The following is a 353,682-nucleotide window of genomic DNA, read 5'->3' on the forward strand; positions in this document are numbered from 1 at the left end:
GATATGGAAAAAGCGTACCCTCTTGAACCTTTAGGATATCCCATGACTGTAGGATTTTTTATGATCCATTTAATCGGACATTTAGAATATCATTTAGGACAGATCAATTATCACAGGAGATTGCTGGATATTTAAAACGTAAAGAAGTTATCCCTTATTTCTCAAACAGCATCTTCGTCAGAAAATCCTTTTCCCCGCTCCCTCTTGCAGGAGAATATTCTCTGCCGTAATATATAATCTGCAGATGCAGCTTGTTCCAAACCTTTTCCGGGAAAATAGCTTTGGCGTCTTTTTCAGTTTCCACGACGTTTTTTCCAGAAGTAAGCTTCCAAAGCTTCATTAGTCTGTGAATGTGAGTATCTACCGGAAAAGCAGGATATCCGAAAGCCTGGCTCATTACAACGGAAGCGGTTTTATGTCCTACTCCGGGCAAAGCTTCCAGTTCTTCGTACGTTTGCGGAACAATTCCATCATGCTTTTCCAATAACAGTTCAGCCATTCTTTTCAGGTTCTTGGCTTTGGTATTGGACAGCCCGATTTCCTTAATCAGCTCTTTAATTTCGGACGCTTCCAGTTTTGCCATCTTTTCCGGAGTATCGGCCACTTTGAAGAGATTGGGAGTAACCTGGTTTACTTTTTTATCCGTCGTCTGTGCAGAAAGAGCGACGGCAACCATCAAAGTAAACGCATCAGAGTGATCCAATGGAATAGGAACTACAGGATATAATTTTTCTAATTCCTGCTGTACAAGCTCGGCTCTTTGCTTTTTTGTCATTTATTACCATTAAATTTGAGCAAAATTAAATCATTATGCTGAAAGTAGGAGATTCTTTACCACAATTTGAAGGAAAAAATCAAGACGGAAAAACAGTGACTTCATCAGAATTTATTGGGAAAAAACTGATTATCTTTTTTTATCCACAGGCAAATACACCAACATGCACGGTGGAAGCCTGTAATCTGAGCGATCACTATTCTCAACTGGAAAAAGCCGGTTTTCAGTTATTAGGAATAAGCGGTGATTCTGTAAAAAAACAGAAAAACTTTCACAGTAAATTTTCATTTCCTTATGACCTGATTGCCGATGATGATCATTATATTATTGAGAAATTCGGAGTTTGGCAGGAAAAAAACACATTTGGCAAAACCTACATGGGAATTGTGAGAACGACTTTTATCTTCAATGAAAAGGGAGTCTGCGAAAGAGTTATTGAAAAAGTAACTTCAAAAACAGCTGCTGAACAAATTCTGGAAGGCTGATTTAAAGCGCAATTGCTCAACCTGTTAGGTTTTAAAAACCGAACCGGTTCTATCGGCTACTCTACACGGTTTCGTAATACATGAGCTCCTCATCTTCATTAGGAAGAATAACAAATCTTTGGAATTTCAGCCCTAATTTTTCGATCAGTTTCTGAGAAGAGACATTATCTTTTGTAGTAATTGCCGAAATTTTTTGCAATCCAAATTCATCCATCCCGATAGATTTTACTTTTTGGGCTGCCTCAAAAGCATAGCCTTTACCCTCAAATCTTTCAAGAAGCGAAAAGCCAATATCAGCAATATCTAAACCTTCTCTTTCGAAAATCCCGACTCCACCAATTTTTTGATTATCTTCTTTGGTTTCAATAAGGTAATTTCCATATCCTAATCTTTCTATCTGCGGAAGAAATTTAGCTTTAATATAATTTTCGGCATCTAAAAGGGTCTGAATATTGCGATCGCCGATAAACTGTAAAAATTTAGGCATATTGTACAATTCAAGAATAAGATCTGCATCTTCTACAGCCATCGGTCGGATGATTAGCCGTTCTGTTTCGTAGATGTTATTTTCTCTTTTTGACGGGATTTTTTTTAGGCTCATCTTTGGGTTCCTCTTTTTTTTCTGTCTTTATAAGCCGCGGATTATTGGGACATTTTTTGGTATAGAGCTCAATATAGGTCCCGTTTTCTTTGGTTTGTGTAATCGCTCCGGTTGCTTTACTCACTGTAATTGTAAAATGTTTTTTCTGATATGGGCATTCTTTGGAAGTAACTTTCCCCAGATCAAGATAATAATTCGAAGAGTCTTCGTAATAATTTCCGGCAACATCTACAAACTGCTCATCAATAAGATATCCTTCAAGAACCGCTGAAAGCGCCGCTTCTTCTGCATTGTCTATTTTACCGATAAAACCTTTAAGATCACTAAGCTGAGTAATATAATTTATTTTTCCGCCTTTAGAATAGACGATATAGTAAAAGCTGTCTTCAGCAGGTACAAGATTAAACCCTGAAAACTGCGGAATATCTTCTTTTTTAACCCCGGAAGTTCGTATCACTTCATTTTTTCCATAATTGCTGTACACCAAAGACCAAAAATCAATAGGCCCGTTTGGAGTTATTTTCGCAAGGACATTCTGAATATTAAAAAACTTTTTTTTCTCCTGTGAACAGGCAAAAACCCCGATGGATATAAAAAAAATGATGCTGATTCGGGTTAAACTATTTATCATAATGGGAATGCGGCAGAAATTGTGCCAGTATTTAAGTAAATTTTTCTCCTTTTTTCAGGTTTTTAAGGTCCAAAACATAATCTTTAATGAGCTGATCGTGTTCTATAGGGCAAATCAAGAGCACTTTATCTGTATCTACCACGATATAATCTTTAAGGCCGTCGATCACAATCGCTTTATTATTATTTTTGAGATGAATAATATTTCCTTCAGACTGATAACTCAGCATGTTTTTAACATTGACTGCATTTTGGTTTTCATCCTTCTCCGTATTTTCAAACACGGAGGTCCATGTTCCTAAATCACTCCATCCAAGATTTGCAGGAATAACGTAGACATTTTTTGCTTTCTCCAGGATTCCGTTGTCAATGGAAATTTTCTGTACTTTCGGATAAATACTTTCTATACAGCTTTTTTCACCTTCACTGTTATATTCACAAGCAGCAAAATGCTGCGTCATTTCCGGAAGGAAATTATCAAATGCTTTCTGAATAGATTTTACATTCCAAACAAAAATACCGGCATTCCAAAGAAAATCTCCGCTATCCAGAAAGCTTCTGGCAAGCTCGAGAATAGGTTTTTCGGTAAATGTTTTCACTTTAAAATAATCCGAATCTTTTTTATCTACAAACTGAATATATCCGTAACCGGTATCGGGTCTTGTCGGCGTGATTCCCAATGTCATCAGATAATCATTTTCTGAGGCCAGATTAAAGGCAATGGCAAGTTTCTCTAAAAATACATCTTCCTTAAGAATTAAATGATCTGCCGGTAAAACAACCATCGTTGCATCAGGATTGATCTCTGCGATTTTATTGGCCATATACAGATTACAGGCAGCTGTATTTTTCATCAGAGGCTCTCCTACTATATTATCTGCAGGAATTTCCGGTAGCTGCTGATGAGAAAGTGCCACATATTCAAGATTGGTGATTACAAATATGTTTTCAGCGGGAAGCAGTTTGCTGATCCTGTCATACGTCTGCTGAATCATCGTTCTTCCTGTTCCTAAAATATCCTGAAACTGTTTTGGAAATTTTTGTGTACTCAAAGGCCAGAATCTACTGCCGATTCCTCCTGCCATTATCACACAGTACTGATCTGATTTTGACATATTTAACTGCATTTTTTCACTCTGGCCAATGGTCTGAAAGAATACTTTCTTCCGGTGGCCAGATTCTTACAAAGATAGTTTTTTTTGATCAGACCTTCCAATACATACTTTTCGTTTCGGTAGATAAAAATCTCCCCTCTCTGTATTTCTTCTATAAAGCTAAGGTCGTCTTCATCGTGATTCTCAATATGAAAATACTTTACCAGATCCGGACTTGCCATAAAGTTGGCTCTGGGTGATTTTGAAAACTGAATGATAATCGGCCTTAAGGTTTCCTCGTAAATTTCCAGGCTTTCCAAAAGCATTATTTTAAATGTTTGTTTCCACTCGTTTCCGTGCGGTGATATTCTCCTGCCATATTTTTCAAAGGCAATAAGATGAGCAAGCTCATGGGTAAGTACAAAGAAAAAAAGCTGTGGTGCTAAGGTAGAATTAATGGTAATCTCATGCGAATGATCCGGAAGTTTTCTATAATCTCCCAGCTTAGAATTTCGGTTTTTGGTAATCTTAATATGAATATAATAATCTGAAAACCAATTTTTTAAATAGGGCAAAGTATTTTTTGGCAAATACCTTTCCAGAGACTCAACAGACATGTTACAAACTTAACGGAATTCCTGCATAAAAATTCAACAATTTCAGACTGAAAAGATAATTATATTTTGCCTGCTCTACAGAACCTTGTGCGTTTGCATAATTATTTCTGGCAATGTTAAGGTCATAAATTGTTCCTCTTCCGGCAGCATAGCTTTTATCTGCAAAATCCATGGCAAGTTTTGTACTTTTTTCAGCTTCTACAGCCGCAAGATATACTTCATAATTGGCATCTACGTCAAACTGTGCTTTTTGTACATTTTGCTTCACAGCCTGCTTTTGCTGGTCTAATGTGTTTTTGGCAATATTTTCGTTGATTTTTGACTGCTCTACCTGAAGCTTGGTTATTCCCTTGTTAAAAATCGGAATATTCACAGAAAGCCCTCCCTGCTGACCAAAATTGTCTTTATATTGCCTAAAAAGGCTTGGCTCTTGAGCCGCATTTCCAAACTGGTCATATCCTGAGTAGCTTGTATTTAAAAGGTTATTATAAAAACTTCCTATTCCTACACTTGCCGTAATCGTTGGCCAGAAAGCAGTTCTTGTAATCTCTGTCTGCGCTTCCGCAGATTTTATCCTGCTTTCTGCCGCTTTAATCTGGGGCTGGTTTTCGTAAGCGGTCACCAAAACTTCATCTACAGAAATCAGTTGGGGCGCCAGTTTTTCTGAAATCACTACGTTTTCAACATCAAAATCTTTATAATCTTCCAACTGTAAAAGCTGTGCTAAAGCAAATAAGCTTCTTCCGACATTGATTTCTGCTGTTTTAAGATTTTGTTTTTCTCTTGCCCATGCCGCTTCTGCTTCTGCAGAAATGGTCTGTGAGGTCGTTCCTACTTCTGTGGTAATTTTTGCTCTGTCAAATTGTTTTTTTGCATTATCAGTGGCACTTTGAGCGATTTTGACAATTTCCTTATTCAGTAAGGTTGTTAAATACTGCTGTGCAATCTGTAGGGAGATATCATTTTTAATGGTTTCAATATCATACTGGCTGGCTTCAACGTCAAATTGAGTTCTTCTGACTGTTTTTTCCAGTCTTCCGTTATTGTACACCAAGATATCTGCGCCTAAATTCAAATTATTGCTGAATCTGTCGTTTCTGATGCTTCCCGTCCCAAAAGAAGTCTGCCCGAAACTCACCGTATTTCCTATGTTGGCAGAAACAGACGGAAGATAATTCCGCTGGGCGATTTTTAAATTAGAATCCTGAATTTGTTTTGAATATTGATTTTGGATCACCTGAAGATTATGTTTTACCGCATAATCCACACATTCTCTTAAAGACCATTTTTTCTGGGAATGTACTCCCATAAAGACAAATCCTAAAACAACGATCAAAACTTTTTTCATATCAGCTTTTTTCACATTAGACGTTGAGAAATCAAAAAAGTTACACTTTTAGAAAATTATTGTTTTATTTTAATGAAAGTTTTGAGAATTTTGTATCATGACAAACGAACAATACCGTGAAGCGGTAGACTGGCTTTTCGTTCAGGCTCCGAATTATCAGCAGGATGGTGAAAAAGCGTATAAACCGGGATTGGAAAATATCACAAGACTTTGTGCTTTTTTTGATAACCCTCAGGAAAAATTACAATGCATCCATATCGGCGGAACCAATGGAAAAGGTTCTACAAGCAATATGCTTGCTTCCATACTGCAGGAATCGGGATATAAGATTGGCCTTTATAATTCTCCACACCTTATAGATTTTACAGAACGTATTAAGGTTAACGGTGAAAACTGTGATAAAGAATTTGTGTATCAATTTATTCTTAAGCTTAAAGAGCTTCCGGCAGATATTCTTCCTTCATTCTTTGAGTTTACTACCATTATGGCATTTGAATATTTTTATCAGAAAAAAGTAGATTTTGCCATTATCGAAGTGGGACTAGGCGGAAGATTGGATTCTACGAATATTATCCTGCCCCTTATTTCTGCTATTACTAATGTGCAGCTTGATCATCAGAATATTTTAGGAAACACGATTGAAGAAATTGCATTCGAGAAAGCGGGAATTATTAAAAATAGCATTCCTATTGTTTTCGGAGATGATCATGATCTGGTAAAAAATATCATTAAAGAAAAAGCGCATCAGGAAAAAGCGCCATTTATAGATGCTTCTCTGACAAAAACGAATCTGCAATCTGATTTAAAAGGCAATTATCAGCAAAAAAACATTAAGGTTGTAATCGCCTTGGTCAAAGAACTAAGGAAATCGGGTTTAAAAATTTCTGATCAGAATATAGAAACCGGGTTACTGAATGTACATTCAAATACAGGTTTTATCGGCCGATGGTTTGAGTTTTCGCAAGCTCCGTTAACGATTTGTGATACCGCGCACAATCAGGCTGGGCTTGAAGAGGTTTTTGCTCAGTTAAATTCTATTCCGATGCGTAAGCATGTTGTATTAGGGTTTGTAACGGATAAAAAAATCGATGAAGTAATTGCGATGCTTCCGGAGAATTCTGATTTTTACTTTGCCAAGCCATCTATCAATCGAGGAAGATCTCCTATTGATTATGAGGAACTGCTAATCCGGGCAAAAATTAATTATACGATTTTTGATTCTGTACAGGATGCTTATATTTCTGCAAAACAACATTGTACAGATCATGAGATGATCTATATCGGCGGAAGCAACTTCGTAGTGGGAGAATTTTTAGAAAAAAATTTGTCTCATATAAAATAAGTGTGTATATTTGCACCACTCAAAACGAGAAATCGTCTGGGGCTCTTAGCTCAGTTGGTTCAGAGCATCTGGTTTACACCCAGAGGGTCGGGGGTTCGAATCCCTCAGGGCCCACAAAGGTTACTGAAACCTTTCAAAAAAATTCAGGGCTCTTAGCTCAGTTGGTTCAGAGCATCTGGTTTACACCCAGAGGGTCGGGGGTTCGAATCCCTCAGGGCCCACAAAATCTCTCTTTTTCAAGGGAGATTTTTTTGTTATTAATCTTTTGATTTCTTTAAAAGCAATCCGAGTTTATAAAAATCCAGATATTTTATAACAGGAGTTTCTGAAAGTAAATTATCAACTAATTTTTTCTGCACACGTTTATAGATGACTAAAAACGGAATTCTTAACCCATTTTTTATAAGCTTCTGAGCAATTTCATACACTTTTATATTATGTATAAAAATTTCGTTTTCGGGATTTTGGGATAATTGGATGAGAGAATCTATTGCAATTTCAGTTTTTGCAAGGAAAATAGTATTTGGCGTATCATCTATATGAATAACCGGATTTTGTATTGCCAAAAATCTCACTTTATTGAGTTCCAGTTTTTTTGCAAAAATATAATCTTCATAGCCATAATGTAAAAGTTCTTCATTGAAAGAAAATTGTTTGAACGTATCTCTACGAATGATAAAATTGACAGTTTTAAAAACAGAAAAATCTGATGATCTTTCGCCATAAAAAATTTCTCTTTCTACTGAATATTTATTTCTAAGCGTATGGGAATACTTTGGATCAATTCTGAAGCTTCCGTATACCACTTCTACTCCGTTATTATTTTGTATCTCTTGCAGATAATCAGTCAGGAAGTGTGTGTGAATCAATTTTGCATCACAATCAAGGAATAAAAGATAATTTCCTTTTGAATAATTTAAAAATAAGTTACGAATGGCAGATCTTCCTATATTTTTTGCAAGAAAAATAAAATCTGAAACTTTATTTTGAATTTCGCGGTTGAGTATATTGAATTTTTCATCTGAAGCATCATCAATAAGGATAATTTCTGCGTCTAAATTTTTGTCAGTTATTTCTCTCTCAAGATCACATACTAATTCACGTATATCAAAATTATAGACCGGTATACAGACAGATAATTTCATTACAGGGTATCGATGATTTGCTGTACACTGATCTCTTCAAGACATGCCCAGTCTCCGCGAAAACATTCTTTATCTCCAAAAACAGAACATGGCCTGCAGGTAAAATCTCTGATCTGTACAACATCTTTTTCGTTTTGTCCAAATCCTAAAAATCCGGCATACGGATGCGTAGAACCCCAAATAGAAACACATCTCGTGCCCACAATACTGGCAAGATGCATATTGGCAGAGTCCATAGAAATCATCACTTCAAGTTTTGCAATTCTGTCCAACTCTTCGGAAAGGCTTAGTTTTCCTGCTAAACTTTGGGTATTCGGAATTTGCTTTTCCCAGCTTTCAAGCGTTTCGATTTCGTTTTTTCCTCCTCCAAAAAAATAAATGGGATGTTTTTGTGCCAAAATTTTAACCAATTCAAAAGATTTTTCTAAAGGAAGCATTTTTCCCTGATGCTGTGCAAAAGGCGCAAATCCAATCCCTGCTTTTTCGTCATGTTTTGGCCTTAGTTGGTGAGAAAGCTCAACGGTAAAGCCCATTTCACGAAATACGTCTGCATACCGCTCAACCGTCTGCTTTAATTTTGTTTTATCCGGGTTCCAGATATTGGTGAGATTTTCTTTTTCTTCTTTGCCTTTATCAATTTTAAATACCTTCATGCCTCTGCGCACATAAATTTTATCTAAAATTTTAGTTCTTATAACATCGTGAAGGTCAGCAATATAATCTGGCTTAAATTCTTGAAGGAGCTCTTTTGCGAGCTTACGGAGACCTAAAAAACCTTTATAATCATCAAGGTCGATCCCCTTGAACGTAACTCTTTGAATATCAGAAAACAAATCCTCAAAATTACTTCGGGAAACCATTACAATTTCTACATCCGGATTTTGTTCTAAGAATTCACGAAATACCGGTACTGTCATCGCGACATCACCGAAAGCGGAAAAACGATATGCTAAGATTCTTGTCACAGGCTAAGACTTCAGCTGATAGGCAACTGCATAAAATTTGATCTGTTTCGTCATCGCCATCAATCCGTTGGCTCTGGAAGGGGATAAAAACTCCTGAAGGCCGATTTCGGAAATGAAATTAAAGTCGGAATCCAGAATCTCCTGTGTAGAGTGGCCGCTGTAGATACTGACCAAAAGAGAAACAATGCCTTTGGGCAAAATACCGTCAGAATCTGCATCGAAAAACAATTTTCCGTCTTTAAACTCTGCATTAATCCAAACTTTACTTTGGCAGCCTTTAATCAGGTTATCATCCGTTTTTTTTTCTTCAGAAAGCCCTTTCAGCTCTTTTCCGAGGTCAATGATATACTCATATTTCTGCTCCCAGTCTTCAAGAAAAGCAAATTCATCAATGATTTCCTGTTGTTTTTCCTTAATGGTCATTTCTATACTTTCTTTTGGCAAAGATACTAATTTATGCTTTAGGCTTGAAGCAGTAAGCGACAACAAAAAAATAAAAGAAACATTTTTTTATTGCAGATTGCTTTAAGCTTATTTTAAAGTTGCTGCTTTTTCAAAAACTTTCAACAGTTTCAATTCTTCATGTTCCCAACAGAGCTGCTCTGCAGCTTTATTCAGCTCAATCTGATAGTTTTTCCTGCTCTTTCCTAAAACCTGTCTGATTGCTTTCGCAATATTTTCAGGCTGATGATTTTCAATAATCTCACCAACATTAAATTGACTTTTAATAGTGAGCATTTCCGGAAGCGGAGACAAAATCAAGGGAACTCTAGCCTGAATGCAGTCTAAAACCTTATTCGGAAGAGAATACTGATAGCTTGCGCCGGCGTTTTCTTCAATGCTCATCCCAACATCTGCACTTAAAGTAATTTTCCTCAGATCTTCGGGAAGTAATTTTCCTAAAAACTGAACTTTATTCTGGAGATTTTCTTTTAAAACCAAATCTACATATTCTTTTTTTCTCGGGCCATCTCCGGCAATTTTAAAAATCGCATTTTCTATGTGATGCATCGCAAGAATGGCCTTGTCGATTCCGCGAAAAGGATTGAGCGCACCTTGGTATAAAATAATTTTAGGATGGTTCTCGGGAATTTCAATCGGTACATTTATCTTTTGAGGTGCGTTCTGAATAACAGTAGATTTTATCTGATATTGATCTTCAAACCATTGCGCATAACTTTCACTGGCCGTAATCATATATTGAAGATGAGGGATTATTTTCCCCTGCAGATATCTCCAGATTTTCTGTGATATTTTTCCCTGAACAGCGGGCATTTCTGAAAATATTTCGTGGCTGTCAAACACCAGGGGAATATTCAATTTTTTAGAAATAAGATAATTTGGCAGTAAAGCATCAAGATCATTCGCATGAAGAATGGTATTTTCGTCAGCTTTTTTTCTGAGCTCGTGATATAATTTCCAATTGAATTCGAAATACGCTGTTTTTAATGTTTTAGAGGCAATATTTATTCTTGAAAAGCGATATGGACGCTGCATGTGCTCTTCGCCTCCCCAATTATTGCCGATCAATTCGATTTCATAGCCATTTTCATGTAGGGTTCTGCAGACTTTTTCAATTCTCTGATCGGTATAAAGGTTGCTGAATGCAGAAGTAAGTACTTTATTTCGTCTCATTACTTTTTCTTTGCAGTCAGTAAATGGTAGATTTGTACAAAACAAATGATCGCGTTCGGAATGATTACCGGCCACAACATTCCACTGAAAATTCCGTAAATCACGAAGCAGATACAGCCAATTAAATTGACGATTCTGATTTTCCTTAAATCTTTAAGTATAAAACTTAAGACGATGAATAATGAAGCGGCATAACCGATGTAAGATGCAATCTCGGAACTCATGAGAATAAATTGAGGACCACAAACTTAGTCATTTTCAATAAGATACTAAAACTTTTTTCTGCCATAAAGTCATTAATTGGTTTTTGGTAAAATATTTGTAATTTAGATATAGAATAAACGATAAATGTTATCGTTGTTCTAATTTGAGATACAATATTATGGATTATAAGTTTTCACAAGGTTTGAGCCAAGTGTTCAAACAAAGCAAAAATGAAGCTAAGCGGCTGAAAAGTGAATTTCTTAATACAGAACATCTACTTTTAGGTATTATAAAAACAGAAAACTCTGCTAAAGAAATCCTTCAAAACCTCAACGCCGATTTAACACAAATCAGAAGAAAAATTGAAACTTTAAATACAGTAAGTTTAAATCCTATTTCTGAGGAAGTCACCAATATTTCATTCACGAAAATGGCAGATCATTCCATTAAGCGTGCAGAGCTGGAATGCAGACAGTATAAAAGCAATGAGATCAATACCGTTCACCTTCTTTTAGGTATTCTATACAAATATGAAGACCCTACCTCAAGCATTTTAGGTGCTTATGATATCGATTATGAAGGAGTTTCAAAAGAGTACCAAACATTGCTTAAAAATTCCGGACAGGCGCCGCAGATGAGCGCTTATGATGATGACGATGACCGTGAAGAATTTGAGCAGATGAGAAAGCCTACAGGAAATCTTGGTTCTGCAAAAAGTAAAACGCCGACTTTGGATAACTTCGGAAGAGACCTTACTTCTTTGGCAAGAGACGGGAAATTAGATCCTGTCATCGGCCGTGAAAAAGAAATTGAACGTGTTTCGCAGATTTTATCAAGAAGAAAGAAAAACAATCCTTTGTTAATTGGTGAGCCGGGTGTTGGTAAATCTGCCATTGCTGAAGGATTAGCCTTAAGAATTCAGCAGAAAAAAGTTTCAAGGGTTCTTTTTGGCAAGCGTGTGATCACATTGGATCTTGCGAGCTTAGTAGCCGGAACAAAGTACCGTGGCCAATTCGAAGAAAGAATGAAAGCCATTATGACAGAGCTTGAAAAAAACCGCGATGTCATTCTGTTTATCGATGAGCTGCATACTATTGTAGGAGCAGGAAGTTCTACAGGAAGTTTAGATGCTTCTAATATGTTTAAACCGGCTTTGGCAAGAGGCGAAATTCAATGTATTGGTGCAACCACTCTGGATGAATATCGTCAGTATATTGAGAAAGATGGTGCTTTAGAAAGAAGATTCCAAAAAGTGATGGTAGAACCAACCACCATTGACGAAACCATTCAGATTCTGAATCAGATTAAGGATAAATATGAAGAGCATCATAATGTAGTCTACACTCCTGAAGCGATTTTAGCGTGTGTCAATTTGACATCAAGATACATTACCGATCGTTTTTTACCGGATAAAGCTATTGATGCAATGGATGAAGCGGGATCCCGTGTTTATATTAAAAACATGAAAGTTCCTACTGCGATCATCGATTTTGAAAAGAAAATTGAAGATATCAAAGAACTGAAGCAGAAAGCCGTAAAAGCACAGGATTACCTTGAAGCAAGAAAGCTGAAAGATGAGGAAGAACGTCTGCAGATGGAATTAAATTCTGCTCAGGATCAATGGGATAAAGATGTAAAAGAGAAAAAAGAAACCGTATCTGAAGAGAGTGTTGCAGAAGTTGTTTCTATGATGAGCGGTGTTCCGGTAACGAAAGTAGGTAAAAATGAGCTGGATAAACTGGCCGGAATGGATACCAACCTTAACGGAAAAGTAATCGGGCAGGAAGACGCTGTAAAAAAAGTAGTAAAAGCGATCCAGAGAAACAGAGCCGGACTAAAAGATCCGAACAGACCGATCGGAACCTTTATTTTCTTAGGAACAACAGGTGTCGGTAAAACTGAGCTGGCAAAAGTGATGGCAAGAGAACTTTTCGATTCTGACGAAGCTTTGATCAGAATTGATATGAGTGAATATATGGAGAAATTCGCGGTTTCAAGATTAGTCGGTGCGCCTCCGGGATATGTAGGATATGAAGAAGGTGGCCAGTTGACGGAAGCGGTACGAAGAAAACCATACGCCGTCGTTCTTTTGGATGAGATTGAAAAAGCGCATCCTGATGTATTCAATATTTTGTTACAGATTTTGGATGAAGGCCATGTTACCGACAGTTTAGGAAGAAAGATTGATTTCAGGAATACCATTATCATTCTTACCTCAAACATCGGAACCAGAGATATTAAAGACTTTGGAGACGGTGTAGGATTCGGAACCAATGCCAAGAAATCGAATTCAGATTCCAGAACAAGAAGTACGATCGAAAATGCACTTAAAAAAGCATTTGCACCGGAATTCTTGAACAGGATTGATGATATTGTGATCTTCAACTCTCTTGAAAGAACCGATATCACAAGAATTATCGATCTCGAACTGAGCAAGCTGTATTTAAGACTTGAAAAATTAGGCTATAAAGTAGAATTAACTACCGAAGCTAAAGATTTCATTTCAGAAAAAGGTTGGGATAAAGATTTCGGAGCGAGACCATTGAAGAGAGCGATTCAGAAATATATTGAAGATTTATTGGCTGAAATGCTTGTCAATAAACAATTGACTGAAGGAGAAACCGTAACTCTGGACGTCAATGAAGCTAAAGACGGACTGCAGGGAAAAACGCAGAAAACTAAAAAATCTGCAGAGAAATCTTCTTAGAATACAATAATTAAATTATACAAAGACACCGGGATTACTCGGTGTTTTTTATTTTATAGATACCCCAGAATATCGTTTTTATCAATGCCTAAAATTATCATTTTTTTGTGAATAAGATTATTGTAATTTTGCGGCTCAACTAAGAACTCCCGTTAAGAGTGTCGTAAAATTGAATACATGAAAGTAGTAGTAGGCCTTTCCGGAGGTGTAGATTCAAGTGTGACAGCGTATTTGCTGCAGCAACAAGGGCATGAAGTGGTTGCCCTTTTTATGAGAAACTGGAATGATGCTTCCGTAACATTGGAAGATGAGTGTCCTTGGATTGAGGACAGCAACGACGCCTTAATGGTGGCTCAGAAATTAGGAATTCCGTTTCAGGTGATTGATATGAGTGAGCTGTATAAGGAGCGTATTGTCGATTATATGTTTGACGAATATCAAAGAGGAAGAACTCCTAATCCTGATGTTTTATGCAACCGCGAAGTAAAATTCGACGTTTTTATGAAAACAGCACTGTCTTTAGGTGCTGATAAAGTGGCAACAGGACACTATGCAAGAGTAGATTCTACCGTTGATGAAAATGGAAAAAAAATTTTTCATCTGTTAGCAGGAAAGGATAACAATAAAGACCAATCTTATTTTTTATGCCAATTATCTCAGGATCAATTATCTAAAGCATTATTTCCAATCGGTGAGCTGACAAAACCACAGGTGAGAGAAATCGCGAAGGAAATCGGGTTGGTAACAGCCGATAAAAAAGATTCTCAGGGATTGTGCTTTATTGGGAAAGTAAGCCTTCCACAGTTTTTACAGCAGCAGCTGACTCCGAAAGAGGGCGAAATTGTAGAAATTTTCAAAGATTCACCTTTATTTTCTATGGAAATTCCAGATTTTTCATCAAAAGAAGAAGAATTAGAATTTTTAAGCCAAAAAATTAATTATAAAAAAACAGATGGTAAAATGATCGGAAAACACCAAGGTGCTCAGTTTTTTACTATCGGTCAAAGCAAAGGTTTAGGAATCGGCGGCCACAAAGAAAGCTGTTTCATTATTTCCAGAGATATGGACAACAATATCATCTTCGTTGGAGAAGGCCACAGCTTTCCGGGGCTTCACAAAAAAGCTTTAAAGATTGATAATTCAGAACTTCATTGGGTACGCGAAGATTTACGATTAAAAAACGGATCATCGATGAACGTTATGGCGAGATTCCGTTACCGTCAGGAACTTCAGAAGGCAACAATTTATCAGTTTGAAAATGCTTTTTATATGGAATTTGATGAGCCGCAATCTGCTATTGCAGAAGGACAGTTCGCAGCCTGGTATATCGAAGACGAGCTTTTAGGAAGCGGTGTCATTGCATAATATAAAAGACCTTTAAAAGGTCTTTTTTTATGTCATTATTTTAAATATTACTTTCCGCCAAAATATTTTGCGATTCAGGATGGTCTGAGATTTCAGAATTATTCCCGATAATTTCTTTTCTGTGTTTAATGCCCCAATCCGTAAGATTATTAATGATCGTCTGCAAAGACTTCCCATGTTCTGTAAGCTCGTACTGTACGGTAATTGGCTGAGTATTCAAAACCGTTCGTTTAATCAGTTTATTGATCTCCAATTCTTTTAATTCTTTACTCAGCATTTTATTAGAAATCCCGGACACATCATTCAGAATGTCTGAGAATCTTCTTTTGTTGTAATAACAGATTGATGAAATAATGGTTATTTTCCACTTCCCGCTTAATACGTCCATAGAATCCTGCACCGCCATCATTTCTTTTTTATGCTTTTCGGTTTTTATAGGTTGACAACTCATATCTGGTTACTTTTAGGTTACAAGGTTACGCTGTAGTTACTGTTACTTTTCGTAACAAAGTTACCAAAATAAATTTAGATGTGGTAATTTTGTACCAGAAATTTAATACATAAAAGAACAATGGACAAATTAAAAAATAAAGTTGCTGTTATAACAGGTGCTTCAAAAGGAATAGGCGCTTCTATTGCAAAATATTTTGCAGCAGAGGGAGCAAAAGTAGTGGTAAATTATGCTTCAAGCAGAGAAGATGCAGATAAAGTAGTGCATGAGATTACCACTCATGGCGGAACCGCAATTGCTGTTCAGGGTGATGTTTCAAAGCAGGAAGATGTGATCAGATTGTTTGACGAGGCACAGAACGCTTTTGGCGCCTTGGATATTTTAGTAAATAATGCCGGAATTTATAATTATGAACCTATCGAGCAGGTTTCCGCTGAAACCTTTCACCAGCAATTCAACATCAATGTTTTGGGATCAATTTTTACCATTCAGTCAGCCGTAAAAATGTTTGGTGAAAAAGGTGGAAATATTATTAATATCAGTTCTGGAGCGAGTAACACTCCACTTCCTACCGGTTCTGTTTATTCTGCAACAAAATCAGCATTAGATGCCATCACGATTGCTTTGTCAAAGGAATTTGCAGGCAAAAATATCCGTATCAATTCTATTTTGCCGGGTGTTGTAGAAACAGAAGGATCTCACAGTGCCGGATTTATCGGCAGTGAGTTTGAAGCAAAATTGATCTCTACTACTCCACTGGGTCGTACCGGTCAACCGGAAGATATCGCAAAAGCGGTTGTCTTTCTTGCTTCTGATGACGCAGCATGGATCAACGGAGAAAAAATATCCGTTTCCGGTGGAATTTATGGTTTATAAAAATTTGAGTTTAAGAAAATGGAAAGATTAAAAAATAAAGTAGCAGTAATAACCGGTGGAAACAGCGGAATCGGATTTGGTATTGCAGAAGCGTTTAAAAATGAAGGTGCTGTAGGTACCATTACCGGAAGAAATGAAGTGACGTTACAAGATTCTATTAAGGCATTAAACGGAGAATTTATCGCGGTGAAAGGTGATGTTACCCATCTTGATGATTTAGAGAATATCTTTAAAAAAACAGCTGAGAAATTTGGCAAAATTGACGCCTTGGTGGTAAATGCAGGTGGCGTTGTTGATGGTATTGCAATGAATACAGTAGATCAAACCACAGAAGAAAGCTATGATAAATACATGGAGCTGAATTTAAAAAGCGCGTACTTTACCGTTCAAAAATCACTTCCGTATCTGAACGACGGCGCTTCAATCATATTAATCGGGTCGAGTGCAGCACATCGTGCTGCGCCGGGAATGGCCATCTATTCGGCGGCAAAAGCTGCAATCATATCTTTAGCTAAAGGATTGTCTTTAGATTTATTATCCCGGAAAATCAGGGTAAATGCACTTTCACCCGGATCTATCGATACCCCTGTTTTTGGAAAACTTGTCTCAGAGGAACAATTGGAGCAAGTAAAGCAGATGTGGATTGACATCACTCCTGTAGGAAGACAAGGGCTTCCATCGGACATTGGCAACGCCGCCGTATTTTTGGCATCTGATGAATCATCTTTCATCATTGGTACAGAAATTTTATCTGATGGTGGCCTTACCAACATCAGTCTGATGAGATAGATCATCAAGATATAAAACTTCTAAAACAAAAGTTCGGGATTAATATTCCGGACTTTTTTTAGCTAACCAGCCAATCCTTAAAATCTTTGACGCGGTCACGGCTTACGGTTATTTCTTCCTCCGGCTGAAAATTGAGTTCAACCTTATAATTGGGCGAAGTGTGAATATTTTTGATATACTCAGAATTGATGATAAACTGCCGGTTTACCCTGAAAAACGTTTTCTCATCTAAAACATCTTCCAGCTCATCGAGAGTAAAGTCTGAAGGATAAGTTCGCTCCTGCGTCTGCAGATAAACAATTTTATTTTCACTGAAAAAACAGCTCACTTCCTGGGTCTGGATAATTTTTAGATTATAGCCTATTTTAACCAAAATTCTTGAAAGTGTCGTTTTTTCTTTTTTGATTAACTGCTTAATTTCCTGTACGTTCCCGGAGTTGTCATCCGGTAAGAAAGATTTGAATTTTTCAATAGCTGCAGAAAGATCTTCTTCTAATATGGGTTTGAGAAGATAATCAATGCTGTTCAGTTTAAATGCTTTTAGCGTGTACTGATCAAAAGCTGTTGTATAAATAATAAACGCCTTGGTAGGAACCTTTTCAAAAATATCAAACGATAAACCGTCTCCCAGTACAATATCAGAAAAAATAAGCTGCGGATGATCATTTTGAGTAAACCATTCTATACCTTCTTCCACCGATTCTACCTTTGCAACTAATTCTATTTCAGGGAATACGCTTAGCATTCTTTCAAGCTTTCTTGCTGCTGGTTTTTCGTCTTCAATGATGAGCGTTCTGATCATAAAGTGTTTATGTATTTATCTAAAATAAAAATAATTAAATCTTTTCAGTTTTAAAAATGAATAGGTTTTTTAGTTTTCTTAAGCTCGTCTTCCAGAATTTTATTTTCCCATTCGTTATTCAGCACAAATAATTTAACCGCTTTTACTGCTAAAATAATTCCCCAAATTGTAAGAATAAAAGATCCGCTGAAAATTGATCTTTCGAAATCTCCGGTTCTGTCATAATTTCTCGCCGCTATAATTACTGTAACAATTCCGAACCATACAAGGTTTCTGTAGAATTTTTTGAGTTGCTGCACTCTTTCGTAAGCCTGATTGTATTTCATGATCATTGTTTTAAATAGTGATAAAGAAAATTAAAGTAGGTTCTTGTTTTTTTGGTCTTCTTCCATTAACTGCTGTATTTTTTTCTCTTCCCAGTTTTTTCCTATTCCGAAAACATTGGCGGCATGAGCGGCAAGACCAATTCCCCAACCCAACATAGGCCAGTAAAACCATAGATGTTCAGGAGAAGTCAGAAGATTCAGAATCAATAAAAAAGGGATGACAAGACAGTATGAAGTAAGGTTTCCGTAAAACTTTTTTAATTCCTGTACTCTTCTGGCCGCTTTTTCGTACGCAAGATTTTCTTTGTTGAATGATAGATTTTCCATAATGTTGTTAATTTTTGCAGTTCGCTTTTGTTTGATGATTCAAATGTAGCGCAGAAATTGCTGCCTGAAAACTTTATATGACTGAACGGTTATTATTAATTGCTGAGCCGTAAAATATGATGATCTGAATTAATTTAAATAATGGCTCTTTACGGTTTATCCTTATTCATCAGTTCTTTGATCTTTTTCTCTTCCCAATTTCTTCCCAAAATGATAGAAGGTAAAAAAACGGTAAATGCATGAGACATCAAACCTACTCCCCAAAATAAAGGAAGTTGAATAAGATTCCAGCTCCAGAGTTTTTCACTCTGATTCATTTTTATGGCTATCATCCCGATAACAAACAGGTTGACAAGCACATACACCATCAGATGAATATAAAATCCTTTTATTTTTTTTACTCTTTTCTCCACTTCTTTAAAGCGGATGTTTTTGTTTATATCATTTTCCATATCTGTTATTTTCTTTTTCTAAAATTTCTCTTATTTTTTTCTCTTCCCAGTTTTTTCCGATGCCAAAAACGCTCATTCCGTGAGCAGCAATCCCTATTCCCCAACCCAACATCGGGAAATAAAACCAAAGGTCATGCGGTGAAGTAATAACATTAATGATCGCTAAACATGGAATGATGATGCAGTAAGAAGTAAGATTAGCATAAAAGCTTTTTATTTCTTTGACCCTTTTATGCGCTTTTTCGTAAGATTTATCTTCTTGATGAATAGCTGTACTTACCACATTGGGTTTTGCAGATAAAACAGGAAGCTTTACTTTAAAGTAATCTGTAGATTTTTCGATGAATACATTCCGTTTTGTGAGCAGCGAATACCGCTGTACGATATTGGCAAGGCCAATCCCTGCGCTTTCTTTCATTTGCTCTCTTACCTGCAAGTTATTTTCGATGCATAAAATATCGTTTTCAGAAAACACTTTTATCAGAAGCGGCCTGGATGAAGTAGCAAAATTATGTTTGATGCAATTTTCCAAAAGAAGCTGAAGAGAAAGCGGAACGACGAATTTTTTATACTCTTCTTTTTTTACATTAAATTCAAAATCCACACTGTCTTCAAATCTTGTTTTTAAAAGATCGCAATAGGTTTTTGCAAATTCTATTTCGTCTTCCACCGTTACAAGCTCTTTATCTTTCTGCTCCAGAACATACCTGTAAATCTTTGACATTGAGGCGGTAAACTTCTGCGCCTGAGCCGGATTTTCATCAATTAAAGAACTTAAAACATTTAAAGAATTAAAAAGAAAATGCGGATCAAGCTGGTTTTTAAGGCTTTCAAACTGTGCATTGGCCGATTTTGCAATCAGTTTCTGCTCTACCACTTCTTTTCGGGAAGATTTTTTGAGCTCTTCCATAAAACCTTTTGCATGAAGAAACGCAGAAATCAACAACGCAATATTGATCATAAACCAATTGATAAAATTGTATTTCCCTGCAAAAAACTCTTCTGGTGTAGCATTTTTCTGAAAAACGACAAAATTGATGTAATTGCAGAAATATACCAGAATACTGTTGATAATTAGTATAGAAATGATACTGATCACGGCTCGTTTAGTTGTAGCTTCAGACCAAGGCAGCCTTTTGTTCAGAAAGTCGTTAATCATCCCATTTCCGGCCCCTATTAAAAATGAATACATACAAGAAATGATAAGGCTCAGTAAAAAATTATAAAAGGTTTTATCACCGGTAAAAAACACAAAGAAGAATATGGCTGTTGCCAGAGAAATCCAAAGCAGTATGATGATGTTTTTTCTTTTCATAATCTATTTTCTGGTTCAAAATTAATTGATTTTGAGAAGCGCCCGTCTTTTTTTTGACTGAACTGTTATTTTCGTTTCCCGAAAGGGAATAGAAAAACCTTTCCGGCAAGAAAGGTTTGTATTTTGATCGGTTACTGCTATTTTGCGGATGATGAGGTCATTCCTATAAAATATTTGGCTTCTGATTTACCCCAATTAGGATCCAGGGCAGTTTTCGGTTTAAAAGTATTGAATTTTTCAAGGGCCATTTTAAACTGCTCCATTCCCTTTTCTTTGCTGCCTCCGTATTGTTCCGGCGTAAAATAGGTATCTTCTGCTTTGATCAGAGCCACTCTCGGATTTTCCGGATTCAGTTTTTCGGCAATCGCCAATTCTTCCTGGGCTTTGGTCCCGAAAGTCATATACCTTCCCTGTGGATTGACCATCATTTTTAATGAATAGACCATTTTTTGCAGCAAATGGATTTCAGAATTCCCTTTTTCTACACTTTCGGCCATGTCAATATACTTTTGCGCCTGATCCGAAACATCATCCAGTTCCTGCATCTTGCCTTCTCTCATCAAGACTCTGCCTTTTTGAATATAGGAAAAAGCAGTGTAATAACTGGGCTGCCATTTATCTTCTTCTTTATCGGCAATTCTCTGAAAATCATTGGCCAACGTTTGAAAATCTTCCGGCGTCTTGCATACTTCGATTTTAGCTATTTTTTCTGACATTACTTTTTCATAACCAGCCTGAGCAAATGAAAACAGGCTCATACATACTAAAGCAAAACTGAATAGGTTTTTTTTCATAATTTTAAATTTTAAGTTATTTTTTAATAAATATAGATATTTTATTGAGGTTTAAAGGTTATTATTAATCGCATCCTGTGTTTTATCGACTCCGAAACTGATAAACATTCCTACGAAAACAAAAGTATTCACCGGCGGAACCACAGTAGAGCTTCTAGATCCGGTTTGTGAAAAATTGTACCCGTAGACATTTTTATTTCCTAAAACATTAGAAATGCTCAACACAAATATGGTAAATGCCTTAGCATCTTTTTTACCCAAATTCGGGAGATAATTGAAGCTGAGGTTCAGCGCATTGTAATCTTTCAGTCTGCCTTCGGTTCTTATCACATTCCGATCGTTTTCAGTAACAATATCGTAATAAGGTCTTCCTTTAGCGTAGGTATAAGAAAGGTTGATTCCTGTTTTCCATTCTGGGATAAATCTTTTGGCAACTGCGGAAATGGTATGCTCTGCGGCAAAATTTGGCTTCAGGCTTACCGGATAATTCAGAAAGTTTCTTTTGGAATCTAAAAATGAATAGCTGATCCAATAATCGATATTTTCAAATGTTTTTTTATCTCTCCAGAACAGCTCCAATCCTTTCGCAAAACCATATCCGTCATTATTGAAAGCAGCCTGCACCTGCTGATTCTGATCAGAATCCGGTACGATATTCCGTGTTTTAATCAAATCATCATATTTTTTGTAAAAAGCTTCAAACCGCAGACTTCTTCCTTCTGTAGATCGCTGCACCTGAAAAATGTAGTGCTGTGATTGCTGAAAACCCAGCTTTGCAGATGAATTGATGTATTTGCTTTCAGGATTCTGATAAAATAATCCGTAGGCAAAAGAAGTGGTCCAGTCTTTCGCAAAACGATAAGCCAAAGCGAAACGTGGGGCAATATTATTCTTATTCAGATAAGATGAGTTTTCGGCTCTTACCCCTATTTTTGCCGATAACTGATTGCTGAAGCCCAAATCTGTCTCTACAAAAGCCGCAGAAATCAAATCCTGGTAGTTTTTGGAAACCTGCCCGAAAGTAAGGCCTTCGGAAGCACTGTTAAATTCCAAACCTCCTCGCAAAGCACTGATCTTGTTAATTTTCCGATCGATCACCGCCTTAAAGTTAATATAATTGCCGTCGGTTTTTAATTGTGTTTTTTCAGATTCCAACTGATTTTTTTCAGTAGAAAAATTAAGGTCTGACTGATTGTAGGAATAGGAAGCTACTGTATTAAGAAGATATTTCCCAAATTTTTGTTTGAATGATAGATTATGATACGTGTTTTTTCCTTTTAACCTGATTAAAGAAAAATCATATTCCGGCTCAAGGCTTTCTGTTTTCACCCCCATTGTATTGGTATCAAACATTCCGTAATATTTTATAAATCCACCGGATTTTGTTTTAATTCTAAAATTCAGATCCCCGTTAATTCCTGCAGGAGCATCCATAAAGTTTGTATTAAAATTGAATACTTCTTTCATAAGATTCAGGTTAGAATATCCTAAAGTGGCGCCATAAGAATAATTTTTGTTATCGCTCAGCTTTTGAAATCCTGCATTTAAAAATATGGGGGAAACTCCGAAATCATAGGAACTCTGATCCGGAAGATCTACACTTTCCAGCATTAAAGCCCCGGAAAGAGCCTGCCCATACAACGCAGAATATCCACCGCTTGAAAAAATATTTCCTTTGAAAAGAGAAGTATTAAAACGGTCTCTTCCGGCGATTCCGGGTATAGAACTGGAAAAATAATTGTTGATCAAAGCTCCGTCCATAAAAATCTTAGATTCTGTACCTGTACCGCCGCGCACGAATAAACCTTCGGTTTCCCCTACTTTCTGTACGCCGGGAAGGTAATTTAAGGCAGAAGAAATCTGTCCATCAGCTCCGGCTGTGGTATAAATATCGATGGGCGTAAGCAAAGCGGTAGCTCTTTTTTTGTCGCTTGCCTCAATAGAGCCTGCAGAAACCACTACAGCATCAATTTCATTGATCTGCTCTTTTAATTCGGCATTTACGGCAACATCCTGATCTGCAATGGCGATTGCTTTTTCAACCTCAGTATATTTGGGGTGAACAAAAATTAAAGTATGCGACCCTTTTTCTGCTGTTTCAAAAGAAAAATTGCCTTCAGAATCTGTAGTAGCTCCGTCATAAGTGTCTTTCAAGGTAACATTTACGTCTTTAATGCCCTTGTTTTTGAAACTTACTTTCCCTGAAATCTTTATTTGAGAGTAGCCCAAAAAAGACAGAAAAAAGGTAAGAAATAACAGTGTTTTCGTTTGCGTTTTCATAGTTTTAATTTCGGTTCAAAAATAAAACGAAATTTTCAGTTTACTTAATTTTTTTAACTGAACGGAACTATTTTACTCCTGAACCGTCATCCGCAGCTTTCAAATTCATAAAAGTGCAAAGGCTTGAGCGATTTATGATTCATGTTCAGGAATCTTTAATTAACTTTATACCATCATAATCATTTAAAATTAAAACATGAAATTACAGACCATAACCCTTCTTGCAGGATGCGCATTAGCGGCTGCTTCTTGCGGCACAGGAAAAATGTACAGTATTATGCCTAAAAGCAATACGCAAACCGGCGGTACGGCAAAATTTATCCAAAAAGGAAATGAAGTGATGATGAAACTTGAAGTTACCAATTTAACTCCGGGAATTCATGCGGTACACATTCATGAAAAAGGCGACTGCTCTGCTCCGGACGGTACCTCTACCGGCGGACACTGGAACCCAAGTAAAAATGACCATGGAAAATGGGGAAATGAGCATTTTCATATGGGAGATATCGGAAATTTGGTTGCCGATGAAAGCGGAAAGGCTACTTTAACTTTTAAAACTGATAAATGGTGTCTTGGATGTACCGATGAATCTAAAAATATTATCGGAAAAGGAATGATCGTACACGCTGCGGCAGACGATTTCCATACTCAGCCAACCGGTAATGCCGGTGGAAGAGTAGGATGTATTGAAATTAAATAAATTGATTTAAAATAAAAAAGCCGCTCAAAAATGAGCGGCTTTTTTATTATGCCTTGGTCTTCATTTCCGCAATAATATTCATTGCTTCCTGAAGGTAAGTGTCTTTTTTAAGATTTTTGACCCACATTTCAGATTTTTTCTTGAATGCTTCGTCTTTTTTCTCCCTCTCGATTTCACTTGGGAACATCGTAAATTTCAATCCGTTTTCAAATTTTGTCAGGGCTTTGAATTTTTCGATCTGTGCTTTTCTCTGCTTCATCAGATCATTAAACTTATTGATGTTCAGCGTAATGGTTTCTTCTTTATCCAATTGCTCTCTCCATTGTGCAGATTCCAGCAATAACTGGTAGTTTGAATTTTTTGCCATTCTGCTTGCACTTGCTCTTTCTAAAGCTTTGGTATCGAAGTAATTGAGTTTCTGGAATTTAGCCGTAGGGATTTTGTCCCAAGCCAATGCAAAATCATCATATCGCTCTCCTACTTCTGCGTAGGTGAAGAAATCTTTCATCTGAATATCAGAAACAATCCCTTTTCTCTGGTTTGATTCTCCGGTGATTCTGTAGAACTTCTGAATCGTTAATTTTAAAGATCCAAAATCATCTTCTGTATTTAAAAACCTGTTGAGGTCTACAAACGTCTGAACCGTCCCTTTTCCGAAAGACTGAGGCGAACCGATGATAACCGCTCTTCCGTAATCCTGCATTACGCCTGCTAAAATCTCGGAAGCGGAAGCTGAAAGCTCGTTTTGCATAATTACCAAAGGACCTGTCCATATCGGAGCTTCCTGCTTGTTTTTCAGCGTCTGGATTTTTCCGTTGCCGTCTTTTACCTGTACGTAAGGACCTGCATCCATAAAAAGACCCATGATGTCTCCCACTTCTGTTAAAGAACCGCCACCATTATTTCTAAGGTCTAAGATAATACCTTCAATTCCTTGCGCTTTAAGCTTAATGATTTCATTTTTAATATCATCAGAAGCGTTTCTTCCTTTTGTATCTTCAAAATCTGCGTTGAAACCCGGCAAATTAATAAATCCGTATTTTTTACCATTCGGAGAATCTACAATAATGCTTTTCGCAAAAGTATCTTCAATGGCAACTTCTTCGCGAATCATAGTCACATCTTTGATAGTTCCGTCTTTTTTCTGAACGGTTAAGGTAACCGGAGTTCCTTTTTCGCCTCTAATTAAACGTACGGCTTCATCAGAAAGCATTCCTACCACATTTACGGCGTCTTCTTTTGGCTTGGACCTTACTTTTAAAATCTTATCGCCCTCTGAAAGCTGTTTTGATTTCCAGGCAGGTGCACCAATCGTCAAAGCACCAAGATAGAGATAGCCCTTTTTCTCCTGAATCAAAGCTCCGATTCCGATTACTTTTCCTGCAAACTGGGTATCGAAATCTTCTTTATCCTTAGGAGAATAATAATTCGTATGAGGATCAAAAACTTCAGTATATGCATTCATATATACGGTAAACCAATCCATCTTTTTTCTTTTCTTAAACCTTGTAAAGGTCTCTTTTACAAGATCTTTCACTTCATCAGTCGCTTTTGTCATCTTTTGCTGAGGCGTAAGAATTTCCAATTTAATGGTGTCTTTGAGGTTGTATTTCTGTACAGAATCTTTTTTCTCTTTCTGAGCATCTTCTTTGCTGTTCATCGATTCAATCTCCTGAAGAATATTGTATTTGATGAATTTTTTCCACTCATTATACTGCTCTTGTTTATTGGCAGGAACTTTTTTAAGTTTCGGCTCAAGAACCAAAGTTTCGTCTTCCTCTAAATTGATAGGTTTATCGAAAATTTCCTGGGTAATTTTATCGATTTCGTCTACTCTTTGGTATAATCTGTCAATCGTGAGTTTATAAAAAGAAAGGTCTCCCAGATTCAGATAATCATCCAGCTTGGTTTCATGCTTGCTGAATTCATCCATATCCGACTGCAGAAAATATCTTTTCCCCGGATCTACCAATTCGAAATAGTGCTTATACACATCTTTTGAGTAGGCATCATTAATGGGTTTCGGGCTGTAATGTAAGTAAGAAAGTGTGTTTTTAACGCTTACCATTATCGTCTGCATTTTTTCATCATCATTCTTCGGCGAATTGAAGCAAAATATAAGACTTGTTAATGGAATCAGGAGTAAAAATTTATTGAGTTTGAAATTTTTCCACATAAATCGGCAATGTATATTTATTATTTTTTTAAAAGTATATGAATTAGTAGTTGTAATTAAATAACTGTTACAAACTATCAAATTTAATACCTTATTTACAATTATCAGATAGATTTAAGTATTTTTGTTAAAATTAAAATTTTTTATGGAAAGACCCCTTATTCTGGTAACAAATGACGATGGTATTACAGCTCCCGGTATCAGAAATCTTGTAGAGTTTATGAACGAAATAGGAGACGTAATTGTAGTGGCGCCTAATTCTCCGCAAAGCGGTAAAGGCCATGCTATTACCATAAATTCTACGCTAAGCTATGAAGAAGTTCATCTTGAAGGTCCGCAGACCGATTTTTCATGTAGCGGAACTCCTGTAGACTGTGTAAAAATGGCTCTTGATAAAATTTTGCCAAGAAGGCCGGATCTTGTAGTTTCCGGGATTAACCACGGTGCCAATTCGTCCATCAATGTAATCTACTCCGGGACGATGTCTGCAGCAGTAGAAGGCGGTGTAGAAGGGCTTCCTTCAATTGGTTTTTCTTTGCAGGATTTTAGCTGGGAAGCAGATTTTACCCAGGCTAAAGAATATATTCAGAAAATTGTCAAAAGAACGCTGGAAAACCCGATGCCGAAAGGAATTGTTTTAAACGTCAATATTCCGAAACTTACCAAAGAAGAAATAAAAGGAGTAAAAGTCTGCAAGCAGGCGAATGCAAAATGGGAAGAAAGTTTTGATGAAAGAGTGAACCCGCACGGAAAAAAATATTACTGGCTTACCGGGTATTTCAACAATATGGATGAGTCTGAAGATGCTGATGAAACGGCTTTAGCCAATGGATATATTTCAATTGTACCTGTGAAGTTTGATTTAACGGCGTATGAATATATGAAGACTTTGGAAGAAGTGATGAAATTTAATTAAAAGAAATTATTCTTTTATCTTAAAATAAAAAATCAATCCCGAAGCTTCTGGGCAAGACTTGGAATCTGAAAGCTAAAAATTAAAATAATCCTAAAATTCCCAAACCTGCACAAATTGACCGTTGGTGGCAACCGCTTAGGTTGCGCATAAAGAACAAGATGTATGAATGAAAATAAGAAACATTGGGAAACTGTCTATGAAACTAAAAACCCAGAACAGGTTAGTTGGACGCAAGAAGTTCCAAAAATATCAATCGAGTTTATCAAAACTTTTAACTTAGATAAGAGTGCAAAAATCATTGATATTGGCGGTGGAGACAGCAAGCTTGTAGATTTTTTAATAGAGCAAGGTTTCGAAAATATTACAGTTTTAGATATCTCGAGAGCAGCATTAGAAAAAGCACAAAAAAGATTGGGCAAAAAAGGCGAGAAAATAAATTGGGTAGAATCTGATATTTTGGATTTTAAACCCGTTGAAAAGTTTGATGTTTGGCACGATAGAGCTGCATTTCATTTTTTAACATTCAAAGAACAAATCGATAGCTACATTTCAATAGCAAAAAAATCTGTTACTGGTTACTTAGTAGTCGGAACTTTTTCAGAAAATGGTCCTAAAAAATGTAGCGGTTTGGAGATAAAACAATATAGTGAAGATGCTCTTACAGAAGTCATGAGAAATGGATTTGAAAAATTGGAATGTATAAACGAAGATCATAAAACACCATTTGATACGATTCAAAATTTTACTTTTTGTAGTTTTAAAAGAGGCCTAAACTAATGCTACAGCTGCTGAAAGCGGTTTTGTGCAGCTGCTGTTTCGGTTGTGAAATTCCTATGTCGTTTTAAATTAAAATTATTAATAGAGAAATTATTTCAAAAGCCTGCAAAATCTGTGTGACTTTCTTTTAAGCAATTCTTTATAGATTTATTCAAAATTCCTATTTCGCAGTCCATCTGCATAAACCTCAAGAATTCCTTTTCTTTTAATAAAATCATAATAATAAAACGTATTATTGATTTTAAAACAATAATTTTCATTTCCTATGGATACTCTGACCAAAGAATCTTTATTGATTTTAAAAGTAAAAAACTGGAGATTGTGATCATCTTGTAATTCATTATCTACAAACTTTCTAACAATTTGATCTTCATATGTTACTTGAATCGTATCCTTAATTCCTGAACGAAAAACAAAAGAGAAATCGCGATATTTAATAGCATTCTTTTTTCTCGTATAAAAAATTCTAATTGAATCTTGTCCACAAAAATTATCAATATTATTAAATGCAATACGATTTGTGCATGAAATGGCACAAAAGAAAATCAAAGTTGCAAAAAGAATATTTTTCGATTTCATCTATTTAAAACAAAATCTTATCATCCCTTCTCAATTCCTCCAGATACTTTATTTTATCATCACGGTAAAAAAGGTTCATCGTTTCAAAAGGAATCAATTTTAAATCTTTATTCACAATATGGACGCAGGATTTTTTTACAGCACGCACATCAAAATCATGTGCATCCATAAAATTCATAATAATAATTCTAAAAAGATTGTCATAATCTAAATTCGGCGCAGAAACTTCCGGAAGACAGCATAACAACTGATTCACTTTCGGCTGTACCTGATCAACAGAAATTCCGGTGCTGAAAATATCTAAAAGCTGCATCTGCAAACCTTTCTCCTGCTCATACACAATCGTATTTTTAGTTTCGTTATTCAACAAATCTGCCGGATTGATATATCGTGTAAGCGGTATGGTTTCCCCTTCCAGTTTTAAAATATAGCCCATTGCCAAACAGTCCGGGTTACACGGAACCGGAATAATATCATCTGCATTCAGCAACGGAAACTGATTAAGGATTTCCTGGCGTACTTCTGTCAGCGTAATTTTTTCGTGAGCAGAATCTTCCCGGTTTCTTCCGGCTACTTCCACCGGCTGGAATGTAATTCCGCGGACACATTTTTGTTTTAAGGCAAATTCAATCAGCTTCCCGATCTCGTCAATATTTTTACCTTTCTGAAGAACAATAACGAGTGTGGTGGAAAGATTGAGTTCATTTAATTTTTCCAACGCTTTCATGCGGACATTGGTCAGATCTTTCCCCCTGAAATCTTCTAAAACTTCCGGTTTAAAAGAATCAAACTGCAGGTAAATTTCAAATTCCGGAGCATAGGTTGCGAGTTTCTCAGCAAAACCGGGATCATTGGCAATTCTTATTCCGTTGGTATTCAGCATAAGATGTTTAATCGGTTTTGTTTTGGCAATATCCATAATTTTAAAAAATTCCGGATGAATGGTCGGTTCGCCACCACTGATCTGAACAACATCTGGTTCGCCTTCGTTTTCAACGATCGTATCAAACATGGCCTCAATGTGTTCCAGGCTCCTGTGATTTCCGTAATGAGGAGAAGACATGGCGTAACAAGTGGGACAGGTAAGATTACAGCGATCGGTCACTTCTACAATAGAAAGGCAGCTATGTTGCTCATGATCAACACATAAGCCACAATCGTAAGGACAGCCGTATTCTACATCTGTTCCGAAATGAACAGGCATTTCAGAGGCTTTATTGTAATTTCTGATATTTTTGTAATACTGGACGTCTGAAGCAATCATCGTTTTAAAAAAACCGTGATCGGGACACCTTTTGGTCATAAAAACCGCTTCATCTTCGATGATAATTTTAGCTCCCACTCTTTTCAGGCATTGCGGACAGAGACTGATGGTATAATCGTAATAGGTATAATTTCTTACCGGCATAATTTCTTTTTTTTACATTCCTCCACATACAACTCCGCTTATCAATCCGCAGATTAACATGGAAATAAGCATCGTCATCCAAAACTGTTTTTTAGAAAACTTTCGGCCGTCATTATTTTCATACCATATTTTTATAATCATTGTTAACATGAAAGAGACGGAAGCCGCCACAAAAATAATGATCAGAATAATGATGGCGACTAAACCTTCTAATCCACCAACTTCCAAAAGTGTAAGCATTTTCATATTTAAATTTTTTGATGCTGAAGCAAAACGGTACTGCTTTTAATTTTATAAATGTAATACATAATCACTGAAAGACAAACCAGCTGAATAGTTCCTAAATTTCCGAGGATTTCAATTTTAGGCTTGATAAAATCTAAAAGAAACCTGAAACTAAAATAACTGAGCATAAATAACTGGAATAAGAATCCGGAAACATACTTATTTTTTCGTGAAATCATTTTCAGTTCAAACGCCATAAAGAGTAAAAAAGCAATTTCATACAAAGCAACGGGATGTCTCAGATACTGATCGCCGAGATGCATTCCGAATATGGAATCTGTCGGTAAACCATATGTTTCTTCATACACTCCTGTAAAAAAACAACCGATTCTGCCAATAATGATTGCTAAAATCAAAGGAAAAACGATCAGATCTCCGGTGCTTTTTTTATGATCGACGATCTTTTTTGCGATTTCAACGCCTATCAATCCAAAAGCAAGTCCGCCCACAATCGTATTATTGGTCCAGAATCTTTTAAAACTGAAATTTTCAAATAATGCATGCGGATTTTCTAAATTCCCAATCAGTTTTGAGCCCAATAGTGCACCTGCCGTAGCCCCGATCAGTATGGCAGCAGAAACATTGAAAGACATTTTTTCCGGTGATTTTCTTTTAAGAAAAAAATAATAACGCATGGCTATAAATATCCCGACAGTTTCAAAAACAGGATGCGCAAGTATTGTTTTACCGAATATATCAAAAGTAACAGGAAAATCCATCCCTTCAAAAGTACTATATTTAAGATTAATTATTAATTTTAAGTATAATAAATAATCACTACACAATATGCGAATAGAAAATGATATCAAACTGGGATTTAAGGATGTAATGTTCCGTCCGAAACGATCTACCTTACAATCCCGGTCTGAAGTTGATCTGGAAAGAACATTTACCTTCAGACATACTCAAAAAAAATGGAGCGGCGTTCCTATTATCGCGGCCAATATGGATACGGTGGGAACTTTTGAAATGGCGGCAGAATTAGCTAAAGATAAGATTATCACAGCCATACATAAACATTATTCTGTTGAAGAATGGAATCAGTTTTTGGACAGCCAGCCGGAAAGCATTCATCAGTATATTGCGCTGAGTACCGGAACCGGAAAGGCAGATGAAGAAAAAATAAAAACAATTCTTGACCTGCATCCCAAAATAGAGTTTCTGTGTATCGATGTGGCCAATGGATATTCTGAACACTTTGTACAATTTGTAAAGAAGGCGAGAGCTAATTTTCCCGACAAAATTATCATCGCCGGAAACGTGGTAACGGGAGAAATGGTGGAAGAGCTGCTTCTGGTAGGTGCAGATATTATCAAAGTGGGAATTGGTCCCGGTTCCGTTTGTACAACGCGTGTAAAAACCGGAGTGGGTTATCCTCAGCTTTCTGCCATTATCGAATGTGCGGACGCGGCTCATGGGTTGCAAGGCCATATTATTGCAGACGGCGGCTGTAAAGTTCCAGGAGATGTTGCTAAAGCATTTGGCGGCGGCGCAGATTTTGTGATGCTCGGCGGAATGCTTGCGGGACATGATGAAAGCGGCGGAGAAATTATTGAAGAAAATGGTAAAAAATACCGCCTTTTCTATGGGATGAGCTCTAAAACCGCGATGGATAAACATTCAGGTGGCGTTGCAGAATACAGAGCGTCTGAAGGCAAAACGGTAAAAGCGGTTTATAAAGGACCTGTATCGGAAACGGTAAAAGATATTCTTGGAGGGGTGCGGTCAACCTGCACGTATATTGGTGCTTCAAAGCTGAAAGAATTATCAAAAAGGACAACTTTTATAAGAGTTCAGGAGCAGGAGAACCAGGTTTTTAATGATTAAACAAAAAAATCCCTTTCATAAGTTATGAAAGGGATTTATATTTAAAAAAATTATTTTTTTATGTAAGCATTCCGCCGTCTACATTCAATACCTGCCCGGAAATATAAGAAGACATTTCGCTTCCAAAAAACACACACGCATTGGCTACATCTTCCGGCTGACCTCCTCTTTTCAAAGGAATCCCATCTCTCCATCCCTGAACTGTTTTTTCGTCTAAAGCAGCTGTCATTTCCGTTTCAATAAATCCCGGAGCAATAGCATTACAACGAATATTTCTGGAGCCTAATTCCAACGCGACAGATTTGGTAAAACCAATCACTCCGGCTTTGGAAGCCGCATAATTGGCCTGTCCTGCATTTCCTTTTACTCCTACCACAGAAGTCATATTGATAATAGACCCTGATTTCGCCTTCATCATCGGCTTTATCACCGCTTTGGTAAGGTTAAACACGGAATCTAAATTCACTTTGATAATTGTATCCCAATCGTCTTTTGACATTCTCATCAACAGGTTGTCTTTGGTAATTCCGGCATTATTGACCAAAATATCAATTTTGCCAAATTCAGCCATTACTTCTTCCACTAATTTTTGCGCCGCATCGTAATCTGAAGCATCAGACTGATATCCTTTAATTTGAGTTACAGAACGTAAAGCAGTTTCTAATTCTTTCGCTTTTTCCACAGAACCGGCATAGGTAAATGCTACTTTAGCGCCCTGTTGCGCGAAAATTTCAGCAATTCCTTTCCCGATTCCCCTTGTAGCTCCGGTAATAAGTGCTACTTTTCCTTCTAATAGTTTCATATATCTAAATGATTATTTGTTTAATGTAATCGTATGCTTCAAGTACAATCGTATGCAAAGATATTACAAATTGGCGGGTACGAAATGATTTGAGTCATAGTGATTTTATTTTTCGGTTTTATCCTGCTTTTGATGCATCGCATTATTCACAATCAAAACAATCTCTCCTTTTAGCGTTTTACTTTGAGAAAACTCAATCAATTCTGCAATGGTTCCTCTTTTGGTTTCTTCAAACTTTTTTGAAATTTCCCGGCTCAGGCTTGCTCTTGTTTCTTCCCCGAAAAATTCTTTGATCTGCTCTAAAGTCGTATTGATTTTATGTGGGCTTTCATACAAAACAATGGTTTTTTTCTCTTCTGCAAGCTGTTTCAGTCTCGTTTGTCTTCCTTTTTTCTGTGGAAGAAAGCCGGCAAATAAAAACTCATTATTGGGTAATCCGGAAACCACCAGTGCAGGAATAAGAGCTGTTGCTCCTGGAAGGCAGATCATTTCGATGTCCTGTTCTGCGCCTGCATTGGCCAGCAAATAGCCGGGATCTGAAATTCCGGGTGTTCCTGCATCGGTGATGATGGCAATATTCTGACCGCTTTTAAGATCTGCGATTACTTTTTCGGTTGCGTGATGCTCATTGTGTAAATGATACGATTTTAGAGGCTTTGAAATTTCGTAGTGCTTTAATAGTATTCCGGAAGTTCTGGTATCTTCACAGAGAATATAATCAACTTCTTTCAGGACTTTGACAGCTCTGAAAGTCATATCATCCAGGTTCCCGACCGGAGTGGGAACAAAATATAGGATTCCTGACATTTTATTTTAAATATTTGAAACCAAATAATCCTTTTCTAAAAACAATATTTATCGTATCACGATTATAGATTTCATTTAAAGGCTTTAGTCCGTTTTTATTTCTTATTTCATCAATTTTTCCTAAATTTTTATGGTCAGAATCATTAATAAAATTTTTATTTCCTGAAAGATGCATATATTTTTTATTTTCTAAACTTTCGACATGAACGACAAATACTTCTTTTTCTTTTCCTTTAATCAATAACTGATTAATATATAACGAGATATTTGTAATAATTTTTGTGAAAAAAAAGAATGAAAAAATAACTATAAACAAAAAACCAAGAATTGCTTCACCTTTAGATTGAAGTGTTTTAGCTTTAAATATTAAAATTGATAAAAGTATGCTACTGCAAATTACTACATATATTTTCCAAGAAATATTTTCATCAAATCTTTTAATTTCTATCGGTAAATATTCTTTTTTTATTAAAGGTTGTAAATAAAAATTAATAAAAACAAAAAAGAGAATAAACAGAAGATAAGTGACAAGAGTTTTTTTATCAATCTTTCTTCTTAAAATTTGGATTCTGCTCAAAATTATAAGAATTTATTTTCTACCAATACCCATAATCTCTGCGCGTATTCGTCTACTTTATTCCATTTTCGGTCGTAATACAAATCGCTCAGATATTCTTTGGCTTCTTCAAGATTTCTGCATCGGTTCAGTTCGGACACCGCCTGATTGAGATCAGTCTGGCTTCCATTAAACAGCATTTTTGTAAAAGCCATTCTGTCATTAAGATCCAGCCTGAATTCCTGCTTTTGCTTTTCAGCTTCCATGTAACCGGTAGGAATATTGGTTTTCAGCAGGCTTCCGGTGTCTTCTTTTATGGTTGATTCTGTTTTTTGTTTGGGAATTTCTCTATCCAGAGGATCATCATCAAATAAAGTCTGAATAGTTTTAAGCCCTTTTATATTGGCAAGTTTTATCTTTTTTTCCTGATTATAGGTATCGAGATTTTCAAAACTTTCATCAGAAGGCGGTATGTCTTTACCCGTTTCAGGTAAAGGTTTATCGATTTCTACGATTTTTCGTCGGTCAGAATCCTGTGTTTTTTCTTCCGAAAACTCATCGCCGGTTTTCTTGATATCTGCCAGAATATGATCCACATTCGAATTTTCCGTAGCGATTTCATCGTGGGTGAAATCTGTTGAAATATATTCATTTTCAGATTCTTCAATCAACATCTCATCTTCAAAACCCGATGCGTCCATATCAATTGAATGATCTTGTTTTTGATCTGAATCTTTCTTTTCTATTTCTTCATTTTCGGAATCTGTACCATTTACATCATCTATTTCATTCAGCTGGTTATTGAAGATCGCTTCTTCTTCAGTTACCTGATCACCAAAAATTTCTTCAGAAACCATTTCATCATCTTCAGGCTCAGCATTTTCCAGAACTCTTTCTTCATCAATGAAGCTTAAAACGCGGTCCTGCTGTTTTGAAGTTTCTTCTTCATCTATTTCGCTCATTTGAAGATCAAAATCAGAATTTTCGTTTTCAAAATTCTCAGATTCCCCATTTTGGTCAGAATCTGTTTCAGGTATTTCGGAATGTTCTTCTGCTAAAGTGACAATGTTTTCATGGAATTCATTTTCAACAATTTCATTCAATTGATTATTAAAAATAGCTTCTTCTTCCATCACATCATTTGAAAATTGATTTTTATTTTCAATTTCGTTCAGCGCATTGTTAAATAGAGCTTCCTCTTCGGTGACGTTTACAGAAAAATGCTGCGTGACTGAAGGTGAAGACTCATCTTCCAAAACTCCGGATAGCGGTGTGGCTTCGTGCTGATAATAATGGATCTTATTTTCCAGCTGCTGCAGGAAAGATACTCTTTCGGTAAGCTCATCGATAAGATTCTGCTTAGAAAGTAGGTCGTCAACATTGTTTGTTTTGCCCAGAATACTGAGGATATTCTTGGATTCAAAAAAAATCCTGTCCTTTAAATCTTGGATGTTCTGCATAGAAGAATCTTATTAAAATTGCTTACTTTTGATGTTAAAATATTACGGCTAAAATAACAAATGTTTTTAGAAAATACAATTAATCATTCCAAACAAAGCGGTTGGATGGAAGTTATTTGTGGCTCTATGTTTTCCGGAAAAACCGAAGAGTTGATCCGGAGACTCAGAAGAGCTGAAATGGCGGGACAAAATGTTGAAATTTTTAAACCTAAAACAGATACAAGGTATTCTGATGATGATGTCGTGTCGCACAATAAAAATAAAATCCGAAGCACCGCGGTAGAAAACCCCAATGAAATTATTTTACTGGGATCCAATTGTGATGTTGTAGGGATTGATGAAGCCCAGTTTTTTGATGAAAGCATTGTAGAAATCGCTAATCAACTGGCTAACAATGGTATTAGAGTTGTCATTGCCGGTCTGGATATGGATTTCTTAGGACGTCCTTTCGGTCCGATGCCGAATCTGATGGCTACTGCAGAATATGTAACCAAAGTGCATGCGATCTGCAAAAGGACCGGAAATCTTGCCAATTATTCGATGAGAACTTCACCAGGAAATAATCTGGTAGAACTCGGTGAAACGGAGAGTTATGAAGCCGTAAGCAGACGTGTTTTTATTGATGAGGTACTTTTAAAGAAAAACGGATTAATCTAAGATTAAGTAATATTGATCACATTATTCTATAAAAATTAGCAGAAGGGAATTAATGAATTATACAGTACAACAAATTGCAGAAATCACCCGTGCGAAAGTCATTGGAGATACAACGACGGTGGTCAAAAATATTGCTTTTGACAGCAGGATTATTTATTCAACAAAAAATACTGCTTTTATTGCTATTAATACCAAAAAAAATTCCGGCGAAAAATTTGTTGAATCTGCCATTGATCGTGGTATTACGGTAATCATTGCAGAGCATTATGATCCTAAATTTATAAATATCACCTGGATTATTGTAGAAAATGCAATAACCTTTCTTCAAAATTTAGCAAAATACCACTTTGAGCATTCTCATTTAAAATCAATCGGGATTACCGGAAGCAATGGGAAAACGATTCTTAAAGAATGGCTATACCAATGTCTGTGGAACGAATATTCTACAGTCAAAAGCCCCAAAAGTTTTAATTCTCAAATCGGGCTTCCTCTTTCTCTTCTTCAAATCAATACAAACCACCAATTGGGAATCTTTGAAGCCGGGATTTCGCAGCCTTTCGAAATGCAAAACCTGGAAGAAATTTTCCATCCCAAAATCGGATTATTGACCCATATCGGTACGGCTCATTCCGCCAATTTTAAATCGGAAGAAGAGCTGATTGATGAAAAAATACAGCTTTTCAAACGCTCTGAAATTATTATTTATAATGGAGATAACTCATTGACGGAGAATAAAATACAGCAGCTGTATTCAGGCAGAAAATTAATTTCGTACGGTTTTAAAGAATCGAATGACGTTTATATTAAAAATACAATTTCAAAGGAAGAAGATCTCATTATCGCCTATCATAATGAGGAAATACGTCTTCCGGTACATCAAAGAGATGAAGCTACCCTTACCAATGTTCTCGCATTATTTACCGTTTTAAAGGTATTGCACATCGATAATACAAAGATTGTAGATAAAATTAATGCACTGAAAGCCGTAGAGATGCGCTTAGAAGCTATTGAAGGCATAAAAAACAATATTATTGTCAATGATTCCTTTAACCTCGATTTAGACTCTTTAAAAACCGCTCTGCAATTTCTCAAAGAATACAATAAGCCTAAAAAATCTTTGGTGTTAACCGATATTATCGGGGTAAATTCTAAATCTGAAGAATTATATGAGGAAGTTTCAGAATTGGTCAATGAGCAGAATTTTGATTCCGTTTTTTTGATTGGTGAAGAAATTACCCAGTTCAAAAAGTTTTTCAATGGTGCAACTTTTACTTTTAATGATACTTACGAACTGATTGACAGTAAATATCTTACAGATATTGAAAACCAGGTTATTTTATTAAAAGGAGCAAGGAAGTTCGAGATTGAAAAAATTAAAGATCTCCTTGAACTCAGAAAACATGATACGGTATTGGAAATTAATCTGAATGCTATTCTTCATAATATCAATTATCATAAGTCCTTATTAAGGCCGGAAACAAAAATGATGGCCATGGTAAAAGCTAATGCTTACGGATTGGGAAGTTATGAAGTTTCAGAATTTTTGCAGCATCACCATATTGATTATCTTGGCGTTGCATACGCCGATGAAGGGGTTGAGCTTCGGAAAAAAGGCATTACCACACCAATTGTAGTGATGAATCCTGAACAGCACAGTTACGACGCCATTATTCAGTACAATCTGGAACCTGAAATCTATAGTGTAAGAGTTTTAGACTTATTTTATAAAGCTGTTCAAAAATCGGGGAACGATACAAAATATCCTATTCATATAAAACTGGAAACCGGAATGCATCGTCTTGGTTTTAAAGAACATGAGCTGGATTATTTATATGAAAGCTTAAAAGATAAAAATCTGAAAGTACAAAGTATTTTCAGCCATCTTTCGTCTTCTGATGTACCAGAAGAAAAAGAATTTACGGTACAGCAATTGGAAAAATTCCGAAAGAATTCAGAGTATCTGATAAAAAATTTAGGATATCAACCTTTACGGCATATCTTAAATTCGTCAGGAATTACAAATTATACTGATAATCAATATGATATGGTAAGAATTGGAATAGGCATGTTGGGTGAATCATCAAATATTGAAATCCAAAAACAATTGCATTCCTGTGTAAGCTTTAAAACGGTCATTTCTCAGATTTCTCTGGTTGAAAAAGGAGAATCGGTAGGCTATAGCAGGAAATATAAAGCAGATCATCTGACGAAAATTGCTACAATACCGGTAGGATATGCAGACGGAATACCAAGATTAATCGGAAACTCAGTGGGAAGTGTAGGAATTCATAAAATATTAGCTCCTATTGTTGGAAATATCTGTATGGATATGATGATGATAAATGTAGATCACATTACGGGTGTAAAAGAAGGAGATATAGTAACTGTTTTTAATTCTAAACCAACATTAAAAGAATTTGCAGAATACTGCAAAACAATCACTTACGAAGTACTTACTTCTATTTCGCCTCGTGTAAAACGGATTTATATAAAAGATTAATTATGAAAAAACTCCTGATCTTTGTATTACTATTTCAGCTGTTAATGATCCATTCTCAGGTGAAAAAAGGGTTGGTAATCCCTAAAAATCCGAAAATCGGCCTTTCTTTGGCAGGAGGTGGTGCTAAAGGTTTTGCTCACGTAGGAGTTTTAAAAGTTCTTGATTCTTTAGGAGTAAAGGTTGATTACATCTCCGGAACCAGTATGGGTGCAATTATCGGAGGTCTGTATGCTTCAGGATACACCGGAAAAGATATTGAGAAAATCGTCATGGATACTGATTTTTATTCTCTCATCCGCGATCCGAAATCCCGTAAAGAAAGCACTTTTTTTAATAAATCGGTAGATAAATACCTTTTAACGATTCCTGTAAAAAATGGTAAGGTTAATCTTCCTTCTTCGATCAGCACCGGACAGAAAAATGTGTATCTGCTGAAAGAATTATTTAAAAATGTATCAAACATAGATGATTTTTCAAAACTTCCAATTCCTTTTATGTGCGTGGGAACCAATCTTGAAAGCGGGAATATGCAGCTTTTCGAGAAAGGAGATCTGGTACAGTCTATCATGGCGAGTTCAGCTTTTCCTTCATTGATGGATCCGGTGAAGATCGGTGACAGTATTTATATTGACGGAGCAATGACCGTAAATTATCCTTCAAAACCTTTAAAAGATAAAGGGATTGATATTGTAATTGGAGTAGATCTTAACCAGGACCTGTCAAAACGAGAAGATTTAAACAGTATTATTGCAATTCTTAATCAGATCATTGATATGAACATCCATAAGGATACGAAACGGCAATATAAATATACCGATATCAATATAAAGCCTAATCTTAAAGGCATGACTGCAACAAGTTACGATGATAAGAAGAAAATTCTCGACAGTGGATATGTAGAAGGCCTGAAATATAGAGAGCTACTAGATCAGCTTCCAAAACGCTCTTTTGAACGTCTCAGACAGCCTGTAAATCCGGTTTATTCTAATGTATACAAGATCGACAGCATTCAGCTGATTGGAAGCAGAATTTACGGTAAAAACTATGTTTTGGGTAAGATGGGTCTCCATTTACCATCATTGCAAACGTATGGAAGCATTAACAAAGGAATCGATAAACTGGTTGCAACCAATAATTACAGTTTCATTAATTACGATATTATTACAGAAAACGATACTAATATTCTGAAGCTGTATGTAACAGAAGATGAGGCAAGACATTTTTTTAAATTTGGCCTTCATTATGATGAAGTATTCAAAACCGGATTGCTGCTGAATTATTCGGCAAAAAGACTCCTGTTTAAAAATTCGAATCTTTCCCTTGACGTTATTGTAGGAGATAAACCGCGCTACTATCTGAATTATTTTATTGATAACGGGTATATACCCGGAGTTGGAATTTATTCTTCTGGAATGAGCTTTGATTTAAGAGGCGATAATAATGTCAATGTAGAAAAATGGGAATGGCTGCGGAATGAAGTGTATATTCAATCGATATGGAGAGATAAATTTGCAATTGGTACAGGAATCAGTCATGATTACTTTGAGGCCGAAATTAATGGCACCAATAAGAGATACAGCCGATTTTTAAATCCTTACGTATTTCTTAAAAGTGATACTCAAAATGACAAAGATTTTCCTACCAAAGGATTTTATCTGAATGCTGAAGGTAAAGTAATCGATCTGTTAAAATCCGAAGTTGATAAAAGAGTGGTTCAGGTAAAAGCAGATATCAGAATCAGTATTCCGCTTTCAAAACAGTTTAATTATAATTTAAATTTATACGGAGGCATAACGATCGGAGAAAACCTTCCTCCCTTTTATCAATATAGACTGGGTGGGATTTTTGAACAAAATATTATTAATTTCAAAAGTTTCGCAGGATTTTATTTTGCACAGCTCAATGCAAACAATCTCGTTTTGATTTCCAATGATCTTCAGTTCAGAATCAATAAAAATTATTTTATTACAGGAAACTTTTCATTAGCGAATCTTTCAAATGATATTAATTTTGAAGATGCGGTAAAGGTCAATTACAGCTCTTTAGGCATCACCGCTGGATATAAATCTCCGTTCGGACAGATCAAATTTAATTTCAGCCATTCTCTTAAAAATAATCAAAAAGGTATATTCAGTGTCATTTTAGGACACTGGTTTTAAAAATATGATACAATTCTTTTACGAAAACGTACCGCATTCGGTAAATACAAAATATATAAAATGGTTAGAAGAAATCATTTTTGCCGAAGAAAAAAAATTGGGAGAGATCAATTATATCTTCTGCGATGACGAGTTTTTGCTAAAAATAAATCAGGATTATCTGCAGCATGATTATTATACAGATATCATCACTTTTGACTCGGTAAAAGGCAAAACGATAAGCGGCGAGATTTTTGTATCTTTGCAGCGCATTTCTGATAATGCTTCTACCCTATCCAAAAATTATGAGGAAGAATTAAGACGGGTTTTGGCTCATGGGATTCTTCATCTTTGTGGATACAAAGACAAAACAGAAGCACAAGAAATAGAGATGCGAAGTAAAGAAGACTATTATATTGCGAGATATAATTAGGAGCTATTTCCCGCTGTCCGCACTCGCTTTTTTTATTTTTTAAATAAAAAAGAGCTCAAACAAATGCTACCATCGGGGCTAAAAACAACGGAATACAAGCATTCTAAGCTCATTTCGACACAATGTTTCACGTGAAACATTTATTAGGATTTAAAATGTAAGGCTTAAATAAGCAATAAAATGATTTCAGAAATATATGATGTAATCGTAGTCGGTGCAGGTCACGCAGGCTGTGAAGCTGCCGCTGCTGCTGCCAATTTAGGATCAAAAACTTTATTGGTTACAATGAATATGCAGACCATCGGACAAATGAGCTGCAACCCCGCAATGGGAGGTATCGCAAAAGGACAGATCGTACGGGAAATTGACGCTATGGGAGGATATTCCGGAATTGTGGCGGATAAATCTGCAATACAATTTAAGATGCTCAACCTTTCAAAAGGTCCCGCAATGTGGTCTCCGAGAACGCAAAATGATAGAATGCTGTTTGCAGAAGAATGGCGTTATGCATTAGAAAATACCCCCAATCTTGATTTTTTTCAGGATATGGTAAAGAGTTTAATAATAGAAAATAATAAAGCTGTAGGAGTTGTAACTTCTTTAGGAATAGAAATCAGATCAAAATCTGTTGTTTTAACGAATGGTACTTTCCTGAATGGTTTGATTCACGTGGGAGATAAACAGTTAGGCGGCGGAAGAATGGGCGAACCAAGAGCATTCGGAATTACGGAACAGTTGGTTTCATTAGGGTTTGAATCCGGGAGAATGAAGACCGGTACGCCACCAAGAGTAGATGGAAGAAGTCTTGACTATTCTAAAATGGAAGAACAGAAAGGAGATGAAAAGCCACAGAAATTCAGCTACACCGACACGCCAAAATTAACCAAACAATTGAGCTGTCATATTGTATATACCAACGAAACGGTGCACGATATTTTACGCGAAGGATTTGATAGAAGTCCGATGTTTAATGGTACCATTCAAAGTTTAGGACCGCGATATTGTCCAAGTATTGAAGATAAGATCAACCGTTTCGCTGAGCGTACAAGACATCAGTTATTTGTAGAACCTGAAGGCTGGAAAACGGTGGAAATTTATGTAAACGGGTTCAGTTCTTCTCTTCCTGAAGATGTGCAGATAAAAGCCATGAAGCACATTCCTGGATTTGAAAATGTAAAAGTATTCAGACCGGGTTATGCGATTGAATATGACTACTTCCCTCCTACTCAGCTGAAACATACCTTGGAAACCAAATTAATTGATAATTTGTATTTCGCCGGTCAGATCAATGGGACAACAGGATATGAAGAAGCAGCCGGACAAGGCTTAATGGCCGGTATTAATGCACATAATAAAGTAGCTGATAGAGATGAGTTTATTCTGAATAGGGATGAAGCTTATATCGGTGTTTTAATTGATGATCTGATCACAAAAGGGACGGAAGAACCGTACAGAATGTTTACTTCGAGAGCAGAATACAGACTGTTATTAAGACAGGATAATGCAGATATCAGATTGACTGAAAAAGCCTATCATCTGGGATTGGCAAAAGAAGAAAGATTACATAAAGTAGAAGAGAAAATTACTAAAAGTCAGGAACTTGAGTCTTTTCTTCGAGAAACTTCTTTAAAACCAGGAATTATCAATCCTATCTTAGAAAACATAGAAAGTAACCCTGTAGATCAGGCATACAGAGCATCTCAATTTCTTACAAGACCTAATATTACCTTAGACAAATTAGACGAGATTGATGTAATTAAAGAATTTACCTCACAGTACAGCGACGAGGTGAGAGAGCAGGCTGAAGTCAATATAAAATACAAGGGGTATATTGAAAAGGAAAAAGAAAATGTGGCTAAACTGAACAGGTTAGAAAATGTAAAGATTCCACAAGATTTCGATTATATTAAAATATCAAGTTTATCTGCTGAAGCAAAACAAAAAATGAACAAAGTACGTCCTAAAACGTTAGCTCAAGCAGGAAGAATAAGTGGCGTATCTCCAGCAGATATTAATGTTTTAATGGTTTATTTAGGAAGATAAAAGCCACATGTTTCACGTGAAACATATATAGAATTTAAATGAAACTAGGTGTTTACTGCGAACTATCGTTTGAATATCCAAATTTTAATACAGATATATTTAAATGAAAATTAAAGATCATTTTCTCTCTCAGGAAATATTTGAAATTAATGAAACTGAAACAAAAGGAGTGTACAAAACCTCTCCTATTCCACCGAATATTTCTACATATTATGAAAGTGAAAATTATATTTCTCATCATCAGGATTCAGGAAGTTTAAAAGAAAAACTCTATAAATTTTTACAATCTTTCAATTTACAGTATAAAAAAAATATACTTATTGACAGAATTCAGAGAGGATCAAAAGTTTTAGATTATGGTTGCGGCGCCGGAGAATTTGTAAAATATATAGAAAATGATTTCGAAACTATCGGTTTTGAACCTGATGCAGATGCAAGAAAAGCGGCTCAGAATAAATTATCAAAAGCGAAAATTGTAGATGACATCCGCTCCATTGAAAACGGAACTCTGGATGCAATTACTTTATGGCATGTTTTTGAACATGTAGAAAATCAGGATGAAATGCTGGAGATTTTCAATTCAAAATTAAAAGACAAAGGATTGCTGATCATTGCTGTTCCCAACCCTACTTCTTACGATGCAAAACATTATAAAGAATATTGGGCAGCCTATGATGTTCCAAGACATATTTATCATTTTTCAAAAAAAGGGATGGAAAATTTAATTTCCAAAAAACCAAACTGGAAAATGCGAAAAATCAAACCACTCGTTTTAGATTCTTATTATATTGCTATGCTAAGCGAAAAATATAAAAAATCGCCGCTTTTTTGGTTAAAAGCAACATTCTACGGAACGATTTCTAACATAAAAGCACTTTTTTCTAACGAATTTTCAAGTTTGATATACATTATCGAAAAAAAGTAGAAAATCGATTTTTGACCTATTTCTGAAGGTCAATTTTTACTATATTCTATAAAATTTATATTTCTTTTTAGAAATTTAACAGAAAAGAAATTAGATCTTTTAGCAAATAAAAAAGTCTGCCGAAATTTTCAGCAGACTTATATTTTTTAAAAAATACTTTTATTGATTGATCGCTGCAATCCCAGGAAGTTCCAGTCCTTCTAAACTTTCCAGCATTGCGCCGCCACCGGTAGAAACATAGCTTACTTTTTCGTCATATCCGAACTGCTTTACAAAAGCAACACTGTCTCCTCCTCCCACAAGCGAAAAAGCCCCCAATTTTGTAGCTTCTGCAATACTGTCTCCTAAAGCAATAGTTCCTGCTGCAAAATTTGACATTTCAAACACACCGATAGGTCCGTTCCACAAAATTGTTTTTGAACCTAAAAGAACGTCATTAAACTGTTCTCGGGATTTTGGTCCTGCATCTAATCCCATCCAGCCTTCCGGAATTTCGTAGATATCCGTTTCTTTTCTATCTGCATCATTGCTAAAGCTTTCTGCAATCACAGCATCTGAAGGAAGATATACCTTTACCTTATGCTCTTTTGCCTTTGCTAAAATTTCCAACGCAAGAGACAGTTTATCTTCTTCTACCAGCGAATTTCCAATTTTCCCGCCAAGTGCCTTGATAAATGTGAAAGCCATTCCGCCACCAATGATAAGATTATCGATTGCCGGTAAAATATTTTCTATAATGGTAATTTTTGTAGAAACTTTAGAACCTCCTAGAATTGCTGTAACAGGCCTTTCACCGCTTTTTAAAACTTTATCAATCGCTTTCAATTCATTTTCCATCAGTAAACCGAAAAATTTAGTTGAACTGAAAAATTTAGCAATTACAGCGGTAGAAGCATGTGCTCTGTGAGCAGTTCCAAAAGCATCATTTACATAAGCATTTCCTAATTTTGAAAGCTGTTCTGCAAACTTTTCATCCCCTTTTTCCTCTTCATTATGAAAACGTAGATTCTCCAGTAGCAGTATTTCTCCCGGCTGAAGTTCAGCAGCTGCTTTTTCAGCCTTCTCTCCTATCGATTCTTCTACAAATTTAACTTCATGACCCAGAACATTTGAAACTTCGTTTACAATATGCTTCAGAGAAAACTCGTCTTTTACCTCGCCTTTCGGTCTTCCCAGATGTGTCATTAAAATCACAGAACCACCGTCTCTCAAAATCTTTTCTACAGTAGGTTTTACTGCAGAAATTCTGGTATTATCTGTAACTTTCAGCTGATCATCCTGCGGAACATTAAAGTCAACTCTTACTAACGCCTTTTGATCTTTGAAATTAAAATCGTTGATTGTTTTCATAAATAGCTTTTGAATTTCTTTTCACAAATGTAAGATTTTAAACTTTCGGAAGAGATTCAAAAAGATAAAAGTTTTCAAAAAAAATCCCACAAACTTATCATTCAATAATCAACATAAATTTTCTTTATAATAAAAAAAGGATGATAGCTGTTGTTGAGTATTGTGAATTTCGGGGATAACTTTTCAGATAAAACTTCATAACATACAGTTTGTTTTTAATTCATAATTCATTCACAATGTAACGTATTGAAAATCTGATAAATTTAAGACTTATTAACAACTATTGATAACTCTTGGATCCTACAGATATGAGTTTCTTTCTTATGGAGAAACTGCAGAATATTCCACGGAAAGATTTTGAAAGTTTTGTATTGACATGGTCAGCCTTTAGTTCATTAATAAATATTGTGATTTAAAATTCATTTAGTTTGCAAAAGTTTTCCACAGTTATTCACAGGTCTTTTCACATTTTATGAGAGGATAAATCACATTTTATATTTTAATACTTAAATTTGCAGGAATAAATGTAGTAAAAGTATAACTCGGCATCACGGCATTGCAGCAATTACATCGTAGTGGAATTGATCTCTGTCTGATGATATAAATTAGTCTATATGAAAAGAAAAATTGCCATAGCTGCAGATCACGCAGGTTTTGAATACAAAGAAATTATTAAAAAACATTTTGAAGATCAGTATGAAATTCAGGACTTCGGAACGTATTCTACCGATAGTGTAGATTATCCGGATTTTGTACATCCTGCAGCAACTTCTGTTGAAAATGGGGATAACGAATTGGGAATTCTGATCTGTGGAAGCGGAAACGGAGTACAGATTACGGCCAATAAACACCAGAAAATACGTTGTGCATTATGTTGGATGCCTGAGATTGCGGCATTGGCAAGACAGCATAATGACGCTAATATGATCTCAATTCCTGCAAGATTTATTTCAAAAGAAGTAGCCATCGAAATTGCCAAGACATTTTTATTAACCGATTTTGAAGGCGGAAGACACCAAACCAGAGTTGACAAAATAGCATTCTGCTAAAACAATAAAGGCCTGTAAATCAGTTACAGGTCTTATTTATTATTTATTTATTATATTTGCATCATCAGACAGAAGTTACCAATCTGTTTATTCCATAGTAACCTAACAAAATTCGAAAGATTATTAATAGGTTTTTCTTCTCTCTTCTCCTATTTTATACTAAATTTATACAGATTAAAGTCATAAATAAAAGAAAATTGATTTGTTTCAATTTTATTAACTCTACAAATGAAAAGCAAAATAGCTTTTATTTTAATGTGTGCTTTCTGTATTTTCTATGCCCAGAAAATACAAAATCATGATGCTTTTAAAAAATGCAGAAAAGAATTCAGCAAAAAGATATGTCTTTCAGATAATGACAAAGATGGACAATTATTTTATCTGGATCAATGTCCAAAAGAGGCGGGAGATATAAAAAATTACGGCTGTAAATGGCCAGATTCTGATGAGGATGGAGTCTTAGATAGAGATGATGCTTGCCCTGAAGTTGCAGGACCGGCTGAAAATAACGGTTGTCCATGGCCGGATACGGACGGAGATGGAGTTTTAGACAAGGATGATGCGTGTCCTACAATTGAAGGAATAGTAGAGAATAATGGATGTCCCAGCCAAAAATTAGATTGTACTCAATTTTATGAAGAAGAAAGGAATAAATTTGAAAAATTTAGAGAGGATAATGAAGAGATTGAGCGTATTTATAATTTAATTAGTACCAATATACTACAATATTTCAATGATGAAAATAAACAATCAAAAGTAACTCAGGTATTTATAAAATTTTTAGATTACGGACCTTTATGTTATTATGAGCCAAAAAATTATGAGCCGAAATGTACCAGTGGAAGAAGTACGGATGAATATAATTTTTTGGTTACAAGATTTTGGAATAAAAATGCACTTGAAAAATTTGTGCAGAAAAATAATGTCACTGCTGTTATCAAATATCCTTTTAAGAAATATGATACTGATTACACCAAAATTTTTCCGGAAGAATTGCATGATTATTTAGAAAAAAAAACAAGAAATAATAACGCCTACATTGTCCCAAAAGGTAAAACGGTAAAGACAAATGAAGTTTTAATTAAAATAGATATCATATTTATAAATCCTCACAAACTGGAAGTTACCTACACTCCCTATTCTGGTGGATTGAAATTTGTATCTAAAAAATTGGAATACAGCACAGGCAAATGGAATGAATTGAAAAATTAAAGAAAAAATAGAACAAAAAAGAACAGGATTTTATCCTATTTAAAAATAAATATAAAAATGCCAAAAAAAAACAAATATATAAGTCAGAAAAATGACTCAAAACTTTTAGAAATAGGAAGACTGATTCTCCGTTTTATGAATCAGAACCAAACCAAAATATACAACTACAAACAGATTTCAGACGGGATCGATCATAAAAATCCAAGGCAACGCGAATTGGTGATTCAGGCGCTGCATAAACTGTTGTCCAACCAAAGAATTAAAGAAACCGATAAAGGGAAATACAGCATCAATCTTAATATTGAAGGTACTTTAACCGGCGTTATCGATTTTAACCAAAGTGGAAATGCCTATGTAAAAGTAGAAGGTTTAAAAGATGATGTTTTCATTCACGCAAAAAATGTGAAAGATGCACTGCAGGGCGATAAAGTACTCATTGTTACCTACAATTTTAAAGGTAAAAAAATGGAAGGTTCTGTACTTGAAGTGCTCGAAAGAAGCAGAACAGAGTTTGTTGGTACTCTCCAGCTCGTTCCGCACAAAGAATTCGGTTTTGTAGTGTGCGATAAAAAGACGATCAATACTGATATTTTCGTTCCGAAAGGTAAAATAAACGGTGCTGAAAACGGCAATAAAGTGGTCGTAAAGATGTTGGAATGGAAAGCCGGAGATAAAAACCCGGAAGGTGAAATCATCCAGGTTTTAGGAGCTCCGGGAGAGCATGAAACCGAAATTCACTCTATTTTAGCCGAATACGGTTTGCCGTACAGTTTCCCTGAAGAGGTGGAACAGGATGCCGAAAAAATCGACAGAAGGATTACCGATGAAGAAGTGGCAAAACGCCGTGATATGCGTAAAATATGTACTTTTACCATCGATCCGAAAGATGCAAAAGACTTTGATGATGCTTTATCTATCCAAAAATTAGACAACGGAAACTGGGAAATAGGCGTTCATATTGCCGATGTTTCCCATTATGTTATTCCGGGAACGATGTTGGATGATGAAGCCTATGAAAGAGCTACATCCGTCTATTTGGTAGACCGTGTTGTCCCGATGTTGCCGGAAGTTTTAAGTAATGATGTTTGCTCATTGCGCCCGAATGAAGATAAATTTACATTCTCAGCCGTTTTTGAAATGAATGATGATGCAGAAGTGGTCAATCAGTGGTTTGGAAGAACTGTGATTCACTCCGACAGAAGATTTACGTATGAAGAAGCGCAGGAAAGAATAGAAACCAAAGAAGGTGATCTTGCGGAAGAAATTTTAACACTCGACAGACTGGCAAAAATCATGCGTCAGCAAAGAATTAAAGACGGGGCGATTACTTTTGACAGAAGTGAGGTTCGGTTTAATTTAAATGAAAAAAGCGAGCCGATCGGCGTGTATTTCAAAATCAGCAAAGATTCAAATCATTTGATTGAAGAATTCATGCTTTTGGCCAATAAAAAAGTTTCCGAATTTGTTTCCCTGAAAAAAGGAAGACCGAATAATAATACTTTTATTTACAGGGTTCACGATGATCCGGATCCTGCAAAACTGGAAGCATTGAGAGATTTTGTTTCTACATTCGGGTATAAGATGGATCTTGCAAACACCAAAAAAGTAGCCGAGTCTTTGAATAATTTATTAAAAGATGTCAAAGGCAAAGGCGAAGAAAATATGATCGAGACTTTAGCGATGCGAAGCATGAGTAAAGCCGTGTATTCTACCGAACCTATCGGCCATTACGGGCTTGGTTTTGATTACTATTCTCACTTTACCTCTCCTATACGCCGTTACCCGGATTTGCTTGCCCATCGTTTGCTTCAGCATTATCTGGATGGTGGAAAATCGCCCGATAAAAATGAGCTGGAAGAAAAATCTAAGCATTGCAGTGCAAGAGAAAGACTGGCTGCAGATGCAGAAAGAGATTCTATCAAATTTATGCAGGTAAAGTTTATGGAAAAACATCTGGGAGAAACCTTTACCGGAGTGATTTCCGGCGTGGCAGAATTCGGTTTCTGGGTAGAAATACCGGAAAACGGTGCTGAAGGTTTAATAAAATTAAGAGATTTGATGGATGATTCTTACTCTTATGATAAATCTACACACGCAGTGTACGGTTCCAGAACCGGGAAAAGATACCAGTTGGGAGACCAGGTTCAGATTAAAGTGGTAAAAGCCAATTTAATTCAGAAACAGCTTGATTTTAAGGTTGTAGATTAATTTCAATATTAAAATAATTATAAAGGCCACAAATAGTGGTCTTTTTGTTTAGAAATAAGAATCAAAACAAATTCTTTTTTAAACCCAAATAAAAATATAATCTTTAAATTTGAATTTGAAACAAATTATAAATGTTTGAACTTGTATTCTCTGCCATTATTTTAGGATTTATGTTAAGCCTTGTATTTATAGGTCCCATATTTTTCCTGTTAATAGAAACCAGCTTTTCAAGAGGTCCGAAACATGCTTTAGCATTGGATATGGGAGTAATTACTGCAGATCTTTTATGCATCATCGCGGCCTATTATGCAAGTGCAGATTTGGTCAATCTGATAGATAAACATCCCGGATTTTACAGGATTACTTCTATTCTGATTTTTGCCTACGGAATTGTCATGATTGCCACCAAAACCAAAATGCATCTTCCCGGAGAAGAAAAAATTATCAGCCAGAACTATTTTAAAACATTTATCAATGGTTTTTTCTTTAATATTCTGAATGTCGGTGTGATTCTTTTCTGGCTAGTTACCGTCATTTCCGTACGGAATCAATATCCGGATACCAGCAGTTTTATTCTGTATATCGGTATTGTTATCGCAACGTATTTAGTGATTGACCTTGCTAAAATCTTCCTGGCAAAACAGTTTCATGACCGACTTACACAGAAATTAGCCAACCGCATCAGGAGAATTGTGGGTGGAATTCTGATTGTTTTCAGCTTCTTTATCTTTTTACAGAGCTTTAAGAAATTCAATCAGTTTGACAGGCGTCTGGAAGAAGCAGAAAAAACAGAAATAAAATACAAAAAAACCAAGTGAAAAAAAAAATATTCCCGAAATCTCTTACAAAAGGAGACAAAATAGCCATAATTTCTCCTGCAGGAGTCGTAGAACCATCTCAGCTTGAAAAAGGAATTCAGATAATAAAAGATAAAGGCTTTGAACCTGTTTTAGGAGAGCATCTGTATACAAAATTTTCCAACGGATACAATTACGCCGGAACTGAAGAACAAAGAACAAAAGATATTAATTGGGCATTAAACCATCCTGAGATTTCTGCAATCTGGGCTTCCAGAGGAGGTTACGGTTGTCAGCATTTGATTGAAAATTTAAATATAAAAGAATTTGCCAAAAACCCGAAATGGTACATTGGGTATTCCGACAATACCGTAATACAAAGCTATTTACTGAAAAAAGGTTTTGTATCAATTCACGGACAGACCGTTAAAACATCAAGTTTCGGGGTAACCGATGAAAGTTATGATTTGACTTTTGATATTTTAAATGGAAAAAATCTAATATACAATTTAAAAGCCCATCCATATAATAAAAACGGAACTGCGGAAGGAGAATTTATCGGAGGGAATTTAGCGCTAATTTACGCGCTCTTAGGCACAAAATATTCCTTTGATTTTAAAGATAAAATTTTATTTATTGAAGATATCGGAGAAAATTTTTATGCACTTGACAGAATGATAATGAGCCTCGAATTAGCCGGAGTTTTTAAAAAAATAAAGGGTTTCATTATCGGCGGAATGACCAATATGGGAGATGAAAAAGACAACAAAATCTATGCAGAAAGTTTTGACGGATTTGCGTACCAGCTTATTGCAGAAAGAATTTCAAAATACAGTTTTCCGGTAGTTTTCGGCTTCCCGAATGGTCATATTAAAGATAACCGGCCTCTGATTATTGGCGGAAATGCTACGTTAAAGGTCGAGAAAACAATTTCTTTACATTTTGATCTATGATGCTGTATTCCAAATATATACTTTCATCTCTCCTGATTCTCGCAGGAATAATGCATTTTGTAAAACCGCATTTTTTTATGAAGATTATGCCGGATTATATTCCGTATCATTTGAAGATGGTGTATATCAGCGGAATTGCTGAAATCTTATGTGGTGTACTCCTACTCTTCCCCCAAACGCAGAAATTGGGAGCCTATCTTTCCATAGCACTGTTTATTGCGGTATTCCCTGCGAATATAGAAATGACAAAAAAGTTTTACCAGATTCACCACAAATATTTTTGGCTGACTGTTGTAAGGCTTCCTTTACAGTTTGTATTGATTTGGTGGGCATATCAATTTAGAAAATAATGGCAAATCACAACGATTTAGGTAAAAAAGCAGAAGATCTAGCGGTAGAATTTCTCCAGAAAAGCGGGTATAAAATTCTCATCAGGAATTATCGTTTCCAAAAGGCTGAAATAGATATTATTGCCGAAAAAGATAATGTAATCATCATTATAGAAGTCAAAGCGCGCTCTACCGATGCATTTATGCTGCCCCAGGAAGCCGTCAATAAAAGAAAAATATCACTCATTGTTTCTGCCGCGAATCATTATCTGGAAGAGTTTAACAAAACTCAGGAAGTAAGATTCGATATTATTTCTGTTCTACCTAACGAAAAAGGGAGATTAATTATTGAACATATTACAGATGCATTTGAAGCTTTTGATGCAAACTAAATCATCTAAAAATTTACCAGCCTGATTGTTAAATAGTATTTGAAAATTAAATAAATGAAAACAATATTAATAACCGGAGCCACTTCCGGAATCGGAAAATCTACTGCCGAACTGCTTGCTAAACAAGCAAACAGAATCATCATCTGTGGAAGAAGAAACGAAGTCTTGGAATCTGTAAAAAAAGAATTATCAGAGTTCACCGAAATATTTAGTTTACAATTTGATGTCAGAAGTCTGGATGAAGTGGAAAACGCAATCCATTCTTTACCCGATGAATGGAAAAATATAGATGTTCTGATCAACAATGCAGGAAATGCACATGGTTTAGACCCTCTCTCTGCCGGCAAAACTGATGATTGGGACTCTATGATCGACGGGAATGTAAAAGGGCTGCTTTATGTTTCTAAAATGATCATTCCGACTATGAAAGAAAGAAATTCCGGTCATATTGTAAATATCAGCTCGGTTGCCGCAAGACAAACCTACATAAATGGAGTAGTATATTGTGCAACTAAAAAGGCGGTAGATGTAATTTCCGAAGGAATGCGGCTCGAGCTTACAGAATTCGGGATCAAAGTGACCAATATTCAGCCGGGCGCAGTAGAAACAGATTTTTCTTTAGTTAGATTCAAAGGAGATCAGGAAAGAGCAGCAACGGTATATGCAGGGTATGAAGCTTTAAAATCCGAAGATATTGCCGATGCAATTGCATATTGTGTGAATGCTCCGAAACACGTAATGGTTTCTGATATGACGATTTATCCAAGCGCACAAAGCGAGCCGAGAACAATTTACAGGAAATAAATGCAAAAGTTATTTTGTATATTCATATTGTTTGCTTTTAATTTCTGGTATTGCCAGAAACCGGTGACAATACAAATAAATGAAAAATTATCAAAAAGCATTGTACTTTTAGACACCTATATGCAGAATAATGACAATCACATCGTTGATATCCTGTGCACTGATGTTTCTTTCGGACATTCTAACGGTTGGGTTCAGAATCTAAATGATTTTAAAAAAGATTTTTTGTCCAAAAAAGTAATCTATAAAGAAATCAGCCAACTTGAAATTTCTGAATGGAAGAAGAAAGATAAAACAGCAAGTGTAAGAAGAATCATAAAAGTTTCAGGGCTCTACCAGAATAAACCTTTTGATATGAAGCTTGCGCTGCTTGAAATCTGGCTTAAAAAGAAATCAACCTGGAAACTCTGGAGTCGGCAAAGTGTAGAAATAAAGCCATAAATTTGTAAAAATTCAGATCAAAATGAAAATACTATACCTAGAAACGTCTTCTAAAAACTGCTCAGTATCCATTTCAGACGGTGAAAAGCTGCTTTGTCTTTGCGAGGAAGTTTCAGAAAACTATAAACAGTCAGAAAGCCTGCATACTTTTGTAGAATGGGCGTTGGAAGGAGCAGAAATTTCCCTTCAGGAAATTAATGCCATTTGTTTAGGAAAAGGTCCGGGTTCATATACAGGATTAAGAATAGGCGCCTCTTCTGCCAAAGGGTTTTGCTACGGATTGAAAGTTCCCTTAATTGCCATTAATTCTTTAGAAAGCATGATAGAGCCCTTTTTAGGACAAAACTATGATTTCATTGTTCCATTGATCGACGCAAGAAGAATGGAGGTTTATACGGCTGTTTATGACGGTAAAACGGGAAAAGAAATGGCTTCTACCGAAGCAAAAGTGTTAGATGAATCTTCTTTCGAAGAATATAAAGATAAAAAAGTAATTTTTGTAGGCGATGGTGCCAAGAAAGCAAAAGAAATACTGCAATTGCCCGAAGCTGATTTTAACGAGAACATTTACCCTTCTGCACAATATCTGATCAAGAAAGCCCTGGAAAAAATTAATGAAAAAGATTTTGAAGATATTGCTTATTTCGAACCCTTTTACCTCAAAGATTTTCATGGGGTAAAAAAGAAAAGATCGTCAGATTCTATATAATTTTCAAAATGAAAAAAAAAAGCGAAGAGTACTCTTCGCTTTTTTATTGTGGTTTTGCAGGAACTGTTGTAGGATTGGTCAGTTTCTGCTGTTGGGGTGTATTTTGCACCGGCTTTTTAGGCTGATTGGTCTGTATCGCATTATTGACAGGCGGTGAAGCATTCTGCATCGGATTGTTCTGATTATCCGGATTGGAAGGATTATTATTTTCAACATTCTGCACCGGCTGCTTGTTTTGGTTTCCGGGTTGTCCGGGAAGGTTTTGCTGGTTTTGCTGAAGCATATTTCCTTTGTTATCTGTTGCCTGGAACGCAAGGTCACTTTTCAGATAATTAAGCATTTCTTTCGCTTTTGCGCCTTCTGGTGTTTTACCGTAATTTAAAACAATCTGCTCCAGCTGTAATATCATCACTTCTTTTCCGTTTGATTTCCCGGCATTAAAGGCATTCAGAAGGTAAAATTTTGGAACCAGCGCATCTTTAGGGTTTTTCTGAATCGCCTGATCGATAATATTCTGGCTTTCCGTAAATTTTTCGGATTCAAACAACGCATAGGCCGTTTTATATTCATTTTCTACCTCCGGAGATGATTTTACAAACGTACTGTTTTTAGGATTTCTTGCAAATTCTGCATACGAAGTATAAGGATAATCGGTTAATAGGATCTGTTTTGCTCTTTCTGAAGCCTGAGGATTTTTCTCATAATTCATATTGAAAATCTCATATAAAGCCTGCAACATTACCTTTTCTTCAGGTTTTACGTCTACGAGATCATATAATGTTTTTGTCGCTAAAGGCGTATTGGTAAAATAATTCTGATACATGATTCCCAAACCTAATGACGCGGTATCTCTGTCTTTTTTGAGCTGGGAAAGTTTCCCTGCATCAGTTGGAATCTGCTCTATGTAAAAAGAAGGTTCAAAACGTCTAGGATTGGGCGCTGAGGTTACTCCTAAAGCTTCATTTTTCATGTCTTCAATAGACGCCATTTTTTTTGAAAAACGCCAGTTATCAACCAGAGCACGGTCTCCCCAAACTTGTTTAAAGGTAGAGCTTCCCTTACTTACGGTACCGGTATTGCTGAAATAAAATCCTTTTGTAGCCGTTCCGAAATCTTCAAATGAAGTGGAACTGTTAGCAAAAAGCGAATTGGCATTATAGTCTCCGGTATCAAAACCTTTGCTTCTTTCGGCACGTAATCTTTCAAGCTCTTCTTTTGCTTCCTTCGCTTTCAGCTTTTCGATATGCTTTGCAAAATAATCGGTTTTTTGGGCATCTGTCATTTTTGCTAAGGTCAGAACACTGTCATTTCTTTTGATTAAATAATAGTTTCTTGAGATTTTCTTAATATTAGAAGACTGCCCCTGAAGAAGGATTTTTGAAGGTTCGTAGGTCATAGATGCCAAAGCGGAATCATAATAAGCACCCGCACCGATGTAATCATTTTTATCCAGATATCTTTTTCCGATTTCATAATACGTTAAACCTCTTACCTGCGGATCAGAAACCTTTTCAAGCAACGATTTTTTAAAGAATTCCTGTGCTTCTTCCTGCTTTCCTGCCTTGTTGGCCATTAAACCTAAGGCGTAATAAAACTCGTTTTTTCTTGAACCATATGTTCCTTTTTTACTAATGTCTTCAAGATATTTTCTGGCACCGTTGTAATCACCGTTTCCGTTAAATGTTTTAGCGATTTCGATCTGTGATTTTACTTCGAACTCAAAATCGTTGGCATATTTGTAAGCGGCCATAAAGCTTTCACGGGCCGGCTCGTTTCTCCCCAATTCCTGAAGAATCTGCCCTCTGAGAAAGGCAATTCTGCTTTTCAGCTTTCGGTTTCCATTGAGTTCAAAAGCACGGTCGAGCTGCTTTACGGCTTCTTCTTTTTTTCCAGCATCCAGAAGGGATTCGGAATAATAAATGCTTAAAAGCTTTTCGTCATTTTTGCTGATGCCCTCGCTTTGCAGCTTGGTGAAAATCTCATCCGATTTATGGTAATTTTTGAGCTCGGCATACGCCAAACCTTCATATACTCTCGCTAACGGAAGCCGTTTGTCTTCTTTCATGTGCGTAAAAACATAGTTTAACGCATCCAGAGCCTGCAGAGATTTCCCTTGGTATATACGTGATTGTGCCAAAATAATATAGGCATCAAAAATCGTCTTGTTTTTTTCTTCTCCTTTTTTGATCACAGAATATTTCCCGATTGCTTTTAATGCTTTTGCTTCTGCAATTTCTAGAACTGTGGCTCCTTTATTTGTTTGATCATTAGCATTGTTATTATTACTGGGATCTTGCGGCGTTTGAGGAGTGCTTCCGGGTTTTATCGGCGGTCTTCCTTGTGCTTCTCTCCCACTTGAAGTTTTATTAACTTCTGCCATCTTCATCGTATTTTCTGCAAACGCAGAAGACTGGCCAAGATCACTTCCTATGGGTTGATCTTCATAAGTAAGTATAGGAATATAGGGTGCATAAAAATTATCTTTATGCGCTTTATCTCTGCTCGTAAACTCACTGTTCAATGCGTCTTTAGCATTAAAAAGGGTATTGTAATAGGTGTAAAAACCTTTTAAAAACTTTGATCTGGCTTCCGGCTTTTTTACTTTGGTACCACAGGAGACAACGATGATCGCCGTTAAAAGGAATAAAATATTCTTTTTCATTATTCAATATAACTCTCTAATCAAATTTTTATTATCAAAAAGTTGATGATTTTGTAAAAATAGCAAATTTTTACGTTGAAATTATTTATATTTCTTTTAAAATTTTGTAAACCAAATGAGTAGGCAATCCCATAATGGTATAAAAACTGCCGGTTATTTTTTTGATTTTTGCCATTCCGAGCCATTCCTGAATACCATAACTTCCGGCTTTATCAAAAGGATGACAGGTATTGATATAAAAATCTATTTCTTCTTCTGAAATTTCATCCAATTCTACGTAGGCAATATCGGTTTCAGTAAGAGTTTTGTCAATTGTTTTGATGGTGATTCCCGTAAAAACCTGATGGGTTTTCCCAGATAATTGTTGGAGCATTTTTTTTGCCTCTTCTTTATCTTTTGGCTTTCCCAGTATTTGATTATCAATAGCTACGATTGTATCTGCAGTTAATAGAACTTCTTCATTTTCCAATGCTCTGAAGGTATTTGCTTTTAAATCAGATAAATAAGAAGCTGCTTGATCTATTTTTATGCCTTGAGGGAGAATCTCTTCACAATCGATGGTAACAACTTCAAAATCAAATCCCAAACCGGATAAAAGTTCTTTTCGTCTAGGGGACTGTGAGGCTAATAATATTTTCATAATCAATACATTAAACAGATTGTGTGTTATCATCATGCCATTTTCCCTGAACTTTCATGACCTGCTCAATGACATCACGTACTGCCCCACTTCCTCCCTTGATCGGGGAAATATAATCTGCGATGGCTTTAATTTCGGGAACTGCATTTTCCGGACATGTTGAAATGGCAGAATTTTCCATCATGTGCAAATCAGGAATATCATCTCCCATGGTAAGAATTTCTTCGTTTTTAAGACTAAATTTTAATTTAAAATCTTCAAAATCAATCATTTTATCATGAGATTTTGCATAATAGTTTTCAATACCCAGATAATTAATCCGGTGTTTTACCATTTCGTCATTTCCTCCTGTAATTACACCTATTAAATAATTGTTTTTTAACGCTTTTACAACTGCATAACCATCTAAAACATTCATCACACGGCTCATATTTCCTCCGGGCATCAGATAAACGCTGCCATCGGTAAAAACGCCGTCCACATCAAATACAAATGCTTTTATATCTTTTAGTTTTTCTTTATAACTCATACATTTTTTTAATAGAATGATTGATTGTTTTATAGATTTCAAGGCTTTCCCCTTTCAATAATTGCTCATGCATCTCTAAAATCCGGGTGTCGTTTCGTACTGCAGGTCCTGTTTGTGCTGATCTGGGATCAATTTCGTGTATTTTTTGTACCGTCTCATCGATTAATGGTAAAAAATAATCAAAAGGAATATCCTGAGAATCTGAAATTTCTTTGGCTCTTGAAAAAAGATGATTGACAAAATTACAGGCAAAAACCGCTGTCAGGTGAATGTATTTTCTTTTTTCAAAGTTGCTTTCCATTACTTTTTCAGAAATCTGAGAAGCCAGATGCATAAGCACATTTTTATCTTCTTCGTTTTCGGTTTCAATAAAAAAAGGAATATTTTTATACTCTAAATCTTTACTTTTTGAAAACGTCTGTAAAGGATAAAAGCTTGATTTTCTGTATTCTCCCATTAAAATCTCTTTAGCAAGAGAGCCAGATGTATGTGCAACGAGACACTCTTTTTTAGTAATGATTTTAGAAATATCTTCCACAGAACGGTCACTCACACAAATAAGATATACTTCTGCATCTTCCAATTGATCTGTAGAATAAGGAATTCCCAATTCTTCTGAAATTTCCTTTAAATCACTCGTATTTCTGCCATAGATCTGTTTAAGCGGAATATTTTTCCGGGTAAAAGCTTTAGCAAGATGATATGCTACATTTCCGGAACCGATAATTACAATTTGCATCTAACAAATATAAGATTTTATGATATTTGGACTCAAAATTGAATACATAATTTAACTTTTAGATATTTTTGTAATCCAAAACAATGAAAGCATCTTATGAAGATTAAGGACGCAGAGATTATTGCGCTCATGCAAAACCCACGAACGCTTGAAAAAGGTATTCGTGTGTTAATGGATGCTTATCAGAGTAGATTGTATTGGCACATCAGAAGAATCATTGTGGACGGCGATCTTGCGCAGGACACTTTGCAGGAGACTTTTATTAAAGCTTATCAGAATTTTCATCAGTTTAAAAATGACAGTCAGCTATATACCTGGCTGTACAGAATTGCAACCAACGAAGCACTGCAACAGATCAATAAGCTGAAAAAAATGCAGAAAACAGATGAAGATCCTGAGTATTATATGCAGAATCTTGTTGCCGATAATACCCACAGCGATGCTGAAGAGATCCAGGTTTTTCTCCAGAAAGCTATACAAAGCCTTCCGGAAAAGCAGAAACTGGTATTTATGATGCGGTATTATGATGATTTACCTTATGAAGAGATATCAAAAATTGTAGATATGTCAGTAGGGACTTTAAAAACAAATTATCATTATGCCAAGCAAAAGATAGAAGAATATATTAAGGAAAATTACGAAAGATAATTTTTAAACAACGACATGAAAGAGTTTGATCTAGATAAATTAGAACGCAAGAACATTTACAAAGTGCGTGAGAGTATGTTTGAAAATATGCAGGATCGGGTATTGAGTAAGGTGAATGATTTAGATCTGGAATTATTAGAACGCAAAAACATTTACAAAATATCGGATGATGTATTTGAAAATATTCAAATGACGGTATTGAATGATATCAATGCATATCAAAAAGCTCCAATATTTAAATTAAGCTGGGGATATGCCGCAGCTGCTTCACTGGCATTGATTTTTGGGTCAGCTTTTTTATATAATTCTTACTCTGATTCAAATACAGAAAATATTCCGGTAAAAAATTATACAGAAAATCCTGTACCTAAAAAGGAAAGTGAGATTGCCTATGAAACATTACAATCTGATTTAACTTCTGTTGAAAATAGTAATCAAACATTTGACAATCAGCAGGTAAAGGCAGTTGCTTACGCTCCTGATCATTCGAAAAACAATGATGATGAACCGGCCAAAAAGCCTAAAACTGTTTCAAAACAGACTGAAGCTCATGTGGCAGAATATTTGGATTCATTCTCAAATTCTGAAATTGCTGAATTAGCCAATAATTCTACTCAGGATGTTTATTTAGATTTATATAATTAAAAGAGAAATGAAAAAGATATTATTTACACTTCTTATTATTTGCGGTTTTGGCTTAAATGCTCAGAAAACAGAGTACGACTGGAAAAAAATGGATCCGAAACAAAGAAAAGAAGTTATAAATAATCTTTCTCCTGAAGAAAGAAAAACACTTCTTACGCAGTTCAGGAATAATATGGTGCTGGATAATCTGGATGTAGACCCGAAAGATAAAGCAGAATTTACCAACATGTATAATGAATACATTGAAAACCAGAAAAAAATAAAAAGCCAGTTTGATTCTAACTTTAACCCTGAAACTTTATCCGATGAGGAAGCAAAAGCAAAATTGCAGCAGAGTTTCGATGTAGGGCAAAAATTATTAGATAACAGGAAAAAATATGCAGAAAAAATGCAGACCGTGATCCCTTGTCAGAAAGTGCTGAAGTTATTCCAGTCTGAAGGGATGATGAGGGATAAAATGAATGAAAAAAAGCAAAACGGAGAAAACGGTAGGGGTTCTAGACCGAGACAAAACCCATAATAGTTTATTTTTTTAATGTTAGACGACTCTTGCAATTTATTGTGAGAGTCGTTTAATTTTTTTAATGTATAAAAAATGATTTAATTTCAACAGATAGTAAGCGAATTGTTATTTTTGTGAATAATTAATTTGCTCTGAGTTCCTTCTTACAGTCATCTCTCTTATAAAATCATCAATATGAAAAAAATATTTTTCTTTCTATTGCTTTCTGGTTTATATTTCGCCCAGAAAAAGGAAGTAATCGATTTGTCCAAATCTATAAAAGACGGCAAAAACACGTATAAAAGCTTCAGAGTAATCGATCAGCGGCCCAATAAAGAAATTGGAAGCATATTATTTCACAAAAATATGGTAAACATTGTTTTTGAAAATAATGCAGAAAAAGATATTTCGGATTGGTTTTATAAATACAATACGACAAAAGGAAGTGACGAATTGGTGCTTTTATTAGAAAACGTAGCGATTTCTGAAGACATAAAAGAAAAATATTCTATCGGCAAACTTGCTTTGAGAGCAAGCACTTTTAAAAATAAAGGGGACGGCTATCATTTTGTGAATAAAATAGATACCGTAGCAACGATTTCGTCACGTGATACACCTTATTTATCACAAAGTTTAGCAAAGAAAATTACATTGTCTTTAGCAGATTTGTTGAAAGATTCTTACAGTAAAAGGACTTGGGAATTTGGTATTTCTGAAAATGATCTTACCAATTATCAAACTATTTTAATAGATAAGCTTGATATTTTAAAATCAGACACACTAAAAGAAGGGGTTTATAAAGATTCCTACAGTTTCTTCACCCACAATCCGGAACCGGGTTACATGATTGAAACCAACAGCAAAGGAGTTGTGACAAAAGCGTCGAAAGGCGAAGATAAAAAACCAATCAGAAATTTTTATGCGTTTGTTCATAATGGGGTTCCGTTTAAAGTAATTCCGGTCGGTTATGTTGAGATTTTCAGAGATGAATTAGGGCTTTTCATTGAAGTAAAAAAAGAAGAGCTTTTCCCCGAATCTAATTCTACGATGGTTATGTTGGGCGGCGGTATAGGAGGTTTAATAGGAAGTGTCGTGGCCAATGTAGCGTTTGTGGCAATCGACGCCAGTATAGCGAAGAAAAGAAAAGCAATGTCAGGAACTGAGGTTTCGCTTGATCCTTTAACCGGAAATTATATATTGCCGGAAAACTTTGGTAAATCTAAATAACGTATTGAGTACGATCTTCCTCACTTTTTATTTGAAAGATCAGCATCTTGTACTAAAAATTAAAAATGAATTTCTCCTGCATTTTTTTATCTTTGCAGATTACAAGTTCTTAAATGAAAAACATACGAAATTTTTGCATAATCGCCCATATTGACCACGGTAAAAGTACTTTGGCAGACCGTCTTTTGGAGTATACCAATACCGTGACTCAGAGAGAATTACAGTCTCAGACGCTCGATGATATGGATCTGGAAAAAGAACGTGGGATTACCATAAAATCTCATGCGATCCAGATGGATTATGAATACAAAGGAGAAAAATATACCTTAAACCTTATTGATACACCGGGACACGTAGATTTTTCTTACGAAGTTTCCCGTTCTATTGCAGCCTGTGAAGGGGCGCTTCTGATTGTAGATGCTGCACAAAGTATTCAGGCACAGACTATTAGTAATTTATATTTAGCTTTAGAAAATGATCTGGAAATTATTCCGATTTTGAATAAAATAGATCTTCCTTCAGCCAATCCGGAAGAAGTTACCGACGAAATTATGGGGCTTTTAGGATGTAAATACGAAGATGTTCTTCGGGTTTCAGGAAAAACCGGTGAAGGTGTTCACCATTTGTTAGAACAGATTGTTGAGAGAATTCCGGCTCCTGTCGGAGATCCGAAAGCACCGCTTCAGGCATTGATTTTCGACTCTGTTTATAATCCTTTCCGAGGAATTGAAGCCTATTTCAAAGTTGTAAATGGAAGTATTTCTAAAAACGAAAAGATTAAATTTTTCGCGACAGGAAAAGAATACGGCGCAGATGAGGTAGGAACATTAAAATTGAAACAGGTTCCTAAAAAAACAATTGAATGTGGTGATGTAGGCTACATTATTTCCGGAATCAAAGATGCCCGTGAAGTAAAAGTGGGGGATACCATTACTTCTTTTGTGAATCCTGCTGCAGAAGCAATTGACGGTTTTGAAGAAGTAAAACCTATGGTTTTTGCAGGTATTTATCCCATAGAATCTGAAGATTTTGAAGAATTGAGATTTTCATTGGAAAAATTAAGGCTGAATGATGCTTCGTTGGTTTTTGAGCCGGAAAGTTCTGCTGCTCTTGGTTTTGGTTTCCGATGCGGATTCTTAGGAATGCTTCATATGGAAATTGTACAGGAACGTCTGGACAGGGAATTCAACATGGATGTGATCACAACGGTTCCCAACGTGTCGTACCACGGATATTCTAAAAAAGATCCCGAAACTACAATTTTGATCAACAACCCATCTGAAATGATTGATCCCAATCTTTTAGACCGTGTAGAAGAACCTTATATAAAAGCGTCAATCATCACTAAATCTGATTTCGTAGGGTCTGTCATGACACTCTGTATTGAGAAAAGAGGGGAAATCGTCAATCAGAGTTACCTTACTGCAGACCGGGTAGAATTAACATTCAATATGCCTCTTGCTGAGGTTGTTTTTGACTTTTATGACCGTCTGAAATCTATTTCTAAAGGATATGCGTCGTTTGATTATTCCCCGATTGGAATGCGAGCTTCTAAGCTGGTAAAAATGGATATCCTGATCAATGGAGATATGGTAGATGCGCTTTCTTCGTTAATTCATGATTCCAATGCGTATTACATTGGTAAAAAAATGTGTGAAAAGCTTCGTGAGCTGATCCCGAGACAGCAGTTTGATATTGCTGTTCAGGCCGCTTTGGGAGCAAAAGTAATTGCAAGAGAAACCATTAAAGCTTTACGGAAAGACGTTACCGCAAAATGTTACGGTGGTGATATTTCCAGAAAACGTAAATTACTGGAAAAGCAGAAAGAAGGAAAGAAGAAAATGAAGCAGATTGGTAGGGTAGAAGTGCCACAATCAGCATTTATGGCTGTTTTGAAGCTGAATGACTAATGATAAAGGCCGGCAAATTTTGCCGGCCTTCTTTTAGATTATTTTTATACCATTTATTTTTTAGTAAATTTAATCTCCATGGTTTTAAATTCTTTTCCCGTTTTAGAATCAGGGCCGTACATTTCTAATGTTTGATGAGTATCGTCAGTAAAAGTATATACTTCTCTCACATCGCAGTCTTTTCCGGGTCTTGAAGGGTCGGTCATCTTTCCTTTAAATTCGATCGATCTCTTTGAAGGATTCCAGTCGCCTTCCGTATGCATGATTCCTGTTCCCATATTGTCGATCCAGGTGCTTACAAATTTTTTCTTACTGTTATCATATGCGGTAATGCTCATTCCTTCAAAAGGCATTCCCATAAAATTGCCTTTGTGATTGCTCACTTGATAGCGGCCGTCAAACATCATTTTATTGGTTGCTTCAGATTTGCTCGTCATCGGTTTTCCGCCATTTTCCATCCACATGGTGGTTTCTCCCATCCAGCTTCCGTCAGATTTTGCAAGCATTTTGTGCATGTCTCCGGGAGTTGCATATTCCATCCATGCTTTGGTTGCGGCTGCAGAATCTACAGGTTTCCATTCTTCTTGCGCTGTAGATGCTTCCTTGTCATTATCTTTCACATCTACTTTTACCTTATCACAGGCAAAAAATAAGAAAGCAGCGCATGCTCCGAATAATAATTTTTTCATAATAGTTTAATTTTAAGTTGATTATAAATGTAATAAAAAAAATATAATCAATAGATAGTATTACTAATTGATATGAACTGGTCTAAATTGTAGCTTTGTGTGATCATAACGCGATGATTTAAGAATTTACTCATGACCCAATTAAACATATTAAAATCATGAATATCAAATCGAATTACGAAAAGGCGACATCACAAAAATAAAAGCAGATGCCATTGTGAATGCAGCCAATTCATCCCTACTTGGAGGTGGTGGCGTTGACGGAGCGATTCATCGAGCAGGAGGGCCTGAGATTTTGGAAGAATGTAAACAAATCAGAAACCGACAAGGAAAATGTAATACAGGAGAAGCGGTGGTAACTACTGCCGGAAATCTTCCTGCAAAATATGTCATTCATACAGTTGGTCCGGTTTGGGATAATGATGAAGAAAAATGTTCAAAACTATTGGCAAACTGCTATAAAAATTCTTTAAAATTGGCTGAAAGCTTACATGTAAAGACGGTTTCATTTCCGAATATCAGTACAGGAGTATATCGGTTTCCAAAAGAATTAGCCGCTAAAATTGCTGTTCAGGAAGTGAGTACTTTTGATTCTCAACTCATAGAAAACGTTATTTTTGTATGCTTTGATGATGAAAATGAGAAAATTTATAAAGCATTGTTAGAGTAAAACAAATGAAAAAACTCACCATATTAAGCGGTGCCGGAATCAGTGCCGAAAGCGGAATAAAACCTTCAGAGACGGAGACGGTCTTTGGGAAAATCATCATGTAACCGATGTAGCAAGCCCGGAAGGATGGCGAAAAGACAGAGAATTGGTTCTTGAATTTTACAACCAGAGACGCCGCCAACTTCATGAAGTAGAACCAAATGATGCGCATAAAATCATTGCAGATTTAGAAAAATATTTTGACGTTCAGATTATTACTCAAAATATAGATGATTTGCACGAAAGAGCAGGCTCAACCCATATTGTTCATCTTCATGGAGAATTGTTCAAGTCCTGCTCTTCCAACAATAAAGCTTTGATTTACGACCAAAAAGATGACATCAACATCGGAGATAAAGCCGAAGACGGAGCGCAATTGCGGCCTTTCATCGTTTGGTTCGGGGAAGAAGTGCCATTGATGAGAGAAGCAACCGAAAAAGCAAGAGAAGCGGATATTTTTTTGGTTATCGGAACATCTTTACAGGTTTATCCGGCTGCAGGATTGATCCACGAGATCAAAGACGATTGTCTTTTGATTGTGATCAATCCCAATGAAACAGGCTTCGGATATGGTGAAAGAGCGGTTGTTATGAAAGAAACCGCGACAAGAGGAATGAAATTACTGTTTGATAAACTTATACATTTAGCATAAAAGGAAAATTGAATTTTCCTAAATTAGAAACTCAATTAATGTAATAAAACACAAATGATGAACGAACAACAAAAGAAAAAAATCAGCAAATTCTTAAGCCTGGTCCTTCGACATCAGCCGGAAACCATCCGTTTAACATTAGATCAAAACGGTTGGGCGAACGTTAATGAATTAAGAGAAAAATGCTCGGAAAATAAAGTAGATTTTACCTTAGAAGAGCTGGATGAGATTGTTCAGACAAACAGTAAAAAAGGTTTACTTTTAACGAAAATAAAACAATGATCAGAGCAAATCAAGGGCATTCAATTGATATTGATTTGGCTTTAATACCACAGAAACCACCAGAATTTTTGTATCACGGAACGGCGCAGAATAATATCGAATCTATTTTAGAACAGGGATTGAAAAAAGAAACCGTCAACATGTTCATTTAAGCCAGGATAAGAAAACCGCAACCCAAGTCGGGGCGCGTCACGGGAAACCGGTTATCCTAACCATTAGAACAGGAAAGATGTTTGAAGACGGGATTAAATTTTACATTTCAGAAAACGGAGTCTGGCTGACAGATTTTGTGGATGCAAAATATATTTCGGGATAATTTAATTGTAGTGCTGTCATTCTGACGAAGGAAGGATCTCGACACAACAGATTCATACGTTAGAATGACAAACTTTAAGTAATTTTAAAGCTCAAAATCCAACTTCCATGAAATTGAAATACCTCTTCTTTTTTCTAAGTTCATCATTATTTTTAGCACAAAATAATTTTCAGACCCCTTTTGAAAAAGGAAATGGAAATCAAACCGTTACGTATGACGAAATGAACTCGTATTATCAAAGCTTGGCGAAAAACTTTAATGAAATTCAATATCTTAAAAAAGGAGAAGATGACAATGGAAAATCGATTTATGTTGTTGTGTATAATCCTTTTCCGGAAAAAGATTTAAATAAGCTCAGAAAAAATAAGGCAATTCTATTTATTAATAACGGAATTCATCCCGGTGAACCCGACGGTATTGATGCGACCATGATGTTGATGCGGGATTTAGCAATAAAAAAAATTAAAACTCCGCAAAACTTTTTGATTGCTGCGATTTCTGCCTACAACGTCAGCGGAATGTTACATCGGGGCTCGTTTTCCAGAGCCAATCAAAACGGACCCGAACAATACGGTTTCAGAGGTAATGCCAGAAATTACGACTTAAACAGAGATTTCATTAAAGCAGATACAAAAAACGCAAGAAGCTTTCAGGAAATTTATCAATGGCTGAAACCGGATGTTTTCATAGATAATCATGTAAGCAATGGCGCTGATTATCAATATACTTTCACCTATATTTCAACCTTCAAAGAACGTTTGGGAAATGTATTGGGAGACTATTTTTATCAGAATTATCAGGCTAAAAATCTTGAAGATTTAAAAAAGCTCGGTTACGAAAGTACGCCGTATGTCAATATTCATGGTGATATTCCCGAAGTGGGTTTTGCCGCTTTTGAAGACTCACCGAGATATTCTACAGGATATACCACTTTATTTAATTCTTTGGGAACCGTTCCGGAAACACACATGCTTAAACCGTATAAGCAAAGAGTAGATGCGACGTACAAATATATGCTTGTCAACCTTCAGAATTTAGATAAAGAATATAAAAAGATAAAAGAGCTCCGGACTGAAAATTTAAAGCAATATCAAGCCGGAAAACAATACGGAATTCGCTGGAAGATAGATTCTACACAATTTTCTACGATGGATTTTAAAGGATATGAAGGGAAATATAAACCCAGTAATATTTCCGGAAAACCTAGATTGTTTTATGACAGAAATAAACCCTTCACGAAGAAAATAAAGTTGTTTACAACAGCAGTTCCTACGAGTTATATTACAATTCCGAAATATTATATAATTCCACAGTCGCAATATCGTGTCCTTGAAGAGTTCAAGAGAAACCAAATTCAAATGAAAGTGATTCCGAAAGACAGTACAATTGCGGTAGAATGTTATAAAATTAGCGATTTTAAAACGGCTAAAGGTCCATATGAAGGCCATTACACTCATTTTGAAACGACTGTTGATAAATTCAATGAAAATATAACTTTTTCAGAAGGCGATTATATAGTTTCTACCGATCAGCAAGGCATAAAATATATTATTGAAACCCTTGAGCCTGAAGCATTAGACTCTTTTTTCAACTGGAATTTTTTCGACGGGATTTTGACCCAGAAAGAATATTATTCAGCCTATATTTTTGAAGATACCGCAGCAGAATTATTGCAAAAAGATCAGGTTTTAAAGCAAAAGTTCGAAGCTAAAAAAGCATCTGACAAGAAATTTGCGGATGATGGCGAAGCGCAGCTCGACTGGATATATAAAAACTCACCTTATTTTGAAGAGAAAACGTTCAGGCAGTATCCTGTTTACAGAATTTTATAAATAAAAAAGACGCTTCGGATAGAGGCGTCTTTTGTATTATTATTTAGGCAATCCTTTCTTCAGGGCATAATGGGCTCTTTCAACTGCTTTTTTCTCTTTCCAGTCCATATATCTTTTTTTATAACGGGCTTTCATAAAATTATCAAAGTTTCTCTGAACCGTGAGATTCCATAAAGAATTGGCTTTTACGGCCCATGATTTATCCCATGCTCTAAGAGAAAGTGAAAAGCTGCCGTCCAGATATTTCATCCAGTGCCACCATCCGGTAGGCATGAATAAGGTATCCCCATGTTCCAGAAAGCATTCTATACCCTCTACACCGTCTAAAGCGGGATATTTGGTAAAATCGGGATGTTCGATATCATAATCTTCCAGCGCGTAAGTGGCATAAGGCAGTTTATAGAGACGCTCTTTCCATTTGTATTCAAAAAGGAGAACGTGTTTCCGGCCGTTGAAATGGGTATGGAAAATGTGAGCCAGGTCAATATCATAATGTAAAAAAGTTACAGAGCCTTTACCTCCGAAAAACATTCCCGGATATTTATCAAGAAAACCACCCATCAATTCTTTTGGCGGAATATACTCGTCAAGCAGTTTTGAGGCATGTTTAATAGGATCAAAAAAGAAAATTCTGAGATCCGTCGGTTCTCTCTGGATCAGATCAATATAATCTGCAAATTTCATTTCTGTAGTAGGTGCATTGATCGGAGCAGCAGGGTCAGCTTTGGCGCTGTCGTATAGAGGGACCGTTATATCTCCCACCACTTCCTTCACATAATCCATCGTCCATTTTTGGTAAGCCGGCCATTTTTTGGCCATATTTTTAATAACGACTGGTCTTCTTGGCTTTAAATATTTTTCAAGAAATTCTTCTCTGGAAATATCATCAACAATATCTATAGGTTTTAAGATAACCCCCATTCTTATAAATTTTATGTTACAAAATTATTAAATAAATAGTTACTATAAATGATTTAATATTTTTTTAATCTATAACCATCATGATTTTAAGGGTAAAACATAAAAAAATGAGCCTTGAGATTCAAGACTCACTAAAACACAAAATAGAGGACAAAAATCTCTATACTATATTATACCTTATATAATTCTGACTTTTAAGGAACAAATATATAAAAATATTTAAAAAAAACGAATAAAATAAATAAAATATAAACATTTATAACATTTTAATCTTATCAGATATTGTGAAATTCTTAAAAAAACTGAAGTAATCTATTCTGTAATATTATAACTATTTTTGTAGTGATAAAAAAGATGTTTAACTTTACCGGGTAAAAGTCATCTTTAATACGTGTAACAAAAAACGAAGACCGATTACTAATTACTCAAATAATAAAATATGAAAAGAAAAATCTCCTTATTTCTCATGTTGTTTTTCTCGATACTTGCTTTTTCACAAAAGACAGTTTCGGGAAAAATTACAGATGAAGATGGCGTTGCGATTCCGAGTGCGAGTGTGACTATAGAAGAGCCAGGTAAAGATGCGATTCTTGCATACGGAATTACCAATTCAAAAGGTGAATATAAGGTAACCTTTACGACCGCTGAACCCAATGTAGACCTGAAAGTAAAGGCGTTCAACCAAAAACCGCTCACAAGACAGATCAACAACAGTGATCAGAATTTAAATTTCAAACTGGATTCTGAAGCGACCGAAATAAAGGAAGTACAGCTGAAAACGAAGATGATTACCGCAAGAGGAGACACCATTTCCTACGATTTGAAAGCCTTCGACAGCAAAAATGACCGTACTTTGGCCGATGTCATGAGAAAAATCCCCGGAATAGAAGTCAATACAGACGGAACCATTCTTTATCAGGGAAATGCCATCAACAAATTTTACGTCAACGGAAAAGATTTAATGGAAGGTGGCTACGGAACCATCAACAATTCTCTTCCAAAAGATGCCGTACAAAAAGTTGAAGTGCTTGAAAATCACCAGCCGGTAAAAATCTTGCAGGACAAAGTTCCTTCAGATGCTGCCGCTATTAATATCAAGCTGAAAAATTCTGTTACTATGACCGGAAGAGGCGAAGTTGGGGTAGGATTAGACCCTCTTCTGTGGAATATAAAACTTACGCCTATGTTTTTCGGACAGAAAAGCCAGTGGGTGGTAAACTATAAAACCAATAATGTCGGCGAGCAGGTAGAAAACGAAGGAAATATCTTAGCGTTCGGAAGCAGGTTTGAAGGAAGAAGAGTCAATGCATCTCAGAATGACTGGCTAAACGTAGAGAATGCAAATACCCCCAATCTTCCTGTTAAAAGATATTTAATGAACAGCGTGCATTATCTGTCTGCCAATTATCTTACCAATATTGATAAGAAAAAAGAATGGGAACTGAAAGCCAATGCCAATTATACCAACAATTCGGTTGAAAGAGAAGCATACAGCCAGACCGACTATTTTGCGACATCACAATTTCCGGCATTTAGAGTAACACAAAACACAGCCAATAATTTTTATACCAATAAAGCAAAAGGAGAGTTGATTTTTACGAAAAATGCCAAAAAAGGCTTTTTTAAGAATACCACCAGCTTTTCACAGTTCTGGAATGCAGACCGAGCCATCGTAGAAAGAACAGATGCCTTTACCGCAAGAAATGGGTATGAGGCTATTGAAGCTCCTACTACCTCTTTCCAGAATTCATTGAGCACCATTGTTCCCTGGAAAGAAAAAATGGTCAATGTATTATCATTTATAAGCTATCAGAATGACAAGCAGGTACTGGATGTTTCCCCGACTTCTTACCTGAATATTCCGGGACTAAATCCGGGGATTTACGCAGACGCAGTAAGACAGAACTTGCGTTTGAAAACTTTTGAAGCCAATCATTCTGCCAATATCGGGTTCTCCACAAAAGGCTGGACGTTTACGCCGGAAGTTGGATTAAATTTTAAAACAACAAATTTAAGATCGGTGTTGACTGATTTTCAGGAAGGAAGATATTTAGGTTACGGAGTTGCGTTCGATAATGATCTGAAATACACCACAGCAACCCCATACGGAAGTGTAGGAGTGAATTTTAAGAATGACTCATGGATGTTGTATGCAAACTTCCCGGTAAACTCCAACAATATTAAAGCGGAAGACCCGTTACGAAACGTTTCAAAATCTGTGAACCAAGTAACTTTTGAGCCCAGCGTTTTTGCCCAGTACAGCTTTGCATCTTTCTGGAAAGCATCTGTAAATGCCAATGTCAATAATAATTTCGGAGAGGTAAATACTGCCTATTCAGGATTTATTTTAACCTCACCAAACGGAATTAACGCGATGGACGCCGCAAACCCAATCCCTCAGAACAATACAAAATCTGCAGGAACGAGACTAGAGTATAGAAACCCGCTAAATAATATCTTTTTTAATGTAAACTACCGTTTCAGCGATGCCAGAAGAAACCTGATCTCAAATCCTACCAGAAATGCGGCCGGATACACTATTTTAAGCTACAGAGAGTTAGAAAATCATTCTTTAAACAATGGGTATTCTGCAGAAGTAGGCAAATATTTCCCGAAGTTTAAAACCAATGCTTCCATAAGCTACAGCAATAATACGTCAAAGACTGATGCATTTTTAAATAATGATGCGTACACCAGCAAAAATAACGGGCAGTCTTTCGGGATTAAATTCAACAATACCTATTTCAGCTGGATGAGCATAGACTACAATGCAAGCATTACAAGAACGATGCAGACGAATAAAAGTGCTGTTACGCAGTTGAACAGCGAAAATTCCAGAAGCGGCTTTACCCATAATCTAGGGGCTTTCTTTTACCCTCTAGAAAATCATACTATTGGTTTCAGCTGGGATCAGGTCAATACAAATTCTGAAGAGAACAACTACCGGAATGCTTTTTATGACCTGTCTTACCAATTTACATGGGCTAAAAAGAAGATTGATTTTGAACTGAAATGGATGAATATTGCCAACAGAAAAGTATTTGAAACATACGATATATCAAGCAGTACGATTTCCTATACAAGAGTTATGCTGCGACCAAGCCAGGTGATGTTTACCGTTAAGTTTAATTTTAAATAAAATATAAAAACCGGTCTTCAAGAGACTGGTTTTTGTTTTTTAAATTAATGTGAGATTTTTACAAAAAAGATATCCTATTTCTGTAACAAAAGTGCACCGTCACTTACTAATTATATAAATTTATTAAAATGAAAAATTTTCTTTCCATATTTTTTATCGCAGTTTTTGCTTTTGCAAATGCTCAGGATTCTAAAGAAACGGCCAACCGATTTTTTTATGAATTGACTTTTAAGCCTAAAAAAGATTCAGCGAAGATCGAAAAAGTAATGACTGTTTTAGACATTACCAAACAAAAATCAGTGTACAGAGATTACACCATCATTGCGCAGGATTCTATGATAAAAGTGCAGATTGAAGCCATGCAGAAATCCGGTGTTTTTAAAGATATGTCGAAGTCAATCAGAATGCCGAAATTTTCAGAGAAAATCGATAAGTTTTACCCTGAAATGAAAGTGCTTTATATTGAAAGAGTCGCAAACGGATTCACACCTATCAATATCGGATACAGCGAGAATCTTAAATTCAACTGGAAGGTTTTAAACGAAAAGGAAAAAATAGGTGCTTATAATACCCAAAAGGCAACAGTGGATTTTGGTGGTAGAAAATGGACAGCGTGGTTCTCAACAGATCTTCCATTCCAGGACGGGCCGTATAAATTTTATGGATTGCCCGGGCTTATCGTAAAAATAGAAGACTCAGAAAAAAACTATTCTTGGGTATTGCAGGGCAATAAAAAAATTGAAAACTGGGAAGAAGTTTCGTATGCTGAAAAAGTTTCCGGGGGCAATGCAAAAGTAACGGAAGTGTCAAAAGAGAAATTCTATAAGACGTTTAATGATTTCAAAAAGGACCCTCTGGCAACAGCAAGACCTTACCTTAAGCCTGAAGTAATGTCACAGAAAATGCCGGGAAGTGATATGACCATTGGCGAGATGGTAAAAAATCAGGAAAAAATGTATAAAGACTTTTATAACTCAAACGACAATCCTGTGGAAAATAGAGAATTGCAGGTAGGAAACCTTGAAAAAGTAGGAAAAGAAAAAGATAAAAAATAAACATTCAATTTTAACTTATTTATATTGTTAATAAACCCAAATACAGAAATGAGTTTGGGTTTATTTATGTCTAAAAATCTTATTTAGATTAAATTTAAATAGCGTATATTTGCAGATATAAAATTGGAGCAGTTTGAACCGCAAGGATTTACATACACTAAGCAACTTTCCCAGAAATAAATCCGGGAAAATACTGGGCTATGATAATGATCATCTGAAAATGCCCAATAAAATCATAGAAATGGGGCTTTTACCTGAAACGGTATTCAGAATTCTGTACCAGGCTCCTTTCAGCGGGCCGCTTTATGTAGAATTTGGCGCGGAAAAAAGCCGCATCGCACTTCGCAAGGAAGAAGGAGATTATATCATTGTAGAAGATTGTATGGATGCAGCAAAATAACAGAAAACAGATTCTTTTAGTAGGAAATCCCAATGTAGGAAAATCTACCGTTTTTAACGCACTCTGCAACAAAAGACAGAAAACCGGCAATTATGCAGGGGTGACTGTTGCAAGCCATTCCGGATTATATACCTATAAAAATGAAGAGGTCGAAGTAATTGATCTTCCCGGGTCGTACAGTATTTATCCCAGTTCTGAAGATGAAGCGATCTTTTCAAAATTTATTCTGGAAGAGCAGAATCATTTTGATGGCGTAGTCTATATATTGGAAGCGCTAAGCTTAAAAAGAGGGTTATTGTTATTTCAGCAGATTCAAGATCTTGGTGTACCAATGATTTTGGTGGTTAATCAGATTGATCAGGCAGAAAGACGAGGAATCAATATTGATATTGAAAAATTCTCCAAAGCACTGAATATTAAGATCATTCAGACCAACGCCAAAGAACAGTTAGGCATAGAAACCATCCGCGAAGCAGTACTCAATAATGATTTTGTAAGCATTTCGGAGCCTTCGTTTGAAATCCCGGCAGAGCATAAAGATTTCGTTCAGAAAGTATATGCACATAAAGGTTTTGATAACCGATATAAAGCCTGGATGAGCATTTCCGTAGGCACCGATGTAAAAAAGATCAGTGAAGCAAGCGATCTCATTCATGATCCCGATTCTAAAAGCTGGGTTCCCAAAAGACTTCAGGTTCAGGAAACGGTAAGGAGATATCAGAATGTAGACAAAATTTTATCAGATGTAATTTCAAAAAAAGCGCAGTTTAAAGAGTTGCTTACAGAAAAACTGGATAAGGTTTTGGTGCACAAATTCTGGGGATATATTGTTTTTATGATCATTTTGCTGACCATTTTTCAGTCAGTATTTTTTATAGCAGAATATCCTATGAACTGGATCGACAGTTTCTTTTCTTGGCTCTCTGTTTTCAGTAAGGAACACCTTCCCGAAGGACCGGTAAATTCTCTGATTTCAAATGGAATTATTCCCGGATTGGGAGGAATTATCATCTTTGCTCCACAAATAGGAATTTTACTGTACTTTCTGTATTTATTGGAAGATTCAGGATACATGGCGAGAGTTATTTTCCTGATGGACAGGTTTTTGCGGCCCTTCGGGCTCAATGGGAAAAGCATTGTCCCGTTGGTTTCCGGAACCGCATGCGCGATTCCTGCGGTGATTTCCACAAGAAATATTGAAAATCTAAAAGAACGCCTGCTCACGATTTTGGTCACCCCATTTATGACATGTTCCGCAAGGCTTCCGGTATACAGTATTATTATAGGACTGATTATTTCAGATAAAACAATATTCGGCGTTCAGTATAAAGCACTGGTGCTATTGGGAATGTATCTTTTAGGATTTGTAGTCGCGCTATTATCGGCTGCTGTGCTTAAAAAATTTATTAAAAATCAGGGAAAAACGTACCTTGTAATGGATTTGCCTACCTACAAAAAACCACTTTTCTTATATGATCTGAAAATGGTGTTGGGAAAAGTCTGGGAATTTATCACAGGTGCCGGAAAAATCATATTCATCGTAAGTATTATTATTTGGTTTTTGAGCTATTTCGGGCCAAAACAAAAATCAGATGAAATGGTGGCTACCGATGTTAAGCTTGAGCAGTCTTATCTTGCAAAAATGGGAAAAGGAATTGAACCGGTTATTGCTCCGCTTGGATATGACTGGAAGATGGGAGTGGGGATTCTGACAAGTTTTGTAGCAAGAGAGGTTTTTGTAGGAACCATGTCTACCTTATACAGCTTGGATGATGATGCTCCGGAAGGAAAGGTAATCGATAAAATGAGACACGATGTGAAACCGAATGGCGAAAAAGTCTTCAATTTTGCAACAGGCGTGTCGATACTTTTATTCTACGCATTTGCCATGCAGTGTGTTTCTACACTTGCCGTTGTTTACAGGGAAACCAAAAGCTGGAGATGGACCGGCTTTCAGGTGGTCATGATGACAGGGCTGGCTTATTTTGTGTCAATGATCGTATACCAAATTTTAAAATAACATGAACACATCATTAATTTTTCAGTATATCATTATTTTGCTTTCAGTAACTTTTGCCTGCTATTCTTTATACAGAATCATCAGAAAGAACTTTGCGCCGAAAAAATTTGACCACAAAAAGCCGGGTTGCGATAAGGATTGCGGATGTTCATAACTTTCTGAGGCAGTTCGTCAAATAATATATAATTTTGCTGAATTAAATTGATTAGTAAACATTAAAAACATAATTGGATGTCATTAATAAAAAGTATCTCCGGAATCAGAGGAACCATCGGTGGAAAAGTAAATGATAACCTTACGCCGCTTGATGTCGTAAAATTTGCTTCCGCGTTCGGAACATGGCTTCAGAATCAAAAAAATAAAAAAGACTTAACCTTAATTATCGGCCGTGATGCAAGAATTTCCGGTTCAATGGTGAATTCTTTAGTTACCGCAACTTTACAGGGATTAGGAATTCATGTAGTGGATTTGGGGCTTTCTACAACACCTACTGTAGAAATCATGGTTCCTGAACTGAATGCAGACGGAGGAATTATTTTGACCGCTTCCCATAATCCAAAACAATGGAATGCATTAAAGCTATTGAATGAAAAAGGAGAGTTCATTAACGGAGAAAATGGCGCCGAAGTTCTGGCTTTAGCAGAGAATGAAGACTTCGACTATGCAGAAGTAGATGATCTGGGAAAATATGAAACGAGAGACGATGCTTTCGATATCCATATCCAAAAGATTCTTGATTTGCCGATGGTCGATGCTGAAGCGATTAAAGCAAAAAAATATAAAATTGTTCTGGATGCTGTAAATTCTACAGGAGGAATTGCAATTCCTCTGCTTTTAGAAAAATTAGGCTGCGAAACCATAAAGCTTTATTGTGAACCAAACGGACAATTCCCGCACAATCCGGAACCTTTAAAAGAACATTTGGGAGATATTTGCGAATTGGTCATCAAAGAAAAAGCAGATTTTGGCGTTGTGGTAGATCCCGATGTTGACCGATTGGCCTTGGTAGACGAAAACGGAGAAATGTTCGGCGAAGAATATACTTTGGTAGCCGTCGCCGATTATTTGCTGAAAAATAAAAACGGAGTGGCCATTTCAAACCTTTCCTCAAGCCGGGCTTTAAGAGACGTTGCAAAGACGCACAACTCAGAATATTTTGCCAGTGCAGTAGGAGAAGTGAATGTGGTCAATCTAATGAAAGAAAAAAACGCCGTGATCGGGGGTGAAGGAAACGGAGGCATTATTTATCCTGATTTACATTACGGAAGAGATTCTCTGGTAGGCGTCGCGTTATTTCTGACTCATTTGGCAAAAGAAAACAAAACGGTTTCAGAATTAAGAGCCGGTTATCCAGGTTATTTTATGGGGAAGAAAAAAATTGAATTAACCCCTGAAATTAATGTGGATGATCTTTTAACTAAAATGGAAAAAGAATATCAAAATGAAGAGGTTTCTACTGTAGACGGTGTAAAAATAGATTTTGAAAACAATTGGGTTCATCTTCGGAAATCGAATACCGAACCGATTATCAGAATCTATACAGAAGCAAAATCTCAGGAAGAAGCCGATAAACTGGGTGATGATATGATCGCTAAAATCAAAAGTTTTATTTAAAGCGGAATATCATTATTCTAAAAAAATTATTTATTAACTTTATAGTAAGAAGATTTTCAGAACCGAGTATTTGTACATCTCATATCTCAAGTCTTAAATCTTAAACTCATTTATATTGGAAGAATATTTTGGAAATGAACTCGTAAAAAAGTTCGAGGAAATGATGGAAAACAATGATCAGTTCTACTTTGATACAGAAGAGTTAGAAGATATTATTGTTTATTATCTGGAGTTGGGAGATTTTAATTACGCAGATATTGCGGTGAATTACGGGCTCAAACTTCATCCCAATTCTTTGGATATCAAGATCAAAAAACTTGAGGTTCTCTTAGAATGGGAAGATTATAATACAGCGAAAGAGCTTATCGATGAATTAAAAGGTTCTTCTATGGAGAATACAGACTTTTTGGTTTGCTACGCAAAGTATTATTCGAATCTGGGAAATCCCAAAAAAGCGATTGACATCTGCAAAAAGGCATTAGAACTAAACGAGGAAGAAAATTTCCTCAACAATTTTATTGCAGATGAATACGTAAACTTAGGAGATCCTTTTAACGCTCTTAAATATTATCAGCAGGCATTGAAAGAAGATCCATCGGATGAATATTCTTTGGAAAACACCATGATCTGCTTCAGCGAATTAAATAAGAACGAAGAAGCGATTGCTTTTCTGAATGAATATCTGGATGATTTCCCATATTCAGAAATTGCATGGAGCGAGTATGGACAGTATTATTTCAACAGAAAAAATTACGAAGAAGCCATTCGCGGTTTTGATTTTATGCTGGCTATCAATTCCAGCTCTGTTGGGGTTTACGCAAGCAAAGCAGCGTGTTATGAAGCTTTAAACCAGTATAAAAAAGCCATTGAGGTATACGAAGAAATGCTGGAACTGGAATACACAAAAGCATTTACTTTTTATAAAATAGGACTGTGTTACAAAGCATTGAAACAACCTATCGTAGCATTAAATTATTTTCAGAAATCATTAAGAGAAGACCCTCAGTTTTATCTTGCGATGATGGAGCAGTCTTACCTTTACGAGGAAATGGGCGGGATGCCGGAAGCTTTACACTTCGCAAAAGAAGCGACTTTACTGAATGACAGCAACCTGGATTACCAGAAAAGACTCGCATTTTTATTTATCGATTCAGGAAAGTTTGAAGAAAGCCTTTCCTGTCTGAAAAAGCTGGTAGATGCAGAACCTTCGAGATTTTACAACTGGTACGCGTATTCTGAAGTTCTGATGTTGGTAGGAGAGTATGAAGAGGCTGTAACGGTTTTGAACCTGGCTTTGGAATATCACCATGACCGTGCAGAATTATATTATCAGCTGAGTAATTGTTATTTCAATCTCAGAATGCATGACAAAGGAAGCGAAACACTGGAAAAAGCATTACGTATTGATCCTTCTCTGATTCCGGATATGCAGAAAAAGTATCCCTACATCAAAGATGAGGTAAAAAAAGTAAAGGCTAAAGTGAAGAAGAAAAATTAACTGTATGAACCCTTTGTAAACTTTTTACTAAAAAATACATTACATGAATAAAATAATCCTGCAGCAATGCGGGATTTATTTTTTCACGACGGCCACAGCTTTGGTTCTTAAAAAGATCAAGCCTGCAAGAATAATTACTGCACCTATAAATTGCAGAACAGTCAGTTTTTCCCCGTCTATAATTCCCCAGATGATTGCGACAATCGGCATTAGTAGTGTAACAGTAGAAGCAAATAGCGGTGTTGAAACTTTCAGCAGCCGATAATTCATCATCATGGCCAAACCGGTTCCGAAAACAGAAAGCAGGCTCACAAACAATAAGCCCATCATATTTTCTTCTGAAAAGGTAAACCGGGACACAAAACCGGTTGAGATTAAAGCAAACAAAGAAGGCAAAAACAAAACGAATGAAAATACAAAGGCAGATAAAACCGTTGATGAAACGTCCATCAGTTTAGATTTTACCGTTGTTGTACTGATGGCGTAGCATAATGTTGCCAAAAGAAGCAGTACAATAGGAATGACTTTGAATGTTGCATCTTCTCCACCGCCAAAAGCCAGAAGACACACTCCCGTAAAGCTGATTAAAATCCCGGTCATATGCGCTTTGGTGGTTTGAAATTTCCAGAATAAGGTCCCTACAATAATCACAAAAATAGGCATCATCGAATTGACAATTCCTGCAATGCTGCTGCTGATTTCCGTTTCAGCAATAGGAAACAGGAACATTGGAATGAAATTCCCCGTGAGAGCCGCCAAAATAAGCCATTTTAAGTGCTTTTTAGGAAATAACCTGTATTTTGAAACAGCGATGGGCATTAAAATAATTCCGGCAATCAAAACCCGCAAAGCTCCTACCTGATAAGGCGTAAAATGATCCAGCGATTTTTTGATTAAAATAAATGATGATCCCCAAATGATGCTGAGAACAATCAGAAGAATCCATTTTTCTTTATCTGCGTTCATTGTTTTTATATAAAATTTTTAAAAAATCTTTTTTAGGAATTGACCTTGCTCCCAAACTTTCCAGATGCGGCGTGTGAGACTGACAGTCTATCAGATCAAGGGTATCCCGGTATGTTTGTACAAAATGAATAAAACCCGCTTTTGATGCATTGCTCACTTTGGCAAACATACTCTCCCCACAGAAAACGTTTCCGATCTGCAGCCCGTAAAAGCCACCTACCAATTCATTATTTTGCCATACTTCAACGCTTCTAGCAAGACCGTATTCATGAAGTTTGATAAAAGAGTGCATCAATTCGTCGGAAAGCCAGGTTCCGTTCTGATCTTTTCGGGTAATTTGCTGACAGTTGGCAATAACTTCCCTGAAGTTTTGATTTTCGGTAAATGTGAAAATATTATGATGCAGTATTTTCTTCATTGATTTGGATATCTTCAGCTCATCAGGAAATAAGACAAATCGGGGATCGGGGCACCACCAGAGAATTTCTTCATCAGGATTATACCAAGGGAAAATACCCAGCTGATACGCAAACCAGATTCTTTCTAAAGAAAGGTCACCCCCGAATGCGATAATTCCTTCGTGCCCGTCATAGATTTCAGGATCCGGAAACGATATTTCATTTTTATCTAATCGTACCATGGTATGAAAAAAATCCCACTTGTGAAAGCAGGATTATGATTTGATTGATATTCTCTGATTAAAAAGGTAAATCATCATCTTCGTCACCAGCGAAAGGGTTTTCGTTGGAAACCGGAGCAGCAGATTGCTGTGATGAAGCCTGTGTAGGTTCATTACCGTTATCCATCACTTTTTCGATTCTCCATCCTGTGATAGAGTTGAAATATTTTGTTTCTCCTTGTGGGGAAACCCATTCTCTTCCTCTGATGTTGATGCCTACTTTTACATTTTCTCCTTCAGATATCGTATCTAATAAATTTATTTTATCTGATAAAAACTCGATGTTAATCGGTTGAGGATATTGTTCCTGAGTTAAAATAACCATTTCTCTCTTTTGAAAGCCGCTTGCAAAGGTTTGAGTCTCAGAGATTTTCTTTACCGTTCCTTGTAATTCCATATCGTAAATATTAACTTTGTAAAAGTAGTAAATTGAATTGTAATAACCGCTTTCCAACAGAAATTTTGTAAAAAAAATAACTTTTTTGCGGCAAATCCTTGCAAATACAAATAATTGCCCTATATTTGCACTCACAAAAACGAAGAAGTTCTTTAAAAAGCTTAATAGTAATGCGGATGTGGTGTAATTGGTAGCCACGCCAGACTTAGGATCTGGTGCCGTGAGGCGTGGGGGTTCGAGTCCCTTCATCCGCACAAATTATGCGAAAATAGCTCAGCTGGTAGAGCACAACCTTGCCAAGGTTGGGGTCGCGGGTTCGAGTCCCGTTTTTCGCTCCACACCATGCCCTGGTGGTGGAACTGGTAGACACGCAGGACTTAAAATCCTGTGTCCGCAAGGACGTACGGGTTCAAGTCCCGTCTGGGGTACTTTAAAAGACTGTTAATCATTGATTAGCAGTCTTTTTTGTTTTAAAGGGTCAATATTATTCAATAATGCGTCTTATTTCGCGACATTAAACTTCATTATTATTTATTCATAACAAGTTATTTTTTATAAATCTCAAAAACGGGGGTTTTTCCCCTTTTGTATGTATCAGGAGTTAACTACTTTTGTTACATAACCTTATAAATCTTACAGATGAAAAATCCTTTATTGTTTAAAAACGGAAATTTATTCTTTAGCATCTTTGTTTTAAGTGTAATAGTCATCAGCTTTATCCGCTGTACGCCGCCACCACGTGAAACTCCCATAAATGACAGCTATAAAAAGAAATTAATCACCCATCAGGAAGCCCAGGTTCTTTTTGATGAATATACGAAGACCAATAACAGGATTCTTACAGCAGCCAGAAACGGACAGCCGGATTCCAGATGGTATTCTTTCTCAATTGAAGAATTGGAAGGATATATCAATTATGTGAAAGAAAATGCTAAAAAGCAGAATCTTAAGAACGTAGGAATAAAAATTTATTTGGGAAAATATCCCGTAAACCATCCTGCAAATAAAATGGCTAAGCCGGAATATGCAGGCTATCAGACCATTTTTCTCATGCCCACCGCCAAAAAAGAAAGATCTTCGGACAATAATATGAGAAGCAGAGAAATAACAACGGATGAAAATCAAAAAATAGAAACTATTCAGCCCATGAATATGACAAATTTATCTCCGCCACCGAATTCGTATTCAAATGCAATAAACTAAAATATCATCATCATGACTTGGGACATAGAATTGGGTAAAAAAATATCAATGATCATCTTGGTCATGATGATGATTTTAATTGCGGCAAAATATAAAAAAATAGAAAAAGTCAATATGTTTTTTTTCGCGGGTTATATTTTGTTATCCCTCAATGATTTTTTTTTCTATTTTTATAATCAGCGTACAACTCTGCAGACCGAGAAATTTTATAATATCTGTATCTTAATCGTATTCGCTCTGTACCTGTTGTATTATTATAAATTGCTATATATATCTTTACTCAGAAAATTGCAATTGGTGATTTTAACGCTGTTTATAATCAATGTTTTGGGGATGTCATTATTAGAAAAAAGCTTTTTCCAATATCTTTCATTCAATATTTTTTATGTGAACATCCTTTTGCTGATATTTTCAATTATTTTATTCTTATATCAGACGTTTAACTCGGATAAAATATTTGAGATTAAAAATTATCTTGCTTTTTGGATTTCTGTGGGGACACTGATATTTTATGTGGGAATTATTCCCATTTTTTTCTTTAGAAAGACCGTTGAAAATGACATTTACTTTCTGATTTTATTTTTATTAAATGTAATCAGCAACGGCGTAATTGTTTTTGGACTATTTTGGAACAGACCGGATACAATAAAACAAATCTGAGAGTATGGAAGAAAGCAGACTGGTAATTATTTTTACAGTGACGCTGCTGATCATTGTTCTAACGATGATTTTCGTGTACGTTATTTTCATTCGTAAAAAGACCACACTGTTGATTGCGCAAAAAGAGAAAGACATGCGTTTTGAAAGAGAATTGGCGACTTCTCAGGTAGAAATGAAAGAGCAGACGCTCAATTACATCGGGCAGGAGCTGCATGACGATCTGGGACAGAAACTTTCTGTGGTCCGCTTAAGGCAAAATCAGCTTATCGCCAAACTTCAAAATAATGAAAAAGAAGAGCTGAGCGAGCTGAATGAATTACTCGGAGAATGCATTCAGGACATCAGAAACTTATCCAAAACATTAATTACAGAGCAGATTATTCATTTTGGATTGGTAGAATCTATTGAAAGGGAAATTCAGAGAATACAGAAATTGCGTTTGCTTACCATTGAGTTGATGACCCGGAAGAATGATATTGATATTTCTCCAAAGCACGGTCTGATTCTTTTCCGGATCATTCAGGAAAGCATCAATAATATTTTAAAGCACTCCGGAGCTAAAAATGTAACCATACAACTGGAAGATGATCAGGAAGCACTTAAAATCACTATTTCGGATAATGGAAAAGGTTTTAATACCAAAAGCATGAAAGACGGTTCCGGGCTGAAAAATATGGAAGTGAGGGCAAAACTGATTCATGCAGAATTTTCTATTGAATCAAAATTAAAAGAAGGAACAAAAACCTTAATCATATACCACAAAAACGTATCATGAAAACAATTCCCATTGCTATTGTAGACGATCATACTTTAATGTCAAAAGCATTAGAAAATATGATTGCGGAAAACCCGAAATATCATGTGGTGATGAATCAGCCGAATGGAGAAGATTTTATCACCGGACTGGAAAAGAGTTCCGAGCTTCCCGCAGTGGTTTTGATGGATATTAATATGCCGTATAAAAACGGAATAGAAACTACAGAATGGCTCACGGAAAACCATCCCGATATCAAAGTAATTGCACTTACGATGGAAGATGATGAGAAAGTACTGATAAAAATGCTGAAAGCAGGCGCAAAAGGATATTTGCTGAAAGATATGCAGCCTTCTGTTCTTTTTCAGGCCATTGATACGGTTTTTGAAAAAGGAAGTTTCTACACCGATTTTGTAGCTCAAAAACTGCTGAAAATGCAGACTGAAGATGTAAAAAACGCTTCATTGCTTTCAGATTTAAAAGAGCGGGAAAAAGAATTTATTAAGTTGGCGTGCAGTGAGCTTACTTACAAAGAAATCGCCGACAAAATGTGTCTGAGCCCTAAAACCATCGATGGTTACAGAGATTCTGTTTTTGTGAAATTAGAAATAAAAAACAGAGTCGGTCTCGTGCTCTTTGCTTTAAAACATCATTTATGCTGATTAATCATTAATTCTAAGCATAATCCTTTTTGAAATTCAAACCTTACCAATTTTGGTGAGGTTTTTTTGTGCTTTAAAATGCAATAAAGGTGTTTTTCCTGCTACAAAAACAGGTGTTCTCCTCTGTTTTCAAACTCATGAAAGTCAGAATTTTGTCATGTAAAATTAAAGTTACAGGCAGAACCCGAAAAGCCTAAAGAGTAGGGAAACTTAAAAAACAATTACCATGAAAAAAGCATTAATTGTAGGAATTAACGATTACGCTCCCATCGGTTCCGGTGGTCCGGATCTCAATGGTTGTGTCAATGATGCGCGTGATATGGCAAACACTTTAGTAATTTGTGGTTTTGCACCTGCGCAGATCAGAATCTTAACCAACCAGAATGCTACAAGAGCCAATATTTTAAAATATTTAAAATCTTTGGTCAACAATAGTGTTAAAGGAGATTCTCTTGTACTTTATTATTCCGGTCACGGAACGAGAGTGGCCAACATCGGAGCAGATCTGGAAATTGACGGACTGGATGAAGCCATCTGTCCGCACGATTACGCAAGTGAAGGCGTTATCCGTGATGATGATTTTAAAACAGTTTTAAGCAAATTAAAATCAGGAGTAAACCTCGAGGTTATTTTCGATTGCTGCCATTCCGGAACAGGGACAAGAAAGATGGATCTAGCTTTGGATATGGATTTTTCTTACGAAGCGGCGCGTTTTATACCTCCGATGCTGGAAGATGAATTTTATATGACATACGCAAATGAAATTCCATTATCCAAAAATTCTACAAAAGAAACGTTTACAACGAAAGCTTTAGTTCCTGTTGCAGGGCTGAATCACACGTTATGGGCTGCATCCAAAGACAATCAGGTTTCCATGGAGGGAAATATAAGTGGACAGATAAGAGGGTATTTCACCTATCATCTCTGTAAGATACTTCGTGCTACCAACGGAAATATCGTCAGAAAAACACTCGACAAGCAGATTGCTGTTGCTTTAACGGCAATGGGAGCTGCGCAGATTAATCAGACAGAAAGCATTACCGCAGAATTTTCACAGAAAATATTTTTATAAAATCATTGGCGGAATCCGAAAAGCCATCCAAAGAGTAGGAAAAACGATTAAACACCAATAATCATGTCTAATACTGAAAACAACAACCCAATGACGGCTGAAGAAGTTTTAAAACTAAAAACCATCAAAGCCAAATCAGCTGAGAAATCAGCCAATTTAAAATTAATCGATAAAGATCCGGAAATGGAAATGATCGACGGAAGATCTTTTCCTAAAGGAATGAAATCTGTAGGAATTACAAGGGAAGAAAAATCCGGAGACCAGGAAATTACGGAGACCGACTATTTCTACCCCACTCATGCAGATTTTGAATATCAACCAAAATTAGAACCCAGAAAAGACCGCAAACCGAAATTTATTGAAAGAGAAACTTTTCTTACCCTTGAAGGGGCAAAAACGATATTCGGACCGGATCAAAGAAAAGTATTCAATTCCACCGCCTATCCTTGGCGTTGCGTAGGAAGAGTAGAAAGCCCTTTAGGAATTGCAAGCGGCATAATGATTGGGCCAAGACACCTTTTGACCTGCTCACACATTATAGACTGGAAACCCAATAATCAAACCGGCTGGTTAAAATTTACTCCGATGTATTACAACGGAAGCGCTCCTTACGGAACAGCATGGGGAATTCAAACCTATTACAAGCATAAAGTTGCCGGTCCTACCATTGATGGTACAGAAGTGCAGTTTGATTATGTGGTAGTCGTTTTAGACCGCCCGATCGGAAACAGTACGGGTTGGCTCGGTGCAAAATCCTACTCAGATTCTTGGGATGGGCAAGCTTCTTTCACGCACGCCGGTTATCCTGCAGATTTAACGGGAACACAAAGACCAACCTATCAAACAGGAATTGCTCTTGACGGAGATTTCTGGAGTGCAGATGATAACGAAAGCATCAATCACCAGGCAGATATTTGGCCCGGACAAAGCGGAGGTCCATTCTGGGCATATTGGAACGGCGCACCCTATGCGGTCGCTACTCAAAGTGCACATAATCCGAGTATTAATTTTGCAAGCGGAGGTTCAGATTTAGTAGGTCTCGTGATACGGGCGAGAAATGAATATCCTTAGACATCACTTTGTTATAAGAGAGAGTCTGGTTTTTGAAATCAGGCTCTTTTAATTTAAAATAAAACAGTACCTGTAAAAAGTGCTGTTCAATAGTGATTAAATTATTTCCTAAACATTTCCGTATGCGGAATATTATCTTCAAGATATTTTTTTCCGGTATCTTCAAATCCAAATCCTGAATAAAATCTTAAAAGGTAATCCTGTGCTGAAATTCTTATTTCAGAAGTATGAAAACGGTTTTCAATCGTTTCAACAGCGTATTGAATCAGCTGTTTGCCTATGCTTTTTCCCCGTCCTTTCTCTGTTGTTAAAACTCTTCCGATTGAAGTTTCAGGATATTTGATGCCTTTATTAAAAATTCTGCAATACGCTAAAACATTATTTTCCCGCTCTGCCCAAATATGTATTGCCTGTCGATCATATCCGTCAAGATCATGATACGGACAGTTTTGTTCCACTACAAAAACATCTATTCTTGCTTTTATAATTTCATAAAGTTCAGAAGTTGTGATTTCTTCAAAACTTTTTATTTTCCAGATCATATTACTCATTAAAGGTCACACTGTTATTAGCCAGAAACTCATTTGTTTTTTGAATGAAGCTTAAAATTTCGTCAGTTCCCGTTTTCTTTTCGGCCGATGTTACATAGATTTCAGGAAGGTCTTCCCAAGTCTTGTGCAGTTCAGCTTTGTAATCTTCTACATTTTTTATGGCAATATTGGGTTTCAGCTTGTCGGCTTTTGTAAAAACAATCGAAAATGGCACACCGCTTTCTCCGCACCACTGGATGAATTCCAGATCAATATTTTGCGGGCTGTGACGGGCATCGATCAAAACAAAAAGATTGACAAGATTGTTTCTGTTTAAAATATAATTGTTGATCAGTTTCTCAAAGTCTCTTCTCATTACTTTTGAAACCTTTGCGTAGCCATATCCCGGTAAATCGGTGAGGTACCAGCTCTCATTGATGATAAAATGATTGATCAGCTGGGTTTTTCCCGGGGTTCCTGACGTTTTTGCCAGATCTTTCCGGTTCAGCATTGCATTAATCAATGACGACTTCCCTACGTTTGAGCGTCCGATAAAAGCATATTCAGGCATCGTTCCTTCCGGGCATTCCTGCCATTTTCCGCTGCTTTTTACAAACTCCGCTGTTTTTATGACCATTTTCTCTTGATTTATTTAGAAATAAACCATTAAGAATTTCTTAATGGTTTACAATTAATTTATATTTTATCTTTTACCCAGTTGTACAGAATTTCGTTAAATTCATCTGGTTTTTCCATCATCGCGGCATGCCCGCATTGATCAATCCAGAAAAGATCAGAATTTGGAATGAATTTATGCATGTCAACAGCCACTTCCGGTGGAGTTACATTGTCTTGCTTTCCCCATATCAGACAGGTCGGGCGCAGAATTTTGGGAAGATCATGCAGCATATTGTGTTTGATGGCGCTTCTTGCGAGCATTACGGTTTTAATCCCTTTCATGCGGTCATTCACTACACTGAATACTTCGTTTACGAGCTCATCCGTGGCAACAGCAGGATCATAAAACACTTCTTCTGCCTTCTTTCTGATGTAGGAACGGTCATTTTTCCGTGGAAAGCTGTCTCCAAATGCTCTTTCATATAATCCTGAACTTCCTGTTAAGACTAAATTCTGAACCAGATCCGGCCTTGCCAATGTTAAAATAAGCCCCACATGGCCACCCATAGAATTTCCTACAATAGTTACCGGTGCAGAAATTTCACTTTCGATGAATTTGATTACATACTTTGCAATGGTGGTAAGATTGGTATTGAGTACAGGCAAATCATAAATAGGCAATTGTGGCACATAGACTTTAAACCCTTTTTCTGAAAAGAAATTTACCATCTTGTCAAAATTGCTCAACCCACCCATTAAGCCGTGCAAAAGCACAAGCGGATGTCCTTCTCCAGCTTCAATGAAGGTATATTTCTTATCTTTTTTTGTACTAAATATCATAAAGTTGCTCTAATAAAGCATTGCAAAAATACAAATTATACACCAAAAATATTTTGATCTCTCTAATTTAAAATAAAAATAATATAATAATGCTTTTCGGGCTTTAATTTTTAAAATTCTTTTTATTATGGGATGAATACGATGTTATTTAAAATATTTTAAATCAGTTCGTTAACAGCTAGTAAACGTCATTCGGATAAAACTTATTAACATTAAGTCAAAAAGTGGGAAAAAGTGGGAGGTTTTAGAATTTTTTGTATAATTTTGTCCCAAATGAGAAATTTCATTGGAACATATGAGTGTAAAATAGACGACAAAGGTCGCCTTAAAGTACCGTCATCGCTAATCAAGCAGATGGAAAACTTTGAGGATAAAACCTTTGTGGTAAAGCGCTCCGTGTTTCAGCCTTGCCTGGAAGTCTATCCTATGAAAGTATGGGATAAGCTGATGGAAAAAATCAATAAGCTCAACAGGTTCATTAAGAAAAATGCCGATTTTATAAGAATGTTTACGGCAGGTGTAAAAACAGTAGAGCTCGACAGCGCAGGAAGACTGCAGATTTCAAAAGATCTTACCCATTTTGCAGATTTAACGAAAGAAATTGTGATTACAAGTGCAGGAGAGCTTTTTGAAATCTGGGATAAAGATGCTTACGAAGGAGTAATTGCTATTAATGAGGAAGATTTTGCCAGTCTTGCGGAAGATGTAATGGGCACTTTGAGTGAAGAATAATAAACTAAACGCAATATTAAAGAATGTATCACAACCCTGTTTTACTGAAACAAAGTGTAGATGATTTGGTGACAAATCCTGACGGAATCTATGTGGACTGCACGTTTGGAGGAGGAGGGCATTCTAAAGAAATCATCAGCAGACTTTCAGAAAAAGGAAAGCTATACGCGTTTGATCAGGATCTTGATGCGTTGAAAAATACGCTCGATGACATGAGATTTACCCTTATCAATCAGAATTTCAGGTTCCTGGAAAACTCCCTGTTAATGTACGGAGTTGCAAAAGTAGACGGGGTTTTGGCAGATCTTGGCGTTTCTTCTCACCAGTTTGATCAGGCAGAAAGAGGGTTTTCTACCAGAAGCGATGCGCCTTTGGATATGAGAATGAATGTAATGCAGAGTCTTGATGCCAAAAAGGTGATCAATGAATATGAAGAAGAGGCTCTTGCAGATATTTTTTATTACTACGGAGAATTAAGAGAAGCCCGGAAACTGGCCAGAGATATTATTCATCATAGAAAGAATAAAAGCATCAACACAACGGAAGACCTGAAAAAACTGTTCAGTTTTTTGCCGCCGCATAAAGTAAATAAATTTTATGCACAGCTGTTTCAGGCTATCAGAATTGAAGTCAATCAGGAGCTTGAGGTTTTAAAAGAAATGCTGGTGCAGTCTTACAATGTTTTGAAGCCGGGCGGAAGACTGGTGGTGATCTCTTATCACTCTCTAGAAGACCGCTTGGTAAAGAGATTTTTAAAAAATGGAATGTTTGAAGGCGAGCCGGCAAGAGATATTTTCGGGAATTATCAAAAAACTTTTGAGCTTGTTAAAAGTAAAGCAATAATACCTGACAATAAAGAGATTGAAGAAAACTCAAGAGCAAGAAGTGCTAAAATGAGAACAGGAATAAAGTTATAACAGATAAATAATTGATCAACGATGTTGCATTCATAATCTTAATCAATAATAAAATCGTGGCAAAGAAACCAACATACCGTCCTCAGAAGAAACTCACTTTTATAGATATTATAAAAGGAAATTTCCTGAATCGTGATGAGTTGAAAACCCACTACAAATTTTTCCTGTTGATTTTTGTACTCATGATGGCCATGATCTTTACCAATCATTTAGTCAATAAAAAAATTAAAATTGTAAATGCCCTCAAAGAGCAGACAGAAGAATATAAATCCAGAAATGCCTACGCGCAAAGTAAGCTGATCAAAGTAAAAATGGAATCTGAACTGGGGAAAGAAGTTGCCGCCGATTCTTTAATGACGTTAGAAAGCCATCCTCACAAACTCTTAATAAAATTAGACAGTACAGATGCAAAAGCAAAATGAATACGATAACAAACGTAAAAGAACGTTAAGATGGGGCTACCTTTTTGCGGTAGGGGCTCTGTGCGTATTCGTGCTCTTTATCACCAGAATTGTCATCCTTCAGAATACCAATGTTCAGGAGATTAAAGATGATTACATCAACAACAATTACCGCACAGCGACTTTAAAAGCGGCACGCGGAAACCTCTATGCATCAGACGGTTCTATCTTGGCAACCACGGTGATGCGCTACGATGTTTTTCTTGATTTTAAAACCATGAAAGACACCGTGTACACCAATAACATCGGTCCGCTTACAGATTCTTTAAGCAAAATGTTTGGTAAGCCGAGAGCAGAATTCAGAAAAAGATTTGACGAGCAGAGAAAAAAGAAAAACCAATATTATTCTTTGGTAAAAGGGCTAGATTTTGATCAGTATGACCGAATCAGAAAATTTCCGATTTTTAAAAGAGGAAAAAATAAAGGAGGGTTTATCATCGACAGAAATTATAAGAGAGAACTTGCCACTTCAGAAATCGGAGCCGGAACAATCGGGATGGATTACGGCGGGCTTAAATCCGGCCTCGAAGGGGCATTTTCAAAATATCTTACCGGAGTTGACGGAGAAAGACTGGAGCAGAGAGTTAACTCTTCACAATGGAAACCTATCGATTTCTGGAAAGTAAAAGAACCTACCGACGGCCAGGACGTGTATACGACTTTAGATCTCAGGATTCAGGATATCGCCCACTCAGCTTTAGAAAAGCAGCTCATCAATTTTGAAGCAAAACACGGAACTGTGATTGTCATGGAAGTGGCAACCGGAAAAGTGCGGGCAATGGTAAATTTAAGAGAAACTGAACCCGGAGTGTATGAAGATGCCTATAATTATGCTTTAAAAGACAATATAGAACCGGGCTCAACTTTTAAAACCATCTCGCTTTTAGCCGCAATGGATGACGGATTTATTGATGAAAATACAACCGTTAACGTAGGAAACGGAAGTTGGGTTTACGCAAAACAAAAAATTTCTGATGGCCACGGCGGCGGAACATACGAAATCAGCGATGTTTTGGCAAAGTCAAGCAACGTAGGAACGGCAAAGCTCATCACAAAATATTATGCAGAAAAGCCGGAAATTTTTCTTGACCACCTGAGAAGATGGAAACTTTTTAATAAAATGGATATTGAGCTTCCGGGAATTACAAAACCCAGAATCTTAACACCAAAAAGCAAATCATGGAATGCAGCAACCTTAGCTTCAATCTCTTACGGGTATGCCTCAAATATTAATTTATTACAGTTAACGACTTTCTACAACGGGATTGCGAACAGGGGAAAAATGCTGAAACCACTTTTCATTGATAAAATAATGAAAGATGGCAAAACCATTTTTGAAGCCAAAGAAGAAGTGATTGTTAAAAAAATGGCCTCTGAAAAAGCCATTCAGATGATGACCAGTGCTTTGACCAAGGCTGTAGAAAAAGGGACAGGAAGAAGCATTTTTACGCCCAACCTGAAAATGGCAGGGAAAACCGGAACCGCAAGATTTGAATACTGGTTGCCCGGTCCAATGAAATACAGAGCATCATTCGCAGGATTTTATCCGGCAGATAACCCAAAATATACGTGTTACGTTATGATCAGTGAGCCAAACGTAGCAAAAGGATTTTACGGAGGAACAGTTTCAGCGCCGGTTTTTAAAGAAATTGCAGGAAAAACTTTCCTGAAAACCCCTCAGAATGTAGAAAAAGAAATGTTGGTAGACCGAAAGGTAAACCTGAATAAAATGGTGGAACCCAACGTAAAAGTGGCCGTTCACAACAAGCAAATGCCAAGTGTAGTGGGGTTAATTGGTAAAAATATCATCCCGCAACTCGAAAATTTAGGGTATCGTGTAGATTTTAAAGGAGTGGGAAGAATTAAAGAGCAGTTTCCGCTTGAAGGAACTATCATCAGTAAAAACCAGAGAATTTATTTGTCTCTGCAAAATTAAAATAAGCGTAAAGAAATGCAGTTAATTGATCTTTTAAACAGAATTCCGGTATTGGAAATTTACGGTGAGAACAACCGTGAGGTTTCCGAATTGGTTTTTGACAGCAGGAAAATTTCTGAAAACACGCTTTATATTGCAATCAGAGGTACCGTTGCAGACGGGCATTCATTTATCACAGCAGCGATTGAAAAAGGCGCAACAACTATTGTTTGTGAAGAGTTTCCTGAAAGCTTTACCGAAAATATAACGTATGTCAAAGTAAAAGATTCTTCTAAAACGTTAGGACATCTTGCGTCTAATTATTATGGAAATCCGTCTCAGAAACTGAAACTCATTGGAGTTACAGGAACCAATGGCAAAACGTCTGTTTCAACCTTGCTTTTTGATGTATTTAAAAATATAGGGTACGATTCTGCTTTGCTTTCCACAGTAGAAATCAGAATCGGAGACAAAATCATTCCGGCAACACATACGACACCGGATGTAATTACAATTAATAAAATTTTGGCGCAGGCGGTTGAAGAAGGATGCGAATTTGCTTTTATGGAAGTAAGTTCTCACGGGATTGCCCAAAACAGAATTGAAGGCCTGACTTTTAAAATCGCAGGTTTTACCAATCTTACACACGATCATTTAGATTATCATAAAACGTTTAATGAATATTTGAAAACGAAGAAAAGGTTTTTTGATGAATTAAATGAAAACGCAATAGCTATCACAAATATTGATGATAAAAACGGCAATGTGATGCTTCAGAATACGAAGGCTCAAAAAAAATCCTACGCTTTGAAGACGATGGCAGATTATCACGGAAGAATTTTGGAAGCAGATTTCAACGGGATGCTTTTGTATTTTAACGGAAAAGAGTTCTGGACAACCCTTACCGGAAAATTCAATGTCTATAATTTGCTTTTGGTTTTTGGAATTGCTTCTGAACTAGGTTTTCAGCAAGACGAAATTCTCCAGGCAATCAGCATCTTAAAAAGAGTTTCCGGAAGATTTGAAACCTTTAAATCGGATGGTGGAATTTTCTTTATTGTAGATTACGCGCACACTCCGGATGCTTTAGAAAATGTGTTAGACAGCATTAACGATATCAGAACAAAAAATGAAAGACTGATCACGGTTTTCGGTTGCGGAGGCGACAGAGATCATTCAAAAAGGCCTGAAATGGGAAATATTGCGTCAAAGAAATCAACTTTGGCCATCATCACTTCAGACAACCCAAGATCGGAAGATCCGAATCAGATTATCAAAGAAATTGAAGCAGGCGTTGAACCCCAGAATTTCAGCAAATACACTTCAATTCCTGACAGAAGGGAAGCAATAAAAATGGCTATCAAATTCGCGGAACCGAAAGATATTGTTTTAGTTGCCGGAAAAGGCCATGAAAATTATCAGGAAATCAATGGTGTAAAGCACCATTTTGACGATAAGGAAGTCATCAATGAACTGTGGAAAATGATGAGCAAATAAAAAACTAAACTAAACCAAACCAAGTAGAATGCTATACTACCTATACGAATATTTAACGAGTCAGGGAATTCACATTCCGGGATTAGGGATGATGAAATATATTTCCTTCCGTGCAGGAATATCTGTTTTACTGTCTTTGACGATTGCTCTTATCTACGGGAAAAGCATCATTAATTACTTGAGAGGGAAACAGATGGGCGAGTTGGTTCGCGATCTGGGTTTAGATGGCCAGAAACAAAAAGAGGGAACACCTACGATGGGAGGTTTCATCATTATCATTGCTACACTGATCCCGGTACTGCTTTTTACAAGGATTACCAATGTTTATATTGTACTTTTAATGGTTACCGTTATCTGGATGGGGGCGATTGGTTTTATAGACGATTATTTAAAGAAAATCAAGAAAAATAAAGATGGCTTAAGCGGGAAATTCAAAATTGTAGGACAGGTGGGTTTAGGGTTAATCATCGGAGTGACCATGTATTTTCATCCCGATATTACCGTTAAAAGAAAATATGCAGATGCAAAAGTGGTGAACAGGAATAATGTAGAACAGAATTTTATGCCTACAGAAAAGATTACCGTTTCTACGGTTCCTTTTGCTAAAAACAATGAATTTGATTACAGCGGAATCCTTTTTTGGATGAATGATAAAGACGCTCACGAATGGGCATGGATCGTTTTCATCCCGATTGTTATATTCATCGTAACAGCCGTGTCAAACGGAGCCAATATCACAGACGGAATCGATGGGCTTGCTGCCGGAACCAGCACCGTCATTCTACTGACGCTTGCCTTTTTCACCTACGTTTCAGGGAACATCATCTTTGCAGATTACCTTAATATCATGTTCCTTCCCAATATGGGTGAAACCACGATTTTTGTCGTCGCAATGGTAGGAGCCGTTATCGGGTTTTTCTGGTACAACACCTATCCGGCGCAGGTTTTTATGGGCGATACGGGAAGCTTGATGTTGGGTGGGGTGATTGCCGTTTTGGCGGTAATTTTAAGAAAAGAATTAATGATTCCTGTGCTATGCGGAATTTTCCTGATCGAAAATATTTCGGTAATGCTGCAGGTTGTAGTTTTTAAATACAGAAAAAGAAAATTTGGGTTAGAGTACGCCCAGAATAACAGATTGTTTAAAATGTCTCCATTACATCATCATTATCAGAAAGATGGTTTTCACGAAAGTAAAATTGTCAACAGGATGATCATTATCGGTGTAATGTTAGCGATCGTATGTCTCATTACATTAAAGATGAGATAGAATTAGCGGTAGGCTGTAAACGATAAGCATTGCTTAAAGTGTATGGCATTACTGCATAAAGTAAAAAAAATGAAAATAGTTGTTTTAGGAGGAGGAGAGAGTGGTTGTGGTGCTGCTTATTTGGCAAAAAAGAAAGGTCTGGAAGTATTTCTTTCAGATAAGGGAGCCATCAAGCCTCATTACAAGCAGTTTCTGACAGATAATGAAATTGATTTTGAAGAGGAAAACCATGATGAAGAAAGAATCTTAAATGCAGACTGGATCGTAAAAAGCCCCGGAATTCCCAAAAAGGCAGATATGATTCATAAAATTCAGATGAAGGGAATCAGGATTTCTTCGGAAATAGAATTTGCTTCAGAATTTACCAATGCCAAGATTATTGCCATTACCGGAAGCAACGGAAAAACAACGACCACCTCTTTAATCTATTACATCCTGAAAAACGACGGATTACATGTAGGTTTAGGCGGAAACATCGGGTACAGTTTTGCAAAGCAGGTTGCCGATGAAAACCATGAATATTATGTTTTGGAAGTGAGTTCTTTCCAGCTGGATGACATTCAGAATTTCAGGCCGTATATTTCTTTATTATTGAATTTGTCTAAAGACCATCTGGATCAGTACAATTACAATTATGAAGAATATGCAATGGCAAAATTCAGAATTGCAGAAAATCAGGAGAATGATAATTTTTTCATCTACAACAAAGATGACGAAATGAGTAAAAATATTCTGGAAAAATTTGAAATCAAAGCGAAAATGATCCCTTTTTCAACCAAAGAAAAGCTGAATGAAGGAGGTTTTATTGAAGATGAGCAGCTGATTGTAAAGCTGGAAGATCAATTTTCTATGAAGCTGAAAGAATTGTCTTTAATGGGAAACCATAATGTAGCCAACAGTTTAGCAGCTTCTATTGCCGGTAAAATTCTGGAAATCAATAATGAAAGCATCAGAAATTCATTAATGACATTTCAGGCGGTAGAGCACAGATTAGAATTTGTTTCTGAAATTGACGGAGTAAAATTTATCAACGACAGTAAAGCGACCAATGTGAATGCAACATATTATGCCTTAGAAAGCATGAAAACACCCACAGTCTGGATCGTTGGCGGACAAGATAAAGGAAACGACTACTCTGAAATTGAAGATTTAGTCAAAAAGAAAGTAAAAGCAATTGTGTGTTTAGGGCTTGACAACCAGAAAATTATAGACTTCTTTAAAGATAAAAAAGAGTTTATTTATGATACTTCAAGCATGGAAGAGGCGGTAAAAATTTCAAGATCAATGGCGAAAAAAGGAGACACGGTTTTGCTTTCTCCATGCTGTGCGAGTTTTGATCTTTTCAAAAGCTATGAAGACCGGGGAAGGCAGTTTAAAGAGCAGGTTTTAAAAGCTAATGGCCAATAGCCGGAAGCTAACAGTAAATAGTATGAGCGAACAAGAAACAGAAAACAGATTTGAATTTCTAAAGGGCGATAAAGTGCTTTGGATGGTCATTCTTGTGATCTCCATTTTCTCTATTTTTCCGGTATATTCTGCAAGTTCGAATCTGGAATATATAGTCAATAACGGAACTACAACAGGTCACGTGATTAAACACATGTTTTTTGTCGTATTAGGATTGGGAATTATGAGACTGGTCGGAACTGTCAAGTACGAATACATCGGAAAACTCAGCAGTATTTTGTTGGGCTTAATGGTTATTTTATTGATTGTCACTATGTTTACAGGACAGACCATTGATGGAGCAAGTGCTTCAAGGTGGTTGAAAATTCCGGGAACACCCATTTCATTTCAGCCTTCGTCCTTTGCGTTTTTAATGCTGATTATCTATCTCTGCAGATATTTAACCAAAAAAATTACAAGAGAACGGCTTCCGATTGAGAACATTCTTTACATTTTCGGGCCTATTTTGCTTGTTTTTGTCTTGGTAGCAAAAGATAACGGTTCTACGGCGCTGATGATTTTAATGGTTTCGGTTATTGTTCTGGTAATCGGTCAGCTGCACTGGAAATACATTGCAGGATTTATTTCAGCTTCTTTTGTTGCGATCGTTTTATTTTTAATTATCGCACTGAATACGAGTTTAATAGGAGGGAACCGTGTTCATACATGGATGAGCCGTGTAGAAACCTTTACCTCAAGCAAAGCAAAAACAGCCGACGTAAATGACGAAAGTGTAAAGGCTAAAAATTATCAGGTCATGCAGGCAAAAGCGGCCATCGTTCATGGTGGAATTACCGGAATGGGACCCGGAAAAAGTGCATTGAAGCAAATGCTTCCGCAATCTGCTTCCGATTTTATTTTTGCCGTGATCGTTGAAGAATACGGAGTCATTGGAGCCATATTTTTAATCAGTATGTATTTAATCATGATCATCAGAATTGTCATGATTGCCAGCAAAATGCCCGCTTTTTTTGGTTCACTGCTCGTTTTGAGTCTCGGAGTCATGATTTTTATCCAATTGGCGGTAAATATTGCCGTCGCTGTCAATCTGATTCCTGTAACGGGACAGCCATTGCCATTGATAAGCTACGGAGGAACTTCTATGTTGGTAACATATTTACAATTGGGTATCATATTAAATATAAGCTCAAGAATTCAGATATATGATGAAGAAGGAATGGGGAAAAGACAAAGCATAGCCGAAATAAACGATATCGCCTAAAACAAAAACAAATGGAAATAAGAAAAATTACATTCATCGATGATAAAAATTCAGATCACCTTATGGTGGTTGAAACAAACGAAAATATCGTCAGTTTTCTTGAAACTTTTAGGTTAGAAGTTGGTGAAGTGATAGAGCTTAAAGATGCGATGTATACTATAAAAAATATATCGGAAAAGAAGGTTGACGGTAAAAACGAAATTGTAGTGAATGTAGAATTTATTGATTTGATCGAAAATCAACCTACTGCGTAAATTGATGTCATGAACAAAAAACTAAAAATACTATTATCAGGCGGCGGAACGGGAGGACATATCTTCCCGGCGATCGCTATTGCAGATGAGATCAGAAAAAGATTTCCTGATGCAGAGTTTTTGTTCATCGGGGCTAACGGAAAAATGGAAATGGAAAAAGTTCCGCAGGCAGGGTATAAAATTGAAGGAATCGACATTGCAGGAATCAACAGAGGAAATTTGCTGTCTAATTTAGGATTGCCTTTTAAGATTTTAAAAAGCTTATCAAAATCCAGAAGAATTATCAGGGATTTTGCTCCGGATTTTGCCATAGGAACCGGTGGTTTTGCAAGCGGGCCGGCTTTATACGAAGCCAATAAACTGGGAATCCCGATTTTTATACAGGAGCAGAATGCTTATGCGGGCGTGACCAATAAAATTTTAAGCAAAAAAGCAAGAGCGGTTTTTACAGCATATCCGAAAGTAGAAGGTTTCCCTGCTGAAAAAATAAAGTTTCTGGGAAATCCTATCCGCTCAACGATCATTTCAGGAATGCGGGATATAGCCGATGCAAAAGAAAAAATGGGTCTGGATAAAAACAAAATTACCATTCTTTCGATAGGAGGTTCTTTAGGCTCAAGAACATTAAATAATGCATGGAGATCACAACTGAAGGAATTTATTGGTAAAGAATATCAATTAATCTGGCAAACCGGGAAAACGGATTATCAGGACATTATAGAAGAAACAAAAAATACAGACCATCACAATATTCAGATTTTAGAATTTATAAAAGATATGGAAACGGCGTATTCAGCGGCAGATGTAATCGTCTCAAGAGCGGGGGCAATCGCTATTTCTGAGTTGGCGGTAGCGCAAAAGCCGGTTTTACTGGTGCCTTTTCCGTATGCGGCAGAAGATCATCAGACAAAAAACGCCATGAATCTTGTGGAAAAAAATGCAGCCAGAATGATTAAAGATGCTGAAATGGATGAAAAATTCTGGAATACGTTATCTGAAATATGTGAAAACGAAAGTGTAAGAAAAGAAATGTCTAAAAACCTGCTGTATTTTGCAAAACCCAATGCAGCAAAGGAAATTGTGGACGAGATTTTAAATAACTATAACAGCTGATCCTATGAAAATGAAAATTTGTATAATTATCCTGTTATGTATATTTACCTGCTCTTTTAATGCACAAACACTGGTAAAACCGGCAGATTTCAAGGTTTCAGGTCTTGCGACTCATTTGAAAAATAAAGGATATGAAATTCTGGAGCAGACAGAAACTTTTATCAAAATTGCCAATACAGATAAAGCGACTCTTTTTATTGACATTGACGCCGGGAAAAAATACCTTAATATGAATGTAAATATTCTTTTAAACAAAGGTATAAGCAGAGATAAAATTGATCACCTGATCAATGAAATTAATACTCTGGAGATGATAAAAGCAGATTATCTGCCTGAACAAAATGCGGTAGGGTTTCAGTATTACTTCTGGATGACCCATGGTTTTACGTATGAAACTTTAGATGATGCCATTCTGGAATTCTTTTTATATCAAGGAGATGCATATGAATTGGATAAAGAAAAAATTTTTGATTATAAATAATAGTAAATAATTCAGTAATAAATAGATTAGGCTCAATCAATGAACAAATTAGAAACATATCATACATTTTACTTCGTCGGGATCGGAGGCATCGGGATGAGTGCTTTAGCGCGTTATTTTCATGCTTTGGGCAAAACGGTTGTGGGCTACGATAAAACGAACACCAAACTGACTCAGCAATTGATGAGTGAGGGCATTGATATTGTTTTTGAAGATCTGATTGATGAAAAAATAACGTCTCTTCAAAAAGAAGGCACTCTAATCATTTATACTCCGGCCATCAAAAAACTGGATATTTTAGATTATTTCAACAAAAAAAGTTTTAAAGTCAAAAAAAGAGCAAAAGTTTTAGGGTTGATCACCGAAAACACAGATTGCATTGCGGTGGCCGGAACGCACGGAAAAACGACCACATCAACTTTGATTTCCCATCTCTGTAAAGAAGCCGATTTGCCTTTTTCATGCTTTTTAGGGGGGATTTCTGAGAATTTCAAATCAAATTTTCTATACAACGGCACAGATTACTCAGTGGTTGAAGCCGATGAATATGACCGCAGCTTCCTTACGCTTTCACCGGATTGGGCCATTATCACCTCCACCGATGCAGATCATCTCGATATTTATGGAGATAAAAATACCATTGAAGAAGGCTTCAGACAATTTGCAGCATTGGTTCCGGAAGATAAAAAGCTTTTTGTAAGAAAAGGAATTGATATCGGAAGAGATCACCAAACATATGCGGTCAACGAAAAGGCAGATTATTATTCAGATAATCTCCGGATGGATTATGATAAGATCTACTTCGATTTTCATACGCCGACAGAGACTGTCAAAGATTTTGTATGGGAAACACCGGGAATTCATAATGTTGAAAATGCGACGGTTGCCTTAGCGATTCTTCATAATCTGGGTGTTGATTTTGAAACTCTTAAAAAAGCGATTGCCAATTTCAAAGGGATCAAACGGAGATATACCAAACATATATATCCTAACGGAAAGATTTATATTGATGATTATGCGCATCATCCTACAGAAATTAATGCAGTAGTGGGCTCAATTAAAACCTTTTACCCGGATAAAAAACTGTTGGTGGTGTTTCAGCCTCATTTATTCAGCAGGACAAGAGATTTTGCAGAGGGTTTTGCAGAAAGCCTGAGCAATTCTGACGCGCTGATTTTACTGGATATTTATCCCGCAAGAGAGCTGCAGGAAAATTTTGAAGGCATTACTTCAGATTGGCTATTAGAGAAAGTGACTTTAGATAAAAAAGAAATTTCAGGTCTGTCTTCTGCTTTTGAAAAAATAAAAGAAAAAGATTTTGATATCTTATTAACAGTAGGAGCAGGAAATATAGATACACTATATGATCCTATTAATGAATGGCTTGGGAAATGATTTTGACGTCACGAACGCAATGAAATTTATCTTAGAGCATAAATTTAGTTCGCAAAGGCGTTTCACTTAGCAAATGAAAGCTGAAAATAATTTTTTAAATTAAACACAAATGACGGAGAATGAAATTTCAAATTTAGTTTTTGATGCAGGAATGAAAGTTCATCGTAAACTGGGAGTTGGTCTTTATGAAAATGTTTATGAACAGTGTTTAATCTATGAATTAAAAAACAGTGGAATTAGTGTTGAAAGTCAAAAAAATATTGGAATTAATTATGAGAGCTTAGTAATTGAAAAAGCATTTAGGATAGATTTGCTAATTGAAAACAAAGTGATTATTGAAATAAAAGCAGTTCCGGAAATTAATAATTATCATTTTTTTCAGCTTTTAAATTATTTGAGAATTACTGAAATGAAGTTGGGAATGATTTTAAATTTTCATTCTACCTTATTTAAAGATGGTGTAAAGAGAGTTGTCAATAAACTATAATAAATGAATTAGCTGAGTGAAACGCCTTTGCGAACAAAAATAACAAACTGCTACGTAAAAGAAGCTTTGCGATCATAGCGCTAAAAATAAAGACGTTAAAAATAAAATGAAAAATAAATACAGAATATTAAAAATTGCCGTCACAGTGATCATTCTTGGTTTCCTGCTGAGCTTCTCGTTGAAGAAATTCAGTGGTCAGAAGATTACGGACAATAAAATTTCTGTAAAAATGAACGAAAAAACACCGGTCTATTTTATTGATGAAAAAGACATCAAAGAAATTGTCAACAAAGAAAATCCTTCAGGTAAAGTAGGTGATCTCAATATTCCTGAGCTGGAAAAGAAAATTAACGCTCTTCCTGCTGTCGACAGCGCCAATGTTTATCTCAACCTTAACGGAAAACTGAATTTGGATATTAAACAGAGAGTTCCGGTTTTCAGGCTTAATAATGACGGGAAAGACTTTTATGTAGACGAGAAAGGAACAGAATTTCCAATCTCTAAAACCTATTCCCATCCATGTATGCTCGTTACAGGAGATGTGAAGAGAAATGAATATCAAAAACTGGCAGAATTAGTAGAAAAAATCGATAAAGACGATTTCAGCAAAAAATATTTTATAGGTATTTCAAAATATAAAGACAGCTATAATCTTCTCACAAGCGAAGGCAATTACAAAGTCGAAATTGGAGACCTTGATCAGATCGAATTAAAAGTGAAAGGCTTTAAAACATTTGTAGAAAAGTATTTGGTATTTCAGGATCCTCAAAAGTACAGCATGGTTTCTGTAAAATATCAGAACCAGATTGTAACCACCCTGAATCCTTATTTTAAAGAAAACGACAGTATTTTAAAAGCAGGAAACCAGGAATTTGCAAAAACACCGGTAAAAGCAATCGTCAGGACAAATGCCATTGCCGGTTCAAAACCGGTGGTTGCAAGAAAAGTAAATACGGCCGCTGTGAAACCAAAAGTAATCAGTAAACCGAAAACTACGATAAAGCCAAAAGAAAAGAAAAAAACGCCGGAGAAAACACCGGTTGCAAAATCAAAAACCAAAGCAAAGGTTAAAATAGAATAGACAGGTTAATCTATTAGAAAAGAATAAATTATATAAATAAATCAAATCGATATAAAAACAATGGAAAATCAAGAGTATTCAGTAGGTCTTGACATCGGGACAACCAAAATTGTCGCCATTGTCGGAAGGAGGAATGCACACGGGAAGATAGAAATTCTCGGTGTTGGTAAAGCTAAAAGCCTCGGAGTTCATAAAGGGATTGTGAATAACATCTCACAAACCATCAATTCCATCAAGGCCGCGATTGCAGAAGCACAATCAAGCGCAGGAGTTCCTATTCACAAAGTTACGGTAGGTATTGCAGGAAAGCACATTCGCTCATTGCAGCATTCAGACTATATAATGCGTGAAAATCCGGATCGTTTTATCACAGATGACGATATAGAAGCCCTGAAAGATCAGGTAAAAAAACTGGTTATGTTACCGGGAGAAGAGATCATTCATGTTCTTCCGCAGGAATATAAAGTAGATTCCGAAGGGGAAATTCAGGAACCGATAGGAATGCACGGGAAACGTCTGGAAGCTAATTTCCATGTGGTTGTAGGACAAATGGGAAGCATCAGAAATATTGCAAGATGCGTTAGAGAAGCCGGCTTGGAAATGGAAGCGCTTACTTTAGAGCCTTTGGCATCTTCTGAAGCCGTTTTGACAAAAGAAGAAAAAGAAGCGGGAGTTGCCATTGTAGACATTGGTGGCGGTACGACCGATATCGCCATATTTAAAGACAACATCATCCGTCATACGTGCGTCATCCCTTACGGAGGCGGAATTATTACGGAAGACATCAAAGAAGGATGCTCCATTATAGAAAAGCATGCAGAGCAGCTGAAGGTTAAATTCGGATCTGCGGTTCCGGAACTGGAAAAAGACAGCACTTTTGTCACCATTCCCGGGCTTCACGGAAGACCGGATAAAGAGATTTCTCTTAAAACCTTAGCTCAGATTATCAATGCGAGAGTTGAGGAAATCCTGGAAATGGTTAATACAGAATTAAAAGCGTACGGAGCATTCGAACAGAAGAAAAAGCTGATCGCAGGAATTGTTCTGACAGGGGGAGGTTCCAATCTGAAACATCTTCGTCAGCTGGCCAATTATACCACCGGATTTGACAGCAGAATCGGTTTTGCAAATGAGTATATTGCCAATGACAAAAACCAGTATCTGAAAGGTCCGGAATTTGCAACTTCTATCGGCTTGCTGATGGAAAGTTTAAAAATCAGGGATAAAAAAACAGTTTCTGTGAATGAAGAAGCAGAAATTGAATTTGATGCTCCACAAGAATCTGCAGCTCAGCTTCCTACAGCCCAAAATGATGCTCAACCGACAGTGAATCAGCAGCAGGCTCAGGAATATGAAACTCCGGCGGAACAGCAGCAGAGAAAAGTAAGGCTGACTTTCGGGCAGTCACTTATGGAAAAAGTAAAAAAATTCTTTGAAGAAGTAGAATAAATATAAACGATAAAAGATCAATGATAATAGATAATCACATTACAGGTTATGAGTCATTCATCAGTTATCATTCATCAATTATCAATTATTAAAAATATAAACATGGAAAATATAGGAACACAGGGGTTTTCATTTGATCTGCCAAAAGGAAATTCTTCAATCATTAAAGTAATCGGTGTTGGCGGCGGCGGAAACAACGCGCTGAAACACATGTACGAAAAAGGAATTCACGGGGTAGACTTCGTGATCTGCAATACAGATGCGCAAACGCTAGACAATAATCCGGTTTCCAACAAGGTTCAGTTGGGCGTTACCATTACGGAAGGATTGGGTGCAGGTGCAGATCCTGAAGTAGGTGAAAAAGCCGCTATTGAAAGTATTGAAGACATCAAGGCCGCAATGGGGCAAAATACCAAAATGGTGTTTATTACCGCAGGAATGGGTGGCGGAACCGGAACCGGTGCTGCGCCTGTCATTGCAAAAGTGGCTAAAGACATGGGAATTCTTACCGTAGGGATTGTGACGGTTCCTTTCAGTTTTGAAGGGAAAAGAAGACTGGAGCAGGCAGAATTGGGATTAGAAAAACTAAGAAATAATGTTGATTCTTTAATTGTAATCAATAATGATAAGCTGAGACAGCAATTCGGGAATTTAGGATTCAAGCAAGGGTTTTCTAAAGCCGATGAGGTGTTAACCAATGCTGCAAAAGGAATGGCGGAAGTTATTACCGGTTATTTTGATGTTAATATTGACTTTAGAGATGCAAAATCTGTACTTCAGAATTCAGGAACCGCTTTAATGTCAACAGGAATGGCTTCCGGAGAAAACAAAGCGGAAGAAGCCGTAAGAAAAGCACTGGATTCCCCATTATTGAACGACAACAAAATTACAGGGGCCAGAAACGTCTTATTGCTGATCAGAAGCGGCGCGGAAGAAGCTACAATGGATGAGATCGGAATCATCATGGATTATATCCAGAAAGAAGCAGGCCACACCGCAGATATTATTTTCGGAGTTGGAGCAGATGAAGAATTAGGAGATGCAGTAAGCGTCTTGGTTATTGCTACCGGTTTCTCAAATGACAATCAAAAATTTTCCGGGCCTACGGAAAAAATCAGAATAGGATTAAATGATGCCTTGGAAAACCCTAAAGCATCTCCGTTTAAAACCAGAGACGAAAGAGAGGTCACTCCGGAACAGGGATATGAGTTTGGAAATAAAAATCTTTTCAGATTGGATGATGAAGATTCATCCGCTCCGCAGTTTAAAGCAGCGTTCTCTGAAAAAAAAATGATAATCGAAGATGAAGATGTAAAAACGGAAATAAAATTCTCTGACAGAGAGGAGGATACGATAGATAACGCTGTTCAAAGCTGGAGAAACGACGACAATGCTCAGGACGAAGCCATGAGTCTGTTCTCTTACGAAGATGATTCCAACGATCTTGAGATCCAGTCTTTCTCATTTGATTTTGAAAACAAAAAAGAAAATGAAGACAAAAAAGATTTTGACCGTTCGTTTTCTGAAGAAAAGCCTGTAGAATTCAGTTTTTTCGTAAATGAGCCGATTCATGAGCCGATTTCAGATTTTGAGCAGCCAAAAGCTGAGGTATCCCCTTCAATCAGTGAAAAGCCTTTCCAAAAAGAAGAAAAAGTTTTTGAAAGCGAGCCAAAAACAGAAGAAAAACCTGCTTTTGAAAGCAAAATTGTAACTGAAACTCCGAAAACGGCAGAAAATGAATTCACTTTTGTAAATAAAGTGGCAGATCAGGAAAGAGTTTCAGAGAGAAGAAATAAGCTGAAAGAATTCAATTCTCGCTATCAGAATTTTGATCATGCCAATGAGTTTGAATCTGTACCTGCTTTTAAAAGAAAAAATATTTCCATCGACGGAGCCAATTCTTCAGATCAGAATATCAATACCTATCTGTCTGATAACAACGGAAATATGCAGATCAGAGAAAACAGGTTTTTAAATAAAGACGTAGACTAATAAATAATGTAATAGTGTAAAAATTTACCAACGTAACAATCTCGAACTTGTTATATTGAGCTTGTCGGAGCATCTCAATTGGTAAACTGTTACATTGATACATTGTTAAATTAAATGATAATGAGTTTAGAACTTACCATAAACGAAGCGATAAAAACGGCGATGAGAGCAAAAGACAAAGTTGCTTTAGACTCATTACGCGCGGTGAAAGCGCAGATCCAATTGTTGAAAACAGAATCTTTAGGAGCCGAAGTTTCTTCAGATCAGGAAATTGCGATTCTGCAGAGGATGATCAAGCAGCGTAAAGATTCTTACGAGCAGTTCACCGCTCAGAACAGACAGGATCTTGCTGAAGTGGAAGAAGCACAGATGAAAGTGATTGAGAATTTTTTGCCGGCTCAGTTATCTCCTGAAGAGCTTGAAAGCGAGATAAAACGTATTATCGCAGAAACAGGCGCAGCATCTGTAAAGGATCTGGGCAAAGTGATGGGAGCAGCGTCAAAAGACCTGGCCGGAAAATCAGACGGGAAAAGTATTTCTGAAATGGCCAAAAAACTGCTTTCATAATGTATTGAGACAGGATTTTATAGTTCAGTCTCTGTTAAAAAGGATATTCAAACTTTGCATATCGATTTGATTAAGAAGCCCGGAATGTATTCCGGGCTTCTTTTATTATGCTAATGGAGTGTTTTTATAATTTTCTTTTCTGAATGAATCAATAGCTTTTATAAATTACATATAAATAAAGAATGTCGTAAATTTGTAGCAATTAAAATAAATAAGAAATGTATCCATCAGATTTAGTAATGCCGATGAAGGCTGAACTTACAGATAAAGGTTTCCAGGATTTAGAAACTCCTTCACAGGTAGAAGATGCTTTAAAACAATCCGGAACCACACTTTTAGTGATCAATTCCGTTTGCGGATGTGCTGCAGGAGCAGCAAGACCAGGAGTAGTATATTCTTTGACAGGAGATAAGAAACCAGATCATTTAACGACTGTGTTCGCAGGTTTTGATACTGAAGCGGTATCGGAAGCCAGAAAACATTTGGCTCCGTTTCCTCCAAGCTCACCTTGTGTAGCTCTTTTTAAGGACGGAGAATTGGTTCATATGCTTGAAAGACATCATATTGAAGGAAATCCTGCGGGAGCAATTGCTGCCAATCTTCAGGCTGCGTATGATGAATATTGCTAATCAAAAGCATTAAACTTTATTATAGACCGTCACAAAATTTGTGACGGTTTTTTTATTTTGAGTGTAATTAAATTCAATTATTATTATATTTGTTGAAATGGCAACGAAAGCACTTTTCAACACTGTAGTTAATTGGTTTATCCGTCAAAGGATAGATCAGATACAGAATTTTATGAATCATCCTATTGAAACCCAAAACGGGATTCTGTTTTCTCAGCTGTTTCATGCAGAAGATACGGAATACGGTAAAAAGTATGGTTTTAATTCTATTTCGAGTTATCAGGATTTTAAAAATAAAGTTCCCGTTGTCACGTATGAAGATTTTGAACCCTATGTTGAAAGAGCGAGACAGGGATATAAAGATGTAAGCTGGCCGGGTTATATCAAGCATTTTGCGAAATCTTCCGGTACAACCAACGCAAAAAGTAAATTTATCCCCATATCCGCTGAAAGCCTGGAATATTGCCATATGAAAGCAGGAAAAGATATGGTTTCCATTTACGCGAATAATCATCCTGAAAATCAGCTTTTTACCAATAAAAATCTGCGTCTCGGAGGAAGCTCTGAACTGTATGCAGATTTCAATACCAAATTTGGAGACCTTTCTGCAATTTTGATCGACAATCTTCCGTTTTGGGTAGAAATTACCACCACGCCGAGTAAAAAAGTTTCTCTGATGGGAGAATGGGAGAGCAAACTGAAAGCCATTACTTCTGAAGTGAAAAATGAAGATGTAGGAAGTATTTTGGGTGTCCCGAGCTGGATGATGGTGCTTTTACAAAGGGTCTTAAAAGAAACGGATGTTAAAAATATCGCAGAATTGTGGCCGAATCTCGAAGTTTTTTTTCACGGCGGAATAAGCTTTAAACCATATAAAAATCAATACAAGCAGATTATCGGGAAAAATATCAATTATTACGAAATCTATAATGCTTCCGAGGGTTTTTTTGGAATTCAGGACCGATCCAACAGTGATGAGATGCTTCTCATGCTGGATTACGGGATTTTTTACGAATTTATTCCGATGGATCAGTTTCATTCCTCAAATCCAAATGTAATAAGCCTGGAAAATGTGGAAACCGGGAAAAATTATGCTATGGTGATTACTACCAATGGCGGTTTATGGAGATATCTGATCGGAGATACCGTGGTGTTTACTTCTACCAATCCGTTTAGGATAAAAATTACAGGCAGAACAAAGCATTATATCAATGCATTTGGGGAAGAACTCATGATCACCAATGTAGAATCTGCTCTTACGAAAGCCTGCGAAGCGACAAAAGCAGCTGTTACAGATTTCACCGGAGCTCCTATTTTTATGAAAGAAAATGAAAGCGGTGCACACGAATGGATTTTTGAGTTCAGTGAAAAGCCGGAAAATCTTGAAGAGTTTACCGATATTTTTGATCAGCATTTAAAAGCAATCAATTCTGATTACGAAGCGAAAAGATATAATAATATTACCCTGAAAAAACCCGTAATTCATGTTGCGAAGCCTAATTTGTTTTATGGCTGGCTGGAATCTAAAGGAAAGCTTGGCGGGCAAAATAAGGTTCCGCGTCTGAGCAACGACCGGGAGTATATTGATCCTCTGTTGGAACTGAATAACCAATCATAGAAAAAGACCCACTGTTGAGGTGAGTCTTTTTGTTAAGTTTAAATTTTTCATTAAATAGATCCCGGACAAGCAAAAACGGAACATCTTCCGAATGCATTTCTGCACATATTCCATGCGCATCCGTCGTCTTCATCTTTTGGAACATAAATTCCTCCGACCACTGTTTTCAACGTTTCTCTGGTCAGCTTTTTAGCTTTAATTGTGGCTACTTTTTTCATAATGATTGTTTTGATAATTTAGTACTCTAATATACAATTATTATGAGAATAATGTTATGTTTTGACCAAAAATTTGTGAGATATTTATTTTTTTAGATCTTCTTTCAGTTTCTTCGCGCCTTCTTCCAGCTTTTCTGCCCCTTTTGCAGCGGCTTCTTTTACATCTTTACCGGTTTCTTTTGCTCCTTGTTTGATGTCTTTTCCTACCTCATTAAGGTTTTCTTTTGTTTTCTTTGCCGTTTCATCTATCTTATCACCCGTTTTGTCTAACGTATTTTTTACATCGCTTTTTGCTTTATCTACTTTTGCCGTATCTACCAACCCGGAATGGGTTTCTGTAACCGTAGTGGTTGTCGTTGTACCGTCCGGATTTTCTACCTTTTCAATCTTTGTCGTAGACTTTGTGCAGCTCATTAAAAATGCCAAAACAGCTGTTGCTGCCAAAATTTGTTTTTTCATATTGTAGTATTTTAATTATGTAGTATTTTATTTTGGGTCTTCTGTGGAAGAATTTACAGGCTGCCCCTGTTTGCTTTTCTTTTCTTCTTCCTTTTTCTTATTATTTTCTTTATCCAGCTCTTCCTGAATGCGCTGTTCTTCCAGCTTCATTTTTTCTGCTTCTTTCAGAGAATCCTGATATTTTTGGGAAGACATGCGGATTTGTCTAGCGACATCAACGGAAATGGCACCGTTTGAAAAAGAATCTACCGCAACCGTGTCATAACTGGGTTTTGTTTCTTCGCTGATGTCTTCTGCGGCCGGTTCTTTTTTTGAACAAGACATCAGTACAAACAGACCAATACCACCGATTGAGAGTATATTTTTCATACCACTAATTTAACTGAAATTCTGCAATTACCGGATAATGATCTGATAATTTTACGGAACGGTCTACTTCATAATGAATGGGTTTGATGCTTTTTGAAGTAAAAATATAATCAATCCGTAAAGGGAATTTGTAATCATGAAAGCTTGTCCCGCTGCCTCTTCCTGCTTCGAAGAATGCATCCTGCAATCCTTCGGAAAGGTGATAATATTCATAAGAATTGGGGACAGAATTTAAATCTCCTGCTACAATTACAGGATAAGGAGATTCATCAATGCTTTTCCGGATGATTTGTATCTGTTCCTGGTGGGCCTTAAAAGTCGGAATCAATTTCCGGACAATATTTTTAATTTTTTCTTCGTCTTGCCCGCCGTTTCCGTTGAGCTTCATCATGCTCTTTTCAAACTTAAAAGGCTGCAGGTACGTATTAATAAAACGGTAGATTTTGCCTTTTATTTCAATGTCTGTCTGGTCAGAATATGCATTAAACCCTTCATATTCACCTACAATCAGATCTTTATGACCCACAATTTTATGCCTGGAATAAAACGAAATCACAGGAATTTTGTGGTCTCGTTTTATATCCCCCAACTGATATTCATTCTCTCCGTCTTCCTGAAGAAAAACAACATCGGCGTTTTGATCACGAATAAATTTTTCGATTTTGCTTTTTCCAAACTTTCCTCCTTTGACGTTAAATGTTATCATTTTAAAATTAGAAGTTTCTTTTTTCTCCGTAGAATAGTTGACCCATCTTTTCACAGGATTTAAAAAAAACAAACCTAAAAACATAAATAAAAAAGCTCTTTTTTTCCAGGAGAAAATCCAGAAAAATGTAAGTAAAACGTACCCGATTATTAACACCGGAAATCCTAATGAAAGCAGATTAAACCACCCGAAAATCTTAGGCGGAATATAGTCATTCATTAAAACACCCAACAGTAAAAAAAACAGGGTAATGTGCAGTATGAAAAGAATGAGGCGAAATATTTTCATTGGCTTAATTAAATCGGTACAGATGTTTTCTCCAGATTCTGGCGAGGATAAACCCTACAATTGCCCCGCCAACATGAGCGAGATGGGCAATGCCGCCGGAATTCCCAAAAACTCCTAAATAAATTGAAACGATTATGACAATGGGTAGCACATATTTTACCTTAACAGGAATCGGGATAAACATAATCCCGATTTTTGATTCGGGATATAAAGTGGCAAATGCAGCAATTACTCCAAAAATGGCTCCGGAAGCACCTACCATTCCTCCCGCTAAACCTTCATATAATTGGCGTGCCATCGGGTTTTTTAAATATATGGTTTCGCTATATCCATAAACACCGATATTTGATCTCGAATAAATCTCAGAAACATCTACGTTCATTTCCTGTAGTTGCGATATTAATTTCTGAATTTCAATAAAGTTCCATGCATTAAAAAGAAAAAAGGCGCCTAGTCCACTTAAAAAATATAAAATCAAATATTTTTTTCCGCCTAAAGACTGCTCCAATATGGGTCCGAAGCTAAACAGGGTGAGCATATTAAAAGCAATATGTACGATACCTCCATGCATAAACATATGTGTGATAATTTGCCATGACTTAAAATTTGGAGAAAAGGGATAAAACCCGGTTAATACATAGCCAAGTTGTGGAAATAGGTATGATACTATAAAAACAACAATGTTAAGTATAATCAGGTTTCTGGTAATTGGCGGTATAGTATTAAACATCTTCTTTAAAATTTATTTTTAAAATCATTGAAGGGAACTTCATAAAAGCATCTTTTTCCGGAAGGTAAAAACTCAGGGAAACCAAGTGCCGTAAAGTCTTTGATCAGTTGTTCTGCATCATGTTTGTAAATAAAATCAAATCGGGATTTTGATTGTATTTTTGCCCATTGATTGTGATAATACTGCATAAATTCTTCTTCGGTTTTATATTCCAGGATATCAAAAAGATTTTCCAGAAATTTCATTACCTGGGTTTCTTTCAGCCCTTCCGGAATGGTGTCTATACGAAGCACGTTTTCATGGGCAATCTTCATATCGAAGCCAAGTTCAGGTAAGTATTTTTTGATTGATTTATATTTATTTCTCTCAATTTCATTCATGTGATATTCCAGAGAGAAGAGCAAAGCATGGCTCGTATTGCCTTTTTTGGTGTTTTTATTGTTTTCGGCCACCAAAAGACGGTGCATCCTTCCCAGATCCAGCATCAATGTTCTGTCGCCTTTATTAAACAGCCAGTATCCGTTGGGAAGACGCATCAGATCTTCATCGAAATCTTCATCTTCAAAAAGATTGATCTTTGAAGGTTCGGCAGAAATATTCTGATGATACATTTCCGTCAGGTTATGAATTTCCGTTTTGGTGACTTCTCTTTCTTCAGAAAAAGGATTGTAATTACGGTCTACGGTAATTTCAGGCATTTTCATGCTGGTCGTATTGCCTTTGCTCGGAAAACTTTTCTGCATGATCTCATCCAGCTGCGGATCCCGTTCAAAATCAAGGCTTGGCGCAATATTGTAGATTCCTAACGATCTTTTGATCGTAGAGCGGATTAAAGCAAAAATTAAATGCTCATCTTCAAACTTTACTTCTGTTTTCTGTGGATGAATATTGACATCAATTTTCTCAGGATTCAGTTCTAAATACAGGAAAAAAGTAGGAATATATCCCGGCAAAAGAAGCCCGTCAAACGCTTCCTGCACGGCTTTATTGAAATAGGGGCTTTTAAAATACCTTCCGTTGACGAAAAGAAACTGTTCGCCCCTGGTTTTTTTTGCTCCTTCAGGTTTTGCAACAAACCCGTGAAGCTGACACCACAGAATATCTTCTCTTATAGGAATCAGCTGCGGCTGTAGTTTTCTTCCGAAAATATCGACAATACGCTGCATCTGGCTTCCTTTTCTTAATCGAAATACAGGATCATCATCATGAAACATGGAAAACTCAAGGTTTTCATGAGCCAGGGCAACCCGCTGAAACTCATCAATTACATGCCTGAATTCGATATTGTTATTTTTAAGGAATTTTCTTCTTGCGGGAACATTGTAAAAGAGGTTTTTCACTAAAAAATTAGATCCTTCAGCCGTTTGTATAGGCTCCTGAAACTGAAAAATCCCACCTTCAATATAAATGTTGGTCCCTAAAGGGTTCTCTTTCGGTTTGGTTCTCAACTCAACCTGAGAAACCGCTGCAATGGAAGCCAAAGCCTCGCCGCGGAAACCTTTTGTGGCAATTTTAAAAATATCTTCTGTGGCTCTTATTTTTGAGGTAGCATGTCGTTCAAAGGCCATTCTCGCATCGGTTTCAGACATTCCTTTTCCGTCATCTACCACCTGAATGAGGTTTTTCCCGGCATCTCGTATAATCAGCTCTATTTTTGAAGCTCCGGCGTCAATGGCATTTTCCAGAAGCTCTTTTACAATAGAGGCGGGCCTTTGCACAACCTCTCCGGCTGCAATTTGGTTGGCTACATGATCCGGTAAAAGCTGAATAATATCTGACATAAATAATAAATGAACGTACAAAAATAGTCAAAGCAAATAAGAATTAAAATAATAATAGAATGAATTAAAGCTTAAGTAAAGAAGAACTTTATTATCTTTCAAAAATTATATAAGTTCCTGATTGATTTTCATTCAGGAACTTAAAAAAAAAACTAACGATATTAAGATTGTGTTTTACAGAAAGGATTACATCATTTTTTCGTCTAAAACCAGTTTTGATTTTCGTTTTCCGCTTTCTTTTTCCATTATTTCGGCAGTTCCGTGTATTTTATCATACAGATATGCCATCAGATTGGGGCGGTTATAAATTTTTGTATATCGGTACTTGGTTTTAAAGTGTCTGATATGAATGGTATAAAAATCATATCCTATCACTACCATAAGACACAAGCTGATTACATAAAACACACTAAACTCCAGATAATAATACGTTAATCCTGAAAATACAGCACCTGCGATGTAAGCAGTCATAATGCTCATTAATAGTTTGGCTCTTCCGATCAGCTCAGGGTTTTTTCTGTATTCTTTTTGCATAAACATTGAAAATAAAATCCCAAGATCCGTTGTGGTACCGGTAAGATGGGTCGTTTTCACCGAAAAATTTGAAATGCTCGCGGTAAGACCATTTTGAAGACCTGTTGCAAAAAGCATCACAGCAACAAGATATTCTGCTTCTTCCAGAGTTTTCTGATAATAGAATTGCCCATAAATTCCTACTGCCAAAAGGCATAAGATTTCTAAAAACAGCGGCATTGCATGAGCAAAATATTGGCTGATTTTGTTAAAATTGATTACAAAAAAATTGGCAACAAAACTTCCGAAAAAGAAAAGAAAGATCCATGCTCCTACTACGGCAACCTGCGACCAGTTTCCTTTGCTGATCTCTGCGGCAAATACTGCGTAATGTCCTGTAACATTGGAGGTAAAAGACAGAAATATGAGAAGGGAAGCGATGTTGATCGTTCCTGCGGTGAAAGCAGTCAGTGTTCCTAATCTGATATTGTCTCCCAACGTTCTGCTGTTGCTATAATTTCTTAACATTTTTATGCTTTTAAATTTATACTTCTACAAAAATTTCTGCCAGTTTTCCTTTTTCAGGCATATATTCTTTGTTCTCAACGATGATTTCTCTCACAGGAATGTGTTTGGCTTTTTTAATAAAAGAGGAAAGGTCAAATTTTCCTTTGGTGTTTTTATTTTTTAAAGAAGTAGAATAGTATGCTTCGTCAACATTCTGAGCGGCCAGATAATTCTCAAAGGTTCTTTGAAAGCTTCCGGTGAAAACATCGCACACAATTTTACCAACCAGAGAAGGATATTTATTTTTGATAATACCATATGCATTACAGAATTCTCTGTTTCTGATTTTATTTAAAACCGTTGATTTGGTATTGAATAAAAGATCTCTGATAGAATCTCCTGTGTCATATCCTGATACAAGCAAAATATTGTATCGCGTGTCTTTTTCAGTATGGTCTTTTTCTTTCAGAATTTTCTTTAGAAGAATTAAAGATTCAAGAGAAAAGTCGGTCTCAATTAAAATAGTTCTGATCATATCTTTAGATTTTGGATGTTATCTTTTTGATAGTACAAAACTATACTGATGAAATTAGAAGGCGTTTGGAATCAAATTAAAATCCAATTAAAGAGATTAAAATACGATTAGAATTGCATTTCGAAGAAATCTTTTCAGAATTAAGACGGTACTTTTACTTTTGGTCTGCTATACATTGTAGGGAAACGCAGCTGTACAGTGGTTCCCTGATTTTCGTGTGAACTTACGATCAGTTCCCCATTATGCATTCTCACAATATTTCTGGCAAGAGGCAACCCAATGCCGTATCCTTCATAGTTTCTGGTATTTGAAGCACGGAAAAAAGGATCATAGATTTTATTCATTTCAGATTCAGGAATGCCGATTCCCAAATCTTTAATAATGATGTAGACATCGGTATCTGTAGCACCTAAAGAAACTTTAACCTGTTGAAAATTAGAATACTTACATCCATTGCTGATAATATTGGCGACAGCAAGATGAAGCAGTTGTTCGTTTCCCTGCACTTTAAGTTTTTTGGGATTGTCGGGAAGCATGCTGATGTCGAGATAAATATTATTTCGGGAATCAATTTTTCTGGAAGTTTCTATGACGTCCCATAAAAGCTGATCCATTCGGATTTGATCTATTTTCTGGATTTTTCCGTTGAAACCGGTTTGTGCAATCATCAGAAGTGCTTTAATTTTTTTATCAAGCTTCTCGGCCTCATCCAGAATGATCTCCAGCGTTTCTTTATACTCTTCTGCTGTTCTGCCGATGGAGAGCGCAACGTCTGCCTCACCCATAATTGAAGTAAGAGGGGTTCTCAATTCATGGGAAACATTGCCAATCAGATGATTCTGGGTTTCAAAGGAAGTTTCAATCCTCGTGAGCATCGTGTTGAAGGTATCTACCAACTCATTCAGTTCTTTATTATCCGGATGAGGTTCCAATCTTAAATGAAGATTTTCTGAGCTGATCTGTTTTACTTTTCCTGTGATTTTAAGAATAGGTTTAAATAAAGTTTTTGACAGATAAAAAGAGAAAATCATACTGAAAAATAGGGAAAGAATAATGCACGTAATCAGCGTTTTTTTAAGAAAGCCAAGATAATATACCACATAATGGTTTTTGGCTGAAGCAATGGCAATGTATTCTTTATCATGAAATCTGAAAGACTGACCGATGTAATAAAATTCGGTGTCATTGTAGTTGTCTTCCCCTTTTTTAACGATATTTTTAAAAAAAGTGTCCGGAATTTTTACTTCCCGGGATATTTGTGTAAAGTTGGTATCTGCAGGAACGGCGAACACATAATCTTTTTCCATTGGAAGCTCTTCGTCATTAAGACCATTGAGAATATGATTTTCTGGAAGATCAAGTTGTTTTTTGCTTTTTTCGATCTGAACGATGGTTGCAGTACGTATTTTAAGGAGCTCATAAAATCGCTGATGCGAAAAATTAACGATAGAAAAGTAAACCAATCCGCCAAAAATCAAAATAACAGTTGTAAAAACGACCATTAAGAGAATCATGGTTTTGGTTTGATTGGTAACGACTTTGTTAAACATCTTATGGATTTTTTAAAACGTAGCCCATTCCTATCACGGTGTGAATGAGTTTATTATCTTCCTGATTGTCAATTTTTTTCCTCAAATAATTCACATAAACATCCACCACATTGGTGCCGAGCTCATAGTTGACCCCCCATACTGTATCCAGAATTTCTGCTCTGGAAATCACTTTTTCGGGATTATTGATAAAATAAAGCAAAAGTTTGTATTCAGTGGAAGTTAACGAAATCTCTTCTCCTGCGCGGGTAACTTTTTTGGTATAATCATTTACCACTATATCTGAAAACTGAAAAATATATCCCTGATCTGTCTCATTTTCAGGGGTTTCAGTGGCCAGAATGGGATTGCTGCGTCTCAACAGCGATTTTATACGTGCAACGAGCTCTATAAATTTGAATGGTTTCACCAGATAATCGTCACCACCGCTTTCCAGGCCGAGAACAATATTTTCTGAAGTTCCGAGTGCTGTTAAAAAAAGAATGGGTACCTGTTTGTTGTGTCTTCTGATTTCTTTACAGACATCCAATCCATTCATTTCCGGAAGCATAATGTCTAAAATTACGAGATCAAAATCATTTTCCAGCACAAGATTTACCCCGGTACGACCGTCAAATGCCACAGAAACTTCATATCCTTTTTCCTGCAGTCCTTTTTTAATGAAAGAAACAACGCTGGTTTCATCTTCGATCAGTACAATTTTTTTCATAAAGCAACGAATTTCACAAAAATAAGGAAAAGATTGGAAATGAATATTTAGTATATAAAAATTAAAAGACGAAGAAAACTTCGTCTTTTAAATGAATGATATTATTGAAGAGTGTTTTATTTACCTGAAATTGCTTTTAAAATAATTGGTTCCAGATTAGAAGGTAAATCAGCAGATTTTATCTGATAATTTTTGATTTTCATTTCTTTAAACCAGTTTTCCCAGTATTCTTTGATTACGCTTTCTTCAAAAGGATTTCCTTTTTCCGGGTTGATTCCCAGGACGATTACTTCAAGATTGGTCAGATTATCATTGGCTTTCACATAGCCATAACCGTTTTTTTTGATAATGTCTTTAAAATTAGACGTGTTGAGATTATTGGCCTTTATCAGTTTAGTCGTGAGGTAAGAAGTTTTGGATGAATTTTCATTTTTTTCTTCAAATCTGGTATTTTTGTGATACATATATCCGTCTGTCAAAATAAAGAGAATATTTCTTTTATCATTTTTTATACAGTAATCATTAATTTTATTTTTGAAAAACTCCCAAATATCAGAACCGACATAATTTTTGTCATGAATGGCAGACTGATAAATATTTAAAGGTAATTCGGAATATTTTTTCTCCACAGAACTGAAATAATCTTTCCGTGTATTTTTATCGAAAGTGATTTTAAGATCTTTTGTAAAATCATTTATTTTCGAATCAGAAGGTTCGGGATTGAAGAAAACTTGCATCTGATCATCACAGGTAATAATTCTTTTAGATTTGATATGATTTAAAAATCCCTTCTCAATCGCTTTGATGTATTCTGTGTCTCTCCGGAAATATTCCATTGTGGGATTTGGATTGGTTTCAGGATCAATCCTGTCTGATAAATCAATTAAAATGCTGACATTAATGTTGTTTGGGTCAGAAACAATTGAGTCTTTTTTATTACTATAGGGAGAGGTTTCTTTACAACAAGAAACCAGAGAAATAATGAGTAATACGTAAAATATTTTTTTCATGGGTTATTTATTATAAAGATGATAAATACACTAAATTTTGATTATCAGAATTGGCTCCTACAGTTTCAAGATTCGTGGTGTAGGAGGAAATGCAATCATCAATCATTGTTTGTTTTTCAGTTCTTGAGACCGCTATTTTTTCACTAATAAAAGTGATCCATCCCTGAACATATTCTGAAGCATACAGCTTATAATCTTTGGTGGGAATTATAACTCCGTCTATAATATTTTGTAGCTCTTCAATTCTTCCGCGGGTTTTTATTACAATTTCTTTAGTATTTCCAATGTTTGCGAGAATTTCTTCAATCTCCTTTTTAAGAACATTGATTTTTTCTAAAAGAAAAAGTACATTTTTCTGGCGTATTTCCTGTTCGTTTTTTATTTTATCTTTATCTCTATGCTCCTTCATCACAAAGTCAAAAACCAATCCCCAAATAATATAAACAATGAATCCTGCGAAGATTATTCCCCAAAACTGAATGGTAGTAAAGGCGATTTTAATATCAAATGGGGGAGAATCAAATGTTTTGTTTAATTCATATAATTTAGACTCGATCTGATAGGCTAAAATGGCATCGAAAATGAATGTAACAATAAACAGTAAACCAAGTTTCACATAATTTGCCCATGTTTTAGTTTCATTAAACATGTGAATTAAAAATCCCAATCCTAAAAAGACAAAAGGAATAAAAGTCACAAATGCACCTTCAATTGATCCTTCAGACCAAGCCCTTTCCCAGGCTCTTGCATCCAAAACACTTTGTATAACAGTAACTTTTGCATCAAAACTTTTAAAAAACGCAGAGTAAGAAGTTGAAATATAAAAAGTTAACAGATACAAAGTAATAGGAACAAGGAGAATAGTGCCTATCCAAAATTTTGTAGATGCCCCTTTTGTAGCTTTCACATTATATTTTTCGGGGTTTCTAGGGAGATCATTGATCTCAGCTTTAAAGACCTGAATCTGATTTTGATAATTTTCAATTTCTTTATTTTTATTTTTTAACTGATCTTCTTTTGTTTCTAAGGCAACCGTTAAAGCTTTTATTTCTGTTTCCTTGTTTTTCTGTTCGGTCACGTATGATTCTTTCAGCTTTTGCTGTTTTTCAACCATTTCTTTTTCCTCATTCTGGAATTTTGAGTACACTGCATCCAAACAGATGGATAGGGTAGAGTGATTTCCGCTGGTTCTGGAACTGTCTCTGTATCCGGATTCGTGATAGGTTCTTTTTCTGCTTTCTTCTGACGATTCTACATTAGAATTAGTTTCTGCTTTTGAAGATTCTTCTTCTTTCGGAGTTTCAACCGGGATAGATTTTAATTTAAATAAGTTCTTTATGCTTGTGGTATCCATGATGTTTTAGTTTTTTAATTCATATAAAATTTCACTTTTATTTTTTCCGTTTCTTACGGCCTCAATGAGGTAATCAACAATTGAGGTTACATTTTCTTCCAGAAAACCAAACATCAGAACACATTTTTGCATTGCCGAGTACTCGTTGGGAGAAACAATACCATCTGCCCAAATCATTACTGTAAGATCATACAGATAATCTACTTTTTCTCCGATGGTTTTCGGAACAAGAGATTTAAAATTAAGAGGTCTTACTAGTATTTCATCCAGATTTTTAGATGAAATCCCTTTTTCTTCCGCACATTGGTAAAGCATCTTTAATTCTAAGGTGCTAAAATCATCATCACAGATTGCCATTTGATATAATCTCAGAAAGTGAGCTTTAAGATTTTCGGTGATTTGATTATTTTCCATAGTTGGTTTGGTCTTCTTTAGGTTTTTTAGGATTAATAATTTTATCTCGCGGGTATGTTTGAGGCTGCGTTGTATGCATTGAAGATTCTTCGGTAATTTCCTGTTCTTTTTTTTGTTCCGGCTTTTTAGTAAAAGCAATGAGTAAGAAAAGAATTCCTGTAATGGTATCGATAGGAATCCATAAACTTTTACGATATAAATAAATGGGAATAAAAGGATTGAAAATAATAAGAATGACGAGAAAAATAATACTGAAATAATATTGTTTGAAGCCCAAAAGGTTATAAATAACAATTGATGCTCCAATAAAAACAAGAATTCTCAAAAAGGTATAATATTCAATAGGCAACCTGAAAATACCTGCGAAACAACATAGCGCACAGAAGGTGAGAAATGGGCTCATGGTTTTGAAAGTTTTAAAATCCGGTTCTGAGATTATATTTGTAGTTGAAATTATCTTCAGACATAAAGATAAATACGAAGAAATCAATGCATGCTATTAATGAAGGAATAAGCGTCCAGCAGAATAAAAGATAAAAGATTCCCAGTGTATTCCGACCTAAATAGAATCTGTGAATGCCCAATCCTCCAAAAAAAAGAGCAAGCATTGCGGTTGTAAATTTTGATTTCATGATTAAACTCTTGATAATATTTCATTCTTTTTAGTTTCAAATTCTTCAGGAGAAATGATCCCATTTTCCACTAAACCTTTTAGTTTCTGTAAAACGGCAAACGGATCTCCAGCTTCCATAAGCTGAGGTTTTGGTGGTTGTGTCTGCAGAGGATGTGCAATGATGGGTGTTGTATTATTTACAGTAACTCTGCCTCCCGCGGAAGCCCTTCTTAATTCAAGATCTTTTTCTCTGCGGACTCCTCTCATCTGCTCTTCTATTTCCTGAGCAAACTGATAAAGCTTTCTTGCCTGTGATTTTGGAAGATAATCCATCATGTTACTAAAATTACTTACAGTTCTCACTATAAAAGTAGATCCCAGAATTCCTTCTTTGATATGACAATCGGCAACATCTACCCAACTGTAATCCTGAAAATCCATAGAAAATCCAAAGTTTTTAGGCCTGCAGAAAATAATTCTTCTATTAGTAAGTGCGATACAATCTGGAGACATATTCAAAGCAGGTTTTTTCTGCACTGCAATATATTCTACAAACTCCTGTGAAGTAAGAAGACTGTTGATTCTTTCCAATAGTTTTTCAACCGCTTTTGGATCTTGCTCTTCATTTAAAAATTGTTTTAAATTCATGATGTGTTGATTTAGTGTTCTATTCTATTTTGAGCTTCAATCTGTTCTTCATACCAATATTTTTGGGTACTAAAATCTAACGGCCAATCTCGTTGAGCCTGTCTTTTTATTGAGTTATCTTCTATAGTTTCCATATAATCATATGCTTCAATTTCTTCATTGATCCAATATTCTTGTGTAGAGTAATCATTAGGCCAATCTTTTTTAGCTTTTTCTTTTAGCTTAGTAATTACAGCATCCTTTTTAGGGTCTGTTTTTATCTCTACTTCTTGCAGATGAACATCATATGTTTCTATGGTATTTAAATTTTGATAAGATGATTTTTTATCTTTTTTATCATCCATACTTCCAAAAGCGATGAAAATAAAAAATAGAAATATCCCTGCTGAAATGATGTGTTTAAATTTTTTCATGTCTTTTTAGTGTTAAGAATTATCTTTGTTGATATGTGATAAGGAAAAATTGTCCCAACTGAATAGAATATGGCGTCTAAAAAATCAAATGTTCCCGGAATGATTTTAAAAAGTTGAAGAAATTCTGATGAGATGGCAATAATCGGAATGCTGAAAACCCAAAAAATATTTTGTCTGGTAATTAAATGTTTCCAAATTTTTAATGAAATAGCTGTGTAAGAAAATATCCAAAGACCATCTGGAAGACTATAAATAAACCAATTCGGAAAAGAATAAGTGGTTCTGTAGCTCTTGATCAGTTTAATTTCATCAGAAATATTTATATACCTAAACCATTGAAACATAATGAGCGTCTCTGTTCTGAAAATAATATAAATAAGCCCACCTAATATTAGAGGAATAAAATACAAGATTATCTTTAACCTCTTAATCATTATTGTACATCTTTATAATAAACATACCCTATTTTTCCGGATTTCTGCACCTTTACTTTTTTCCAATACTTTTGGCTGGAAATTGGAACTAGTTTTGTATCCCTCGAGGTTTTTTCTATGATTTTAGACTGAAGAGTCGGTTTCTCATAAATATTGATTAACGAAACAGTTGAATTATATCGATTAATATTAATCTCGCCGATTCGGATTTTTTGTGTTTTTGAAATTTTATTTTTTTTAGAAAGGTCAATATTTGAACTTATCGAGGTTTTAGATTTTTTGTGTTTTGAAGATGAATAATTTACAGATGGTCTATTCCTATAAGAATTCCCGGTGCAAACCCCACATGTTCCGCCACTGCCTGCGCAATGTGTGCATCCCGAACAGTTTGAACAGGCAGAACAACTTGAAGATCCGGTACATCTTCCGCCGCTGTGCAGGCTTTTTTCTTTTGATATAGAAAAAGAACCAGCCATCAGTACACAAAAGAAAATAATGAGTATAGATATAACTGTTTTCATGGGTGTTAGTTTAGTTATAATTATCTAAAGACTGATGAAGCTGGTTTCTAAAATTGTAGATTTCATCAAGATTATTCAGCAAAGCCTTTACACCAGATTCTTTACCGTCATGAAAAGTTTCCAGATATTTATTTGAAGTATTAAAATGAAATCTACACAGCGGTTTTCTGTTATTGTCATCCAATAAAACACCAAAATAAGACAACGTATCTCTGTGAGCAATCCTTTCTGAAGAAACCTTTTCTCTCAAAATGGCTTTTACAATCTGAAAAGCTTCCAATTCTTCTTCCGTTGTGATAATTTTAGAATCATTATTTTCACCAATAGGAACAGGATTTATTTTTTCTTCATGTTTTTCGATCTGTTCGTTGATGCTTAATGCAGATTTAAGCCTGAAACTGATTGATTCATTGATAGATGTCGTCAACGCTTTTTTAGTATATTCTTTAAAGGCAATCATCCGGTTTGCGGTCAAATGTTTTTCAAAAAAACGATTGACTAAAAGTTTTACCATCTCATCGGAAGGGTTTTCGATTTCTTTCTCAAATTCTTTTCGAATGGCTTTAATGTATTTTAGACCTTCTGCAGAATCTAAAATATTTTCCAGATTGTATTCATTTTTGGTGAAACTTTCGAGGATTTTTATGGAGCTGTCTTTGATATCTTCAATATCAATGGTGAAGAAAGGCTTTTCATCCATAATATTTGGCTTCTCAAGATCAGTGTAAAAGTTGTAGACAATTCCGTTGGTAAGAACTCCAAATCGTGATTTTGAAACATGATAATAGCGGTGAAGTTGAGAGTTGTGTGCATCGGCACTTTCTTTCCAGTGTTTGCATTCGATAATAAGAATAGGCTCATCATTTTTTTTGATGACATAATCTATTTTCTCTCCTTTTTTGGTTCCAATATCACAAATATGTTCCGGAATTACTTCTGTAGGATTAAAAATATCATATCCTAAAATCTGAATAAAAGGCATTACAAAAGCATTTTTGGTAGCTTCCTCTGTTCCGATCTGATCTTTTAATCCGATAACTTTCTGATGTAACTGTTCAAGTTTTATTTTAAGATCCATGGTTTTGATTTTTAGATAGTTTCGTCAACAGTTTTTGCGGTCGGAGCATTGGCTTTTACTGATGCAATTCCGGTTTCCATAGAAAATTTTGAACTGTAATACTGACTTTTACCGATGATTTCTCCGTTTCTTGCTTTCAGGACAAAATAGTCTTTGTTATTAACCGTCATTCGTCTGTCGTATCTGGAGTCGTCCTGCGAATTAATTTTTACAGATTCGATTCCTTTCTGGCAGGATGATTTCTGAACGTAGCCTTCACTCATTAAAATGATTTCGCCATTGCTGGCTTTAAGATTAAACTGATACTCTTTGTTTACTCTTTGAGTGATTACAAATTTTCCCATGATTATTATCTTATTTTTCTTGAATATTTATTTTTTACGTGCGTATTAATAAAAGAATTTAATCCACTTCCAGATCTTGCTAGATTAATCATAGTCTTAATATTACTTTCTCCAGCACTTGAATATGTATACTCATAGATACTACCTGTAGAAAATTCTACATGAATAAAATTATTTCCAATTTCAAATCCTGATATTCCAGAATCTCCATTGTTGTTTCCATACTTTTCCATAAATGAATTTTTATTTGTTTAATACTCCAAAAGTATAACCCTTTAGAAACCAATCCTTACGGGAAACCGTAAAACGAAAAAACCTTTCAATTTTTTGAAAGGTTTGGATAAATATTTTTTGAATTCTAAATAATTCCCCAGTCTTTACAAAGAGCGATCAGCTGCTCATTACTGCTTATTTCTAAAGATTCTTTCATGTTATTGAGCGCCTTTTCCACACTGCTTAAGCTGGATGGCTTGATATTGTTCTCCTTCAGATAATCAGGAATGTTTTTTTGAATCATGCCTTCTGAAAGTAGTGTAACAAGAATAATCTCAAATCGGGTAAAATTATAGGAATTTTTAGTTTTTATTGAATTTTTGACATTGGCCGATATGTATTTTTCGTTATTATAAACAGCTTTTGCTGCTCGTTTTAATTCTTTAAGATCTTCACGTCCTTTTGATACAAAACCATTAATGTCGTAAGTTTTAAAAAGATCATCTATAATTTCAGCTCGGTCTTCTATTGAGAAAACGATAACTTTTATAGTAGGTTGTTCGCTTTTAATTATATTTATGAGTTCTCTGCCGCTGTTGATATTCTGCTTTCTGTGATCGTTGAGAAAAGAAAGATCGGTAATCAACAAATCATAAGGATTTTTCTCGCGGATGCTTTTTTTAATCTTCATCCATGCATCATCGCAATACTCAACAGTGTTTATGGTTTCAATTTTTAATTCTTCAAGAGCTTTCTGAACTGACGAGTTGTAACTTTCAAAATCTTCGGCTATTAGTACTTTTCTAAACATATTATTAATTTTTTGCTGGAAATGAAAGGTCTATTTTCAAACCGTTTTCTGTTTCCGTGTCAAAATTAATTGTCCCACCAATAGAATTTATACGGGATTCCGTATTTTTCAAACCGTTTTTAGGAGAATGTGTTACAATTCCTACACCATTATCAGAATATGAAATATGGATCAAGTCATTTTCCCTTGAAAAATCAAGGAGAACTTTATCTGCTCTGCTGTGTTTTTTCATGTTGGTCATGAGTTCTTGTAAAATATAGAAAATTTCAACTTTAGAATTATCTGAAACTTCTTCCCATAAAGATTCTTGATTACCTATAATCGGAACTTTTATATTTTCAGAAGCGTAGGATTTCAGCATTTTGGATAGGTGATGAGAGTAATTGTGTTCCGGAACCAGTTCATTATCGTCGTAGGAAATATCCCTTGAAATCTGATAAATAGTATCTAACTTATAAAGCAAAACTTCTTTGTTCATATCAGAAGTATTTTCTACTTCAGACATTACATGATACACTTTGTTTGCTACCTTATCGTGTACTTTTTTGGAATATTTGAGTTCAGTATTTTTTACTTCGAGTTCTTTTTCTTTTTTTTTTTCCTGTCTTATATGATTCTTTCTTTTTTCGTTCCAGAAGAAACCTGAAATTAAAACAATAATTAAAGAAGTAATACCAACGATTTGTTTAAAACTGCGTGATTCAAGGATTTGATTTTCCGCATTTTTTTGTTCTACATCATATCTTACCATTGCAAATTGGCTTTTGTGCTTATTTCTTGAAGTTTGTACACTTTCATTTATAGAATCAAGGTTTTCAAAATTTTGCAGATAGTTTTCGGGATCTAATGTTATAATTTTTTTCAATGCAGTTATTTGATCATCGGGACTATTATTTTGCGTTGCTTCTTTCAACATTTTTTTTGCATAATCTAATGACATTTTTTTGTCCTTATCAAAATAGTAACTAGAAAGCGTTTCATAACTTGAGTTTAAGCCGTCTCCGTCATTAATTTTTTGTCTAATTGCCAATGCTTTGTTGAATTCAGGCAAAGGGTTATAATTTTTATTATCAAGATACTTAGCTTTTGCTAAATTATTTAGTGCTCTTGAATAATTATCAGAGCTGTCGGCTAAAATTGCCTTTTTGAAATATTTTTTAGCTGATTTTATTTTCCCCTGATTTATCAATGCGTCACCAATATTATTATAGCAGATATATTTAGCCTCGTTGTTATCTGCAATGTTGATCGCCTTCTTATAATACACTATCGCACTATCATAATTTCTAAGGCTATTAGAGGAATTAGCAATGTTATTATAGCTAGAAGTCAAGATTTTTTTAGCGGTAACACCATGGTCGTTTTTAAGAAATTTATTGGTCTCTAATGATGTTTCAATCGACCCATAAAAGTCTGCTTTTTCTTTTTGTATAAAAGCCATATTCACTAAAGCTCTTGCTGTACCAAGAGAATCATTTTTTTTTAAAAAAGCATTTTTAGATAGGTTGAAATAATAAAAAGCGGAATCAGAACTATTGTTTTGATTAAATAAAACGGCTCTATCAAAATATTTATTTGTAGGAGGTTTACTAGTAATGCTGCTTTCTTTTCTACAAGAAAATGCTATAAATAAAATAATTAACAGTATGTTTTTCATGGAGTTAGTTTGGTTGCAAGGTAAGAAAAAAGGCAGATTATATAATCTGCCCTTTAATATTATGGATGTGGAGGTGTAAATGGAGGAGGGATTTGCCCAGTATTTCCACCTACTGGTCCACCTTCGTCACCAGTTCCCGTTCCGGGGTCGAAACCCGTTCCTCCTCCTGTTCCGGCATCTTGAGTGGTTACTGTTCCGCCGTTGTTATTGCATGTTGTATTTCCGTTATGGTTTGAGAATGCTAAACCTAATAGCATTAATAATAATTGAATCATTGTCAAAAAATTTAATGTTAAAGCATTCGTGTTCTTCCCTGCGAAACCGATCGCAGATAGTTTTACACGTTTTAAAAAATTCGAAGCGCTTCTTAAATTTTTTGGGAAGTGGAACCATCAAAAACGGAAGTGAAACATCTGCTTCCCAACCCGGATATTTGCTTCCGTTTTATGTGGTATTTAGAAATCAGTTTTGTAAATTTGTTTTTGTAATTGTTTGTTTGTCACTGATTTCTGAAGCAAAGATGCGACAAGAAGGAAGGCAGGTGTTAGAAAGTTCTTGGAAAGTTCTTGGAAAGTTTTCTACGGAAAACCGTATTTTTTTAAAGGAATAAATTTTTAATTTTCCGAAATAAAATTTTATTTATATGTCAAGATTTTTACTTCAGAAGCGAAAACTTTTAGAAGAAGTTTTTGAAAAAGCATCAAATGAAACGACTGAAAAAACATTTAGTGGAATTTCAAAATCGTTAGAAAGAAATTTGCTAGATGATTTTAAAATAAACCTTAGTTATAAGTCTTTTGAAACATATTATAAAACCATTGTGGAAAATGAGAACGATTATAATATTAAACCGGTTATTCTTGACGATCTGAGTAGGTATCTAGAATATGATAGCTTTAAAAACTATTGTTCTGATTGGAAAACAATAGAATATACAATAAGCGAAACGATCTCTAAGATTGTTATAAATATTACAAACAAACCGATTTTACAAATGCCAGATTTTTTAAAGAAAAATGGTTTGGGAATAGCAGAATTTGCTTTTGTTTTTTTACTTGTAACAGGAGGAGTTCTTTTCTCTAATGGAAAAAAAATTGACAATGGAATAAAAAATCCTTTTGGAATAATGTCTGAAATGAAGCCGGATATTGAAAAAAATTATATGTATTGGGACGATGACAGATATAAAGGAACAGATAGTAATTATGTTAATCCTGGATCTCATGTAATAGCAATGAATAAAGAAATTCTTTTACATTTAAAAAAGATAACACGACCAGATACTCTAACAGTAGAAAATGCAATGGGAAGTGTCTGGTATGATAAAAGTGATAATCAGGTAGAATTTTTTACCAGCCCTGGAATACATCCGGAAAACGGAAAGGCATTAAAAGACGTGACTGAAAGAATCCTAAACAATTACGCAGGACCTGAAGAAGAATAAAAAAAAGCGAAGATTACTCTCCGCTTTTTTTTATTCTGAATCGTTCAACATTCCCAGTTCCCCGAAATGTTTTTTGAATTTTTGAATTTTTGGTCCTACCACTGCGCTGCAGTAAGGCTGATTAGGATTCACATTATAATATCCTTGGTGATACTGTTCAGCAGGCCAGAATTTTTCAAATCTGGATAGCTCTGTAACGTACTTTCCAGGCCATCTTCCGGATTCCTGGGAAGTTTTGATGGCTTCTTCAGCCTTTGTCTTTTCGTCGTCGTCTTTATAATAAATGACCGAACGGTATTGTGTTCCAATATCGTTTCCCTGTCTGTTAAGCTGTGTAGGATCGTGAAGGAAAAAGAATACATCCATCAATTGCTCATAGGAAATGATTGCCGGATCATAAGTGATTTGCACTACTTCCGCATGACCGGTTTCTCCGGTGCAGACTTCTTCATAGGTGGGATGATCTTTATGACCACCGGAATATCCTGAAATGGCAGATTGTACTCCTTTCAGCATATTGAAACAGCTTTCTACGCACCAAAAACATCCGCCTCCGAACGTAATCTGTTCTAAATTATTATTATCCATTTATTTGATTATTTTTAAGTTTTTCTTTCAACAACTGTATTGAAAGAGTCATCAAAAATAGTGAAAATTGGGCCAAAACTGAAGCAAACAAAGGTTTAAACACAAATTATCTTCATAGATTTCACAAATAATTGAATGATTTTATAACAAAAAAAGCATCCAAAATGGATGCTCTATATTATTTTTAGGGGTTACTTATTTTCCCAGACCAAAGCACTTGCTCCTAAAATGGCTGCATCGGCTTCATCCAATTCACTGAAAACCAGTTTCACTTTATTCCTGAAAATCGGAAGAAGATTTCTTTCCATATGAAGTTTCGTTGGCTTCAGGATAAAATCTCCCGCTTTGATTACCCCACCGAATAAAAGAATAGCTTCCGGGGAAGAAAACATGACAAAATTGGCTAAAGCCTCACCTAATTTTTGTCCGGTATACCGGAAAACTTCAATAGAAATAGGATCACCCTTCAGTGCACACTCATGCACCGTTTTAGAATTAATTGCTTCTTCAGGATATTGACTGAGCATCGATTCCGGAAATTCGGCTCTCATTTTCTTTGCGGTAATGGCAATTCCTGTTGCAGATGCATAGGCTTCCAGACTCCCTTCTGATCCGGTACTCCAGTGTTTTCTTCCACCGGGTTTTACGATAGTATGTCCCAGTTCTCCGGCAAAACCATCATGTCCGTAAATTAATTTTCCGCTGGCGACAATTCCGCTTCCGACACCTGTGCCCAAAGTAATCATGATAAAATCTTTCATTCCGCGGGCGGCTCCGAAAAGCATTTCGCCATATGCTGCTGCATTTGCATCATTGGTTAAGGTACAGGGCATATTAAATTTTGCCTTCATCATTTCGCCAAAAGGAATGACGCCTTTCCAAGGTAAGTTGGGAGCCTGCTCTATGGTTCCGCTATAATAATTTGCATTCGGAGCGCCTACTCCAATGCCATCGAAGTTTTTTTCTGCCCCCTGACTTTCAATTAAAGGATAAACCGCTTCATACAGCGCATCAATAAATTCTTCAACAGTGGGATAGGCATCTGTGCGAATGCTGCCTTTTTCGAGAACTTCGCCTCTGTGATTTACAACTCCGAATTTAGTATTTGTTCCACCGATATCGATACCCAATGCAACCTGTTTTGACAAATCTACTAATGACATTTTCTTTTTTGTATAATTCAAGGGAATAAATTTATAAAAAAGATTGTATTAATAAATAATTAATGAGACAATATTAAAATATTATGCTGTTTTCTTTGTTTTCTTTCTTCTTCCCCACCAGATCAGAAAACCGCTTACCGGAAGGGAAGCACACATTAAGCTTACGATAAACGCAATAATTTTGGTAGGCAGGCCTAAAATTGCACCGACATGAATATCGTAATTGGCGGCTACAGCTTTTTCACCCAGATTTTTGTCTTCATGATTGTAGGTGTGGAGCAGCTCGCCGGAATTTTCATCAAAAATAAGGCTGCTATTTTTATGATACGAATAAGACAGATGCTTCACAAATACAGAAAAGTTGGGGTGCTCGTGATCATCCATATGCGGGTGTCCCAGATCTACCGAAAAGCCATAAGAATCCGGATATTTTGTCTGAACGGTGGTGATGACTTTATCCAAAGTGCTTTCATTTCTTGCTTCTATCGGTGCCCTTGTTGTGATATAAGAAAAATCAGGAGGTGGAGTGGTGCTGCCTGAAAAAACTACATAGATCATAGACTGAACAATAAAAAATGCGTAGAATAAGCCTGTTACTGAAAAAACAAGCGCAAAAACCGAGGCATAAAACCCTAAAATATTGTGTAGATCGTAATTTTTTCTTTTCCAGCTTTTAATATTTTTCCATCTGAATGAGAAGCGCTGTTTTCTTGCTGCCCTGTTTTTAGGCCACCACAAAATGATTCCTGAAATCAACATGAAAATAAATATAATTACGGGGATTCCTACGACATATTTTCCCCAGTCCTGCTTTAGTAAAAAGCTCCAATGAATCATTTTCACGATCTGAAAAAACCCATTCTTTTCATCATATAGTCTTAAAACTTTTCCGGTGTATTGGTTTACATAAGCAACTTTGTACACAGGAAATTCATCAAAATAGTTCCATGCGTCTGTATTGTGCTCATACCAGTAAAACTGATAAGATATTTTTTTATCAATGGGAACATTCACCCAATGAATCGGAAATTTTTCTTGTACCTGTGCATTGACTGATTTTTCTAAAACTCTGATAGGAAGAACCTGTTTCTTTTCAATGTTTTTTTCATGATGGTACATCACCTCTTTACGGGTCATGTTTTCGATTTCATCTTTAAAGACGTATAATGCTCCGGTCACCGAAACGATAAATATGATAAACCCGATCGACAAGCCCAGCCAAAGGTGCAGTTTCCCCGTCCATTTTTTAAAAATGCCCGGTTTCTTTTTATGGTGATGTTTTTTTCTCATATAAACAAAAACTATTCCCGAACTTTTCCAGGAATAGCAGATCTATAGCTCATTAAACTTAAAACTTATAAGTAACCGTGCCCAACGCATTGATCAGCTTTTGAGGATTGGCGGTGGAATATCCGATCCAGTAATGCTCGTTGGTAAAGTTATCTACTTTAACCCCGATTCTGAATTTTTTTGCATCATAAAATGCATTGGCATTCATGACGAAATATTTTGGAAGGGTAAAAGTAGTGACGGTTACCCTATCATTTTCAAGATTATTCAGTATTTTATTGTCGCTGGCAAAGTTTCCTCCTATCCCAAACCCAAGTCCTTTAAGACTACCGTCTACAAATTGATAGCTTGCATTAAAGTTTCCTAGCCAATATGATCCGGATGTTGCAGGTCTTAAGCCTGTTGATACATCTTTTGAATCATTATAGGCAATTCCCCCGATTAGTGAAAACCCTTTTACAAGATAGGCGTTTACTTCAAGTTCTGCACCTTTACTGTGTATTTCTCCTGTTTCGGTTTGCACCGCTCTGTTATTCACAAATTTCCCTGTATTGGTAAGGTAATTATTTGCTTTAATGTCATAATAACTTACCGTTGCATTGATTTTTCCATTTATGATATTGGTTTTAAAACCACCTTCAAATTGATTGGCTCTTTCAGGGTTTGATAATCTGGTTTCGCCTGCCTCGTTAAAGGTATAATAGCCATTACTTTTAAAACTGTTCTGATAATTTCCAAAAACAGAAAATTTATCTTTTATGATTTCATACACCAAACCTGCTTTAGGTGACCATGCAGATTGGGTATAAGGCGCAGTAGGATCATTAAAGATATCACCTCCCTGAAAATCATTATTTTCATAACGGATTCCTAAGACGATATTTAGGCCTGTAACCGGAGTAAACACGTTAGAAACATAACCGCTGTAGGTGTTAAGGTCTGCATTAATATCATAATTTCCAATGTTAGAAGGGTTTTCGTAAAGATTGCCGATTGTGGTTCCGTTAAAATCGGTGTAATTTCCTCCGTTTGCAGAAACAGGGTTGTTGAATGATCCAGTAGTCGGGACAACCAGATAAATGAAGCGTGATCTGTCTTTTGTTTTAAGATAGTCAAACCCGGCTACCGTTCTGTTTCTCATCCCGTTTCCGAAAGTATAATCAAAATTAAAATTCTGCTGGATCTGAAACCATGATTTTCTGCTGTCTCTTGTTCCCTGATCGTATCTTGATACCGACAAAGAGCTGTCAGGATTTAAACCTACTGAAAAATAAGGCCCGAATCCATCTGAATAACTTTGTGAGTTGTTGATGTTGGTCGATGATTTAATATGATCGTTGATCTTGTAATTAATCTGTCCAAAAATATTATTGACTCTCGCTGTGGTATAGAGATCATCACCGAGGTAAGATTCTTTGTAATTTAACCCTTTTGCTTCAAGATCTCTCATATTATCCACTCCTAAAGCGGGTGAAAGGTAAAAGAATAATTGCTCTCCAAGCGCTCTTGTATTGAACATTTCGTACTCTACATTAAACTGCAATCTATCAGAAGCATTATAAGTTAAAGTCGGGGTAAATGCGAAGAATGAATTTTTAGCATCTGTTTTCTGGAAACTCCCTTCATTGGTATAAGCTGTATTGACTCTCAATAAAAGCTTATTATCTTTTGTAAGCGGGGCATTCAAATCGGCTTGAGCTCGGTATGTATTGTAACTTCCGGCCATCAGAGAAACATTTCCTCCAAACGTTTCGTAAGGTTTTTTGGTTACTCTGTTGATAAGGCCTCCATACGAAGCAACATTACTGCCATAAAGCGTTCCTGAAGGGCCTTTCAATACTTCCAGCTTTTCTATATTTACCGCATCGATTGTTGTGGTAACGGGAGATACCAAACCGTTTCTCATAGAACTGCTGGAAACAAAACCTCTGAGTACGACAAATGCTCCTCCATCACCTGCTCTGCTTGTAGCATTCCACATTTTTTGCAGTCCGGTTACATTTCTGTAAGCATCATCCACCGTAAAAATCGCCTGATTCTCGAGAACAACCCTGCTGACAGAAGATAAAACCTGAGGATCTTCAATTGCCTTTAAAGGCATTTTATTAGAATAATCGCTATCTTTTTTTGAGATGGTATTGATAATTACTTCTTCTATATTTTTTGTCTGTGCAGAATCTTTTTCCTGTGCAAATGTCAATATGCTTCCTAATAGTGCTGCACCAATACATACTTTATTCATGAGTAAGATTATTTTTTTGCAAATATATTCTTTTTAATTATTCTAAATAAAATATAGTATTGATTTTTATCATATTCAAATCAAAAATGCTATTCCCCGGATAATAAAAAAGCCGCTTCAACTGAAGCGGCTTTATATATAGTTTAAAGAATTATTAATCCTTATGCAGGAATCTCACCTTTGTATAAGAAAGATATGATTTCTTTATTCATTTTATCAACCATTTCACTAAACAAATGGAAAGATTCTTGTTTGTAGATCACAAGCGGATCTTTTTGTTCATAAACGGCTCCCTGAGAAGATTTTCTAAGATCATCCATCTCACGAAGGTGAAGTTTCCAGTTTTCATCAATGATAGATAAGGTGATGTTTTTCTCAAAATCATTAATCAGGCTTTCACATTTGGTATCATGAGCTTCTTTAAGATCTGTTACGATCGTCAATGTTTTGTGGCCATCTGTAAAAGGAACCTGGATCATCTTAAACATCGAACCCTGATTTTGGAATACATTCTCAATAATAGGAAATGATTTTTCTTTCAGCAGGTTCAGCTTCATCTGATAATCTTCCTGTGCAGCATTGAATAAAATATTCGTTAAATCCTGTACGTTTTTATTGTTAAAATCACTTTCAGAAACTGGGGACGCCATGGTAAAATTCTTGATGATCTCAAATTCAAAATCTTTATAGCTTCCGTTTGCTTTTCCTTTTGCAACAATAGAATTGGAAACATCAAAGATCATATTCGTGATGTCATATTTCAGGTGATCTCCGAATAAAGCGTTCTTTCTTCTTTTGTAAATAACATCACGTTGTTTATTCATCACGTCATCATACTCCAAAAGTCTTTTTCTTACCCCGAAGTTATTTTCTTCGACTTTTTTCTGTGCTCTTTCGATGGATTTGCTGATCATAGAATGTTGAATAACTTCACCTTCTTTGTGACCCATTCTGTCCATCATTTTCGCAATTCTTTCAGAACCGAACAAACGCATCAAGTTGTCTTCCAGAGAAACATAGAACTGAGAGCTTCCCGGGTCTCCCTGTCTTCCGGCTCTACCGCGAAGCTGTCTGTCAACACGTCTCGAATCGTGTCTTTCCGTTCCGATGATCGCCAAACCTCCGGCTTCTTTTACTTCTTTGGTTAATTTAATATCGGTTCCACGACCGGCCATGTTGGTAGCAATCGTTACTACTCCAGGCTGTCCTGCTCCGGCAACAATTTCCGCTTCCTTCTTGTGAAGTTTCGCATTCAAAACCTGATGCTGAATTTTTCTTAATTGAAGCGCTTTTGAAAGTAATTGTGAAATTTCTACAGAAGTAGTTCCTACCAAGACAGGTCTTCCCGCTGCAGTAAGATTTTCGATTTCTTCAATTACAGCATTGTATTTTTCGCGGTTGGTTTTATACACCAGATCCTGTTTGTCATTTCTTTGAATAGGACGGTTGGTAGGGATTACCACTACATCCAATTTATAAATCTGCCAAAGTTCCCCAGCTTCCGTTTCTGCAGTACCCGTCATTCCCGCAAGTTTATTGTACATACGGAAATAGTTCTGTAATGTTACAGTCGCAAAAGTTTGTGTTGCAGCTTCGATTTTTACATTTTCTTTCGCCTCGATCGCCTGGTGAAGACCGTCAGAATAACGTCTTCCTTCCATAATACGGCCTGTCTGTTCATCAACGATTTTTACCTCACCGTCGATTACGACATACTCATCATCTTTTTCAAATAATGTATAGGCTTTCAAAAGCTGGCTCATGGTATGAACTCGTTCAGATTTTTCGGCAAATTCTGAGAAGAGTTTTTCTTTCGCTTCAAATTCTTCTTCTTTGGATAAATTTTTTGCCTCTACTTCTGCAATTTCTGTCCCAATATCCGGAAGAACAAAGAAGTTGTTGTCTGAATTCCCCTGAGACATGTATTCAACCCCTTTATCTGTAAGATCTACTTGATTGTTTTTTTCTTCGATGACGAAGTAAAGATCTTTATCTACAATCGGCATATCACGGTTGTTATCCTGCATATACTGAGCTTCAACTTTCTGAAGCAATGCTCGGTTTCCGCTTTCCGATAAGAATTTGATGAGCTGTCTGTTTTTAGGAAGGCCTCTGTACGCCTGAAGCAATTTGAATCCTCCTTCTTTTGTGTTTCCTGCAGCGATTAATTTTTTAGCTTCATTAAAAATCACGGAAACTGTTTTTTTCTGAACTTCAACAATTCTGTCGATGGAAGGTTTAAGAACATCAAATTCCTGTCGGTCTCCTTGCGGAACCGGCCCGGAAATAATTAACGGTGTTCTTGCATCATCCACCAATACAGAATCAACCTCATCTACAATGGCAAAGTTTAATTCTCTCTGCACCAGTTCTGCAGGCGAAGTTACCATGTTATCTCTCAGATAATCAAAACCAAATTCATTATTGGTTCCGTATGTAATATCTGAATTGTATGCTTTTCTTCTTCCGTCTGAATTGGGTTGATGATTATCAATACAGTCAATTGAAAGACCGTGGAATTGATACAATGGCCCCATCCAAGCCGAGTCTCTTTTGGCAAGGTAATCATTTACCGTTACCACGTGAACTCCTCTTTCAGGAAGCGCGTTTAAGTAAATTGGAAGTGTTCCCACCAAGGTTTTACCTTCACCGGTTGCCATCTCGGCAATTTTACCGCTGTGAAGAATAACCCCACCAATAAACTGAGTGTCGTAATGCACCATATCCCAGACTACGGGAGTTCCGGCTGCATTCCATGAGTTTTTCCAGACTGCCTGTTCTCCCTGGATTTCTACGAAATCTCTGGTTGCGGCAAGTTCTTTATCCATTTCAGTGGCTGTCACACGGATTTCTCCGTTTTCTGCCCATCTTCTGGCTGTTTCTTTAATTAAGGCAAATGCTTCGGGAAGTACTTCGGCCAATACTTTTTCTTCAATTTCGTAAGAATCTTTTTTCAAAGTTTCTATTTTAGAGAAAAGTGCTTCTTTTTCGTCAACATTGGTTGAGCTTTTGATTTGCTCCTGAATCTCTTGTACCTGGGAAGTAATGGTGGCGGTTGCAGCTTTTATTTTATTTTTAAACTCGGCCGTCTTTTCTCTTAAACCGTCATCAGATAATTGCTGAATGTTTGGCTCAACAGCTTTGATTTTTGTTACAACTTTTTTTACTTCTTTTAGGTCCTGCGCTTTCTTGTCTCCCAAAAACCCTTTAAGAACTTTGTTTAAAAAACTCATAAATTTATTGCTTTATGCTTAAAGCAATAAGCTTCAAGCGTTTTAATGACACGTTGACCGTGCAAATTTTGATATTTAAAATGGCAAAAGTTTAGGCTTACCTAAGCTTTACTTTTATTAATATTCGTCTTCGTTCCAAAGATAATCTTCATCTGTAGGATAATCACTCCAGATTTCATCAATGGCATCATAGATTTCTCCCTCGTCTTCAATAGCCTGAAGGTTTTCAACAACTTCCATCGGTGCCCCAGTTCTGATAGCATAATCGATAAGTTCTGCCTTCGTCATCGGCCATGGTGCGTCGCTTAAATATGAAGCTAATTCTAATGTCCAGTACATAATTTTTTAATTTTTTTTGCAAAAGTATAAAAATAGGTTATATTATAAACGTATTTTATGACTTGATTTTCAATTCTTTTTATAAATCCTGTCCGTTGTTAAATATAAACTCTCGTGAAAGCGGTATTACAACGTATTGTTGTCATTTTCTCAAAAACCATTCCACAAATTTTTTTATGCCATTTTGGAAGTTGGTGGTTGGTTTATAGCCTATTAAATTTTTAGCTTTGGAAATATCGGCATTGGTTTGCTGTACATCACCGGGCTGTAATGGCAGTAATTTTTTAATTGCCTTTTTATTCAGCGCCTGTTCAATAGCAGACAGCATTTCCGTTAACTGTATGACTTCGCTTTCTCCAAGATTAATAATTTCATAAATGTGAGAATGTCTCTGTAAGTAGTCTGCAGATTTAAGAATTCCGTCAATGATATCATCAATATAAGTGTAATCCCGTGCTGTAGTTCCGTCTCCGTAGAAAGGGATTTCCTGATTTTCAGAAATGAGTTTTGTGAACTTATGTATTGCCAGATCAGGTCTTTGACGGGGGCCGTAAACAGTGAAAAATCTTAGTTGGATCATGTCTATATGGTAAAGATGGTGATATACATGTCCCAAGATTTCTCCGGATCTTTTGGTTGCCGCATAAGGTGATATAGGATGATCTACAGGATCGGTTTCTGCAAAAGGTATTTTTGTATTGTTGCCATAAACACTTGATGATGAGGCGCAGATACATTTTTTGACACCAAATTCTGCACAAAGTTCCCACAAATTCATTGTGCCGCGGATATTGACTTCCTGATATTCTAATGGTCTTTCAATCGAAGGGCGTACTCCTGCAAGTGCGGCCAGATGAATTACAAAATCTATGGTATGCATCGAAAAAATACTTTTCAAGCCCTCTTTATCTCTGATATCCTGTACATATAAGCTGTAGTCATCTGACCTTGTTTGAGCTGCGAGATTCTGAAGGTCTGAGTCTTTATTAATATACTCAAATTCAGTACTTTTCCCGACAGATTCTAAGGTGTTTTTTACTTTTATCGGATACGCATAAAAATCATCAAAATTGTCAATGTTTATGACAGAATGTCCGTTTTTCAACAGGCGCTCTACTAAGTGTGAACCAATAAATCCGCTTCCGCCAGTGATAAGATATGTCATCTATGTTTTTTTAATTGCACAAAAGTATAAATTTAAAGGTTTTCAAAAATATATTTGAGTACATTTACTTTTAAAAGTAATCTATTTTATCTTATGCAGTTTCGAGGGCAAATTTTAAAAATGACGAGTTTCAATGATCAGCCGATACAATATTATCTCAATCTTTCCGGTGACCTGATCCATATGAATGAATTATTCGGAAAAGAATTAACCATAAAACATTCAGGATTTCAGTGCGTAAACTGTAATCTGGATAAAGCCGTTTATAGAATGGGTTTTTGTAAAAGCTGTTTTTTTGAAAGCCCGTTTGCGAGTGATACGATTATTCGTCCTGAGCTTTCTACCGCTCATTTGGGAATTGGTGAACGGGATTTAAATATTGAAAAAGAAATTCAGCTGCAGCCTCACACGGTATATTTGGCTTACACCGGCGATGTGAAAGTAGGCGTAACAAGAAATACGCAGATCCCTACACGATGGATTGATCAGGGCGCCACGTTTGCTTTACCAATTGCCCGTACTGAAAACCGGTACGAAGCCGGAATGATAGAGGTAGCCCTAAAAGATCATCTTCCGGATAAAACCAACTGGAAAAAAATGCTGCAGGATGATCTTGAAGGTGAGATTGATCTTGCAGATTTTCAGAAAAAAATTAAAGAATATTTTCCCGAAGATTTTCAGAAGTTTTATTCTGAAGGCGAAAATTTGTGGAGATTTGATTATCCATTCGATAAACCTGAAAAAATTACATCTTTTACATTGGATAAAAAGCCTGAGTTTACGGGCAAATTAACAGGAATTAAAGGTCAGTATTTAGGATTTGACGGCGGAGATTTTATTAATATCCGAAGCCATGAAGGATATGTTATAGAACTAAATGTGAAGAATTAATCATAAAATCAAGATTGTAGTACGTTAATTGTTATATATTGAAAAATTTATTTAAAAAAATTCAATTATAAAGTATTAAAATTGTTGCTATGAAAAAAAAATGGGTTAAAAAGCTAATATTCTCTCTCGGGGTTTTGCTCTGTATTTTTTTACTTTGCAACCTTGCACTGAATATCTGGCTCAAAACCCAGCTTCCCAATTATATAAAAAACAATACTGATTATAAAGTTTCCTACAAAAGGCTTGATGTAGATCTAATAACGGGAAATATTTTTGTTTCACAAATTACGGTAAACAATAAAAATCCTGAAAATAATAATGTGATTGGTTTACAAGGCACCATCGATACCTTGAAAATCAGCCGATTTGGAATTTATGATGCCCTCTTTAATAAAGTCATCAGCTCTTCTGATCTTTTACTTGCCAAACCCAATCTCAATATCACACTTGCTAAACCGATTGATTCCAAAACAGGAAAAAAGAGAAACCCTGTATCATTTGAGAATATCAGGATCAGTAACGGAACTATTAACGTCTATAAGCATACAAAACAGAATTTTTTAGGAGTCAGCCATTTAGATCTTTTGGTGGAAAACCTTCAGCTGACGGAAGAATCTGTAGAAAATAAGCTTCCCATCATTTTTGATCAGTACAGCATCAAAGGAAAAAATTTCTTCTTTCGGCCGGATGATATTTATACGTTAAAAATTAAAACAATTACAACGGTAAACGGTCAGATGTCCATCGAGAATTTTCAGCTGGTCCCTTTGATGAGCTTTGATGCGTTTAAAAAATCATATCCCAAAAAAACACAGCTGTATCAGTTCAATATTCCTAAAATGGATTTTAAAGATATTGTTCTTAAAAAAAATAAGATATCGCTCGCCAATGCCAAGTTTCAGAATCCTGATTTATTGATTTATACCACGAATGCCATTCCGGAAAAATTAAAAAAACCATTTAATTTTGAGTTAAATCTGGATGATATTGTTATGAATAATGCAACAGTTCAGATCAATAAACCCGATGGTGAAAAATTACTGTACGCAAAACAAGTGCATCTTGATATCAATCATTTTGAATTTGACAAGGAAATTTCGAAAGAAACGATACCCGTACGATATAAAGATTTTAAACTTTCAGGAAAAAATATCTGGTTTTCAAATCATCAGGATATTACAATTGAAAGCATTTCCCTGAATCCTAAAAAAGGAGATATCAGAAATATTTCAATCGTTCCGAACCCTTCAGGATCAGGGAAAACGACAATGAATCTGAAGGCGGAAAAGCTGGCTTTCAACATCAATAAATGGGAAATTATTGATAAAAAACTGAACCTGAACGTAAAAGACGTTTTGCTGAATAATGTGAACGGAAGCATTAAAGCCGGAACCAGCCTGCCAAATAAAAAATCAAATTTTGACGGAATACAGTTTCCGATCGTTGTTGGAAAAGTGATGGTTAAAAACTCCAGCATTACATATGATAAAAACAGTCAGCCGATTGCTTTAAATGATCTGAACGCGACGATTACCAATATTGAGCTGAACGCAAAGCCCAATCATTCCGGGATGGCTGTCACAATGAAAGAGTATTCGCTTACAGCCAAAAATTTTGGGTATAATACCAGATTTTATCATATGACCTCAGGTTGGATTGAACTTCATAATGATAACCTAAAAATCAATCAGTTTGCGATGAAGCCTCTCGTTTCGAGAAGCCAGTTTATCAGAATGATACCGGTAGAAAGTGATTTGTATGATTTAAAAGCGCAGCAGATATCGGCGGTAGGAAATTGGGATCTTTTTTCAGATCAGAAATTCATACACGCAAAAAATCTGACCATTTTATCAGCAGATGCCAATATTTTCAGAAGTAAAGTTCCCGCAGACGACCCGAAAGAAAAACTGCTGTATTCCAGATTGCTGAGATCAATAAAAATCCCTCTGTTTGTTGATAATCTTAATCTTAAAAATGCTTTTTTAGAATACGAAGAAGATACTCCGAAAAGCAGCGGCCCGGGAAAACTTACATTCAGCTCGATGAATATGAATGTTAAAAATCTCAATTCTGCAAAAATGAAAGGTAAACCGACAAAGGTGATTATCAAAATTGACTGTACTTTTATGAAAACGTCACCGCTTTCCGTAAACTGGAGCTTCGATACGGCAGATCAGAGTGACCGTTTTTCGATTTCAGGAAGGGCGGCAGGAATTCCGGCGGTGGCCATCAATGCTTTTATTGTGCCCTATCTCAGTGTTTCGGCAACAGGAACGATTCAGGAAATGCTGTTTGATTTTAAAGGAAATCCCAAAGGAATCGGCGGAACCTTTAATCTGAAGCATACTGATCTTAAGGTTTCCATTTTAGATAAAGAAAGTAAAGAGAAAAAAGGGGTTTTAAGTGCTGTTGCGAATATTTTCATCAAATCAGACTCAGGTAAATTTCCGGAATCTGTAGTGGTAGAAGGTGTAGAGCGTGATCCTACAAAATCATTTTTTAATTTGTTCTGGAAAGGAATTGAAGACGGCTTAAAGAAAACCCTGATCGGGAATGGGATTGCAAAAACAGAAAAAACGGTTAAAAATACCGTCAATGCGGTGAAAGAGGTAAAAGCTGCAGTAAACGAAACGGTTCCGCCAAAAGAAGAAAAGAAAAAAGGGCTTTTAAAGAGGGTTTTTAATAAAAAAGAAAGCTCCGGAACAAAATAATTGCGGAGCTTTATTATTATCAGAAATCATATTCTTTACTTTCTTCCACCGGAATGTCTCTTAAAAAATTATCGAACGCTTCACCGGGATATGTGCTGTACGCTCCGAAAGAGTCTATAATAATGCCTTTATTGCCTGAATTATCTTCCAAAACATATAAAACTGCACTGTCGTCGGGATTGCTGTCACCTTCAAAACGATACGTTTTTAAAATTTTCAGATCATCTGGTTTATAATTTTTTTCCGACTCTTCATACTTCATTTCGCAAGCTTCATTCATACGGAATTCTTTATTAATGCCTCTTTTTCTTAATTTTTCCATAACCTGACTGAGGGTTGTCATCTGATCGCTGGTTCCTGAATTTTCCATAATATTATTTTTCTGAAAGTACTACAATTATTAAACCATAGTTTATTGATGATTGGTAATCTCTCGAAGTGTGGCAGCTTTGAAATAAATTAATCATGTTAACAAAATTTATAATTTCAATATCAAAAAAGGTATATTATTTGATGGATTGTTTTCAAATAGTACAAACATGAAAAGAGAAGTTGGCGTTTTACTGGCAGGAGGAGTTGGTCTTTTAGCCGTATTGGGGATTTTAGGCTTTAAAAAATTAGTAAGCAAAAAGCAAAAAAAATATAACGAATATTACTCTGATTATCACAGACACTTTGATAACTCAAATGCCGATGATGATCATGGTATAGAATTTTTTGCAATGAAATAAATAGTAAGATCCAAAATATATTAATAAACCGACATTTGTGAATGTTGGTTTTTTTTTGTGGAAAACTTCTGTCTTAAAACTCATTATTTTTTTTAAACAGACTTTTAACTTTACCATATGCAGAATGAAAATAATATAAAAGGGCAGGGTGCGCAGCGAAATGTTATCAATCGTTTCGACCGGTTTACTTTTGAGCCTGAAGATGAAGAATTTGAACCCGTAAAAACATCTTTTACAGAAGTTTTTCCTAAAACCATTGTCAATCAGGTTAAAAGTGAAGATTTGCCGATGGAATATTCTATGAATCCTTATCAAGGATGTGAACATGGATGTTCCTATTGCTTTGCGCGACCTACGCATGAATTTTGGGGCTACAGTGCAGGAATAGATTTTGAGAGAAAAATTATGGTGAAGAAAAACGCACCGGAATTACTGGAAAGGTTTTTTCAAAAAAAAGGGCACCAACCTGCGCCGATTTTGCTTTCCGGGAATACAGACTGTTATCAGCCTGCAGAAAGGCAGTTTGAGATTACCAGAAAACTATTGCAGGTCAGTTTAGATTACAGGCATCCCATTCATATAATCACTAAAAATACGCTGGTTCTGAGAGACCTGGATATATTAAAACCGATGGCAGAGCAGAACCTTATTTCTGTTTCACTCAGCATTCCTACACTGAATGAAGAAGTCCGAAGAAAAATGGAGCCCAGAACCAGCTCTTCAAAAAATAAGCTGAAAGCGATTGAAATACTCTCTGAGAATAAAGTTCCTGTCCATGTGATGGTCGCGCCTGTTATTCCGGGATTGACAAGTGATGAATCTTTATCAATCTTAAAATCTGTTTCAGACGCAGGTGCACTGAGCTTCGGATATACTTTGGTACGGCTGAATGATACCGTAGAACCGGTTTTTGTACAGTGGATAGAAAATAATTTTCCGGACAGGGCAGCAAAAGTCCTGAATCTGATCCGGTCTATGCGCGGCGGGAAATTAGGTGAAAAAAGATATTTTGAAAGATATACCGGAGAAGGAAATATTGCAGAAATGATTCACAATACTTTTAAAATAGGACGGAAAAAATATTTTGAAGGCAAAGAATTTCCTCGGCTTTCTGTAAACGGTTTTACGGGTACACGGGAACAGCAATTACGACTGTTTGACTAATTTTAAAGTGATATCAATTAAGTTGAAATAAAAAAACCGCTCCAAAAGAGCGGTTTCTTAATGTGGTCATGATTCTCAGCTTAGATAGAATCATCTGGACATGTAAAATCTTTACTGCAAGTGGTACAAATTACAGTACCGTTGCAATAATACAGACAGAAATCAGGTTCCGGGTTTTGTTTGATTCCACCTGCTCCTGAGATTGATTTTAACTGGTCTTTGCTTAATTTTTTTAAATTTTTCATGATAATACGTATTAAAATTTGATGATAAAGTAAAGATAATTAAAATTCTGTATGTATTGTACTTTTTCTAATTATTTTTTTATCAATCCTAATTCTATTAATCGTTCGTGCAAAAATTCGCCTGCTGTCGTATCTTCGTATCGTTTCGGATTGTTCTCGTCAATGCAATTTTCAAGGGCATTCAGAGACATTTCGCTTACAGGATGCATAAAGAAAGGAATAGAATATCTCGAAGTACCCCATAATTCTCTTGGCGGGTTAACTACTCTGTGAATCGTAGATTTAAGCTTGTTATTGGTATGCCTGGAAAGCATATCGCCTACATTGATCATCAATTCATCCGGCTCTGCAATGGCATCAATCCACTCTCCTTTATGATTCTGCACCTGAAGCCCTTTTCCCTGAGAACCCATCAAAAGGGTAATCAGATTGATATCGCCATGCGCGGCAGCTCTTACTGCGTCATCCGGTTCCTGAGTAATCGGCGGATAATGAATCGGTCTTAAAATAGAATTTCCTTCCGCAATTTTATCATCAAAATAAAACTCATCCAAGCCAAGATACAAAGCGAGTGCTCTTAAAACATACTTTCCTGTTTTTTCAAGCATTTGGTAGGCCTCTTTTCCTACTTCATTGAATTTTGGAAGTTCTTCGACATTTACATTATCAGGATATTCAGATTTATATTTTGAATCATCCGAAACATACTGCCCGAAATGCCAGAATTCTTTTAAATCCCCTTTTTTGAACCCTTTTGCTGTTTCTTTTCCAAAGCCGACATAGCCTCGCTGTCCTCCGATTCCCGGGATCTCATATTTCTGTTTCGTTTCTGTAGGCAGTTCAAAGAAGTTTTTTACTTCGCCGTACAGATCATCCACCAGTTTGTCGTCAAGAAAATGGCCTTTTAAGGCTACAAAACCAATTTCTTCGTAAGCTTTTCCGATTTCATTTACAAATTTCTGTTTGCGTTCCGGGTCACCCGAAAGGAAATCACGCAGGTCTACACTAGGTATTTTATCCATTTTAAGAAATTTTACGTATTGCTAAAATACAGATTTTTTGAATTAAATGATTTTTGAATTCATTATTTATGAAGTAAATTTGTCTTATGAAAAAATATTCCTCCAAGAGAAGTATTCAGGTACTTGCGCATCTTTTTCAGCAATACGGAATTTTTGACGTTGTTATCTCTCCGGGATCCAGAAATGCACCTCTCGCGATTCATTTTTCCGAGATTGATGATTTTAACTGTTACAGTATTGTTGATGAAAGAAGCGCGGCTTTTGTTGGTCTGGGAATGGCAATCAGCGAAAAAAAACCGGTAGCGATTACCTGTACAAGCGGTTCTGCAGCGGCCAATTATTATCCCGCTGTTACGGAAGCATTTTATCAGAACGTTCCGTTGCTGATTTTAACGGCAGACCGTCCTACGGAGTATGTAGATTTGTTTGACGGGCAAACCATCAGACAGAAAAATATTTTTCATCAGCATTCGTATGGAGATTTTGAGCTGCTGGAAGACAGTAAAGATAATTCGGAAGATATCAATGCAGATATAATAAAAAAAGCCATTGAGCTTTGTTTTGAGAAACAAGGGCCGGTTCATATCAATATTCCGTTGGAAGAACCTCTTTATGAATTGGTTTCTGAGCTTCCTCCATTTCCACAGGTTGAAAAAACCATCAGAAAAAAAGAATACGAACTTCCTTCTGACTTGATTGCCGACTGGAATACTTCCCAAAGAATTATGCTTTTGGTCGGAACCCGAGATTACAGCCCGGAACTTGAAAATCAATTGACCCAATTGGTAAAAAATCATTCTGTGGTTGTGTTGCATGAAGCCAATTCTAATATCCATCATGATAAATTCTTCAGTCATATTGACCGGTATATTACTGGTTTTTCAGACGAAGATTACAAAATGTATGCGCCGGATTTACTGATCACCGTAGGACAAAATGTGGTCTCTAAAAGAGTAAAACAGTTTTTGAGAAATGCACATCCCAAACAACATTGGCATCTGGATGAGGTTTGGCAGCCGGATACGTATTTTGCATTAACCCGAAAAATTGAAGTAAAACCGGAACTGTTTTTTTCTAAACTGTTGCGTGTTATTGGTTTAGAACCAAAACCATATTATAATCTGTGGGACGTTTTAAGAGATAAAAAAGACAAAAAGCATGTAGAATTTGTAAATACAACAGAGTTTTCGGATTTTTATTTTTTCAATAAAGCTTCGCAGAGTATTCCGGAAAATTACAATATTCATTTCAGCAACAGTTCGGCAATCCGATATGCGCAACTGTTCAATTTTGGAAAAAATAAAAGCTATTGCAACCGTGGAACAAGCGGTATTGACGGTGCGACTTCTACCGCGATGGGTTTTGCGATGAAAAACGCTAATCCTACCCTTTTGATTACCGGAGACCTGAGTTTCTTTTATGATATCAACGGGCTTTGGAACCAATATATTCCGCCATTTACCAGAATTATCATTTTTAATAACGGTGAAGGGAATATTTTTAAAATTATTCCCGGACCGGGAAATGCAAATCCAAATACTTTAGACGAATTTATCGCGACAAAACATCATAAAAATGCGGAATTCATGGCAAAACATTTTGGGTTTACCTATGCAAAAGTGGAAGATGACGGTACACTCGACAGAGTTTTAAATAACTTTTTTAAACCAGATATTCAGCCAAAAATCATGGAGATTTTTACCCACGGAAAAAACAATGCAGAGATTTTGAAAGCGTATTTTAATTTCTTAAAATAAATTTACACGTCAAGATATTCATCACTTCCGGGAAGGTTGGTGATTTTCTGGATAGGGTATACAAACATATCATCAAAGTCATTCATCGCATTAATCAACTGAAAATGAGAAAACTCTCTAATATTCTGTAATGTGATTTCTGTCTCTTTTATTTTTTTCTGTTTTAAAAGATGCTGTCTCTGAACGCCATTTAAAAGATATGTAGAAGGAGTAAACCAGTCTTTCCCTTTCTGAAACAGGAGATTGGAAAACGAAGTATCGGTAATATGGTTGTTTTTTATAATGATAATTTCTTCCGCTTTCGATTTGATTTTCATTCTCTCCAGTTCCTTTCGGTCTTCAAATTTAAAAGAGTAATCATAAATATTATTCTCCACCAATTGGAAATCATGTATTTCCGGAATGGCATAGGGAATCATCATCGTCCGGAATTTCTTGTCAAGATCATAAGTGATTTTCAGCTTATACAATCCATCTTCATCATGGTTCAGGTTTTTAAATATTTTTTCCAAATCAATAGAACCTTCTTTTCCAAAATGGGCAAAAGTCTGGTTAACTCTTTTCTGGTGAAAATCTAACAGGAAAATATCCTGATCTTCTACTTTAATACTTTCAATAAATTGGGACATAAATTTTATTTTTCATTTCCTGATACTCATCTTCTAATCTGCTCATGTGCGTAATTCCGCCGCCACTTTTAAAATATAAGGTATCATTTTCTTGTTCTATAAAGCGGATCATCACACAGCTGTCTGTATTTTCGCCGTCAAACCAGCCACAGACTCCGGTATAAAAACCCCTGTCAAAGCCTTCTGCTTTCAGAATGATTTCTAAGGTTTTTGGTTTCGGAGCTCCTAAAATAGATCCTGCTGGAAGCAGTTTTTTCATTATACTTCCTATTTTTCCCCGAAATTCGGGTTTTAAAGTTCCGGTAATTTCAGAACTCATTGCGTAAAGGTCTTTTTGCTGGGTTTTTATAAGGTCAATATGCTGAAATTTCTCCACCTCTACCTCATCCGCAACCATACTGAGATCATTTCTAAGCAAATCTACAACGGTATAATGCTCTGCCTTTTCTTTTTTATCATTCTTTAAAACTTCAGCGGCATTTTCTAAAGCGGCATCAATAGTGCCTTTCATGGGATAGGTGAAAATTTTATCACCCATAATTTTCACAAACGTTTCAGGAGAAAAAAATACGAAAAAATCTTTATATAACACTTTATATTTTGCCTGGGAATGATAAAAGATCTCTTCCAGGCTGAGATTGGTTTCAATTTTAGTTTTCCGGGTATAATTGGTAAGATAAGAATTTCCCAGTCTGATGTTTTCCTGTACCTGATCAAATCCTTTTTTAAAACTTTCCAGGGTTTCGGGATACGATTTCCATTCTGTTTTCTTATGAAGCTCTTGTGTTGGATTTATATTTTTAAAGTTTTGAAAATCAATTAATAAACCCTTTTTTTCTACTTGTGATTCGGTATACATTTCTATATTCTCAGCAAGAAAGTCTACGATAAAGAAAAACGGGACTTTCTGTTGTGAAAGCTCGTCCATTTCAATAAATTTTTGATGATTTGCCGAAAACATTCTGCAAAAGTAGTTATTGATGTTTACTTTTGCACAAAATATTTACAATGCAGGAGAAATATCCACAAAAACCGGGAATCGACTTTATACTGAGACAGGCATTTTTTTACTGGAATAAGACTTTGGTCTTTCAGCTCATATTTTCTGTTATTTACTTTACGGTTTTCTTCACCTCTCTATTTTTCTTTGCCTCAAAATACGGAATCTGGGAACAAAACCAAGTCCTTTTAGAAGCGTTTCAGGAAAGTACGCAGGCTTATTTACAGAAAGCGGCAGAATTAGGCGCAACTGAAAATTCGCGGTATTTCAGCTATGCATTTTTAGGAACCATCGTTTTTTTATATCCTTTGAATCTTGGTTTTTTTAAAATTTTCAGAAAAGCTGATTTGAATGAAAAAATTGAGCTTGGTGATTTATTCGCAGGATACAGCGGAACAAATTTTTTCAAATATATTGGCTATTTTCTATTTTGGTTTTTAATCTATTTAATGATTGCCCAAACCATTATTCTTCCTATTATATGGGTGATCAGCACTCTTTTTGTAGCACCGTTAATGTTTTTTCAGGATAAAAGGATTTTTGAAGCTATGTCACTAAATTTCAAGGCAGTAAGAGTATTTTTCCTAGAAATTTTTGTTTGTGTGATTGTGGCTGTTTTATTTAAGTATTTGGGTTTCACATTGTTTTTTATTGGAGGGTTGTTTACGTTTCCGTTTTGGAATGCGATGATTTATTCACTATACAAAACTATTTTTACAGAGAAAAATTAATTTGAAAATGGTAATGTTTTTCTTCTCAAAAAAAATTACATTTGAGAAACATTAAAAAATAACACCATGTCCGAATTTAACGAATTTGACCAGCAAGGTTCTGTCCCAGAAAGAAATACGGGATCGATCATTTCACATGCTTTTGAAATGTACAAAGGGGTGATTCTCTACGCAATTGTCGCAATGATTATTTATCTTCTCGCTGATTTTCTGCTTCAATCCATCATTGGATTCAATTCCTGGTCGGGATTTAGAGATTTCAGAAATTTAGACGGCGATTATTCTAAATACTATGGCAGTTTGTGGAATAAACCAGGCGTTTCTCTTTATTATTCTTTCTCCAGCCTTTTAAGAATATTGTTTGCCCCACTTTTTGTCGGCTTAATTTATATTACCAATAAATACAACACGAAAGTTCCTGTAGAATTTTCTGATCTTTTTATAGGCTATCGTCAGAATCTCGGCAACATTCTCCTTTACAGCCTGATTACCAATATTATATTAGGAATTTCTTTTGCCCTGTGTTTTTTACCTGTGCTTTTTGTATATCCGCTTTTTCTGATAGGATATCCGATTCTGCTCTTTGAAAACGCATCCGGAATAGATGCTTTAAGCAAAACCTTTGCTATTGCCAAAGAAAATTATGGTGTATTTCTGGGAACTGCACTTTTAGGCCTGCTCATTACCATCAGCGGAGCGCTGCTTTGTTGCTTTGGTATAATTTTTACTGCACCATTTATCACGGTGGCCATGTATTCTACGTATTGCGCGTACTTAGGTAAACCGAAACAGATAATTCATCCATAATGTCATTTAACGAAAAACAAATCAGTGGTGTCGTCATTAAACAGATTGCCCTGCTTGCTATTATTTTAATTCTAGTAGCCTTAATCTGCTTTAATCTAGCCCTCTTTATACCTTCGGTTTTAGGGGCAATTACCATCTATGTGGTTTGCCGGAAATACAATTTTTACCTCCAGGAAGAAAAAAAATGGAAGCCGTGGGCTTCATCACTGGCTTTAATGTTTGCGAGTCTGATAATCATTATTTTACCGCTGTATTTTATTGGTGATCTGCTAATCGACAAATTGGGGAATGCGCAGGCGTATATGGCTAAATTCAATGTTTTCATTGATAAAATTCACGATTTTGTCTATTCCAAAACAAAAATTGATATCCTCAGTAAAGAAAACATGACTAAAGTGAAAGCTTTTGCCGGAAGATTTTCTACCACAGCACTCAGTGGTACTTTTAATACGCTTACGGTGGTCATCTCCATGTATTTTATTCTTTACTTCATGTTTGAAAAGCCGAGAATGTTTGAAAGAATTCTTGCTTCTGCCGCTCCATTGAAAAGATCAAACGTTTCCATGATCGGGGAAAAAATGAGAAAACTGATTATGGCCAATGCCATAGGGATTCCGGTTGTTGCTTTAGGACAGGGTATTGTTGCACTTATCGGGTATTTTATCTTTGGTGCGCCAAGTCCTATTTTACTGTTTGCTTTAACAGCGGTTGCTTCAATGGTTCCTATTGTGGGTGCAGCAATTGTATATGTCCCGATCTGTATTTTTATGATTGCTGAAGGACAAACGGGTCACGGGATCGGTTTAGGTGCTTATTGTCTGATTATAGTTGGAGTTACCGATAATTTATTGCGTTTTACATTACTCAAAAAACTCGAAGATATCCATCCTCTCAATACGGTTTTCGGAATTATCTTAGGCATGAATTTATTTGGCTTTATGGGCCTTGTTTTCGGCCCGATTTTTATTTCGCTTACCTTACTGCTTATTCAGGTGTATCGAAACGAATTTTCTGAAGATGACACCCCGGAACTTCAGCTTCCGGATAAAGACCAGGAATTGGAAACTAAAATTGATTTAATCATATAATAATGGAGCAGGGAATACATCCGGAAATATTAAAAGAAATCTGTGAAGTCAAAATGCCTTTCGGAAAATATCAGAATACGGTTTTGGCAGATTTACCCATCAGTTATCTTGAATGGTTTCACCGACAGGGAATGCCAAAAGGAAAACTGGGTATGCAGCTTTCAACAGTATATGAAATAAAATTAAACGGATTATTGGATCTTTTGATCCCGATTCGTGGGAAAGCTGCTAATTATCATAAGCCTAAAACAAAAGTATATAAATTTTAAAGTTTCGGCGGCACCGAAGGTGCCGCCGAAACTTTCTATTCAATATTATTCTCGCAAAGCAGCAATTTCATCCCTTAACTTAGCGGCTTTTATAAAATCAAGGTTTTTTGCGGCAGTTTCCATTTCTTTCTGTTTCTGGGCGACTAATTTTTCTACATCTTCAGTCGCATACGTCGCTTTAACCTCGGCAACTTTTTGCAGAATCTGTTTCTGAGTATATTTTTCATCAGGGAAATCTTTGCTTCTTCCCACTAAATTTTCTGAAATCTTTTTATTCAGCGCCACCGGAACTTTACCATGCTCAAGATTATACTGCATTTGTTTTTCGCGCCGATAGATGGTTTCATCAATAGTAGACTGCATCGATTTAGTGATTTTATCAGCATATAAAATCGCTCTTCCGTTCAGGTTTCTTGCGGCACGGCCAACCGTCTGAACCATTGATCTTCTGCTTCTTAGCATTCCTTCTTTATCAGCATCAAGAATGGCAACCAGCGAAACTTCCGGAAGATCCAATCCTTCCCGTAATAAATTAACCCCGATTAAAACATCAAAAAGGCCTACACGCAGATCCTGCATAATCTGAATACGCTCCAAGGTTTCAACATCAGAATGGATATAGCGTGTCCTGATTCCGAATTTAGTGAAATACTTCGTTAATTCTTCGGCCATTTTTTTGGTTAAGGTGGTTACCAAAACCCTCTCATCAATTTCAGCCCTTTTACGGATCTCTTCCATGAGATCATCGATCTGGTTAATGGTGGGTCGCACTTCAATGATAGGATCTAAAAGTCCGGTCGGACGTATAATTTGCTCAATATAAGCACCTCCTGTTTTTTCCAGCTCGTAATCTGCCGGTGTTGCAGAAACATAGATCACCTGATTCTGAATGGCTTCAAATTCCTCGAACTTTAAAGGACGGTTATCCATCGCTGCAGGAAGCCGGAAACCATATTCCACCAAAGCTTCCTTACGGCTTCTGTCACCGCCATACATGGCGTGAACCTGCGGAATGGTAACGTGGCTTTCATCAATGACCATTAAAAAATCTTTCGGGAAATAATCGAGAAGGCAGAAAGGCCTTGAACCGGGCAATCTTCCGTCAAGATAACGAGAATAGTTTTCAATTCCTGAACAGTATCCTAATTCCTTAATCATCTCAAGATCCAGTTCGGTTCTTTCCTGCAGCCTTTTCGCTTCCAGAGGCTTTTCGATAGAACTGAAAAAGTCTACCTGCTTTACCATATCGTCCTGAATGTTTCTGATGGCTCCGTTTAAAGTTTCCTTAGAAGTCACAAAAAGATTGGCGGGATAAATCTGAATTTGTTCAAAACTTGAAGTTACATTTCCCGAAACTGGATCAAAACTCTGGATTTTTTCAATTTCATCTCCAAAAAACTGAATTCTTACCCCATTATCTGCATACGCCGGAAAAATATCAATCACATCACCTTTCACTCGGAACGTGCCTCGTTGAAACTCTCCCAATGTTCTGGAATATAAAGCATTAACTAAAGAATGTAAAAGCGAAGTACGCGTAGTTTTTTCTCCGACTTGAAGGGAAATTAATGATTTATGAAATTCTGAAGGATTTCCGATCCCGTAAATGCAGGAAACGGAAGCAACAATCAAAATATCTCTTCGGCCAGAAAGTAAACTTGCAGTGGCAGAAAGCCGCAGCTTTTCTACTTCTTCATTGATACTCAGATCTTTTTCTATATATGTTCCTGAGCTTGCGATATACGCTTCAGGCTGATAATAATCGTAGTAACTTACAAAATATTCTACCGCGTTTTCAGGAAAGAATTCTTTAAATTCCATGAAGAGCTGTGCGGCAAGAGTTTTATTATGAGCTAGAACCAAAGTAGGCTTCTGAACATTATGTACCACATTGGCTACCGTAAAAGTTTTTCCGGAACCGGTTACTCCCAGTAACGTCTGATACTTCTCACCAATTTCGATTCCTTCGGTCAGCTTTTCAATCGCTGTTGGCTGATCTCCGGTAGGTTTATATTCTGATTGAAGATTAAATTTCATCTATCAAATTTATGAAATAAATAAGAGTCTTAAAAACAGCTAAGGATAATTTTATGCTGTTTTTTGAAACCACAGATATAATTATCAGTATTTTAACTTCATTGTAATGTTGTAAAAAAAAAGCGCATGCCTTTCTTTTTGGCACTGTTTTTCCTCTTGTTTGATAACCAATACTTAATAATATGAAATTGAACAACTATTACATTCCCGCGCTTAGTATTTTTATGTTTTTATGTTCGTGCAAACAAACAACGGCACAGCAGAAACAAAATGACGGAAGTGCTGAAACGCATGAACCCAACTCCGATTATAAACCTGCCTTCGAGGGACAAACCAGAATTGCAGCTGTAAAAACAACAACACCCTATAAAGTTGAGATTTTAAATAAAGATTTAGGGAAACCTTGGGGAATCATTAATTTGCCTGATGGGAAATTTTTGATTACAGAAAAATCAGGCTTTATGAATGTGGTTTCTGTTGACGGAAAACAGATTTCCAAAATGGAAGGCTTTCCCAAAGTAGATGATAAAGGACAGGGCGGAATGCTCGATGTAGCACTCGATCCTGATTTTAAGAGTAATAATATGATTTACTTCAGCTTCTCTGAACCTTTTGGAGAAGGGAACCTTACTTCGGTTGCAAAAGGGAAACTCTCTTCTGACATGAAATCGGTAACCCATGTTAAGGTGATTTTCCGCGCGACCCCTTCGTATCGTGGAGATAAGCATTACGGCAGCCGTTTAGCCTTTGACAAAGACGGAAATCTATTTGTAAGTACAGGCGAAAGATCAGATAAAGAAACCAGAGTGTATGCTCAGAAAACCGATAATTATTTAGGAAAGATTTTAAGAATTACAAAAGATGGAAAACCCGCTCCCGGAAATCCGTTTATCGGGAAAGCAGGATTTAAACCTGAAATTTATGCGTACGGAGTGAGAAATCCGCAGGGAATGGCAATAGATCCTATGGGAAATCTCTGGGATATTGAAATGGGACCGAAAGGAGGAGATGAGATCAATTTAATTAAACCCGGTAAAAACTATGGTTGGGGAGATGTCACTTATGGAATTGAATACTCAGGCGAAAAAGTAGGCGCGGGAATTACTCAGAAAGCAGGAACTGAACAGCCTGTGTATTATTGGGATCCTGTCGTTTCACCAAGCGGCGTAACGTTCTATACCGGAAATATAGAAGAATGGAAAAACAATCTTTTCATCGGATGTCTGAGTGGTGAGCATATCAACAGGATCGTAATGAAAGACAATAAAGTAGTGGGTGAAGAAAGACTTTTGCTGGATCAGAAAGAACGTTTCAGAGATGTTTTAAATGGTATGGATGGCAATCTTTACGGAATCACCGACAGCGGAAAACTATATAAAATCTCAAAGAAATAGATATAAAGAATAGAAAAAAATGCCTGAAAAATTTCAGGCATTTTTTATTTAAAAACTTTTAATAATCCTATGGAGGCCTTCTGTAAGAATTTCTTGTGAGGTAGAAAAGCAGATTCTGATGTGTCCTTCTGCTCCCGCTCCAAACCATCGTTCAGAACCCGGAACAATCGCAACTTTACCCTGCTTCAGAACATGCTGTGCAAAATCGTCACTCGACATTCCGTTTTCAATTTTCGGGAAAATAACAAAAGTAGCCTGCGGAGAATTGGGTGTTAAAACTCCGGAATTGCTCAACATAGTGTGCGCAAGATCTCTGTTGTGCTGCAAATGCGTTAAAAAATCGTTAAACCACGGTTTCGCTTTTTCAATAGCAACACTGGCTGCAATCTGAGATAATGTAGAAACACCTTCAATAGTAGAATTGAAGTTTGATTTCTCAGTAAAATCATCTAGGATTTCCTGATCATTGCATAAAACTGCCCCGATTCTTAAACCCGCAATCCCAAACGATTTTGAAAACCCGAAAACCGTAAAACTTTTCTTTTTAGCTTCTTCAGATACTGAAGAATACGTGTTAAATTCAATACCGTCATACACAATATCGCTCCAGATCTCATCACTCATTACCCAAAGATCATGTGCGGCAGCAATCTCAGAAATCTTTTTTAAAATTTCTTTAGAATATACTCTTCCTACAGGATTATGAGGATTACAGATGCTGATCAGTTTTGTTTTCGGATTGATTAAGGAAACCAGCATTTCGAGATCAATATCTCCGGTGGTAGAATCAACAGAACATAATCTGATCGTTCCTCCAACGGCTTCTACCGTTTTTTTAAACAGAAAATCAACCGGATCAAAAATAATGGCTTCTTCACCGGGACCTAAAACATATTTTGCAATTAAAAACATTCCTTGTGCGGCGCTGTTGACCGCAAGTATATTTTCTGGCGTAAAGTTTCCTTTTTTTCCGGTATTAAAATGCTTTGCGACACTTTCTTTAAATTCCGGAAGCCCGGAAAAAGGGCCGTAGCTTAAATAGCCGTCTTTAATGTAGTCAATAATTCCCTGCTCGATCTCGTGAGACATCCTGAAATCCGGATCAGCGGCGGTCAACGGAATGATTCCGTCTTCCAGGGTTGCCCATCTGCCATTATAGGCTTTTTTTCTGAGCGCTTCAAAATTTATTTCTGTATTTGTAAACATATTATTTGTAAGAGATTGGTAAAGTGTCTTTTGGCTGTTGGTCTAAAGGAAGCAAAAACTGATTCAGTAAGATTCTTCCATTTTTGATATGGGTTTCTATTTCAGGCCTTCTTTCAGATTCATACTTTCTGAATGCTTCCTGCAGATCCTTTTCTTCGAGAATAAGCTGGGTTAAAGTATAAGAATCTTTCAGCGCAGAGGTTACTCCCTGACTTGTGAATGGAATTAGGGGATGAGCCGCGTCACCGATGAATGCAATATTCTCATGATAGAAAGGATTGAGTTTTTCCAGCTCGTACACTCTCCAGATATGGGCGTTTTCATAGCTTGACTGGTTAATAATGGATGAGACCAAAGGATTCCAGTCTCCAAAATGATCGACCATAAACTGTCTGATGCAATCCGGAGTATAATCTTCGTTGATGAAAAATTTAGTAATATCAAACTGGCAATACCATAATATTTTGGTGGAAGAAAGCTTTAATATTCCAAAGGTTAAACCTCCGTCATTGTGATGGAATTTAAGAAAATTGGTTTCAATCTGATTGGCTATTTCTGCATTTTCAATAATATTAACGACTTCATTTTCCAAAACCGCTTTCATCACTTCATCCTGAAATATTTTTCTTCTGATGCGGCTTCTTGATCCGTCTGATGCGATTACAATATCGGCTTCTAAAGTCGTATTGTCCTCAAACTGCAGATTTGCTTTCCCGTCAGAAAATCCGGAAAGAGCAAGCGTTTTTGTGTAAGAAATCTTATCTGCAGGGATATTTTGACTCAGAATTTCTATCAAAGCACTTCTGGAGATTACAAAAACGTCTTCCAGGTCTTTTTCAGAGAGAATCTCGCCGTTTTGCGCGTAATGGATATATTTTTTTAGAAAGCTTCCCCTGCTGTAAAGCTCTTCAATATTGATGATATTAGAAAGGTTTTCAATTCCCTCTTTGGGTAAGATAAATCCGTGTCCTTTCAGATCGTCTTTTTGTCTTCTTTCATAAATATGATACGCAATATTATTTTTTTCCAAATAATTTGCCATGCTTAATCCTGAAACTCCGGCTCCTATTATTGCAACTGTATCCATTCTACTGATTAGTTTGAAGGTTAGAAATCCAAAGATCACCGTTTTTGATCTTTTTTAAGGAAATTTTATTTTCCTGAGAAAGGGTATGTAAAAATTCCTGCGCTTTTTCAAAAGAAGTATTGGAAAGCACCGCATATTCCTGAGTGGTCAATGTAGGATAGGCAGTGAATACATTTTGCCATTCTTTCGAATATTCTTTTTTCTTTATAGTAGAATCAATTTTTTTTACTCTTTTTTCAAACTCTTCATAGGGTTTAAAGCCATAGAGGATATCAAGCATTTCGTCATCTTTCACAAAAATTAAGGTAGGAAATCCTCTGACGCCTAATTGTCGGGCTAAATCCAGGTCTTTTTTAAACTCAATCTGAGCTTTAGATTCATAATCTTCCTTCCATTGTGTGACATCTAATTTTGCGAGTGAAGCTGCTTTTTCCAGATGTTCGGTTTTGGTAATGTTCAGTTTATCAAGAAATACCATTTCACGGATGATCCTTAAAAATACGATTGCTTTTTTCTTGTCCTGCATTTGTGCGGCTTTAAATGCGATAGATGGGGGATATGATGAATTCAGCGGGTCTTCGATCCATACGCCGCCGTCAATCGGCATTTTATAATGTGGGCTTACTTCTTCCCAATGTCCTGCAACATCGCTTGGTTTGCTGATCCCTCCCGAATTATAAATATCCCATGAAGGCAGTAAACCTCCCATACGATACTCGATATCTACAGATTCACCATATTCTAATTTGAATTTTCTGAGTTGCGGTTCGATCCCCCAACATGACGAGCAAATAGGATCGGTAAAGTATATAATTTTTATTTTGTCTGTTTTTAAGGCTTCCAAATCATTTTCAGAAACTTCAATATTGGGTGTTTCCAGGATTTCGCAGACTCCTTTTTCAGAATCACAGTTTAAAAGGGGATTGGTATTCATGTTATGATAATTATTAGAATTAATGAGATTAAAAAATAAAGAAAGAAAAGTAATTAAGGTAATATCCAAAATACGGTGAATTTAATTTAACATAATATTTAAAATATACTGAGCTTAATAACAGGTTGTCATTAGCAAGAATTTACTCAGGTGCTTTAAATATATTTTCGTCAGAATGAAAGCCGGCAACACCGCCGCTTACAGCAAATTTCATGGCAGAAGCTGCGGTCATGCCCACAACAGGCTTGATGTTTTTTTCTTCGGTGACAATCACCCAACCGGAAATTGCATAGGAATGGGGAAGATAAACAGCGACATAGTTATGTTTTTCTACGTCTGCCATTTCTTTCTGGGTCAAAAATCCGATTCTCCAGATCTCCGGAGTTTCATTGGTCTTTACCCATACCGGATCATTAAATTTCTTTTTATCTCCTACAAATGAAGACATGACATCTTTTGTAGGCGTGTAAATATGTTTTACACCAGGCGTTTTTTCTAATAAGCGATCCATTGAATCGAAAAAGAATTTTCCGACAACAAATTTGTTGCCCAAAAAACCCAGTAAAGCCGTAATGATGAGTATAGATACAAAAACCAGCCCCGGAATCTGTTTTGCTACTGAGGGAATGATATTGTCAATAGAAGTAATGACATACCAGATTACAAATATGGTTAAACCGATCGGACCAATAATGACAAGCCCCTGAAAAAAGTTTTTCAGGAAAAGATTGGTGATATTTTCAAAAGTCGGTTTTTTCAAAAGAATTTTTTTAGCCGTGTATGGTTTCTTTATTTCCGTAGGATTTGATGATACTGGCTTCATATTCAAGCCATTCTTCCCAACGTTTATTCACTGTTTCCGGATCTCCGAGCTGCCTCGCAAAACCAATAAATGTGGTGTAATGATTGGCCTCGGAAATCATCAGTTCTTTATAAAAAGTTTTTAATTCTTCGTCTTTAATATTTTCGGTAAGCACTTTGAATCTTTCGCAGCTTCTGGCTTCGATCATCGCGGCAAAAAGCATTTTATCAACAATTAAGGTATCTCTGTGACCTCCTTTCTGGATAAAATTTACCAATTCATTAACGTAATCATCTTTTCTGGTACGTCCAAAAGTATAGCCTCGGTTTTTGATGATCTCAAGAACCTGCCCGAAATGTTCCAGTTCTTCCTGTGCAATTGCCAAAAGCTCTGTCACGATATCGGGACGTTCCGGAAGCATGGTAATAAGCCCGATGGCGTTGGTAGCGGCTTTTTGTTCGCACCAGGCGTGATCAGTTAAAATTTCCTGAATGTTGTCTTCTGCAATGTTTGCCCATCTTGGGTCAGTAGGAAGTTTCAACTTAAACATGATGTAAAAATTTCTGTAAATTTAATTAATATAAATTAAAATTAAATGGTTTAGAAAGAAGATCACACAATTTATCTTCGTTTTTTACAATATGGCACAATCTTGGGTTTAGTTAACATAATCCTAAAAAAATAAACAATGAACACGAAACTTATTGCCTCAAAATTTGAAAATCTGGGTATTTTCTTATTAACTTTTTTCTTTAGTATTGTTGCTTTGGCACAGACTGATGCGCCTGATACAAAGGTAAAAGTAACCAACACAGAAACAACAACCAGCACAGAAGAATGGTTTACGAATCCTATTTACTGGGTAATCGGAGCATTGCTTTTTATCCTGCTGATTGCAGTTATTGTAAGAAGCAACGGAAAAAAAGATTAATTTTCCAAATTATAGAACAGCCGTTCAGTATTTTACTGAGCGGTTTTTTTGCATAAAAATTCTAAAATTTTCCAGCCAAAAGCATCTGTCTTTTTCAATGCCGCAGAAATAATGAAAGCGAGAATTACATTTGTGATATAAATTAAGATCATTAAAATCCACCAAGGCATATTTTCTTTTAGTGGAACCACCAAAAAATATACTAATGAGGAACTGATTCCCTGCCCGAAGTAGAAAAAAATAGCATTTTTACCAATATATGTCACGAAATTATCTTTCGTGATTTTTAATCTGTTATACAATACAAATAAAGTCGTCAGTGAAAATAAGCTCCATATAATGTAGGGAATCTGTGGCGGAAATTTCTTTTTGTTGATTTTAAAAAATACCTCATTTCCAAAATACCAGAACATCCAGATCAGTGCTACAGCCACCAATCCGTAAAGTACGGGGATCATTTTTGCAGGAATTTTTTTACCCCGCATTCTGTTACCAATAAGAAACACAGCCATGTAGAACGCAACGTATCCTACTTGTCCGGTAGGATAGATATCCGGAAAAATATTAAATAATAGGGTAAGTGTGATACAAATCCCAATAAACCAATTAATATGTTTCGGAAAAAACTTTAGAATTAAAACTCCGAAAACCGTTAAGATGAAATACACTTTCAGGTACCAAAAGCTGCCCATCACCACAGGAAAAGTATCTGCATTACTGTATTCATGAAGATACCAGTTGCCGAGGTTTTGCCATTGAGGAATTGCAGAAACATTTGTCGCAGAATATTTTGATCCAAAGGTAGAGTAGAAATTCTGCAGCCATTCTAAAGAAAAAAAAGCAAGCCCGAAAACCTTGAAACAATAATCTAAAAAAAACAGAAGTGTTACAAAAATCATATAGGTGATCTGAAGTTTGAGCAACCTATACAGCGTCTTTTCAACATCTGCACCGGAAGTGATGCCGCTTAATGCATAAAAAAGGGCTACATCAAACACCAGAGAAAATACTCTGATTTCCGGGATAATATAAAACTGGCCGGACCAGAATGCGGTATGGATAAATATAATGGAAAGCGTAGCCAAACCTTTTGCAAAATCAATGTAGAGATCTCTGTTCATTTTCGGATATTGAATATTTTTCAAATGTAAATATTTTAGACAGATGAAAAAATCTAAAATTTGTTTTATTTAATCTAAAAAGAATCAGTATATTTGCACCTCGAAATAACTAAAAATTTATAGACAATGTTTGCAATTGTAGAAATAGCAGGGCTTCAATATAAAGTTGAGCAAGACCAGAAGTTGTTTGTGAACCGTTTGAAAGGAGATAAAGGAGGAAAGGTATCTTTTGATAAAATTCTTCTTACCGTAAACGGAGCAATCACTGTAGGCGCCCCAGCTGTAAGCGGTATCACTGTAGAAGCAGAGATCTTAGACCACGTAAAAGCTGATAAAGTAATCATCTTCAAAAAGAAAAGAAGAAAGGGTTATGAAGTGAAAAACGGACACAGACAATCTTTAACTCAAATCAAAATTACTGGTATTACAGGATTTGATAACAAGAAAGAAGAAAAACCTGCTAAGAAAACAACCAAAAAAGCTGACGCTGAAAGCGCAGAATAATTAATCCAAAAACCTTAAAATAAAATGGCACATAAGAAAGGAGTTGGTAGTTCCAAAAACGGTAGAGAATCTCATTCTAAAAGACTAGGAGTGAAGATTTTCGGAGGACAAGACGCTATTGCTGGTAATATCATTATCAGACAAAGAGGTACTCAACATCACCCGGGTGAAAACGTGGGAATGGGTAAAGATCACACTTTGCACGCTCTTGTAGACGGTAAAGTCGTTTTCAGAAAGAAAGCAAACAATAGATCTTTCGTATCTATCGAGCCAAACGCATAGTTTACTGCGTTATAAAGTATAAAACCTCAACATTACGTTGAGGTTTTTTTGTTTATGTTTAATCGTTAAATTTATAAAAGTTATATCACTGTGTATAGAAAATTTATATATTTGTTGTATCAAATACAGATTGCGATAGCCGAAAAGCATACAGAGTAGGCAACAAATCAAACAAAATACCTATGAAAAACTTGAAAAAACTGACAAAAAAACAGCTTAAAGCAATTGATGGGGGTGCAGCTTTTTGTCCACCTCCTGCAGGAACATGTATAGAGTGGTGTACATGGACACCACAGCAACAGTTGCGTTGTCCGAACTGGATTTTAGATCCGGATCCATGTCAATGCTAATTTGTAAAAAAATGAGTCTCAACATTGTTGAGACTTTTTTTAAATTTTTGTTTTCATAATTTGAATTCAATGTTTCTTGGAAGATTTCAATTTGAACTATCTAGTTTCCAATAGGCATATATAAGATAAGAATTTAGCCTTAATTATCATAAATGAATCAGATTACAAAATCTAAAACTCTAGAAATTAACCTGAAATCCAGCCTTAATGCCAAACTTTGAAGCGTCCTGCCGGTCAAGATAATTTCCTCTCCAGTTAAAGTCTACTCTGAAGATTCTGATATTCCCGAAACCAATATTCTCAATTCCAAAGCCATATTCATAATAAATCTGCTGATCCGGAGCCGAATATTTTAGCCCATCTACATTAATATTTTTAGAAGCGTCACTCAATGTTCCGTAAGCACCTCTGATGAAAGCTACCTCACGGAATTTCAGTTTCTTTATTAATGGAATATAAGAAAGAATTTTCCCGTTAAAATGGTGTTCTATGTGAAGTGTGGAGTATGTATCGGCAACAAATTCATAATAATTAAGCTGTGAAAAAGTATTGGCAACCAAACCGTAAGACTGGTTTCCGGGAATTACATTTTGCAATGCCAGCGGAACTGTATCAAAGTTTTTTCCTGCTTCAAAATTAAAGAATGTTTTGCCCCAGCTTCCTAAAAGGATGGGTTTGTAAAACATAAACTGCAGTTTATTGTAATTGAAATCTGCATTAAATAAGCCTTCGATCCCTCTCGTATATTTTAAAACAATAGTAGGTGCTAAAGTTCCGTGTTCGTAGCGGTCGACTCCGGTTTGTGAGAATTTTGCGCCCGGTCTTGCAATCAGGCTGATGGTGACATGAGAATCATTTACTGTTTTTCTCAAGTCCCCGTTTCGGTAATACATAAGGTTAAAACCTCCAGGATTGGCAGATTTGATGCTCTGCATTGTACCATCAACTCTTACCTGAAAGTTTTTCCACGGTTCTATGGATGTGAAAACGCTGGTTTGGTTCACAGAACTCAATGATGCATTTTCTCCTCGGGCAAAAACAGTTGATGAGGCAAAAGAACGGGACATAATGCCGTCTTCCGTTGTGAGTTGTACACCAAGTTGGGTGATATCCCTTTTGGTTCCTGCACCAATCATAAAACGATTGACCCTGTTAAACATATATCTACCTTCCACACCGTATTTAAACTGCTGATCTTTGAATCCATACGCATTATAAAACTGAATTCTCCAGGGATCATTCTGTCCGAAATAGGTTCTTGCACCCAATCTGATTCTATCACCTTCTACTTCATTTTTCCCGTAAATTGAGAAAATAGGACCAATGTCTATACCTTTTGTAATATTGTAATATTGTGATGCGAGTGTTTCATATATCTTTACAATCCGGTTAAATTTGGGAGTCTGCTGAAGCTTGTCAAGCATTTCATACACGCCCTGTTCTTGTTTTGATAAAGAATCCGGCCTCGCTTTTACCCAAAATGCATCATCTTTGTCTACAAATTTTGCATCATACTCTTCTTCTCTCCGGTTAAAGACGGATGCTTCAAGAGGTTTATTAAATTCATATTCGGAATAATCCACAGACCTACGCGCAATAATGCTTTTTGCCGATTTCTTCTTTGAAAACGGGGTAAGCTCAATGGCAGTAATGAATTTTTTAGGAAGAAAAGTCTGATCATCGGGATTATCATATTCCAGCTCTGTAGAAACCGAGTTGATAAAATTTACGTTGATTTTGCTGGTTGATTTCAATGTCGCTCCTAATACCGCGTAAGAATCGGTATCAATATAAAGATAGCCCTGAAAAGCCAACACTTCAGTTCTTCTCGGCATATAGCGAATTTTATAAGCCTGTTCTCCTCTTACAGAAATGGTGTCTACCAAGTTATAATCATAAGTACTGAAACCATCTGTTCCTACCGGGCTCGGAAAGCCGATGTCGAAATAATTTAAGGTGTTGTCATAAATATTAATATCACGGTACAGGTTTTTAGCCGTTACCGTAATCACCTGATTATCCTGAAATCCTGATGTTTTCTGCGCAACTAAAAGTTTTTTTGTTTTTTTTCCGGGCCTGTTTTCCCCGAAATTTTTATAAAGAGATTCATTAAGAAAGATAGGAAGTGCCATTTTTCCGCTTGCGGTAGAATCTGCATACTCAAAAATAAAATCCAGTTTATTAAAGATCTTCCTATTCATAAAAGTACTGTCAAGATTATTGGCGTCAAACTGAATTTTTTCGTACTCTTTATAAGTGTAGGTATCAAATTTATCCAGGCCATTGTTTCTTTTCCGTTTCCAGACTTCCTGCATGATTCTGTATGCGGGGTTTTCTTTTTTATTTTTAAATTTTGTTTTTTCGTTATGAATCACCACCTCTTCAATAGAGCTCACTTTTTCCGAAGAAAGTTTTACGATGAGATTGTTGCTGGTTTCAGGAGTAATATCTACAGTTTCTAAAGAATAGTTTTTTCTCTGAAATTTTAATTTATAAATTATACTGTCAGACTGTACACTGAAGTTTCCTGAAGTAGTTCTAAGAACCGGAGTATTGCTGTCGTTGATAAAGATATCAACATTACTGATCTCTTTATTGGTTTTCTCATCTGTGATTCTTCCTGTAACGGTATTTTGAGCTTGCAGTAAGCCTGTCAGAAGTAATGAAAAATAAAGTAGGCAGTATTTAAAATTATTGGTTAACATCATCTGTTTTTTCGAGCATTTAGCTTAAACAAAAAGCGTGCTGCTTATTTTAAAATATTAAGTTTTATAAGGATTCTTTAGAAATGTTTACAAAATTGCAAATGTAACGAAAATAGTGCTATTAATATTGTGGCAAGAATAACGCTTACTGCCGGAAATCATTAATTAATTAACTAAAAAAGACCTACATTTCTGTAAGTCTTCTGCTCCTCCTGCTGGGCTCGAACCAGCGACCCTCTGATTAACAGTCAGATGCTCTAACCAACTGAGCTAAGGAGGAATATTATTCCCTTTTTGGGTGGTGCAAATATAATATGAAAAATAATAGTAAGCAAGTTTTTTCTTGTCATTCACAGCGGAATCAGCCTATCAGATTATTTTTCAGGATTTTAAAATTTAAAAAATGATTGAGTATATACAAAAAGAAAAGAGTTACATTGCTGTAACTCTTTTGCTCCTCCTGCTGGGCTCGAACCAGCGACCCTCTGATTAACAGTCAGATGCTCTAACCAACTGAGCTAAGGAGGAATGTCCTTATTTTTAAGTGGTGCAAATATAGGACTGATATTTAAACCACGCAAGTTTTTTATTTAAATTTTTCAGACAAATTAAAATTTATTGGTGATAATTTTAAAGATGTCACTTCCGAAAATCAGTAACATTAAGCCTAACAGGAAGATAACTCCTACCATTTGCGCATTCTCCAAAACTTTTTGCGGAACAGGTTTCCCTACGATCATTTCATACAAAGTAAAAATAACGTGTCCGCCATCCAATCCGGGAATAGGGATTAGGTTCAGAAATGCAAGCCAGATGGAAAACATCGCTGTAAAGCTCCAGAAAGCAGGCCAGTTAATGGAAAAACTTCCGTCAGCAGATTGGTCAACCGGCATATTTTTTACAATAGCAATTGGTCCACCTACGTTTTTATAGCCCTGAATTTTAGAATTAAACATGATTTTGAATTGCTTCACCTGCATGGTCAACGCTTCAATAGTTCTTTCTAAACCTCTCGGAATAGATTCCCCGAAAGAATAATGCTTATTGGTGACTACTTTAGCCATTCCTTTCTGATCTACAGCTACCCCCAGTTTCCCGTTTTTGTCTACCGGAACGGAAGCAAGGGTTTGCATTGTTCCGTTTCTTTCTACTTCTACAACAGTTGTTTTACCTTTGTTTTGGCTCAAAATGGTACCGGCTTCATCAAAAAATGCGGTTTTTTGCCCATTAATAGAGATCACTCTGTCTCCCACAGCCAATCCTGAAGTTTTGGCAGAAGGGGTTACCAAAGAATCAATCACCATCGGAATTCTTGGAGTAATGTATAATTTTGCCTCCCGCTGTCTGATCACATCTGCAATTCCTTCATCTTTTACTTTAAAAGAAACTTCTTTCCCGTCTCTTAAAACGGTAACATTATTACTGAAAAGAATATTGATGGAAGCGTTTTCCAATCTTTCAGCTGGTTTCCCGTCGATGCTTACGATTTTATCGCCGCTTTGAAAGCCCATTTTCTTTCCTGCTTCGCTGATGCCAATTCCGTTCTGGAATTTATTCAGATCAATATATTGCTCTCCGTTGAACAGAGAAAGACAGCTGTAAATAATCCAGGCCAGGAAAAAGTTTACTGTAACACCACCCATCATGATAATGAGTCTTTGCCAAGCCGGTTTTGCTCTGAATTCCCAAGGTTGTGCCGGTTGTTTCAGTTGTTCGGTATCCATGCTTTCATCTACCATTCCGGCGATTTTTACATAGCCTCCAAACGGAAGCCAGCCAATTCCGTATTCCGTTTCACCAATTTTTTTCTTGGCCACGGAAAACCACGGGTCAAAAAAGAGGTAAAATTTTTCTACTTTGGTTTTAAAATATTTGGCAGGTAAGAAATGCCCAAGCTCGTGAAGAATGACTAAGATAGATATGCTTAATATAAATTGAAAGATCTTAATTGCTAATTCCATTAATTGTTTTTAGATTTAATTTGCAAAGGTAACAATTATCAAAACGATGCCAAATAAAAAAGCTCCCCGAAATGAGAAGCTTTGTCATATATTAGAAATACTTTATAAATTAAAGGAAACACCTAAACTTCCATTGTTGCCAATCTCAGCAAATACCCCCACTTTATCCGTGAAAAAATACCGTGCACCAATGTGAGCGCCTATTCCAACATCTCTTCCGATGACGCCCAAATCAATTCCTGGATAGATATCTAATTTTGCAGGTAAATCTAAAGCATCATTGAGGTGAAAATTTAATCTTCCGAAAATAAAAACCCGGTTGTCTTTATCATTGTCTTTGTAGCCGTCAAAATAAGCATTGACACCACCTCCTACAGACAAAAGCTGGTTTAATCCATAATCATAGGTTGCGGTAACGCCGGTTCCGTATCCCCAAGCGCTTAACCCCAGATTCACTTTCTGATCTCCTTTTCCTGTAAACGCCTGTGCGTGTGCAACTGTTCCGGCTGTCATGAAAATCAGCATTAAAAACAATTTCTTCATAAATTTAATTTTAAATAATTTACTACGACAATGGGCAGCAAAAATAAAACCGAAATCAATTAAAAACTGTAATTTTATATTACTTGAAATGAATTTATGAAAATCACAGGGCTTAATCTCGATATCATCTGGAAAAACAAAATAAAAAACTTTGAAATAATCACAGATCAGCTTCAGAGTGAAGATGCAGATGTATTTCTCTTACCGGAAATGTTTTCTACAGGTTTCTGTATGGATGCTGCTGAAATTTCAGACAAAAACCAGGAATCTTTAGCGTTTTTAAAAAAAATTTCAAAAGAAAAAAATGCTGCATTCTGTGGAAGCGCTTCTGTAGAGTCTGAAGGAAAGTTCTACAACAGGATGTATTTCGTAAAACCGGATGCTGAAATTACTTTTTACGATAAGAGACATCTGTTTTCCTTTTCAGGAGAAGATAAAATTTATACTCCGGGAAACGAGAGGGTTATTGTGGAATACCTTGGAATCCGTTTTCTGTTGCAGGTTTGCTATGATCTTCGTTTTCCTGTATTTGCGAGGAATAATGATGATTACGATGCTGTTTTATATGTTGCCAACTGGCCCGAAAAAAGAGTGGGTGCATGGGAACATTTGCTGAAAGCCCGTGCCATTGAAAATCTATCGTATGTTTTTGGATTGAACAGAATCGGGACAGACGGAAATGATCTTTTTTATCAGGAAAGCTCACACTGCTTTTTTGCAGATGGCAAAGAAATTACCGCGAAAAAAGGAAATCTGGTTTCAGCGCAACTGAATATAGAAGAATTAAAGGATTTCAAAAATCACTTTCAGTTTTTGAATGACCGGGATAATTTTACAATTCAGTTATAATTCTAAATTGCATTTACATATATTGTTTTAAAAGCTGAGTTAATCGGTTTACGTCATGCACGCCGCTTTCTTTGTAAAGCAATTCACCCTTTTTGAAAACCGCCAGTGTCGGAACGCCACGTACCCCGTATTGAGAAGCAATAGCGGGATATTGATCAACATCTATTTTTACAATTCTGGCCCCTTCTCCTATATTTTCTTTAACGGTCGTTAAAACGGAAGACTGCACTTTGCAGGGTTGACACCATGTTGCAAAAAAGTCAATCAAAACCGGTCTTTCGGATTCTATAAGTTCCTGGAATTTTTGTGACATAATGATTAATTTTACTGTGTTTTTACATTCTGAATGGCCTGTATGTTTTTCAGGCTTGTGCCGTCGTACACTTCAATACCTTTCCTTTTTAAAATTTCTACCGCTTTATCGGCCTGAATGCCTTTGTTGCAGAACACCACAACTTTTTTGCCTTTCAGTGATTTCGATTTATTCTGGATTTCAGATAAAGGGATATTGATGGCACCTTCAGCTGTTTCTTTTGCGAATTGCTCAGGAATTCTAACATCAACTAAAACCGCATTGCCGCTTTTTACCAACTGCTTGATATCTGGTTTTGAATAGTTTTCTTTTGCATCTGCAGCTTTGCAAGCATTGACTGAGAAAAATGCTGCAAGAATAATTCCAAAAATAAATGTTTTCATTTATAGCGTTTTTGACTGACAGACAAAGTCAGAAGTAGATAACTTTTCTGTTTTTTTGATTCCGTTATATCCGCCTTCTATTTCAGTGAAGTTTCTGATTCCGTGCGAATTAAGGATGCTTGCTGCAATCATGCTTCGGTATCCTCCTGCGCAGTGTAAGAAAAAATGTTCAGAATCGTCGATTGAAGTTACCCAATCACTTATGGCGTCTAAAGGCCTGTTGTCAGCATTATCAATGTGTTCTGCAATGTATTCACTCGGCTTTCTCACATCGATTATTTTTGAATTTTCATTAAACTCTGCTGCAAATTCTTCCGGAGAGATTCTTCTGACTTCATCCGTTTCTTTGCCTGCATTTTCCCAAGCGCTGAAACCACCTTTTAAATAGCCCAAAACATTGTCAAAACCTACTCTGCTTAATCTTGTAATAGCCTCTTCTTCAGAGCCTTCGTCTGAAACCAGTAATAACGGATGTTTTACATCTACAATAAGACTTCCGACCCATGGCGCAAAATCACCCTTTAAGCCGATATTAATAGCATTCGGAATAAATCCCTTATAAAATTCTGCGGGGCTTCTGGTGTCTAAAATCAATGCTCCGGTTTCTTCCGCAAAATTCTCGAAATCTTCTGCCGGAATAGGATTCAATCCTTTATTCATAACGTCATCCAGGCTTTCATATCCGCCTTTATTTAATGCGACATTCATTCCGAAATATTTAGGAGGTGCTGTTAAACCATCCAGAACTTCTCGGATAAATGATTCTTTATCAGGCTGATTAAGGGCATAATTGGTTTTTTTCTGGTTCCCTAAAATATCTACAGTTTCCTTCTGCATATTTTTTCCACACGCCGAGCCGGCTCCATGAGCAGGATATACGGTAATGCTGTCGTCCAAAGGTAAAATTTTGCTGTGAAGGCTTTCATAAAGAATCCCGGCAAGATCTTCCTGAGTCATATCAGTTGCTTTCTGAGCAAGATCCGGACGTCCTACATCTCCTAAAAATAAAGTGTCTCCTGTAAAAATCGCAGTTTCCACACCATTTTCGTCGATCAGAAGATAGGTGGTGCTTTCCATTGTATGACCGGGAGTATGCAATGTTTTTATTTTTACATTTCCGATTTCGAAAATCTGGTGGTCTTCCGCTATTATTGCTTCGAAATCTGGCTGTGCAGTGGGTCCATAGACAATTGGCGCACCCGTTTTTTTGCTTAAATCTAAATGTCCGGAAACAAAATCTGCATGAAAATGGGTCTCAAATATATATTTTAAAGTAACTTGGTCTTTTTCCAGACGATCCAGATAGGGTTTTACTTCTCTCAGAGGATCAATAATGACAGCTTCATTTTCAGATACTATATAATAAGCACCTTGAGCTAAACATCCGGTATATATTTGTTCAACTTTCATTTCAATATAATAATTACGGTGGTTGTTAATTTTAATATACAAAAATCGCATTTATTTTTTTAAATCAAGCGAAATAAAAATATCATTATTGATAGATTAAATCTATAAAGTTAAGGTACGGTACATTCTATCAGGAAGAATTAATACTGCTGCTAAAAATTAAGTTCGTTTTGTTACACATGTTTAAATATTTCTATCTTTATAAGTTAAAAAAAATGCAAATGGCAGATAAAGCACAATTTATTGAAAACCTTAAGGCAAGATACACTCCAAAAGGGGAACATATTATTTTAGGAAAAGGAATGTTACACGGAGATGTAGTCACCGAGGTGAATGTAACCGTTCCTTTAAAAACTATCAACAGACACGGCCTTATTGCCGGAGCAACCGGAACCGGTAAAACCAAAACACTTCAGGTATTTGCGGAACAGCTTTCTCATGCAGGAATACCATCACTGGTTTTAGATATCAAAGGTGATTTTTCAGGAATCGCTGCTGCAGGACAGATGAACGCGGTTATTGAAGAAAGATATGCTAAAACACAGCTTCCTTACAATCCACAGTCATTTCCGGTTGAGTTAATGTCTATTTCAGGTGAAAAAGGGGTAAAACTGAGAGCAACGGTTACAGAATTCGGCCCGGTTCTTTTAAGCAAAATTTTAGAGCTGAATGACACGCAGCAAAGCATCATGTCGATCGTTTTTAAATATTGTGATGATAAAGGCCTGCCGCTCATTGATCTGAATGATCTGAAGAAAGTTTTACAGTACGTAACAGAAAATCCGCAGGGAAAAGCGGAGTTGGCCGCAAATTACGGATCAATCGCTTCCGCATCTTTGGGAACTATTCTTCGGTCAATTGTTGCTTTGGAACAGCAAGGAGCTGCTGATTTTTTTGGAGAATTAAGCTTTGATGTTCATGATTTATTAGAACAGAGAGATGGAAAAGGCGTGGTGAATATTCTGCGGGTTGCCGATATTCAAAGTAAGCCTCAATTGTTTTCAACTTTTATGCTTTCACTTTTTGCGGAAATTTATATGACATTTCCAGAAGAAGGCGACAGCGGAAAGCCAAAGCTGGTTCTTTTCATTGATGAAGCGCATTTGATTTTCGATGAATCTTCCAAAGCGCTTGTTTCGCAGATTGAAACAATGGTCAAACTGATTCGTTCAAAAGGTGTCGGAATTTATTTTATTACCCAGATTCCGGGAGATGTTCCGGAAAATGTACTTTCACAGCTGGGATTAAAAATTCAGCATGCTTTGAGAGGTTTTACGGCAAAAGATAAAAAAGAAATTTCAAAAGCGGTTGAAAATTATCCTACCACAGAATTTTACGATGCATCCACTTTGATTCAAAATTTAGGAATTGGGGAAGCTTTTGTAACGGCTTTGGATGAAAAAGGGATTCCTACTCCGTTAGTTCATACGTATCTGATTTCTCCAGAATCAAGAATGGATGTTTTAAAGGATTCTGAAATTTCTGAGCTGACCGGGAATTCTGCGTTGGTGGAAAAATATGAAAAAGCGGTCGATCGTGAATCTGCGTACGAAATTTTAGCCGGCAGAATGGAACAGGCTGTCCAGAATTCTGCACCCAATCAGAAAACCAAACCGGTGAAAGAAGAGCCCGGAATGTTTGAACAGGTTTTAAAGAGCAGAGCGGGAAGAACATTTGCCAATACTTTAATGAGAGAAGGTGCAAAAGCACTTTTGGGAATGTTTGGTTTAGGAGGCAGAAAAAGATAATTAGCGGCAGAAGCATTCTTTTTGGGTTTTTAAACGTAATTTTATTATTTTAGCAAAATTGCCATTAAAAAAGTTTGGTTTTGAGGATTAAAGTTATAGTTTGCATATAAATGTATTCAGTTATAGATATAGAAAGTAATGGTGCAGGTTACAGAAAAGAATGCATTATAGATATTGCCATTTATAAATATGATGGGCAAAAAATTGTCGATCAGTTTATTTCCCTTGTCAATCCTGAAAGTGATATTACCCCTTTTGTACAGAAGCTGACGAATATTACCCCCAAAATGGTGAAAACAGCTCCAAAGTTTCACGAAATTGCAAAAAGAGTCATTGAAATTACTGAAAACACGACTTTGGTTGGGCATAACATCGATTTTGACTACAGAATGCTTCGCCAGTCTTTTCAAAGGCTTGGTTACGATTTTAAAATCAATACTTTAGATACCATTCCTTTAGCCAAAAAACTCATTCCGGATGAGGTAAGCTATTCTTTAGGGAAACTGGTACGTTCTTTAGGCATTCCGATTACACATCAACACAGAGCAGATGGTGATGCAAGAGCCACTCTGGAACTTTTCAAACTATTGGTCTCAAAAGATACTGAAAATGAGATCATTCAGGAGCAGCATGATGAAACCAATGCAAAGTCTTATATCAACAAAATTAAACTGTTGACTCAGGATCTTCCCAGTGAGAAAGGATTCGTTTATTTTCAAAATGAAGAGGGCAAGATTATTTTTTCAGAGTATGTGTATGATATCAATAAGTTTTCTAAAAAGCTGTTCAATTCCAAATCCAAAAAATACGAAAATATTCAGCAGGAAACAGAACAGATTCATTTTGAGCTCACGGGAAGTGATCTTATTGCCAAGCTCATATTAAATTCAAAAAATACGAAGAAAAAAGAGATTCTTCCATTTGGGCTATATTTTAGAAACGATCAGTATATTGTTGAAAAAAATACGATCAATAAGCTCGAGAAACCTATCCTTAAATTCAAATCATTTACGCAGGGCTCAAAAGCGGTGCAGTTTATCAGTAAAATTGAAGAGTTTAAGGATGTTAATGCATTTAAGAAAAAAATAGATTTCAAAAAAAGAAATGAGCTTTGGTTAGGTTTAGGAAGAAAATTGGGTGAGAAATTATTTTTAATCATTGAAAACGGAAAGTTGGTTTCTTACGGTTTCTATGAGCTTTTTACGCAAATACAGACGCTCAGTAAAATTTCAAAATTAAAAATTGATCTGCCTTTATCTACTTCAGATGTAACCAATGACTTACAACTGGCCCTGCTTCGTGGCGATTTTGAGACCTTGCCGATGCCTAAATAATCTTTGTTCCGTTGAGTTATTGATTATTGAATTTCAATAATATGAGCATTCAAATTCATATTCTCAAAATAAATAGTATTTTTGCCAAAGAAAAAAATTAGCGATGCAAAATTTTAAACAAAAACAAACCGGTAAAAAGGGAGCTGTAAAGTTTTCAAAGGTTTGGAATACCTAAAAGAGTTGTGTTGCATAAAAATGAAATATTATGGCAGGCTCTTCTCGAAGAATCTGCTTTTTTTATGTTAAATTAAGATTATGAACTCAAAAGAATTATTAAAGATTGCCCACGAATTTGGCACCCCGTTGTATGTTTATGATGCCGAATCTATTAAAAATCAATACGAAAAACTGACCTCTTCTTTTTTAAAACACACCAAGTTTTTTTACGCTGCGAAAGCTTTAACCAACATCAATATTTTAAAATATATTAAAAACCTGGGTGCTTCTCTGGATTGTGTGTCCATCAATGAAGTGAAACTGGGTTTAAAAGCAGGATTTTCAAAGGAAAAAATATTATTTACACCCAATTGTGTCGATTTAGCAGAGATTGAGGAGGCGATGACCTTCGGCGTGCATATCAACATCGATAATATTTCAATTCTTGAGCAGTTTGGGAACAAATATGGAAATACCTATCCTATCTTGGTAAGGATCAATCCGCATATTTTTGCCGGAGGAAATTATAAAATATCCACAGGACATATCGATAGTAAATTCGGGATTTCAATTCACCAGGTTCGTCATATCGAAAGAGTGATGAAAAGCACCAATCTTAATGTAGAAGGCCTTCATATGCATACCGGAAGCGAGATCAAAGATCCGGAAGTATTTTTACAGGCCCTGGAAATTATGCTGGAATTGTCTGAGCATTTCCCGAATCTGAAATACCTCGATATGGGAAGCGGGTTCAAAATTCCTTATCAGGACGGTGATCTGGAAACTGATGTGAAAGCGTTGGGCAAAAAAGTAGAAAAGGCCATTTCCGATTTTTCAAAGGAGACGGGTAAAAAATTTGAGCTTTGGTTTGAGCCGGGAAAATTCCTTGTCGGGAAAAGCGGTTACCTTCTGGTAAAAGCAAATGTGATCAAGCAGACAACGGCAACCGTTTTTGTGGGAGTTAATTCAGGATTTAATCATTTAATCCGCCCGATGTTCTACGATTCGTACCATACGATAGAAAATTTATCAAACCCGAAAGGTGCAGAGAGAATTTATACGGTTGTGGGAAATATCTGTGAGACAGATACTTTTGCGTGGGACCGGAAGCTGAATGAAGTGAGAGAAGGAGATATTTTGGCTTTTCATACCGCAGGAGCCTACGGTTTTGAGATGAGTTCTAATTTTAACTCCAGATTAAAGCCTGCAGAAGTTCTTTTTCTGGACGGAAAAGCACACCTGATCAGAAAAAGAGATGAGTTTGAAGATTTATTGAGAAATCAGATTGAAATAATCTAATTCAACCCTAAAAATATTTTAAAAGAAACTTTGCAATTCTGTGAGGTTTCTTTTTTTGCCGTAATTTTGTTTTATTAAAAATAAACTTATGAAAACACTGGCATTATTTTTAGCAATTTTCATCTCAAATATTGCATTTGCGCAGTATGATGTTGAAGAAAGAGACGATCACAATATGATCACCGAAAACAACAAGAGTATTTTAAAAATAGACATTCAGCAACCTTTACTGCAGGTCGCGGTGAAGAATTGTAAAGATTTCAAGGCGGTTGATTTTGAGGGTGGTATCCCGGTTTATAAAGAAATGCTGAAAAAGTACATGTATGACTATCTCAACTCTGAGTTTTATGTGCTGAACGGAGATTTTACCTTTACTCTAACCATCGACGAAACCGGAAAGGTAACCCATATAGAGGGTTCCCCGAAAGTTTCCAACAGTGAGATTTTCTTTGACGATATGAAATATATTGTGAGAAGAATTAAAAAAAACTGGATTCCGGCAACCTGTAATGGCAAAGCCGTATCTTCTCAAATTAAAATTAAAATGAATTTAACGTCTATAACGACAGATTTGTAACTCAGTGATGATGAAAAAAAATATAGTGTTCTTGTTAATGTCGATGATAAGTGATATTAAATAATTTTAAATAAACATGATGATAAATCGTATTATATTACTTATTTGTATTATTTCAGCGAATCAAATCTTCGCACAGAAAGAGGTTTTAGGCCAATATCCTATGGGTCAGAATTTCTATATAGGAGGAATAGACGGGTTGAATAAAGAGATGGTAAAAATTGTTAAAGAACAAAATATTCCCCCTTGTGAAAATATTGCAGAAGAATATACGGTTCAAGTTCTTGTCAATGAAGATTCAAGTATTAATTATGTTAAAGATTTCGACAGTATAAAAATTCAAAAAAATAAATGTGCATTTGATATCAGTCGCAAATTGATTCCTAACCTGAAAAGATGGATCCCGGCAAAAGAACAGGATAAATTTGTTGCCGCAATTGCAAAAATTGAAATAAAACCGTTTTATTTATATTATTCGAAAGATGAACCGCGTAAAAATGAAACAAAAAATCCGGTCTACTCAAAAGGGATGGCAAGTTTTGGGAATGAAGTAACCTCTATTTTCCAGTCCAGAATAAACAAAAATGAAGATAAACGTTCTGCTCTTTTGTTTGTAGTAAATGAAAAAGGGGAAATGGAAGATTTTAAAATCGAAGGAGATTATACTGAAAGTGAGAAAAAAAGTATTATAAAGGATCTCTCCCGAATAAAAGGAAAATGGCAACCCGCTACTTTTAATGGCATCCCTATAAAAACCAGACTTAGACAGCCACTACTCCAAAATTTTGATCTTCAAATGCAGGCGGAGGAAATGAGACGATCAGCAGATCAAAATATTTACAATAATAGATACCGATAATCTTCTGCCATTCTGTCACAAGATTTTGTATCTTTGCATACTAATTTGAGTTTAGCGATTAGATTCAAAATATTTAAACTTAATAACAGTGCAAGACAAATATATAGACGAAACCAAACAGGGCGAAGCTTTTGCCATTGCGGAAAAAAGCGGAAATTCTAAAAAACTGTTTTTGGAAAGCTACGGCTGTCAGATGAATTTTTCTGACTCCGAAATCGTCGCGTCCATTCTTAACGATCAAGGATATAATACTACCCTAAAAGTAGAAGAAGCAGATCTCATTCTTTTAAATACCTGTTCCATCCGTGAAAAAGCAGAGCAGACCGTAAGAATGCGCCTGGCTCAGTTTAAAAATCTGAAGAAACAAAAACCCAATATGACCGTTGGTGTTTTAGGCTGTATGGCAGAAAGGTTAAAAACCAAGTTTCTGGAAGAAGAACAACTGGTAGATTTGGTAGTCGGTCCCGATGCATACAGAGATCTGCCCAATCTTTTAAAGGAAACCGAAGACGGAAGAGATGCCATCAATGTCATTCTCTCAAAAGAAGAAACCTATGCAGATATCAATCCGGTTCGTTTAGGCGGAAACGGAGTCACGGCTTTTGTGACTATTACAAGAGGCTGTGATAATATGTGTACTTTCTGTGTGGTTCCTTTTACCAGAGGAAGAGAAAGAAGCCGCGATCCGCATTCTATTTTAGAAGAATGTAAAAGCCTCTGGGAAAGCGGCTATAAAGAAATTACCCTTCTCGGGCAGAATGTAGATTCTTACTTATGGTACGGTGGCGGTCCCAAGAAAGATTTCGCCAAAGCATCAGAAATGCAGAAAGCGACTGCCGTTGATTTTTCGAAGCTACTTGATGCCGTTGCCAAAGCTATTCCCCAGATGAGAATCCGGTTTTCTACCTCCAATCCGCAGGATATGAGCCTGGATGTATTCAGAACCATGGCAAAACATGATAATATCTGTAAATATGTGCATCTCCCTGTACAAAGCGGCAGCAACAGAATGCTGGAAGCGATGAACAGACAGCATACCCGTGAAGAATATTTAGATTTGATTAAAAAAGCGAAAGAGATCGTTCCTGATATTTCGTTTTCCCAGGATATGATCATTGGTTTTTGCGGCGAAACTGAAGAAGATCATCAAGATACACTGAGTTTAATGAAGGAAGTGGAATATGATTACGGCTATATGTTCTCTTATTCTGAAAGACCGGGAACTCCGGCTCATAAAAAGATGGAAGATGATATTCCTGCTGAGGTGAAACAAAGACGTTTGGCAGAAGTGATTGCCTTGCAGGGCGAATTGTCGCGAAAAAGAATGCAGGGTTATGTGGGCCGTGTTCACCGGGTTTTAATTGAAGGCATATCAAAAAAGAACAAAAACCAGTGGAAAGGAAGAAATTCCCAAAATGCTGTATGTGTTTTTAATATGCTGGAAGGTCAGAAGCTGGGTGACATTGTGGATGTTTTTGTATATGACAATACACAAGGCACACTTTTAGGAGAAACCGTAATCTAATATAGTTTAACTCATTGTCATTAAATTAATAACCAAATAAACCATGGAGAAATTTCATAAATATTGCCTCAGTGTTTTATTGGTCATCATATGCAGCAATATTCCGGCACAGAGCACAACCTGTCCCACTGAGAATAATGACTATGCACAGCTTTGTGACGTTTACAAAACCATTTTAGGAATCCACTGTGGGGAAATAGGTAAAGAGCAATACGATCCTGAAAAAACAAACGGTTTTATCACGATACATCAAAGAGAAAGTGCTTCTGAAAGTTTCAATAGAATTTTTTCTGTCATCAGATATAAAGCGGCATTTCAGACAGATTACCCGGAAAATATTTTATCTGAAAATGAGCGGCATGATCATATTCTAAGGAATTTTGAAAATCGTAGCAAACATTTCGGTTTTGCCGGAATCATATATTTTAAAACTAAAGTTTCGAAAATCAGAAACAAAGATTATTTGGAAGATTTAAGTTAGAATACAGTGTACAAACAACTTAAATAACGTAAAAACCTGCAGCAAATACAGCTGCATCATCATCAATAATCTAAATGACTCATGAGTAACGAACTTCAAAATATAAAAAACCGCTTCGGAATCATCGGAAACTTTCCTGCACTCAACCGTGCGCTGGAAAAATCAGTTCAGGTAGCACCCACCGATATTTCAGTATTGGTCATCGGGGAAAGCGGCGTCGGGAAAGAATTTATCCCAAAAATCATACATTCGGAATCGAAAAGAAAACATCAGCCATATATTGTCGTCAACTGTGGTGCCATTCCTGAAGGAACCATAGACTCCGAGCTTTTCGGGCACGAAAAAGGAGCTTTCACCGGTGCTACAGCAACCAGAAAAGGATATTTTGAGGTTGCAGACGGTGGTACCATATTTTTGGATGAAGTGGGAGAGCTGCCTTTGCAGACTCAGGTCCGTCTTTTAAGGGTTTTGGAAAGTGGCGAATTTATGAAAGTAGGTTCTTCACAGGTACAGAAAACCAATGTAAGAATTGTGGCCGCTACCAATGTCAATATGATGAAGGCCATCCACGACGGGCGTTTCCGCGAAGATTTGTTTTACCGTCTGAATACCGTTCAGATTGATATGCCTGCTTTGAGAGAAAGAAAAGGAGATGTGCATTTGCTTTTCAGAAAATTTGCGATCGATTTTGCCGAAAAATACAGAATGCCGGAACTGGTTTTAGAACCAAGCGCTGTTCATTATATAGAAAATTATGCTTTTCCCGGAAATGTAAGACAGCTGAGAAACCTGGTAGAGCAGATGACGGTAGTAGAGAGAGAACGAAGTGTAACGGTGGCCAAACTCACCGAATATATTCCGATGGATGCGCATTTGCCAATGGTCGTTAACACTCCTCAAGGACAGAAGCAGACCGATTTTGGCAATGAAAGAGAAATCATGTATAAAATTCTCTTTGATATGCGGAATGATATAAATGATTTAAAATCATTAACTTCGGAACTCATAAAAAACAGGGGCACAAATGATTTGAGCAATCAGGAAAAGAATTTAATAAACAGGATTTATACCCCTGAAACACAGCAGTCTGGTAATTCAAACTCATTATTGTATTTTGAAAATAACAATCCTGCCATTCAGACTCCGACCATTATTTCTAATTCTGACGACCATTTTGAAGATTTTGAAGACATTGAAATAGAAGAAAACAGACCGGAATCTTTGTCTCTTCAGAATAATGAAAAAGATTTGATCGTCAAAGCGTTGGAAAAACATAACGGACGCAGGAACAGAGCAGCAGATGAACTGGGGATTTCACAAAGAACATTATACAGAAAAATAAAACAATATAACTTAGAAGACTAACATCAAATTATGAATGTAAACTTTAATGCAAAGCCAATCAATTTCAAAATGAGTGAATACATGAGCAAAGGCTTCGAACTTCTTAAAAAAGATTTCGGAAATATCCTTGTTGCATTACTCTGTTGTATTGTCATGTCTATCATTCCATTCTGTGGTCTTTTAGGAGTGGGGAATTTTTATAAATATCTCAGAAAGGTAAATAAAGGCCAACTGGCAAGTCCCGGTGAGATTTTTAATTTTGATAATTTTACGCCGTATTTTATTTTACAGCTGATCATGATTGGAGGCTTTCTTGTATTTTATATTCCAATGATCATCTTTTTCCCGGCGATTTTAATGTTTCAGGGCGATCATTCTGATGCAGCACCTTTATCCATGCTGTTTTTCATTCCTTATTTTATCGTTTTTTATGTCGTGATTGTATATTTTCTATTAAAAGGATTCTATATTCCTGCACTCATCTCTTTCAAAGGCATTACCGATATCAAAACGGCGTGGAATGCGTCTAGAGTGATGACAAAAAATAATTTACTGTCTATATTTTTATTCTCATTCGTATTAGGTATTCTCTCGCAGCTAGGGATTATTCTCTGCGGAATTGGTATCTTCCTTACCATGCCGTTTTTATATACCTCAAAATATTTTGCATTTGAACACGCAATGCAACAGATAGAATATGACGAAATCACAGAAATAGGAATCCAGGAAAAATATTAAAATTTTATGAATCAGCTGAAAAGGTTTTTATTTTTATTGATTGGCACCGGGCTTTTAAACTCGTGCTATAGTTTTACAGGATCGTCTTTAACGGATGAAAAAACAGTTCAGATTAATGAATTTCCGAATAATGCACCTTTGGTCAATCCCACTTTGTCTCAGCAGTTTTCTACAGATATTCAGAACAGATTTTTGCAGAGAACAACGCTAAAAGGAACCAAAGAAAATCCGGATATCCTGATCGAGGGTGAAATCACCGATTACTCCATCACGCCTACAACCATCAGCTCAAATACCCAGAATACTCCTGCAGGAGGTATTATTCAGGAATCTCAGAACAAACTGACGATTACCGTAAAAGTGCACTATGAAAACAAGCTGCATCCCGATGTGAGCTTTGACAGGACCTACAGTGACGAAGCAGTTTTCAACAGCAACCTTTCACAAAACGACATTGAAGTTTCACAAGTGAAAATTGTTACAGAAAGAATTATTAATAAAATATTTAACGATATTGTAGCCAATTGGTAAGATGATGAATACTAGAGTTTTAGAATTATTAAAAAATCCGAAAAACATTCAGTCAGAAGACATTGCACTTTTGAAGAATGAAATCAATTCTTTTCCTTATATTCAGAATATCAGAGCGTTGCATTTGTATGGGGTTCACCTTTATGATAAAGAGAATTATCAGAAAGTGCTTTCTACAACTGCGGCTTACACGACCGATAAAAAAATTCTGTATCAGCTCATCAACGGGAAAACTCAGCAGCAGCCAAAACTACCCCCTGTTGAAAAACAACCTGAAGCTGTCGTTGAAGCAACTGCTAAACCGACAGAACAGCAAAAGGAAAATGACAAAAGAGAAGTAAAAACAGAAGAAAACCGTTTCTCCCCGAAACATGATTATGAAGCCGCTGCACTGAAGGCATCGCAATCGCTAAAACCTATCGTTAAGCATATTACCGTTGACGGCGAGCGAAACAGGATCTTATTCCCCGGAGAAGAAAACTTTCTCAATGAAGATCATAACGAAACCATTGATCTGGAATCTACTTTAGAATCTGGTGTGATTGTTACCCAAAAATCTTCACCTGCAATATCAGAAGAGATTGTTAAAAATGACGAACAGATTTTAAAAGATACAGATTCAAAAGAAAACAGCTTCTCTGCAATGCAGCCGGAAACTTCTGAAAAACCAATTCAGGAAGAAAATATCCCGGAAAATGCTGAAACTATTGTACATCCTGAACTCACGATCAATGAAGAAAAAAACTTCTCAGATCTGAAAACCCCGTCTGAAATAAGTTTTCACGTAATATCTTCATTAGCTTCTGAAACAGAAGCATCCCTTATTGAAGAAAAACCCGCTCCTGAAGAAAAAATCGCACCGATTTTAAACACAGAGCGGATTATTGAAGATGAAAACATTACTTCTGAGAAAACGCAAGAAGAAATCAATACAGATTCAGAATTAAGCTTCCACGGAACAGATTCTTTCCTTCCGGAAGTTAAGATTGAAGCGAAAGTTTCCGAAAACATTCCGGTTCAGGCTCCTCAAAAATCATACATCAACAAGCACGAAGATGAGATGCGCCGTCTGATTGAGGAAGTTGAAAAGAAGATGAAGGCCAAAAAAGAAATCGCCGACGAGAAAAAAGAGGTTCAGGAAGAAACGATGAATCATGAGATCAGTTTTTCCGAAACTCAGTCTTTTGAAGTGATTAAACAGGAAGAAAAACCTTTAAAAACAGAAAAACCATCAGCTGAAACTTCGGATAACGCCGAAAAGGAAAATGCGGAAACTATTCAGAATACAGAAAATATCCCAGAAGCCAAACCGCAGCCGGAAGCACAGTCTTCATGGAAACCGATGCGTTTTGAGTCCCACACTCCGGATGCTTTTATAGGTAAATCACAAGAAAATCCTCCCTCCAATACAGAAACCCTAAAAATAGGTGATTCTCCAAAACAGCAAAATATAGTTCAGGAAGCAGAAGAGAAAGTAGAAACTCCGGTTGAAGACAAACCTATTGTTTCGGAAGATAAAGAATTGACTGTAAAGGAAAATGATCTTAAAGATGATGACGAAGTTCCCGTAATGAATGTTTCTTTTTTCGGTTCAGATATCGCAAGTTTGGGATCATCGTTTACAGCAGATCAAAAACAAAAGACATCAGATAAGAAAAATCGGGAAAATAATGCTGCGCCGGTTGTGAATGACAGCAACGTTCCCGGATTTATCAATACTTGGCAAAACTGGCTGAAAATAGACCGTACAGAAGAAACGCTTATTGATAAAACGGAAATCAAAAACAAAGTAATTGAATCATTTATAGAAAATAACCCTAAAATAAGTCAGTTAAAAGATGAGGTCAGTTTTGTCGTCAAAGAAAAAACAGATGATATTTCCCATTTAATGACCGAAACGTTAGCGAATCTGTATATCGAGCAAAAGCTATATTCAAAGGCAGTAAATGCATTTTTAATTTTATCTAACAAGTTTCCCGATAAAAAAGAATATTTCGAAGAGAGAATTAAAGAAATAAAAGACAATCGAAATAAAAATTAATAGTAAATAGAAAACGGCAGAATTGTTCTGCCGTTTTTTATAAATTCTTGAAGGTTTCTTTTTTCTGCTTCAGCTTTCGCCAGGCTTTACGTCCTAAAATAATCACAGTGATAATTGCTGCAATTGCCAGAACTGCAGCCAATATAGGAGCGGTAACAGCTAAAAAAGTCATAATTCCAGCACCTGCCGTTTCGGTAGTGCCCACAACAGAATTTCCGAGTCCGCCTGTAGTCGCTGTTGATGCTGCCCGGATTCCCGCGAATCCCGAACTGATGGTTGCAGCGGTTCCGCCACCTGCAATCAACGCTAAAGCCCATTGAGGAAATGCTCCTAACTCTGCAAACTGGCTTGCAAATAAGATGGAGCCTGCTGCCGTCGCCATCGGAATAGAAATCGTATCCAGCAAATGATCAACAAAAGGGATATAATAAGCTAAAATTTCAACTACGGTCGCAATACCGGTAGTAATAGCGCAGGAAGCCCTGAAAGCCAATCAAAGCTTTCATGAACAGGGATCCAGTGAAAATACGTGCCAAGACTTACTGCAAACATCGGCAGAAAAACCCTGAAACCGGATGCCGCAGCCAAACCGATTCCGATAAATGCGCTTAGTAAATAGGGTAAATAAGGAATTTGATCCAGCATAATAAATCATCATTAGCCTTTAAAGCTACAAAAATATATTAAGATGAATCAAGACTTCTTCTGCGTCTGACACAGTTTGATAAACTGCTCTTCAACCTGTTGGAATTTTTGTGGGAGCTCAGGAGAAACCCAAAACAGCATCGCAATGGTTTTTTCACCAAAAGCTTCTTTGAAAAGATCTTTATGCAATCGGTAACATTCTCTCAGTAACCTTTTGATGCGGTTTCTGTGCACTGCTTTTTTAAAATATCTTTTAGAGACGGATACTCCTATTTTAACATGATCTGTCAGGATTTCCGGATGGTTTTTCAAAACGATAATCCTCAGATTTTCAAAGTTTTTCCACTTGCCTTTCTCAAAAAGCAAGGTGATCTCGTTCTTTTTCTTAAGTTTTTCCTCCGCAGGATATTTAAAATTCTGCATCAGACTTTTTGACTAAATGATTAATTACCTCTGCGGCTGCATACAACCCGAATATAGCGGGAATATAGCTTATTGTACCGTAAAAGGATCTTTTATAATTGCTTCCGTCAGTCATTTTGAGGCTGTCTTCATCCTGTATTTCGTTGGAAAATACACAGCGGATTCCTTTATCTATTTTTTCTTTTTTCAGTCTTTTTCTGACCTGTTTGGCAAGATAGCATTCCTGTGTTTTGCTGATGTCTCTCACCATTACTTTGGCAGGATCGCTTTTTCCTCCGGCTCCCATCGAGCTTACAACTTTAATGCGTCTTCTTTTGGCGGCGATAATAAGGGCTACTTTCGGGGTCACACTGTCGATACAGTCAAGAATATAATCAAATGTACCGGAATCCAGCACTTCATCCATCCGTTCAGGGTTCAGGAACTCATTGATTTTTATTAATTCCAGATTCGGATTGATATCCATCAACCTCTCGGCAACAATTTCCACCTTATGTTTTCCTACGGTAGAATGCAATGCAGGAAGCTGTCGGTTGATATTGGTAATATCTACAGTATCCCCATCTACAATGGTCATTTTTCCCACACCTGATCGTGCCAGGAATTCAGCGGCAAAAGAACCTACACCACCCAAACCAACCACCAGAATTGATGCATTCTGCAATCTTTTTACCCCTTCTTCTTTAATCAGAAGCTCTGTTCTTTCCAGCCAAAACTTATCCATTTTTTATTGTCTCTAAATTTTCTACAATCTGCCTATTGAGTTGCTCAATTGATATATTTTTTATTTCCGAAACCTTCTGATATAATGTTGAAATGCTGAAATCAGCATCATCAGTTTCCAAAAATAATCGGTCTAAAGGAACCTTTTTTACAGTATCCTGCAAAGATAAATCATCCAAAACAGCTTTTCCAAAACTCAGGTAAAAATTATTGTCCAGGAGATCTTCCGCAATCTTTTGTTTTTTGTGAAAACCATGAATAATCATAGGCTGTTCTGCTTTTTTCCTGAAAGAAATTACCTCATAAAATTTTCTGACACAATGGATGATTAAAGGCTTTTTCAGTTCGTTTGAAATTTCAATCTGCTTTAAAAAAACTTCTTCCTGAATTTTTTGGTCTATGGAGATAAGGCGATCTAAACCGCATTCTCCGATTGCAAAACAGTTTTCAGTAATACTATTTCTTACCCATTGCAATTGATCTTCAATACCTTGAGGATTGATGTCTTTAGGATGAATTCCAACTGAGTACAGGTTTTCAGGGAGAATAGCTTTGAAATTTACATTGTAAATTCCGGTAGGTATATTTATTTTGTGATGATGAAAATCAAAAAACTCCATCATCAAAATTACAAAAACTGAAATAGATAGAAAATATTAAACAGACGTTTATGATTGTGTTAAAATTTCTTAACTTTACTCAAATAACACGTAATGAAGAAAAAATTTACAGATAAACAGATCCATATCCTGGATATTGCTGAAGAACTGATTGCTAAAAAAGGATACGAAGGAACGTCGGTACGGGATATTTGTTCAAAAGCAAACATCAATGTAGCGATGATTTCTTATTACTTTGGATCTAAAGAAAAAATGATGTCTTACCTTTATCAGTACAGGGTTTTAAAGACCAGAGAAAATTTTTCGGAATTTGCAGATACCATTAAAGACGGAAAACCGGAAATGCAGCTGAGAGAGATGATAAAATATATTGTTTCCCAATTGTTTAAATACAATTATTTTCACGGTTTTGTTACCCAGGAATTGCGCCATACCGAAAACCTTAAAGATGAGCTTCTCGATTTTTATCAGTTATTTGTAAAAAAACTGGATGAGGTCATTAAAAAAGGCGTGACATCGGGAGTTTTTACCTTTACCCCAAAACCGGAAGATATTCTCACCACCATTATCGGGTCTACTTTATTTGTCATCAGAAATAAAAATTTTTACGAGCTGCATGTTCCGCATAAGGATCAGGATTCTTATCACAAAGAAGCAGAAAAAAAAGTAAGGGTCAATCTTTTAATGATTGTTTTTGCGGTTTTAGGATATGCAGCCGACTAATTTGCGTTAAATAATCATAAAAAAAAATCTATTAACAAAAAAGTTATATTTTTGCAAATTAGTTAGAACGGTAAAAATCCGGAAACTGTTGAATTTTTATATGAAAAAATATATTTTAGGTATTTTTGCCATAGCTGTAGTTTCGGCATGCACAAGCCAGCAAGATAAAGCCATGAAGAGTGCGGATAAAACTTTTATCCTGAAAGCAGCCAACGAAAACTTCGCAAAAAAGAAATGGAAAAATGCATTGGCATTATATGACAGGCTTCCCAATCTGGTGGCCGGTACAGATGATGCCCCAAATGTGGTTTTTAATTCTGCATATGCAAATTATTATGATAAAAACTACAGACTGGCGGGAAATCAGTTTAAAAACTTTGCCGTAAGCTTTCCGCAGGACAACAGAAAAGAAGAGGCTTCTTATATGTCTGCGCTGTGTTATTACGAGGGTTCTATGGATTATAATCTAGATCAGTCGAGCACAGAATTGGCGATCAACGAACTTCAGGATTTTCTTAATAATTATCCCAATTCCGAGAGATCAAAAAACATCAGTACTTTAATTGATGAGCTTTCTTATAAATTAGAATTCAAGGCGTACGAAAACGCGAGACAGTATTTTAAAATAGCAGATTATAAATCTACTTCTGCTGCTTTTGAAAATGTTCTGGAAGATTTTCCAAGTACAAAACTTCGTCCGAAGATCTATGATTATATGATGAAGTCAAAATATCTTCTTGCTCAGAATTCGATCTATGACTTGAAAGAAGAGCGTATCGATAATGCATTGTCTTTTTCAAGACAGGTTGAAAAAGAACTTCCTAATACGGAATATTCTAAAACAGCTGTAGAGCTGAGAGAGAAACTGGAAAAAGAAAAGAAAGATTTTGCGGTTGTAAAAAAACAAACCGAAGCGAGAGTTGCGGTTTTAACGGCTAAGCAAAAAAAGGCAGCGGATAAATTGGCAGAGCAGACAAAAACGGAACAGCAGATCAAGGATCAGGTAGCCAATGAAAAGCAGGCAATGCAGATCCAGAGAGACAGCGCGGCGTTACAGACGCCTCCTCCCGCAGCGACTTTCAAGATCCAAAGATAATTCGTAAATTTGCCACCTTATTAATAAAATAATTTTCTGAAAATGAGCGTAAAAGATACAAAAGCAGAAGTAAATACCATTACTTACGATAAAGATAAGATTGAAGGTAAAGTAGATTCAATCTATGAAGCGATTGTTATCATGGGGAAAAGAGCTGAGCAGATCAATGCAGAAATCCGTACGGAGCTGCACAACAAATTAGATGAGTTTGCCGTTCACAATTCCACATTGGAAGAAGTTTTTGAAAACAGAGAGCAGATTGAAATCTCCAAACATTACGAAAAACTTCCAAAACCAACTTCTATCGCCATCCAGGAATGGTTAGATGATGATATTTACTTCAGAAAGACTGAAGAGAAACAGAAATAAATACCTGTTTTTGATACACAAAGGTCATAAAAGAAATTTTCTTTTATGACCTTTGCTGTTTTACGGCGTCTATTGTTAAAAAATAAGTAATTTAGTGCTTTAAAATAATCTTCATGAGTGTTTCTGGGAAAAAAGTTCTCATTGCGGTTTCTGGCGGAATTGCAGCCTATAAAATTCATTTTCTGATCAGAGATTTTGTAAAAAAAGGAGCGGAAGTTCAGGTGATTATGTCTCCGGATGCAGAACATTTTGTGACCAAACTCAGTTTGTCAACCTTATCAAAAAACCCGGTCTATACAGATTTTTATAGCGAAAACGGAACCTGGAACAGCCATGTGGAAATGGCTCTTTGGGCAGATATTATAATCATGGCTCCGTGTACGGCAAATACTTTAGCTAAAATGGTTCACGGGATATGTGATAATCTGGTCATCGCTACATATATGTCTGCAAAATGTCCCGTTTTTATTGCTCCTGCGATGGATCTGGATATGTATCAACATCCTTCAACGCAGCAAAATCTAGAGATGGCAGAAGATTTCGGACATATAATAATTCCTGCGGAAAGTGGTGAATTGGCGAGTGGATTAATCGGGCAGGGAAGAATGGCAGAGCCGGAAACGATTTCCAAAGCAGTAAAAGATTTTTTCAATGCAGATCAGAACAAATCTCTGGAAGGGAAAACGGTTCTTATTACGGCAGGACCTACTTACGAAGCACTTGATCCTGTACGGTTTATCGGAAATCACTCTTCAGGAAAAATGGGGTTTTCATTAGCCGAAGAAGCTGCAAAAAGAGGAGCCAAAGTCATTTTAATTTCAGGACCTACGTCTTTGAATATTAAAAATGAAAATATACAACTCCACAGGATTACCTCTGCAAAAGAAATGCTGGAAAAGGTACTTCAGTTTTATGACGCCATAGATATCGGAATTGCAAGTGCAGCAGTGGCAGATTATGCCCCAAAAGAGGTCGCTACTGAAAAGATCAAGAAAAATGAAGATATTTTTACCATAGAGCTTATAAAAAACCCTGATATTCTGAAAACAATGGGAGAGAAAAAAATACATCAGTTTTTAGTAGGATTCGCTTTAGAAACGCAGAACGAAGAGGAAAATGCAAAAGGAAAACTGCTCAAAAAAAATCTTGATATGATCGTTCTCAATTCACTGCGTGATGAAGGAGCCGGTTTTAAAAAAGATACCAACAAAATAAAAATATTCACCAAAACAGAAAAAAAAGAATTTGATCTCAAATCAAAAGAAAATGTAGCAAAAGACATTCTCGATTGCATTGAAGCTCAACTTTTAAAATAATTTTAATAAATTTCCGTTCTCAATCTTTAAATGTATAATGAAAAAAAATATCATACTTCTTATCCTGCTTTTATTCTTTAACATCAGTTTTTCTCAGGAACTTTTAGCAACGGTACAGGTCAATTCCCAGCAATTGGGCGGGAGTAATCAGCAAACCTATAAAGCGTTGGAAAAAAGTCTCAAAGATTTTATCAATAATACAAGCTGGACGGGGAAAAAACTTCAGAACTTCGAAAAAATAAAGTCAAATTTTGCAATAGTCCTCAGTGAAAGAGACGGAAACAGGTTTAAAGGAAGCATCGTTGTACAGGCAGTTCGTCCCGTGTACAGCTCCTCATACGAATCTCCGCTGCTCAATCTGCAGGATACCAAATTCGCTTTTGAATATGTAGAAAACGAAAACCTTATATTTAATGAAAGACAGTTTTCCGGTAAAAACCTTATTGATGTGATCAGCTTTTATGTATATCTTATTTTGGGATATGATGCAGACAGTTTTCAGTCTTCCGGAGGAACGCAGTGGTTTTCAAAAGCGCAACAGATTGCTCAGAATTCTCAAAACAGAAATTATGAGGGATGGGGCCAGATTAATGATCCCAGAAGCCGGTCAATCTTAATCGGTGAAATTTTAAATCCCAATATGAGCCAGTTGCGTTCAACATTTTATACGTACCACAGAGCAGGTTTGGATAATCTGTTCAATCAGGATCAGACACAGGGAAAGAAAATTATTTTTGATGCACTCATGCAGCTTAAAACGTACGAAAACTCATTCCAGCAGAATTATTACTTCAATCTGTTTACCGATAATAAGAGCGATGAAATCTTCAATATCTTCAATTCAGGAAATAACGGCGGACTTGTGATTGGTGATCTTAAACAATTAATGACTACTCTTGCCCCAAAATATTCTGAAAGCAAATGGAATAAATGGAAGTAAGGGGCTTGATTTTTGAATTCTGAATTCTAAAATTTTATATTTGCAGAACTAATGTATCTGCTTCTGATTTATGCTTTCAAGAATCTATATTAAAAATTTTGCGCTCATTGATGCCCTCGAAGTGTCTCTGAAGAACGGTTTACAGGTTATTACGGGAGAAACAGGAGCCGGAAAATCAATTATTCTGGGGGCGCTCAGATTAATTCTGGGGGAAAGAGCAGATCTGAAATCAATCTCCAAAACTGAAGAAAAAAGCATTGTTGAGACAGAATTTGAGCTTAATAATCAATTCAAAAAATTTTTCATTGAAAATGATCTCGATTATGAGCATCAGACAATTATCAGACGTGAAATTTTACCTTCCGGAAAATCCAGGGCATTCATCAATGATGTACCCGTAACTTTAGATGTCCTGAAAGAACTTTCTTCGCAGCTGATCGATATCCATTCCCAGTTTGAAACGTCCAATCTTTTTACGGCCGGTTATCAGTTTAAAATCATCGACGGGCTTTCAGAAAATAGAAAGATCATTGAAGAATATAAGTACGAATTTTCAGAATTTCAAAGTCTAAACACACAGCTCAAAAAATATCGGAACCAGCTTTTGGAAAGCAATAAAGAGAGTGATTACAAGCAATTTCTTCTTAATGAGCTTGAAGAATTACAGCTGGATGATATCGATTATGAAGAGCTGCAAAACCAGCTTTCCGTTCAGGAAAATGCCGGAATGATCTCCGAAAATCTGGCGCAGCTTTTGTCCAGGTTTCATCAGGAAGAAATCGGGATTTTATCTTTTTTTAATGAAGCTAAAAACAAGCTTTCAAGAATTGCAGAAGTTTCCCACGCTTTTTCAGAACTCAATACGCGGCTAGAAGGCTCTTTTGTAGAGTTGAAAGATATTATTTCCGAATTGGAAAATGAAGCGGAGAATATTGAAATAAATCCTGAAAATCTGGCACTTTTGTCTGAGCTTAACAACAGAATCAATGCATTATTTTTGAAGCATAATGTTTCTGATCTTGAAGAATTAAGACAGATCAGAGATCAGTTGGCAGGAGATCAGAAAGGAACTGTAGAAACCGAAGCGCTCATTGCAGAGATCGAGAAAAATATTTCGGAAAAACAAAAATTGCTTCAGGCAATGGCTGAAAAGCTTGCCGCAAACAGGAAAAAAAGTATCCCCGTTTTTATTAAAAAAGCCGAAGATTTGCTTAAAAAACTGGGGCTTGAGAAGGCGAAAGTAGATATTGAGCTTACAGATGCTGCAGAATTTAATCTGTTTGGGAAAGAAAACATTCAGCTTTTATTTCAGGCCAATTCCGGGTTTCCGTTAAAACCGATTCAGACCGCCATTTCCGGCGGGGAAAGATCAAGGGTTATGTTGGCGGTGAAAAAAATTATTGCTGAAAGCGATGAGTTGCCAACACTTATTTTAGACGAAATCGATACCGGTGTTTCAGGAAAAGTCGCAGAAGAAATCGGAAATCTGATGCGGGAAATGTCAAAAGACATGCAGCTGATTGTTATTTCTCATTTGGCGCAGGTCGCGGCAAAAGGGAACCACAATTATAAAGTGATAAAGCACGATGTGAATGGCAAAACCCAATCTACAATCATTACATTAAGCGATGAAGACAAGCTGAATGAGATTGCACAGTTGCTTTCGGGAAGTAAGATCACAGAGGCGGCGATGGCGCAGGCAAAAGAACTGATAGGACAATCAGCAGATTAATAATTTTATTTTTTTGTATAATTAAGAATACATCAATAAAATTGTAACATTCTTTACTTTATATTTACTAATGTAAAAAAAGTAAACCATGTTTTTAAAATTCCTGAAATTAGAATTCAAAAGTTTTTTCCGGGGCTCATCAGTCGGTGTGAATCTCTTCATGAAAGTTCTCCGTATTTTGGGGATTTTATACTTCACGGGATGTTTCGCAGGTGGGGCTTTTATTGCTTTTTTCCTTGTACAGAAAGAAATGCAGCAGGATCCTTTAAAAATCATTTCAAAATTTATGGTTGTTTTGTGGGCTGTAGATTTGATTTTAAAATATCTTTTCCAGCAGATGCCTACACAAAATATAAAACCGTTTCTCACACTCAACATTTCGAAAAGAACTCTGGTCAATTATACCCTGATTAAAACTTTTCTTTCGCCCTTCAGCTGGATGAATTCTGTGTTTTTTCTTACTTTTTCAGGCATATGCCTCTTCAATGGATATGGTATTGTAGAAACTGTAGCCTGGCTTACTGGAATTTCGCTGTTGCTGTATCTTAATAATTTTATCAATATCCTTTTTAACAATAAAGAAAACATTGCGATCGGTGCAGGTATTGTCATCGCCGCTTTAGCCGGTCTTACTTATTATAACGTCATTCCGCTTCTGGATTATTCTGAAAAGCTTTTCTATTCATTATATACCAAACCGTATTTCATTGTAATTCCGATTGTCATGTTTGCCGGTTTATGGAGTATTTGTTACAAATACGTTTATAAAGAATTTTATCTTGATCAGGGTCTTGAAGCTAAAAAAACGTTTGGAAAAACAGAAAACATCGCTTTTCTTAATAAATATGGGGCTATCGGAAGCTTTATTAATAACGATATCAAAATGCTTCGAAGAAATAAGGTGACTAAAGGAATTCTGATCGGAAGTTTCATGTTCATTTTCTATGGCTTGCTGATGTTTACTTCTTCCATTTATAAGACACCGTATATGATGATGTTTATGGGGCTTTTTGTTACAGGTGGTTTCCAGTTTTTATTCGGGCAGAGAGTGCCGTCATTTGACAGTTCCTATTATCCTTTAATGATGACGTTAAACGTGCCGTACAAAGAATATCTTAAGGCAAAATGGTGGCTCATGAATATTGTAACTGCAGTTTCTATGGTGGTGGCTTTATTTTACGCAGTTATCAGTTGGGAGCTGTACGTTACTTTTTTTGCGGCAGGACTGTATAATATTGGGGTGAATTCTCAGTTTACTCTTTGGTCAGGTGCTTTTACCAAAGCGCAGATTGATCTGAATTCTAAAGAAAAAGTAATGGGGCAGAAAAACAGTTTCAATATGAAAAGCATTCTTCTGATGATTCCTAAAATGCTGCTTCCCATGGCTGTTTTTGGGGTTTCCAAATATTTCTTCGGAATGACGGCTGCTGTTATCAGTATTGCTGTTCTGGGATTGATAGGGTTTTTATTCAGGGAAAAAATATTCGATATTATCGTAAATATATATAAAAGTGAGAAGTACAGCACATTAGAAGCTTTCAAATCTAAAAATTAATCCCATGATTACCATACATAATTTATCTAAAACGTACGGAACCGCCACGGTTCTTAATATTGAAAATATAGAAATCCCGAAAGGAGAAACCTTCGGTCTGGTCGGAAACAACGGCGCAGGAAAAACCACGCTTTTCAGTCTGATGCTTGATCTGATCCAGCCGTCAACAGGTTTTGTAAGCATTGACGGTATCAAAGTGAATGAATCTGAAGCCTGGAAATCTAAAGTAGCCGCTTTTGTGGATGATACTTTTCTGATCGGATATCTGACGCCGGAAGAATATTTCTATTTCATCGGAGAATTGAGAGGGCAGAATAAAGCTTCCGTAGATGAATTCCTCAAGCAGTTTCACGATTTATTTAACGGAGAAATATTAAATTCCGGAAAATACGTAAGGGATCTGTCCAAAGGAAATCAAAAAAAGGTAGGAATCGTAGGAGCCATTATCGGAAACCCGGAAATCGTCATTCTGGATGAACCTTTCGCCAATCTTGATCCTTCTACACAGATCAAACTGAAGAATTTAATTAAAGAATTATCAAAACAAAGCGGCGTTACCTTTTTAATCTCAAGTCACGATTTGGCACACACCACTGAAGTCTGCAACCGAATTGTGGTGGTGAATAAAGGTCTTCAGGTAAAAGACATTCAGACCAATCCGGAAACGTTAAGAGATCTGGAGCAATATTTTGCCGATCAGGTGAATAAGGTTTCTGATGAGGCAGCCGTTGAATAATTTGTAAAAATAAATTCATATTTTTAAGAATCTAAATCTCTAAAATATGAAAGCTCTACATTTTGTTCTTTTTTGCAGCGTTTTTTTGATTCCGATGAAAATCTTTTCCCAGTCAAACTGCAATATGTCGGTAACCTACTCAGAAATGGCGTTTGAGAAATTTAAAAATGCCTACAAATCTGATACTGTTGATCATGCGAAAGTATTTATAAAAAAAGGAATTGAAGAGGCCGAACAAGCTTCTGCGTATGCCTTGATCTGCAATTGTCCGTTAGCGAAAAATTATGCTTTGAATGCCGTTACATTCGGGATAAAAGCAGGTAAAGCAGATAATTTGGAAGAAGTAAAAAAGCAGTCTAAAAAAGCAATGGATATGGCATTGGATGTGATGACGGCAACACCTGCCTGCAATCAGAATTCAAAATAAATTTGCATGAAGATCACCTGTAAAAACTGCGGACATATTTTTGAAGGTCGCTATTGCAATCATTGCGGACAATCTGCCAATACCCACAGAATCGATGCTCAATTTTTGTGGGAAGATATAGAGCATGGCCTGTTGCATTACGATAAAGGAATTCTTTATACTGCAAAACAGCTTTTCCTGAAGCCTGGATATGTTATTAAAGACTACATCGCTGGAAAAAGGGTTCACCATTTCAGGCCGATTTCTTTAGCAATCGTTCTGGCAACATTGTATGCGTTGGTATACCATTTGACCCATGTGAATTTAATTGTAAAAGGAAGTGAAAATTCCGAAGCAATCTTTGAAAAAATTATTGAACATTATTATTGGTTTGTTTTCATTACCATCCCGATTTTTGCTTTGAGCACATCTTTGTTTTTTAAAAAAGCCGGATATAATTTCTGGGAATATTTTATTTTTGAAGCATTGAAGGTTTCACAGAGACTAATTGTGCATATTTTATTTTTACCGATAATTTTACTGCTTAATCATCCTTCTTCTACCGATCTTATCATTAAATCTTTGTTGATTGTTGATATCGCACTGATTTTCTGGACAAATCTTCAGTTCTTTCATCAGTTTCCGAAATTTAAGATCTTTTATCTCACCGTATTCAGTTACCTTCTGTATTCTTTTATAACAACGGTACTTTTAATCCTATTCATGTTGATCTTTTTTAAAGTGTAATTCTTCTATTTCAAATACTTTTTTATTTTAATTAAAAAAAATAAAAATTTTGTGTAACCTTTTCGATCTTTTGTTGTCTTTATAGTAGAAACAGAATAACAACCATGAAGCTTTTGTTTAACAATAAAAAAGAAGATCTGCTGAGCCGTCTGAAAAAACAGGATCCGGCTGCGCAGAAAATCTTTTATGATCAGAGTGTCAAGAAATTCCTGAGTGTGGCAAAAAGCTACATCAGCGATATGTATCAGGCGGAAGATTGTGTAATCAAAGCATTTTGTAAAATTTTTAAACATATTGAAAGCTATCGCGGAGATGGAAATTTTGAGGGTTGGGCGAGAAAAATTGTAGTGAATGAATGCCTTAATTTCATTAAAAGCCATAAAACCGTTTTCTATCTCGACGATGTTCATCCGTCTGTTCTTGAAGAAATTCATGATGAGCAAATCGTTTTTGATTTTAATGCACAGGAACTTTTAGACCAGCTTCCGGATGCTTACAGAATGGTTTTTAACCTCTATGTCATTGAAGAATATTCGCATCAGGAAATCGCAGATACTCTGAATATCTCTACAGCAGTAAGCAAAACGCAGCTCTTCAGAGCAAAAGAAAAACTGAGAAAGATCTACTTTCAACAACAAAAGAAACTGAAAAATGAAAACCTCTAAAAATAATATCGAATATCAGATCAAAAAGCAGATCGATGAAAGAGAACTTGCTCCTTCAAGAGATCTCTGGTCAGAAATTGAAATCCAGACTCAGATAAACAGCCATTCTAAGACAAAAAAAATCAATTGGTTTTTGGTGGCGGCATGCGTAGTCCTTACTTTAAGCTTGGGAGCTGTCCTGTTTTTTAATCAGGATTCTACACCCAGTGTGCAGGTTGCAAAAACGGACAATCCTAAAATAATTAAAGAAAATCCTGTAAAAACACAAAAAATACATTCGCCTGAAAGTACTCGGCAAAATCAGGAAAGGTATGTTGAGGTAAAAAATATTCCTTCATTAAAATCTGAATCTGAAGCTTCAGACATCATTACAGAGAAAAAAGAACTTCCGGTTATCCGCGAAAACGCAAAAGATATTGCAGTACAGATTTCTCAGATTCCGGCAGAAAAAATCCTGGCAAAAGAAGATTCGGCAAAGACTCAGGTCAAAAAAAAACGATATGTAGATCCCTCAACTTTACTTTTTTCGGTAGAACATAAGGATGTTATTGAAAAAACCAAAGGAGGAAGCAATGTGGCAACCATTGATCTGAATACCAAATAAAATTCATTTAAACTAAAAATAAATTATACCATGATTAAGAAATTTATCATCGCAGGAATGTTGTGCCTTATTACAGCTTCTGTCAGTGCGCAAAAAGGATTAAAGCTCAACCTTCAGTCAAAAGAAGACACCGAAGTGAGCCCTATTGTAAAAGAAAAAGTGGATGAATATGCAAAAAAAATTGATACGATCATTCAGGAAGAAAAAAAGCTGATGGAGGCTGAACTGCTGATTCTTCAGTCAAAAAATTTGGAAAAGACCGAATTTGACAGACAAAAATCAGAAGTTGCGAACCGTTATTCGGAAAAAATTGATCAGAGAATTGAAGCATTGGGTTTTGATCTGGATACGGTGATCCAGAAGCAGGTAAAATACTCTCTTCTGAATTCTGATGTCACTTCAAATGAAGAATTAAAAGCAAAGCTTCTGAAGAAATTCCGTCCTACAAAAGACATTACGGGATACTTTACGTACGGCATTATGACTTTAACCAATGATCTTCCTGATAATGAACTTGATAAAAATATGGGCTATGCAAGCAATCTTGAATTTGGGTTAAAGTTTAATTATCAGTTTAGCAGAACCAGTGCATGGGGATTGATTTCCGGACTTGGATTTTCATGGAGAACCTTACGTCCCGATAATAATATGATCTTTGCCAAAGATGCAAACGCAGATGTTTTTCTGAAAAGTTACCAGGGAAGTATTGATAAGGCAAAATTGAGAACAGGTTATGTAGTCGTGCCTCTGGGTTTGCAGTACAATTTTTCTAAGCTGAAAAACGCAGGGATGGATATTCAGTACAGACCGTATTCAGAGGGTCTCAGAATCGCGGCAAATATTTACGGCGGGGTAAAAATGTCTACAAACAATATTGTAAGAGGCGACGGCGAAGATTTCAGAGACCGAAGCAATTACCAAGTAAATCCTTTTGTTTACGGGGCACAATTCACCGTTTCGTATGATGACATCAGTTTGTTTGTGAAAAAGGATTTCAGCAATTTCTTTAAAGATCCTTATTTTAAAAATGATAAAGCACTCGTTTTCGGGATCGGAATCGGATTATAACTTTCATAGAATTTCATATTAACAGGAAACAATTGATTTTATCTAAAGTCAATTGTTTTTGTTTCTAAAAAGCATGTTTTAAGCGAAATTCAATTGCAGTTGGTTCTAAACAGAGTTGTTTTAAATAAAATGCAGCTGCAGTTAATTACCACCAACTTGTTATAAACAAAATGCAGTTGCAGTTAGTTCCAAACAGAGTTATTTTAAATAAAATGCAGCTGCAGTTAATTCCCAGCAATTTGTTATAAACAAAATGCAGTTGCAGTTAATTTCCGCCACATTGTTTTAACCTTCGGCAGGTTTATTAAATGTCAAACTATAAAAAACTCCGTAGAACGTAATGTCTCACGGAGTTTTATCAATTATTTAATTTTTAATCTGATTAAAATTTTACCATCAAGACTACTAATAATTGAAGTTTATAAGTTTTCTTAATGTTTCGAAATACTATTTCAGGCTTCCCACCATATCTTCAGGTTTCACCCATTCATCAAACTGCTCAGAAGTCACAAAACCAAGATTGATGGCTTCTTCTTTCAACGTCGTTCCGTTTTTATGAGCGGTTTTGGCAATTTTTGCGGCATTTTCGTACCCGATATGGGTATTTAAAGCGGTTACGAGCATTAATGATTTGTCTACCAGTTCTTTAATTCTTTCCATATTGGGCTCTATTCCAACGGCACAATGATCGTTAAACGAAATACAGGCATCGGCAATTAACTGAGCCGACTGAAGAAAATTATACGCCATGACAGGTTTGAAAACATTCAGCTCATAATTTCCCTGTGTTCCTGCAAAGGAAATCGTCGTGTCATTTCCTAAAACCTGGGCACAAACCATGGTCATCGCTTCATTTTGTGTAGGATTCACTTTTCCCGGCATAATGGAAGAGCCCGGCTCATTTTCCGGAATGTGGATTTCCCCGATTCCGGAACGGGGTCCTGAAGCCAGTAATCTGATATCCTGAGCAATTTTAAATAAAGATACCGAGAGCTGTTTCAATGCTCCGTGAGATTCTACGATCGCATCGTGAGCCGCCAAAGCTTCAAATTTATTTTCTGCGGTTACAAAAGGCATATTCGTGAACTTCGCAATGTATTCCGCGACTTTTACATCATACCCTTGAGGTGTGTTTAATCCGGTTCCCACTGCGGTTCCGCCCAATGCAAGCTCGGAAAGGTGTGGCAATGTGTTTTTTAAAGCTTTTAACCCATAATTCAATTGGGCAACATAGCCCGAAAATTCCTGTCCTAAAGTCAAAGGAGTGGCATCCATCAAGTGCGTTCTCCCGATTTTAACGATATCTTTAAAAGCTTCTGATTTTTCTTTTAACGTATCTCTCAGTTTTTCAACTGCGGGAATGGTTGTTTCTATTACTTTTTTATAGGCTGCAATGTGCATTGCTGTCGGATACGTATCGTTTGAAGACTGAGATTTATTCACATCGTCATTCGCGTGAATTTCCGACTTATCTCCTAAATTCCCTCCATTATTTACATGAGCTTTATTAGAAATCACCTCATTGACATTCATGTTAGATTGTGTTCCGGATCCGGTTTGCCAAATGACTAATGGAAACTGATCATTTAGTTTCCCTTCTAAGATTTCGTCGCACACTTTTGCAATCATATCTCTTTTTTCAGCAGGAAGAACTCCTAAATCGGTGTTGGTAAATGCTGCTGCTTTCTTTAAATATGCAAAAGCTTCGATAATTTCGTGGGGCATAGAACCTTCCGGGCCGATCTTGAAATTGTTTCTTGAGCGTTCCGTTTGCGCGCCCCAAAATTTGTCTGCAGGAACCTGCACTTCACCCATGGTGTCTTTCTCTATTCTGTAATTCATTGTGATTGAAATATTTGTTTAGTTTTATGTAACCACAAAAGACACAAAAGTTTAGCTTAAAATATTACAACCTAAAAAGTCACAAAAATGAAAATCAAAGATTTTCTAAAAACTAATGTGTTCTTTTTAAAGCAATATTTACTAAACTTAATTTTATCTAATGTGTTTAAAAGCTTTTGTGGTTTAAAAGTTTCTATAAAGTTAAACAATGCTTTAAACTCTCGCAATTTATAATCATTATAAATATCAATCTCAATCACAGGTTTTTACTGATGCTTTTTTGGCTATGCCGTATTTTTGCAGCCAAAGAAAAATTGAATGGAATTTAGATATCAGGATCCGTACCCGATTCAGAAAGATGATACGGTGTATAAAAAATTGACTTCAGACTATGTAAAAGTAGAACAGCTTGGCGATAGAGAAATTTTAACCATCGATCCGAAAGGTCTAGAATTATTGGCTGAAGAGGCCATGGCAGACGTTTCTTTTATGCTTCGTTCTTCCCATTTAGAAAGCTTGAGAAAAATTATTGATGATCCTGAAGCAACTGATAATGACAGATTCGTTGCTTACAATTTACTGCAGAATGCTGCAGTTGCTGCGGAAGGCGCTTTGCCTTCTTGCCAAGATACGGGAACGGCAATCGTAATGGGAAAAAAGGGTGAAAATGTCTACACCGGTGTCGATGACGGAGAGTATTTAAGCAGAGGAATTTACAATACGTACCAAAAGAGAAACTTAAGATATTCTCAGATCGTTCCGTTAAGCATGTTTGAAGAAAAGAATTCCGGGTCTAATCTTCCTGCGCAGATCGATATTTACGCTAAAAAAGGAAATTCTTACGAATTTTTATTTTTAACAAAAGGGGGAGGTTCTGCCAACAAAACATTTCTTTATCAAAAAACAAAATCTTTACTGAACGAAAAATCACTTGAAGCTTTTGTAAAAGAAAGAATTTCAGATTTGGGAACCGCGGCTTGTCCGCCTTATCACTTAGCATTGGTAATCGGGGGAACTTCTGCGGAAGCCAACCTGGCTGCAGTAAAAAAAGCATCTGCGAAATATTATGATCATCTTCCGACTGAAGGGAATGAAGCGGGACAGGCTTTCAGAGATCTGGAATGGGAAGCTAAAGTTCAGAAAATCTGTCAGGAAAGTGCAATCGGAGCACAGTTTGGCGGAAAATATTTGACGCATGATGTTAGAGTAATCAGGTTGCCCCGCCACGCAGCTTCCTGTCCGGTCGGAATGGGAGTCTCCTGTTCGGCAGACCGAAATATTAAAGCCAGAATAAACAGCGAAGGCATTTTTCTGGAGCAGCTGGAGCAGGATCCGAAAAGATTTTTACCCGCAACACCACCCCATTTGGAAGAAGCGGTAGAAATTGATCTGAATAAACCGATGCCAGAAATTTTGGCGGAACTGTCAAAATATCCAATTAAGACCAGATTAAAATTAAACGGAACATTAATCGTGGCAAGAGATATTGCTCACGCAAAGATCAAAGAATTGCTGGATGCAGGGAAACCCATGCCGGAATATTTCAAAAATCACCCGATTTATTACGCTGGGCCTGCAAAAACCCCGGAAGGAATGGCATCAGGAAGTTTCGGACCGACAACGGCAGGAAGAATGGATGTGTATGTTGACGAATTCCAAAGTCATGGAGGAAGTATGGTCATGCTCGCAAAAGGAAACAGAACGGCAGATGTGACGAATGCCTGTCATCAATACGGAGGATTTTATTTAGGGTCAATCGGCGGACCTGCAGCAATTTTGGCGAAAGACAATATTTTATCGGTTGAGGTGGTCGATTTCCCGGAATTGGGAATGGAAGCAGTGCGAAAAATAGAAGTAAAAGATTTCCCGGCATTCATCATTACGGATGATAAAGGGAATGATTTTTTTGCAAATCTTGCACATTAACAGTTTAAAATAATAATAAATTACAAATTTAGGTTCTTAATCTTTTGATGAAAAAGAAAAAAGTCCTACTTTTGCCTAAAATCTATAAGAAAGATGATGTTATCAGCATTTTGGCCGTTTTATCAGTTCCTTTGGACAATCTACTTTATTACGATGTTTTTAGTAGGGTTCTGGTGTATTTTTATGTTTTTCGGATTGGTGATCCCAATGTGGTTAACAGAAGGTTTAAAAGAATATTTTGGTAAAATAAAGCCATTTGACCCTGAAGATATCAGAAGAAAAAATATCTATGAGCAGGAAGGTGTTGAGGTTATTTTTAATCAGCCTAAAGGTCATGGGCCTTTCTTACATGATAGCCATTCTCACGACAACGGACATCATTAATGAATGTCATCGCTTTTCCACCTTAATTCCGGAAAAGTGATATCATAGCAAAACAACATATATAAACCACTGATCTTGTATCAGTGGTTTTCTGTTTTTATAATGATTTGTTTCTGATTAGTAAATATTCATTAAAATTGTATGTTTGACATAATTTATTAGTATAAAATTAAGAAATTAAAGGATAAATTATTGATTTACTTGAAAAATGTTTTATATTTAAAGTTTATTTATAAAAAACCGATATGAAAAAACTTTATTCAACATTTTTGCTGCTTATAACAGCATTTCTTTTTGGGCAGATCAGTTATACGATCAATCCTAATCCTTTTAACGAAACCAATTCCGTTACGCTCAGTGTTCCGGGCAACCAGATTGATGAATCAGCTTGGGGAGTGAGCGGGAATGCCATTTATATTTGGACGTGGTCATTGGATTTAAACTATGCTAATAGTCAGGATTGTCCCACTAACGGAGCCTGGACCAATTCTAACGAGCTGAACAGGCTGGCTTACAATGCAGGAACAGACACGTACTCCCTGACTTTCACACCTACAACATTCTACAACCGGACCGGTATCGGAAGAATAGGTTTTTTACTGAAAACAAAAACGGGTGACCATCAGACATCACCTGATATTTTTGTAAATGTAGGGACGCTAAGTTTAAATTTAACAAATCCTGCCGCGAATTCACTTACATCAGTTCCTGTCGGAAATAGCATCAATATTACAGCTTCTACGAATATTAATGCCACTTATCAGCTAAAGGCAAATGGAACCGTTATCAATTCCACATCGACACCTTCAACATCATACAGTTACAATTATACCGTAACAGCAGATGCCAATATGGAGATAATTGCTACCGATGCCAATTCTAACGTCAAAAATGCAACTTTTATGCTGCAGGTTCCTAGAAATGTAGTTTCTGAGGCTATTCCAAGCTGGATAAGACAGGGAATTAATTATAATCCTACCGATAACACAAAAGTAGGTTTAGCCTTGTATGCGCCTTTTAAAAACTTCGTTCATGTGATCGGTAGTTTTAACAACTGGACAGTGAATGATGCCTATTTGATGAAAAGAGATACTACAAATCCTGATCTGTACTGGATCGAGCTTACAGGAATTACGCCTCAACAGTTGTATACTTTTCAATACAGAACCAATGATTTGAGAAAAGTGGCAGATCCTTTTTCTCCTCAGATTTTATCTTCTTACGATGATCAGTATATTTCTGCATCCACCTATCCGAATTTGCCGGTATTTCCTGCAGGACAGGGATTTGAGGTTTCCACGTTCAAAACCGGAGAAACACCTTACAATTGGCAGGTAACCAATTTCCAGAGACCGAATAAACAGGATTTAATTGTCTACGAATTGTTATTAAGAGATTTTACGCAGGAAAAAAACTGGCAGTCGTTAATTGATAAGATCAATTATCTGAAAAGCTTGAAAATTAATGCGATCGAACTAATGCCAATTATGGAATTTGAAGGGAATCTTTCCTGGGGATATAACACTTCGTTTCATTACGCTTTAGATAAAGCTTACGGTACTCCTCAGAAATTTAAAGAATTTATTGATCTGTGTCACCAAAACGGAATTGCGGTAATCCTAGATGTTGCCTTTAATCACGCAACCGGCAGATCGCCTTTGGCGAGACTTTGGAATATTGATCCGGACGGAGACGGTTATGGAGATATCGCCGCCAATAATCCTTATTTCAATACTGTTCCGAAACATTCCTATAATGTTTTCAATGATTTTAACCACACCAGTCCTGCGACAAAATATTATGTTGAAAGAACCTTACAGCAATGGCTTACAGAATATAAAGTGGATGGTTTCCGTTGGGATTTGACCAAAGGTTTTACCCAAAACTGTTCAGAAAATGATGAAACCTGTACCAATGCGTATCAGCAGGACCGAGTAGATATCCTGAAATATTATGCAGACAAACAGTGGGCACTCGATCCCAATTCATATATGATTTTTGAACATTTGGGAACCGATGCGGAAGAGCAGCAATGGGCAAATTACAGAATTGCAGAAGGAAAAGGCGTAATGCTTTGGAATAATCAGAACGGGCCTTATAACCAGAATACAATGGGCTATAAAGAAAACAGCAATTATGACCGTATGGATCATGAATTTCACGGGTTCAGCAATATGTCGGGTGTTGGATACGGAGAAAGCCATGACGAAGAAAGATTAATGTTTAAAAATCTAGCGTATGGTGCTGTAAATGGGACCTATAATGTGACAAATCTCAATACAGCATTAGAAAGAATGAAAACCTTTGGAGCGACCTTCTTTACGATTCCCGGTCCGAAGATGATTTGGCAGTTTGGAGAACTGGGATACGAATTCAGCATTAACAGATGTGCAGACGGGACTATTAACAACAATTGCAGAACAGACGAAAAACCGATTGCTTTCACATTAGGATATGACACCAATGTCAACAGAAAGGCGATTTATGACACTTGGGCGCAGATTATTAACATCAGAAATGCCAATCCTGTTTTCAAATCCAAGACATACACCGTAGAATCAAATAATCTTACGAATGATCCAAATGGGCTCATCACTAGAATATATGTATATGACAACACATTAACAACAGGAGTGAAAAATGTAGTGGTTCTGGCCAATTATGATACTTCCGTTAAAAACGTTGTCCCTTATTTTCCATTTACAGGACAATGGCAGAATCTCATGGACAGTACAATATTGAACGTTACGTCTACGACAGATCCTATAACACTTCAGCCGGGAGAATTTAGAATTTTTGCAAATCCGGTGGCAACTCTTGCTACTGGTGAAGAAAATTTAGATAAAAGATTGTCTTTACAGATTGCAGATAACCCGGTTAAAAATGGTTTGGCTACATTAATTTATCACAAAGCCAAAAACGGGCAAATTATGATCTATGATATGAGCGGCAAAAGAATGGATTCTTTTAAACTTAAAAATGAAGACGGAACTTATGAATTAAAAACAAATTATCCCGCAGGAACTTATCTTGTTCATCTGAAAACCGATAATGGCGTTGCCATTCAGAAAATGATCGTTCAGTAAAATGATCGATGTATAAATTAAACATTAAAAGCTCATGGAAATGGGCTTTTTTTATTTATCCTCAAATCCGTATCTTTGCATACTAAATTTTTAATATGTCTAAGTCATTAATTCCAAAATTAGAAGCGATAAAACAAAGATATAATGAGGTGGCAGACCTTATTATACAGCCAGAAGTAATTTCGGATCAGAAAAAATATTCTTCTCTCAATAAAGAATACAGCGATTTAGGAAAAATAGTACACGTTTACGATCAATATAAAAATGCTTTAGACAACATCGCAGAATCGGAAGAAATCATCGCAGATGGTTCAGACAGAGATTTGGTCGATATGGCTAAGGAAGAAAAAGTAGAAGCGCAGGCAAAACTTCCTGGTTTGGAAGAACAGTTAAAAGTTCTTTTGATCCCTAAAGATCCTGCGGATGATAAAAATGTGATTGTAGAACTTCGCGCAGGAACCGGTGGTGATGAAGCTGCCATCTTTGTAGAAGATGTATACAGAGCGTATTCCATGTTTTTTAAAACCAAAGGATGGAAGCACGAAATCACAGATTCTAACGAAGCGGCAAAAGGATATAAAGAATTGATCCTGAAAGTGGAAGGAGAAGGCGTTTACGGAATTATGAAATTTGAATCCGGAGTACACCGTGTACAGCGTGTTCCCGAAACAGAATCTCAGGGAAGAGTGCACACTTCGGCCATTACCGTTGCTGTTTTACCGGAAGCGGAAGAAATCGATTTTGAATTGAATCCTGCAGATATTGAAATGCAGACTTCGCGTTCTGGTGGAGCGGGGGGACAAAACGTAAACAAGGTTGAAACAAAAGTACAGTTGACACACAAACCTTCAGGAATGGTGGTGGTTTGTCAGCAGGCACGTTCACAGTTGGCTAACAGAGAGTTGGCCATGGAAATGCTCCGTACCAAATTATATGATATTGAAGTTCAGAAATCTGTGGGAGACATTGCTGCACAGCGTAAATCGATGGTTTCCACGGGTGACCGTTCTGCAAAGATCAAAACATACAATTATCCGCAAGGAAGAGTTACCGATCACAGAATCAACAAATCCATGTACAATCTTGATGCATACATGAATGGTGATATTTCTGAAATGATCGATGCCGTAATTATGGCTGAAAATGCTGAGAAAATGAAAGGCGAAGAAGAAAATTATTAAATTTTTTTTCTTCTACATATTACATATAAAGCTTCTGAGAAATCAGAAGTTTTTTATTTTAGAATATCAAATTACTGTATAAATTATTTATATTTGTACGTATAATATTTATTATGGACTCAAAACTTACTATAAAACTCAACGAAACAGTCATTGAACGCGCAAAAAAATATGCCTCTGGAAAGAAGATGAGCTTGTCAAGATTAATTGAGAATTATCTTGATTCTTTAACCCGGGGGGAAAGCGATGAGTTTGAAATTTCTCCTTTTGTTAAAAGTATATCTACAGGGAAAAGTATTCCAGTAGATATAGATGATAAAGTATTTAAAGAAAATTTGATTGATGATTTCGACAAAAAATATCAATAATGAAAAAGATATTTCTAGATACCAACATCGTATTAGATTTTCTTGGTGAAAGAGAAAATTTTTATGGACCAGCTGCAAGAGTTTTAACTTTAGCAGACCAAAAGGAGATTACCGTTTATACATCTCCCAGCTCTATTTCAAATGTATATTATATTTTAGCAAAATATGAAAATCCTAAAGCAGCACTTGAGAAAATCCGAAAGTTTAAGGTGCTTTGTAATATTTCCATAATGAATGATGAGGTTGTAGAAAGAGCTATCAATTCAGATTTTAAAGATTTTGAAGATAGCATGCAGTACTTCAGTGCTATAGCTGAAAACTGCGAAATTATCATTACAAGAAATGAAAAAGATTTTAAAAATGCACTAATTCCGGTGATGAATGCTGAAAGTTTTTTACAGATAATTAAAAAATAAATTTTTTGACTACTTATTTATTACCATCAAGTAATATAGATATCGCAAGTTTCTCGCCGAAGAAGCTTTTTTTATTCCCATAACTTTCCTTAAATTTGATAAAACCATTGTCATGAATTTCAAATCAATTGTATTAACCGCTGGAGTTTTGTTTTCAGCAACTTTTTATGCTCAGAAAATGAATTATCCTAAAGCAGCAAAAGGAAATCAGACCGACACATATTTTGGAACTGCCATTGCAGATCCGTACAGAGGTTTGGAAAATGATTCCGAACCCACCAAAAAATGGGTTGATCAGGAAGTTGCCTACAGCCAAAGATATCTTTCACAGATTCCTTTTCGGGATGAGATTAAAAACCAGTTGACCGATATCTGGAATTACGAAAAAATCAGCGCTCCTTTTAAAGAAGGAGATTACACGTATTATTATAAAAATGACGGGCTTCAGGCACAGTCTGTATTGTATAGAACCCACAGTAAAACAAAAGCAACAGAAGTATTTTTAGATCCGAATAAATTTTCGGAAAAAGGAACAACTTCACTTTCCCAGCTTTCATTCAATAAAAAAGGAAACTTGGCGGCGTATTCGATCTCAGAAGGCGGAAGCGACTGGAACAAAATCATTATCATTGATGCCATTACCAAAAAGCAGATCGACGAAAACATTGTAGATGTAAAGTTCAGCGGGATCTCATGGAAGGGAGATGAAGGATTCTTTTATTCAAGCTACGACAAACCGAAAGAAGGAACCGTGCTCTCCGGAATGACAGATAAACATAAGGTTTTCTATCATAAACTAGGAACAAAACAGTCGGCAGATCAATTGATTTTCGGCGGAGATGAAACACCAAGAAGATATTTAGGAGCAGGAGTTTCTGAAGACCAGAGATATTTAATTATTTCGGCGGCCAATGCGACCAATGGGAATGAGCTCTATATCAAAGATTTAAAAAATGGCGGAGATTTTATCCAGATCAATAAGGGGTTTGATGTTAATGCCAATATTGTTGATACGGAAGGCGATAACCTTTTTATTTTTACCGATAAAGATGCTCCGAACATGCGCCTGGTAAAAACTACAATTAAAAATCCGTCTCCGGAAACCTGGAAAGACGTAATCCCGGAATCAGAAAATGTTCTGGCGGTTTCTACCGGTGGCGGTTATTTTTTTGCGACCTATATGGTTGATGCCATTGATCAGGTAAAGCAATATGACAAATCAGGGAAGCTGATCAGGGAAATCTCACTTCCCGGAAAAGGAAATATTTCAGGATTCGGCGGTAAGGAAACAGAAAAAGAGCTATATTTCTCGTTCAGCAATTACATTACACCGGGAACTACTTTTAAATTCAATGCAGATACCGGAAAATCTGAAGTATATCAGAAGCCTAAAGTAAAGTTCAATCCGGAAGATTATGTTTCTGAACAGGTATTTTATACCTCAAAAGACGGCACGAAAGTTCCGATGATGATCAATTATAAAAAAGGAATTAAGCTTGATGGTAAAAATCCAACTATGCTGTATTCTTACGGTGGTTTCAATATCAGTTTACAGCCTTCATTCTCGGTTGTCAATGCAATCTGGATGCAAAACGGAGGTATTTATGCCGTTCCGAATATCCGTGGTGGCGGAGAATATGGAAAAAAATGGCACGATGCCGGTACAAAACTGCAGAAAAAAAATGTTTTCAACGACTTTATCGCGGCTGGAGAATATTTACAAAGCAAGGGTTATACTTCAAAAGAATTTATGGCACTTTCCGGAAGATCAAACGGCGGTCTTTTAGTGGGGGCAACCATGACTATGCGTCCTGATCTGGCAAAAGTCGCTTTTCCCGGAGTGGGCGTTTTAGATATGTTGAGATACAACAAATTTACAGCAGGAGCGGGATGGTCTTATGACTATGGAACAGCGGAAGACAGCAAAGAAATGTTTGAATATTTGAAATCGTATTCACCGGTTCATAATGTAAAAGCGGGAACGTGCTATCCTTCCACCATGATTATTACAAGCGATCACGATGATCGTGTTGTTCCGGCGCATTCTTTTAAATTCGGTGCAGAGCTTCAGGAGAAACAGAAGTGTGCCAATCCGATTTTATTGAGAATAGAGAAAAACGCAGGTCACGGAGCAGGAAGGGCAACTGATCAGGTCATCAGCGAAAATGCAGATTTGATTTCTTTCGCATTATACGAAATGGGAATCAAACAGTTGGCTAAATAGAAATTAGATTATTTAATCATCATACATATTAAAGCGATTTTGTTAAAACAATTTCGCTTTTTTGAGCTTAAAATCACGACAAATTATTATTCTGAAAATGCTTATTTTTAAACTTTTAAATCTGAACTTATGAGAAGGGAAATCCAGAACAAAAATCCCCAATTTACCATATCTGAAAGGCCGGTTGAAATCTATCCGTTTGAGAAAGACGGGTTGGAACTCAAATCATCTTATACCAAAAATGATGTTAAAAATAAAGCCTTAACCCAATCTTCACCGGGAATTGAACCTTTTTTAAGGGGGCCATATTCTACGATGTACGTTCAGAAACCATGGACGGTTCGTCAGTACGCCGGATTTTCTACAGCTGAAGAGTCGAATGCTTTTTACAGACGGAATCTTGCGGCTGGACAAAAAGGGCTTTCTGTAGCTTTCGATTTGGCAACGCACCGAGGATATGATTCTGATCATCCTAGAGTAGTTGGTGATGTTGGTAAAGCAGGGGTTGCTATTGATTCTGTGGAGGATATGAAAATTCTGTTTAATGAAATTCCTCTTGATCAGATTTCAGTTTCTATGACTATGAATGGCGCGGTTCTACCAGTTCTTTCTTTTTACATTGTAGCTGCAGAAGAGCAGGGCGTTTCACAGGATCTTCTTTCCGGAACAATTCAGAATGATATTTTAAAGGAATTCATGGTCCGGAATACCTACATTTATCCGCCAACACCTTCCATGAAAATCATCGCTGATATTTTCGAATATATTTCTAAAAACATTCCGAAATTCAATTCAATTTCGATTTCAGGATATCATATGCAGGAAGCCGGAGCAACTCCTGTACTGGAAATGGCCTATACATTAGCAGACGGTTTGGAATACGTGAGAACCGGTATTAAAGCAGGTATGAAAGTAGATGATTTTGCTCCGAGATTGTCATTTTTCTGGGCAATCGGGATGAATCATTTTATGGAAATTGCCAAAATGCGTGCTGCAAGATACATTTGGGCAACGCTTTTGAAGCAATTTAACCCACAAAATCCAAAATCTTTAGCCTTAAGAACGCATTCTCAGACTTCAGGATGGTCTTTAACAGAGCAAGAACCTTTTAATAATATTACAAGAACTGCTATTGAAGCATTGTCTTCAGCTCTAGGAGGAACCCAATCCCTTCACACAAATGCTTTGGATGAAGCTATTGCGCTTCCGACAGATTATTCGGCAAAAATTGCCAGAAATACACAGATTATTCTTCAGCAGGAAAGCAGAATTTGCGATGTAGCTGATCCGATGGGCGGGAGCAATCTAATTGAGAGCCTCACTCAGCAAATGATCGAAGAAGCCATGAAATTCATTGATGAGGTGGAAAAAGAAGGCGGGATGACCAAAGCCATAGAAGCCGGAATTCCCAAGATGAGAATTGAGGAGGCTGCTGCAAAAAAACAGGCTAAAATTGACAGCGGAGAAGAATTTATCATTGGTGTTAACTCATTTAAATCCAGCTTAAAACAAACCCCGATTGATATATTGGATATTGATAACACGGAGGTCAGGAGAAAGCAGATTGAAAGATTAAACAATATTAAAACCGAAAGAAATGCAGAAGCGGTTAATCAGATCCTTAATGAAATCCGTGAATCTGCAAAAACAGGAAAAGGAAATCTTCTGGCTTTATGCATCGAGGCAGCCCGGAGAAGAGTGACATTAGGAGAAATGAGCGATGCGCTGGAAGAAACCTACGGACGTTATAAAGCCAATATCAGAACCATACAAGGAGTTTACGCGATGAATGCAGGAAAAAACGAATATTTTAGTCAGGCACTTCTTCTTACACAGAAATTTGAGGAGGAAGAAGGCCGCCGTCCGAGAATTATGGTCGCCAAAATGGGTCAGGATGGTCACGACAGAGGGGCAAAAGTAGTGGCGACAGCATTTGCCGATATGGGTTTTGACGTCGATGTCGCACCATTATTCCAGACCCCGGAAGAAGTGGCAAAACAGGCCGTGGAAAATGATATTCATATTTTAGGAGTTTCATCACTCGCGGCAGGTCACAAAACATTGGTTCCACAAGTGGTGGAAGAGCTGAAAAAACTGGGTGCAGATGATATTACAATTGTGGTGGGCGGAGTAATTCCGCAGCAGGATTACGAATTTTTATATGCAAATGGCGCAGATTTTATTTTTGGGCCTGGAACCAACCTTCCTAAATGTGCGGTCGATATTCTGAATAGATTTTTAAAAAATTAGTTAATAAATTATAATTAAATTCTTTTTGCACACCATTTGTACTGTATACCACAACCAAAAAAATAGATATTATGGCTTATACAGTAGTTTCAGTTTTTCCTGCAGATATTGATGCAGATCAGGTAAAAAATAATTTGACCCAAAACGGTATTGACGAAGCAAATATTGTGATTTCAAAATCCAAACTCGAAGATGATACATCCGCTGAAGATTTCCGCGAGGATGAAAAGACAAAAGGTTTCTGGGATCATATTTTTATTCATGATAATGAATTATTAGATGCTTATCGTAGAAAAAGTGTAGGCAATACCAATATTGTTGTATACGCAGACAATTTCATACAGGCTCAGAAAGCAAAGAAAATCCTGAATGACCAAGGTGCCATTGAAGTTCATAAAAATCAGCCGGAATATACGGAAGAAGGACAAAAGAATACATCCGGATTACCCGAAGATGTATATAATGGCATCATTGCAAAGGCAAGGCATAATATTTATTTCTTAGGCTCTGAAAGAACGTACAGTTCTCCCACCAAAGGAATGAACGACGAAATGGACAGTTTGGGATCCGAAGATTAATCTCAGCAATAAATAGAAACCTGATTAAGAAATTTTCAGGTTATTTTTGCGAAAATGTGCATATTCAGAAAAATGTATATATTTGCATCTGAAAATAAAGTTTAACCCATTAAAAACAACGAAGCAATGTTCAGATTAGATCATAATTCTCCTTTCGGTTTGCCACTTATGTTAGTGAGGCTTCGTGGTTTGGTATACTCTTAGAATAACAGTACAATGATATATCAAAACCCGAAGTCGTAAGATTTCGGGTTTTTTATTGCGCAATATTTCAAACTCAGAACAGTTTTCCCGAAATCAAAATTTTTATCAGGAGCTATTTCCCGCTGTACACTGTATCTTTTTTTGCCAACGCTTTTCAAGCCCACGCAAAAAAAGGATGCCGTTTCCATCGGGGCTAATAATGCTCTGCTAAAAACCTTATAGGTTTCCAAAACCTATAAGGTTTAGAAAAAAGCAACTAAAATTTTAGTTGAAAATATGAGGTGCTTAAAGTCTAACTTCTAGCATCTAATATTTAACATCTTATTTAAAAACAATGGGAAATTTAAAATTAAAAGGAAAAGATATATTAAAACTGGGTTATCCCAACAATCAGAGTGTCAATATAGCTTTGGAAGTCATGAAAAGAAATTTTGCCACAAAAAATATTCATCACGTAAAATCTCTTTTGAAGGAAATTTTGGTCAATCCGGAAAATTTCGAAAAAGATCTGACCTTCGGACAAATTGCAGAAGCTCTACTTTCATCCAAGAAAACTGAGAAAAGAACACTCAATACAAACCGTGCTTCTTTCCATATTTTCGGAAACAACATTTCAGATGATGCCAAAAACCAATTGTACACTGCATTGAAATTGCCGATTGCGATACAGGGAGCCTTAATGCCCGATGCGCACAGCGGTTACGGACTTCCGATTGGTGGGGTTCTCGCTGTAGAAAATGCCGTGATTCCTTATGGAGTCGGGATGGATATCGGCTGCAGAATGAGCCTCAGTATTTTAGATACGCCAATTTCATATCTGGACGGCGCAAAAGATAAATACGAAAAAGCGCTTGCCGAACATACCAAATTCGGAATGTATGAAACCCATAAATCTCACGTCGATCACGAAATTTTCGACAGAGAAACGTTTGATTTGATCCCGATTCTGAGAAGATTAAAAGGGAAAGCAATCAAGCAAATGGGAAGTTCCGGAGGTGGAAATCACTTTGTGGAATTCGGGGAGGTTGAAATTATAGAAGAAGACCAACATATCAATCTTCCAAAAGGAAAATACCTCGGAATCCTTTCGCACAGCGGTTCACGCGGATTAGGAGCAGAAATCGCTCAATACTATTCAAGGGTTGCAACAGAACAATGTCCGTTGCCAAAAGAAGCGCAAAACTTCGCCTGGCTGGATCTGAATACGCATCTCGGATTAGAATACTGGACGGCAATGAATTTAGCAGGAGACTATGCATCAGCTTGTCACGAAGACATTCATAGGAGATTGGTGAAAGCAGTTGGCGGAAGAGTGAAAGCTAAAATAGAAAACCATCACAATTTTGCATGGAAGGAAATTCATAACGGAAAAGAAGTGATTGTTCACCGAAAAGGCGCGACTCCCGCAAACGAAAATGAATTGGGAATGATTCCGGGTTCAATGACGGCAAAAGGTTTTATCGTTCGCGGGAAAGGAAATCCGGATTCGCTGAACTCGGCTTCACACGGAGCGGGACGGGCTTTTTCGAGAGGTGAATGCAGAAACCGCTTCACTCAAAATGACATTAAGAAAGAATTAAAACTCAAAAATGTCACATTGATGGGCGGAAATGCCGAAGAAGCACCAATGGCGTACAAAGACATTAATGATGTAATGAATGCTCAAAGTGAGTTGGTAGATATTCTCGGAACTTTTCAGCCGAGAATTGTAAGAATGGATAAATAAAATGATTGTTAGTTTTTGGGTGATGATTGTCAGGATTTTTAACACCATCAACAAACAACTTTCAACAAACAACGAATTAAAAATAATGGACAAAATAATACAAATCACCTCGGGAAGAGGACCTTTGGAATGTCAATGGGTAGTTGCCAAAGTACTGAAGGTCTTCCTTGAGGAAGCAAAACAAAATAAAATCGATTACGAAATCATTCATCGTGAAAATGGCGATGAAAACCTGACTTTGAAATCTGCAACCTTACTTCTAAAAGGAAAAGAAGTCAATGAATTTCTTAAAAGCTGGCTCGGCAGTATTCTTTGGATTGGGAAAAGCACTTTCAGAAAATTCCATAAAAGAAGCAATTGGTTCATCGGAATTTTTGAACTTGAAGGTATGGAGAAAATTGAATTTAATGAAAAAGAAATTCAGTTTCAGACGGCGAGAAGTCAGGGAAGTGGCGGACAAAACGTGAATAAAGTAGAAACCGCAGTTCGTGCAACGTATGTAAAAACCGGGCAAAGTGTTTTCGTACAGGATTCCCGCTCGCAATTGGAGAATAAGAAAATTTCCATCGTCAGATTAAAGGAAAAAGTAATGGAATTTCATATTCGGCAATTGGAAAAAAGAATGCAGGAAACCTGGAACAATCATTTGCAGGTACAGAGAGGAAATCCGGTCCGTACTTTTTCCGGAACTGATTTTAAAAAGTATCATCAGGAGAAATCATTCAAAAAAGAAAGAAATCAATTGAAAAACGAATTAAAAAACTACAAAAATGACCTTAACTAAAAGTAAATATTACTTCGAAGCTTTAGATAATTATCCTTACAACTTACCGGGTTGTCTGGAAGCATTGAATTACGCTTTATCATATGATCCGGAAGATGCAGACAGCCTTTGTCTGATGGGAAGAATCTATAGTGAAGTGTTGACGGATTATGAAAAAGCAAAACTCTATTTTGAAGAAGCGATGTTGTACGATGTCACAAATCTCAACACTCCAAAATATTACATCAAATGTCTTTTGGATAACGAAGATTTCCAGAAAGCTGAAAAACTGATTAATTATTCACTGAAAATAAAGGGAATTGATAAATCAACACTTTGGTTCTACAGAGCTTTGCTTTCGGAAAAGAGAGGGAGTTTTCAAAATGCCTTAAAATTCCTGACTGAAGCTGAAAAATATTGCTTCACATCGCACAGCTTTAATGTTGTAAAAGACCGGAAGAAATTCATTAAGTCTAAAATGCCCAGGAAATCTAAAAAGAAAAAGGAGACGAAATAAGTCTCCTTTTTTGTAAATTTAGTTTATGAAACACTGTACTTTATTATTTTTATTGATGATCATCTCATGTAAAGAGCCTGAACTCAAAAATGAAGTTATTCTAAAAGATGAAACTTTAGATTTAAACTATGAAGTTTTAAATCAATTGATTAAGGACGATAGTCTCGCGCCTGATTTTAATCATTTAATGTATAATTTAACATTAAGTGTGGTAAGTATAGGTACAGATGATAGTGAAATAAAACCGCTTGGTATTAATTTGAAGTACGATTCAATTTTTTTGCAACAAGATTCCGCTTATTATAGAAATCAGGGAAAGAAGATGTCAAATTTCAAATTTAATAAAATTAAGATAAACAGCAATGTGAGATATATAACAGGACAGGAACTTCAAAAGCTGAGGGAAAAGAAGAAAAGTGATTTTTGGACTGAATTTGGCAAAAAATACGGAGAGAAATGTATCCGAAGTTTTTCCATACCTTTCTTCAATAAAGATAAAACAATATGTATTGTGGAAAATTCCGTTTCATGTGGTTATTTAAATGCAAACGGCTATACTGCGATGTATAAAAAGATCAATGGAAAATGGAAAGTTATAAAGTCATTTGATCATTGGATTAGTTAAATAAAAAAAGCCTTCGAATGAAGACTTATTTATACTAATTATTTTTTCACCGAAACAATATAGTCATATACCCATTGATGCTGCTCATCATTCAGTTTTGCTTTTGGAGCCATAGAATTCATAATTCCGACCCATTGTACAGGATTATGTGAAGCAGGATCCGGCAATTTATGACATCTTCCGCAGGCATTTTCAAAAATGGTTTTTCCCTGGGCAAGCTGCTCTGCAGTGGAAACAGCGGGTCCAACTGGCGCAGTAGCAGGCGTGTTCGATGCTATTTTTGGAGTGCATGAAGCCAATAGGACAGCAATACAGGATAATATCACAATACGTTTTTTCATTCGTTTAAAATTTGATTAAAACAAATGTATGAATTTCTCTATAAGCAATCGTATTCGTTTGATTTAAAATAAAATTTGATAAATAGTCAGTTTGCATTCAATCATCCTTCACTTTCTCACAATTAATTATTATTTTTGAATGCATGAAATTTTCTACAGAAGAGCTGATTAAAGGAATACAGTCGGGCGATAAGCGCCTGATTGCAAAAGCGATTACTTTGGTAGAAAGCAAAAAAGATGAACACCGCAATCAGGCAGAAGACCTGCTGAAAGAGATCATGCCTTTTACCGGGAAATCTATTCGCGTAGGGATCACAGGGGTTCCGGGAGCCGGAAAATCCACTTTTATAGAAAATTTCGGAAGAATAGCCATCTCAAATGGTAAAAAAGTCGCTGTTTTAGCGATTGATCCAAGTTCCGCCATTAATAAAGGAAGTATTTTAGGGGATAAAACCAGGATGGAAGAGCTGGCAAAAGAAGAGAATGCTTTTATACGGCCTTCTCCAAGCTCAGGGTTTTTAGGCGGAGTCGCCAATACGACTTTCGAAACCATGATGATCTGTGAAGCGGCAGGATATGATTATATTTTAATCGAAACGGTTGGGGTAGGACAATCGGAAGTTTTGGTCAATGATATTACCGATGTTTTCCTGTTTTTAAAAATCATTGGCGGCGGAGATGAGCTGCAGGGAATTAAAAGAGGGATTATGGAAATGGTTGACGTTATTTTCATTAACAAAGTAGAAGAAAGCAACCTGCAGAAAGCAAAAAATACGAGGCTTGAGCTAAAGCGGGCCTTAGATTTTATTCCTTCCAAAGAAAAAGACTGGAAAGTTCCTATTTTGTTAGGATCTGCTCTTAATAATGAAGGTCTTTATGAAGTTTTTGAAAAGATAAGTGAATTTATCGATTTAAAAAAGAAAACGGGCAGGTTTGAAACCGTAAGAATACAACAATCTGAAAAGCGTTTTGAATACTGGGTTCAAGAATATATTCTTACAATGATGAAAAAAGACCAATCACTGGAAGCAGCCTACGCTGAGCACAAAAAAAATGCCTCGGCGAGAATTTCAAATCCAAGTACCGAAGCAAAATTATTTGTAGACAAGTTTTTATCAAAAGATTAAAGTTTCTCTTTTACTTTTATATCTTCATTTTTAGAAATATAGCCATCATACGTGATTGGCTGGCGGTCATTACTTCTGATGGAAGTAAATGCCTTCCCGTTTTTATAAACTTCGATGTTGATGTCTGAAACGTTGCTTACATCATTAGGCTTAATGAGAAAAATCCAGTTTCCTTTTTTATTTTGGGATTTGGTGACCGTATAATCTTTAGAGGTAAATCGATAGCCACTTTTAGAAGAATCCCCGTAAGATGGATTAAAAACCCTTCCGAAATAAGGCAGCACCACTTCAAGATTGTTTTTTCTCAGTTCGATACTGTAACCATCCCCATCCAATTGTAAAATCCTTGTTGAAGGAGAATTAGGAATGGAGTTCATGACATTGATAACATCATAATTCGTAGGATTGGCTCTCTGCGCATGAAATGTAAATTCTTCCGCATTTAATAACTGGTTAACCATCTGAGAATCTGCTGTATTCTGAGATGAACAGTTTTGGAACATCAGAATAAAAGAGACGGCGAATATCAGTAAAATATATTTTTTCATAACAGGAATATTAATTCATATCTATAGCAAAATCTATGCAAACAGCAGTCCGTCTTTTTTTGGAATAGAAATTGTAAAGAATGAATGATAATACCCTTAATATGAAAATTACACATTTACTAGGAATAGGAGCAACAGTATTGTCTGTTGCCGCTTGTACAACAAACCCGATTACCGGGAGATCATCTCTGCAGCTCGCAAACAATTCTCAGATTGAAGCGATGGCATTGCAGCAGTATAAACAAACTTTGAATGAATCAAAAGTAATCACAGGGTCACAGGCTCAAAGTGTAAAAAATGTAGGCAACAGAATCAGAGGCGCTGCAGAAAAATATTATGCAAGTATCGGAAGAAGTGCAGATTTGGCCAATTATAAATGGGAGTTTAACCTTCTTCAGGATAAGCAGGTCAATGCATGGTGTATGCCGGGAGGAAAAGTGGCAGTATATTCAGGGATTCTTCCGATTACCAAAGACGATACCGGACTTGCAGTAGTGATGGGACACGAGGTTTCTCATGCTTTGGCAGGGCACGGAAATGAAAGGATTTCACAATCGATGGTGGCGCAATATGGAGGAGCAATTTTAGGAGGATCAATCTCTAATTCACAATGGGCGAGTGTTTTTCAACAGGTATATCCTATTGGTTCGCAGGTAGCATTATTAAAATACGGTAGAAATCAGGAATCCGAAGCAGATGAGATGGGACTTTATCTGATGTCTATGGCAGGATATGACCCAAGACAGGCAATCCCTTTCTGGAACAGAATGGAATCTGCTTCTACGGGAGCAAGACAGCCGGAATTTTTATCTACGCACCCTAACCCGGAAACCAGAATATCAGATATTCAGAAAGATTTACCTAAAGCTTTAGAATATTATAAGGCAGCAGGAGGAAAAGGCTAGAAGATTTTGTAACTTCCATGCAAACAAAACAATCATTATGAAAGGTATTTCAATAACAGGATTAATCCTTCTCGCCATCTCTGCGTTGCTATTTTATCTTACCACAGATTTTACGGTGGAAAAAATTACAATTTCGCATGTGATGGGAGTGATGGCAGGAATAGGAATAGGTTTGATTATCGGCGGAATGATCGGATATGTAAGTAAAGGTTCGGCAATAAAAGCTGAACAGCAGAGAAGAGAATTCAAACAGCTTCAGAAAGATAAAGAAGAACTTGAAAAGCAAGCCGCAATAATCGCAAAGCGGGAAGCAGAGCTTGAATATCAAAATAAAAATCCTCAAATATAATTTGAGGATTTTTTATATATCTGTAATATGATTTTAAAATTTGTAACCGACACCTACCATAAATAAATTAGGTCTGTTGTCGTACCGTACTTCTTCACCGGAAACTTTATTGATAAAATTTCTGGAATCTTTACTGATTGCGCCCTCATATTTTGCGTTTAAAATCAGCTTTTTAATTTCAAGCTGAGCACCAAACTGGTACCCTACGGTGAAATTATCTCTTGCATTTTCGTTAAAATCGTTGAAGGTATCTTCTTTACTCAGATTATAACTAGCAACCGGACCTACAAATACCCCCACTGTATTTCCCAAAATATTGTACCCTAAAAGTACAGGCACGTCTATACGGCTGCTTTTAATATCAAAAGTAGTATTGGAGGTGGTAAATTCGTTTTTAAAATTAGTGTAATATAATTCCGGCATCAGGAAAAGTGAAGTCGGCAGGCTTATTTTTAAAGATAAACCGGCATTGAATCCTACATTATTTTTTCCTTCCCCTTCAATAGCCTGATTTACGGTGCCTTTAATGTTTTGCCATGATGGAGATCCTGTCGGAAAGATCAGATTCGCTTTTGCCGCCAGTGAAATTTGTGCTGATGCAAACAGCGAAAAAACTACGAATGCGATGCTATAAACCTTTTTCATTGTCTTCAATTTTAGTTATTGTATTTTCAATAGTTTTATTGTTTTCGAGCAAATACTCTCTCAGTTCTTTAAATAGTTCCGATGAATAAACGAAATCAATCAGGTTTTTATTACCTGCCGTGATCAGAATGTCCTTGTTTCCTTCCCATTCTTTGATGCCCAGTCTCAGATATACAATTTTTTCGCCAATTGTCATCACAGAATTCATATCATGGGTATTGATAATGGTGGTGGTATTGTATTCTTTGGTAATTTCCAGCAATAAATCATCAATTACATTAGAAGTATAAGGATCAAGACCAGAATTAGGCTCGTCACAAAATAAATATTTGGGATGGTTTACAATGGCTCTTGCAATCGCTACACGTTTTTGCATCCCACCGGAAATCTCAGAAGGAAATTTTCTGTTGGCTTTATCCAGATGCACTCTCCCGATTACTTCAAAAACCCTTCTTTTCTTTTCTCTGTACGTAAGATTGGTAAACATATCGAGCGGAAACATAATGTTTTCTTCAACGGTTAAAGAGTCAAACAAAGCACTGCCCTGAAACAGCGTACCAATCTCTGAGCGAAGCTGTTGTTTTTCTTCACGGTTCATCACGTTGATATCTCTTCCGTCGAATAAGATTTCCCCGGAAGACGGCTGATAAACATTCAGCAAGCTTTTTAGAAAAACAGTTTTTCCGGAACCACTCTGCCCAATAATAAGATTGGTTTTACCCTTTTCGAACGTGGTTGAAATTCCTTTAAGCACTTCAACATCACCAAAACTCTTTTTAAGATTTTTTACCTCAATCATCAGCTTAATATTAATTGGGTTAAAATTAGTTCAGAAATAATAATAAATACCATTGTCCAAACCACAGCCTGTGTACTTGCTCTTCCGACTTCGAGAGAACCTCCATTTACAAAATACCCAAAATAAGAGGGTACTGTTGCGATAATGAAAGCAAAAACCGTTGTTTTTGTAAAAGCATAAATCACAAAAAGATTCGGCATATACATCTGAATACCCGAAATATAATCTGCTGTCGTCCAGTTTCCGGTAAGTATTCCGGCAATATATCCTCCTGCAATACCAAAAACGATACTGATCGCAATCAGGAGTGGATTAAAGATCATACAGGCAAGAATCTTTGGTAAAATTAAAAAATTAGGAGAATTTACTCCCATGATATCTAGTGCGTCGATCTGTTCGGAAACACGCATGGTTCCAATGGTTGAGGCAATATAAGAACCTACTTTTCCGGCAAGAATCAAGCTGATTATGGTAGGTGAAAATTCAAGAACCAAAACCGCTTTAGTCGCATAGCCTACAAAAGAAGGCGGAATAGGGAAAGAAGAGGCATCGAAGTTATTAAACATCTGTATTGATACTACTGCACCCACAAAGATCGAAGTAAAGATGACCAACCCAAACGAATTGACGCCCAAATCGTTGATTTCTCTCATAAACAGCTTCCAGAATACCCTCATTTTTTGAGGTTTTTGGAGCGATTTCCCAAGAAGAATCATGTATTCTCCTATCGCTGTAAAAAACTTTTTTAACATTCTGCTAAATTAGACTATTTTTATTAAAGCTTTATTTATTTTGCCTTTTTATCACCACGTAAAACAAGCCAAATGGTCTTTAAAATAATGACCATATCCAACACAAAACTCCAGTTTCTTACGTAAAAAGCATCCGCAAGAATGCGTTTATTCATCTCTACTTCTACATTTCCGGAGTCTCCTCTCAAACCATTCACTTGTGCGAGACCCGTAATTCCCGGATTAACGAGACTTCGGAGGCTGTATCTTCCTATTTTCGGTTTATAATAATTATCAACTGCAAGCATGTGAGGACGGGGTCCCACAACGGACATTTCACCTTTTAAGACATTGATAAACTGCGGCATTTCATCCAAACTTGTTTTTCTTAAAAACTGTCCTATTTTGGTAATTCGTTCATCATTTTCGCTTGTCGTTTTTGAAGATGATTCTTTATTCACCACCATAGTTCTGAATTTTATACATTTAAAAACCTCTTCATGAAACCCATATCTTTTCTGAATAAAAAAAACAGGCCCTTTTGAGGATCTCTTAATTAAAAAAGCAATGATCGGGAACAACCAAGAGCAGATCAAAACTAAGACCAATATTGAAAACAGGATATCAAATGTTCTTTTGATGATGAAATTAGAATAATAGTCTAAAGGATATTTTACCTGATTTAAAACCGGTTGGGTCTGTATATATCCAAGATCATAGAAAAAGTAACTGTTCTGAGTGATATTCGGGATCAGTGAGATGTGAACTTTGTGAGCTTCTGCCAGCCGGAAAATTTCGTCCTGGATTTTTTCAGAAAATGAGTTTTCAGTAGGGATAAATAAGGTATGAATTCCATTTTTTTTCCAAAATTTGGCAAGTTCTTCAGAATCAAGTTCAGATCCTTCATAGCTGAAGATTTTATATCCGAAATCTTTTCTCTCTATAAGTGTATTTTTTAAGACTTGTGTAGAATTATTTTCAAAAATAAACATCACATTTCTATGATTGATTCCCAGAGTCCGGATATATTTTATGGCAAAATAAATAAGAGATTTAGAAAGTATAATAAAAAACAGAAGATATATTGAGAGTACTGAAAGTTCAGAGCTGAAAAACTGGTTATTACTCACTTTCCGGATCAGCAGCAATCCGATCAAAAACAATAAAAAATGTATAATTATTCGTTCTATAAAAAGGATGTATGTAATATTTCTCGCGATATTATAAATCTTTGTTCTCCCACTTAATAAAATCCAGAAGAATATAAGCAGCAAGAGGGGAAACGAGTTTTGATACCATACCTCTTGATCATAGATAGAATACTGATTTCTGCTTACAGAAAAGAAAATAAAAATAGATGCAATCACCAAAAGGTCAAGCAGGATGATAATTGATTTTAAATACCTGGAATACCGTATTCTTTGCATCTATACTAAATGTGAAACGCTAAAATACATAATTTCTACGGAATGTTAAGATATTTATGAGTCTGAACAGAAGCCTGCCATTGCGGGTTGAGCAAAATAAAATCGGTAATTTTAGGATACATCTCATCTCGTTTGCTCCATTCGCTCTGGAGGTACAGCTTACAGTTTTCGGAAACTTTGGCTGCCTGTTCCTGCGCAAATGTAAAATCGTTGTTATTAAAAATAATGACTTTAAGTTCGCTTGCCTTTTGATAAATTTCTTCTTTCGGGAGCCCTGTTTTTTTCGGAGACAGCGTAATCCAGTCGATATGGCCACTCATAGGATAAGCGCCGGAAGTTTCGATATGAACGGTACATCCCAGCTCTTTTAATCTTGAAGTCAAGATATCCAGATTCCACATCAGAGGTTCACCACCTGTCAAGACAATTGTTTTACAGTGGCTTGCTGCTGTTTCTGCAATTTCTTCAGCATTCATCAGAGGATGTAGGTTTGGGTCCCAGCTTTCTTTTACATCACACCAGTGGCATCCTACATCACATCCTCCGAGCCTGATAAAATAGGAGGCTTTTCCGGTATGTGCACCTTCTCCCTGCAGCGTGTAGAAATGTTCCATCACGGGGAGCATTCCGCCTTCTTTCAATAAAATCTCTTCTTCTCTATTCATTTTACATTAATCATTATAGACCGAAGTTTTGTATGCAATGATGGTGTTTTTCATCAGCATCGCTCTGGTCATAGGTCCCACTCCTCCCGGAACAGGGGTAATCCAGCTCGCTTTTTCTGCACAGCTGTCAAAATCTACATCACCTGCAAGATAATATCCTTTCGGGGAATCATCATCTACACGGGTAATTCCTACATCGATGATAACGGCTCCGTCTTTGATCATTTCACCTTTTAAAAAATGAGGATCTCCTAAAGCTGTGATGACAATGTCTGCTTTTTTGGTGTACTCTTCAATATCTTTGGTATAAGAGTGCGTTAAAGTTACCGTAGAATTTCCCGGGAAGTCTTTTCTCCCCATCAAGATGCTCATGGGTCTTCCAACGATTTTACTGCGTCCAATGATTACGCAGTCTTTACCTTTGGTTTCAATATTATAGCGTTCCAATAACGTTAAAATTCCGAAGGGGGTCGCCGGCAAAAAGGTATCCATTTCTAAAGCCATTTTACCGAAATTCTCAGGATGAAAACCGTCTACATCTTTTCTTGGATCTATCGCCAGAATAATTTTTTCCTGGTCGACCTGTTTCGGCAAAGGCAGCTGAACAATGAAGCCATCTACTGATTTTGATTTATTAAGCTCATCTATTTTTTCAAGCAGCTCAGATTCAGAAACGGTGCTTGGAAACTTTACCAGTGTAGAACGGAAACCCACCTCTTCACAATCTTTCACTTTAGCATTTACATAAGCTTTACTTGCTCCGTTGTTCCCTACAAGGATGGCCACTAAATGGGGTGCCCTTCTCTTGGTTTCCAGGATTTTTTCAACTTCTGCTTTAATTTCTGCTTTAATTTCTTTAGATACTTTTAATCCGTCAAGAATTTCTGCCATTGTACTTTATTGAATTTTAATTAATAGGATAATCTTATTTATAGAATTCTTGAATTATTTGAATTCTTTATAGTAATTAATCAACCCGTTTGTCGAGCTGTCGTGGGAGCTTACTTTTTCATTACTTTCCAGTTCCGGCAGGATTTTATTGGCTAAAACTTTTCCAAGCTCCACTCCAAACTGATCGAAACTGAAAATATTCCAAATAATGCCCTGAACAAAAATTTTGTGCTCATACAAAGCAATTAACTGTCCTAATGAAAAAGGAGTTAACTCATTGAATAATAATGAGTTTGTAGGTGTATTTCCGTGAAAAACCTTATAATTTAATACAAAATCGATTTCTTCATCAGATTTTCCTGAATCTTTTAATTCTTTCTCAACTTCTTCTTCCGTTTTCCCAAAAGCAAGTGCTTCGGTCTGCGCAAAAAAGTTTGCTAATAATTTATCCTGATGATCAGAAATTTTGTTTGGACTTTTTGCATAGGCAATAAAATCTGCAGGAATCAGTTCTGTTCCCTGATGGATCAGCTGATAAAACGCGTGTTGGCCATTTGTTCCGGGTTCTCCCCAAATAATAGGTCCTGTTTCGTATTCTACAAACTCACCGTTTCGGTCTACACATTTTCCATTGCTTTCCATATCACCTTGTTGAAGATATGCTGCAAACCGGTCTAAATATTGAGAATAAGGTAGGATTGCATATGTCGTTGCCGCATAAAAATTGCGGTACCATATACCCAAAAGCCCCATCAGGACTGGAATGTTTTTGGAGAAATCTGCAGTCTGAAAATGCTGGTCCGTATCAAAAGCTCCTTTCAACAGTTGCTCAAAATTTTCATACCCCATTGAAAGGACAATGCTTAATCCTATAGCGCTCCAGAGTGAATATCTTCCGCCTACCCAATCCCAGAATTCAAAAATGTTTTCTTCTGCAATTCCAAAGTCTTTAACGGCCTGAACATTAGTAGATAATGCGACAAAATGTTTAGCGACGTCTTGCTGCTTTCCGGCTTTCAGAAACCAGTCTTTCGCAGAATTGGCATTCGTCATGGTTTCCTGTGTCGTAAAAGTTTTGGAAGCAATGATGAATAAAGTAGTTTCCGGATTTAAATTTTTAACCACTTCTGCAATGTGATTTCCATCAACATTGGATACAAAGTGCACATTTAATCTCGTTTTAAAATGTTTCAGAGCAGAGACAACCATTACAGGCCCTAAATCTGAACCTCCGATACCGATATTTACAACATCTGTGATTTCTTTTCCGCTAAAACCTTTGTGATTTCCTGAAATGATGCTTTCAGAGAAAACTTTCATATGATCAAGAACATTTTTAATCTGTGGCTTGATGTTTTCGCCGTCTACCATGATTTCTTTGTCAGAAAAGTCTCTTAAGGCAGTGTGCAGAACGGCTCTTCCTTCTGTTTCATTGATTTTATCTCCCGAAAACATTTTAGAAATAGCCTCTTTCAACTGACATTCTTCTGCTAAATTCAGTAAAAGCTCTTTTGTTTTTCCCGTGATCAGGTTTTTAGAATAATCGAAGAGAAAATGGTCTTTTTTTATCGAAAATTCCTCAAAACGATTGGGATTATATTGAAAAAGTGTTCTCAGCTCCAGGTCATTTTCTGCGAAATGATCCTCTAATGCTTGCCAGCTTTTTGTTTGGGTAGGGTTTATTTTTGATAGCATAAATTGCGGGTATATTACAAGGTTTTGGAATAGCTGCTCAAAACTATTACATCTAAAGATGAGTTACAAGCTGCAAATTTAAGGAAAAAATGAATGAGGTGAATGTCTAATTAAGGAAACAAAACATATTAAAACAATCAACCTCTACAATAATGCAGAGGTTGAGGTTATTGTAGAGCAATCAAAGCTCAGGTTTGATCATACTCTTAACCATCAATTCTTTTAATTGATTTTCTTTTTCTGAAAAAATAAAAAATGATGCCTGCAACAATCAATAGCGGCCAAACCGTGATCAACCCTACGAAAATTCTCTGAATCAGATAAAAGCCAGAGATGAATGCATCTTTCACATCATAAATAAAATTAAACTGGTATTTGTTATCAATATGCGATGTATTGGTTACTGCGATTTCGGCAATACGCAGTTTTGGTTCTTTAATGAAAATATCAACCGTGCTGTATTTTAAATGGTCGGTAACCTCCAGATTGGCAAGTTGCTGCTGGTTTTTTTCAGCCCTATTTTCATTGCTCATTTTTACCTTGTCTTTATTGGTCTTAAGCGCAGAAATGTTCTCTTCTGTCTTGCTGATTCTTTTTTCTTCCATTTCAGCATACCGAATGCTTGAGGTCACATCTTCGGCATTAATTATTCTTGCATTCAGGAACAGTTTTTTATCATTGATTAAGGTTAAAAGTCCACCCAGTTTTGATACAGGAACCCTTACCTGCATAGAATTTTCAGTTTGATATTTCCGGATAAGTGTGGCTTCGTTATCCGAAGTATTGTAAGAATCTTCCGCAACGATATTGCTTCTCAGATTGCTGTTGATTACGAAACCTCCTAATTCCTGCACGGTTTTTTCAATAGAAACGGTTGCATCGTACACATCTTTTACGTCCATATTTACCTCTGCGGTTTTGATGAATTGTTTGTCTTTCACATTCATCGTTGCTGCAGAAGAAATATCGTCGGATACTGCCGCAGCAGAATCCGCGCTTACAGAAGCTTCATAATCGTTTACATTTGCTTCTCCTTTTTTACATGAATACATTCCTAATAGAAGAACGGTTACTAATGATAATCTGATGTAAGTGGTTTTCATATGTAAATATTTATTGTTTTCCTACCTCAAAGTTCAGGAGGAACCGTTTGTAACGTTTGAAAATAAAAACAAAAAACTTGTAAATCAATTATTGAATTTAAATCACTTAAAATCAATGTTTTGTAAAACTGTATTTGTTGTATGTGTGGTATTCGGATTGATTTTTGCTTTGTTTTTACAATTAAATCACCATCCAGATTATGTCAAATGCTTTTTCAAAAATCAGAAACGCTATAGAATTGTTCAGATCAATAGATTTTGACCAGCTTAACTCAATTTCACGAAAAGTAGACCTGCCCAAACTTATGCAGAATTTTTCTAAGCTTGATGAAAAGCAATTGAAAGGGTTAACAAAAATGCTCGATCCCGAAAAGCCAAAAAAAATACTTCCCGATATTGATGGAGATTTCTACGATATCTATCATACTTTAACGCCCGAACAACGTGAAGTACAGCTGAAAGTAAGAAGATTCATGGAAGAAGAAGTAAAACCGTTGGTGAATCATTACTGGCTCAGAGATGAATTTCCCCATGAATTAATCCCAAAATTTCAAAAACTTAATATTTGCGGCGTTACCTATCAAGGTTATGGCTGCCCCGGAATGCCCTTTTTAATGGAAGGGGTCATCGCTATGGAAATGGCGAGAATTGATGCTTCTATTGCTACTTTTTTTGGGGTACAGTCAGGTTTGGCAATGGGCTCCATTTATATGTGCGGATCTGAAGAGCAAAAGCAAAAATGGCTTCCCCAGATGCAGAAATTTGAGAAAATCGGAGCTTTCGGACTAACGGAACCTGAAGTAGGATCCGGAGCTGCTGGTGGTTTAACGGCAACCTGTAAAAAAACAACGGAAGGATGGGTTTTGAACGGACAAAAAAAATGGATCGGAAATGCAACGTTTGCAGATGTGATCATCATTTGGGCAAGAGATGTAGATGATGGCGAAGTGAAAGGGTTTATCGTTGAAAAAAACAATCCGGGCTATTCTGTGGAAAAAATTAAAGGAAAAATGGCGCTGAGAATTGTGCAAAATGGCTTAATCACTTTAAAAGACTGCATCATTTCGGAAGAAGACAGATTGCAGAATGCCAATTCATTTAAAGATACCGGAAATGTGCTGAGAATGACCAGAGCCGGAGTTGCATGGATGGCGACAGGATGTGCAAGAGGAGCATATGAAAGCGCTTTGGCATATACCAAAACAAGAGAGCAGTTTGGGAAACCGATTGCTTCTTTCCAAATGATTCAGGGGCATCTTGTAGAAATGCTATCGAATCTTACCGCTATGCAGACCATGGTTTTCAGGCTGTCTGAAATGCAGGATGAAGGAATCTTAAAAGATGAGCATGCTTCTTTAGCCAAAGTGTTTTGTACGATGCGCACCAGAGATATTGTTTCCAGAGCGAGGGAAGTTTTGGGCGGAAACGGAATTCTTTTGGAATATGATGTGGCAAGATTCGTCGCCGATGCTGAAGCTATCTATTCTTATGAAGGCACAAAAGAAATTAATTCTCTGATTGTAGGGAGATCAATTACCGGGTTCAGTGCTTTTGTATAGATGTATAAAGTGAATGGTCATTCGGCAATGAGAATAATAACCGCCATTGACCATTCACTATTACTTTTTATTGTACCAACGCTTTATATTTATCCTTATTGTCAATAATCATCCAAAGGTTGATTAAAAATAAAACTCCCGCGATTGACATTCCCGTTGTCGATTTGTCTATTGAGAAATTGTGCAACAAAATCCCTACCATTACCGGTAGAATGATGATTGCTCCTAAAGCTCTGGTTTTAGGAAATATAAATAATAATCCTCCAATGATTTCTACAGCTCCTACTAATGGCATAAGCCAATGCAGCTCTCCAAAAGCGGCAAAAACTTTCATCTGTTCAGGTGTTGCTTTCGGCATGGGCATGTAGTGAAGAAATTTGTCGAGACCGGCATTGATAAACATAAGCCCAAAAAGAAGGGACACAATAAACTTTACGATTTTCATGATGTTGATTTTTACTCAAATGTAAATAAAAAATTCATTCGTTTGTCAAATCAGCAATAAATTTTATATAAAAGTGGTTTTATTATCTATTGTTTCCGTTTTTATGCTAATCCATTTCTTTTAAAGTAATCCTTTTTGAAATTTTATAGGTTTTTTTCTTTTTGTGAGGTTTGTCGTCTTCACCTAATAATTTTCCCCATGGTTTTAAGCCATCTACTCTTTCAAATATGATTTTAATGATTGCAATTGCCGGGATACAGAGAAACATTCCTGAAATTCCCCAAAGATGTTCACCAATAAGAATTCCCAAAAAAGAAAACAGCGCATTGATTTTTACCTTAGAGCCGACAACAAATGGCAGAATAATATTCCCGTCAACAATATGTACCGCAATATAGCCGAGAGCGACATAAACACACGTTGAAACGGTACCTGTTGCAAAAGCGATAAAACAGGAAATCAACAGCGAAATGCAGATTCCGATGTAAGGAATGACGTTCAGCAACCCTGTAAGAACACCAAGAAGAATGGCATACTTTACTCCTAAAATACTGAGAACAATTGTAGTAAGCGCAGATACGATCACAATCTGAAGGCAAAGCCCAATGATGTATCTTTTGGTCATGATTCTTACTTCAGACACCACTTCCTGAACACTGGCTTTATGTTTTTCGTTAAAGACATTAATGATAAAATTATTTAAAATTCTCCTGTAATTTAAAATAAAGATAAAAAACAGGATAAAGAAGGCCAGAAAACCGAGGCTGGTCGAAAAAACACCTAAGGTAAATCCTAAAATCACTCCGGATGAAGACAGCAGTTTACTGAGTCCCTGATCCAGATAATCAAGCTGCTCATCGATTCGTACATTAAAAGTATGTGATACCCATTTCTGAAGATTATGAAAAACCATATTAAACTGCTTGCTGAGGTGCGGAACATCTCTGCTGAAGCTTGAAATCTGCGAACCGAAGAAATAAATAAGCCCGGTGAGAATGACCAGCATCATCAATACGGAAATAATCGTAGAAACAGATCTTGGAAGCCTAAGTCTGCGTTCGAGAAAATTGGCAATCGGTAAAAAAAGCATTGCCATAAGAAACGCCAGAAAAAACGGCGCCAGAATGCTTTGGCCCAGATCAAGAAGATATCCGATCCCGATGATCGAAATAACGGCCAAAGCCAATTTTTGCAGAAAAGGGATTTTAAAGAAATTCATAATAAATAATAGGTAGTTAAAAATAATAAAACCTCACCGTTTATAGATGAGGTTTTACATTTATTATTGAATATTTATTTTTCTATAGCCAGATCAAGGACTTCGGTCATCCAGCTTACATAGTTTACTTTCAGGTTTTTCAGATAATCCTGCTTGATCTCTTCTACATCTTTCCTATTGGCTTCACAGAGAATGACTTCTTTAATTCCTGCTCTTGTTGCAGCCAGCAGTTTTTCTTTAATTCCTCCTACAGGAAGCACTTTTCCGCGTAAAGTAATCTCTCCTGTCATCGCAAGATGAGGTCTTACTTTTTTATTTCTGAATGAAGAAACCATTGAAGTGAGCATGGCGATTCCGGCAGAAGGCCCGTCTTTAGGGGTGGCTCCTTCCGGAACGTGAACGTGGATGTTTTTCTTTTCAAGATCATCTTCTGTAATTCCCAGTTCGTCATGTTTTGCCTTAATATATTCTAAAGCAATCGTCGCAGATTCTTTCATGACCGTTCCCAGATTTCCGGTCATCGTAAGATTTCCTTTTCCGTTGCTGATGATGCTTTCAATGAATAAAATATCACCTCCCACACTGGTCCACGCAAGACCGGTGACAACACCGGGAACGTCTGTAAGCTCAGATAGGCTTTTCGGTCTTGGAACTCCGAGGATTTCATCAATCTTATCAACCGTAATTTTCGGATCATATTCTTTAACCAAAGCAGTCTGTAATGCTGCCCAACGCGCAATTCCGGCGATTCTTTTTTCTAAAGTCCTCACACCGCTTTCTGAAGTATGCGCCTCGATAATATGTTTCAGCTCAGCATTTCCAAGTTTGAAAGATTTGGAAGTCAAACCATTTTCGTCCTGCTGTTTTTTGATTAAATGTCTTTTAGCAATCTCTGTTTTTTCTTCTAAAGTATATCCTGCAATCTGAATAATTTCCATTCTGTCCAGAAGTGGTGTCTGAATGGTTGATAATGAATTGGCGGTAGCAAGAAACATCACTTTAGACAAGTCATATCCCATTTCAAGGAAATTGTCATAAAATGAGCTGTTTTGTTCCGGATCCAGAACTTCCAGAAGCGCCGAACTCGGGTCTCCGTGCATTCCTTTTCCTACTTTATCAATTTCATCCAGAACAATGACGGGATTTGACGTCCCGGATTTTTTAATGGATTGAAGAATCCTTCCCGCCATCGCACCGATATAGGTTTTTCTGTGACCGCGGATCTCGCTTTCGTCATGCAGCCCGCCTAAAGAAACACGTATGTATTTTCTTCCTAACGCATCTGCGACTGATTTCCCGAGAGATGTTTTACCCACTCCGGGAGGGCCTACCAATAACAGGATAGGAGATTTCATATTGTTTTTTAATTTTAGAACCGCCATGTGCTCCAAAATTCTTTTCTTGATATCTTCCAGGCCGAAATGCGCTTTATCTAAAACTTTTTCAGCTTTATCAATATCGAAAGTATCTTTGGTAAAAGTTTCCCACGGAAGATCGGTAAAGAAATCCAGATAATTTCTCTGTACGTTATAATCCGGTGAATTCGGGTTTTGTCTCTGTAATCTGCCTATTTCTTTCTGGAAATGTTCTTCTACTTCCGGTTTCCAGTTTTTATCTTTTGCTTTTTTCAGTAAATCTTCAACATCACTTTCCGGACCGCCGCCAAGCTCATCCTGAATGGTTCTGATCTGCTGATTGAGAAAATATTCTCTCTGCTGCTTATCAAGATCTTTTGAGGTTTTTTGATGGATCTGATTTCTCAGCTCCAGCTTTCTGAAATCTTCATGCATCATCTCGTAGCACTTATTGGCTCTTTCCATGAGGCTTTTTTCTTCCAGGAGTTTTTGTTTCTCAGGATACGGGAAATTGGCATTGGTGCAGATAAAATTCAGCAGGTCATCATTATTGTTGATGTTTTTGATTGCAAAATTAGCTGCATTGGGAATATTGGGATCCAGCTCTATGATTTTAAGAGCAAGGTCTTTAATATTTTCCAGCAATGCTTCATATTCTTCTTTATTCTTTGCTTTTATATCTTTCAGTTTAGATATTTCAGCTTTAAAATAAGGCTGTGTTTCTATCGTTTTCTTTATTTTAAATCGATGAAAACCTTTCGTGATGGCAGTGATATTTCCTTCGGGAAGCTTAATGATCTTGATAATCTTTGCCAAAGTTCCCGTCTGATAAATGTCTTTTTCTGTAGGCTGCTCCTGATCAGAATTTTTCTGGCTTACGATACCGATAAAATCACCGTTTTGCTGCGCCTCTTCCAGAAGCTGTATGGATGCCTTTCTTCCGGCAGTGATAGGGATCACTACTTTCGGGAACATCACCATATTTCTCACGGGAAGAATCGGGAATATAATCTGTTCGGTATTTTTTTCAGTTTCATTAAGGTCAGATAAATCGATTCCTTCAGCAACGATATCAAATCCTTCTCCTATAATCTCATCAAAATTTATATCTTCAAATTCTGTCATAATAAATCGAATGACAAATTGTCATTTCCAGTTTAAATCGTTAAATAGATGTTTCAAAATATGGATAGAAGTCTATTCATACTCGTGATTGATAAATTTGTCAATACCTGTGCCATTTGATTTTTTATAAAAAATACGGTCAAAATTTCCTTTTTGTCAAAATTTTAATTTTAAAAATTAAAATAACGTCTTATATTTCTGTAATTTCTTAAAAATGTGTATTTTCGCACACTGATATAAAAAACTATATTTATAAAATGGCAATTTTAGGACAAATTAGGAGTAGACCTTGGCTTTTGATGGGCGTTATAGCGTTAGCGCTTTTAGCGTTCTTGGTAAATCCCCAAAGTATTGATAAGGTTTTTGGTAAAAATCCTGATGTTTTAGGAAAAGTAAATGGTGAGAAAATTACCCGTGAAGAGTTTAACGATCAACTTTTTGTATTACAGCAGCAGGCAGACCAGCAAGGCCAGCCGAAAAACGGTCTTGATGAGCAGGCTTGGCAATTACTGGTGCAGTCAAAACTGGTAAAGCAGGAATTTGAGAAAATGGGTTTTGAAATGACCGACGATTTGTTCTGGAATCAGCTTCAGTACGATCAGATGTTTGCTCAGAATAAACAACTTTTTGATGAAAAAGGCAATTTCAAGCTTCAGGAGCTGAAGAAAGAAATTGAAACACTGCAGAATACCAATCCTGAGCAGTACAACAATTGGTTAAAAACCAGAAAAACCATTGAATACAGAATCATGGCAAGACAGGTTTTTGCTAATGTTTCCACAGGGATTACGACAGGTAAGAAAGAAGCTGAAGAATTGATGAGACAGAGAGATCAGCTTGCTGATATCGACTTTGTAAAGGTAGATTATGCGTCTTATCTTCAAAAAAATAAAATTAAAGTCACTACGGAAGATCTGGCAAATTACATTAATAAGCATCCTGTCATGTTCAAAACAGAACCGAGCAGAAATCTTGGTGTTGTGTATTTCCCGTCTCAGCCAAGTGCTGCAGATGACGCGGCAGTGCAGAAGGATATTACAAAACTGTTTTCAGGAGGTACTGATGCAAGCGGAGGCACGGAGAATTTCATGAATACAAAGAATGATTCAATGTTTGTGATGGCGAATTCTGATATGCCATATAACAATCAGTATGCGGAGATTAACCAAATGCCTCAAACCTTAAAAGGCAAACTGGAAACCGCAGCTATCGGTCAGACTTTTGGTCCTTACAAAGAGCAGAACTTCTATGTGGTTTCTAAATTATTAGATAAAAAACCTTCAGATTCTACATTATCCAAGCATATCTTAATTGCGTATAAAGGTGCTGAAAGATCTACCGCTACCAGAACAAAAGAAGCGGCTAAGAAAATGGCAGACAGTCTTTTGGCTGTAATCAAAACCAATCCTGCGAAATTTGCGGAAGGTCTGAAATTATCTGATGAACCCAATGCGGTAGAAAGAAATGGTAGTGTAGGCTGGACAACTCCTCAGAGCCAATTTGCGAAAGGATATTTAAGTTTCCTTGCCGGAAATGCTAAAGGTTCTACAGGTTTGGCAGAAACTGAATTTGGATATCATATCATTAATATTGAAGATAAAAAAACAGGGACAATGGCTTATAAAGTGGCTCACCTGGTAAAAACCATCAAGCCATCTGAAGCTACAGAAGCCGATACCGACAAAAAAGCAAGAAGGTTTATCCAGCAGATTCAAGGGAAATCATTTAATGATTTTGTGAATATTGCTAAAAAATCAAATTATCAATTCTCTAACCCTAAATCCGTAAAAAGATTTGATGGGCAACTGCAAGGTTTAGGAACGGATAAAGACGGAGAAATCATTGGATGGGCTTTTGACAAGAAAAGAGAAAAAGGAGATACAGAATTCTTTACAGTAGACGGAACCGGAGACAAAATTGTTGTTTATCTCAACGGAAAACAGGAAAAAGGTACCGCAGATCCTGAGTCTGTAAGAGATCAGATTGAAACAATTGTTAAAAATAAACTGGCTGCAAAACAGATTTCAGATAAGATCGGGAAAGCGTCTAGCTTAGACCAGATTGCTAAAATGTTTGCTACTACCAAACAGTCTGCACAGGTTAATTTATTAAACCCATCAGTGGCAGGTGCAATGGAACCAAAAGTTGCCGGTGCTGCTTTCGGAGTTGCTAAAGGAAAAATATCCAATACCATCGAAGGGGGAACAGGAGTGTATGTTTTAGTTAAAAAGAATGAAACGATTAATAAGCAACCTGGAGACGCGAAGCAGTTCACAGAATCTGTAACGCAGAGAAATGCGGGAATGTTCGGTCAGGCTTGGTTAAAGAGTCTGCAGGATAATGCAGATATTGACGATTACAGAATAGAAATTTGGGGAAAACTGGGAAATCAGCAATAAATCAAATTTCAGATATCATACCAAAGTGGCAAAGTTTTTGCCACTTTTTTTGGTGCTTAACCGGAGCAGATAAACAAAAGGTATTAATTTAAAATATACTATATTTGCTCATTAGAAAAATATAAAAAGTGAAGTTCAGTAAAGAATTAAAAGCTGGTTTAATAGCGTTATTAGCTGTTGTCGGCTTTGTCGTTTTATTTCAATTTATGAAAGGCAGGAGCCTTTTTACAACCGATAATATATTTTACGCAAAATATGACAATGTAGAAGGTCTTACACAATCTTCACCAGTCTCAATTAATGGGTTAAAAGTAGGGCAGGTAGACAAGATAACTCCACAGACATCAAAAGATGGCAAGATTCATTTTATAGTAAAAATTACTGTTGATGATAATTTTGAATTTTCAAAAAACTCCAGCCTTGAAATTTTCGAGCCAAGCTTAATGGGAGGTAAAGAAATGAGAGTTAATTTATTTTACGGGGGTCCTTCTGCCAAAGACGGAGATACTTTGAAAGGGGCTTTCAAATTGGGAATGATGAATAGTTTGTCTTCTCAGGTAGGCCCTGTAAAAGATCAGCTTCAGACTGTTTTGTATCGTGTTGACTCTTTAATGGCCAATGCCAATCAGGTGGTAAACGCGCAAAACAGGGAAGAAATTAAAGCTTTGCTTGCTAATCTTAATAAAACGGTAGGTGCTTTACAAAATACGGCGGGAAGTGTTAATTCATTAGTGAATAATAACGATCCTAAACTTCAGAAAGTTTTAGATGATGCAAGTGTTACCATGAGAACCGGTAAAGTTACTTTAGATAAATATGGAAACTTAGCAGAAAGCATTGATACGAAGCAGCTTAATCAAACCATTGCCAATCTTGATGCGACTGTTGGAAAATTAAATAATGTGGTAGGAGGAATTGACAGAGGAGAAGGAAGTTTAGGGAAAATCATGAAAGATGATCAACTGTACAATAATCTGAATGCCGCTTCCACCAATTTAAATTCTCTAATTGAAGACTTAAAAGCCAATCCTAAGAAATATGTGAATTTCTCAGTATTTGGTAAGAATAGTAAAGACTAATCACTTTTTATGCAATATCTTGATAATATTATTTTCCTGGTTCTATTGGTCGCAGGTTTTGGATTGTTCGGAAAAAGCCTTTCTAAAATTTACAGAAACATCAGACTAGGAAGAGAGATTAATCGCAGCGACAGAAAAGCTGAACGTTGGCAAACCATGGCCCGTGTTGCAATGGGACAGAGTAGAATGGTGAAAAGACCTGTTGCGGGAATTCTTCACCTTTTTGTGTATGTGGGCTTTGTCATCATTAATATCGAGCTGGTCGAAATTATCGTAGACGGAATCTTCGGGACCCATCGTTTTCTGGCAACAATTTTCGGGCATACATTTTATAACATTTTTACCGCCACTTTGGAGGTTTTAGCCATTTTGGTTGTAATCGGCGTGGTACTCTTTTTTATCAGAAGAAATTTTTACGGGGTTAAAAGGTTAACCATGAAAGAACTTTTCGGTTGGCCAAAAAATGATGCCAATTGGATTTTGATCATAGAATTTGCTTTAATGGTGGCTTTTTTCATCATGAACGCTTCCGATTCAGCATTACAAACCAGAGGATTATTAGCGGAACACGGCAGTTTCCCGATCAGTTCAAATCTGTTTGTACCCTTATTCAATCAATTAGGCGACAATGTTTTATTCGGGGCAGAACGAGCGGCTTGGTGGTTCCATTTCATAGGAATTCTGTTCTTTATGAATTATCTCTATTATTCAAAACATTTGCACATTATTCTTGCCTTTCCGAGCACCTGGTACGCCAACTTAAACTGGTACGGAAAGTTTAATAATCTGGATTCTGTAACGAAAGAAATAAAACTGATGATGGATCCCAATGCAGATCCTTACGCAGTTCCCGCAGAAGGTGATGCTGCAGAAGCACCATCAAAATTTGGAGCAGAAGATGTTTTTGATCTGAATCAGGTTCAGCTGTTAAATGCGTATTCATGTACAGAATGTGGTCGTTGTACGTCGGTTTGTCCGGCAAACATCACAGGGAAAAAATTGTCTCCAAGATTAATTTTAATGAAAACAAGGGACCGTCTGGAAGAAGTTGGAAGAAATATTGACAAAAACGGAAAATTTGAAGATGACGGCAAGAAATTGCTGAATGATTACATTACGAAGGAAGAACTGTGGGCGTGCACAACATGCAATGCGTGTACAGAAGCTTGTCCGGTATTGCTCGATCCGCTTTCTATCATTTTTGAGATGAGGAGGTTTTTAGTGATGGAACAGTCTGCTGCACCGCAAGAATTAAACCTGATGATGACCAATGTGGAAAATAATGCGGCGCCTTGGCAATACAATCAGGCAGACCGTCTGAACTGGGCAAAAGATTAATATATCATGATTATTTTTAATTTAGGTGCTGTTATTCAGGCATTTATTGCAGCTGTAATTGGTTTTATTTTATATCAGATGGGAATTATTGACTTGATCAACAATCATTTTCAGTTAACCACTAACAATAAAGGAATTTTAGCATGTTACGGAGTATATTTTATTGCTGTTGTAACTCATAAATTAGGTGCAAAGGGCAGATTGTTTTTTATTCCTGTCTGGATTATTTGTTTACTGTTAATATTTATTACCAATTTTGCGAATAGAGGAAATGTTCTTAATAGCAGTTATGATACGGCTTTAACTTATATAAATTATATCGCACCGGTTATTTTATTCTTTATAACCTTCTCATGGTTACATATTTCCACTAATAGTGAAGTTGTTGTAACAGAAAATAAAGAAACAATCAATCAGGCTTAATTTTTCAAGAATTAATACAATGGATTTCAATATAAAAACAATGGCAGAATATGCTGCCGAAGGAAAATCACCTGAAGTTTTATTTTGGGTGGGATGTGCCGGAAGTTTTGACGACCGTGCCAAAAAGATCACCAAAGCATTCTGCAAAATCCTTAATAAAATAGGAGTAGAATTTGCCGTTCTCGGTCCGGAAGAAAGCTGCACCGGAGATCCTGCCAAACGTGCAGGGAACGAATTTGTTTTTCAGATGATGGCTTTAACCAATATTGAAGTACTGAATGCTTATGAAGTCAAAAAAATCGTAACAGCATGTCCGCATTGTTTTAATACGCTTAAAAATGAATATCCAAGCCTGGGCGGAAATTTTGAAGTTATTCATCACACGCAGTTTCTGAAACAGCTGATGAACGAAGGAAGGCTTAAAATAGAAGGAGGAGCTTTTAAAGGAAAAAAAATCACGTTTCACGATCCATGTTATTTGGGAAGAGCCAACGGTGAATATGAAGCACCAAGAATGCTGCTTGAAAAGCTGGATGCAGAGCTCGTAGAAATGAAACGATGTAAAACCAATGGTTTATGTTGTGGTGCAGGAGGCGCGCAAATGTTTAAAGAGCCCGAAAAAGGCGATAAAGATATTAATATCGAAAGAACAGAAGAAGCATTGTCTTTTGAGCCTAAAATCATCGCAACAGGATGCCCGTTCTGTAACACGATGTTGACGGATGGAGTAAAGCATTTTAATAAAAACACGGAAGTCGCCGTAAAAGATATTGTAGAACTTCTTGCGGAAGCAGAAGATTTATAACTGAAATTCTTTGTCACCAAAAGAATTTTGCCATGAAACTACAATGGATTTTTTCCTTTCTTTCTGTACTCGCCGTTTTATGTTTTCTTACCATTAAGAATTATCAAAACAGAGTATATGATTGGGATTTGCCGGGTTATTTAGGATGTCTGTATTCTGCTGAATTTCCGGATTCTCCGGAGAAAGTTCATGAGCTGACCTATTCTTCGATCAAAAAGGAAGCGTCGCCATTGCAGTACAAAGATATTTCAGGGTATGTATATCCCAATAAAGCTGTGCAGGCTTTTGCAAAAAATCCAACATCTTTTAATGAACAGCTTCCGTATTACCGGGTAAAAGTTGGATACAATGTTCTGATTTTATTTGTCTATCAATTGGGTTTCTCAGCTCCCGTTTCGGTATTGCTGGTAAGTATTATTTCTTATTTTTTATCTGGATTATTATTGTTTTTTATTCTGAAAACTTTATTTCCCGATAATTATCTGCTGACATCTTTGCTCACGGTTGGGATTTTACTTTTGCCCCCGTTGCAATTTATATCGAGAATTCCCTGTCCCGATATGCTGGGTTTTCTGTTTCTGCTTATTTTTCTGTTGGGCTTATTGAAAAAGTGGAATCAGTGGATGCTGTTTCTTGTATTTCTGATAACCATTTTGATACGTCCGGATTATATCATTTTCGCACTATCTTATTTTTTCACATTAGTTATTTATACATTTATTACAGATAATAGGAAAGTTGATTTTAAAGCTTTTTTACAGGGAATAATACTGCTGTCGCTTTATATTTTCATTATTAATTATTACCATTATCCAGGGTGGAATGCTCTTTTTTACGACTCTTTTATTGAAAGGAGAGTTTTTATATCAAGACAATCCGCCCATTTTACGGTCCATGACTATTTTGAAATTCTCTTTAATAAGTTGATTAATTTTAAAAAAGTCACCATTTCTGCCGTTGCTATTGTAGCCCTCATTTTTTACTTCTCTAAAGATTTGTGGGTACGGGTGATTTCTGTTTTTATCTTCGCAAACATCTATTTAAAATTTTTATTTTTCCCGGATTCTGCCACTATCAGATTTTTCTTAGGATTTGTCATTCTACTTTTTATACTATTGCTTTACGCATTGAGTAAAAAGTACAATGGCTTTAAACTCGACAAAATTCCGTAATTTTACTCTTTAAATTTATTTGAGATGAAAATTGAAGAATCAAATATTGTAGAAACCAACGACTACAGAGTTATTATATATCCCTCATCACGCCCTTTTACTACCAAAGAAGCCAAAGTAATTACAGAGAAGCTTTATGATTTCCTGGCAACTTGGGCAGCACATGGGAAACCGCTATCTTCTTCTTTTAAAATAGAAAAAAATCAGTTTATCATTATTTGTGTAGACGAAGAAAAAGAGATGGCTTCAGGATGCAGTATTGATGCGCTGGGTAAAATAATGAGGGAGATTGATGAAGAATATCAGTTGGGATTATTCGACAGGATGAAAGCCAGTTTCATAGAAAACGGAGAAGTAAAAACCCTGAAACTCATTGATTTTAAAAACAAGATCAGAAGCGGGGAATTATCCAAAGAAATCGAAGTTTTTGATTTTTCAAAAAATACATACCTGGAATTTTTAAGTAATTTCTTACAGCCGTTTAGCAAAAGCTGGGCTGCTTCGGTCAAATAATTTTCTTGAGAAATGATCTGCAGAAATTTCTGAAATGTCAAAAATCCTTTTTTTAACAACCGCACATAACTATAATGATGACAGGATCTTGTATCATCAGGCAAAAGAATTAAAATCCAGGGGATCAGAGGTTAAAATATGCAGTTTATACTCTGATTTTCAGGGAAATATTGAAGGAATTGATGTTGAAGCGTACTCCATTTTAGAAAAATCTTCAACAGATAAAATTCAGACATTTTTAAAGGTTTGTGAAGATTTTCAGCCGGATTGCATTATTTGCTCAGAGCCAATTCCTGTTTTGGCAGCCAGGAAATTTGGTAAAAGTAAAAAAGTAAGTATTATTTATGATATTACAGAATGGTATCCTGCAATGTCGATGCTGGAAGGATATTCGTTTCTCTTGAAAGGTATTCATTTTTTTAAATTTTTTCTGATTCAGCTGTATGCAGGATTGCTCAGCACGCATTTTATTTTCGGGGAAGAAACCAAAAAATTTCCGCTAGCTTATATTTTTCCCTTTAAAAAAAGGATGACTCTCCCGTATTATCCCGATCAATCATATATTTCTGAAAGCATCAACTCTCTGAAAAATAACGAAATAACCCTTTGCTACACCGGTGCTATTTCAAAAGACAAGGGCATTGGTAATTTTTTTAATGCTATCGCAAAACTTCAGAAGCGTAAACCCGGACTTAAAGTTTCAATACTTATTGTAGGTTCTGCCAGAAAAGAAAGTGATGAGCATTATTTTTCACAACTGCTGTCAACCTTTTCATTTGATCATATAACCCTAAAAAAACCGGCTATTTTTGAAAAATTCGCAGAAACATTTGCCGAAGCGGATATCTGTTTTGACCTGAGAGCGCTCAATTTTGAGAACCATCATTCACTACCGATCAAATTGTTTTATTATATCGGAGCAGGAAAACCGATTATCTATTCCAATTTAAAAGGAATCAGGCAACATATGGATGTTTCAGGCTTTGGATATTTGGTAGATCCCGAAAATTCTGATTTAATTGCTGATGTCATCATACAGTATACTGAAAATCCCGAGCTTTACTACAAACATGCACAAAACGCAAGAAATGAGTTTACACAAAAATACAATTGGGATACTATAAAGAATTCATTTGCAGATTTTGTGGATCAGTCAATCGATAAAACACGATCATGCAACTGAAAGTAATTAAAACATTTATCTCCCGTTTTCTGATCCTGATCTTAAGTTTTGGATTAGTAATCTATACCACGAATATGTGGGGAACGGAAGGAAAAGGTACCATCTCTATCGTCATTGCAAATGTAGCGATCGTAAGTTTTTTCAGCAGTATTTTTGCAGGAAGCAGCACTTCTTTTTTTGCTTCAAAATATAAGACTGAGCAGATCTTAGTGTATTCTTACCTTTGGTCTGTTCTTATGGGGATTATAATTCCTTTAATTTTCAGCTTTGCCTCTTTTCAGGAAAAATATGTATTCTATTTAATTGGTATTTCTATTTTTTCTTCATTACTTTCCACCAATATCAATTTATTTATAGGAACACAAAACATTCGATCGTTTAATATATACACCGTTTTACAGCAATTGATGCATATTGTCTTTATCGTACTACTAGTGTATGTATTTAATAGAACAAATGTTTCTACCTATTTTCTGTCGCAGATCTGCTGTTACGCATTGTTGTTTATCATCAGTTTTTTTCAGATTATCAAAAAATGCAGCTTTTCAGAAATTTCACTTTCAGGAGTTGTTTTTAAAAGTATGTTGGAGTACGGCTGGAAAAACCAGTTGAGTGCATTTATTCAGTTTCTGAACTACCGGCTTTCTTTTTATTTCCTTGAATATTTTGAAGGGATTGCAGCTGTAGGTATTTTTTCCATAGGAATTACCTTCTCAGAAGCAATCTGGACGATTACCCGAAGCATTGCCGTTATTTTATATTCTGATGTGGTCAACAGTAAAAGCAGGGAAGAATCTATTTTAAAAACAAAAGTCTCCCTACGAATATCCTTTCTGTTGATGGTCGTTTTCGTACTGGGAATCATTATCATTCCTTCTCAAACGTATGAGTTTATCTTCGGAAAAGCATTTAGGAATACGAAGGAAATTATGCTGGTTTTATCTCCGGGAATTTTAGCGATCGCCGTAAGTGATATGGTAGGCTATTATTTCTCCGGGATTAAAGAACTGAAAATTCTGAATATCAAATCTTTTGCGGGATTACTTTTTACAGTGATGCTCTCGTTGATTATGATTCCGAAATGGGGCATTTTGGGAGCTTGCATGGTGACCACAATTTCATATTGTATTTCAGCACTCATTTTATTTTGGAAATTTTATCGGATGACGAGTTTTCAATTGAAAGATTATATTATTTCCAGGTCTGAGATTCATTTATTTTTACAGAAATTTAAAAAATAATAAGAAGCAGTTACGGTCTCATAAATGATTTTGGTGGTTGGCAAAAACTATTTTAAGCCAGCTGAGAAACATTTTATATTTTTGTAGCTCAAAACTCAGGCTTATGTGCGGAATCTGCGGGTATTATTCATTTCGGAAAGAGGTTTCTTCTAAGAATATCTTAGAAATGAATACAGCAATCCGTCACCGCGGTCCGGATGATGAAGGGTTTTGGCTGTCGGATCAAACTTCCGGAATATCATACTCCGGAACAGATTCTACCGATAAAATCAAAGAACAATTTCCTTTTTTACACGAAACCCAATCGAAACTCGCACTGGGTTTTCGACGGCTTTCTATCGTAGATTTGTCGGAAAAAGGGCATCAGCCGATGCTTTCCGAAAACGGAAAAATCTCCATCACTTTTAATGGAGAAATTTATAACTTCAGAATATTAAAGAAAGAATTGGAAAATCTGGGGCATGATTTTCAAAGCCATTCAGATACAGAAGTTATTCTTAAATCTTATGAAGAATGGGGAACTGCCATGTTTGCAAAATTCGACGGCATGTTTGCGATCTGTCTCGTTGATCTCAATCTTCAGAAATTAATTTTAGGACGTGACAGGATGGGGTTAAAACCCTTGTTTTATTATAAAAATAATGAAGTTTTGGTTTGGGCTTCAGAAATCAAAGCATTGCTTAAAAATGAATTCATCATGCCGGAAATCAATTGGCAAGGGGTGTATACCAATTTTTTATTTCAAACCACACTGGCTCCGGAAACCTGTTTTAAAGACATATTTTCCTTAGAACCAGCTTCTGTTATGACTGTTGATCTTAACGATTTCAGCAACAACAAAGAAAAATACTGGGAGTTTCCCCGACAAATTGAAAATGTTCCGGAAAGTGAAGCAATAGCCAATATTGATCGCCTTCTTTCAGAAAGCGTTGATGATCAGTTGTATGCAGATGTCCCTATTGCAAGTATGATGAGCGGCGGGATAGATTCTACGTTGATCACGGCAAAATCAAAACCATTCAAAAATAACATCAATGCCTTTACCATCTCTTACCAATTTTCTGAAGATGAAGTAAAAAATGCATCTTTAATGGCTGACAAAATTGATATTCCGCATCATATAAAAAATGTAACGGATGAAGAAGTTCTGGAACAGCTGAAAGAAAATATTCAGCATTTTGAAGAACCTTACAGCAGCCTGGAAGTTCTGATGAATGCCGCCGAATATGCAAAAAAACTCGGTTTTAAGGTGGTATTAAGTGGAAATGGTGCAGACGAACTTTTTGCAGGATATTCTCACAGCTTAAAATTGAATAAATGGCTTTCCTTCAGGTATTTTAATTTTATTCGACATTTTATTTTTACAAATGATCATTTTTCTGAAAAGGTAAAAAACTATTTTTCTCAGGATTTTATGTTTGATTTTTTCAGGCAAAGCCAGGTTGGTATGAAGCCTTTACAGGCAAAAAATATTTTTAAAGCTGAAATTTATAATCAGATTAAGACCAATTTAAAATCCTATCATCTTTCTGATACTAAAGATTATAAAGGGCTTTTTGAATATGATATGAAATATTCCCTGTCTTCCCATCACGTTTTCCGGGATGATCTGAGTGCGATGAAATATGGGGTAGAATTCCGGTATCCTTACCTGAGCAATGAGCTTATTGATTATGTTTCTTCACTGCCGGCAAAATATCGTTTTAACGGGCAACAAAATAAGCCGCTTTTAAGAAAAATTGCACAGAAATATCTTCCTCAGGAAGTTTTAAATATGCCAAAACGTGGTTTTTCTTTTCCGTTAAGGTATTTTATTAAAACAGAAAAAAAAGTTCAGGAGTTCATTAATGAAAATTTAGAAAGCCTTAAAAAAAGAAATTTTTTTAATCCCGAGATAATTGATAAGTGGAGTAAAAACCAAAATGATGAATTTGATTCTGTAAAGATCTGGCAACTGGTTACTTTTGAACTTTGGTACCAAAAGTATTTCGAAAACCGGTAAAAATAATTTTCAGTTATATATTTTTATATTTGCAGTATGAAAAAATCAGTTTTTGGTTTTATGTTTGTTTTTGCAGTGCTTCTGAGTTGCAGGGGTGATGAAGATTCTTTGCAGAAAGTAGATCAGATTTTTAATCTGTACATGAATGATATTTTCGGAAAAGATCTGCTTCATCCCAACAAAATCGGAACCTATGCCACGATCTCTTTCAATGATGCTTTAGGAGATACCGATGTAGCGAATGTAAGTTTTTCCCGAAAAATGACAGCAGATTCTATTAATTATTTGGAATATATTGCGGGAGCAAAAAGAGTACTTCTGAATGATTCTGATCCCGAAAATAAGATCTACTATTCAAAAATAGCCGTTTCGCTCACCAAAAAGCTTACAGATTCTACATTTAGCGCTCCGGATATAGATACTCTGGAAATCAGGTACCGTTTTAATCCTTCTGTTTTTGAAATTTCGAAAGTGTTATATAACAACTCTGAAGTAACAGTCATAAAGGAATCAAATACGCAGAATGTGGTTCGGATCATAAAATAATTTTTAAATTTGCACAGCGGTTCGCATTATTCTAATGCGCAACGATCTAATCATTAACATCAAATATAATGTTACAAGTCAATTTTTTGCGCGACAATAAAGAACGCGTTTTAGAGGGTCTTCAAAAAAGGCAATTCAAAAATTCTGAGTTGGTAGACGAAGCTATTGCTACCGATGAAGAAAGAAAAAAAATTCAGTTTGAATTGGATTCTCAACTTTCCGAAATTAATAAAATCTCCAAAAAGATAGGAATTTTAATGAAAGAAGGGAAAAGAGAAGAGGCTGAAATGTCTAAATCTAAAACCGCACAATATAAAGAGTCAAGCTCAGAATTGAAATCACAGCTGGAAGTTGTTGAAAAAAAACTGTTGGATATTTTATATCAAATTCCAAATGTTCCTTATGAATTGGTAAAAGCAGGAGTTTCAGCAGATGATAACGAGATTATCTTTCAGTCTCATGATGTGGAAGGTTTAGGAGAAGGTGCCATTCCGCATTGGGAACTGGCAAAAAAATACAACCTGATCGATTTTGAATTGGGTGTAAAAATTGCCGGAGCGGGTTTTCCGGTGTATTTCGGAAAAGGAGCAAGATTGCAGAGAGCTTTGGTGCAGTATTTCTTAGACAAAAATGTAGATGCGGGATATCTTGAGGTAAATCCACCCCATGTTGTTAATGAAGCTTCAGGCTACGGAACGGGGCAGTTGCCGGATAAAGAAGGGCAAATGTATTACATCAATGCAGATGATTTATACCTGATTCCTACAGCAGAAGTTCCGGTAACCAATCTGTACCGTGATGTTTTGCTGGACGAAAAAGATCTTCCGATTAAAAATACAGCTTTTTCTCAATGCTACAGAAGAGAAGCGGGAAGTTACGGCGCTCATGTAAGAGGGCTGAACCGTCTTCATCAGTTTGAAAAAGTAGAAATTGTAAGATTAGAGAAGCCTGAAAACTCGTATGCTGTTCTTGAAGAAATGGTAGAACATATCAAAGAAATTCTTAACGATCTTGAATTGCCGTACAGGGTTTTGAGGCTTTGTGGCGGAGATACCGGTTTTGCTTCAGCCCTGACGTATGATTTTGAGGTATGGAGCGCGGCTCAGGAAAAATGGCTGGAAGTGAGTTCAGTATCCAATTTTGAGACATTCCAAGCCAATCGTCTGAAATGCCGTTATAAATCTGACGGAAAAACGCAATTGGTACATACTTTAAACGGTTCTGCAATGGCTTTGCCGAGAATTATGGCCGCTTTACTGGAAAATAACCAGACAGAAGAGGGCATAAAGCTCCCTAAGAAAATCGCTGAATATGCGAAGTTTGATTTAATTAATTAAAATTCAGCTTTATATACAAAGAAAACCATCGAGAATATCGGTGGTTTTTGTTTTATTATTTAAATAAATAAGTTTAATGACAGTCTGCAGAATGAGGATGTGTATTGTGATCTCCGGGTAAATGACACTCTCCGTTATTGTCTTTAGAAATCGTCATCGCTTCTGCTCTCGGAGAAATGTACGGAATTCCAAGTTCCAAACCTCTTAGAATAAAAAGACCTCCTAAAACAATCATGATTAAAGGGATTGCTTTTAAAACTTTTAATCTAAAGGCCTGATTCATTAGATTCCCTGCCAAAACCACGGCAAACATAAAGGGAAGTGTTCCCAAACCAAATAAAGCCATATAAGAAGCTCCCTGCCATATTCCGCCACTTGCAAGACTTGCAGTGAGCGCCATGTAAACCATTCCGCACGGTAAAAATCCATTCAAGATACCGGTTGTAAATCTGGATCTGTAATCTGCTCTTTGAAGAATCTTGCCTAAATTATATTTTACTGTGAATAGAAATTTTGAAAAGAAAGGAATTTTTGAGGCAAAATCTTTTCCGCCAAATGAGAAAACAGCCATCACAATCAGTGAAATTCCAACGGCAATGGTTAAATATTTTTGAAAACCGGCCATTTCAAAACCTTCGCCGATAATTCCTAAAACAGCGCCTAAAAATGCATATGTAAAAATTCTTCCGAACTGATATGTAAGGTTTTGAAGATAAAAATTGGTCGCCTGCTTTTTGGTTAATCCCATCGATAGGGCAATAGGACCACACATTCCGATACAGTGAAAACCGGATGCGAAGCCTAAGCCAATTGCCGACAAAATAATTGCTATTTCCATATCACATCATAATCAAGACGGTAATCTGTTCTATCTTTTGTCCACATCAATCTCAACGTATAATTTCCTGCTTTTAGAACTTTTGAAGGAATGGTGAATGATTGATTGGCATCCAGCTGCTCAGCTCTTTTGATATCAAAGTTTTGGTCATCAGATCTGTTCAGTACAAATTTTATTTTAGCATTGCTGTTGTTAATGCTTTTCGGGAAAGAAATCTTTATCCCGCTCACATCCTGAGAATACACAGGTTTTTCTTCCAGGGTATCACCTCTTTTTTTTGCGTCGATCACAGACTGGTATTCCAATTCTTCTTCATAATAATGATCGGTTACCAATTCTGAATTTTTTTGTCCGTTCGGAAATAAAAAAAGCATGGATAAGATAAATATAATAAAGGAAGCCAGTGCCAAAATGATACCGTGTCCCCAAGTAAAGTTTTTCATTTTTTTTTAATTAAAATTGCAGTTTAAACGGTCCTTCAAAATAGGTTTTATAGGAATCGATGAGATTTCCTTTGGTGTCGTACACACCGATGGTGATATTCTGTTTCGATAATTTCATTTCACTTTCCGGGAAGCTGATGTTGAGGGTTCCTTTGGTAATTTTATCGCGTTCTACGGTGATTTTACTTGATCCGCTGTAGCTGATCTCCCCGTGAGAAGGTTCTATTATTTTTACCGTTACAATTTTCTTTTCGTTGCTTTTATTTAAAAACGTGTAGTTGTAGGTATTGGTAATTTTATTTTCTCTCAGGAAAAACGTGCTTCCCGCAGGTTTTATAAATTTGGCTTCCATCTCGCCGCGGCTGTACAAAAGATATCCTAAAAACAGTTGGAGCGCAACGAGCACAACAAGAAAACTTTTCATCCGGGTGGTGAATCTCGTCGGGACCTGGTTTTCTATTTCATTTTCTGAAGCATATCGGATGAGCCCTTTCGGAAGCCCTACTTTTACCATTACTTCATCACAGGCATCAATACAGGCGGTGCAGTTGACGCACTCCAGTTGTTGCCCGTCCCGGATATCGATTCCTGTGGGGCAAACCACCACACATTGGTAACAGTCGATACAGTCGCCTTTTCCGGCCGCTTTCCGGTCTTCGCCTTTTCTCCATTTTGACCGGTTTTCGCCTCTTTTAAAATCATAAAAAACATTGATGGTTTCCTTGTCGATCAAAACCCCCTGCAATCTTCCATACGGACAAACCAAAGTACAGACCTGCTCCCGGAACCAGGCGAATACGAAATAAAACGCCGCGGCAAGAAGGATCATGACGATAAAATTGGTAGGATGGGCAAAAGGCCCTTCCAGAACAATCCTGAACACTTCTTTGTAGCCCACAATATACATAAACATAAAATGGGTGATGATTAAAGAAAGCATCACGTAGATAGACCATTTGAGGCTTCTTTTCCAGATTTTCTCGGTGTTCCATTCCTGCCGGTCAAGCTTCATCTGTTTATTGCGGTCTCCCTCGATAGCATATTCTATTTTCCGGAATACGTTTTCCAGGAATATGGTCTGCGGACAGATCCATCCACAGAAGATCCTCCCGAAAGCGATGGTGAAAATAATGATGCAGATGAGTGAAACGATGGCTCCCAGAGTAAGGATAAAGAAATCCTGCGGATAAAACGGCTGCCCGAACAGGAAAAACTGCCGGTCGATAACGTTCAGCAAAAGCATGGGATTTCCGTTGAAGGTCAAAAAAGGGAGCGCAAAATAAAAAATTAAGAGGGTATAGGCTACAATATTCCGGTAATTGGTGTATTTCCCTTTCGGTTTTCTGGGAAACACCCATTTTCTTTTCCCGGACTGCTCCATCGTCCCAATAGAATCCCGGTACGTTTCCGGATCCAAAACCTGACCCTGACCGCCGCGTACTACATCATCTTCTTTTCCTGACATGTTTGGTGTGTTTAAAAACGAAAAACATAATTCGTTACTATTTTACTGTAATAACAAATTATGTTTTTTCATATATTTTTAAAAATTTAATTACTGTTTTTCCCAACGAGCCTCATCACCGTAAGCTGGTGCACCGCCTTGAGCCGGAGTAATAGGAGGCTGTTCCTGATTGATGTGATAAACATAAGCAGCAACATTCTGAATGTCACGCCCTGTTAATATACCATTTTTCCCCCAAGCCTGCATGGCTGTACCTGTAACTCCGTTTTCAACTACATGGAAAACATTTTTAAATAATGTTTTTTCAGGTTGATTATGCCAGAAATTATCAGTTAAGTTAGGACCAATGTTACCTCTTCCGCCTTCTGCATGACAAGATACACAGTTGGTTTTAAAAATTTCCTGGCCTGCCGCTACATTATCTTCAGAAAAAGCTGCAGATTCTAAAGTTACTTGTGGCTGGCTTTTTTCGTACTCTGCAATGCTTGCAGTTTGTTCTATATATTCTGCATCATATTCTTTTAAAGGATGTGCAAAGTCAGTAAATGAGTACGCACAGATATAAACGATACAAAAAGCTGTCCCAAAATAAAACAAACCTACCCACCATTTTGGCAACTGATTGTCGAGCTCCATGATTCCGTCAAAACCGTGATCGATAAGAATATCTTTTTCTTCTGTTTCAGATTGCTTTTTAAATGCAGCATCGTACATTCTTTTCAAAAAAGGTATTTTCTTTTCTGCTAAGTATGCCGCTTTTTCTTCCGCACTCAGTTTTTTGAATTTATTGTTCTCAATCAAATCTCCTAAAGCACTGTGAATATAGGCCAGAATAGCACTGATAATAACAGTTCCCCAGAAGTACGGTGAAGTAAGAAACGTATAGTTTTGAACAAATAAATAATAAAATACGATTAGAAGTCCTATTATTATTAAGATGTTTACGAAAACCGGTGTCCTTTGTTTCATAATAAATTGTTTAATTTTTTAGATTAAAATCATCTTCATCATCCTCAAGCGGTGCATGTTCTTCTTCTCTGTAAAACTTTTTAGGTCTGCTAAATACATAGATAACCAAAGCAATGAAGAACAGCATAAAGAAAATCAAAGCCAAAGTCTGGTACAAACCTGCATTTTCCGTATTGGATAAGATATCTTTAAAATTCTGAGGGATCATGGGAGCTTTTAATATTTAGTTATTGCTAGCTGTTTTTATTTCTGTCGTTTTTATATCGGTACCCAGTCTCTGAAGATAAGAAATAAGAGCGATAATTTCTTTTTTCTCTAATTCGCCTTGCGGTCTCTTGGCATAAGCCGTTTTTAAATCGGCCGCTTCAGAGAAGATATCGCTTACGATTTTGGTAGCCTGATGATCTGCCCATTGATCGGCAGTATCAATTTCAGCCTTTGTGTAAGGAACATCAAATACATTCTTCATTAACGTTAATTTATCCACCATCTTAGAACGGTCTAAATTGGTAGCAATCAACCAAGGGAAACGAGGCATAATAGAACCTGCAGAAGTAGATCTTGGGTTATACATGTGTTTGTAATGCCAAGAACTTGGGTTTCTTCCGCCTTCTCTCTGTAAATCGGGGCCTGTTCTTTTAGAACCCCAAAGGAAAGGTCTGTCATAAACAAATTCTCCGGCTTTTGAATACTGTCCGTTTTTACCGTTGAATCGTACGATCTCGTCTCTGAACGGCCTTACCATCTGTGAGTGACATGCGTTACAACCTTCACGGATATAAATATCCCTTCCTTCTAGTTCTAACGGTGAATAGGGTTTTACCGCAGAAATTGTAGGGACACTTTTTTTAAGGGATAGTGTCGGAATAATTTCGATAGAACTACCGATTGACACGGTAAAGAACGCTAAAACACCTAATAATAAAGGCATTCTTTCCAGCCAAAGGTGCGTTCCTTCACCTTCTTTACGTTTATTGCTGATATTTGCCAAAGCAGGTGCTTCTGCAGGAACTTCTTTCTGGAATGATCCCTGTCTTGCTGTAGCAATAAGGTTGACAACCATCAGAATGCCACCGGAAAGATAGAATAAACCTCCTATAAATCTCAATTTGTAGTAAGGAACAATTGCCGTAACGGTGTCCAGCCAGTTTTTCCATAAAAGGGTTCCGTCCGGATTAAACTGTTTCCACATCAAACCTTGTGTAAATCCTGCGATATACATAGGAACCGCATAGAAAATAATTCCTAATGTTCCCAACCAGAAATGCCAGTTGGCTAATTTTACAGACCATATTTTGGTTCTCCATAAAATTGGGATCAGGTAATAAATAACACCGAATGCCATAAAACCATTCCATCCCAACGCTCCTAAGTGAACGTGACCAATTACCCAGTCTGTAAAGTGGCCTATTTTGTTGATATTTTTAGTTGCCAAAAGCGGGCCTTCAAAAGTTGCCATCCCGTAACAGGTAACTGCAACTACAAAGAATTTTAAAATAGGGTTTTCTCTTACTTTATCCCAAGCTCCTCTTAATGTTAACAGACCATTGAGCATTCCTCCCCAAGACGGTGCAATAAGCATAATTGAGAAACCTGTTCCCACAGCTTGTGCCCAAGCCGGTAATGCTGTATACTGAAGGTGGTGAGGACCGGCCCAGATGTATACGAAAATTAACGACCAGAAGTGGATGATTGATAATTTATAAGAAAATACAGGTCTGTCTGCTGCTTTAGGTAAGAAGTAATACATCAGACCTAAAACCGGAGTTGTCAAAATAAAAGCAACTGCATTGTGACCGTACCACCATTGTACAATAGCGTCTTTTACCCCTGCATAAGCTGAATAAGATTTCCAGCCTGTGAAAGATAAAGGAACTTCCAAATTATTAAAAATATGAAGCATTGCTACAGCGATCCATGTTCCGATGTAGAACCAGATTGCTACATACAGATGTCGTACTCTTCTCTTGGCAATTGTAAGGAACATATTTGCTCCGAAAATAATCCATGAGAACGCGATTAATATATCAATTGGCCATTCATGCTCCGCGTACTCTTTTGAGGTATTGATCCCCATAAAGAATGTAATGTAAGCTGCAATGATCATAATCTGCCATGTCCAGAAATGAATCCAAGATAATGTGTCACTGTACATTCTTGTCTTCAATAATCTTTGTAATGAGTAATAAACCCCTACAAATACACTGTTACATACGAATGCGAAAATTACAGTCGTTGTGTGCAGCATTCTGATCCTTCCGAATCCGAAAGCACCGTGTGTATTAATAAGTCCCTGAATATTCCCACTTCTTAAACTCTGAATGGTAGTGTCGTCTGTTCCGAATAAAAATTCCGGAAGTTCCGGGTAAAAAAGCATTAATGCCGCTGTAAGCCCGAACAAAAACCCTATGATCCCGAAAACTACGGTTGCATATAGGAATGCCCGAACAATACTGTTGTCATAACTGAACTTCTGTGTCTCCATATCAACTATTCACTTTTTTCTTCAATTTTAATATTTTCTCCTTTTTTTCCGTTGCGTTTTTGTTGCCAGAATTCTGATCTTCTTTAATCTCATCATCAAAGAGTATTCTTACCGCAGGAGATTCATCATCTTCAAACTGTCCTTTTCTGGCGTTTACTATAAAAACGACCAGGAAAACTGCAGCAAGAGAAACACTGCATAAGATCATTAAGTATAGTATATCCATCAGACAACAAAATTAACCTATTTTGGGTTTCAAAATTAATGAAAAATAATGACATTAATCACGAAATAGCCTCTAAATCTAATTTAAAATAAGTCTAAATAAGAGCTGTTAATGGGCTTTTCTGAAATGTTTTCTGCCCAAGATCCAGGTAGAAAAAGTTGTAAATGCGATCACGGTAATAGAACTTATCGGCATCAGAATCGCAGCGAATAATGGAGACATGTGTCCGGTAACAGCAAAACTCAATCCGACAACATTGTAAAGAAAACTGATTACGAATGTCATTTTCACAATAGTTATAGAACCTTTACATACATTGAGGTATTTTTCCAAATCAACTACTTTTTCTCCGTTCATGATGACATCTGAAGATGGGGTAAAACTATTGGTGTCGTCTGAAATAGCAATACCTACATTGCTCTGTTTTAAAGCTCCCGCGTCATTTAAACCGTCTCCGAGCATGGCAACTTTCAGACCGGTATGCTGAAGCTGCTGTATGTAATTCAGTTTATCTTCAGGGCTTTGATTAAATGCCATCGAAGTTACATTAGGAATCATGTTTTTCAGCTGATCTTCTTCCGAAGAATTGTCCCCGCTCAGAATATAAATCTTATACTTTGTAAGTTTTCTGAAAAGAGTTTTAAGGTTTTCGCGGTATTCATTTTTAAAAATAAATTTCCCTAAGTACTCATCGTTTTTGCTGATATAGACCGCTGTTTCCAGGTTTTTAGATTCTTTGCCGCTGTATTTTGCAGAGCCGATTTTATAGGAATTTCCTCTCACGGTTGCAGAATATCCTTTGCCGGAAATTTCCTCAAAATTTACTACCGGAAAATAATCATCATCAATTTCAATAAATTCATACAAAGATTTTGAAAGCGGATGATTTGAATTTTTTAGTAAAGTTTTGATATTTTTAATGTCAAAATCCTGTATTTCAGTACCTTCAAATTTAATATTGCTTTTTTTACGCTGGGTGATTGTGCCTGTTTTATCAAAAACCAATGTATTGATCTTTGATAATTTCTCTATCGTTAAAGTATCTTTTACATAAAATTTATTTCTTCCCAGAATTCTCATAATGTGTCCGAAAGTAAATGGAGAAGAAAGCGCCAAAGCACAAGGACACGCAATGATCAATATTGCAGAAATCACCTGGAACATTTTTTCAAGATCAAAGAATGACCAGTAAATCCCGGCTATCAATGCAATACCTAAAATAATGAATGTGAAATACTTACTGATGTTATTGATAAGGGTGTCTAACCCTGTTTCATATTTTTTAAATGCTTCTTTGTTCCAGAGCTGAGTGAGGTAGCTTTGATCTACATTTTTAATCACCTCCAGTTCCAGGGATGAGCCGATTTGCTTTCCTCCGGCAAAAATTTTGTCTCCGGGCTGTTTGCTTATGTTTTCACTTTCACCCGTAATAAAGCTGTTATCGATATTTCCCTCACCGTTAATCAAAATTGCATCTACCGGAATAATCTCCTGGTTTCTCACTAAAATACGGTCTCCGATTTTAATTTCCGAAAGTAAAATATTCTCCTGTTTCCCGCCAAAATCAACTTTCGTAACCGCAATCGGGTAGAATGATTTATAATCTCTGTCATACGATAATGAGCTGTACGTTCTTTTCTGAAACATTTTCCCGAGAAGCATAAAGAATAACAGTCCGCAAAGGGTATCAAAATAACCGGGACCGTAATCGGTTGCGATCTCATAGATACTTCTTCCGAATAAAACGAAAATCCCCAATACAATCGGCACGTCAATATTGACGATTTTATTTTTTAATCCGTACCATGCAGATTTGTAATAATCTGATGCAGAATAGAATACTACAGGAATTGCCAGTAAGAACATAAGCGTCCTGAATAATCCTTTATAATGCTGCATCCATACATCTTCACCGCCGATATATTCAGGAAAGGCTAAAAACATTCCGTTGCCGAACGCAAAACCGGCAATAGCCAGCTTTACCAATAAAGATTTATCTAAATAATCATCATTTTTTTCAGCGGTTTCAAGATTGATCGCAGGTTTGTAACCTAAATGAGTAAGAAATTTAGCCAATTCGCTCAATTTCAGATCAGTATGATTGAATGAAATCTGTAAAGTCTTTCTTGTGAAATTAACCTGAGAGTATTTTATATCCTTATTCAGCGTATGCAGGCTTTCTAAAAGCCAGATGCAGGAAGAGCAGTGGATCACCGGAATTTTAAAGGTGACAAGACTTGTATTTCCTTCTGAAAAGTCTGTGATTTTATTGAAAATTTCGGGAGTGTCAAGATAATCAAACTGAGAAGCATTATCTTCATTCGGACGGATCCCTGCTTTTTTATTTAACGCATAAAAATTGGTTAAATTGTTGATATTGAGTATTTCATATACCGATTTGCAACCGTTGCAGCAAAATATCTTTTCATCAAAAGAAATTCTTTCTTTCTCTATATCTTGCCCACAATGAAAACAGTTCTCGCTCACCTTCATAATTTATTGACTTACAAAATTATAACAATTTTTTTTGTTTATCGAGTTTAAATGTTCTATTTTTGTGATAAATGTCATATTAAAATGTCGCAGGAACAACAAATTGCTATTGAAGAAAGATTTGCCAGAATATACAATGATAAGTCATTCAAAGATAGGCTGTCAAGCGCAGATTTTGAAAAATATTTCAATGCTAAAAAGAAACTGAGCTTTCAGAAGCATGATATTATTTTCGACGACGGAGAAATCCCAAAAGGAGTATATTTTTTAGAAAAAGGCGCTGCAAAATTATCAAAATCAGGTGCTTTTGGTAAAGATCAGATTTTAAGATTTATCAAAGAAGGAGATATCATCGGGTACAGATCTTTGCTTTGTGGTGAAAATTTTCAGGCCAAAGCGGAAGCAATGACCGATATTGAATGTACTTTTTTGCCGGCAGAAGTTTTTATGTATCTTCTTGAAATTGATTCTCAGTTATCATTTATTATGCTCCAGAAAATTGCTTATGAATTAGGAGAGTCTTCTAATACGATAACTTTTTTAGCACAAAAAACAGTAAGAGAAAGATTGGCAGAGATTTTAATTCTTTTGGAACAAAAATTAGGCACCGATCCTGAAGGGTTTATCAAAATTTCATTAACGAGAGAAGAAATTGCCAACATTATAGGAACGGCTACAGAAAGTGCCATAAGACTAATCTCAGAATTTAAACAGGACAGCCTGATTGAGGTAGACGGAAGGAATATTAAGATTCTGAATCACGATAAGCTCATGAAACTGGGGCACGTAGTTTTATAAACCATACAAAAAAACAAGTCGGCGGAAGCCGACTTTTAACTTTTAAACAATTACCAATATTATGTCTGTTCATTCTGAAATTAAAAGAGTTACGACTGAAACCTTACGAAAAATGAAATTCGATAAGGAAAAGATAACCATGCTTACGGCGTATGATTTTACCACGGCAAAGATGGTAGATGCGGGAGGAATTGACGCGGTTTTAATAGGCGATTCTGCAGCCAATGTGATGGCAGGTTTCGAAACTACATTGCCCATCACACTAGATCAGATGATTTATCACACCCAAAGTGTTGTGCGCGGGATCAGCAGAGCTCTAGTGGTAGCCGATTTGCCATTCGGGACGTATCAGAGTAATCCTGATAAAGCATTGGAATCTGCCGTAAGAATGATGAAGGAAGGAGGTGCTCATGCCGTTAAAATTGAAGGAGGAAAAGAAATTTCAAAATCGATCAAGAAAATGATCAATGCGGGAATTCCTGTCATGGGACATTTGGGATTGACACCCCAATCAATTTACCAGTTTGGAACGTATAAAGTAAGAGCAAAAGAGGAAGCAGAGGCAGAGAAATTAGTCAGTGATGCGCAGCTTTTGGAAGAATTAGGCTGTTTTTCTGTAGTTTTAGAGAAAATTCCGGCAGATTTGGCCAAAAAAGTATCAGAAAGTATCAGTATCCCAACAATAGGAATAGGAGCAGGACCGCACTGTGACGGCCAGGTTTTGGTCTATCACGATATGGTAGGGATGAATCAGGGATTTTCTCCGAAATTTTTAAGACGATATCTTGATCTTTATACGGAGATTACAGGAGCCGTATCCCAGTATGTGAAAGATGTAAAAAATGCAGATTTCCCGAACGAAAATGAAAGTTATTAAATGAAAACGAATTTACAGGCTGCTCAAGGAGTGGTTTCTATACTGGCAATTATCTGCTTAGCTGCAGGATGGTTTAATCTTTTTTCGGCAGAAGTGAATGATTTGCTTTCGAGAAAACTCTTTTATATTTTAATCGGAATCAGCTTTATTTTACAGGCTCCGCTATTGTCAAACCCAAAATTGGTCTATCCGATGTATGCAGCCGCCGCTTTATGCATTATCGGTGCATTTCTTCCTACAGGATCCAATCTGTCGTGGATCAAAACATTAGGACTTTTAGGGGGAGTTGTCATTTCGTTTTCCGGCAGATCAATTTCCAGAAAATAATATGGAGGAACAGATTGTGTATGAAGACAACCATCTTTTGGTGATTAATAAAAAGGTGGGACAATTGGTACAAGGCGATAAAACGGGTGACGAATCATTGTTGGAAGCGATCAAGAACTTTATCAAAAAAAGAGACCAGAAACCGGGGAACGTTTTCCTGGGTTTGGTGCATCGTATTGACCGTCCTACTTCTGGCTTGGTGATTTATGCGAAAACTTCTAAAGCATTATCCCGACTGACTCAGATGGTGAAAAACCGTGAAATCAAAAAAACGTATTGGGCAGTGGTGGCAAAAGAAATGATTCCGCAAAGTCAGAAGCTGATTCATTATTTACAGAAAAACGAAAAAAACAATAAGGCAATTGTCTTTACAAAAGCAACAGAAGGGGCAAAAGAAGCTATTTTAACCTATCATATCATTAAAACTCTGGATAATTATCTTCTTCTGGAGATTGATCTTGAAACAGGACGGCATCATCAAATCAGAGCACAATTGTCAAAAACAGGAGTTCCCATCAAAGGTGACCTGAAATACGGAGCGCCCCGTTCTAATCCGGATGGCGGGATTAATCTTCATGCGAGAAAATTGGAATTTATCCATCCCGTAACCAAAGAAAACATAGAAATCATCGCTCCGGTTCCACAAAATGATGCAATCTGGAGAGCGTGTGAAGAAGAATGGTAATATTAGTTTGAAAAAAAATATTTTAAACTGTTCTCTTTTATTGCTGAATACGTGTTTTTAAAAGCATATTGATATTATTTATGTATTAAAAATAAGAGTTTGTTGATTATTTCAAAATTTCATATCTTGGTTACACTAAACAAAGATATATGAAACAACTTTACAAACTTTTCTTACCATTATCCCAAAAGTCAAATTATCTAAAACAGGCCTTTCTGGGGTTTTTGTTTTATTTGGGAAATTATCAGGCTGTAAACGCACAGGTAAGTGCATACAGTTTTGCACAGACTACAGGCAGCTATACCAATATTACCGGTACTGCACTTGACACGGCTACAGGAAATACTTCGGCTACCAGTCTTAACAGTAATGTGTATCCGTTAACATTACCTTTTAATTTTATATTCAACGGAACTTCATACAGTGCCATTAATGTTTCTACAAACGGTTTTATCACCTTTGGAGCAACCGCGCCTTCTACAACCAATACTACTCCTATATCAAGTACCGCAGCTTATGAGGGTGCTATTTCTGTGTTTGGAAGAGACATCAGCAGCGTATTCGATGTAAACAGTACCACTGGGAGCATCAGCTGGACCACTACAGGAACTGCACCTAACCGTGAAGTTGTAGTTCAGTGGAAAAATTTCAGGCCAAACAGCAGCACTTCAATAACGGCTGTATATACATTTTCTTTTCAAATCAGATTAAAAGAAACGTCTAATATCATTAGTATGGTGTATGATGCCGGAGGATTTCAGGCTGGAACGACAGCGGTTTCCGGAACCGTACAGATTGGTTTGAGAGGTACCACGGTTGCAGATTTTAACAACAGATTAAACGCGACAACTTTAGAATTTATAAACTCTACAGCAGGAACGGCAAGCACGAGTACTCAAAACTTTAATACTTCGAATGCGATACCAGGAATGCCTTCTTCGGGATTAATGTACACCTGGACGCCGCCAACCTGTTGGACACCATCCGGAGTAAATGTGACAAACATTACCACGACTACAGCGGTTGCCAACTGGGTAGCTCCTGCAACAATACCTTCCAATGGATATGATATTTATTACTCAACATCGAATACGGCACCCACTTCTGCAACTACGCCCAATGTATCCGGAGTTACAGCTTTATCAGCATCATTAAGCCCTTTGCAGCCTTCTACAAATTATTATCTTTGGGTACGATCAGCCTGTAGCTCAGCTGACAAAAGTATCTGGACTCCTGCAGCAAGTTTTGCAACACAATGTATTGCGCTTCTGGGTGCTTATTTTGAAGATTTTGAATCTTATACAGGCGTTGGAAATGGTTCATCAGGAGGCGTTTTACCTACCTGTTGGAATAATTTTGGAACTGCACAAGGTGCACATGTCTCAAACAGTGCCTCATCAGTAATTTCAGGGACCAAAACTCTATATTTATGGACATCCGGAACGACGTATGTGGCCAATGTTGCTTTACCTCCGATGAGTACATTACAATCAGGTGATTACAGGTTAAAATTTGATGGAAAAGCAAGTGTTACAGCCGGAGGGATTATTCAGCTGGGATATCTGGATTCGGCGAATGCTTTTGTTCAGCTAACCAGTTTCAGTGTACCAACAACAGGAACGGTATATAATTTTTCTTTTGATATCCCTGCACTTCCGGCCGGAGTTAATCAGTTGATATTGAAAAACCCAGGAACTCCTGCCAACAGCTTATCTATTGATAATCTGTCATATGAGCTGAAAACTTTGGGAACTTCTGAAGCAATAGGTAAGAATTCTTTGAAAATCTATCCGAACCCTTTCAGTGAAAGCATTACGATTTCTGATACTGAAAACATCACGTCTTTAATGATTATCAATTTTTCAGGAAGAATCGTAAAAGTGATAAACAATATTTCTTCATCAATTAATCTATCAGATCTGAAAACCGGAGCGTATCTTTTGAACGTTCAATATAAAGATAACAGCAAATCTTCTCATAAAATCATTAAGAAATAAGAATAATCTATAAAGCCGGCGCTAATTGTAGCGCCGGCTTTATTTTTTATAATAATAATCTATTTATTGCCCCTGCTGAATTACGCCGCCTGTTTCTTCTTTTTTACTGTTCAGGATGTTGGGATCTTCTTTGGCCAGTTTATTTTTGGTCGGGATTTTATAATTGACAGATATGCCGAAGTTTCTGCTGTCATATTTCGTTCTTAAAAATACACTTTGGCCACCGTTCGGATCATTGGTTCTGATCTGCATTACCTGCCCATTTAGGATATCATTTCCAAACACAGAAACGGTAAGGCGGTTATCCAGGAATTTTTTAGTTAAAGTAATATCTACCGAATTATTAAAAGGCTTTTCTGCCGTAAAATAAAAATAGCCTGCTCTAGGAGTCAGATAGCTGTAATTGGCCGTTAGTTTTATATCTTTTGGAAGAATAATCTGCGTCATAATATTAAAAATCCAGAAGCCGGTGTTATTGAGATTTTCAATTTCATGTTTCTGATATCCCGCATAGAGATACATAAAATTGATTTTGTCAGGATTAAAATCAAACTTCATAATTTCACTTAAAGGCTTGCTGAAAATCATAAACGGAACCGGAAGACCCACATTAAAATTGTGAATTTTCATTTGAGAAATATTGATCTGCTCATTAAATATATTTTTTCCGTCTCTTCTGATGAGCTGTGCGACCTGGTTTTTTGCGGAACTCACACTATATCCGATAAATGCATAATCGAAGGCTGAAATTTTCACTTCATAATTGTCAAAAATAGTCGGCTGTAGGAAAGGGTTTCCTGTCACCTGTGTATTTGGGCCCTGAAATGTACTGTTATTGGGGTTTAACGCAGAAATACTCGGTAAACTTATTTTTTTATTATAATTCGCCAACGCATATACCTGATTCATCAAATTATATTGTACACTCGCATTCGGGAAAAATTTAAATTTATTAAATGGAATAAGATCCGCCTGTACCAATTGGCCATTTTTATCCTGAGATCTCGTAATTCCGGAGATATCATAATTTTCCGCTCTTGTTCCTACAATAAAATCAAATTTTTTCAGTTTTGCCTGAAATTCAAGATACGTTGAAGCAGTTTGCCTTTGGTACTCAAGGTTGGTTAAACCTTTGCTTTCGGTATCGAAATTCTGTTTCTCATATAATCCTCCGAAGCTTACTTTTCCCTCGTCCAGAATTTTTAAAGGCTGGGAATAATCTACTTTAAAATTGGCTATTCTCATATCCGAACTGTTTTCCAAGACATTTCCTGCTGAGAAATTATATGTCTCATTTAAATTATTATCAGTAAATACACCTTTTCTGAAAATATTATTTTGCCCGAATTTGCTGTCCGATTTTGTATACCCGAATTGAAAATCGAGCTTTTTTGATTTGTCATCGGCAAAACGTTTCTGATAGGTTACCACTCCTTCTTGGCGCAAGTTATTGGTATTGGCCGCGTCAAAAGCTTCGAAACTAATTTCTCTGTAGAAATCTGGGTTCTGACTAAATAATAGATCTGCTAAACCGCTACTGGAAGTATAATTATCGTTTTTATTATGATAAATATCGTAATTCACTAACAATCGGTCTTCACCCAGATCGAAAGTCAATCCGGATTTTGCAAAATATCCGCGCCCGATTCTGTCGGTATTGCTGAACATGAGATTGTCCTGATTAGAATTCAGCATGCTTTCGCGGTAATTCTGTCCCACATTCAGCTGCCATCCGAATAATTTATTTCTGGCATTCAGATTTAAAGAATTACTGGTTCTGCTTCTGAATTTATCGTCATTTGAAAAGTTATAGTTTCCGGAATAGGTCGCAGATAAATATTTGTTCGCATTTTTATTGGTAATAATATTCATGATAGCGCCCCCTGAAGTTGCGGGAAATTCAGCTCCCGGCTGTGTGATCACTTCAATTCTGTCTACAGAATTAGCAGGCATTCCTTCTAGGAAAGAGTTAAGCTCGTTTGAAGTAATATTTAAGGGTCGCCCGTTAAGATAGACATCCAGCATTTTTCCTTGGTACATCATTCCTGCAATGTCTGTAGAAACGAGTCCCGGAAGTTTTTTGATCCCTTCCAAAACGTTTCCATTGTTCAGCTGAGGCTGTTCCGAGAAATCAAAAACAGTGCGGTCGGCTTTTTGTTCAACGGCTTTTTTGGTTTTGGTCATTACGACCCCTTCAATTTCTTTTTCTTTAATCTGATTATTAGGCTTTTCCTGTGCTAAAGCAATCACCGATCCTAAAACGGATAAAGCAAAAAAAGTTTTTCTCATAAAAGTGGTTTTCAATATTCAGTTAGACGCAGAAAATAAACTTTTGTTACAAAAAAAGCCCCGCAATGCGAGGCTTTTTAATATTAGTAACTAAGAATATTAGTTTTCCTGTTGTGCAATAAGGTTCAACGCAGAACCGGCTACGAACCAGCCTACCTGTTGGTCATTATACGTATGATTTGCCATGATGATGTCCTTAGAACCATCTGCGTGTACAAATTCTAAAGTTAATTGCTTTCCTGGTGCGAACTGATCTAAATCTAAGAAATTAACGGTGTCATTTTCCAGGATTTTATCATAGTCTGCTTCATTGGCAAAAGTTAATCCCAACATCCCTTGTTTTTTAAGGTTGGTTTCGTGGATTCTTGCAAAAGATTTTACTAAAACTGCTTTTACTCCAAGATGTCTTGGTTCCATGGCTGCGTGTTCTCTTGAAGAACCTTCTCCGTAATTCTGGTCTCCCACAACAATCGAAGGAACTCCTGCTGCTTTATAAGCTCTTGCCACTGCAGGTACTTCACCATATTCACCGGTTAATTGGTTCTTTACGGTATTGGTTTCCATGTTGAAGGCGTTTACAGCTCCGATTAACATGTTGTTTGAGATATTATCAAGATGTCCTCTGTATTTCAACCATGGTCCTGCCATAGAAATATGGTCGGTCGTACATTTTCCGAAAGCTTTAATCAATACTTTTGCGCCTTCAATGTTTTTACCGTCCCATGGCTGGAAAGGCTCAAGCAGCTGAAGTCGGTCAGAAGTAGGGCTCACTTTTACCTGTACAGAAGATCCGTCTTCTGAAGGAGCTTGGTATCCTGCATCTTCTACGGCAAATCCTTTAGCCGGAAGCTCGGAACCATTTGGTTCGTTTAGTTTTACCTGTTCTCCGTTTTCAGCGGTTAAAGTATCTGTAATAGGATTAAAGTCTAATCTTCCCGAAATCGCGATTGCCGCTACCATTTCAGGAGAAGCTACAAAAGCGTGAGTATTTGGGTTTCCGTCTGCTCTTTTGGCAAAGTTTCTGTTGAAAGAATGGATAATGGAGTTTTTCTCTCCTTTTTCTGATCCTTCTCTGTCCCATTGCCCGATACATGGTCCGCATGCATTGGTAAAAATTCTTGCGTTTTCAAATTTTCTGAAAGAATTTAAGAATCCGTCTCTTTCAGCGGTAAATTTTACCTGCTCAGAGCCTGGATTGATTCCTAAGATAGCTCTTGGTTTTACGCCTTTCGCTACAGCATCTTCCACAATAGAAGCTGCTCTGGATAGATCTTCATAAGAAGAGTTGGTACAAGATCCTATCAACGCCCATTCTACTTCAAGAGGCCAGTCATTGGCTTCCGCCTTCGCTCTGAACTCAGAAACAGGAGTCGCCAAATCCGGAGTGAAAGGTCCGTTTAAATGAGGGGTCAATTCAGAAAGATTAATTTCAATAACCTGATCAAAATATTGTTCAGGATTTGCGTATACTTCAGCATCACCGGTTAAATGTTCAGCTACTTGATCAGCAGCATCTACAACATCCTGTCTTCCTGTAGAAGCAAGATATCTTCTCATAGAATCGTCATACCCGAAAGTGGATGTGGTCGCACCTACTTCAGCGCCCATGTTACAGATTGTTCCTTTACCTGTTGCAGATAAAGATTCTGCACCTTCTCCGAAATATTCTACAATACAGCCTGTCCCACCTTTTACGGTAAGTATTCCTGCTACTTTTAAGATGACATCTTTAGCGGAAGTCCAGCCGCTCATTTTACCGGTTAATTTTACACCGATTAATTTGGGCATTTTAAGTTCCCAAGCCATTCCAGCCATTACATCTACTGCATCTGCTCCTCCCACTCCGATGGCCACCATTCCTAATCCTCCAGCATTTACGGTATGAGAATCTGTTCCGATCATCATCCCTCCCGGGAATGCATAATTTTCAAGAACAACCTGATGAATAATTCCTGCTCCCGGTTTCCAGAAACCAATACCATATTTATCACAAACAGAACTTAAGAAGTTGAATACTTCAGAGTTTTTATTGATCCCTTCCTGTAAATCTGATTCTGCACCTACTCTTGCCTGGATTAAGTGATCCGCATGCGCGGTCGAAGGCACGGCAACTTTAGCTTTCCCGGCCTGCATAAATTGTAAAAGTGCCATTTGTGCAGTTGCATCCTGCATTGCTACCCTGTCCGGAGCAAAATCCACATAAGAATTCCCTCTTTCATACTCCTGTGTAGCATTACCCTCCCAAAGGTGGGTATATAGTATTTTTTCTGATAATGTAAGAGGCTTCCCAACGATTTGTCTTGCCGCAGCAATTCTCTCAGGATAACGCTCGTACACTTTTTTGATCATATCAATATCAAATGTCATATCTCAAAAACGTTTTAAAATTATCAAACAGTTAAAAATGTTCCCAAAAATACGAATTTTTAATTTTTTTTCAGGTCTAAATTATTTAGATTCTTTATAAATATGAATTTTTTATTTTCTATTTTTGGCAGATGTTTTTTAAAATAATAAATTTAAAGAAGTTTATCTGCTGTATTTTAGTATTAATTTCTATTCTGTCTTTTTCTCAGAAAAAAACTTTAAAGAAAATTTCTGCAGCCATCCCCCCAAAAAATAACAATACATCTCCGGTCAAGAAAGAATCTGATCTTGTAGTCATCAATGAAAATGTGCCCTTACTGATTCCGAAAAAAAGCCAGGACAAATATGGTTATATCAATCAAAGAGGAAAAACTGTAATCCAGCCAGAATATAATATCGCCATGTTTTTTTCTGAAGATTGCAATCTATTAAACTCACCCAGTCCGAAAGCTAAAAAGTTTGGGACTTCAGCATTTGCTACGGTAGAAAAAAACGGAATTGGTTACAGGATTAGCACTTCCGGAAAAAGAGTATATCAATATAAAGATTCAGATTTAGGGACGTGTAAAAATGCCTATGCGAATCCCTTGTTTCATGCTTATATTCTTAACGGATACTACGGCATCATCGAAGATGCCGTATTTGAAAGTGCAGGATACAGACAGTATAAAATTTATCCTGATTATCAATACTTATATGTGCTTGAAGGAAATGATCCTGCAAACCCGATGATTATAGCATCACGCAAAGATAAATTCGGTGTTATTGATATCAATAACAAAATTATTATTCCTTTTGAATATGCCGATATCAAAAGAAATTACAGCTGGAAACTGGGAAAAATGTTTGAAGTGACAAAAGACAATCAGAATTATTTTTATATCGACTCTAATAACAAGGCGTACTAATTTGGCAGATCGGGAATTTTTTGTAATTTCGCGCTGAAATTAAAGGGGTGCTCCAATGGGGGCTGAGATTATACCCAATGAACCTGGAACGGATAATGCTGTTTAGGGAAATTTGAAAATGTACATTGTAACAGTAGATCAATAGATCAATTTTATTTTTAGACTGTTAAATTAAAATTGTTACATTATTTAATCGCCCCTTTTATTCCATTAAATTTTAAAAATTTATAAGAATGAAAGGATTATTTTTTTTAGGACTTACCGCAAGTTCTCTGGGTTTTGCACAAACTCAAAACACCGATTCTCTGAAAATCAGGGAAATAGAAGCTGTTAACTTTACCAGGAGGCTTCCCGTCGCTAAAGAAATCATTAATGTACAGAAGGATCTCGACAGCAGAAACCTGGGACAGGATTTGCCGATTCTTCTAAAAAATCAAACTTCTATTATTTCCACTTCTGATGCCGGAAACGGGGTAGGTTACACAGGTTTCAGGATCCGGGGTGTTGCCGGAAGAGGGATCAATGTGATGATGAACGGCGTTCCGTTCAACGACTCCGAAAGTCAGGGTACATTTTTTGTCAATGTTCCGGATTTGACGAGTTCTGCATCACAAATTGTGATTCAAAGAGGAGTAGGAACTTCCAATAACGGTGTTTCAGCATTCGGAGCCAGTATCAATGTGATTTCGAAAGACCCTGAGGAGAAGTTTTATGTAAAAACAGACGACAGCTACGGATCATTTAATACCTATAAATATTCTGCGGAAATAGGTTCGGGCAAATTCTGGAAAAACCGTCTTTCTGTGATGGGAAGATATACCAATATCCATTCTGACGGATATATTGACCGGGCTTTTTCAGACTTAAATTCATACAATTTTACCGCATTATTTGAAGAAGGAAAGACAAAGATCCGTTTAATGGCTTTTGGAGGAAAAGAGAAAACGTACCAAGCATGGAACGGAATCGATAGGAAGACATGGGAAACCAATCCGAGATACAATATTTCGGGAGCGATTTATGACGCAAACTGGGAAAACGTTGTCGGATTTTATGATAATGAGACAGACAATTACAGGCAAAACCATTATCAGTTGCTTTGGGAACAGGGAATCAGTGAGAAATGGAATTTAGAAACGACTCTTCATTATACTAAAGGGAGAGGATATTACGAAAATTACAAACAAGGTGACCCGTATGCAAGATATAATTTACCCGATTTCAACGGAGAAGAATATTCAGATTTTATCAGAAAAAAATGGTTAAATAATGATTTTTATGGAATCGTTTCTACGCTATACGGAAAATTTGAAAACCTTGATGTCAATTTTGGAGTAGTCGGCAATCAATATTACGGAAGACATTACGGAAATGTGCGGGATGTTTTTAACGAGCAGATTCCGCAGCATGAATATTACAGAAGCCGCTCTGTAAAAAATGAAGTGGCAGGTTTTGCAAAAGCGTTGGTTAAAGTCAATGATTTTGAATTTTTCGGAGATCTTCAGCTGAGAAATATCGATTACGACACCAAAATCTTAATGGAAGGAGATGGTGAAGGGGCAAACCTAAACAAAAACTGGCTGTTTTTCAACCCAAAAGCAGGGATTAATTATAAGTTAGGCAATGGTAAGGTGTTTTTGTCATATGCTCATGCGCAGCGCGAGCCAAACCGGGATGATTTGATTGCCAATAACGACGTGAAAGCCGAAAAGCTGCACGATTTCGAGGCAGGAATTGAAAAACAGTTTGGCGCAGTCTCCTTTACAGCCAATCTTTATTACATGTATTATCTCAATCAGCTGGTTCTAAACGGGCAGATCAGCAGCATCGGAGAGTTTATCAGAACCAATTCCGGGAAAAGTTACAGAAGAGGAGCTGAAATTGGAGCTTTGGCAAAATTGTCGAAACAGTGGGAAGTTTCAGGAAATGTAAGTTTGAGCCAAAACAGGAATTTAGATTTCAGAATAGAAAGCGAAAGCGGAATTAATGAATTAGGAAATACAGAAATCTCTTTCTCACCCAATATTATTGCCAATCTGAGCCTGAAATTTAATCCCACAAGAAGTTTTCAGCTGGCTCTGATGAATCAGTATGTCGGGAAGCAATATTTAGATAATACAGAAACTCAAGACCTTCAGCTGAAAGATTATCTGTTGACCGATTTTAATGCGCAGTATGAATTTAAAATTGCAAAACACGATATTGCCCTGAAGCTTTTGGTGAATAATATTTTTAACCAGAAATATGTCAACAACGGCTATGTTTATGAAGGGCCGGTTTATTTTTCCCAGGCAGGAACCAATTTTATGTTTGGCATCAGCTGGAAAATTCAATAATAAGCAGACACCATTTTACATCAATATATTTTAGATTAAATTTTTGAAAGACTGTTTCGGCAGTCTTTTTTGGTTATAATAAAATGTCTTTAAAAGTCATGAAAAAGTTATAAATTTGCGACCTAATGAATATTTCAGCTTACATTTTAGAATATCTGAAGCAGTTTGGAACCGTTGTCGTTCCAAAATTCGGTGTGTTTTCCCTGGAAAATTCTAAAGCCGTCATCAATTCCGAAAACGGAAGCATTCTGCCGCCTTCAAGTAAAATTGCGTTTCTTTCGGATTATCAGGTTGTGTCCGATGATCTGATTCATTTTATCAGTAATCAGAAATCAATTTCGAAAGAAGCTGCAGAAAACGAACTGCAGATTCAGACCGATTTCTGGAAGAAGAAGCTGCAGGCAGACCAAATGCTCGACATTCAACATCTCGGAACCGTCTTCATAGAAGATGGGCAGCTCCATTTTAAAGGAAACCGTCTGGAGTCTGATCATCCGGATTTTTACGGATTGGAGGAAATACGTTTTTCTGACATTCATAACAGCGAAAAACCTGAAATTTCAAAAAGTTCTGAGAAAGATTACCAATTCAATAAGTCGATTCTCTGGATCTTCCTTTTTATTATACCTGTGTTGGGAATGCTTTATCTCGCGTATACTCAGAGAGAACTTCTTTTTGGAAAAAAATCTTTTGATGACGTTTCCGTGCAGACAAAAACCAGAAGAATTGAGAAAAAAATGCCGGTTAAAATAGATTCTGCGCAAATTAAAAAAGCAGATTCTCTCAAGGCGCTGAAAATAGACTCCCTACAAAAAGATTTTATAAGAAAGAGCGCAAAAGCTTGGAAACCAAGATACAAAAAAAGAAAATCTAAATGGAAAAGATAAAAAAAGCGTCAGAATCTCTGACGGTAATGACCAATATTGTACTACCCAATGATACCAACCAGCTCAGGAATCTTTTCGGTGGAGAATTATTGGCCAGAATGGACCGTTGTGCCTCAATCTCTGCCACAAGACACTGTGAAAGAAGAGTCGTAACGGCTTCCGTAAATCATGTTTCATTTGATCACCCTATTCCGGAAGGTGGAATTGTTGTCATGGAGTCTAAAGTATCAAGAGCATTTTCTACTTCAATGGAAATTTATGTCGATGTATGGTTAGACGATCCTATCAATCATAAAAAAATACAGACCAATAAAGGGATTTATACCTTCGTCGCGGTTGACGAATTCAACAGGCCGATTCCTATTCCTCAGATGCAGCCGGAAACCGAACTTGAGGTAGAACGATTCGATGCTGCATTACGGAGAAAAGAGCTTTCGCTGATTCTTTCCGGAAGAATGAAACCTTCTGATTCTGTAGAGCTTAAAAAGCTGTTTCAGGATCCTTCTTAAATAATCGTATTGCTTTGGTTTCACGTTATTTTACTGTGAAGTCGTGCTAAATTGAAAAAAGTATTATTGGTATGCGAATTCTCCTTTTAGATAAAAACCACCCGCTCATTACAGAACAGCTTTTAACTAAAAATTTTATTCTGGAAGAAGATTTTACGTCTTCTTATGATGAGGTTTGTAGTAAAATTCAAAATTATGAAGGGGTTATTATCAGAAGCAGAATTCCTCTGGATAAAAACTTTCTGGAGAAAGCGAAAAACCTGAAATTTATTGCAAGAGTAGGAGCAGGAATGGAAAATATTGATATTCCGGTTGCCGAAAAGCTGGGGATACGGCTCATCAATTCTCCGGAAGGAAACCGTGATTCGGTTGCGGAACATGTCATCGGAATGCTTTTAATTCTGATGAATCGCCTTTTCATTGCTTCCCAGGAAGTAAAAAACGGAATCTGGCTGCGCGAAGAAAACCGTGGTGACGAATTGTTGGGAAAAACAGTAGGATTAATCGGGTACGGAAATATGGGAAAAGCAACGGCAAAGAGATTTTCAGGATTTGGCTGTAAGGTAATTTTTTATGATATTTTACCGGGTCTTTCTGATGAATTTGCAACCCAGGTAACTTTAGAGGAACTGAAAAAGTCTGCAGATATTTTAAGCCTGCACATTCCATTAACGGAAACGACGCATTATCTTATTGACGCTGCATTTATTTCTGAAATGAGAAAAGATTTTTATTTCGTGAATACCGCAAGAGGCAAAAATGTAGAAACGAAAAGTTTAGTTGAAGCTTTGCAGGAAGGAAAAATAAAAGGGGCCTGTCTGGATGTTTTGGAATATGAAAAGCCGTCTTTCGAAAATCTGGAAACAGAAAATGAGGATTTAAAATATCTTTTAGAGTCGGAAAAGGTAGTCGTAACGCCTCACATTGCAGGATGGACGCATCAAAGCAAAGAAAAGCTCGCACAGGTGATCGTTGACAAAATAGTGTTGTCTTTTTCAGAATGAAATGATTTATGTTAAATAATTCACAATTTGTATTGTAGTTTATCAATTTATTTTGAGTTTTATTAAATTGCCGATCATTTTTGAATTCCATGAAGAAGCATAATATTGTACTGGTTTTAACTGTTTTTCTATCCCTTTTTTCCTGTAAAAATAAATCTGAAAACAAAAAATCCCTTTCTGAAGATACCCGACTTCCCAATTACGGAAACGTAGATTTAAATACAGTTTTTACCGCTGTAGAAGGAAATCTTTCGAATAAAGATTATATCGTAAATTATATCGATCAGTACTACAAAAAAGTATGGGAGGGCAGCAATCTCAGCGGCGGAATTCTTGTCGCCAAAGGAAATGAGATCGTCTATGAAAATTACAGAGGTTTCGCAAGGCAGGACAGTCAAATGCCGATAAATAAAAATACTTCGTTGCACGTCGCTTCAGTTTCAAAAACATTAACGGCAATGGCGATGATGAAGCTGGTAGAAGCGGGAAAGGTAAAGCTTTCTGATCATTTGACACAATATTTTCCGGGTTTCCCGTATCCTGATGTTACTGTTCAGACTTTATTGGATCAAAGAAGCGGGCTTCCGAAATACGAATATTTCATCACAAAAATCACACCTGCTCCTGCAGAACTTTCTAAAACGTATATTACCAATCAGGATATTCTTAACATGCTTATCAAATATAAGCCGGAACTCGCAAAAAACACTGATACCGGATTTATGTATTGCAACACCAATTTTGCGCTTTTAGGATTACTGATCGAAAAAATTACGAAAACACCATTTCCACAGGCGATGAAAGAAATGATTTTTACACCGCTGAAAATGACAAATACCTATATTTTCCAGGAAAAAGATATTCCGACCGCGGCCCAGTCTTTTTATTACGGCGGAAACAGATTATATCCTTTAGATCGTTTAGACCTTATTTATGGAGATAAAAATGTCTACACGACGCCAAGAGATCTCTATAATTTTTCAAAAGCCATGTTTTCAAAAGATTTTTTAAAACCCGAACTGATGAAGATGGTTTTTACACCGTACAGTAATGAAAAATTTGGCCAAAATAATTACGGCTTAGGATTTAGAATGAAAATTTTTGATAACGGTGAAAAGTTAACCTATCACAACGGATGGTGGCACGGAACCAATTCTGTGTTTGCCCATCTATTAAAATCAAAAGTAACCATTGTAGCCATCGGAAATAAATATTCTGGTAAAGTGTATACTGCATTGGCTTTATCAGGATTGTTCGAAGACTTTCCGCCTCAAAAAGAGAAACTGCACAGCGTAATGAATGACAATAAGGATTCGTTGAAAAACGGGCATGAGGTTTTTGGAGAATAATGTTTATTTTTGTTTAAATATTTTCATGAAAAGATTTTTTCTTTTAGTCATCATTGGCATTTTAATACAATCCTGCGCGCGGGTAGGATCGCCAATTGGGGGTTCTAAAGATACGCTGGCTCCGAAATTTTTAAGCTCAAATATTGATACCACACGAGTAAATGTACCGAGAGATATCAAAGAACTTCGTATTGATTTTGATGAGTACATCACTTTGAAAGATGTCAGTAAAAATCTCATTATTTCACCACCTATTAAAAATATCAAGAGAATCCTTCCTTCCAATATTGCCAATAAATATCTGCTGATCCAGTGGACAGATACTTTGCAGGCCAATACAACCTACAATTTTAATTTCGGAAATTCTATCGCTGATAATAGTGAATCTAATGTATTGAGGTATTTTAATTTTGCATTCTCTACCGGTGAAAAACTGGATGACCTTTACATCAGCGGAGAAATAAAAGACGCTTTAGCCCTAAAAAAACAAAATACCGGCGACAATAAACTGGTGGTAGGATTGTATCAGGTAAAAGATACTATTAATTATAAGCAGAAACCGTATTACATCACCAAAGTAGATGATGACGGCTATTATGAGCTGAATTACCTGTCTCCGGGAAAATACAGAATCATCGCATACGAAGATGAAAATGAGAATTCAATCTACGACCCAGGAAAAGAAAAAGTCGCTTTTCAGAAAGAAGCGGTAGAAGTTTCAAAATCGGTATCCGGATTAAATCTAAAGCTTTATCCTTCAAAAAAGGTATTGAAATATGCCGAAGTGAAAGAAATGCCGGGAGGAATTCTAATGACTTTCCAGGGAAATCCTACGGATGTAAAAGTTCTTTCATTAAATGATAAAATTAAAGATCTCAAAGTAACGCACCGTCCAAAATCTGATTCCGTAAAAATCTGGTTTGATGCGGTAAAAGACAATATTGGTCAAACAGTTACTGAAAATCTAAAGTTCAGCTATGACACGGATCAAAAAAAAGATACTGTTTCGGTTTTTTATAAGTACAATACCAAAAACGCGATGGATATCAGCAGCGATAATGGCGGAAGCCAGTTGCCTCCAAAAACAGATTTCAAGATTTCCTCCAATTATGTCATTAATGCCATAAATCCGGAAAAATGGACTTTAAAAGCAGACAGCCTTACAACGCAGGAATTTACCGCAAGGATTTCTGAAGCCAATCCTTACCAGATTGTTATCAGTTCGAATTTTATCGCAGGCAAAAAATATCAGCTTACCATTCCTAAAGAAACGGTTTCTTCTTATTATACTAAAAATCCTCAGTCAAAACGATTTGATTTTGAAGCAGATAAGATAGAAAATTATGGAAGTTTAACTTTTAATCTACAAAATGCACCCGCTTCGAGTTATTGGCTGCAGTTATTAGATTCTTCTGAAAAACCGGTTTACCAGAAATATATAAAAGGAAGTAGCGTAAAATTTGATATTCTGAAACCCGGTGAATATATTGTACGGATTTTAGTAGATAATAATGAAAATAAATATTGGGATGAAGCTGATTTTCAGAACGAAGTTTTTGCGGAAGACTCCTACATATACTATAAAGTCGCGATTGTACGTCCTCTATGGGATTCTATTGAAGACTGGGATTTGAAAGATACGAGGGTTTTGGATGCCAGCAAAATCATTAACACCACTAAAAAGCCGAATACAGAAAGTAAGGCAGACCTCAAAAGTCTTGATCCGAATACGCAGAACAAATCAAACGGACCGCTTCTAAAATAATGAAAACATTTAAAAAAATCCTGTTTTGGAGCTTGGTTACATTTACTGTGATTCAGTTTATCCCAACAGATAAAAGCAATAAACCGGTGGATCATAAGATTAATTTTATTGACCTTAAAAAGACACCGCCAAAAGTAACGGAATTGCTGAAAGGGGCTTGCTACGACTGTCACTCTGATGAAACGGTATATCCGAAATACGCTTACATCGCACCTTTCTCATGGTCAGTAAAAAGCCATGTCAATGAGGGACGTGAACATCTTAATTTTTCCGTATGGGGAAAATACAATGATAATCTTAAGAAAAGCATGCTTGAGAAATCGGTACAGACTATTGAAGATCACTCGATGCCTTTTCCGGGTTATGTCGTGTATCATGAAAAAGCCAATTTGCGTAAGGCAGACAGAGCTTTACTGATTCAGTATTTTGAAGGGCTTTTAAAATCGAAAGCGTATTAATAAAAATCCCACAAATTTTACAGTTACACAGATTATTCTGCTCAATGTAAAATTTGCGGGAGTTATTATTGATAAATAATTAAATATTATTCTTCAGGTATTCTTTAAAAAAGGTTTTTTGAGATTCAAAGGCAATGTCTTCAAGATTAATTTCATGAATCGGAAACCATTGGGCTTCTGAAATTTCAACCCACTCAATGTCAACTTCAAATTTTTCTGAAACCTGATATTCATAAAAAAGATCAATGGTATTGTAATCAATTTCTTTGTATTGATAAACATTGGGTAAGCTTGTAAGATATTTTAAGTTTGGAATATCTATTTCGAGCTTTAATTCTTCAAAAAGTTCTCTTTTACATGTATTTTCTGCACTTTCCTTTGGGTCTACAAAACCACCTGGGAGATCAAGTTTTCCTTTCTTCGGTTCCTGATTTCTTCGGGTAAGATAAATTTCGTTTTGATGACGGATCACTACGGCTACAGCACCTGCAACGTTATTATATAAGGTAAAATTACAGTTGGGACAGCTCCATTTTTTTTCACCGTCCCATTGTAGTGATTCTTTACCGCAGTTTGGGCAGAATTTCAATATTTTCATTCCGCAAATTTATTGTTATTTCTCGGATGATAGTTTAAAATGACATCACGAAGCTCCTCTGTTTTAAGGTGAGTATAAATTCCTGTAGTCGTAATGCTCGAATGACCAAGCATCTCCTGAATATATCGAAGATCGGCACCATTTTGTAATAAATGGGTTGCAAAAGAATGTCTGAAGGTATGTGGTGATATTTTTTTACTTACCCCTGCTTTATCCGTAAGCTCTTTAATGATGAGAAAGACGATCACTCTGGACATGGATGTTCCTCTGCTGTTCAGAAACAGAGTGTCTTCATATTTCTTATTAATTTTATTATTCTGGCGGATCTCGCTTATGTATTTTTTAAGAAGATCTGCGGTATAATGTGCTAAAGGAACAAAACGGGTTTTATTTCCTTTTCCGTTAACTCTGATGTAATTTTCTTTGAAACTGATGTTAGAAATTTTAATCTCTATCAGTTCAGAAACACGAAGGCCGCATCCGTAAAGCACTTCGATAATGCATTGGTTTCTTCTTCCAAGGTCAGAATTTACCTCAATAGCGCCGATAATTCTGTTGATATCAGCTAAGCTTAAGGTATCGGGAAGATATAATCCCAACTTCGGTCCTTCGAGTAGAGAAGCAGGATTATCTTCACGGATTTCATCTTCAACAAGATATTTGAAAAATGCTTTAATGGAAGAAATCCATCTTGCCTGTGATCTTTCGCTAAACTTCTGTTTAGAAAGCTGGAAGATATATTCCTGAAGATTGTCATAGCCTATGGTATCCGGACTTATGTTCTCCAGATCCGATTCGGCATATTCTTTTAGTTTTTTGATGTCGCGGATATACGCATCGAGTGTGTTTTCTGAAAAGTTTCTTTCAAAACGAAGAAAAATTTCGAAATCCTTAATTTTTTCATCCCAAGTCATTGTGTTGTGTTTTTATTTATTTGTTAATTCGCTTTCATACACTTGTATTATTTCAATGTTATGATTTTTTAAAAATGTTATTCCTTCATCATCAGAATATTCATTGATATACACCAGCCGGGAAATTCCGGACTGCAGAATCAGCTTACTGCATTCTTTACACGGTGACAACGTAAGATAAAGCGTCGCGTCGCGTGCAGATTGTGTAGAGCTTGCCAGTTTCAAAATAGCATTGGCTTCCGCATGCAATACGTACCAGTGCGTTTGTCCGTCACGATCTTCACAACAGTTTTCAAATCCTGATGGTGTACCATTATAACCATCTGAAATAATCATCCTATCTTTTACGATAAGAGCTCCTACCTGTTTTCGTTTACAGTAGGAAAGTTTTGCCCACTCCTGAGCCATTTTCAGATAAGCTTTGTCAAACTTATTGTGCATCTGCATTATTTATTTCGAAATAATTGTGACATAATAATCAGAATACCGGCTTTCTTTTCTCAAGAAAAGCAGAAACTCCTTCTCTTTTATCATCCATTTCAAAAAGCTCCCCGAAATAAGTCATTTCGGTTTCAAAACCTTTATCCGTATCAGAAAGATTGGTTGCTTTTATCGCTTTGCCTATTGCCATAGGAGAATTATTCGCAATCATCTGTGCTAATTCTTTAGTCTTTAACAGCAGTTGATCTGCAGGATATACCTCATTCACCAATCCTATTTCTTTTGCTTTCTGAGCAGGGATCATTTTTGCTGAAAATATCATTTCGTTGGCCATCCCTTTTCCTACTAATTTTGGCAATCTTTGCGTCCCGCCATACCCGGGAATTAATCCTAAAGTAACTTCAGGCAACCCAAGTCTGGCATTTTCTGAGGCATATCTTATATGACAGGCCATTGCCAATTCAAGACCTCCACCCAATGCAAAACCATTGATTGCTGCAATAACCGGCTTTGAAAGATTTTCGATTTTATTAAAAAGAATATTTTGCCCGTTTCTGGCAAGCTGTTCCGCTTTTTCTTGGTTAAAATCACTAAATTCTTTAATATCTGCTCCTGCAACAAAAGATTTTTCCCCACTTCCTGTCAATACGATTACTCTTATGGTAGAATCAGCTTCCAATTCTCCGAATACAATGCTTAGCTCCTCAATTGTTTTTGCATTTAATGCATTTAAACTTTCTGGTCTGTTTATCGTAATTACGGCAGTTTTTTCTTCTTTATTTACCAATACGTTATCGTAAGTCATCATAGATCTTTAATGGCGTGCAAATTAAATAAAAATTATAGAAAAAAAGTAAAAAAATCATTTTTTTTACTTTTTTATCACTTTATTAAGAATTTTACTTTGAATGATTCATCATATTTGCATCTATATTAACGCTTAAAGCAGAAGCTACTTTCATCCCCAGTTCAATATTTGCGCGGAAGAAATGACAGAGCTGTCTATTTATGATTTCATCCCTTTTTGGGCCGTCAATTCCTTTCATGCTTTCAATAATATTATGAATGAGGTGATCTCTGTCTTCCTGATTCATCGCCTTGGTATATAACAAACCGGGCTGTGTATAATGATCGTCATCATTTTCATTTCTGTTGAAATTGGCAACGTATGTACTGTCTAATTCGTATTCGAAATTTTTATAGGCAGGATCCGGCTGAACATCATCAAAGCTGTTTGGATGATAATTAGGTTTATCTTGATATTGGCTGGAATCTGCCATAAAACCGTCTCTCTGATAATTATTTACGGCAAACGGACATCTGTTTACTTCTAAATGATGGGCATTCACGCCCACTCTGTACCGATGTGCATCGGGATATGAAAATAATCTGCCCTGAAGCATTTTATCTGGTGAAAAGCTAATTCCGTTAATTAGGTTACTGGGTGAGAAGATTGACTGCTCAACATGGGCAAAATAATTGATAGGAACTTCATTCAGCTCCATTTCGCCAACTTCAATCAAAGGAAAATCTCCCTGGAACCACACTTTTGTAATATCAAAAGGATTCCATCGGAATTCTTTTGCCTGCTCTTCTGTCATAACCTGTATATAGAGGGTCCATTTCGGGAAATCTCCACTATCAATGGCATTACAAAGATCTTCCTGAGCAAAATCAGGATTTTCTCCTGCCATTTTTACAGCCTCTTCATTGCTGAAATTTTTAATTCCCTGTTTGGTCTTAAAATGAAATTTCACCCATGTTCTCTGATTATTTTCATTAATTAGAGAATAGGTGTGAGAACCAAAACCGTGCATATGCCTGTATCCGTAAGGCGTACCTCTGTCAGACATCAGTATCAGAACCTGATGCAGCGATTCCGGATTGAGACTCCAGAAATCCCACATCATCGTAGCACTTTTCAGGTTTGTTTTAGGAACTCTTTTTTGGGTATGGATAAAATCAGGAAACTTTTTTGCATCCTTAATAAAAAATACTGGTGTATTATTTCCTACCAAATCCCAGTTTCCGTCTTCCGTATAAAATTTTAAGGCAAAACCGCGCGGATCTCTTGCGGTATCTGCGCTGCCTTTTTCGCCACCAACAGTAGAAAAACGTGCAAACATTCTGCATGAATTTCCTACCTGTGAAAATATTTTTGCTTTTGTATATTTTGTGATATCATGAGTAACCGTAAATTTACCATACGCGCCACTTCCTTTGGCATGAACGATTCTTTCAGGGATTCTTTCTCTTACAAAATGAGCAAGATTTTCCTGCAAAATGAAATCCTGTAATAAGACCGGACCTCTTGCTCCGACTGTTTGAGAATCCTGATGTTCAAAATACGGAGCCCCGCTTGCTGAAGTTAATTTTTTAGAATCCATAGCGTATTATTGGTATTTATTTAGGTTTTATAAGCTTTTTTAGCTCTAATAATTATCAAATTTAGTTGAATTTTTATCAGCTTGTGACAAAAACATCATATCTTTGTCATAGATAATATTAATTAAATGAACATTCAGCAATTGGAATATCTTATCGCTGTAGATAAGTACAAACATTTTGGTAAAGCAGCTCAGGCTTGTTTCATTACACAACCAACTTTAAGTGCAATGATACAAAAGTTTGAAGATGAGCTGGATGTAAAGGTTTTTGACAGAACAACCCATCCCATCCGTACTACTGATGTAGGGCTTCAGATTATTGATCAGGCTAAAGTTATTATAGAATCTGTGAACGAACTTAAAAACAAAGCAAATCTGCTTAATAATATCTTAGGAGGTACGATCAACCTGGGAATTATCCCGACGGTTTCTTCATTTATATTGCCTACAGAAATTTTTCACTTTCTGGAAGAAAATCCGAAGATTCTGATGAATGTAAAAGAAATGACCACTGATAATATTATCAAGGCACTGAAGGCAGGAGAGCTGGATGCGGGAATCATCTCTACACCTTATGATAATGCTAATGAATTCTATCAGGATTTTCTTTTTAATGAAGAACTGATGATTTACAGTTCCGATACACAGGCAAACAAAAAAAATACCTTCATCGTTCCTGAAGAGATGAATGTAGAAAAAGTATGGCTTTTGGAAGAAGGAAACTGTCTCAGAAACCAGTTTGAAAATATTTGTCACCTGAAAGAAAATACTTTAAAACCCAAAAATCTTGATTTCCTGGCTTCCAATATTCAGACTTTGGTTCACATGGTTGATAAAGTAGGCGGAATCAGCATTTTGCCTGAGTTGGCTTTGAATCAGCTTTCAGAACAGCAGAAAAGCAAAGTGTTCAGATTTAAAAAACCGTTTCCATACAGAGAGATCAGCATTATTTATTACAAACCGACTTTTAAGCAAAAAATTATCGATGAATTGGGTTCTTCAATCAAAACATCGCTTTCAAAAAAGCTGAACTATAACGAAAACCCAAAAGATTTCGTAAGTATTAAACCGCAGTAAAAGTGTAAATAATTGATATAAATCATTTATTTAAAGAAAATTATAATTATCAACTAAAAATTTTGAGTATTAAAAAAATAGTACTTAAATTTGCAGACGTTTGTTAACGAGGAAAAATTTGACCTGATTGCTACCTCTCTAAAAAAATGCTAAAACAGTATACTCTTTTAGCGTTTCCGGCAATTATTCAGACTTTCTTCTACATTTAATTTAAAAAATACAAGAATAATATGTCTTATTTATTTACGTCTGAATCAGTTTCAGAAGGGCATCCAGATAAAATTGCCGACCAGATTTCCGATGCGCTTATCGATCACTTTTTAGCTTATGATAAAGATTCAAAAGTTGCCTGTGAAACTTTGGTGACAACAGGACAGGTCGTTTTGGCCGGAGAAGTAAAATCTGGTGCTTACCTTGATGTTCAGACAATAGCAAGAGAGGTCATCAACGGAATTGGCTATACCAAAGGTGAATATATGTTCAACGGAGATTCTTGCGGGGTGATTTCTGCCATTCATGAACAGTCACCCGATATTAATCAAGGGGTGGACAGAGCGGTAAATGATGAATCTTTCGAAGGAAAAGCCAATGCACAGGGAGCAGGAGATCAGGGAATGATGTTCGGATATGCAACCAACGAAACGGCAAACTATATGCCTCTGGCTTTAGATTTAGCCCATACGATCCTTAAAGAGCTTTCTGCAATCAGAAGAGAAGATTCGGAAATTACCTATCTTCGTCCTGATGCGAAAAGCCAGGTGACCATTGAATATTCTGATGATCACAAACCCATAAGAATAGATTCTATCGTCGTTTCCACACAGCACGATGATTTTGCTGCGGAAGAAGAGATGCTGAATAAAATTCGTGAAGACATTAAAAATATTCTGATTCCTAGAGTGGTTGCTTTACAAACTGAAGAAATTAAAGCTCTTTTTAACGATCAGATCAAATATCACATCAATCCTACAGGGAAATTTGTTATCGGTGGTCCACACGGTGATACAGGCCTTACAGGGAGAAAGATCATTGTAGATACCTATGGTGGAAAAGGAGCTCACGGTGGCGGTGCGTTTTCAGGAAAAGATCCTTCAAAAGTTGACAGGAGCGCAGCATATGCAACACGACATATTGCTAAAAATCTGGTTGCAGCAGGAGTTGCAGATGAGGTTTTGGTGCAGGTTTCTTATGCAATTGGTGTTGCTGAACCTTGCGGTTTATACATCAATACATACGGAACTTCAAAAGTGGATCTTCATGATGGAGATATTGCGAAAAAAGTTTCTACGATTTTTGATTTACGACCTTATGCCATTGAGCAAAACCTGAAACTGAGAAATCCTATCTATCAGGAAACTGCCTCTTACGGACATATGGGAAGAGAGCACTTTGTATCAGATAAGATATTTAATAAAGGCCATAAAAATGAATTGACTCTTACCGGTTTGGAATTCTTTACATGGGAAAAATTAGACAAAGTACAAGAAATTAAGTCCGTATTTGGAATTTAATCTTTTCTTTACCATATTTAGACTGCTTTATCCTTCAAGATAAGGCAGTTTTTTTTAAATTTACCTTTAAATAAATAAAATGAAGAACTTTCGTTGGGCAGCCGCTTTTTTATGTGTCATTTTTTTAAGCGTTTTTACGCAGGCTCAGGTTACAGTCCATAAGATGATCAATGTGGGATATGTTTATCAAAATCAAAGTTTCGCTGAAGTAGGAGGAAAATTGCTTTTTTTAAAAAGTGATGATGTGATTTACAGGTTGGGCGCTTCCGCATTAATGGGTTCTGCAAATTCGGAATTTGCCATTATGCCAAAAGTGAATGCCGATATTTTATTAAATTTTGAAAAGAATGTAGATTTTAAGCATTCCTATTATTTTTTGGCAGGGTTTGAAGCTACCAATAAATATGTTGCCCCAAAAGTAGGAGTCAGTCTTTTTGGTATTCTTGATCTTACCGGAGGCTATGCATTACAGATGGGAGATGCTAAACTGAACGGGAAAGAACTAAAAGGTCTGAATATTAATTTCACATTAAATATTCCCACCGCATTCTTACATGATATGTTAAAGTAGTTTTTTTTGAATAATTCTTTTAAATTTTTAATATTTGTTTAACAGTTATTAAAAATTTATTTATATTTACAACATAATTGATGCTTATAGATAAGACTTTACTTTAGAATACTTTTTTAGTGCACCAAACCGGGCAATTGTGCCTTGGCAAAAGTGTTATTGTGAATAAAATTGAGTGTAAAGTCATGAAATCAACGGATAGTTTATTAATATCTCTTTATCAAAAAGGAGACGAAGAAGCATTATCAACCCTTATTTATCGTTATCAGAAAGAGCTTTTTTCATTTATTCTTTATAAAATAAATGATGAAGATTTAGCCAATGATGTTTTTCAGGATACCTTTATGAAAATCATTGTGATGCTGAAAGAAGGGCGCTATAATGAAGAAGGAAAATTTATTCTCTGGGCAAAGAGAATTGCACAGAATCTTATTATTGACCATTTCAGAGCAAAATCCAAAAATATAAAAGTTTCCGAAACGACCTTCGAAAACGATGAATATTCTATATTTGATCTGATCAGAGAACCTTCGGAAAATATCGAAGATCAGCTGGTAAGTAATCAGATTCAGGAAGATCTGCTTAAAATGCTAAAGCTGTTGCCCCAAAATCAACAGGAGGTGATAAAACTCAGGTTTTTTGACGGATTGAGTTTTAAAGAAATTGCAGATCATACAGAAATGAGTATTAATACCACATTGGGAAGAGTACGGTATGCACTGATCAACCTTAGAAAGATTATGGAAGAAAATAATATTATCCTGACTAGATAATAAATATAAGTATTTCACGTTTTAAAGAAAACGATTTTTTAGCCTATGAAAAATAACGACTCTTTAAAAACGAAATGTTTGAAGCCAAAAAAACAGACCATCGATTTTTTACTCAAATTTTCTAAAAATCTTGAGGTAGTGAAAATCAAAAACAGTCATTATCACCTTACAAAAAATTAAAATCATTAATTTTGTGCTGTATGAAAATTCAGCACATTTTTTTTGATCTCGACAATACATTGTGGGATCATCGCAGGAACGCCTATCTTACCATTAAAGATCTTTTTGAAAAAGAAGAGATTACCCTCAACTACCATATAGATTTTCAGGAATTCCATTCTGTATATCATGACATCAACGAAAGTCTTTGGGAGAAAATCAGAGATGGAGAGATTGATAAAGAATATCTCAGAAAGCATCGGTTTTATGATACCTTTTTGCATTTCGGAATTGACGATGAGGAGCTTTCCATGTTTTTTGAAGAACATTTTTTAGATAAGATTCTTCATTACAATTATTTGGTAGAGAGTGCAGATTATATTTTAGAATATCTGAAGGCAAAAAATTATACAATGCACATTATCTCAAACGGCTTTCAGGAAGTGACGGAAAGAAAGTGCATCTTATCCGGGATTGCACATTATTTCACGACGATTACCAGTGCAGATTCTGTAGGTGTAAGAAAGCCTCATCCTGCTATTTTTGAATATTCCTTAGGAATTGCAAATGCTCAGAAAGAAGAAAGTATCCTGATTGGGGATGACTGGATCGCCGATGTCGTGGGGGCGCAAAATTTCGGTATAGATGTAATTTTCTTTGATGTGCTGAATGATAATCCGCAACAGGAAAATCTGAAATCGATTAAACATCTTTTACAGATCAAAGAATATCTATAAGAGTTTCGGCGGCACCGAAGGTGCCGCCGAAACTCATTTATACATTAAAAGTTTTATATTAAATTCCCAAACTTTCTCGCACCCTCTCAATTGTTTCAGTAGCAATTAACCTTGTTTTTTCCGCGCCTTCCTGGAGTTTGGTTTCCAATTCGTTCAGATTGTTCATATAATAAGAAAACAATTCTCTTTCTTTCTCAAATCTTGTCAGAATTAAGTCTAAAAGCTCTTTTTTAGCGTGGCCATACCCAAAGTTTCCTGCCAAATATTTAATTCTTAAATTTTCGGTCTGTTCAGGAGTTGCAATCAATTGATAGATGGCAAACACTTTATCTGTTTCAGGATCTTTTGGCTCTTCCAGAGATTTTGAGTCGGTTTCAATACTCATTACCTGCTTTTTCAGTTCTTTTTCAGGTAAAAATATATTGATGATATTTCCCCTGGATTTCGACATTTTCTGTCCGTCAATACCGGGGACATATTTCGTGTTTTCCTGGAGTTCCGCCTGAGGCAAAACCAATACTTCGCCCATCTGATTATTAAATCTTGAAGCCACATCACGGGCAATTTCCAGATGCTGAAGCTGATCTTTTCCTACAGGAACAATCTCTGCGCCGTACAGCAAAATATCTGCGGCCATCAGAATAGGATAGGTAAATAGCCCTGCATTCACATCCTGCAGACGGTCGGCCTTATCTTTGAAAGAATGGGCTAAAGTCAATCGTTGGTAAGGAAAAAAGCAGGATAAATGCCAGGAAAGTTCACAGGTTTCGGGAATGTCGCTTTGTCGGTAAAAAAAAGTTTTTTCGGTATCCAATCCGCAGGCAAGCCAGGCTGCAGCAATTTCGTAGGTGTTTTGTTTTAATTCTTTCGCATTTTTAATCTGCGTGAGAGAGTGCAGATTGGCAATGAATAAAAATGATTCGTTCCCTTCCTGCTTTGAGAGCTCAATTGCAGGAATAATGGCACCTAATAGATTTCCGAGGTGCGGTGTTCCGGTGGCTTGAATGCCGGTAAGGATTCTTGACATTTGTTTTAGATTGTTATAAAATTAATGAATTGCAAATTTAGAGAAAATTACTTTCTAATCGCGTTATAGTATTTGATTCCAGCGTTCTTACATATTTGTGAAGGAATAATTTTGTATTCTTTTTTATCCAAACTTGTAACAACTGCTCCAAAAATATGAATTAAATAGGTGTATTTGCCGTCATTAATAATCATATAATGATCTGAATTCATACCAAAGAAAATTAAATTCTGTGTACGTATAAGTTGATTTTTATAAGCTTCGAGAGAATATTTCTTTTGGTAATTCAATAGATGAAGGATTTTTTGTAATGAGTTTTCATCAAATATTTTATGTGTATTGTTTTCTTGTAAGTAAATCATTTTCTCTTTATTCAAAACTTTTTCAATGACATGAGGTTTTTTAATGAAACCGTCACTGAAGGTTTGAAACAATGTAATTGCATCCAAATAGGAGATATAATTGTAGAAGTAGCCTTTTGTGTTGAGATTATTTATATTAAAAGTTGATAAGAATTGAATTTCTTCTTTGCTTATTTCTAACTCCTTTGAGGATGTTATTGTAGAAGAATAATTGAACAAATAATTTTCGGGGATTTGAGAATCTGGGGTTTTGTAAAGAACATTTCCCACCTTAATTAGTTTTCTGAATCCTACAAGTGGAACCTCGCTTCGGTCATGTTTTTTATTTCTGAATGAGCTGTAAAAATTAACTACATTTCCACTGTGATTATCAACAACAATTATTTTTTCTCTTAACCAGTCATTAAATGCTTTTCTATCTTTATGTTTAAAATTAAATGATAAAGCATTTTCAAAAATTTTATTTCTGATAGAATCCAGATTTGTTTGATACGAAGTTGAATCTAACGTAGTGTAAATTTTTAAATTCTTCTCGTTAGTATTGATTTTAAGTTTTTCAAGTTCTTCATTGACAAAACGAATGACTGTACTGTCTTTAATGGGCTTATTATCAGAATAATAGTACATATTTTCCTTTTTACAGGAAATAAGAACAAATACTAATATCAATAGCTGAAAAGTTTTCATTCAGAACTATGGAATTACAATTTTATCCCCGCCAAATTTGGGTTCAACACCAAAAATAAGATCCCAATAAGCTTTGCTTTTAGCAAGATACTCACGAAGATTAGTCTTAAAACCTGCGTATGTATTGACATCGGCTGCATTATATCCGTAAGCTTCAATTCCATATTTTATCGCTAAAAATACCGCTCTTTCGTTGTGAAATTTCTGTGAAATAATAATCAGTCTTTTCTGACCGAAAATTTCTTTTGCCCGCACTACGGAATCCAGCGTTCTGAAACCAGCAAAATCAAGAATAATATGATCTTCGGGAATACCATGCTGCATTAAAGCTTGCTGCATATCTTCCGGTTCATTGTACTCTTTTCTGCTGTTGTCTCCGCTTACGATAATGTATTGTACTTTTCCGCTTTGATAGAGATTTACCGTTGCTTGTATTCTGTTATCGAAATAGGCATTGGGCTGTCCGTTGTTTAATGTTTTGCTTGTTCCGAGAAGTAAAGCTTTTTTAGTATCAGGAATTTTTGAAATAGTATTGAAAAGGAAAGGCTCGCTGTCTTTTCTAATGCTATAATTGGCAGCAGCAATAAAAACAATTCCTGCGACAAAAAGAAGCAGGAATATTTTAAATATAGTTTTGAAAATAACTTTCATTGCGTTTTGATCAATTTAAAACTCCAGGCCATTCGGGAAAGCTTTTTTCCTGAAAATCAACAGCAATGCGGCTCCTACTGTAATCGCGGAATCTGCTACATTGAAAATATATTTAAAAAACTCAATGTGTTTTCCGCCAATGATGGGCCAGCTTTCCGGAACATACCAGTCAACCAAAGGGAAATGAAACATATCTACGACACAACCTTTCATGAAAGCAGAATATCCTTCTCCAAAAGGCACCAGTTTAGAAATTCCGCCGTAGCCGATCCATCGGCCTGTACTTTCGTCAAAAACAGTTCCGCTGTCGAATATTAAACCGTAAAACATCCCGTCAATAAGATTTCCGATGGCACCTGCAAAAATAACAGCCATCGGGATGATAAGATAATTGGAAGCGCCTTGTTTCAGCCATTTTCTAAAGAGATAAATCATTCCTCCGATCAGGAATAACCTTAAAATAACGAGAAAATATTTCCCGATCAGTCCGCCGAAATGAAATCCGTACGCCATTCCCGGATTTTCCACAAAGGTTAGCTTAAAACCAGGAAAAACAACATTGCTGTCGTCTAAATTAAAATGGGTTTTGACATAGATCTTGGAAGCCTGATCGATCAATAAAATAAGAAAGGTTACGAATGCTATCTTTTTCATTACTGATCTTTCTTTGGTTTATCTTTAAAATCCCGTGCCGGTTTTTCTTTTTTTACCGGTGCAGTACGGGGTTCAAAATTTTGTGTTTTTGCCCCTCTCGTGTGAAATTTTTCATATCGGATTCCCATATCTTTCATCACACTCTTCAGTGCATTCAGCTCCATCTGGTTTTTGGGGTGTACAATTAATGCTTCCATTTAAAATTAATTTTTTTATCGTTCTGAATGAAGCTCACTTTTTTGAAAGCTCATCAAGTCTTTTTCTGTCTTTTGAAGACAAATCGTTGATTCCGTTTTTGCCCATTTTGCTGAGAAGACGGTCGATTTCCTTTTCTCTTTCGCGCTTATCAGCATTGAATTGCTGATCTAGAGTCAGGTTTTTAGGCTGATCCGGATAGAAGCGGTTTTTGATTCTATCCCGGTTAAAATACCAGACAACAGCAATGATTATAAGTGCTAAAATAAAATACATAATTCCTATATATAATTAAAAATTAGGTTTATATAATGCTTTAAAACATTGTATAAACCCAATAATTATGTACAAAAATAAGATAAAATTATTTATCTCTGCATGTTTTTAGCTTCAATGCTGAGTGTAGCGTGAGGAACCGCAAGAAGTCTTTCTTTCGGAATGAGTTTCCCGGTTACTCTGCAGACACCGTATGTTTTATTTTCTATTCGGATTAAGGCATTTTTAAGATCTCTTACAAATTTTTCCTGTCTTCCTGCCAAAATAGAATTCTGCTCTTTGCTCAAGGTTTCTGCACCTTCTTCAAAGGCTTTGAAAGTAGGAGAAGTATCATCGGTACCATTATTCTGGTCATTGATGAAACTTTCTCTGATCAGCTGAAGATCTTTCTCCGCTTTTTCTATTTTTTCTTTGATTATTTTTTTAAATTCCTGTAAATCAGAATCATTATATCTTACTCTTTCGTCTTGCATGGTTTTTTTTCTTTTTAATAAAATTATAAAAAGGAATTTTGAATAGGAATAATTATATATTAATTTTTTTCAATATTCACCTTAAAATTCCGGTCATCAATGTCAATTTCGTTAAAATTTGAAAGTGAAGGTACAATTTCTATTTTATTTGACAAAACCTCGGAAGAAATATATGCTTCATTTTGTCTGATCTGCTCCAAAAACGGTGTGTTTTCTTCCAAAATAATGCGTATTTTGTCTGTTAATTCAAAATTTTTGTCTTTTCTGATATTTTGAATCCTGTTAATAAATTCTCTTGCAACCCCTTCAGATTTCAACTCTTCTGTGAGCGTCAAATCTAATGCCACAGTTGTTTTTCCATCAGAAGTTACTGTCCATCCCGGAATGTCTTTTGTAAAAATTTCTACATCAGCGATCGTGATTTCGTATCCCTGAATAGCTATTTTCCCTTCTTTTTCCAGAGATGAAATCTGTTCTACAGAAAGATTACTGATCTCATTCCCAACTACTTTCATGTCTTTCCCAAGTCTTGATCCGAGCGTTTTAAAGTTGGGCTTAATTTGTTTTACAATTAAATGGGAAGCTTCTTCCGCATTGATTAGCTGCAATTCTTTAACATTAACTTCTTGTTTAATTAATTCGCTTACTGCCGCAATCTGTTCCTGGGTCTTTTGATCTAAAACAGGAATCAGCACTTTTTGCAAGGGTTGACGCACTTTTACGTTTTCCTTTTTTCTTAATGAGAAAACCATACTGGTAATGCTTTGCGCCAAATGTGTTTTTTCTACCAGATCCTGATCAATCAGGCTGTCATCGGCAACCGGGAAATCTGTTAAGTGAATAGATTTGTTATTTTCTTTTCCGGTCACATTATTTAAATCCTGATACAATTGATCCATAAAAAATGGTGCAATTGGTGCAGACAGTTTGGCAACGGTTTCCAAACACGTATATAAAGTCTGGTAAGCAGAGATTTTGTCATCAGAATAATCTCCTTTCCAGAAACGTCTTCTGCATAATCGTACATACCAGTTACTTAAGTTGTCATTTACAAAATTACTGATGGCTCTTGCCACTCTTGTCGGCTCGTAATCTTCGTAGAATGCTTTTACTTCTTTGATTAATAAATTGAGTTCAGATAAAATCCACCGGTCAATTTCAGGGCGGTTTTGAATGTCTTTTTCAGCATACTTAAATCCGTCAACATTAGCGTATAAAGCGAAAAATGAATAGGTATTATACAGCGTTCCGAAGAATTTTCGTCGCACCTCATCAATTCCTTCGATGTCAAACTTCAGGTTTTCCCAAGGATTGGCATTCGAAATCATGTACCAACGTGTCGCATCCGGACCGTAAACCGCAAGCGTTTCAAACGGATCAACTGCATTGCCCAGTCGTTTAGACATTTTCTGGCCGTTTTTATCCAGAACCAATCCGTTGCTCATCACGTTTTTATACGCTACGGAATCAAATACCGCCGTTCCGATGGCATGAAGTGTATAAAACCATCCACGAGTCTGGTCTACCCCTTCTGCGATGAAATCTGCAGGGAATGCTTTATTAGAATCAATTAATTCTTTATTTTCGAAAGGATAATGCAATTGTGCATATGGCATTGAGCCGGAATCGAACCAGACATCAATCAGATCATTTTCACGGCTCATCGCTTTTCCGGAATCTGAAACCAAAATCACTTTGTCAACGATATTTTTATGCAGATCAACCAAAGAATAATTTTCTTCAGACATATTTCCGATCTCAAACCCTTTGAAAGGATTTTCTTCCATAAAGCCGGCTTTGATCGATTTTTCGATCTCATTATATAATTCTTCTACAGAACCGATGATTGTCTCTTCTTTCAAATCTTCCGTTCTCCAGATTGGCAACGGAATTCCCCAATATCTTGAGCGGGAAAGGTTCCAGTCGTTCACATTTTCCAGCCAGTTCGCAAAACGACCTTCTCCGGTTGATTTTGGCTTCCAGTTGATTTCTTTGTTTAAATCTACCAGTCTGTCTTTTACAGCGGTCATTTTTACAAACCAGGAATCCAACGGATAATATAATAAAGGCTCATCAGTTCTCCAGCTGTGTGGGTAACTGTGAACATATTTTTCTACTTTGAAAGCTTTATTTTCTTCTTTTAAACGAATTGCGATTTCAACATCAACAGACTTTTCTGGGGCTGATCCTGCATCATAATATTCATTTTTGACATATTTACCGGCAAAATCTCCCATATGAGCAGTAAATTTCCCTTGCATATCTACTAAAGGAACCGGATTTCCGTTTTCATTTAAAACCAACATCGGCGGAACTTCCGGTGTTGCTTCTTTGGCAACTTTTGCATCATCCGCACCAAAAGTAGGTGCAGTATGAACAATTCCCGTTCCGTCTTCGGTGGTCACAAAATCTCCTGAAATCACTCTGAATGCGTTCTCCGGATTTTGGTATGGTAAAGCGTAAGGTAAAAGCTGTTCATATCTAATTCCAACCAAATCTGAACCTTTGAATTCTGCCAGAATTTGGTAGGGGATAACTTTACTTTCTGAAGTATAATTGTTAAAATCTTCATCTGTTCCTTCAGCGAATTTTTTTCCAAACTGTTTTCCAACCAAAGGTTTAGCCAAAACAATATTAATGGGTTCAAAAGTGTATTGGTTAAATGTTTTTACTAAAACGTAATCGATTTTTGGACCGACCGTTAAGGCGGTATTGGAAGGCAACGTCCAAGGAGTAGTCGTCCATGCTAAAAAATGGATATCTCCGAAACCCTGTAAAAAGGAAGGTAATGTTTCTGGTAATGTTTTAAACTGAGCCACAATAGTCGTGTCAGAAACATCGCGATACGCTCCGGGTTGGTTGACTTCATGCGAAGAAAGCCCGGTTCCCGCTTTCGGAGAATACGGCTGAATGGTGTAGCCTTTATACAATAATCCTTTATCATACAACTGCTTCAGCAGCCACCAAACCGTCTCCATATATTTTGACTTGTACGTAATATACGGATCTTCAAGATCTACCCAATAGCCAATTTTTTCTGTAAGATGGTTCCATACGTCGGTGTAGCGCATTACGGCTTCACGACAGGCTTTGTTGTAATCTTCGATTGAAATTTTTTTGCCAATATCTTCTTTTGTAATTCCAAGTTCTTTTTCAACTCCTAATTCTACCGGAAGTCCGTGAGTGTCCCAACCTGCTTTACGGAAAACCTGTTTCCCGTTCTGCGTCTGATAACGGCAGAAAATATCTTTCAACGCTCTTGCCATCACGTGGTGAATTCCCGGCATTCCGTTGGCAGAAGGCGGACCTTCGTAGAATACAAACTCAGGATTTCCTTCTCGCGTTTCTACACTTTTTGCAAATGTATTATGGGCTTTCCAGAATTCAGAAACGTTTTCCGCGACGTCTATAAGATTGAGGTTTTTATATTCTTTAAATTGGCTCATTGTAGTATCTCAATTTCGTTGATTAATGAAGTTGGCAAATTTAGTGATTTTTTGTCGTTTTATAATATATGTTTATTTTGAAAGCTTCGATTAAAAACTTTAATTTCAGAATGATATCAGAGGAACAATTTTTTTAAACCGTTTAAACAATTGATCTTTTGATTTTAAATAATAAATTTGTCTTCTAAATTTAAACTATTGGAACTGTATCCGTCAATCGAAAAATCGAATTTTCAGGAAATTGAAAAATTTCAGGAGCACAAACTCCGGGAGCTTTTAATATATCTTGAATCGTATTCACCTTTCTATAAGAGACTTTTCAAAGAAAATAATATTAACATTGCCGATATTCTGACGCTGGAAGATTTACAGAAAATTCCGACCACGACAAAAAATGATATTCAGCAGAATAATGATGATTTTTTCTGCGTTTCCAATGATAAAATTGTGGATTACAGTACAACTTCGGGAACTTTAGGCGATCCTGTAACCTTCGGTTTGTCAGATAACGATCTTGAAAGGCTGGCTTATAACGAAGCGATTTCTTTTGTTTGTGCAGGAATTCAAAAGGGAGACGTGGTACAGATGATCACTACCATTGATAAACGGTTTATGGCGGGTTTGGCATATTTTCTAGGTTTGAGAAAAATGGGGGCAAGTGTTGTAAGAATGGGACCGGGAATTCCCGAACTGCAATGGGATTCAATTTCCCGGTATCAGCCGAAATATCTCATTACCGTTCCGTCTTTTTTACTGAAAATGATTGATTATGCTGAAAAGCACGGAATTGACTATAAGAATTCAAGTGTTTACGGTGCAGTTTGTATTGGGGAAAGTATAAAAAATCAGGATTTTACGGATAATATCCTTTCGCAAAAGATCAAAGAAAAATGGAATATTAAATTATTCTCCACGTATGCTTCTACAGAAATGGGTACGGCCTTTACAGAATGCGAATATCAGATCGGGGGCCATCAACATCCGGAGTTAATCATCACTGAGATTCTTGATGATGAAGAAAATCCTGTAAAAGAAGGAGAAAGTGGGGAACTGGTTATTACCACTTTAGGTGTGGAAGCGATTCCTTTATTGAGATTCAAAACCGGGGATGTTGTAAAAGCCCATTACGAGCCTTGCCAATGCGGAAGAAACACCATGCGATTGGGTCCTGTTGTCGGAAGAAAGCAGCAGATGATCAAATATAAAGGAACTACTTTATATCCGCCTGCAATGAATGATATCCTTAATGATTTTACGAATATCTTATGTTACCAGATCGTTATTCAGTCTAATGAAATCGGGTTGGATGAAATTATCATTAAAATAAGTACAGACAGCGATTCTGAGAATTTTGTGAATGAAGTGAGGGATCATTTCCGGGCCAAATTGCGGGTAAGCCCCAAAATTGAAATGGTAGATTTTGAAGTTTTATCGAAAACGGTTTATAATCCGGCAAGCAGAAAACCGGCTACTTTTATCGATTTAAGGCAATTTGATAAATAGAAAGATTCTTATTGTAACGCCTGCTTCTCGGTTTTTATAAGATTTGCAAGATTTTTTATCACCGTATCATGTTTTTTCACGAAAGGATTGTCTTTATTCCACACATAACCTGCCAAAACTGCACAGATTTTCCTTTTTACATCGGGGTTTTCCGGCTGGTGGAAAAATAATTCCTGAAGATTGCCGGTATACCATTCTTTCACATAGGTTGTGAAAACATCTACCCCATATAGGATATAATCTGCAAATTCTTTTTGCCAATCCACTTGTTCTCCGTTCAGCTGTCTTAATGCCAGTTTTGCAGCTGTCATACCGCCTTCTGTGGCAAAAGCCATTCCCGATGAGAAAACCGGATCAAGGAATTCTGAAGCATTTCCTGTCAAAGCAAATCCATCACCGAATAATTTTTTAACTGAGCAGGAATAATCTTTCAGATGTCTCGGTTCAAAAAGAAACTCTGTATTTCCGAAACGTTTCACGTAATAATCTGATAAGGAAATTGCTTTTTTCAGTGCTTCTGCAGGATCTCCGTTTTCAGATAACTGATCAATATATTCAGTCGGACCCACTATTCCCACACTTGTATTCCCATTTGAAAAAGGGATTACCCAAAGCCAGACTTCAGTTTCAATAATATCAAAAGAGATCAAAGTTCCTTCTACGCCCTCTTCTCGGTTGATATCTTTAACGTGGGAAAAAATTGCAGAGTGCGGTGATAATTTTGAGGGTTTTTCTAAATCTAAAAGGCGAGGTAAAACTCTGCCGTAACCGCTGGAATCAATGACGAATTTTGCATGAATTTCTTTCGTTTCCCCATTTTTATTTTTAACAGTGGTTATAGAATCTGTTCCGTTAAACTTGATATCGATCACTTCAGTTTCAAACTCAAGATCAATACCCTTATTAATTACTTCCTGAGCCAGCGTATTGTCAAAATCGGCTCTCGGAACCTGCCATGTCCAGTCCCATCCTTCTCCGAATTTATCACTGAAATCAAAGATACAAACTTCATCCCCTCTTAAAAAACGGGCGCCCAATTTCTTTTCAAACCCCATTTTGTCCAAAGCCGGAAAAAGTCCTGCTTCATCAAAATGATCCATCACCCTCGGAATTAAGCTTTCGCCAACCACCAATCTAGGAAACTGTGTTTTTTCTACAACTTTCACCTTGACGTTATTGTTCTTTAAATAGGAAGAAGATACACAACCGGAAGGTCCCGCCCCGATAACAAGTACATCAACAAATTCTTTGCTCATCTTGGTTTTTTATTTTAAGAATAACTTCTATCTTTGCCGCAAAATTAGTGACAAAAAATCATATTTTTACAAAATTATATATTATTACTTTAATTAATGAAGATAAATAACTTTTTAAAACTGAGCGATTTTCAAAAGATCATTATTGATAATGAAAAAATAGAACTGGATGAGGTACTTCTCAATCGTGTGAATAAGAGTTTTCAGTTTTTAAAAGAATTTTCAAAAAACAAAGTAATATATGGTGTAAATACAGGTTTCGGACCGATGGCTCAATTTAAAATCAGTGATGAAGATACCCATCAGTTACAGTACAATTTAATCAGAAGCCACTCTTCGGGCATTGGAAACCCACTTCCTGCAGATGAAGTGAAAGCATGCATGTTGGCGAGATTAAATACTTTGTCGTTAGGAAATTCCGGAGTACATGAATCTGTTGTTTTTCTACTTAAAGAGTTAATAAACAGAGATATTACGCCATTGATTTTCGAGCATGGAGGAGTAGGTGCAAGTGGAGATTTGGTGCAATTGGCTCATCTAGCTTTGGTTTTAATCGGTGAAGGTGAAGTTTTTTATAAAGGTGAAAGAAAATCGACAAAAGACGTTTTTGAAACCGAAGGGTTAGAACCTATTAAGGTTGAGATCCGTGAAGGTCTCGCTTTGATGAACGGAACTTCCGTAATGTCAGGAATTGGTATTGTTAATGCATACAAAGCCAGTCAGTTAACTGAAATATCCATTTCATTATCTTGTGCCATTAATGAGATTGTTCAGGCCTATGACGATCATTTATCTGAAGCCTTAAACGGAACCAAACTTCATGAAGGCCAGCAAAAGATTGCTGAAAAAATGCGTTCGCATTTGTCTGACAGTCAATTGATCAGAAAAAGGGCAGATCATTTATATACTCATTTTGAAGAGCAGGAAAAGGTGTTCAAAGAAAAGGTTCAGGAATATTATTCTTTGAGATGTGTTCCGCAGATTTTAGGGCCTGTTTTAGATACGTTGGAATATACAGAGAAAGTGCTTGAGAACGAGATCAATTCCGCAAATGATAATCCGATTATCAATGTTGAAGACCAGCATGTTTACCACGGTGGAAACTTTCACGGCGATTATATTTCCCTGGAAATGGACAAACTTAAAATTGTGGTAACGAAATTAACCATGCTTGCTGAAAGGCAGCTGAATTATCTTTTAAACTCAAAAATCAACGAAATTTTGCCTCCGTTTGTTAATTTAGGCAAATTAGGTTTTAATTTTGGCATGCAGGGTGTTCAGTTTACCGCGACTTCCACCACTGCAGAAAGCCAAATGCTTTCCAATTCTATGTATGTACACAGCATTCCTAATAATAATGATAATCAGGATATTGTAAGCATGGGGACCAATGCAGCCGTGATCTGCAGAAAAGTAATAGAAAATGCTTTTGAAGTATTGGCCATTGAAGCGATTACGATCGTTCAGGCCATTGAATATTTAGATTATCAGAATCAGGTTTCGTCTAAAACAAAAGAATTGTATGATGAGATCAGGAAAATTATACCAGCTTTTTCAGACGATATGATTATGTATCCATATTTAGAAAAGGTAAAGCAATATTTAAAAAAATAAGGAATTTTAAGAAGAGCCGGAATGTTCAACAATAAGCATCGGCTAAATTTATAATCCTAGTTTGGTAAAAAAATAACAATCCATGAAATGTGCAATCGTAACAGGAGGTTCCAGAGGTATTGGTAGAGCAATCTGTATAAAACTGGCAGAAGATAAAAATTACCATATCTTAATCAATTACACCTCAAACGAATCGGCAGCAAACGAAACTTTGGAAAAGGTTAAAGAATTGGGCTCCACGGGAGAAATTCTAAAATTTGATGTCGGGAATACTGAAGAGACTTTAAACGTATTAGGAAAATGGCAGGAAAATAATCCCGATTCTGTAGTTGAAGTTATCGTGAATAACGCCGGAATTACAAAAGACGGCTTATTTATGTGGATGCCGATTGAGGACTGGAATGCAGTGATCAATACCAGTTTAAATGGTTTTTTCAATGTGACGAATTTCTTTATCCAAAAACTGTTACGTAATAAATATGGAAGAATCATCAATATGGTTTCAGTTTCCGGGGTAAAGGGAACAGCCGGCCAAACCAATTATTCTGCAGCAAAAGGTGCTGTCGTGGGGGCTACAAAAGCTCTTGCTCAGGAAGTTGCTAAAAGGAATATTACCGTAAATGCAGTTGCGCCGGGCTTTATCAAAACCGACATGACGCAGGATTTTAATGAAGATGAACTGAAAGCAATGATTCCAGCTAATAGATTTGGTGAAGCTGAAGAAGTGGCAGATTTGGTTGCGTTCTTAGCGTCAAAAAAATCTTCGTACATCACGGGTGAGGTTATTAATATTAATGGTGGAATTTATTCATAAAATCAGGTAGCAGATAATAGAAAGCAGTATTTTATTTACCTGAAATCTTAAACGTACAGTCTAAAATGGAAAATAGGGTAGTTATTACCGGGATGGGAATATATTCCTGCATCGGAACTTCTTTGGAAGAAGTGAAAGAATCCCTGCATCAAGGCAAATCAGGAATTGTCCTGGTAGATGAAAGAAAAGAATTCGGGTTCAGATCCGGTCTCAGCGGGGTCGTTCCAAAGCCCGATCTCAAAAATCTTCTGAACAGAAGACAGCGCATAAGCATGGGCGAAGAAAGTGAATATGCTTATCTTGCGACCCTTGATGCCCTTCAACAAGCGAATATAAACCAGGATTTTCTGGATAATAATGAAGTCGGAATTTTATACGGCAACGACAGCGTTTCTAAAGCAGTCGTAGAATCTATCGACATTGCAAGAGAAAAACACGACACTACTTTGATGGGTTCCGGAGCGATTTTCAAATCAATGAATTCTACCGTTACCATGAATCTTTCTACGATCTTTAAATTAAGAGGGATCAATTTAACGATCAGTGCAGCCTGCGCAAGCGGTTCCCACTCTTTGGGATTGGCCTATATGATGATTAAAAATGGTTTTCAGGAGATGATTATCTGCGGCGGTGCTCAGGAAACCAACAAATATTCGATGGCAAGCTTTGACGGTTTAGGAGTTTTTTCCGTAAGGGAAGATGAGCCTGCAAAAGCGTCAAGACCTTTCGATTCAGCAAGAGACGGTTTGATTCCAAGTGGTGGAGCAGCTACTTTAATGGTTGAAAGCCTGGAATCTGCACAAAAAAGAGGCGCTTCTATTTTAGGAGAAATTATCGGCTATGGCTTCTCATCAAATGGAGGGCATATTTCAACACCTAACGTTGAAGGACCTGCCTTAGCGATGGAACGAGCACTGAGACAATCCGGCTTGGCGGCAAAAGATATTGATTATATTAATGCTCATGCCACGTCTACACCGCTCGGTGATGCCAATGAGGCGAAAGCGATTTATGAAATTTTCGGAAGCGGAGTTCCGGTAAGTTCTACCAAATCAATGACCGGCCATGAATGTTGGATGGCGGGTGCAAGCGAAGTGATCTATTCAATTTTAATGATGCAGAATGGCTTTATTGCTCCCAATATCAATCTTGAAAACCCTGATGAAGACGCTCAAAAGATAAATCTAATCTCCCAAACTAAAAACCAAAAAATTGACGTATTTTTGTCGAATTCTTTCGGATTCGGAGGAACAAATTCTGCATTAATCGTTAAAAAATTTGAGTAAAAACATGGAAAGAGAAAAAATTGTTGACATTGCTAATGATTTTTTAATCAATGAATTTGAAGTTGATGGTGATGAGATCAGCAATGATGCCCATTTTAAAAAAACGTTAGGCTTAGACAGTTTAGATTATATCGATTTGGTCGTAGTGATTGAATCTAATTTCGGAGTGAAACTGGGCGAAAACGACTTTAAAGATATCGTCACATTTGATGATTTTTATACTACTATTGAAAATAAACTGGCTGACAAAAACATATAATTATAGATCTATATTTACTCTGAATAATGCTTACCCTGTTACATCAATGCTTTGGTAACTGATCATGAACAAGTGGAAAGGAAAATCTAAAGGAACCATATTGGGCTACAGAATCTTTGTCTGGTGCATTACCCATTTAGGAATCCGAAGTTCATATGTTGTACTGTACTTTGTGGCAGCTTATTATTTTATATTTGAAAAAAAGAGCAATCAGTACATTTCATATTACTTCAAAGAACGGCTCAATTATCAATTCTGGAAAACTAAATTCTCTATTTTCAAAAGCTATTTTACTTTTGGGAAAATTCTTATTGATAAGACGGCAATATCTGCGGGATTACGAGAAAAGTTCACCTATGAATTCGACGGTGTAGAAAATCTCAAAAATCTTTTAAACGAAAAAAAAGGTGGAATTCTGATCAGCGCCCATATCGGAAATTTTGAAATCGCAGAACATTTCTTTGCCGATATCGATTTTGACTGTCAAATCAATTTAGTCACAACAGATCACGAAGTTACCGTGATTAAAGAATATCTTGAAAGTGTCACTGTTAAAAAAAGCACCATTAAGTTCGTTTATGTAAAAGAAGATATGTCACATATTTTCGACATCAATGAGGCGCTGTCAAAAAACGAATTGATCTGTTTTACCGGAGACCGTTATTTCGAAGGTTCAAAATTCCTCGAAGCAGATTTACTCGGGAAAAGCGCAAAATTTCCGGCAGGACCCTTTCTGATCGCTTCCAGGTTGAATGTTCCGGTGGTGTATGTTTATGTAATGAAAGAAAAAAACCTTCATTATCATCTGTATGCAAGAGTGGCGGAACAGGTAAAAAAGCGAGACGCTCAAGGGCTTTTACATTCGTATGTTCAGAATTTAGAATCCATGATCAGAAAATATCCGCTACAATGGTTCAATTATTTCGACTTTTGGGATGATGCAGATTTATTGTAATCTGACTGCATCGAAACACTGGGTTAGGTTTGGGCAGCTTTATCCGCCTTCCACTCCCGCTTTTTTGTTCCGCTTCGCTGCACAAAAAGAGCTCCGTTCAAGTCGGGCTGCGAATAATTCTGTGTTTTAAATTGCTAAATATTGTGTACTTTGCTGAGCGAAATCAGAAATTCGACAAAGTAAGGCCTCTTTGCGAACGGTGGAAATTCAATCATTAAAAAAAATCATTGTGATCTTGAATAAATAAATAGATTACTAATCATTTCTCCTTTGAAAAAACAATACGACATATTGGTTATCGGCAGCGGACTTGGAGGTCTTGTTTCCGCACTGATTCTTGCAAAAGAAGGCTTAAAAGTCTGTGTACTGGAGAAAAACAACCAATATGGCGGAAATTTACAAACCTTTTCCCGCAACAAATTGATTTTTGACACCGGTGTTCATTACGTAGGCGGGCTTTCTGAAGGGCAGAATCTGCATCAGTTTTTCTCTTATTTAGGAATTATGGATGGTCTGCAACTGCAGAAAATGGATGAAAACGGTTTTGACAAAATCACCTTCGGAGATGATGAATCAGAGTATCCTCATGCACAAGGCTACCGTAATTTTGTACAGCAACTTTCTGCATTTTTTCCTGAAGAAAGAGAAAACCTTGAAAATTATTGTGAAGAAATACAAAGAATATGCAACGGTTTTCCGCGATACAATCTTGTCGGAAAAGATCAGTATAATGAAGAAATCCTCCATTTAAATACGAAAAGATTCATCGAATCGATCACTGCAAATGAAAAGCTTCAGGCGGTGTTGCTGGGTTCTAATTTTTTATATGCCGGAGATTCTGAAAACGTGCCTTTTTATGTTCATGCGCTCACGGTCAATTCTTACATACAAAGTGCCTACAAATGTGTACAGGGCGGAAGTCAGATTTCAAAATTACTGATCAGGAAGCTTAGAGAATACGGTGCAGAAGTGTACAAACATGCTGAGGTTTCTGAAATGGTTTTTGATGAAAACAATGTTTTAAGTTCAGTAAAAACAAAATCCGGAAAAGAATATTTTTCAGAAAAATTTATATCTAATATTGAGATCCGTTCCTTAATAAAGCTTATTGGTGAAGACAGGCTCAAAAAGTCTTTTCTCAACAGGATTTTAAGCTGGAAGCCGATATCTTCATGTTTCAGCGTGTATTTGGTTTTAAAACCGGATGCTATCCCCAATTTTAATTACAACATCTATCATTTTTCTTCTCAGGAATCAGTTTGGAATGCCTTCCGGTATAAAAAAGAAACCTGGCCGGAAACCTATATGCTTTCGTCAACGGCGTCAAAAAATCCTGAATTTGCAGAAAGTATAACGGCAATCTCTTATATGAATTTTGAAGAAGTAAGAGAATGGGAAAATACGATCAATACCATTGCGGACCAGGAAGAAAGAGGGAAGTGTTACGAACAGTTTAAGACAGAAAAAGCCGAGAAAATGATTCAGGCCTTAGAAAAAAAAATACCGGATTTAAGAAATCATATAAAAAACATTTATACTTCTTCCCCCTTATCTTACCGCGATTATATCGGAAGTTTTGAGGGAAATATGTACGGATATGTCAAAAGCTCAGAAAACCCTTTAAAAACAATGGTTTCACCACGCACAAAAATTGATAATCTGTTTCTGACGGGGCAGTCTGTCAATATGCACGGTATTCTCGGCTGCACTATTGGTGCTTTCAATACCTGTGCTGAGATGGTAGGAAAAGAAGTGATTGATGAGCGCTTAACGCAAATGATTAAAACAAACAAGAGTGAAAAATAATAGACAGTCTGTCATTCTGAATGAAACAACGCGTAATGAAGAATCTGTAAAAAGAGCTTCTTCCTGTCGTCAGAATAACAAATATCGCAAAATAAAGGTTTTATTCTACTTATTTTTGCTCATCAATCTGGCCTCTTGCGGAACCAGAAAATCTATAAAACATGTTCCTGAAGTACAGAAATATTCATTAGAGATTCCGAAAGTGAATAAAATCAACGATTCTACTTTTAGTTTTAATCAGAATTATTTAACCAAAAATAAACAGCAGCTTTGGGAACTATACATTAAAGGAAACCCTTTGCAGTTGGGATATAACAATGGCGCCTTAACACAGAGCCTGATGCAGAAGCAGGAAAACATTTTCTTTTCAAAAGTGGAGGGTTTTGTGCCTTCAAAGTTTAAGCAAAATCTTTTAAGAGGCTTTCTGAAATGGTATAATCGAAAGATGTATCTCAATGTACGCGAAGATTATCAGGCAGAATTGTACGGTTTATCAAAGTATTCTTCCGATAAATATGATTTTATAGCACCAAAATATCTACGAAATTTATATCTGCACGGCGCACACGATATCGGTCATGCGATGCAGGATTTGGCCATGGTGGGCTGTACTTCTCTCGCGGTCTGGAATGAAAACACGGAAGACGGCGATTTGTTGATCGGAAGAAATTTTGACTTCTACGTCGGTGACGAATTTGCAGAAAATAAATTAGTGGAGTTTGTAGCGCCGGAAGAAGGAATTCCCTATATGTCAGTAAGTTGGCCGGGAATGATCGGTGTGGTTTCCGGAATGAATAAAGAAGGAATCACCGTGACGATTAACGCAGGAAAATCGAAAATTCCGTTGACGGCAAAGACCCCGATTTCTTTAGTAACCAGAGAAATCCTGCAGTATGCTACAACTATTGATGAAGCCATTTCTATTGCTAAAAAAAGAAAGGTTTTTGTTTCAGAATCTATTTTGGTAGGCAGTGCAAACGATAAAAACGCCGTCATTATTGAAGTTTCCCCGGATAATTTTGGAGTGTACAGCGTTCAGAATTCAGCGAAAATTTTCTGTACCAATCATTTTCAGTCAGAGGCCTATAAAAATGATAAAAGAAATCAAAAACAAATAGCAGAAAGCCATTCCGAATACCGCTATGAAAAACTACAGCAGCTTTTAGCGCAGAATAAAAAATTAAATCCTGAAAAAATGGCGGCTGTTTTAAGAGATCAGTCCGGGCTGAAAGACGAAAAAATAGGCTATGGAAACGAAAAAGCCATCAATCAGCTTCTGGCGCATCATGCAGTGATTTTTTCGCCTCAGAAAAAATTAGTTTGGGTCTCTTCAAATCCGTATCAGTTGGGTGAATTTGTCTGTTATGATTTAAATGAAATTTTCTCGGATAAAAGGTTAAAAAGAGGCGAATTTTCAAAGTCAGATTTAAATATTGCTAAAGATCCTTTTCTGGATTCTCAGGAATTTAAAGATTTTAAAGAATATAAAAAGCTAAGCTCTCAGATTGAAGATGCAATAGACGATAAAGAAAAAATGCTGTCAGATGAGTTTATTATGCATTATCAATCGTTAAACCCAGACTTTTGGCTGGTGTATGATCAGGCAGGAAGATATTATTTTAATAAAAAAGCATTTTCGAAAGCAAAAAGAGAATTTGCAAAAGCTGCAACGAAAGAAATTACTACTGTTCTCGACAGAAACAATATAGAAAAATACCTCAGAAAAATCAGGAAAAAAGAAAATTAAAAGCTTGGGCAGGATCAATTAAAATATTTCAATTTGTCATCAAATACTCACTATTGATGTATATTTTATATTTTTTTTAAATATTAATTACATACTTTTTGTTAATGCTTTCATTTTTTTTGTGAAATGTTTGTTAGCGATGCATAATATATTTATATTCGCTTTCTACAAAAGTCATTTTAATGAAAAAAAACTACTTTCTGTGTATCTTCTGTCTTTTCTGGCTTTTTTCCTGTAAAAATGATGAAGGAATTGCCGAGATCACCTCAACTTCATTTGTAAATTTTAATATCAACGAAGTTCCGTACACAAAATTATCTACTTATTCTTTCTTTACGGGAGATTTAAAAGATCTGAATCCGGTAAAGAAGGTGATTCCGTATGAGCCTTCAAGTTCATTATTCACAGATTATGCCTCAAAGAAAAGATTTATCTGGATGCCGGAAGGAACAAAAGCTACTTTCGACGGAGACAATAAAACGCTTAATTTTCCTGTAGGAACAGTTTTGATCAAGAATTTCTACTACACAACCATGCAGCCGAATAATACGACCAAGATTATTGAAACCCGGTTAATGATCAGGAAATCTAGCGGATGGACGTTTGCAGAATACCTTTGGAACGATGCGCAGACCGAAGCAACGTTGGTTACCGGAAATGATTTCACCAGCGGAAGTGCTAAAAATATTTCCTTCAAAAAAGAAAATAATGACATCGTAACCACAGATTACAGAATCCCGTCGGAAGCTGAATGTTATGCATGTCACAAATTAGACAACAAACCTGTTCCCATTGGCGTAAAACCGCAGAATCTAAATAAATCCCACAGTTATCCGGAAGGCCTCAAAAATCAGCTGCAGAAGTTGGTTGATGAGGGATATTTGGTGAGTTATCCTTCTAATATTGTTTCTACGGTAGATTATAAAGATACCAGCAAACCATTGGATTTACGCCTGCGTTCCTATTTAGACATCAACTGTGCGCATTGTCATCAGGATAATGCCCGTTGCGATTATCGTGCGATCCGCTTAAGTTTCAGCCAGACTACGAATTTAACCAACCTTGGAGTGTGTGTAAATGCAGATGAACCGATAGATGCATCGATTAAAAAAATAGTAAGCCCGGGAAATCATAATAAATCGGTGATGAATTACCGTCTTACTTCAGTACAGGAAAGCAACAGAATGCCATTGTTGGGAAGAACAGTCGTACATGATGACGGTGTTTTGCTCGTTCAGCAATGGATTGATTCTATGACTCAGCCCTGCAATTAATAATTTTAAAAACTAAACTATGAATAAAAAAATCTCTTTTTTTCTTTTATTGCTGAATGCAACCTGGGCAATGGCTCAGTTAACCTGCAGTACGGCAGTAAATCTTTCGTTGGGAACTTATACCGCACCTGCAGTTACAGGAACACCTCCTACTTCTGTTTGTGGTTTGACGAGTCCCGCAGGAACTGCAGGATTATGGTACAAATACACGGCAACACAAACCGGAAATATTACAGTATCTACGGTAATTTCAGGGCAGAATGTCGATACCAGAGTAATCGTTTATTCAGGAACTTGCGGATCTCTTACCTGTGTCGCTTCCAATGACGATTTTTCAGGATATTCTGCACAAACTACATTTGGCGTTACAGCAGGAACTACCTATTACATTGTATTTGATAATAAATGGTCGAGCTTAGGATTTAATTTTACATTAAGTCAGGCAGTCGTTCTTGCAGACAGGCTTTCGTTTACCAGTACTCCCGTAACTGTAGCAGGAAGCTTGAATCACTGTATTGTAGATATGAACGGAGATTATCGTGATGATATCGTTTCAGTGGTAAGTGCCACACAAATTGTAATTTCATACCAGCAAAACGGAGGAGGATTTAATAATGTTTCCTACACGATTCCAAGTACTGTGATTACACCGAGTTGGAGCATTTCTGCCGGAGATATTGATAATAATGGTTTTAATGATTTAATGTACGGTTCAGGAAGCGGAATTGCTTTTGTAAAGGCAAATTCAACAGGAACAGCCTATACTTCTGAGAAAAAACCTCAGTCTTTTCTCGTGCAGCGTACCAATTTTATAGACATCAATAATGACGGAAAATTAGACGCATTTGTTTGTGACGATAATTCGCCCAACAGATTTTATTTAAATGACGGCACTAATATGAACCATAACCAGGGCGGATTGGGCGACTTCCCTTCTGGCGGAAATTACGGATCGATCTGGATGGATTATGATAATGACGGAGATTTAGATTTATACATTGCCAAATGCAGCGGAGGAGGTTCTGGGCCGGGAGGAAATATCGATGAGCTCCACAGAAATAACGGCAACGGAACTTTTACCAATGTGGCAGCAACGGCAAATATGGCAAATCCTACGCAAACCTGGTCTTCCGCATGGGGAGATTTTAACAATGACGGATGGATGGATGCTGTTGTAGGAATAAATTCAACTTCCAACGGATTAAGCAAAGTAATGCGTAATAACGGTAACGGAACCTTTACGGACGTTTCTGCAGGATCAGGATATGATCTTACGTCAGCAACAAGCAGAGAATACGTTGCATATGATTTTGATAATGACGGGTTTTTAGATATTCTGGGAGCGAACTATAATATTATGTTTGGAGACGGAACCTTTAAATTTACGCCGAATGCAAATTCTTACAACCTGTCCCTGTATGACAGACCTGTAGGAGATCTTAATAATGATGGGTTTTTGGATATTCAGAATGGCAGCAATGTTTTGATGAATAACGGAAATACCAACAAATGGCTGAAAGTGACTCTGCAAGGAGTACAAAGTAACCGAAACGGAATCGGAGCGAGAATAGAAATTTATGGAAGCTGGGGAAAACAGATTCGTGATGTACAAAGCGGCGTAGGATTTCAGAACATGAATACCCTGAATACCCATTTCGGAATCGGACAGGCTACTGCGATCACAAAAGTAGTCGTAAAATGGCCTTCCGGAACTGTTGACGTTATTAATAATGTGAATCCAAATTCGACCCTGTTTGTTTTAGAAGGTTCTGCTTTGGGCGTAAGTGAAATTCAGAATAATAAAGGGTTGTTTACCGTATATCCAAATCCTGCCGATGACATGATCAGCTTCAACACAAAAAGCGATTTTACCCCTGTAGAAGCAAAAATATATGACATGAGCGGTAAAATGGTTTTACAGGCTAAGCTTGATAAAAATTCAATGTCGGTAAATCGTTTAAAATCCGGGATGTATATGCTTCATCTGAAAGATCAGTTCGGAAATACATATTCTCATAAAATTATTAAAAAATAAGATACAATTTTCTGTTCAGGAGGGTTACAGCAAAGCCAAAGGCTTTGCTGTAACCCTCCTGAACATTTCTAATAATTTATTGATGTTTAGAATGTACTTTATTTAAAAACAAAAAAGTAGCGATCCCTGAAATAACAGACATGCTCGTTGCTAGAATTAAGCTTCCGATTACATATTGCAGAAGGTTGTTTTTTACCAGATCAAAGTTAAGATCCTGGCTGAAAATATTGCTGTCCCCATTCACAAACGGAGCCCCTAAAAATAGAGCGGCAGCAATAATAAAAGGGACAAATGGCGGAAGGCTTACATTGGAAGCGACAAACGCCAAAACTTTATTGAGCTTGAAAAGTACGGAAAGAGAAATAACGAGTAAGGTATGATAACCACCAAAAGGCAGAAATCCCACAAAAACGCCCAATGCTATAGAAAATGCTTTTATACGGGGAGTACCTTCGCTTTCTAAAATGTCTTCCTGTATAAATTTCTTTAAACTCTTTTTCCTGAAATTATGAATAAAATTCCTGGGAATGATATACACTAAAGTAATCGCAACCAAAATTGTATTCAGAATACTGATTCTCGTAAAATCTTTAAATGGCCTGAAATGCGAAACCCGTTCCGCGGGATCATACAAAACCTTGATCGGCACATTTTTAACGGGAATCCGCCTCCATGCTGTTCTTACAATGATTTCAATTTCAAACTCAAATTTCGGGGTAAAATATTTTTTCGGAATTTTATGTAAAGGATATAATCTGTAGCCGGATTGGGTGTCTTCAAGCTTAATTCCGGTTTCAAACCAGAACCAAAAATTAGAAAACCGGTTTCCGAAACTGCTTTTTTTAGGAATTCCGTCCTGAGTCATATTCCGGTTGCCGATCAGGAGAATATCCATTTTTTCATCAAGCAAAGCCTCTACAAAAACCGGAATGTCATCGGGATAATGCTGTCCGTCAGAATCAATGGTAATCGCATGATTAAAGCCTAATTTCACAGCTTTTCTGAAGCCTGTTTTCAACGCATTTCCTTTTCCTTTATTTTCAGGAAGGTTGATAACCGTAATCTGACTGTAATTTTTTAAAATCTCCGAAGTAGAATCTGTAGAGCCATCATTGATCACAATGATATTTTGAGTATATTCCAAAACGCCGTTGATCACTCTTTTCAGCGTTTTTTCATTATTATAAGTAGGAATTAAAATGCAGATTTTCCTTTCTGAGATGGCAGTCTGTACTTCGTTGAAGGTCATTATTTCAAAGCATTTTTCTCTGCCGCAGTCATCGTTTTTGATTGCATGGCAAATTTTCTGATATAGCTCTTCAGTGCAGCATTTTGTTTACCGTAGTTATTAAGAATAAAAGCTTTATCCTCTTTAAGGTTTTTAGAGTAGCCCACAATCTTTGGAATATTTTCCTGTACGCTTAGTCTGATGATTCTGAGCTCAACAGTGTTCGGATTGGCTTTAATCGCGTTTTCAAGAGCAGTGGCTCCTGTTTTTATATGGGTTTTTCTTTTATTTTTTTCTGTTGTGATTTTAGCTTCCAAAATTTCAGCGGCAGCTTTATAACCTGTAATGACAGGATCTGAAGATAATTTTTTGGATGCGGTCTCGATAAAATTTTTAGCCCCTTCAGTAGAGAGATTGGCTTTTGAGTAGCTGTTTCGCAATACTTCAAGATCAGAAGCCTGAAAAAATAAGAATAAACCGGTGAATAGGGATAAGAGTAGTTTCATGAGCTTAATGTATTATAATGCGCCAACATTTTTAATGCAATAGTCTCGCCAAAAGAAGTGGTATTTTTTACCTTCACACCATCATCAGTCTCTGTAATATCCAATTGCAGCTTCAGATCCGGAGTTTCAAAAGGATTAATGATGGCCATAAACTTCACATTAGAAGCCGACTTCAGAAATAATTTTTTTCCGGTAAACTCTTCCGTAAGCTCTTTTACAATCTGCATCATACAGACTCCCGGCGTTACGGGATTTCCGGGGAAATGGCCTTTGAAAATATCGTGATCTTCATTTAATTTGATATGAGCGATAAAGCTTCCGCTGTCTGCTTTTTCATATGTCTCTAAACTATAAAAGCCGGTAAGGATGGTCTGCATATTTATTCAGTTTCAGTAATTTGAAATAGTTTGATATTGATCCTGAAATCTTTATGTTCAAGATATATTATCTCTGCAAAAGTAGGTTTTTTAACTTCAAAATTAAAATTGATTTTTTCCTTTTTATTCCGTGTCAATACAATTTGAGTAAGTAATGAGGTCTCTTTATTAAAAGACAAATAATAGTTATTCTTGCCTATTTTCGAATCATATAGGGTAGAAAGATCATTGTCAAAAGCTTGTACAACAGGATATTTCTGCCTTAATAATTCCTGAAAATCATTTTTCAGGAAATTGATGACCATTTTTTTGTCTAAATCTGCCAGAACATAATTGAGTTTAAAACTATTTTCAGAAATTTCAAAATCGATCATTTTATTTCCAAAATCAGACGTGAGCACGACACGGTGTGTGGTTTCGTTTATTTTTTTAATGATCAGAATTCCGCTGACATGGTTTTTATAAATATCCATCTGACATTTATAGACATAATCTTCATGGGAAGAAAAATATAGATTTTCAACAAAATCTTTAGAATTCGAAACCGGTCTTGCATTTTCAAATTGATACGTTTTACAAGAAATCAACAGAAAAAAAAGGCCACTATAAAGAAAACTCTGAAGCAGGAATCGGCGCATTGATCTTGGTGTTTTTAAAAACAATATTGGTTGTGTCACCCGAAGCTTCGGTCATGTTTACCTGCGAAACCGTCGACTGATTTTTAGGAAAATGAAGTTCGATCTGTTTAATGTATTTCAGCAGCTGCGCAGATTTCGGGGTAAATTTTGCAATATTGTAATTGGCATTTTTCATGTAAATTACAGAAAATTCCGGATCATTGAACATTTTCCCATTGGAGCTTCCAACAATTAATTTATTGATTTTTTCAAAAGTTTTACTTTTAGCATCCACAGAAGTTTTTTTTCCCTGATCATTGATAAAAATTTTATTGTCTTTGAAAATAATGCTGTATTGATAAGGTTTCAGATATTTCCAGCTTAATACGTTGGGAGATTTCAGAGACATTTTTCCCTGCGTAACGATATTTTTATCCAGAAAATCCATTTTTTTAGTCTGAATAAAATCACTCTGCAGTGTTTTTATTTCCTTCGTTTCAGAAGAAATTCTGGTTACAAAAGTTTTTGCCTCTGCAGAGCTCATGGCTGTGTTTTGTGCAAAAAAACAATTGGCCATTAGTATAAAAGCTCCAAAAACGATATTTTTAATCATTATTTTTTGATTTAATCATAGATTCAATGGTGAAAGTAGTATATTTTTCCTGTTCCAAAAATAGCAATAAATCTGTCAAAACACTGTATGTCTTTTCTGAAGTGTCGTGAAGCAGAATCACACTGCCTTTTTTGATATTTCCGGTGATTCTTTTGACTATTTTTTTCCGGTCGTTAATCACTGTATCCAGTGAACGCACATTCCAGCCGATGCTTTTTTTGTGGTTTTTTTTAATTGCTTTCGCAATATTCGGATTGGTCACTCCAAAAGGAGGGCGATACAAATCAGTTTTAATATTTCCGATTTTTACCATCACATCATCGCATTTTTCAATTTCCTCAACCATTTTTGGGACCGGTAAAAAACCGGTATTGTTAGCATGAGAATAGGTGTGATTTCCAATGCTGTGACCTTCTGAAATGATTCTCCGGAAAGTTTCGGGATATTTTTCAACCTGTTTCCCGATACAGAAAAAGGTGGCTTTGATATTTTTTTCTTTTAACAGATCTAAAAATTTAAGGGTAAATTCTGTAGGCCCGTCATCAAAAGTAAGTGCAACTTCTTTAATTCTTGTTCTTTTATGCGTTAAACTATTGACGAAATATCCCAATTGAATATCAAAAGAGCCCCAAACGACAACAGCACAAAAAGCCATAAAACCAACCAAATGTACCCAAAAGCTTGCCTGAAATGCAGCGATAAAAACATTGCAGAAAAGATAAAAGATAATAAAAGGATAATGTTTCATTTGATTTAGTTCTAATTATGAATACAAACTTGAGATAATAATTGCTGGAATAAATAATAAAAGCAGTCCAATTGTATTAACTTTATAGATGAAGTATTCTTGCAATTTTAAAAATTTTAAAATTAGCCATAGTGTAGAATTCAAAATAGTTAACGTTAAATGCCCCAGAATAATAATTAGCAATGCTTTGTCATTTCCTTCCCAAGCAATACTTATCATTTTTAAAACTAAAACCAGATTTAAGACTAAAATTATTGTAAAATGAATTTTGCTTACTTTTTCCACTATAACAATATTATTTTAAATTATTCTTTTTAATCAAAGTGTGCCTAAACTTTTTCTAGTAAAACCAAACTATGATCTTCCCCTTTAAGATGATTATACAAAAGAACATTTTTAATAGTTGATTTTTTTACTTGGTTAATCATCATTACCTCCGGAATTCTCTGATTCTTAAGGATATAACACGCCATAAAAGTAGAAAAACCACTGGCGGTATTAAATTCGCCACTTAAATGTTTATAGTAGAGCAACGCACAATTTTCAAGTGAGTCCATCGCTTTTTTATAATATATATCAGATTTTGCATCTCCGCTGAATCCTAAAATGACGGCATCCACATTTTCTTTTTTTACATTATTTTTATGTAAAAATTCTTCAATGAATTGTTGCGTCTCGCTTAATTCTAGCGTATTAATAATTTGAATATCTTTTAATTGCGCGTAAGAACTTGCTGTTTTATCTTTCCCCAGAACAAAAAAACTGGAACCTTCACCCCAGATTACACCGTCAGATTTTGAATGCAGGAAATCAACCGGAAGATTTTCTTTTTTTTTGATGGAATTATTCAATTGATAAAGTTCCATCGTACGTTGAGTTTGTTCATCTGTGGAGCCTACCAAAACGGTTGATGCTTCGCCGTCATTAATCTGAAGCTTCGCATCCAACATCGAAAATTCTAGAGATGAAGAAGTATTGACATACGTAAAATTATAACCATGGCATTGCAATCCCAGAGCGATCTGCCCGGAAACCGTGTTATGGGTAGATTGTATAAAAAATGTAGGCGTCAGAAATTCTTCATGATTGTCTATGACATTTTTCAGAAACTTTTCAGAATCCTGCGAACACCCCATTCCGGTTCCTACAATAATGGCGTCCGGTTTTTCGACTCCTGCTTCTTTTAATGCAAAATGCGAAGCCACCGAGCTCATTTTTACCGTTTTAGACATTCTCCTGATCATCGCAGGCGGAATAAATTCTTTATAGTTGGGTTCTATCGTATTGACAATCTGAACTGATTGTTCAGGTTTGAAATTTTCAGTAAAATTTTCATTTAAAGTATCCTGAGCTGAAATACAGGCGGCGCTGTTGATATACACTGTACTCATGATTTTGAGAAAATTAAGGTTGAACAGTTTCCTCCAAACCCAAACGAGTTAGAAAGCACATGATTGATCTCTTTTTCTTTCAGTTCAGTAACCGGTGTTAAATCAAACTCTTCCATTTTGGTTTTAAAATTCAGGTTTGGAAAAATAACATTATGCTGCATGGCTAAAATAGAGTAGACCGCTTCAATTCCAGCCGCTGCAGCCAAAGTGTGACCCGTAAATGCTTTCGTAGAACTGAATTCCGGAACCTGATTTTCGCCGAAAATTCTGATCATTGCAATGCCTTCCGACAGGTCATTATTTGGGGTTGCCGTTCCGTGCACATTGATGTAATCGATGTTTTCTTTTTGTAAGCCGGATGTTTTCAAAGCTTTTTCCATGGCTAAATAAGCACCTTGTCCGTTTTCGGAGGAAGCAGTTTGATGATGGGCATCATTCGCATTTCCATACCCGGAAAGATAAGCGAGTACCTTTTTGTTTTCTTTTTTTACCACTTTATCAGACTCTAAAACGATAAAAGCGGCTGCTTCTCCCAAATTAAGCCCTTTTCTGTCATTGTCGAAAGGAGTATTGTAAGAATCGGTCAAAATCATCAATGTATTAAATCCGTTGAGCGTAAATTTTGAAAGCGAATCTGTTCCGCCGACGATAACACGGTCCAAAACGCCGTTTCTGATCAGTTTTGCACCCATCATAATGGCATTTGCAGCAGACGAACAGGCGGTACTGATGGTAGAAACCATCCCTTTGAGCCCAAGAAGATTGGCGATTGCCAACGATGAATTTCCGGCATCGTGCGCGTCGATATATTTTTGCTTTTCAGGAAAATCTTCGTAGGTGTAGAAATATTTTTCGGTAACATCCATTCCGGCTACGCTTGTAGAGGAAATGAGCCCGGTCTTATATTCATTGATATCCGAAATTCCGGCACTTTCTACCGCTTCTTTTGCGGCAATCATGCCTAATAAAGTCGTTCTAGTCACATTATTATCATCACTTAGCTGAAGCTTTTGTATAAGATCGTTATTAGACCATTTTATCTCACCTGTTTTGAGAGTTCCTGCATGACGGGTTTCAAACAATTCTATATCTGAAATGCCATGTCTGTCGCTCGTCAGCGAAATAAAATTTTCCTCAACATTGTTACCAATGGAGGAAATAATACCCATCCCTGTAATGGCAATTTTTTGGTTCATCTTTTAAATAATATAACAATATATCAATTTAATGGTGTAATAAGCCAGATTGTTACACCGTTAGATTGAATTATTTTGTTCTGTTTTCCTGGATATATGCTGCCATTGTTTCAATGGATTCAAAGATGTCTTTCCCTTTTTTGGGATCGGCTAATTTGATGCCGTAATCTTTATCCATAAGTACGATCAGTTCCAGTGCGTCAATAGAATCCAATCCTAAACCGCCACCGAATAATGGGTCAGTGTCTTTAATCTCTTCTACCGCTACGTCTTCCAGATTAAGGACTTCTATGATTTTGTTTTTTAATTCTAATTTTAAATCTTCCATATTTTTAAATTTACCAATGTATCAATGTATCAGTTTACCAATAGGACTGAACATTATCGTTACACTGTTATAATATTATATTGTTAAATTACTTAGTCAGCAAATATACAAAAGCTTTATAACTTTCCTGATAGAGTTCTACCCAGCCGCACAAGACTTTTTCAGCTTTTCCGGTTTGAAGGATCTGCAATGCATACGAATTTAAAAATTCTTCATCAAATTCATCCAGAACAAAAAAAGCATTTTCAGTCTGCATTTTATGTTTAATACTGATTTCGCCGACACAGATATTCGGTAACGTGTACACAAAAACGCCCGGGCTGGGAAAATAATTTTCCTGAGAATTGATGCTTTCCTGATATTTAAAATCGGTATCCAGACTTGATGATTTATTGGCAAAAACCAGAGCAGTTTTGCTGTGATCATTGTTTTTCAGAATTATTTCAGAAGCAAGAAATGCCAGTTTGCTCAGATTATCCATTTTATGAAATTTAGGATAGTTCAGTTCTAAACCTTTATAGGCTTCTTTCGCAAAATCTGAGAAATTTTCTGTTGGGCTTTCAAAAATAATTTGTTCGTTAAGAACGATTTTTGAGTTTTCTATGATGGAAATAGCTGTTTTCTTCATTGATATTTTCAAAAAGCTTAAGGTTTTTTTGTTGGGTTTTGATGAGTATTGAAAACAGAGAGTACAATAATTTTGTAATCAATAATGTCAAAAACGATGAGGTATGGAAACTTTTGAATAAAAGCTTCTCTATAATTTTTTTTAAGCTGAAAATGTTTCGGATTGTTTTGAATTCTACGTAAATACTTTTCCAAATGTTTCATAAATCTTTCTCCCAAACCTTTTTGTGCATCTTCATAATATATGTATGCTTCCAAAATTTCAAGACTTGCTTCTTCTTGTAAGATTACTTCATAAGTCATTTCAAAGCAGATTTTGCTTTCTCTTTAACTTCCTCCCAAGTATAAGATTTACTTTCTCCGCTTAAGTATTTTTCTCGTCTTTCGTTTATTTCATCGTAATGCCAATCAGGAATTGTTGGATAATCATCTTCCTGCTCTTCAGCATTTATAATTCCATTGATAATGCGTAAGATTCTTTCATCTGCAATGTCAATGAACTCGTGAATTCTTTTTCTGATTTCCAAGTGAGATTCCATTTCTTAAAACTTTAATTCTATCAAAATTACAATTATTTTTATACTTTTTCCAAAACAATCGCTGCATTACACCCACCAAAACCCGAAGCTGTTTTCAGAATATATCTGATTTCTGCCGATTGATTTTCTTTTATAATATTTAAATCTTGAGAAATGCCTGTTTCTTCAAAATTTTTAGAGGGAATCAGGGTATTATTCAACGCAGATTCCATGGAGATAATGCTTTCCAAAAGTCCTGAAGCTCCCAGACAATGTCCATAATAGCCTTTCATGCTGTTGAGCGGAACATTTTGTAAACCCATTCGGTTGAATGCGATGGCTTCCATTTCATCGTTGTAAACCGTTGCCGTTCCGTGCGCAGAAATAAAATCGATTTGTTCTTCGGAAACTTTCGCTTCTTTCATCGCATTTTGAATACTGGCAAATAATCCGTCACCGGTTCTTGATGGGCCGGAAATGTGATTGGCATCGTTAATTGCTGAATCGCCTAAAATTATAAACCTGAATTTATCGTTTTCTGATGAATCAGAAGTGATGTAAGCTGCTGCGGTCGCTTCACCCAAGTTAATTCCGTTTCGGTCTTTGTCATACGGTTTACAAGGTTTGCTTCCAATTGCCTGAAAGGAATTGAATCCTGAAACCACAAATTCAGAAATCTCATCACCGGCAACGACGAACGCATCTTTGTATTTCCCAGCCTGAATCATATTTTTTGCCACAGAAATGGCCATCACTCCGGAAACACAGGCATTTGAGATCACAATCGGTTTGGTTTTAAATCCAAAAAAATCAGCCAGTTTTTGAGCCAAATTTGAAAGATAAACGCCTTCCGGTAAAGCAGTTTTATTTTTTAATACACTGATATTTCCTTTAGTTGTGGAAAGAATAAAGCCGGTGTCATCTGAAATCTGATGTCTTTCTACCAAAGGTTTTAAACTCAGCAAAAACATTTTTTCCAGTCTGGTAAAATTCTGATTGTCGAAGTTATTTTTAAATTCTATATCTAATTTTTCAGAATCAATTTTAGAAACAAAAAAAGCTGCGTGATGCGCAATGACTTCATGCAAAGCTACGCCGGATTTTCCTTCCAGAAGTGCTTTCCAGTTTGATTCCGTATCAAAACCCAAAGGCGTGACGCAGTGGTAATCTGTGATGTAAATTTCCTTATTCATCTAATTACTGTAATTTTTGATTCATATTTAAAAAAGCAAAAGCCAATTGCTGAAGGCAATTATAATCCCATTTTATCTTTCCAGGCTTGAAAAAACTCGGGATTGTACAAGCATAGATTATTCTCAGAATCCAGAAAGACCTGAATGGTTTCACCACTGCAAACCAACTGATTTTGCTGATTGAAAATCTCGTATTGATAAATGAGTTTTGCCGAAACAGAATTCACAAAAGTGGTTACAATATTAAAAGTTTCGCCATATTTCAAAGGAAGAAAATGTTCACACGTACTTTTCACAATTGGAGTTACAAATCCTTCTTTTTGAATGTCGAGGTAGGTCAAGCCATGCTGTCTTCCGAAAGCTTCTCTCCCGTCTTCAAAATACACAATGTAGTGACCGTGCCATACAATTCCCAGTGGGTCTGTTTCATTGAATCGTACGCGTACTTCTTCGGTACAAGTTAAATTTTTAGACTGCATTCTGTTTTCTTTCGTAAAGTAAAGAGATGATTACCATCGCAATATAAAATAAAAATAAGAATATCAGTTCTTTGGCAATTTCGCCAACGCCGCTATTTCTTAAAATAATGTCATAGTACGCATTTAAACCCCAGTTCATCGGGGAAAACTGTGCAATCTTCTGCATAAATTCCGGCATTAGGAAAACCGGGACCCAGATTCCGCCAATCGCTGCCAAAACGACAACGGAAGTCGCTCCAAACGGCGCCGACTGTTCCTGCGTATCCGAAACCGTTCCGATTAAGACGCCAAATCCAATGGCTGCCAATCCTGCAAATAAAGTGACAATCAGAAGATGGAACATTTTTCCTGAAACCTCAAACTGAGGCAGATCCATCAAAGGGAAAAGCCAGACTCCTACTGCAACCATCAGCAAAAACTGGATGACGCAGATGATAAGATAGGTAAACGTTTTTCCTAAAATATGAATATAATACGGTGTAGGGCTTACGCGAACTCTCACGCTCGTTCCCTGGCTTTTTTCTTTCACTAAATTAATGGAAAGTGGAACCACAATAAAGAAAATTGCAAATAATGCCCAAGCCGGAACGTTGTGCTGCACGGAATTCGGCATTACTTCCTTTTTACTCTTGTTGGGCGTGATTTCTTTAAAGGTTATTAAGCTTTTATTTTCAAGATCTTCCGTTGTTCCGAGCTGGTCCTGGAAAGCTTTGTATATTTTTTTATTCTCGATTTCAAAAACCATTTTATTAATGGCATCCATCACAGAATTTTTGAAACCTGCATTGGTTGCAGGATCAAAATACAAATGAATGTCTTTCGTTTTTGAAGCCACAACTTTTGTCGCAGTAGAATCGTTTTCCAGGCCAAATGAACTCACAACCGTCTGAACTTTAGAATCAATATTTGAATTGAGGTCTTTCGTTAAATTTTCCGGAATCACGATGGCCATCTGATAATCTCCTTTGAAAACCGCTTTTTCAGCCGTTTTTTCATTATAGTCGGTAATCAGTTCAAATGTTTTGCTGGTTTCCAGTTCTTTTTTGATGACTTTGGAAACTTCAGAATGGTCCTTGTCAATAAAAATAATCGGAATTTTTGAGCCTTCCAGATTTTTGAATGTTGAATCCTGAATTAAAGTAATGGTAATAATCAACAACAACGGCATCAGGAAAATAATGACGATTCCGCCCGAATCCCTTTTCAGCAACTGAATTTCTTTGATAAAGCTTCTCCACAATTTATACAACATCTCTCAATTCTTTTCCGGTTAATGAAATGAAAACGTCCTCCAAGTTTTCAGCATGGGCAACTCTTTCCACCAATTCCTGCGGAGTTCCCGTTGCATGGATTTTTCCATGGTCGATGATGGCGATTTTTGTACAGAATTCTTCCGCTTCCGATAGGTGGTGCGAAGTGTAAATAATACACGTCCCTTTTTTATTTAAATCTAAAAGATAATCGATGATGGCTTTTTTCGATTGAACGTCAACGCCAACAGTAGGTTCGTCCAGAAACAAAACTTTCGGATGGTGGAGTGTTCCTGCAATCAGGTTGCAACGGCGTTTCATTCCGCCTGAAAACTGATCAACTTTTTTATGGGCAAATTTTGTTAAACCCATTAATTCTAATGCTTCATCAATTTCTTTGTGAAGATTTTTATGTTTTAAACCGTACAGGCTTCCGAAGAACAAAAGATTTTCTTTCGCGGTCAAAGTGGGGTAGAGTGCATATTCCTGAGGAACAACTCCGATGATTTGTTTGATTTTCGAATTGTCTTTTTTAGGCGACAAACCGTTGATGGTAAAACTTCCTGATGTAGGTTTTATTAAGCCAGAAAGCATCGAAATCAACGTCGTTTTTCCCGCTCCGTTCGGGCCGAGAATTCCGTAGATTTCGTTTTTATCAATATTCAAAGAAATATCATTGACCGAAAAGTCTTCCGAGTTTTTGTATTTCTTGTAGAGGTTTTTTATTTCAATGATAAAATTTGACATTGTTTATTTTTGAAGATTTATTAATGAATATTAATTAAAGAAGTATTATTCATCGTTGTAATGTCCCAAAGAACTTACTACAACAACGTTTTTGTCTTCTTCATAAATTTCATAAACAAATCTGTCTTTTTTATTTATCCTTCTGCTCCAGACTTCGTTTTCAAAGTATTTCAACTGTTCCGGTATTCCGGTACCAGTTCTTGGATTTTCTTTAATTTCTTTGAAGAAAATTTCTACTTTTCGAATGTCAGATTTATTACCTGATTTTAGAATTTTTGCCAGATCTTTTTCAGCTTCTTTTGTTCGGACTATTTGATACCGTCCCATATATTTTCAGTATTTACAGGAACGGTGTCGCCTTTTTTATAAGCTGTTCTTGCACGATTAACTTTCTCTATAAATTTTTTGGAAGGTACCTCCTCTTCTTTAATTTTTAATTCAGTTACTCCCAAAGCTTTTAGAATGGTTTTTATTTTTTTACTCTCTCGAGGGTCTATTTTAAAACTAAATGTTGTCATAAGTCATTGTATTTAGTACAAATTTAGATAAATTAATCCACTGTCGGTTAAATGGCTTTTCTCAGTTTTTTATAAAAAGCTTCCTCTAAATCTGCAATATGAAGCATGGATTTTGAAAGCTGATTGTAAATGTCGCTTTTTGAATTTCTGTTTTTGTAAACTCTTGCAATATCCACGGCAAAATCTCTCCAGAGGTCGCCGATTGCGGTAATTTCTTTAGATAATTCTTTCAACTCGTCATTTTTAAGAATCGCAGCGGCCTCCTGTAAAAAAGCGCCATAGATAAACCGGAATCCGCCACCGCCGGTTCCGATCTCTTCCTGCATTCTGATCAGTTGCCCGAGATAATGATTCGTTACTTTCGTGCCCTTTTTCTCCGCCCATTTCGGGATGCTTTTTGCGACCCACCGCATTGCTTTTACCCCGATAATCGGAACGGGAGCGAGCATATTTTTGCAGGTGTCTTTGATTCCTTTTTTAATGGCTTCTTCAAGATTTACATTTTCGGGAATGTAGGTGGGAAAATACATGTGGCCTTTCGGAGCAAGCGCGCCTTTTGCATAACGTACTTTTTCCAGCTCGGCTTCGGTTAAAGTTGTGGCAAAATCCATCACAGGATCGCTGATGAGAAATTTTCCGTCTTCTTTTCCGTAAACTACAAGATTGTGCGCGTTGAAATGGAATTTATATTCTTCGGGAAAATAGGTAAGGTTAAAAACGCCTACCTGTAAGCCTGTCGGGATGTTTTGCTCTAAATTTTTCTCTAAAGCTTTTTGCGCTTCCTGAGGATTGGAAAATTTTTGTCTTTTAATTTTTATGCCTAATCTTTTTGCGGCTTTGCTGAATATAGCTCCGGGCATTGGTCTGTAACTGAAACCCGGCGCAAAATTAACTTTTAAGAAAGGCAAATACACGAAAAATAATCCCGAACCAATCCCGAAAATCATGGGTTCGCTGAGTTTTAATCCTTTGTTAAGCAATAGATTAGAAGCGACTCCATTTTCGCAATGGGCTGTCTGATGATGTTCAAAATTAAGTTCCATTATTACCGTCGAAATTTTTTAATTCATCTACTGAAATTCCGAAAGTATCGGCATATTTTTTTAAAGTAGAATCGCTGAGTTTTTTAAAAACAGCAGGTTTTGTATGTCTTTTGACTCTCCATTGCCACATTCCTACATAGGCAGAAAGCACACTTATATCCATTTTATTCAGTTCCATAAAGTACATAATTGGGCTTACTCTATGGTTTGCAACATTTTGTTTTGCTTCTTCTATTCTTTCATTAATCAGTGCTAAAGATTCTTCCAAAGCAGCTTTTTTCGCTTCCCAACCGATGCTGTTTGCGGTTGTATAATTGTTGTTATCGTCTGTAACATACAAAACCTCAGTCATATTTGCTGATTTGAGGTTGCTTTCGTCTTGTGGAAGGTCTTGCTTTTTCATCTAAATATTTTAGATTTTAAATTGACTGCTAAAATACAGAAAATACAGGACAATGAAGAATGGAGAATATCCCGATCATGATCCTTACTTATTTTCTTCTTTTATATTTAAGCTGGATCAGCAGATAGATTTCCTGTTTTTCAAGGTCATTACACCAGGTACGTTCGGTAACCAGAGCATTTTCGTACAGATGAAGATCTTCCATACTATTTACGTATTCTAATCTTTCTAATGTACGGTATTTGAAAAATGAGATCAGATTCACCTCATCTCCAACTTGTGGAGCGACCGGAAACTCTACTGAGTTTTCAAAATCAAATTCAACATCATACGAGTAAAACCTTACTTTCACGCTCATACTTTTTATTTTTTTCAAATATATTGAAATAAAGATTAGTAAAATAAACTTGAATTAAAAAGCCGGCGTTAAAGCCGGCTTTTTTATACTGTAAAATGATTTTCTAGGATTTTACTTCCTGAATAAACAGGTTGATTTCTCCGCGTATCAACAATTCATCTTTATTAAAAGTTTCACAAAAGATATGACAGATATTTTCATACTGAGAGATCAGCGATGCTTTTGATATAATTTTGTCGCCAACTACAGGTAAAGAAAAAACTTCAATTTTTTTGATATTGGTAATAAAACCAATCACTTTTGTGTCAGCTTCCGGATTTTCAAAAAAACTTTGCCCGAGAATTGACGAGCAGGTCTGTGCCAGATTTTCAATGAGACCGGCTTCTGCAAATTTATTGTTATGAACAAAAACATTATCTTTCAGAATTTCAAAGGAAGTCACCACTTTTTCTTTGGTCAGCTCCAGGATATAATCTGCCATCAACATGGGTTCACGATGCGGCAAAAAGTTGTGGATGTTGATAATATGGTCTTCCTTTAATTCCATTAAATTATTTTACGACGGTTTTCATCTGGGATTTTGCGATAATGGTATCATTACTTGTAGTAACGACATCAACTAAAGTGACTCCCATCATTTCATTAAGAATTGTTGCTTCCGTTTTCAGCCGGTCTCCGACTTTTGGCAGATATTCTGCTTCAAAAGATTTAATAGCACCAATATAACCGGTAGGAGCTTCTTTCCCTAAAAGATAAAATTTATAACCGGTATGTAAAGCTACACTTTGCGCCTGATGCTCAATTAAACCGGAGGCCTGAAAAGCTCCGTTGCTTACAAAAATATTATTTTCCTGAATGGTAAAACCTGAAACCAAATGAGTTTCAGAATATTCTGAAAGCTCACTCACCATTACAAAAGGAAATTTCTGCGGAATGAGGTTTTCTACAAATTTTTTGTCCGAGATCGGTAATGCGGCACTCATTAGCAAACTGTTAATAAGGCACAGGAATATGCAAATCTTCCGCTTTCCGGGATGCAGAGAAGAACTTTTTCACCTTTTTTCAGCCTTCCGGAATTCATCAGCTGCTCAACAGCAATAAAGATTGAACCTGCACCGATGTTTCCTACTTCAGAAAGATTATAAAACCATTTTTCCCAAGGGAAATCAAGCCCTACATTGGCAAATTCGTTTTTTAAGCCTTCTTTAAAATAACCCGATGAAATATGTGCCAAAACATGATCAATAGAATCCGGATCCAGGTTATGCTTGTCAAATGATGATCTTAAGCTTTCTGCTCCTTTTACCAGAATATACTCATCAAGAAGTTTGGTGTCTTGTTTTAGTGCAAAAATAGACTGGTTCAGCCATTCCTCTGCGGGATATTCTGCCCATGATTTTAAACTTCCGTCTTCCTGTTTTTCGCACCCAGAATACATGCATGCTTCAATCTGATGTGCGTAAGAATAAAAATCTATGAATTCTATTTTTAAAGAAGTTTCGTTTTCTCTGGGTTTGTTTTCCAGTAAAAAAGCACCTGCTCCGTCAGAAAGCATCCATCTCAGGAATTCTCTTTTGAAAGCTACGATGGGTCTTTCTTCAAGCTGTTTCAGATTTTCCGCTTCATGGTTGAATTTATCAGCGGTCATCCATGCAGACATCCTTTCAGAACCTACACAGACTGCGTTGTCTTTTATTCCTGCTTTGATATTTAAAAAGCCATAGTTCAGGGCATTCATTCCGGAGTTGCATAATCCTGTAGAAGTATTAATCTCTACAGATTTACCGATGTTTAGCTCGCCATGTACCATTGAAGCGTGAGAAGGCTGAATCTGATCTGCAGAAGTCGTTCCGCAAGACAGCAATTCCATATCTTCTTTTTTGAAATGTTCATCAAAAAGCCCTTCGATTGCCTTTGCCGTAATCTGAGCATTGGTATGGGTTGGTTTTCCGTTTTTATCTAAAGCGTAATATCTTGTGGTAATCTTATTATTCCTGAGAATTAATGCTCTGGCTTTAGAAGGGGTATTGTTTACCAAACCAAGATAGCTCTCCATCTCATCATTAGAAACGGGCTCATTTGGTAAATAGGTTGAAGCTTTTGTTATGAATACGTCGTACATTCTATTTTAAATTAATTCCTTGTAAATAATGTTTTTGTTTTTGCCTTTTAAACCAGAATATTGGGGTTGTAAGCAGGTGTAGTACCAATACAATGGGTGAAATAATCCAGATTGCAGCCATCAAATATACTTTAAAGAATTTGATCAGCAAAGGGCGTTTTTCTTTTTTCTTGATAATAAGGTTTGACCAGACGGTGAAGATTTTATTGCCTACTTTTTCTACCCGTACCAGAAAAGGCCTGATTTCTACAGCTCCGTTTTTCACTAAATCTGGCTGTAGATTTTTGAGGTCATTGTTATTAAAGTGATTTTCTATGATTTTGCCATATTTCACCGATCCTGAGATTTCTTCATCTGAAATTCCCGCTGCAGGAAGCATCCCGGATTTTTCTTTTTGCCCGGTTGTAAGCCAGCGAAGAATGGTAAGAACACTGGTGTAATTGTCATGGCGGTCTACCAAAGCAATATTGCCGACCAGTTTGGCATTCAGATTTTTCAAATATACTTTTAATTTCTCCTGGGAAAGCATCCACATATTCCGGGTTCCGGAAATGGTGATAACCGGAGTGTCTTTCAGTAAAGGTTCTGCATAGCTGCTTTTTAAAAACGAAATAATAGGAATGGAAGGCGTTAAATACCAAACCTGATAGCCAAAAAGGATCAGATCATATTTCTTATTCAAAATTTCGTCTGATGGCGGGATAATCTCACTCGGAATCTGCAGATAAGATTCCGGAAAGGTATTAAAAAAAACATCACTTGGCCATGGAAAAGGGAAATCCTCTTTCAGCTGAATGTTGTAATACGTCACCAGATATTCGTCTTTTTTATCTTCGAACGGCTTGGCAATATTTTTTACAATATCTTCCAGCTGTCCTGTTTGTGTATAATATAGTACCAGTATGTTTTTCTGCATTACTATTCTTTATTGGGTTACAAAAATATGCATTTCATAATAATTGCTTGCTGTATACTTTTATTGCTTCTGAACTGAACGACAAGTGATACTCCGCGTTTTCGAATATAAAGTTGGTATTCAGTAAAATAACAGTTTCCGGTAACGGATTAACAGAAGTTAGATGATAATTTTCATCAGAAATTAAAAGCACCTCTGCATTTTTTTTACAATCTGATAATTCATCTAGGTATGTAATTTTTCTTTTCTTCACAATATAGCTGTGTTCCGCAACTTCTCTTTTTTCTTTATTTTCAATAAAGCTGAAGATTTTTCTTCCCGGCTGCTGAAGGGTAAGCAAAACATCTTTTTGCCCAAAATCATCTGCAATATGTAAAATTACAGCATCTTTGGGGATGTGCTGATTTAATAATAAATAAACCGATTTATTTCTTTTAAAATCTTCTTTTACGGCTTTTACAACTTCATTTTCCTTATATAAAAAGCTTAAAAACAATTTCTTCTTAAAATAATTGTCGTCTTCGAGCTCATCTCTGAGTTTTGAAAATTCTTCTCTGAAATACGCGTTGATTTTCTTGGTGCGCTCAGAATAATGAGTACCGAAATTTGCGTCGTCTTTGAGGATTCTGTCACCTACTTTTACTGTGATGCTTCCGTCATAGATGATAAAATCACCTTTTGGCAAAACTTCAGAATTTCCATGAATATAGACCGGAACAATATCCAGCCCGAATTGCTCTGCGAGGTAAAACGCGCCTTTGTGAAATCTTTTGATGTCATTGGTAAACGAACGCTCGGCTTCCGGAAATACCATTAGAGAATAGCCCTCGTTTATTTTTTCTCTCAGCTTATCCATCCCATTTTCAATGCCTTGAGAAACCGGGAAAAACCCTAAAGCTTTTACCAGCTTTCCGAAAACCGGAGAATCATACACCCAGTCATTCACCAAATAAACGATTTTGTGTGTTGCCATGGCCAATGCCAAAGTATCGAGAAACGAAGTGTGATTAGCAATAATGACAGACGGTTTTCTAAAGTCTTCCTGAGGATTTCCGATAACTTTTTTCTTTACGAATGGATTTCCGTACAGCACAGAGGTTAAAAATTTAGCTAAAATTAATTTAATAATGTTTAACGTTTTCCCTTTTGAATTCTTCACAAAAAAGCTGCCGATTGCAGAAAAAACAATCCCTCCCAAACCGTAATAGATAAAAAGGATAATGGAGTGTATAAACAATCTGAACGTAATGGGAGAAAGCCCTTTCTTTGCGCGGTTGGTGATTAATAACCTGAACCAGAACGGGTATAAGGTCGAGGTAATAATAATCACAGAAAACATACCAATCAAGGCGACCAAAGCCAAAGAATGCAAAGCAGGGTGTTTTGCAAAAATTAATGATCCGATGGATAAAATGGTGGTAAAAACAGCTAAAATAATAGAAGTTCTGTAGGTTGGAAGCTCGTTTTTTCCGGTTGTGTGCTCCTTCTGCATTGCTTTGGTAAGGAAAATACTGAAATCATCTCCCACACCGAAAACCAGGGTACAGACTACCGTACTGAAAATATTCAGCTCGAGGCCTAAAAAATATAAAATTCCCGCGGTGACTACTCCTGTTAAAACAATCGGGAACATGGTAAGAACCGTTAATTCAAAATTCCTGAAGAACACAATTATCGTTAAGACAATAGCGAGAAGAGAATAATTAATTAAAGTTGAAAAATCTCTTTTTAACAATCCTAAAAAGTTTTCATTCATTTGCTGACGGTCAATTGCCAATGCATCATGTTTTTTCTCAACGTCTTTGATAAAAGTGTTTCTTTTCTTCTCATCAACTTTTACCACGTTGGAAACCGTATAAAAACCTTTTTCATTGCTTAAAAACTCAGAAATCTGCAAGGCCTTTACGGATGAATATTCTTGTAGGCTTACAGTTGAATAATTTTTATTTAAATTTTCATGAAACCGGTCAAACGCAGAGCTGTTGAAGCCATATTGATTTCCGGCATCGTTTAAATTTGAAATGACTTCATTTTTTTTACGGCTATCCCAGAACACATTCCAGGCTTCAATTTTTTTCTGTTGATCTTTTTCTGATAAAACAACATCTCCCAGTGAATTGTAGCTTAAAATTTTGCCTTCTTTTTTTTCTTTTTCCAAAAACTGATTCAGCTGGGTATTTCTTGTTAAAGCTTCCTGTTCAGAATTTCCGTAAGAAATGGTGTAAATAGATTTTGAAGTGATGTCTGATAATTTTTCAAGCTTAGCCTCACTGATTTTCAATTCTTTCGGAATATAATTCAGGTCGCCGATATTTTCGTTAAAACCAACATGCCTGAACCCGAAAAGGCACGCAATAATAATAATGGAACATCCAATCACCAAAGGTTTGTTTTTCTCGTACGGATAAGAACCGATTTTGTCGATAAAATTCACGTTTACATGCTGCTTTTTCACCTTTGGCCTGTACAGTTGAGGTACCATGATTAAGGCCGTGACAGACGATAAAATAACCGTGATTGCCGCAAAAAGCCCCAAATCTTTTAACGCTTCGGAACGTACAAAAACAAGGCATAAAAACGAAACGGCGGTTGTGGCGCTGCTCAAAATGATAGGTTCTGTAATCTCTTTGTACAGCTCTTCAATATCATTGTTGTGTTTATAATGCGTGAGAATATGAAGGGCGTAATCTATCGTAATTCCTATTAAAATAGCACCCACACTCAGTGAAATTGCAGAAATTTTGTCTTTAATAAAATATAAAATCATTAAAGCAAGCAAAACCGAAAAGACGGTGGGAAGAAAAACAATAATCGGCGTAAAAAAATTCCTGAAATAGTACATCAGCAAAATTAGAAGCACCGTCATAGAAATGATCACCGTGTTTTGAATGTCTTTTTTGATCTGTTGCGCATTGGCAACGGCAATCACGGGTGACCCGAAATAACTGATCTCTGTTTTTCCTTTATACCGGCTGTTAAGATGATTTTTAATGTTGTTTAACTGATTGATGAAGGCCTCATTGTTTTTTGTGTCATTGCTTTTGTTCTTCGGATCGATGAAAAGCAGCAGGTTTTTGCCATCTTTGGTAACAATATAATTGTCTTCCAGCTTAAAATCTTTGCTGAGGTTAAGCGCATTCAGTTTTTTGAGTCCTAAAAACGTAATTCCCAGCGGATCTTTTTTGATGAATTCCTTTGTCACCAAACTGGTGGGCGAAATTAAAGATGCATAATTGCTTTCAACCTGTTTGGCAATACTGTCTTTATTAATCTTTTTTTCGATTTCATGATAATCGTTTTCATCTAAGAACAGAGGAAGGTTTTGGTTTACAAAATCAAAGGTTTGTGAAATTTCGTTATCATTGATTTTCCCCTGGACGGAGCCGATATATTTTTGCAGCGGTACTATTTTGTGCAAAAAATCATCGGCGGTTTCTGAAAGCTGAAAGTCATTTTCTGCAGATTTGTTTTCGATAATGACGATAATTTTATCAGAAAAATTAAGCTGTTGGAGTACTTTGGCGGTAAGGTCAGACTTTTCGTTTTTAGGGATTATCTGATTGATATCTTCTTCAAAATTAATTTTTGAAGCAAAAAAAAGGCATATCAGAACAACAGCCATAGCGGTTGCTACGGAAAACACTCGGTTTCTGGAGATCAGATAATATAAAAAAATAAAAAAATGATGCATCTTCTAACGTGTGCAAATTTAAAGCTTTCGGATAATATATGGATGAGTTTGAATTTTAATAGCTGTATTTTACCGAATGTGAATAAAATATTCCGTATAAAATGAAAAAAACTTTACTTTTGTAAAAGTTTTCCTTTATTTAATAAATTTCAGGATTTGTTTTACAAGGAATACTGCTTGATACTGTTTAAAATGCGTGATGAAAAATTAACCGGAGTATTATTCGTAATAGTTTTCCCTTTTCTGCTTTTTTTTATTTCCTACTACGGGTTTGAATCATCCTATGTAGAGCTAAAGTCTATGGAGAAGGCTCCTGATTTTATGTTTACTTCAGTATATGCCTACAGAGTGATTCCTAATTTTTTGATGCTCCATGTAACCGATGCGGTAGAAATGATCATTGATCAATATCTTTTTTCTTTTAAAAATTTCATTCTTAAAAACGGAACGGTATTTTACCACAGTGTTTTTTTGATCAATGCGTTCTTTTTTATTTTATCATCGATTATTATAAACAAAATTTTAAAGCTGAGACCTGTAGAAATGCTTTCTCATCCAGATATACAGAAGGTGATACATCTTGTAGCCATTTTTTTTATCGTCATTATACAATATGTTCCCACAAACTGTGACTGTATTGCTGTTTTCTTTTATGTAACAGGGGTTTTTCTCACACTCCGGTATTTTCATTACAGAAAGATCACAGATTTTATATTGCTTTGTCTTGTTGTCTTTGTGTCAACTCTGGTGCGGGAAACAGCGTGTCTCAATATCGCCTTTTTTGCTGCGGTTTTTATTGATCCTGAAGAAATAAAAAAGAAAAATTTCCATGGGATACGCGAAATTATATTTTTGATTCTGTCTTTCATTTTGCCTTATCTTGGCCTTAAAATGATGATTACACAGAATGCGTCTTTTTTTGAGGGGGTTTATCTGGTTAAAAATTTTACCAGCCCTTTTAATTTAGCCGGATTGCTTTTTGGAATACTCGGAATGTATTTTACTTTTAGTCTCTGCAATAAAAACGGGCAATTGATCCTGAAGAGATATTTGTTTTTTTCTTTGCCGTATTTGATGATGATTACATTTGTGGGGCTTTTCTGGGAAACGAGGCTTTTTATTCCGTTGATTCTTTCGGGAATTGTTGTGGCTTCGCATCAATTTAAAAACATCAGCACAGCATCATGAGTTTACTGCATCCATACTATATTATTGCCATTCTGTATATGCTTTTTTTTAGCTTTCAGGAGGTGTATTCTGGGAAAAGTAATAGAAAAGCGCTGTATGTTTTGGCAGTATATCTAGTCATCATTGCAGGATTCCGGGACAGTGTGGGCCCTGACTACGGGAGTTACAGAGGCATTTATGCATATTCTGATACCAAAGATTATGTAAGTATTTTTTATGCTGCATTATCAATGGAAGGAAAGCAGCCTATGGAGCTGGAATGGCTTTTTGTACTCATTAATAAATTGCTTCTTAATATTTTTAATGCTCCTTTTTATATGTTGACATTTGTCGTTGCGGCACTTGTTACTTTTTTTAAAACAAAATTTGTTGAAGAAAATTCCTATTATCCTTTTACCTTTCTGCTGTTTATATTCATTCCGGGATTTTTTATTGGAGAATGCGGACAGATCCGGCAGAATTTAGGCTGTTTTATGGGATATTATGCGATACGCTACATCAAACAGAGAAATCTCTGGATGTATCTTTTATGGATTTATCTGGCGGCGGGAATACATAATGTATGTTATCTTCTCATCCCGATGTACTGGATAGCCCGTATTCCGTTAAATAAAGCATGGATGTTGATTTTAATTTTAATCTCAATTTTCATGTCACCTTTTGAGGTTTATCGTTATTTTGGAACTTTTCTGGGAAATATTGCCCAGGGAAATGTTTTGGTGGAAGGTTTTAACGGATATGTAAATGAAGGGATGGGTATTGAAAGGCTAAACGGTGGATTTGGAGTTCCGGAAGCGATGATGGCAATATGTACTACATTTTTATTTGTATTTGATTCTGCCATGAGAGAAAAATATCCGTATTACGAATATCATCGTAATTATACGGTAATAGGAATTTGTTTCTACTTTATTTTCCGGAATAACCCGATATTCTCTTCCCGTTTGACAGGGACGTTTTTTGCATTCGGCTATCTGCTCGTGCCCAATACCATGTATGCGGTCTCTGAAAAAATGCGTAGAGGCATCCATCTATTCATTATAAGTCTGGTCGTTTTTTATTTCATTGTTTTTTCCAGTTTTAAAAATATTACAGCAGGAAGATTTACCATCGATCTGTATAAAAACCACATACTTCCTTAATATTTAAATATGATTAATCTTTGATATTCCAATTGATATGTCTGGTGAGAAAAATAACAGAATTTTAGTTTTAGATGGTCTTCGCGGATTTGCCATTTTACTGGTTTTCCTTTTCCACGGCTATTATATCTGGAGCAAACGCTATCCTTTTGGAATGCTTTATAAGGACAATATTCTGGTAAAGTATGGAGATTTGGGTGTTCAGCTGTTTTTTCTGATCTCGGGTTTTGTGATTCTCATGTCAATGGAAAATACTTCAGGGTTTTTCAAATTTATCAAAAAAAGATGGATAAGGCTGTTCCCGAGTATGCTTATATGTTCTATTATTATTTATGCTACTGCGGGATTTTTTTATGAAAGGCCTTTAGGAATTCCGGATTTAAAATCTTTATTGCCCGGGATTTTATTTGTAGATGAAGGGTTATTAGAAAAAATATTTAAAACAGATTTTCCCGTTTTAGAATCTTCATTCTGGTCACTGTATATAGAAGTAAAATTTTATATTATTTTTGGAATTTTATATTACCTTTTCAAAAGAAATATTGCGCTTTTGGGTATATTCATCATCTATATTATTGCCGTTGCTTATCAGATTTTAGAGTTTCATCAGCTGTTGCCTTTAAGCCTGTTACCTTTTAAAGCTTACATTGGCAATTTTGTATATTTCGGGTGGTTTGTTTCAGGAGCGATGATCTACATTTATTATAAAGAACGTAAGAAAAAATACCTTCTGGCGTTCTTTATTGCTACTATTTGTGCCATGTTTTACATGTATAAACTTCAGGACGCAGTAAGAAATATTTATCTGCTTATCATCATTTTCATTTTTGTAGGTTCCTTATTCTGGAAGCCGCTAGAACGATTTTTTTCTATGAGAATCTTTACTTTCATCGGATTTTTGAGTTATCCTTTGTATTTATTGCATGAGAATATGATGGTTTCGGTCATGATAAAACTCAGCAAATATGTTGCAATACCATATGCGGTTCTACCTATCGTTTCTTTTTCTTTCGTTATACCCATTGCCTACATCGTGGCCACTTATCTTGAGCCCTATATTCAGAAAAAAATAAACCGATCTTAGTTTTCTTTACTGAATGCGGTATTAGAATACGGTTAAATGTTGATTTTGAAACATTTATTTATCCAATCTGTTGATAATTTTATTTAAATAGTGCTTATGAGTGTTTTTTTTTGTTAAAAATCGAGGTTTTGTCATTTATAGTTTCTATAATAAATACATTTTTCATTTTATTATCTTCAATATTTCAAATCACTATTCTTTAATTCTTTTTAATATTAAGAAAATATATTCTATTCATATTGCATTATAGATAGAATATTGTATTTTTGCTCACGTGTGATTTAAAGATAATTATTTACGCATTAGCGAATATCGATGTTTAATATTTAATATAATTAATTGAATTTTATTGATATTTTAAATAATTAAGTTTAATTATGTATTAATTCTTAATTTAGTTTGAATTACAAATCATTAATTATGGATAGAAAATTTACTCCTTTTATAATGGCAGTTTTCTGCTCAGTATTTACGCATGTATATTCTAAAAATGTTTTAGAATTCCACAAAGACTTAAAAATCACCAAATCGGTATATAAAAATCATATACAGCAAGATTCGTTAATTAAAATTCCAGGAAATATAAGCACACCATCTTTTGGATTAAATTCAACAAGAGATATTTCAAAAGACTGGACAAAAGCGCCCAACAGCTATATATTCGATCCTGGCCAGAATAATGAAGGCTTGTATATTCCCGTGAAAAAAGCCTATGCAATGTGGCGGAATTATAAATACCTTGCAACTTCACCAATCCCTTCCGGAAAAGTGAGTGCTGATGTTTTGTGGGAAGACACTCCAGGGCTGATTAAAGCTGAAATAGGATATTCATTGGCAATAGTAGATTCTGGCGAAGATGCCAAAATTAAAGTTCTTGTCAATAAGTCTAAAAAAGGAAATGCAGTCGTTGTTTTTAGAATAAACGGTGAGATTTTCTGGTCATGGCATATTTGGGTCACCGATGATCCTACAAATGGTTCCACATACAAAAGTTTTCCCGGGGTAAAAAGGGAACGTGCAGATGGTACTGTAGAGGCAATTCCTGATGCAGAATGGAAGTGGATGGACAGAAATTTAGGAGCAATATCCAATTCTAATACTGCTGCAGACTGGAATAAAAGTGGAGGTCTCCTGTATCAATGGGGAAGAAAAGATCCTATTCCGCCTTTGGTTTTAAAGGGAAATGATTTTTATGAAGTGTCGGGCTCCATTGGAAGAATAAGACATAGAGGGGCTAAAAACTTTACCAATGCAACCAATTTTGACAATCTTAGAAAATTTGTGCTGCTTTCCAATGCGACATTAGACAATAATATAAAGCTTTCCGTAAAAAACCCACTCAGTCTTATCTATGTTAATAAGGATGATAATTCCGGACCGGCGTATTATAACAACAATACCAGCTTAATGGTTAATTGGTTTGGAAAATCGGCGAGTTTGACGGACAGTAAATTGCCGGAACTCAACCTTTGGTCAGACAATTCCAAAGGCAGAATAGCCGTAGATTATAATAATGATACCAGCAATGCACCTTATAGAGACAAATCGTCTTTTGACCCATGTCCGAATGGCTGGAGAATCCCGTCAATGCTTGTGGCAAATTTAGGATCTGTGAATTATATTGATGATGTAAGAGTAGATTACTCACCTTTTGGAGTGAGAACCAATATCGGAAAAAATACATTTGAAGCTAACGGATATCATATTATTAAACCAAATGATACCGGTGTTCCTGCTTATATGACAGGTTTTAAATTATATCCCAATGTAGGTTTTGATTTATCCAATGTAGGAGGTTTTAATATGGGGATATTTCCAGGAACCGGTCAGTTAGCGCTTAATGCACAGGCAGGCCAATATACAGATCAGCACCATACCGCACTCTGGACGGCAACCATGACACGCTTTTTTGATGCCACACCTGCAGTCGGAGCCAGAATGTTATTTATGCTTCCGGATAAATATCAGGCAGATACGCCGGATCCGGCCAATCCTACTATTAAAGGTAGATATTGGTACATGCCTTTGTCTGCGGCAGCTACATCAGATGCCAACGGTTGCAGATGTTTAAGGGATCCTTTATATGTCGTTAATAATTATGATTTCCCAACACAGTACATAGCTTCTGCCATTCAATATACAGAAGGCATTGATAATCCGAATACTTATCAGGTTGTTAAAAATACCGTTACATCTACCTTAGAAATTCCTGTTACAAAAGCATTTTCTGCACAGAGTCAATTGCTTAATAATCCGGGTATTTTAAATCCTGCAAGTTTTAATAATTTAAAGGCTAATGTACTTTGGACAACTAATACAGGCCTGATTAGTACAATTACCGTGAGCAATTCTTCTCCCGGATCTGTTTCCGGGCTTTCCGCTTCAAAAATTCTGGTCACTTTAAACCCCAATCAAAGTGGAAATGCGGTAGTAACACTGCATAACGGAAGTATTGCCAATCCGGTATATTGGTCATGGCATATTTGGGTAACAGATTCAGCCGTAACCTCGTATACCTATACCACAGAAACTCCCAACGCTGTTGCAACCAATTATGTTAATTATGTTCCTAAAGGAGATGTTTTGAAAACCGAATTTATGGATAGAAATCTTGGGGCTACAGATGCTTTTCCAATTGTTGCAAACCCTTTAACGCCTACTACAGCAGAATATGCCAAAATACGCGCTTCCACAGGATTGCAATATCAATGGGGCAGAAAAGATCCTATTCCATCCTTTCAATATGCGGATACAAGAGCTTCTTACAATATATTTTTAGGAAACACTGCCGCAAACGGAACCGTTACATACACAACACTCATTCCAGGAGATTATAATAATACGGCCGGAAGCTATATTGTTCCTTATGATACGTATGCAGGGGCTTCCAATGCCAATGTGCTCACAACCGATAAACCGGCAGATAAAATATCGAAAATACTTTCATATTCGGTGAAAAATCCTTTGGTTTATATGATTCCAAGCTCATTTGCTGCTTACAATAGTGCCGTTCCCAATTATACTAATGGTACAGACTGGTTGTCAACAGAGCCCAATCTTGCTCCGGAAAGATGGGGAAGAGGCGGAAAAAAATCACCATTTGATCCCTGTCCTGAAGGGTGGAGAATACCGGACCTTACGGGAGTTGCCATTATTACCAACAGAGATTTCGGAATTTCACCATGGTACAAGAAAGATAAGAATGTTGCTACAAGCTACAGTGTAATTACTGATTATCTAGGAGTAAGAGTGAGGAATACCACTACAACCACTATTGGATATACGTATAATGATCCTGCCTATTTCGTAGGAAATTATCCTAATTCAGGTTCCCGTGGTTTTAGAAGCGTTACCGCAAACCAGTCTGCAAGTGGGACATATACGGTTAACAATTTCCAGTATCCGGGAGTCTGGACAGCAGCTTTAACATCAAATTATATAGGGAGACCAATCAATATCCTTTTCGATGCAGCTTCTACTGCAAACCGTATGATTGCATTTCATGACAATAACGATCCTTATTTTGGGATGAACTGCCGCTGTGTGAAAATTAAATACGATCAGAATGGTAAAGAAGAGGGCCCGATTCCTAGGCTTCCTGTCACAGCAGGAGCAGTAGTAAAAGCATCTGATGTTTTCAGTAAAAATCAAATTGCAGAAAAAGTAAAGGAAAACAAGATTATCCTGTTTCCAAATCCTGTAAAAGATATTTTATATATCAAAGCTGATGATGCAAAAGACTATTTTTACCAAGTGTACAATGTTTCCGGACAGCTTGTAAAGACAGGGAAATTTGAAAATACCCATGCAGATGTGTCTACTCTTATTTCGGGCATTTATCTGGTAAGAATCAATAATTCTGAGACTGTTGTAAAGATTATAAAAAATTAATTTCTATAAAAGAATAACATTATAAAAGAGAAATAAATAGTGCTTACGTGAGGGTAAATTCTTATTTTTGATTCTGCAAAATCAATGGGTTTGTCAATAGCTGTAAAAGCAATTTTGTTTCTCTTTTATTATTGAAATACCCGAAACACAAATCAGGTTGGAAAAAATCATACGTTATTTCAATATAAAAAACTGCATCTATTTTTTAATTGCCGCAACGGCTTTGTTTGCGCTCTTTTTCACCTATCGCCATAATGTAAAATCAGACGGCTATATTTTGGGAGACTGGCTTATCAATTATCAGGATGGTGGTTTTAAAAGAAGAGGGCTTTCGGGAAGTTTCTTTTTCCTGCTTCAGGATCTTACGGGGATAAAGCTGAATCTGCTGGTTTATTTCTTTCAGGTCATCATCATCCTGCTGTTTTTCTGGTATTATTTTAAACTGATCAAAAAAAAAGAAACACCCCTTTTGTACCTTTCCCTTTTATTATCTTCTATAGGATTTATTGGGCTTTTCAACTGTGTAGATTACGTTGGAAAAAAAGAATTCCTCGTTTTCTTTCTGTTTTCCTTTTTTGTGTATCATATTAATAATGATTCTTTGACGAAAACAAAAGAATATGGTATTGCTGCAGGGCTTTTCATTGCAATGTTCTTTCATGAGATTACATTATTTTTCACCTCATATTTTATTTTTGCTTTATATCTAAAAACCGGTAAAATTGAGCCTAAAAGGTATTTGAAATATATTGTGGCAGTGTTGATACCTGCAGTTTGTATCTATCTGTTCGGAAAAAATATCAATGAAGGAAACTCTTTGCAGATTCTTCAAGAGCGAGGTGTTATCCTTACCAAAGGAATTTTTTTCTGGAATATTGATGAGCGCCAATATATCAAAGATCATTTTAAAGAATATAGTTTATATATTGCCAGCTTTATTATTTCTGTTCTTCATGTTAGTTTTTATTTAAAATATCAAAACCACAGAACGATAATATCTATTTTATTAATTTTTGCTTTTCTTTTTTCTCTTCCTTTATTTTATCTCGCAATCGACTGGGGAAGATGGATGTACATCCATATGATCTTTATAATAATTCTTTTCGGATTGTTATTAAAGGAAAAAAAACCTCTGTACGAACCAGAGCCAGCGAGGTTTAATGCAAAATTCTGGCTCACAGTAGGAATTATTATGTTGTCATTGACGTACAGGGTAGAAATGTCTGGAAAAGGTTTTACATGGGAAGGTTTTTTTTACAGAGTTTTCATTGCCCCGGTAGAATTACTGAATAAAATGCTCTGATAAAAAATTGATGTAATAAAAAAGCTTTACTTTTGCAAAAATTTTAGAATGTCGAAAAATCTGGTAATCGTCGAGTCTCCGGCAAAAGCAAAAACTATTCAGAAGTATTTAGGGAAGGATTTCGAAGTAAAATCAAGCTTCGGGCACATCCGTGATTTGCCTAAAAAAGGAATGGGGATTGATCTTGCCACCTTCAGCCCGGATTACGAAGTGTCTGCCGACAAGAAAAAACTGGTTACAGAGTTAAAATCTGCCGTAAAGAAAGCCGAAATGGTATGGCTCGCTTCCGATGAAGACCGCGAAGGAGAAGCCATCGCTTGGCATTTGGCAGACGAATTAAAATTAAAACCTGAAAACAGGAAAAGAATCGTTTTCCACGAGATTACCAAAAACGCCATTCTGAAAGCTATTGAAAACCCCAGAGATATTAATCAAAACTTAGTGAATGCACAACAGGCGAGACGAGTTTTAGACAGAATCGTTGGTTTTGAAATGTCACCTGTTCTCTGGAAGAAAGTAAAACCGGGCTTATCTGCAGGAAGAGTACAGTCGGTCGCAGTAAGATTGGTCGTAGAAAGAGAAAAAGAAATTCGCGAGTTTACTCCGAAAGCAAGTTTCAGGCTCGATGCTGTTTTTTTAAACAAATCCGGACAGGAAATCTCTTCCAAACTTAAAAAAGAGTTTGAAAAAGAAGAGGAAGCTGAAAAATTCCTTGAATTGTCAAAAACCACCGAGTTTAAAGTCCTGAATGTAGAGACAAAACCGGGGACACGCTCCGCTTCCGCACCTTTTACCACTTCTACACTGCAGCAGGAAGCGTCATCAAGACTAGGCTACAATGTAACCAATACGATGCGTCTTGCCCAAAGACTGTATGAAGAAGGATTTATTACCTATATGAGAACCGATTCGGTGAATCTTTCTCAGGAAGCGATAGAAGGCGCAAAAAATCAGATCATCTCAGAATACGGGACAGAATATTCTGCGCCCAGAAAATATACCACAAAATCATCATCCGCACAGGAAGCCCACGAAGCGATTCGTCCGACAGATTTTTCGGTGAAGAATATCGGTGATGCGCAACTGAGCAAATTATATCAGTTAATTTACCGAAGAACATTAGCTTCTCAGATGGCAAATGCCAAAATTGAGAAAACCGTGATCGAAATCGGGAACGCAAAGCTTCCACAGCATTTTGAAGCGCAGGGAGAAGTAATTATTTTCGATGGTTTCTTAAAAGCGTACGGAATCGTAAAAACGGAAGATGAAGACGAAGAAAATAACGAAAAACTACTTCCGAAAGTAAAAGTAGGAGAAGTTTTGGACTATAAAAAAATCACGGCGGCAGAAAAATTTACAAAACCCGGAGCAAGATATACAGAAGCCGGCTTGGTAAGAAAGCTGGAAGAACTGGGAATCGGTCGTCCGTCAACCTATGCACCGACCATTCAGACCATCCAGAACCGTGAATATGTAGATAAAAGAGAAATCGAGCCGCAGACCAGAGAGGTGGTAAGGATTTCTTTAGCTAAAGATTCCATTAAAAAAGAAGTTCTCGAAGAAAAATTCGGGGGCGATAAGAATAAATTCAGCCCGACTGATATCGGGGAAGTGGTGAATGATTTCCTGACCGATCATTTCAAGGAAATTTTAGATTACGGCTTCACAGCAAGAGTTGAAGAGAGTTTCGACGAAATTGCAAACGGAGGCCAGAAATGGAAAGAGATGATGACCGATTTCTACTCAAAATTCCATCCGAGAATTGAAGATGTGGAAGAAAATGCAGACCGCGCCAATGGAGAAAGAATTTTAGGTACAGATCCTAAAACCGGGAAGAATGTCATGGCGAGGATCGGAAGGTTCGGGGCGATGATCCAGATCGGGGAAACGGAAGGAGAAGAAAAGCCGATGTTTGCTTCCTTAATGGCAGGACAGAATATTGCCACCATTACTTTAGAAGAAGCATTAGAACTGTTCAAGCTGCCTTTTGAACTGAAAGATTTTGAAGGACAGAGTGTTTCTGTGGGTGTGGGAAGATTCGGGCCTTACGTAAAGTGGGGAGAAACCTACATCAGTATTCCGAAGGGGGAAGATCCGCTTTCCGTAGATCAAAACCGTGCGGAAGAGATTATTAAAGAAAAGAAACAGGCCGATGCGCCGATTGCCACCTACAAAGGGGAACCGATCACAAAAGGAACCGGAAGATTCGGGCCGTTTATCAAATATCAAAGTATTTTCATTAACGTTCCGAAGCGGTATGATTTTGAAAATCTTTCTCAAAGTGACATCAACGAACTGGTAGATGCTAAACTTGAAAAAGAAGCCAACCGTTACATTCAACAATGGGAAAAAGAAAAAATTTCCATTGAAAACGGAAGATGGGGCCCATTCGTCAAATTCGGAAAAGGAATGTTTAAAATTCCAAAGAAAAAAGACGATACCAAATATGAAGCCGACGAGCTGAAAGAAGTCTCTTTGGATGAGGTAAAAAAATGGATCACCGCACAGGATCCCAAAGCGTTTGCTGAAAAGAAAAAACCGGCAGCAAAGAAGCCAGCTGCTAAAAAGGCGACCACTGTGAAGAAAACGGTGGCTAAAAAGCCGGCTGCCAAGAAATAAGAGTTTTAAAACTCAACAATAAACCCCTTTTGAAATTATCAAAAGGGGTTTGTCGTTAATTAGGACAGTGAGTAAGCTCCGTTAAATCTAACGATACTATGTTCATTATTTACTTTTAGGCTTTTTGTGCTTCCATGTTTTTATATTTTTCATCCATTTGATAACTGTATTCATAGGCTCTTCAGAATCTGAAAATGCAGTATTATGACCTAATAAGGGGAATAGCTTATATTCATAGTTTTTACTTTTAAGCTTCAAAGTATTTAGATTCTCAATGGATAAATTTACAGGTACTTGAATGTCTTTGCCTCCAAAAATCCATAGTCCGGGAATTGATAGTTTAGATAGGGTATCAAGAGGATTTGTATCTATAAACTCATATTTATCAGGATCATTCAGTATATGTTTACGTGCATCTTCTTCCGTATGACTATCCCAAAAATTTGTATTTCCATTTGTGTAAAACTGAAACCTGAGTTGTTCTTTCACAGTGATCAATGCGCCACTAAATATAGCCATAAATTTCACTTTTTTGTTTTTGTCTGCTGCCAAAGGAATTATCCATCCAGCTTGGCTCGCCCCAATTAATCCTAATGGTATTTGATTGTTTGATAAATATTCAGATAATGTAGTTACCGCGGCACTCGCATCTAGCGATAAAAGATTGAGATTTGAAAAATCAACATTATTGGTTCCTACTTCAGGTCCTGCATATATACCTCCAGATTCTCCTACACCACGTTTATCATACGTTAAAACAGCAATATTATTTTTAGCGAGTAGGGTAGCAAACTCTGTCATTCTTTTCTCTTGTCCCGATCCATGAACAATGACTACGGCCGCAGAAATAGAATTAGGTATAAAAATAGTTCCGGCAATTAAATCTCCTTCGCTTAGAAATTTTATATTTCTGGTGGTAAAGCTGCGTGGTGTTGCCAGTATGCAATTGATGTTCGCAAAAAGAAATAATAAAAGAAGAAGATTCTTGGAAAATTCTTTTGTACAGGATGTGCGTCCAAAAGCTTTTGATTTGTTTATAGTTTTCATTATTGGTTATTTATAATTAAAAAAAATCTTCAATCGTGTATCATATATTACAGACAAATTGTTGTAAGCAAAATGAACTTTTGAGAAGCATTTAAGAATTGAATCATTTTTAAATTTGTTTTTTCTTTTGTTCAACCAAATATAATCATTTCATCGGCTGTAATTTTTAAATCTGATTCCTAAATCCCTGCATACTCATTTAATTTTAATATTTTTGGGTTTTACTAAGCATATTCTAGAATGAATTTTGAAGATTTTATTATTTCGCCCCGAAATTTCAAGACTGAAAAATGGCAGATCGGAAGCCAGATCCGTAAAGAAATAAAAGAAGACAGCATTGTTCTTTTGTTTGTTTCCGATTATCGGGGAGCCAATGGTGATGCAGAAGTGCAGGATTTTACAGCAATCCGGAAAGAGTTTTACCAGCTCTCGAAGCTGGATTTTGAAGTTCCGCTGGTTGATCTGGGAGATCTGGTTTCCGGAAAATCGGTGGAAGACACTCACTATATTTTGCAGGAAGTTGTATCAGCCTGCCATTATAAAAGAGCGATTCCGGTGATCATTGGCGGGTCAAATGATCTTGCTTTTTCTTTATTTTCAGGATTGAATTTTCATCAGGAGAATATCAATTATACCCAAATCAGCAATATTATTTCGCTAAAGCAGAGTGAAGGGATCAATGAGCATACTTTTTTAAACAAAATTTTAGGCTCAAAAAATTTCTCCATCAAAAATTACCATCATTTAGGCTATCAGAAGCATTTGAATGAAGCAGATTCTGTAAAGCTGATCAAAGAAGTGGAATTTGATATCATCCGTTTGGCAGAAATGATGAATTCTACCGAAAAAACAGAGCCTTTTTTCAGAAAAGCAGATCTGGTAACCGTGAATTGTGATGCGATTGAAAGTTTCAGCGAAGCATTTTCAATGAATCCTCAGGTAAACGGACTGAACCGCCGGGAAATCTGTGCCTATATGAAAGAAATAGGCCTGAGCGAAAACCTGAAATCCGCAGGGATTTTCAACTATAATATATATTCTGAAAACCAGCTGAATCATCAGCTTCTGGCACAAATGATATGGTATCTTATTGAAGGCATCAATATCCAGAAATCTCATCCGAAAGAAAGACATTATGAAACGTTTTATGTATTGATTGATGAGCATCAGTATGCTTTTAAGCGGGATACGTTCAGCAATCTGTGGTATTTCGGAGATGATGACAATATAGAAAATTGCATTCCCTGTTCACGGAAAGATTTTGATGAAGCCAAAAAAGGTTGGCTGAGCCCACGACTCACGAAAAAATAATGTATGAAAAATGTTCCCTCAAAAATTTCTATCATTGTTCCGGTTTATAATGTTGAAAAGCATCTCGCAAAATGTCTGAATTCTTTGGTGAATCAGACGCTTCAGAATTTTGAGATTCTTGTCATTAATGATGGCAGCAGTGATCGTTCTGAAGAAATTATTCAGGATTTTGCCCAAAAGTATCCAAAAAAAATCCGGGCGTTTTTCAAAGAAAATGGCGGACTGAGTGATGCAAGGAATTTTGGAATCGAAAGAGCGACAGGAGATTATCTGGGATTTGTAGACAGTGATGATTACGTGTCAGAAACAATGTTTGAAGAAATGCTGAATCTTGCCCGAAAACATGATGCTGAAATGGTGATTTGCAATATTCAAAAAGTAGATGAGCATGGAAATATTACGCAGAAGCTCACACAAATCCCTAATATGCCGGAAAAAATAACTCTGAGAGAGCATTTTTCGGTTTTTTCAGATTTGAGTTATTTTGCCTGCAATAAATTATTTAAAAAAGAGCTTTTCTCCCAAAAGAGGTTTAAAAAAGGAATTCATTTTGAAGACATACAGCTTATTCCGCAGCTTTTGCTGGAGTGTACCACACTGGCGCAGACTCAAAAGTATCATTATCATTATCTCGAACGTACCGATTCTATTTCTAAAACCCACTCCGAAAAAGGGCTGGATATTCTAAAAGCAGTAGAAGATGTGGAGCATTTTTTTAAGCATTCTCAATATTCTGAAAAACATAAGGAACTGAAAAATTTTCAGATTCTTGAAGGCGTATATACTTTTCTTGCCTATACCGCATTTGTAAAAAATGATGCGATATTTTACAGGATGACAGGAGAATTGAGGGTTTTTATGCAAAAAAGAACAATAAAAATTAAAGATATATTGACTTACAGTCGTTTTGATAAGAATTATATTTTATCTTTGCCACTGAAAAAAAAGATTTTTTATCTGTTGTTTTTGTCCGGCCAGGAGAAAATGATAAAAAAAATAATGTAAAAACACAAATGAAAGTGTATTGTTTTAACAGTGAAAATCTGAAAACAATGATTTATAATCTGCGGAAATCATCTCCAATTTTTATAAATTTACTTTGAAAAGAAAAAAAATGAAGCATTTAGAGTTGTTCTTATTCGAAATCGGAGTTTCTATTTTTTATGTAAAAATAGTTTTAGGTTTCGTGTTTTCTTTCCTGATCACCTATTTTTCAATTCCTACCATTATCAAGATCTCCAAAAGGAAAAACCTTATGGATGAACCCAGCGTACGAAGCTCTCATCTGAGAAGAATTCCTAATCTTGGAGGGATCGCGATGTTTTATTCTATAGGGATCTGTGCTTCAGCTATGGCGTATGAACTTTTTGATATTTATAAATTTTTATTCGCTTCTATGGTGATTCTGCTCTATGTAGGAGTAATGGATGATATTGTGGTGATGAGAGCGTATAAGAAACTCGTAGCTCAGATTATTGTTTCAGGGCTTATTGTAATAGGATCAGACATCAGGATCAGAAATCTTTTCGGGATTTTCGGCATCTATGAAATTCATTATTGGTTAAGTGTCATTTTCAGTATTGTAACTTTTATCATTTTAATTAACGCATTTAATCTAATCGACGGGATTGATGGTTTGGCGGGAGGCTATTCCTTGATCTGCAGCGCATTGTTCGGAATCAGCTATTACAGGTTAGGAGAATATAACTATCCATTGGTAATTCTTTCGGTCATTATTATCGGCACTGTTTTGGCATTTTTATATTATAATTTGTCTAATTACAGGGCAACTAAGATTTTTATGGGTGATACAGGATCTATGCTTCTTGGTTTTTTGCTCGCTTTTACCGGGATCTGTTTTATAGATATTTTTATCGATAAAAAACTTCCGGGAATTCCCAGATATTACCTGCAGTCGGCTCCCGTTATTGCAGTTGCTATTCTTATTCTCCCTATTGTAGACACCCTGAACGTGATCATTGTGAGATTATATCATAAAAAGTCACCCTTTGATGCAGATAAAAACCATATACATCATAAGCTATTAAGGCTGAATCTTACCCACAGACGATCAAGTTTTTATATCATTGGCTATTATCTGATAATTGTAGCGACAGCCTATTATCTAAGACATATTAATGTAAATCTGTTATTACTGATAACCTTGTTTCTGGGTTTTTTTGGCGCTTATATTCCGGATTTCTTTTATAAATTCCAGAACGATAAGCTGAAAAGTAATATAATAAGCAAATCTTAATCTGAAACTCCATTTAATGACGATGAAAAAATTTTATAAGTATTCATTATTTTTAATTTTCCCCTTATTACTGGTCTCATGTATCACAACAAAAGACGTTAAATATATGCAGCCAAACGAAAGCCTTGTCATCAATGAAGAAGGCCTGATTCCTTACAATATTCCTGTATACAGAATTACTAAAAATGATATGCTGACGTTGAATATTGTAACAACACCCAAAGGTGATGCAGCACAGTTTTATTCAACCTTGAATACTTCATCAACCGGGCAAAGCAGTATAAGTATGACCAGTGGGGCCGGAACAGGAACCGGTGGAAATGCGATTATCTATTTCAACGGGTTAAAAGTGGATTCAAAAGGAGATATCAACATTTTTGGAATTGGATTTGTGAAAGCAGAGGGCAGAACAATTGAGGAAATCAGAACTGAAATTCAGGAGAAAGTCAACGAAAACTTTCAGGAAGGAAAGTCTGAGGTCAGATTAGATACAAACGGAATTACATATTATATTTTAGGAGATATTGAAACAACAGGCCTTACTGGTGAAAAGGTAGCGCACAAAAACACCCTTACTTTAACAGAAGCGATTGCCATCAATGGCGGCCTGAACAGAACAATTGACAGGAGAAATATTATCATTCACAGAAAACTCCCTGAAGGAATTAAGGTGGCCAAAATAGACCTTACCCGTGAAGACATTATGAATTCTCCTTATTACTATGTACAAAACGGAGACGAAATTCTTCTGACTACCAGCAGAAGAAGCCTGAACGGATTTGGAAAAGATCCTTTACAGACACTTCTCAGCGGGGTTTCTGTTATTACTACAGCTCTGTCTATCTATCTACTCCTTAAAAACCTTTAATTATGATTCCGGAAAAAGGCACAACTGTAGAAAAAAATGATGTTCAGAAAGATAAATACGGATCTTTTGCATTATTTGATATTGAACATTTTTTAAGAGGGTTACTGAGAAATTGGTATTGGTTTGTTTTTATGTTCGGGTTGGGATATACCATCTCTTGGATCTATGGTAAATATTATGCGCAAAGCATTTATGCATCTAACCTTTCATTGAGCGTGTCAAACAGTACCGCAAGTTACTTTACACCCAATCAGTCCATCAACTTTATTTGGGGGCAAGGTGGGAACCAAGATGGAGTTTATTTAAAGAAAATGCTTTTATCGCGATCACATAATGAGTTTTTGGTAAAAGAATTAGGCCTTTTTGTTAATTATCAGACAAAAGGAATTCTAAAGTCTACCTATCTGGATAAAGACGATTCCCCAGTATTTTTAGAAGTCGACAAAAAGCACCTTCAGCAGGTCAATTATCCCATTACCATTGTGCCTAAAAGAGGAGGCATGTATGAGATTGTTTTACCAAGCGAAGGAGAATCCAGAAATTTATACAGCTATCAGTCCGAAGGGTTTCAGTATATTGATAGATACGCTAAACCTGCTAATAAAGCTATAAAAATAAACGAATGGTTTACGACACCTAATTTAAGATTCAGATTAATTCCCAATCCTAATGCAACCACCATCCGCTTAGAAAATATTATAGTAAATCTGAATACGGTGAATGATGCCGTTAATAGTATTGTTTCCTCAATAGGAGTAGATTTTGATAAAGAAATCAATACCATTATGATCATTACCAAAACAGGGTATAATCTGAATGGGACAGTCAGCTTCCTGAATAAATCGGTCAGCGAATTACAGAAAAAAAGATATGCTGATAAAAATACGGTTGATAAAAATACGGATCTCTATCTGAAAGGCAGCTTAACGGCAATCAGAAAAAAATTAGACTCGAGTGCTGAGGTTTTAAATTATCTTAAAACAACTGAAAAACTTTACGATATTAAAGACCGCGACGAAAAGTCTTTACAAAGAATCAAAGATCTGGAATCAAAAAAAGCGGATTTATTAAGCAAGATGAATTCTCTGAACAGTATCAGGAATACCATTGAAACTCAAAACTTTGATAAGATGATCAGTACCAATGCTGCAGGATTTGAAGACGGACTTTTTTCTGCTTCTGTATCAGAATTAAAAGCCTTATATCTGAAAAGAAGAGAACTTGCATCGATCTATACCCCAAATTCGGAGCCGATGAAAGAGATCAACAGGCTGATAAACGACGCAAAAACAAGTTCCTCAGGATCTCTGCGAAATTATTACACGGTGTACACGACCGAAATCAATAGAATTGATCAGCAGGTGGGTGAGGCAAATTCTGAACTTCTTACTTATCCTGAAAAACAAAGGAAATATCTTGATGCCGAAAGAGGGTACAATATGATTGAAGCGACTTATAACAGTTTACTCTCTAGACAAAACGAAAGTCAGATGAGACTGGCTACCAATCAATCTGATGTTACGGTGATTGACCCGGCAAAAAACCTTGGTCAACCTCCGATTGGGCCCAATGTGAAAGGCACAAAAATGGCAATTATAGGAGGGTTATTATCTCTGCCTTTTCTAATTATTTTAGTAGGCGGATTATTAGACAATAAGATTAGAAATATTAAAGAATTGTTAAGCGCGACCAGAATTCCTTTATTGGGGGTTGTTGGAAGTAACAATAACGAAAATATGCTTACGGTCCTGGATCATCCGAAATCCTCTATCTCAGAATCCTTCCGGGGAATTAGGGCCAATGTGAGATTTTTAGCCAATGAAGATGATAAGAGTAAAGTGATCTTGGTTACTTCTTCCGTTGGAGGAGAAGGTAAAACGTATGTATCTATCAATTTAGCTTCAGTACTTGGATTAGGAGATAAAAAAACCATATTATTGGGGATGGATTTAAGAAAACCGAAGATTTTTGGAGATTTTAAAATTGATAATAAAAACGGGATTTCTAATTATCTTACCGGAGAAGTTTCCATTGACGAAATCATCAATAAAACCACCATTCCGAATCTTGATGTTGCTACTTCAGGTCCTATTCCTCCAAATCCTTCAGAACTTCTGATGAGTGATAAAAACATTCAGTTTATAGAAGCTCTTAAAGAGAGATATGATTTTATTATCATCGATTCACCACCAGTTGGTCTTGTAGCAGACTCTTATGAATTAATGAAGCATTCAGATGCAAATATTTACGTTGTACGACATGAATATACCGAAAAATACATGCTAAAAATGATCACAGAAAAGTATCATGAAGGAGATATAAAACATTTAGGGATTGTTTATAATGATTATGTAACAAAACAAGGTTATGGATACGGATATGGGTACGGATACGGATATGGGTACGGATACGGTTATGGATATTTCGATGAAGATAAGAATTATAAGGAGCCTTTACTTATTAAAATAAGAAATAAAGTAAAATCAATATTAAACAGATAATGCCTGAATACCCTCATTTGATGGGGGTTTTTCATTTAAGAGTATAATAGATTCTGATAAAAAAAGAATATTTTTATTACTTTATCGTTTACTTTATAACAAATTATGTTTTTTTGTTTATTTTTAACTAAACATTAAGATTATCATTAATATAAAAATGTTTTATATTTGCAAAAATTAAAATTTAAAATAACCATAAATCCATATTCTTCTATGAATAAAAAATTATTGTTTAGCTTTCTTGCCCTCTTAGGTACAATGGTAAGTATTAAAGCACAAAGAAATGAATTGGGAATTCGTCTGGGTATGAGTAACCTGGTGGGTGATATTGGTAATACCAATTACATTTTGCAGCAGCCGTTGGATTTAGACAGGGTTTCAGAATGGGGATTTCCGTTTTATGGTGGTTTATTATATAGATTTAATTTTAATCCGCATCAGACGGTAAGATTGGATTTAGGATATAATCAAGTGCAGTTCAGCGATAAGGCTGCAAAAGAAGAATATAGAAGAAACAGGAATTCATTTGGGAAAAATAATATCTACGAAGCAAGTTTAGTTTTCGAATATAATTTTTTTCCTGTAAACAATGAGCAAATGAGCATGCTCAGTCCGTATATTTTTGCGGGTGTGGGAGGTTTGGTATTTGATGCTCCTAAAGTTGAGCTTAATCACGATTACAGAAGAGATGCAGACGGCGTTGCACAGGCACCAATCAATGAGTCTGATTTTGTGACTACACCGGAATATTCTTTAGGAAAGAAAACAGTAGTGCAGATTCCTTTTGGAGTGGGTTTGAAATATAAATTCAACCACGGTTGGGCAATATTTGCAGAGGCAACCTTCAGATATTCTCTTACAGATCAGTTAGATCACAGCAAAGTTTTACCAAAAGATGTCGTATCAAATTATAATGCAGATATTTTAAGCCCTTCCACAGGAGGCTCTCTGCTTCAGACAGGTAATTATTTTATTGTTTCTAAAGAAAGAGAAAAAGAATTTTTAGGAAGAAGAAATGTGGGAGATCTAGAATCCAGAGACTGGATGAATACCTTCAGCTTAGGATTAACGTATTCGTTCGGAAGACCACCGTGTTATTGTGATTAATTTAAATATGTCGTTGATTAAAGATAAAATAGATTCTGAGAATTTACCGAAACATGTCGCCATCATTATGGATGGCAATGGAAGATGGGCAAAATCTCGTGGCGAAGAAAGAACATTTGGTCACAAAAATGCCATTAATGCAGTAAGAAATGCCATTAATGCCTGTAATGAGATTGATATTCCGTATCTCACTCTGTATACGTTTTCTTCAGAAAACTGGAAGCGTCCTACAGATGAGGTCAATACATTAATGAGTCTGCTCACAGAAACTTTACTGCTTGAAGCAGAAGAGATTTTTAGTAAAGGGCTCAGAATGCATGTGATCGGAAACTTAGATAAATTGCCGCTGTTGGTAAAAGACCAATTGCTCAGAGTGGTAGATTTAACCAAAGAAAACACAAAAGGGAATCTTGTTCTTGCCATTAGCTACGGGTCGCAGAATGAGATATTAAACGCCGTAAAAAACATCAGCTCCGATGTAAAAGAGGGCAAAGTAGATATACAAAACATTGATGAAAAACTATTTGAAAATTATTTATATACAAAAGACTTTCCTCCGGTAGATCTCTTGATCAGGACCAGTGGCGAAATCAGAATCAGTAATTTCCTGCTCTGGCAAATCGCATATGCAGAGCTACAGTTTCTCAACGTGTTGTGGCCAGATTTCACAAAAGACATCTTCTTTCAGTGTATTGTAGATTATCAAAACAAAGAAAGACGATATGGCCTTACAGGCGAACAAATTCAAATCCAGTAATTTTAGAAAAGAAAGACTACGATAAAATGAAGTTTAGACTATTACCCATCATTATGTTTGCTGCTTCTGCGCATTTTTATGGACAGGTGACTCCACAAGACAGCACCAAAGTAAATACCAGTATTCTTGCAGACAACCAAACAGGAACTTATACTCTTAAGGACATCGTTGTTGATGGGGTAAAAAAATACACACCGGCTCAGATTCTGAGATTCACGGGGCTTACCAAAGGGGAAGCCGTAGACATCCCCGGACAGAAAATCAGCAATGCCATTAAAAAACTTTGGGATACGCAATCTTTCTCGGAAGTTGAAGTGTACATTCAAAGTGTTGAAGGCCAAACTGTAGTTTTAAAATTCTACCTTCAGGATTTAAAAGAGCTGGGCGAAGTGAAATTTAAAGGAAAAGGAATCGGAAAGTCTAAAAACGAAAAACTCGCTAAAGACAACAATCTGAAACCGGGTACTAAAATTACCCAAAACCTGATTTCCAGCCTTAAAACCAATATTCCTAAAGACTATGTCAAAAAAGGATTTGCAGATGCTAAAATCAGCATAGAAGATAAAGTAAATGCAAATGATCCTAATCTGGTAGATTGGACGATTAATGTAGATAAAGGAAAAAGAGTTAAAATCAGCCATATCGAGTTTGAAGGAAACGAGAATGTTACCGATGCTAAGCTTAGAAAAAAAGCCTTCAAAGAAACAAAACAAAAAAGATTCGGGATCGGAGGGATTTTAAAATCTTCAAAGTTTATTGAAGAAAAATATCAGGAAGATAAACAAAGCCTTGTCAATTATTATAACTCTTTAGGATACAGAGATGCAGCGATTGTATCTGATTCTGTATGGAGAAATAAAAATAATAATTACGAGATCAACGTAAAACTGAAAGAAGGTAAAAAATATTATATAGGAGATATTTCTTTCACCGGAAATACCGTTTATTCTACAGAATACCTTCAGAGAATATTAGGATATAAAACAGGAGATATTTACGATGCAGTAGGCTTCAACAAAAAAGTTGGAGAAGATGGCGGTAAAGAAGACGATTCTGATATCAAGTCGATTTATATGAATAACGGTTACCTGTTTTCCAATGTAACTCCCGTTGAAAAGTCGGTTTCAGGAGATTCTATCAATCTGGAAATCAGAATTAATGAAGGTGAACAGGCAACCTGGAACAGAGTGACATGGGAAGGAAACACAACCACTCATGATCACGTGATTCTCAGGGCTTTAAGAACAAAACCGGGAGAATTATTCAAGAAAACAGAGATCAAGAGAACTTATTTTGATCTTGCAGGGATGTCTTTCTTCGATCCGCAGCAGATTGGTCAGGATATACAGCCCAATCAGCAAGACAATACTGTAGACATTAAATGGAAACTGGTAGAAAAAGGATCTTCACAGGTTCAGTTGCAGGCTGGTTACGGAGGAAACAGCTTTATCGGAACTTTAGGATTAACATTCAATAATTTCTCGTTAAAGAATTTCCTTAGATTTAAAGATTTCAGACCTGTACCACAAGGGGACGGACAAACGCTATCCATTCAGGCACAGGCAGGACAATATTTCCAGAATTACGGGATCTCATTTACAGAACCATGGTTGTTCGGTACAAAACCTACTGCTTTATCGGTGAGTTTAAATACTTCCAGAGTAAATTACAGCTCTGTGAGTGGTCCTGATCAGAGATTGAATATTTTCTCTGCAACAGTAGGTTTAAACAGACTTTTGAGATGGCCGGATGATTATTTCTCCTTATATACGGGGATTCAGTATCAGAAATATAACTTCAGCAATTATCCTTTCGAATTCGGAGATTCTACAGAATATTACGGAAATGCGAATAATTTAAGTCTCAACTTAGGACTAAGTAGAAATTCAGCGGGGATAGATCCTATTTTCCCGACAATGGGTTCAAATATAGAATTGTCAGCAAAACTGACGCCTCCATATTCACTGTTTAGTAATAAGGATTATTCTACAATGACCCCTACAGATAAGTACAAATGGATGGAATTCTATAAAATCAAATTTAAAGCAGATGTTTATAATGAGATTGCAGGAAAACTGGTATTAAGATCTTCCGCGGAGATGGGATTCATGGACGGGTACAACAAAGAATTGGGTGCACCGCCATTTGAAAGGTTTTATGTAGGCGGAACCGGCCTTTTCGGAGGAAGATATGACGGTAGAGAGCTTATTCCTTTAAGAGGATACGAAAATGCGTCTACTTACGGCGGAACATCAGAAGATATTACGCAAAGAGGTGGAGGTACTATTTACAACAGATTTACGTTAGAGTTAAGATACCCGATTTCAATGAGCCAGACTGCTAAAATTTATGCATTGACTTTTGCAGAAGGCGGAAACGTTTGGAACTCTTGGAGCACCTATAATCCTTTCCAGCTGAAAAGATCTGTAGGAGTCGGGGTAAGAGTATATATGGGAGCTTTCGGTTTGATAGGATTTGATTTTGCATACGGATTTGATAAAACAATTACGGGAACAGAGCCTTCAGGATGGAAAACCCACTTCTTAATGAATCAATCTTTATAACAATATGAAGAATTTTAAAATACTTTTCACCTGTATAGTAATCCTTTTTTTTGGCTTTACCAATGCGCAGAAAATAGGCGTAGTAGATACCCAATATATTTTGGATAAAATGCCTCAGTATAAGGAAGCGGAGGCAAGATTGAACGCTCAGATCGATACATGGCAGAACGAGCTGCAAAGTTTGCAGTCAGAATTTGATAAAAAAAGGTCTGCTTTTGAAAACGAAAAAGTATTACTGGTAGGAGATCAGCTGAAGTTGAGAGAAAAAGAAGTGATGGATCTTGAAAAAAATATTAAAACGACTACCAGTTTAAGATTCGGGACCACCGGAGAGATCAGTCAATTGAGAGCCAATCTGGTGCAGCCTTTTCAGGATCAGATCTGGAATGCCATCAAAACAATGGCAGAAAAGAATGTATTAAGCATCGTTCTGGACAAGACCAGCAACAATGTACTTTTTCTTCAGAAAAGAGCCGATTATTCAGATAAAGTATTGGATATTTTACTGAAAGGAACAACAGAAAAAGAGAAAAAAACAAATAAAAAATAGTAAAATCAACTTTAGGAGTTAACTTTTACTTAAATTTGAAATCTAAAAAAAACAAAATTAATTATTTATTACCCGTTATGAAAAAATTAAGTGTATTATTTGCAGCAGTGATGATGGTTGTGTCTGTAGGTATGGCAAAAGCTCAAAAGATTGCTACGTTGGATGTTGTAGGAGTTCTTAATGCAATGCCGGAAAAGAAAAAAGCAGATACAGATTTGAAAACTTTTGCTGATACCAAACAAGCTGAAATAAAAAAGAAAGCTGACGCAGGACAGGCTAAACTAAAGCAGTATTCTGAAGAAGCACCTAAAAAAACAGCTGAAGAAAACAAAGCAAGAGAAGGAGAATTACAGAAAGTTCAGGAAGAGATCCAGCAAATGCAGGAGAAAGCTCAAAAAGATTTCTTGGCAAAACAAGATCTTGCCTATGAGCCGATCGAGAAAAAACTGAATGATGCTGTTTCTAAAGTAGCTAAAGCAAACGGATATGATTATATCATGGATGCAAACTCTACTTCATTGGTTTACAAAGCAGGTCCGGATGCGACTGCAGCTGTAAAAAAAGAATTAGGAATCAATTAAGAAATTAACAAAGATTTATAAACTTTACCGTCTCTTTTAGGGGCGGTTTTTTTATTTTTGCGCTATGGAAAAAGAAGTTTCAACGACGGTAAAAGTAAGATTCAGCGATTGTGACCCGATAGGACATTTAAATAATGTGAAATATCTGGATTATATGTTCAATGCAAGGGAAGATCATGTAGAAACCTTCTATGGCTTTACTTACGAAGAGTATACCAAAAAAACCGGCTGCACATGGATCGCCATTCAGAACGAAATTGCTTACCTTAAAGAAGTGCGCTATAATACACAAGTGGTAATCAGCAGTAAAACAATCGAAATTCAGGACAGAACCGCAAAAGTTGAAATTTTAATGAAAAGTCTTGATGAAAAAACAGTCCATGCGGTTTTATGGGTCACCATCATTTACTTTAATGTTAAGACCAGAAAATCTGAAGTGCATCCGGAAGATATCAAAGGAGTTTTTCATAACTTTTATGTAGATTTAGACCAGAAGGATTTTCAGTCGAGAGTCAAATTTTTAAGATCACAAAACGCAAAAAATTCATAATGAAGAAAATATTGGTCATAGGAAGCAACGGGCAGTTGGGAAATTGTATCAGAAAAATAGCGCCGGATTTTGGGCTGGACTATGAGTTTATCTTTACAGATTCAGAAACATTAGATATCACAAATCAAAATCAGGTCAATGATTTCTTTGCGGAAAATAAGCCAAAATACTGTATCAACGCTTCCGCTTATACGGCGGTTGATCTTGCGGAGCAGGAAAAAGATAAAGCATTTGCTGTAAATGCAGGAGGGGTTGCCCATCTTGCAGAAGCATGTAAAGAGCACAAAACGCTCCTCATTCACATTTCGACCGATTACGTTTTTGATGGAGATACCAATTTAGATTATTCGGAAGATGATTTTACCAATCCTGTCGGAGTATATGGCCAGTCAAAAAGGAAAGGGGAAGAGCTGGCTTTGGAAATCAGTCCTAAAATAATCATTATAAGAACATCGTGGCTGTACTCAGAATTCAATAAAAATTTTGTGAAAACCATGTTGAATTTATTTTCGCAAAAAGAAGAACTGGGAATTGTGGGAGACCAGTTTGGGCAGCCTACCAATGCCAATGATTTGGCGGAAGCAATCATGGATATCATAGAAAATCCCGACAAGACTTTTGGAATTTTTCATTTTTCAAATTATCCTGAAACAACTTGGTTTGAATTTGCAAAAAAAATTGCAGAATTTTCAAAATCTTCTATAAAACTAAATGCTTTAACGACCGAGCAGTATCCGACTCCGGCAAAAAGGCCTAAAAGAAGTACAATGTGTCTCGATAAAATTGAAGAAATATATCACATTGAACCCAAACACTGGGAAAACAGTTTGGAAGAATGTATCATCACGCTTCAAAATAATCAAAAGTCATGAAGAACTTAGGAATTGTAATGATACTTTTTTGTGCTCACCTTTTTAATGCACAAAACGTGTATTTAACAAAAGTTGAAAAAACAAATAATAACACCGATAAATTTCTTTATAAAATAGATAAGGAAGTTAAAGATGCAGAGTATTTGGGAGAAGTAGAAGTGCAGGGCTTTTCAAATGATGACGCAGCGGTATTTTCCTTATTATATAAAAAAGCAAAAGAAATAGGAGCCAACACATTTACTTTAAAAAATTTCGAAAATATTGACGGAAGTTCACAAGAATTCAACCCTTCAAATTATAAACTTGCCTTATTTTATCTGCCTAAAGAAAAACTGGAAAATCAGAATGGACAGATTTATCTATTTGCATCTTCAGAAAAAAAGCAAAAAATAAGCATCAATAAAAAGGATTTTGAATTTTTACCGCGGTCATTTACAATAATCAAAAGTATTCCGGGAGAGCTTTATACTATTTCTACCAAAAAACTTTTAGGCTCAACCATTAAATTGCAGCCCAAATCTGATCAGATCAATCAGTATTTTGAAATTTCTGCTACCAAAATTAAACCTGATGAATCCGGAGTAGGAGGATTAAATTTAAAAAGTGGCGACATTGTTGGCTTGGAAAAATCGTACGGGGAATTTTTAAGCACTATATACAAAGAAATAAAGCAGGATAATTAATCCTGCTTTTATAATAATAGCTTTCATGGCGTTAACTTCTTAAGTTTTTACCATTTTTCTAAAAATCAATTTTTTCCGGGAGCTTTTTCCCGCTTTCCACTGTATCTTTTTTGCGGGGGATCTCCGCTTCGCTTCGTCCCCCGCAAAAAAGGATGCCGTTTCTATCGGGGCTAGGAAGGAACTTTTATAGGTGATTAGCCCAATCAATTACGTATTTATTATAGTCAATTACTCGTCCGTCAATAGTTTTGGCTTTCATAGCTTCATAAGATTAGCGCATAATATTATATATACTTCATATATATACTTCTAAACAAAAATCATTATTTATTTTTTAACATTCCGACTCTTGTTCAGTACAGTATTCAACTAAATTAAAACATCAGTTTAAATTTTGTATCAGTTATTCAGGGACTTATGTTTGATTATGAATTAAAGATGAATTTAATGTTACATAAATTTGGATTGTAAAGGGATAAGGTGCTACTTTTGCCGCACTGAAAAACTGATAAGTTTAGAGTAGCGAAGGAGAGGCCTTTCGGGGTGGTAAGGATTA

At 36.3% G+C, this 353,682-nt stretch carries 338 protein-coding genes, 7 tRNA genes and 5 pseudogenes (1 of these 350 running past the window's edge); 189 read left to right on the plus strand and 161 right to left on the minus strand.

All coding sequences use genetic code 11. The features are described 5' to 3' along the window. A protein-coding gene (locus tag N0B16_RS08505) for a DinB family protein (RefSeq protein WP_262990396.1) crosses the window boundary here: on the plus strand, positions 1-135 show its 3' portion. It extends 312 nt beyond the left edge of the window; only the last 135 of its 447 coding nucleotides appear in the window; its start codon lies off the left edge, out of view; it ends in the stop codon at positions 133-135. Positions 136-154: 19 nt separating this feature from the next. Here the strand turns inward: N0B16_RS08505 and nth are convergent, their stop codons facing one another. After that, positions 155-775: an endonuclease III gene (gene nth / locus N0B16_RS08510; protein ID WP_262990397.1), complete on the minus strand. Its 621-nt coding sequence runs from the start codon at positions 773-775 to the stop codon at positions 155-157. 35 nt (positions 776-810) lie between these two features. Here nth and bcp point away from each other — a divergent pair, with 35 nt between their 5' ends. After that, positions 811-1,260 carry a thioredoxin-dependent thiol peroxidase gene (gene bcp, locus N0B16_RS08515; RefSeq protein WP_262990399.1) on the plus strand — a complete coding sequence of 150 codons (450 nt, stop codon included), beginning with the start codon at positions 811-813 and terminating at the stop codon, positions 1,258-1,260. A gap of 61 nt (positions 1,261-1,321) precedes the next feature. Here bcp and N0B16_RS08520 read toward each other — a convergent pair whose 3' ends face one another. Genes N0B16_RS08520 through N0B16_RS08540 form a run of 5 tightly spaced genes read right to left on the minus strand, consistent with a single transcriptional unit; the run spans position 1,322 to position 5,550 of the window. Continuing rightward, positions 1,322-1,861 (minus strand): GNAT family N-acetyltransferase, encoded by a 540-nt coding sequence (locus N0B16_RS08520; RefSeq protein ID WP_262990400.1) that lies wholly within the window; start codon positions 1,859-1,861, stop codon positions 1,322-1,324. Continuing rightward, a complete protein-coding gene (locus tag N0B16_RS08525) occupies positions 1,824-2,492 on the minus strand; it encodes a hypothetical protein (protein WP_262990401.1) in 669 nt (222 codons plus the stop codon). Before N0B16_RS08525 ends, N0B16_RS08520 begins: the two co-directional genes overlap by 38 nt. Before the next feature lie 31 nt (positions 2,493-2,523). Beyond that, entirely contained in the window at positions 2,524-3,606 is a 1,083-nt protein-coding gene (locus N0B16_RS08530) for a mannose-1-phosphate guanylyltransferase (RefSeq protein WP_262990402.1), read from the minus strand. Between the two features lie 2 nt (positions 3,607-3,608). Further along, complete coding sequence (locus N0B16_RS08535; protein ID WP_262990403.1) at positions 3,609-4,202, minus strand: SprT-like domain-containing protein; 594 nt, start codon at positions 4,200-4,202, stop codon at positions 3,609-3,611. A gap of 1 nt (position 4,203) precedes the next feature. Further along, positions 4,204-5,550, minus strand: a complete 1,347-nt coding sequence (locus N0B16_RS08540; RefSeq protein ID WP_262990404.1) for a TolC family protein — start codon at positions 5,548-5,550, stop codon at positions 4,204-4,206. Positions 5,551-5,647: 97 nt separating this feature from the next. Between N0B16_RS08540 and N0B16_RS08545 the strand changes: the two genes are divergently transcribed. The 3 genes from N0B16_RS08545 to N0B16_RS08555 all read left to right on the plus strand — a co-directional run bounded on the left by N0B16_RS08545 (position 5,648) and on the right by N0B16_RS08555 (position 7,113). Next, entirely contained in the window at positions 5,648-6,892 is a 1,245-nt protein-coding gene (locus tag N0B16_RS08545) for a bifunctional folylpolyglutamate synthase/dihydrofolate synthase (RefSeq protein WP_262990405.1), read from the plus strand. A 39-nt stretch (positions 6,893-6,931) separates the two neighbouring features. Further along, positions 6,932-7,006 (plus strand) — tRNA-Val (locus tag N0B16_RS08550). Between the two features lie 32 nt (positions 7,007-7,038). Continuing rightward, a tRNA-Val gene (locus tag N0B16_RS08555) sits at positions 7,039-7,113 on the plus strand. Between the two features lie 36 nt (positions 7,114-7,149). Here the strand turns inward: N0B16_RS08555 and N0B16_RS08560 are convergent. The 5 genes from N0B16_RS08560 to N0B16_RS08580 form a co-directional block, all read right to left on the minus strand. Further along, positions 7,150-8,037, minus strand: coding sequence for a glycosyltransferase family 2 protein (locus N0B16_RS08560; RefSeq protein ID WP_262990407.1), 888 nt, complete (start codon positions 8,035-8,037; stop codon positions 7,150-7,152). Next, positions 8,037-9,002, minus strand: coding sequence for a glycosyltransferase family 9 protein (locus N0B16_RS08565; RefSeq protein ID WP_262990408.1), 966 nt, complete (start codon positions 9,000-9,002; stop codon positions 8,037-8,039). The genes N0B16_RS08560 and N0B16_RS08565 overlap by 1 nt, the downstream gene beginning before the upstream one ends. A 3-nt stretch (positions 9,003-9,005) precedes the next feature. Continuing rightward, the gene (locus tag N0B16_RS08570) at positions 9,006-9,425 is read right to left on the minus strand and encodes a SufE family protein (RefSeq protein WP_262990779.1); all 420 of its coding nucleotides are present in this window, start codon (positions 9,423-9,425) and stop codon (positions 9,006-9,008) included. Between the two features lie 108 nt (positions 9,426-9,533). Next, positions 9,534-10,637, minus strand: a complete 1,104-nt coding sequence (locus N0B16_RS08575) for a glycosyltransferase family 4 protein (protein ID WP_262990409.1) — start codon at positions 10,635-10,637, stop codon at positions 9,534-9,536. Then, on the minus strand, positions 10,637-10,861 hold the full coding sequence (locus N0B16_RS08580; RefSeq protein ID WP_262990410.1) for a uroporphyrinogen decarboxylase: 225 nt from the start codon (positions 10,859-10,861) through the stop codon (positions 10,637-10,639). Before N0B16_RS08580 ends, N0B16_RS08575 begins: the two co-directional genes overlap by 1 nt. 158 nt (positions 10,862-11,019) lie before the next feature. Here N0B16_RS08580 and N0B16_RS08585 point away from each other — a divergent pair, with 158 nt between their 5' ends. Next, on the plus strand, positions 11,020-13,548 hold the full coding sequence (locus tag N0B16_RS08585) for an ATP-dependent Clp protease ATP-binding subunit (protein ID WP_262990411.1): 2,529 nt from the start codon (positions 11,020-11,022) through the stop codon (positions 13,546-13,548). A gap of 177 nt (positions 13,549-13,725) precedes the next feature. Beyond that, on the plus strand, positions 13,726-14,913 hold the full coding sequence (gene mnmA, locus N0B16_RS08590; RefSeq protein ID WP_262990412.1) for a tRNA 2-thiouridine(34) synthase MnmA: 1,188 nt from the start codon (positions 13,726-13,728) through the stop codon (positions 14,911-14,913). A 40-nt stretch (positions 14,914-14,953) separates the two neighbouring features. Here mnmA and N0B16_RS08595 read toward each other — a convergent pair whose 3' ends face one another. Next, positions 14,954-15,364: a winged helix-turn-helix transcriptional regulator gene (locus tag N0B16_RS08595; protein WP_262990414.1), complete on the minus strand. Its 411-nt coding sequence runs from the start codon at positions 15,362-15,364 to the stop codon at positions 14,954-14,956. A gap of 120 nt (positions 15,365-15,484) precedes the next feature. Between N0B16_RS08595 and N0B16_RS08600 the strand changes: the two genes are divergently transcribed. After that, entirely contained in the window at positions 15,485-16,240 is a 756-nt protein-coding gene (locus N0B16_RS08600) for an SDR family NAD(P)-dependent oxidoreductase (protein WP_262990415.1), read from the plus strand. Positions 16,241-16,258: 18 nt separating this feature from the next. After that, entirely contained in the window at positions 16,259-17,029 is a 771-nt protein-coding gene (locus N0B16_RS08605) for an SDR family oxidoreductase (protein ID WP_262990416.1), read from the plus strand. Between the two features lie 58 nt (positions 17,030-17,087). On the opposite strand, the gene N0B16_RS08610 is transcribed toward N0B16_RS08605, so the two are convergent. The 7 genes from N0B16_RS08610 to N0B16_RS08640 form a co-directional block, all read right to left on the minus strand. Next, a complete protein-coding gene (locus N0B16_RS08610) occupies positions 17,088-17,831 on the minus strand; it encodes a LytR/AlgR family response regulator transcription factor (protein ID WP_262990417.1) in 744 nt (247 codons plus the stop codon). 50 nt (positions 17,832-17,881) lie between these two features. Continuing rightward, positions 17,882-18,157, minus strand: a complete 276-nt coding sequence (locus N0B16_RS08615; RefSeq protein WP_262990418.1) for a 2TM domain-containing protein — start codon at positions 18,155-18,157, stop codon at positions 17,882-17,884. 30 nt (positions 18,158-18,187) lie between these two features. Beyond that, entirely contained in the window at positions 18,188-18,484 is a 297-nt protein-coding gene (locus tag N0B16_RS08620; protein WP_262990419.1) for a 2TM domain-containing protein, read from the minus strand. Between the two features lie 149 nt (positions 18,485-18,633). Next, positions 18,634-18,936, minus strand: coding sequence for a 2TM domain-containing protein (locus N0B16_RS08625; protein ID WP_262990420.1), 303 nt, complete (start codon positions 18,934-18,936; stop codon positions 18,634-18,636). After that, entirely contained in the window at positions 18,926-20,251 is a 1,326-nt protein-coding gene (locus tag N0B16_RS08630; protein ID WP_262990421.1) for a 2TM domain-containing protein, read from the minus strand. The genes N0B16_RS08625 and N0B16_RS08630 overlap by 11 nt, the downstream gene beginning before the upstream one ends. Positions 20,252-20,388: 137 nt before the next feature. Further along, the gene (locus N0B16_RS08635) at positions 20,389-21,045 is read right to left on the minus strand and encodes a hypothetical protein (protein ID WP_262990422.1); all 657 of its coding nucleotides are present in this window, start codon (positions 21,043-21,045) and stop codon (positions 20,389-20,391) included. 51 nt (positions 21,046-21,096) lie between these two features. Continuing rightward, positions 21,097-23,325, minus strand: coding sequence for a TonB-dependent receptor (locus N0B16_RS08640; RefSeq protein WP_262990423.1), 2,229 nt, complete (start codon positions 23,323-23,325; stop codon positions 21,097-21,099). A 196-nt stretch (positions 23,326-23,521) separates the two neighbouring features. Here N0B16_RS08640 and N0B16_RS08645 point away from each other — a divergent pair, with 196 nt between their 5' ends. Beyond that, complete coding sequence (locus tag N0B16_RS08645; protein WP_262990424.1) at positions 23,522-24,025, plus strand: superoxide dismutase family protein; 504 nt, start codon at positions 23,522-23,524, stop codon at positions 24,023-24,025. 46 nt (positions 24,026-24,071) lie between these two features. Here the strand turns inward: N0B16_RS08645 and N0B16_RS08650 are convergent, their stop codons facing one another. After that, positions 24,072-26,201, minus strand: coding sequence for a carboxy terminal-processing peptidase (locus N0B16_RS08650; RefSeq protein ID WP_262990425.1), 2,130 nt, complete (start codon positions 26,199-26,201; stop codon positions 24,072-24,074). A 145-nt stretch (positions 26,202-26,346) separates the two neighbouring features. Here N0B16_RS08650 and surE point away from each other — a divergent pair, with 145 nt between their 5' ends. Beyond that, positions 26,347-27,117, plus strand: coding sequence for a 5'/3'-nucleotidase SurE (gene surE, locus N0B16_RS08655; protein WP_262990426.1), 771 nt, complete (start codon positions 26,347-26,349; stop codon positions 27,115-27,117). Between the two features lie 162 nt (positions 27,118-27,279). Beyond that, the gene (locus tag N0B16_RS08660; RefSeq protein WP_262990427.1) at positions 27,280-27,894 is read left to right on the plus strand and encodes a class I SAM-dependent methyltransferase; all 615 of its coding nucleotides are present in this window, start codon (positions 27,280-27,282) and stop codon (positions 27,892-27,894) included. 147 nt (positions 27,895-28,041) lie between these two features. On the opposite strand, the gene N0B16_RS08665 is transcribed toward N0B16_RS08660, so the two are convergent. The 4 genes from N0B16_RS08665 to N0B16_RS08680 are packed head-to-tail and all read right to left on the minus strand — an operon-like array spanning position 28,042 to position 30,885. Beyond that, on the minus strand, positions 28,042-28,473 hold the full coding sequence (locus N0B16_RS08665) for a hypothetical protein (protein ID WP_262990428.1): 432 nt from the start codon (positions 28,471-28,473) through the stop codon (positions 28,042-28,044). A 4-nt stretch (positions 28,474-28,477) separates the two neighbouring features. Further along, a complete protein-coding gene (locus tag N0B16_RS08670; RefSeq protein ID WP_262990429.1) occupies positions 28,478-29,881 on the minus strand; it encodes a radical SAM protein in 1,404 nt (467 codons plus the stop codon). 12 nt (positions 29,882-29,893) lie between these two features. Continuing rightward, positions 29,894-30,127, minus strand: coding sequence for a hypothetical protein (locus N0B16_RS08675; protein WP_262990430.1), 234 nt, complete (start codon positions 30,125-30,127; stop codon positions 29,894-29,896). A gap of 2 nt (positions 30,128-30,129) precedes the next feature. Continuing rightward, the gene (locus N0B16_RS08680; protein WP_262990431.1) at positions 30,130-30,885 is read right to left on the minus strand and encodes a prolipoprotein diacylglyceryl transferase; all 756 of its coding nucleotides are present in this window, start codon (positions 30,883-30,885) and stop codon (positions 30,130-30,132) included. 67 nt (positions 30,886-30,952) lie between these two features. On the opposite strand from N0B16_RS08680, the gene N0B16_RS08685 reads away from it, so the two are divergent. Continuing rightward, on the plus strand, positions 30,953-31,993 hold the full coding sequence (locus tag N0B16_RS08685) for a GMP reductase (RefSeq protein WP_262990432.1): 1,041 nt from the start codon (positions 30,953-30,955) through the stop codon (positions 31,991-31,993). A gap of 58 nt (positions 31,994-32,051) precedes the next feature. On the opposite strand, the gene fabG is transcribed toward N0B16_RS08685, so the two are convergent. The 4 genes from fabG to N0B16_RS08705 all read right to left on the minus strand — a co-directional run bounded on the left by fabG (position 32,052) and on the right by N0B16_RS08705 (position 35,618). Continuing rightward, complete coding sequence (gene fabG, locus N0B16_RS08690; protein WP_262990433.1) at positions 32,052-32,795, minus strand: 3-oxoacyl-[acyl-carrier-protein] reductase; 744 nt, start codon at positions 32,793-32,795, stop codon at positions 32,052-32,054. 105 nt (positions 32,796-32,900) lie between these two features. Continuing rightward, positions 32,901-33,602, minus strand: a complete 702-nt coding sequence (gene rsmI, locus N0B16_RS08695; protein ID WP_262990434.1) for a 16S rRNA (cytidine(1402)-2'-O)-methyltransferase — start codon at positions 33,600-33,602, stop codon at positions 32,901-32,903. Between the two features lies 1 nt (position 33,603). Beyond that, a complete protein-coding gene (locus N0B16_RS08700; protein ID WP_262990435.1) occupies positions 33,604-34,179 on the minus strand; it encodes a hypothetical protein in 576 nt (191 codons plus the stop codon). Between the two features lie 2 nt (positions 34,180-34,181). Next, positions 34,182-35,618: a DUF8457 domain-containing protein gene (locus N0B16_RS08705; RefSeq protein WP_262990436.1), complete on the minus strand. Its 1,437-nt coding sequence runs from the start codon at positions 35,616-35,618 to the stop codon at positions 34,182-34,184. 60 nt (positions 35,619-35,678) lie between these two features. Between N0B16_RS08705 and N0B16_RS08710 the strand changes: the two genes are divergently transcribed. The 6 genes from N0B16_RS08710 to N0B16_RS08735 all read left to right on the plus strand — a co-directional run bounded on the left by N0B16_RS08710 (position 35,679) and on the right by N0B16_RS08735 (position 44,314). Further along, the gene (locus N0B16_RS08710) at positions 35,679-36,275 is read left to right on the plus strand and encodes a thymidine kinase (RefSeq protein ID WP_262990437.1); all 597 of its coding nucleotides are present in this window, start codon (positions 35,679-35,681) and stop codon (positions 36,273-36,275) included. Positions 36,276-36,327: 52 nt separating this feature from the next. Further along, positions 36,328-38,775, plus strand: coding sequence for a bifunctional UDP-N-acetylmuramoyl-tripeptide:D-alanyl-D-alanine ligase/alanine racemase (locus tag N0B16_RS08715; protein WP_262990438.1), 2,448 nt, complete (start codon positions 36,328-36,330; stop codon positions 38,773-38,775). A gap of 2 nt (positions 38,776-38,777) precedes the next feature. Further along, positions 38,778-40,934 carry a patatin-like phospholipase family protein gene (locus N0B16_RS08720; protein ID WP_262990440.1) on the plus strand — a complete coding sequence of 719 codons (2,157 nt, stop codon included), beginning with the start codon at positions 38,778-38,780 and terminating at the stop codon, positions 40,932-40,934. A 4-nt stretch (positions 40,935-40,938) separates the two neighbouring features. Next, positions 40,939-41,346, plus strand: coding sequence for an rRNA maturation RNase YbeY (gene ybeY, locus N0B16_RS08725; protein ID WP_262990441.1), 408 nt, complete (start codon positions 40,939-40,941; stop codon positions 41,344-41,346). A 180-nt stretch (positions 41,347-41,526) separates the two neighbouring features. Continuing rightward, positions 41,527-43,389: a tRNA uridine-5-carboxymethylaminomethyl(34) synthesis enzyme MnmG gene (gene mnmG / locus N0B16_RS08730; protein ID WP_262990443.1), complete on the plus strand. Its 1,863-nt coding sequence runs from the start codon at positions 41,527-41,529 to the stop codon at positions 43,387-43,389. Between the two features lie 103 nt (positions 43,390-43,492). Continuing rightward, positions 43,493-44,314, plus strand: coding sequence for a class I SAM-dependent methyltransferase (locus tag N0B16_RS08735; RefSeq protein ID WP_262990444.1), 822 nt, complete (start codon positions 43,493-43,495; stop codon positions 44,312-44,314). A gap of 159 nt (positions 44,315-44,473) precedes the next feature. Here N0B16_RS08735 and N0B16_RS08740 read toward each other — a convergent pair whose 3' ends face one another. Further along, positions 44,474-45,664: a phosphoglycerate kinase gene (locus tag N0B16_RS08740; RefSeq protein WP_262990446.1), complete on the minus strand. Its 1,191-nt coding sequence runs from the start codon at positions 45,662-45,664 to the stop codon at positions 44,474-44,476. A 614-nt stretch (positions 45,665-46,278) separates the two neighbouring features. Between N0B16_RS08740 and rpiB the strand changes: the two genes are divergently transcribed. From rpiB to tsaB, 10 genes and pseudogenes are all read left to right on the plus strand, one after another. Further along, positions 46,279-46,713: a ribose 5-phosphate isomerase B gene (rpiB, locus tag N0B16_RS08745; protein ID WP_262990447.1), complete on the plus strand. Its 435-nt coding sequence runs from the start codon at positions 46,279-46,281 to the stop codon at positions 46,711-46,713. 351 nt (positions 46,714-47,064) lie between these two features. Then, positions 47,065-47,319 (plus strand): annotated as a pseudogene (locus N0B16_RS08750) (thrombospondin type 3 repeat-containing protein); the annotation flags it as partial. Positions 47,320-47,982: 663 nt separating this feature from the next. Next, positions 47,983-50,133 carry a ribonuclease R gene (gene rnr, locus N0B16_RS08755; RefSeq protein WP_262990448.1) on the plus strand — a complete coding sequence of 717 codons (2,151 nt, stop codon included), beginning with the start codon at positions 47,983-47,985 and terminating at the stop codon, positions 50,131-50,133. Between the two features lie 131 nt (positions 50,134-50,264). Continuing rightward, positions 50,265-50,951 carry a LysE family translocator gene (locus N0B16_RS08760; protein WP_262990449.1) on the plus strand — a complete coding sequence of 229 codons (687 nt, stop codon included), beginning with the start codon at positions 50,265-50,267 and terminating at the stop codon, positions 50,949-50,951. Continuing rightward, complete coding sequence (locus N0B16_RS08765) at positions 50,948-51,883, plus strand: S66 peptidase family protein (RefSeq protein WP_262990450.1); 936 nt, start codon at positions 50,948-50,950, stop codon at positions 51,881-51,883. Before N0B16_RS08760 ends, N0B16_RS08765 begins: the two co-directional genes overlap by 4 nt. Positions 51,884-51,933: 50 nt before the next feature. Beyond that, positions 51,934-52,233: a DoxX family protein gene (locus tag N0B16_RS08770; RefSeq protein WP_438265273.1), complete on the plus strand. Its 300-nt coding sequence runs from the start codon at positions 51,934-51,936 to the stop codon at positions 52,231-52,233. Next, positions 52,233-52,604: a YraN family protein gene (locus tag N0B16_RS08775; RefSeq protein ID WP_262990451.1), complete on the plus strand. Its 372-nt coding sequence runs from the start codon at positions 52,233-52,235 to the stop codon at positions 52,602-52,604. The genes N0B16_RS08770 and N0B16_RS08775 overlap by 1 nt, the downstream gene beginning before the upstream one ends. 54 nt (positions 52,605-52,658) lie before the next feature. Beyond that, entirely contained in the window at positions 52,659-53,408 is a 750-nt protein-coding gene (locus N0B16_RS08780; RefSeq protein ID WP_262990452.1) for an SDR family NAD(P)-dependent oxidoreductase, read from the plus strand. Positions 53,409-53,471: 63 nt separating this feature from the next. Next, positions 53,472-53,849 carry a hypothetical protein gene (locus N0B16_RS08785; RefSeq protein WP_262990453.1) on the plus strand — a complete coding sequence of 126 codons (378 nt, stop codon included), beginning with the start codon at positions 53,472-53,474 and terminating at the stop codon, positions 53,847-53,849. A gap of 22 nt (positions 53,850-53,871) precedes the next feature. Further along, positions 53,872-54,558 (plus strand): tRNA (adenosine(37)-N6)-threonylcarbamoyltransferase complex dimerization subunit type 1 TsaB, encoded by a 687-nt coding sequence (gene tsaB / locus N0B16_RS08790; protein ID WP_262990454.1) that lies wholly within the window; start codon positions 53,872-53,874, stop codon positions 54,556-54,558. Between the two features lie 43 nt (positions 54,559-54,601). Here the strand turns inward: tsaB and porW are convergent, their stop codons facing one another. The 4 genes from porW to N0B16_RS08810 all read right to left on the minus strand — a co-directional run bounded on the left by porW (position 54,602) and on the right by N0B16_RS08810 (position 59,128). Then, positions 54,602-57,220, minus strand: coding sequence for a type IX secretion system periplasmic lipoprotein PorW/SprE (gene porW / locus N0B16_RS08795; RefSeq protein ID WP_262990455.1), 2,619 nt, complete (start codon positions 57,218-57,220; stop codon positions 54,602-54,604). An 85-nt stretch (positions 57,221-57,305) separates the two neighbouring features. Continuing rightward, on the minus strand, positions 57,306-57,860 hold the full coding sequence (locus N0B16_RS08800) for a Maf family protein (RefSeq protein WP_262990456.1): 555 nt from the start codon (positions 57,858-57,860) through the stop codon (positions 57,306-57,308). Between the two features lie 10 nt (positions 57,861-57,870). Beyond that, positions 57,871-58,389 carry a KdsC family phosphatase gene (locus tag N0B16_RS08805; protein ID WP_262990458.1) on the minus strand — a complete coding sequence of 173 codons (519 nt, stop codon included), beginning with the start codon at positions 58,387-58,389 and terminating at the stop codon, positions 57,871-57,873. Beyond that, entirely contained in the window at positions 58,379-59,128 is a 750-nt protein-coding gene (locus N0B16_RS08810) for a Rossmann-like and DUF2520 domain-containing protein (RefSeq protein ID WP_262990459.1), read from the minus strand. The genes N0B16_RS08805 and N0B16_RS08810 overlap by 11 nt, the downstream gene beginning before the upstream one ends. A gap of 96 nt (positions 59,129-59,224) precedes the next feature. Here N0B16_RS08810 and N0B16_RS08815 point away from each other — a divergent pair, with 96 nt between their 5' ends. The 5 genes from N0B16_RS08815 to lepA all read left to right on the plus strand — a co-directional run bounded on the left by N0B16_RS08815 (position 59,225) and on the right by lepA (position 64,060). Next, on the plus strand, positions 59,225-59,776 hold the full coding sequence (locus N0B16_RS08815; RefSeq protein ID WP_066681218.1) for an RNA polymerase sigma factor: 552 nt from the start codon (positions 59,225-59,227) through the stop codon (positions 59,774-59,776). Positions 59,777-59,791: 15 nt separating this feature from the next. Then, positions 59,792-60,421, plus strand: coding sequence for a hypothetical protein (locus N0B16_RS08820; RefSeq protein WP_262990460.1), 630 nt, complete (start codon positions 59,792-59,794; stop codon positions 60,419-60,421). Between the two features lie 7 nt (positions 60,422-60,428). Next, positions 60,429-60,941 carry a hypothetical protein gene (locus N0B16_RS08825; RefSeq protein WP_262990461.1) on the plus strand — a complete coding sequence of 171 codons (513 nt, stop codon included), beginning with the start codon at positions 60,429-60,431 and terminating at the stop codon, positions 60,939-60,941. A gap of 177 nt (positions 60,942-61,118) precedes the next feature. Beyond that, the gene (locus N0B16_RS08830; protein WP_262990463.1) at positions 61,119-62,150 is read left to right on the plus strand and encodes a hypothetical protein; all 1,032 of its coding nucleotides are present in this window, start codon (positions 61,119-61,121) and stop codon (positions 62,148-62,150) included. A 113-nt stretch (positions 62,151-62,263) separates the two neighbouring features. After that, positions 62,264-64,060, plus strand: a complete 1,797-nt coding sequence (gene lepA, locus N0B16_RS08835; protein ID WP_262990464.1) for a translation elongation factor 4 — start codon at positions 62,264-62,266, stop codon at positions 64,058-64,060. Between the two features lie 53 nt (positions 64,061-64,113). Here the strand turns inward: lepA and N0B16_RS08840 are convergent, their stop codons facing one another. Then, a complete protein-coding gene (locus tag N0B16_RS08840) occupies positions 64,114-64,749 on the minus strand; it encodes a DUF1579 domain-containing protein (RefSeq protein ID WP_262990466.1) in 636 nt (211 codons plus the stop codon). 169 nt (positions 64,750-64,918) lie between these two features. Here N0B16_RS08840 and N0B16_RS08845 point away from each other — a divergent pair, with 169 nt between their 5' ends. The 4 genes and pseudogenes from N0B16_RS08845 to N0B16_RS08860 all read left to right on the plus strand — a co-directional run bounded on the left by N0B16_RS08845 (position 64,919) and on the right by N0B16_RS08860 (position 68,540). Beyond that, complete coding sequence (locus tag N0B16_RS08845) at positions 64,919-65,419, plus strand: O-acetyl-ADP-ribose deacetylase (protein WP_262990782.1); 501 nt, start codon at positions 64,919-64,921, stop codon at positions 65,417-65,419. Positions 65,420-65,424: 5 nt separating this feature from the next. Then, positions 65,425-66,110 (plus strand): annotated as a pseudogene (locus N0B16_RS08850) (SIR2 family NAD-dependent protein deacylase). A 57-nt stretch (positions 66,111-66,167) separates the two neighbouring features. Next, a pseudogene (locus N0B16_RS08855) lies at positions 66,168-66,708 on the plus strand (RNA 2'-phosphotransferase). 107 nt (positions 66,709-66,815) lie between these two features. Further along, positions 66,816-68,540 carry a M14 family metallopeptidase gene (locus tag N0B16_RS08860; protein WP_262990468.1) on the plus strand — a complete coding sequence of 575 codons (1,725 nt, stop codon included), beginning with the start codon at positions 66,816-66,818 and terminating at the stop codon, positions 68,538-68,540. A gap of 39 nt (positions 68,541-68,579) precedes the next feature. Here N0B16_RS08860 and N0B16_RS08865 read toward each other — a convergent pair whose 3' ends face one another. Continuing rightward, positions 68,580-69,461 carry a cupin-like domain-containing protein gene (locus N0B16_RS08865; protein ID WP_262990469.1) on the minus strand — a complete coding sequence of 294 codons (882 nt, stop codon included), beginning with the start codon at positions 69,459-69,461 and terminating at the stop codon, positions 68,580-68,582. Positions 69,462-69,900: 439 nt separating this feature from the next. On the opposite strand from N0B16_RS08865, the gene N0B16_RS08870 reads away from it, so the two are divergent. The 7 genes from N0B16_RS08870 to N0B16_RS08900 all read left to right on the plus strand — a co-directional run bounded on the left by N0B16_RS08870 (position 69,901) and on the right by N0B16_RS08900 (position 79,187). Next, positions 69,901-72,600 (plus strand): hypothetical protein, encoded by a 2,700-nt coding sequence (locus N0B16_RS08870; protein ID WP_262990470.1) that lies wholly within the window; start codon positions 69,901-69,903, stop codon positions 72,598-72,600. A 128-nt stretch (positions 72,601-72,728) separates the two neighbouring features. Further along, positions 72,729-73,655 (plus strand): GLPGLI family protein, encoded by a 927-nt coding sequence (locus tag N0B16_RS08875; RefSeq protein ID WP_262990471.1) that lies wholly within the window; start codon positions 72,729-72,731, stop codon positions 73,653-73,655. 133 nt (positions 73,656-73,788) lie between these two features. Then, the gene (locus tag N0B16_RS08880) at positions 73,789-74,055 is read left to right on the plus strand and encodes a FeoA family protein (protein WP_262990472.1); all 267 of its coding nucleotides are present in this window, start codon (positions 73,789-73,791) and stop codon (positions 74,053-74,055) included. Further along, the gene (gene feoB / locus N0B16_RS08885; RefSeq protein ID WP_262990474.1) at positions 74,042-76,075 is read left to right on the plus strand and encodes a ferrous iron transport protein B; all 2,034 of its coding nucleotides are present in this window, start codon (positions 74,042-74,044) and stop codon (positions 76,073-76,075) included. Before N0B16_RS08880 ends, feoB begins: the two co-directional genes overlap by 14 nt. A 1-nt stretch (position 76,076) precedes the next feature. Next, positions 76,077-76,229: a hypothetical protein gene (locus N0B16_RS08890; protein ID WP_262990475.1), complete on the plus strand. Its 153-nt coding sequence runs from the start codon at positions 76,077-76,079 to the stop codon at positions 76,227-76,229. A 77-nt stretch (positions 76,230-76,306) separates the two neighbouring features. Continuing rightward, entirely contained in the window at positions 76,307-77,689 is a 1,383-nt protein-coding gene (glmM, locus tag N0B16_RS08895) for a phosphoglucosamine mutase (protein ID WP_262990476.1), read from the plus strand. Between the two features lie 115 nt (positions 77,690-77,804). Next, on the plus strand, positions 77,805-79,187 hold the full coding sequence (locus tag N0B16_RS08900) for a tetratricopeptide repeat protein (protein WP_262990477.1): 1,383 nt from the start codon (positions 77,805-77,807) through the stop codon (positions 79,185-79,187). A 75-nt stretch (positions 79,188-79,262) separates the two neighbouring features. Here N0B16_RS08900 and N0B16_RS08905 read toward each other — a convergent pair whose 3' ends face one another. From N0B16_RS08905 to N0B16_RS08915, 3 genes are read right to left on the minus strand one after another with little or no spacing between them, the layout of a single operon-like run. Next, positions 79,263-80,153 (minus strand): DMT family transporter, encoded by an 891-nt coding sequence (locus N0B16_RS08905; protein ID WP_262990478.1) that lies wholly within the window; start codon positions 80,151-80,153, stop codon positions 79,263-79,265. Continuing rightward, positions 80,140-80,793, minus strand: coding sequence for a leucyl/phenylalanyl-tRNA--protein transferase (aat, locus tag N0B16_RS08910; RefSeq protein ID WP_262990479.1), 654 nt, complete (start codon positions 80,791-80,793; stop codon positions 80,140-80,142). Before aat ends, N0B16_RS08905 begins: the two co-directional genes overlap by 14 nt. A gap of 58 nt (positions 80,794-80,851) precedes the next feature. After that, a complete protein-coding gene (locus tag N0B16_RS08915) occupies positions 80,852-81,229 on the minus strand; it encodes a DUF3127 domain-containing protein (RefSeq protein ID WP_262990480.1) in 378 nt (125 codons plus the stop codon). A 172-nt stretch (positions 81,230-81,401) separates the two neighbouring features. Here N0B16_RS08915 and N0B16_RS08920 point away from each other — a divergent pair. The 8 genes from N0B16_RS08920 to N0B16_RS08955 all read left to right on the plus strand — a co-directional run bounded on the left by N0B16_RS08920 (position 81,402) and on the right by N0B16_RS08955 (position 86,651). Then, positions 81,402-81,483, plus strand: a tRNA-Leu gene (locus N0B16_RS08920). Positions 81,484-81,491: 8 nt separating this feature from the next. Beyond that, positions 81,492-81,567, plus strand: a tRNA-Gly gene (locus tag N0B16_RS08925). A 6-nt stretch (positions 81,568-81,573) separates the two neighbouring features. Next, positions 81,574-81,657 (plus strand) — tRNA-Leu (locus N0B16_RS08930). 211 nt (positions 81,658-81,868) lie between these two features. Then, positions 81,869-82,432: a hypothetical protein gene (locus N0B16_RS08935; protein WP_262990481.1), complete on the plus strand. Its 564-nt coding sequence runs from the start codon at positions 81,869-81,871 to the stop codon at positions 82,430-82,432. Positions 82,433-83,096: 664 nt separating this feature from the next. After that, positions 83,097-83,867: a sensor histidine kinase gene (locus tag N0B16_RS08940; protein ID WP_262990482.1), complete on the plus strand. Its 771-nt coding sequence runs from the start codon at positions 83,097-83,099 to the stop codon at positions 83,865-83,867. After that, a complete protein-coding gene (locus tag N0B16_RS08945) occupies positions 83,864-84,508 on the plus strand; it encodes a response regulator transcription factor (RefSeq protein WP_262990483.1) in 645 nt (214 codons plus the stop codon). Before N0B16_RS08940 ends, N0B16_RS08945 begins: the two co-directional genes overlap by 4 nt. A gap of 226 nt (positions 84,509-84,734) precedes the next feature. Continuing rightward, positions 84,735-85,580 carry a caspase family protein gene (locus N0B16_RS08950; protein ID WP_262990484.1) on the plus strand — a complete coding sequence of 282 codons (846 nt, stop codon included), beginning with the start codon at positions 84,735-84,737 and terminating at the stop codon, positions 85,578-85,580. Positions 85,581-85,643: 63 nt separating this feature from the next. Further along, entirely contained in the window at positions 85,644-86,651 is a 1,008-nt protein-coding gene (locus N0B16_RS08955) for a trypsin-like serine peptidase (protein ID WP_262990485.1), read from the plus strand. A gap of 101 nt (positions 86,652-86,752) precedes the next feature. On the opposite strand, the gene N0B16_RS08960 is transcribed toward N0B16_RS08955, so the two are convergent. From N0B16_RS08960 to N0B16_RS08970, 3 genes are read right to left on the minus strand one after another with little or no spacing between them, the layout of a single operon-like run. Then, positions 86,753-87,202 carry a GNAT family N-acetyltransferase gene (locus N0B16_RS08960; RefSeq protein ID WP_262990486.1) on the minus strand — a complete coding sequence of 150 codons (450 nt, stop codon included), beginning with the start codon at positions 87,200-87,202 and terminating at the stop codon, positions 86,753-86,755. Further along, positions 87,195-87,818: a ribosome biogenesis GTP-binding protein YihA/YsxC gene (gene yihA / locus N0B16_RS08965; protein ID WP_262990488.1), complete on the minus strand. Its 624-nt coding sequence runs from the start codon at positions 87,816-87,818 to the stop codon at positions 87,195-87,197. The genes N0B16_RS08960 and yihA overlap by 8 nt, the downstream gene beginning before the upstream one ends. A 59-nt stretch (positions 87,819-87,877) precedes the next feature. Continuing rightward, entirely contained in the window at positions 87,878-88,639 is a 762-nt protein-coding gene (locus N0B16_RS08970) for an alpha/beta fold hydrolase (protein ID WP_262990490.1), read from the minus strand. A gap of 273 nt (positions 88,640-88,912) precedes the next feature. Here N0B16_RS08970 and mraZ point away from each other — a divergent pair, with 273 nt between their 5' ends. From mraZ to N0B16_RS09065, 19 genes are all read left to right on the plus strand, one after another. Next, complete coding sequence (gene mraZ, locus N0B16_RS08975; protein WP_262990492.1) at positions 88,913-89,371, plus strand: division/cell wall cluster transcriptional repressor MraZ; 459 nt, start codon at positions 88,913-88,915, stop codon at positions 89,369-89,371. Between the two features lie 23 nt (positions 89,372-89,394). Beyond that, on the plus strand, positions 89,395-90,288 hold the full coding sequence (rsmH, locus tag N0B16_RS08980; RefSeq protein WP_262990493.1) for a 16S rRNA (cytosine(1402)-N(4))-methyltransferase RsmH: 894 nt from the start codon (positions 89,395-89,397) through the stop codon (positions 90,286-90,288). Between the two features lie 56 nt (positions 90,289-90,344). Beyond that, complete coding sequence (locus N0B16_RS08985) at positions 90,345-90,710, plus strand: FtsL-like putative cell division protein (protein WP_262990494.1); 366 nt, start codon at positions 90,345-90,347, stop codon at positions 90,708-90,710. Then, positions 90,694-92,685: a penicillin-binding transpeptidase domain-containing protein gene (locus N0B16_RS08990; protein WP_262990495.1), complete on the plus strand. Its 1,992-nt coding sequence runs from the start codon at positions 90,694-90,696 to the stop codon at positions 92,683-92,685. The genes N0B16_RS08985 and N0B16_RS08990 overlap by 17 nt, the downstream gene beginning before the upstream one ends. A gap of 15 nt (positions 92,686-92,700) precedes the next feature. Then, on the plus strand, positions 92,701-94,161 hold the full coding sequence (locus N0B16_RS08995) for a UDP-N-acetylmuramoyl-L-alanyl-D-glutamate--2,6-diaminopimelate ligase (RefSeq protein ID WP_262990496.1): 1,461 nt from the start codon (positions 92,701-92,703) through the stop codon (positions 94,159-94,161). Between the two features lie 28 nt (positions 94,162-94,189). Next, on the plus strand, positions 94,190-95,431 hold the full coding sequence (gene mraY, locus N0B16_RS09000) for a phospho-N-acetylmuramoyl-pentapeptide-transferase (protein WP_262990497.1): 1,242 nt from the start codon (positions 94,190-94,192) through the stop codon (positions 95,429-95,431). 69 nt (positions 95,432-95,500) lie between these two features. Next, complete coding sequence (murD, locus tag N0B16_RS09005; protein WP_262990498.1) at positions 95,501-96,838, plus strand: UDP-N-acetylmuramoyl-L-alanine--D-glutamate ligase; 1,338 nt, start codon at positions 95,501-95,503, stop codon at positions 96,836-96,838. Positions 96,839-96,860: 22 nt separating this feature from the next. Continuing rightward, positions 96,861-98,099: an FtsW/RodA/SpoVE family cell cycle protein gene (locus N0B16_RS09010; RefSeq protein WP_262990499.1), complete on the plus strand. Its 1,239-nt coding sequence runs from the start codon at positions 96,861-96,863 to the stop codon at positions 98,097-98,099. An 11-nt stretch (positions 98,100-98,110) separates the two neighbouring features. Next, the gene (locus tag N0B16_RS09015; RefSeq protein WP_262990500.1) at positions 98,111-98,353 is read left to right on the plus strand and encodes a hypothetical protein; all 243 of its coding nucleotides are present in this window, start codon (positions 98,111-98,113) and stop codon (positions 98,351-98,353) included. A 9-nt stretch (positions 98,354-98,362) separates the two neighbouring features. Next, on the plus strand, positions 98,363-99,466 hold the full coding sequence (gene murG, locus N0B16_RS09020; protein ID WP_262990501.1) for an undecaprenyldiphospho-muramoylpentapeptide beta-N-acetylglucosaminyltransferase: 1,104 nt from the start codon (positions 98,363-98,365) through the stop codon (positions 99,464-99,466). Positions 99,467-99,476: 10 nt separating this feature from the next. Further along, positions 99,477-99,947: a hypothetical protein gene (locus N0B16_RS09025; RefSeq protein WP_262990503.1), complete on the plus strand. Its 471-nt coding sequence runs from the start codon at positions 99,477-99,479 to the stop codon at positions 99,945-99,947. 39 nt (positions 99,948-99,986) lie between these two features. After that, positions 99,987-101,342 (plus strand): UDP-N-acetylmuramate--L-alanine ligase, encoded by a 1,356-nt coding sequence (gene murC, locus N0B16_RS09030; RefSeq protein ID WP_262990506.1) that lies wholly within the window; start codon positions 99,987-99,989, stop codon positions 101,340-101,342. A 109-nt stretch (positions 101,343-101,451) separates the two neighbouring features. Further along, positions 101,452-101,829, plus strand: coding sequence for a GxxExxY protein (locus N0B16_RS09035; RefSeq protein WP_262990507.1), 378 nt, complete (start codon positions 101,452-101,454; stop codon positions 101,827-101,829). A gap of 106 nt (positions 101,830-101,935) precedes the next feature. Then, complete coding sequence (locus N0B16_RS09040) at positions 101,936-102,910, plus strand: cell division protein FtsQ/DivIB (RefSeq protein ID WP_262990508.1); 975 nt, start codon at positions 101,936-101,938, stop codon at positions 102,908-102,910. A 60-nt stretch (positions 102,911-102,970) separates the two neighbouring features. Continuing rightward, positions 102,971-104,359, plus strand: coding sequence for a cell division protein FtsA (ftsA, locus tag N0B16_RS09045; protein WP_262990510.1), 1,389 nt, complete (start codon positions 102,971-102,973; stop codon positions 104,357-104,359). 102 nt (positions 104,360-104,461) lie between these two features. Further along, positions 104,462-106,351: a cell division protein FtsZ gene (gene ftsZ / locus N0B16_RS09050; protein ID WP_262990511.1), complete on the plus strand. Its 1,890-nt coding sequence runs from the start codon at positions 104,462-104,464 to the stop codon at positions 106,349-106,351. Between the two features lie 120 nt (positions 106,352-106,471). Next, complete coding sequence (locus N0B16_RS09055) at positions 106,472-106,918, plus strand: GatB/YqeY domain-containing protein (protein ID WP_262990512.1); 447 nt, start codon at positions 106,472-106,474, stop codon at positions 106,916-106,918. 218 nt (positions 106,919-107,136) lie between these two features. Next, complete coding sequence (locus tag N0B16_RS09060; protein ID WP_262990513.1) at positions 107,137-107,547, plus strand: BrxA/BrxB family bacilliredoxin; 411 nt, start codon at positions 107,137-107,139, stop codon at positions 107,545-107,547. A 97-nt stretch (positions 107,548-107,644) separates the two neighbouring features. Further along, positions 107,645-109,165 carry a GH3 auxin-responsive promoter family protein gene (locus tag N0B16_RS09065; protein ID WP_262990514.1) on the plus strand — a complete coding sequence of 507 codons (1,521 nt, stop codon included), beginning with the start codon at positions 107,645-107,647 and terminating at the stop codon, positions 109,163-109,165. Positions 109,166-109,215: 50 nt separating this feature from the next. On the opposite strand, the gene N0B16_RS09070 is transcribed toward N0B16_RS09065, so the two are convergent. The 24 genes from N0B16_RS09070 to N0B16_RS09185 form a co-directional block, all read right to left on the minus strand. Next, a complete protein-coding gene (locus N0B16_RS09070; RefSeq protein ID WP_262990515.1) occupies positions 109,216-109,383 on the minus strand; it encodes a hypothetical protein in 168 nt (55 codons plus the stop codon). An 84-nt stretch (positions 109,384-109,467) separates the two neighbouring features. After that, positions 109,468-109,842 carry a hypothetical protein gene (locus N0B16_RS09075; RefSeq protein ID WP_262990516.1) on the minus strand — a complete coding sequence of 125 codons (375 nt, stop codon included), beginning with the start codon at positions 109,840-109,842 and terminating at the stop codon, positions 109,468-109,470. A gap of 27 nt (positions 109,843-109,869) precedes the next feature. Next, positions 109,870-110,211, minus strand: coding sequence for a hypothetical protein (locus N0B16_RS09080; RefSeq protein WP_262990517.1), 342 nt, complete (start codon positions 110,209-110,211; stop codon positions 109,870-109,872). A gap of 4 nt (positions 110,212-110,215) precedes the next feature. Continuing rightward, the gene (locus N0B16_RS09085; protein ID WP_262990518.1) at positions 110,216-111,205 is read right to left on the minus strand and encodes an endonuclease/exonuclease/phosphatase family protein; all 990 of its coding nucleotides are present in this window, start codon (positions 111,203-111,205) and stop codon (positions 110,216-110,218) included. Between the two features lie 4 nt (positions 111,206-111,209). Further along, complete coding sequence (locus tag N0B16_RS09090; protein ID WP_262990519.1) at positions 111,210-111,935, minus strand: rhomboid family intramembrane serine protease; 726 nt, start codon at positions 111,933-111,935, stop codon at positions 111,210-111,212. Positions 111,936-111,940: 5 nt separating this feature from the next. After that, positions 111,941-113,716 carry a DNA mismatch repair endonuclease MutL gene (mutL, locus tag N0B16_RS09095; protein WP_262990520.1) on the minus strand — a complete coding sequence of 592 codons (1,776 nt, stop codon included), beginning with the start codon at positions 113,714-113,716 and terminating at the stop codon, positions 111,941-111,943. 186 nt (positions 113,717-113,902) lie between these two features. Then, positions 113,903-114,757 (minus strand): YoaK family protein, encoded by an 855-nt coding sequence (locus N0B16_RS09100; protein ID WP_262990521.1) that lies wholly within the window; start codon positions 114,755-114,757, stop codon positions 113,903-113,905. Between the two features lie 16 nt (positions 114,758-114,773). Continuing rightward, positions 114,774-115,271 (minus strand): hypothetical protein, encoded by a 498-nt coding sequence (locus N0B16_RS09105; RefSeq protein ID WP_262990522.1) that lies wholly within the window; start codon positions 115,269-115,271, stop codon positions 114,774-114,776. A gap of 140 nt (positions 115,272-115,411) precedes the next feature. Next, positions 115,412-116,821, minus strand: a complete 1,410-nt coding sequence (locus tag N0B16_RS09110; RefSeq protein WP_262990523.1) for a sensor histidine kinase — start codon at positions 116,819-116,821, stop codon at positions 115,412-115,414. Position 116,822: 1 nt separating this feature from the next. Then, positions 116,823-117,530 (minus strand): response regulator transcription factor, encoded by a 708-nt coding sequence (locus N0B16_RS09115; RefSeq protein WP_262990524.1) that lies wholly within the window; start codon positions 117,528-117,530, stop codon positions 116,823-116,825. A 116-nt stretch (positions 117,531-117,646) separates the two neighbouring features. After that, positions 117,647-118,540, minus strand: coding sequence for a hypothetical protein (locus tag N0B16_RS09120; RefSeq protein ID WP_262990525.1), 894 nt, complete (start codon positions 118,538-118,540; stop codon positions 117,647-117,649). 10 nt (positions 118,541-118,550) lie between these two features. Beyond that, a complete protein-coding gene (locus tag N0B16_RS09125) occupies positions 118,551-119,894 on the minus strand; it encodes a beta-carotene 15,15'-monooxygenase (protein ID WP_262990527.1) in 1,344 nt (447 codons plus the stop codon). 6 nt (positions 119,895-119,900) lie between these two features. After that, a complete protein-coding gene (locus N0B16_RS09130; RefSeq protein WP_262990528.1) occupies positions 119,901-120,308 on the minus strand; it encodes a hypothetical protein in 408 nt (135 codons plus the stop codon). Next, positions 120,298-120,711, minus strand: coding sequence for a DUF6804 family protein (locus tag N0B16_RS09135; RefSeq protein WP_262990529.1), 414 nt, complete (start codon positions 120,709-120,711; stop codon positions 120,298-120,300). The genes N0B16_RS09130 and N0B16_RS09135 overlap by 11 nt, the downstream gene beginning before the upstream one ends. A 13-nt stretch (positions 120,712-120,724) precedes the next feature. Beyond that, positions 120,725-120,940: a TM2 domain-containing protein gene (locus tag N0B16_RS09140; protein ID WP_262990530.1), complete on the minus strand. Its 216-nt coding sequence runs from the start codon at positions 120,938-120,940 to the stop codon at positions 120,725-120,727. A gap of 2 nt (positions 120,941-120,942) precedes the next feature. Then, positions 120,943-121,569, minus strand: coding sequence for a PH domain-containing protein (locus N0B16_RS09145; RefSeq protein ID WP_262990531.1), 627 nt, complete (start codon positions 121,567-121,569; stop codon positions 120,943-120,945). An 11-nt stretch (positions 121,570-121,580) separates the two neighbouring features. Further along, a complete protein-coding gene (locus N0B16_RS09150; protein ID WP_262990532.1) occupies positions 121,581-121,982 on the minus strand; it encodes a hypothetical protein in 402 nt (133 codons plus the stop codon). Positions 121,983-122,415: 433 nt separating this feature from the next. Then, complete coding sequence (locus tag N0B16_RS09155; RefSeq protein ID WP_262990533.1) at positions 122,416-122,937, minus strand: hypothetical protein; 522 nt, start codon at positions 122,935-122,937, stop codon at positions 122,416-122,418. Between the two features lie 10 nt (positions 122,938-122,947). After that, complete coding sequence (locus N0B16_RS09160) at positions 122,948-124,015, minus strand: type I restriction endonuclease (RefSeq protein WP_262990535.1); 1,068 nt, start codon at positions 124,013-124,015, stop codon at positions 122,948-122,950. 11 nt (positions 124,016-124,026) lie between these two features. Beyond that, a complete protein-coding gene (locus tag N0B16_RS09165) occupies positions 124,027-124,359 on the minus strand; it encodes a YegP family protein (protein ID WP_262990536.1) in 333 nt (110 codons plus the stop codon). Positions 124,360-124,364: 5 nt separating this feature from the next. Then, on the minus strand, positions 124,365-124,592 hold the full coding sequence (locus tag N0B16_RS09170; RefSeq protein WP_262990537.1) for a hypothetical protein: 228 nt from the start codon (positions 124,590-124,592) through the stop codon (positions 124,365-124,367). Between the two features lie 125 nt (positions 124,593-124,717). Beyond that, positions 124,718-125,383, minus strand: coding sequence for a response regulator (locus N0B16_RS09175; RefSeq protein ID WP_262990539.1), 666 nt, complete (start codon positions 125,381-125,383; stop codon positions 124,718-124,720). A 4-nt stretch (positions 125,384-125,387) separates the two neighbouring features. Next, on the minus strand, positions 125,388-127,040 hold the full coding sequence (locus N0B16_RS09180) for a tetratricopeptide repeat-containing sensor histidine kinase (protein WP_262990540.1): 1,653 nt from the start codon (positions 127,038-127,040) through the stop codon (positions 125,388-125,390). A gap of 59 nt (positions 127,041-127,099) precedes the next feature. After that, a complete protein-coding gene (locus N0B16_RS09185; RefSeq protein ID WP_262990541.1) occupies positions 127,100-127,315 on the minus strand; it encodes a hypothetical protein in 216 nt (71 codons plus the stop codon). Between the two features lie 101 nt (positions 127,316-127,416). On the opposite strand from N0B16_RS09185, the gene N0B16_RS09190 reads away from it, so the two are divergent. Beyond that, positions 127,417-127,650, plus strand: a complete 234-nt coding sequence (locus N0B16_RS09190) for a hypothetical protein (RefSeq protein ID WP_262990542.1) — start codon at positions 127,417-127,419, stop codon at positions 127,648-127,650. Positions 127,651-127,683: 33 nt separating this feature from the next. Further along, positions 127,684-128,484 carry a hypothetical protein gene (locus N0B16_RS09195; protein ID WP_262990543.1) on the plus strand — a complete coding sequence of 267 codons (801 nt, stop codon included), beginning with the start codon at positions 127,684-127,686 and terminating at the stop codon, positions 128,482-128,484. Positions 128,485-128,514: 30 nt separating this feature from the next. On the opposite strand, the gene msrA is transcribed toward N0B16_RS09195, so the two are convergent. From msrA to N0B16_RS09230, 7 genes are all read right to left on the minus strand, one after another. After that, a complete protein-coding gene (gene msrA, locus N0B16_RS09200) occupies positions 128,515-129,072 on the minus strand; it encodes a peptide-methionine (S)-S-oxide reductase MsrA (RefSeq protein ID WP_262990544.1) in 558 nt (185 codons plus the stop codon). 191 nt (positions 129,073-129,263) lie between these two features. Next, positions 129,264-130,235 carry an ROK family protein gene (locus tag N0B16_RS09205; protein ID WP_262990545.1) on the minus strand — a complete coding sequence of 324 codons (972 nt, stop codon included), beginning with the start codon at positions 130,233-130,235 and terminating at the stop codon, positions 129,264-129,266. Between the two features lie 81 nt (positions 130,236-130,316). Then, a complete protein-coding gene (locus N0B16_RS09210; RefSeq protein ID WP_262990546.1) occupies positions 130,317-131,525 on the minus strand; it encodes a PepSY-associated TM helix domain-containing protein in 1,209 nt (402 codons plus the stop codon). 58 nt (positions 131,526-131,583) lie between these two features. Continuing rightward, positions 131,584-133,767: a TonB-dependent siderophore receptor gene (locus N0B16_RS09215; RefSeq protein WP_262990548.1), complete on the minus strand. Its 2,184-nt coding sequence runs from the start codon at positions 133,765-133,767 to the stop codon at positions 131,584-131,586. A 161-nt stretch (positions 133,768-133,928) separates the two neighbouring features. Continuing rightward, entirely contained in the window at positions 133,929-137,000 is a 3,072-nt protein-coding gene (gene secA, locus N0B16_RS09220; protein ID WP_262990550.1) for a preprotein translocase subunit SecA, read from the minus strand. 117 nt (positions 137,001-137,117) lie between these two features. Then, positions 137,118-137,339, minus strand: coding sequence for a DUF2795 domain-containing protein (locus tag N0B16_RS09225; protein WP_027382805.1), 222 nt, complete (start codon positions 137,337-137,339; stop codon positions 137,118-137,120). Positions 137,340-137,481: 142 nt separating this feature from the next. Further along, a complete protein-coding gene (locus N0B16_RS09230; RefSeq protein WP_262990555.1) occupies positions 137,482-138,504 on the minus strand; it encodes a GDP-mannose 4,6-dehydratase in 1,023 nt (340 codons plus the stop codon). Between the two features lie 93 nt (positions 138,505-138,597). Here N0B16_RS09230 and N0B16_RS09235 point away from each other — a divergent pair, with 93 nt between their 5' ends. Next, a complete protein-coding gene (locus N0B16_RS09235; protein WP_262990783.1) occupies positions 138,598-139,395 on the plus strand; it encodes a DUF2797 domain-containing protein in 798 nt (265 codons plus the stop codon). Positions 139,396-139,484: 89 nt separating this feature from the next. Then, positions 139,485-142,106, plus strand: coding sequence for a hypothetical protein (locus N0B16_RS09240; RefSeq protein WP_262990556.1), 2,622 nt, complete (start codon positions 139,485-139,487; stop codon positions 142,104-142,106). Positions 142,107-142,125: 19 nt separating this feature from the next. Here N0B16_RS09240 and N0B16_RS09245 read toward each other — a convergent pair whose 3' ends face one another. Then, positions 142,126-142,476 (minus strand): hypothetical protein, encoded by a 351-nt coding sequence (locus N0B16_RS09245; protein WP_262990557.1) that lies wholly within the window; start codon positions 142,474-142,476, stop codon positions 142,126-142,128. 169 nt (positions 142,477-142,645) lie between these two features. On the opposite strand from N0B16_RS09245, the gene N0B16_RS09250 reads away from it, so the two are divergent. Together N0B16_RS09250 and N0B16_RS09255 are read left to right on the plus strand one after the other, a co-directional pair. Next, complete coding sequence (locus N0B16_RS09250) at positions 142,646-142,837, plus strand: hypothetical protein (RefSeq protein WP_262990558.1); 192 nt, start codon at positions 142,646-142,648, stop codon at positions 142,835-142,837. Positions 142,838-142,954: 117 nt separating this feature from the next. Beyond that, complete coding sequence (locus N0B16_RS09255; RefSeq protein WP_262990559.1) at positions 142,955-144,001, plus strand: PA0069 family radical SAM protein; 1,047 nt, start codon at positions 142,955-142,957, stop codon at positions 143,999-144,001. An 80-nt stretch (positions 144,002-144,081) separates the two neighbouring features. On the opposite strand, the gene N0B16_RS09260 is transcribed toward N0B16_RS09255, so the two are convergent. After that, positions 144,082-144,246 (minus strand): bacteriocin-like protein, encoded by a 165-nt coding sequence (locus N0B16_RS09260; RefSeq protein WP_262990560.1) that lies wholly within the window; start codon positions 144,244-144,246, stop codon positions 144,082-144,084. A 71-nt stretch (positions 144,247-144,317) separates the two neighbouring features. Continuing rightward, positions 144,318-145,268 carry an isopenicillin N synthase family dioxygenase gene (locus N0B16_RS09265; protein WP_262990561.1) on the minus strand — a complete coding sequence of 317 codons (951 nt, stop codon included), beginning with the start codon at positions 145,266-145,268 and terminating at the stop codon, positions 144,318-144,320. An 86-nt stretch (positions 145,269-145,354) separates the two neighbouring features. On the opposite strand from N0B16_RS09265, the gene menD reads away from it, so the two are divergent. Beyond that, a complete protein-coding gene (gene menD, locus N0B16_RS09270; RefSeq protein ID WP_262990562.1) occupies positions 145,355-147,025 on the plus strand; it encodes a 2-succinyl-5-enolpyruvyl-6-hydroxy-3-cyclohexene-1-carboxylic-acid synthase in 1,671 nt (556 codons plus the stop codon). Positions 147,026-147,027: 2 nt separating this feature from the next. Here menD and N0B16_RS09275 read toward each other — a convergent pair whose 3' ends face one another. Continuing rightward, positions 147,028-147,654 carry an aminotransferase class IV gene (locus tag N0B16_RS09275; protein ID WP_262990563.1) on the minus strand — a complete coding sequence of 209 codons (627 nt, stop codon included), beginning with the start codon at positions 147,652-147,654 and terminating at the stop codon, positions 147,028-147,030. Continuing rightward, positions 147,638-148,615, minus strand: a complete 978-nt coding sequence (locus N0B16_RS09280) for an aminodeoxychorismate synthase component I (RefSeq protein ID WP_262990564.1) — start codon at positions 148,613-148,615, stop codon at positions 147,638-147,640. Before N0B16_RS09280 ends, N0B16_RS09275 begins: the two co-directional genes overlap by 17 nt. A gap of 47 nt (positions 148,616-148,662) precedes the next feature. Between N0B16_RS09280 and N0B16_RS09285 the strand changes: the two genes are divergently transcribed. From N0B16_RS09285 to N0B16_RS09300, 4 genes are all read left to right on the plus strand, one after another. Beyond that, a complete protein-coding gene (locus N0B16_RS09285; RefSeq protein ID WP_262990565.1) occupies positions 148,663-149,385 on the plus strand; it encodes a hypothetical protein in 723 nt (240 codons plus the stop codon). A 66-nt stretch (positions 149,386-149,451) separates the two neighbouring features. Further along, positions 149,452-150,192 carry a beta-carotene 15,15'-monooxygenase gene (locus tag N0B16_RS09290; RefSeq protein ID WP_262990566.1) on the plus strand — a complete coding sequence of 247 codons (741 nt, stop codon included), beginning with the start codon at positions 149,452-149,454 and terminating at the stop codon, positions 150,190-150,192. Then, complete coding sequence (locus N0B16_RS09295; protein WP_262990568.1) at positions 150,192-151,280, plus strand: AI-2E family transporter; 1,089 nt, start codon at positions 150,192-150,194, stop codon at positions 151,278-151,280. The genes N0B16_RS09290 and N0B16_RS09295 overlap by 1 nt, the downstream gene beginning before the upstream one ends. 14 nt (positions 151,281-151,294) lie before the next feature. Next, a complete protein-coding gene (locus N0B16_RS09300; protein WP_262990784.1) occupies positions 151,295-151,549 on the plus strand; it encodes a DUF3820 family protein in 255 nt (84 codons plus the stop codon). A gap of 45 nt (positions 151,550-151,594) precedes the next feature. On the opposite strand, the gene uvrB is transcribed toward N0B16_RS09300, so the two are convergent. Beyond that, positions 151,595-153,586, minus strand: a complete 1,992-nt coding sequence (gene uvrB, locus N0B16_RS09305; RefSeq protein ID WP_262990569.1) for an excinuclease ABC subunit UvrB — start codon at positions 153,584-153,586, stop codon at positions 151,595-151,597. A gap of 182 nt (positions 153,587-153,768) precedes the next feature. Here uvrB and N0B16_RS09310 point away from each other — a divergent pair, with 182 nt between their 5' ends. After that, positions 153,769-154,980, plus strand: a complete 1,212-nt coding sequence (locus tag N0B16_RS09310; RefSeq protein WP_262990570.1) for a PQQ-dependent sugar dehydrogenase — start codon at positions 153,769-153,771, stop codon at positions 154,978-154,980. A gap of 48 nt (positions 154,981-155,028) precedes the next feature. Here the strand turns inward: N0B16_RS09310 and N0B16_RS09315 are convergent, their stop codons facing one another. The 5 genes from N0B16_RS09315 to N0B16_RS09335 all read right to left on the minus strand — a co-directional run bounded on the left by N0B16_RS09315 (position 155,029) and on the right by N0B16_RS09335 (position 159,559). After that, a complete protein-coding gene (locus tag N0B16_RS09315; protein WP_262990571.1) occupies positions 155,029-156,186 on the minus strand; it encodes a pyridoxal phosphate-dependent aminotransferase in 1,158 nt (385 codons plus the stop codon). Position 156,187: 1 nt separating this feature from the next. Next, positions 156,188-157,273, minus strand: coding sequence for an FAD-dependent oxidoreductase (locus tag N0B16_RS09320; RefSeq protein ID WP_262990572.1), 1,086 nt, complete (start codon positions 157,271-157,273; stop codon positions 156,188-156,190). Position 157,274: 1 nt separating this feature from the next. Next, a complete protein-coding gene (locus tag N0B16_RS09325) occupies positions 157,275-158,207 on the minus strand; it encodes a DsbA family protein (protein WP_262990573.1) in 933 nt (310 codons plus the stop codon). A 142-nt stretch (positions 158,208-158,349) separates the two neighbouring features. Further along, positions 158,350-158,967: a DUF502 domain-containing protein gene (locus tag N0B16_RS09330; protein WP_262990786.1), complete on the minus strand. Its 618-nt coding sequence runs from the start codon at positions 158,965-158,967 to the stop codon at positions 158,350-158,352. A gap of 10 nt (positions 158,968-158,977) precedes the next feature. Further along, positions 158,978-159,559 carry a MiaE family protein gene (locus N0B16_RS09335; protein WP_262990574.1) on the minus strand — a complete coding sequence of 194 codons (582 nt, stop codon included), beginning with the start codon at positions 159,557-159,559 and terminating at the stop codon, positions 158,978-158,980. A 138-nt stretch (positions 159,560-159,697) separates the two neighbouring features. Between N0B16_RS09335 and N0B16_RS09340 the strand changes: the two genes are divergently transcribed. Continuing rightward, a complete protein-coding gene (locus N0B16_RS09340; protein ID WP_262990576.1) occupies positions 159,698-159,940 on the plus strand; it encodes a hypothetical protein in 243 nt (80 codons plus the stop codon). 32 nt (positions 159,941-159,972) lie between these two features. Here N0B16_RS09340 and N0B16_RS09345 read toward each other — a convergent pair whose 3' ends face one another. After that, positions 159,973-161,061: an acyltransferase family protein gene (locus N0B16_RS09345; RefSeq protein WP_262990787.1), complete on the minus strand. Its 1,089-nt coding sequence runs from the start codon at positions 161,059-161,061 to the stop codon at positions 159,973-159,975. Between the two features lie 126 nt (positions 161,062-161,187). Between N0B16_RS09345 and rplU the strand changes: the two are divergent. From rplU to N0B16_RS14170, 3 genes and pseudogenes are all read left to right on the plus strand, one after another. Further along, a pseudogene (rplU, locus tag N0B16_RS09350) lies at positions 161,188-161,547 on the plus strand (50S ribosomal protein L21); the annotation flags it as partial. A 42-nt stretch (positions 161,548-161,589) separates the two neighbouring features. Then, positions 161,590-161,847: a 50S ribosomal protein L27 gene (rpmA, locus tag N0B16_RS09355; protein WP_028121647.1), complete on the plus strand. Its 258-nt coding sequence runs from the start codon at positions 161,590-161,592 to the stop codon at positions 161,845-161,847. A gap of 182 nt (positions 161,848-162,029) precedes the next feature. Then, on the plus strand, positions 162,030-162,197 hold the full coding sequence (locus N0B16_RS14170) for a bacteriocin-like protein (RefSeq protein ID WP_438265272.1): 168 nt from the start codon (positions 162,030-162,032) through the stop codon (positions 162,195-162,197). Between the two features lie 179 nt (positions 162,198-162,376). On the opposite strand, the gene N0B16_RS09360 is transcribed toward N0B16_RS14170, so the two are convergent. The 5 genes from N0B16_RS09360 to N0B16_RS09380 all read right to left on the minus strand — a co-directional run bounded on the left by N0B16_RS09360 (position 162,377) and on the right by N0B16_RS09380 (position 167,406). Further along, positions 162,377-164,905: a DUF5686 family protein gene (locus N0B16_RS09360; protein ID WP_262990578.1), complete on the minus strand. Its 2,529-nt coding sequence runs from the start codon at positions 164,903-164,905 to the stop codon at positions 162,377-162,379. 203 nt (positions 164,906-165,108) lie between these two features. Further along, positions 165,109-165,182, minus strand: a tRNA-Asn gene (locus N0B16_RS09365). Between the two features lie 174 nt (positions 165,183-165,356). Beyond that, a tRNA-Asn gene (locus tag N0B16_RS09370) sits at positions 165,357-165,430 on the minus strand. An 80-nt stretch (positions 165,431-165,510) separates the two neighbouring features. Beyond that, positions 165,511-166,863 (minus strand): RIP metalloprotease RseP, encoded by a 1,353-nt coding sequence (gene rseP, locus N0B16_RS09375; RefSeq protein WP_262990579.1) that lies wholly within the window; start codon positions 166,861-166,863, stop codon positions 165,511-165,513. 102 nt (positions 166,864-166,965) lie between these two features. Next, entirely contained in the window at positions 166,966-167,406 is a 441-nt protein-coding gene (locus tag N0B16_RS09380) for a DUF6646 family protein (protein ID WP_262990580.1), read from the minus strand. A gap of 96 nt (positions 167,407-167,502) precedes the next feature. Here N0B16_RS09380 and N0B16_RS09385 point away from each other — a divergent pair, with 96 nt between their 5' ends. Beyond that, positions 167,503-168,255 (plus strand): nitrilase-related carbon-nitrogen hydrolase, encoded by a 753-nt coding sequence (locus tag N0B16_RS09385; protein WP_262990581.1) that lies wholly within the window; start codon positions 167,503-167,505, stop codon positions 168,253-168,255. 13 nt (positions 168,256-168,268) lie between these two features. On the opposite strand, the gene N0B16_RS09390 is transcribed toward N0B16_RS09385, so the two are convergent. Genes N0B16_RS09390 through N0B16_RS09400 form a run of 3 tightly spaced genes read right to left on the minus strand, consistent with a single transcriptional unit; the run spans position 168,269 to position 170,361 of the window. Continuing rightward, entirely contained in the window at positions 168,269-168,568 is a 300-nt protein-coding gene (locus tag N0B16_RS09390) for a thioredoxin family protein (protein ID WP_262990582.1), read from the minus strand. Between the two features lie 11 nt (positions 168,569-168,579). Then, a complete protein-coding gene (locus N0B16_RS09395; protein WP_262990583.1) occupies positions 168,580-168,951 on the minus strand; it encodes a rhodanese-like domain-containing protein in 372 nt (123 codons plus the stop codon). Then, a complete protein-coding gene (locus N0B16_RS09400; RefSeq protein ID WP_262990584.1) occupies positions 168,952-170,361 on the minus strand; it encodes an MBL fold metallo-hydrolase in 1,410 nt (469 codons plus the stop codon). A gap of 221 nt (positions 170,362-170,582) precedes the next feature. Between N0B16_RS09400 and N0B16_RS09405 the strand changes: the two genes are divergently transcribed. The 11 genes from N0B16_RS09405 (at position 170,583) to N0B16_RS09455 (ending at position 182,994) form a co-directional block, all read left to right on the plus strand. Then, positions 170,583-172,109 carry a helicase HerA-like domain-containing protein gene (locus tag N0B16_RS09405; RefSeq protein ID WP_262990586.1) on the plus strand — a complete coding sequence of 509 codons (1,527 nt, stop codon included), beginning with the start codon at positions 170,583-170,585 and terminating at the stop codon, positions 172,107-172,109. Positions 172,110-172,219: 110 nt separating this feature from the next. Continuing rightward, entirely contained in the window at positions 172,220-173,443 is a 1,224-nt protein-coding gene (locus N0B16_RS09410) for a 3'-5' exonuclease (protein ID WP_262990588.1), read from the plus strand. Positions 173,444-173,698: 255 nt separating this feature from the next. After that, positions 173,699-174,898 carry a diaminopimelate decarboxylase gene (lysA, locus tag N0B16_RS09415; RefSeq protein ID WP_262990589.1) on the plus strand — a complete coding sequence of 400 codons (1,200 nt, stop codon included), beginning with the start codon at positions 173,699-173,701 and terminating at the stop codon, positions 174,896-174,898. An 88-nt stretch (positions 174,899-174,986) separates the two neighbouring features. Then, positions 174,987-175,475 (plus strand): hypothetical protein, encoded by a 489-nt coding sequence (locus N0B16_RS09420; protein WP_262990592.1) that lies wholly within the window; start codon positions 174,987-174,989, stop codon positions 175,473-175,475. A 79-nt stretch (positions 175,476-175,554) separates the two neighbouring features. Then, positions 175,555-176,334, plus strand: coding sequence for a hypothetical protein (locus N0B16_RS09425; protein WP_262990593.1), 780 nt, complete (start codon positions 175,555-175,557; stop codon positions 176,332-176,334). Positions 176,335-176,422: 88 nt separating this feature from the next. Beyond that, complete coding sequence (gene miaB / locus N0B16_RS09430; protein WP_262990594.1) at positions 176,423-177,859, plus strand: tRNA (N6-isopentenyl adenosine(37)-C2)-methylthiotransferase MiaB; 1,437 nt, start codon at positions 176,423-176,425, stop codon at positions 177,857-177,859. Positions 177,860-177,902: 43 nt separating this feature from the next. Continuing rightward, complete coding sequence (locus tag N0B16_RS09435; protein ID WP_262990595.1) at positions 177,903-178,340, plus strand: hypothetical protein; 438 nt, start codon at positions 177,903-177,905, stop codon at positions 178,338-178,340. 81 nt (positions 178,341-178,421) lie between these two features. Next, on the plus strand, positions 178,422-179,705 hold the full coding sequence (locus N0B16_RS09440; protein ID WP_262990596.1) for a sigma-54 interaction domain-containing protein: 1,284 nt from the start codon (positions 178,422-178,424) through the stop codon (positions 179,703-179,705). Between the two features lie 9 nt (positions 179,706-179,714). After that, complete coding sequence (locus N0B16_RS09445; protein WP_262990597.1) at positions 179,715-180,422, plus strand: hypothetical protein; 708 nt, start codon at positions 179,715-179,717, stop codon at positions 180,420-180,422. Positions 180,423-180,428: 6 nt separating this feature from the next. Continuing rightward, positions 180,429-180,953, plus strand: a complete 525-nt coding sequence (locus N0B16_RS09450; RefSeq protein ID WP_262990598.1) for an LptE family protein — start codon at positions 180,429-180,431, stop codon at positions 180,951-180,953. 1 nt (position 180,954) lies between these two features. Next, positions 180,955-182,994: a DUF8458 domain-containing protein gene (locus N0B16_RS09455; RefSeq protein ID WP_262990600.1), complete on the plus strand. Its 2,040-nt coding sequence runs from the start codon at positions 180,955-180,957 to the stop codon at positions 182,992-182,994. A 37-nt stretch (positions 182,995-183,031) separates the two neighbouring features. Here N0B16_RS09455 and N0B16_RS09460 read toward each other — a convergent pair. The 4 genes and pseudogenes from N0B16_RS09460 to N0B16_RS09475 form a co-directional block, all read right to left on the minus strand. Then, positions 183,032-183,639 (minus strand): annotated as a pseudogene (locus N0B16_RS09460) (DUF4126 domain-containing protein). A 48-nt stretch (positions 183,640-183,687) separates the two neighbouring features. After that, positions 183,688-184,062 carry a ribonuclease P protein component gene (gene rnpA, locus N0B16_RS09465; protein ID WP_262990601.1) on the minus strand — a complete coding sequence of 125 codons (375 nt, stop codon included), beginning with the start codon at positions 184,060-184,062 and terminating at the stop codon, positions 183,688-183,690. Beyond that, entirely contained in the window at positions 184,049-184,786 is a 738-nt protein-coding gene (locus N0B16_RS09470) for a tRNA threonylcarbamoyladenosine dehydratase (protein ID WP_262990602.1), read from the minus strand. Before N0B16_RS09470 ends, rnpA begins: the two co-directional genes overlap by 14 nt. Beyond that, positions 184,779-185,408 (minus strand): TatD family hydrolase, encoded by a 630-nt coding sequence (locus N0B16_RS09475; protein WP_262990603.1) that lies wholly within the window; start codon positions 185,406-185,408, stop codon positions 184,779-184,781. Before N0B16_RS09475 ends, N0B16_RS09470 begins: the two co-directional genes overlap by 8 nt. A 90-nt stretch (positions 185,409-185,498) precedes the next feature. Between N0B16_RS09475 and N0B16_RS09480 the strand changes: the two genes are divergently transcribed. From N0B16_RS09480 to N0B16_RS09540, 13 genes are all read left to right on the plus strand, one after another. Then, positions 185,499-186,128 (plus strand): TetR/AcrR family transcriptional regulator, encoded by a 630-nt coding sequence (locus N0B16_RS09480; RefSeq protein ID WP_262990605.1) that lies wholly within the window; start codon positions 185,499-185,501, stop codon positions 186,126-186,128. A gap of 100 nt (positions 186,129-186,228) precedes the next feature. Then, complete coding sequence (locus N0B16_RS09485; RefSeq protein ID WP_262990606.1) at positions 186,229-187,224, plus strand: outer membrane protein assembly factor BamD; 996 nt, start codon at positions 186,229-186,231, stop codon at positions 187,222-187,224. 42 nt (positions 187,225-187,266) lie between these two features. Then, positions 187,267-187,593: a DNA-directed RNA polymerase subunit omega gene (locus N0B16_RS09490; protein ID WP_262990607.1), complete on the plus strand. Its 327-nt coding sequence runs from the start codon at positions 187,267-187,269 to the stop codon at positions 187,591-187,593. A gap of 113 nt (positions 187,594-187,706) precedes the next feature. Further along, the gene (gene coaBC, locus N0B16_RS09495; protein WP_262990609.1) at positions 187,707-188,909 is read left to right on the plus strand and encodes a bifunctional phosphopantothenoylcysteine decarboxylase/phosphopantothenate--cysteine ligase CoaBC; all 1,203 of its coding nucleotides are present in this window, start codon (positions 187,707-187,709) and stop codon (positions 188,907-188,909) included. Positions 188,910-188,946: 37 nt separating this feature from the next. Continuing rightward, positions 188,947-189,849 (plus strand): type IX secretion system protein PorD, encoded by a 903-nt coding sequence (gene porD, locus N0B16_RS09500; RefSeq protein ID WP_262990610.1) that lies wholly within the window; start codon positions 188,947-188,949, stop codon positions 189,847-189,849. A 70-nt stretch (positions 189,850-189,919) separates the two neighbouring features. Then, positions 189,920-191,581, plus strand: a complete 1,662-nt coding sequence (locus N0B16_RS09505; RefSeq protein WP_262990611.1) for a DNA repair protein RecN — start codon at positions 189,920-189,922, stop codon at positions 191,579-191,581. A gap of 88 nt (positions 191,582-191,669) precedes the next feature. Further along, positions 191,670-193,136, plus strand: coding sequence for a DUF5687 family protein (locus tag N0B16_RS09510; RefSeq protein ID WP_262990612.1), 1,467 nt, complete (start codon positions 191,670-191,672; stop codon positions 193,134-193,136). A gap of 4 nt (positions 193,137-193,140) precedes the next feature. Then, entirely contained in the window at positions 193,141-193,872 is a 732-nt protein-coding gene (locus tag N0B16_RS09515) for an ABC transporter ATP-binding protein (RefSeq protein WP_262990613.1), read from the plus strand. A 46-nt stretch (positions 193,873-193,918) separates the two neighbouring features. Beyond that, the gene (locus N0B16_RS09520; protein WP_262990614.1) at positions 193,919-194,299 is read left to right on the plus strand and encodes a hypothetical protein; all 381 of its coding nucleotides are present in this window, start codon (positions 193,919-193,921) and stop codon (positions 194,297-194,299) included. 6 nt (positions 194,300-194,305) lie between these two features. Beyond that, entirely contained in the window at positions 194,306-195,025 is a 720-nt protein-coding gene (locus N0B16_RS09525; RefSeq protein ID WP_262990615.1) for a DUF3667 domain-containing protein, read from the plus strand. Positions 195,026-195,129: 104 nt separating this feature from the next. Beyond that, positions 195,130-195,690 carry an RNA polymerase sigma factor gene (locus tag N0B16_RS09530; RefSeq protein WP_262990616.1) on the plus strand — a complete coding sequence of 187 codons (561 nt, stop codon included), beginning with the start codon at positions 195,130-195,132 and terminating at the stop codon, positions 195,688-195,690. Further along, complete coding sequence (locus N0B16_RS09535; protein WP_262990617.1) at positions 195,677-196,294, plus strand: hypothetical protein; 618 nt, start codon at positions 195,677-195,679, stop codon at positions 196,292-196,294. The genes N0B16_RS09530 and N0B16_RS09535 overlap by 14 nt, the downstream gene beginning before the upstream one ends. A 30-nt stretch (positions 196,295-196,324) precedes the next feature. Next, positions 196,325-197,362: an outer membrane beta-barrel protein gene (locus N0B16_RS09540; protein ID WP_262990618.1), complete on the plus strand. Its 1,038-nt coding sequence runs from the start codon at positions 196,325-196,327 to the stop codon at positions 197,360-197,362. Between the two features lie 447 nt (positions 197,363-197,809). On the opposite strand, the gene fumC is transcribed toward N0B16_RS09540, so the two are convergent. Beyond that, the gene (gene fumC / locus N0B16_RS09545) at positions 197,810-199,204 is read right to left on the minus strand and encodes a class II fumarate hydratase (RefSeq protein WP_262990619.1); all 1,395 of its coding nucleotides are present in this window, start codon (positions 199,202-199,204) and stop codon (positions 197,810-197,812) included. Between the two features lie 318 nt (positions 199,205-199,522). Here fumC and N0B16_RS09550 point away from each other — a divergent pair, with 318 nt between their 5' ends. The 13 genes from N0B16_RS09550 (at position 199,523) to N0B16_RS09610 (ending at position 215,452) form a co-directional block, all read left to right on the plus strand. Continuing rightward, positions 199,523-201,130 (plus strand): fumarate hydratase, encoded by a 1,608-nt coding sequence (locus N0B16_RS09550; protein ID WP_262990620.1) that lies wholly within the window; start codon positions 199,523-199,525, stop codon positions 201,128-201,130. 93 nt (positions 201,131-201,223) lie between these two features. Then, positions 201,224-201,514, plus strand: a complete 291-nt coding sequence (locus N0B16_RS09555; protein WP_262990621.1) for a hypothetical protein — start codon at positions 201,224-201,226, stop codon at positions 201,512-201,514. A 245-nt stretch (positions 201,515-201,759) separates the two neighbouring features. Next, positions 201,760-204,600: an alpha-amylase family glycosyl hydrolase gene (locus tag N0B16_RS09560; protein ID WP_262990622.1), complete on the plus strand. Its 2,841-nt coding sequence runs from the start codon at positions 201,760-201,762 to the stop codon at positions 204,598-204,600. Positions 204,601-204,695: 95 nt separating this feature from the next. After that, complete coding sequence (prfA, locus tag N0B16_RS09565; protein WP_262990623.1) at positions 204,696-205,781, plus strand: peptide chain release factor 1; 1,086 nt, start codon at positions 204,696-204,698, stop codon at positions 205,779-205,781. 113 nt (positions 205,782-205,894) lie between these two features. Continuing rightward, complete coding sequence (locus N0B16_RS09570; RefSeq protein ID WP_262990624.1) at positions 205,895-206,149, plus strand: DUF6364 family protein; 255 nt, start codon at positions 205,895-205,897, stop codon at positions 206,147-206,149. Then, positions 206,149-206,565: a type II toxin-antitoxin system VapC family toxin gene (locus tag N0B16_RS09575; RefSeq protein ID WP_262990625.1), complete on the plus strand. Its 417-nt coding sequence runs from the start codon at positions 206,149-206,151 to the stop codon at positions 206,563-206,565. The genes N0B16_RS09570 and N0B16_RS09575 overlap by 1 nt, the downstream gene beginning before the upstream one ends. A gap of 178 nt (positions 206,566-206,743) precedes the next feature. After that, on the plus strand, positions 206,744-208,789 hold the full coding sequence (locus N0B16_RS09580) for a prolyl oligopeptidase family serine peptidase (RefSeq protein WP_262990788.1): 2,046 nt from the start codon (positions 206,744-206,746) through the stop codon (positions 208,787-208,789). A 129-nt stretch (positions 208,790-208,918) separates the two neighbouring features. Beyond that, entirely contained in the window at positions 208,919-211,039 is a 2,121-nt protein-coding gene (gene scpA / locus N0B16_RS09585; protein ID WP_262990626.1) for a methylmalonyl-CoA mutase, read from the plus strand. Between the two features lie 71 nt (positions 211,040-211,110). Continuing rightward, complete coding sequence (locus N0B16_RS09590) at positions 211,111-211,617, plus strand: hypothetical protein (RefSeq protein WP_262990627.1); 507 nt, start codon at positions 211,111-211,113, stop codon at positions 211,615-211,617. A 538-nt stretch (positions 211,618-212,155) separates the two neighbouring features. Continuing rightward, positions 212,156-213,547 (plus strand): RtcB family protein, encoded by a 1,392-nt coding sequence (locus N0B16_RS09595; RefSeq protein ID WP_262990628.1) that lies wholly within the window; start codon positions 212,156-212,158, stop codon positions 213,545-213,547. Positions 213,548-213,632: 85 nt separating this feature from the next. Next, complete coding sequence (prfH, locus tag N0B16_RS09600) at positions 213,633-214,331, plus strand: peptide chain release factor H (RefSeq protein ID WP_262990629.1); 699 nt, start codon at positions 213,633-213,635, stop codon at positions 214,329-214,331. Further along, positions 214,318-214,827, plus strand: a complete 510-nt coding sequence (locus N0B16_RS09605) for a tetratricopeptide repeat protein (RefSeq protein ID WP_262990630.1) — start codon at positions 214,318-214,320, stop codon at positions 214,825-214,827. The genes prfH and N0B16_RS09605 overlap by 14 nt, the downstream gene beginning before the upstream one ends. 25 nt (positions 214,828-214,852) lie before the next feature. Continuing rightward, entirely contained in the window at positions 214,853-215,452 is a 600-nt protein-coding gene (locus tag N0B16_RS09610; protein ID WP_262990631.1) for a hypothetical protein, read from the plus strand. A gap of 38 nt (positions 215,453-215,490) precedes the next feature. Here N0B16_RS09610 and N0B16_RS09615 read toward each other — a convergent pair whose 3' ends face one another. Beyond that, entirely contained in the window at positions 215,491-215,793 is a 303-nt protein-coding gene (locus tag N0B16_RS09615) for a c-type cytochrome (RefSeq protein ID WP_262990632.1), read from the minus strand. 143 nt (positions 215,794-215,936) lie between these two features. On the opposite strand from N0B16_RS09615, the gene meaB reads away from it, so the two are divergent. Next, positions 215,937-216,920, plus strand: a complete 984-nt coding sequence (meaB, locus tag N0B16_RS09620; RefSeq protein WP_262990633.1) for a methylmalonyl Co-A mutase-associated GTPase MeaB — start codon at positions 215,937-215,939, stop codon at positions 216,918-216,920. Here meaB and N0B16_RS09625 read toward each other — a convergent pair. Continuing rightward, positions 216,917-217,468, minus strand: a complete 552-nt coding sequence (locus tag N0B16_RS09625; RefSeq protein WP_262990634.1) for a DUF4251 domain-containing protein — start codon at positions 217,466-217,468, stop codon at positions 216,917-216,919. The two genes, meaB and N0B16_RS09625, sit on opposite strands and share 4 nt — an antisense overlap. A gap of 101 nt (positions 217,469-217,569) precedes the next feature. Between N0B16_RS09625 and N0B16_RS09630 the strand changes: the two genes are divergently transcribed. After that, positions 217,570-218,373, plus strand: a complete 804-nt coding sequence (locus tag N0B16_RS09630; protein ID WP_262990789.1) for a M48 family metallopeptidase — start codon at positions 217,570-217,572, stop codon at positions 218,371-218,373. Positions 218,374-218,410: 37 nt separating this feature from the next. Beyond that, positions 218,411-218,722 carry a hypothetical protein gene (locus N0B16_RS09635; protein WP_262990635.1) on the plus strand — a complete coding sequence of 104 codons (312 nt, stop codon included), beginning with the start codon at positions 218,411-218,413 and terminating at the stop codon, positions 218,720-218,722. A gap of 33 nt (positions 218,723-218,755) precedes the next feature. Here the strand turns inward: N0B16_RS09635 and N0B16_RS09640 are convergent, their stop codons facing one another. The 8 genes from N0B16_RS09640 to N0B16_RS09675 form a co-directional block, all read right to left on the minus strand. Next, a complete protein-coding gene (locus tag N0B16_RS09640) occupies positions 218,756-219,367 on the minus strand; it encodes an outer membrane beta-barrel protein (protein WP_262990636.1) in 612 nt (203 codons plus the stop codon). After that, positions 219,351-220,166 (minus strand): ABC transporter ATP-binding protein, encoded by an 816-nt coding sequence (locus N0B16_RS09645; protein WP_262990637.1) that lies wholly within the window; start codon positions 220,164-220,166, stop codon positions 219,351-219,353. Before N0B16_RS09645 ends, N0B16_RS09640 begins: the two co-directional genes overlap by 17 nt. Next, positions 220,166-220,918, minus strand: coding sequence for an MlaE family ABC transporter permease (locus tag N0B16_RS09650; protein WP_262990638.1), 753 nt, complete (start codon positions 220,916-220,918; stop codon positions 220,166-220,168). The genes N0B16_RS09645 and N0B16_RS09650 overlap by 1 nt, the downstream gene beginning before the upstream one ends. A gap of 35 nt (positions 220,919-220,953) precedes the next feature. Beyond that, the gene (locus tag N0B16_RS09655; RefSeq protein WP_262990639.1) at positions 220,954-222,324 is read right to left on the minus strand and encodes an exopolysaccharide biosynthesis polyprenyl glycosylphosphotransferase; all 1,371 of its coding nucleotides are present in this window, start codon (positions 222,322-222,324) and stop codon (positions 220,954-220,956) included. Between the two features lie 35 nt (positions 222,325-222,359). After that, positions 222,360-222,989: a 7-carboxy-7-deazaguanine synthase QueE gene (locus N0B16_RS09660; protein WP_262990640.1), complete on the minus strand. Its 630-nt coding sequence runs from the start codon at positions 222,987-222,989 to the stop codon at positions 222,360-222,362. A gap of 6 nt (positions 222,990-222,995) precedes the next feature. After that, positions 222,996-223,880, minus strand: a complete 885-nt coding sequence (locus tag N0B16_RS09665) for a bifunctional 5,10-methylenetetrahydrofolate dehydrogenase/5,10-methenyltetrahydrofolate cyclohydrolase (RefSeq protein ID WP_262990641.1) — start codon at positions 223,878-223,880, stop codon at positions 222,996-222,998. 54 nt (positions 223,881-223,934) lie between these two features. Continuing rightward, positions 223,935-225,575 (minus strand): glucose-6-phosphate isomerase, encoded by a 1,641-nt coding sequence (pgi, locus tag N0B16_RS09670; RefSeq protein WP_262990642.1) that lies wholly within the window; start codon positions 225,573-225,575, stop codon positions 223,935-223,937. A gap of 206 nt (positions 225,576-225,781) precedes the next feature. Then, positions 225,782-226,678 (minus strand): DUF4349 domain-containing protein, encoded by an 897-nt coding sequence (locus N0B16_RS09675; protein ID WP_262990643.1) that lies wholly within the window; start codon positions 226,676-226,678, stop codon positions 225,782-225,784. Between the two features lie 200 nt (positions 226,679-226,878). Between N0B16_RS09675 and N0B16_RS09680 the strand changes: the two genes are divergently transcribed. After that, on the plus strand, positions 226,879-228,237 hold the full coding sequence (locus N0B16_RS09680) for an acyl-CoA dehydrogenase family protein (protein WP_262990644.1): 1,359 nt from the start codon (positions 226,879-226,881) through the stop codon (positions 228,235-228,237). Between the two features lie 67 nt (positions 228,238-228,304). Here the strand turns inward: N0B16_RS09680 and N0B16_RS09685 are convergent, their stop codons facing one another. The 3 genes from N0B16_RS09685 to lon form a co-directional block, all read right to left on the minus strand. After that, positions 228,305-228,682 carry a MauE/DoxX family redox-associated membrane protein gene (locus N0B16_RS09685; protein ID WP_262990645.1) on the minus strand — a complete coding sequence of 126 codons (378 nt, stop codon included), beginning with the start codon at positions 228,680-228,682 and terminating at the stop codon, positions 228,305-228,307. Between the two features lie 106 nt (positions 228,683-228,788). Beyond that, complete coding sequence (locus N0B16_RS09690) at positions 228,789-229,901, minus strand: AI-2E family transporter (protein WP_262990646.1); 1,113 nt, start codon at positions 229,899-229,901, stop codon at positions 228,789-228,791. Between the two features lie 74 nt (positions 229,902-229,975). After that, positions 229,976-232,381 carry an endopeptidase La gene (gene lon, locus N0B16_RS09695; protein WP_262990647.1) on the minus strand — a complete coding sequence of 802 codons (2,406 nt, stop codon included), beginning with the start codon at positions 232,379-232,381 and terminating at the stop codon, positions 229,976-229,978. 257 nt (positions 232,382-232,638) lie between these two features. Here lon and N0B16_RS09700 point away from each other — a divergent pair, with 257 nt between their 5' ends. The 12 genes from N0B16_RS09700 (at position 232,639) to serS (ending at position 246,419) form a co-directional block, all read left to right on the plus strand. Then, positions 232,639-234,780: a peptidylprolyl isomerase gene (locus N0B16_RS09700; RefSeq protein WP_262990648.1), complete on the plus strand. Its 2,142-nt coding sequence runs from the start codon at positions 232,639-232,641 to the stop codon at positions 234,778-234,780. Positions 234,781-234,908: 128 nt separating this feature from the next. Then, positions 234,909-235,859 (plus strand): MlaD family protein, encoded by a 951-nt coding sequence (locus N0B16_RS09705; protein ID WP_262990649.1) that lies wholly within the window; start codon positions 234,909-234,911, stop codon positions 235,857-235,859. 9 nt (positions 235,860-235,868) lie between these two features. Further along, positions 235,869-237,197, plus strand: a complete 1,329-nt coding sequence (locus tag N0B16_RS09710) for a 4Fe-4S dicluster domain-containing protein (RefSeq protein ID WP_262990650.1) — start codon at positions 235,869-235,871, stop codon at positions 237,195-237,197. Between the two features lie 6 nt (positions 237,198-237,203). After that, positions 237,204-237,620, plus strand: a complete 417-nt coding sequence (locus N0B16_RS09715) for a hypothetical protein (protein ID WP_262990651.1) — start codon at positions 237,204-237,206, stop codon at positions 237,618-237,620. A 19-nt stretch (positions 237,621-237,639) separates the two neighbouring features. Further along, positions 237,640-238,425, plus strand: a complete 786-nt coding sequence (locus N0B16_RS09720) for a (Fe-S)-binding protein (protein WP_262990652.1) — start codon at positions 237,640-237,642, stop codon at positions 238,423-238,425. Between the two features lie 32 nt (positions 238,426-238,457). Further along, entirely contained in the window at positions 238,458-239,597 is a 1,140-nt protein-coding gene (locus N0B16_RS09725) for a hypothetical protein (RefSeq protein WP_262990653.1), read from the plus strand. A gap of 24 nt (positions 239,598-239,621) precedes the next feature. Further along, a complete protein-coding gene (locus N0B16_RS09730; protein WP_262990654.1) occupies positions 239,622-240,110 on the plus strand; it encodes a hypothetical protein in 489 nt (162 codons plus the stop codon). 34 nt (positions 240,111-240,144) lie between these two features. Further along, positions 240,145-241,293, plus strand: a complete 1,149-nt coding sequence (locus N0B16_RS09735; RefSeq protein ID WP_262990655.1) for a glycosyltransferase — start codon at positions 240,145-240,147, stop codon at positions 241,291-241,293. Beyond that, positions 241,284-242,534, plus strand: a complete 1,251-nt coding sequence (locus tag N0B16_RS09740) for an MATE family efflux transporter (RefSeq protein ID WP_262990656.1) — start codon at positions 241,284-241,286, stop codon at positions 242,532-242,534. Before N0B16_RS09735 ends, N0B16_RS09740 begins: the two co-directional genes overlap by 10 nt. A gap of 103 nt (positions 242,535-242,637) precedes the next feature. After that, complete coding sequence (asnB, locus tag N0B16_RS09745) at positions 242,638-244,536, plus strand: asparagine synthase (glutamine-hydrolyzing) (RefSeq protein ID WP_262990658.1); 1,899 nt, start codon at positions 242,638-242,640, stop codon at positions 244,534-244,536. A 36-nt stretch (positions 244,537-244,572) separates the two neighbouring features. Next, the gene (locus N0B16_RS09750) at positions 244,573-245,082 is read left to right on the plus strand and encodes a hypothetical protein (protein WP_262990659.1); all 510 of its coding nucleotides are present in this window, start codon (positions 244,573-244,575) and stop codon (positions 245,080-245,082) included. 68 nt (positions 245,083-245,150) lie between these two features. Continuing rightward, the gene (gene serS / locus N0B16_RS09755; protein ID WP_262990660.1) at positions 245,151-246,419 is read left to right on the plus strand and encodes a serine--tRNA ligase; all 1,269 of its coding nucleotides are present in this window, start codon (positions 245,151-245,153) and stop codon (positions 246,417-246,419) included. A gap of 73 nt (positions 246,420-246,492) precedes the next feature. Here serS and N0B16_RS09760 read toward each other — a convergent pair whose 3' ends face one another. The 8 genes from N0B16_RS09760 to N0B16_RS09795 form a co-directional block, all read right to left on the minus strand. Next, a complete protein-coding gene (locus N0B16_RS09760; RefSeq protein ID WP_262990661.1) occupies positions 246,493-247,257 on the minus strand; it encodes a sulfite exporter TauE/SafE family protein in 765 nt (254 codons plus the stop codon). Continuing rightward, positions 247,248-247,700, minus strand: coding sequence for a FixH family protein (locus tag N0B16_RS09765; protein ID WP_262990662.1), 453 nt, complete (start codon positions 247,698-247,700; stop codon positions 247,248-247,250). The genes N0B16_RS09760 and N0B16_RS09765 overlap by 10 nt, the downstream gene beginning before the upstream one ends. 10 nt (positions 247,701-247,710) lie before the next feature. After that, the gene (gene ccoG / locus N0B16_RS09770) at positions 247,711-249,165 is read right to left on the minus strand and encodes a cytochrome c oxidase accessory protein CcoG (RefSeq protein ID WP_262990663.1); all 1,455 of its coding nucleotides are present in this window, start codon (positions 249,163-249,165) and stop codon (positions 247,711-247,713) included. A 90-nt stretch (positions 249,166-249,255) separates the two neighbouring features. Beyond that, positions 249,256-250,134, minus strand: a complete 879-nt coding sequence (locus N0B16_RS09775; RefSeq protein WP_262990664.1) for a cbb3-type cytochrome c oxidase N-terminal domain-containing protein — start codon at positions 250,132-250,134, stop codon at positions 249,256-249,258. A 10-nt stretch (positions 250,135-250,144) separates the two neighbouring features. Next, positions 250,145-250,342, minus strand: a complete 198-nt coding sequence (locus tag N0B16_RS09780; protein WP_262990665.1) for a cbb3-type cytochrome oxidase subunit 3 — start codon at positions 250,340-250,342, stop codon at positions 250,145-250,147. 15 nt (positions 250,343-250,357) lie between these two features. After that, positions 250,358-252,619 (minus strand): cytochrome-c oxidase, cbb3-type subunit I, encoded by a 2,262-nt coding sequence (gene ccoN, locus N0B16_RS09785; protein WP_262990666.1) that lies wholly within the window; start codon positions 252,617-252,619, stop codon positions 250,358-250,360. A 1-nt stretch (position 252,620) separates the two neighbouring features. Beyond that, positions 252,621-252,845 carry a cbb3-type cytochrome oxidase assembly protein CcoS gene (gene ccoS, locus N0B16_RS09790; RefSeq protein ID WP_262990667.1) on the minus strand — a complete coding sequence of 75 codons (225 nt, stop codon included), beginning with the start codon at positions 252,843-252,845 and terminating at the stop codon, positions 252,621-252,623. Between the two features lie 108 nt (positions 252,846-252,953). Continuing rightward, a complete protein-coding gene (locus N0B16_RS09795; RefSeq protein WP_262990668.1) occupies positions 252,954-255,332 on the minus strand; it encodes a heavy metal translocating P-type ATPase in 2,379 nt (792 codons plus the stop codon). Positions 255,333-255,422: 90 nt separating this feature from the next. On the opposite strand from N0B16_RS09795, the gene N0B16_RS09800 reads away from it, so the two are divergent. From N0B16_RS09800 to N0B16_RS09820, 5 genes are all read left to right on the plus strand, one after another. Continuing rightward, on the plus strand, positions 255,423-256,136 hold the full coding sequence (locus N0B16_RS09800) for a Crp/Fnr family transcriptional regulator (protein ID WP_262990669.1): 714 nt from the start codon (positions 255,423-255,425) through the stop codon (positions 256,134-256,136). A 61-nt stretch (positions 256,137-256,197) separates the two neighbouring features. After that, the gene (panB, locus tag N0B16_RS09805) at positions 256,198-257,013 is read left to right on the plus strand and encodes a 3-methyl-2-oxobutanoate hydroxymethyltransferase (protein WP_262990670.1); all 816 of its coding nucleotides are present in this window, start codon (positions 256,198-256,200) and stop codon (positions 257,011-257,013) included. Continuing rightward, positions 257,014-257,340 carry a hypothetical protein gene (locus tag N0B16_RS09810; RefSeq protein WP_262990671.1) on the plus strand — a complete coding sequence of 109 codons (327 nt, stop codon included), beginning with the start codon at positions 257,014-257,016 and terminating at the stop codon, positions 257,338-257,340. Position 257,341: 1 nt separating this feature from the next. Continuing rightward, positions 257,342-258,025 (plus strand): RluA family pseudouridine synthase, encoded by a 684-nt coding sequence (locus tag N0B16_RS09815; RefSeq protein ID WP_262990672.1) that lies wholly within the window; start codon positions 257,342-257,344, stop codon positions 258,023-258,025. Positions 258,026-258,174: 149 nt separating this feature from the next. Next, positions 258,175-260,022, plus strand: coding sequence for a T9SS type A sorting domain-containing protein (locus tag N0B16_RS09820; protein ID WP_262990674.1), 1,848 nt, complete (start codon positions 258,175-258,177; stop codon positions 260,020-260,022). A gap of 63 nt (positions 260,023-260,085) precedes the next feature. On the opposite strand, the gene N0B16_RS09825 is transcribed toward N0B16_RS09820, so the two are convergent. Together N0B16_RS09825 and N0B16_RS09830 are read right to left on the minus strand one after the other, a co-directional pair. Next, complete coding sequence (locus tag N0B16_RS09825) at positions 260,086-262,311, minus strand: outer membrane beta-barrel family protein (protein WP_262990675.1); 2,226 nt, start codon at positions 262,309-262,311, stop codon at positions 260,086-260,088. A gap of 99 nt (positions 262,312-262,410) precedes the next feature. Then, positions 262,411-264,678, minus strand: coding sequence for an aconitate hydratase (locus N0B16_RS09830; protein WP_262990676.1), 2,268 nt, complete (start codon positions 264,676-264,678; stop codon positions 262,411-262,413). A 131-nt stretch (positions 264,679-264,809) separates the two neighbouring features. Between N0B16_RS09830 and N0B16_RS09835 the strand changes: the two genes are divergently transcribed. The 8 genes from N0B16_RS09835 (at position 264,810) to N0B16_RS09870 (ending at position 273,894) form a co-directional block, all read left to right on the plus strand. Then, positions 264,810-265,586: a WG repeat-containing protein gene (locus N0B16_RS09835; protein ID WP_262990677.1), complete on the plus strand. Its 777-nt coding sequence runs from the start codon at positions 264,810-264,812 to the stop codon at positions 265,584-265,586. 233 nt (positions 265,587-265,819) lie between these two features. Then, positions 265,820-267,922, plus strand: a complete 2,103-nt coding sequence (locus N0B16_RS09840) for a TonB-dependent receptor (RefSeq protein WP_262990678.1) — start codon at positions 265,820-265,822, stop codon at positions 267,920-267,922. A gap of 125 nt (positions 267,923-268,047) precedes the next feature. Beyond that, a complete protein-coding gene (locus N0B16_RS09845; RefSeq protein ID WP_262990679.1) occupies positions 268,048-268,809 on the plus strand; it encodes an HU domain-containing protein in 762 nt (253 codons plus the stop codon). Next, the gene (locus N0B16_RS09850; RefSeq protein ID WP_262990680.1) at positions 268,797-269,318 is read left to right on the plus strand and encodes an acyl-CoA thioesterase; all 522 of its coding nucleotides are present in this window, start codon (positions 268,797-268,799) and stop codon (positions 269,316-269,318) included. Before N0B16_RS09845 ends, N0B16_RS09850 begins: the two co-directional genes overlap by 13 nt. A 71-nt stretch (positions 269,319-269,389) precedes the next feature. Continuing rightward, positions 269,390-270,322: a 2-hydroxyacid dehydrogenase gene (locus tag N0B16_RS09855; protein ID WP_262990681.1), complete on the plus strand. Its 933-nt coding sequence runs from the start codon at positions 269,390-269,392 to the stop codon at positions 270,320-270,322. Positions 270,323-270,411: 89 nt separating this feature from the next. Next, positions 270,412-271,671, plus strand: a complete 1,260-nt coding sequence (locus tag N0B16_RS09860; RefSeq protein ID WP_262990682.1) for a serine hydrolase domain-containing protein — start codon at positions 270,412-270,414, stop codon at positions 271,669-271,671. Between the two features lie 25 nt (positions 271,672-271,696). Next, positions 271,697-273,436 carry an Ig-like domain-containing domain gene (locus N0B16_RS09865; protein ID WP_262990684.1) on the plus strand — a complete coding sequence of 580 codons (1,740 nt, stop codon included), beginning with the start codon at positions 271,697-271,699 and terminating at the stop codon, positions 273,434-273,436. Then, on the plus strand, positions 273,436-273,894 hold the full coding sequence (locus tag N0B16_RS09870) for a heme-binding domain-containing protein (protein WP_262990685.1): 459 nt from the start codon (positions 273,436-273,438) through the stop codon (positions 273,892-273,894). The genes N0B16_RS09865 and N0B16_RS09870 overlap by 1 nt, the downstream gene beginning before the upstream one ends. A 79-nt stretch (positions 273,895-273,973) precedes the next feature. Here N0B16_RS09870 and N0B16_RS09875 read toward each other — a convergent pair whose 3' ends face one another. The 5 genes from N0B16_RS09875 to N0B16_RS09895 all read right to left on the minus strand — a co-directional run bounded on the left by N0B16_RS09875 (position 273,974) and on the right by N0B16_RS09895 (position 278,234). Beyond that, on the minus strand, positions 273,974-274,492 hold the full coding sequence (locus N0B16_RS09875; RefSeq protein WP_262990686.1) for an NUDIX hydrolase: 519 nt from the start codon (positions 274,490-274,492) through the stop codon (positions 273,974-273,976). Continuing rightward, positions 274,489-275,406: a site-specific tyrosine recombinase XerD gene (gene xerD, locus N0B16_RS09880; protein WP_262990688.1), complete on the minus strand. Its 918-nt coding sequence runs from the start codon at positions 275,404-275,406 to the stop codon at positions 274,489-274,491. The genes N0B16_RS09875 and xerD overlap by 4 nt, the downstream gene beginning before the upstream one ends. 12 nt (positions 275,407-275,418) lie before the next feature. Next, positions 275,419-275,853 carry a deoxycytidylate deaminase gene (locus tag N0B16_RS09885; protein WP_262990690.1) on the minus strand — a complete coding sequence of 145 codons (435 nt, stop codon included), beginning with the start codon at positions 275,851-275,853 and terminating at the stop codon, positions 275,419-275,421. 31 nt (positions 275,854-275,884) lie between these two features. After that, positions 275,885-276,652, minus strand: a complete 768-nt coding sequence (locus N0B16_RS09890; protein ID WP_262990790.1) for an enoyl-CoA hydratase-related protein — start codon at positions 276,650-276,652, stop codon at positions 275,885-275,887. 94 nt (positions 276,653-276,746) lie between these two features. Further along, positions 276,747-278,234: a catalase gene (locus N0B16_RS09895; RefSeq protein ID WP_262990691.1), complete on the minus strand. Its 1,488-nt coding sequence runs from the start codon at positions 278,232-278,234 to the stop codon at positions 276,747-276,749. A 126-nt stretch (positions 278,235-278,360) separates the two neighbouring features. Between N0B16_RS09895 and N0B16_RS09900 the strand changes: the two genes are divergently transcribed. From N0B16_RS09900 to N0B16_RS09920, 5 genes are all read left to right on the plus strand, one after another. Beyond that, the gene (locus N0B16_RS09900) at positions 278,361-279,311 is read left to right on the plus strand and encodes a LysR substrate-binding domain-containing protein (protein WP_262990692.1); all 951 of its coding nucleotides are present in this window, start codon (positions 278,361-278,363) and stop codon (positions 279,309-279,311) included. A gap of 230 nt (positions 279,312-279,541) precedes the next feature. Continuing rightward, the gene (gene metK / locus N0B16_RS09905) at positions 279,542-280,822 is read left to right on the plus strand and encodes a methionine adenosyltransferase (protein ID WP_262990693.1); all 1,281 of its coding nucleotides are present in this window, start codon (positions 279,542-279,544) and stop codon (positions 280,820-280,822) included. Positions 280,823-280,901: 79 nt separating this feature from the next. Further along, on the plus strand, positions 280,902-281,393 hold the full coding sequence (locus tag N0B16_RS09910) for a hypothetical protein (protein ID WP_262990694.1): 492 nt from the start codon (positions 280,902-280,904) through the stop codon (positions 281,391-281,393). Positions 281,394-281,578: 185 nt separating this feature from the next. Continuing rightward, positions 281,579-282,166 carry an RNA polymerase sigma factor gene (locus N0B16_RS09915; RefSeq protein WP_262990696.1) on the plus strand — a complete coding sequence of 196 codons (588 nt, stop codon included), beginning with the start codon at positions 281,579-281,581 and terminating at the stop codon, positions 282,164-282,166. A 200-nt stretch (positions 282,167-282,366) separates the two neighbouring features. Beyond that, positions 282,367-283,062: a YjjG family noncanonical pyrimidine nucleotidase gene (locus tag N0B16_RS09920; protein ID WP_262990697.1), complete on the plus strand. Its 696-nt coding sequence runs from the start codon at positions 282,367-282,369 to the stop codon at positions 283,060-283,062. Between the two features lie 58 nt (positions 283,063-283,120). Here the strand turns inward: N0B16_RS09920 and trpS are convergent, their stop codons facing one another. From trpS to ileS, 8 genes are all read right to left on the minus strand, one after another. Continuing rightward, entirely contained in the window at positions 283,121-284,089 is a 969-nt protein-coding gene (gene trpS / locus N0B16_RS09925) for a tryptophan--tRNA ligase (RefSeq protein ID WP_262990698.1), read from the minus strand. A 47-nt stretch (positions 284,090-284,136) separates the two neighbouring features. Beyond that, a complete protein-coding gene (locus tag N0B16_RS09930; RefSeq protein WP_262990700.1) occupies positions 284,137-285,138 on the minus strand; it encodes a hypothetical protein in 1,002 nt (333 codons plus the stop codon). A gap of 6 nt (positions 285,139-285,144) precedes the next feature. Further along, positions 285,145-285,789 (minus strand): SanA/YdcF family protein, encoded by a 645-nt coding sequence (locus tag N0B16_RS09935; protein ID WP_262990701.1) that lies wholly within the window; start codon positions 285,787-285,789, stop codon positions 285,145-285,147. A gap of 15 nt (positions 285,790-285,804) precedes the next feature. Beyond that, entirely contained in the window at positions 285,805-286,443 is a 639-nt protein-coding gene (locus N0B16_RS09940; RefSeq protein WP_262990702.1) for a lipoprotein signal peptidase, read from the minus strand. After that, a complete protein-coding gene (locus N0B16_RS09945) occupies positions 286,443-286,640 on the minus strand; it encodes a DUF2683 family protein (protein WP_262990703.1) in 198 nt (65 codons plus the stop codon). The genes N0B16_RS09940 and N0B16_RS09945 overlap by 1 nt, the downstream gene beginning before the upstream one ends. Before the next feature lie 34 nt (positions 286,641-286,674). Beyond that, the gene (locus tag N0B16_RS09950) at positions 286,675-286,914 is read right to left on the minus strand and encodes a DUF6576 domain-containing protein (protein ID WP_262990704.1); all 240 of its coding nucleotides are present in this window, start codon (positions 286,912-286,914) and stop codon (positions 286,675-286,677) included. Between the two features lie 92 nt (positions 286,915-287,006). Then, positions 287,007-287,387, minus strand: coding sequence for a TraR/DksA family transcriptional regulator (locus N0B16_RS09955; RefSeq protein WP_230634760.1), 381 nt, complete (start codon positions 287,385-287,387; stop codon positions 287,007-287,009). Positions 287,388-287,446: 59 nt separating this feature from the next. Then, complete coding sequence (gene ileS / locus N0B16_RS09960) at positions 287,447-290,833, minus strand: isoleucine--tRNA ligase (RefSeq protein WP_262990705.1); 3,387 nt, start codon at positions 290,831-290,833, stop codon at positions 287,447-287,449. Positions 290,834-291,037: 204 nt separating this feature from the next. On the opposite strand from ileS, the gene flxY reads away from it, so the two are divergent. Next, positions 291,038-292,336, plus strand: a complete 1,299-nt coding sequence (gene flxY, locus N0B16_RS09965) for a flexirubin biosynthesis putative acyl-CoA ligase FlxY (RefSeq protein WP_438265274.1) — start codon at positions 291,038-291,040, stop codon at positions 292,334-292,336. A gap of 8 nt (positions 292,337-292,344) precedes the next feature. Here flxY and N0B16_RS09970 read toward each other — a convergent pair whose 3' ends face one another. Next, positions 292,345-293,592 carry an NAD(P)/FAD-dependent oxidoreductase gene (locus N0B16_RS09970; protein WP_262990706.1) on the minus strand — a complete coding sequence of 416 codons (1,248 nt, stop codon included), beginning with the start codon at positions 293,590-293,592 and terminating at the stop codon, positions 292,345-292,347. A 96-nt stretch (positions 293,593-293,688) separates the two neighbouring features. Here N0B16_RS09970 and flxA point away from each other — a divergent pair, with 96 nt between their 5' ends. The 9 genes from flxA (at position 293,689) to N0B16_RS10015 (ending at position 305,382) form a co-directional block, all read left to right on the plus strand. Beyond that, positions 293,689-295,206, plus strand: coding sequence for a flexirubin biosynthesis tyrosine ammonia-lyase FlxA (flxA, locus tag N0B16_RS09975; RefSeq protein WP_262990707.1), 1,518 nt, complete (start codon positions 293,689-293,691; stop codon positions 295,204-295,206). A gap of 82 nt (positions 295,207-295,288) precedes the next feature. After that, positions 295,289-296,020: a flexirubin biosynthesis SDR family reductase FlxB gene (gene flxB / locus N0B16_RS09980; protein WP_262990709.1), complete on the plus strand. Its 732-nt coding sequence runs from the start codon at positions 295,289-295,291 to the stop codon at positions 296,018-296,020. Positions 296,021-296,085: 65 nt separating this feature from the next. After that, a complete protein-coding gene (locus N0B16_RS09985) occupies positions 296,086-297,306 on the plus strand; it encodes a beta-ketoacyl-[acyl-carrier-protein] synthase family protein (protein ID WP_262990710.1) in 1,221 nt (406 codons plus the stop codon). Between the two features lie 4 nt (positions 297,307-297,310). Continuing rightward, positions 297,311-297,565 (plus strand): acyl carrier protein, encoded by a 255-nt coding sequence (locus tag N0B16_RS09990; RefSeq protein ID WP_262990711.1) that lies wholly within the window; start codon positions 297,311-297,313, stop codon positions 297,563-297,565. A gap of 64 nt (positions 297,566-297,629) precedes the next feature. After that, positions 297,630-298,520 (plus strand): lysophospholipid acyltransferase family protein, encoded by an 891-nt coding sequence (locus N0B16_RS09995; protein WP_262990712.1) that lies wholly within the window; start codon positions 297,630-297,632, stop codon positions 298,518-298,520. Between the two features lie 270 nt (positions 298,521-298,790). Further along, the gene (locus N0B16_RS10000) at positions 298,791-300,326 is read left to right on the plus strand and encodes a phytoene desaturase family protein (RefSeq protein WP_262990713.1); all 1,536 of its coding nucleotides are present in this window, start codon (positions 298,791-298,793) and stop codon (positions 300,324-300,326) included. Positions 300,327-300,417: 91 nt separating this feature from the next. Further along, positions 300,418-302,073 carry a C45 family autoproteolytic acyltransferase/hydrolase gene (locus N0B16_RS10005; RefSeq protein WP_262990794.1) on the plus strand — a complete coding sequence of 552 codons (1,656 nt, stop codon included), beginning with the start codon at positions 300,418-300,420 and terminating at the stop codon, positions 302,071-302,073. A 182-nt stretch (positions 302,074-302,255) separates the two neighbouring features. Next, positions 302,256-303,347, plus strand: coding sequence for a hypothetical protein (locus N0B16_RS10010; protein WP_262990714.1), 1,092 nt, complete (start codon positions 302,256-302,258; stop codon positions 303,345-303,347). Positions 303,348-303,366: 19 nt separating this feature from the next. After that, complete coding sequence (locus N0B16_RS10015; RefSeq protein ID WP_262990715.1) at positions 303,367-305,382, plus strand: FG-GAP-like repeat-containing protein; 2,016 nt, start codon at positions 303,367-303,369, stop codon at positions 305,380-305,382. 76 nt (positions 305,383-305,458) lie between these two features. On the opposite strand, the gene N0B16_RS10020 is transcribed toward N0B16_RS10015, so the two are convergent. The 26 genes from N0B16_RS10020 to N0B16_RS10145 form a co-directional block, all read right to left on the minus strand. Continuing rightward, complete coding sequence (locus N0B16_RS10020; protein WP_262990716.1) at positions 305,459-306,631, minus strand: DUF2062 domain-containing protein; 1,173 nt, start codon at positions 306,629-306,631, stop codon at positions 305,459-305,461. Then, the gene (locus tag N0B16_RS10025; protein WP_262990718.1) at positions 306,631-307,116 is read right to left on the minus strand and encodes a hypothetical protein; all 486 of its coding nucleotides are present in this window, start codon (positions 307,114-307,116) and stop codon (positions 306,631-306,633) included. The genes N0B16_RS10020 and N0B16_RS10025 overlap by 1 nt, the downstream gene beginning before the upstream one ends. Further along, positions 307,113-307,493, minus strand: a complete 381-nt coding sequence (locus N0B16_RS10030) for an ApeI family dehydratase (protein ID WP_262990719.1) — start codon at positions 307,491-307,493, stop codon at positions 307,113-307,115. The genes N0B16_RS10025 and N0B16_RS10030 overlap by 4 nt, the downstream gene beginning before the upstream one ends. 2 nt (positions 307,494-307,495) lie before the next feature. Continuing rightward, positions 307,496-308,131 carry a flexirubin biosynthesis protein LolB2 gene (lolB2, locus tag N0B16_RS10035; protein WP_262990720.1) on the minus strand — a complete coding sequence of 212 codons (636 nt, stop codon included), beginning with the start codon at positions 308,129-308,131 and terminating at the stop codon, positions 307,496-307,498. Further along, the gene (lolA2, locus tag N0B16_RS10040; protein ID WP_262990721.1) at positions 308,097-308,723 is read right to left on the minus strand and encodes a flexirubin biosynthesis/transport protein LolA2; all 627 of its coding nucleotides are present in this window, start codon (positions 308,721-308,723) and stop codon (positions 308,097-308,099) included. Before lolA2 ends, lolB2 begins: the two co-directional genes overlap by 35 nt. Beyond that, on the minus strand, positions 308,716-309,471 hold the full coding sequence (locus N0B16_RS10045; RefSeq protein ID WP_262990723.1) for a polysaccharide deacetylase family protein: 756 nt from the start codon (positions 309,469-309,471) through the stop codon (positions 308,716-308,718). The genes lolA2 and N0B16_RS10045 overlap by 8 nt, the downstream gene beginning before the upstream one ends. A 329-nt stretch (positions 309,472-309,800) precedes the next feature. Then, positions 309,801-310,862 carry a beta-ketoacyl synthase N-terminal-like domain-containing protein gene (locus N0B16_RS10050; RefSeq protein ID WP_262990725.1) on the minus strand — a complete coding sequence of 354 codons (1,062 nt, stop codon included), beginning with the start codon at positions 310,860-310,862 and terminating at the stop codon, positions 309,801-309,803. Next, on the minus strand, positions 310,859-312,058 hold the full coding sequence (locus N0B16_RS10055; RefSeq protein ID WP_262990726.1) for a beta-ketoacyl-[acyl-carrier-protein] synthase family protein: 1,200 nt from the start codon (positions 312,056-312,058) through the stop codon (positions 310,859-310,861). The genes N0B16_RS10050 and N0B16_RS10055 overlap by 4 nt, the downstream gene beginning before the upstream one ends. A gap of 70 nt (positions 312,059-312,128) precedes the next feature. Next, the gene (locus tag N0B16_RS10060; RefSeq protein WP_262990727.1) at positions 312,129-312,386 is read right to left on the minus strand and encodes a phosphopantetheine-binding protein; all 258 of its coding nucleotides are present in this window, start codon (positions 312,384-312,386) and stop codon (positions 312,129-312,131) included. A gap of 88 nt (positions 312,387-312,474) precedes the next feature. After that, complete coding sequence (locus N0B16_RS10065; protein WP_262990728.1) at positions 312,475-313,014, minus strand: 3-oxoacyl-ACP synthase; 540 nt, start codon at positions 313,012-313,014, stop codon at positions 312,475-312,477. Between the two features lie 17 nt (positions 313,015-313,031). After that, complete coding sequence (locus N0B16_RS10070) at positions 313,032-313,316, minus strand: type II toxin-antitoxin system RelE/ParE family toxin (RefSeq protein ID WP_262990729.1); 285 nt, start codon at positions 313,314-313,316, stop codon at positions 313,032-313,034. Then, a complete protein-coding gene (locus N0B16_RS10075) occupies positions 313,313-313,552 on the minus strand; it encodes an addiction module protein (protein ID WP_262990730.1) in 240 nt (79 codons plus the stop codon). The genes N0B16_RS10070 and N0B16_RS10075 overlap by 4 nt, the downstream gene beginning before the upstream one ends. A 38-nt stretch (positions 313,553-313,590) precedes the next feature. Continuing rightward, a complete protein-coding gene (locus N0B16_RS10080; protein ID WP_262990731.1) occupies positions 313,591-314,724 on the minus strand; it encodes a beta-ketoacyl synthase N-terminal-like domain-containing protein in 1,134 nt (377 codons plus the stop codon). Between the two features lie 59 nt (positions 314,725-314,783). Next, complete coding sequence (locus N0B16_RS10085; RefSeq protein WP_262990732.1) at positions 314,784-315,203, minus strand: acyl-CoA thioesterase; 420 nt, start codon at positions 315,201-315,203, stop codon at positions 314,784-314,786. Further along, positions 315,193-316,455 (minus strand): ABC transporter permease, encoded by a 1,263-nt coding sequence (locus tag N0B16_RS10090; protein ID WP_262990733.1) that lies wholly within the window; start codon positions 316,453-316,455, stop codon positions 315,193-315,195. The genes N0B16_RS10085 and N0B16_RS10090 overlap by 11 nt, the downstream gene beginning before the upstream one ends. Beyond that, positions 316,445-317,200: an ABC transporter ATP-binding protein gene (locus N0B16_RS10095; protein ID WP_262990735.1), complete on the minus strand. Its 756-nt coding sequence runs from the start codon at positions 317,198-317,200 to the stop codon at positions 316,445-316,447. The genes N0B16_RS10090 and N0B16_RS10095 overlap by 11 nt, the downstream gene beginning before the upstream one ends. A gap of 45 nt (positions 317,201-317,245) precedes the next feature. After that, the gene (locus N0B16_RS10100; RefSeq protein WP_262990736.1) at positions 317,246-317,527 is read right to left on the minus strand and encodes a Txe/YoeB family addiction module toxin; all 282 of its coding nucleotides are present in this window, start codon (positions 317,525-317,527) and stop codon (positions 317,246-317,248) included. Next, positions 317,509-317,718 carry a DUF2683 family protein gene (locus N0B16_RS10105; protein WP_262990737.1) on the minus strand — a complete coding sequence of 70 codons (210 nt, stop codon included), beginning with the start codon at positions 317,716-317,718 and terminating at the stop codon, positions 317,509-317,511. The genes N0B16_RS10100 and N0B16_RS10105 overlap by 19 nt, the downstream gene beginning before the upstream one ends. A gap of 47 nt (positions 317,719-317,765) precedes the next feature. Then, positions 317,766-318,761, minus strand: a complete 996-nt coding sequence (gene darH / locus N0B16_RS10110) for a BtrH-related acyltransferase DarH (protein ID WP_262990738.1) — start codon at positions 318,759-318,761, stop codon at positions 317,766-317,768. After that, on the minus strand, positions 318,751-319,164 hold the full coding sequence (DarG, locus tag N0B16_RS10115) for a flexirubin biosynthesis protein DarG (RefSeq protein WP_262990739.1): 414 nt from the start codon (positions 319,162-319,164) through the stop codon (positions 318,751-318,753). Before DarG ends, darH begins: the two co-directional genes overlap by 11 nt. An 88-nt stretch (positions 319,165-319,252) precedes the next feature. Beyond that, positions 319,253-319,522, minus strand: a complete 270-nt coding sequence (locus tag N0B16_RS10120; RefSeq protein WP_262990740.1) for a hypothetical protein — start codon at positions 319,520-319,522, stop codon at positions 319,253-319,255. Positions 319,523-319,625: 103 nt separating this feature from the next. Next, on the minus strand, positions 319,626-320,069 hold the full coding sequence (locus N0B16_RS10125) for a hotdog family protein (RefSeq protein ID WP_262990741.1): 444 nt from the start codon (positions 320,067-320,069) through the stop codon (positions 319,626-319,628). 4 nt (positions 320,070-320,073) lie between these two features. Further along, on the minus strand, positions 320,074-320,505 hold the full coding sequence (locus tag N0B16_RS10130) for a hotdog family protein (RefSeq protein WP_262990742.1): 432 nt from the start codon (positions 320,503-320,505) through the stop codon (positions 320,074-320,076). After that, positions 320,505-321,644: a dialkylresorcinol biosynthesis protein DarB gene (gene darB, locus N0B16_RS10135; RefSeq protein ID WP_262990743.1), complete on the minus strand. Its 1,140-nt coding sequence runs from the start codon at positions 321,642-321,644 to the stop codon at positions 320,505-320,507. Before darB ends, N0B16_RS10130 begins: the two co-directional genes overlap by 1 nt. A gap of 1 nt (position 321,645) precedes the next feature. Further along, on the minus strand, positions 321,646-322,560 hold the full coding sequence (locus N0B16_RS10140; protein ID WP_262990744.1) for a dialkylrecorsinol condensing enzyme DarA: 915 nt from the start codon (positions 322,558-322,560) through the stop codon (positions 321,646-321,648). A gap of 34 nt (positions 322,561-322,594) precedes the next feature. Continuing rightward, the gene (locus N0B16_RS10145; RefSeq protein WP_262990745.1) at positions 322,595-326,203 is read right to left on the minus strand and encodes an MMPL family transporter; all 3,609 of its coding nucleotides are present in this window, start codon (positions 326,201-326,203) and stop codon (positions 322,595-322,597) included. A 240-nt stretch (positions 326,204-326,443) separates the two neighbouring features. Here N0B16_RS10145 and N0B16_RS10150 point away from each other — a divergent pair, with 240 nt between their 5' ends. The 6 genes from N0B16_RS10150 (at position 326,444) to topA (ending at position 337,478) form a co-directional block, all read left to right on the plus strand. After that, positions 326,444-327,439, plus strand: a complete 996-nt coding sequence (locus tag N0B16_RS10150) for a hypothetical protein (protein ID WP_262990746.1) — start codon at positions 326,444-326,446, stop codon at positions 327,437-327,439. After that, positions 327,436-328,581 carry an EpsG family protein gene (locus tag N0B16_RS10155; RefSeq protein WP_262990747.1) on the plus strand — a complete coding sequence of 382 codons (1,146 nt, stop codon included), beginning with the start codon at positions 327,436-327,438 and terminating at the stop codon, positions 328,579-328,581. Before N0B16_RS10150 ends, N0B16_RS10155 begins: the two co-directional genes overlap by 4 nt. A gap of 37 nt (positions 328,582-328,618) precedes the next feature. Further along, on the plus strand, positions 328,619-329,665 hold the full coding sequence (locus tag N0B16_RS10160) for an acyltransferase family protein (protein WP_262990748.1): 1,047 nt from the start codon (positions 328,619-328,621) through the stop codon (positions 329,663-329,665). Between the two features lie 420 nt (positions 329,666-330,085). Further along, the gene (locus N0B16_RS10165) at positions 330,086-333,556 is read left to right on the plus strand and encodes a T9SS type A sorting domain-containing protein (RefSeq protein WP_262990749.1); all 3,471 of its coding nucleotides are present in this window, start codon (positions 330,086-330,088) and stop codon (positions 333,554-333,556) included. A 157-nt stretch (positions 333,557-333,713) separates the two neighbouring features. After that, entirely contained in the window at positions 333,714-334,859 is a 1,146-nt protein-coding gene (locus tag N0B16_RS10170; RefSeq protein WP_262990750.1) for a hypothetical protein, read from the plus strand. 48 nt (positions 334,860-334,907) lie between these two features. After that, positions 334,908-337,478, plus strand: coding sequence for a type I DNA topoisomerase (topA, locus tag N0B16_RS10175; RefSeq protein ID WP_262990751.1), 2,571 nt, complete (start codon positions 334,908-334,910; stop codon positions 337,476-337,478). A 105-nt stretch (positions 337,479-337,583) separates the two neighbouring features. On the opposite strand, the gene N0B16_RS10180 is transcribed toward topA, so the two are convergent. After that, positions 337,584-338,525 carry an alpha/beta hydrolase family protein gene (locus N0B16_RS10180; protein WP_262990752.1) on the minus strand — a complete coding sequence of 314 codons (942 nt, stop codon included), beginning with the start codon at positions 338,523-338,525 and terminating at the stop codon, positions 337,584-337,586. Between the two features lie 240 nt (positions 338,526-338,765). Between N0B16_RS10180 and N0B16_RS10185 the strand changes: the two genes are divergently transcribed. The 13 genes from N0B16_RS10185 (at position 338,766) to N0B16_RS10245 (ending at position 353,126) form a co-directional block, all read left to right on the plus strand. Then, positions 338,766-339,836 (plus strand): formimidoylglutamase, encoded by a 1,071-nt coding sequence (locus N0B16_RS10185; RefSeq protein WP_262990753.1) that lies wholly within the window; start codon positions 338,766-338,768, stop codon positions 339,834-339,836. A 3-nt stretch (positions 339,837-339,839) separates the two neighbouring features. After that, positions 339,840-340,841, plus strand: a complete 1,002-nt coding sequence (locus N0B16_RS10190; RefSeq protein ID WP_262990756.1) for a glycosyltransferase family 2 protein — start codon at positions 339,840-339,842, stop codon at positions 340,839-340,841. Between the two features lie 109 nt (positions 340,842-340,950). Beyond that, positions 340,951-342,093 carry a glycosyltransferase family 4 protein gene (locus tag N0B16_RS10195; RefSeq protein WP_262990757.1) on the plus strand — a complete coding sequence of 381 codons (1,143 nt, stop codon included), beginning with the start codon at positions 340,951-340,953 and terminating at the stop codon, positions 342,091-342,093. A gap of 22 nt (positions 342,094-342,115) precedes the next feature. Beyond that, the gene (locus tag N0B16_RS10200; RefSeq protein WP_262990759.1) at positions 342,116-342,961 is read left to right on the plus strand and encodes a polysaccharide biosynthesis/export family protein; all 846 of its coding nucleotides are present in this window, start codon (positions 342,116-342,118) and stop codon (positions 342,959-342,961) included. 2 nt (positions 342,962-342,963) lie between these two features. Beyond that, positions 342,964-345,462, plus strand: coding sequence for an exopolysaccharide transport family protein (locus N0B16_RS10205; protein ID WP_262990760.1), 2,499 nt, complete (start codon positions 342,964-342,966; stop codon positions 345,460-345,462). 213 nt (positions 345,463-345,675) lie between these two features. Next, entirely contained in the window at positions 345,676-346,569 is an 894-nt protein-coding gene (gene porG, locus N0B16_RS10210) for a type IX secretion system protein PorG (protein ID WP_262990761.1), read from the plus strand. A gap of 7 nt (positions 346,570-346,576) precedes the next feature. Beyond that, positions 346,577-347,326: a polyprenyl diphosphate synthase gene (gene uppS, locus N0B16_RS10215; RefSeq protein ID WP_262990762.1), complete on the plus strand. Its 750-nt coding sequence runs from the start codon at positions 346,577-346,579 to the stop codon at positions 347,324-347,326. 26 nt (positions 347,327-347,352) lie between these two features. Further along, positions 347,353-349,890 carry an outer membrane protein assembly factor BamA gene (gene bamA / locus N0B16_RS10220; RefSeq protein WP_262990763.1) on the plus strand — a complete coding sequence of 846 codons (2,538 nt, stop codon included), beginning with the start codon at positions 347,353-347,355 and terminating at the stop codon, positions 349,888-349,890. 4 nt (positions 349,891-349,894) lie between these two features. Continuing rightward, a complete protein-coding gene (locus tag N0B16_RS10225; RefSeq protein ID WP_262990764.1) occupies positions 349,895-350,440 on the plus strand; it encodes an OmpH/Skp family outer membrane protein in 546 nt (181 codons plus the stop codon). Between the two features lie 77 nt (positions 350,441-350,517). Next, a complete protein-coding gene (locus N0B16_RS10230) occupies positions 350,518-351,021 on the plus strand; it encodes an OmpH/Skp family outer membrane protein (RefSeq protein ID WP_262990766.1) in 504 nt (167 codons plus the stop codon). Positions 351,022-351,085: 64 nt separating this feature from the next. Then, positions 351,086-351,571 carry an acyl-CoA thioesterase gene (locus N0B16_RS10235; protein ID WP_262990767.1) on the plus strand — a complete coding sequence of 162 codons (486 nt, stop codon included), beginning with the start codon at positions 351,086-351,088 and terminating at the stop codon, positions 351,569-351,571. Next, positions 351,571-352,443, plus strand: coding sequence for a dTDP-4-dehydrorhamnose reductase (gene rfbD / locus N0B16_RS10240; protein ID WP_262990768.1), 873 nt, complete (start codon positions 351,571-351,573; stop codon positions 352,441-352,443). The genes N0B16_RS10235 and rfbD overlap by 1 nt, the downstream gene beginning before the upstream one ends. Further along, the gene (locus N0B16_RS10245) at positions 352,440-353,126 is read left to right on the plus strand and encodes a hypothetical protein (RefSeq protein ID WP_262990769.1); all 687 of its coding nucleotides are present in this window, start codon (positions 352,440-352,442) and stop codon (positions 353,124-353,126) included. Before rfbD ends, N0B16_RS10245 begins: the two co-directional genes overlap by 4 nt. The last annotated feature ends 556 nt before the right edge of the window (positions 353,127-353,682 follow it).

The organism is Chryseobacterium gilvum (assembly GCF_025628965.1).
Classification (GTDB): Bacteria; Bacteroidota; Bacteroidia; order Flavobacteriales; family Weeksellaceae; genus Chryseobacterium; species Chryseobacterium gilvum.

Bases quoted from the DNA above. Each gene is read 5' to 3' on its own strand.
- prfH (WP_262990629.1), top strand. From the start codon at position 213,633: ATGGACAAAATAATACAAATCACCTCGGGAAGAGGACCTTTGGAATGT.
- N0B16_RS10120 (WP_262990740.1), bottom strand. From the start codon at position 319,522: ATGAGCGTGAAAGTAAGGTTTTACTCGTATGATGTTGAATTTGATTTT.
- N0B16_RS10195 (WP_262990757.1), top strand. From the start codon at position 340,951: ATGAAGCATTTAGAGTTGTTCTTATTCGAAATCGGAGTTTCTATTTTT.
- lolB2 (WP_262990720.1), bottom strand. From the start codon at position 308,131: ATGCGCCGATTCCTGCTTCAGAGTTTTCTTTATAGTGGCCTTTTTTTT.
- N0B16_RS08860 (WP_262990468.1), top strand. From the start codon at position 66,816: ATGAAATTGAAATACCTCTTCTTTTTTCTAAGTTCATCATTATTTTTA.
- N0B16_RS09580 (WP_262990788.1), top strand. From the start codon at position 206,744: ATGAATTATCCTAAAGCAGCAAAAGGAAATCAGACCGACACATATTTT.
- N0B16_RS08570 (WP_262990779.1), bottom strand. From the start codon at position 9,425: ATGACCATTAAGGAAAAACAACAGGAAATCATTGATGAATTTGCTTTT.
- N0B16_RS09575 (WP_262990625.1), top strand. From the start codon at position 206,149: ATGAAAAAGATATTTCTAGATACCAACATCGTATTAGATTTTCTTGGT.
- N0B16_RS09395 (WP_262990583.1), bottom strand. From the start codon at position 168,951: ATGAAAACATTTATTTTTGGAATTATTCTTGCAGCATTTTTCTCAGTC.
- feoB (WP_262990474.1), top strand. From the start codon at position 74,042: ATGCAGCAAAATAACAGAAAACAGATTCTTTTAGTAGGAAATCCCAAT.
- N0B16_RS09990 (WP_262990711.1), top strand. From the start codon at position 297,311: ATGGAAAGAGAAAAAATTGTTGACATTGCTAATGATTTTTTAATCAAT.
- bcp (WP_262990399.1), top strand. From the start codon at position 811: ATGCTGAAAGTAGGAGATTCTTTACCACAATTTGAAGGAAAAAATCAA.
- N0B16_RS08950 (WP_262990484.1), top strand. From the start codon at position 84,735: ATGAAAAAAGCATTAATTGTAGGAATTAACGATTACGCTCCCATCGGT.
- xerD (WP_262990688.1), bottom strand. From the start codon at position 275,406: ATGACTTGGGATGAAAAAATTAAGGATTTCGAAATTTTTCTTCGTTTT.
- N0B16_RS09260 (WP_262990560.1), bottom strand. From the start codon at position 144,246: ATGAAAAATTTAAAAAAATTAAGCAAAGACCAGTTAAAATCAATCTCA.
- lolA2 (WP_262990721.1), bottom strand. From the start codon at position 308,723: ATGATTAAAAATATCGTTTTTGGAGCTTTTATACTAATGGCCAATTGT.
- N0B16_RS09625 (WP_262990634.1), bottom strand. From the start codon at position 217,468: ATGAAAAAATATATTTTACTGATATTCGCCGTCTCTTTTATTCTGATG.
- N0B16_RS09655 (WP_262990639.1), bottom strand. From the start codon at position 222,324: ATGCAAAGAATACGGTATTCCAGGTATTTAAAATCAATTATCATCCTG.
- N0B16_RS08530 (WP_262990402.1), bottom strand. From the start codon at position 3,606: ATGTCAAAATCAGATCAGTACTGTGTGATAATGGCAGGAGGAATCGGC.
- N0B16_RS08780 (WP_262990452.1), top strand. From the start codon at position 52,659: ATGAAAACAATATTAATAACCGGAGCCACTTCCGGAATCGGAAAATCT.
- N0B16_RS09435 (WP_262990595.1), top strand. From the start codon at position 177,903: ATGGAGAAATTTCATAAATATTGCCTCAGTGTTTTATTGGTCATCATA.
- N0B16_RS08820 (WP_262990460.1), top strand. From the start codon at position 59,792: ATGAAAGAGTTTGATCTAGATAAATTAGAACGCAAGAACATTTACAAA.
- N0B16_RS09720 (WP_262990652.1), top strand. From the start codon at position 237,640: ATGGATTTCAATATAAAAACAATGGCAGAATATGCTGCCGAAGGAAAA.
- N0B16_RS09920 (WP_262990697.1), top strand. From the start codon at position 282,367: ATGAAAATTCAGCACATTTTTTTTGATCTCGACAATACATTGTGGGAT.
- N0B16_RS09660 (WP_262990640.1), bottom strand. From the start codon at position 222,989: ATGAATAGAGAAGAAGAGATTTTATTGAAAGAAGGCGGAATGCTCCCC.
- N0B16_RS09115 (WP_262990524.1), bottom strand. From the start codon at position 117,530: ATGAAAAAAATTGTACTGATCGAAGATGAAACCAGCGTTGTTTCTTTC.
- murD (WP_262990498.1), top strand. From the start codon at position 95,501: ATGAAAATAGTTGTTTTAGGAGGAGGAGAGAGTGGTTGTGGTGCTGCT.
- N0B16_RS09560 (WP_262990622.1), top strand. From the start codon at position 201,760: ATGAAAAAACTTTATTCAACATTTTTGCTGCTTATAACAGCATTTCTT.
- N0B16_RS09845 (WP_262990679.1), top strand. From the start codon at position 268,048: ATGAATATTTCAGCTTACATTTTAGAATATCTGAAGCAGTTTGGAACC.
- N0B16_RS08545 (WP_262990405.1), top strand. From the start codon at position 5,648: ATGACAAACGAACAATACCGTGAAGCGGTAGACTGGCTTTTCGTTCAG.
- N0B16_RS08875 (WP_262990471.1), top strand. From the start codon at position 72,729: ATGAAAAATTTTCTTTCCATATTTTTTATCGCAGTTTTTGCTTTTGCA.
- N0B16_RS09910 (WP_262990694.1), top strand. From the start codon at position 280,902: ATGAAGAACTTTCGTTGGGCAGCCGCTTTTTTATGTGTCATTTTTTTA.
- N0B16_RS08600 (WP_262990415.1), top strand. From the start codon at position 15,485: ATGGACAAATTAAAAAATAAAGTTGCTGTTATAACAGGTGCTTCAAAA.
- N0B16_RS09325 (WP_262990573.1), bottom strand. From the start codon at position 158,207: ATGAATACCAATCCCCTTTTAAACTGTGATTCTGAAAAAGGAGTCTGC.
- N0B16_RS08945 (WP_262990483.1), top strand. From the start codon at position 83,864: ATGAAAACAATTCCCATTGCTATTGTAGACGATCATACTTTAATGTCA.
- N0B16_RS09025 (WP_262990503.1), top strand. From the start codon at position 99,477: ATGAAAATTTGTATAATTATCCTGTTATGTATATTTACCTGCTCTTTT.
- prfA (WP_262990623.1), top strand. From the start codon at position 204,696: ATGTCTAAGTCATTAATTCCAAAATTAGAAGCGATAAAACAAAGATAT.
- flxA (WP_262990707.1), top strand. From the start codon at position 293,689: ATGAAGATAAATAACTTTTTAAAACTGAGCGATTTTCAAAAGATCATT.
- N0B16_RS09040 (WP_262990508.1), top strand. From the start codon at position 101,936: ATGAAAAATAAATACAGAATATTAAAAATTGCCGTCACAGTGATCATT.
- N0B16_RS09950 (WP_262990704.1), bottom strand. From the start codon at position 286,914: ATGTATTTTATTTTAGCACTTATAATCATTGCTGTTGTCTGGTATTTT.
- N0B16_RS09645 (WP_262990637.1), bottom strand. From the start codon at position 220,166: ATGATTGAGGTAAAAAATCTTAAAAAGAGTTTTGGTGATGTTGAAGTG.
- N0B16_RS09400 (WP_262990584.1), bottom strand. From the start codon at position 170,361: ATGAAAGTTGAACAAATATATACCGGATGTTTAGCTCAAGGTGCTTAT.
- N0B16_RS08615 (WP_262990418.1), bottom strand. From the start codon at position 18,157: ATGAAATACAATCAGGCTTACGAAAGAGTGCAGCAACTCAAAAAATTC.
- N0B16_RS09125 (WP_262990527.1), bottom strand. From the start codon at position 119,894: ATGGATACCACAAGCATAAAGAACTTATTTAAATTAAAATCTATCCCG.
- N0B16_RS09340 (WP_262990576.1), top strand. From the start codon at position 159,698: ATGAACACGAAACTTATTGCCTCAAAATTTGAAAATCTGGGTATTTTC.
- N0B16_RS10085 (WP_262990732.1), bottom strand. From the start codon at position 315,203: ATGCAGTCTAAAAATTTAACTTGTACCGAAGAAGTACGCGTACGATTC.
- N0B16_RS09735 (WP_262990655.1), top strand. From the start codon at position 240,145: ATGTCAAAAATCCTTTTTTTAACAACCGCACATAACTATAATGATGAC.
- N0B16_RS09485 (WP_262990606.1), top strand. From the start codon at position 186,229: ATGAAAAAATATATTTTAGGTATTTTTGCCATAGCTGTAGTTTCGGCA.
- ftsZ (WP_262990511.1), top strand. From the start codon at position 104,462: ATGGAAAATATAGGAACACAGGGGTTTTCATTTGATCTGCCAAAAGGA.
- N0B16_RS09610 (WP_262990631.1), top strand. From the start codon at position 214,853: ATGAAACACTGTACTTTATTATTTTTATTGATGATCATCTCATGTAAA.
- N0B16_RS09410 (WP_262990588.1), top strand. From the start codon at position 172,220: ATGTATTCAGTTATAGATATAGAAAGTAATGGTGCAGGTTACAGAAAA.
- darB (WP_262990743.1), bottom strand. From the start codon at position 321,644: ATGTACGACGTATTCATAACAAAAGCTTCAACCTATTTACCAAATGAG.
- N0B16_RS09280 (WP_262990564.1), bottom strand. From the start codon at position 148,615: ATGTTTTCGGCAAATCATCAAAAATTTATTGAAATGGACGAGCTTTCA.
- N0B16_RS08620 (WP_262990419.1), bottom strand. From the start codon at position 18,484: ATGGAAAATCTATCATTCAACAAAGAAAATCTTGCGTACGAAAAAGCG.
- N0B16_RS08670 (WP_262990429.1), bottom strand. From the start codon at position 29,881: ATGCCGGTAAGAAATTATACCTATTACGATTATACCATCAGTCTCTGT.
- N0B16_RS10140 (WP_262990744.1), bottom strand. From the start codon at position 322,560: ATGCAGAAAAACATACTGGTACTATATTATACACAAACAGGACAGCTG.
- N0B16_RS09890 (WP_262990790.1), bottom strand. From the start codon at position 276,652: ATGACTTACGATAACGTATTGGTAAATAAAGAAGAAAAAACTGCCGTA.
- N0B16_RS09060 (WP_262990513.1), top strand. From the start codon at position 107,137: ATGTATCCATCAGATTTAGTAATGCCGATGAAGGCTGAACTTACAGAT.
- N0B16_RS10095 (WP_262990735.1), bottom strand. From the start codon at position 317,200: ATGTCAAATTTTATCATTGAAATAAAAAACCTCTACAAGAAATACAAA.
- N0B16_RS09675 (WP_262990643.1), bottom strand. From the start codon at position 226,678: ATGAAAACCACTTACATCAGATTATCATTAGTAACCGTTCTTCTATTA.
- N0B16_RS08575 (WP_262990409.1), bottom strand. From the start codon at position 10,637: ATGAGACGAAATAAAGTACTTACTTCTGCATTCAGCAACCTTTATACC.
- N0B16_RS09010 (WP_262990499.1), top strand. From the start codon at position 96,861: ATGAGCGAACAAGAAACAGAAAACAGATTTGAATTTCTAAAGGGCGAT.
- rsmI (WP_262990434.1), bottom strand. From the start codon at position 33,602: ATGTCAGGAATCCTATATTTTGTTCCCACTCCGGTCGGGAACCTGGAT.
- N0B16_RS09100 (WP_262990521.1), bottom strand. From the start codon at position 114,757: ATGTTAAGAAATTATAGCAACAGCAGAACGTTGGGAGACAATATCAGA.
- N0B16_RS09840 (WP_262990678.1), top strand. From the start codon at position 265,820: ATGAAAGGATTATTTTTTTTAGGACTTACCGCAAGTTCTCTGGGTTTT.
- N0B16_RS09780 (WP_262990665.1), bottom strand. From the start codon at position 250,342: ATGATCCCTCAGAATTTTAAAGATATCTTATCCAATACGGAAAATGCA.
- N0B16_RS09185 (WP_262990541.1), bottom strand. From the start codon at position 127,315: ATGATTCAATTATTATTAATGCTATTAGGTTTAGCATTCTCAAACCAT.
- N0B16_RS09850 (WP_262990680.1), top strand. From the start codon at position 268,797: ATGGAAAAGATAAAAAAAGCGTCAGAATCTCTGACGGTAATGACCAAT.
- N0B16_RS08740 (WP_262990446.1), bottom strand. From the start codon at position 45,664: ATGAAAACAATCAACGATTTTAATTTCAAAGATCAAAAGGCGTTAGTA.
- N0B16_RS09195 (WP_262990543.1), top strand. From the start codon at position 127,684: ATGTCAAGATTTTTACTTCAGAAGCGAAAACTTTTAGAAGAAGTTTTT.
- N0B16_RS09825 (WP_262990675.1), bottom strand. From the start codon at position 262,311: ATGAGAAAAACTTTTTTTGCTTTATCCGTTTTAGGATCGGTGATTGCT.
- metK (WP_262990693.1), top strand. From the start codon at position 279,542: ATGTCTTATTTATTTACGTCTGAATCAGTTTCAGAAGGGCATCCAGAT.
- N0B16_RS09895 (WP_262990691.1), bottom strand. From the start codon at position 278,234: ATGGATTCTAAAAAATTAACTTCAGCAAGCGGGGCTCCGTATTTTGAA.
- N0B16_RS09175 (WP_262990539.1), bottom strand. From the start codon at position 125,383: ATGTTTAGAAAAGTACTAATAGCCGAAGATTTTGAAAGTTACAACTCG.
- menD (WP_262990562.1), top strand. From the start codon at position 145,355: ATGAAAAAATATTCCTCCAAGAGAAGTATTCAGGTACTTGCGCATCTT.
- surE (WP_262990426.1), top strand. From the start codon at position 26,347: ATGGAAAGACCCCTTATTCTGGTAACAAATGACGATGGTATTACAGCT.
- N0B16_RS08640 (WP_262990423.1), bottom strand. From the start codon at position 23,325: ATGAAAACGCAAACGAAAACACTGTTATTTCTTACCTTTTTTCTGTCT.
- N0B16_RS09440 (WP_262990596.1), top strand. From the start codon at position 178,422: ATGAGTAACGAACTTCAAAATATAAAAAACCGCTTCGGAATCATCGGA.
- N0B16_RS09505 (WP_262990611.1), top strand. From the start codon at position 189,920: ATGCTTTCAAGAATCTATATTAAAAATTTTGCGCTCATTGATGCCCTC.
- N0B16_RS10055 (WP_262990726.1), bottom strand. From the start codon at position 312,058: ATGAACCAAAAAATTGCCATTACAGGGATGGGTATTATTTCCTCCATT.
- N0B16_RS10070 (WP_262990729.1), bottom strand. From the start codon at position 313,316: ATGACTTATGAAGTAATCTTACAAGAAGAAGCAAGTCTTGAAATTTTG.
- N0B16_RS10180 (WP_262990752.1), bottom strand. From the start codon at position 338,525: ATGAAAACTATAAACAAATCAAAAGCTTTTGGACGCACATCCTGTACA.
- N0B16_RS10090 (WP_262990733.1), bottom strand. From the start codon at position 316,455: ATGTTGTATAAATTGTGGAGAAGCTTTATCAAAGAAATTCAGTTGCTG.
- N0B16_RS09935 (WP_262990701.1), bottom strand. From the start codon at position 285,789: ATGAAAGTTATTTTCAAAACTATATTTAAAATATTCCTGCTTCTTTTT.
- N0B16_RS09835 (WP_262990677.1), top strand. From the start codon at position 264,810: ATGTTTTTTAAAATAATAAATTTAAAGAAGTTTATCTGCTGTATTTTA.
- N0B16_RS09055 (WP_262990512.1), top strand. From the start codon at position 106,472: ATGAGTTTAGAACTTACCATAAACGAAGCGATAAAAACGGCGATGAGA.
- rnr (WP_262990448.1), top strand. From the start codon at position 47,983: ATGCCAAAAAAAAACAAATATATAAGTCAGAAAAATGACTCAAAACTT.
- fabG (WP_262990433.1), bottom strand. From the start codon at position 32,795: ATGAAACTATTAGAAGGAAAAGTAGCACTTATTACCGGAGCTACAAGG.
- N0B16_RS08865 (WP_262990469.1), bottom strand. From the start codon at position 69,461: ATGGGGGTTATCTTAAAACCTATAGATATTGTTGATGATATTTCCAGA.
- N0B16_RS09710 (WP_262990650.1), top strand. From the start codon at position 235,869: ATGCAATATCTTGATAATATTATTTTCCTGGTTCTATTGGTCGCAGGT.
- mutL (WP_262990520.1), bottom strand. From the start codon at position 113,716: ATGTCAGATATTATTCAGCTTTTACCGGATCATGTAGCCAACCAAATT.
- N0B16_RS09160 (WP_262990535.1), bottom strand. From the start codon at position 124,015: ATGGATCTTAAAATAAAACTTGAACAGTTACATCAGAAAGTTATCGGA.
- N0B16_RS10050 (WP_262990725.1), bottom strand. From the start codon at position 310,862: ATGAGTACAGTGTATATCAACAGCGCCGCCTGTATTTCAGCTCAGGAT.
- N0B16_RS08685 (WP_262990432.1), top strand. From the start codon at position 30,953: ATGCGAATAGAAAATGATATCAAACTGGGATTTAAGGATGTAATGTTC.
- N0B16_RS09320 (WP_262990572.1), bottom strand. From the start codon at position 157,273: ATGGATACAGTTGCAATAATAGGAGCCGGAGTTTCAGGATTAAGCATG.
- N0B16_RS09970 (WP_262990706.1), bottom strand. From the start codon at position 293,592: ATGAGCAAAGAATTTGTTGATGTACTTGTTATCGGGGCGGGACCTTCC.
- N0B16_RS09640 (WP_262990636.1), bottom strand. From the start codon at position 219,367: ATGAAAAAGGTTTATAGCATCGCATTCGTAGTTTTTTCGCTGTTTGCA.
- N0B16_RS09870 (WP_262990685.1), top strand. From the start codon at position 273,436: ATGAAAACATTTAAAAAAATCCTGTTTTGGAGCTTGGTTACATTTACT.
- N0B16_RS09615 (WP_262990632.1), bottom strand. From the start codon at position 215,793: ATGAAAAAACGTATTGTGATATTATCCTGTATTGCTGTCCTATTGGCT.
- N0B16_RS09345 (WP_262990787.1), bottom strand. From the start codon at position 161,061: ATGAACAGAGATCTCTACATTGATTTTGCAAAAGGTTTGGCTACGCTT.
- N0B16_RS09715 (WP_262990651.1), top strand. From the start codon at position 237,204: ATGATTATTTTTAATTTAGGTGCTGTTATTCAGGCATTTATTGCAGCT.
- N0B16_RS10010 (WP_262990714.1), top strand. From the start codon at position 302,256: ATGAAAAAAAACTACTTTCTGTGTATCTTCTGTCTTTTCTGGCTTTTT.
- N0B16_RS10235 (WP_262990767.1), top strand. From the start codon at position 351,086: ATGGAAAAAGAAGTTTCAACGACGGTAAAAGTAAGATTCAGCGATTGT.
- N0B16_RS08890 (WP_262990475.1), top strand. From the start codon at position 76,077: ATGAACACATCATTAATTTTTCAGTATATCATTATTTTGCTTTCAGTA.
- N0B16_RS08840 (WP_262990466.1), bottom strand. From the start codon at position 64,749: ATGAAAAAATTATTATTCGGAGCATGCGCTGCTTTCTTATTTTTTGCC.
- N0B16_RS09285 (WP_262990565.1), top strand. From the start codon at position 148,663: ATGCAGGAGAAATATCCACAAAAACCGGGAATCGACTTTATACTGAGA.
- glmM (WP_262990476.1), top strand. From the start codon at position 76,307: ATGTCATTAATAAAAAGTATCTCCGGAATCAGAGGAACCATCGGTGGA.
- N0B16_RS09105 (WP_262990522.1), bottom strand. From the start codon at position 115,271: ATGATCAGAACTATTTTAATTGAGACCGACTTTTCTCTTGAATCTTTA.
- N0B16_RS09725 (WP_262990653.1), top strand. From the start codon at position 238,458: ATGAAACTACAATGGATTTTTTCCTTTCTTTCTGTACTCGCCGTTTTA.
- N0B16_RS09760 (WP_262990661.1), bottom strand. From the start codon at position 247,257: ATGGAAATAGCAATTATTTTGTCGGCAATTGGCTTAGGCTTCGCATCC.
- N0B16_RS09445 (WP_262990597.1), top strand. From the start codon at position 179,715: ATGAATGTAAACTTTAATGCAAAGCCAATCAATTTCAAAATGAGTGAA.
- N0B16_RS08540 (WP_262990404.1), bottom strand. From the start codon at position 5,550: ATGAAAAAAGTTTTGATCGTTGTTTTAGGATTTGTCTTTATGGGAGTA.
- N0B16_RS09515 (WP_262990613.1), top strand. From the start codon at position 193,141: ATGATTACCATACATAATTTATCTAAAACGTACGGAACCGCCACGGTT.
- serS (WP_262990660.1), top strand. From the start codon at position 245,151: ATGTTACAAGTCAATTTTTTGCGCGACAATAAAGAACGCGTTTTAGAG.
- N0B16_RS09405 (WP_262990586.1), top strand. From the start codon at position 170,583: ATGGCAGATAAAGCACAATTTATTGAAAACCTTAAGGCAAGATACACT.
- yihA (WP_262990488.1), bottom strand. From the start codon at position 87,818: ATGGTCATAAAAACAGCGGAGTTTGTAAAAAGCAGCGGAAAATGGCAG.
- N0B16_RS08770 (WP_438265273.1), top strand. From the start codon at position 51,934: ATGCATTTTGTAAAACCGCATTTTTTTATGAAGATTATGCCGGATTAT.
- aat (WP_262990479.1), bottom strand. From the start codon at position 80,793: ATGGTACGATTAGATAAAAATGAAATATCGTTTCCGGATCCTGAAATC.
- ftsA (WP_262990510.1), top strand. From the start codon at position 102,971: ATGGAAAATCAAGAGTATTCAGTAGGTCTTGACATCGGGACAACCAAA.
- N0B16_RS10155 (WP_262990747.1), top strand. From the start codon at position 327,436: ATGAGTTTACTGCATCCATACTATATTATTGCCATTCTGTATATGCTT.
- N0B16_RS08605 (WP_262990416.1), top strand. From the start codon at position 16,259: ATGGAAAGATTAAAAAATAAAGTAGCAGTAATAACCGGTGGAAACAGC.
- N0B16_RS09245 (WP_262990557.1), bottom strand. From the start codon at position 142,476: ATGGAAAATTCAGGAACCAGCGATCAGATGACAACCCTCAGTCAGGTT.
- N0B16_RS14170 (WP_438265272.1), top strand. From the start codon at position 162,030: ATGAAAAACTTGAAAAAACTGACAAAAAAACAGCTTAAAGCAATTGAT.
- N0B16_RS09215 (WP_262990548.1), bottom strand. From the start codon at position 133,767: ATGAATAAAGTATGTATTGGTGCAGCACTATTAGGAAGCATATTGACA.
- N0B16_RS10075 (WP_262990730.1), bottom strand. From the start codon at position 313,552: ATGGAATCTCACTTGGAAATCAGAAAAAGAATTCACGAGTTCATTGAC.
- N0B16_RS09685 (WP_262990645.1), bottom strand. From the start codon at position 228,682: ATGAAAATCGTAAAGTTTATTGTGTCCCTTCTTTTTGGGCTTATGTTT.
- N0B16_RS08800 (WP_262990456.1), bottom strand. From the start codon at position 57,860: ATGAAAATATTATTAGCCTCACAGTCCCCTAGACGAAAAGAACTTTTA.
- ccoN (WP_262990666.1), bottom strand. From the start codon at position 252,619: ATGGAGACACAGAAGTTCAGTTATGACAACAGTATTGTTCGGGCATTC.
- N0B16_RS08915 (WP_262990480.1), bottom strand. From the start codon at position 81,229: ATGGAATTACAAGGAACGGTAAAGAAAATCTCTGAGACTCAAACCTTT.
- porG (WP_262990761.1), top strand. From the start codon at position 345,676: ATGAATAAAAAATTATTGTTTAGCTTTCTTGCCCTCTTAGGTACAATG.
- N0B16_RS08735 (WP_262990444.1), top strand. From the start codon at position 43,493: ATGAAAATTAAAGATCATTTTCTCTCTCAGGAAATATTTGAAATTAAT.
- N0B16_RS10015 (WP_262990715.1), top strand. From the start codon at position 303,367: ATGAATAAAAAAATCTCTTTTTTTCTTTTATTGCTGAATGCAACCTGG.
- N0B16_RS09765 (WP_262990662.1), bottom strand. From the start codon at position 247,700: ATGAAAAACTTTACTTGGGGACACGGTATCATTTTGGCACTGGCTTCC.
- pgi (WP_262990642.1), bottom strand. From the start codon at position 225,575: ATGCTATCAAAAATAAACCCTACCCAAACAAAAAGCTGGCAAGCATTA.
- rfbD (WP_262990768.1), top strand. From the start codon at position 351,571: ATGAAGAAAATATTGGTCATAGGAAGCAACGGGCAGTTGGGAAATTGT.
- N0B16_RS08585 (WP_262990411.1), top strand. From the start codon at position 11,020: ATGGATTATAAGTTTTCACAAGGTTTGAGCCAAGTGTTCAAACAAAGC.
- N0B16_RS09630 (WP_262990789.1), top strand. From the start codon at position 217,570: ATGAAAATTACACATTTACTAGGAATAGGAGCAACAGTATTGTCTGTT.
- N0B16_RS09860 (WP_262990682.1), top strand. From the start codon at position 270,412: ATGAAGAAGCATAATATTGTACTGGTTTTAACTGTTTTTCTATCCCTT.
- N0B16_RS09165 (WP_262990536.1), bottom strand. From the start codon at position 124,359: ATGGGAAAATTTGTAATCACTCAAAGAGTAAACAAAGAGTATCAGTTT.
- N0B16_RS09455 (WP_262990600.1), top strand. From the start codon at position 180,955: ATGATGAATACTAGAGTTTTAGAATTATTAAAAAATCCGAAAAACATT.
- N0B16_RS09570 (WP_262990624.1), top strand. From the start codon at position 205,895: ATGGACTCAAAACTTACTATAAAACTCAACGAAACAGTCATTGAACGC.
- N0B16_RS09535 (WP_262990617.1), top strand. From the start codon at position 195,677: ATGAAAACCTCTAAAAATAATATCGAATATCAGATCAAAAAGCAGATC.
- N0B16_RS09225 (WP_027382805.1), bottom strand. From the start codon at position 137,339: ATGTACTGGACATTAGAATTAGCTTCATATTTAAGCGACGCACCATGG.
- N0B16_RS09170 (WP_262990537.1), bottom strand. From the start codon at position 124,592: ATGGAAAAGTATGGAAACAACAATGGAGATTCTGGAATATCAGGATTT.
- N0B16_RS09130 (WP_262990528.1), bottom strand. From the start codon at position 120,308: ATGGAAAATAATCAAATCACCGAAAATCTTAAAGCTCACTTTCTGAGA.
- N0B16_RS09290 (WP_262990566.1), top strand. From the start codon at position 149,452: ATGTCCGAATTTAACGAATTTGACCAGCAAGGTTCTGTCCCAGAAAGA.
- N0B16_RS08970 (WP_262990490.1), bottom strand. From the start codon at position 88,639: ATGATATTTAGTACAAAAAAAGATAAGAAATATACCTTCATTGAAGCT.
- secA (WP_262990550.1), bottom strand. From the start codon at position 137,000: ATGAGTTTTTTAAACAAAGTTCTTAAAGGGTTTTTGGGAGACAAGAAA.
- N0B16_RS09070 (WP_262990515.1), bottom strand. From the start codon at position 109,383: ATGAAAAAAGTAGCCACAATTAAAGCTAAAAAGCTGACCAGAGAAACG.
- N0B16_RS09665 (WP_262990641.1), bottom strand. From the start codon at position 223,880: ATGGCAGAAATTCTTGACGGATTAAAAGTATCTAAAGAAATTAAAGCA.
- N0B16_RS10045 (WP_262990723.1), bottom strand. From the start codon at position 309,471: ATGAAACATTATCCTTTTATTATCTTTTATCTTTTCTGCAATGTTTTT.
- N0B16_RS10200 (WP_262990759.1), top strand. From the start codon at position 342,116: ATGAAAAAATTTTATAAGTATTCATTATTTTTAATTTTCCCCTTATTA.
- N0B16_RS08520 (WP_262990400.1), bottom strand. From the start codon at position 1,861: ATGAGCCTAAAAAAAATCCCGTCAAAAAGAGAAAATAACATCTACGAA.
- N0B16_RS09885 (WP_262990690.1), bottom strand. From the start codon at position 275,853: ATGCAGATGCACAATAAGTTTGACAAAGCTTATCTGAAAATGGCTCAG.
- N0B16_RS09265 (WP_262990561.1), bottom strand. From the start codon at position 145,268: ATGGATAAAATACCTAGTGTAGACCTGCGTGATTTCCTTTCGGGTGAC.
- meaB (WP_262990633.1), top strand. From the start codon at position 215,937: ATGAAATTTTCTACAGAAGAGCTGATTAAAGGAATACAGTCGGGCGAT.
- N0B16_RS08710 (WP_262990437.1), top strand. From the start codon at position 35,679: ATGTTTTTAGAAAATACAATTAATCATTCCAAACAAAGCGGTTGGATG.
- N0B16_RS10205 (WP_262990760.1), top strand. From the start codon at position 342,964: ATGATTCCGGAAAAAGGCACAACTGTAGAAAAAAATGATGTTCAGAAA.
- lepA (WP_262990464.1), top strand. From the start codon at position 62,264: ATGAAAAACATACGAAATTTTTGCATAATCGCCCATATTGACCACGGT.
- asnB (WP_262990658.1), top strand. From the start codon at position 242,638: ATGTGCGGAATCTGCGGGTATTATTCATTTCGGAAAGAGGTTTCTTCT.
- N0B16_RS09420 (WP_262990592.1), top strand. From the start codon at position 174,987: ATGAAAACACTGGCATTATTTTTAGCAATTTTCATCTCAAATATTGCA.
- N0B16_RS10105 (WP_262990737.1), bottom strand. From the start codon at position 317,718: ATGACAACATTTAGTTTTAAAATAGACCCTCGAGAGAGTAAAAAAATA.
- N0B16_RS08665 (WP_262990428.1), bottom strand. From the start codon at position 28,473: ATGAAATCGAAAAATATTCTTTTTGCAACTTTGATTTTCTTTTGTGCC.
- N0B16_RS10160 (WP_262990748.1), top strand. From the start codon at position 328,619: ATGTCTGGTGAGAAAAATAACAGAATTTTAGTTTTAGATGGTCTTCGC.
- lon (WP_262990647.1), bottom strand. From the start codon at position 232,381: ATGACAGAATTTGAAGATATAAATTTTGATGAGATTATAGGAGAAGGA.
- mnmA (WP_262990412.1), top strand. From the start codon at position 13,726: ATGAAAGTAGTAGTAGGCCTTTCCGGAGGTGTAGATTCAAGTGTGACA.
- N0B16_RS09590 (WP_262990627.1), top strand. From the start codon at position 211,111: ATGGCTTATACAGTAGTTTCAGTTTTTCCTGCAGATATTGATGCAGAT.
- N0B16_RS10150 (WP_262990746.1), top strand. From the start codon at position 326,444: ATGCGTGATGAAAAATTAACCGGAGTATTATTCGTAATAGTTTTCCCT.
- uppS (WP_262990762.1), top strand. From the start codon at position 346,577: ATGTCGTTGATTAAAGATAAAATAGATTCTGAGAATTTACCGAAACAT.
- N0B16_RS08935 (WP_262990481.1), top strand. From the start codon at position 81,869: ATGAAAAATCCTTTATTGTTTAAAAACGGAAATTTATTCTTTAGCATC.
- N0B16_RS09295 (WP_262990568.1), top strand. From the start codon at position 150,192: ATGTCATTTAACGAAAAACAAATCAGTGGTGTCGTCATTAAACAGATT.
- N0B16_RS09140 (WP_262990530.1), bottom strand. From the start codon at position 120,940: ATGAAATCAAAATTTACAACCGCAATGCTTGCTCTTTTTTTTGGAGGA.
- N0B16_RS09315 (WP_262990571.1), bottom strand. From the start codon at position 156,186: ATGTTTACAAATACAGAAATAAATTTTGAAGCGCTCAGAAAAAAAGCC.
- panB (WP_262990670.1), top strand. From the start codon at position 256,198: ATGTCTGTTCATTCTGAAATTAAAAGAGTTACGACTGAAACCTTACGA.
- N0B16_RS09470 (WP_262990602.1), bottom strand. From the start codon at position 184,786: ATGGATAAGTTTTGGCTGGAAAGAACAGAGCTTCTGATTAAAGAAGAA.
- N0B16_RS10020 (WP_262990716.1), bottom strand. From the start codon at position 306,631: ATGACCTTCAACGAAGTACAGACTGCCATCTCAGAAAGGAAAATCTGC.
- N0B16_RS09750 (WP_262990659.1), top strand. From the start codon at position 244,573: ATGAAAAAATCAGTTTTTGGTTTTATGTTTGTTTTTGCAGTGCTTCTG.
- N0B16_RS09650 (WP_262990638.1), bottom strand. From the start codon at position 220,918: ATGTTAAAAAAGTTTTTTACAGCGATAGGAGAATACATGATTCTTCTT.
- N0B16_RS08705 (WP_262990436.1), bottom strand. From the start codon at position 35,618: ATGCAGAACATCCAAGATTTAAAGGACAGGATTTTTTTTGAATCCAAG.
- N0B16_RS09310 (WP_262990570.1), top strand. From the start codon at position 153,769: ATGAAATTGAACAACTATTACATTCCCGCGCTTAGTATTTTTATGTTT.
- N0B16_RS08625 (WP_262990420.1), bottom strand. From the start codon at position 18,936: ATGGAAAATGATATAAACAAAAACATCCGCTTTAAAGAAGTGGAGAAA.
- N0B16_RS10165 (WP_262990749.1), top strand. From the start codon at position 330,086: ATGGATAGAAAATTTACTCCTTTTATAATGGCAGTTTTCTGCTCAGTA.
- uvrB (WP_262990569.1), bottom strand. From the start codon at position 153,586: ATGAAATTTAATCTTCAATCAGAATATAAACCTACCGGAGATCAGCCA.
- trpS (WP_262990698.1), bottom strand. From the start codon at position 284,089: ATGTCAAGAATCCTTACCGGCATTCAAGCCACCGGAACACCGCACCTC.
- N0B16_RS10230 (WP_262990766.1), top strand. From the start codon at position 350,518: ATGAAAAAATTAAGTGTATTATTTGCAGCAGTGATGATGGTTGTGTCT.
- N0B16_RS09775 (WP_262990664.1), bottom strand. From the start codon at position 250,134: ATGAAACAAAGGACACCGGTTTTCGTAAACATCTTAATAATAATAGGA.
- N0B16_RS09635 (WP_262990635.1), top strand. From the start codon at position 218,411: ATGAAAGGTATTTCAATAACAGGATTAATCCTTCTCGCCATCTCTGCG.
- N0B16_RS09135 (WP_262990529.1), bottom strand. From the start codon at position 120,711: ATGAGCCCATTTCTCACCTTCTGTGCGCTATGTTGTTTCGCAGGTATT.
- N0B16_RS08720 (WP_262990440.1), top strand. From the start codon at position 38,778: ATGAAAAAACTCCTGATCTTTGTATTACTATTTCAGCTGTTAATGATC.
- N0B16_RS09595 (WP_262990628.1), top strand. From the start codon at position 212,156: ATGGGAAATTTAAAATTAAAAGGAAAAGATATATTAAAACTGGGTTAT.
- N0B16_RS09235 (WP_262990783.1), top strand. From the start codon at position 138,598: ATGCAGTTTCGAGGGCAAATTTTAAAAATGACGAGTTTCAATGATCAG.
- N0B16_RS09915 (WP_262990696.1), top strand. From the start codon at position 281,579: ATGAAATCAACGGATAGTTTATTAATATCTCTTTATCAAAAAGGAGAC.
- N0B16_RS08960 (WP_262990486.1), bottom strand. From the start codon at position 87,202: ATGAGTAATATGATCTGGAAAATAAAAAGTTTTGAAGAAATCACAACT.
- mraZ (WP_262990492.1), top strand. From the start codon at position 88,913: ATGAGAAATTTCATTGGAACATATGAGTGTAAAATAGACGACAAAGGT.
- N0B16_RS09540 (WP_262990618.1), top strand. From the start codon at position 196,325: ATGATTAAGAAATTTATCATCGCAGGAATGTTGTGCCTTATTACAGCT.
- N0B16_RS08870 (WP_262990470.1), top strand. From the start codon at position 69,901: ATGAAAAGAAAAATCTCCTTATTTCTCATGTTGTTTTTCTCGATACTT.
- coaBC (WP_262990609.1), top strand. From the start codon at position 187,707: ATGAGTGTTTCTGGGAAAAAAGTTCTCATTGCGGTTTCTGGCGGAATT.
- N0B16_RS09700 (WP_262990648.1), top strand. From the start codon at position 232,639: ATGGCAATTTTAGGACAAATTAGGAGTAGACCTTGGCTTTTGATGGGC.
- N0B16_RS09425 (WP_262990593.1), top strand. From the start codon at position 175,555: ATGATAAATCGTATTATATTACTTATTTGTATTATTTCAGCGAATCAA.
- N0B16_RS09490 (WP_262990607.1), top strand. From the start codon at position 187,267: ATGAGCGTAAAAGATACAAAAGCAGAAGTAAATACCATTACTTACGAT.
- N0B16_RS09530 (WP_262990616.1), top strand. From the start codon at position 195,130: ATGAAGCTTTTGTTTAACAATAAAAAAGAAGATCTGCTGAGCCGTCTG.
- N0B16_RS10025 (WP_262990718.1), bottom strand. From the start codon at position 307,116: ATGAAACTACTCTTATCCCTATTCACCGGTTTATTCTTATTTTTTCAG.
- ccoG (WP_262990663.1), bottom strand. From the start codon at position 249,165: ATGTCAGGAAAAGAAGATGATGTAGTACGCGGCGGTCAGGGTCAGGTT.
- N0B16_RS08775 (WP_262990451.1), top strand. From the start codon at position 52,233: ATGGCAAATCACAACGATTTAGGTAAAAAAGCAGAAGATCTAGCGGTA.
- N0B16_RS08905 (WP_262990478.1), bottom strand. From the start codon at position 80,153: ATGAACGCAGATAAAGAAAAATGGATTCTTCTGATTGTTCTCAGCATC.
- tsaB (WP_262990454.1), top strand. From the start codon at position 53,872: ATGAAAATACTATACCTAGAAACGTCTTCTAAAAACTGCTCAGTATCC.
- porD (WP_262990610.1), top strand. From the start codon at position 188,947: ATGAAAAAAAATATCATACTTCTTATCCTGCTTTTATTCTTTAACATC.
- N0B16_RS09385 (WP_262990581.1), top strand. From the start codon at position 167,503: ATGAAAATCACAGGGCTTAATCTCGATATCATCTGGAAAAACAAAATA.
- N0B16_RS09250 (WP_262990558.1), top strand. From the start codon at position 142,646: ATGAAAAGAGAAGTTGGCGTTTTACTGGCAGGAGGAGTTGGTCTTTTA.
- N0B16_RS08645 (WP_262990424.1), top strand. From the start codon at position 23,522: ATGAAATTACAGACCATAACCCTTCTTGCAGGATGCGCATTAGCGGCT.
- N0B16_RS09075 (WP_262990516.1), bottom strand. From the start codon at position 109,842: ATGAAAAAACAAATTTTGGCAGCAACAGCTGTTTTGGCATTTTTAATG.
- N0B16_RS09820 (WP_262990674.1), top strand. From the start codon at position 258,175: ATGAAACAACTTTACAAACTTTTCTTACCATTATCCCAAAAGTCAAAT.
- msrA (WP_262990544.1), bottom strand. From the start codon at position 129,072: ATGGATAATAATAATTTAGAACAGATTACGTTCGGAGGCGGATGTTTT.
- N0B16_RS08595 (WP_262990414.1), bottom strand. From the start codon at position 15,364: ATGAGTTGTCAACCTATAAAAACCGAAAAGCATAAAAAAGAAATGATG.
- N0B16_RS08560 (WP_262990407.1), bottom strand. From the start codon at position 8,037: ATGAAATTATCTGTCTGTATACCGGTCTATAATTTTGATATACGTGAA.
- N0B16_RS09120 (WP_262990525.1), bottom strand. From the start codon at position 118,540: ATGAAAAAAATATTTTACGTATTACTCATTATTTCTCTGGTTTCTTGT.
- N0B16_RS09730 (WP_262990654.1), top strand. From the start codon at position 239,622: ATGAAAATTGAAGAATCAAATATTGTAGAAACCAACGACTACAGAGTT.
- N0B16_RS09865 (WP_262990684.1), top strand. From the start codon at position 271,697: ATGAAAAGATTTTTTCTTTTAGTCATCATTGGCATTTTAATACAATCC.
- N0B16_RS09985 (WP_262990710.1), top strand. From the start codon at position 296,086: ATGGAAAATAGGGTAGTTATTACCGGGATGGGAATATATTCCTGCATC.
- N0B16_RS08610 (WP_262990417.1), bottom strand. From the start codon at position 17,831: ATGATCAGAACGCTCATCATTGAAGACGAAAAACCAGCAGCAAGAAAG.
- rpmA (WP_028121647.1), top strand. From the start codon at position 161,590: ATGGCACATAAGAAAGGAGTTGGTAGTTCCAAAAACGGTAGAGAATCT.
- N0B16_RS09335 (WP_262990574.1), bottom strand. From the start codon at position 159,559: ATGTTTAAGTTGAAACTTCCTACTGACCCAAGATGGGCAAACATTGCA.
- N0B16_RS09680 (WP_262990644.1), top strand. From the start codon at position 226,879: ATGTCAAATGCTTTTTCAAAAATCAGAAACGCTATAGAATTGTTCAGA.
- N0B16_RS08805 (WP_262990458.1), bottom strand. From the start codon at position 58,389: ATGAGTTATAAAGAAAAACTAAAAGATATAAAAGCATTTGTATTTGAT.
- N0B16_RS09955 (WP_230634760.1), bottom strand. From the start codon at position 287,387: ATGCAAGACGAAAGAGTAAGATATAATGATTCTGATTTACAGGAATTT.
- N0B16_RS10080 (WP_262990731.1), bottom strand. From the start codon at position 314,724: ATGAATAAGGAAATTTACATCACAGATTACCACTGCGTCACGCCTTTG.
- N0B16_RS09510 (WP_262990612.1), top strand. From the start codon at position 191,670: ATGTTTTTAAAATTCCTGAAATTAGAATTCAAAAGTTTTTTCCGGGGC.
- N0B16_RS09815 (WP_262990672.1), top strand. From the start codon at position 257,342: ATGGAGGAACAGATTGTGTATGAAGACAACCATCTTTTGGTGATTAAT.
- N0B16_RS08940 (WP_262990482.1), top strand. From the start codon at position 83,097: ATGGAAGAAAGCAGACTGGTAATTATTTTTACAGTGACGCTGCTGATC.
- N0B16_RS09110 (WP_262990523.1), bottom strand. From the start codon at position 116,821: ATGTTTAACAAAGTCGTTACCAATCAAACCAAAACCATGATTCTCTTA.
- N0B16_RS09080 (WP_262990517.1), bottom strand. From the start codon at position 110,211: ATGAAAAATATACTCTCAATCGGTGGTATTGGTCTGTTTGTACTGATG.
- mraY (WP_262990497.1), top strand. From the start codon at position 94,190: ATGCTATACTACCTATACGAATATTTAACGAGTCAGGGAATTCACATT.
- N0B16_RS10130 (WP_262990742.1), bottom strand. From the start codon at position 320,505: ATGAGTGCCGCATTACCGATCTCGGACAAAAAATTTGTAGAAAACCTC.
- fumC (WP_262990619.1), bottom strand. From the start codon at position 199,204: ATGAATTACAGAATAGAGAAAGACACCATGGGTGAAGTGCAGGTTCCT.
- N0B16_RS09520 (WP_262990614.1), top strand. From the start codon at position 193,919: ATGAAAGCTCTACATTTTGTTCTTTTTTGCAGCGTTTTTTTGATTCCG.
- N0B16_RS09740 (WP_262990656.1), top strand. From the start codon at position 241,284: ATGCAACTGAAAGTAATTAAAACATTTATCTCCCGTTTTCTGATCCTG.
- N0B16_RS08815 (WP_066681218.1), top strand. From the start codon at position 59,225: ATGAAGATTAAGGACGCAGAGATTATTGCGCTCATGCAAAACCCACGA.
- N0B16_RS09940 (WP_262990702.1), bottom strand. From the start codon at position 286,443: ATGAAAAAGATAGCATTCGTAACCTTTCTTATTTTATTGATCGATCAG.
- N0B16_RS10225 (WP_262990764.1), top strand. From the start codon at position 349,895: ATGAAGAATTTTAAAATACTTTTCACCTGTATAGTAATCCTTTTTTTT.
- N0B16_RS09945 (WP_262990703.1), bottom strand. From the start codon at position 286,640: ATGGAAGCATTAATTGTACACCCCAAAAACCAGATGGAGCTGAATGCA.
- ileS (WP_262990705.1), bottom strand. From the start codon at position 290,833: ATGAGCCAATTTAAAGAATATAAAAACCTCAATCTTATAGACGTCGCG.
- N0B16_RS08810 (WP_262990459.1), bottom strand. From the start codon at position 59,128: ATGCAAATTGTAATTATCGGTTCCGGAAATGTAGCATATCATCTTGCT.
- N0B16_RS10065 (WP_262990728.1), bottom strand. From the start codon at position 313,014: ATGAAGAAAACAGCTATTTCCATCATAGAAAACTCAAAAATCGTTCTT.
- N0B16_RS09230 (WP_262990555.1), bottom strand. From the start codon at position 138,504: ATGACATATCTTATCACTGGCGGAAGCGGATTTATTGGTTCACACTTA.
- N0B16_RS09900 (WP_262990692.1), top strand. From the start codon at position 278,361: ATGAACATTCAGCAATTGGAATATCTTATCGCTGTAGATAAGTACAAA.
- N0B16_RS10125 (WP_262990741.1), bottom strand. From the start codon at position 320,069: ATGGAATTAAAGGAAGACCATATTATCAACATCCACAACTTTTTGCCG.
- N0B16_RS08660 (WP_262990427.1), top strand. From the start codon at position 27,280: ATGAATGAAAATAAGAAACATTGGGAAACTGTCTATGAAACTAAAAAC.
- N0B16_RS08680 (WP_262990431.1), bottom strand. From the start codon at position 30,885: ATGGATTTTCCTGTTACTTTTGATATATTCGGTAAAACAATACTTGCG.
- N0B16_RS10185 (WP_262990753.1), top strand. From the start codon at position 338,766: ATGAATTTTGAAGATTTTATTATTTCGCCCCGAAATTTCAAGACTGAA.
- N0B16_RS09605 (WP_262990630.1), top strand. From the start codon at position 214,318: ATGACCTTAACTAAAAGTAAATATTACTTCGAAGCTTTAGATAATTAT.
- N0B16_RS09275 (WP_262990563.1), bottom strand. From the start codon at position 147,654: ATGTCCCAATTTATTGAAAGTATTAAAGTAGAAGATCAGGATATTTTC.
- rsmH (WP_262990493.1), top strand. From the start codon at position 89,395: ATGTATCACAACCCTGTTTTACTGAAACAAAGTGTAGATGATTTGGTG.
- N0B16_RS09085 (WP_262990518.1), bottom strand. From the start codon at position 111,205: ATGAAAATATTTCGCCTCATTCTTTTCATACTGCACATTACCCTGTTT.
- N0B16_RS09065 (WP_262990514.1), top strand. From the start codon at position 107,645: ATGGCAACGAAAGCACTTTTCAACACTGTAGTTAATTGGTTTATCCGT.
- murC (WP_262990506.1), top strand. From the start codon at position 99,987: ATGAACAAATTAGAAACATATCATACATTTTACTTCGTCGGGATCGGA.
- N0B16_RS09380 (WP_262990580.1), bottom strand. From the start codon at position 167,406: ATGAAGAAATTGTTTTTAATGCTGATTTTCATGACAGCCGGAACAGTT.
- N0B16_RS08650 (WP_262990425.1), bottom strand. From the start codon at position 26,201: ATGTGGAAAAATTTCAAACTCAATAAATTTTTACTCCTGATTCCATTA.
- N0B16_RS08990 (WP_262990495.1), top strand. From the start codon at position 90,694: ATGCAAAAGCAAAATGAATACGATAACAAACGTAAAAGAACGTTAAGA.
- rseP (WP_262990579.1), bottom strand. From the start codon at position 166,863: ATGGAATTAGCAATTAAGATCTTTCAATTTATATTAAGCATATCTATC.
- N0B16_RS09155 (WP_262990533.1), bottom strand. From the start codon at position 122,937: ATGAAAACAGTTATATCTATACTCATTATTTTCTTTTGTGTACTGATG.
- N0B16_RS08525 (WP_262990401.1), bottom strand. From the start codon at position 2,492: ATGATAAATAGTTTAACCCGAATCAGCATCATTTTTTTTATATCCATC.
- nth (WP_262990397.1), bottom strand. From the start codon at position 775: ATGACAAAAAAGCAAAGAGCCGAGCTTGTACAGCAGGAATTAGAAAAA.
- N0B16_RS09525 (WP_262990615.1), top strand. From the start codon at position 194,306: ATGAAGATCACCTGTAAAAACTGCGGACATATTTTTGAAGGTCGCTAT.
- N0B16_RS10100 (WP_262990736.1), bottom strand. From the start codon at position 317,527: ATGGGACGGTATCAAATAGTCCGAACAAAAGAAGCTGAAAAAGATCTG.
- N0B16_RS09180 (WP_262990540.1), bottom strand. From the start codon at position 127,040: ATGAAAAACATACTGTTAATTATTTTATTTATAGCATTTTCTTGTAGA.
- rnpA (WP_262990601.1), bottom strand. From the start codon at position 184,062: ATGCAGAATTTTAAATATCCTGCGGAGGAAAAACTTAAGAAAAAGAAC.
- N0B16_RS09875 (WP_262990686.1), bottom strand. From the start codon at position 274,492: ATGAAAATATTGAAATTCTGCCCAAACTGCGGTAAAGAATCACTACAA.
- N0B16_RS10190 (WP_262990756.1), top strand. From the start codon at position 339,840: ATGAAAAATGTTCCCTCAAAAATTTCTATCATTGTTCCGGTTTATAAT.
- N0B16_RS09240 (WP_262990556.1), top strand. From the start codon at position 139,485: ATGAAAAAAAAATGGGTTAAAAAGCTAATATTCTCTCTCGGGGTTTTG.
- N0B16_RS09360 (WP_262990578.1), bottom strand. From the start codon at position 164,905: ATGATGTTAACCAATAATTTTAAATACTGCCTACTTTATTTTTCATTA.
- N0B16_RS09015 (WP_262990500.1), top strand. From the start codon at position 98,111: ATGGAAATAAGAAAAATTACATTCATCGATGATAAAAATTCAGATCAC.
- N0B16_RS08635 (WP_262990422.1), bottom strand. From the start codon at position 21,045: ATGAAAAAAAACCTATTCAGTTTTGCTTTAGTATGTATGAGCCTGTTT.
- ccoS (WP_262990667.1), bottom strand. From the start codon at position 252,845: ATGGATATACTATACTTAATGATCTTATGCAGTGTTTCTCTTGCTGCA.
- N0B16_RS08675 (WP_262990430.1), bottom strand. From the start codon at position 30,127: ATGAAAATGCTTACACTTTTGGAAGTTGGTGGATTAGAAGGTTTAGTC.
- N0B16_RS10030 (WP_262990719.1), bottom strand. From the start codon at position 307,493: ATGCAGACCATCCTTACCGGCTTTTATAGTTTAGAGACATATGAAAAA.
- N0B16_RS09995 (WP_262990712.1), top strand. From the start codon at position 297,630: ATGAACAAGTGGAAAGGAAAATCTAAAGGAACCATATTGGGCTACAGA.
- N0B16_RS08955 (WP_262990485.1), top strand. From the start codon at position 85,644: ATGTCTAATACTGAAAACAACAACCCAATGACGGCTGAAGAAGTTTTA.
- N0B16_RS08580 (WP_262990410.1), bottom strand. From the start codon at position 10,861: ATGAGTTCCGAGATTGCATCTTACATCGGTTATGCCGCTTCATTATTC.
- flxB (WP_262990709.1), top strand. From the start codon at position 295,289: ATGAAATGTGCAATCGTAACAGGAGGTTCCAGAGGTATTGGTAGAGCA.
- N0B16_RS09800 (WP_262990669.1), top strand. From the start codon at position 255,423: ATGTCGCAGGAACAACAAATTGCTATTGAAGAAAGATTTGCCAGAATA.
- N0B16_RS09210 (WP_262990546.1), bottom strand. From the start codon at position 131,525: ATGAGAAAAAAACATCACCATAAAAAGAAACCGGGCATTTTTAAAAAA.
- N0B16_RS08760 (WP_262990449.1), top strand. From the start codon at position 50,265: ATGTTTGAACTTGTATTCTCTGCCATTATTTTAGGATTTATGTTAAGC.
- N0B16_RS09475 (WP_262990603.1), bottom strand. From the start codon at position 185,408: ATGATGGAGTTTTTTGATTTTCATCATCACAAAATAAATATACCTACC.
- N0B16_RS08830 (WP_262990463.1), top strand. From the start codon at position 61,119: ATGAAAAAAATATTTTTCTTTCTATTGCTTTCTGGTTTATATTTCGCC.
- topA (WP_262990751.1), top strand. From the start codon at position 334,908: ATGTCGAAAAATCTGGTAATCGTCGAGTCTCCGGCAAAAGCAAAAACT.
- N0B16_RS09035 (WP_262990507.1), top strand. From the start codon at position 101,452: ATGACGGAGAATGAAATTTCAAATTTAGTTTTTGATGCAGGAATGAAA.
- N0B16_RS09555 (WP_262990621.1), top strand. From the start codon at position 201,224: ATGATGTTATCAGCATTTTGGCCGTTTTATCAGTTCCTTTGGACAATC.
- N0B16_RS10060 (WP_262990727.1), bottom strand. From the start codon at position 312,386: ATGGAAGATTTAAAATTAGAATTAAAAAACAAAATCATAGAAGTCCTT.
- rpiB (WP_262990447.1), top strand. From the start codon at position 46,279: ATGAAAAGAAAAATTGCCATAGCTGCAGATCACGCAGGTTTTGAATAC.
- N0B16_RS08630 (WP_262990421.1), bottom strand. From the start codon at position 20,251: ATGAAAAGAAAAAACATCATCATACTGCTTTGGATTTCTCTGGCAACA.
- darH (WP_262990738.1), bottom strand. From the start codon at position 318,761: ATGGAACTTAATTTTGAACATCATCAGACAGCCCATTGCGAAAATGGA.
- N0B16_RS09090 (WP_262990519.1), bottom strand. From the start codon at position 111,935: ATGTTTAATACTATACCGCCAATTACCAGAAACCTGATTATACTTAAC.
- N0B16_RS08825 (WP_262990461.1), top strand. From the start codon at position 60,429: ATGAAAAAGATATTATTTACACTTCTTATTATTTGCGGTTTTGGCTTA.
- N0B16_RS09690 (WP_262990646.1), bottom strand. From the start codon at position 229,901: ATGAATTTCTTTAAAATCCCTTTTCTGCAAAAATTGGCTTTGGCCGTT.
- scpA (WP_262990626.1), top strand. From the start codon at position 208,919: ATGAGAAGGGAAATCCAGAACAAAAATCCCCAATTTACCATATCTGAA.
- N0B16_RS09145 (WP_262990531.1), bottom strand. From the start codon at position 121,569: ATGAATTTAAAACAATTTTTAAATGAAGAGCAAGATCCAAAAGCGGTT.
- N0B16_RS09480 (WP_262990605.1), top strand. From the start codon at position 185,499: ATGAAGAAAAAATTTACAGATAAACAGATCCATATCCTGGATATTGCT.
- bamA (WP_262990763.1), top strand. From the start codon at position 347,353: ATGAAGTTTAGACTATTACCCATCATTATGTTTGCTGCTTCTGCGCAT.
- N0B16_RS09930 (WP_262990700.1), bottom strand. From the start codon at position 285,138: ATGAAAACTTTTCAGCTATTGATATTAGTATTTGTTCTTATTTCCTGT.
- N0B16_RS08715 (WP_262990438.1), top strand. From the start codon at position 36,328: ATGAATTATACAGTACAACAAATTGCAGAAATCACCCGTGCGAAAGTC.
- mnmG (WP_262990443.1), top strand. From the start codon at position 41,527: ATGATTTCAGAAATATATGATGTAATCGTAGTCGGTGCAGGTCACGCA.
- N0B16_RS09205 (WP_262990545.1), bottom strand. From the start codon at position 130,235: ATGTCATTAGTAGATTTGTCAAAACAGGTTGCATTGGGTATCGATATC.
- murG (WP_262990501.1), top strand. From the start codon at position 98,363: ATGAACAAAAAACTAAAAATACTATTATCAGGCGGCGGAACGGGAGGA.
- N0B16_RS09855 (WP_262990681.1), top strand. From the start codon at position 269,390: ATGCGAATTCTCCTTTTAGATAAAAACCACCCGCTCATTACAGAACAG.
- N0B16_RS09830 (WP_262990676.1), bottom strand. From the start codon at position 264,678: ATGACATTTGATATTGATATGATCAAAAAAGTGTACGAGCGTTATCCT.
- N0B16_RS08995 (WP_262990496.1), top strand. From the start codon at position 92,701: ATGCAGTTAATTGATCTTTTAAACAGAATTCCGGTATTGGAAATTTAC.
- N0B16_RS09810 (WP_262990671.1), top strand. From the start codon at position 257,014: ATGAAAACGAATTTACAGGCTGCTCAAGGAGTGGTTTCTATACTGGCA.
- N0B16_RS08535 (WP_262990403.1), bottom strand. From the start codon at position 4,202: ATGTCTGTTGAGTCTCTGGAAAGGTATTTGCCAAAAAATACTTTGCCC.
- N0B16_RS10245 (WP_262990769.1), top strand. From the start codon at position 352,440: ATGAAGAACTTAGGAATTGTAATGATACTTTTTTGTGCTCACCTTTTT.
- porW (WP_262990455.1), bottom strand. From the start codon at position 57,220: ATGAAAAAGAATATTTTATTCCTTTTAACGGCGATCATCGTTGTCTCC.
- N0B16_RS09550 (WP_262990620.1), top strand. From the start codon at position 199,523: ATGGAATTTAGATATCAGGATCCGTACCCGATTCAGAAAGATGATACG.
- N0B16_RS09450 (WP_262990598.1), top strand. From the start codon at position 180,429: ATGAATCAGCTGAAAAGGTTTTTATTTTTATTGATTGGCACCGGGCTT.
- N0B16_RS09390 (WP_262990582.1), bottom strand. From the start codon at position 168,568: ATGTCACAAAAATTCCAGGAACTTATAGAATCCGAAAGACCGGTTTTG.
- N0B16_RS09255 (WP_262990559.1), top strand. From the start codon at position 142,955: ATGCAGAATGAAAATAATATAAAAGGGCAGGGTGCGCAGCGAAATGTT.
- lysA (WP_262990589.1), top strand. From the start codon at position 173,699: ATGAACTCAAAAGAATTATTAAAGATTGCCCACGAATTTGGCACCCCG.
- ybeY (WP_262990441.1), top strand. From the start codon at position 40,939: ATGATACAATTCTTTTACGAAAACGTACCGCATTCGGTAAATACAAAA.
- N0B16_RS09150 (WP_262990532.1), bottom strand. From the start codon at position 121,982: ATGAAAAAATTTAAACACATCATTTCAGCAGGGATATTTCTATTTTTT.
- DarG (WP_262990739.1), bottom strand. From the start codon at position 319,164: ATGAAAAAGCAAGACCTTCCACAAGACGAAAGCAACCTCAAATCAGCA.